The 368,381-nt window shown below is 73.0% G+C and carries 309 protein-coding genes, 1 tRNA gene, 1 other RNA gene, 4 pseudogenes and 2 riboswitches; of the genes and pseudogenes, 128 read left to right on the top strand and 187 right to left on the bottom strand.

Translation table 11 applies throughout. The annotated features are described in order from the left end of the window. The 6 genes from whiA to uvrA form a co-directional block, all read right to left on the bottom strand. Window positions 1-488 (bottom strand): DNA-binding protein WhiA (gene whiA / locus K7862_RS03340; RefSeq protein WP_222960322.1); only part of this gene is annotated, 488 nt, incomplete at its 3' end. Beyond that, on the bottom strand, window positions 479-1,501 hold the full coding sequence (locus tag K7862_RS03335; protein ID WP_372461493.1) for a gluconeogenesis factor YvcK family protein: 1,023 nt from the start codon (window positions 1,499-1,501) through the stop codon (window positions 479-481). The genes whiA and K7862_RS03335, both read right to left, overlap by 10 nt. Further along, on the bottom strand, window positions 1,501-2,439 hold the full coding sequence (gene rapZ / locus K7862_RS03330; protein WP_372461492.1) for an RNase adapter RapZ: 939 nt from the start codon (window positions 2,437-2,439) through the stop codon (window positions 1,501-1,503). Before rapZ ends, K7862_RS03335 begins: the two co-directional genes overlap by 1 nt. A 20-nt stretch (window positions 2,440-2,459) precedes the next feature. Continuing rightward, entirely contained in the window at window positions 2,460-4,772 is a 2,313-nt protein-coding gene (uvrC, locus tag K7862_RS03325; RefSeq protein WP_262412540.1) for an excinuclease ABC subunit UvrC, read from the bottom strand. 191 nt (window positions 4,773-4,963) lie between these two features. Beyond that, entirely contained in the window at window positions 4,964-5,386 is a 423-nt protein-coding gene (locus tag K7862_RS03320; RefSeq protein WP_222960316.1) for a Rieske (2Fe-2S) protein, read from the bottom strand. A 218-nt stretch (window positions 5,387-5,604) separates the two neighbouring features. Beyond that, on the bottom strand, window positions 5,605-8,595 hold the full coding sequence (gene uvrA / locus K7862_RS03315) for an excinuclease ABC subunit UvrA (RefSeq protein ID WP_222960315.1): 2,991 nt from the start codon (window positions 8,593-8,595) through the stop codon (window positions 5,605-5,607). A 324-nt stretch (window positions 8,596-8,919) separates the two neighbouring features. Between uvrA and K7862_RS03310 the strand changes: the two genes are divergently transcribed. Continuing rightward, the gene (locus K7862_RS03310) at window positions 8,920-9,651 is read left to right on the top strand and encodes a maleylpyruvate isomerase family mycothiol-dependent enzyme (protein ID WP_222960313.1); all 732 of its coding nucleotides are present in this window, start codon (window positions 8,920-8,922) and stop codon (window positions 9,649-9,651) included. Window positions 9,652-9,655: 4 nt separating this feature from the next. Then, window positions 9,656-10,312, top strand: a complete 657-nt coding sequence (locus K7862_RS03305) for an MBL fold metallo-hydrolase (protein ID WP_222960311.1) — start codon at window positions 9,656-9,658, stop codon at window positions 10,310-10,312. Window positions 10,313-10,406: 94 nt separating this feature from the next. On the opposite strand, the gene K7862_RS03300 is transcribed toward K7862_RS03305, so the two are convergent. The 3 genes from K7862_RS03300 to K7862_RS03290 all read right to left on the bottom strand — a co-directional run bounded on the left by K7862_RS03300 (window position 10,407) and on the right by K7862_RS03290 (window position 12,381). Next, complete coding sequence (locus K7862_RS03300; protein WP_222960309.1) at window positions 10,407-10,616, bottom strand: hypothetical protein; 210 nt, start codon at window positions 10,614-10,616, stop codon at window positions 10,407-10,409. Between the two features lie 152 nt (window positions 10,617-10,768). Beyond that, window positions 10,769-11,293 (bottom strand): hypothetical protein, encoded by a 525-nt coding sequence (locus tag K7862_RS03295; protein WP_222960307.1) that lies wholly within the window; start codon window positions 11,291-11,293, stop codon window positions 10,769-10,771. Window positions 11,294-11,346: 53 nt separating this feature from the next. Beyond that, window positions 11,347-12,381, bottom strand: a complete 1,035-nt coding sequence (locus K7862_RS03290) for an Lrp/AsnC family transcriptional regulator (RefSeq protein ID WP_222960305.1) — start codon at window positions 12,379-12,381, stop codon at window positions 11,347-11,349. Between the two features lie 107 nt (window positions 12,382-12,488). Between K7862_RS03290 and K7862_RS03285 the strand changes: the two genes are divergently transcribed. Continuing rightward, window positions 12,489-13,214, top strand: a complete 726-nt coding sequence (locus K7862_RS03285) for an SDR family NAD(P)-dependent oxidoreductase (RefSeq protein ID WP_222960303.1) — start codon at window positions 12,489-12,491, stop codon at window positions 13,212-13,214. Window positions 13,215-13,221: 7 nt separating this feature from the next. On the opposite strand, the gene K7862_RS03280 is transcribed toward K7862_RS03285, so the two are convergent. After that, window positions 13,222-13,671 (bottom strand): hypothetical protein, encoded by a 450-nt coding sequence (locus K7862_RS03280; RefSeq protein WP_222960301.1) that lies wholly within the window; start codon window positions 13,669-13,671, stop codon window positions 13,222-13,224. Beyond that, complete coding sequence (locus tag K7862_RS03275; RefSeq protein ID WP_222960300.1) at window positions 13,668-14,147, bottom strand: hypothetical protein; 480 nt, start codon at window positions 14,145-14,147, stop codon at window positions 13,668-13,670. Before K7862_RS03275 ends, K7862_RS03280 begins: the two co-directional genes overlap by 4 nt. A 39-nt stretch (window positions 14,148-14,186) precedes the next feature. Between K7862_RS03275 and K7862_RS03270 the strand changes: the two genes are divergently transcribed. Then, the gene (locus K7862_RS03270; protein WP_222960299.1) at window positions 14,187-15,143 is read left to right on the top strand and encodes a helix-turn-helix transcriptional regulator; all 957 of its coding nucleotides are present in this window, start codon (window positions 14,187-14,189) and stop codon (window positions 15,141-15,143) included. Window positions 15,144-15,239: 96 nt separating this feature from the next. Here K7862_RS03270 and K7862_RS03265 read toward each other — a convergent pair whose 3' ends face one another. The 5 genes from K7862_RS03265 to uvrB form a co-directional block, all read right to left on the bottom strand. Continuing rightward, the gene (locus tag K7862_RS03265) at window positions 15,240-16,412 is read right to left on the bottom strand and encodes a cytochrome c oxidase assembly protein (protein WP_222960289.1); all 1,173 of its coding nucleotides are present in this window, start codon (window positions 16,410-16,412) and stop codon (window positions 15,240-15,242) included. A 160-nt stretch (window positions 16,413-16,572) separates the two neighbouring features. Next, window positions 16,573-17,559: a TerC family protein gene (locus tag K7862_RS03260; RefSeq protein ID WP_222960288.1), complete on the bottom strand. Its 987-nt coding sequence runs from the start codon at window positions 17,557-17,559 to the stop codon at window positions 16,573-16,575. An 85-nt stretch (window positions 17,560-17,644) separates the two neighbouring features. Continuing rightward, window positions 17,645-19,681 carry a TerD family protein gene (locus K7862_RS03255; protein ID WP_222960406.1) on the bottom strand — a complete coding sequence of 679 codons (2,037 nt, stop codon included), beginning with the start codon at window positions 19,679-19,681 and terminating at the stop codon, window positions 17,645-17,647. 96 nt (window positions 19,682-19,777) lie between these two features. Continuing rightward, complete coding sequence (locus K7862_RS03250; RefSeq protein WP_222960287.1) at window positions 19,778-20,356, bottom strand: TerD family protein; 579 nt, start codon at window positions 20,354-20,356, stop codon at window positions 19,778-19,780. 106 nt (window positions 20,357-20,462) lie between these two features. Beyond that, a complete protein-coding gene (gene uvrB / locus K7862_RS03245) occupies window positions 20,463-22,559 on the bottom strand; it encodes an excinuclease ABC subunit UvrB (RefSeq protein ID WP_222960285.1) in 2,097 nt (698 codons plus the stop codon). Window positions 22,560-22,666: 107 nt separating this feature from the next. Between uvrB and K7862_RS03240 the strand changes: the two genes are divergently transcribed. Further along, entirely contained in the window at window positions 22,667-23,194 is a 528-nt protein-coding gene (locus K7862_RS03240) for a methylated-DNA--[protein]-cysteine S-methyltransferase (protein WP_308011819.1), read from the top strand. Window positions 23,195-23,265: 71 nt separating this feature from the next. On the opposite strand, the gene K7862_RS03235 is transcribed toward K7862_RS03240, so the two are convergent. After that, complete coding sequence (locus K7862_RS03235; RefSeq protein WP_222960283.1) at window positions 23,266-24,177, bottom strand: slipin family protein; 912 nt, start codon at window positions 24,175-24,177, stop codon at window positions 23,266-23,268. Window positions 24,178-24,322: 145 nt separating this feature from the next. Continuing rightward, window positions 24,323-24,688 (bottom strand): tetratricopeptide repeat protein, encoded by a 366-nt coding sequence (locus K7862_RS03230; protein WP_222960281.1) that lies wholly within the window; start codon window positions 24,686-24,688, stop codon window positions 24,323-24,325. Between the two features lie 141 nt (window positions 24,689-24,829). On the opposite strand from K7862_RS03230, the gene coaE reads away from it, so the two are divergent. After that, on the top strand, window positions 24,830-25,435 hold the full coding sequence (gene coaE / locus K7862_RS03225; RefSeq protein ID WP_222960279.1) for a dephospho-CoA kinase: 606 nt from the start codon (window positions 24,830-24,832) through the stop codon (window positions 25,433-25,435). A gap of 94 nt (window positions 25,436-25,529) precedes the next feature. Here the strand turns inward: coaE and K7862_RS03220 are convergent, their stop codons facing one another. Both K7862_RS03220 and rpsA read right to left on the bottom strand, forming a co-directional pair. Further along, window positions 25,530-26,465 (bottom strand): PAC2 family protein, encoded by a 936-nt coding sequence (locus tag K7862_RS03220; RefSeq protein WP_222960276.1) that lies wholly within the window; start codon window positions 26,463-26,465, stop codon window positions 25,530-25,532. A 218-nt stretch (window positions 26,466-26,683) separates the two neighbouring features. Continuing rightward, window positions 26,684-28,180, bottom strand: coding sequence for a 30S ribosomal protein S1 (gene rpsA, locus K7862_RS03215; RefSeq protein WP_222960274.1), 1,497 nt, complete (start codon window positions 28,178-28,180; stop codon window positions 26,684-26,686). 312 nt (window positions 28,181-28,492) lie between these two features. Here rpsA and K7862_RS03210 point away from each other — a divergent pair, with 312 nt between their 5' ends. Continuing rightward, complete coding sequence (locus K7862_RS03210) at window positions 28,493-29,347, top strand: class I SAM-dependent methyltransferase (RefSeq protein ID WP_222960272.1); 855 nt, start codon at window positions 28,493-28,495, stop codon at window positions 29,345-29,347. After that, on the top strand, window positions 29,344-31,938 hold the full coding sequence (hrpB, locus tag K7862_RS03205; RefSeq protein ID WP_222960270.1) for an ATP-dependent helicase HrpB: 2,595 nt from the start codon (window positions 29,344-29,346) through the stop codon (window positions 31,936-31,938). Before K7862_RS03210 ends, hrpB begins: the two co-directional genes overlap by 4 nt. Before the next feature lie 117 nt (window positions 31,939-32,055). On the opposite strand, the gene K7862_RS03200 is transcribed toward hrpB, so the two are convergent. Next, entirely contained in the window at window positions 32,056-33,300 is a 1,245-nt protein-coding gene (locus K7862_RS03200; RefSeq protein WP_222960267.1) for a lytic transglycosylase domain-containing protein, read from the bottom strand. A gap of 290 nt (window positions 33,301-33,590) precedes the next feature. After that, window positions 33,591-36,302, bottom strand: a complete 2,712-nt coding sequence (gene polA / locus K7862_RS03195) for a DNA polymerase I (protein ID WP_222960265.1) — start codon at window positions 36,300-36,302, stop codon at window positions 33,591-33,593. Between the two features lie 113 nt (window positions 36,303-36,415). Here polA and K7862_RS03190 point away from each other — a divergent pair, with 113 nt between their 5' ends. Further along, entirely contained in the window at window positions 36,416-38,686 is a 2,271-nt protein-coding gene (locus K7862_RS03190) for an FdhF/YdeP family oxidoreductase (protein WP_222960262.1), read from the top strand. Between the two features lie 38 nt (window positions 38,687-38,724). Continuing rightward, window positions 38,725-39,216 carry a PaaI family thioesterase gene (locus K7862_RS03185; RefSeq protein WP_222960257.1) on the top strand — a complete coding sequence of 164 codons (492 nt, stop codon included), beginning with the start codon at window positions 38,725-38,727 and terminating at the stop codon, window positions 39,214-39,216. 15 nt (window positions 39,217-39,231) lie between these two features. On the opposite strand, the gene K7862_RS03180 is transcribed toward K7862_RS03185, so the two are convergent. Next, complete coding sequence (locus K7862_RS03180) at window positions 39,232-39,981, bottom strand: transcriptional regulator (protein WP_222960255.1); 750 nt, start codon at window positions 39,979-39,981, stop codon at window positions 39,232-39,234. Window positions 39,982-40,088: 107 nt separating this feature from the next. Beyond that, window positions 40,089-40,163, bottom strand: a tRNA-Leu gene (locus K7862_RS03175). A gap of 108 nt (window positions 40,164-40,271) precedes the next feature. Here K7862_RS03175 and K7862_RS03170 point away from each other — a divergent pair. Then, window positions 40,272-40,919, top strand: a complete 648-nt coding sequence (locus tag K7862_RS03170) for an ANTAR domain-containing response regulator (protein ID WP_222960253.1) — start codon at window positions 40,272-40,274, stop codon at window positions 40,917-40,919. A 70-nt stretch (window positions 40,920-40,989) separates the two neighbouring features. Here K7862_RS03170 and K7862_RS03165 read toward each other — a convergent pair whose 3' ends face one another. The 6 genes from K7862_RS03165 to pyk form a co-directional block, all read right to left on the bottom strand. Continuing rightward, window positions 40,990-41,706, bottom strand: coding sequence for an ABC transporter ATP-binding protein (locus K7862_RS03165; protein WP_222960251.1), 717 nt, complete (start codon window positions 41,704-41,706; stop codon window positions 40,990-40,992). Then, the gene (locus K7862_RS03160; RefSeq protein WP_222960249.1) at window positions 41,703-42,596 is read right to left on the bottom strand and encodes an ABC transporter ATP-binding protein; all 894 of its coding nucleotides are present in this window, start codon (window positions 42,594-42,596) and stop codon (window positions 41,703-41,705) included. Before K7862_RS03160 ends, K7862_RS03165 begins: the two co-directional genes overlap by 4 nt. Window positions 42,597-42,604: 8 nt before the next feature. After that, the gene (locus tag K7862_RS03155; protein WP_222960247.1) at window positions 42,605-44,494 is read right to left on the bottom strand and encodes a branched-chain amino acid ABC transporter permease; all 1,890 of its coding nucleotides are present in this window, start codon (window positions 44,492-44,494) and stop codon (window positions 42,605-42,607) included. A 7-nt stretch (window positions 44,495-44,501) separates the two neighbouring features. After that, entirely contained in the window at window positions 44,502-45,431 is a 930-nt protein-coding gene (locus K7862_RS03150; protein WP_222960246.1) for a branched-chain amino acid ABC transporter permease, read from the bottom strand. Between the two features lie 156 nt (window positions 45,432-45,587). Then, complete coding sequence (locus tag K7862_RS03145) at window positions 45,588-46,832, bottom strand: branched-chain amino acid ABC transporter substrate-binding protein (protein WP_308011818.1); 1,245 nt, start codon at window positions 46,830-46,832, stop codon at window positions 45,588-45,590. A gap of 490 nt (window positions 46,833-47,322) precedes the next feature. Then, the gene (pyk, locus tag K7862_RS03140) at window positions 47,323-48,759 is read right to left on the bottom strand and encodes a pyruvate kinase (protein ID WP_222960245.1); all 1,437 of its coding nucleotides are present in this window, start codon (window positions 48,757-48,759) and stop codon (window positions 47,323-47,325) included. Window positions 48,760-49,018: 259 nt separating this feature from the next. On the opposite strand from pyk, the gene K7862_RS03135 reads away from it, so the two are divergent. Continuing rightward, complete coding sequence (locus tag K7862_RS03135; protein ID WP_222960244.1) at window positions 49,019-50,842, top strand: bifunctional metallophosphatase/5'-nucleotidase; 1,824 nt, start codon at window positions 49,019-49,021, stop codon at window positions 50,840-50,842. Here the strand turns inward: K7862_RS03135 and K7862_RS03130 are convergent. From K7862_RS03130 to pepN, 3 genes are all read right to left on the bottom strand, one after another. After that, entirely contained in the window at window positions 50,811-52,307 is a 1,497-nt protein-coding gene (locus tag K7862_RS03130) for a lysine N(6)-hydroxylase/L-ornithine N(5)-oxygenase family protein (RefSeq protein ID WP_222960243.1), read from the bottom strand. The genes K7862_RS03135 and K7862_RS03130 overlap by 32 nt on opposite strands. Beyond that, window positions 52,304-53,716 carry a pyridoxal phosphate-dependent decarboxylase family protein gene (locus K7862_RS03125; protein WP_222960242.1) on the bottom strand — a complete coding sequence of 471 codons (1,413 nt, stop codon included), beginning with the start codon at window positions 53,714-53,716 and terminating at the stop codon, window positions 52,304-52,306. Before K7862_RS03125 ends, K7862_RS03130 begins: the two co-directional genes overlap by 4 nt. Before the next feature lie 363 nt (window positions 53,717-54,079). After that, window positions 54,080-56,572 carry an aminopeptidase N gene (gene pepN, locus K7862_RS03120; RefSeq protein ID WP_222960241.1) on the bottom strand — a complete coding sequence of 831 codons (2,493 nt, stop codon included), beginning with the start codon at window positions 56,570-56,572 and terminating at the stop codon, window positions 54,080-54,082. Between the two features lie 286 nt (window positions 56,573-56,858). Here pepN and K7862_RS03115 point away from each other — a divergent pair, with 286 nt between their 5' ends. Next, window positions 56,859-57,986 (top strand): serpin family protein, encoded by a 1,128-nt coding sequence (locus K7862_RS03115; RefSeq protein ID WP_308011817.1) that lies wholly within the window; start codon window positions 56,859-56,861, stop codon window positions 57,984-57,986. Between the two features lie 152 nt (window positions 57,987-58,138). Continuing rightward, window positions 58,139-59,062: a hypothetical protein gene (locus tag K7862_RS03110; RefSeq protein ID WP_222960238.1), complete on the top strand. Its 924-nt coding sequence runs from the start codon at window positions 58,139-58,141 to the stop codon at window positions 59,060-59,062. A 172-nt stretch (window positions 59,063-59,234) separates the two neighbouring features. Here K7862_RS03110 and K7862_RS03105 read toward each other — a convergent pair whose 3' ends face one another. The 12 genes from K7862_RS03105 to K7862_RS03055 form a co-directional block, all read right to left on the bottom strand. Next, on the bottom strand, window positions 59,235-60,698 hold the full coding sequence (locus K7862_RS03105; protein ID WP_222960235.1) for a glutamate synthase subunit beta: 1,464 nt from the start codon (window positions 60,696-60,698) through the stop codon (window positions 59,235-59,237). Continuing rightward, window positions 60,691-65,235 (bottom strand): glutamate synthase large subunit, encoded by a 4,545-nt coding sequence (gene gltB / locus K7862_RS03100; RefSeq protein WP_222960233.1) that lies wholly within the window; start codon window positions 65,233-65,235, stop codon window positions 60,691-60,693. Before gltB ends, K7862_RS03105 begins: the two co-directional genes overlap by 8 nt. 468 nt (window positions 65,236-65,703) lie before the next feature. After that, a complete protein-coding gene (locus tag K7862_RS03095) occupies window positions 65,704-66,468 on the bottom strand; it encodes a VIT1/CCC1 transporter family protein (protein WP_222960232.1) in 765 nt (254 codons plus the stop codon). A 153-nt stretch (window positions 66,469-66,621) separates the two neighbouring features. After that, the gene (gene lgt, locus K7862_RS03090; RefSeq protein WP_222960231.1) at window positions 66,622-67,641 is read right to left on the bottom strand and encodes a prolipoprotein diacylglyceryl transferase; all 1,020 of its coding nucleotides are present in this window, start codon (window positions 67,639-67,641) and stop codon (window positions 66,622-66,624) included. Between the two features lie 73 nt (window positions 67,642-67,714). Then, complete coding sequence (locus K7862_RS03085) at window positions 67,715-68,533, bottom strand: DsbA family protein (protein WP_222960225.1); 819 nt, start codon at window positions 68,531-68,533, stop codon at window positions 67,715-67,717. A gap of 177 nt (window positions 68,534-68,710) precedes the next feature. Next, window positions 68,711-69,526: a tryptophan synthase subunit alpha gene (gene trpA / locus K7862_RS03080; RefSeq protein ID WP_222960222.1), complete on the bottom strand. Its 816-nt coding sequence runs from the start codon at window positions 69,524-69,526 to the stop codon at window positions 68,711-68,713. Beyond that, entirely contained in the window at window positions 69,523-70,812 is a 1,290-nt protein-coding gene (gene trpB / locus K7862_RS03075) for a tryptophan synthase subunit beta (RefSeq protein ID WP_222960221.1), read from the bottom strand. The genes trpA and trpB overlap by 4 nt, the downstream gene beginning before the upstream one ends. 117 nt (window positions 70,813-70,929) lie before the next feature. Continuing rightward, complete coding sequence (trpM, locus tag K7862_RS38410; RefSeq protein WP_372461487.1) at window positions 70,930-71,073, bottom strand: tryptophan biosynthesis modulator TrpM; 144 nt, start codon at window positions 71,071-71,073, stop codon at window positions 70,930-70,932. Between the two features lie 257 nt (window positions 71,074-71,330). Then, the gene (gene trpC / locus K7862_RS03070; RefSeq protein WP_222960220.1) at window positions 71,331-72,140 is read right to left on the bottom strand and encodes an indole-3-glycerol phosphate synthase TrpC; all 810 of its coding nucleotides are present in this window, start codon (window positions 72,138-72,140) and stop codon (window positions 71,331-71,333) included. A gap of 159 nt (window positions 72,141-72,299) precedes the next feature. Beyond that, a complete protein-coding gene (locus tag K7862_RS03065) occupies window positions 72,300-72,764 on the bottom strand; it encodes a DUF2752 domain-containing protein (protein WP_308011816.1) in 465 nt (154 codons plus the stop codon). 134 nt (window positions 72,765-72,898) lie between these two features. After that, the gene (locus K7862_RS03060) at window positions 72,899-73,159 is read right to left on the bottom strand and encodes an HGxxPAAW family protein (RefSeq protein WP_222960218.1); all 261 of its coding nucleotides are present in this window, start codon (window positions 73,157-73,159) and stop codon (window positions 72,899-72,901) included. Between the two features lie 144 nt (window positions 73,160-73,303). Beyond that, the gene (locus K7862_RS03055) at window positions 73,304-73,897 is read right to left on the bottom strand and encodes a TIGR02234 family membrane protein (protein ID WP_222960398.1); all 594 of its coding nucleotides are present in this window, start codon (window positions 73,895-73,897) and stop codon (window positions 73,304-73,306) included. A 478-nt stretch (window positions 73,898-74,375) separates the two neighbouring features. Between K7862_RS03055 and K7862_RS03050 the strand changes: the two genes are divergently transcribed. Then, a complete protein-coding gene (locus K7862_RS03050) occupies window positions 74,376-75,608 on the top strand; it encodes a S53 family peptidase (protein WP_222960217.1) in 1,233 nt (410 codons plus the stop codon). A 119-nt stretch (window positions 75,609-75,727) separates the two neighbouring features. Here the strand turns inward: K7862_RS03050 and K7862_RS03045 are convergent, their stop codons facing one another. Both K7862_RS03045 and hisI read right to left on the bottom strand, forming a co-directional pair. Continuing rightward, the gene (locus K7862_RS03045) at window positions 75,728-77,239 is read right to left on the bottom strand and encodes an anthranilate synthase component I (RefSeq protein WP_222960396.1); all 1,512 of its coding nucleotides are present in this window, start codon (window positions 77,237-77,239) and stop codon (window positions 75,728-75,730) included. 37 nt (window positions 77,240-77,276) lie between these two features. Next, window positions 77,277-77,636 carry a phosphoribosyl-AMP cyclohydrolase gene (gene hisI, locus K7862_RS03040; RefSeq protein WP_222960216.1) on the bottom strand — a complete coding sequence of 120 codons (360 nt, stop codon included), beginning with the start codon at window positions 77,634-77,636 and terminating at the stop codon, window positions 77,277-77,279. Window positions 77,637-77,762: 126 nt separating this feature from the next. On the opposite strand from hisI, the gene K7862_RS03035 reads away from it, so the two are divergent. Together K7862_RS03035 and K7862_RS03030 are read left to right on the top strand one after the other, a co-directional pair. Continuing rightward, window positions 77,763-78,689: a hypothetical protein gene (locus K7862_RS03035; protein ID WP_222960215.1), complete on the top strand. Its 927-nt coding sequence runs from the start codon at window positions 77,763-77,765 to the stop codon at window positions 78,687-78,689. Between the two features lie 72 nt (window positions 78,690-78,761). After that, on the top strand, window positions 78,762-79,403 hold the full coding sequence (locus K7862_RS03030) for a TIGR03085 family metal-binding protein (protein WP_222960214.1): 642 nt from the start codon (window positions 78,762-78,764) through the stop codon (window positions 79,401-79,403). A 66-nt stretch (window positions 79,404-79,469) separates the two neighbouring features. Here K7862_RS03030 and K7862_RS03025 read toward each other — a convergent pair whose 3' ends face one another. From K7862_RS03025 to hisD, 9 genes are all read right to left on the bottom strand, one after another. Then, a complete protein-coding gene (locus K7862_RS03025) occupies window positions 79,470-79,970 on the bottom strand; it encodes a hypothetical protein (RefSeq protein WP_222960213.1) in 501 nt (166 codons plus the stop codon). Between the two features lie 24 nt (window positions 79,971-79,994). Beyond that, entirely contained in the window at window positions 79,995-80,750 is a 756-nt protein-coding gene (hisF, locus tag K7862_RS03020) for an imidazole glycerol phosphate synthase subunit HisF (protein ID WP_222960212.1), read from the bottom strand. After that, complete coding sequence (locus tag K7862_RS03015) at window positions 80,747-81,205, bottom strand: Rid family hydrolase (protein ID WP_222960203.1); 459 nt, start codon at window positions 81,203-81,205, stop codon at window positions 80,747-80,749. Before K7862_RS03015 ends, hisF begins: the two co-directional genes overlap by 4 nt. Further along, window positions 81,202-81,927 carry a bifunctional 1-(5-phosphoribosyl)-5-((5-phosphoribosylamino)methylideneamino)imidazole-4-carboxamide isomerase/phosphoribosylanthranilate isomerase PriA gene (gene priA / locus K7862_RS03010; protein WP_222960201.1) on the bottom strand — a complete coding sequence of 242 codons (726 nt, stop codon included), beginning with the start codon at window positions 81,925-81,927 and terminating at the stop codon, window positions 81,202-81,204. The genes K7862_RS03015 and priA overlap by 4 nt, the downstream gene beginning before the upstream one ends. A gap of 169 nt (window positions 81,928-82,096) precedes the next feature. Further along, a complete protein-coding gene (gene hisH, locus K7862_RS03005; protein WP_222960199.1) occupies window positions 82,097-82,747 on the bottom strand; it encodes an imidazole glycerol phosphate synthase subunit HisH in 651 nt (216 codons plus the stop codon). Window positions 82,748-82,757: 10 nt separating this feature from the next. After that, window positions 82,758-82,910, bottom strand: a complete 153-nt coding sequence (locus K7862_RS03000) for a CG2302 family histidine operon protein (RefSeq protein WP_222960197.1) — start codon at window positions 82,908-82,910, stop codon at window positions 82,758-82,760. Between the two features lie 2 nt (window positions 82,911-82,912). Further along, entirely contained in the window at window positions 82,913-83,506 is a 594-nt protein-coding gene (gene hisB / locus K7862_RS02995) for an imidazoleglycerol-phosphate dehydratase HisB (RefSeq protein ID WP_222960195.1), read from the bottom strand. Then, window positions 83,503-84,651, bottom strand: a complete 1,149-nt coding sequence (locus tag K7862_RS02990; protein ID WP_222960193.1) for a histidinol-phosphate transaminase — start codon at window positions 84,649-84,651, stop codon at window positions 83,503-83,505. Before K7862_RS02990 ends, hisB begins: the two co-directional genes overlap by 4 nt. Then, window positions 84,648-85,958: a histidinol dehydrogenase gene (gene hisD / locus K7862_RS02985; protein ID WP_222960191.1), complete on the bottom strand. Its 1,311-nt coding sequence runs from the start codon at window positions 85,956-85,958 to the stop codon at window positions 84,648-84,650. Before hisD ends, K7862_RS02990 begins: the two co-directional genes overlap by 4 nt. Window positions 85,959-86,303: 345 nt before the next feature. On the opposite strand from hisD, the gene K7862_RS02980 reads away from it, so the two are divergent. The 3 genes from K7862_RS02980 (at window position 86,304) to ybaK (ending at window position 89,292) form a co-directional block, all read left to right on the top strand. After that, window positions 86,304-87,908 (top strand): oxidoreductase, encoded by a 1,605-nt coding sequence (locus K7862_RS02980; protein WP_222960188.1) that lies wholly within the window; start codon window positions 86,304-86,306, stop codon window positions 87,906-87,908. A 117-nt stretch (window positions 87,909-88,025) separates the two neighbouring features. Further along, window positions 88,026-88,742 (top strand): LON peptidase substrate-binding domain-containing protein, encoded by a 717-nt coding sequence (locus tag K7862_RS02975; RefSeq protein ID WP_222960186.1) that lies wholly within the window; start codon window positions 88,026-88,028, stop codon window positions 88,740-88,742. Between the two features lie 52 nt (window positions 88,743-88,794). Then, the gene (gene ybaK, locus K7862_RS02970; protein WP_222960184.1) at window positions 88,795-89,292 is read left to right on the top strand and encodes a Cys-tRNA(Pro) deacylase; all 498 of its coding nucleotides are present in this window, start codon (window positions 88,795-88,797) and stop codon (window positions 89,290-89,292) included. Between the two features lie 23 nt (window positions 89,293-89,315). Here the strand turns inward: ybaK and K7862_RS02965 are convergent, their stop codons facing one another. The 4 genes from K7862_RS02965 to K7862_RS02950 all read right to left on the bottom strand — a co-directional run bounded on the left by K7862_RS02965 (window position 89,316) and on the right by K7862_RS02950 (window position 93,350). Then, complete coding sequence (locus tag K7862_RS02965) at window positions 89,316-89,957, bottom strand: ABC transporter permease (RefSeq protein ID WP_308011815.1); 642 nt, start codon at window positions 89,955-89,957, stop codon at window positions 89,316-89,318. A 46-nt stretch (window positions 89,958-90,003) separates the two neighbouring features. Further along, a complete protein-coding gene (locus tag K7862_RS02960) occupies window positions 90,004-90,813 on the bottom strand; it encodes an ABC transporter permease (RefSeq protein ID WP_222960182.1) in 810 nt (269 codons plus the stop codon). Then, window positions 90,810-91,862, bottom strand: coding sequence for an ABC transporter ATP-binding protein (locus K7862_RS02955; protein WP_372461486.1), 1,053 nt, complete (start codon window positions 91,860-91,862; stop codon window positions 90,810-90,812). Before K7862_RS02955 ends, K7862_RS02960 begins: the two co-directional genes overlap by 4 nt. 270 nt (window positions 91,863-92,132) lie before the next feature. Next, complete coding sequence (locus K7862_RS02950; protein ID WP_222960177.1) at window positions 92,133-93,350, bottom strand: NYN domain-containing protein; 1,218 nt, start codon at window positions 93,348-93,350, stop codon at window positions 92,133-92,135. A gap of 236 nt (window positions 93,351-93,586) precedes the next feature. Here K7862_RS02950 and K7862_RS02945 point away from each other — a divergent pair, with 236 nt between their 5' ends. Further along, a complete protein-coding gene (locus K7862_RS02945) occupies window positions 93,587-93,757 on the top strand; it encodes a hypothetical protein (RefSeq protein ID WP_222960175.1) in 171 nt (56 codons plus the stop codon). A 66-nt stretch (window positions 93,758-93,823) separates the two neighbouring features. Here the strand turns inward: K7862_RS02945 and dnaE are convergent, their stop codons facing one another. Further along, window positions 93,824-97,375 carry a DNA polymerase III subunit alpha gene (dnaE, locus tag K7862_RS02940; protein ID WP_222960173.1) on the bottom strand — a complete coding sequence of 1,184 codons (3,552 nt, stop codon included), beginning with the start codon at window positions 97,373-97,375 and terminating at the stop codon, window positions 93,824-93,826. 159 nt (window positions 97,376-97,534) lie between these two features. Here dnaE and K7862_RS02935 point away from each other — a divergent pair, with 159 nt between their 5' ends. Both K7862_RS02935 and K7862_RS02930 read left to right on the top strand, forming a co-directional pair. After that, window positions 97,535-98,206, top strand: a complete 672-nt coding sequence (locus K7862_RS02935) for a hypothetical protein (protein ID WP_222960171.1) — start codon at window positions 97,535-97,537, stop codon at window positions 98,204-98,206. Window positions 98,207-98,251: 45 nt separating this feature from the next. Continuing rightward, the gene (locus K7862_RS02930; RefSeq protein WP_222960168.1) at window positions 98,252-99,049 is read left to right on the top strand and encodes a thioredoxin domain-containing protein; all 798 of its coding nucleotides are present in this window, start codon (window positions 98,252-98,254) and stop codon (window positions 99,047-99,049) included. Here K7862_RS02930 and K7862_RS02925 read toward each other — a convergent pair. Further along, window positions 99,039-99,611, bottom strand: coding sequence for a dienelactone hydrolase family protein (locus K7862_RS02925; protein WP_222960165.1), 573 nt, complete (start codon window positions 99,609-99,611; stop codon window positions 99,039-99,041). The two genes, K7862_RS02930 and K7862_RS02925, sit on opposite strands and share 11 nt — an antisense overlap. Window positions 99,612-99,688: 77 nt before the next feature. Here K7862_RS02925 and K7862_RS02920 point away from each other — a divergent pair, with 77 nt between their 5' ends. Continuing rightward, the gene (locus K7862_RS02920; RefSeq protein WP_222960163.1) at window positions 99,689-100,798 is read left to right on the top strand and encodes a mechanosensitive ion channel family protein; all 1,110 of its coding nucleotides are present in this window, start codon (window positions 99,689-99,691) and stop codon (window positions 100,796-100,798) included. A 76-nt stretch (window positions 100,799-100,874) separates the two neighbouring features. Here the strand turns inward: K7862_RS02920 and K7862_RS02915 are convergent, their stop codons facing one another. The 5 genes from K7862_RS02915 to K7862_RS02895 form a co-directional block, all read right to left on the bottom strand. Beyond that, entirely contained in the window at window positions 100,875-102,464 is a 1,590-nt protein-coding gene (locus K7862_RS02915; RefSeq protein ID WP_222960161.1) for a Na+/H+ antiporter, read from the bottom strand. A gap of 4 nt (window positions 102,465-102,468) precedes the next feature. Beyond that, window positions 102,469-102,885 (bottom strand): GNAT family N-acetyltransferase, encoded by a 417-nt coding sequence (locus K7862_RS02910; RefSeq protein ID WP_222960394.1) that lies wholly within the window; start codon window positions 102,883-102,885, stop codon window positions 102,469-102,471. 68 nt (window positions 102,886-102,953) lie between these two features. Beyond that, the gene (locus tag K7862_RS02905) at window positions 102,954-103,895 is read right to left on the bottom strand and encodes an RluA family pseudouridine synthase (protein WP_222960158.1); all 942 of its coding nucleotides are present in this window, start codon (window positions 103,893-103,895) and stop codon (window positions 102,954-102,956) included. 31 nt (window positions 103,896-103,926) lie between these two features. Further along, window positions 103,927-104,523, bottom strand: a complete 597-nt coding sequence (gene lspA / locus K7862_RS02900; RefSeq protein WP_222960156.1) for a signal peptidase II — start codon at window positions 104,521-104,523, stop codon at window positions 103,927-103,929. A 192-nt stretch (window positions 104,524-104,715) separates the two neighbouring features. Beyond that, window positions 104,716-105,852: a TraR/DksA family transcriptional regulator gene (locus K7862_RS02895; RefSeq protein WP_222960154.1), complete on the bottom strand. Its 1,137-nt coding sequence runs from the start codon at window positions 105,850-105,852 to the stop codon at window positions 104,716-104,718. Window positions 105,853-106,481: 629 nt separating this feature from the next. On the opposite strand from K7862_RS02895, the gene ileS reads away from it, so the two are divergent. Beyond that, complete coding sequence (gene ileS / locus K7862_RS02890) at window positions 106,482-109,673, top strand: isoleucine--tRNA ligase (protein ID WP_222960152.1); 3,192 nt, start codon at window positions 106,482-106,484, stop codon at window positions 109,671-109,673. 209 nt (window positions 109,674-109,882) lie between these two features. On the opposite strand, the gene K7862_RS02885 is transcribed toward ileS, so the two are convergent. From K7862_RS02885 to mraZ, 17 genes are all read right to left on the bottom strand, one after another. Further along, window positions 109,883-111,004 (bottom strand): DivIVA domain-containing protein, encoded by a 1,122-nt coding sequence (locus K7862_RS02885; RefSeq protein WP_222960150.1) that lies wholly within the window; start codon window positions 111,002-111,004, stop codon window positions 109,883-109,885. A gap of 46 nt (window positions 111,005-111,050) precedes the next feature. After that, a complete protein-coding gene (locus tag K7862_RS02880) occupies window positions 111,051-111,338 on the bottom strand; it encodes a YggT family protein (RefSeq protein WP_222960148.1) in 288 nt (95 codons plus the stop codon). Between the two features lie 64 nt (window positions 111,339-111,402). Beyond that, the gene (locus K7862_RS02875; RefSeq protein ID WP_222960393.1) at window positions 111,403-112,026 is read right to left on the bottom strand and encodes a cell division protein SepF; all 624 of its coding nucleotides are present in this window, start codon (window positions 112,024-112,026) and stop codon (window positions 111,403-111,405) included. A gap of 94 nt (window positions 112,027-112,120) precedes the next feature. After that, on the bottom strand, window positions 112,121-112,864 hold the full coding sequence (locus K7862_RS02870) for a YggS family pyridoxal phosphate-dependent enzyme (protein WP_222960145.1): 744 nt from the start codon (window positions 112,862-112,864) through the stop codon (window positions 112,121-112,123). Continuing rightward, window positions 112,861-113,577: a peptidoglycan editing factor PgeF gene (pgeF, locus tag K7862_RS02865; protein ID WP_222960143.1), complete on the bottom strand. Its 717-nt coding sequence runs from the start codon at window positions 113,575-113,577 to the stop codon at window positions 112,861-112,863. Before pgeF ends, K7862_RS02870 begins: the two co-directional genes overlap by 4 nt. 31 nt (window positions 113,578-113,608) lie before the next feature. After that, a complete protein-coding gene (gene ftsZ / locus K7862_RS02860) occupies window positions 113,609-114,823 on the bottom strand; it encodes a cell division protein FtsZ (protein ID WP_222960141.1) in 1,215 nt (404 codons plus the stop codon). A gap of 262 nt (window positions 114,824-115,085) precedes the next feature. Then, window positions 115,086-115,889, bottom strand: a complete 804-nt coding sequence (locus K7862_RS02855; protein WP_222960139.1) for a cell division protein FtsQ/DivIB — start codon at window positions 115,887-115,889, stop codon at window positions 115,086-115,088. Between the two features lie 148 nt (window positions 115,890-116,037). Next, window positions 116,038-117,129 carry an undecaprenyldiphospho-muramoylpentapeptide beta-N-acetylglucosaminyltransferase gene (gene murG / locus K7862_RS02850; RefSeq protein ID WP_222960137.1) on the bottom strand — a complete coding sequence of 364 codons (1,092 nt, stop codon included), beginning with the start codon at window positions 117,127-117,129 and terminating at the stop codon, window positions 116,038-116,040. A 5-nt stretch (window positions 117,130-117,134) separates the two neighbouring features. Further along, window positions 117,135-118,421, bottom strand: a complete 1,287-nt coding sequence (gene ftsW / locus K7862_RS02845) for a putative lipid II flippase FtsW (protein ID WP_222960135.1) — start codon at window positions 118,419-118,421, stop codon at window positions 117,135-117,137. Between the two features lie 43 nt (window positions 118,422-118,464). Continuing rightward, a complete protein-coding gene (murD, locus tag K7862_RS02840) occupies window positions 118,465-119,940 on the bottom strand; it encodes a UDP-N-acetylmuramoyl-L-alanine--D-glutamate ligase (protein ID WP_308011814.1) in 1,476 nt (491 codons plus the stop codon). Next, window positions 119,937-121,001: a phospho-N-acetylmuramoyl-pentapeptide-transferase gene (gene mraY, locus K7862_RS02835; protein WP_222960133.1), complete on the bottom strand. Its 1,065-nt coding sequence runs from the start codon at window positions 120,999-121,001 to the stop codon at window positions 119,937-119,939. The genes murD and mraY overlap by 4 nt, the downstream gene beginning before the upstream one ends. Further along, complete coding sequence (locus tag K7862_RS02830) at window positions 120,998-122,410, bottom strand: UDP-N-acetylmuramoyl-tripeptide--D-alanyl-D-alanine ligase (RefSeq protein WP_222960131.1); 1,413 nt, start codon at window positions 122,408-122,410, stop codon at window positions 120,998-121,000. The genes mraY and K7862_RS02830 overlap by 4 nt, the downstream gene beginning before the upstream one ends. Further along, window positions 122,407-124,128, bottom strand: coding sequence for a UDP-N-acetylmuramoyl-L-alanyl-D-glutamate--2,6-diaminopimelate ligase (locus K7862_RS02825; protein WP_222960129.1), 1,722 nt, complete (start codon window positions 124,126-124,128; stop codon window positions 122,407-122,409). Before K7862_RS02825 ends, K7862_RS02830 begins: the two co-directional genes overlap by 4 nt. Next, a complete protein-coding gene (locus K7862_RS02820) occupies window positions 124,125-125,978 on the bottom strand; it encodes a peptidoglycan D,D-transpeptidase FtsI family protein (RefSeq protein ID WP_222960127.1) in 1,854 nt (617 codons plus the stop codon). The genes K7862_RS02825 and K7862_RS02820 overlap by 4 nt, the downstream gene beginning before the upstream one ends. A gap of 388 nt (window positions 125,979-126,366) precedes the next feature. Beyond that, window positions 126,367-126,858 (bottom strand): cell division protein FtsL, encoded by a 492-nt coding sequence (ftsL, locus tag K7862_RS02815; protein WP_222960125.1) that lies wholly within the window; start codon window positions 126,856-126,858, stop codon window positions 126,367-126,369. Next, window positions 126,855-127,835 (bottom strand): 16S rRNA (cytosine(1402)-N(4))-methyltransferase RsmH, encoded by a 981-nt coding sequence (rsmH, locus tag K7862_RS02810; protein ID WP_222960123.1) that lies wholly within the window; start codon window positions 127,833-127,835, stop codon window positions 126,855-126,857. The genes ftsL and rsmH overlap by 4 nt, the downstream gene beginning before the upstream one ends. Window positions 127,836-128,079: 244 nt before the next feature. Beyond that, the gene (mraZ, locus tag K7862_RS02805) at window positions 128,080-128,511 is read right to left on the bottom strand and encodes a division/cell wall cluster transcriptional repressor MraZ (protein WP_222960119.1); all 432 of its coding nucleotides are present in this window, start codon (window positions 128,509-128,511) and stop codon (window positions 128,080-128,082) included. 150 nt (window positions 128,512-128,661) lie between these two features. Here mraZ and K7862_RS02800 point away from each other — a divergent pair, with 150 nt between their 5' ends. From K7862_RS02800 to K7862_RS02785, 4 genes are all read left to right on the top strand, one after another. Then, window positions 128,662-129,210, top strand: a complete 549-nt coding sequence (locus K7862_RS02800; protein ID WP_222960117.1) for a beta-class carbonic anhydrase — start codon at window positions 128,662-128,664, stop codon at window positions 129,208-129,210. A gap of 150 nt (window positions 129,211-129,360) precedes the next feature. Beyond that, window positions 129,361-130,410 carry an AAA family ATPase gene (locus K7862_RS02795; protein WP_222960116.1) on the top strand — a complete coding sequence of 350 codons (1,050 nt, stop codon included), beginning with the start codon at window positions 129,361-129,363 and terminating at the stop codon, window positions 130,408-130,410. Continuing rightward, window positions 130,410-131,852 (top strand): DUF58 domain-containing protein, encoded by a 1,443-nt coding sequence (locus K7862_RS02790; RefSeq protein WP_222960115.1) that lies wholly within the window; start codon window positions 130,410-130,412, stop codon window positions 131,850-131,852. The genes K7862_RS02795 and K7862_RS02790 overlap by 1 nt, the downstream gene beginning before the upstream one ends. Beyond that, window positions 131,849-134,233, top strand: coding sequence for a transglutaminase TgpA family protein (locus K7862_RS02785; RefSeq protein ID WP_222960114.1), 2,385 nt, complete (start codon window positions 131,849-131,851; stop codon window positions 134,231-134,233). The genes K7862_RS02790 and K7862_RS02785 overlap by 4 nt, the downstream gene beginning before the upstream one ends. A gap of 357 nt (window positions 134,234-134,590) precedes the next feature. Here the strand turns inward: K7862_RS02785 and K7862_RS02780 are convergent, their stop codons facing one another. The 3 genes from K7862_RS02780 to K7862_RS02770 all read right to left on the bottom strand — a co-directional run bounded on the left by K7862_RS02780 (window position 134,591) and on the right by K7862_RS02770 (window position 136,568). Continuing rightward, on the bottom strand, window positions 134,591-135,001 hold the full coding sequence (locus tag K7862_RS02780) for an SCO2097 family morphological protein (protein ID WP_222960108.1): 411 nt from the start codon (window positions 134,999-135,001) through the stop codon (window positions 134,591-134,593). A gap of 224 nt (window positions 135,002-135,225) precedes the next feature. Continuing rightward, a complete protein-coding gene (locus K7862_RS02775) occupies window positions 135,226-135,996 on the bottom strand; it encodes a methyltransferase (protein WP_222960106.1) in 771 nt (256 codons plus the stop codon). A gap of 95 nt (window positions 135,997-136,091) precedes the next feature. Further along, window positions 136,092-136,568, bottom strand: a complete 477-nt coding sequence (locus K7862_RS02770) for an SAV_6107 family HEPN domain-containing protein (protein WP_222960104.1) — start codon at window positions 136,566-136,568, stop codon at window positions 136,092-136,094. 128 nt (window positions 136,569-136,696) lie between these two features. Between K7862_RS02770 and K7862_RS02765 the strand changes: the two genes are divergently transcribed. The 3 genes from K7862_RS02765 to K7862_RS02755 all read left to right on the top strand — a co-directional run bounded on the left by K7862_RS02765 (window position 136,697) and on the right by K7862_RS02755 (window position 141,912). Next, window positions 136,697-137,314: a TetR/AcrR family transcriptional regulator gene (locus K7862_RS02765; protein WP_222960102.1), complete on the top strand. Its 618-nt coding sequence runs from the start codon at window positions 136,697-136,699 to the stop codon at window positions 137,312-137,314. Between the two features lie 484 nt (window positions 137,315-137,798). Continuing rightward, the gene (locus tag K7862_RS02760; RefSeq protein WP_222960092.1) at window positions 137,799-139,367 is read left to right on the top strand and encodes a phytoene desaturase family protein; all 1,569 of its coding nucleotides are present in this window, start codon (window positions 137,799-137,801) and stop codon (window positions 139,365-139,367) included. Between the two features lie 247 nt (window positions 139,368-139,614). Next, on the top strand, window positions 139,615-141,912 hold the full coding sequence (locus K7862_RS02755; protein WP_222960082.1) for a terpene synthase family protein: 2,298 nt from the start codon (window positions 139,615-139,617) through the stop codon (window positions 141,910-141,912). Between the two features lie 45 nt (window positions 141,913-141,957). Here the strand turns inward: K7862_RS02755 and K7862_RS37250 are convergent, their stop codons facing one another. The 5 genes from K7862_RS37250 to K7862_RS02730 form a co-directional block, all read right to left on the bottom strand. Continuing rightward, a complete protein-coding gene (locus K7862_RS37250; RefSeq protein WP_262412537.1) occupies window positions 141,958-142,911 on the bottom strand; it encodes a hypothetical protein in 954 nt (317 codons plus the stop codon). A 27-nt stretch (window positions 142,912-142,938) separates the two neighbouring features. Next, the gene (gene metF, locus K7862_RS02745; RefSeq protein WP_222960080.1) at window positions 142,939-143,859 is read right to left on the bottom strand and encodes a methylenetetrahydrofolate reductase [NAD(P)H]; all 921 of its coding nucleotides are present in this window, start codon (window positions 143,857-143,859) and stop codon (window positions 142,939-142,941) included. 181 nt (window positions 143,860-144,040) lie between these two features. Next, window positions 144,041-144,691, bottom strand: a complete 651-nt coding sequence (thiE, locus tag K7862_RS02740) for a thiamine phosphate synthase (protein ID WP_222960078.1) — start codon at window positions 144,689-144,691, stop codon at window positions 144,041-144,043. 22 nt (window positions 144,692-144,713) lie between these two features. Continuing rightward, window positions 144,714-145,088: an Rv2175c family DNA-binding protein gene (locus K7862_RS02735; RefSeq protein ID WP_222960076.1), complete on the bottom strand. Its 375-nt coding sequence runs from the start codon at window positions 145,086-145,088 to the stop codon at window positions 144,714-144,716. 123 nt (window positions 145,089-145,211) lie between these two features. Next, the gene (locus K7862_RS02730; RefSeq protein ID WP_372461485.1) at window positions 145,212-146,420 is read right to left on the bottom strand and encodes an NAD(P)/FAD-dependent oxidoreductase; all 1,209 of its coding nucleotides are present in this window, start codon (window positions 146,418-146,420) and stop codon (window positions 145,212-145,214) included. A gap of 175 nt (window positions 146,421-146,595) precedes the next feature. Further along, window positions 146,596-146,708, top strand: a riboswitch (TPP riboswitch). Here K7862_RS02730 and thiO point away from each other — a divergent pair. The 5 genes from thiO to K7862_RS02705 all read left to right on the top strand — a co-directional run bounded on the left by thiO (window position 146,704) and on the right by K7862_RS02705 (window position 152,140). Then, window positions 146,704-147,942 carry a glycine oxidase ThiO gene (thiO, locus tag K7862_RS02725; protein WP_222960074.1) on the top strand — a complete coding sequence of 413 codons (1,239 nt, stop codon included), beginning with the start codon at window positions 146,704-146,706 and terminating at the stop codon, window positions 147,940-147,942. It overlaps the preceding riboswitch by 5 nt. Next, window positions 147,939-148,145: a sulfur carrier protein ThiS gene (thiS, locus tag K7862_RS02720; protein WP_222960072.1), complete on the top strand. Its 207-nt coding sequence runs from the start codon at window positions 147,939-147,941 to the stop codon at window positions 148,143-148,145. The genes thiO and thiS overlap by 4 nt, the downstream gene beginning before the upstream one ends. Before the next feature lie 53 nt (window positions 148,146-148,198). Then, a complete protein-coding gene (locus K7862_RS02715; protein ID WP_222960379.1) occupies window positions 148,199-148,939 on the top strand; it encodes a thiazole synthase in 741 nt (246 codons plus the stop codon). Between the two features lie 194 nt (window positions 148,940-149,133). Further along, complete coding sequence (gene pknB, locus K7862_RS02710) at window positions 149,134-151,182, top strand: Stk1 family PASTA domain-containing Ser/Thr kinase (protein ID WP_222960070.1); 2,049 nt, start codon at window positions 149,134-149,136, stop codon at window positions 151,180-151,182. A 127-nt stretch (window positions 151,183-151,309) separates the two neighbouring features. Beyond that, on the top strand, window positions 151,310-152,140 hold the full coding sequence (locus tag K7862_RS02705) for a deoxyribonuclease IV (RefSeq protein WP_308011822.1): 831 nt from the start codon (window positions 151,310-151,312) through the stop codon (window positions 152,138-152,140). 32 nt (window positions 152,141-152,172) lie between these two features. Here the strand turns inward: K7862_RS02705 and K7862_RS02700 are convergent, their stop codons facing one another. After that, window positions 152,173-152,787, bottom strand: coding sequence for a sulfite oxidase-like oxidoreductase (locus K7862_RS02700; protein WP_222960068.1), 615 nt, complete (start codon window positions 152,785-152,787; stop codon window positions 152,173-152,175). Window positions 152,788-152,935: 148 nt separating this feature from the next. Here K7862_RS02700 and bfr point away from each other — a divergent pair, with 148 nt between their 5' ends. Further along, window positions 152,936-153,415 (top strand): bacterioferritin, encoded by a 480-nt coding sequence (bfr, locus tag K7862_RS02695; RefSeq protein WP_222960065.1) that lies wholly within the window; start codon window positions 152,936-152,938, stop codon window positions 153,413-153,415. Between the two features lie 12 nt (window positions 153,416-153,427). Here the strand turns inward: bfr and K7862_RS02690 are convergent, their stop codons facing one another. Together K7862_RS02690 and K7862_RS02685 are read right to left on the bottom strand one after the other, a co-directional pair. After that, entirely contained in the window at window positions 153,428-153,757 is a 330-nt protein-coding gene (locus tag K7862_RS02690; protein ID WP_222960063.1) for a (2Fe-2S)-binding protein, read from the bottom strand. 161 nt (window positions 153,758-153,918) lie between these two features. Continuing rightward, window positions 153,919-155,268, bottom strand: coding sequence for a class II 3-deoxy-7-phosphoheptulonate synthase (locus K7862_RS02685; RefSeq protein WP_222960058.1), 1,350 nt, complete (start codon window positions 155,266-155,268; stop codon window positions 153,919-153,921). A 191-nt stretch (window positions 155,269-155,459) separates the two neighbouring features. On the opposite strand from K7862_RS02685, the gene K7862_RS02680 reads away from it, so the two are divergent. Beyond that, window positions 155,460-158,279 (top strand): N-acetylmuramoyl-L-alanine amidase, encoded by a 2,820-nt coding sequence (locus K7862_RS02680; RefSeq protein ID WP_308011810.1) that lies wholly within the window; start codon window positions 155,460-155,462, stop codon window positions 158,277-158,279. Between the two features lie 305 nt (window positions 158,280-158,584). Continuing rightward, window positions 158,585-160,528, top strand: coding sequence for an anthranilate synthase family protein (locus tag K7862_RS02675; protein WP_222960056.1), 1,944 nt, complete (start codon window positions 158,585-158,587; stop codon window positions 160,526-160,528). A gap of 93 nt (window positions 160,529-160,621) precedes the next feature. On the opposite strand, the gene K7862_RS02670 is transcribed toward K7862_RS02675, so the two are convergent. The 5 genes from K7862_RS02670 to K7862_RS02650 form a co-directional block, all read right to left on the bottom strand. Continuing rightward, window positions 160,622-161,266 (bottom strand): uridine kinase family protein, encoded by a 645-nt coding sequence (locus tag K7862_RS02670; RefSeq protein ID WP_222960054.1) that lies wholly within the window; start codon window positions 161,264-161,266, stop codon window positions 160,622-160,624. 199 nt (window positions 161,267-161,465) lie between these two features. Beyond that, window positions 161,466-162,494 (bottom strand): 6-phosphofructokinase, encoded by a 1,029-nt coding sequence (locus tag K7862_RS02665; RefSeq protein ID WP_222960052.1) that lies wholly within the window; start codon window positions 162,492-162,494, stop codon window positions 161,466-161,468. Window positions 162,495-162,564: 70 nt separating this feature from the next. After that, window positions 162,565-163,290: a response regulator gene (locus K7862_RS02660; protein ID WP_222960050.1), complete on the bottom strand. Its 726-nt coding sequence runs from the start codon at window positions 163,288-163,290 to the stop codon at window positions 162,565-162,567. Beyond that, the gene (gene macS / locus K7862_RS02655; RefSeq protein ID WP_372461484.1) at window positions 163,287-164,516 is read right to left on the bottom strand and encodes a MacS family sensor histidine kinase; all 1,230 of its coding nucleotides are present in this window, start codon (window positions 164,514-164,516) and stop codon (window positions 163,287-163,289) included. The genes K7862_RS02660 and macS overlap by 4 nt, the downstream gene beginning before the upstream one ends. 48 nt (window positions 164,517-164,564) lie before the next feature. Next, window positions 164,565-165,284 carry a lysophospholipid acyltransferase family protein gene (locus K7862_RS02650; protein WP_222960048.1) on the bottom strand — a complete coding sequence of 240 codons (720 nt, stop codon included), beginning with the start codon at window positions 165,282-165,284 and terminating at the stop codon, window positions 164,565-164,567. A 179-nt stretch (window positions 165,285-165,463) separates the two neighbouring features. Here K7862_RS02650 and K7862_RS02645 point away from each other — a divergent pair, with 179 nt between their 5' ends. Continuing rightward, entirely contained in the window at window positions 165,464-166,243 is a 780-nt protein-coding gene (locus K7862_RS02645) for an alpha/beta hydrolase (RefSeq protein WP_222960045.1), read from the top strand. After that, window positions 166,236-166,721 carry a hypothetical protein gene (locus K7862_RS02640; protein ID WP_222960043.1) on the top strand — a complete coding sequence of 162 codons (486 nt, stop codon included), beginning with the start codon at window positions 166,236-166,238 and terminating at the stop codon, window positions 166,719-166,721. Before K7862_RS02645 ends, K7862_RS02640 begins: the two co-directional genes overlap by 8 nt. Before the next feature lie 93 nt (window positions 166,722-166,814). On the opposite strand, the gene K7862_RS02635 is transcribed toward K7862_RS02640, so the two are convergent. From K7862_RS02635 to K7862_RS02610, 6 genes are all read right to left on the bottom strand, one after another. Then, window positions 166,815-167,570, bottom strand: coding sequence for an endonuclease/exonuclease/phosphatase family protein (locus tag K7862_RS02635; protein WP_222960041.1), 756 nt, complete (start codon window positions 167,568-167,570; stop codon window positions 166,815-166,817). A gap of 155 nt (window positions 167,571-167,725) precedes the next feature. Further along, window positions 167,726-168,667 (bottom strand): ROK family glucokinase, encoded by a 942-nt coding sequence (locus K7862_RS02630; protein ID WP_222960039.1) that lies wholly within the window; start codon window positions 168,665-168,667, stop codon window positions 167,726-167,728. 54 nt (window positions 168,668-168,721) lie between these two features. Then, window positions 168,722-169,126: a DUF5304 family protein gene (locus K7862_RS02625; protein ID WP_222960037.1), complete on the bottom strand. Its 405-nt coding sequence runs from the start codon at window positions 169,124-169,126 to the stop codon at window positions 168,722-168,724. A 243-nt stretch (window positions 169,127-169,369) separates the two neighbouring features. Continuing rightward, entirely contained in the window at window positions 169,370-170,620 is a 1,251-nt protein-coding gene (locus K7862_RS02620; RefSeq protein ID WP_308011809.1) for an ArsA family ATPase, read from the bottom strand. Between the two features lie 4 nt (window positions 170,621-170,624). After that, complete coding sequence (locus K7862_RS02615) at window positions 170,625-171,104, bottom strand: SRPBCC family protein (RefSeq protein WP_222960035.1); 480 nt, start codon at window positions 171,102-171,104, stop codon at window positions 170,625-170,627. A gap of 87 nt (window positions 171,105-171,191) precedes the next feature. Next, on the bottom strand, window positions 171,192-171,953 hold the full coding sequence (locus K7862_RS02610) for a metallophosphoesterase family protein (protein WP_222960033.1): 762 nt from the start codon (window positions 171,951-171,953) through the stop codon (window positions 171,192-171,194). 231 nt (window positions 171,954-172,184) lie between these two features. On the opposite strand from K7862_RS02610, the gene K7862_RS02605 reads away from it, so the two are divergent. Continuing rightward, window positions 172,185-173,981, top strand: coding sequence for an AMP-dependent synthetase/ligase (locus K7862_RS02605; protein WP_222960032.1), 1,797 nt, complete (start codon window positions 172,185-172,187; stop codon window positions 173,979-173,981). A gap of 133 nt (window positions 173,982-174,114) precedes the next feature. On the opposite strand, the gene K7862_RS02600 is transcribed toward K7862_RS02605, so the two are convergent. Continuing rightward, entirely contained in the window at window positions 174,115-175,245 is a 1,131-nt protein-coding gene (locus K7862_RS02600) for a glycosyltransferase family 4 protein (protein WP_222960031.1), read from the bottom strand. 210 nt (window positions 175,246-175,455) lie between these two features. Here K7862_RS02600 and K7862_RS02595 point away from each other — a divergent pair, with 210 nt between their 5' ends. Beyond that, complete coding sequence (locus tag K7862_RS02595; protein ID WP_222960367.1) at window positions 175,456-176,706, top strand: glycosyltransferase 87 family protein; 1,251 nt, start codon at window positions 175,456-175,458, stop codon at window positions 176,704-176,706. 59 nt (window positions 176,707-176,765) lie between these two features. Here K7862_RS02595 and K7862_RS02590 read toward each other — a convergent pair whose 3' ends face one another. The 5 genes from K7862_RS02590 to K7862_RS02570 form a co-directional block, all read right to left on the bottom strand. Continuing rightward, a complete protein-coding gene (locus K7862_RS02590; protein ID WP_222960030.1) occupies window positions 176,766-177,941 on the bottom strand; it encodes a M48 family metalloprotease in 1,176 nt (391 codons plus the stop codon). Beyond that, window positions 177,938-179,206: a hypothetical protein gene (locus K7862_RS02585; protein ID WP_222960029.1), complete on the bottom strand. Its 1,269-nt coding sequence runs from the start codon at window positions 179,204-179,206 to the stop codon at window positions 177,938-177,940. The genes K7862_RS02590 and K7862_RS02585 overlap by 4 nt, the downstream gene beginning before the upstream one ends. 415 nt (window positions 179,207-179,621) lie before the next feature. Continuing rightward, window positions 179,622-180,665, bottom strand: coding sequence for a C40 family peptidase (locus tag K7862_RS02580; RefSeq protein ID WP_222960028.1), 1,044 nt, complete (start codon window positions 180,663-180,665; stop codon window positions 179,622-179,624). 158 nt (window positions 180,666-180,823) lie between these two features. Then, window positions 180,824-181,855 carry a C40 family peptidase gene (locus tag K7862_RS02575; RefSeq protein WP_222960019.1) on the bottom strand — a complete coding sequence of 344 codons (1,032 nt, stop codon included), beginning with the start codon at window positions 181,853-181,855 and terminating at the stop codon, window positions 180,824-180,826. Window positions 181,856-182,205: 350 nt separating this feature from the next. After that, window positions 182,206-183,519 carry an NYN domain-containing protein gene (locus K7862_RS02570; protein WP_262412576.1) on the bottom strand — a complete coding sequence of 438 codons (1,314 nt, stop codon included), beginning with the start codon at window positions 183,517-183,519 and terminating at the stop codon, window positions 182,206-182,208. Between the two features lie 373 nt (window positions 183,520-183,892). Here K7862_RS02570 and K7862_RS02565 point away from each other — a divergent pair, with 373 nt between their 5' ends. Further along, window positions 183,893-184,672 carry a rhomboid family intramembrane serine protease gene (locus K7862_RS02565; protein WP_222960013.1) on the top strand — a complete coding sequence of 260 codons (780 nt, stop codon included), beginning with the start codon at window positions 183,893-183,895 and terminating at the stop codon, window positions 184,670-184,672. After that, window positions 184,669-184,950 (top strand): Lrp/AsnC family transcriptional regulator, encoded by a 282-nt coding sequence (locus K7862_RS02560; protein ID WP_222960011.1) that lies wholly within the window; start codon window positions 184,669-184,671, stop codon window positions 184,948-184,950. Before K7862_RS02565 ends, K7862_RS02560 begins: the two co-directional genes overlap by 4 nt. Window positions 184,951-184,962: 12 nt before the next feature. On the opposite strand, the gene K7862_RS02555 is transcribed toward K7862_RS02560, so the two are convergent. From K7862_RS02555 to ctaE, 6 genes are all read right to left on the bottom strand, one after another. Next, window positions 184,963-186,381, bottom strand: coding sequence for an aminotransferase class V-fold PLP-dependent enzyme (locus tag K7862_RS02555; protein ID WP_222960009.1), 1,419 nt, complete (start codon window positions 186,379-186,381; stop codon window positions 184,963-184,965). Between the two features lie 177 nt (window positions 186,382-186,558). Continuing rightward, window positions 186,559-186,675: riboswitch (SAM riboswitch) on the bottom strand. Between the two features lie 78 nt (window positions 186,676-186,753). Further along, window positions 186,754-187,818, bottom strand: coding sequence for an anthranilate phosphoribosyltransferase (gene trpD, locus K7862_RS02550; RefSeq protein ID WP_222960007.1), 1,065 nt, complete (start codon window positions 187,816-187,818; stop codon window positions 186,754-186,756). A gap of 198 nt (window positions 187,819-188,016) precedes the next feature. After that, on the bottom strand, window positions 188,017-189,651 hold the full coding sequence (gene qcrB / locus K7862_RS02545) for a cytochrome bc1 complex cytochrome b subunit (protein WP_222960005.1): 1,635 nt from the start codon (window positions 189,649-189,651) through the stop codon (window positions 188,017-188,019). After that, window positions 189,651-190,709, bottom strand: coding sequence for a cytochrome bc1 complex Rieske iron-sulfur subunit (gene qcrA, locus K7862_RS02540; RefSeq protein WP_222960003.1), 1,059 nt, complete (start codon window positions 190,707-190,709; stop codon window positions 189,651-189,653). Before qcrA ends, qcrB begins: the two co-directional genes overlap by 1 nt. Then, window positions 190,706-191,515, bottom strand: coding sequence for a cytochrome bc1 complex diheme cytochrome c subunit (gene qcrC / locus K7862_RS02535; RefSeq protein WP_222960000.1), 810 nt, complete (start codon window positions 191,513-191,515; stop codon window positions 190,706-190,708). The genes qcrA and qcrC overlap by 4 nt, the downstream gene beginning before the upstream one ends. Window positions 191,516-191,611: 96 nt before the next feature. Further along, window positions 191,612-192,232 (bottom strand): aa3-type cytochrome oxidase subunit III, encoded by a 621-nt coding sequence (gene ctaE, locus K7862_RS02530; RefSeq protein WP_222959998.1) that lies wholly within the window; start codon window positions 192,230-192,232, stop codon window positions 191,612-191,614. A 281-nt stretch (window positions 192,233-192,513) separates the two neighbouring features. Between ctaE and K7862_RS02525 the strand changes: the two genes are divergently transcribed. Then, window positions 192,514-192,933, top strand: a complete 420-nt coding sequence (locus tag K7862_RS02525) for a response regulator transcription factor (protein ID WP_222959996.1) — start codon at window positions 192,514-192,516, stop codon at window positions 192,931-192,933. 43 nt (window positions 192,934-192,976) lie between these two features. Here K7862_RS02525 and K7862_RS02520 read toward each other — a convergent pair whose 3' ends face one another. From K7862_RS02520 to ctaC, 4 genes are all read right to left on the bottom strand, one after another. Beyond that, window positions 192,977-194,338: a L,D-transpeptidase gene (locus K7862_RS02520; protein WP_222960366.1), complete on the bottom strand. Its 1,362-nt coding sequence runs from the start codon at window positions 194,336-194,338 to the stop codon at window positions 192,977-192,979. Between the two features lie 212 nt (window positions 194,339-194,550). Then, on the bottom strand, window positions 194,551-194,949 hold the full coding sequence (locus K7862_RS02515; RefSeq protein WP_222959994.1) for a cytochrome c oxidase subunit 4: 399 nt from the start codon (window positions 194,947-194,949) through the stop codon (window positions 194,551-194,553). Further along, window positions 194,946-196,688, bottom strand: coding sequence for an aa3-type cytochrome oxidase subunit I (ctaD, locus tag K7862_RS02510; protein ID WP_222959992.1), 1,743 nt, complete (start codon window positions 196,686-196,688; stop codon window positions 194,946-194,948). Before ctaD ends, K7862_RS02515 begins: the two co-directional genes overlap by 4 nt. Further along, window positions 196,685-197,647 (bottom strand): aa3-type cytochrome oxidase subunit II, encoded by a 963-nt coding sequence (gene ctaC, locus K7862_RS02505; protein WP_222959990.1) that lies wholly within the window; start codon window positions 197,645-197,647, stop codon window positions 196,685-196,687. The genes ctaD and ctaC overlap by 4 nt, the downstream gene beginning before the upstream one ends. 236 nt (window positions 197,648-197,883) lie before the next feature. On the opposite strand from ctaC, the gene K7862_RS02500 reads away from it, so the two are divergent. Next, window positions 197,884-199,305 carry a cysteine desulfurase/sulfurtransferase TusA family protein gene (locus tag K7862_RS02500; protein WP_222959987.1) on the top strand — a complete coding sequence of 474 codons (1,422 nt, stop codon included), beginning with the start codon at window positions 197,884-197,886 and terminating at the stop codon, window positions 199,303-199,305. A gap of 34 nt (window positions 199,306-199,339) precedes the next feature. On the opposite strand, the gene K7862_RS02495 is transcribed toward K7862_RS02500, so the two are convergent. After that, complete coding sequence (locus K7862_RS02495) at window positions 199,340-200,314, bottom strand: carbohydrate kinase family protein (RefSeq protein ID WP_222959985.1); 975 nt, start codon at window positions 200,312-200,314, stop codon at window positions 199,340-199,342. Window positions 200,315-200,416: 102 nt separating this feature from the next. On the opposite strand from K7862_RS02495, the gene K7862_RS02490 reads away from it, so the two are divergent. Together K7862_RS02490 and K7862_RS02485 are read left to right on the top strand one after the other, a co-directional pair. Next, window positions 200,417-200,644 (top strand): hypothetical protein, encoded by a 228-nt coding sequence (locus K7862_RS02490; protein WP_222959983.1) that lies wholly within the window; start codon window positions 200,417-200,419, stop codon window positions 200,642-200,644. Between the two features lie 138 nt (window positions 200,645-200,782). Continuing rightward, window positions 200,783-202,474 (top strand): hypothetical protein, encoded by a 1,692-nt coding sequence (locus tag K7862_RS02485; RefSeq protein ID WP_222959981.1) that lies wholly within the window; start codon window positions 200,783-200,785, stop codon window positions 202,472-202,474. A gap of 177 nt (window positions 202,475-202,651) precedes the next feature. Here the strand turns inward: K7862_RS02485 and K7862_RS02480 are convergent, their stop codons facing one another. Further along, window positions 202,652-203,005 (bottom strand): HesB/IscA family protein, encoded by a 354-nt coding sequence (locus tag K7862_RS02480; protein WP_222960365.1) that lies wholly within the window; start codon window positions 203,003-203,005, stop codon window positions 202,652-202,654. A 292-nt stretch (window positions 203,006-203,297) separates the two neighbouring features. Between K7862_RS02480 and nadA the strand changes: the two genes are divergently transcribed. Both nadA and K7862_RS02470 read left to right on the top strand, forming a co-directional pair. Next, the gene (gene nadA / locus K7862_RS02475; RefSeq protein ID WP_222959979.1) at window positions 203,298-204,482 is read left to right on the top strand and encodes a quinolinate synthase NadA; all 1,185 of its coding nucleotides are present in this window, start codon (window positions 203,298-203,300) and stop codon (window positions 204,480-204,482) included. Window positions 204,483-204,504: 22 nt separating this feature from the next. Beyond that, entirely contained in the window at window positions 204,505-205,410 is a 906-nt protein-coding gene (locus K7862_RS02470) for a GNAT family N-acetyltransferase (protein ID WP_222959977.1), read from the top strand. Window positions 205,411-205,526: 116 nt separating this feature from the next. On the opposite strand, the gene K7862_RS02465 is transcribed toward K7862_RS02470, so the two are convergent. The 4 genes from K7862_RS02465 to K7862_RS02450 form a co-directional block, all read right to left on the bottom strand. Next, entirely contained in the window at window positions 205,527-206,315 is a 789-nt protein-coding gene (locus K7862_RS02465) for a response regulator (protein WP_222959974.1), read from the bottom strand. Beyond that, window positions 206,312-207,661, bottom strand: coding sequence for a sensor histidine kinase (locus K7862_RS02460; RefSeq protein ID WP_308011807.1), 1,350 nt, complete (start codon window positions 207,659-207,661; stop codon window positions 206,312-206,314). Before K7862_RS02460 ends, K7862_RS02465 begins: the two co-directional genes overlap by 4 nt. Before the next feature lie 217 nt (window positions 207,662-207,878). Continuing rightward, window positions 207,879-208,157, bottom strand: a complete 279-nt coding sequence (pspAA, locus tag K7862_RS02455) for a PspA-associated protein PspAA (RefSeq protein WP_222959970.1) — start codon at window positions 208,155-208,157, stop codon at window positions 207,879-207,881. A gap of 69 nt (window positions 208,158-208,226) precedes the next feature. Next, the gene (locus K7862_RS02450) at window positions 208,227-209,018 is read right to left on the bottom strand and encodes a PspA/IM30 family protein (RefSeq protein WP_222959968.1); all 792 of its coding nucleotides are present in this window, start codon (window positions 209,016-209,018) and stop codon (window positions 208,227-208,229) included. A gap of 196 nt (window positions 209,019-209,214) precedes the next feature. Between K7862_RS02450 and K7862_RS02445 the strand changes: the two genes are divergently transcribed. From K7862_RS02445 to K7862_RS02435, 3 genes are all read left to right on the top strand, one after another. Continuing rightward, window positions 209,215-209,802 (top strand): DUF3043 domain-containing protein, encoded by a 588-nt coding sequence (locus K7862_RS02445; protein ID WP_308011806.1) that lies wholly within the window; start codon window positions 209,215-209,217, stop codon window positions 209,800-209,802. 65 nt (window positions 209,803-209,867) lie between these two features. Beyond that, window positions 209,868-210,623, top strand: coding sequence for a class I SAM-dependent methyltransferase (locus tag K7862_RS02440; protein ID WP_222960363.1), 756 nt, complete (start codon window positions 209,868-209,870; stop codon window positions 210,621-210,623). A 142-nt stretch (window positions 210,624-210,765) separates the two neighbouring features. Further along, a complete protein-coding gene (locus K7862_RS02435; RefSeq protein ID WP_222959965.1) occupies window positions 210,766-211,899 on the top strand; it encodes a S1C family serine protease in 1,134 nt (377 codons plus the stop codon). A gap of 279 nt (window positions 211,900-212,178) precedes the next feature. Here the strand turns inward: K7862_RS02435 and K7862_RS02430 are convergent. Beyond that, window positions 212,179-212,379 (bottom strand): annotated as a pseudogene (locus K7862_RS02430) (hypothetical protein); the annotation flags it as partial. 144 nt (window positions 212,380-212,523) lie between these two features. On the opposite strand from K7862_RS02430, the gene K7862_RS02425 reads away from it, so the two are divergent. From K7862_RS02425 to K7862_RS02360, 14 genes are all read left to right on the top strand, one after another. Beyond that, entirely contained in the window at window positions 212,524-213,726 is a 1,203-nt protein-coding gene (locus K7862_RS02425) for a bifunctional adenosylcobinamide kinase/adenosylcobinamide-phosphate guanylyltransferase (protein WP_222959963.1), read from the top strand. Window positions 213,727-213,891: 165 nt separating this feature from the next. Then, entirely contained in the window at window positions 213,892-214,929 is a 1,038-nt protein-coding gene (gene cobT, locus K7862_RS02420) for a nicotinate-nucleotide--dimethylbenzimidazole phosphoribosyltransferase (RefSeq protein ID WP_222959961.1), read from the top strand. A 155-nt stretch (window positions 214,930-215,084) separates the two neighbouring features. Then, window positions 215,085-216,794, top strand: coding sequence for a phosphatidylglycerol lysyltransferase domain-containing protein (locus tag K7862_RS02415; RefSeq protein ID WP_222959959.1), 1,710 nt, complete (start codon window positions 215,085-215,087; stop codon window positions 216,792-216,794). Beyond that, the gene (locus tag K7862_RS02410) at window positions 216,787-217,509 is read left to right on the top strand and encodes a hypothetical protein (RefSeq protein WP_222959957.1); all 723 of its coding nucleotides are present in this window, start codon (window positions 216,787-216,789) and stop codon (window positions 217,507-217,509) included. The genes K7862_RS02415 and K7862_RS02410 overlap by 8 nt, the downstream gene beginning before the upstream one ends. Before the next feature lie 103 nt (window positions 217,510-217,612). Next, window positions 217,613-218,395 carry an adenosylcobinamide-GDP ribazoletransferase gene (locus tag K7862_RS02405; protein WP_222959955.1) on the top strand — a complete coding sequence of 261 codons (783 nt, stop codon included), beginning with the start codon at window positions 217,613-217,615 and terminating at the stop codon, window positions 218,393-218,395. A gap of 262 nt (window positions 218,396-218,657) precedes the next feature. Next, the gene (locus tag K7862_RS02400) at window positions 218,658-220,172 is read left to right on the top strand and encodes a leucyl aminopeptidase (protein WP_222959953.1); all 1,515 of its coding nucleotides are present in this window, start codon (window positions 218,658-218,660) and stop codon (window positions 220,170-220,172) included. 213 nt (window positions 220,173-220,385) lie between these two features. Further along, a complete protein-coding gene (gene lpdA / locus K7862_RS02395; RefSeq protein WP_222959951.1) occupies window positions 220,386-221,774 on the top strand; it encodes a dihydrolipoyl dehydrogenase in 1,389 nt (462 codons plus the stop codon). A 51-nt stretch (window positions 221,775-221,825) separates the two neighbouring features. Further along, window positions 221,826-223,640, top strand: a complete 1,815-nt coding sequence (sucB, locus tag K7862_RS02390) for a 2-oxoglutarate dehydrogenase, E2 component, dihydrolipoamide succinyltransferase (RefSeq protein WP_222959950.1) — start codon at window positions 221,826-221,828, stop codon at window positions 223,638-223,640. Between the two features lie 129 nt (window positions 223,641-223,769). Beyond that, window positions 223,770-224,408 (top strand): GntR family transcriptional regulator, encoded by a 639-nt coding sequence (locus tag K7862_RS02385; RefSeq protein WP_222959949.1) that lies wholly within the window; start codon window positions 223,770-223,772, stop codon window positions 224,406-224,408. A 206-nt stretch (window positions 224,409-224,614) separates the two neighbouring features. Next, a complete protein-coding gene (gene aceE / locus K7862_RS02380; RefSeq protein ID WP_222959944.1) occupies window positions 224,615-227,323 on the top strand; it encodes a pyruvate dehydrogenase (acetyl-transferring), homodimeric type in 2,709 nt (902 codons plus the stop codon). 166 nt (window positions 227,324-227,489) lie between these two features. Beyond that, a complete protein-coding gene (locus K7862_RS02375; RefSeq protein ID WP_222959942.1) occupies window positions 227,490-228,485 on the top strand; it encodes a GNAT family N-acetyltransferase in 996 nt (331 codons plus the stop codon). 106 nt (window positions 228,486-228,591) lie between these two features. After that, entirely contained in the window at window positions 228,592-229,104 is a 513-nt protein-coding gene (locus K7862_RS02370) for a DUF4240 domain-containing protein (protein ID WP_222960362.1), read from the top strand. A 107-nt stretch (window positions 229,105-229,211) separates the two neighbouring features. Next, window positions 229,212-230,108 (top strand): TIGR01777 family oxidoreductase, encoded by an 897-nt coding sequence (locus tag K7862_RS02365; protein ID WP_222959940.1) that lies wholly within the window; start codon window positions 229,212-229,214, stop codon window positions 230,106-230,108. Window positions 230,109-230,311: 203 nt separating this feature from the next. Further along, on the top strand, window positions 230,312-231,628 hold the full coding sequence (locus K7862_RS02360) for an NAD(P)/FAD-dependent oxidoreductase (protein WP_308011805.1): 1,317 nt from the start codon (window positions 230,312-230,314) through the stop codon (window positions 231,626-231,628). 46 nt (window positions 231,629-231,674) lie between these two features. On the opposite strand, the gene K7862_RS02355 is transcribed toward K7862_RS02360, so the two are convergent. After that, the gene (locus tag K7862_RS02355) at window positions 231,675-233,360 is read right to left on the bottom strand and encodes an NsdA family TPR-like regulatory protein (RefSeq protein ID WP_262412533.1); all 1,686 of its coding nucleotides are present in this window, start codon (window positions 233,358-233,360) and stop codon (window positions 231,675-231,677) included. A gap of 374 nt (window positions 233,361-233,734) precedes the next feature. On the opposite strand from K7862_RS02355, the gene lipB reads away from it, so the two are divergent. From lipB to K7862_RS02335, 4 genes are all read left to right on the top strand, one after another. Next, complete coding sequence (gene lipB, locus K7862_RS02350; protein ID WP_222959936.1) at window positions 233,735-234,514, top strand: lipoyl(octanoyl) transferase LipB; 780 nt, start codon at window positions 233,735-233,737, stop codon at window positions 234,512-234,514. 75 nt (window positions 234,515-234,589) lie between these two features. Further along, complete coding sequence (gene lipA / locus K7862_RS02345) at window positions 234,590-235,558, top strand: lipoyl synthase (protein WP_222959934.1); 969 nt, start codon at window positions 234,590-234,592, stop codon at window positions 235,556-235,558. 146 nt (window positions 235,559-235,704) lie between these two features. Further along, window positions 235,705-235,941: a hypothetical protein gene (locus K7862_RS02340; RefSeq protein WP_222959932.1), complete on the top strand. Its 237-nt coding sequence runs from the start codon at window positions 235,705-235,707 to the stop codon at window positions 235,939-235,941. A gap of 64 nt (window positions 235,942-236,005) precedes the next feature. After that, window positions 236,006-236,686, top strand: a complete 681-nt coding sequence (locus K7862_RS02335) for a DUF4191 domain-containing protein (protein WP_222959930.1) — start codon at window positions 236,006-236,008, stop codon at window positions 236,684-236,686. A gap of 71 nt (window positions 236,687-236,757) precedes the next feature. Here K7862_RS02335 and K7862_RS02330 read toward each other — a convergent pair whose 3' ends face one another. Next, window positions 236,758-237,225 (bottom strand): RDD family protein, encoded by a 468-nt coding sequence (locus K7862_RS02330; RefSeq protein ID WP_222959928.1) that lies wholly within the window; start codon window positions 237,223-237,225, stop codon window positions 236,758-236,760. Between the two features lie 197 nt (window positions 237,226-237,422). Here K7862_RS02330 and glnA point away from each other — a divergent pair, with 197 nt between their 5' ends. The 3 genes from glnA to K7862_RS02315 all read left to right on the top strand — a co-directional run bounded on the left by glnA (window position 237,423) and on the right by K7862_RS02315 (window position 241,644). Then, window positions 237,423-238,832, top strand: coding sequence for a type I glutamate--ammonia ligase (gene glnA, locus K7862_RS02325; RefSeq protein WP_222959926.1), 1,410 nt, complete (start codon window positions 237,423-237,425; stop codon window positions 238,830-238,832). A 183-nt stretch (window positions 238,833-239,015) separates the two neighbouring features. Then, on the top strand, window positions 239,016-239,885 hold the full coding sequence (locus tag K7862_RS02320) for an Fpg/Nei family DNA glycosylase (RefSeq protein ID WP_222959924.1): 870 nt from the start codon (window positions 239,016-239,018) through the stop codon (window positions 239,883-239,885). A gap of 217 nt (window positions 239,886-240,102) precedes the next feature. Further along, complete coding sequence (locus K7862_RS02315) at window positions 240,103-241,644, top strand: PstS family phosphate ABC transporter substrate-binding protein (protein ID WP_308011804.1); 1,542 nt, start codon at window positions 240,103-240,105, stop codon at window positions 241,642-241,644. A gap of 39 nt (window positions 241,645-241,683) precedes the next feature. On the opposite strand, the gene K7862_RS02310 is transcribed toward K7862_RS02315, so the two are convergent. Beyond that, entirely contained in the window at window positions 241,684-243,372 is a 1,689-nt protein-coding gene (locus K7862_RS02310; RefSeq protein ID WP_222959922.1) for a glycoside hydrolase family 99 protein, read from the bottom strand. A gap of 380 nt (window positions 243,373-243,752) precedes the next feature. On the opposite strand from K7862_RS02310, the gene K7862_RS02305 reads away from it, so the two are divergent. Beyond that, the gene (locus K7862_RS02305; protein ID WP_262412532.1) at window positions 243,753-244,826 is read left to right on the top strand and encodes a serine hydrolase; all 1,074 of its coding nucleotides are present in this window, start codon (window positions 243,753-243,755) and stop codon (window positions 244,824-244,826) included. Window positions 244,827-244,935: 109 nt separating this feature from the next. Here the strand turns inward: K7862_RS02305 and K7862_RS02300 are convergent, their stop codons facing one another. Next, window positions 244,936-245,391, bottom strand: coding sequence for a DUF5990 family protein (locus K7862_RS02300; RefSeq protein WP_372461490.1), 456 nt, complete (start codon window positions 245,389-245,391; stop codon window positions 244,936-244,938). 92 nt (window positions 245,392-245,483) lie between these two features. On the opposite strand from K7862_RS02300, the gene K7862_RS02295 reads away from it, so the two are divergent. Both K7862_RS02295 and K7862_RS02290 read left to right on the top strand, forming a co-directional pair. Continuing rightward, the gene (locus tag K7862_RS02295; protein WP_222959917.1) at window positions 245,484-245,678 is read left to right on the top strand and encodes a helix-turn-helix domain-containing protein; all 195 of its coding nucleotides are present in this window, start codon (window positions 245,484-245,486) and stop codon (window positions 245,676-245,678) included. 6 nt (window positions 245,679-245,684) lie between these two features. Continuing rightward, the gene (locus K7862_RS02290; RefSeq protein WP_262412531.1) at window positions 245,685-246,167 is read left to right on the top strand and encodes a Clp protease N-terminal domain-containing protein; all 483 of its coding nucleotides are present in this window, start codon (window positions 245,685-245,687) and stop codon (window positions 246,165-246,167) included. Window positions 246,168-246,239: 72 nt separating this feature from the next. Here K7862_RS02290 and K7862_RS02285 read toward each other — a convergent pair whose 3' ends face one another. The 5 genes from K7862_RS02285 to K7862_RS02265 all read right to left on the bottom strand — a co-directional run bounded on the left by K7862_RS02285 (window position 246,240) and on the right by K7862_RS02265 (window position 249,932). Continuing rightward, a complete protein-coding gene (locus K7862_RS02285; RefSeq protein ID WP_222959916.1) occupies window positions 246,240-246,980 on the bottom strand; it encodes a winged helix-turn-helix domain-containing protein in 741 nt (246 codons plus the stop codon). An 80-nt stretch (window positions 246,981-247,060) separates the two neighbouring features. Beyond that, window positions 247,061-248,071, bottom strand: coding sequence for an NADPH:quinone reductase (locus tag K7862_RS02280; protein WP_222959914.1), 1,011 nt, complete (start codon window positions 248,069-248,071; stop codon window positions 247,061-247,063). Window positions 248,072-248,183: 112 nt separating this feature from the next. Further along, window positions 248,184-248,549, bottom strand: coding sequence for a hypothetical protein (locus tag K7862_RS02275; protein ID WP_222959913.1), 366 nt, complete (start codon window positions 248,547-248,549; stop codon window positions 248,184-248,186). A 97-nt stretch (window positions 248,550-248,646) separates the two neighbouring features. Further along, window positions 248,647-249,543: a Gfo/Idh/MocA family protein gene (locus K7862_RS02270; RefSeq protein ID WP_222960354.1), complete on the bottom strand. Its 897-nt coding sequence runs from the start codon at window positions 249,541-249,543 to the stop codon at window positions 248,647-248,649. Window positions 249,544-249,557: 14 nt separating this feature from the next. Further along, window positions 249,558-249,932 (bottom strand): 5-carboxymethyl-2-hydroxymuconate Delta-isomerase, encoded by a 375-nt coding sequence (locus tag K7862_RS02265; protein WP_222959912.1) that lies wholly within the window; start codon window positions 249,930-249,932, stop codon window positions 249,558-249,560. Window positions 249,933-250,208: 276 nt separating this feature from the next. On the opposite strand from K7862_RS02265, the gene glnII reads away from it, so the two are divergent. Further along, window positions 250,209-251,228, top strand: a complete 1,020-nt coding sequence (gene glnII, locus K7862_RS02260) for a glutamine synthetase (RefSeq protein WP_222959910.1) — start codon at window positions 250,209-250,211, stop codon at window positions 251,226-251,228. Between the two features lie 257 nt (window positions 251,229-251,485). Next, window positions 251,486-253,471, top strand: coding sequence for a hypothetical protein (locus K7862_RS02255; protein WP_222959901.1), 1,986 nt, complete (start codon window positions 251,486-251,488; stop codon window positions 253,469-253,471). Between the two features lie 284 nt (window positions 253,472-253,755). Here the strand turns inward: K7862_RS02255 and K7862_RS02250 are convergent, their stop codons facing one another. The 3 genes from K7862_RS02250 to pulA form a co-directional block, all read right to left on the bottom strand. Continuing rightward, window positions 253,756-254,211, bottom strand: a complete 456-nt coding sequence (locus tag K7862_RS02250; RefSeq protein ID WP_308011802.1) for a GNAT family N-acetyltransferase — start codon at window positions 254,209-254,211, stop codon at window positions 253,756-253,758. An 89-nt stretch (window positions 254,212-254,300) separates the two neighbouring features. Then, window positions 254,301-255,218 carry a phosphotransferase family protein gene (locus K7862_RS02245; RefSeq protein ID WP_222959890.1) on the bottom strand — a complete coding sequence of 306 codons (918 nt, stop codon included), beginning with the start codon at window positions 255,216-255,218 and terminating at the stop codon, window positions 254,301-254,303. Between the two features lie 142 nt (window positions 255,219-255,360). Next, complete coding sequence (gene pulA / locus K7862_RS02240; RefSeq protein ID WP_222960352.1) at window positions 255,361-260,781, bottom strand: pullulanase-type alpha-1,6-glucosidase; 5,421 nt, start codon at window positions 260,779-260,781, stop codon at window positions 255,361-255,363. 507 nt (window positions 260,782-261,288) lie between these two features. Between pulA and K7862_RS02235 the strand changes: the two genes are divergently transcribed. The 6 genes from K7862_RS02235 (at window position 261,289) to K7862_RS02210 (ending at window position 268,616) form a co-directional block, all read left to right on the top strand. Next, on the top strand, window positions 261,289-262,590 hold the full coding sequence (locus K7862_RS02235) for an extracellular solute-binding protein (protein ID WP_222959889.1): 1,302 nt from the start codon (window positions 261,289-261,291) through the stop codon (window positions 262,588-262,590). A 138-nt stretch (window positions 262,591-262,728) separates the two neighbouring features. Beyond that, window positions 262,729-263,736, top strand: coding sequence for a carbohydrate ABC transporter permease (locus K7862_RS02230; RefSeq protein ID WP_372461482.1), 1,008 nt, complete (start codon window positions 262,729-262,731; stop codon window positions 263,734-263,736). Window positions 263,737-263,747: 11 nt separating this feature from the next. Continuing rightward, window positions 263,748-264,659, top strand: coding sequence for a sugar ABC transporter permease (locus tag K7862_RS02225; RefSeq protein WP_222959888.1), 912 nt, complete (start codon window positions 263,748-263,750; stop codon window positions 264,657-264,659). Between the two features lie 95 nt (window positions 264,660-264,754). Beyond that, window positions 264,755-266,554, top strand: coding sequence for a glycoside hydrolase family 13 protein (locus K7862_RS02220; RefSeq protein ID WP_222959887.1), 1,800 nt, complete (start codon window positions 264,755-264,757; stop codon window positions 266,552-266,554). A gap of 34 nt (window positions 266,555-266,588) precedes the next feature. Beyond that, window positions 266,589-267,692: a LacI family DNA-binding transcriptional regulator gene (locus K7862_RS02215; protein WP_222959886.1), complete on the top strand. Its 1,104-nt coding sequence runs from the start codon at window positions 266,589-266,591 to the stop codon at window positions 267,690-267,692. A 48-nt stretch (window positions 267,693-267,740) separates the two neighbouring features. Further along, window positions 267,741-268,616 carry a phosphatase PAP2 family protein gene (locus K7862_RS02210; protein ID WP_222959885.1) on the top strand — a complete coding sequence of 292 codons (876 nt, stop codon included), beginning with the start codon at window positions 267,741-267,743 and terminating at the stop codon, window positions 268,614-268,616. 31 nt (window positions 268,617-268,647) lie between these two features. Here K7862_RS02210 and K7862_RS02205 read toward each other — a convergent pair whose 3' ends face one another. Continuing rightward, window positions 268,648-271,650 (bottom strand): bifunctional [glutamine synthetase] adenylyltransferase/[glutamine synthetase]-adenylyl-L-tyrosine phosphorylase, encoded by a 3,003-nt coding sequence (locus tag K7862_RS02205; protein WP_222959883.1) that lies wholly within the window; start codon window positions 271,648-271,650, stop codon window positions 268,648-268,650. 362 nt (window positions 271,651-272,012) lie between these two features. Between K7862_RS02205 and K7862_RS02200 the strand changes: the two genes are divergently transcribed. Genes K7862_RS02200 through K7862_RS02190 form a run of 3 tightly spaced genes read left to right on the top strand, consistent with a single transcriptional unit; the run spans window position 272,013 to window position 275,307 of the window. Next, window positions 272,013-272,897, top strand: a complete 885-nt coding sequence (locus K7862_RS02200; protein WP_308011801.1) for an alkaline phosphatase family protein — start codon at window positions 272,013-272,015, stop codon at window positions 272,895-272,897. A 3-nt stretch (window positions 272,898-272,900) separates the two neighbouring features. After that, on the top strand, window positions 272,901-274,211 hold the full coding sequence (locus K7862_RS02195) for an MFS transporter (protein WP_222959881.1): 1,311 nt from the start codon (window positions 272,901-272,903) through the stop codon (window positions 274,209-274,211). Beyond that, window positions 274,204-275,307 carry a TolB-like translocation protein gene (locus K7862_RS02190; RefSeq protein ID WP_262412530.1) on the top strand — a complete coding sequence of 368 codons (1,104 nt, stop codon included), beginning with the start codon at window positions 274,204-274,206 and terminating at the stop codon, window positions 275,305-275,307. The genes K7862_RS02195 and K7862_RS02190 overlap by 8 nt, the downstream gene beginning before the upstream one ends. Window positions 275,308-275,419: 112 nt before the next feature. Here K7862_RS02190 and K7862_RS02185 read toward each other — a convergent pair whose 3' ends face one another. Further along, a complete protein-coding gene (locus tag K7862_RS02185) occupies window positions 275,420-276,055 on the bottom strand; it encodes a histone deacetylase (RefSeq protein WP_308011800.1) in 636 nt (211 codons plus the stop codon). A gap of 106 nt (window positions 276,056-276,161) precedes the next feature. Between K7862_RS02185 and K7862_RS02180 the strand changes: the two genes are divergently transcribed. Further along, the gene (locus tag K7862_RS02180; protein WP_222959879.1) at window positions 276,162-276,575 is read left to right on the top strand and encodes a hypothetical protein; all 414 of its coding nucleotides are present in this window, start codon (window positions 276,162-276,164) and stop codon (window positions 276,573-276,575) included. 103 nt (window positions 276,576-276,678) lie between these two features. Here the strand turns inward: K7862_RS02180 and K7862_RS02175 are convergent, their stop codons facing one another. Continuing rightward, complete coding sequence (locus K7862_RS02175; protein WP_222959877.1) at window positions 276,679-276,981, bottom strand: hypothetical protein; 303 nt, start codon at window positions 276,979-276,981, stop codon at window positions 276,679-276,681. Window positions 276,982-277,116: 135 nt separating this feature from the next. Further along, window positions 277,117-277,323, bottom strand: coding sequence for a hypothetical protein (locus K7862_RS02170; protein WP_222959875.1), 207 nt, complete (start codon window positions 277,321-277,323; stop codon window positions 277,117-277,119). A 202-nt stretch (window positions 277,324-277,525) separates the two neighbouring features. On the opposite strand from K7862_RS02170, the gene K7862_RS02165 reads away from it, so the two are divergent. Beyond that, complete coding sequence (locus K7862_RS02165) at window positions 277,526-277,900, top strand: SMI1/KNR4 family protein (RefSeq protein ID WP_308011799.1); 375 nt, start codon at window positions 277,526-277,528, stop codon at window positions 277,898-277,900. A gap of 10 nt (window positions 277,901-277,910) precedes the next feature. On the opposite strand, the gene K7862_RS37245 is transcribed toward K7862_RS02165, so the two are convergent. From K7862_RS37245 to K7862_RS02080, 17 genes and pseudogenes are all read right to left on the bottom strand, one after another. Further along, on the bottom strand, window positions 277,911-278,294 hold the full coding sequence (locus K7862_RS37245) for a DUF4253 domain-containing protein (RefSeq protein WP_308011798.1): 384 nt from the start codon (window positions 278,292-278,294) through the stop codon (window positions 277,911-277,913). Between the two features lie 648 nt (window positions 278,295-278,942). Then, a complete protein-coding gene (glnA2, locus tag K7862_RS02155) occupies window positions 278,943-280,304 on the bottom strand; it encodes a gamma-glutamylpolyamine synthetase GlnA2 (protein WP_222959869.1) in 1,362 nt (453 codons plus the stop codon). Window positions 280,305-280,444: 140 nt separating this feature from the next. Further along, the gene (locus K7862_RS02150) at window positions 280,445-281,287 is read right to left on the bottom strand and encodes a hypothetical protein (RefSeq protein ID WP_222959867.1); all 843 of its coding nucleotides are present in this window, start codon (window positions 281,285-281,287) and stop codon (window positions 280,445-280,447) included. A 198-nt stretch (window positions 281,288-281,485) separates the two neighbouring features. Continuing rightward, window positions 281,486-282,034, bottom strand: a pseudogene (locus K7862_RS02145) (Rv1363c family protein); the annotation flags it as partial. An 11-nt stretch (window positions 282,035-282,045) separates the two neighbouring features. Beyond that, window positions 282,046-282,678 (bottom strand): hypothetical protein, encoded by a 633-nt coding sequence (locus K7862_RS02140; protein ID WP_222959865.1) that lies wholly within the window; start codon window positions 282,676-282,678, stop codon window positions 282,046-282,048. 11 nt (window positions 282,679-282,689) lie between these two features. Then, a complete protein-coding gene (locus K7862_RS02135) occupies window positions 282,690-283,229 on the bottom strand; it encodes an Rv1363c family protein (protein ID WP_262412529.1) in 540 nt (179 codons plus the stop codon). Then, window positions 283,226-284,608 carry an MCE family protein gene (locus K7862_RS02130; protein ID WP_222959863.1) on the bottom strand — a complete coding sequence of 461 codons (1,383 nt, stop codon included), beginning with the start codon at window positions 284,606-284,608 and terminating at the stop codon, window positions 283,226-283,228. The genes K7862_RS02135 and K7862_RS02130 overlap by 4 nt, the downstream gene beginning before the upstream one ends. Then, complete coding sequence (locus K7862_RS02125; RefSeq protein ID WP_222959861.1) at window positions 284,608-285,723, bottom strand: MCE family protein; 1,116 nt, start codon at window positions 285,721-285,723, stop codon at window positions 284,608-284,610. Before K7862_RS02125 ends, K7862_RS02130 begins: the two co-directional genes overlap by 1 nt. Continuing rightward, window positions 285,720-286,949 carry an MCE family protein gene (locus tag K7862_RS02120; protein ID WP_262412528.1) on the bottom strand — a complete coding sequence of 410 codons (1,230 nt, stop codon included), beginning with the start codon at window positions 286,947-286,949 and terminating at the stop codon, window positions 285,720-285,722. Before K7862_RS02120 ends, K7862_RS02125 begins: the two co-directional genes overlap by 4 nt. Then, window positions 286,946-288,118 carry an MCE family protein gene (locus K7862_RS02115; RefSeq protein ID WP_222959859.1) on the bottom strand — a complete coding sequence of 391 codons (1,173 nt, stop codon included), beginning with the start codon at window positions 288,116-288,118 and terminating at the stop codon, window positions 286,946-286,948. Before K7862_RS02115 ends, K7862_RS02120 begins: the two co-directional genes overlap by 4 nt. Beyond that, window positions 288,115-289,146, bottom strand: coding sequence for an MCE family protein (locus K7862_RS02110; RefSeq protein ID WP_222959857.1), 1,032 nt, complete (start codon window positions 289,144-289,146; stop codon window positions 288,115-288,117). The genes K7862_RS02115 and K7862_RS02110 overlap by 4 nt, the downstream gene beginning before the upstream one ends. Next, window positions 289,143-290,405, bottom strand: a complete 1,263-nt coding sequence (locus K7862_RS02105) for an MCE family protein (RefSeq protein WP_222959855.1) — start codon at window positions 290,403-290,405, stop codon at window positions 289,143-289,145. The genes K7862_RS02110 and K7862_RS02105 overlap by 4 nt, the downstream gene beginning before the upstream one ends. Continuing rightward, window positions 290,402-291,277, bottom strand: coding sequence for an MlaE family ABC transporter permease (locus K7862_RS02100; protein WP_262412527.1), 876 nt, complete (start codon window positions 291,275-291,277; stop codon window positions 290,402-290,404). The genes K7862_RS02105 and K7862_RS02100 overlap by 4 nt, the downstream gene beginning before the upstream one ends. A gap of 3 nt (window positions 291,278-291,280) precedes the next feature. Continuing rightward, window positions 291,281-292,099 (bottom strand): MlaE family ABC transporter permease, encoded by an 819-nt coding sequence (locus K7862_RS02095; RefSeq protein WP_222959852.1) that lies wholly within the window; start codon window positions 292,097-292,099, stop codon window positions 291,281-291,283. Continuing rightward, window positions 292,096-293,076, bottom strand: coding sequence for an ABC transporter ATP-binding protein (locus tag K7862_RS02090; RefSeq protein WP_222959850.1), 981 nt, complete (start codon window positions 293,074-293,076; stop codon window positions 292,096-292,098). The genes K7862_RS02095 and K7862_RS02090 overlap by 4 nt, the downstream gene beginning before the upstream one ends. A 50-nt stretch (window positions 293,077-293,126) precedes the next feature. Further along, window positions 293,127-294,866: a DUF6801 domain-containing protein gene (locus tag K7862_RS02085; RefSeq protein WP_308011797.1), complete on the bottom strand. Its 1,740-nt coding sequence runs from the start codon at window positions 294,864-294,866 to the stop codon at window positions 293,127-293,129. Between the two features lie 286 nt (window positions 294,867-295,152). After that, window positions 295,153-295,785: a hypothetical protein gene (locus K7862_RS02080; protein WP_222959846.1), complete on the bottom strand. Its 633-nt coding sequence runs from the start codon at window positions 295,783-295,785 to the stop codon at window positions 295,153-295,155. A 513-nt stretch (window positions 295,786-296,298) separates the two neighbouring features. On the opposite strand from K7862_RS02080, the gene K7862_RS02075 reads away from it, so the two are divergent. The 7 genes from K7862_RS02075 to K7862_RS02045 all read left to right on the top strand — a co-directional run bounded on the left by K7862_RS02075 (window position 296,299) and on the right by K7862_RS02045 (window position 306,215). Continuing rightward, window positions 296,299-297,594, top strand: a complete 1,296-nt coding sequence (locus K7862_RS02075) for a PucR family transcriptional regulator (protein WP_222959844.1) — start codon at window positions 296,299-296,301, stop codon at window positions 297,592-297,594. Between the two features lie 139 nt (window positions 297,595-297,733). After that, window positions 297,734-298,759, top strand: coding sequence for a LacI family DNA-binding transcriptional regulator (locus K7862_RS02070; RefSeq protein WP_222959842.1), 1,026 nt, complete (start codon window positions 297,734-297,736; stop codon window positions 298,757-298,759). A 345-nt stretch (window positions 298,760-299,104) separates the two neighbouring features. Beyond that, entirely contained in the window at window positions 299,105-300,505 is a 1,401-nt protein-coding gene (locus K7862_RS02065) for an ABC transporter substrate-binding protein (RefSeq protein ID WP_222959832.1), read from the top strand. A gap of 91 nt (window positions 300,506-300,596) precedes the next feature. Further along, a complete protein-coding gene (locus K7862_RS02060) occupies window positions 300,597-301,550 on the top strand; it encodes a carbohydrate ABC transporter permease (protein ID WP_222959831.1) in 954 nt (317 codons plus the stop codon). Between the two features lie 30 nt (window positions 301,551-301,580). Then, window positions 301,581-302,474 (top strand): carbohydrate ABC transporter permease, encoded by an 894-nt coding sequence (locus tag K7862_RS02055; RefSeq protein ID WP_222959830.1) that lies wholly within the window; start codon window positions 301,581-301,583, stop codon window positions 302,472-302,474. Window positions 302,475-302,607: 133 nt separating this feature from the next. After that, window positions 302,608-304,296 (top strand): glycoside hydrolase family 13 protein, encoded by a 1,689-nt coding sequence (locus tag K7862_RS02050; RefSeq protein ID WP_222959829.1) that lies wholly within the window; start codon window positions 302,608-302,610, stop codon window positions 304,294-304,296. 158 nt (window positions 304,297-304,454) lie between these two features. After that, the gene (locus K7862_RS02045; RefSeq protein ID WP_222959828.1) at window positions 304,455-306,215 is read left to right on the top strand and encodes an NAD+ synthase; all 1,761 of its coding nucleotides are present in this window, start codon (window positions 304,455-304,457) and stop codon (window positions 306,213-306,215) included. A gap of 46 nt (window positions 306,216-306,261) precedes the next feature. Here K7862_RS02045 and K7862_RS02040 read toward each other — a convergent pair whose 3' ends face one another. The 3 genes from K7862_RS02040 to K7862_RS02030 form a co-directional block, all read right to left on the bottom strand. Beyond that, the gene (locus K7862_RS02040) at window positions 306,262-307,182 is read right to left on the bottom strand and encodes an endonuclease/exonuclease/phosphatase family protein (protein ID WP_372461489.1); all 921 of its coding nucleotides are present in this window, start codon (window positions 307,180-307,182) and stop codon (window positions 306,262-306,264) included. A gap of 278 nt (window positions 307,183-307,460) precedes the next feature. After that, entirely contained in the window at window positions 307,461-308,105 is a 645-nt protein-coding gene (locus tag K7862_RS02035) for a TetR/AcrR family transcriptional regulator (protein WP_222959822.1), read from the bottom strand. Further along, the gene (locus K7862_RS02030; RefSeq protein WP_222959820.1) at window positions 308,102-309,700 is read right to left on the bottom strand and encodes an MFS transporter; all 1,599 of its coding nucleotides are present in this window, start codon (window positions 309,698-309,700) and stop codon (window positions 308,102-308,104) included. The genes K7862_RS02035 and K7862_RS02030 overlap by 4 nt, the downstream gene beginning before the upstream one ends. Window positions 309,701-309,890: 190 nt before the next feature. On the opposite strand from K7862_RS02030, the gene panB reads away from it, so the two are divergent. The 5 genes and pseudogenes from panB to K7862_RS02005 all read left to right on the top strand — a co-directional run bounded on the left by panB (window position 309,891) and on the right by K7862_RS02005 (window position 314,318). After that, window positions 309,891-310,766: a 3-methyl-2-oxobutanoate hydroxymethyltransferase gene (gene panB / locus K7862_RS02025; protein WP_222959816.1), complete on the top strand. Its 876-nt coding sequence runs from the start codon at window positions 309,891-309,893 to the stop codon at window positions 310,764-310,766. A 291-nt stretch (window positions 310,767-311,057) separates the two neighbouring features. Further along, window positions 311,058-311,630, top strand: coding sequence for a sigma-70 family RNA polymerase sigma factor (locus K7862_RS02020; protein WP_372461488.1), 573 nt, complete (start codon window positions 311,058-311,060; stop codon window positions 311,628-311,630). Next, window positions 311,627-312,310 (top strand): zf-HC2 domain-containing protein, encoded by a 684-nt coding sequence (locus tag K7862_RS02015; protein WP_222959812.1) that lies wholly within the window; start codon window positions 311,627-311,629, stop codon window positions 312,308-312,310. The genes K7862_RS02020 and K7862_RS02015 overlap by 4 nt, the downstream gene beginning before the upstream one ends. 221 nt (window positions 312,311-312,531) lie before the next feature. Beyond that, window positions 312,532-313,488: pseudogene (locus K7862_RS02010) on the top strand (ATP-binding cassette domain-containing protein); the annotation flags it as partial. Beyond that, window positions 313,485-314,318 (top strand): ABC transporter permease, encoded by an 834-nt coding sequence (locus tag K7862_RS02005; RefSeq protein WP_222959808.1) that lies wholly within the window; start codon window positions 313,485-313,487, stop codon window positions 314,316-314,318. The pseudogene K7862_RS02010 and the gene K7862_RS02005, both read left to right, overlap by 4 nt. A gap of 24 nt (window positions 314,319-314,342) precedes the next feature. Here the strand turns inward: K7862_RS02005 and K7862_RS02000 are convergent, their stop codons facing one another. Continuing rightward, window positions 314,343-317,831, bottom strand: a complete 3,489-nt coding sequence (locus K7862_RS02000; protein ID WP_308011795.1) for an AfsR/SARP family transcriptional regulator — start codon at window positions 317,829-317,831, stop codon at window positions 314,343-314,345. 203 nt (window positions 317,832-318,034) lie between these two features. Here K7862_RS02000 and K7862_RS01995 point away from each other — a divergent pair, with 203 nt between their 5' ends. Then, window positions 318,035-318,820 carry a site-2 protease family protein gene (locus tag K7862_RS01995; RefSeq protein WP_222959802.1) on the top strand — a complete coding sequence of 262 codons (786 nt, stop codon included), beginning with the start codon at window positions 318,035-318,037 and terminating at the stop codon, window positions 318,818-318,820. A 42-nt stretch (window positions 318,821-318,862) separates the two neighbouring features. Here the strand turns inward: K7862_RS01995 and K7862_RS01990 are convergent, their stop codons facing one another. Continuing rightward, window positions 318,863-319,042, bottom strand: coding sequence for a hypothetical protein (locus K7862_RS01990; RefSeq protein ID WP_222959800.1), 180 nt, complete (start codon window positions 319,040-319,042; stop codon window positions 318,863-318,865). Window positions 319,043-319,171: 129 nt separating this feature from the next. After that, window positions 319,172-319,897 carry an NADPH-dependent F420 reductase gene (gene npdG / locus K7862_RS01985; RefSeq protein WP_222959797.1) on the bottom strand — a complete coding sequence of 242 codons (726 nt, stop codon included), beginning with the start codon at window positions 319,895-319,897 and terminating at the stop codon, window positions 319,172-319,174. An 81-nt stretch (window positions 319,898-319,978) separates the two neighbouring features. Between npdG and K7862_RS01980 the strand changes: the two genes are divergently transcribed. Next, complete coding sequence (locus K7862_RS01980; RefSeq protein WP_222959795.1) at window positions 319,979-320,563, top strand: hypothetical protein; 585 nt, start codon at window positions 319,979-319,981, stop codon at window positions 320,561-320,563. A gap of 97 nt (window positions 320,564-320,660) precedes the next feature. After that, a complete protein-coding gene (locus tag K7862_RS01975; RefSeq protein WP_222959793.1) occupies window positions 320,661-321,998 on the top strand; it encodes an MFS transporter in 1,338 nt (445 codons plus the stop codon). 24 nt (window positions 321,999-322,022) lie between these two features. On the opposite strand, the gene K7862_RS01970 is transcribed toward K7862_RS01975, so the two are convergent. Then, window positions 322,023-322,217, bottom strand: coding sequence for a hypothetical protein (locus K7862_RS01970; protein WP_222959791.1), 195 nt, complete (start codon window positions 322,215-322,217; stop codon window positions 322,023-322,025). Window positions 322,218-322,284: 67 nt separating this feature from the next. Between K7862_RS01970 and map the strand changes: the two genes are divergently transcribed. Further along, entirely contained in the window at window positions 322,285-323,142 is an 858-nt protein-coding gene (gene map / locus K7862_RS01965) for a type I methionyl aminopeptidase (protein WP_222959789.1), read from the top strand. A gap of 69 nt (window positions 323,143-323,211) precedes the next feature. Further along, window positions 323,212-324,192, top strand: a complete 981-nt coding sequence (locus K7862_RS01960; protein ID WP_222959786.1) for an SCO2278 family lipoprotein — start codon at window positions 323,212-323,214, stop codon at window positions 324,190-324,192. A 70-nt stretch (window positions 324,193-324,262) separates the two neighbouring features. Here the strand turns inward: K7862_RS01960 and K7862_RS01955 are convergent, their stop codons facing one another. Continuing rightward, a complete protein-coding gene (locus tag K7862_RS01955) occupies window positions 324,263-325,024 on the bottom strand; it encodes a bifunctional DNA primase/polymerase (RefSeq protein ID WP_222959784.1) in 762 nt (253 codons plus the stop codon). Between the two features lie 185 nt (window positions 325,025-325,209). Between K7862_RS01955 and K7862_RS01950 the strand changes: the two genes are divergently transcribed. The 4 genes from K7862_RS01950 to corA all read left to right on the top strand — a co-directional run bounded on the left by K7862_RS01950 (window position 325,210) and on the right by corA (window position 329,549). Continuing rightward, the gene (locus K7862_RS01950) at window positions 325,210-325,860 is read left to right on the top strand and encodes a biliverdin-producing heme oxygenase (RefSeq protein ID WP_222959782.1); all 651 of its coding nucleotides are present in this window, start codon (window positions 325,210-325,212) and stop codon (window positions 325,858-325,860) included. Between the two features lie 165 nt (window positions 325,861-326,025). Further along, window positions 326,026-326,847 carry a dimethylargininase gene (gene ddaH, locus K7862_RS01945; RefSeq protein WP_372461481.1) on the top strand — a complete coding sequence of 274 codons (822 nt, stop codon included), beginning with the start codon at window positions 326,026-326,028 and terminating at the stop codon, window positions 326,845-326,847. 9 nt (window positions 326,848-326,856) lie between these two features. Beyond that, complete coding sequence (locus K7862_RS01940; RefSeq protein ID WP_222959780.1) at window positions 326,857-328,404, top strand: phytoene desaturase family protein; 1,548 nt, start codon at window positions 326,857-326,859, stop codon at window positions 328,402-328,404. Continuing rightward, the gene (gene corA, locus K7862_RS01935; RefSeq protein WP_222959778.1) at window positions 328,401-329,549 is read left to right on the top strand and encodes a magnesium/cobalt transporter CorA; all 1,149 of its coding nucleotides are present in this window, start codon (window positions 328,401-328,403) and stop codon (window positions 329,547-329,549) included. The genes K7862_RS01940 and corA overlap by 4 nt, the downstream gene beginning before the upstream one ends. A 54-nt stretch (window positions 329,550-329,603) precedes the next feature. On the opposite strand, the gene K7862_RS01930 is transcribed toward corA, so the two are convergent. Then, window positions 329,604-330,638: a small ribosomal subunit Rsm22 family protein gene (locus tag K7862_RS01930; protein ID WP_222959775.1), complete on the bottom strand. Its 1,035-nt coding sequence runs from the start codon at window positions 330,636-330,638 to the stop codon at window positions 329,604-329,606. 351 nt (window positions 330,639-330,989) lie between these two features. Here K7862_RS01930 and K7862_RS01925 point away from each other — a divergent pair, with 351 nt between their 5' ends. Both K7862_RS01925 and K7862_RS01920 read left to right on the top strand, forming a co-directional pair. Beyond that, the gene (locus K7862_RS01925) at window positions 330,990-332,528 is read left to right on the top strand and encodes a sugar transferase (protein WP_372461480.1); all 1,539 of its coding nucleotides are present in this window, start codon (window positions 330,990-330,992) and stop codon (window positions 332,526-332,528) included. Window positions 332,529-332,625: 97 nt separating this feature from the next. Then, window positions 332,626-333,108, top strand: coding sequence for a VOC family protein (locus K7862_RS01920; protein ID WP_222959771.1), 483 nt, complete (start codon window positions 332,626-332,628; stop codon window positions 333,106-333,108). A gap of 43 nt (window positions 333,109-333,151) precedes the next feature. Here the strand turns inward: K7862_RS01920 and K7862_RS01915 are convergent, their stop codons facing one another. Continuing rightward, complete coding sequence (locus K7862_RS01915; protein ID WP_308011794.1) at window positions 333,152-334,732, bottom strand: glycosyltransferase; 1,581 nt, start codon at window positions 334,730-334,732, stop codon at window positions 333,152-333,154. 204 nt (window positions 334,733-334,936) lie between these two features. Here K7862_RS01915 and K7862_RS01910 point away from each other — a divergent pair, with 204 nt between their 5' ends. Together K7862_RS01910 and K7862_RS01905 are read left to right on the top strand one after the other, a co-directional pair. Further along, complete coding sequence (locus K7862_RS01910) at window positions 334,937-335,716, top strand: polysaccharide deacetylase family protein (RefSeq protein WP_222959769.1); 780 nt, start codon at window positions 334,937-334,939, stop codon at window positions 335,714-335,716. Continuing rightward, the gene (locus tag K7862_RS01905) at window positions 335,716-336,924 is read left to right on the top strand and encodes a YncE family protein (protein ID WP_222959766.1); all 1,209 of its coding nucleotides are present in this window, start codon (window positions 335,716-335,718) and stop codon (window positions 336,922-336,924) included. The genes K7862_RS01910 and K7862_RS01905 overlap by 1 nt, the downstream gene beginning before the upstream one ends. Here K7862_RS01905 and K7862_RS01900 read toward each other — a convergent pair. The 3 genes from K7862_RS01900 to K7862_RS01890 are packed head-to-tail and all read right to left on the bottom strand — an operon-like array spanning window position 336,921 to window position 339,587. Then, on the bottom strand, window positions 336,921-338,075 hold the full coding sequence (locus K7862_RS01900) for a serine hydrolase domain-containing protein (RefSeq protein ID WP_222959764.1): 1,155 nt from the start codon (window positions 338,073-338,075) through the stop codon (window positions 336,921-336,923). The genes K7862_RS01905 and K7862_RS01900 overlap by 4 nt on opposite strands. Further along, window positions 338,041-338,238, bottom strand: a complete 198-nt coding sequence (locus K7862_RS01895) for a hypothetical protein (protein ID WP_222959762.1) — start codon at window positions 338,236-338,238, stop codon at window positions 338,041-338,043. The genes K7862_RS01900 and K7862_RS01895 overlap by 35 nt, the downstream gene beginning before the upstream one ends. 44 nt (window positions 338,239-338,282) lie before the next feature. Beyond that, the gene (locus K7862_RS01890) at window positions 338,283-339,587 is read right to left on the bottom strand and encodes a multidrug effflux MFS transporter (protein ID WP_372461479.1); all 1,305 of its coding nucleotides are present in this window, start codon (window positions 339,585-339,587) and stop codon (window positions 338,283-338,285) included. A gap of 87 nt (window positions 339,588-339,674) precedes the next feature. Between K7862_RS01890 and K7862_RS01885 the strand changes: the two genes are divergently transcribed. Next, a complete protein-coding gene (locus tag K7862_RS01885; RefSeq protein ID WP_222959760.1) occupies window positions 339,675-340,700 on the top strand; it encodes a Gfo/Idh/MocA family protein in 1,026 nt (341 codons plus the stop codon). A 58-nt stretch (window positions 340,701-340,758) separates the two neighbouring features. On the opposite strand, the gene K7862_RS01880 is transcribed toward K7862_RS01885, so the two are convergent. Then, the gene (locus tag K7862_RS01880; RefSeq protein WP_222959758.1) at window positions 340,759-341,070 is read right to left on the bottom strand and encodes a 4a-hydroxytetrahydrobiopterin dehydratase; all 312 of its coding nucleotides are present in this window, start codon (window positions 341,068-341,070) and stop codon (window positions 340,759-340,761) included. 317 nt (window positions 341,071-341,387) lie between these two features. On the opposite strand from K7862_RS01880, the gene K7862_RS01875 reads away from it, so the two are divergent. The 5 genes from K7862_RS01875 (at window position 341,388) to K7862_RS01855 (ending at window position 349,198) form a co-directional block, all read left to right on the top strand. After that, window positions 341,388-342,245, top strand: a complete 858-nt coding sequence (locus tag K7862_RS01875) for a PhzF family phenazine biosynthesis protein (RefSeq protein ID WP_222959756.1) — start codon at window positions 341,388-341,390, stop codon at window positions 342,243-342,245. 580 nt (window positions 342,246-342,825) lie between these two features. Continuing rightward, window positions 342,826-343,050, top strand: coding sequence for a type A2 lantipeptide (locus K7862_RS01870; RefSeq protein ID WP_222959753.1), 225 nt, complete (start codon window positions 342,826-342,828; stop codon window positions 343,048-343,050). Between the two features lie 145 nt (window positions 343,051-343,195). Continuing rightward, window positions 343,196-343,993, top strand: a complete 798-nt coding sequence (locus tag K7862_RS01865; RefSeq protein ID WP_222959751.1) for a hypothetical protein — start codon at window positions 343,196-343,198, stop codon at window positions 343,991-343,993. Beyond that, on the top strand, window positions 343,990-346,254 hold the full coding sequence (locus K7862_RS01860) for an NHLP family bacteriocin export ABC transporter peptidase/permease/ATPase subunit (protein ID WP_372461478.1): 2,265 nt from the start codon (window positions 343,990-343,992) through the stop codon (window positions 346,252-346,254). The genes K7862_RS01865 and K7862_RS01860 overlap by 4 nt, the downstream gene beginning before the upstream one ends. Before the next feature lies 1 nt (window position 346,255). Further along, window positions 346,256-349,198 carry an NHLP bacteriocin export ABC transporter permease/ATPase subunit gene (locus K7862_RS01855; RefSeq protein ID WP_372461477.1) on the top strand — a complete coding sequence of 981 codons (2,943 nt, stop codon included), beginning with the start codon at window positions 346,256-346,258 and terminating at the stop codon, window positions 349,196-349,198. Window positions 349,199-349,264: 66 nt separating this feature from the next. On the opposite strand, the gene K7862_RS01850 is transcribed toward K7862_RS01855, so the two are convergent. Together K7862_RS01850 and K7862_RS01845 are read right to left on the bottom strand one after the other, a co-directional pair. Then, window positions 349,265-350,227 carry a threo-3-hydroxy-L-aspartate ammonia-lyase gene (locus K7862_RS01850; RefSeq protein ID WP_222959749.1) on the bottom strand — a complete coding sequence of 321 codons (963 nt, stop codon included), beginning with the start codon at window positions 350,225-350,227 and terminating at the stop codon, window positions 349,265-349,267. A 370-nt stretch (window positions 350,228-350,597) separates the two neighbouring features. After that, window positions 350,598-351,737, bottom strand: a complete 1,140-nt coding sequence (locus tag K7862_RS01845; protein WP_222959747.1) for an endo-1,4-beta-xylanase — start codon at window positions 351,735-351,737, stop codon at window positions 350,598-350,600. A 135-nt stretch (window positions 351,738-351,872) separates the two neighbouring features. Between K7862_RS01845 and K7862_RS01840 the strand changes: the two genes are divergently transcribed. After that, window positions 351,873-353,087 carry a cysteine desulfurase-like protein gene (locus K7862_RS01840; RefSeq protein WP_222959745.1) on the top strand — a complete coding sequence of 405 codons (1,215 nt, stop codon included), beginning with the start codon at window positions 351,873-351,875 and terminating at the stop codon, window positions 353,085-353,087. Here K7862_RS01840 and K7862_RS01835 read toward each other — a convergent pair. The 3 genes and pseudogenes from K7862_RS01835 to K7862_RS01825 form a co-directional block, all read right to left on the bottom strand. Then, entirely contained in the window at window positions 353,059-353,562 is a 504-nt protein-coding gene (locus tag K7862_RS01835; RefSeq protein ID WP_222959743.1) for a sigma factor-like helix-turn-helix DNA-binding protein, read from the bottom strand. The two genes, K7862_RS01840 and K7862_RS01835, sit on opposite strands and share 29 nt — an antisense overlap. A gap of 165 nt (window positions 353,563-353,727) precedes the next feature. Then, window positions 353,728-355,848 carry a glycosyl hydrolase family 18 protein gene (locus K7862_RS01830; RefSeq protein ID WP_222959740.1) on the bottom strand — a complete coding sequence of 707 codons (2,121 nt, stop codon included), beginning with the start codon at window positions 355,846-355,848 and terminating at the stop codon, window positions 353,728-353,730. Between the two features lie 405 nt (window positions 355,849-356,253). Next, window positions 356,254-357,518: pseudogene (locus K7862_RS01825) on the bottom strand (glycoside hydrolase family 43 protein). A 212-nt stretch (window positions 357,519-357,730) separates the two neighbouring features. Between K7862_RS01825 and K7862_RS01820 the strand changes: the two are divergent. After that, complete coding sequence (locus K7862_RS01820) at window positions 357,731-358,984, top strand: PP2C family protein-serine/threonine phosphatase (protein WP_222959738.1); 1,254 nt, start codon at window positions 357,731-357,733, stop codon at window positions 358,982-358,984. Window positions 358,985-359,407: 423 nt separating this feature from the next. On the opposite strand, the gene K7862_RS01815 is transcribed toward K7862_RS01820, so the two are convergent. Next, window positions 359,408-361,015: a CYTH and CHAD domain-containing protein gene (locus K7862_RS01815; protein WP_222959736.1), complete on the bottom strand. Its 1,608-nt coding sequence runs from the start codon at window positions 361,013-361,015 to the stop codon at window positions 359,408-359,410. Between the two features lie 153 nt (window positions 361,016-361,168). Between K7862_RS01815 and K7862_RS37240 the strand changes: the two genes are divergently transcribed. After that, window positions 361,169-361,297: an LPFR motif small protein gene (locus K7862_RS37240; protein ID WP_308011793.1), complete on the top strand. Its 129-nt coding sequence runs from the start codon at window positions 361,169-361,171 to the stop codon at window positions 361,295-361,297. Between the two features lie 10 nt (window positions 361,298-361,307). Here K7862_RS37240 and K7862_RS01810 read toward each other — a convergent pair whose 3' ends face one another. From K7862_RS01810 to K7862_RS01795, 4 genes are all read right to left on the bottom strand, one after another. Further along, window positions 361,308-361,943 carry a class I SAM-dependent methyltransferase gene (locus tag K7862_RS01810; RefSeq protein WP_308011792.1) on the bottom strand — a complete coding sequence of 212 codons (636 nt, stop codon included), beginning with the start codon at window positions 361,941-361,943 and terminating at the stop codon, window positions 361,308-361,310. 485 nt (window positions 361,944-362,428) lie between these two features. Beyond that, window positions 362,429-363,664 (bottom strand): helix-turn-helix domain-containing protein, encoded by a 1,236-nt coding sequence (locus tag K7862_RS01805; RefSeq protein ID WP_222959734.1) that lies wholly within the window; start codon window positions 363,662-363,664, stop codon window positions 362,429-362,431. A 164-nt stretch (window positions 363,665-363,828) separates the two neighbouring features. Then, window positions 363,829-364,231: RNase P RNA component class A (gene rnpB / locus K7862_RS01800), an RNA gene on the bottom strand. An 83-nt stretch (window positions 364,232-364,314) separates the two neighbouring features. Next, entirely contained in the window at window positions 364,315-365,931 is a 1,617-nt protein-coding gene (locus K7862_RS01795; protein WP_262412526.1) for an RNB domain-containing ribonuclease, read from the bottom strand. Between the two features lie 66 nt (window positions 365,932-365,997). On the opposite strand from K7862_RS01795, the gene yaaA reads away from it, so the two are divergent. Further along, window positions 365,998-366,780: a peroxide stress protein YaaA gene (gene yaaA, locus K7862_RS01790; RefSeq protein WP_222959732.1), complete on the top strand. Its 783-nt coding sequence runs from the start codon at window positions 365,998-366,000 to the stop codon at window positions 366,778-366,780. 173 nt (window positions 366,781-366,953) lie between these two features. After that, window positions 366,954-367,574 carry a bifunctional 4-hydroxy-2-oxoglutarate aldolase/2-dehydro-3-deoxy-phosphogluconate aldolase gene (gene eda / locus K7862_RS01785; RefSeq protein WP_222959730.1) on the top strand — a complete coding sequence of 207 codons (621 nt, stop codon included), beginning with the start codon at window positions 366,954-366,956 and terminating at the stop codon, window positions 367,572-367,574. A 25-nt stretch (window positions 367,575-367,599) separates the two neighbouring features. On the opposite strand, the gene K7862_RS01780 is transcribed toward eda, so the two are convergent. Continuing rightward, window positions 367,600-368,381, bottom strand: a 782-nt coding sequence (locus K7862_RS01780) for a histidine phosphatase family protein (RefSeq protein WP_222959728.1), incomplete at its 5' end; no start/stop codon positions are given.

Raw genomic sequence — 368,381 nt, 5'->3', positions numbered from 1 at the left:
ACCAGGGCCAGCGCCGCCTCGGGACCCGGGCAGGTCACCTCCAGGGACGACGACCGGCCCGGCTCGGTGAGCGAGCCGTGCGCCAGGAACGCGCCGCGCCACGCGGCCTCCGCGTCACAGGTGGCCCCGGACACGACCTGCGGCGGCAGGCCGCGGATCGGCCGGCCGCGCCCGTCGACCAGGCCGGTCTGCCGGGCGAGCTGGTCGCCGCCGGCCACCACCCGCACCACGTACCGGCTGCCGCGGCGCAGCCCGCCGGGAGCCATCACCACCAGGTCGGAGGCGTGCCCGAAGATCTCCAGGATGTCCTTGCGCAGCCGCCGCGCCGCGATCCCGGTGTCCAGCTCCGCCTCGATGACGATCCGCCCGCTGACCAGGTGGAGTCCGCCCGCGAAGCGCAGGATCGACGAGACCTCCGCCTTGCGGCAGCAGGTCCGGGTGACGGGAAGCCGGGAGATCTCGTCCTTCACCGCTGCCGTCATCGCCATGGGCCGATCCTTCCACGCATACGAAAAATCCGGTCATACGCGGCGGCCAACAGCTCCGGGTCGTGCCGCGGCCCGTCAGGGGCGGCAACCGGGGCCAGTTCGACCGTGCCCCCCAGTCGCTCGGCAGCCTCGGCGAGACTGTCGCGGTCGGGGGCGGCGGCTTCGTCGGCCAGAACCACGTCGATGGTGAGTTTAGGGGCGTGTCGCCCCAAAACCTCCAAGTGACGCTGCGGAGAAAATCCTTCGGTCTCTCCGGGCTGCGGCGCGAGGTTGAGGGTGAGCACCCGCCGGGCCCGGGTGGTCATGAGCGCCTCGGCCAGTTCCGGCACCAGCAGATGCGGGATCACCGAGGAGAACCAGGAGCCCGGCCCGAGCACCACCCAGTCGGCGTCCATCACGGCCTGCACCGCCTCGGGCACCGCCGGCGGGTCGGCGGGCACCAGCTGGACCTCCTGCACCTCACCGGGCGTCAGCGCGACGGTGGCCTGCCCGCGGACCGTCGAGATCTCCTCCGGCCGGTCCGGGTCGTGGCCGCGCACCACGGCGTGCAGGTCCAGCGGCACCGCGGACATCGGCAGCACCCGGCCGTGCGCGCCGAGCAGCCGCCCGACCCACTCCAGCGCCGCCACCTCGTCGTTGAGCTGCTCCCACAGCGCGACGATCAGCAGGTTGCCGACGGCGTGGCCGTGCAGGTCCCCACCGCTGACGAAGCGGTGCTGGACGACCTTGGCCCAGGTCCTGCCCCACTCGTCGTCCCCGCACAGCGCGGCGAGGGCCTTTCTGAGGTCGCCGGGGGGCAGCACGCCCATCTCCGTGCGCAGCCGTCCGCTGGAACCGCCGTCGTCGGCGACCGTGACCACCGCGGTCAGGTCGCCGGTGATGCGGCGCAGCGCGGACAGCGAGGCGGACAGCCCGTGGCCGCCGCCGAGGGCGACCACCTTCGGCGGCACCCCGGAGCGCCGGCCGCCCGCCGTCGTGCGGCTGGAACGACGCAGCCGCCGACCCGTCTTGATCACTCGCGCCCCATGTCCCTGTGCACCGTCACCGTCTCCACTCCGTCCGCCGCCAGTCGCGCCGCGAGCCGTTCCGACATCGCCACGCTGCGGTGCTTGCCGCCCGTGCAGCCCACCGCGATGGTCACGTACCTCTTGCCCTCGCGCCGGTAGCCCGCCGCGATGATGTGCAGCAGCTCGGCGTACCGGTCGAGGAACTCCTTGGCGCCGGGCTGGTTGAACACATACGTGGCCACCTCGTCGTTGAGCCCGGTGAAGGGCCGCAGCTCCGGCACCCAGTGCGGGTTCGGCAGGAAGCGGCAGTCCACCACCAGGTCGGCGTCGACGGGCAGCCCGTACTTGAATCCGAACGACATGACGGTGGCCCGGAGTTCCGGCTCCTCCTCACCGGCGAACTGCGCGTCGAGCTTGGCCCGCAGTTCGTGCACGTTGAGGCTGGAGGTGTCGATCACCAGGTCGGCGTCGCCGCGCAGTTCCCGCAGCAGGTCGCGCTCGGCGGCGATGCCGTCGACGATCCGGCCGGAGCCCTGCAGCGGGTGCGGGCGGCGGACCGACTCGAACCGGCGGACCAGCGCGTCGTCCGACGCCTCCAGGAAGATCACCCGCCGCTTGACGTTGCGGGTGGCGAGGTCCGCGAGCGACTCGCGCAGGTTGTCGAAGAACTGGCGGCCGCGGACGTCCACCACGACGGCGATCCGCGCCACGTTCCCCTGCGAGCGGGCCCCCAGATCGACCATGGTCGGGATGAGCGCGGGCGGCAGGTTGTCGACCACGAACCAGCCGAGGTCCTCCAGGCACTTGGCCGCGGTGCTGCGGCCGGCCCCCGACATCCCGGAGATGATCACGAGTTCGGGGATCGGCGCCAGCGGTTCGCCCGGCCCGGTGCCGGTGGGATGGCTCGCGCCGGTCCGATGGGTGGTTTCGTGTCCGTGTTCCATGTCCGCCGTGTCCTGCTCGCTCATGTGCCGTTCCCCCGATGGTCGGACGGGACCGCGGTGCGCGGCGCCCCGTCACTGTCCTCGATGATCTCGCCGTTCGCGGTCTCGACGGCGGGTTCGCTCCCGGCGCCCGGTGCGCTGCCCGTGTCGGCGGGCGCCGGGTCCGGTGCCGGTGCCGCGGCCGGTGCCGAGGCGGGCGCCGGGCCCGCCGCGGGTGCCGCCGGGCCGTCGGCGGGCGCCGGCGCCGCGGCGGGCTCGTCCTCGATGATCTCGCCCGTGGCGGTGTTCACCGCCGGTGCGGCCGGGGCCGCGGACGCCAGCGCCGCGGCGACCGTCTCCGCGGTACGGCGGCCGACCCCCGGCACCTGGCAGATCTCGTCGATGGTCGCCGCCCGCAGCCGCTTCAGGGAACCGAAGTGCTTCAGCAGCGCCTGCCGGCGCGTCTCGCCGAGGCCGGGCACGGAGTCCAGCGCGCCCGCCTTCATCGACTTGGAGCGCTTGCTCCGCTGGTAGGTGATGGCGAAGCGGTGGGCCTCGTCACGCACGCGCTGCAGCAGGTACAGGCCCTCGCTGCTGCGCGGCAGGATCACCGGGTCGTCCTCGCCGGGCAGCCAGACCTCCTCCAGCCGCTTGGCCAGGCCGCACACGGCGACGTCGTCTATGCCCAGCTCCTCCAGGGCCTTGCACGCCGCGGCCACCTGCGGCTGCCCGCCGTCGACCACCACCAGCTGCGGCGGGTAGGCGAACTTGCGCGGCCGCCCGGTGTCGGGGTCGATCGGGCCGCCCGCCACGCCGTTCCCCGCCTCCGGGCCGTCCGCGGAGTCCACGGCCGGGAGCACCACGGGCACGTCGCCGTTCGGGGCCGCCGAGGAGCCGTCGGGCAGCTCCTCCTCCCACTCGCCGGTGCGCTGCTTCTCCTGCAGATAGCGGCGGAAGCGGCGGGAGATGACCTCGTGCATCGAGCGCACGTCGTCCTGCCCGGCGAAGGACTTGATCTGGAACCGGCGGTACTCGCTCTTGCGGGCCAGGCCGTCCTCGAAGACCACCATGGACGCCACGACGTCGTCGCCCTGCAGATGGCTGATGTCGTAGCACTCGATGCGCAGCGGCGCGGTGTCCAGGTCGAGGGCGGTGGCGATCTCCTCCAGCGCCCGCGAACGGGTCGTCAGGTCCGAGGCGCGCTTGGTCTTGTGCAGGGCCAGCGCCTGCTGGGCGTTGCGCTGAACGGTGGCCATCAGGTCCTTCTTGTCACCGCGTTGCGGCACGCGCAGGCTCACCTGCGAGCCGCGCCGCTGCGACAGCCACTGGACGAGCGGTTCCACGGGCTCGGGGAGCGCGGGCACCAGCACCTCCTTGGGCACGCCGCCGCTGCCGCCGGACTGCTCGGCGTCGCCGGACTCGTCACCGTAGAGCTGCTGCAGGGCGTGCTCGACGAGATCGGCGGTGTCGACCGCCTCGACCTTGTCGGTTACCCAGCCGCGCTGGCCGCGCACCCGGCCGCCGCGGACGTGGAAGATCTGCACGGCGGCCTCGAGTTCGTCCTCGGCGACCGCGATGAGGTCGGCGTCGGTGGCGTCCGCGAGCACTACCGCGTTCTTCTCCATGGCGCGGCGCAGCGCCTCCAGGTCGTCCCGCAGCCGGGCCGCCTGCTCGTACTCCATCGCCGCGGCCGCGTCCTTCATCCGCTGTTCCAGGCGGCGCAGATAGGTGCCGGCGTGACCGGCCATGAAGTCGCTGAACTCCTCGGCGAGTTCACGGTGGTCCTCGGCGCTGATCCGGCCGACGCAGGGCGCCGAGCACTTGCCGATGTACCCCAGCAGACAGGGGCGGCCGATCTGCGCGGAGCGCTTGAACACCCCGGCGGAGCAGGTGCGGACGGGGAAGACCCGCAACAGCAGGTCGACGGTCTCGCGGATGGCCCAGGCGTGGGCGTACGGCCCGAAGTAGCGCACACCCTTGCGCTTGGGGCCGCGCATCACCTGGACCCGGGGGAACTCCTCGTTCATCGTCACCGCCAGCGACGGATAGCTCTTGTCGTCGCGGTACTTGACGTTGAACCGGGGGTCGTACTCCTTGATCCAGGAGTACTCGAGCTGCAGCGCCTCTACCTCGGTGGACACGACGGTCCACTCCACGGACGCCGCGGTGGTGACCATGGTGGCGGTGCGGTGGTGCAGGTTGGTGATGTCCTGGAAGTAGGAGGACAGCCGCGCGCGCAGGCTCTTCGCCTTGCCCACGTAGATCACGCGGCGGTGCTCGTCCCGGAACTTGTAGACCCCGGGAGAGTCGGGAATCTGGCCCGGCTTCGGTCGGTAGCTGCTGGGGTCTGCCATGCCTCCCACCCTACTGGCGGGGCGTGACAATCCTGCCTCCGGCGCGGGACGCGGGCGGAGCGCCCCGGGCGGGCCGGGCCGGGCCGCGACGAGCCCGCTCAGACGCCGCCCAGAGGCCGCTCGAACGCTGCCCAGACGCCGCCGAGAGGCCGCTCGGACGCCGGCGCGGGCCGTCCGCGGGCCGTCGGGGCTCAGGACGCGGCGGGGCCCGTGGTGAGCTTGCCGCCGGACTCGGTGACGGGCACGGAGGGCAGCGGCCGGGTCGCCGGGCCCTGGACCACCGCCCCGGTCTCGGCGTTGAACTTGCTGCCGTGGCACGGGCACGAGGCCGTGGTGCCGTCCACGGTGTCCAGCACGCAGCCCTGGTGCGTGCAGACCGCGCTGAACGCCTTGAAGGTGCCCTGGGACGGCTGGGAGACCAGCACCTTGTCGTCCCGGTACAGCTTGGCGCCGCCCACCGGCACGGCCGTCGCGGAACCGAGGTCGGCGGCGGCGGTCGGGCCCGCGGACGAGCCGTGCTTGCCGCCGCAGGCGGTCAGGCCGGCGCCTGCGGCTCCGGCCAGTGCCGCCCCGCACAGGACGGTACGGCGGCGGGCGGAAGGTTCGGTGGACATGGACGCTCCAGGGTGGGGCGGGCCGCGCGGGCGCCGGCCCGCAGCCGCCGCCGACAGCCGGCCCGCGACGATCGTGCGGATCGACTGTACGGCTTCCGCCTGTCCGCGGGCTCTGAGCGGGGCCCGCGCCGGAGGTCACCCCCCGGCGCGGGCCCCTGCCCGGAAAACGGCAGGGAAAACGGCACGGAAAACGGCACGGGTCCCGCCCGGAACCGCACTCAGGCCCGGCCGGCCGCCCGCTTCCGGGGCGCCGCCTTCTTCGCGGTGGTCCCGGTCCCGGCCTTGCCCGCCGTCCTGGCCGCGGTCTTCGCCGCGCCACCGCTGGTGGCCCGCTTCCTGGGCGCGGGCACCGCCGCGTCGCTGACCGCGTCGGGGCTGAGGATGTCCCGCAGGAACTTCCCGGTGTGGCTCGCCGGGATGCCCGCGATCTGCTCCGGGGTGCCCTCGGCGACCACCAGGCCGCCCCCGTTGCCGCCCTCCGGGCCCATGTCGATGACCCAGTCGGCGGTCTTGATGACGTCGAGGTTGTGCTCGATGACGATCACCGAGTTGCCCTTGTCCACCAGGCCGGACAGCACCTTGATGAGCTTGCTGATGTCCTCGAAGTGCAGACCGGTGGTCGGCTCGTCGAGCACGTACACCGTGCGGCCGGTCGACCGCTTCTGCAGCTCGGAGGAGAGCTTGACGCGCTGCGCCTCGCCGCCGGACAGCGTCGGCGCGGACTGGCCGAGCCGGACGTAGCCCAGGCCCACCTCGTTGAGGGTCCGCAGATGGCGGGCGATGGTGGGCACCGCCTCGAAGAAGTCCAGCGCCTCCTCGATCGGCATGTCCAGCACCTCGGCGATGGACTTGCCCTTGTAGTGCACCTCCAGCGTCTCCCGGTTGTACCGGGCGCCGTGGCACACCTCGCACGGGACGTAGACGTCCGGCAGGAAGTTCATCTCGATCTTGATGGTGCCGTCGCCGGAGCAGTTCTCGCAGCGGCCGCCCTTGACGTTGAAGGAGAAGCGCCCGGGCAGGTACCCGCGGACCTTGGCCTCCATGGTCTCCGCGAACAGCTTGCGGATGTTGTCGAAGACACCGGTGTACGTCGCCGGGTTGGACCGCGGGGTGCGGCCGATCGGCGACTGGTCGACGTGCACGACCTTGTCGACGAGGTCGTCCCCGTCCACCCGGGTGTGGCGGCCCGGGACGCTCCTGGCGCCGTTCAGCTCGCGCGCCAGGTGGGTGTAGAGGATGTCGTTGACCAGCGTGGACTTGCCGGATCCCGAGACGCCGGTGACGGCCGTGAGCACCCCGAGCGGGAACGACACGTCGATGTCCTGCAGGTTGTGCTCGCGGGCGCCGTGCACGGTCAGCCGCCGCTTGCGGTCCACCGGACGCCGGATCTCCGGCGTGGGGATGGACCGCTTTCCCGCCAGGTACTGGCCGGTGAGCGACTCGTCGTTGGCCAGCAGCTCCTTGAGGGAGCCGGAGTGCACGACCTTGCCGCCGTGCTCGCCGGCGCCCGGGCCGATGTCGACGACCCAGTCGGCGGTCTTGATGGTGTCCTCGTCGTGCTCGACGACGATCAGCGTGTTGCCGAGGTCGCGCAGCCGCACCAGCGTCTCGATCAGCCGGTGGTTGTCGCGCTGGTGCAGGCCGATGGACGGCTCGTCCAGCACGTACAGCACACCGACCAGACCGGAGCCGATCTGGGTGGCCAGCCGGATGCGCTGGGCCTCACCGCCGGACAGGGTGCCCGCTGCGCGGTTCAGCGAGAGGTAGTCCAGGCCGACGTCGACCAGGAAGCGCAGCCGCTCGTTGACCTCCTTCAGCACCCGCTCGGCGATCTTCCGGTCACGGGCGTCCAGCTTCATCGCGCCCAGGAAGTCCGCGCAGTCGCTGATCGACATCGCGGAGACGTCGGCGATGGACCGGTCCTGGACCGTGACGGCCAGCACCACGGGCTTCAGCCGCGCGCCGTGGCACGTCGGGCAGGGCACCTCGCGCATGTACCCCTCGAAGCGCTCCCGGCTGGAGTCGCTCTCGGAGTCCTGGTGGCGGCGCTTGACGAACGGGATCGCGCCCTCGAAGTGCGCGTTGTAGACCCGCTCGCGGCCGTAGCGGTTCTTGTAGGCGACTCGGACCTCGGACTTGTGCCCGTAGAGCAGCGCCTTCTTCGCCCGGGCCGGCAGTCCGGCGAACGGGATGTCGGTGCGGAAGCCGAGCTCGGAGGCCAGTCCGTCGACGAGCCGGTCGAAGTAGCCCTTGGACATGCCGCCGGTCCAGGGCGCGATGGCGCCCTCCGCCAGCGACTTCTCCTCGTCCGGGACGACCAGCTCGGGGTCGACCTCCATCCGGGAGCCGATGCCGGTGCACTCGGGGCAGGCGCCGAACGGCGAGTTGAAGGAGAAGGAGCGGGGCTCCAGCTCCTCGAAGGACAGGTCGTCGTACGGGCAGTACAGGTGCTCGGAGAACATCCGCTCGCGCTGCGGGTCGTCCTCGGGCAGGTCGACGAAGTCCAGGATGACCATGCCGCCGGACAGGCCGAGCGCGGTCTCCACCGAGTCGGTGAGCCGGCGCTTGGCGGAGTCCTTCACGGTGAGGCGGTCGACGACCACCTCGATCGTGTGCTTCTCCTGCTTCTTCAGCTTCGGCGGATCGGTGAGCTGGATTGTGGCGCCGTCCACCCGGGCACGGCTGTAGCCCTTGGTCTGCAGGTCGCCGAAGAGGTCGACGAACTCGCCCTTGCGCTCGCGCACCAGCGGCGACAGCACCTGGAAGCGGCTGCCCTCCTCCAGCTCCAGCACCTTGTCCACGATGGCCTGCGGCGACTGCCGGGAGATGGGCCGCCCGCACTGGGGGCAGTGCGGCTTGCCGATCCGGGCGAAGAGCAGCCGGAGGTAGTCGTAGACCTCGGTGATGGTGCCGACGGTGGACCGGGGGTTGCGCGAGGTGGACTTCTGGTCGATCGAGACGGCCGGCGACAGGCCCTCGATGAAGTCCACGTCGGGCTTGTCCATCTGGCCCAGGAACTGCCGGGCGTAAGAGGAGAGCGACTCCACGTAGCGGCGCTGGCCCTCGGCGAAGATCGTGTCGAACGCCAGAGAGGACTTGCCGGAACCGGACAGCCCGGTGAACACGATGAGCGAGTCCCGGGGCAGGTCGAGCGACACGTTCTTCAGGTTGTGCTCGCGAGCGCCACGGACGGTGAGTCGATCGGCCACGCCAGTGCGCACCTTTCATAGAGAGCGGGGTGGGTCTGTCACAGGAGCCCGACGGGTCGGGCAGCACCCCCCAGAAAGCGTAAACGGGGTGCCCTCGGCATTTCTTCCTGTTCGGGTAGCCGGTCGCCGTCCCGGGCCGCGCGGACCCGTCTTCGGCGGCACCACCGAGCGTATAGCACGCGCATTCGATTTACGGAGTCCTGTCGCCAGGTTCACCCGATCGTGTGCGCGCGCTAGCGTCGAGGTGCGGCGCGCCAGCATCCTCACCAGGGACGCCGGGCAGACAGCCCGTGTCGCCGTCCAGAACGCACCCCGGGAGGTCCCGTGACCGTTCAACGACCCGACCCCGAGCGCGACACCGCCGCCGTGGCGGACGCCACCGCGGAACTGCTGGAAGCCGTCGCGGCCCTGCCCGACGACGCCCTCGCCGAGCCCTCGCTGCTGCCCGGCTGGTCCCGCGGCCACGTGCTCGCCCACCTCGTGGGGAACGCGGACGGCCTGGTGAATCTGCTCACCTGGGCCCGCACCGGCGAGGAGACCGCGATGTACGGCCCGGGCGACGCCCGCGAACGGGCCATCGAGGAGGGCGCCGGCCGCTCCCGGGAGGAGCACATGGCCGCGCTGCGCGAGTCCGGCGCGCGGTTCACCGAGGCCGTCGCGCAGCTCCCGCCCGCGGGCTGGGCGGCCCAGGTGGTGATGCGCACCGGGCGGGTGGTCGCCGCCGCCGAGATCCCGTGGCGGCGGCTGGTCGAGCTGCGGCTGCACCACGTCGACCTCGGCATCGGCACCGGCTGCGACGACCTGCCCGAGGACTTCGCGGCCCGCGAGCTGGCCTGGATCGTGGACGGCCTCACCGGGCACGAGGGCATCGCGGCGGTGCGGCTGCACGACACCTCCGCGGGTCAGAAGTGGACGATCGGCGCCGCGGCGGAACCCGACATCACCGTGAGCGGCGGCACCGCGGCACTGCTGGCCTGGGTGTCCGGCCGGGGTGACGGCGGTGGCCTGTCGGTGAGCCCGGATCGCCCGCTGCCGGTGCTGCCGCCGCTAGGCTGACGGCATGGCGTACACGGGAGAGGTCACCGTCGGCGGTACGCCCGACGTGCACGAACTGGGCGAGCTCATCATCACCAAGGTGGCGGTCGGCCCGATGGACAACAACGCGTACGTGCTGCGTTGCCGGGCGACGGACCAGCAGCTGCTGATCGACGCGGCCAGCGAGCCCGCGACCCTGCTGGAGGTGGTCGGCGACGACGGGCTCGCGGGCGTCGTCACCACGCACCGGCACGGCGACCACTGGCAGGCGCTGGGCGAGGTCGTCGGCGCGACCGGCGCCCGCACCTACGCGGGCCGCCTGGACGCCGAGGGCATCCCGGTGCCGACCGACGTCCTGGTGGAGGACGAGGACACCATCACCTTCGGCCGGATCCGGCTCACCGCGCGCCACCTCGTCGGCCACACGCCGGGCAGCATCGCGCTGGTCTACGACGACCCGCACGGCCACCCGCACGTCTTCACCGGCGACTGCCTCTTCCCCGGCGGCGTGGGCAACACCCACCACGACGCGGCGGCCTTCACGTCCCTGCTGAACGACGTCACCACCCGCCTGTTCGACGTGCTCCCCGACGAGACCTGGGTCTACCCAGGCCACGGCAAGGACACCAGCCTCGGCACCGAGCGCCCCCACCTGAAGGAGTGGCGCGAGCGCGGCTGGTAGCCCGCACCTTCCGCGTCTCCCAGGAGGCCCCCGGCGACCGTGCCGGGGGCCTCCCGGCGTCGGCGTCTTCATTCCCCGGGCCGGACCGGCCGGTTCAGGCCCAGACGTCGGGGCCGCCGCCGCGCCAGTCGATCAATGCGGGGTCGTCGAGCCGCACCTGGTCGGGGTCGAGGCCCGCCCTTCGGAGGAACTCGAGGACGTCCGCAGGGGCGTAGGCCACGCCCAGGACCTCGCCGTCGACCCTCACCCGCCGCCCCGAACCCACGACCGACTCGACCACCACAGGCGCCCGTGACTGTTCCATGCCCTCAGCGTGCCCCGAATCGCCGTCCTGCGCAGGCGACCGCGGGCAGAAGGCCGGACCTCCGGCACGATCGGGCCCGCGCCAAGACCCCGGGCGCACCCGTCGCCGCAGGTCAGAAGGACTCAGGCAGACTCAGGCGGGCTCAGGCGGGCTCAGGCGGGCTCTTCGGGGACCATCAGGGACGTGGTCCTGACGTAGCCGTCGGAGGGGCCGGGAAGGGCGTCGCCGCGCAGATAGCAGCTGAGGACGGTGATGCCCTCGACGATGACGCGGGTGCGCCACTTCGTGCGGTCGTTCCGGGTGCTGGACTCCGGCCAGCGGTCGGCGCGGTAGACGCTGAAGATCTCCCGCATCCGGTGCCGGAGCTCCCGCCCGTTCGGGATGACCAGCACCTCGGCCTCCGCCCTGCGCACCGCGTCCCGGGCCGGGCGGTACGGGTTCGGCGCCGATCCCGGCTCCCGGGTGTAGGCCGCCAGCACCTCGCGCGCCGCGAGCAGTTCGCTCAGCGCCCGCTGGGCCGCGGTGTACCCGCGGGACTCCAGCCGTTCGGCTCTGGCGACCTCGGCCTGCTTCGCCTGCTGGATCCAGCCCGCCACGATCGCACCCCCGGCCCCCACGATCGCCCCGCCCAGTCCCGCCAGCCCACCGATCCAGCCCGCCGCCACCGTCGCGTCCATGCGCGGCATCCTGGCGCAGCCGCCGGCGCCGGCGAGCCGATGCGACCGAGCTGTTACCGGGGCGGGGCAAGGCGGTCGCCGGACAGCAGGGTGCCGGCCTGCTTGACGTGCCGCAGCAGGGGCGAGACCTCCAGGCTCTGGAGCCCGGGCAGGGAGCCGATCCGGTCCGAGGTGAACGTGAAGAGCTCGTCGAGGTCCCGGCAGTGCGCGACGGCGTGCAGGTTGCAGGGCCCGGTCACGGCGGCGGCGAAGGCGATCTCGGGTTCCCGCGCGAGGGTGCGCCCGACGCTCTTGACCGCCGACGGGTGCACACGGAGCCACAGGTTCGCCCGCGCGTGGTAGCCCAGCGCCGCCGCCGCGATCTCGACGTCGATGTGCACGACGCGCCGCTCAAGCAGCGCTTCGAGCCGGCGTGCGGCACGCCCGGGCGTCAGGTCCGCCGCCGCGGCGAGGTCGACCAGGCCGGCCCGGCCGTCCGTGGCGAGAAGGCCGAGCATCCGTTCGTCCTCGGCGGTGAGCCGTACCGGCTCGCGGGCGACGACGGGGGCCTCGGTGAACGGCGTCCCCTCACTGCCGAGCGCGGCCTCCTGCTCCGGTGTGAGCGTGCCGCGCAGCGCCGCCCAGTAGTGACCGCGCCCGCCGACGAACTGACGGAGCATCGCGGAGGCGTTCACGTCGATCACGGCGGCGGTGCGCGGCAGACGCCGGCCGAGGAGTTCGTCGCGTTCCTCGCGGCTCCGCGACCGGACCGCGCAGGTGATCTCGGAGCCCGCGGCGCACAGCGCCACCCAGCTCACGTCGTCGCGCTCGGCGAGGGCGTCGGCGATCGCCGCGACGCTGCCGGGGCGGCAGCGCAGCCGCACCAGCCACTTGCTCTGGCCCAGCGCCCCCGGGTCGACGACACCGGCGACCCGGACGACGCCCTCGGCCCGCAGCCGCCGGTAGCGGCGGGCGACGGCGCCCTCGCCCATGCCGAGGGCGGTCGCGATCGAGGCGAACGAGGCCCGCGGTGCGATCTGGAGTGCGCGGACGAGACGCACGTCGTCGGCCTGCAGAACGGCGGATTCCGCCAGGGGAGAGCCAGTCATGAGGGCGATCCTACAAACCTGCCCGCTCGCAGCCCGCCGACGGCCGCGGTGCGGCCAGACTCGGAACCACGGCCACCCCGCATCGACCCCACCAGGAGATGACGCCCATGACGTCCGCAGAAACCGCCGGGCACCGCCCGACCGCCCCGACCGCCCTGATCGTCGGCGCGTCCCGCGGCCTCGGCCACGCGCTCGCGGCCGAGTTCGCCGACCGGGGATGGAAGGTCGTCGGCACCGTCCGCGACATCGAGACCCGCACACTCCTGCACGAGCTCGCCGACCGCGCCCCCGGACGCGTGTCCGTCGAACAGCTCGACGTCAACGAGCCCGCCCAGCTCACCCGGTTGCGCGAGCGTCTCGCACGGACCGAACTGGACGTGCTCTTCGTCAACGCCGGAACCACCCGGCAGGCGGACACCCCCATCGGCGCGGTGCCGGCCGCCGACTTCGTCGAGGTGATGCTGACCAACGCGCTCGGCCCGATGCGGGTCGTCGAGGCCCTGGAGGACCTCGTGGCGCCGGCCGGGCTGATCGGGGCGATGTCCTCGGGGCAGGGCAGCATCACCAACAACACGACCGGGCTGCGCGAGCTCTACCGCGGCAGCAAGGCCGCGCTGAACATGTTCATGCGCGGCTTCGCGGCCCGGCACTCCGGGGGACGGCGCGCCTTCGTCCTCATGGCCCCCGGCTGGATCCGCACCGAACTGGGCGGGCCGGACGCGCCGTTCACCCTGGAGGAGAACGTGCCGCGGATCGTGGACGTCCTGCTGGCGAAGGCCGGCCGGCCCGGGCTCGAGTACCTGGACTACCAGGGCCGGACGGTGCCGTGGTGAGCGCAAGTCACCGGCGGGTGAAGTCCATCGTCCAGTTGGTGACCCAGGTGGTGCCGCCGTCCTGGGAGAACGCCTGCTCCCAGTGAGCGGTGTCCGGGGTGATGCCGGACCAGATGAACCGCGCCCGGATCGGCTTGCCGTCGTGCGTGTCGTCGCCGTGGAACTCCCCGCGCCCGTCGGTGAAACGGCCGGTGACCGGCGGGAAGAGGGTGCCCGTGCGCCGGCTGGCCCAGTACAGCGACCACTCCTCGCGCTCGCGGTCGAACAGCCGCAGCGTCAGGCCGGTGAAGCCCTTGGTGGGGAAGTCGATCTCGTCGAAGCTCGCGCCGCCGCCGAAGTGCGTCGACGCGTGGCTCAGGCCCGGGAACTCCTCCCAGGCGCTGGCCTCGTCGAGGAAGTCGGTGCGCCAGCGGTTGGCGACGTCCCAGGTGCCGGTGAGGAAGTCGAAGTCGTTCATGCGCGGTCTCCGGTGGTGCCGTCGGGAAGGGAGTCGGTGAGATAGGCGGGCAGGTCGGGGCGACCGGGGGCGAGCATGTGCCGTACCCAGGCGTCGCGTTCGTGCAGGAGCGGCGGCAGTTCCCAGACGCAGCCGATGAGACGCGGCTCCAGCGCCACGAAGTGCGCCGGGTCGCGGTCGGGGCAGCCCAGGACGGGCTGCCCGGCCGCGGCGCCGCGGAAGTGCAGGGCGTTGTCCCAGGCCCAGGTGTAGGCGTTGAGGTAGGCGCCGTCGTCCCCTCCCCGGTGGAGGACGACGAAGCCGGCCGGCGGCGTGCCGTCCGGCTCGGGCAGCAGCTCGGGCAGGATCGCGTACGCCGCCTTCTCCACGGCCGGCTCGATGCCGGCCGGGTCGGCGGTGACGTGGTAGCGCTTGATGTGGCGCCCGGCCACCTCCATCGGTGGCGGCGCCGTCAGGAACTTCTCCGCGAAGGGCATGGCTGGACGCTACGACCGCTTCCCTGACAACCTGTGTCAGTGAAGTCCAGCCGTCTGCTGTCGATCCTGCTGCTGCTCCAGACCCGCGGCCGGATGACCGCCGGTCAGCTCGCCGGCGAGCTGGAGGTCTCGGTCCGCACGGTCTACCGGGACGTGGAGGCGCTGCACGCCGCGGGCGTGCCGCTGTACGGGGACGCCGGGCATCGCGGCGGCTACCAGCTGCTGGCCGGCTACCGCACGCGGCTGACGGGCCTGACCGGCGGGGAGGCCGAGGCGCTGTTCCTGTCCGGGGTCCCGGGTCCGGCCGCGGAACTCGGTCTGGGCCCGGCGCTGGCCGCCGCGCAGCTCAAGGTGACCGCCGCCCTGCCGCCGCCGCTGCGCGCCCAGGCCGACCGGATCCGTTCCCGCTTCCACCTCCAGGCTCCCGGCTGGTACGCCGAGGAGGACCCGGTGCCGCACCTGGAGCGGGTCGCGGACGCGGTGTGGCACAGCAAGGTGCTGCGGGTGCGGTACCGGCGCTGGAAGGAGCCGACGGACGTCGACCGCCGGCTGGAACCCTACGGGCTGGTACTCAAGGCCGGCCGCTGGTACGCGGTCGCCGCGCCGGGGCCACGCACCTACCGGGTCGACCAGATCCTCGAACTGACCGTCACCGACGAGCGGTTCGAGCCACCGGAGGACTTCGACCTGGCCGCGCACTGGCGCCGGTACGAGGCCGACTTCCTGTCGCGGCTGCACAAGGGCGAGGCGGTGGTGCGGCTGTCCCCGGCCGCGGCCGGACGCCTGACCGGAGCGGCGGCGCGTGCCCTGGCGGCGACCGGTGAGCCGGAGCCGGGCGGCTGGACGCGGGCGACGCTGCCGGTCGAGTCCCTGGAGCAGGCGCACGCCGCCTTCCTCGCGATGGGTGCGGAGGCCGAGGTGCTGGGACCGCCCGAGCTGCGCGAGCGGCTGGCGGCGACGGCTGCCGCGCTGGCTGCCGTCTACGGCGCGGGGTAGCGCGGCCGCGCGCGAAGCCCAGCGGGTCGGGGCGTCGGAGCGTCGGGCACCCGGTGCACGGTCAGCGGCGGCGGCGTCGGGGCGCCCGGCGCACGGTCAGCGGCGGCGGCGCATCCGCATGCCGACTTCGCCCTGGTCGGTCTCCCACCACGGGCGGCTCATGCCGGGCGCCAGCGACGGCTCGTCGGCGTCCGCACCCTCGGCGGCCTCGGCCGCGTCCGGGCCGGCGGGGGCGGGCTTCCGCGCGGCATCGGCCTGGGCGACGGGGGCCGCAGCCGTGACCGGGGCGGGCACGGCGGACTCCGACGGAGCGGGGGACGGAGACGGCGACGGCGACGGGGAGGAGGACGGGGACGGGGACGGGCCCGCGGGGGCGGGGACGGACAAGGATCCGGACCCGGCCGCCATGGCCAGCCCGGCCTCGCGGTCGAGCCGTGCGTCGAGCTCCGCGGTCCTGGCCCGCTCGGCCCGGACCCATTCGACGAAGACCAGCAGTATGAACGGCAGGGCGACGAGTTCGGCGAGGGTGAGCATCAGCCCGCCGCCGAGCATCTGGTCGTGCTGCAGCGACGGTCCCCAGGTGCGCGGGTGTGCCGCGTACCAGTGGCCGGCCACCAGCGTGCCGCTGGTCATGACGACGATGCCCGGGACCGAGTCGAAGAGGCCGTCGAAGAAGACCAGGGCGGCACGGACGGGGTGCGTGCACCAGCGCGGCAGCAGCTCCTGCCGGCTGAGCATCGGCAGCACGAACAGGCAGCCGGTGAGCACCAGTTGGAGGTGCATCAGCTGCAGCACGAACCCGTTGCCGAGCGCGGTCGCGAAGTACGGCGTGAAGTAGATGGTCAGCTCGGAGGCGAGCACCAGCACCGAGCTGACCAGCGGGAAGGTGAGCACGCGCACCGGCCGCGAGGCGAAGGCCCGCCGCAGCCGCCCGCCGGGGGCGGCGAGGGCGAGCGGATCGCCGAGGGCCAGCCCGAGCGGGGCGAACAGGTCGAGCAGGATGTTCTGGACGGCGGCCGGCCAGAAGAGCACCTTGTCGTACACCGCCAGCGAGGACATGGTGGCGAGCACCAGCATGCCCAGGCCGACGACGTAGAAGGCGGCCGTGCGCCACAGCGGCCACGCCTGGCCCTCGCGGCGCCTGCGCCGCACGCCGTACGCGTAGCAGGCGCCGAGCAGGACGACGACCGTGAGGGCGGGGACGTCCAGCTGCCAGGCGGTGACGTACCGGTCTCCGGTCAGCTCGGGCAGAGCCAGGGTGCTCGGCACATCCGCACCTTTCCACGTGAACCGTCCACTACCGGGGGCCACGGTAGCCCCCTGGCGGCGGCGGTCCGCGCGCAGGGCGGGACAGCAGGGGGGCGCGCGTCGCGGGAGCCGGGCGCCCCCGGGGGCCGCGTGCCCGCCGGTCCCTGGCGGTTCGGGCCGGTCAGACGTCTATGGTCTGCCGCTGCGGTTCGTGCTCGGCGCCCGCCTCCTGGCGGCGCGCGGCGACCAGGCTGGTGGCGGTGGTGACGGCCAGAACGCCGACGATGACGCCCAGCGAGACCGGGATGGAGATCTCCGGGACGTGCACGCCGGTCTCGTGCAGGGCGTGCAGGACGAGCTTGACGCCGATGAAGCCGAGGATCACCGACAGCCCGTAGGAGAGGTGGACCAGCTTCTTCAGCAGCCCGCCGATGAGGAAGTACAGCTGCCGCAGACCCATCAGCGCGAAGGCGTTGGCGGTGAAGACGATGTACGGGTCCTGGGTGAGGCCGAAGATCGCCGGGATCGAGTCCAGGGCGAACAGCACGTCGGTGGTGCCGATGGCGAGCATCACCACCAGCATGGGCGTCATCAGGCGGCGGCCGTTCTCCCGGACGAACAGCCGGGTGCCGTGGTACCGCTCGGTGGACGGCACCCGCCGCTCGACCGCCTTGAGCAGCCGGTTCTCCTCGAACTCCGACTCCTCCTCGTCGCGCAGCGCCTCGCGGACCAGCTTCCAGGCGGTCCAGATGAGGAAGGCGCCGAAGATGAAGAAGACCCAGCTGAAGCTGGCGATGACGGTGGCGCCGGCTGCGATGAACACCGCGCGCAGCACCAGCGCGATCAGCACCCCGACCAGCAGCACCCGCTGCTGGTAGACCGCGGGCACCGCGAACTTCGCCATGATCAGCACGAAGACGAAGAGGTTGTCGACGCTGAGCGACTTCTCGGTGATGTACCCGGCGAAGAACTCACCGGCCGGCTGGCCGCCGCCGAAGACCCACAGCCCCAGGCCGAACAGGGCGGCGAGAGCCACCCAGACCCCGGTCCAGATCCCGGCCTCGCGCAGGGACACCTCGTGCGGAGTACGGCCGACGACGAAGTCGGCGGCGATCAGGGCACACAGTCCTGCGATGGTGAGCGCCCAGAGGGTGAGGGAGACGTCCACAGATCCTCCGGCAGATTCGGTCCGTCCGAAAACGGTACACGAATCCCCAAGGAAAGGTAAAGGTATCCCCAAGTGCCCTGGTGGTTCAGGGTCCGTACGCCGGTCGGGCGGCGGCGAGCCGGCGCAGGACCTCGGTGAGCACCTGGCTGCCCGGCGGGACCAGCGCGGGCTCGTAGGTCCACGCGTGCCCGACCCACGGGTCGGCGAGGTGGTCGCTGGGCAGCGGCGTCAGCCGCAGCATCGACCGCCACAGCGGGTCCAGCACGGGCCCGTACGCGGCGGCGTCCTCGCGGTCGGCGACCAGGAGCAGATGGACGCCCGCGCCCGGGCCCTCGTCGGCGAGGTAGCGGAGCTGGTTCACCGCCCGGTCGTCGAAGGCGTACGGGAACTCGTGGACGATCAGCAGGTGCTCGGCGGTGTCGAGGCCGGGCGGCAGCGCGTCCGCCGCTCCCCCGCGCATCGCCATCTGCAGCAGGTCCACCCGTTCGGTGAGCCGTCCCAGCACCTCGCCGACGCCCGCGGCGCCCGCTGCAGCCGTCGGCAGGACCAGCGCGCCGCTCGCCTGCAGGGGGGCCAGCGCCTGCGTGGCGGACCCGGCGGGGTCCAGGGCGTGGACGGCGAACGCCCCGGCCGGGTGGGAGGCGAGCAGGCGGGCGGCGATCGCCACCGCGGTGTCCAGGGCGAGCCGGCGGTCGTCCGCGCTGTCGATCCACAACCCGCGGTTGAGCGGCATGCGGGCCAGCAGCGGGATCCGCAGCTCCGGCGCCTCGGGCAGGGTCAGGCTGCCGAGCCGGACGGCCAGCGGGGGCTCGGCGGGCACCTGGTAGGCGTGCCAGCAGGGGTTCTCCCACCCGGCGTACGCGGGCGGCAGCGCGGGGTCGACGACCTCGGCCTCGACGGTGAGCTGCGCGAGGTCCCGGTCGAGCACGGCACGCGCCTGGTCCACCAGCGCGACCTGCTTGAGCTCGGCCGCGTCACGGGCCGCGTCCGCCGCGGCGCCGCCGCGGGTGCGGGGGTCGGCGAGCAGCCGGTCGAGCTCCTGCTCGTAACGGGACCGGGCGAAGTCCTCGGCGCTGCGGTAGGCCGCGACGGTCCTGGCCAGGTCCTCGAACATGCCCCAGATCTGGTTGTGCAGCCGCTCCTCCATCGACCAGCCGGCGGCGTCGCCGGCGAAGGGCTCGGGCGGCCCGGTGGGCGCGGGCCGTCCGGCGGGGTCCTGCGGGGGCGGCGCCTGGCCGGGGACGGTGGGCGGCGGGGTGGGGCCGCCGTTCAGCGTGGCGGGCTCGGCGGACGTGGCGGACGCGTCGGCCCGCGCGTCGGGCCGGGAGTGCTGTGCGGCCGCCGGCGCGCGGGTGGGCCGCCGTCGCGGGTGGCGGTAGTCGATGCCGGCGCTCGCGTTGTCGCTCGCGTCGGTGTCCCCGTCGACACTCGTGTCGGTACTCGTGTCGCTGCTCGCGTCCGTCCCCGGACCGGCGCCGGCGGCCCGGGCGGCTGGCGCCGCTCCGGCGCGCGGGCCGGGCTGCGGCGGGGCGGGAGCGGGCGGGGGCGGGGCGACCGAGCGGGCGCGTTCGCGCTCCACGGCGTACTGGATCTGCCCGGCGACGGTGGCCGGTTCCGGCACCCCCTGGTCGGCGAAGAGGGCGGGCAGGCCACCGGCGTAGCCCTGACCGACCGCCCGGATCTTCCACGCCCCCTGGCGCCGGTAGAGCTCCGCGGCCAGCAGTGCCGTCTCCGCGCCGAGGCCGGTGATGGTGAAGCCGGCGATCTCCGCGCCTTCGGGGGTGGTGACGGCCAGCTGCGGGGCGGCCATGGCGCCGAAGTCGGCGGGGGCGTCGGGGCGGCCGCCGGGCAGCGCGAGCAGGACGTGCACCCGGTGGACGCCGTCCGGCATCGCGCCGAGGTCGACGGCCAGCCGGTGCTGGGTCGCGGCCTGCCGGGGCACCTCCACCCCGGGCAGATGCGGCTCGCCCGGGTGGGCCAGCCAGCCGCCGTCGCCGGCGACCCTGCCCTGTTCGTCCCCGAGGGTGACCGCGGCCACCAGCGGGGTGCCCGCCGACACCCGGATCTCCAGCCGGTTGCCGGGCAGCGGATGGTTCTGCCCGCGGACCAGTTCGGCCGTCATGACCGCCGCCCCCGTTCCCGTCTTCTCCTGGTGGTCTGTCACGCGGCGGGTACCGGCCGGCGCGTCACGCGTGCCGGCCGGTACCCGCCGGCCCGGCTACAGCTCGGGCACGATGGCCGGGATGAGGTCCTGGAAGGTGCGGCCGTTGGCCGGCGCGCCGATGGCCGTCATCGACCAGCCACCCGCGCCGCGCTGCACCTTGGCCATGATCTGCGCGGTGTAGGGACCGCCGCCGGTCAGCGTGTAGCGCGCCAGTTCCTGGCCGTTGGTCTCGTCGACCAGCCGGCAGAAGGCGTTCTGCACCTCGGCGAAGGTCTGCCCGGTGAAGGAGTTCACGGTGAAGACGATCTGGTCGACGTGCACCGGCACGCGGGCCAGGTCGACCAGGATGGACTCGTCGTCGCCGCCCTGTCCCGCGCCGCCGACCAGGTTGTCGCCGGTGTGCCGGACCGATCCGTCGTCGCTGGTCAGGTGGCGGAAGAACACCACGTCGACCGGCTGCTTGTCGGCGAAGAGCACAGCGGACGCGTCGAGGTCGATCTCCCGGGTGCGGCTGCCGAACAGCCCGCGGCGCGGTGCGGCCTGCCAGCCCAGCCCCATCCTGACCGCGGTCAGCGATCCCCCGTCCGCCTTGCTCAGGCTGATCTTCTGGCCCTTGGTCATGTTGACCGTCACGCGCTGTCCCCTCTCACCCGTCACTACGTGTGCGGTTGTGTCCCGCACCCTAACAAGACGCGGGCGAAGGGCATCCCGGTTCGCCGGGGGGAGTTTTCCGCTCCGCCTAGGCGATCCCGGCCTCACGCATCTGGCGCAACTCCTTCTTCAGTTCGCCCACTTCGTCACGCAGCCGGGCGGCGACCTCGAACTGCAGCTCGGCGGCGGCGGAGTGCATCTGCTCGGTCAGCTGACCGATGAGGTCGGCGAGTTCGGCGGCCGGCAGCGCAGCGGTGTCCCGCTTGCCGCCGCTCTTGGCGGACAGGCCCGGCACCGGCGCCTTGCCGCGCGAGCGCTGACGGCCGGAGCCCAGCAGCTCCTCGGTGTCGGCGTCCTCCCGGGCGAAGGAGTCGAGGATGCCGGCGATCTTCTTGCGCAGCGGCTGCGGGTCGATGCCGTTCTCGGTGTTGTACGCGATCTGCTTCTCGCGCCGGCGGTTGGTCTCGTCGATGGCCTTCTCCATCGCCGCGGTGACGCGGTCGGCGTACATGTGGACCTGGCCGGAGACGTTGCGCGCGGCACGGCCGATGGTCTGGATCAGGGAGGTGCCGGAGCGCAGGAAGCCCTCCTTGTCGGCGTCGAGGATCGCCACCAGCGACACCTCGGGCAGGTCCAGGCCCTCGCGCAGCAGGTTGATGCCGACGAGCACGTCGAACTCGCCGGCGCGCAGTTCCTGCAGCAGCTCGACCCGGCGCAGGGTGTCGATGTCGCTGTGCAGGTACCGGACCTGGATGCCGAGTTCGAGCAGGTAGTCGGTGAGGTCCTCGGCCATCTTCTTGGTGAGGGTGGTGACCAGGACGCGCTCGTCCTTCTCGGTGCGCAGCCGGATCTCGTGCACCAGGTCGTCGATCTGGCCCTCGGTCGGCTTGACGATGACCTGGGGGTCGACCAGGCCGGTCGGGCGGATGATCTGCTCGACCACGCCCTCGCCGCGGGACAGCTCGTAGGTGCCGGGCGTCGCCGACAGGTAGACGGTCTGGCCGACCCGCTTGAGGAACTCCTCCCACTTCAGCGGGCGGTTGTCGAGGGCGGACGGCAGCCGGAAGCCGTGGTCGACCAGGGTGCGCTTGCGGGAGGCGTCACCCTCGTACATCGCGCCGATCTGCGGCACGGTCACATGGGACTCGTCGATGACGAGCAGGAAGTCCTCGGGGAAGTAGTCGATCAGGGTGTCCGGCGCCGAGCCCTGGCCACGGCCGTCGATGTGCCGCGAGTAGTTCTCGATGCCCGAGCAGGTGCCGATCTGGCGCATCATCTCGATGTCGTACGTGGTGCGCATCCGCAGCCGCTGGGCCTCCAGCAGCTTGCCCTGCTTCTCCAGCACGGCGAGCTGCTCCGCCAGCTCCCTCTCGATGCCGGCGATGGCGCGTTCCATCCGCTCGGGGCCGGCGACGTAGTGGGTGGCGGGGAAGACGTAGATCTGCTGGTCCTCGGTGATCACCTCGCCGGTGAGCGGGTGCAGGGTGTAGAGGGCCTCGATCTCGTCGCCGAACATCTCGATGCGGACCGCGAGCTCCTCGTACACCGGGAAGATCTCCACGGTGTCGCCGCGCACCCGGAAGGTGCCGCGGGTGAAGGCCAGGTCGTTGCGCGTGTACTGGATGTCGACGAACTTGCGCAGGAGCTGGTCGCGGTCGATGACGTCCCCGACGTTGAGCCGGACCATCCGGTCGATGTACTCCTGCGGGGTGCCCAGGCCGTAGATGCAGGACACCGAGGCGACCACCACGACGTCACGCCGGGTGAGCAGCGAGTTCGTGGCGGAGTGGCGCAGCCGCTCGACCTCCTCGTTGATCGAGGAGTCCTTCTCGATGTAGGTGTCCGTCTGCGGGACGTACGCCTCGGGCTGGTAGTAGTCGTAGTACGACACGAAGTACTCGACGGCGTTGTTCGGCAGCAGCTCGCGGAACTCGTTGGCGAGCTGGGCGGCCAGCGTCTTGTTGGGCGCCATGACCAGGGTGGGGCGCTGGACCCGCTCGATCATCCAGGCAGTGGTGGCCGACTTTCCGGTACCGGTCGCGCCGAGCAGGACGACGTCCTGCTCGCCCGCGCGGATCCGCCGCTCCAGGTCGTCGATGGCGGTGGGCTGGTCTCCGCTGGGCTGGTAGGGGCTGACGACCTCGAAGGGCGCCACACTGCGTTCGATGTCTGAAACGGGCCGCATGGTTCAACGGTACGGCCCGCCACTGACAATCGGCCCCGGCCCGGGGGTGAGGCCCGTCCCACGCGGGTCCGGGCGCGTTGTCGGACCCCCGCCCTAGCCTGGGGGGCGTGACTGAGGTGGCTTGGACCGTGGTGGACGCGCCGATCGGGCCGTTGCTGGTGGCGGGGACGGCGGAGGGCCTGGTGCTGGTGGGCTTCCGCGCCGAGCCCGCATACGTCGAGCGGGCGCTCGGCGCGCTCGGCCGCCGGCTGGGGCGGCCCGTCGTGGCGGACGCCGGCCGGCTGGAGGCGGTGACGTCGCAGCTCGACGCCTACTTCGCCGGGACGCTCCGCGCCTTCGACGTGCCGCTGGACTGGTCGCTGGTCACCGGGTTCGCCCGGCGGGTCCTGCGTGAGCTGGCCTCGGGTGTCCCCTTCGGTACGGTGGTGGGGTACCAGGACCTGGCCGACCGGGTCGGCGAGCCCGGCGCGGCCCGGGCGGTCGGCACGGCGATGGGCGCGAACCCGCTGCCGGTGGTCGTGCCGTGCCACCGGGTGATCGAGAGCGACGGCGGCATAGGCGGCTTCGGCGGCGGCCTGGAGATCAAGCGGCGGCTGCTGGCGCTGGAGGGCGTCCTGCCCGCCCCGCTGTTCTGACCCCCTGACCGCCTGAACCCCCGAGCCCCTGTCCGCCGCCGCCCTCCGTCATGCCGGCCGCCGCCGCTGCCTCACTCCTCCGGGGTGCGCGGGTCCGGTATCTGCGGGCCGGTCGCCCGGGGCAGTTCGGCGCGGTCGTCGGCGGCGTCGACCGCGGGAGTGGCGGGGGCGGCCCCGGTGGCGGGCGGCGCCTCGGCGGGCGGGGTGGCCGCCGGGCTCGCGGGGCCTGCTCCGGCCCGCTCGAAGAACCGCAGCATCTCCACCGGGAACGGCATGACGAGGGTGGAGTTCTTCTCCGCGGCGACCTCGACGACCGTCTGCAGCATCCTGAGCTGCAGCGCCGAGGGGTTGGCGTCCATCGTCCGCGCCGCCTCCGACAGCTTCTGCGACGCCTGCAGCTCACCGTCGGCGGTGATGATCCGGGCCCGCCGCTCGCGGTCGGCCTCGGCCTGGCGGGCCATGGACCGCTTCATGGACTCCGGCAGGGCGACGTCCTTGATCTCGACGCGGTCGATGTGCACGCCCCAGCCGGCGGCCGGGGTGGCGAGCATCAGCTCCAGCCCCTCGTGGAGCTGCTCGCGCCCGGACAGCAGGTCGTCCAGTTCGCTCTTGCCGATGATCGACCGCAGCGAGGTCTGCGCGACCTGCAGCATCGCGAACTGGTAGTTCTGCACGTCGACGGTGGCCCGGACGGGGTCGACGACGCGGAAGTAGAGCACCGCGTCGACCCGCACGGAGACGTTGTCCTTGGTGATGCCCTCCTGCGACGGCACCGGCATGGTGACGACCTGCATGTTGACCTTGGTCATCCGGTCGACGAACGGCACGAGCATGCGCGGGCCGGGCTGCTTGGGCAGCGCGCTGACCCGTCCGAACCGGTAGACCACCCCGCGCTCGTACTGCTTGACGACCCGCACGGTGGAGGACAGCGCGATCACGCCGACCACGGCGAGGAGGACCAGCAGCACCACGACGACTTCCATTGTCCCGCTCCCCTTCGATGACAAGGGTGTGAACGTAGCGGCGGGACGCCGCTACCGCACCGCGACCGCGGTTTCCTTGACGGGAGTTTGACGCTTCGTGCGCGGGCGCCGGTTCCACGGGTCCGGGAACCGGTGCGCGGCGGCGTCAGTCGGAGTCGAAGCGGGCCGCGGCGACGTAGTCCGGGCGCGGGTCGAGGGCGGCGGCGAGCCGGAAGTGCCGCTGGGCCTCGTCGGCCCGGTTGGCGCGCTCCAGCGTGCGGGCCAGCGCGAAGTGGGCGAAGGCGTTGTCCGGCTCGCGCTCCAGGACGATCTGGAACTCCAGCTCGGCCGGGCGCAGCTGGGCCGCGGCGAAGAACGCCCGGGCGCGCAGCAGGCGGGCCGCGGTGTTCTCCGGGTGGGCCGCGATGACGGAGTCGAGAAGCTTGACGGCTCCGCGCGGGTCACGCGCGGCGAGCAACTGCTCCGCCGCGCGGTAGTCGATGATGTGGGTCTCGGGGGTTCGCTCGGGCAAGGCCGCCTCCCAGAGATGGGCACGGGTGACGACTGATCGTCTGGTCAGACATACCCAACGCCCCGCCCGGCAACCCCATTCCCGTGCCGGCGGCGGCCTGGCCTGGGGGCGGGCGGCCCGGCACCGCCTAGGCTGTCGCCCATGCTGACAGTGGGGCTGACCGGCGGTATCGGCGCCGGCAAGAGCGAGGTGGCACGACTGCTGACGTCTTACGGGGCGGTGCTGGTGGACTCCGACCGGATCGCCCGCGAGGTCGTGGAGCCCGGCACGAAGGGACTGGCCGCGGTGGTGGCCGAGTTCGGCCCGCAGGTGCTGGCGGCCGACGGGAGTCTGGACCGGGCCCGGCTGGGAGCGATCGTCTTCGCCGACGAGGAGCGGCGGAAGGCGCTCAACGCGATCGTGCACCCGCTGGTGCGCGAGCGCTCCGCAAAGCTGCAGGCGGCCGCGGGTCCCGACGCGATCGTGGTGCACGACGTGCCGCTGCTGACGGAGAACGGGCTGGCGCCGCTGTACGACCTGGTGATCGTGGTCGACGCGGCGCCGGAGACGCAACTGGACCGGCTGGTGCGGCTGCGGGGCATGACCGAGGAGGAGGCCCGCGCCCGGATGAGCGCGCAGGCGACGCGCGAGCAGCGCCTGGCCGTCGCGGACCTCGTCATCGCCAACGACGGCCCGCTCGCCGAGCTGGAGCCCCAGGTCGAGGCGGCCTGGCGCCGGCTCACCGAACGAGCCGCGGCGACCGGGTAGCGGCGACCGGACACCGGCGGCATCGACGGCACCGGCGGACTTCGAGGGACACCGGCGGACACCGGCGGATACCGAGGGACATCCAGGGAGGGGGCTACCGTCCGTCGTCCTCGCGGTCGGCGAGGAATCGCTCGAACTCGGCGGCGAGGTCGTCGGCCGAGGGCAGGTCGACGGGCTCGGCGATGAGGTTCTCGCGGGTCTGCGATCCGGCGACCGCGTCGTACTGGCTCTCCAGACCGCGGACCACGGACACCAGTTCGCCGTCGCCCTCGGCCACCTGCCGGTCGATCTCGACGCGGACGGTGTGCGCCTCGTTGCGCAGGGCGTGGGCGATCTCCGGCAGCACCAGGCCGGTGGCGGCGGTGATCGTCTCCAGGACGGCGAGGGCCGCGTCGGGGTAGGGCGAGCGGGCGAGGTAGTGCGGCACGTGGGCGGCGACGCCCAGGACGTCCCGTCCGGCCTCGGCCAGGCGCAGCTCGATCAGCGAGGCGGCGCTGCCCGGCACCTGGGCCTCCTCGAACCAGGCGCGGTGGCCCGGCATGAGGTCGACGCGGTTGCCGTGCGGGGTCACGCCGACCGGGCGGGTGTGCGGCACGCCCATGGGGATGCCGTGGAAGTTGATGGCCAGGCGCACGCCGAGGCGTTCGATCACCTGGAGCACCGCGGCGCTGAAGCGTTCCCACTCCACGTCCGGCTCCTGGCCGGTGAGCAGCAGGAACGGCGTGCCGGTGGTGTCGCGGACCAGGTAGAGGTCGATCGCGGGCGCCTCGTAGGAAGTCCAGTGGTCGCGCTCGAAGGTCATCAGCGGACGCCGGGCCCGGTAGTCGACCAGCCGGTCGGCGTCGAAGCTGGCGATGAGCTGGTTGTCGAGGCGGTCCAGCAGTTGCTGGGCGATCTGCTCGCCGGTCTCGCCGGCGTCCATGTACCCCTCGAAGTGGTACAGCAGCACCGGACCTGCGTCGCCCACCGCCTCGTCGACGGCCTCGGCTCCGCCCGGCACGTACTCGTACAGTCCCTGGGGATCCAGCACGGTGTCCTCCTCGCTCTCTGTGACCTTCAACGAACGGAATCGGCGGGCCATTCCCGGCGGGGAGGGCGACCCGGGGATGGCGGGATCGCGTGCCTCGGCGCGCCGGCCGCGGGTCGGGAACGTACGGAGAAACGGCGGTGGGCCCGCACCCCCTGAGGGGTGCGGGCCCACCGTTCAGTGGCCTGCCGTGCGGCTGCGGCTGCTTCCTCGGGGGAAGGTCAGCTCTGGCCGCCGGCCAGCTTCTCGCGGAGCGCGGCGAGCGCCTCGTCCGACGCCAGGGCGCCGGAGTTGTCGTCCGACTCCGAGGAGTAGGAACCGCCACCGCCGGTGCCCGCGGACGGCGCCGCGTTGCCGGCCTCGGCGGCCGCCTGCTCGTCGGCCTCGCGGGACTTGATGACCTGCGCCTGGTGCTGCTCGAAGCGGGACTGGGCCGTGGCGTACTGGCCCTCCCACTCCTCGCGCTGCTTCTCGTAGCCCGGCAGCCAGTCGTTGGTCTCGGGGTCGAAGCCCTCGGGGTAGATGTAGTTGCCCTGGTCGTCGTAGGACGCGGCCATGCCGTACAGGGTCGGGTCGAACTCGACCGAGGCCGGGTCGGCACCGAAGGACTCGTTCGCCTGCTTGAGGGAGAGCGAGATCCGGCGGCGCTCCAGGTCGATGTCGATGACCTTGACGAAGATCTCGTCGTTGACCTGGACGACCTGCTCGGGGATCTCCACGTGGCGCTCGGCCAGCTCGGAGATGTGGACCAGACCCTCGATGCCCTCGTCCACGCGGACGAACGCACCGAACGGAACCAGCTTGGTGACCTTGCCGGGGACGACCTGGCCGATCTGGTGGGTGCGGGCGAACTGCTGCCACGGGTCTTCCTGGGTCGCCTTCAGCGACAGGGAGACGCGCTCGCGGTCCATGTCGACGTCCAGGACCTCGACCGTGACCTCCTGGCCGACCTCGACGACCTCGGAGGGGTGGTCGATGTGCTTCCAGGACAGCTCCGAGACGTGCACCAGACCGTCGACACCGCCGAGGTCCACGAACGCACCGAAGTTGACGATGGAGGAGACGACGCCGGAGCGCACCTGGCCCTTCTGCAGGGTGGTGAGGAAGGTCTGGCGGACCTCGCTCTGGGTCTGCTCCAGCCAGGCACGGCGGGACAGGACCACGTTGTTGCGGTTCTTGTCCAGCTCGATGATCTTGGCCTCGAGCTCCTTGCCCACGTAGGGCTGCAGGTCGCGGACGCGGCGCATCTCGACGAGGGACGCGGGCAGGAAGCCGCGCAGGCCGATGTCGAGGATGAGACCGCCCTTGACGACCTCGATGACGGTACCGGTGACGATGCCGTCCTCTTCCTTGATCTTCTCGATGGTGCCCCACGCACGCTCGTACTGCGCGCGCTTCTTCGAGAGGATCAGCCGGCCTTCCTTGTCCTCCTTCTGGAGAACCAGGGCCTCGATCTCGTCACCCACGGCGACGACCTCGTTCGGGTCGACGTCGTGCTTGATGGAGAGCTCGCGGGAGGGGATGACACCTTCGGTCTTGTAACCGATGTCGAGCAGGACCTCGTCCCGGTCGACCTTCACGATGACGCCGTCGACGATGTCGCCGTCATTGAAGTACTTGATCGTCTCGTCGATCGCGGCGAGGAAGGCTTCCTCGTTGCCGATGTCGTTGACCGCCACCTGCGGGGTGGTACGAGGGGCCTCGGTGCTGCTCGTCATTAGGGAAAGGACTCCGGTACGGACAGTAAGTCGTAGGTACTGCTACGCCGGAAGCCTTTTTCGTCCTGCCGGCCCCTTGTGGTCCAGTGCGGCCGGGCCTCGGAGGCCGAGGACCGCTGGGCCAAGGGGACTGCGACAGTGTCGAGCGTGACCTGCTCCGTCTGAGGCGCGCAGGCTCGCAGCGCAACTTGTAGCATACGGGGGCAGCCGGGCACGGTCAATGCACGAAGAGCGCACCACGCGCGTATCGGACCGAACCGGAGCAACTCGCCCACCCCGCAGGTCTCACCAGAGAGTACGACGACTGCCGCGATGATCCAAGGACCTGAACCCGAAGCTACCCGTCGTATTGCCGGTGGCACGGAGAGCAGCAGGGCCAGCCGCCACTGGTGGGACCGGAACGCGGACGAGTACCAGCTCGAGCACGGCGACTTCCTCGGCGACGCCCGCTTCGTGTGGGGCCCGGAGGGGCTCGACGAGGCGGAGGCCGGACTGCTGGGCCCGGCGGCGGAACTGAAGGACAAGGCGGTCCTGGAGATCGGCGCGGGCGCGGCGCAGTGCTCGCGCTGGCTGGCCGCCCAGGGCGCCCGGCCGGTGGCGCTCGACCTCTCCCGCCGGCAGCTCCAGCACGCGCGGCGCATCGACGAGGCGGCCCTGCCCTCCGGCGGCGGGAACGCCGACGACGCCGCGGTCGGCGGGCGGATCGCGCTGGTGCAGGCCGACGCGGGCCGGCTGCCGTTCGCCGACGCCTCCTTCGACCTGGCCTGCTCGGCGTACGGGGCGCTGCCGTTCGTGGCGGACTCCGCGCGGGTGCAGCGGGAGGTGCGGCGGGTGCTGCGGCCCGGCGGCCGCTGGGTCTTCTCGGTCACCCACCCCGTGCGCTGGGCCTTCCCCGACGAGCCGGGCCCCGAGGGCCTGACGGCCGCCGCCTCCTACTTCGACCGCACCCCGTACGTGGAGCAGGACGACCGGGGCCTGGCGGTGTACGTGGAGCACCACCGCACGCTCGGCGACCGGGTCCGGGAGATCACCGCGGCCGGCCTGCGGCTGGTGGATCTCGTGGAGCCGGAGTGGCCGCAGTGGAACACCCAGGAGTGGGGCGGCTGGTCGCCGCTGCGGGGCCGCCTGCTGCCGGGCACGGCGATCTTCGTGTGCGTCGCGGAATGACGCCGGCGCCGGGGCCGATCCGTCCCGAGGGCCTGGCGCTGCCGGTCGCCTCCGTCGTCCCCGGCCTGCTGGCCGCGCTGCGCGGAGGCGGCTGCGCGGTGCTGGCGGCGCCGCCGGGCACCGGGAAGACCACGCTGGTGCCGCTGCTGCTGGCCGAGGCGTTCGGCGACGGCGGCCGGGTGCTGGTGGCCGAGCCGCGGCGGATGGCGGTGCGGGCCGCGGCGCGGCGGATGGCGTGGCTGCTGGGCGAGCGGCTCGGCGGGACCGTCGGCTACACCGTCCGCGGGGAGCGGCGGGTCTCGGCGCGCACGATGATCGAGGTGGTCACCACCGGTGTGCTGCTGCAGCGGCTGCAGCGCGACCAGGAGCTGCCGGGCGTCGGCACGGTGATGCTCGACGAGTGCCACGAGCGGCACCTGGACGCGGACACCGCGATGGCGTTCCTGCTGGACGTGCGGGCCGTGCTGCGGCCGGGGCTGAAGGTGGTGGCCGCGTCCGCGACGACGGACACCGCCGCCTGGTCGCGGCTGCTGGGCGGGCCCGTGGTGGAGGCCGCGGGCGTCCTGCACCCGGTCGCCGTCACATGGGCGCCGCCGCCGCGGCCGGTGCGGCCCCCGCACGGCATGCGGGTGGACCCCGCGCTGCTGGAGCACGTGGCGGCGACGGTACGGCGGGCGCTGCGCGAGCACGACGGCGACGTGCTGTGCTTCCTGCCCGGCGTCGGCGAGATCGGCCGGGTCGCCGGCCTGCTGACGGGCCTGGCCGGCACGGAGGTGCTGCAGCTCCACGGGCGGGCCCCGGCCGCCGTCCAGGACGCGGCGCTCGCGCCCGGCGAGGGGCGGCGGGTGCTGCTGGCCACCTCGGTCGCCGAGTCGAGCCTGACCGTGCCCGGCGTGCGGGTGGTCGTCGACTGCGGGCTGGCCCGCGAGCCGCGCACCGACCACGCCCGGGGCCTGGGCGCGCTGACGACGGTCCGCGCGTCGCGGGCCGCCGCCGAGCAGCGCGCGGGCCGGGCCGGCCGCGAGGCCCCCGGCACCGTCTACCGCTGCTGGGCCGAGGCGGAGCACGCCCGGCTCCCGGCCCGTCCCGCGCCCGAGATCGCCCTGGCCGACCTGACCGCGTTCGCGCTGCGGGCCGCCTGCTGGGGTGACCCGGACGCCGCCGGCCTGGCGCTGCTCGACGCCCCGCCGCCGGGCGCGCTCGCCGCGGCCCGCACGGTCCTGCACGATCTAGCCGCGGTCGACTCCGCGGGCCGGGCCACCGCGCGCGGGCGCGCCCTGGCGCTGCTCGGCCTGCAACCGCGGCTGGCCCGCGCCCTGCTGGACGCGGCGCCACTGATCGGCGCGGACCGGGCGGCCGGCATCACGGCCCTGCTCTCGGAGGAGGTGCCGTCCGCATACGGGCCCGATCTCGCGGCCGCCTGGCACACCGCCCGCCGCGGCGGTGACGCCTTCACCGCCCGCTGGCACACCGAGTCCCGCCGCCTGCGCTCGGCCCTGTCCGCCGGCGACGCGGGGAGGCTGCCCGAAGACCCCGAAGACCCCGAAGGCACAGAGGGAACCGTGGCTGCCGCGGCCGGCACGGGCCGGCCGGGGCAGCAGGCCGGGGCGCGTCGCGCGCGGTGGGGCGACGAGGACGCGGCCGGGCTGGTGGCGGCACTGGCGTTCCCGGAGCGCGTGGCGCGCCGGCGGCCCGGCGGCGGCCATCTGATGGCCGGCGGTACGGCCGCCGTGGTCGGCGGCGCGCTGGGCGAGGCCGAGTGGCTGGCCGTCGCGGTGGCCGAACGCGGCGCGGGCACGACGGACGCGCGGGTGCGGCTGGCCGCGGTGACCGACGAGGAGACGGCGCGGCTCGCCGCGGGCGGCCTGCTGGAGACGTACGAGGAGGTGCGCTGGAGCGGCGGCGACGTCGTGGCCCGGCGCGTGGAGCGGCTCGGCGCGGTGGAGCTGGCCGCGGCGCCGCTGAGCGGTCCGGATCCGGCCGCGGTGCGCGGGGCGCTGCTGGCGGGGCTGCGGGCCGAGGGCACCGGACTGCTGCGGTGGTCGCGGGAGGCCGGCGAGACGCGGCAGCGCGTGGCGTTCCTGCACCGTGTGCTGGGTGAGCCCTGGCCGGACGTGTCCGAGGACGCCCTGCTGGAACGCGCCGAGGAATGGCTGGGCCCGGAGCTGGGGCGGGCCCGGCGCCGGGCGGACCTGGCGCGGGTGGAGGCCGGCGAGGTGCTGCCGCGGCTGCTGCCGTGGGCGAGCGGCCAGGCGGCGCGGTTCGCCGAGCTGGCTCCGGAGCGGCTGGAGGTGCCCAGCGGCTCCCGCGTCCGCCTCGACTACAGCGGCGAGCAGCCGGTCCTGGCCGTCAAACTCCAGGAGTTGTTCGGGCTGCGGGAGACCCCGCGGGTGGCGGGCGTGCCGGTGCTGGTGCATCTGCTGTCGCCCGCCGGGCGTCCCGCCGCGGTCACCGCGGACCTGGCGTCGTTCTGGCAGGAGGGCTACCGCGCGGTGCGCGCGGAGCTGCGCGGCCGCTATCCCCGGCACCCCTGGCCGGAGGACCCGTCGACCGCGGCGGCCACCCGCCGCACCAACCCCCGCAAGGGCTGAGCGGGTCGGCCCGCGGGGCCGGCGGGATGCGCCGGCCGGGTCCGGGAGCCGCGAACGGCCGGCTCCCGCCGTCGTCGGGCGGGGGCCGGCCGTCGGGCAGGAACCGGTGTCAGACCGTCACTTCGTCGCGCTGGGCGAGGCGAGGGCCGCGCCGGTGGCCGCGCCCGAAGGGCTCGGCGTGGGCGTCGCGCACGGGTCCGGGGTGCTGCTGCCGGTCGGCGTGGGCGTCTCCGTCGGCGTCGGGGTCTCCGTCGGCGTCGGCGTCTGCGTCGGGCAGCCCGTGGGCGGCGTGGTCGGCGGAGTCGTGGGCGGCGTCGTCGTCGGCGGCGTGGTGGGCGGGGTCGTCGGCGGCGTGGTGGGCGGCGTCGTCGGCGAACCCGTGGGGCTGGTGCTCGGGTGCGGCAGCCCGTTCGGCGGCGCCGGGCTGACGACACCGCCGATGGTGACGCCCGGGTGCGGCGGGGTGCCCGCGGGAGCCGACGGCGACGACACCGGAGACGTCGACGGGTTGGGCTCCGGGGTGACCGCGGGACCGGGGGTGCCCTTGCGGTCCGGAACCGCCACCGGGCCGCCCTGCATGAAGTGCTCGTACCAGGCCCGCACCAGGTTCAGATAGGCCTGCGAGTGGTTGTAGCCGAGGATCGCCCGGTCCATGTCGTGCGGCACCGCCAGGTCACGGCCGTCGGCGCACAGGTAGTCGCCGGCCGCGAGCGCCGCGTCGTACACGTTGTTGGGGTCCTTCACCCCGTCACCGTTGCCGTCCGCGCCCCACGTCTGCCAGGTGGAGGGGATGAACTGCATCGGGCCGACCGCGCGGTCGTGCACCGGGTCGCCGTCCCAGCGGCCGCCGTCGGTGTCCGGGATGTTCGCGAAGCCCTTGCCGTTGAGGACCGGGCCGAGGATCGGCGACAGCGTCGTGCCGTTCGCGTCGACGGCGCCGCCCCGGGCCTGACCGGACTCCACCTGCCCGATGCCGGCCAGGAGTTGCCACGGCAGATGACAGCCGGGCTGGGACTGCGCCAGGGACGCCTGCGCCCGCTCGTAGGCGGCCAGCACCGTCGTCGGCAGGCTCGCGCCCGACGGAATGCTCACCACGGGCCCACCGCCGGGCGTCGGCGCCACCGGGCCGGTGGGGGTCTTCAGCGGCGGCACGTCGGTGATGTAGGGCGAACCACCGTCGATCTGCGGGCCGGGCGGGGGCGTGTCCGACTGCTGCCCGGCCTGCGAACCCTGCGTCGCCGCATGGGCGATGCCGAGCAGCCCGGGCGCCTGCGACGCGCTCAGCGCCGCCATCGCCGCGGCGGCCACCGCCGTCCCTGCCGCACCCCTGCGAAGCCTCCGGCCGTACCGCCGCGCTGCCATCGCGGTCCCCTCCCACAGACGACGTGGGCGCCGCTCCGGCGCCACAACCCGACTGACCCTACGGCAACTTCAGCCCCTGGACCACAGGCCGACAGCAATCCACAGGGGACGAATCCGCGCAATTCACCGCGCCGCCGCCGCTCCTCGGCAGTCCCTTCACCGAGGAGACCCGGCCCGTTCACCCCCCGGCCGAACCCGGCAGACCCAGCCGGGCCCGGCAGACCCGCGTGGGCCCGGCCGGCCCGGCAACCCGCCCGGGCCGCCGGACCGCACCAGCCCCCGCCGACCACTCAGTGCGCCGCGGACTCCCAATCCCGGCCCCAGCCCACCGACACATCCAGCGGCGCCCGCAGCGGATACGCGCCCGCCATCTCCCGGCGCACCAGCTCCTCCACCGCCTCCCGCTCCCCCGGCGCCACCTCGACCACGATCTCGTCGTGCACCTGCAGCAGCAGCCGCGACGCCAACTGCTCCTTCGCCAGGGCCTCGTCGACCCGCAGCATCGCGATCTTCACGATATCCGCCGCCGACCCCTGGATCGGCGCGTTCAACGCCATCCGCTCGGCCATCTCCCGGCGCTGCCGGTTGTCGCTCGTCAGATCCGGCAGATAACGGCGGCGCCCCAGCAGCGTCTCGGTGTACCCGGTGATCCGGGCCTCCTCCACCACCCGGTGCAGATAGTCCCGCACCCCGCCGAACCGCTCGAAGTACGTCTCCATCAACGCCCGCGCCTCAGCCGCCTCGATCGCCAGCTGCTGCGACAACCCGAACGCCGACAACCCGTACGCCAGCCCGTACGACATCGCCTTGATCTTGCGGCGCATCTCCGCGTCGACCCGGTCCCGCTCCACCGAGAACACATGCGAGCCGACCGTACTGTGCAGATCCTCACCCGAGGTGAACGCCGCGATCAGACCCTCGTCCTCCGACAGATGAGCCATCACCCGCAGCTCGATCTGACTGTAGTCCGCCGTCAGCAGCGACTCATAACCCTCACCCACCACGAACCCACGGCGGATCGCCCGGCCCTCGTCCGTCCGCACCGGAACGTTCTGCAGATTCGGATCCGTCGACGACAGCCGGCCCGTCGCCGCCACGATCTGGCTGAACGTCGTGTGGATCCGCCCGTCCGGCGCGACGGTCTTCACCAGACCCTCCACCGTCACCCGCAGCTTCGCCTGCTCACGATGGCGCAGCATGATCACCGGCAGCTCGTGCTCGGTCTGCGCCGCCAGCCACGCCAACGCGTCCGCGTCCGTGGTGTAACCCGTCTTCGTCTTCTTCGTCTTCGGCAGACCCAGCTCCCCGAACAGCACCTCCTGCAGCTGCTTCGGCGACCCCAGATTGAACTCGTGCCCCACCGCCGCGTGCGCCTCCGACACCGCGTGCTGCACCGCCGCCGCGAACTGCTGCTCCAGCCCCTCCAGATGAGCCCGGTCGGCGGCGATCCCCGCCCGCTCCATCCGCGCCAGCAACGCCGAGATCGGCAGCTCCACGTCCTGCAGCAGCTCCGCGGCACCCACCTCCGGCAGCCGCTGCCCGAACACCTCCCCCAGATCCAGCACCGTACGGGCCTGCACCATCAGCGCCTCGGCCGCGGCCGCCTCGCCGTCGTCCTCCTCACCGAACGCCAGCTGCCCACTACCGCCCTCCGCGGGCGCCAGCTCCCGGCCCAGATACTCCACCGACAGCACATCCAGCGCGAACGACCGGCGCCCCGGCTTGATCAGATACGCCGCGAGCGCCGTGTCCATCGTGACACCCGCCACCTGCCAGCCGTGCTCGGCGAACACCCGCGCCACGTTCTTCGCGTTGTGCACCACCTTCGGCCGGTCCGGATCGGCCAGCCACCCCGCGAACGCCCGCTCGTCGGCCTCGTCCAGCCGCGCCGGATCGAACCACGCCGCGCCCTCCGCACCGGCCAGCGCGATCTGCGAGACACCACCGCTGCCCAGCGACCACGTGTCCACACTCGACAGGCCCAGCAGCTCCCCCGCCCGACCCTCCAGCCAGCCCGGCAGCTCCCCCGCCGCCAGCACCACACCGTCGACCGCCACACCCGCGGCGACCGCCGCCTCCTCCTCCGCCGCACCCGGATCCGCCGCGAACAACCGCTCCCGGAAATTCGGATTACGGAACTCCAGCGCGTCCAGCACACCCCCGAGCGTCTCCCGGTCGTACGCCGGCCGCTCCAGCTCCGCCGGCCCCGCGTCCAGCGCCACGTCCCTGACCATCTCCGTCAGGCGGCGGTTCAGCTTCACCGCCTCCAGATGCGCCCGGAGATTCTCCCCCGCCTTGCCCTTCACCTCGTCGACCCGCTCGCACAACTCACGGAACGAACCGAACTGCGTGATCCACTTGGCGGCGGTCTTCTCCCCCACCCCCGGAATACCCGGCAGATTGTCCGACGGATCACCCCGCAACGCCGCGAAGTCCGGATACTGCGCCGGCGTCAGCCCGTACCGCTCCTCCACCTTCGCCGGCGTGTACCGCGTCAGCTCCGACACACCCTTCGTCGGATACAGCACCGTCACATGATCCGACACCAGCTGGAAGGCGTCCCGGTCACCCGTGACGATCAGCACCTCGTACCCCAGCGCCTCCGCCTGCGTGGCCAGCGTCGCGATGATGTCGTCCGCCTCGAACCCCTCCACCGCGAAACGGCTCACCCGCATCGCGTCCAGCAGCTCCCCGATCAGAGCCACCTGACTGCGGAACTCGTCCGGCGTCTTCGACCGCGTCGCCTTGTACTCCGGATACTCGTCGAACCGCCACGTCTTGCGCGACACGTCGAACGCCACCGCCAGATGCGTCGGCTGCTCGTCACGCAACGTGTTCGACAGCATCGACGTGAAACCGTAAATGGCATTCGTCGGCTGACCGGTGGCCGTACTGAAATTCTCCACCGGCAGCGCATAGAACGCCCGGTACGCCAGCGAATGCCCGTCCAGCAGCATCAGCCGGGGGCGGTCGGTCGTCGTCTTCGTCGCTTTCTCTGCCACAGCCCCGATCCTCCCACGCAGCACCGACAACCCCCGACGCCCGCACGACCGCGCCCCAAGCCGTCCCCTCCCCACCGGCCACCACCCCGCGGAACAGTGGCAGGATCGTGGGTATGGCAACGAAGCCCCCCGCCGGAGACCCCGTCCAGGACGCACCCCACGTCACCGTGCCCAAGCAGTCCGCCGCCGGCCTGCCCGCCATCGGACACACCATGAAGGTCGCCGGCGCCCAGATGGGAGCCCGCCGCGCCACCCTCACCCTCCTCAAGGTGAACCAGAAGAACGGCTTCGACTGCCCCGGATGCGCCTGGCCCGAGGGCGGCAAACGCCACACCTTCGAGTTCTGCGAGAACGGCGCCAAAGCCGTCGCGGAAGAAGCCACCCTCCGCCGCGTCACCCCCGACTTCTTCGCCGCCCACCCCGTCTCCGACCTCGCCGGGCGCAGCGGCTACTGGCTCGGCCAGCAGGGCCGCATCACCCAGCCCATGTACCTCCCCGAAGGCGCCGACCACTACGAACCCATCCCCTGGGAACGCGCCCTCGCTCTCGTCGCCGAGGAACTCACCGCCCTCGACACCCCCGACGAAGCCGTCTTCTACACCTCAGGCCGCACCAGCAACGAAGCAGCCTTCCTCCTCCAGCTCTTCGCCCGCGAATACGGCACCAACAACCTGCCCGACTGCTCCAACATGTGCCACGAGTCGTCCGGCAGCGCCCTCACCGAAACCCTCGGCGTCGGCAAAGGCAGCGTCCTCCTCGACGACCTCCACCGCGCCGACCTCATCATCGTCGCCGGCCAGAACCCCGGCACCAACCACCCCCGCATGCTCTCCGCCCTCGAACAGGCCAAGCACGCCGGCGCCACCATCGTCAGCGTCAACCCCCTGCCCGAAGCCGGACTCGAACGCTTCAAGAACCCCCAGACCGCCAACGGACTCGCCGGCCGCGGCACCCGCCTCAGCGACCTCCACCTGCCCATACGCCTCGGCGGAGACCAAGCACTCTTCCGCGCCCTCGGCCGCCTCCTCATCGAGAACGACCACGTCGACCACGACTTCGTCGACCAGCACACCCACGGCTACGACGACTACGCCGCCACCGCACGCGCCACCGACTGGAACGACGTCGAGACCGCCACCGGCCTCACCCGCACCCAGATCGAAGAACTCCACACCCTCCTGCGCGACTCCCGCAGCACCATCGTCTGCTGGGCCATGGGACTCACCCAGCACAAACACTCCGTCCCCACCATCCGCGAAGTCGTCAACGTCCTCCTCCTCCAGGGCAACATCGGCCGCGCCGGCGCCGGCGTCTGCCCCGTCCGCGGACACTCCAACGTCCAGGGCGACCGCACCATGGGCATCTTCGAACGCCCCACCACCGCCTTCCTCGACGCACTCCGCGACGAATTCGGCTTCGAACCCCCACGCCACCACGGCCTCGACGTCGTCCGCGCCATCCGCGCCCTCCGCGACGGCACCGCCAAGGTCTTCTTCGCCATGGGCGGCAACTTCGTCGCCGCCACCCCCGACAGCACCGTCACCGAAGCCGCCGTCCGCAAAGCCCGGCTGACCGTGCACGTCTCCACCAAACTCAACCGCTCCCACGCCGTCACCGGAGCACGCGCCCTCATCCTCCCCACCCTCGGCCGCACCGAGAAGGACCACCAGGCCACCGGCGACCAGTTCGTCACCGTCGAGGACTCCATGGGCATGGTCCACGCCTCCCACGGGAACCTCACCCCCGCCTCACCCCACCTGCTCTCCGAACCCGCCATCATCAGCCGCCTCGCCCGCGCCACCCTCGGCCCCCACACCACCACCCCCTGGGCCGACTTCGAGAACGACTACGACCTCATCCGCGACCGCATCGCCCGCGTCGTCCCCGGCTTCGACGACTTCAACACCCGCGTCCGGCACCCCGGCGGCTTCACCCTCCCCCACGCCCCCCGCGACACCCGCACCTTCCCCACCGCCACCGGCAAAGCCAACTTCACCGCCGCACCCCTCGAATACCCCACCGTCCCCGAAGGCCGCCTGCTCCTGCAGACCCTCCGCTCCCACGACCAGTACAACACCACCATCTACGGCCTCGACGACCGCTACCGCGGCATCAAGAACGGCCGCCGCGTCGTCCTCGTCCACCCCGACGACGCAACCGCCGCAGGCCTCACCGACGGCGACTACACCGACCTCGTCAGCGAATGGACCGACGGCACCGAACGCCGCGCCGAAGGCTTCCGCGTCGTCCACTACCCCACCCCCCGAGGCTGCGCCGCCGCCTACTACCCCGAGACCAACGTCCTCATCCCGCTCGACCACACCGCCGACACCAGCAACACCCCCGCCGCCAAATCCGTCGTCATCCGCCTCGAACGCCACTGACCCCCACCACCAGACCAGCACGAACGGAGTCCCGCTCCATGGGCGACCAGACCACCACCACCTACTTCCCCCCGGAGATCCTCGAGCAGTACGCCGGCCTCGGCATCGACCTGCCCGCCCTCTTCTCCGCCGGACACCTCGGCGAACGCATGGGCATCCGGATCCTGGAAGCAGCACCCGACAAGGTGGTCGGCGTCATGCCCGTCGAAGGCAACACCCAGCCCTACGGACTCCTCCACGGCGGCGCCTCCGCCGTCCTCGCCGAAACCCTCGGCTCCATCGGCGCCATGCTCCACGGCGGCCCCTCCAAGGTCGCCGTCGGCGTCGACCTCAACGCCACCCACCACCGCGGCCTCCGCAGCGGCACCGTCACCGGCACCGCCACCCCCGTCCACCGCGGCCGCTCCTCCGCCACCTACGAGATCGCCATCACCGACGACACCACCGGCAAACGCGTCTGCACCGCCCGCCTCACCTGCATGCTGCGGCCCGCCACCCCCAGCACCTCCACCAACGGCACCGGCGCCTGAATCCCCCCCGCGGCGTCAGCTCTTCGGCCCGACGTGCCGGTCCATCTCGGCGACGGAGGCCCGCCGGGCCACGGAGACGTTGTACGCGCCGCCTCGCCGCCGGGTCTCCGTCCACGCCACTCCGAGTGAGTCCAGCGTGTCCGTGAAGAGCCGCCGGATGTCGGCCGAGGTGTTCGTGAAGAAGTACCGCGGATACTCGTAGCGCTTGCGGACACCCGCGACCGTCCGCTCGGTCCAGTTGGTGATCCGGCACCCGTCGGAGTCGATCAGCCCCTTGACGAACTCCCACGGATGCGCGCCGACGATTTCCTGCTGCCATGGCTCCAGCGCGATCGTCCGCTCGTGCTTCTTCCCGGGGCCGTGCTGCGGGAAGACGACCGGCCACTGCTTGCTCGTCGACGTGATCTGGGCGCACCCCTGTTGCCGCACCCGGCAGACGGCACCGCCGGGGCGCACCTCGCGGATGGCCTTCTCACAGGCATCCGCCAGGCCCGGCCAGGAGTCGGCGCAGGCGATGCGCAGGACGTACACGCCGCGGCGGTGCGCGCTGATGCAGCCGTCGCCCAGGTAGAGGCCGAGGAGATAGGGATAGGCGGGACCGTCGGTCCGCAGGGGCTGGGCGCCGGCGCTGACCGGTTCGATGCCGTGGGTGCGCCACTGGCGGAGCGCCCAACGGGATATGCCGGTCTCACGGCTCACACTGTTGACGCTGCGGCCGGATGCGATCAGGAGCAGGGCCGCGTGGCGGGTGTCGAGGTCGTACATGCCGCAACTCTGTGCGAATCCTGCGGCGAATGGCGCGAATCGCCCACAAGTTCACCCTGTTCAGTGACCCTGCAAAAGGTGCGGTGATCTTCGATTTGAAGGCTATGTACCCCGGGTGGGATTCGAACCCACACTGTCGGCTGTTTGAGAGCCGCCTCTCTAACCAGTTGGAGTACCGGGGCTCCATCGAAACAGAGGATAGCCTACATCCCCCGCACTCAAACTCTACCGGAGCTAGGTAGGCTCAGGGTGCAGTACCCCTCCACCAGCCGAGGAGCACAAGGAGCATCGTGAGCGCCCCCGAAGAGTCCCCGACGCCCCAGGATGAGCAGGCTCAGGGCGAGCAGTCGCACGTGCCTCCGACGACGACGCGGGTCGTCATCGCGGAGGACGAGGCGCTGATCCGGCTTGATCTGAAGGAGATGCTGGAGGAGGAGGGGTATTCCGTCGTCGGTGAGGCGGGGGACGGGGAGACGGCGGTGCAGCTCACGGAGGAGCTGCGGCCGGATCTGGTGATCCTGGATGTGAAGATGCCGGTGCTGGACGGGATCTCGGCGGCGGAGCGGATCGCGGGGGCGAAGTTGGCTCCGGTGCTGATGCTGACGGCGTTCTCGCAGCGGGAGCTGGTGGAGCGGGCGCGGGATGCCGGGGCGATGGCGTATCTGGTGAAGCCGTTCACGAAGAGTGATCTGGTGCCGTCGATCGAGATGGCGGTGAGCCGGTTCCAGGAGTTGCGGGCGCTGGAGGCGGAGGTCGCGGATCTGGCGCAGCGGCTGGAGACGCGGAAGCTGGTGGACCGGGCGAAGAGTGTGCTGCAGACGCGGTACGGGTTGTCGGAGCCGGCGGCGTTCCGGTGGATTCAGAAGACGTCGATGGATCGGCGGATGTCGATGCAGGCGGTGGCGCAGGCGGTGATCGACGAGGTCGCGGAGAAGTAGGTCCGCGGTGTGGCGAAGGGCCCCGGCGCTTTTGGTGTGCCGGGGCCCTTCGTGTTGGTGGTGGGGGTGGTCAGTCCTCGCCGAGGTAGGTCTTGCGGACGCCTTCGTCGTGGAGGAGGTCCTGGCCGGTGCCGGAGAGTTTGATGGTGCCGATTTCCATGACGTGGGCCTGGTCGGCGAGGGAGAGCGCGGCTTGGGCGTTCTGTTCGACGAGCAGGATGGTGGTGCCTTGGGCCTTGAGTTCGACGATGGTGGCCATGATCTTCTGCATCATGATCGGTGACAGGCCCATGGAGGGTTCGTCGAGCATGAGCAGTTTGGGCTGGGACATCAGGGCGCGGCCCATGGCGAGCATTTGCTGTTCGCCGCCGGAGAGGGTGCCTGCGGCTTGTTTGCGGCGTTCGCCGAGGATGGGGAAGAGGTCGTAGGCGCGGTTGATGTCCTTGGTGATGCCGGTGGTGTCTTTGCGGAGGTAGGCGCCGAGTTTGAGGTTTTCCTCGATGGTGAGGCGGGGGAAGATGTGGCGGCCTTCGGGTGAGTGGGCGAGTCCGAGGGCGACGATCTTGTGTGCGGGGACCCGGGTGAGGACTTTGCCGTCGAAGCGGACGCGGCCGCCGATGGGTTTGAGGAGTCCGCTGAGGGTGCGCAGGGTGGTGGTCTTGCCGGCGCCGTTGGTGCCGATGAGGGTGACGACTTGGCCGGCTTCGACGGAGAACGAGATGCCTTTGACGGCTTCGATCTTGCCGTAGGCGACGCGGAGGTCCTCGACTTCCAGGAGTGCGGTCATCGGTCGTTCTCCTGCTCGCTGGTGGTGCTCGCGTCGTCGGCCGTGGCGGCCGGGGTGCCGTCTTCGTCGGCGGGGGCGCCTTCGAAGGGTTCGCCGAGGTAGGCGGCGATGACGCGTTCGTCGTTCTGGACGACTTCGGAGGTGCCTTCGACGAGTTTTTCGCCTTGGACGAGGACGGCGACGCGGTCGCAGAGGTTGAAGATGAACCGCATGTCGTGCTCGATGACGAGGACGGCGATGCCCTGGTCCCGGATGGCGAAGACGAGTTCTTCGGTGGCGCGGGTTTCCTGGGGGTTCATGCCGGCGGTGGGCTCGTCGAGGAGCAGGAGGCCGGGTTCGCTGGCGAGGGCGCGGGCGATTTCGAGCTTGCGCTGTTCGCCGTAGGGGAGGTTGCGTGCGAGGTGTTCGGCTTTGTCGGCGAGGCCGGTGAAGGCGAGGAGTTCCATGGCGCGTTCGCGGCTGGCGCGTTCGGCTTTGTGGAATCCGGGGCCGCGGACGATGGCGGAGAACAGTCCTTCGCGGGTGCGGGTGTGGCGGCCGACGAGCACGTTTTCCAGGACGGTCATGTTGGCGAAGAGCCGGATGTTCTGGAAGGTGCGGGCGATGCCGGCTTTGGTGACGAGGTGGGGTTTGGGGGGGAGGACGGTGCCGCGGTAGCTGACGGTGCCTTCGGTGGGCACGTACAGGCCGGTGAGGCAGTTGAAGAAGGTGGTCTTGCCGGCGCCGTTGGGGCCGATGAGGCCGACGATCTCGCCGCTGTTGACGGTGAGGTCGACGTTGCGGACGGCGGTGAGGCCGCCGAAGCGCATGATGACGCCGCGGGCTTGGAGCAGGGTTCCGCCGGCCGCCGCGTCGGCGGGGGTGGGCTGCTGGGGGATGGTGGTGGTCATGGTGTGCCTCACGCCCCTGCCGTGGTGGCGGGGACGGTGTCGTCGCCCATCGGACGGTTGCCGGGTGCCGGGGTCTCGTCCTCGTGGAACTCGAGCTGGCGGCGGCGGTTGGGGATGATGCCTTCGGGCCGGAATCGCATGATGAGGATGAGGGCGATGCCGAACGCGAAGAGTTCGTACTGGGACAGGAAGCTGAGCTTCTGCGGGATGACGTAGAGGAGCGCCGCGCCGAGGATGGGTCCGCTGACCGTGCCCATGCCGCCGAGGACGACGGCGGCGAGCAGGAAGGCGGAGTTGGGCGGTACGGAGCCGGAGAAGACGTAGGGGTCGGGGACGACGCTGTTGGTGACGTGGGCGAAGACGGTGCCGGCGAGGCCGGCGAGGGAGGCGCCGAGGGCGAAGGCGACGAGTTTGACGCGGAAGCCGTTGATGCCCATGGCGGTGGCAGCGGTCTCGTCTTCGCGGATGGCGATCCAGGAGCGGCCGATGCGGGAGTCGGCGGCGCGGGTGAAGACGAGGACGACGATGATCGTGATGACGAGCATCAGCAGGTAGTAGTTGGCGAACCGGCCGAGGGTGAAGGATCCGACGGAGTGGGTGTCGCCGAGGTTGTACCCGAAGATGGACAGGTCGGGGATCTGTGCGATGCCGTTGGGGCCGTTGGTGACCTTGGGTCCGCTGACGCCGTCGAGGTTGCGGACGATGATGCGGAAGATCTCTCCGAAACCGAGGGTGACGATGGCGAGGTAGTCGCCGCGCAGGCGGAGGGTGGGGGCGCCGATGAGGACGCCGAAGACGCAGGCGGCGCCCATGCCGGCGAGGGCGGCGGCCCAGAAGGGGAACTGGGTGCCGGACCAGATGGAGAAGGGGGAGCCGGAGACCAGGGCCGCGGTGTAGGCGCCGACGCCGAGGAAGGCGACGTAGCCGAGGTCGAGCAGGCCGGTGAGGCCGACGACGATGTTGAGGCCGAGGGCGACGGTGCCGACGATGAGGACGCTGGCGCCGAGGTTGGCCCAGAGTTCGTTGTTCTGGGCGAAGGGGTAGGCGATGGCGGTGAGGACGCCGACGGTGGAGGAGAACTTCTTGTTGTGCTGGGTGAGTTGCTGGAACTGCTTGAGCAGTCCGCCGGCGCTCAGGCCCCACACGCCGACGGCGAGGACGATGAGGTAGCCGATGAAGATGTCGCTGTAGTCGGTGGCCAGGCCGAAGGTGAGGATTTTCAGGCCGAGGGCGTAGACGACGACGATGACGAGGCGTTGCAGCCAGCGGTTGAGTTTGCGGGCGTCGGGGACGCGCAGTTCGCTGTGGTGCAGGCGGGCTTCGCGCAGCCAGGCGTAGCCGCGGACGACGGCGCTGATGCCTTCGGCCCGGCCGAGTTCGTAGTACTCGGCGTCGGCGGGTTCTTCGGGGTGCCGGTCGAGGGGCAGGGCGAGGGCGCCGGCGAAGAGGACGAGTGCGCCGATGAAGGCGACGAAGCCGCCGGGGTCGAGGTTGGCGAGGCCGCCGAGTTTCGCGGCGATGTCGATGACGGTGTACCAGGTGGTGCCGAGGGTGGCGAGGGCCAGCAGCAGTACGCCGTTGTTGGTGCGGCTGGGGGTGAGCCAGCGCAGGCCGGTGAGGCCGAAGGTGCCGAGGGCGACGACGCCGGTGAGGATGGCGCCGATGAGGGTCATGATCTGGAGGCCGCCGGGATAACCGCTGACGGTGAGGTCGCCGGGGAAGTCGGTGGTGTAGGTCCACGACATGAACGTGGAGGCGATGGTGATCACGGCGCCGGCGAGGGTGGTGGCCCGGGCGGCGGTGAGCGGCAGGGGGATGAAGGGGGCGGTGCGCCGGTTGCCGTGGGTGGCGGTGGCGGCGACGGCTTCTTCGGCTGCGGCGATGGGGAGGTCGGTCATGTCGTGATCACGCCCTGTCCGCGACGCGCTCGCCGAGGAGGCCCTGGGGCCGGACGAGGAGGACGACGATGAGGAGGACGAAGGCCCAGACCTGGGCCCAGGCTCCACCGCCGAACTGTTCCATGCCGGGGACGTTGGCGATGTAGGCGGTGGCGCAGGCTTCGGCGATGCCGAGGACGAGGCCGCCGAGCATGGCGCCGTAGATGTTGCCGATGCCGCCGAGGACGGCGGCGGTGAACGCCTTGAGGCCGGCCTGGAAGCCGATGTCGTACTTGACCTGGCCGTATTTGAGGCCGTAGGCGACGCCGGCGACGGCGGCGAACAGGCCGCCGATCGCGAAGGCGATGATGATGATGCGGTTGGTGTCGACGCCCATGAGCTTGGCGGTGTCGGGGTCCTGGGCGGTGGCCTGCATGGCGCGGCCGGTGCGGCTGGAGCGGACGAAGACGCCGAGGGCGATCATGCAGACGATGGCTGCGCCGAGCAGGAAGAGGTCGCCGCTCTGGACGTCGACGGAGCCGATGTGGAAGGGGCCGCCGGGCAGTTGCGGGAAGTGCTTGCCCGCGGTGGCGTGCGGGTACCAGTTGAAGACTGCCTGCTGCAGCGCGAGGGAGAGGCCGATGGCGGTGATGAGGGGTGCCAGCCGTGGGGCGTTGCGCAGGGGCCGGTAGGCGAAGCGTTCGGCGCCGACGGCGATGAGCACGGACACGATGGCGCCGCCGACGAGCATCAGCGGGAGCGCGGCCCATATGGACATGCTGCTCGGGAGATTGGTGTAGACCGCGAGTGCGCCGAAGGCGCCGGTCATGAAGATCTCACCGTGGGCGAAGTTGATGAGCTGGACGATGCCGTACACCATCGTGTAGCCGATGGCGATGAGCCCGTACATCGAGCCGAGGAACAGCCCGTTGGCCAGCTGTTGCGGCAGGGTGTGCACCGCATGGCCTCCATGTCGCTGGGGAGCAGGTGATCGGGTGACGGGGGTGGTGTCGATGGTTCTCGGGTTGCGGTGGTGCGGTGGGTGGTGCGGGTGAAGCAGCGGCCGCGCGGTCGGTGCTGACCGGCCGCGCGGCCTGGGGTGTGCTGGGCTGGGTCAGCCGTTGTAGACGCCGGTCTTGACGGCGGTCCACTTGCCGCCCTTGACCTGGTACACGGTCAGCTGCTTGTTGGTGGTGTCGCCGTACTGGTCGAAGGAGACGTGGCCGGCGATGCCGTCGAAGTCGGTCTTCTGGACGGCGTCGACGAGCTTGGCGCGGGCGTCGCTGGGCAGCTTGCCGCCGTTGGCGTCCATCACGGTCTTGACGGCCTTGATGATGGCGGTGGCGGCGTCGTAGGAGTAGCCGCCGTAGGTGCCGTAGTCGCCGGGGTAGCCCTTCGACTTGTAGGTGTCGATGAAGGTCTTCGCGGCCGGGAGGGTCTCGACCGGCACGCCGACGGAGGTGGCGAGGTCGCCCTCGGCGGCCTGGCCGGCGGTCTTGATGTAGGTGTCGGAGTACATGCCGTCGCCGCCCATGAGCGGGATGTGCACGCCGGCGGCCTTGAGCTGCTTGGTGACCAGCTCGGACTCGTCGTACTGGCCGCCGTAGTAGACCATGTCGGCGTGCGAGTTCTTGATCTTGGTGACGAGGGCGGAGAAGTCGGTGTCACCGGTGTTGACGTGGTCGGTGCCGGCGATCTTGCCGCCGAGGGACTTGAACTTGCCCTGGAAGATGCCCGCGAGGCCGGCGCCGTAGGTCTGCTTGTCGTCGACGACGAAGGCGGACTTCTTCTTCAGGGTGTTGACCGCGTAGTCGGCGGCGAAGTTGCCCTGGTTGGCGTCGGTGGTGGCGGTGCGGAAGTAGGTGGTGAACGGGCGGGTCTTGGTGCCGGTCGCCCAGTCCTTGCCCTGGGTCAGGGCGGGGTTGGTGTTCGACGGCGAGATCTCGACCATCTTGGCGGACTCGAAGACCTGCTGCATCGACTGCGCGACGCCGGAGTTCAGCGGGCCGACGGCGGCGATGACGTCGCTCTCCTGGACCAGCGCGGTGGCGTTGGTCTGGCCGGTGGCCGGCTGCGCCTTGTCGTCCAGGGCCTTGACCTTGAAGGTGACGCCGGGGACGAGGTTCTTGGCGTTGGCGTCGTCGACCGCGATCTGCACGCCGTACTGGATGCCCAGGCCGGTGGCGGAGTTGGCGCCCGTCAGCGGCGCGTCGACGCCGATGACGACGGTGGTCTTGGAGCCGCCGCTGCTGTTGTCTCCGCCCTTCTTGCTGTCGTCGCTACGCGAGCCGCACGCGGTGAGGGTGAGGGCTCCGGTGGCGAGGACGGAGGTCAGAATCAGCAAGGAACGGTGTCGCACGATCAGTCCTTTCCCCTGGCGCGGCCGTCTCTGATGAGAGGCCGAGTCGCGCGCTGGCTGCCGAACTGACAAATCCGGTGGCGCGGTGACTGGCCGTGACTCTAGGCGCGTCGTGTCACATCAGGCAGAGGGGTGGGAAGAGTGTGACTGTCTTGTTATGCCGAACGGAAACTCTTGAGGTTCCGCTGAGGTTACGGACGCCCTTTGGGCGCTTTGCGCCGCCGTCCGCATGATGAGAACCCGCACTTCCGCCATGGCGTGCGGGAGTGACGGAAGGGGCCGGGGGCAAGGGACCGGCAGGTTCGGCGGATGCGGGAATAGCGGGAAGTCGCCGGGGTGGGGCCCGCCCGGGCGGGCCCCTTTGGGCCTGTATTGCGTGCGCGTTACACAGCGTTAATTGCCGGGTCCCGGGATTACGAATGGAACGTCCCCGCCCGGCGGCGCCGAACGGGGACGATGTTTGCGTCAGTACCAAAATTCCCTATGCGCATTACGCCTTCGGGGAGTCGTCCTCACCGATGTGGTGGACGCGGACCATGTTGGTGGTTCCGGGCATACCGGGGGGCGAGCCGGCGGTGATCACGACGACGTCGCCCTTCGCGCAGCGGCCGATCCGCAGCAGTTCCTCGTCGACCTGCTGGACCATCTCGTCGGTGGTCTGCACGGTCGGGCCGAGGAACGTCTCCACGCCCCAGGTCAGGCTGAGCTGGGAGCGGGTGGCCGGTTCGGGGGTGAAGGCGAGCACCGGGATGGGCGAGCGGTAGCGGGACAGCCGGCGGACGGTGTCGCCGGACTGGGTGAAGGCGACCAGGAAGCGGGCGCCGAGGAAGTCGCCCATCTCGGCGGCCGCGCGGGCCACGGCGCCGCCCTGGGTGCGGGGCTTGCTCCGCTCGGTCAGCGGCGGCAGGCCGGCGGCGAGGATGTCGTGCTCGGCGGCGGAGACGATGCGGGACATGACCTTGACGGTCTCGACGGGGTACTTGCCGACGCTGGTCTCGCCGGAGAGCATCACCGCGTCGGTGCCGTCGATGACCGCGTTGGCCACGTCGCTGGCCTCGGCGCGCGTCGGCCGGGAGTTGTCGATCATCGAGTCCAGCATCTGGGTGGCGACGATGACCGGCTTGGCGTTGCGCTTGGCGAGTTTGACCGCGCGCTTCTGGACCAGCGGGACGGCTTCCAGCGGCATCTCGACGCCCAGGTCGCCGCGGGCGACCATGATGCCGTCGAAGGCGTCGACGATCCCTTCGAGGTTCTCCACCGCCTGCGGCTTCTCGATCTTGGCGATGACGGGGACGCGGCGGCCCTCCTCCTCCATCACGCGCAGCACGTCGTCGACGTCGCGGCCGGAGCGGACGAAGGACAGCGCGACGATGTCGGCGCCGACCCGCAGGCCCCAGCGCAGGTCGCGGATGTCCTTCTCCGACAGGGCGGGCACCGAGACCGCGACACCGGGCAGGTTGAGGCCCTTGTGGTCGGAGATCATGCCGCCCTCGATGCACATGGTGTGAACGCGCGGCCCCTCGACGTCGGTCACCTCCAGGGTGACGCGGCCGTCGTCGACGAGGATGCGCTCACCGCGGGCGACGTCGGCGGCCAGCCCCTTGTAGGTGGTGCCGCAGATCGAGTGGTCACCCTCGATGTCATCGACAGTGATGGTGAACTCGTCACCGCGTTCAAGGAGTACCGGGCCCTCACGGAAACGGCCGAGCCTGATCTTCGGGCCCTGAAGGTCCACCAGGATGCCCACGCTGCGGCCGGTCTCGTCGGCCGCCTTGCGGACTCGTCGGTAGCGGTCCTCGTGCTCGGCGTAGCTGCCGTGGCTGAGGTTCAGGCGGGCGACGTCCATGCCGGCCTCGACCAGTGCCTTGATCTGGTCGTAAGAGTCGGTGGACGGACCCAGGGTGCAGACAATTTTGGCTCGGCGCATGTGTCGAGCGTATGACTTACTCGTTGGTAGGGAACGCGACGCCGGCAACAGTCCAACGACTGTTGGATTAAAGCTTGTTGACAAGTATCGAACTGTGCAGGGGTCCGCTCGGATGAGCGCTTCGGTAACCCTCCGTGGCCGGTTGCGTGACGTACACACGCCGGTCGTGGAAGGGGGGTGTCGCCCCGGCGGTCCCGTGGTCCAGAATCTACGCGCGTTGTTCCACCGATTGCCGTGCGCAGGACCACAGGGAGACCAGATGGCGCTCAACCGCAGGGACTTCATCAACCGCTCGGCCGCCACCGGCGCGGGCGTCGCGCTCGCCGGCGCGGCCGGCGCGGTGGCGGCCCCCGCAGCTCAGGCGGCCGACGGGCAGGCCGGCCACGGCTGCCCCCCGAAGACGTTCAGCCTGCGTGTGCTGGGCACCACCGACCTGCACGGCCACGCGCTGAACTGGGACTACTTCACCAACGCGGAGTACGACGACGCCGCCCACAACGACGTCGGCCTGGCCAAGGTCGCCACGCTCGTCGCGCAGGCGCGGACCGAGAAGGGCCACGACCGCACCCTGCTGATCGACGCGGGCGACATCATCCAGGGCACCCAACTGTCCTACTACTACGCCCGCGTCGAGCCGATCACCGGCGCCCGCGGCGGCCCCCGGCACCCGATGGCGCTGGCCATGAACCACATGCGCTACGACGCGGCCGCTCTCGGCAACCACGAGTTCAACTACGGCATCCCGCTGCTGCGCGCCTTCCAGGAGCAGTGCGACTTCCCGCTGCTGGCCGCCAACGCCGTCGACGCCACCACGCTCAAGCCCGCCTTCCCGCCGTACCTGGTCAAGGAGATCGAGGTGCACGGCGGCCCGCGGATCAAGGTCGGCATCCTGGGCCTGACCAATCCCGGCATCGCGATCTGGGACAAGGCCAACGTCCAGGGGAAGATGGCCTTCCCCGGCCTGGTCGAGCAGGCGAAGATCTACGTGCCCAAGCTGCGCGCGCTCGGCTGCGACGTGGTGATCCTCACCGACCACTCCGGCCTGGACGGCGCCACCTCCTACGGCGACTCCGTGCCGTACCCGGAGAACGCCTCCTCGCTGGTGGCCGCGCAGGTGCCCGGCATCGACGCGATCCTGGTCGGGCACACCCACCGCGAGGTGGCCTCCCGGACCGTGGTCAACCAGGAGACGGGCAAGTCCGTCGTGCTGTCCGAGCCGCTGTGCTGGGGCGAGCGGCTCAGCGTCTTCGACATCGACCTGGAGTTCGACCGCGGCCGCTGGCACGTCACCTCGGTGACCGCCGAGGTCCGCAACGCCAACACCGTCGCCGAGGACCCGGTCGTCGCGCAGCTGGTGAAGGACGAGCACCAGAAGGTCGTGGCGTACGTCAACCAGGTCATCGGCACCTGCAAGGAGGCGATGTCGGCGGCGGAGTCCACGTACAAGGACACCCCGATCATCGACTTCATCAACCTGGTACAGGCCGACACGGTCAAGAAGGCGCTGGCCGGCACCGCGTACGCGTCGCTGCCGGTGCTCTCGGAGGCGTCGCCGTTCTCCCGCACGGCCGCCATCCCGGCCGGCGACGTGTCGCTGCGCGACGTGGCGGGCCTGTACGTCTACGAGAACACCCTGGACGCCAAGATCCTCACCGGCGCGCAGGTCAAGGACTACCTGGAGTGGTCCGCGACGTACTACGTGCAGACCGCGCCGGACGCCCCGGTCGACGTCACCAAGATCACCAACGCCAACAACACGCCGGACTACAGCTACGACGTGCTCAGCGGGGTGTCCTACGACATCGACATCGCGCAGCCGGCCGGTTCGCGGATCGTCGACCTGACGTTCCAGGGCGCGCCGATCGACCCGGCCGCGCAGTTCGTTCTGGCGGTGAACAACTACCGCTCCAGCGGCGGCAGCAACTACCCGCACGTGGCGGCCGCGCAGTCGGTGTGGTCGAACTCCGACGAGATCCGCAACACGATCATCGCCTGGGTGCAGGCCAACGGCACGATCGACCCGGCGGCGTTCGGCGGCGACCAGTGGCGGCTCACCCGTGCCGGAGTGCCGCTGTTCGCGTAGCGGTCCCGGTGGCGGCGGGCGGCGGCCCGCCGAGGCCGAAGGTGGTGAAGGCGGTCCTGACCGGCAGGGGGTAGTGCTCCTCGCCGGTCAGGAGCGCGGTCAGGTCGTTGAGGATCACCGCGGACCGCCAGGCGGCCAGACCCAGGTCCGGGGCGCCGACGCCGTGCGTGTGGCGTTCGGCGTTCTGGACGTAGACGCGGCCGGTGACCGAGCGGTCCAGCTCCAGGCGGTGCAGGGCGTCGACGGCCGGGCGGCCGGCGGCGTCGGTGCGCAGCGCCGGGCCGAGCGGGGCCAGCAGGCGGTCCAGCGGCCGCTCCCGGTACCCGGTGGCCAGCACCACGGCGCTGGTCACCAGCCGGGAGCGGGTGCCCTGTTCGGCGTGCTCCAGGTGGAGTTCGACCTCCCGGCTGCCCAGCCGGCCGGCGGTGCGCACCGACACCCCCGGCGTGAGCACCGCGTCCGGCCAGCCGCCGTCCAGGGTGCGGCGGTACAGCTCGTCGTGGATCGCGGTGATCGTCTCGGTGTCGATGCCCTTGTGGAGCTGCCACTGCTGCGGCACCAGCCGGTCGCGGACCTGCTCGGGCAGTGCGTGGAAGTAGCGCGTGTAGTCCGGGGTGAAGTGCTCCAGGCCGAGTTTGCTGTACTCCATCGGCGCGAAGGCCGGTGTGCGGGCCAGCCAGGTGATCCGCTCGTACCCGGCGGGCCGGGCCCGCAGCAGGTCCAGGAAGACCTCGGCGCCGGACTGGCCGGAGCCGATCACGGTGATGTGCTCGGCGGCCAGCAGCCGTTCCCGGTTCTCGGTGTACTGCGCGGAGTGCACCACCGGCACGGCCGGTGCGTCGGCCAGCGGACGCAGCGGCTCGGGCACGTACGGCTCGGTGCCGATGCCCAGCACCAGATGGCGGGCGTAGGTGCGGTCCAGGGCCTCCGCCTCGCCGTGCTCGTCAAGGTGGGTGTGGTCGACCTCGAACAGCCCGCGGGCGGCGTTCCAGCGCACGGTGTCGGCCTGCTGCCCGAAGTGCGTGCTGGGGAGCGACTCGGCGACCCAGCGGCAGTAGGCGTCGTACTCCGCGCGGTGCACGTGGAAGCGCTCGGCGAAGTAGAACGGGAACAGCCGCTCCCGGTGCTTGAGGTAGTTCAGGAACGTCCAGTGGCTGGCCGGGTCGGCGAGCGTCACCAGGTCGGCGAGGAACGGCACCTGCAGCGTGGCGCCGTCGATGAGCAGACCGGGGTGCCAGCGGAAGTCGGGCCGCTGGTCGTAGAACGCGGCGGCCAGGCCCGGCACGCCGTCGGCGAGTGCGGCCAGCGACAGGTTGAACGGGCCGATGCCGATGCCCAGCAGGTCGAAGGGCTCGTCGGCGGGGCCGGGGGGCCGGGGCCGGGGGACGGGACGGCTCCGCTGGTCGTGCGGCGCGGGCCGGCTCTGCCGGCCGGGGCCCGGATCGGGCGTCGGGACGGAGGTCATGACGCGGTGCTGCCTTCCGTGGTGCCGGTGGTGTGCGGGGGCCCGGCGGCGAGTGCGAGCAGGGCGTCGAGGTCCTCGGGCCGCAGGCGGGGGTTGAGCAGGGTGGCCTTGAGCCACAGCCGGCCGCCGGCGCGTGCCCGCCCGAGCACCGCGCGGCCCTCGTACATCAGGCGGCGGCGCAGTTCGGCGACGTCCTCGTCGGTGGCGCCGGCCGGGCGGAACAGCACGGTGCTGATGGCCGGCGGCCCGTACAGCGTCAGCCGCGGGTGCTGGTCGACCTTGGCGGCCAGCACCGCCGCCAGGTCGCAGACCGCGTCCACGAGCGCGGCCATCCCGTCGCGGCCCAGGGCGCGCAGCGTGACGGCGATCTTGAGGATGTCGGGGCGGCGGGTGGTGCGCAGCGAGCGGCCGAGCAGGTCGGGCATCCCGGCGTCGGTGTCGTCCTGGGCGTTGAGGTAGTCGGCCCGGTGGTCGAGCGGGCGCAGGGCGGTGCCGTCGGGCACCGCGAGCAGGCCCGCGGCGACCGGCTGCCAGCCGAGCTTGTGCAGGTCGAGGGTGACGGACACCGCCGACTGCAGGCCGTCGAGCTTGGCCGCCTCCCGGCGGCTGAACAGCAGCGGGCCTCCGTAGGCGGCATCCACGTGCAGCTCCGCCCGGTGCCGGGCGGCGACCTTGGCGACCTCCGGCAGCGGGTCGATCGCGCCGGCGTCGGTGGTGCCGGCGGTGGCCACGATCAGGGCGCGGCTCGGCAGTTCGTCCAGGGCGGCGTCCAGGACGGCGGGGTCCAGGACGCCGGCGGGGGTGTCCAGCACGACGGGACTGGGCAGGCCCAGCAGCCACGCGGCGCGCAGCACGCTGTGGTGCGCGTTGGCGCCGCAGACGGTCTGCACGCGGGGGCCGCCGGCGGCGCGTTCCCTGGCCAGCAGCAGGGCGAGCTGGTTGGACTCGGTGCCGCCGGTGGTGACCAGGGCGTCGGGGGCCGGCAGGTCGGGGAAGACGAGGGCGGCCAGCGCCGTGGTGAGCCGCGCCTCCAGTTCGCTGGCCGCGGGGGCCTGGTCCCAGGAGTCCATCGACGGGTTCAGCGCGGAGGCGGCGAGGTCCGCGGCGGCGGCCAGGGCCAGCGGCGGGCAGTGCAGGTGGGCTGCGCAGAGCGGTTCTGCGGGGTCGGCGGAGCCCTCGGCGAGGGCGTGCGTCAGCGTGTACAGGGCTTCGCGCTCGCCGGTGCCGCCGCGGGGCAGGACGTCGCCCACCGCCTGGGCGAGCCGGGCCGCGACGCCCTCCGGGCCGCCCGCGGGCATCGCGCCGCCCCGGTCGCGGGCACCGTCGGCGAGCGCGGTGTACACGGTCTCCACGAGCGGCCGCAGCTCCTCCGCGCCGTGGCGGCCGCCGGCGAGTCCGGGCATCGGCATGTGCGGTCCCTCACTGGGCAGTTGGTGTCCGACGAGCGTCTTGTCCAACGATCATCGGGCCGCCAAGGCACGCAATCGCCTCCGGCGCGGTTCCCCCGCTGCCCTTCGCCCTTCCCCCGGACTGCCCGCTCCCCCGGGCTCGCCCGGACCCGTTCCGCCCCTGCCGTCCGCGTCCCCGGGCACGCCGTGGCCTGCCCTGCCCAGGCAGGGGGGCCGCCGGTCGGCCGGTGCCGGCACGAAGAGCCCCCGCGGGCCGGTGGCGGAGTGCGGCACCGCGACGGCCGGCCGCGCGGTTCCCCGCGCCCCTGCGGGGCACCGGCGGCACCAGGGGCTGAGGCATCCCGGGTGGGCGCGGGCTTGGGCTCAGGGGCGGAGGCGGAGGGTGCGGGTGAGGTCGTCGAGGCGGTCGGTGAGGGCGCGGTGGAGCGCGGGGGTCAGCTCGGGGTCGGTCAGGGCGGCCCGCCCCGACGCCAGGGTCGCGGGGTCGATCGCCGTGAAGGGGAACGCGTACCGCCCGGCCGCCTCCGCGATCGCGGGCCCGCGCCGAGCGGCCAGCGCCGTCGCGTCGGGGAAGTACCGCTCGGCGTACGGCGCGAGCAGGTCCCGCTGCTCGGGGTGCCAGAAACCCTGCGCGGTCGCGGTGAACAGGTAGTTCGACAGGGCGTCGTCGTGGAACATCGACGCCCACGCCGCTTCCTTGGCCGCCGCCTCGGGCAGTGCCGCCCGGCAGCGGGCGGCCCCTTCGAGCCCCTTGGCGCTGGTGTCCCGCGCCAGTTCCGCGTCGATCTCCGCGGCCCCGGCCGCCCCCAGCACGCACAGCCGCAGCAGCAGCCGCCACCGCAGTTCCGGGTCGAGCTCGGGCGCTCCGGGGATCGCCCCGTCCTCGTACCAGGTGCGCAGCCGCGCCGCGTCCTCCTCGGTGACCGCGCAGTCGATGAGGGCGCGGGTGGCCGACAGCAGACTGCCCTCGCGTCCGGTGTCCAGCAGCGCGCGGCTGGTCTCGGCGAGGGAGGCGAGCGCGTCGGTGCGCAGGTCCGGCGCCAGGTAGCGGTCGACGACGGTCGTGCGGGTGAAGGTGAGCACGCCCTCGACGAGGTACGGGTCGGTCTCGACCGGCAGGTGGCGGCAGGCCAGCGCGAGGTGGTCGGCGGGCGTGATGCGCCCGTCGCGGACCAGGTCGCGGGCGGCGTTCCAGGCGACGGCGCGGCTGAGCGGGTCCGGCAGGCTGCCGAGGGTGTCGGCGAGCGTCTCCCAGGAGCGCTCGTCGAACCGGACCTTGGCGAAGGTCAGGTCGCCGTCGTTGAGCAGGATCAGGTCGGGCCGCGGCCCGGACAGTTCCCGCTTCTCCACCACCGAGGTGGCGGTGATGTCGAAGGTGGTGCGGGCGCGTTCGACGAGCTGCCCGGGGTCGGTCACGGCCCGGTCGTACAGGCCGACGCCGATGCGGTGCGGGCGGCTGCCGGCGTGCTGGACCTCCAGGCGCCAGCCGTTGGGCGCGGGCGAGGCGGCCGGGGTGAGGGTGTCGAGTCCGCTGGTGCGCAGCCACGCGTCGGCCCACGCGGGCACGTCGCGGTCGGTGGCGGAGGACAGCGAGTCGATGAAGTCGGCGAGGGTGGCGTTGCCGAAGCGGTGCCGGGCGAAGTGCTCGTTGATGCCGGCCAGGAACTCCTTGCGGCCGAGCCAGGCGACGAGCTGGCGCAGCGCGGACGCGCCCTTGGCGTAGGAGATGCCGTCGAAGTTGGTGAGCGCGGAGGCGGTGTCGGGGACGGCGTCGGGTTCCGGGGCGACGGGGTGGGTGGAGGGCCGCTGGTCGGCGTCGGTGCCCCACGCCTTGCGGACGACGGCGAAGTCGTTCCACGCGCCGGTGAAGGCGGTGGCCTCGCTGATCACCTGGTAGCCCATGTACTCGGCGAACGACTCGTTGAGCCAGATGTCGTCCCACCAGCGCAGGGTGACCAGGTCACCGAACCACATGTGGGCCATCTCGTGGGCGACGACGACCGCGCGGAACTGCGCTTCGGCGGGGGTCACCGCGGAGCGGCTGACGTACTCGTCGCGGAAGGTGACCAGCCCCGGGTTCTCCATCGCGCCGGCGTTGAACTCGGGCACGAACGCCTGGTCGTAGGAGTCGAACGGGTAGGGCTCGTCGAAGAGTTCGTGGTACCGGTCGAAGCACTTGCGGGTGATGTCGAGGAGTTCGCCGGCGTCGCGGTCCAGGTAGGGGGCGAGCGAGCGGCGGCAGTGCAGGCCGAAGGGGATGCCGGCGTGCTCGGTGCGCACCGAGTGGTAGGGGCCGGCGACCACACACAGGAAGTACGTGGCGAGCGGCGGTGTGGTGGCCAGCCGCCAGCGGCCGGGCGCGGTACGGGTGGCGAGCCCGTTGCCGAGCACCGTCCACTCCTCGGGCGCGGTCACCTCGACGTCGAACACCGCCTTGAGGTCCGGCTGGTCGAAGGCGGCGGCGACCCGCTGCACGTCGTCCATGAAGAGCTGGGTGTAGACGTAGGCCTCGCCGTCGGCGGGGTCGGTGAAGCGGTGCATGCCCTCGCCGGTGCGCGAGTAGCGCATGTCGGCCTCGACCCGCAGTTCGTGTTCGCCCGCGGTCAGCCCGGTCAGCGACAGCCGGTTGTCGTCGAGCAGCCCGGGGTCCAGTGCCCTGCCGTCGAGTTCGGCGCGGTGCAGCGCGGCGGGTCTGAGTTCGACGAAGGTGTCGCAGTCCTGGAGCGCCGTGAACCGGATCACCGTGGTCGATCCGAAGATCTCCTCGCCCCTGGTGAGGTCGAGGTCGATCGCGTAGCGCTGGACGGACAGGTCGCGGGCGCGGGTCTCGGCTTCCGCGCGGGTCAGAGCTGGCATGCGGCTCATGCTGCCTCACCTGCGAGCCGCTGGATACGGATTTCCCGGTCAGTCGTGCGATTTTCCGGGCGTGGCGGCCCGCGGTGCCGCTCCTGGGTCGCCGGCCGGCGGCTCCCGGTGACCGAACCGTCCCGTTGGCGGCCACTTGTACGGTGTCGGCGTAGGCGTCCGTGTCGGCGTAGGCGTCCGTGCCCGCTTCCGTGCCCCTGTGGCTACCGTGACACAGGGCACGGCTCACGGGCGCGGCCTGGCAGGGTGAACCGGCGCAGGGGAGACCATGACCGACATGAGCAGCGCGCCGGCGGCGGCGATCCGGTCCCTCGCCGGGCGCTGGGTGCCGGTGGTGGCCGGGGACGCCGCGGCGCGGGGCGGGAACCTGGTCTGCTCCCCCGCCGGGCTGTGGCTGGCGCTGGCCGCCGTCGCGGCCGGTGCGGCGCGGGAGACCGCCGCGGAACTGCGGGCACTCCTCGGCACGGCGGGCCCGGCGGCGGGCGAGGCGACTACCGAGGTGGCGCGGGCCCTGGCCGGCACCGACGCGCTGGCCGTGGCGACGAGTCTGTGGACGCGGGCGCCGCTGCTCGCGCCGTACCGGGCGGCGCTGCCCGACGTGGCGGCCGGGCCGCTCGGGGACCAGGAGGCGCTGGACGCCTGGGTGCGGGCGGCGACCGGCGGCCTGATCGCCGCCCTGCCGTTGCGGGCGCCGGGGAGCGCGCTTCTGGTGCTGGTCAACGCGCTTGCGCTGAAGGCCCGTTGGGCGCGGCCGTTCGCTCCGGACCGAACCCGTCCGCGGGACTTCCGGGATGCCGACGGCGTCGTCCGTCAGGTGCCGACGATGCACGGCCCGGTCCCGTCGCACGCGGTGTGGGCCACGCCCGGCGGCGCCACGGTGGTCGAACTGCCGTGTGCGGCGGCGCCGGACGGGGCGCCCGGCGCCCGCGTGCGGTTCCTGCTCGGCGCGCCGGACGCGCCGGCCGGGCAGGTGCTGCCCGAGGCGTGGTCGGGGAAGCCGGTGCCGGTGCGGGCCGAACGGGTCACCGTGGCGCTGCCGCGGCTGTCGTTGCGCGCCGGTACGGACGTCACCCCCCATCTCCCCGCTCTGGGCGTGCGGTCGGCCACCAGCGGCGCGGCGGACTTCTCCCTGCTGTCCGAGGAGCGGCTGAGGGTCTCCCAGGTGGCGCAGGAGTGCCTGCTGCGCGTCGCGGAACAGGGAGTGGAGGCCGCCGCGGTGACCACGGTGATGATGACCAGGTCCCTCGCGGCCGGGCGGACCGATCCGCTGCACATCGCCTTCGACCGGCCCTTCGGTGTCGTGGTGCTGCCGGCCGCCGGCGAGGTGCCGCTGCTCGCCGCCTGGCAGGCGAACGCCCCGGTCGACCCGGGCCCGCTGCCGGTGGGCGGGTCCGGCCGTTCGTGAGCGTGTGCCGGCCGGCGGAAGCGGGGGTCGGGCACGTCCACGGGCGGAAGCAGCGGCGGAACAGCGGCGGAAGCAGGGCGGGTGACGGGGCTCCGGGGACGGCGACAACGGCTCGGTGCGACGCGTAGGCTCGATCGTCAGGGGAGGTGTTCATGGCCGAGCCAGCCGAGCCCGGGGCGTCCACCGCCGCGAGCGAGCCGATCGTGCACGGTTTCCCGCACCTGGGGACCATCCAGTCCGCCCTGACCGCGGTCTACCGGCGGCTGTCCGCGGACGGCGTGGCCCGGTTCGCGACCAGCGTCCACCCGGAACTCGTGGACTTCCCCGACGACGAGGACCTCTACCTCGGGGCGCAGCGCGTGGCCCGCGTGATGGTCCAGCACTTCCGGCTGCCGGACGCCCGGATGGTGGTGGGCTTCCGCGACATGGTGCACGCCGGGAACGTCGAACTGGCCGCGGGACCCGAGTACTTCATCGAGCTGCACGCGCGGTTCCGCACCGACCGCCGGGACGTGGGCGCGGCGCTGGCGCACGAGGTGATGCACGTCTATCTGCACCGCCTGGGGCTGGAGTTCCCCGGCACCCGCGACAACGAGATCCTCACCGACACCGCGACGGCCTACCTCGGCGCGGGCTGGCTGCTGCTGGACGCCTACCGGGAGGAGGCCGCGATCCGCGGCGAGCGGCTGATGATGTCGGCGTACAAACTGGGGTATCTCACGCCCGAGGAGTTCGGGTACGTGCTGGCCAAGCGGGCGCTGGCGTTCGGCGACGACATCGAGCCGTGGTTCCGCAGCGCGCAGGCGCGGGACGCCTACCGGGCGGGGCTGGCCCGGGCGCGCCAGGACCTGCACCGGCCGCCGCTGGCCGCGGCGGGCTGGGCGGCGCGGCGCCGCTACGCCAAGGACCGCCGGGCGCTGGCCCCGGGTGCGGACTACACGTTCGACGGACCGCCGTCGGCGCCGCGGGTGTCGTTCCCGTGCCCGACCTGCCACCAGCGGATACGGCTTCCCAGCCGGGGCCGGCTGCGGGCGCGCTGCACCCTGTGCCAGAGCGTGCTGGACTGCGACACCTGACCCGGTGCCGGTCCCGCGGGCGGCCGGCTCCCGCGGTCGTTGCCGGTCACCGGACGAACACGGCAGCGGCGCCCGCCTCCTTGGTCGGGGAGTGGCGGGCGCCGCTGGTGTTACCGCGTTCCGCACGCCGTTGTGCGGGACATCCTGGGTCCGTCGCGGGGACGGTGACGGGTCAGACCGCGAGCGGCCGGTCCGTCGGCCTGATCGGCGCGGGCAGCGCGGACGGCAGTCCGGTGAGGTAGGCGTCCACGGCCCGCGCGGCCGAGCGTCCCTCGGCGATCGCCCACACGATCAGGGACTGCCCGCGGCCCGCGTCGCCGGCGACGAAGACGCCGTCGACGTTGGTCGCGTAGTCCGCGTCGCGGGCGATGTTGCCGCGGGCGTCCAGGGCCAGACCGAGCTGGTCGATCATGCCGTTGGACTGGTCGGTGCCGGTGAAGCCCATGGCCAGGGTGACCAGGTCGGCGGGGATGATCCGCTCGGTGCCCTCCTGCGGGACGAACGCGCCGTTGTCGAACACCACCTCGACCAGGTGCAGTTCGCGGACGTTGCCCTGCTCGTCGCCGGTGAAGCGGACGGTGTTGACGGCGTAGACCCGCTCGCCGCCCTCCTCGTGCGCGGAGGTGACCTTGTAGACCATCGGCATCGTCGGCCACGGCTGGTGCGCGGGCCGGTCGTCCGACGGCCGCGGCATGATCTCCAGCTGGGTGACGGACAGCGCGCCCTGGCGGTGCGCGGTGCCGACGCAGTCCGCGCCGGTGTCGCCGCCGCCGATGACCACGACGTGCTTGCCCTCCGCGGTGATCGGCGGCGCCACGAAGTCGCCCTCCTGCACCTTGTTGGAGAGCGGCAGGTACTCCATCGCCTGGTGGATACCGGTCAGTTCGCGGCCCTCGACGGGCAGGTCCCGCCACTGGGTGGCGCCGGCCGCGATGACCACCGCGTCGTACCGCTTGGCCAGCTTGGCCGCGTCCAGGTCGGTGCCGATCTGCACGCCGGTGCGGAACTTGGTGCCCTCCGCACGCATCTGCTCGATGCGCCGGTTGATGTGCCGCTTCTCCATCTTGAACTCGGGGATGCCGTAGCGCAGCAGCCCGCCGATGCGGTCGGCCCGCTCGTAGACGGCCACGGTGTGGCCGGCCCGGGTGAGCTGCTGGGCGGCGGCCAGCCCGGCCGGGCCGGACCCGATCACCGCGACGGTCTTGCCGGACAGGCGCTCCGGCGGCTGCGGGGTGACGTCCCCGCTGTCCCACGCCTTGTCGATGATGGTGACTTCGACGTTCTTGATGGTGACGGGCGGCTGGTTGATGCCGAGCACGCACGCCGACTCGCAGGGCGCCGGGCACAGCCGCCCGGTGAACTCCGGGAAGTTGTTGGTGGCGTGCAGCCGCTCCGAGGCGGCCTGCCAGTCCTCGCGGTAGGCGTAGTCGTTCCACTCGGGGATCAGGTTCCCCAGCGGGCAGCCGTTGTGGCAGAACGGGATGCCGCAGTCCATGCAGCGGCCGGCCTGCTTGCTGATGATCGGCAGCAGGCCACCGGGGACGTAGACCTCGTTCCAGTCCTGCTTGCGCTCCTCGACCGGGCGGGTCGGGGAGGTCTCACGGCCGGTGGTGAGGAAGCCCTTGGGGTCAGCCATTTGCCGCCTCCATCATCTTCGCGGTGGTCTCGGACTCGGAGAGTCCGGCCTGCTCGGCGGCGTTCTTGGCGGCGAGCACTGCCTTGTAGTCCCTCGGCATGACCTTGCCGAAGCGGGTGAGGGCGCCGCCCCAGTCGGCGAGCAGCCGCTCGGCGACGGTGGAGCCGGTCTCCTCGAAGTGGCGGCGCACCACGTCGTGCAGCCACGTGATGTCGTCGGCGTCGAGCGCCTCGATCCCGACCATGCCGGTGTTGACGTTCTCCGCGACGAGGTCGAGGACGTACGCGATACCGCCGGACATGCCGGCCGCGAAGTTCCGGCCGGTGGCGCCGAGGACGACCGCGCGGCCGCCGGTCATGTACTCGCAGCCGTGGTCGCCGACACCCTCGGAGACCACGGTGGCACCGGAGTTGCGGACGCAGAACCGCTCGCCGGTGCGGCCGCGCAGGAACAGCTCGCCGCCGGTGGCGCCGTAGGCGATGGTGTTGCCCGCGATGGTCGAGTACTCGGCGAGGTGGTCCGCGCCGCGGTCCGGGCGGACGATGACGCGGCCGCCGGACAGGCCCTTGCCGACGTAGTCGTTGGCGTCGCCCTCCAGCCGCAGCGTGATGCCGCGGGGCAGGAACGCGCCGAAGGACTGGCCGGCGGAACCGGTGAGGGTGATGTCGACGGTGTCGTCGGGCAGGCCGGCGCCGCCGTACTTCTTGGTCACCTCGTGGCCGAGCATGGTGCCGACGGTCCGGTTGACGTTGCGGACGCCCACCTGCGCGCGGACCGGGGCGCCGGACTCCAGGGCCTCGGCGGCGAGCCGGATCAGCTCGTTGTCGAGGGCCTTGTCCAGGCCGTGGTCCTGCTCGGTGGTGCGGTGCAGCACCGCGCCCTCGGGCAGTTCCGGCACGTACAGCAGCGGGGCCAGGTCCAGGCCCTGCGCCTTCCAGTGGTCGATGGCGCGTCCGGCGTCGATGACCTCGGCGTGGCCGACGGCCTCCTCGATGGTGCGGAAGCCGAGCTCGGCGAGGATCTCGCGGACCTCCTCGGCGATGAACTCGAAGAAGTTCACCACGAACTCCGGCTTGCCGGTGAAGCGCTCACGCAGCACGGGGTTCTGGGTGGCGACGCCGACCGGGCAGGTGTCCAGGTGGCACACCCGCATCATCACGCAGCCGGAGACGACCAGCGGCGCGGTGGCGAAACCGAACTCCTCGGCGCCGAGCAGCGCGGCGATCACCACGTCGCGGCCGGTCTTGAGCTGACCGTCGGTCTGCACGACGATGCGGTCGCGCAGGCCGTTGAGCAGCAGCGTCTGCTGCGTCTCGGCCAGGCCCAGCTCCCAGGGGCCGCCCGCGTGCTTGAGCGAGGTGAGCGGGGAGGCGCCGGTGCCGCCGTCGTGGCCGGAGATCAGCACCACGTCGGCGTGCGCCTTGGAGACGCCCGCGGCGACGGTGCCGACGCCGACCTCGGAGACCAGCTTGACGTGGACGCGCGCCCGGGGGTTGGCGTTCTTCAGGTCGTGGATGAGCTGGGCGAGGTCCTCGATGGAGTAGATGTCGTGGTGCGGCGGCGGCGAGATCAGGCCCACGCCGGGGGTGGAGTGCCGGGTGCCGGCGACCCACGGGTAGACCTTGTGGCCGGGCAGCTGGCCGCCCTCGCCGGGCTTGGCGCCCTGCGCCATCTTGATCTGGATGTCGTCGGCGTTGACCAGGTACTCCGAGGTGACGCCGAAGCGGCCGGAGGCGACCTGCTTGATCGCCGAACGGCGGGCCGGGTCGTACAGCCGCTCCGGGTCCTCGCCGCCCTCGCCGGTGTTGGACTTGCCGCCGAGCTGGTTCATGGCGATCGCCAGCGTCTCGTGCGCCTCGCGGGAGATCGAGCCGTACGACATGGCGCCGGTGGAGAACCGCTTGACGATCTCGCTGACCGGCTCGACCTCCTCGACCGGGATCGACGGGCGGCCGGAGGTGAAGCCGAACAGGCCGCGCAGCGTCATCAGCCGCTCGGACTGCTGGTTCACGCGGTCGGTGTACTGCTTGAAGATGTCGTAGCGGCGGGTGCGCGTGGCGTGCTGCAGCCGGAAGACCGTGTCGGGGTCGAACAGGTGCGGCTCGCCCTCGCGGCGCCACTGGTACTCGCCGCCGATCTCCAGCCTGCGGTGCGCGGCCGGGATGCCGGAGGCCGGGTAGGCCTTGGCGTGCCGGGCGGCGACCTCGGCGGCGATGACGTCGATGCCCGCCCCGCCGATCTTGCTGTCGGTGAGGTGGAAGTAGGTGTCGACGAAGTCGCCGTCCAGGCCGATGGCCTCGAAGACCTGCGCGCCGCGGTAGGACGCCACGGTCGAGATGCCCATCTTGGACATGACCTTGAGGACGCCCTTGCCGAGGGCCTTGATCAGGTTGCGGATCGCGGTCTCGGACTCGACGCCGGGCAGGAAGGTGCCGGCCCGGACCAGGTCCTCGACGGACTCCATGGCCAGGTACGGGTTGACCGCGGCGGCGCCGTAGCCGATGAGCAGCGCGACGTGGTGGACCTCGCGGACGTCGCCGGCCTCGACCAGCAGACCGACCTGGGTGCGCTGCTTGGTGCGGATCAGGTGGTGGTGCACCGCCGAGGTCAGCAGCAGCGACGGGATCGGGGCGTGCTCGGCGTCGGAGTGCCGGTCGGAGAGCACGATCAGCCGGGCGCCGTCCTCTATGGCCGCGTCGGCCTCGGCGCAGATCTCGGCGAGCCGCGCGGCCAGGGCCTTGCCGCCGCCGGTGACCCGGTACAGGCCGGAGAGCGTGGCGGCCTTCAGGCCGGGCATGTCGCCGTCGGCGTTGACGTGGATGAGCTTGGCCAGCTCGTCGTTGTCGATCACCGGGAACGGCAGGGTGATGTTGCGGCAGGACGCCGGGCTCGGCTCCAGCAGGTTGCCGGACGGGCCGATGGTGGAGATCAGCGAGGTGACGAGCTCCTCGCGGATGGCGTCCAGCGGCGGGTTGGTGACCTGCGCGAAGAGCTGGGTGAAGTAGTCGAAGAGCAGCCGGGGGCGCTCGGACAGCGCGGCGATCGGCGAGTCGGTGCCCATCGAGCCGAGCGGCTCGCCGCCGGTCCTGGCCATCGGCGCGAGGATGACCCGCAGCTCCTCCTCGGTGTAGCCGAAGGTCTGCTGGCGGCGGGTGACCGAGGCGTGGGTGTGCACGATGTGCTCGCGCTCGGGCAGGTCGGCCAGGTCGATCAGGCCGGCGTCCAGCCACTCCCCGTACGGGTGCTGCGCGGCCATCTCGGCCTTGATCTCGTCGTCCTCGACGATCCGGTGCGAGACGGTGTCGACCAGGAACATCCGGCCCGGCTGCAGCCGGCCCTTGCGGACGATCTTCTCCGGGGCGATGTCCAGCACGCCGGACTCGGAGGCGAGCACGACCAGGCCGTCGTCGGTGACCCAGTAGCGGCCGGGACGCAGTCCGTTGCGGTCCAGCACCGCGCCGACGACCGAGCCGTCGGTGAAGGTGACGCAGGCCGGGCCGTCCCAGGGCTCCATCAGCGTGGAGTGGTACTGGTAGAAGGCGCGCCGCGCGGGGTCCATCGAGGCGTGGTTCTCCCAGGCCTCCGGGATCATCATCAGCACGCTGTGCGGCAGCGAGCGGCCGCCGAGGTGCAGCAGCTCCAGCACCTCGTCGAAGGACGCGGTGTCGGAGGCGCCGGGGGTGCAGACCGGGAAGATCCGCTCGAGGTCGCCGGCGAACAGCTCGCTGGCCAGCTGCGACTCGCGGGCCCGCATCCAGTTGCGGTTGCCCTTGACCGTGTTGATCTCGCCGTTGTGCGCGACGAACCGGTACGGGTGGGCCAGCGGCCAGCTCGGGAAGGTGTTGGTGGAGAACCGCGAGTGGACCAGCGCGATCGCGGTGGCGAACCGCTCGTCGGACAGGTCCGGGAAGAACGGCTCCAGCTGCCCGGTGGTCAGCATGCCCTTGTAGACGATGGTCCGCGCGGACAGCGACGGGAAGTACACGTCGGCCTCGCGCTCGGCGCGCTTGCGCAGCACGAACGCGGGACGGTCCAGCGCGATGCCGGAGCGGACGCCCTCGCTGTCGGCGACGAAGAGCTGCGAGAAGAACGGCATGGTCGAGCGGGAGGTGGCGCCCAGCAGGTCGGGGCCGATCGGGACCTCGCGCCAGCCCAGGACCGTCAGGCCCTCCTCGGCGGCGATCCGCTCGATGGCGTCGACGGCCTTGGTGCGGTCCTCGTGCTCGACGGGCAGGAAGGCCACGCCGGCCGCGTAGAACCCGGGGTCGGGCAGCGGGAAGCCGGTGACCGCCCGCAGGAAGCTGTCCGGGATCTGGACGAGGATGCCCGCGCCGTCGCCCGAGTCGGGCTCGGCGCCGGTCGCGCCGCGGTGCTCCAGGTTGCGCAGGACGGTCAGCGCCTGCTCCACGAGCCCATGGCTCGCCTCGCCGGTGAGGGTGGCGACAAAGCCGACGCCGCAGGCGTCGTGCTCATTGCGGGGGTCGTACATCCCCTGCGGGGCGGGGTGCCCGTCCATGAACGCGGAACGCGAACGCATGGCTCTCCCGTCGTCGTCTGTGGCTGGTATGCATCGCCTTGTCATCGGCATGCGCAACAGGGACGACGTTGGCCCTCTGCGATTTCGTGCAGGTTACATGATGACCGGATGTTCGAGACTCGGATATGTGATTCCAGCATGTGGACACACCAGGGGGTTGAGCGATCAGTTCTGGCCAGCGCGCTGCCGGTATCCGGGGGTGTGGTCTGCGAGGAGGTACGCGGCATGGCGACTTTGCCCGGCGCGTTCACGAGTGATGCCCGGTCGCCCCGTCGCTGAAACAACCCGTTTACCGGGGCTCGGCCGGTTCGACGCACGGCAAGCGATGACAGGGGCGTGAGGTCCCCCAGACTTCGTCCGGGAGATGCCGCAGCGCGACAAGCCACGACGGCGCAGCAGTCGGCAACGGCGGCCCGGGGGCACCCCGGAGGTGCCGAGGGTCGAGCCCGGGCCCGGGGCGGACCGGCCCTATCCGACGGCGGAGCCGATAGCCGTACCGATACCGAACGTCACCGCCGCGGCCGCCCCGCCCAGCACCAGCTGCCGCACCCCGCTGAACCACCACGACCGCGCGGTGACCCTGGCCACCGCCGCCCCGCAGCCGAACAGCCCGAGCAGGGCCAGCAGCACGGCCGGCCACAGCACACTCGCACCCAGCAGGTACGGCAGCACGGGAAGCAGCGCGCCCAGCGCGAAGGAGACGAACGAGGACGCGGCCGCCACCACCGGGGAGGGCAGGTCGGTCGGATCGACCCCCAGCTCCTCGCGCGCGTGGATCTCCAGCGCCTGCTCCGGGTCGGCGGACAGCTGGCGGGCCACCTCGTGGGCCAGCTCGGGCTCGACGCCGCGGGCCACGTACAGCGACGCCAGCTCGCGCAGCTCGTCCTCGGGGTTGCGGTCCAGCTCGATCCGCTCGACGGCCAGCTCCGCCTCGACCAGCTCACGCTGGGAGGCCACGGAGGTGTACTCGCCGGCCGCCATGGAGAACGCCCCGGCCGCCAGGCCCGCCAGACCGGTCACGACCAGCGTGTGCGAGCCGACCTCGCCGCCGGCCACACCCGTCATCAGGGCCAGGTTGGACACCAGGCCGTCCATCGCGCCGAACACCGCGGGCCGCAGCCAGCCGCCGCTGACGTCGCGGTGCGAGTGGTGGGACACGTGCTGGGCTGCGGGTGCCTCGGCGGTTCCGGCCGCCTCCGCGGCCTCGGTACCGCCCGCGACTACCGTGCTCATGCTGACCCCTCCCCGGGCACACCGCGCCCGTACTACTCAGGAAACGTCAGCCACCGTACGCGGGAACGCGAGGCGCTGCCAGCAAGGAAAGGCTGCCCTGACCTGGGAAGACAGCGCCTCGGGCGGGGGTCGTGCGGCCCGCCGGGCGTCGCGTCAGCCCTGCTGGGCCGCGGGCGAGGACTCCTCGCGGGCGGTCCCGGCGGCCGCCTCGGCGTCCTCGACGGGCGCGCCGGCCCCGGAGGACCCGGAGGATTCCGAGGACTCAGCGGACCCGGAGGTCTCGGCGGACGGAGCCGCCCCGGCCTCGTCGCCCTCGGCCGTCCCGTCCGCCCCACCGGCGGTCTCGGCCGCACCCGCCGCGTTCGGCTCGACGACGGCCTCGCGGCCGGGCCGCAGCTTCGCGGACAGCACGATGTAGGCCACGGCCGCCAGGAAGACGATGATCGCCGTCCAGTCGTTGAGACGCAGTCCCAGAATGTGGTGCGCGTAGTCGGACCGCATGTGCTCGATCCAGAAGCGGCCCGTGCAGTACGCGGCCACGTACAGGGCGAAGGCGCGGCCATGGCCCAGCTTGAAGCGGCGGTCCGCCCACATCACCAGCAGCGCCACGCCCACGCACCACAGCGACTCGTACAGGAACGTCGGCTGGTACACGCCGGGGACCCGGTCGCCGGCCGAGCTGGTGATCTTCAGGCCCCACGGCAGCTTCGTCGGGTTGCCGTACAGCTCCTGGTTGAACCAGTTGCCCCACCGGCCGATGGCCTGGGCGAAGGCGATGCCGGGGGCGATGGCGTCGGCGTAGGCCGGCAGTGCGATGCCCCGCCTGCGCGCGCCGATCCACGCGCCGAGCGCGCCCAGCGCGATCGCGCCCCAGATGCCGAGCCCGCCCTCCCAGATCTTGAAGGCGTTGACCCAGTCCTTGCCGTGGGTGAAGTACAGCTCGTAATCGGTGATGACGTGGTAGAGCCGGCCACCGATCAGGCCGAAGGGCACCGCCCACACGGCGATGTCCGCCACCGTGCCCGCGGTGCCGCCACGGGCGATCCACCGCTTGTTTCCGAGCCAGACGGCCACGAAGACACCGATGATGATGCAGAAGGCGTAGCCGCGCAGCGGCACGGGTCCGAGATGGACGACACCGTGCGACGGGCTGGGAATGTATGCGAGGTCCATGGCATCACCGACGCTACCGTGCCGGGCGGGTGATACGGCAACCCACCCGGCTACGGCTGGATAACGTCCGGGCTCAGGACGGCGGGGTCGCGGTGACCGTCCCGGCGGGCTTCCCCTTGTTCGCCGCCTGCACCATCTGCGTCAGCGAGGCCGGGGTCAGGTTGTTCGACCCGCCGTAGATGCTCTTGCCGTTCAGCAGGACGGTGGGGGTGGAGTTGAAGCCCGAGGCGTTGAAGTCGTCATTGGACTTCTTCACCCAGCTGTCGTGCGTGCCGTTCGTCACACAGCTCGTGAAGGCGGGCGTCTTGAGGCCCGGGACCTTGTCCGCGAGCTGCAGCAGGGTGTTCTTGTCGGCGAACTTGTCGTCCCGCTCGTCGGGCTGGTTGTTGTAGATCACGTCGTGGTACGCCCGGAACCTGCCCGCGTCCTGCGCGCAGGCGGCGGCGTTCGCGGCGTTCAGCGAGCCGGTGCCGCCGAGGTTGCCGTCGATCAGCGTCACCAGGTGGTACTCGGTGCGGATCTGGCCGGTGTCCTCGAGCTGGTGGATGGTCGGCGTGAAGGCCTTCTCGAAGGCGTCGCACGCCGGGCAGCGGAAGTCCTCGTAGATGGTCAGCGTCGAGGGCGCGTTCGCCGCGCCGACCGGGATGACCAGGCTGTTCTTCCCGATCGCGCCCTTCGGCGGGACCACGGAGCCGGAGGCGGAACTGCTGCCGCCGCTGCTGCCGCTGTTGGCGACGGCCAGGCCGATCCCGGTGCCGACCGCCAGCACGCCGACCACCGCCCCCGCGACCACCGCGGTCCGCTTCCGCTTGGCCCGCGCCGCCTCTCTGGCGCGCTGTTCCCTGAGCGCCTCGCGCGCGCTCTGCTTCCCGTCACGATTCCGATTGCTCACATCCCTGAACAACGCCCGGCCCGGGCCCGCGGACCCTCGACGCGCGGAAATTCGCCGGAATGGATGACACCGGGACGGCTTCGGGGGGACGGCTCCGGGGGTGCGCTCCGGAGAAGCCCGGGAACGGCGACGCGCCCGGACCGCGAGGGCGGCCCGGGCGCGCGATGCCCGGCGGGGTCAGCGCTTGCGGACGCCCTGCGCCAGGTCGGCGGCGAGCTCGCGGACCGCGGCCAGGCCCTCGTCCAGGGAGTCGCCGTGGTCCAGCAGACGCTTGACGAAGGCCGAGCCGACGATCACCCCGTCGGCGAACCCGGCGACCTCGGCGGCCTGCTCGGCGTTGGAGACGCCGAGGCCGACGCAGACCGGCAGCTCGGTGGTCGCCCGGGTGCGCCGCACCAGGTCGGCGGCCTGCGCTCCGACGCTCACGCGCGTGCCGGTGACGCCCATCAGGGACGCGGCGTAGACGAAGCCGCTGCCGGCCGCGGTGATCTTGGCGAGCCGCTCGTCCCGGCTGGAGGGCGCGACAACGAACACGGTGGCCAGACCGTGCTGCTCGGCCGCCTTGCGCCAGGCCTCGGACTCCTCGACCGGCAGGTCCGGCAGGATGCAGCCGGCGCCGCCCGCCTCGGCCAGGTCGGCGGCGAACCGCTCGGCGCCGTAGCGGTCGACGGGGTTCCAGTACGTCATGACCAGCACCGGCTTGCCGGTGGCGGCATGCGCCTCGCGGACGGTCCGCAGCACGTCGGCGATCCGCACGCCGTTCTTGAGGGCGATGTCGTCCGCGGTCTGGATGACCGGGCCGTCGAGCACCGGGTCGCTGTGCGGCAGACCGACCTCGACGACGTCGGCGCCGCCCTCGAAGGCCGCGGTGATCGCCGCGATGCCGCCGTCGACCGTCGGGAAACCGGCCGGCAGGTAGGCGACGAGCGCGGCCCGGTTCTCGGCCCTGGCGCCCGCGATGGCCTGTTCCAGAAGTGCGATGTTCCCGCTCACTGCCCGTCCCCCGCTCCCGCGCCCGTGCTGGTAGCGGCCGCGCCCTCGGCGGCCCCGTCGTCGTACAGCCCGAAGTAGCGGGCGGCGGTGTCCATGTCCTTGTCGCCGCGTCCCGAGAGGTTGACCAGGACCAGGCCCTCGGGGCCGAGCTCGCGGCCGATCTCCAGCGCGCCGGCCAGCGCGTGGGCGCTCTCGATGGCCGGGATGATGCCCTCGGTGCGGGACAGCAGGCGCAGCGCCTGCATGGCCGCGTCGTCGGTGACCGCGCGGTACTCGGCGCGGCCGCTGTCCTTGAGGAAGGAGTGCTCCGGGCCGACGCCCGGGTAGTCCAGGCCGGCCGAGATCGAGTAGGGCTCGGTGATCTGGCCCTCGTCGTCCTGGAGGACGTACGAACGGGAGCCGTGCAGGATGCCGGGCTCCCCGGCGGTCAGGGTCGCGGCGTGCTCGCCGGTCTCCACGCCGTGGCCGGCCGGCTCGCAGCCCACCAGCCGCACGTCCTGGTCGGGCAGGAACGCGTGGAACAGCCCCATCGCGTTCGAGCCGCCGCCGACGCACGCCACCGCGACGTCCGGCAGGCGCCCGGTGCGCTCCAGGAGCTGCCGCCGCGCCTCGACGCCGATCACCCGGTGGAAGTCGCGGACCAGGGCGGGGAACGGGTGCGGGCCCGCCACGGTGCCGAACAGGTAGTGGGTGCGGTCGACGTTCGCGACCCAGTCGCGGAACGCCTCGTTGATGGCGTCCTTGAGGGTGCGGCTGCCGGAGGTCACGGCCACGACCTCGGCGCCCAGCATGCGCATCCGGGCCACGTTCAGGGCCTGCCGCTCGGTGTCGACCTCGCCCATGTAGATCGTGCACTCCAGGCCGAACAGGGCGCACGCGGTGGCGGTGGCGACGCCGTGCTGGCCGGCGCCGGTCTCGGCGATGACGCGGGTCTTGCCCATCCGCTTGGTGAGCAGGGCCTGGCCGAGCACATTGTTGATCTTGTGCGAGCCGGTGTGGTTGAGGTCCTCGCGCTTGAGGAAGACGCGGGCGCCCCCCGCGGACTCGGCGAACCGCGGCACCTCGGTGAGGGCGCTGGGTCGGCCGGTGTAGTTGACCATCAGGTCGTTGAGCTCGGCGGCGAAGGCGGGGTCGGCCTTGGCCTTCTCGTACTCCGCGGCGACCTCGTCGACGGCGGCGACCAGCGCCTCCGGGATGAACTTGCCGCCGAACGCGCCGAAGTAGCCCTCCGGGCTCGGCACGACGCCGTCCGGGTCGGGCAGGAAGAACTCGGGTTTTTCTGACATGGGGTGCCCCTGGCAGGTGTGTGGGTACGGCTGAGGACGTGCTGCACCTGCTGCCGGGGCGGGGTCAGCCCCGAGGGGGACGTGCCGGTTCCGCCGGCGGCAGGTGGTGATCGCGGTTCAGCCGCGACGCCATCGCCTGCCGTTCACCTGGCCGGGCTCGCAGCCGATCACGTACCGGACGCGACGGCCCAGGACGCGGCGCGCGGGCGCGCGGCAGCCGCGGGGGCGGCAACCGGGGGCGAGGCGGGACGCGACGGGCATGGCCCGAGTCTACGGGGTCCCCCGCCTTGCGCGGCAACCAACTGACCTCCCCCTGCCACCCCCGCCTCCGCGGCCTACGGTTCGCGTCAACGGGCCAGGTCAGCCATCACCCAGGCTGCGGCTGCTCCCTCAACGGGCAGAGGGCGACTGATCAGGGGCGCGGGGCCCCCAGGCTACGCCCGGGAAGGGCGAGGTGTCGCCCTTCCCGGGGCGGGACGGAGTGCGGCAAGGAGAGGGCGCGGGTACTCCGGAGGAGATCAGTTGCGGCCGAACCGGAGCGCGGGATGCGCCCCCGCCGCGACCAGATCGGCGACGGCCCCCTTGGGGTCCTTCCCGGTCACCAGCGACTCCCCCACCAGCACCGCGTTCGCCCCGTCGTTCGCGTACGCGATCAGATCGTGCGGCCCGCGCACACCCGACTCGGCGACCTTGACGATGTGGTCCGGGATCTCCGGCGCGAGCCGGGCGAACGTACCGCGGTCCACCTCGAGCGTCTTGAGGTTGCGCGCGTTGACGCCGATGACCCGCGCCCCGGCGTCGACCGCCCGCTGCGCCTCTTCCTCGTCGTGGACCTCCACGAGCGGGGTGAGCCCGATCGACACGGCGCGCTCGATGAGCGACTCCAGGGCCGGCTGCTCCAGGGCGGCCACGATCAGCAGCGCGATGTCCGCACCGTAGGCGCGGGCCTCCCACAACTGGTACGCGGTGACGATGAAGTCCTTGCGCAGGACGGGGATGTCGACCTTGGCGCGGACCGCCTCCAGGTCGGCCAGCGACCCGCCGAACCGGCGCTGCTCGGTGAGCACGCTGATCGCGGCGGCGCCGCCCGTCTCGTAGTCGGCGGCCAGCCCCGCGGGGTCCGCGATGGCGGCCAGCGCGCCCTTGGACGGGCTGGAGCGCTTGACCTCGCAGATCACCTTGACGCTGTCCCCGCTCAGCGCGGCGACGCCGTCCTGGGCCTCGCGCGCCCGCGCGGCCCGCTCCTTGAGCTCGTCGAGGGAGACCCGGGCCTGTCGCTCGGCGAGGTCAGCCCGGACTCCGTCGATGATCTCGTCGAGCACACTCACGCGAGAACTCCCCTTCCGGCCGGGACGAACAGCGAAATGATCAAGCCACCAGCGTCGGCTGCCGGCACTCCCGATGGTATCGGGCGGTGGGCGGCCGACCCGAATCAGGCGCTGCGCAGTCCCACGACCTGGACAGATGCTGTCACAGGCAGGGCGCCGTCACGGCGCGAGGGCCGCACCGAACGGCAGGTTCCGGACAACCCCGAAGCCGATCAGCAGCGTCCAGAAGGCCCAGCGGTGGGCGCGGGTGAGGGCGGGCTCGAAGGGGCGGCCGCGCAGCGCCGCGACCAGCCACGCCGTCCAGACGACGGCGAAGACCGCGTATCCGGCGACGGCCGGCGCGTTGCACTCCAGCGCGGTGCCGAGGTGCCCGTGGGCCAGGGCGTAGGCGCCGCGCAGACCGCCGCAGCCGGGGCAGTAGAGGCCGGTGTAGTGGAGCAGCGGGCAGACCGGGTAGTGGCCGGGGCTGTTGGGGTCGACGGCGGCGACGTAGCCGAAGGCCGCGCCCACGCCGCCGAGCACCGCGAGGGGCACCGCGGCGCGGCGCAGGGCCGCCGGTACGGGTCGCGCGGGCGCGCCGGGGTGGGCGGGGGATCCGGGGACGTCCGCACGCTGCAGGCTCACGCGTCGAGTCTGCGCCGGGACGCGCGCAGGCGCAGCCCGCGGACCGTGGGGTCCGGTGACTGCGCCTGGGGTGTCCGTGCCCGCGGGGGCCGTTTCCGGCCGCTCAGGGGCGGACGTCGTTCAGCTGCGGGGGTTCACGCGTTCGCGTGAACGCGCGCCTGGTCCTCGCTGGTCGTCGCGGGCACCATGGCGATGGGCTCGTCCGCCTTGCCCAGACCCATGAGGCGCATGATGCCGCCGACGACCGGGCCCAGCAGGATGATCCCGATACCCACCCAGAAGCCGACCGGCTGGGCCGCGACCATGCAGATACCGCCCACGATGAAGCCGACGAAGGCGATGATCACGCCGGTCCAGGCGGCGGGGGTGTGTCCGTGGTCGTGCTGTGCCGCCATGAGTGCTCCCTCTAGAGGTTCGCGGTCGGGTGGGTCGGGGGCGCCACGTGGGGCGTCCGCTTCAGGTCCATTGTTGCGCGCCCCGGGGACGGCCGTGCACGGGGGCCGGTGAAACGGCCCCCGGCCCGGGCGCGGCGGCCGGGGTCAGTCCGCGGACTGCGTCGGGTCCTCGCCCCGGTCGAGGGCCTTCCACAGGTCCTCGGCCCGGTCCGGGTCCACGGGCGGGGGCGCGCTGGGGCGCCGGGCGGGCGCCTTGCCGTTCTTGCGGTCGTACCGGCTGGACATGGCGGGCCAGTGACGGCCGTAGCGCAGCGCCAGCAGTCCGGCGAGGAGCAGCAGGACGCCGCCCGCGACGACGACCAGCGGCCAGGCGGTGGTGCCGGTGTGGGTGGCGGTGGCGTGCCGCAGGCCGGTGGCGCCGGCGGCGGCCGCGTCGAGGGCGTGCCGGTCGCCGCGATGGGTGAGCGTGGTGACGACCACCCCGAGACCGCTGAGCGCGAGCAGTCCGGTGACCACGTAGCGGCCGGCGCGGCGCACGGCGAACACGGCGACCAGGGAGGCCAGGCCGACCAGCGCGAGCGCGCCGGGCAGGGCGGTGGTGGAGGTGCCGGACGCGCGGACGTGCAGGCCGGTGCCGGCGAACTCGGCGAGGCCGGTGCTCCAGGTCTTGCCGGACCCCAGGAGTACGAGGGCGGCGCCGAGGGCGCCGAGCGGGAGCGCGGCGGCCAGCGCCCGCATCGCGGTACGGCGGGCGGCGGACGGTGCCGCGGCGGCCGTGCCGTCGTGTTCGCCGGCGGCCGTCCCGTCCGGCCGGTCGGCGGCTGTGCCGCCCGCCCCGGCGGCGGCTTCGGCTTCCTCTTCCGCGCGCGGCGGCGGTACTGCACTCACCCCACCACTATCCCCTGCCGCCCGCCGGGGCCCGCGCCCGGGGTGCGGAATGGGCGGCGGCGAATGCGCTGACGGCCGCTCACAGGATCTGCACAGACGTTCGGTGGAGCACCCATCTACACGTGTCCGCCTGGGCGTTCACGGCACCGAAAACGCATGGCGCGGATCTACCCGTGAGTAAAGCAGAGGTATAGATTCCCGACTCCGTCTTGTTGACGTGCGCTCGTCAGCCCTACCGTCCCACTCGTCTCTGCGCTCACTCTGCGCAGCTCGGACATCACACACACCGCACGCCCCATGCCCTTACCCCACAGCAGGAGGCATCAGCTTGCGATCGACCCCCACCCCGGCAGCGGCCCGCCGCGCCGGCCTCGCCCTCACCGCGGCGGCCGGCCTGGCCGTCACCGGATTCGCCCTGTCCCCCGCCGCGGGCGCCGCACCGGCCGTACACAGCCTGACGACCGCCCGTTCCTGTGCTGTGAGCACCCACCCCGGTGTGATGGCCTGCAAGGCGCTGAAGGTCACCAGCGGTGTCAACTCGCTGGCCATGTCCGCCCGTTCGGTCAACCCGGCGGCGACCCCGTCCGGCTACGGTCCCTCCGACCTGCACAGCGCCTACGGCCTGCCGTCCACCGGCGGATCGGGGGCCACGGTGGCGATCGTCGACGCCTACGACGACCCGAACGCCGAGGCGGACCTGGGGAAGTACCGGTCGCAGTACGGACTCGCGGCGTGCACCACCGCCAACGGGTGCTTCAAGAAGGTGGGCCAGAGCGGCACGTCGTCGCTGCCCAGCGCCGACGCCGGCTGGGCCGAGGAGATATCCCTCGACCTGGACATGGTCAGCGCCACCTGCCCGAGCTGCCACATCCTGCTGGTCGAGGCGAGCTCCGCGTCCATGGCCAACCTGGGCAAGTCGGTCAACACCGCGGTGTCGCTGGGCGCCAAGTACGTGTCCAACAGCTACGGCGGCGGCGAGTCGTCCTCGGACACCTCGTACGACAGCTCGTACTTCAACCACCCGGGCGTGGCGATCACCGTCAGCGCGGGTGACAGCGGCTACGGCGCCGAGTACCCGGCGGCCTCGCGGTACGTCACCGCGGTCGGCGGCACCTCGCTGAAGAAGTCGTCCACCACCCGCGGCTGGACCGACACCGTGTGGAACGGCACCGGCTCCGGCTGCTCGGCGTACGACGCCAAGCAGAGCTGGCAGAAGGACACCGGCTGCAGCCGGCGGACCATCGCCGACGTGTCCGCGGTCGCCGACCCGGCCACCGGTGTCGCGGTCTACGACACCTACGGCGGCGACACCGGCTGGGAGGTGTTCGGCGGCACCAGCGCCTCCTCGCCGATCATCGCCTCGGTGTACGCGCTGGCCGGCACGCCGTCCTCGGGCTCGACCCCGGCGTCCTTCCCGTACGCGCACACCGGCTCGCTCAACGACGTGGTCAGCGGCTCGAACGGGTCCTGCTCCGGCTCGTACCTGTGCACCGCGAAGAGCGGCTACGACGGTCCGACCGGGCTCGGCACCCCGAACGGCGTGACCGCCTTCCACGGCTGACCCGACCGGGTCGTCCGACCCACCGCACGACAGCGCGTGCCCCCCGCCGGTCCCGGCGGGGGGCACGCGTGCGTGTCGGAGCCCCGGGCGCCCACCGGACAGCGCGCGCCCAGCGGGGCTCAGGCCCCGGACAGCCGGTTGGCGGCGGCCACCGCGCGCAGCACGGCCGCCGCCTTGTTGCGGCACTCGGTGTCCTCGGCTTGCGGGTCGGAGTCCGCGACGATGCCGGCGCCCGCCTGCACGTACGCCATGCCGTCGCGCAGCAGCGCGGTGCGGATGGCGATCGCGGTGTCGGAGTCGCCGGCGAAGTCCAGATAGCCGACACACCCGCCGTACAGGCCCCGGCGGGTCGGCTCCAGCTCCTCGATGATCTGCATGGCCCGCGGCTTGGGGGCGCCGGACAGGGTGCCCGCGGGGAAGCAGGCGGTGAGCACATCGAAGGCCGTGCGGCCCTCGGCCACGCGTCCGGTGACCGTGGAGACGATGTGCATCACGTGCGAGTAGCGCTCGACGGACATGAAGTCGACCACCTCGACGCTGCCCGGTTCGCAGACCCGGCCGAGGTCGTTGCGCCCGAGGTCGACCAGCATCAGGTGCTCGGCCCGCTCCTTGGGGTCGGCGAGCAGCTCCTCGGCCAGCGCGGTGTCGGCCTGCGGCGTGGCGCCGCGCGGCCGGGTGCCCGCGATGGGGTGCACCATCGCCTGGCCGTCCTCGACCTTCACCAGGGCCTCCGGGCTGGAGCCGACCACGTCGAAGCCCTCGGACCCGCCGTCCGGCGCCGGGAACCGCAGCAGGTACATGTACGGGCTGGGGTTGGTGGCCCGCAGCATCCGGTAGACGTCGAGCGCGCTCGCCTCGCACGGCGTCTCGAAGCGCTGCGAGGGCACCACCTGGAACGCCTCGCCGGCCCGGATGCGCTCCTTGACGTCCTCGACGGCGGCCATGAACGACTCGCCGCCCCACTGCATGGTGAACTCGGGCTCCACGCCCTGCGGGAGGGCGGCCGGCCGGGTGTGCAGCGGTTTGGCGAGGTCGGCCTCCATGGCGTCCAGGCGCGCCACCGCGTCGGCGTACGCCTCGTCCACGCCGGTCTCCCGGTCGTTGTGGTTGATCGCGTTGGCGATCAGCAGCACAGTGCCGTCCCAGTGGTCCAGCACGGCCAGGTCGGAGGTGAGCAGCATCGTCAGTTCGGGCAGCCGCAGGGCGTCCTGCCCGTGCTCGCCGATGCGCTCCAGCCGGCGCACGATGTCGTAGCCGAGGTAGCCGACCATGCCGCCGGTGAAGGGCGGCATCCCGGCGGTCAGATCGCGCGGGGTGTGCAGCGCCTCGACGGTGGCGCGCAGGGCCTGCAGCGGGTCGCCGTCCACCGGCACGCCGACCGGCGGGGCGCCGAGCCAGTGCGCCTGCCCGTCGCGCACGGTCAAGGTGGCGGCCGAGCGCACGCCCACGAAGGAGTAACGCGACCAGGACCGTCCCCCGCTGTCCGCGGACTCCAGCAGGAAGGTGCCCGTGCGCTCGCCGGCGAGCTTGCGGTACAGGCCGATGGGGGTGTCCCCGTCCGCGAGGAGCCGGCGGCTGACCGGGATGACCCGGCGGTCGACCGCGAGCTTGCGGAAGGTGTCGAGATCCACTGCGTCCATGGCCGTTGACCCTACTGGCCGCGCGGGGCTACGCGCCCGGCGCTGGCAGCAAGAGGTCCGCGTCGAAGCAGGTGCGGTCGCCGGTGTGGCAGGCCGCGCCGACCTGGTCGACCTTGACCAGCACGGTGTCGCCGTCGCAGTCCAGGGCGACCGACTTCACGTGCTGGACGTGCCCGGAGGTGTCGCCCTTGACCCAGTACTCACCGCGGCTGCGGCTCCAGTAGGTGCAGCGGCCGGTGGTCAGCGTGCGGTGCAGCGCCTCGGCGTCCATCCAGCCGAGCATCAGCACCTCCCCGGTGTCGTACTGCTGGGCGATGGCCGGGACCAGGCCGTCGGCGGTGCGCTTGAGGCGGGCGGCGATGGCGGGGTCGAGCGAGGTGGCGGGCATGGCACCATTCTGCCGCCGATCACCCCGCAATGAGAAAAGCCACAAGAACTGGCAAAGCAGGCACCGGAGTTGTCCGCGATCCGGTAGTCGGTCGCCGTTGTCACCCGTATGGGGCATCCTGCGTCCATGGGTTTTCCTCCTCCGCCGCCGAACGGTCCGACGCCGCCCCCCGACCCGGGCGGCGGGTTCGGCCCTCCGCAGGGTTTCGGCCCGCCGCCTCCGCCCCCTCCCGGCGGTGGGTACGGCTATCCGCAGCAGGGCGGCGGTGACCCCTACGGCTACCCGCAGCAGGGCGGTGGCTACGGCCCGCCCTCGCCGCCCGGGCCGCCGGCCCCGCCCGGCGGCGGCTACGGCTTCCCGGCCGGCGGACCCGGTGGGTACCCGCCCGGTGGACCCGGGGGTCCCGGCGGTTATCCGCCGCCCCCGCCGCCGGACAACGGCAAGCGCAACATGTGGATCGCCATCGGCTGCATCGTGGCGGCCGGCGCGATCGTCGGCGGCATCCTGGTGGCCTCCAACAGCGGCGACGACAAGAAGAAGGACGACGCCAAGCCCAAGGCGTCGCTGACGGCGCTGCCGTCGGGCATGCCGTCGATCACCCTGCCGACGCCCAGCTTCACGCTGCCGTCCGACGACCCCACGCTCGACCTGCCGTCGGACGAGCCGACCGAGACGGTCGCGCCCACGCCGACCGAGAAGCTCGTGCCCTACGTGGTGCTCTCCCCCGGCAAGTGCTTCGACGCGCCGACGCTGACGCCGTCGGTCTCGAAGGTCACGACCCGCTCGTGCGGTTCCGCGCACGACGCCCAGGTGGTCGCCAACGAGACGCTGTCGGGCAGCTTCACCAGCGACCTGGAGATCCAGAACAAGGCGCTGTCGCTGTGCGAGACCGACGCCCGCAAGCACCTGCCGGCCGACGGGCGCACGTACTACCCGTACGCGCTCTTCCCCAAGCTGGTCACCTACCAGCTCCAGAACCGCAAGACCGTCACCTGCTCGCTGACCCGGAACAACGGCCACAACGGCGTGAAGCTGTACAGCAAACTGGGCTAACCGGCGCGCGGTTCGCGGCGGGACGCGGTGCGACACCGTGGAAAACCGGCGGCGGGGGCCTAGCCTGACGGTATGTCGACCCATGCGCAGCGTGAACGCCTGCTTCTCGCCGACCTGCTGGAGCAGGCGGGTCCCGACGCCCCGACGCTGTGCTCGGGGTGGCGGACCCGCGATCTGGCCGCCCACGTCGTGGTGCGTGAGCGCCGCGGCGACGCGGCGGCCGGCCTGGTCATCCCGCAGCTCTCCGACCGCCTCGACCGCGTCCGGCAGGAGTACGCGGCCCGGCCCTACGAGGAGCTGATCCGGCTGATCAGGACCGGGCCGCCGCGGCTGTCCCCGTTCAGCCTCAAGCAGGTGGACGAGGCGGCCAACACCGTCGAGTTCTTCGTCCACGCCGAGGACGTGCGGCGGGCCGCAGAGGACTGGTCTCCGCGCACCATCGACCCGGTCTTCGCGGACGCGCTGTGGAGCCGTCTGGAGCGCATGGGCCGCGTGCTGGGCCGCCGCTCCCCCGTCGGCCTGGTTCTGCGCCGCCCCGACGGCCAGACGGTGGTGGCCCACCGCGGCTCGCCGGTCGTCACCGTCACCGGTGAGCCGGCCGAGCTGACGCTGTACGCCTTCGGCCGCCAGTCCGTGGCGAAGGTCGAGGCCGCGGGCGAGGAGAGCGCCGTGACCGCCGCCCAGAACGCGTCCCTCGGCATCGGCTCGGCCTGACCCCGTCCGCGGCTCCCCCGGCGTCCGACGCCGCCCGCGACCGCCGTGCGTACGGGAGCCGGCCGGTCACCGACCGCCCGGCCGGCTCAGTTCGGCGCGCCGCACCGCGGGCGAGGTGAGGCCGACGACACCGCCGAGGCACGCGAAGGCGGCCGCGGCCAGGAACACCGGCGTCGGCCCCCACGCGGCGACGGCGAGGCCGAACACCGGATAGACCAGAGGCGCGAGCCCGAACCCGGTCAGGCTCATCACCGCGGTGACCCGGCCGAGGTAGGACGGGTCCACCGCGGCCTGGGTCAGGGCGATCGCCGGCCCGCCGCAGACCCCGCCCGTCAGCCCGGCCATCAGTGCCACGGCCGCCGCCGCGGCGGCCGATCCGGCCAGTGGGACCGCCCCGATGGTCAGCGAGCTGAGGAAGAGCGTCCCGATCTGGACCGCGCCGGCCCGGGGCAGCCAGCCGCGCGTGGTCAGCAGCAGCGCGCCGGCCGCGCAGCCGGCGCCGAACGCCCCGACGATCCAGCCGCATCCGGACGAGCCCCAGCCGCGGTCCCGGCACAGCAGCACCATGCCGACGTGGACGTCAGAGGTGGGTCAGCGGACCGGGTGGCCGGCCTCGCGGAGGGTGGACTTCACGGCGCCGATGCGCAGGTCGCCGAAGTGGAAGACGGACGCGGCGAGGACCGCGTCGGCTCCGGCGGCGACGGCGGGCGGGAAGTGGTCCAGGGCGCCCGCGCCGCCCGAGGCGATCACCGGCACAGTGACGTGCTTGCGCACCGCGGTGATCATCTCGGTGTCGTAGCCGTCCTTGGTGCCGTCGGCGTCCATGGAGTTGAGCAGGATCTCACCGGCGCCGAGCTCGGCGGCCCGGTGCGCCCACTCGACCGCGTCGATGCCGGTGCCGCGGCGGCCGCCGTGCGTGGTGACCTCGAAGCCGCCGGCCGGCGTGCGGCGGGCGTCCACGGACAGCACCAGCACCTGGCGCCCGAAGCGTTCGGCGATCTCCCGGATCAGCTCGGGCCGGGCGATCGCCGCGGTGTTCACCCCGACCTTGTCCGCGCCCGCCCGCAGCAGCTTGTCGACGTCGTCGGCGCTGCGCACCCCGCCGCCGACGGTCAGCGGGATGAAGACCTGCTCCGCGGTCCGGCGGACGACGTCGTAGGTGGTCTCCCGGTCACCGGAGGAGGCGGTGATGTCCAGGAACGTCAACTCGTCGGCGCCCTCGGCGTCGTAGAGCCGGGCCATCTCGACCGGGTCCCCCGCGTCGCGCAGGTTCTGGAAGTTGACGCCCTTGACGACCCGTCCGGCGTCCACGTCCAGGCAGGGGATGACTCGGACCGCGAGGGTCATGCGGTGTCTCCTCGGAGGTTCTCCGGGCTCGCGCCCCGTTCTGCTGATCGGTCCGCCGACCGGTAGGCCTCGAGCTCCACCTCGACCAGCACCCGCGAGTCGGTGAAACCGGCCACCACGACCATCGTCGTCGCGGGCCGGATCTCCCGGAACAGCTCGCGGTGCGCCCGGCCGACGTCCTCGACGTCGCGGACGTGGCTGAGGTACATGCGGGTGCGGACCACGTTCTCCGCGCCGAGCCCGAACGGCTCCAGCGCGGCCAGCGCGTTGCGGAAGGCCAGCAGCGTCTGCTCGTACGGGCTGCCCTCCGCGCTCACCACCCCGCCGGCCAGCGGCAGGGTGCCGGACACCAGCACCAGGTCCCCGGCCTCGACGGCACGGGCGAAACCGATGCTCTCCTCCCACTGGCTGCTGTCGGTCTGCGTGCGCCGCACGGCGGCGGGGGTCTCGGTCATCGCGACACTGCCTCCAAGGCCTCTTCGAGGGTGAACGCCTTCGCGTAGAGCGCCTTTCCGACAATGGCGCCCTCCACACCCAGCGGCACCAGAGTGGCCAGCGCCCGCAGGTCGTCGAGGCTGGAAACACCGCCGGAGGCGACCACCGGGCGGTCGGTGGCGGCGCAGACGTTGCGCAGCAGTTCCAGGTTGGGACCCTGCAGGGTGCCGTCCTTGGCGATGTCGGTCACCACGTAGCGGGCGCAGCCTTCGGAGTCGAGACGGGCGAGCGTCTCGTACAGGTCGCCGCCGTCACGGGTCCAGCCGCGGCCGCGCAGGGTGGTGCCGCGCACGTCCAGGCCGACGGCGATCCGGTCGCCGTACTCGGCGATGACCTTGGCGACCCACTCGGGGGTCTCCAGCGCGGCGGTGCCGAGGTTGACGCGGGTGCAGCCGGTGGCCAGCGCCGCGGCGAGCGTGTCGTCGTCGCGGATGCCGCCGGACAGCTCCACCTTGATGTCCATGCTGCGGGCGACCTCGCCGATCAGCGCGCGGTTGTCGCCGGTGCCGAAGGCCGCGTCGAGGTCGACCAGATGCAGCCACTCCGCACCGGACTCCTGCCACGCCATGGCGGCGGCCAGCGGGTCGCCGTACGAGGTCTCGGAGCCGGACTCGCCGTGCACCAGGCGGACGGCCTGGCCGTCGCGGACGTCGACGGCGGGGAGGAGTTCGAGCGTGCTCATCGGGATGCGGTCCTCGGGGTCGGTAGGGGCTGGGCGGTTCGGGCGGGTCGGTTCTGGCGGGGCGGTTCTGGCGGGGCGTTGCGGCGGGGCCGCGGTGCCGGCCGCGTCGACCGGTCCGGCCGGGCCCGCGGCGGGCGGCCGGACCGGTCGACGCGGCCGGCCCGCCGGGCTACAGCGTGCCGAGCCAGTTGGTCAGCAGCTGCGCACCGGCGTCCCCGGACTTCTCCGGATGGAACTGGGTGGCCCACAGGGGGCCGTTCTCGACCGCGGCCACGAAGGGCTCGCCGTGGGTGGTCCAGGCGACCTTCGGGGCGCGGATGGCGCCGTTGAACGTCTCCAGTTCCCAGTCGCGCACCGCGTAGGAGTGCACGAAGTAGAACCGGGCGTCCTCGTCCAGTCCGGCGAACTGCACGGAGTCCTCCGGGGCCTTGACCGTGTTCCAGCCCATGTGCGGGACGACGGGCGCGCGCAGCGGCTCCACCGTGCCCGGCCACTCGTCCAGGCCGTCGGTCTCCACGCCGTGCTCGATGCCGCGGGCGAAGAGGATCTGCATGCCGACGCAGATGCCCATCACCGGCCGGCCACCGGACAGCCGGCGGCCGATGATCCAGTCGCCCCGCACGCCCTTGAGTCCGGCCATGCAGGCGGCGAACGCGCCGACGCCGGGCACCAGCAGCCCGTCGGCCGCCATCGCGCGGTCGTAGTCGGCGGTGATCTCCACGTTCGCGCCGGCCCGGGCCAGCGCGCGCTCCGCGGACCGCACGTTGCCGAAGCCGTAGTCGAGGACGACGACGTCCTTGGCGGGCCTGGTCGTGCTCATGCGCGCCTCCTCACAGCTGGAGCAGCCCGGCGGCCAGCGACATCAGCGAACCGATGGCGAGGATCGCGATGAGGCTCTTGGACTGCTTCTGCTTCCAGAAGGAGTAGACCCCTCCCGCCAGGAACAGTCCCAGCAGGAGGAAGAGGGAGGATGCCTTGTTCACGGCTACAGCGCGCCCTTCGTCGACGGCAGGATTCCCGCGGCGCGCGGGTCGCGCTCGCTCGCGTAACGCAGCGCCCGTGCCAGCGCCTTGAACTGGCACTCCACGATGTGGTGCGCGTTGCGCCCGTACGGCACGTGGACGTGCAGCGCGATCTGCGCCTGCGCGACGAAGGACTCCAGGATGTGGCGGGTCATCGTCGTGTCGTACGTGCCGATCATCGGCGCCATGTTCTCCGGCTCGGTGTGCACCAGGTAGGGCCGGCCGGACAGGTCGACGGTCACCTGGGCCAGCGACTCGTCCAGCGGGACGGTGCAGTTGCCGAAGCGGTAGATGCCCACCTTGTCGCCGAGCGCCTGCTTGAAGGCGGCGCCCAGCGCGAGGGCGGTGTCCTCGATGGTGTGGTGGGTGTCGATGTGCAGGTCGCCCTCGGTCTTCACGTTCAGGTCGAAGAGGCCGTGGCGGCCGAGCTGGTCGAGCATGTGGTCGTAGAAGCCCACACCGGTCGACACCGAGACCTGGCCGGTGCCGTCGAGGTCGATCTCGACGACGACGGACGTCTCCTTGGTGGTGCGCTCCACGCGCCCCAGGCGGGTCATGCGGACTCCTTGGTCGTGCTGTCGTGCGTGATGTCGCCGGCGGCGTCGAACGCCTTGTGGACGGTCGCGGCCGCGTCGAGGAACGCGTCGTTCTCCTCCGGGGTCCCGGCGGAGACCCGCAGCCAGCCCGGCACGCCGTTGTCGCGGACCAGCACTCCGTGGTCGAGGATCGCCTGCCACGCGGTGTGGCTGTCGGCGAACCGGCCGAACTGCACGAAGTTGGAGTCGGAGTCGACCACCTCGTAGCCGGTCGCGCGCAGCGCCTCCACCACCCGGTCCCGTTCCCGCTTGAGCTGGTCGACGTAGCCGAGCAGCGTGTCGGTGTACTCCAGTGCCGCCAGCGCGGTGGCCTGGGTCACGGACGACAGGTGGTAGGGCAGCCGGACGAGCTGGACGGCCTCGACGACCGCGGGGTCGGCGGCCAGGTAGCCGAGCCGCAGCCCGGCCGCGCCGAACGCCTTCGACATGGTGCGGGTCAGCACCATGTTCGGCCGGCCCTCGATGAGCGGCAGCAGCGACGGGCGGTGCGAGAACTCGCCGTACGCCTCGTCGACCACCACCAGGCTGGGCCGGGCCGCCTGGGCGGCGTCGTACAGCGCCGCGACGGTCTCGGCGGCCACCGCGGTACCCGTCGGGTTGTTCGGCGAGCAGACGAAGACCACGTGCGGGCGGCGCTCGGCGATCTCGCGGGTCGCCGCGGCGAGGTCGATGGTGAAGTCGGCGTTGCGCGGCCCGGAGATCCAGCCGGTGCCGGTGCCGCGGGAGATCAGCGCGTGCATGGAGTACGACGGCTCGAAGCCGATCGCGGTCCTGCCCGGGCCGCCGAAGGCCTGCAGCAGCTGCTGGATGACCTCGTTGGAGCCGTTGGCCGCCCACACCTGGTCGGTGCCGACGCCGTGGCCGGTGGTCCGGCTCAGGTACTCGGCGAGCCGGGTGCGCAGCTCGACCGCGTCCCGGTCCGGGTAGCGGTTGAGCCCGCGGGCCGCCTCGGCGACGCGCTCGGCGATCCGCGCGACCAGCGGCTCGGGCAGCGGGTAGGGGTTCTCGTTGGTGTTCAGCCGCACCGGCACGTCGAGCTGGGGGGCGCCGTAGGCGGACTGGCCGCGCAGTTCGTCGCGCAGGGGAAGGTCGTCGACGTGGGTCACTGTCCCCCTCCGAACCGCGCGGCGACGGCCTCGCCGTGGGCGGGCAGGTCCTCGGCGTTGGCGAGGGTCACCACGTGGTCGGCGACGTCCGCGAGCGCGTCGCGGGAGTAGTCCACGACGTGGATGCCGCGCAGGAACGACTGCACCGACAGGCCCGAGGAGTGGCAGGCGCAGCCGCCGGTGGGCAGCACGTGGTTGGAGCCGGCGCAGTAGTCGCCGAGCGAGACCGGGGCGTGCGGGCCGACGAAGATCGCGCCGGCGTTGTGCACGCGGGCGGCGACCGCGGCGGCGTCGCGGGTCTGGATCTCCAGGTGCTCGGCGGCGTAGGCGTCGACCACCTCCAGGCCCTGGTCGAGCGTGTCGACGAGCACGGTCGCCGACTGCCGGCCGGACAGCGCGGTGGTGATCCGCTCCCGGTGCTTGGTGGCGGCCACCCGGGTCGCCAGCTCCCGGTCGACGGCGTCGGCCAGTTCGGGCGAGGTGGTGACCAGCACCGCGGCGGCCAGCGGGTCGTGCTCGGCCTGGCTGATGAGGTCGGACGCCACGAAGCCGGGGTCCGCGGAGTCGTCGGCGAGGACGGCGATCTCCGTCGGACCGGCCTCGGCGTCGATGCCGATGCGGCCCTTGAGCAGGCGCTTGGCGGCGGCCACGTAGATGTTGCCGGGGCCGGTGACCAGGTCGACCGGGCGGCACTCGTCGGTGCCGTAGGCGAACATCGCGACGGCCTGGGCGCCGCCGGTGGCGTACACCTCGTCGACGCCGAGCAGGGCGCACGCGGCCAGGATGGTGGGGTGCGGCAGGCCGCCGAAGTCCCGCTGCGGCGGGGAGGCCACGGCGACGGCGCCGACGCCGGCCTCCTGCGCGGGCACCACGTTCATCACGACCGACGACGGGTAGACGGCGAGGCCGCCGGGCACGTACAGCCCGACCCGCCGGACCGGCACCCAGCGTTCGGTCACGGTGCCGCCGGCGACGACCTGCGTGGTCACGTCGGTGCGGCGCTGCTCGCGGTGGACGATCCGGGCGCGCCGGATGGACTCCTCCAGGGCGGCGCGCACCTGCGGGTCGAGACCGTCCAGCGCCTCGGTCAGGGCCTTGTCGGGCACCCGGAGCCGCTCGACCCGGACGCCGTCGAACTTCTCGCCGTAGCCGATCACCGCAGCGCCGCCGCGATGGCGCACGTCGTCGCAGATGGGCCGCACCGTCTCCAGGGCGGCTTCCACGTCGAACTCGGCACGGGGCAGCAGGTCGCGGTCGATCCCGCCCTCCGGGAAGGCGGCGCCGCGCAGATCGATTCGGGAGATCACGCTGCCAAGTGTAGAGACCCGGGCATGCGGGACGGTTCACGGTTCCACTCCGTGATACGGGCCGTGGACGCCGCGTGGCCGCCACCCGCTAGCGTGGTGCGGCGATCTTCCGGGTCAGCGGCGTACCCGGGCGATGGTGACGAATCTGACATGCGCGGCGCCTTCGGCGCGTCCCGCCGCGCGCGGGGGGCGAACGGCGGTGGGCGGCGGTTGTCCGGCGGCCGGACCGGCGGTGGGCGGCCACGGTAAGGCGACGGCCGGCACCGCGCGGCGGTGGACGGCCACCGTGCGGCGGTGGACCACCGCTTCGACGGCGAGCGGCGGGCTTCGACGGGGAGGGCGAGGATGAGCCAGCAGGAGGAGCACGCACCGCCGGAGAGCTGGACGGCGGTGGAGGCCCGGATGTGGCGGGCGTTCCGCGCCGGCCGCACCTGCGACCTGCGGCCCGGCGGGCGCCCGGCGGAGAGTCCCGGCCCGCTCGGCACGGACGCCGCCGCGTCCGACCCCTGGGGGCCGGAGCGCACGGTGCGCGCCCAGGCGGTCGCCGAGCTGCTGCTCAATCCGCCGCCGCCGCAGCCCGGCCGGGTGGCGGCGCTCAAGCTGGCCGGGGTGCGGATCAGCGGGCGGCTGATGCTGTCCGGCGGCACCATCACGCCGTACGTGCAGCTGGACGACTGCCGCTTCGACGAGCAGCTGATGCTGCAGGAGTGCCGGGCCGGCAGCATGCGTCTGGTGCGCTGTCTGATACCCCGGCTGGAGGCGGCCCGGCTGCAGGTCACCGGCGACCTCCACCTCCCGCAGTGCTTCGTGCCGGGCGGGATACGCCTGACCGACGCGCAGATCGGCACCGACCTGCTGCTCAACCAGCTCACGGTGCTGCGCGACCGGCACAGCCGGGCGATCGCCGCCGACGGACTGTTCGTCGGTCAGGACGTCGACGCCGAACTGCTGGACGTCACGGGCGAGTTGAGCCTGCGCAGCGCCCGTATAGGCGGCCGGCTCAGCCTGCGCGGCGCGCTGCTGCGCAACCCCTACGACCGCTACGCCCTCAACGCCGCCCGGGTGCAGGTCGAGCACACCCTCTACCTGAGCGCCGGCTGGGACGCGATGGCCACCGGCACCACCGGCGACACCCCGCCGCCCAGCGGGGTGCGCACCCGGGACTTCGTGTGCGAGGGCGGACTGCGGCTGGACGACGGCCGGTTCGGCAACGCCGTGGTGATCAGCAGGGCGCAGTTCCGGATGGAGGGCGAGCAGCAGCTCTCACTGCGCCGGATCCAGACCCCGGAACTGCGCTTCACCCCGGGGCGGCCGCCGGCCGGCGGCCTGGTGTCGCTGTCCGGCGCGCGGGTCGGCAAGCTCGCCGACACCCCGGCGAGCTGGCCGGAGGCGGGCCGGCTGTCCCTGCGGGGCTTCCAGTACGACGGGCTGACCCCGCCGGAGGACTTCCCGCTGAAGGCCAGGATCGCCTGGCTGCACGCGGCCACGCCCGAGTTCAGCCCCGAGCCGTACGAGCGGCTCGCGGCGGCGCTGCGGGCGAGCGGCGAGGACGCCGAGGCGCGCGAGGTGCAGCTCGCCCGGCAGCGGCGGCGCCGGGAGTCGCTGCCGCCGGCGGGCCGCGTGTGGGGGTGGCTGCAGGACGTCACGGTGGGGTACGGCTACCGGCCGGGCCGGGCCGCGGTGTGGATGGCGGTGCTGTGGGCGGTGGGCGCGGTGTACTTCGCCCTGCACCATCGTCCGGCCCCGTCGGACAGCGGGTACGTCCCGCACTGGAGCCCGGCGCTGTACGCGCTGGACCTGCTGCTGCCGGTGATCGACCTCGGGCAGGACAACGCCTGGCGGGAAGTGGGGCTCAGCCAGTGGGTGGCGTCGGCGCTGACCCTGCTCGGCTGGATGCTGGCCACCACGGCCGCCGCGGGCGCGTCCCGGCTGCTGCGCCGGGGCTCCTGAGCACCGGCGGCCGGCGCCCCGCGGGGCCTGACCTGGCGGCCTCCCCGCCGGACAGACGGTCCCTCGTGCGCACAGTGGGTGACGAAGGGGGGCACGCTGCCCGTACCCTGGCTCACTGTGACCGATCGCCTTCCGCTGTTCCCGCTCAGTTCGGCGCTGTTCCCGGGGCTGGTGCTGCCGCTGAACGTCTTCGAGGAGCGGTACCGCGCCCTCGTCGGGGATCTGCTGGCCCTGCCGGAGAGCACGCCGCGCCGGTTCGCCGTGGTGGCGATCCGGCACGGCCATGAGGTCTCGCCCACCGGCCAGGACGGACTGGACACCGGTCCCCTGGCGGGGCTGGGCGACGACCCGATGGACGCCCTGTACGGCTACGGCTGCGTCGCCGACGCGGCGGGGATCGCCGAGCAGGAGGGCGGCGGCTACGAGCTGGTCGCGACCGGCATCATGCGGTTCCGGCTGATGTCCGTGGACGCCTCGGGCCCGTATCTGACCGCGGAGATCGAAGAGGTGCCGGACGCTCCCGGCGAGGGCGCGGGCGCCCTGGTCCCCGAGGTCGTCCGGGTTTTCGGCGCCTACCAGAAGCGGCTCGCGGGCGCCCGCGAGCGGTCGCTGGCCGGCCAGGAGTTCCCCGACGACCCGACGGTGCTGTCCTATCTGATCGCGGCCGCGGTGATCGCCGCGACGCCCGAGAAGCAGCGGCTGCTGGAGGCGCCGGACGCGGCCTCCCGGCTCACCTCGGAGCTGCGGCTGCTGCGCCACGAGACCAGCATCATCGACAAGCTGCCGTCGCTCCCGGCGGTGGAGCTCATCCAGCAGCCGGTCTGCGCCAACTGAACGCGACCTGCAGGCGAACCGAACGCGATCTGAAGGGGCCGGTCGAGTCGGCATGGCGAAGAAGTCCCGATCGGGCGGCGGCACCCCGGCCACCGTCGCCCTGGAGAAGGCCGGCGCGGCCTTCACCGTGCACTCCTACGCGCACGACCCCGCCTCGGAGCTGTCCTACGGCCTGGAGGCGGCCGCGGCGATGGGCACGTCGCCCGACCGGGTCTTCAAGACGCTGGTGGCCGAGGTCGACGGCGCGCTGACCGTGGCGGTGGTGCCGGTCTCCGCCACCCTCGATCTGAAGGCCCTCGCGGCCGCTGCGGGCGGCAAAAAGGCGGCCATGGCCGACCCGGCGGCGGCCGAGCGCACCACGGGCTATGTGCTCGGCGGGATCTCCCCGCTCGGCCAGCGCAAGGCGCTGCCCACCGTGATCGACGCGTCCGCGGAGGGCTTCGAGACGGTCTTCGTCTCGGCGGGCCGCCGCGGCCTGGAGGTGGAGCTGGCCCCCGGTCTGCTGACCCGCCTGACCTCCGCGACCAGTGCGCCGATCGCCCGGCGCTGAGGCTCAGCAGGCCGATCCGGCGATCAGTGGGCCACGGGCGGCGGCGGGGGCGGCGGGCCCCAGGGCCCCGCGGCGGGCGGGGGGACGGGCTCGGGGTCGCGCGGCCCGAACGCCGAGGTCAGGCAGAGATGGACCAGCATCGCCGCGGCCGGCCACGCCACCAGGGCGCTCTTGGCCCGCAGCTCCAGCGGCCCGTCGAAGACCTTCTTGGGCCCGACCGCCTTGGCGTGGGCGACGATGTCCGTCGGCGGTCCGAGCCACACGCCGACCCGCCAGCCGATCACCGAGGCCGCCACACCGCCCACGGCGAGCCCGAGGACGACCGCGACGCCCCCGCGCCGGAACCGCCAGAAGACCAGGGCGGCGGTCACCACCCCGAGCACCGCGGCGAGCAGCGCGAACCAGCCGTCGGCGCCGATCGCCTCCTCCCCCTCGGTGTCCTTGAGGTAGACGGCCTGGCCGTCGGACACCATGGGGATGCGCGGCGCCAGCCACAGCCAGAGCAGCCCGAGCACCACACCGCAGACGGCGACCAGCAGCGCGATCAGCACGCCCCGGGCGATCTCGGTCCGCGGGGACTCCTTCTCGGCTCCGGTTCCGCCGGACCCGTCGGCGGGGTACGGCGGGAAGTGCGGGTTCTCGTGGGGAGTCAGGGGTGCGGTCACCTGCCCATCGTGCCAGGTCTGCCTGTCAATCGCGTCATCGTCCGCGTCACCGGCAGGCGGCCCTGCGGTAGGCGCGGGTGGCGAGCGCCAGGGAGAGCACGCCGACGGCGGCGCACACGGACAGGTCGCCGGCGACGGCCGGCCAGTGGGTGGCCCCCGGGCCGCCGAGCGTCCGTGCGAAGGCCTCCACGCCGTACGTGGACGGCAGCACGTCCCGGACCCAGCCGACCGGCGCCGGCATGTGCGAGGGGGGCAGCACGCCGAGCAGCAGCGCCGCGGACATGCCGAGCTGCCCGAGCAGGGTGGCGATCTCCAGCCGTGGCGCGAGCAGGCCCAGCGCGGCGCCGAGGCCCGACAGCGCGGCCCCGGCGAGCGGGATGACCAGGAGCAGCACCCAAAGCCCGGAGACCGTGAGATGGAACAGCACGCATCCGGTGAGCGCGGTCACCAGGGTGCCGGGCACGGTGAACGACGCGTACGCGGCCGCGGTGCCCAGCACCACGGACGCGGGGGGCACCGGCAGCGTCGCGTAGTGGTCCAGGCCGCCAGACGCCCGTAGCTGCCCGAAGTACTGGGCGAGCAGGTTGAGCGCCACGAACGCGACGACCAGCACGCTGGAACCGGCGACGACCGAGCGGGCGGCCTCGCCGTCACCCGCGTGGACCACGCCGCGCATCATGACCATGATCCCGACGGACTGGAAGGTGGCCACGAACAGCAGCGGGATGCGGGCGACCCGGGCCCGGGAGAGCTGGGCGCGGTAGACGGCGGCCAGGGAGGGCCACAGCCCGGCGCGAGGCGCCAGGGGTGCCGCGGCGGCGGCCCGCTCGGGGCTCGTCTGTGTGACGACGCTCATGCCTTCACCAGTCCCGTGCCGCGCCCGCCGAGCGCCAGGTAGACGTCCTCCAGGCTGGGCACGGCCAGGGTGAAGTCGTCGAGGGCGGCGAACGCGGGTCCGCCGGTGATGTCGGCCACCGCGGCCCTGGCCCGGTCCTGGGGCAGCCGCAGGGTCCAGCGGCGGCCGGAGATCTCGGCGAGCGGCTCCAGCACGGCGACCGCGGGCACGGCCAGCGGCGCCTCGTAGCGCCAGACGAGGTCCAGCCGGACCTCGTCGGCCACGAGGGCGCGCAGCGCGGCGGGCGTGTCGCAGGCGATGACGCGTCCGTGGTCCAGGACGGCGACGCGGTCGAGCACCGTCTCCGCCTCGATGACGTTGTGGGTGACCAGCAGCACGGTGGTGCCGTGGGCGGTCCTGCGCCGGTCGACCGCGGCCCACACGGCGCGCCGGGCGACCGGGTCCATGCCGGTGGTGGGCTCGTCGAGGACGAGGACGGAACGTTCGCCCACGAGGGCGGTGGCGAAGCAGGCGAGCCGCCGCTGGCCGCCGGAGAGGCGCTTGAGGGGCCGGCCGGCCAGCGGGGCCAGGTCCAGCTCGTCGAGGACGGCGTCCCGGGCGGCACGGGCAGCGGGCACGTCCAGGCCACGCAGCCGGGCGGTGGTCTCCACCGCGAGCGCCACCGTCAGCTCGTCCAGCGCGGTGGACTCCTGGCCGAGGTAGCCGATCAGCCGGGCGGCCCGGTCGGGGTGGCGCACGAGGTCGTGGCCGAGCAGTTCGATGCTGCCCGCGTCGGGGCGCAGCAGTCCGGTGAGCTGCCGGACCAGGGTGGTCTTGCCGGCGCCGTTGGGGCCGAGGATGCCGAAGAGCTCGCCGCGGTGGACGTCCAGGTCGATGCCGTCGTTGGCCCGGATGGGCGGCGGGGTGTCGCCGGGAGCGCGGCGGCGCAGGGCGGGCAGCCGGGAGCCGCGGCCGGACGGGTACGTCCTGACGAGACCGCGCACGGTGCACACCGCATCGCGGGCGGTGGCGACCGTGGGGGCCGCCGTCTCCTCCGTGCCCGTACTCACGAACATCGAGAGTACGCGTAACGGCCGCCGGTGGGCCAAACGGGGGGCCCGGCACGGCGGCTCCGTCCGGATCGGCCCGGATCGGCCCGGTTCGGCCCCGGGGCGCCTTCCCTGGGCGGGCCGTTCGGGCCTGCGCGGCCGTGGCCGAGGCCGGCGTGCGGCGCTGTACGACGGCGGGCGTACGCGCTGTGCGGCCGGGGGTCGCCTGGCGCCGGGCGGCGGCACCCGGCGGGCGGCGGCCGCAGCTCCGCACCCTGCCGGCGGCGGGCCTCAGTCCTGCGCGGCCGCCGCCGCGGAGCCGCGGATGCCGAACTCGCGCCAGAAGCCCGCGCGGATCGCGTAGCGGTCGTGCTCGTCGATCTGGTCGTCCTTGTGGGCCAGCAGCCCGAAACGGGCGGCGTACCGCAGCAGCTCGCCGTCGATGCGGTGCGGGACCCGCGGGTAGTGGCCGGCGAGTTGCTGGCGCTGCCCGGAGTCGGTGACCCGGGCGATCCAGCGGCGGGCGAAGACCTGGCCCACCTCGTAGGGGTCGCCGCTGACCGCGGTGATGTCGGCCTCGCGGTCGGCCCAGCGCTGCTCGGCGCTGGTGAGCTGGGCCAGGGTCGGCAGTCCGCTGGTGTCGGCCTGGTCGGAGCCGCGGTCGGCCCAGCCCTTCTCGGACGACCAGCGCAGGGTGGCGTTGGGCACGGGGTGCTGGGCGGGGGCGGTGTGGGTCCGGCCGAGGTCGGCCAGGTCCTTGGGGGTGGGCACGCCCCGGGCGTGCTGCGGCGGATGGGGCTCGGAGCCGTTCTTGGCCGGGTGCGGGGCCTCGGGCGGCGCGGGCGCGGTCTCGGGCTGCCGGGGCGGCAGGGCGGACTCGGGCAGCGGCGCGGCGAGGATCGCGGCGATCTCCGGGCCGAACTCCGGCCGCGGCCCGACCGGCGGGCAGAACCCGCTGGTGTCGCGGGCGCGGATGGCCGCGGTGATCCACTCCCGGTCCAGCACGCGGCGCTCGTCGGCCTCGGCGACCAGGTCCTCGGACTGGTTGTAGTCGCCGTCGGCGGCCTGCACGGCCCACAGGTGGACCGCGACGCCGTGCTCCTTGGCGGACATCATGCCGGGCAGCAGATCGCCGTCCCCGGTGACCAGGACCACGTCGGAGCAGGCGCGGTTGCGGGCGAGCTCGGACAGCTCGGCGTGCATAGCAGCGTCGACGCCCTTCTGCGCCCAGCGGCCGTCCGTCCGGGTGAGAGCGCCGAGGCGGACCGTCACCCGGGGCATGACCCGCAGCCGGCGGTGCTCGGGTTGCGGAACCCGGTCGGGCGCTCCGTCGAACCAGTAGATCCGCAGCAGCGGCCGGCCGGTCTCCAATTCGGCGCGTTCGCGCAGGCCAGCGACCACGGCGGCATGATCCACCACGATCGAGGACCGGGAGGGCTCACCCGCCAGCAGGCTGGCCGCTGCACCCAGCAGGTATCCGGCGTCCACCAGGACGACGCAGCGATCCATGTCGCACCTCTTCCGGTCGCCCCCCGGCGAGTTCATCCAGGGCTCTGCCTGAGATTTCCCCCGAGTCTGCCCGAATTCCCGGGCGTTATGGCCGCGAAGCCGATCTTCGGCGTGGCGGTCGTCGTGGTCACGCAGCGCTCTCACCGGTCAACTGCCCGAAATGCGCGCTTTGTACTCACGTGCAAATCTGATGGCGGCCCATCGGCCAACAATCCCCACACTAGGAAGGCACGATCGTGGCTAAGAACAAGAACCAGAACCGTCAGCGCGAGCAGCACGACCAGCGGCCCAACCCGGCCATGGAGGGCCAGGAGCCCACGCACTCCGCGACGATGACCGAGGAGCACGGCATGCCGGCCTCGACGCAGGTCTCGCGCAAGCAGCAGAAGAGGTTCGGCCACAACTGATCGCGCCGCACCCGCACTTCTCACACACGCGGGGGTGCCCCTTCGGGGGCGCCCCCGCGCTCGTGTTCAGCCCGCCTGCTGGCCCGCGCCCAGACAGGCCGGTCCCAGCAGGGCCTTGAGGTCGCCGAACAGCGACGGGTCCGCGGTGACCCGGTGCCGGTCCAGCCGCAGCACCGTGGTGCTGCGGGCGCCCTGGAGCCGCACCCGGACCTCGGTGTTGCCCTTGTGGCTGTCCAGCACCTCACCGAGCCTGGCCACCAGCGGCGGCGTGACCTTGACCGTCGGGATCGACAGCACCACCGGGGCGTTGGCGCCCACGTCCGTCAGGTCGGGCACCATCAGTTCCATCGCGACCAGCCGCGGCACGTCCTCCCGCTTGTCCAGCCGGCCCTTGACGAACACCACGGCGTCCTCGACGAGTTGGGTGGACACCAACTGGTAGGTGGCCGGGAAGAACATGCAGTCCACCGAGCCGGCCAGGTCCTCGACGGTGGCGATCGCCCACGCGTTGCCCTGCTTGGTCATCTTGCGCTGCAGGCCCGAGATGATGCCGCCGATGGTGACGATCGCGCCGTCCGAGTAGTCGCCGGCCAGCGCCGCGATGGAGGCGTCCGTCTTGTCGTTGAGGATGTGCTCGATGCCGAACAGCGGGTGATCGGACACATACAGTCCGAGCATCTCGCGTTCCTGGGCGAGCAGATACGTCTTGTCCCACTCGATGTCGGAGAAGACCACGTCCATGCCGAAGGCCGGGGAGTCGTCGCCCTCGTCGCCCATCCCGCCGAAGAGGTCGAACTGGCCCTCGGCCTCCTTGCGCTTGACCTGCACCACGTTGTCGATCATCGACTCGAAGTGCTCGGTCAGACCGCGCCGGGTGTGCTGCATCTCGTCGAAGGCGCCGGCCTTGATCAGCGACTCGACGGTGCGCTTGTTGCACACCACCACCTCGACCTTGTCGAGGAAGTCCGGGAACGAGCCGTAACGGCCCTTGGACCTACGGCACTTGACGATGGACTCCACCACGTTCGAGCCGACGTTGCGCACGGCGGTGAGGCCGAAGACGATCGTGTCGTCTCCGCTCGGGGTGAAGTTGGCGTTGGACTCGTTGACGTCCGGGGGCAGCACCTTGATGCCCATTCGGCGGCACTCGTTGAGATAGAGCGCCATCTTGTCCTTGTCGTCCTTCACCGAGGTGAGCAGGCCGGCCATGTACTCGGCCGGGTAGTTCGCCTTCAGGTACGCGGTCCAGTACGACACCAGGCCGTAGGCCGCGGAGTGCGCCTTGTTGAAGGCGTAGCCGGCGAACGGGACCAGCACGTCCCACACCGACTGGATGGCCTCGTCGGAGTAGCCGCGTTCCCGCATGCCCGCCTGGAACGGGATGAACTCCTTGTCGAGGACCTCCTTCTTCTTCTTGCCCATCGCCCGGCGCAGCAGGTCGGCCTGGCCGAGCGAGTACCCGGCGAGCACCTGGGCGGCCTTCTGCACCTGCTCCTGGTACACGATGAGGCCGTAGGTGATGTCCAGGACCTCTTTGAGCGGCGCTTCCAGCTCGGGGTGGATCGGGGTGATGTCCTGCTGCTTGTTCTTCCGCAGCGCGTAGTTGATGTGCGAGTTCATGCCCATCGGGCCCGGCCGGTACAGGGCCGAGACGGCGGAGATGTCCTCGAAGTTGTCGGGCTTCATCATGCGCAGCAGGGACCGCATGGGGCCGCCGTCGAACTGGAAGACGCCCAGGGTGTCACCGCGGCTGAGCAGTGCGTAGGTGTTGGGGTCGTCCAGCGGCAGGCTCAGCAGGTCGATGTCGATGCCCTTGTTGGCCTTGATCGACTTGACCGCGTCGTCCATGATCGTCAGGTTGCGCAGGCCCAGGAAGTCCATCTTGAGCAGGCCGAGCGACTCGCAGCTCGGGTAGTCCCACTGCGTGACGACCGCGCCGTCGTTCTTCGGCGAGAAGATCGGCACGTGGTCGATGAGCGACTCGGACGACATGATCACGCCGGCCGCGTGCACGCCCATCTGGCGCACCAGGCCCTCGATGCCCTTGGCCGAGTCGATCACCTTGGTGACGTCCGGCTCGTTCTCGTACATCGCCCGGACCTCGGCGGCCTCGCTGTACCGCGGGTGGTCCTTGTCGGTGATGCCGGAGAGCGGGATGCCCTTGCCGAGCACGTCGGCCGGCATCGCCTTGGTGATCCGGTCGCCCATGGAGAACGGGTAGCCCAGCACGCGGGCCGAGTCCTTGATCGCGGCCTTGGCCTTGATGGTGCCGTAGGTGGCGATCTGCGCGACCTTGTCGGAGCCGTACTTCTCGGTGACGTACCGGATGACCTCGCCGCGCCTGCGCTCGTCGAAGTCGATGTCGACGTCGGGCATGGAGATGCGCTCGGGGTTGAGGAAGCGCTCGAAGATCAGGCCGTGCGGGACCGGGTCGAGGTCGGTGATGCCCATCGCGTAGGCGACGATCGAGCCGGCCGCCGAGCCGCGGCCCGGACCCACCGCGATGCCGTTGTTCTTCGCCCACATGATGAAGTCGGCGACGACGAGGAAGTAGCCGGGGAACCCCATCTGGACGATGGTGTCCATCTCGTACTCGGCGAGCTTCTGCCGGTCCTCGGGGATGCCGCCGGGGAAGCGCCGGGCCATGCCGCGGGCGACCTCCTCGCGGAACCAGGAGACCTCGTCGTAGCCCTCGGGCACGTCGAACTTGGGCATCAGGTTCTTGAACTGGAACATGCCCTCGGTGTCGACCCGGTCGGCGATCAGCAGCTGCGTGTTGCGGCAGCCCTCCTGCCAGGCGTCGGAGGAGTCGATCGCGTACATCTCGGCGGCGGACTTCAGGTAGTAGCCGGAGCCGTCGAACTTGAACCGGTCCGGGTCGGACATGTTGGAGCCGGTCTGGATGCACAGCAGGGTGTCGTGCGCGGAGGCCTCCTCCGCGTACGTGTAGTGCGAGTCGTTGGTGACGACGAACGGCGCCTTGAGCTTCCGGGAGATCTCCATCAGCCCGTCACGGGCCCGGCGGTCGATGTCGATGCCGTGGTCCATGATCTCGACGAAGAAGTTCTCCTTGCCGAAGATGTCCTGGTACTCGGCGGCGGCCTTGATCGCCTCGTCCATCTGCCCCAGCCGGATCCGGGTGGAGACCTCGCCGGACGGGCAGCCGGTGGTGCCCATCAGGCCCTCGGCGTACTCGCTGAGCAGCTCGCGGTCCATCCGGGGCTTGCGGAAGAAGCCCTCGAAGGAGGCGCGGGACTGGGCGCGGAAGAGGTTGTGCAGGCCCGTCTTGTTCCGGGCCCAGATCGTCATGTGGGTGTAGGCGCCGGCACCGGAGATGTCGTCGTTCTTCTGGTGCGGGGCACCCCACTTGACGGGCTTGGCGTACCGCCGGGACTCGGGCGCCAGATACGCCTCGATGCCCATCACGGGGGTGACGCCGGCCGCCTTCGCCTGGTGGAAGAAGTCGTAGGCGCCGTGCAGGTTCCCGTGGTCGGTGATGGCGACGTGGGTCATCTCCATCTCGTTGCACGCCTTGAACATGTCCTTCAGCCTCGCGGCGCCGTCCAGCAGCGAGTACTGGGTGTGGACGTGCAGGTGAGTGAAGGGCTGGTCGGTCACGGGGAGCGACACCTCCGGCAGGCGCGGTCGGATCTGGCGGGCTGATGACGGTGATGGCAACTCTACGACCCGGGTACGACAGCCGGACGCCGACGGGCCACCGGCCGTTACCCGGTCTTTAGGTCACACATACGCCCGCGCATGGCACACTCGGTCGCCATGGAGGAGATACGACCGCGGCTGGGGCTGCTTCGTGCTGCCCTCTTCGCCGCGCTCTGCGTCACCCTCTCCTCCACCTCCCATGTGCTGCTGTCCCACGAGCCGCTGCCGTTGCCGGCGGTGGCCGTCGCGTTCGCGGCCGTTCTCGCCGTGGCCTACCTGGTCGCCGGCCGCCGCGAGTGCGGTTTCCGGCTGATCGCGGCCCTGATGGTGCCGCTCGAACTGGCTGTGGACACCTGGTTCACCTCCGGTCAGCAGCTCTGCTACGGGCCGTCCGGCGGTCCGGTCACCGGCTCCTGGCGCTCCTTCCACAATGCCGTGATCTGCCACGGCGGCGAGGCAGGCACCCGGCTTCCCGGTGTGTCCGGGCCGTCGGCCGCCGCGCAGATGCCGTCGGCGACCCTGCCGTGGCTGCTGCTGGCCGCCCACGTCTCGGTGGGCCTGCTCGCCTCGTGGTGGCTGCGGCGCGGCGAGAAGGCGCTGCAGCGGATGCTGCGGGCCGCCGGCGCCGCGGCCTTCCGCCCGCTGCTGGTCGCGGTGGCCGCCCACCGCGTCCGCCTGCTGCCGCGCCGGGTCCGCCCGGCCGCGGCGCACGTCTCCCCCGGACCGGCCGCCCGGTCCTTGCTGCACGCCGTGGTCCGCCGGGGTCCCCCCGCGCCGCTCGCCGCCTGACCGCACGAGCACGTCCCCCACCACGCGTACCCCGGAGACTGAGTCATGAGCAGCAGGAACAGCAAGGCCAGCAAGGCAGCCGCCCGCGAGCGGCTGCGCGCCCAGCGCGAGAAGGAGGCCAAGCGCGCGAAGGTGCGCCGCCAGGTCTTCGTCGGCGTCGGCATCGTCGCGGTGCTGGCCGTTGCCGGCGGCGTCGCCGTCGCCGTCAACCAGGCCAACAAGCCCAGCTACTGGTCGGCCGCCGCCAAGAAGACGCTCGTCAAGCCGGCCAACACCGACGGCACCGACGGCACGACGCTGATCATCGGCGACAAGAACAACAAGAACACCCTGCACGAGTTCGAGGACATGCGCTGCCCGATCTGCGCGGCCTACGAGCAGGAGTCCGGCGCCGCGGTGCTGCAGGGCGCCAAGGACGGCAAGTACCGCATCCAGTACACGTTCGGCACCTTCCTCGACGCGGGCCAGGGCGGCTCGGGTTCGAAGAAGGCGCTGAGCGCGCTGGGCGCGGCGCTGAACGTCTCGGTGGACGCCTTCGAGCAGTACCACACGCTGCTCTACTCGAAGGCCGTCCACCCGGACGAGAAGAAGGACGACTTCAACAACGCCGACCACCTGATCCAGGTGGCGCAGAAGATCCCCGCGCTGAAGAACAACGCCAAGTTCTCCGACGCGGTGAAGAACGGCACCTTCGACAAGTGGGCGCTGACGATGAGCAAGTCGTTCGACGACAGCGGCGTCAACTCGACCCCGACGGTCAAGATGAACGACAAGGACATCCAGGTCGCGGGCGTGCCCTCGGCCCAGGTGATGTCCTCGATCGAGGCCAACGTCAAGAAGTGACCGACTCCAGGAAGTCGAGCGCGATCGCCCAGGTCCGCGACGAGGCCTCCGCGTCGTAGTCCGGCAGGCCGGGGTCGGTGTAGAGGTGCCCGGCACCGCGGTAGCGGTGCACCTCCACGTCGGCCCCGGCCTTGCGCATCCGCAGGTACCAGGCGTTCAGCCAGTCGTCCGGCTCGAACGGGTCGGGGTCGGCGACGTGCAGCTGGACGGGGATGTCGGTGGCCGCGTCGTCGGCGATGTCCGACGTGCCGTGCAGGAGCAGCAGCCCGCGGGCCCGCTCGTCGCCGAGCGCGAGGTTCTGCGCGATCGACCCGCCGAGCGAGAACCCGGCGTACACCAGGCCCCGGTCGGAGTACGGCGCCGCCGCGGCCACCGCCCGGCGCAGCAGCTCCTCGCGGCCGATCTCGTCCTTGATGCGCATGCCCTCCTCGGCGCCCTCGGCGGTCCGGCCGTCGAAGAGGTCCGGGGTGTGGACCTCGTGACCCGCGTCACGCAGCCGGCCGGCGGCGTCGAGCACGGCGGGCCGCAGCCCGTACATGGAGTGGAACAGGACGATCGTCACAGGGCTGCCCTCTCTGGGGTCGGGTACGCGACCATCGTGCCAGGTGGAACCGACACGACCCGTGAGGGAGAGGTGGCATGGAAAGCGCACTGCGGCCGGTCGTCGTACTGGGGTCCGCGGTCCTGCTGACACTGGCGGTGGGCTATGTGGTCGACCGCTTCCTGCGCTCGGTGGACGCGCGGCACCCGGAGACCCCCCTGTGGGGCCTGCTGCGGCGCTGCCGGCTGCCGCTGCAGGTGGTGCTGTGCACGGCGATGCTGCGGGGCTCCTATCCGGCGGCGCACGTCTCCCACGGCCACCCGACCGCGGTCGGGCAGGGACTCACCCTGGCGCTGATCGCCGCGTCGTCCTGGCTGGTGGTGCGGGTGGCCGCCGCGATCATCGACGCCTCGTACGCCCGCTACGCGGCGACCTCCAGGAGCGTGCCGAAGATACGCCGGCTGCGCACCCAACTGACGCTGATCCAGCGGGTGCTGACCGCGGTCATCGGGGTGATCGCGGTCGCGTCGATGCTGTTCACGTTCCCCGAGATGCGCACGGTGGGCGCGTCGGTGCTGGCCTCGGCGGGCCTCATCGGCATCGTCGCCGGTGTGGCCGCGCAGTCCACGCTGAGCAACCTGTTCGCCGGGCTGCAGATCGCCTTCGGCGACATGGTGCGCATCGGCGACACCGTCGTGGTGGACGGCGAGTGGGGCGAGGTCGAGGAGATCACGCTGACCTATCTGAGCGTGCGCACCTGGGACGAGCGGCGGATCACCATGCCGGTGTCGTACTTCACCAGCAAGCCGTTCGAGAACTGGTCGCGCGGCGACCCGCGGATGACCGGCACGGTCTTCTTCCACCTCGACCACGCGGCGCCGGTGGACCTCATGCGCAAGCGGCTGCTGGAGATCCTGGAGCAGACCACCGAGTGGGACCACCGGGCCTGGGGCCTGGTGGTCATCGACACCACGCCCACCACCATGCAGCTGCGCGCGCTGCTGACCGCCAAGGACTCCAGCGACATCTTCAACCTGCGCTGCATCGTCCGCGAGCAGCTCATCGACTGGCTGCGGGTCGAGCACCCCTACGCGCTGCCGCGGATCGCCACGGCCCCGGCGCCCGGCGTCCTGCACGAGGGCGCGGAGCGCGACGCGGCGCCGATGCCGGACGCCAAGGACCTCGGGCCGGGCCCGGGCGCGCGCTGAGGTCCGGGCGACGGCCTCCGGGGCCGCGCTGCGGGCGCCCCCTCCGGCGGTGAGGCACCGGGTGTCCCCCGGCACCTCAGCCGCGCATCGAGCGCAGGTCGAGCGAGCGCAGCACCCGGTCGACGATCTCCGGGTCGCTGCCGGGCTCGCTGCGGGCGGCCAGCACCTCGTGGCGGGCCGCGGAGAGCATGTCCTCCTGGATGCGGCGCAGCTCCCGCAGGCGCTTGAGCCGGCGGGCGTGGCTCTCCCGGCGTTCGTCGTCCAGGATGTCGGGCGAGATGCGGGCGCCCACCTCGACCGCCCGGTGGTGCAGCATCTCAGACAGGTCCTCGTCGAGCGTCTCGGTGGCCTCGATCTCCTTCAGCCGGGTCCTGGCCGCCTTCATCGCGCGCAGGGCCAGCGCCCGTTCCAGCTCGTGCTCGGACTGCACGTCGGCCCCTACCTCGAGCCGCCGGACCAGCGCGGGCAGGGTCAGTCCCTGCAGGACGAGGGTGGTGAGCACCACCGCGAAGGCGATGAAGAGCAGCTCGTGACGGGCCGGGAACGGCCCGTCGTGGTCGGTGTCGAGCGGGATGGCCAGCGCGAGGGCGACCGACGCCACGCCGCGCATCCCCGCCCACCACATGATGACCGTCTCGCGCCAGGTCATCGGGATGTCCTCGTCCATGTCCCGGACCCGGTGCAGCCTCCTGGCCAGCCACGCGGCGGGCAGCAGGTAGAGCAGCCGGACGACCACGACGACCGCGACCACCACCGCGGCGTGCCGCAGCATCGGCCCCCAGTTGCCCCCGCCGACGCTGAACACCTGGTGCAGTTCGAGGCCGATCAGCCCGAAGGCGACCCCGGTCACCAGGGTGTCGACGATCTCCCAGAAGGTGTTGCCGGCCAGCCGGGCCGTCACGTCGTCCGCGGCGTAGGCGTACTCCGACAGGAACAGCGCGGTGGTGAGCACGGCCAGCACGCCCGAGCCGTGGAACTCCTCGGCGAGCGCGTACGACGCGAACGGCACCAGCAGCGACAGGCCGACCTGCAGCGTGGGGTCCTCGACCACACCCATCAGCTTGTTGGCGCCCCAGCCGAGCACCAGGCCGACGCCGACGGCGACGACCGCGGACAGCAGCAGCTCCAGTGCCGCGTGCCCCACGGAGAACTCGCCGGACACCGCCGCGGCCACCGCCACGTGGTAGAGCACGATGGCCGTGACGTCGTTGAACAGCCCCTCGCCCTCCAGGGTGGAGATCATGCGGCGGGGCAGGCCGAGCGATCCGGCGACCGCGGTCGCGGCCACCGGGTCGGGTGGCGCGACCAGGGCGCCCAGGGTGAAGGCCGCGGCCAGCGTGATGCCCGGCACGACCGCGTCGGCGACCGCCGCCACCGCGGCCATGCTGACGAAGACCAGCCCCACCGCGAGCAGGAAGATGGCCCGCCGGTTGGCCGCGAACTGCCGCCAGGAGGTGCGCTGGGCGGCCGCGTAGAGCAGGGGCGGCAGCAGCAGCGGGAGGATCAGCGACGGGTCGATCCGCACGTTCGGCACCTGCGGGATCAGGGCCAGCACCCCGCCGCACAGGGTCATCAGGACCGGTGACGGCAGCCCGACCCGGTCCCCCACCGGCACCATGATGATGGCCAGGAGGGCGAGCGAGAAGAAGAGGGCGAGCTGATCCACGCCGTCAGATTGTCACGAATGCCCGCTTCATGGCCCGATGTGCGATGCCCGCGTCCTGGAACTCGGGGCCGTACGCGGTATATCCGAGCTTCTCGTAGAACGGGATCGCGTGCACCTGAGCCTCCAGGTACACCCCGCGCAGCCCGAGCCGCCGCGCCTCGTCCTCCAGGGCCCGCACCAGCCGGGCGCCGTGACCGGCGCCGCGGGCGGACCTGAGCACCGCGAGGCGGCCGAGGACCGCCAGCTCCGGGTCGCCGCCGTTCTTCCCGGCCGCGTCCTCGCCGAGCAGCAGCCGGCCGGTCCCCACGCCTTCGGCGAGCACGTGGACGGCCCGGTCGTCCTTGCCGTCCCACTCCACCTCGGGCGGGACGTCCTGCTCGACGACGAAGACCTCGTGGCGGATCGCGTGCACCGCCGACATGCTCTGGGCGTCGCCGGCGGCGACGACCCGCACCGCCGCGCGCACCTGTTCACCGGAACCGACGGCGGTCACTGGCTGTCCGCCCGGACGGTGTCCAGCGCGTGCTGCAGGTCCGCCGGGTAACGGCTCTCGAACTCCACCCACGAGCCGTCCGCGGGGTGCTCGAAGCCCAGCCGCACCGCGTGCAGCCACTGCCGGGTCAGGCCCAGCCGCTTGGCCAGCGTCGGGTCGGCGCCGTAGGTGATGTCGCCGGCGCAGGGATGGCGGTGGGCGGCCATGTGCACCCGGATCTGGTGGGTGCGGCCGGTCTCCAGCTTGATGTCCAGCAGGCTGGCCGAGCGGAACGCCTCGACGAGGTCGTAGTGCGTCACCGACGGCTTGCCGTCCGCGACGACCGCCCACTTGTAGTCGTGGTGGGGGTGGCGCCCGATCGGCGCGTCGATGGTGCCGCTCAGCGGGTCGGGATGGCCCTGGACCAGCGCGTGGTAGCGCTTGTCGACGACCCGGTCGCGGAACTGCGCCTTGAGCAGGCTGTAGGCCCGCTCGGACTTGGCCACCACCATCAGGCCGGAGGTGCCGACGTCCAGCCGGTGCACGATGCCCTGGCGTTCGGCGGCGCCCGAGGTGGAGATCCGGTACCCGGCCGCGGCCAGGCCGCCGATCACGGTGGTGCCGGTCCAGCCCGGGCTCGGGTGGGCGGCCACGCCGACCGGCTTGACGATCACCACGACGTCGTCGTCGTCATGGACGATCTCCATGCCCTCGACGGGCTCGGCGACGATCTCCACCGGCGCGGCCGGCGCCGGCATCTCGACCTCCAGCCAGGCCCCGCCGCGGACGCGCTCCGACTTGCCCGCCGCCGTCCCGTCCAGCGAGACCTTGCCGGACGCGGCCAGCTCGGCCGCCTTGGTGCGCGAGAAACCGAACATACGGGCGATGGCGGCGTCGACGCGCTCGCCTTCGAGGCCCTCGGGCACCGGCAGGGAACGGACTTCGGGAAGCGTACTCACCTGATCGAGTATGCCGGACGGGACGGACCGCTCAGTCCTCGTGCCGGGAACCGTCCGGGTTCACACCCCGGAAGGACAGCAGGACGATCAGGGCGCCGCCGCAGCAGATCGCCGAGTCGGCCAGGTTGAAGATCGCGAAGTGCTCGGGCGAGATGAAGTCCACCACCGCGCCCTGGAAGCCGCCGGGAGCGCGGAACACCCGGTCGGTGAGGTTGCCGAAGGCGCCGCCGAGCAGGAGGCCGAGGGCGATCGCCCAGGGGGTGCTGTAGAGCCGGCGGGACAGCCGCACGATCACCGCGATGACGCCGACGGCGATCAGCGTGAACACGATGGTCATGCCCTGGCCCATGCCGAAGGCGGCGCCGGCGTTCCGGGTGGCGTCGAGCCGCAGGAAGTGGCCGAGGACGTTCACCGGGTCGTGGTGCTCCAGGCTGTGCACCACCCACAGCTTCGACAGCAGGTCGAGCAGGTACGCGAGGGCGGCGACGCCTATGAGCACCGGCACGCGGCGCCGGCGGGCCGGGGAGGGGTCCACGGCGGACGCGCCGGACGCCGCATCCCGCGCGGGGGCGTCCGGTCCCTCTTCCGGGGTGTCCGGTGTGGCGATGGTGCGGTCCGCTTCCGTCACGTGAGTCCCTCAGCCTTGTGCTCCGTGCCCGCCAGGCCGAAATCCTGACTGATGACGAGGGTACGGCACGGGCACGCGCGAGGTCCCCCGGCGGCGTCCCCGCGCCCACCGTGGACGGCGCGCGCGGGGGGACGGCCGGGAACGGGGCCCGGGGGACGCCGTGGGGGCCGTGGGGCCCGGTCTCGCGGGCGGTCAGCGGCGCTCCTGCCGCTGCTTGTCGTCCAGGCACAGGGTGGCCCGCGGGAACGCCTGCATCCTGGCCTTCCCGATGGGGTTGCCGCACATCTCGCAGAGCCCGTACGTGCCCTCGTCGAGGCGCTGCAGGGCGTGCGTGGCCTGGGTGAGGGTCTCGCGCGTGTTCGCCGCCAGGGCCAGCTCGTACTCGCGCGTGATGTTCTTGGTGCCGGTGTCGGCGTCGTCCCCCGCGCCGTCGCCGCCGTCCCGCATCAGGCCCGCCACGGCCGCCTCGGACGACTCGATCTCGGCCTGCAGCCGCTCGACCTCGCCGAGCAGTTCGGCGCGGGCCTCCTCGACCTCCTCCGCCGTCCAGGGGTCCTCCCCGGGGAGGACGGCCAGTGTGCCGGGCTCGGCCGCGGTTCGGGCGGCGGGGACCGGGGACCCTGCTGTCGCGGCCGTCTGGGCCACGGTCTTCTTCGCTGCCACCTTGCGGGCTCCTGTCTTCCCGGCGGCCGTCTTCCCGGTCGCCTTCTTCGTGGCCGCCGCCTTCTTGGCGGCGGTCTGCTCGGCGGTGCTCCTGCCCGCCGCCGCCTTCCCGGCCGGGGCCTTCGTGGCCGCCGCCTTCCTGGCGGGGGCCTTCTTCGCCGCCGCGTCCTTGGCCGGAGCCTTCTTCGCGGTGGCCTTCTTGGTGCCGGCCTTCTCGGCGCCGGCCTTCTTGGCGGCGGTCTTCTTGGCCGCCGCCTCCTTGGCCGGGGCCTTCTTGGCCGGGCCCTTCTTGGCCGGGGCCTTCCCCGCCGCCGCCTTCGTGGCCGTGGCCTTGCCGGCGGGCGCCTTCTTCGCGGCCGCCTTCGTCGCCGTGGCCTTGCCGGCGGCGGTGCTCTTGGCCGCGGACTTCGCGGCCGTGGCCTTCTTCGCCGCAGCCTTCGTCGCCGCAGCCTTCTTGGCCGGGCTCTTCCCGGCGGCGGATGTACCGGCCGCCGCCTTGGTCCCCGCCTTTCCGGCCGTGGCCTTCCTGGCCGCGCTCTTCTTGGCCGCGCTCTTCTTGGCCGCGCTCTTCTTGGCCGCGGCCTTCTGGGCCGTGGCCTTCTTCGCGGTCTTCGCGGTCTTCCGGCCGGCGGACTTCCCGGCCGCGGTCGTGGCTGCGCCCGTCAAGGCCGTCCTCCTCGCCGCCGGTTTCGTGCGGCTCTGCTCACGACCATGGCCGCGACCCCTTCACATCCGTGATCTTGTGCGCGAATCGTGCCGGAAACGGTAAAACGGGCGTCGATCCGCGGCAACGGGGCGCGCTGCCCGGTCGACCCGTACCCCCCTGCGGGACACCGGTCTGCATCCGTTGTGCCCAGCTCACGGCCAGGTATTCCGGGCCGCCGGGCGCAATGACGGCGAACCGGCCGGACGCCCGCCATTCGGGTCAGACCACCGGCGCGGCGCCCCGGAGGTAATCCGTGCGGCCGTGGGGCGCGCCTCCCCGTACACTGGCCCCAGCGAAAGGCGTGGATGGGACGAGTAACGCCGCACGCAGCCATGAGCGACCCGGGGACGGTGGAAGCCCGGGGGTGTGCGCGACGCGAAGATCACCCCGGAGCCGCCGGAAGAACACCGCGCGCATCTGCCGCGGGCAGTAGACCCGGCCTCGCGACCCCAATGAGGGGGCGGCGGGACCCGACAGGGTGCCGTACCGCCAAGGAGGGTGGTACCGCGGGAGCGATCGTCGTCGGCTCTCGTCCCTCCGACGGAAGTCCGCCACGAGCGACGAGTGTCCGCCGGAGGAAGAGACCCAGATGAGCCCGCAGCACGAGCCGTCCCAGCCGCAGTACCGCCAGGTGCCCGCCCAGGTGGACCTGCCCGCCCTCGAGCACGAGGTGCTCTCCCTGTGGAGCGAGCGCAAGACCTTCGCCCGCTCGCTGGACCAGACCGCCGGCCGTCCCGACTGGGTGTTCTACGAGGGCCCGCCGACCGCCAACGGCATGCCGGGCGCCCACCACATCGAGGCGCGCGTCTTCAAGGACGTCTTCCCGCGGTTCAAGACCATGCAGGGCTACCACGTCACGCGGAAGGCGGGCTGGGACTGCCACGGCCTGCCGGTCGAGCTGGCCGTTGAGAAGGAGCTGGGCTTCACCGGCAAGCAGGACATCGAGGCGTACGGCATCGCGGAGTTCAACGCCAAGTGTCGTGAGTCGGTCACCCGGCACACCGACGCGTTCGCCGAACTGACCACGCGCATGGGCTACTGGGTCGACCTGGACGACGCCTACCGCACGATGGACCCCGAGTACGTGGAGTCCGTGTGGTGGTCGCTCAAGCAGATCTTCGACAAGGGTCTGCTGGTCCAGGACTACCGCGTCGCCCCCTGGTGTCCCAAGGACCAGACCGGCCTGTCCGACCACGAACTGGCGCAGGGCTACGAGACGGTCGTCGACCCGTCGGTCTACGTCCGCTTCCCGCTGACCTCCGGGCCGCTGGCCGGGCAGGCCTCGCTGCTGGTCTGGACGACCACGCCCTGGACTCTGGTGTCCAACACCGCGGTCGCCGCGCACCCCGACGTGACGTACGTGGTGGCCACCGACGGCACCGAGCAGCTCGTCGTCGCCGAGCCGCTGCTCGGCAAGGCGCTGGGCGTGGGGGCGCCTCCCGGGCCGCTGGGCCCAGGGAGCGGCTGGGAGCCGACCGGGCAGACCTTCACCGGGCGCGAGATGGAACGCTGGTCCTACGAGCGGCCGTTCACCCTGGTGGACATCCCCGACGCGCACTACGTCGTCAACGCCGAGTACGTGACGACCGAGGACGGCACCGGTCTGGTGCACCAGTCCCCGGCGTTCGGCGAGGACGACCTCAAGACCTGCGCCGGGTACGGGCTGCCGGTGGTCAACCCGGTGCGCCCGGACGGCACCTTCGAGCCGGACGTGCCGCTGGTCGGCGGCGTGTTCTTCAAGAAGGCCGACGAGCTGCTGGTCGCCGAACTCCAGTCGACCGGACGGCTGTTCCGGCACCTGCCGTACGAGCACAGCTACCCGCACTGCTGGCGCTGCCACACCGCGCTGCTCTACTACGCCCAGCCGTCCTGGTACATCCGCACCACCGCGGTCAAGGACGCGCTGCTGCGCGAGAACGAGCGGACCAACTGGTACCCCGAGTCGGTCAAGCACGGCCGCTACGGCGACTGGCTGAACAACAACGTCGACTGGGCGCTGTCCCGCAACCGTTACTGGGGCACCCCGCTGCCGATCTGGCGCTGCTCCGAGGGCCATCTCACCTGCGTGGGCTCGCTCGCCGAGCTGAGCACCCTGACCGGCACCGACCAGTCGGGCCTCGATCCGCACCGCCCGTACATCGACGAGGTCACCTTCGCGTGCCCGGAGTGCACGCTGACCGCGACCCGGGTGCCCGAGGTCATCGACGCCTGGTACGACTCGGGTTCCATGCCGTTCGCGCAGTGGGGCTACCCGTACCGCAACAAGGAGATCTTCGAGCGGACCTACCCGGCGCAGTTCATCTCCGAGGCGATCGACCAGACCCGCGGCTGGTTCTACACGCTGATGGCGGTCGGCACGCTGGTGTTCGACAAGTCGGCGTACGAGAACGTGGTGTGCCTGGGCCACATCCTGGCCGAGGACGGCCGCAAGATGTCCAAGCACCTCGGCAACATCCTGCAGCCCATCCCGCTCATGGACCAGCACGGCGCCGACGCGGTGCGGTGGTTCATGGCCGCCGGCGGTTCGCCGTGGGCCGCCCGCCGGGTCGGCCACGGCACGATCCAGGAGGTCGTCCGCAAGACGCTCCTCACCTACTGGAACACCGTGGCGTTCCAGGCGCTGTACGCCCGCACCTCCGGCTGGGCGCCCTCGGCGGCGGACCCGGCCGTGGCGGACCGCCCGCTGCTGGACCGCTGGCTGGTCGGCGAGCTCAACGTGCTGGTGCGCGACGTCACCGAGGCGCTGGAGTCCTACGACACCCAGCGCGCCGGAAAGCTGCTGTCGGGCTTCGTCGACGACCTGTCCAACTGGTACGTGCGCCGGTCGCGGCGACGGTTCTGGCAGGGCGACGCGGCCGCGCTGCGCACGCTGCACGACGTGATCGAGACGGTGACCCGGCTGATGGCGCCGCTTGTGCCGTTCATCACCGAGCGGGTGTGGCAGGACCTGGTCGTCGCGGCGGTGCCGGACGCGCCGGACTCGGTGCACCTGGCGTCCTGGCCGCAGGTGGCCGGGGAGTGGATCGACCCGGCGCTGTCCGAGCGGATGCAGCTGGTGCGCCGGCTGGTCGAGCTCGGCCGGGCCACCCGGGCCGAGTCGGGCGTCAAGACCCGGCAGCCGCTGTCGCGGGCGCTGGTCGCGGCCGCGGGCTTCGAGAACCTCTCGGACGAGCTGCGCCGGCAGATCGCGGACGAGCTCAACGTCTCGGTGCTGGCGTCGCTCTCCGAGGTCGGCGGCTCACTCGTCGACACCAGCGCCAAGGCCAACTTCCGGGCGCTGGGCAAGCGGTTCGGCAAGGGCGTCCAGGCGGTCGCGGCCGCGGTGGCCGCCGCGGACGCGGCCCGGCTGTCGGCGGACCTGCGGGAGCACGGGACGGCGACGGTCCTCGTGGACGGCGAGGACGTGGTCCTCTCCGCCGAGGAGGTCATCGTCACCGAGACCCCGCGTGAGGGCTGGTCGGTGGCGTCCGACGCGGGTGCGACGGTCGCGCTGGACCTGGAGGTCACACCTGAGCTGCGGCTGGCCGGTCTCGCCCGGGACGTCATCCGGCTCGTCCAGGAGGCCCGGAAGAACTCCGGTCTGGAGGTGACGGATCGCATCGACGTGCGGTACGCCGCCGGTGAGGGCGAGTTGACGACCGCGCTGGCCGAGCACGCCGGGCTGATCTCCGAGGAGGTCCTGGCGGACAGCTTCGAGGCCGGCTCCGGCGGCGAGGGCTTCGGCGCCCCCTTCACCGACGAGGCCCTCGGCCTCACGTTCCACCTCCGCAAGTCCGCCTGACCGCTGAGGCAACGCAGTGGGGCGCCCCCCGGGATGGGGGGCCGCCCCACTGCGTTGCGCCGGCGCGCACGGCCCACACGGCGTTGTACCGGTGCGCACAGCGCACACGGCGTTGTACCGGTGCGCACAGCGCACAAAAGGGCCAGGCCTCCTGGGGAAACGGTTCCCCGGAGGCCCGGCCCTAGAGACCAGCGAACTGGCTGCTCTGGTTAGTTGTCGTCCTCGTCGATGAGGAAGCCCCTCATCGGCGTCGGCGCCTGCTGCAGCGGCGACGGGCCCTGCGGCCTCACCGGAGCCATCGGCTGCGTCATCGCGGGCGACATCTGCTGCTGACCGCCGTACGTCGGGCCGGGCGTGTGACCGCCCATGCCCTGACCGCCGCCGTAGGACGGCCCGGCACCGTGGCCCATGGCACCGGCGCCGGCCGGAGTCATGCCGCCCATGCCGTTGCCACCCATCGTGCCGCCGCCCATGGAGGACGCGGCCGGCAGGGACGGCGCCGGCGGGGTGGTGCGCGGCGGGGCGAGCGAGTCGTCCGCCTGGTTCTCCAGCTGGCGCAGCTGCGACTCCAGGTAGGACTTCAGACGCGTCCGGTACTCCCGCTCGAAGCCGCGCAGGTCCTCGACCTTGCGCTCCAGCGTGGCGCGGGCGGACTCCAGCGAGCCCATCGCGACGCGGTGCTTCTCCTGGGCGTCCCGCTCCAGTGCGTCGGCCTTGGCGCGGGCGTCCCGCTCCAGGCCCTCGGCACGGCTGCGCGCCTCACCGACGATCTTGTTGGCCTCGGAACGCGCCTCGGCGATCGCCTGGTCGGCGGTCTGCTGCGCGAGCGACAGCACACGGGCGGCACTGTCACCACCGGGTCCACCCTGCTGCTGCATGGGGTGCCCGCCCATCGGGCCGGGACCCTGCTGCTGCATGGGGTGACCCTGCTGCATCGGGTGCTGGCCCATCGGGCCGGGACCCTGCTGCTGCATGGGGTGACCCTGCTGCATCGGGTGCTGGGCGCTGGGCCCCGCGGGCAGCTGAGGTGCTCCTCCGGGCAGTTGGGGCGGACCCATCTGCTGCTGGGGCACCGGCTGCGGTCCGGATATGGCAGCGGGCACCGGCCGGTCCTGGGGTTCCGGCTTGCGCATGCCCTGCTGCTGGTTCTGCGCGGCGGCACGAGTGGCCGCGGCCAGCTTGGCCCGCAGATCCTCGTTCTCGCGGAGCAGTCGGGTCAGCTCCGCCTCCACCTCGTCGAGGAAGGCGTCGACCTCATCCTCGTCATAGCCCTCTCGGAGGCGGACGGTCGTGAACTGCTTGTTCCGAACGTCCTCGGGGGTCAGCGGCATCTCTTCACCTCAACGTGATCGTCGACATATCGGGAGCCCACACCGTTCACATCAAGCCCCCGACGACGGAGATCAGGATGTACACGATGATCATCAATACGAAGAAGGACAGGTCGAGCGCCACGCCCCCGAGACGTAGCGGCGGAATGAACCGCCGCAGAAGCTTGAGTGGCGGATCGGTGACAGTGTAGGTGCCTTCCAGAACCACCACCATGGCCTTCCCAGGATGCCATGAACGGGCGAACTGGAAGACCCAATCCATCACCAACCGGAAAATGAGGACGGCAAGGAAGCAGTACAGCGCGATGTACAGCACCTGGAGTGCGACGTTCATCTCGCGCTTCCCTCTCCCCTTGCTCGTCAGCGGCCTGTCGGCCGGTCCTGCGGTTGCGTATCGCTCAGCTCTGGTTGAAGAACCCGCCCTCGGCGATCCGGGCTTTGTCCTCCGCCGTGACATCGACGTTAGCAGGCGAGAGCAGAAACACCTTCTGCGTCACCCGCTCGATGCTCCCGTGCAGGCCGAAGACGAGACCCGCCGCGAAGTCGACAAGTCGCTTCGCATCCGTGTCGTCCATCTCCGTCAAGTTCATGATCACCGGCGTGCCCTCACGGAAGTGTTCCCCGATGGTACGGGCTTCGTTGTACGTCCGGGGGTGCAGTGTCGTGATCCGGTACGGCTCGCGCTCGGACACGACCTTGGGCATGATCACGGGTGCGTTCTTCTCCAGGCTGTGACGTTCGGGTGTGATGGATGCCACTGGGGCGATCCGGGGTTCACGGGGTGCCGGCGCGTGGACGAGCCGGGGCGGTTCGTCCTGCGGCGGCTGGTGCTGGCTCGGCGGCACGTGCTGGGGCAGCGGGCGGCGCGGAGCCGTGCGCTCGGGCTCCGGGACCGCCCGGCCGCCGGCCGGAGTCGCGATCTCGGGCTCGAACTCGTCGTCGGGATCGAAGCCCGGGCCGTCGTATCCGTCGTCCTCCACGAGGCCGAGGTAGACCGCCATTTTGCGCATCGCGCCGGCCATGCTCTGCGTCCTCTCAGCGGGGTTGCCGTCCTCGGCCGCCTGTCGGACGGCCGCCACACCATATTTGTGCTGTGGTCCGACTTGTTTGGTGACGTTACCGGAGCCGTGCACGGACTCCGAGTACCGCCGTACCGACGCGGACATGTGTCGCTCCGGCCGCCACCGCTTCCTCGAGGTCCTGGCTCATCCCTGCCGAGACCATGTTCGCAGCCGGATGGGTCTCGCGCAGGCGGGATGAGATTTCCATCAACCGATCGAAGGCAGCGCGGGGTTGGCCCGCATAGCCGCCGGCGAGCGGTGCTACGGTCATCAGTCCGTCCAGCCGGAGACCCTCGGCCTCCGCCACGGCGTCCGCGAGCGCGCCGACCGCGTCGGGTGCGACTCCGCCGCGTTCGCCCTGCGCTCCCGACTCCGCGTCCAGTGCGACCTGGACGAGGCAACCGACCTGCCGTCCCTCGGCGGTGGCCGCTCGGGACAGCGCGCCGACCAGCCGGAGCCGGTCGACGGAGTGCACATGATCAGCGTAACCGACCACCGAGCGCGCCTTGTTGGTCTGCAACTGGCCCACGAAGTGCCAGCTGAGCGGCAGATCGGCGGACTCGGCGGCTTTGGCCTCGGCCTCCTGGTCGCGGTTCTCCGCGACGTTCCGCACCCCGAGTCCGGCCAGCAGCCGCACGTCGGAGGCCGGATAGGTCTTGGTGACCACGATCAGGGTGACGTCCCCGCGGTCCCGGCCGGCCGCGCGGCAGGCAACGGCGATCCGCTCCTCCACCTGCGCCAGATTTGCCCGGAGTTGATCACTTCTGTCCGAACTGCCGGAGGCAGCAGTGTGGTTCACGCGGTTCCGTCCAGCCAGACATAGCCCGCGAGCCGTCCGGTGACGGAGTCGCGACGGTAGGAGAAGTGGTCGGGGGACTCCAGGGTGCAGACCGAGGGCGCGTCGGCGATCCGCACCCCGGCGTGCGCGAGCTGCGCGCGCACCCCGGCGCCCACGTCCACCGCCGGTGTGCCCCAGCTGGTGGCGGCGAACGCCTCCGGTACGACCGCGGCCACCGCGTCGCGCATGGCCGCGGGCACCTCGTAGCACTTGCCGCAGACCGAGGGGCCGATGACGGCGGTGATCCGCTCGGGCCGAGCGCCCTGCGCGGTCATCGCCTCGACGGCCGCGGGCACGACCCCGGCGACGAGTCCGGGCCGGCCGGCGTGCGCGGCGGCGGCCACCCCGGCCACCGGGTCGGCGAGCAGCACCGGCACGCAGTCGGCGGTGAGCACGGCGAGCGTGAGGTCGGCGCGGGTGGTGACGATCGCGTCCACCGCGGGCACCGGGTCCCGGCCCCACGGCCGGTCGACGACCGCGGTGTCCCGGCCGTGCACCTGGTTCATCCAGACCACGCGCTCCGGGTCGCGGCCGAGCGCCTCGGCGGCGCGGGCGCGGTTGGCGTGGACGGCCGCGGGGTCGTCACCGACCGCGCCGCCGAGGTTGAGGCTGTCATACGGAACGGCGCTCACGCCGCCCCACCTGTCGGTGAAGGCGAAGTGTGCGCCGTCCACTGCCGTGCTGTGCCCTATCACTGCCGGGCGGTCACTTCAGGAAGTCGGGGACGTCGAGCTCTTCGGCCGAGTCCTGGTACGGGCGGGCCGGGGGCACGATCGGCGGGATGGACGGCGGCGTCACCGGGGTCTCGGCGACCGGCGCCGGCTCCGGGTCCCGCTCGACCGGGGCCGGCGGGATGCTGCCGAGGCCGTTGAAGGACGAGGAGGGGCGCGGGCTGTCGCTCCGCGGCACCGACGCGTCGTCGCGCGAGGCGTAGCCGCCGAGCGCCTTGTCGCGGTTGCCCTTGGTCGGCGGCTGCCCGCCGTCGAAGCCCGCGGCGATGACGGTGACCCGCACCTCGTCGCCGAGCGCGTCGTCGATGACCGCGCCGAAGATGATGTTGGCCTCCGGGTGGGCGGCCTCGCTGACCAGCTGGGCGGCCTCGTTGATCTCGAAGAGGCCGAGGTCGGAGCCGCCGGAGATGGAGAGCAGCACGCCGCGGGCGCCGTCGATCGACGCCTCAAGCAGCGGCGAGGAGATGGCCATCTCGGCGGCGGCCACCGCCCGGTCGTCGCCGCGCGCCGAGCCGATGCCCATGAGGGCCGAACCGGCCTCGGACATCACGGACTTCACGTCGGCGAAGTCGAGGTTGATCAGGCCCGGCGTGGTGATCAGGTCGGTGATGCCCTGCACACCGGAGAGCAGCACCTGGTCGGCCGAGCGGAACGCGTCGAGCACGCTGACCTGGCGGTCCGAGATGGACAGCAGCCGGTCGTTGGGGATGACGATCAGGGTGTCGACGTTCTCCCGCAGGCCGGCGATGCCGTCCTCGGCCTGGTTGGCGCGGCGGCGGCCCTCGAAGGTGAAGGGCCGGGTGACCACGCCGATGGTCAGCGCGCCGAGCGAGCGGGCGATGTTGGCCACGACGGGCGCGCCGCCGGTGCCGGTGCCGCCGCCCTCGCCCGCGGTGACGAAGACCATGTCGGCGCCCTTGAGCACCTCTTCGATCTCCTCGCGGTGGTCCTCGGCGGCCTTGCGGCCGACGTCCGGGTTGGCCCCGGCGCCGAGCCCGCGCGTCAGCTCACGGCCGACGTCGAGCTTGACGTCGGCGTCGCTCATCAGCAGAGCCTGCGCATCGGTGTTGATCGCGATGAACTCGACGCCCTTGAGACCGACCTCGATCATCCTGTTGATGGCGTTGACGCCACCGCCGCCGATGCCGACGACCTTGATGACTGCGAGGTAGTTCTGCGGTGCTGCCACGTCGAAGGCCTCTCGCCTCGAGTTACGAATCCGGGTGGGACGGTCGGTGCGTTCGCCGTTGCCGTTCCGAACCCTAACCCTGAGGTTTAGGGTTACCAGTATGTCTGTCCCCGTGTTCCTTTGGGACGAGACACTAAGTCGACAAGCGGTGATGGTTCAACGAACACGCCGAACCTCCCGTTTTTCTTTTCACCCTATGTGATCACGCCGTCCTCCGTCCCGCCAGGGGTCGGACCCCGTGGCGGCACTGCCCGAGGGGGCGTCAACTCCCCGAAGCCGCAGGTGCGCTGGGCGCACTGACGTCGTAGTGCGTCGCGTGCGGCTCCGCCTTCATCAGTGCGGTGAGCACCGACGCCTTGAACGCGCCCTGTTCCGCGCTCCCCCACATCACGTCACGCCCGCCCGTGAGTTCGACGCTGATGCCGTCGAAGGAACGCACCCGGATCGCCGTCGCCCGGCCGTGCAGCGCGTCCGGGAGATCACGGGAGACCGCGATCGCGGACTGCAGCAGCCGGCTGGTGCCGAACACCCGCAGACTGGCCGCGGCCCCTGAGGCGTCGGGCGTCAACCGCACCAGCGGAACACCGGCCGGGGCGCGGTCGACGGTCGCGAACCGCACACCGTCACGGTCGACTTCGGTGAACTTCCGGCCGTTCTGCAGCACCGCGGAAGGAACGCGTTCGGTCACCGTCACGGTCACGGTGTGCGGCCACGAGCGGGCGACGTCCACCCGTGCGAGGCGCGGCAGCGCGGTCAGCAGCCGCTCGCGGACGGCGCCGGTGTCGACCGAGGCCAGCGGACCGCCCAGCGGCACGGCCGCCGCCTGTTCGATCTGCGCCTCCGTCAGCACCCGTTCGCCGCGCACCGTCACCTTGGTCGCCCGGAACCAGCCGGACCCGTACACCGCCCAGGTCGTGCCGCCGCCCAGCACGGTGAGCAGCACCAGCACGATCAGCGAAGTCCGGCGCGAGGGCGGGGTGATCCTGATCCGCGGCCGCCCGCCTCGGGCGGGCGGGGGCGCGCCCGCGGGGCCGGTGCGCCGCGCCGCGGCCTGCGTTCCGGTCACCGCTGCCTCCCCACGTCGACGGCCGCGGAGCCGGGCCGCTCGCCTCGTGTCGCTGTATCACCCATCGTGCCAGCCCCGGCGGGGAACTCCGCGGGACCCGTTCCCCCGGCGCGCCATCGCCGGCGGGCGTCCCGCGGAGCGTCCGCGGTCACTTCCGGCGGGCGGAGACCGCCTCGTACACCATGGACACCAGCAGCTCGTCCGCGTCGCGGCGGCCGAACTCGGCGGCGGCGCGGGACATCGCGTACAGCCGGTGCGGATCGGTGAGCACGGGCAGCACGTTGCCGAGCACCCACTCCGGGGTGAGTTCGGCGTCGTCGACCAGCAGTCCGCCGCCGGCCTTGACCACCGGCTGGGCGTTGAGCCGCTGCTCGCCGTTGCCGATCGGCAGCGGCACGTAGGCGGCGGGCAGCCCGACCGCGGACAGTTCGGCGACGGTCATCGCGCCGGCCCGGCACAGCATCATGTCGGCGGCGGCGTAGGCCAGGTCCATCCGGTCCAGATAGGGCACCGGGCGGTACGGCGGCATGCCGGGCATGTTGTCGGACCGAGGCAGTTCGTTCTTCGGTCCCACCGCGTGCAGGATCTGGATGCCGGACTGCTGCATGCGCGGGGCGACGGTGGCGATCACCTCGTTGAGCCGCCGGGCGCCCTGCGAGCCGCCGGACACCAGCAGCGTGGGCAGGTTCTGGTCGAGGCCGAAGACGTGACGCGCCTCGGGGCGGGCCGCCGCGCGGTCGAGGGTGGCGATGGTGCGGCGCAGCGGGATGCCGATGTACCGGGCGTCCCGCAGCTTGCTGTCCGGTGTGGAGACGGCGACGGCGTGCGCGTACCGCGAGCCGATCTTGTTGGCCAGCCCGGGGCGGGCGTTGGCCTCGTGGACGACGATCGGCACGCCCAGCCGCTTGGCGGCCAGGTAGCCGGGGAGCGCGACGTAGCCGCCGAACCCGACGACGCAGTCGGCCTTGGTGCGTTCCAGGATCTGCTCGGCGGCCTTGATGGTCCCGCGCAGCCGGCCGGGCACGGTGATCAGTTCGGGGGTGGGCCGCCGCGGCAGCGGCACGGCCGGGATCAGCGCGAGTTCGTAGCCGCGTTCCGGCACGAGCCTGGTCTCCAGGCCCTTCTCGGTGCCCAGTGCCGTGATGCCCACGGTGGGGTCCTGCCTGCGCAGGGCATCGGCGAGCGCGAGCGCCGGCTCGATGTGGCCGGCGGTCCCCCCGCCGGCGAGTACGACATGCACCGAATTCACCGCTCTCCGGACGGCCGCCGTCTGGCGCGCCGTCGCATCGTCCGTCTCAGCACTCCCGTCAGGGAGTTGTTCCGGCCCCGCACGGCCAGAGCCGCTCGCGCGGCGGGCTCGTTCCTGGCGAAGGAGATCAGCAGCCCGATCGCGAACATCGTCGGCAGGAGGGCGGACCCTCCGTAGGAGAACAGCGGGAGCGGGACACCGGCGATCGGCAGCAGGCCGAGCACCGCACCGATGTTGATCACGGCCTGAGCCGTGATCCAGGTGGTCACACCACCCGCTGCGAACCTGACGAAGGGGTCTTCCGTACGACCGGCCACGCGGATACCCGCGTAGCCTAGTGCCGCGAAGAGGGCGAGCACCGACAGCGTCCCTGCCAGGCCCAGTTCCTCCCCGGTCACGGCGAAGATGAAGTCGGTGTGCGGTTCGGGCAGTTCACCCCATTTCTCCACACTCGCCCCCAGTCCGGTGCCGAACCAGCCGCCGGACGCCAGCGCGTAGATGCCGTGCACGGCCTGCCAGCACTGGTCGTTGCCGCCCGGCGAGGTGGCCCCGATGCAGTGCAGCCTGCCCATCCGGTTGGGGCTGGTCGCGATGGCCAGGGCCGCCAGCGCCAGCGCGCCGCCGAGCACCCCGGCGAACAGCCGGGTGGGGGCGCCGGCGAGCCACAACATGCCGAAGAGCACCGCGGTGAGGATCATCGTGGTGCCCATGTCGCCGCCCAGCATGATCAGCCCGAGCAGCAGCACGGTGACCGGCACCAGCGGCACCAGCAGGTGCTTCCACTGCACGAGCAGGTGGCGCTCGTTCTTGCGGGCGAGCAGGTCGGCGCCCCACAGCACCAGGGCGAGCTTGCCGAACTCGCTGGGCTGGAGCTGGAACGGGCCGCCGATGGACAGCCAGTTGGTGTTGCCGTTGACCGTCTGCCCTATCCCCGGCACCTGGACCAGGCACATCAGGAACACCGCGCCCAGCAGCAGCGGATAGGCCAGCGCCCGGTGCAGCCGGATCGGCGCGCGGGCGGCGAACCACAGCAGCACCCCGCCGATGGCCACCGCCAGCAACTGCTTGCGGAAGTAGAACGTCGACGGCAGCCCGTACCGCAGCGCCTGGATCTGCGAGGCCGAGTACACCATCACCAGGCCCAGCACGGTGATCAGCAGGCCGGCGCCCACGATGACGTAGTAGGCGGTCAGCGGCCGGTCCCACGCCGCGCGCAGCCGCCCCGGCAGGCGGGCCGCGCCGCGCAGCGCGCTTCCGCGCGACCGGACGGAGTAGCCGCTCATGCGCCCCCTCTTTCGTGCGCTGCTCGCGCGCCCGCCGGGTGCGCTAGTCCCCGGCCCGGCCTCCGCCGGCCGCGGTGCCGGCCGATGCCCGGACCAGCTCCCGCACCGCGTCCGCGAACATCTCGCCGCGCTGGTTGTAGTTGGTGAACATGTCCATCGACGCGCAGGCCGGCGCCAGCAGGACCGTGTCGCCCGGCCGGGCCAGGTCCTGGGCGATGGCGACGGCGGCCGGCATCGCCCCAGTGTCGGTCCGTTCCAGCTCGGTGACCGGGACCTGCGGCGCGTGTCGCGCGAGGGCTTCCCGGATCAGCGCGCGGTCCGCGCCGAACAGCACGGCGGCGCGCAGCCGCCCGGCCGCCCGCGCGGCCAGCTCGTCGAACTCCGCGCCCTTGGCGAGTCCGCCGGCCAGCCACACGATCGACGGGTAGGCGGCCAGCGAGGCCTCCGCGGCGTGGGTGTTGGTGGCCTTGGAGTCGTCGACGTAGGTGACGCCGTCGACGGTGGCGACCTCGGCGATGCGGTGCGCGTCGGGGGTGAAGGCGCGCAGGCCCTCGCGGACCGCGCCCGGCGGCACTCCGTAGGCGCGCGCGAGGGCGGCGGCGGCCAGCGCGTTGGCGATGTTGTGCGGCGCCGGCGGCGTGACGTCGCCGGTCTCGGCGAGCTCCTGGGCGTTGTTCGCCCGGTCCTCGACGAAGGCCCGGTCGACGAGGATGCCGTCGACGACGCCGAACTCCGACGGCCGCGGGGCCTGGAGGGTGAAGCCGATGGCGCGGCAGCCCTCCTCGACGTCGGCCTCCCGCACCAGCCGCTCGGTCTCCGGGTCCGCGGTGTTGTAGACGCAGGCGACCTGGTTGCCGTGGTAGATCCGGCCCTTGTCCGCGGCGTAGGCGGCCATCGAGCCGTGCCAGTCGAGGTGGTCGGGCGCGAGGTTGAGCACGGCCGCGGAGTGCGGCCGGATGCTGGGCGCCCAGTGGAGCTGGTAGCTGGAGAGCTCCACGGCGAGCACGTCGTACTCCTCGTCGCCGAGCACCACGTCCAGCAGGGAGACGCCGATGTTGCCGACGGCCGCCGTACGCAGGCCGGCCGCGGCGAGGATCGCGGCGAGCATCCGGGTGGTGGTGGTCTTGCCGTTCGTGCCGGTGACCGCGAGCCAGGGCGCCGCGCCGGGCTTCCTGAGCCGCCAGGCGAGCTCGACGTCGCCCCAGATCTCCACGCCCGCCGCGGCGGCCGCGGTGAACAGCGGGCTGGACGGCTTCCAGCCGGGGGTGGTGACGACCAGCTCGGTGCCTTCGGGCAGGGTGTCGCCGTCGCCCAGGCGGACGCTGACACCCAGCGCCTCCAGCTCGGCGGCCTCGGCCCGCTGCTTGTCGCCCGCTGTGGCGTTGACCACGGTGACCCGCGCGCCGAGACCGTGCAGGACCTTGGCCGCGGGCACCCCGGAGACGCCGAGGCCGGCGACGGTGACCCGTACGTCCTTCAGGTCCACGGCTGCCTCCGGTTCCTGCGCGGGGGCGGTCACGAGGCGGCCACCCACGCGGCGTAGAAGACGCCCAGGCCCAGCGCCATGCACATGCCCTGGATGATCCAGAACCTGACGACGACCAGGACCTCGCTCCAGCCCTTGAGCTCGAAGTGGTGCTGCAGCGGCGCCATCCGGAAGACCCGCTTGCCGGTCAGGCGGAAGGAGCCGACCTGGATGATCACGGACATGGTGATGAGGACGAAGAGGCCGCCGAGGACGGCCAGCAGCAGCTCCGTGCGGGACAGGATCGCCAGACCGGCGAGCGCGCCGCCCAGCGCCAGCGAACCGGTGTCGCCCATGAAGATCTTCGCCGGCGAGGTGTTCCACCACAGGAAGCCGAAACAGGCGCCCATCAAGGCGGCCGCCACCACCGCCAGGTCGAGTGGGTCGCGCACCTCGTAGCAGGCGCCGTTGGCGCTGACCGGGGCGCCGCACCACTGGCCGTACTGCCACACGCCGATGACGGTGTAGGCGGCGAAGGCCATCACGCACGCGCCGGTCGCCAGGCCGTCGAGGCCGTCGGTGAGGTTCACGCCGTTGGACATCGCCAGGATCATGAACAGCGCCCAGACCACGAAGATGACCGGGCCGATCGACCAGCCGAAGTCGGTGGTGAAGGAGAGCTTGGTGGAGGCCGGCGTCTGGTTGCGCGAGTCGTGGAAGTTCAGCGAGAGCACCGCGAAGGCGATGCCGACGATCAGCTGCCCGGCCATCTTCGCCTTGGCCCGCAGGCCCAGGCTGCGCTGCTTGACGATCTTGATGTAGTCGTCGAGGAAGCCCACCAGGCCGAGGCCCGCGGTGAGGAAGAGCACCAGCAGGCCGGACATCGACGGCTTGTCGCCGGTGATCAGCTTGGTGGCCGCGTACGCGACGATCGTCGCCAGGATGAAGGCGATGCCGCCCATGGTGGGCGTGCCGCGCTTGCTGTGGTGGGCCTTCGGGCCGTCGTCCCGGATCATCTGGCCGTAGCCGCGCGAGGCCAGCAGGCGGATCAGCAGGGGGGTGCCGATCAGGGAGAGGAAGAGACCGAGGACGCCGGAGACGAGGATCTGCTTCATCGACCGGCACCCTCGATCAGCGCGAGCGCCACTGCCTCGAGCCCGACCGACCTCGATGCCTTCACCAGCACGACGTCCCCCGGTCGCACTTCCCTGCGCAACAGGTCGATCGCCGCCTCAGCGTCGGACACGTGCACCGACTCCTCACCCCACGAACCCTCGTTATAGGCGCCCATTTGCAGCCAGGCGGCTTCGGTACCGCCGACGGCGACGAGCTTGCTGACGTTGAGCCGGACGGCCAGCCGCCCCACGGCGTCGTGCTCGGCCAGCGACTGCTCGCCGAGCTCGGCCATCTGTCCCAGCACCGCCCAGGTACGGCCCCCCCGTGCCTGTGCTGACGTGCCCATCGCGGCCAGTGCGCGCAGGGCGGCCCTCATGGATTCGGGGTTCGCGTTGTAGGCGTCGTTGACGACCGTCACGCCGTCGGGGCGCTCGGTGACCTCCATCCGCCAGCGTGAGAGCGAGCCCGCTTCGGAGAGCGCGATGGCGATCTTCTCCGCGGGCATGCCGAGTTCACCGGCGACGGCGGCCGCGGCGAGCGCGTTCGACACGTGGTGCTCACCGTACAGGCGCAAGGTCACGTCGGCGCACCCGGTGGGTGTGCGCAGGCTGAAGACCGCCTGTCCCCTTTCGTTCAGCCGGACATTTTCGGCACGGTACGCGGCGTTCTCGCTCTCGCCGAAGAGGACGACCCGAGCCTTGGTGCGGCTCGCCATCTCCCGCACCAGCGGGTCGTCGGCGTTGAGGACCGCGATGCCGCCCTCCTCCGCCGGGGGCAGCCCCTCGACCATCTCGCCCTTGGCGATCGCGATCTGCTCGCGGCCGCCGAACTCGCCGATGTGCGCGCTGCCGACGTTGAGCACCATCCCGATCCGCGGCGGGGTGAGGCCGGTCAGATAGCGGATGTGCCCGATGCCGCGCGCGCCCATCTCCAGGACGAGGTGGCGGGTGTCCTGGTCGGCCTGCAGCGCGGTCAGCGGCAGCCCGATCTCGTTGTTCAGCGATCCCGGCGTCCAGACCGTGGGCGCCAGGCGCTCCAGGAGCTGCGCGAGCAGGTCCTTGGTGCTGGTCTTGCCCGCGGAGCCGGTGAGCGCGACCACGGTGGCGCCCAGCGTGGCGATCACGTGCCGGGCCAGCGCGCCCAGCGCGGCCTGGACGTCGTCCACCACGATCGCGGGTACGCCGACGGGGCGGGCGGCCAGCACCGCGACCGCGCCGTCGGCCACGGCTCCCGCGGCGAAGTCGTGGCCGTCCGCGCGTTCACCGGCGAAGGCCACGAACAGGGATCCCGGCACCACCTCGCGGGAGTCCCTGACCACGGGTCCGGTGATCCGTACGTCACTGTCCGGTATGTCGTGCATGCTCCCGCCGACCGCGCGTGCGACCTCGGCGAGGGTGAGGGGGATCACAGCTTTTTCTGGTCCTTCTCGATCGCGGCGCGCAGCACCTCTCGGTCGTCGAAGGGGCGTACCTCTCCGGCGATGTCCTGGCCCTGCTCATGGCCCTTGCCGGCCACCAGCACGATGTCGCCGGGCCGCGCCTGAGCGACGGCCACGGCCACCGCGGCGGCCCGGTCGGGTTCGACGACGACGTGGCCCCGCTCGGCGGCGGGGACGTCCACTGCTCCGTTCAGCATCGCGGCGAGGATAACCAGTGGGTCCTCCGACCTCGGATTGTCCGAGGTGAGAACCGCGGTGTCCGCGAGCCGGGCGAGCGCGGCGCCCATCGGGCCCCGCTTGGTCTGGTCCCGGTCGCCGCCGCAGCCGAGCACGGCGTGGATCCGGCCCTCGGTGGTGGTGCGCAGCGCGCGCAGCACGGACTCGACGGCGTCGGTCTTGTGCGCGTAGTCCACGACCGCCAGGTACGGCTGGCCGGCGTCCACCCGCTCCAGCCGGCCCGGCACGCCCGGCACGGCGGCGATGCCGTCGGCGGCCGCCTGCGGGTCGAGCCCGGCGGCGGCCAGCGCGGTGATCGCGGCGAGGGTGTTCGCCACGTTGAAGGGGCCGGGCAGCGGGGCCACGGCCTGGACGTGCTCGCCCTTGGGCCCGACGACGGTGAAGCGGCTCTCCATCAGCCCCGCCTCGACGTCCTCGGCGCGCCAGTCGGCGTCGAGGCGGCCCTCGGCCGAGTACGTCACCAGCGGCACGGTGGCCTCGGCGACCAGCCGGCGGCCGTACTCGTCGTCCAGGTTCACCACGCCCAGGCGGCTGCGGCGGGGCGTGAACAGCTGCGCCTTGGCCTGGAAGTAGTCCTCCATGCCGGAGTGGAACTCCATGTGCTCCGGGCTGAGGTTGTTGAACACCCCGACGTCGAACACCGCTCCGTCGACCCGGCCGAGCACCAGCGCGTGGCTGGAGACCTCCATCACCACCGACTCCACGCCGCGCTCGCGCATCACCGCGAACAGCGCCTGCAGGTCGGTGGCCTCCGGGGTGGTCCGCTCGCTCTTGATCCGCTCGTCGCCGATCCGCGTCTCCACGGTGCCGATCAGCCCGGTGGTGCCGTGCCGCGCGGCCCGCAGGCCGCCCTCGATCAGGTACGAGGTGGTGGTCTTGCCGGAGGTGCCCGTCACACCGATGCGCAGCAGCCCGTCACCGGGCCGGCCGTAGACCGCGGCGGCCAGCTCGCCCATCACGCCGCGCGGGTCGGGCACGGTGAGCACGGGCAGGCCGGTGGCCGCGGCGCGCTCGGCGCCGTCCGGGTCGGTGAGCACGGCCACGGCGCCGGACGCGGCGGCCTGGCCGGCGAAGTCCGCGCCGTGGAAGCGCGCGCCGGGCAGCGCCGCGTACAGGTCGCCGGGGCGGACCGCACGCGAGTCGTGGGTGATGCCGGTGACGTCCGGGCCGTCCGCACCGTCCACCGGGCCGGTCGCGCCGGTCACGCCGGCGCTCACGGCCACCCCGAGCAGGCCGGCGAGCTCGGCCAGCGGCTGGGGGCGCGGGTGCGACGGGCGCGGCGCGCCCGGCTGTCTGAGGGTTTGATCAGCGTTGGGCACGGCGGTGAGATTACCCGGGTGCCGGGGCCCCGGGTCAAAATCACCCGGTGGCGGCCCGAGCGGGTCGCGGCTGTGACGGTCCCTGCCGCCGTGCTGGTCAGCGAGCCCGTTCCCCGTCGTCCGCCCGGTCATCGCGGGGCCTTCTGTCCCCCCGCGGACACCGGGTCCGCGGGGTCGAAGGTGACCGGCAGGTTCGGCGCGGGCTTGCCGGAGGGCGCGACGCCGAGGGACTTGAGGCCGAACTCCATGACCTTCTTGAAGACCGGGCCGCAGATCTCGCCGCCGAAGTAGCTGCCCTTCGTCGGGTTCTGGATGACGCAGGAGATGGTCAGCCGCGGGTTGTCGGCCGGCGCGAACCCCATGAACGACGAGGTGTAGCCCTTGTAGCGGCCGGTGTCCGGGTCCACCCGGTTGGCCGTACCGGTCTTGCCCGCGACCCGGTAGCCGTCGATACGGGCGTAGACGCCGGTGCCCTGCTCGCTGCCGACGACGGACTCCAGCATCTGCGAGAGCGTCGTCGCCGTCTTCGCGCTGACCACCCGGGTCTTCTTGGGCGCCGGCGCGGGCACGAACCGGCCGTCGGGCCCGGTGATGCCCCGGATCAGCGACGGCTGGACCCGGACCCCGCCGTTGGCGATGGTCGCGTACACCGACGTGGCCTGCAGCGCGCTCAGCGACAGGCCCTGGCCGAACGGGATGGTGAACTGCTGCGAGGCGTTCCAGTCCTGTGGCTTGGCCAGGATGCCCGGGGTCTCCCCGGGGAAGCCGAGGCCGGTCTTCGATCCGATGCCGAACTTGCGCAGGTACGAGTACAGGACCTGGTTGGCCTGCGGCTGTGTCTTGCCGAGCTGCTGGCTGGCCAGGATGGTGCCGATGTTGCTGGACTTGGCCAGCACGCCGTTGAGCGTCAGGTCCCAGGTGCCGTGCGGCACGTCGTCGTGGAAGATCCGGTCGGCGCGGGGCAGCGTGCCGGGCACGACGACGCGGGTGAGGGGGGTGGCGGTGCCGGTGTCCAGTATGGCGGCCATCGACATGAGTTTGCTGACACTGCCCGGCTCGTAGGCGTCCTGCACCGCGGCGTTGCCGAGCGCGGCCGGGTCGGCGTGCGCCAGGTCGTTGGGGTCGTAGCCGGGTGCGTCGGCCATGGCCAGGATCTCGCCTGTCCTGTTGTCCATCACGGTCACATACCCGCGATCCGCCCGGGATTTCTCGACCTGTGCGGTGATCGCGCTCTGCGCGGCCCACTGGATGTCCCGGTCCAGGGTCAGTTCCACGTCGTCGCCGGGGACCGCCGGCTGCTCCTGGGTGCCGGCGGTGGGCACCTGCCGGCCGTTGGACTGGGCGTAGCGGATCTTGCCGTTGGTGCCGGAGAGCTGCTTGTCCAGCATCGACTCCAGGCCGCCCGCGCCCTTCCCGTCGCCGTTGACGAACCCGAGGACGCCCGCGGCGAGGTCCCCGGCCGGGTAGACCCGCTTGGAGTGCGGCTCGCTGAAGATCCCGGCCAGCACGTCGGCGCCCTGGTTCCGCGCGGCCTTGGCGGCGAACGCCGCCTTGAGGTCCTTGATCTGGTTCCACACCTGCGGGGTCTGCTGCTTGGCGATGACCTGGTAGCGCGACTTCGGGGCGGCGAGCTGCTGGGCGATCTTCGTGGCGTCCCCGCCGACGATCGGCGCGAGCAGCTCCGCCGCCTGCTGCGGCGCGTTGCCGACCTTGGCCTGCCCGGGCGTGAACAGGTACGGGTCCGCGGTGATGTCGAAGGCGTCGACGGTGGTGGCCAGGTCCGCGCCGGTCCGGTCGGTGATGGTGCCGCGGTCGGCGGTCACCTCGTGCGTCACCCAGCGGTTCACGGCGGCCTTGGCCGCGTACGCGGAGGCGTCGACCGCCTGGACCTGGAGCAGGCGCACCACGAAGACGGCCATCACGATGGTGAGGGCCGCGCCGACCAGCCGCAGCCGAGGCCTGGGCCGGCCCAGCCGCACCATGCGGGGCTTCGACGGGCGCACCGGGCCGCGGACGGGGCGGGACGCCGCCGGCCGCCGCGGCGGTCCGACCCGGCCGCCGCCCTGCCCGCCGCTCTGCCCTCCGCCGTTCCCCGCACCGTGTCCGGCGCCCTGTGCCCGTCCGGAGCCGCCGCCCGCGCCCGGGGCACGAGCACCCGAGGCCGCGCCCGGGGCACGCACGGCGCCGCCCCGGCCGCCGGCGGCGGGGCGGCCGGAGCCGGCGGCGGGACCCCCGCGGGCACCGCCGGGGCCGGGTCCCCGGCCGGGGACCGGACCTCGGCCGCCCGGGACCGGGCGTCCGCCCCGGCCCGCTCCCCCGCCGGAACCGTGCCCGCGGGGGTCCCTCTCGTCGTCGCGCGGGGTCACCGGCTCACCTGCCCAGGGCGGGGGTCGGCGTCCCCGTGGAGGGGGTGGGGCTCGTGAAGGGGCCGCCCGAGGCCGGGGAGTCACCCGGTGCGGCCGCGCCGGTCGGCGTCGCGGCCGGCGTGACCGTCGGCGAGGGCGGGGCGGGCGGCGCGGTGGCGGGCTCCGGGCTGCCGTGCACCGTGCCGGTCGGGGCGAGGAAGGCCGGCGCGCCGCCGGGGACCATGCCGAGCTGCCGCGCCCGCTGCTCCAGCGCGCCCGGCGCGGACAGGCCGTCCACCTCCTGCTGGAGCTCCTGCTGCTCGTCGGTGTAGCCGGTGGTCTCCTTCTGCAGCTTGTTCAGCTCGAACGAGTCCTGGTTGACCGCCGAGTTCAGCAGCAGGAGCGAGATCAGGCCTCCGGCGAGCAGCGTCACGATGAGAACGACGAACGGCGTGCGCGCCGCGGTTGCACCCGCGCCCCCCGGCGATCGCCTCCTGACGGCCTGCGCTCCGATCACCGCACGTCCTCCCTGATGCGTTCCGCGCCGCGCAGCCTGGCCGGCGCCGCGCGCCGGTTCTCCGCGATCTCCTTCTCGGTGGGCAGTTCCGCGCCGCGGGTGAGCAGGGCCAGCCGGGGCTGGTACTGCTCGGGCACCACCGGCAGCCCGGGCGGCGCGGTGTTGGCCGCGCCGGCCGCGAACACCTGCTTGACCAGCCGGTCCTCCAGCGAGTGGTACGACAGCACCGCGATCCGGCCGCCGACCGCGAGGGCGCCCACCGCCGCCGGGATCGCCTGCTCCAGCACCGACAGCTCGCCGTTGACCTCGATCCGCAGCGCCTGGAAGGTGCGCTTGGCCGGGTTGCCGCCGGTGCGCTTGGCGGCCTGCGGCAGCGCGTCGCGGATCAGCTCGACCAGCCGGGCGCTGGTGGTGAAGGGCTCGCGTTCCCGCTCGCGGACGACGGCGTCGACGATCTTCCGGGCGAACTTCTCCTCGCCGTAGGCCCGCAGGATGCGCACCAGCTCGCCGGGCGGGTAGGTGTTCAGCACCTCGGCGGCGCTGATCCCGGCCGACTGGTTCATCCGCATGTCCAGCGGGGCGTCCTGGGCGTAGGCGAAGCCGCGCTCCGCCTCGTCGAGCTGCATCGACGACACGCCCAGGTCGAAGAGGACGCCCTGCACGCGCGGGACGCCCAGCCGCCGCAGGACATCGGGCAGTTCGTCGTACACCGCGTGGACCAGCGTGGCCCGGTCGCCGAACCGCGCCAGGCGCTCCCCGGCGAGCCTCAGCGCCGCCGGGTCGCGGTCGACGGCGACGAGCCGGGCGGCCGGGAAGGTGGTCAGCAGCGCCTCGCTGTGGCCGCCCAGGCCCAGCGTGGCGTCCACCACGACCGAGCCCGGCGTGGTGAGCGCGGGCGCCAGCAGGTCGAGGCAGCGGTCCAGCATCACGGGGACGTGCCGTGCCTGCGCGGCGGGCGTGGAGGACGGGTCGTTCATGGGGCCCTGTTTTCCTGTCGGGACTGCGGCGCGTGCCGCCACGTGCGGAGTCCGCGCCCGGCGGTGAGGGCCGGGTTCTGGCTCGGTGAGCCGGGACGTAGAACCGGGTCCCCGCCCGCTCGCGGGAGGTGCCCCTCTGGCGCCGGGGAAGTGGTGCCAGCGGAGCGGGGAGCGGGAGGAGGCCGGGCCGTACGTCCACGCGGGTGGGACGGAGTGGTGCGCGGCGTGCGTGTCGGGGCCGCGCTCACAGTAATCCGGGCGGAACCTCCTGTGACAGGGCCGAAAAGGTGTCTTCCTGGGCGGCCAGATAGCGTTCCCACGTGTCCGCCGCCCAGATCTCCACCCGGGTGTTCGCGCCGATGACGGCGCAGTCGCGGACCAGCCCGGCGTACTCGCGCAGGCCCTGCGGCACGGTGACCCGGCCCTGCTTGTCGGGGACCTCGTCATGGGCCCCGGCGAAGAGCACGCGCAGGTAGTCCCTGGCGGCCCTGGAGGTCAGCGGGGCCGCCGACAGCTGTTCGGTGGCGGCGGTGAAGCCGGCGAGGGACCAGACGCACAGGCAGCGTTCCTGCCCGCGGGTGATGACCAGGCCGTCGGCGAACGCGTCGCGGAAGCGGGCGGGCAGCACCAGCCGGTTCTTGTCGTCCAGCCGCGGTGTGTACGTCCCGAGGAACATCACACCTCCCGCAGACGGCACCACTTCGCGCCACTTTACTCCACAGCTCTCCACGGGCAACGATGTCGGCGCGCACCGGGCGCGCCCCCTCCCGGCGCCCTCCCCGCGCCGGCGCGGCCCGGCCGCCCCGCCTCCGCTAACGTCATAGACATGTCGATACAAGCCGAGCACACCCAGCCCGCCGGAGAGCCGTCCGGCACGGCCACCGAGTCCGTCATCGACCGGCTCGTCGCCGCCAACCAGCGCTACGCATCGGAGTTCCACGACCCGGGCATGGGCGCCGCACCCGTGCAGCGGGTGGCCGTGGTCGCCTGCATGGACGCCCGGATCGACCTGCACAGGGCGCTCGGCCTCCAGTTGGGTGACTGTCACACCATCCGCAACGCCGGTGGCGTGGTCACCGATGACACCATCCGTTCCCTGACCATCAGCCAGCGCGCCCTCGGCACGCGTTCCGTCGTCCTCATCCACCACACCAACTGCGGCATGCAGACCATCACCGAGGACTTCAGGACCGATCTGGAGGCCGAGGTGGGCCAGCGTCCCACCTGGTCGGTGGAGGCGTTCACCGACGCGGACCAGGACGTCCGGCAGTCCATGGCCCGCGTGCGCACCTCCCCGTTCCTGACGCACACCGACGACGTGCGAGGCTTCGTCTTCGACGTTCACACCGGCCTGCTGCGGGAAATCACGAACTAGTAACGGCAGGCGAGTGACGTGGGCGGTCCCGTAAGGGAAGAATGCAAGGTGCGGCACGTCTCGCCCGAAGCGAGCGTTGCGCATTCGGGGAGGGCCGGTCCGGTATGACCGCGACCCTGCGGTCCCTAGGAACAGGCCGAGGAGTACCGGGTGACGACCTTTGACGCACGAGCAAGCCTGAGCGATCTGACCACGACCGCGGAGCGGGTGCGCCGCAGCGTGGAGAACGTGATCGAGGGCAAGCCCGAGGTCGTACGCATCGCACTGACCGTGTTGCTCGCCGAAGGACATCTGCTGATCGAGGACGTGCCGGGCGTCGGTAAGACGATGCTGTCCAAGGCCCTGGCACGTTCGATCGACTGCACCGTCCGGCGTATCCAGTTCACGCCGGACCTGCTGCCGTCGGACATCACCGGTGTCAGCGTCTTCGACCAGCAGGAGCGGGACTTCGAGTTCAAGCCGGGCGCGATCTTCGCGCAGATCGTGGTCGGCGACGAGATCAACCGCGCCTCGCCGAAGACGCAGTCGGCGCTGCTGGAGTCCATGGAGGAGCGCCAGGTCACCATCGACGGCACCACGTACGAGCTGCCCAGCCCGTTCATGGTCATCGCCACCCAGAACCCGGTGGAGATGGAGGGCACGTACCCGCTGCCCGAGGCGCAGCGCGACCGCTTCACCGCCCGGGTCTCCATCGGCTACCCCAGCCCCGACGCCGAGCTGAAGATGCTCGACGTGCACGGCGGGGTCTCGCCGCTGGACGACCTGCAGCCGGTCGCCCACGCCCATGAGATCGTCAAGCTCATCGAGGCCGTGCGCCAGGTGCACGTCTCGGACCCCGTCCGGCGGTACGCCGTCACCCTGGTCGGCGCCACCCGCAACCACCCGGACCTGCGGCTCGGTGCCTCGCCCCGGGCCACCCTCCATCTGATCAGGACCGCCCGCGCCTCCGCCGCGCTGGACGGCCGTGACTACGTCCTGCCCGACGACGTCCAGTCGCTGGCGACGGCGGTGCTCGCGCACCGCCTGCTGCCGACCGCCCAGGCCCAGCTGAACCGTCGCACCCCCGAGCAGGTGGTCGCCGAGATCGTGCAGCGGGTGCCGGTGCCCAGCCCGCAGCAGGGTCCCGGCGGGGCCGCCGCCGGCTGGCCGGCCCGGCCCGACGGACGGCCGCAGGGCGCTCCCGGCACCCGGGGGCTGTGATGTCCGCGCCCCTGCCGCCACCTCCTCCGGGGCCCCCGCCACCGGGCGCCGCCGCTGCCGGCGGGGCCCAGCAGGGCGGCGGTCTGCGCTCGGCGCTGGGCGGACTCACCACCCGCGGCCGGTCGTTCGTCGCCGCGGGGCTGGCGGCCGCGGTGTGCAGCTACGTCCTGGGGCAGTCCGACCTGCTGCGGGTGGGGCTGCTGCTGGCGGTGCTGCCGCTGGTGTGCGTGGCCGTGCTGTTCCGCACCCGCTACCGGGTGGCGGGCAGCCGCCGGCTGTCGCCGTCGCGGGTGCCCGCGATGTCCGAGGCCCGGGTGCACCTGCGCATCGACAACGTCTCGCGGATCCCGTCCGGCCTGCTGATGCTCCAGGACCGGGTGCCCTACGTGCTCGGGCCGCGCCCGCGGTTCGTGCTGGACCGGGTCGAGCCCGGCGGGCACCGCGAGGTGTCCTACCGGGTCCGCTCCGACCTGCGCGGCCGCTATCCGCTGGGCCCGCTGCAGCTGCGGCTCACCGACCCGTTCGGGATGGTCGAGCTGACCCGCTCGTTCAGCACCTACGACACCCTCACAGTGGTACCGCGGGTCGAGGCGCTGCCCCCGATCAGGCTGGCCGGCGAGTCCTCGGGCTACGGCGAGAGCCGCACCCGGGCGCTGGCCCTGGCCGGCGACGACGACGTGATCCCGCGCGGCTACCGGCACGGAGACGACCTGCGCCGGGTCCACTGGCGGTCCACCGCCAAGTACGGCGAACTGATGGTGCGGCGCGAGGAACAGCCCAACCGGGCGCGCTGCACGGTCCTGCTGGACACGCGGGAGACCGCCTACTTCGGCGCGGGCCCGGACTCGGCGTTCGAGTGGGCGGTCTCCGCCGCCGCCTCGGTCTCCACCCACATGCTGGAGCGGGGCTTCGCGGTGCGTCTGCTCACCGACACCGGCAGCAGCGTGCCGGGGCCCGAGGGCGGCGCCGGGTTCAGCGGCGACTCCTCGGACATGGCGGGGCTGCTGCTCGACACCCTCGCGGTCGTCGACCACTCCGACAACGAGGACCTGGCGGCCGCCTACGAGGTGCTGCGCACCGGCAGCGAGGGCCTGATCGTGGCGTTCCTCGGCGACCTGTACGAGGAGCAGGCGGTGACTCTCGGCCGGATGCGCCAGCGGGCCGGCGGCGCGGTGGCGTTCGTGCTGGACAGCGACGACTGGCTGAGCCGCGAGGTGGCGGCGCGTCTGGGCACCCCGGAGACGTCGCCGTCCGGGGACGCCAAGGGCGAGGAGGACGTCTACACCACCGAGCGCGCGGTGCACCTGCTGCGCGAGTCCGGGTGGACCGTCGTCGAGGTGCACCCGGGCGAGACGCTGCCGGAGCTGTGGCGGCAGGCGGACCGTTACCGGTCCGGCGAGGAGACGGCGCACAAGAGGCGCGAAGCGGGGGCGAGGCCATGAGCGGCCGGGCACGGCTGACGGTGTGCGGCGCGGCGGCCTCGATGATGGCCGCGGCCTCGCTGCTGCCGCTGACGGCGACCAGCGACTGGATCCTCAGGGCGCTGCTGTGCGTGTGCCTGCAGGCCGGCATCGGCGCGGGCGCGCGCCGCATCCCGCTGGCCAGGCCGCTGACCATCCTGGTGCAGGCGCTGGTCTCGCTGATCGTGCTGACGATGATGTTCGCACCGCACCAGGCGCTCGGCGGGATCCTGCCGGGCCCGGGGGCGATCCACGAGTTGGGTCAGGTGCTGCAGGGCGGCGTCGACGACGTCGGCAACTTCGCCATCCCGGCCCCCGTCACGCCCGGCATCCGGCTGATGCTGGTCGGCGGGACCGTGGTGGTCGCGCTCGCGGTGGACGCGATCGCCGTCACCTACAACAGCGCGGCCCCGGCGGGCCTGCCGCTGCTGGCGCTGTACTCGGTGGCCGCGGGCCTCTACGACGGCGGCTCCGCCTGGCCGTTCTTCCTGCTCGCGGCGGCCGGCTACCTGCTGCTGCTCCTGGCCGAGGGCCGGGACCGGCTGTCGCGCTGGGGCCGGGTGTTCGGCGGCGGTCCGGCCGCCGGCGGCTGGGCCGCGCCCTCGGGGGCCGGTTCGGCCACGGCACCGGTGCGCACCGGGCGCCGGATCGGGGCGATGGCCCTGGGCATCGCGCTGCTCGCCCCTGCCGTCCTGCCGTCGCTGGGCAACGGCCTGCTCGACCCCGCCCGCCACGGCGGCGGGGCCGGTGGCGGGGGCGGCCACGGAACCGGCGCGGTCAACCTCGTCGCGGCGCTGCAGGACAACCTCAACCAGCCCGACAACCGCGAGGTGTTCACCTACACCACGGACTCCACGGACCTGCCGGGGATGTACCTGCGGATCGCGGCGCTCGACAAGTTCGACGGCAAGGCGTGGACGCCCTCCGACCGGCCGGTCGTGGACATCCCCTCCCAACTGCCGCAGCCGCAGGGCATGGCGACGGACGTGAAGTTCAAGCCGGTCACCACCCGGGTGCAGGTCGACTCGGACTACGGCCAGGGGCTGCTGCCGATGCCGTACCCCGCGCTGAACGTGGAGGCGCCCGGCAACTGGAAGTTCCAGCCCGAGGGGCGGATGGTGATCGGCGAGCACGGCCAGACGACGTCCGACGTGCACTACACCGTCACCAGCATGCAGGTCATGCCCACCGCGGCCCAGCTCGCGGCCGCGCCGAAGGCGAGCGGCCGGATCGCCGCCGAGTACACCGAGGTGCCCAAGTCGCTGCCGCCGGTGGTCGCGCAGACCGCGCGCGACGTCACCAAGGGCGCGGCCAACGACTACCAGCGCGCGCTGGACCTCCAGCGGTACTTCACCTCCGGCGACTTCGTCTACAACACGCAGGCCAAGGCCGGCACCGGCGTCGACGCCATCGCCCGCTTCCTGCAGACGAAGGAGGGCTTCTGTGTCCACTTCGCCTTCACCATGGCGGCGATGGCCCGCACCCTGGACATCCCCGCCCGTGTGGCGATCGGGTTCACGCCCGGCTCCCAGACCACGAGCGGGAAGATGGCCGTCGGACTGAAGGACGCCCACGCCTGGCCCGAGCTCTACTTCGAGGGCGTGGGCTGGACCCGTTTCGAGCCGACGCCCTACCGCGGCTCGGCCCCGGCCTACACGGCGACGGACACCCCGACCGGCGGCAGCGACCAGACGGACACGGCGCCGCACGGCTCCGTGTCCGCCCCCGCGGTGGCCCCGTCGCAGACCGACAGCTGCGCGCCCGAGCACCGGGCGCCGGCGGACTGCTCGCTGCCGCCCGCGGCGGCCGGCGGCGGTTCCGGGCCGAACGTGGGGCAGCTCGCGCTGTACGGCGTGCTGGCCCTGCTGGTCATCGGCGTCCCCCTGACACCGCTGCTGTGGCGGACCCGGGTGCGGGCCGCCCGGCTCGGCGGCGGACGCGGCAAGGCGGAGGGACTCACCCTGTCCGCGTGGCGCGAGGTGATGGACACCGGCTGGGACTACGGCATCCTGCCCGACGAGTCGGAGACACCGCGGCGGGCGATGGCCCGCCTGGTGGAGGAGGGCAAGCTGACCGGCGAGGCGGCCTCGGCGGCCGGTGTGCTGGCCGGCGCGGTGGAGCGCCGGCTCTACGCGCCCAACCCGCGCCCGACGCCCGGCCTCTCCGACGAGGTGCACCGGGTGCGCAAGGGGCTCCACGCCGGCGCCTCCCGCACCGCCCGGCTGCGGGCGCGGTTCCTGCCGCGCTCCTCGGCCCGCCTGTTCTGGGCGGCCTCGGCCTGGTGGAACGGCCTCACGCAGCGGGTGTCCGCCGGTCTCGCCCGGCTCACCCCCCGGCCGCTGCGCCGCCGCACCGCGCCCTGACCACCACTGCTCCGCGCGCCACGGTCGTGTGAGACCGCACCCGCCGGCCCCCGGGCGCATACCCGGGGGCCGGCGGTTTTCCGGGGGGCGGGCCGTTCCAGGCGGGCCGGGCGGTCCGGGGAGTGCGAGCGGTCCGGGCCGTTCCAGGCGGTGCGAGCGGTCCGGGCCGTTCCAGGCGGTGCGGGCGGTGCGGGCCGTTCCAGGCGGGCCGGGCGGTCTGGGGGTGTGGGCGGTCCGGGCTGTTCCAGGCGGTGCGGGGCAGGCGAAAGGGCCCGCACAGGCGGGCCCTTTCGGGAGTCTCACGAGGTCGTCGTCGGCGTGTCCGGCACGTCGGCCGGAACCCGGCTCAGCGGCCGGTCACTGTCCCTGCTCGTCGCGCCGGCGCTGCCACCGCTCCTCGATCCGGTCCATGACCTTGCCGCGGCGCTGCTGGTGGGGGTGGCCCCGGCGCCCGAAACGGCGGCCGCCGGTGACGGCCGGCGGATGCTCGGCGGGTCGCGACGCCTTGCGCCAGCCGGTGACCGCCAGAACGGCGCAGGCCAGCATGACCAGGAACCCGACGACGCTCACCCAGGTCTGCTTGGCGACCATGCCGCCCATGAGCAGCCCGATCCCGACCAGGAAGCCGGCGATCGCGAGGTACACGCGGCGGCGCGTGAACGTGCGCAGCCCGCCGCCTTCGAGCGCGGACGCGAACTTGGGATCTTCGGCGTACAGCGCCCGTTCCATCTGCTCGAGCATGCGCTGCTCATGCTCCGAGAGCGGCACGGCGACCTCCTACTCGTCGGTCGCGTAAGACGACCGGTCCGACCCTTTCAGGATAGGCAGGGAATCGCCCCGGTGAAACCCGCCCCACTGTGCCCTGTCCGACGGGGCTCTTCTTCCCCGTCCGCCCTTACGTCATGCCAGCATACGGTCACGAATGCGGCTGCGGGCGGTGTGTGACCGACTCCCCTCCGAGCCGTTTCCGGAGGGGCTGCGCGACCACCCGTTCAGCCGCGTTCGGCCAGGACGTGGAGCTGGGTGGCGACGGAGTGGAAGCCGGGTTCCTCGGCGGCCGCGAGCTCCAGCCGCAGCAGTGCCTCCATCGCGCCGGGCTCGGTGTCGACCAGCACGCCGGGGACGAGGTCGGAGAAGACCCGCACGCCGTGCACGGCGGTGGCCCGCAGACCCGCGTCACCGGCCAGCCCGGTCAGCTCCTCGGCGGTGAAGCGGTGCGGCAGCGAGTCGCCCGCGCCCCACCGTCCGTCGGGGTCGCTCAGCGCGTACTGCGCCTCGGCGAAGTGGCCGGCCAGCGCGCGGGCCAGCACGGCCCCGCCGCGTCCGGCGGCGAGCAGACTGACCGCGCCGTCGCCGCGCAGCGCGCCCACCACGTTCCGCAGCGCCTCGGCCGGGTCGTCGACGTACTCCAGCACGCCGTGGCACAGCACCATGTCATAGCCGCCGGGCTCGACGACGCCCAGCAGCCCGTGGGCATCGCCCTGCACGCCGGTGACCCGGTCGGTGACTCCGGCCTCGGCGGCCCGCCGCTCCAGGGCGAACAGGGCGTCGGGGCTGGGGTCGACGACGGTGACGCGGTGGCCGAGCCGGGCGACCGGCACGGCGAAGTTCCCGGTGCCGCCGCCGGTGTCCAGGACGTCGAGCACCGGACGCTCCGCGGCTTTGGCCCGCCGCTCCAGCGCGCCGCGCAGGACCTCCCACACCACGGCGGTACGGAGGCTGGCACGGGGGCGGATCGGCTCCACCCCTCCTTCACGGGACATGGCGGGCGGCTCTCCTCGCGTACGGCGGCGGCTGGGCACAACGATCGCTCCCACTCTAGGGCCTGCCTGCCCCGCGCCCGTGAGGTCGAGCCTGCTCAGCCCGCGGTGGGCGGCGCGGGGACCGGCGACGGCTCGCTCTGGAACGCGGGCCGCAGCAGCAGCATCCGCTCGACCAGCCGCAGGAACATCGCGGTGGCCCGGATCAGGTCGTCGGCGTCGCGGGCGTTCGCCGCGCTCGCTATGCCGGCCTCGGCGCGGGCCCTGCGCTCGGCCCCGGCGGCGAACAGCGCGCTCCACTCCGCCAGTTCGGGTGCGATCTCGGGCAGCACCTCCCAGGCGCTGCGGATCCGGCGGCGGCGCCGGCTGGTGTCCTCGGGACGTCCGCGCACGGCCAGCACGGCCGCGGCGGTGCGCAGCGCGGCCAGGTGGGCGGTGGCGTAGCGCTCGTGCGGAGCCTGCAGGGCCGCGGCCTCCTCGAGGCCGATGTGGGCCTGGGTGAGCAGGTCGAGGGCGGCCGGCGACGCGGTGGCGCGGCGCAGGACAGGGTGGATGTCGCTGACGGGAACTGCCATGACGAGCCTCCTTTCTCCGTACGCCCATACTGGGGCCGACCACTGACAATCGCCCTGACCTGCACAAACACCGCACCGCCGGTCGATCGTGCGGACGGGCCCGGCCTGGGGCGGGCAGAATCGGGTCCATGACCACCGCACGACGCGAGGCCACCCGGCGCAAGCTCTACGAGGCCGCCGTCACCCTCATCGCCGAACAGGGCTTCTCCGCCACCACGGTCGACGAGATCGCCGAACGGGCAGGCGTCGCCAAAGGCACCGTCTACTACAACTTCGCCAGTAAGAACGACCTCTTCGAGGAGCTGCTGCGGCACGGCGTGGGACGGCTCACCGTCTCGCTGCGCCGCGCGGCGGAGGAGTCCGCGGCCCGGGGCGGGACCCGGGTCGACGCGCTGGACGCGATGATCCGGGCGGGGCTGACGTTCATCGTCCGCAACCCGTCCTTCACGCAGCTCTACGTCGCCGAGCTGTGGCGCACCAACCGCACCTGGCAGCAGACGCTGATGACGGTCCGCCAGGAGGCGGTGGCGGTGGTCGAGCAGGTGCTGGGCGAGGCGGTGCGGGCCGGCGAGGTGAGCCCGGAGACCGACGTGCCGCTGACCGCGTCCGCGCTGTTCGGCATGGTGCTGGTCGCGGCACTGGACTGGCAGGCGTTCCAGCCGGAACGCAGCCTCGACGAGGTGCACGCCGCCCTGTCCCTGCTGCTGCAGGGGCGGATCGGCGGCGGCGCGACCGCCTGCGCCTGAACGGGCGTCCGGCGTCGCTCGTCCGCTCCGGCCCGACCCCGCCCGGGGTGGTTCGGAGCGGCCCGGGGTGGTGCTCTTCCGGTCCGGCCGGCGTCTCCGCCGGCCGGACCGGAACAGCACGTCCCCCGTGCGTCCCCCGTTCGCGGACCGGCCGGCGGATCCGCCGCCCCGTGCCGGCGGTCCTGGTCCGTACCCGTCCGCGGTACACACTCTTCCCGTTTCCGCAGGTCGCGGCCATCCGTGCGGCTACTCAACCCGGTGGCTAGGTACGGATACTCAGGCCCACGCGCTTTCCCCCAGGCGTCCGCGGGTGCGGCGGCGGAGATGCGCGGGGACGCGGCGCCGGATGCGACTGCGGGCGGGACCGCGAACGGCTGGGAACCGGACTGCGAACGGGGCTGTGCACGCGACTGGGGACGGGCCCACGGCGGGACGCGGGCCCCTGCGCCCACCCGGCCGCCGGGCCGCCGCTACAGTCCTGGTCATGGCACGGATTGCGGTGATCGGCGCGGGCATGGCGTCGATGGCGACGGCTGCCCGGCTCGCGACCGGCGGCCACACGGTCGTGGTGCACGAGCGGGCGGAGACGCACGGCGGCGGTCTCGGGCTGCTGTCCCGGGACGGCTTCCGCTTCGACACCGGCCCGGGTGTGCTGCTGCTGCCCGCGGTCCAGCGGGACCTGTTCGTGAAGACCGGGAAGGCCGCGCTGGAGGACGTCGTCGACCTGGTCCAGGTGGATCCGGCCGTCCGCCACCTGCTGGCCGACGGCACCGCCGTGGCGCTGCCGAACGCCTCGCGCTCGGGCGTGGTCGAGGCGCTGGACGCCGCCTTCGGCCCGGGCAGCGGCGAGCGCTGGAGCCAGGTCATGGTCAGGGCGCGCGAGGTGTGGGAGGCCACCCGCAGGCCGCTGCTGGAGGACGTCCTGCACGACCCGGCGGCGCAGGCCGCCGATCCGTACCCGGCCGCCGTCCGGCGCGGGCTGTTCCGGCGCGCCGGGACGTCCGGTCTCGCCGGGGTGGCCGCCCGCGAACTCGGCGGCGGGGGCCTGGGAGCGCTGCTGGAGAGCTGGGCGCTGGCGTACGGGCTGGACCCGCGCCACGCGCCCGCGTCGGCGAGCGTCCTGGCCTATGTGGAGCAGACGTTCGGCGTCTGGTATCCGCGCGGCGGGATGCGGGCGCTCGCGGACGCCCTGTACGAGCGCTGCCTGGAGCGGCGCGTGGAGTTCCGCTTCGGGACCGCGGTGACCGGTCTGCTGGTGGAGGACGGCCGGGCCGCCGGGCTCGAACTCGCCGGCGGAAGCCGCACGCCGGCCGACGTGGTCGTCGCCGGCGCCCCGCTGCCCGCGCTGTACCGCGACGGCGTGCTGCCGCCGGAGGGCCCGGGCGCACCGTTCCCCGGGCCGGCGGGCGAGCCCGGCCGCTGCGTCGTCCACCTGGCGCTGCGCGGCCCGCGGCCGGAGGGCACCGCACACCGCACGGTGGTCCACCCGGCCGAGCGGGCGGCGGAGTACGCGTGGGTGTTCGGGGAGCGCCGGGGCGACGCCCTTCCCCCGGCAGGCGGCCTCACCGTGACCGTGCTGCGTCCCGACGACCCGGCGACCCGGCCGGACGACGGCCACGAGGCGGTGACGCTCGTCGCGACGGTGCCGTGCCACACCGCGGACGGCACCGGATCGGCCGGCGGCACGGGCACAGCCACCGGAACCGGGACCGGCCTCGACTGGTCATCCCCCGGCCTGGCGGGCGCCGTCGCGGCGCGCATGGCCGAGGCCGCGGAGGCGGCCGTACCCGGCCTGCGGGAGCGGGAGTTGTGGCGGGTGGTGCGCACACCGGCGGACACCGCGAGCCAGACCGGCGCGCCCGGCGGCTCGGTCCCGGCCCCCGCGCTGGCCGGCGCCGGCGGCGCCCTGCTGCGGCCGGCGAACCGCTCGGCGGTCCCCGGCCTGTACCGGGTCGGCGGCTGGGCGCACCCGGGCGGCGGTCTGCCGCACGCGGGTATGTCGGGGGCGATCGTCGCGGACCTCGTCGCGGGTGGTCCTGGCGGCAGCCGCTGAGCCACCGCGCCCGGCCCGGCCTGGTCCGGCCCGGTCCGCCTCGGTCCGGACGGCGGCGCAGCCCTCCCCCGCGCGCGAGGACCGACCCCGCTGTCCGCAGGACTGGCCCACTTCCAAGATCGTTAACCGCCGGGCGGGGGCGTTTCAACCCATCGGGCGGAAAAGCCCGTTGGGCCCTGCTGCGCCCGTCTTCCGCGTCCTAGCGTGACGAGCGGCCTGTGATCGCCGACCGGAAGGCCCGACCGCCATGCCGCAGCCGTTCGAACTGCCTCGCTTCTACGTGCCGTATCCGGCGCGGCTCAACCCGCATGTGGAGCAGGCCCGGGAGCACACCAAGTGCTGGGCCCGCGGAATGAACATGCTGGAGGGCTCGGGCATCTGGGACGCGTCGGACCTGGACGCGCACGACTACGCGCTGCTGTGCGCCTACACGCACCCCGACGCCTCGGGAGCCGAACTCGACCTGGTCACCGACTGGTACGTGTGGGTGTTCTTCTTCGACGACCACTTCCTCGACATCTTCAAGCGCACCCGGGACATGGCGGGCGCCAAGGCGTACCTGGACCGGCTGCCCGCGTTCATGCCGGTGGACCTCGGCCAGGAGGTGCCGGAGCCCACCAACCAGGTCGAGGCGGGCCTGGCCGACCTGTGGGCGCGGACGGTGCCGGCGATGTCGGAGAGCTGGCGCCGGCGTTTCCACGAGAGCACCCGCCACCTGCTGGAGGAGTCCCTGTGGGAGCTCTCGAACATCAGCGCCGGGCGGGTCTCCAACCCCGTCGAGTACATCGAGATGCGCCGCAAGGTGGGCGGCGCGCCCTGGTCGGCGAATCTGGTGGAGCACGCCGCGGGCGCCGAGGTCCCGGCGTCGATCGCGGCGAGCCGCCCGATGCGGGTGCTGCGCGACACCTTCTCCGACAGCGTCCATCTGCGCAACGACCTCTTCTCGTACCAGCGCGAGACCGAGCAGGAGGGCGAACTGGCCAACGCCGTCCTGGTCCTGGAGCGCTTCCTCGGGCTGAGCCCGCAGGAGGCGGCCGATCGCGTCAACGACCTGCTGACCTCGCGGCTCCAGCAGTTCGAGCACACCGCGCTGACCGAGGTCGAGCCGCTGGTCGCCGAACACGGCCTGACCCCGCAGGAGCAACTCGCCGTGGCGGCCTACGTCAAGGGCCTCCAGGACTGGCAGTCCGGCGGCCACGAGTGGCACATGCGCTCCAGCCGGTACATGAACGGCGCCGACGGCACGGCCCGTTCGGTGGGCGACCCGGTCGGCGGTCCGGTGGGCACGCCGGCCGGCGGTTCGCTCGGCGGGCTGTCCGGCCCGTCCGGCCTGGGCACGTCCGCCGCGCAGATCCTGCTGTCGCTGACCGCCACCATGCCGCAGCGTGCCCGCGCCTACAGCCACCCGGTCCGGCAGCCGGCCGGTCACGTGCCGCTTCCCGACATCCCGATGCCCTTCGAACTCACCCTGAACCCGCACCTGGACGAGGCGCGCCGGCACGGCGCCGCGTGGGCCGCGCGGATCGGCCTCGTCGGTCCCGAGCCCGGCTACCCGCTGCCCGGCGGCCTGTGGGACGAGCGCAGGCTCGCCGACAACGACCTCGCCCTGTGCGCGGCCGGCATCCACCCGCGCGCCGGCCGCGACCAACTCGCCCTGACCACCGACTGGCTGGCCTGGGGCACCTACGCGGACGACTACTACCCGGCGGTCTTCGGCCGCACCGGCGACCTGGCGGCGGCCCGCGCCGCCACCGAGCGGCTGCTGCTCCTCATGCCGCTGGACGCCGAGGACGCGCCGGGGGCGGCGCCGGTCACCGCGCTCGAACGGGGACTGGCCGACCTGTGGCCGCGCACGACGGCTTCCCTGGAGCCCGGGGCCCGGCGCCGCCTGCGCTCGTCCGTCGAGCGGATGTGCCGGAGCTGGCTGTGGGAGCTGGCCAACCACCGCCAGCACCGCGTGCCCGACCCGGTGGACTACATCGAGATGCGCCGCGACACCTTCGGCTCCGAGCTGACGATGAGTCTGTCCCGGATCGCCCACGGCGACCTGCTGACCGACGAGATCGCCCGGTCACGCCCGGTGCGGGCCGTGGAGACCGCCGCGATGGACTTCGGATCGCTGGTCAACGACGTGTTCTCCTACCGGAAGGAGATCGAGTTCGAGGGCGAGCTGCACAACGCGGTGCTGGTCGTGCAGAACTTCCTGGACTGCTCCCCGGAGCAGGCGATGGCGGTGACCGGCGACCTGATCGCCGCCAGGCTGCAGGAGTTCCAGCACATCACCGACACCCAACTGCCAGCGCTTTTCGACGAGTTCGGCCTCAACCCGGCGGCCCGCACCGCGGTGCTGGACCACGCGCGGGAGCTGCGGGACTGGATGGCCGGCATCGTCCACTGGCACCGCGCCTGCGCGCGGTACACCGAGGAGGCGCTGCTGCGGAACCACCCGCTCGGGCCGGCGGCCGGCAGGGCCCGGTGGGAGGCCGTGCCCACCGGGATCGGCACCGCGGCGGCCCGGTTGCCGTCGCTGCTCACCGGCCGCTGAGCCGCAGGCCGCGGCCTCCGGCGGCCCGCGCCCGCCGCGTGCGGGTCAGTAGCGGTAGGGGTCGTACGGGTCGTAGGACTGCTGATGCGGCGCCGGCTGCTCGTACGGCGACTGGTGCGGCTGCTGCGGGATGTACGGCTGCGACGTCTGCTGGGGCTCGTAGCCGTATGCCCCGTACGGGTCCGCGGGCGCCTGCTGCCCGGCGTACGGCCCCTCGGGGTGCTGCGGGTGCGGTTGCGGGGTCCACTCCCCGGTGGCCTGCTCGCCGAACCCGCCGCCCTGGTAACCGCCGCCGTAGTTCGGGTCGTAGGAGGCCGCCGCCGGCTGCTGGTAGCCGTCCTGGCCGTAGCCATACGCCTGCTCGGCGCCCCAGCCGCCGGATGTGTCGTAGCCGCCGTAACCGCCCTGGTAGCCGCCGGAGTCGTAGGAGGCGGCGGCCGCGGCCGGCTGCGGTTCCGTGCCGCCCCAGCCCTCGTAGCCCTGGGCTCCGTAGCCCTCGTAGCCACCGCTGGTGTACGGGTCAGGGGTGTAGGTGGAGCGGCCGTCGTACAGCGGGTACTCGCCGCTGTCCTCGTGCATCGGGACCGGCTGGTAGATCTCGGTGCGGTCCTGCTCGCCGGTCAGCACGTCCTGCGCGGCCGGAGCGGCGGGGTCGTCCGCGTCGTGGCCCGCCTCGACCGGGGTGACCTCCAGGACCGGCTCCGCGCGGGGCGCGGTGCCCCTGCGGCGGCGGCTGGAGCCGGGACGGCCGCCCAGCGCCCATCCCGTGGAGAAGCCGCGCTTGTAGGACAGGGTGACGAACGCCTGACCGGTGCCAAAGGCGATCGCCCCCAGCAGGATGACGGGCACCTGGCGCCCGTACACGCCGACGACGACGCAGAGGAAGCCCGCGAAGGCGAGCACCCGCCAGCGCAGCCGCGCCTTGTACTGCAGCAGCACCTCGCCGAGCAGCCACAGCGCGACGATGCCGAACGCGACGTAGAGCACCGAGTAGCCCATGCGCTGCCCACCTCCGAACCTAGGGTGTCACGCCGCCCGCTGGTGAAGTCCGAGGTTCTCGTAGATCTCCAGCGAAGCGGTGGAGTGGTTAAGAGTAATGAAGTGCAGCCCGGGAATGTCCTCGGCCATCAGACGCCCGCACATCTCGGTGGTGAACTCGATGCCGATGGCGCGCACCGCGGCCGGGTCGTCCTTCACCGCGAGGATGCGGGCGGCCAGCTCGGGCGGGAACGGCGCGTTGCCGAGCTGGGAGAACCGCTCGATCTGCCGGACGTTGGTCACCGGCATGACCTCGGGGATGATCGGGACGGTGCAGCCCGCCGCGTCCACCCGGTCCCGCAGCCGCAGGTAGGCGTCGGCGTCGAAGAACATCTGGGTGATCGCGAAGTCCGCGCCCGCCCGGCACTTGTCGATGAAGTGCCGGGTGTCGGTCTCCGCGTCCGCCGAGCGCGGGTGCATCTCGGTGAACGCCGCGACGCCCACGCAGAAGTCGCCCGATTCCTTGATCAGCCGGACCAGTTCGGCCGCGTACGTCAGTCCCTGCGGGTGCGGGACCCACTCCCCCATCGGGTCGCCCGGCGGGTCGCCGCGCACGGCCAGCATGTTGCGGATCCCGGCGTCGGCGTACTGGCCGATGATGTTGCGCAGCTCGGCCACCGAGTGGTTGACGGCGGTCAGGTGCGCGCACGGGGTCAGGGTGGTGTCGGAGACGATCCGGTCGGTGGCCCGGACGGTGCCCTCGCGGGACGATCCGCCGGCACCGTACGTGACGGACACGAACGTCGGCTGCACCGCCTCGATCCTGCGGATGGCGTTCCACAGGGTCCGTTCGCCCTTCTCGGTCTTGGGCGCGGCGAACTCGAACGAGTACGAGCGCCCGCCACCGGCGAGCAGCTCACGAATCGTGACCGCCCGGTCGGTGCGAGTGGATGAAGTCCCCAGTGCCATGTATGCAGGCTAACCTCGGTCGGCGACCGTGCGTAACCGGAGAGGCGATATGCCCCCGACGTCCGATTCCCGTCCACCTGGTGGACATCCTGGGGTTTCCGCCCGCCGCAGCGGCCGGCCCGGACGCGGCACGGACGCGGCCCGGGCCGGACGGCCGGCCCGGACACGGCGCCGCCGGGCCTCAGACGGCCGAACGGACGGCCGCGGCGAGCGCGGCGGTGGCGGCGGCCGGGTCGGCCGCCTCCGTGATGGCGCGGACCACGACGATCCGCCGGGCACCGGCCTCCAGGACCTGCCCGACGTTGTCCTGGTCGATGCCGCCGATCGCGAACCAGGGGCGGGTGACGCCCAGGCCCGCCGCGTAGCGGACCAGGTCCGGGCCGGGGGCCGGGCGGCCGGGCTTGGTGGGGGTGGGCCAGACCGGCCCGGTGCAGAAGTAGTCCGCGCCCGGCTCGACGGAGGCGGCGTCGACCTCGGGCTCCGCGTGGCAGGACCGCCCGATGACGACCTCGTCGCCGAGCAGGGCGCGCGCGGCCGGGACCGGGAGGTCGCCCTGCCCCAGGTGCAGGACGTCCGCGCCGGCCGCGTGCGCCACGTCGGCCCGGTCGTTGACCGCGAGGAGCCGGCCGTGCCGGCGGCAGGCGGCCGCCAGCACCGCGAGCGCGGCGAGCTCCTCCCGGGCCTCGATGCCCTTCTGGCGGAGCTGGATGACGTCCACCCCGGCCCCGAGCACCGCGTCCGCGAAGTCCGCGAGATCACCCCGCTCGGCACGGGCGTCGGTGCACAGGTACAGCCGGGCGTCGGCGAGCTGCTCGCGTGCCGTGGCGCTCATCGGGCTCCCCCCAGGGGTCGGACTACACGGCGAGCGCCTGCGCGCGGCGCTTCACCTCGGTCCCGCGATTCTCGCGCAGCGCCTGGACCGGGGTGCCGGGCAGGGTCGGGTCGGCGGTGAAGAGCCACTCCAGGGCCTCATCGTCCGTGAAGCCGTCGTCCTTCAGAACGGTCAGGGTGCCGCTGAGACCCTTGACGATCTTCCCGTCACCGATGAAGTCGCTGGGGACCATCAGGGCCTTGTTCTCACCGCGGCGGACGGCGATGAGCTGCCCTTCCTTGATCAGCGGCCGGATCCGGGTCACTTCGAGACCGAGACGCTCGGCGACCTCCGGCAGAGTGAGCCAGGAGGGGACCAGTGCGTCGATGTGTGCGTCAACCGACGAGTAAACAGTCACAGGGCAAGCCTGCCACCTGGCGCCGACAAGCGCTGCGGCACACCGCCGAACGACCGCCGTCCGGGGGGCGGCGGGGTCGTCGGCGGTCGTCGGGGGGCGCCGGGGGGCTGGGCCGCGCGTGCGTCAGCGGACGGCGGCCTTCAGCGGAACCGCGGGGTCCGCGGCCACCGCCGGGTCCAGCACGGCGGACCGGGCGATGAGCTTGCGGGCCTGCGCCATGTCGCGGGGGCGGCTCACCGCGAGGACCGCCACCAGCGTGCCCTCCCGCAGCCACAGCACCGACCACGACGGATCGGCCGGGTCACCGCGTTCCAGCAGCGTGTCGCCGGCCGCGTGGTGCCCGGCGTACTGCACGAACCGCCCGAACTGCTCGGACCAGAAGTACGGCACCGGGTCGTAGCGCAGGTCGCCGCCGAGCAGGTTGGCCGCGGCGGTCCGGGGTCCCTGCACGGCGTTGTCCCAGTGGTGGATGAGCATCCGGGTGCCGTAGCGGGCCGACGGGAACGACGCGCAGTCCCCGACCGCGAAGACGTCGGGCGCGGTGGTGCGCAGCCGGTCGTCGGCCCGCACGGCGCCCTGCGCGTCGAGGACGACGTCTGAGCCGGCCAGCCAGTCCGTGGCCGGGCGGGCGCCGATCCCGACGATCACGGCGTCCGCGGGCAGCCGGGTGCCGTCCGCGAGCAGCACCGCGCCCGGTTCGAGGGAGGCGACGGGCGTCCCGGTGCGCAGGCCGACCCCGGCCTCCTCGTACCAGCCGCGCATCGGCGCGGTGACGGACGCGGGCAGCACTCCGGCCAGCGGCCGCTCCGCGGCCTCCACCACGGTGACCTCGCAGCCGGCCTGGCGGGCGGCGGTGGCGAACTCCGCGCCGATCCAGCCGGCGCCGACCACTACGACGCGGCGCCGGGCCTCCAGCACCGGCCGCAGCGCCGCGGCGTCGTCCAGAGTGCGCAGCGGGTACACCCCGGGCATGCCCTCCGTGCCGGGCAGGGAGGCGGCGTAGGCGCCGCTGGCCAGTACCAGGCGGTCGTAGTCCAGCGGTCCGCCGTCGGTGGCGAGCCGCCGTTCGGCGGCGTGCAGCGCCTCGGCGCGCACGCCCAGGCGCAGGTCGACGCCGAGCGCGGCGAAGTCGACGTCGAAGGTGGCGTCGAGGAGTGCGTCGCCCGAGCCGCCGAGGAGGACGGCCTTGGACAACGGTGGCCGGTCGTAGGGGGCGTGCGGTTCGGCGCCGATGATCGTCACGGGGGATCGCCAGCCCTGCTGGCGGAGTTCCAGGGCGGTCTGGACGCCGGCCATACCGGCGCCGACGATCACTGCGTGCAGCTCTCTCACGAGGTCACGGTAGCCCGCCGTCCGCGCCGGGCCGGTGTCCCCTCGCGGGCGCGGTGCGGTCTTCCCCGGTTCTTCCCCGGTTCTTCGCCGGTTCGCCCGCCGCCCCGCACCGGCCCCCGCGTCCAGCCGCGTCCACCCGGCAGGACCCGGACGGGCCGGGCGGGGATAGGGTGGGCCCCGCACACGCGGGAGCCCGGACGCACCGGGCTGAGAGGGTGGCTGACCGGCCGCCGACCGTACGAACCTGATCCGGGTCATGCCGGCGAAGGGAGAGCGCCAGCCCATGCGCACATCCGCATCCGAACCCGCACCCTCACCGATCACCGCGTCGCCGCCGAAGTCCGTGCCGTCGTCCGTGCCGCAGCCCGTGCCGGACGTGCTGGTCGTCGGCGGCGGCCTGATCGGTCTCGTCACGGCCTGGCGCGCGGCCCAACAGGGCCTGCGCACCACGGTGGTGGACCCGGCGCCGGGCGGCGGGGCCGCGCACGTCGCCGCCGGGATGCTCGCCGCCGTCACCGAGCTGCAGTACGGCGAGCAGACGCTGCTCGACCTCAACCTGGCGTCGGCGGACCGCTATCCGGCCTTCGTCGCCGAACTCACCGACCTGACCGGCCTCGACACCGGGTACCGCCGCTGCGGCACCCTGGCCGTCGCGCTGGACGCCGACGACCGCGCGCACCTGCGCGACCTGCACACCTTCCAGACCTCGCTGGGGCTGGAGTCGCAGTGGCTCGGCGGCCGGGACTGCCGCCGGCTGGAACCCATGCTCGCGCCGGGCGTCCGCGGCGGTCTGCGGGTGGACGGCGACCACCAGGTCGACCCCCGGCGGCTGGCGGCGGCCCTGCTGCGGGCGGCCGAACTCGCCGGCGTGGCCTTCGTGCGCGCCAGGGCGGTCCGCGTCGAGGTGACCGCGGGCCGCGCCACCGGCGTCGTGCTCGCCGACGGGACGGTGCTCGGGGCCGGCCGCACGGTGCTGGCGGCCGGCAGCGAGAGCGCCCGCGTCGCCGGGCTCCCGCCGGACGTGGTGCCGCCGGTGCGGCCGGTCAAGGGCCAGATCCTGCGGCTGCGGATCCCGCCGGGCCACGCGCCGTTCCTGTCCCGCACGGTCCGCGCGGTGGTCCGCGGCAGCCACGTCTACCTGGTGCCCCGGGAGAACGGCGAGCTCGTTCTCGGCGCGACCAGCGAGGAGTTCGGCTGGGACACCACCGTGACGGCCGGCGGCGTCTACGAACTGCTGCGGGACGCCCACGAGTTGGTGCCGGGCATCACCGAACTCCCGCTCACCGAGACGCTGGCCGGGCTGCGGCCCGGGTCCCCGGACAACGCGCCGCTGCTCGGCCCCACCGACGTCGACGGCCTGCTGCTGGCCACCGGACACCACCGCAACGGCGTGCTGCTCACCCCGGTCACCGGGGACGTCATGGCCGAGGTGCTGACCTCGGCGGACGGTGAACTGCCGCCGTACGCAACGGCCTTCGGCGCGCAGCGCTTCGCCCGTACACGCCAGGGGCAGCCGGCATGACGATCACCGTGCAGGTCAACGGCGAGCGCCGGGCCCTCGCCGCGCCGGTCGCCCTGGAGGCCCTGGTCGCCTCCCTCACCTCCGCGTCCGCGGGTGTGGCCGCCGCCGTCAACGAGACGGTCGTGCCGCGCACCCGCTGGGCGGCCACCGCCCTCGCCGACGGCGACCGGGTGGAGATCCTCACCGCCGTGCAGGGAGGCTGACCGTGGACGACCCGCTGCGGATCGGCGACCTCACGTTCGCGTCCCGCCTGATCATGGGCACCGGCGGCGCGCCGAGCCTGGAGGTGCTGGAGCAGGCGCTGCTGGCCTCGGGCACCGAGCTGACCACCGTCGCGATGCGGCGCCTGGACCCGACGACGAAGGGGTCCGTACTGTCGGTGCTGGCCGAGCACGGCATCCGGGTGCTTCCCAACACGGCGGGCTGCTACACCGCGGGCGAGGCCGTGCTGACCGCGCGGCTGGCACGGGAGGCGCTCGGCACCGACTGGATCAAGCTCGAAGTCATCGCGGACGAGCGGACGTTGCTGCCCGACCCGGTCGAACTCCTCGACGCCGCCGAGATCCTGGTGGACGACGGGTTCACCGTGCTGCCCTACACCAGTGACGACCCGGTGCTCGCCCGCAAGCTGGAGGACGCCGGTTGCGCGGCGATCATGCCGCTGGGCTCCCCCATCGGTTCCGGTCTCGGCATCCGCAACCCGCACAACTTCCGGCTGATCACCGAACGGGCGGGCGTGCCGGTGATCCTGGACGCGGGGGCGGGGACGGCCTCGGACGTCGCACTGGCCATGGAGCTGGGCTGCGCGGCGGTGATGCTGGCCTCGGCGGTGACCCGCGCCCAGCACCCGGTGCTGATGGCCCGGGCGATGCGGGACGCGGTGAGCGCCGGGCGGCTGGCGTACCGGGGCGGCCGCATCCCGCGCCGCCACCACGCCCTGGCGTCCTCGCCCACCGACGGCACCGCGGACCTCGACCCCGAGCGCCCCGCGTTCTGACGGCCTCCACTGCTGCCGGCGCCGCAGCCACCGCCGTAGCCACCGCCGCTGCCGCATCCACCACCGCAGCCAGGGCCGCCGGGCCCGCGCCCGGCGCGCCGAGGTCACGGAATTGTTCCGGATCGCCACGGGTGGGGCACAGTGCGGGCGCGTACCGCCGGATGGGGCAAGCCGGGCTCGTAGAATCGGGCGTCGTGGACATCAGCGTGCAGGACCCGCTTGTCGGACAGGTGCTCGACGGGCGCTACCGGGTCGAGAGCCGGGTCGCGGTCGGGGGGATGGCGACGGTCTACCGGGCCGTCGACACCCGGCTGGACCGTGTCCTCGCACTGAAGGTCATGCACCCCGCCCTCGCCGCCGACACCGGCTTCGTGGAGCGGTTCATCCGCGAGGCCAAGGCGGTCGCCCGGCTCGCCCATCCCAACGTGGTCGGCGTCTTCGACCAGGGCCAGGACGGCACGTACGTGTACCTGGCGATGGAGTACGTGGCCGGCTGCACGCTGCGGGACGTGCTCAAGGAGCGCGGCGCGCTGCAGCCGCGGGCGGCACTCGACATCCTGGAGCCGGTGCTCGCCGCGCTCGGCGCCGCGCACCGGGCCGGTCTCGTACACCGCGACATGAAGCCGGAGAACGTCCTCATCGGGGACGACGGCCGGGTCAAGGTCGCGGACTTCGGCCTGGTCAGGGCGGTCGACACGCAGACCAGCGCCAGCACCGGGGCACTGCTGGGCACCGTCTCCTACCTCGCGCCCGAGCAGATCGGGCACGGCACCGTGGGCCAGCGCAGCGACGTCTACGCGTGCGGCCTGGTGCTGTACGAGATGCTGGCCGGCCGCAAGCCCTACACCGGCGACACCCCGATGAAGGTGGTCTACCAGCACCTCAACGAGGACGTGCCGGCGCCGTCGGCGGTCGTGCCGTCCGTCGCCCCTGGCCTGGACGCCCTGGTGGCGCGGGCCTCCGCGCGCGACCCCGAGCGGCGGCCCGCGGACGCGGTGGAGATGCTCGCCGAGCTCCGCGCGGTCCGGGCGGCGCTGACCGCCGACCAGCTCGACGGTCGGCCCGGTGACCCGCGCGCCGCGGCGGCACTCGCCGCGGACGGCCTGGACCACGAGGGCACCGTGCAGATGCGGCTGCGGCCGCCGGCCGCGGGCGTGGCCGCCGGTTCCGAGGAGCGCACCAGCGTCGTCCCGCTGCCGGTCGCGGACGCGGCGGGTCCGGCGGACTCCGCCGGGGCGGCGGGGCCGGCGGGAGGCGCGGGCTCCGCCGGCGCGGACGACGCGGCGCTGAACCGCACCAGCCGGCTGATCCTGCCCGCCCCCGTACGGGACGAGCCGGAGCACACCACCCGCACGGCGGTCCGGCGCGGCCGCCGCGGTCCGCTCGCCGTCCTGCTGGCGCTGCTCGTGCTGCTCGGCGTCGGCGCGGGCGTCTGGTACATCAGCGACGGCCAGTTCACCAAGGTGCCGGGCGTGCTGGCCCTGCCGCAGGACCAGGCGCAGAAGAAGCTCTCCGCCGCCGGCCTGGACAGCAAGGTGAAGCAGGCGTTCTCGCTGAACGTGCCGCGCGGCAGCGTGATCGCCACCGACCCCGGGCCCGGCAAGCGCATCCGGTCCAACGGCACCGTCACCCTGACCGTCTCCAAGGGCCCGCAGGTGGTCCGGGTGCCGGACGTGACGGGCCGTTCCCTGGACCAGGCCCGGCAGGAGATCACCAAGGCGGGTCTCACCGCCGGGACCGTCAACCGCGTCTTCAGCTCGGACGTGGCGAACGGACAGGTCGTCTCCACCGATCCGGCCGGCGCGACCGACCGGGCGCCGGGCACGCCGGTGGCGATCACCGTCTCGCGCGGCGAGCCCGTCGAGGTCCCGGACGTCGTCGGCCAGTCCGTGACCGACGCCCAGCAGGCGCTGGAGGAGGCGGGCCTGAAGGTGGTGCTCGCCCCGGGCAAGGTGTACTCGGACGAGGCCGACAAGGACACCGTCGCCGTGGAGTCCCCCGACGCCGGCGCACAGGCGGGCACCGGCGACACCGTGACGATCACGGTGTCCAAGGGCCAGCAGATGGTGGACGTGCCGGACGTGAAGGGCAAGCACCGGGACGAGGCCAAGCAGATCCTGCAGGACGCGGGCTTCGACGTGCGGGTGATCGACATCTTCTTCGGCGACACGGTGTTCAGCGAGTCGCCGGGCGGCGGCGGGCAGGCCCCCAAGGGCGCCACGATCACCATCTGGGTGCGCTGATCCGGTGGCCGTGCGCAGGACCGACACGGACAGCCCCGGGCCGGGGCCCGGCGGCGAACCCGCGGCCGCGTCCCAGCCCGTCCGAACCCCGGCCGGCAGCCCCCGGCGAAACCCCGTCGGCAGCCATGTGCCGGTGGCCGGCGGGCTGGCCGCCAAGGGCCTCGACTACGCCGCGCGGATCGGCGCGGAGTGCGTCCAGGTCTTCGTGGCGAACCCGCGCGGCTGGGCCACGGGGCCGGGCAACCCCGCCCAGGACGAGGAGTTCCGCACGCGGTGCGCCGAGCTGGGCGTACCCGCGTACGTGCACGCGCCCTACCTGATCAACTTCGGCTCCCACACCCCCGCGACGGTGGACCTGTCGGTCGCCTCGCTGCGGCACTCGCTGCGCCGCGGCCGGGAGATCGGCGCGCTGGGCGTGGTGGTGCACACCGGCTCGGCGACCGGCGGGCGCGAGCGCGAGGTCGCGCTGGCGCAGATACGCGAGCGGGTCCGGCCGCTGCTGGCGGAGCTGACGCGCGACGACGACCCGTGGCTGCTGCTGGAGCCCACCGCCGGGCAGGGCGCGTCGCTCTGCTCGCTCGCCGAGGAGCTGGGCCCCTACATGGACGCCCTCGACCGGCATCCGCGGCTGGGCGTGTGCCTGGACACCTGTCACGCCTTCGCCGCCGGGCACGACCTGGCCGCGCCGGGCGGCCCCGGCCGGCTGCTGGACGAGCTGACGGCGGTGGCGGGCCCGGGCCGGCTGAAGCTGGTGCACGCCAACGACAGCAAGGCGGGCTGCGGGTCGCGGCTGGACCGCCACGCGAACATCGGCGCCGGTCACATCGGCCCGGAGGCCTTCCGCGGGCTGCTGCACCACCCGGCCACCCAGGGCGTGCCGTTCGTCATCGAGACGCCGGGCGGCACCGAGGGCCACGCCTCGGACATCAAGCAGCTGAAGGAGCTGCGCCTGCCGTGAGGCGCGGACGCCCGGGCATCAGGCCGGGCGGGTCAGAGCTCCGGGCCGTCGCCGGGCTCCTCCTGGTAGGAGTAGCGCTGCTCGCGCCAGGGGTCGCCGAGGTTGTGGTAGCCGCGCTCCTCCCAGAAGCCGCGGCGGTCGGCGGTCATGTACTCCACGCCGCGCACCCACTTCGGGCCCTTCCAGGCGTAGAGGCGCGGCACCACCAGGCGCACCGGGAAGCCGTGTTCCGCGGTGAGCGCCTCCCCGCCCCGGTGGGTGGCGAATATCGACTGGTCGTCGAGGAAGTCCTCGATCCGCAGGTTCGAGGAGAAGCCGTACTCGGCCCAGACCATGACGTGGGTGACGTCCTCGGCCGGCGGCGCGAGCTTCACCACGGTCGAGGTGGCCACCCCGCCCCACTCGATGCCGAGCATGGAGAACTTGGTGACGCAGTGGAAGTCGGCCACGACGGACGCGTAGGGCAGCGCCGAGAACTCCTCGTGGTTCCAGCAGGTCTTGTCGCCGTCGGCGGTCGCGCCGAAGACCCGGAACTCCCAGCGGTCGGGCTTGAAGCGCGGCACCGGACCGTAGTGGGTGACCGGCCAGCCGCGCTGGATCCGCTGGCCCGGGGGCAGCTCTCCCTCACGACGCTCGGACTGGCCCATGCCTCCATGGTGACAGACCGGACGGAGTGCTTCTGACCCGGCCACGGAACGTGAGCCTCCCCTTACTGGATCGAACCGGGACACGATGGAAAGATGCGGGCGACACGTACGTCTTGTCCACGCATGGACCCGAAAGGACGGCGCTGCGATGCAGGGCGACCCCGAAGTCCTCGAGTTCCTCAACGAGCAGCTCACCGCCGAGCTGACCGCGATCAACCAGTACTTCCTGCACGCGAAGATGCAGGACCACCTCGGCTGGCTGAAGCTCGCGAAGCACACCCGGGCGGAGTCGTTCGACGAGATGCGCCACGCGGAACTCCTCACCGACCGGATCCTGCTGCTGGAGGGGCTGCCGAACTACCAGCGGCTGTTCCACGTCCGCGTCGGGCAGTCGGTCACCGAGATGTTCCAGGCGGACAAGCAGGTGGAGGTCGAGGCGATCGACCGGCTGCGGCGCGGGGTCGAACTCATGCGGGCCAAGGGCGACGTCACCTCGGCGAACGTCTTCGAGTCGATCCTCTCCGACGAGGAGGAGCACGTCGACTACCTCGACACCCAGCTGGACCTGATCGAGAAGCTCGGCGAACCGCTCTACCTCGCCCAGCAGATCGAGCAGCCGGAGAGCTAGGGCGTCCGGGGCTCAGGCAGCGGGGGCGACCGGCGACGCGGGTACGGCCGGCGTCCCGGGCAGCGGGGTGACCTCGGCCGGACCCGACGCCGGTACGGACTCCGGAGCGGCCTCTGGAGCGGACTCCGCCGGGCCGGGGGCCGCGACGCCCGCCGGGTCGAGGCGGTCGCGGGTGGTGCAGCCGGCGCCGCGGCCCAGCAGGGCCTGGATGCGCTTGACGCACGAACCGCAGTCCGTGCCCGCCTTGCAGGCGGAGGCTATCTGCCGGGGAGTGCAGCGACCGCTGTCGGCGTGCTGCTTGACCTGCTGCTCGGTGATGCCGAAGCAGGAGCAGACGAACACGCGGTCACCAGCCTTCCGGGCCCTGGGGGACTGAGGTAACCCTTACCTTACCTGTCGCCGGGACCGCCGGAAAAGCCACGAAGGGCGCGGATCGGTGTGATCCGCGCCCCTTCGCCGTGTGGGCCCTGCGCCGTGCGGGCTCCTGACCGGGCCTGCCGGGGCTACTGGCCCCGGTACATCTCCGCGACGAGGAACGCCAGGTCGAGCGACTGGCTGCGGTTCAGCCGGGGGTCGCAGGCGGTCTCGTACCGCTGGTGGAGGTCGTCGACGAAGATCTCGTCGCCACCGCCGACGCACTCGGTGACGTCGTCGCCGGTCAGCTCCACATGGATGCCGCCCGGGTGGGTGCCGAGGCCGTGGTGGACCTCGAAGAAGCCCTTGACCTCGTCGAGCACGTCGTCGAACCTGCGGGTCTTGTGCCCGGAGGCCGCCTCGAAGGTGTTGCCGTGCATGGGGTCGCAGACCCAGGCGACCTGCGCGCCGGACGCGGTGACCTTCTCCACCAGCGTCGGCAGCTTGTCGCGCACCTTGTCCGCGCCCATCCGCACGATGAACGTCAGCCGGCCGGGCTCACGGTCCGGGTCGAGCCGGTCGATGTACGTCAGGGCTTCCTCGGGCGTGGTGCCCGGTCCGAGTTTGACGCCCAGCGGGTTGCGGATCCGGGAGGCGAACTCGATGTGCGCGTGGTCGAGCTGCCGGGTGCGCTCGCCGATCCAGACCATGTGCCCGGAGACGTCGTAGAGCTGCCCGGTCCGTGAGTCGGTCCTGGTCAGCGCGGTCTCGTAGTCGAGCAGCAGCGCCTCGTGGGAGGAGTAGAACTCCACCGTGCGGAACTCGGCGGGGTCGGTGCCGCAGGCCGCCATGAAGTTCAGCGCGTTGTCGATCTCCCGCGCCAGCGCCTCGTAGCGCTGGCCGGACGGCGAGGACTTCACGAAGTCCTGGTTCCAGGCGTGCACCTGGCGCAGGTCGGCGTAACCGCCGGTGGCGAACGCCCGCACCAGGTTCAGCGTGGAGGCGGACGCGTGGTACATCCGCTTCAGCCGCTGCGGGTCGGGGATACGCGCCTCCGACGTGAACTCGAAGCCGTTCACCGAGTCGCCGCGGTACGTCGGCAGGGTCACGCCGTCGCGGGTCTCGGTCGGCTTGGAGCGCGGCTTGCTGTACTGGCCGGCGATCCGGCCGACCTTCACGACCGGCACGGACGCGGCATAGGTGAGCACCGCGCCCATCTGGAGCAGGGTCTTCAGCTTGTTGCGGATCTGGTCCGCGCCGACGGCGTCGAACGCCTCGGCGCAGTCGCCGCCCTGGAGCAGGAACGCCTCACCCCTGGCCACCTCGGCCATGCGGGCGCGCAGCTGGTCGCACTCACCGGCGAAGACGAGCGGCGGATACGAGGCGAGCTCGGCGATCACGTCGCGCAGAGCCTCGGGGTCGGGCCACTCGGGCTGCTGCGCCGCGGGAAGAGAGTGCCAGGTGTTGCCACCGGCCTGGAGATCTGCGTTCACGGTCACACGAACAACACTACGGGTTCACCGGGGCCGATCTTCCTTCGGCTCAGTGGGTGAGACATGGAGTTGCCACGCAGGGTCGTCAACGGGGCGTCAGAGACGGCTGATAGCGTCTGCGCCTTCGGAGGCGATCACCGACCGGGTGCTCGCCAGGGGAGGGCACGCCCCGGGCGTGCCGGAGAGCCAGGGGCAAGGTGGCCCGTAGCAGGCACCGCAGAAGGAAGTCACTGATCGCGTACGGGGCCGGGGCGGCCGTGCTGGCCACCGCCGCGACGTACGGGACGATCGCGCTGGCGTCGCCGTCGAGCGGCTCCAGCACCACCGCGCAGGCCGGCAGCCACGCGCTGCAGGACGCCTTCGCGTCCGCCGCGCAGGAGTACAAGGTCCCGCAGAGCGTTCTGATGGCCGTGTCGTACCGGCAGACGCTCTGGGACGCCCACGGCGGCAAGCCGAGCGCGACCGGCAACTACAACGTCATGGGTCTCACCCAGGTCAACCCGTCGGACCTGGTCACGCCGACGACCGACGAGAAGCTCGCCGAGCTGAACCTCAGCGGCGACCCGGCGGTCTCCAAGCACTTCGACGCCAAGCGCGCGCTGGCCTCGGTCCACAACGACGTGAACACCGCGGACCCGCGGCTGCACACGCTGGACGAGGCCGCGAAGCTGACCGGCACGTCCGCGGACGACCTGAAGACCGACTCCGAGCAGAGCGTCCGGGGGGCCGCGGCACTGCTCGCACAGTACGAGAAGGACTCCTACGGCTCGCTGCCGGCGAGCCCGGGCAACTGGTACGGGGCGATCGCCCGCTTCAGCCAGTCCCCGGCCGCCGGCGGCGCCGACCAGTTCGCGCAGCGGGTGTACCAGACGATCCGCACCGGTGTGAGCCGGGTCACCGACGACGGCCAGCAGGTCACGCTGGCCGCCGATCCGTCGGTGAAGCCCGTCAAGCCGGCGAAGACGCCGCTGGCGGCCCAGGCCGACGCCACGACCGCCGCGGTGACGGCCGACTGCCCGTCCGGCCTGAGCTGCAACTACGTGCCGGCCGCGTTCGGCAAGGACACGGACACGCCGCCCACCATCGAGGGCAACTACAACCCGGCGAACCGGCCCGCCAGCGGCGAGGACATCCGGTACATCGTCATCCACGACATGGAGGGGTCCTTCGAGGGCTCCATCCAGGAGTTCCAGAACCCCGCCGCTGTCGCCAGCGCCCACTACCTGGTCGCCGAAGACGGCCGGGTGACGCAGATGGTGCAGACGAAGGACGAGGCGTGGCACGCGGCCAACAAGACCGTGAACATGCACTCGATCGGCGTGGAGCACGAGGGCTACGCCATGAAGGCCGGCAGCTGGTACGCCGAGCCCGAGTACGACTCCTCGGCCGCGCTGGTGAAGTACCTGGCGAACAAGTTCGGCATCCCGCTGGACCGGCAGCACATCATCGGCCACGACGAGGTCCCGGGCGTCCTGGACACGCTGGTGTCCGCGCAGCACTGGGACCCGGGACCGTACTGGGACTGGAACCACTACATGGCGCTGCTCGGCCGCCCCGAGGGCGACCAGGGCGCCGGCGGTCCGGTGCGCACGGGTGAGCTGGTCCGGATCGTGCCGCCGTACACCACGGCGAACGAGCCGAAGCTGACCAGCGGCGGCACGGCGTTCGCCGCCCACCCGGCGAACTTCGTGTACCTCTACACCAGCCCGTCCACCACGGCCGCGCAGCCGAACGACCCGTACCTGTCCTCGTCGACCCTGGCCACCGAGGGTTCGAACTGGGAGAACAAGGCCGTCGCCGGCAGCGAGTACGTCGTGGCCGGCACGTCGGGACCGGACTGGACGGCGATCTGGTACAGCGGCCAGAAGCTGTGGTTCCACAACCCCGGCGGGCAGTTCACCGCCCCGGTCGCCAGCACCAGCGTGATCGCCCCGGCCGGAACGGCCGCGGTCCACGTCTACGGTCGCGCGTACCCGGAGGACGCCGCGTACTCCGGCACCGGTGTCTCCGTCCAGACGAAGAACGACGACTACCTGACGAAGTACTCGATCCCGGCCGGCCAGGCGTACGCGCAGGCCGGACCGGAGAAGGTCGGCGACTACTACAACGGCGGCACCTACGCCGGCACCGCCGCGGGCGACCGCACGCTGGTCACCGGCACCGACCAGTTCTACCCGATCCAGTACAACCACCGGATCGCCTGGGTGAAGGCCTCGGACGTCAAGCTGGTCGGCTCCACCGCTCCGGACCCGGGCACCACCCGCACGAACATGCTGGGTCGGGACGCGTCCGGCGTGCTGTGGCAGTACCAGGGCACGGGCAGCGCCACCTCGCCCTACTTCACGCGGTTCAAGGTCGGTGCGGGCTGGCAGGTGTACAACACGCTGGTGCCGATGACGGAGCTGAAGGCGAACGGCACGGGTGACATGGTCGCCCGGGACACCTCCGGTGTCCTCTGGTACTACCAGGGCAGCGGGAACCCGTCGGCGCCGTTCAAGGCCCGGCTCAAGGTCGGCGCGGGCTGGGGCGCCTACAACACGATGTCCGGCGTGCGGGACGTGACCGGGGACGGCAGGCCGGACCTGGTCGCGCGTGACTCCTCGGGCGTGCTGTGGCTCTACCAGGGCACCGGCACCCCGGCGACGCCCTTCAAGGCGCGCGTGAAGATCGGCGCGGGCTGGGGCGCGTACAACTCCCTGGTGGCGCTGGGCGACTTCACCGGCGACGGCAAGGGCGACATGCTCGGCCGGGACGCGTCGGGCGCGCTGTACCTCTACACCGGCACCGGTTCGGCGACCGCGCCCTTCGCGGCACGGGTGAAGATCGGCACCGGCTGGCAGATCTACAACGCCATGGTCGGCCCCGGCGACATGTCGGGCGACGGCAAGCCGGACCTGATCGGCCGCGACTCCACCGGCGCCCTGTGGTTCTACAAGGGCACCGGCTCCGCCACCGCCCCGTACGCCGCCCGCGTCAAGGTGGGCACGGGCTGGCAGATATACGGCCTCCTGGTCTGACGCACGACCGGCACGACCGGCACGACCGGCACTCGGTCTGACACCGAAATGGCAGCAACCTGACAGCGACACGGCCGCCCGTCCCGATCCCCGGGACGGGCGGCCGTCGCGCGTCGCGGTGCGCTAGGGTCGGCTCATGTTCGCGCCGATGAACCAGAACTGGTGGTGGCCCCCTCTCCGGGCGGCCCACTGAACCTCGCGCGCGACGACCGCACTCGCGAAGGCCGCCCCTCAGGGGCGGCCTTCGGCGTTTCCCGGGCCCGGCCGCCCCTTCCGTCCACGGGACCACCGGAAGGACCACCGACGTGTCTGTCACCCCGGCCCAGCTCGTGAACCGCCTGACCACGGACGGCTGCCCGCCGTTCGCCCTGCTGCACCGCAGGACCCCCGGCCGCCCCGAGGGGGTGGTGGAGGTGCTGCTCGGGCCGGTGATGACGGCCGGCACGCTGTCCGGCATCCCGCTGCCCGCCAGCGCCCCCGGCGCGGGCGGCCCGGCCCTGGACGCCCTCGCGCTCGTCCCCTTCCGGCAGATCCGCGAACGCCGCTTCGACGTCCGGGACGACGGCACCCCGCTGGCCGTCCTGCTGCCCGAGGAGGCGTACGAGCTGCCGCTGGACGACCTGGCGGCCGCGCTGCCGGACGACGAGGTGCGGGTCGAGGGCGGCGCCTTCGACGTGGACGACGACACCTACGCCGGAATCGTCGAGCGCGTCGTCGAGGACGAGATCGGCCGCGGCGAGGGCGCCAACTTCGTCATCCGCCGCACCTTCCGCGGCGCGGTCCCCGGCTACGGTCCGCGGGCCGCGCTCGCGCTGTTCGGCCGGCTGCTGCGCGGCGAGCGCGGCGCCTACTGGACGTACGTGGTGCACACCCCGCAGCGCACCCTGGTCGGCGCGAGCCCCGAGGTGCACGTGCGGATGTCCGGCGGGACGGTCGTGATGAACCCGATCAGCGGCACCTACCGCTACCCGGCACAGGGTCCGTCCGCCGAGGGCCTGCTGGCCTTCCTGCACGACCCGAAGGAGGTGGAGGAGCTGACGATGGTCGTCGACGAGGAGCTGAAGATGATGTGCACCGTCGGCGACCTCGGGGGCGTGGTGGTCGGCCCGCGGCTGAAGGAGATGGCGCACCTCGCGCACACCGAGTACGAGCTGCGCGGCCGGTCCACGATGGACGTGCGGGACGTGCTGCGGGAGACGATGTTCGCGGCGACGGTCACCGGCTCGCCGGTGCAGAACGCCTGCCGGGTCATCGAGCGCTACGAGCCGGCGGGTCCGGACGGCGCCGGCCGCGGCTACTACGCGGGCGCGCTGGCACTGATCGGCCGGGACGCGGGCGGCGCGCAGACCCTGGACTCGCCGATCCTCATCCGCACCGCCGACATCGCGCCGGACGGCGGACTGCGCGTGCCGGTGGGCGCGACGCTGGTGCGGCACTCCGACCCGCGGGCGGAGGTCGCCGAGACGCACGCCAAGGCCGCCGGGGTGCTCACCGCGCTGGGCGTGGTCCCGGCGCCGGCCGCGGCCGCCCGGGAGCCGCGGCCCCGGCTCGCCGACGACATCCGGGTGCGGGCGGCGCTGGACGCCCGCCGGGCGCACCTGGCGCCGTTCTGGCTGCGCATGCGGACCGGTCCGGTGGCGGCCGGGGACGCGGTGCTCTCGGGGCACGCCCTGGTGGTGGACGGCGAGGACACCTTCACTGCGATGCTCGCCCACCTGCTGCGCTCCTGCGGACTCGCGGTGACGGTCCGGCGGTTCGACGATCCCGGGCTGCGGGAGGCCGCGCTCGCCCACCGGGGGCCGGTGGTGCTGGGGCCCGGCCCGGGCGACCCGGCCGACACCGCCGACCCGAAGATGCGGCTGCTGCGCGGACTGGCCGCGGAGCTGGTGGCCGGGCACCGGCACGGGCTGCTGGGAGTGTGCCTGGGCCACGAGCTGATCGCCGCCGAGCTGGGCCTGGACCTGGCCCGCAAGGCGAACCCGGCGCAGGGCGCCCAGGAGCGCATCGACTTCTTCGGCCGCCCGGAGACCGTCGGCTTCTACAACACCTTCACCGCCCGCTGCGACGAGGCCACGGCCAGCGAACTGGCCATGCATCAGGTCGAGTTGAGCCGGGACCCGGCGACCGGTGACATCCATGCGATGCGCGGTCCCGGCTTCGCGGGGGTGCAGTTCCACCCGGAGTCGGTGCTGACGCTGGACGGGCCCGCGCTGGTCGCCGAGGTGCTGGCCGGGGTCACCGTGGGCTGAGCGCCGTGCTGCCCGGCGGGGGCCGACCGGTCCTCCCCCGCCGGGCGGACGGAAGCCGTGCGCCCCGGTTCCGCCGGGCGGGCGCCCGGCGGTTCAGGCGGTCTCGCCGAACTGGCTCGCGTCCAGCACGGGCTCCGCGCGGACCGGCTCGGCCAGCACCGGCCCGATCAGCATGGTGATCGCGGTGATCATCGCGTACTCGTCGGCGGTGCCGTCGACCACGAGGTCGGCGACCGCGCGGGAGGGCGCGACGTGGGCGGCGTGCCGCTCCCGGCCGGTCATCAGGTAGTTGCGCAGCGACAGGGCCGGGTCCTGCCGCTGCACCTCGATCTTGCGCAGGATCTTGCGGGCCAGCCGGATGTCGTCGGGGGTGTCGACGTAGACCCGCCAGGTGGCGCGGGCGGTGACCACGGGCAGGGTCAGGGCGAACAGGCCCTCGACGACGACCAGCCGGTGCCGGCCGGGCGACGCGACGGCGCGGTCGATGGCGTCGGCGACCGCCGTCTGGTCGATCGAGCCGGGATGGTTCCAGTCGAGGATCTCGGCGCCGGTCGCCGACAGCGTCCGCACCCCGCGCAGCGGATCGTGCGCGGGGACGTAGAAGTCGTCGAGCCGGACCAGGGCCACGGTCTCGGGGTGGTGACGCACCAGGGCGTCGGCCAGCGTGGACTTGCCGGACGCGGTGCCGCCGGCGACGGCCAGGACACGCACGCGGTGTCCTCCCACAACACCCGTCATACGGGCGCTCCTCATGTGCTCAAAAAGGGGATGGCGAAAGGGGGAACGAAGCCGCCGGGCCTGCGGGCCACCGGATCGGGTGGAGGGAGGATAGGTCGCGGGGATCAGCTACGGCAAGCGGAGTGGGTCAAGGGGGCGGCAAGGCGTTTTCCGGCACGCTCCGAAGTGCCCGGCCGGCGTCGCGGGAGGCCGTCCGCGGCTACCCGAAGAAGACCCCCGCCTCCTGGTAGAGGGCGGGGTCGACGGTCTTGATCCGGGCGGTGGCGTCGCCGATCGGCACCCGCACGATGTCGGTGCCGCGCAGCGCGACCATGGTCCCGAAGTCGCCGTCGCGGACCGCCTCGATGGCGTGCAGCCCGAAGCGGGTGGCGAGCCAGCGGTCGAAGGCGCTGGGGGTGCCGCCGCGCTGGACGTGCCCGAGCACCGTGGTCCGCGCCTCCTTGCCGGTGCGCTTCTCGATCTGCTTGGCCAGCCACTCGCCGATCCCGGACAGCCGCACATGGCCGAACGAGTCCAGCGTGCCGTCCTTGAGCACCAGGTCCCCGTCGAGGGGCATCGCGCCCTCCGCGACGACGACGATCGGCGCGTAGCGGATCTTGAACCTGCTCTCCACCCAGGCGCACACCTGGTCGAGGTCGAAGCGCTGCTCGGGGATGAGGATGACGTTGGCGCCGCCGGCCAGGCCGGAGTGCAGGGCTATCCAGCCGGCGTGCCGGCCCATCACCTCGACCACCAGGACCCGCATGTGGGACTCGGCGGTGGTGTGCAGGCGGTCGATGGCCTCGGTGGCGATGTTGACCGCGGTGTCGAAGCCGAAGGTGTAGTCGGTGGCCGACAGGTCGTTGTCGATGGTCTTGGGCACGCCCACGCACGGCACGCCGTGGTGCGCGGACAGTTCGGCGGCCACCCCGAGGGTGTCCTCGCCGCCGATCACGACGAGGGCGTCGACCTCGTTCTCCGCCAGGTTCCGCTTGACGCGGTCGACGCCGCCCTCGGTCTTGAGGGGGTTGGTGCGCGAGGAGCCGAGGATGGTGCCGCCGCGCGGCAGGATGCCGCGGACGGCCGGGATGTCGAGACGCACGGTGTCCCCTTCGAGGGGACCGCGCCAGCCGTCGCGGAAGCCGGTGAAGTCGAACCCGTACTCCTGGACGCCTTTACGGACGATGCCGCGGATGACCGCGTTGAGGCCGGGGCAGTCTCCGCCGCCGGTCAGGACTCCGACCCGCATGGACTCTTCCCTTCGTCACAAGCCAGCTGTGCCGGAATGTGCAACCTCCGCCAAGCTAGCGTGACTTGGGTCACATGTCGCCGCCCGTGCGGGCGTCGTCGTCACCGTCCAGACCGCGCTCGATCGCGTATCGGACAAGCTCCACACGGTTGTGCAACTGGAGCTTGCCGAGGGTGTTCTGCACGTGGTTCTGCACGGTGCGGTGCGAGATGACCAGGCGGTGCGCGATCTGCTTGTAGCTCAGCCCCTTGGCGACCAGCCGCAGCACCTCGGTCTCCCGGTCGGTCAGCCGGGGGGCGGCCGCCTCGTCCGGCGCGGCCGACGCCGGCGGCACGGTCGCGAGCCTGCGGTACTCGCCCAGCACCAGCCCGGCCAGGCCCGGCGTGAACACCGGGTCGCCGACCGAGGTGCGCCGCACGGCGTCCACGAGCTCGGCGCGGGCCGCGGACTTCAGCAGATAACCGGTCGCCCCGGATTTGACCGCTTCCAGTACGTCGGCGTGCTCGCCGCTGGCCGACAGCACCAGCACCCGGACCGCCGGGTCGTGCGCGACCACGTCCTTGCACACCTGCACCCCGGACGCGCCCGGCAGGTTGAGGTCGAGCACCAGCACCTGGGGGCGGGCCGCACGGGCCCGCCGGACCGCCTCCGGGCCGTCGCCCGCGCTGGCGACCACCTCGAACCCGGCCTCGGCCAGGTCGCGGGCGACCGCGTCCCGCCACATCGGATGGTCGTCGACGACCATCACCGTCACGGGCTTCTCGTGCCCGGTGCTGCCGGCCGTGCCGACCGTCATCGCATGCCTCTTCCGTCGGCGTCCGTGAGTGCCTGCCCCGATTCTCCCGCGCCACCCGTCACAACCGCGGGCGGCCGCTCCGCGGCCCGGCGCGGCAGCCGCAGCTCCACCTCGGTGCCCTGACCGGGGACGGACACCAGGTCGGCGTCGCCGCCGAGGTCCCGCAGCCGGCCGCGGATGGACTGGGCGACGCCGAGCCGGCCCTCGTCCTCGGCGGCCGCCAGCCGGCCCTCGGCGATGCCGGGCCCGTCGTCGCGGACCGAGACCAGCACGGCGTCCGGCTCGTCCTCGACCAGGATCCAGGCGTGCGCCTGCTCGCCGGCGTGCCGCCCCACATTGTCCAGCGCGGCGCCCACGGCCGCGGCCAGCTCCGCGGCGGCGTGCGGCGGGAGCAGCACCGGGGTGCCGGGCGCGGACACGGTCACCCGCGCGGAGGCGTACCGCGCCAGCAGGGCCCGCAGGTCGTAGGGGCCCGCCGGGCCGCCGGCGTCGCCGTCCGCGCCGCGCGGGCCGGGCGGCGTCGCGCTGATCAGGGTGCGCAGCGCGGCCTCCTGCTCCCCGGCGAGCCGGCCGAGCTCCGCGGCCTCTCCCCCGGCCTGGTCGCCGCGGCGCTGGACCATCGCCAGCACCTGGAGCACGCCGTCGTGGATGTCGCGGGCCAGCCGCTCGCGCTCCCGGGTGGCCGCCTCGATCTGCAGGGCCCGCGCCAGGGTCCGCTCACTGGCTCGGGCCACCTCGACGACGTAGCCGATGGCGATGCTGGCCACCCACACCAGGATGACGTTGTGGACGGTGTCGCGGCCGGGGCTGCCGCGCTCGATCAGGTCGGCGGCGGCCACCAGGGTGGACGCGGCGGCCGCCCACCGCCAGCCGCCCTTGACCGCGAACGCCAGCACCGAGCCCGCCGTCCATATCGACGGCAGCGTGAACGCGCCGGAGTCGATCCGCGCGGCCGTGTCCACATAGCCGGTCAGCAGGATGCCGGTGACCGCGACGGTCAGGTCGAGGGCCAGGAAGGCGCGGGTGCACCGCTCGGCGTTGCTGACCCGCCCGGCCGTGGCCGCCGTCCACCCGGCGAGCACGGCGATGTAGACGCCGGCCGGCAGCGGGTGGCGCAGGGCGCCGTAGGCGTGGACGTACAGGGCGACCGCGTAACCGGCGGTCAGCACCCGGTACGCGAGCAGGGCACGCCACAGCGGCTGCTCCACCGACATCCGCACGGGCATGCGGTCCTCCCCCTCCCCCTGGGCGCCGGCCGGCGGCCGGCCGCGCCGTCAGGATCCCGACGGCTCCGCGGCCCGCTTGGCCGCCTCGGCGATCTGCCGCTTGGCGGCGGTGGCGTAGATGTCGACGTACTCCTGCCCGGACAGCCGCATGATCTCGTACATCACCTCGTCGGTGACCGACCGCAGGATGAACCGGTCGTGCTCCATGCCGTGGTAGCGGCTGAAGTCCAGCGGCTTGCCGATCCGGATGCCCGGGCGGATGGAGAACTTCGGCATCACCTTGCCGACCGGCTGCACCTTCTCGGTGTCGATCATCGCCACCGGGATGACCGGCGCCCCGGACGCCAGCGCCACCCGGGCCAGCCCGCCGGGCTTGCCGCGGTAGAGCCGGCCGTCCGGCGAACGGGTGCCCTCGGGGTAGATGCCGAACAACTCGCCGCGCTCCAGCACCGCCAGGCCGCTCTTGATGGCCGCCTCGCCCGCGCCGCGCGCCCCCGAACGGTCCACCGGGAGCTGTCCGACGCCCTTGAAGAACGCCGCGGTCAGCTTGCCCTTGATCCCGGGCGAGGTGAAGTACTCGGCCTTGGCGATGAAGGTGACCTGGCGGTCGAGCACCGCGGGCAGGAAGAAGGAGTCGGAGAAGGACAGATGGTTGCTCGCGAGGATGGCCGGGCCCTCCTCGGGAATGTGCTCCAGGCCCTCGACCCAGGGGCGGAACGCCGCCTTGATCGGGTGGCCGAGGACGATCTTCATCGCGCCGTAGAACAACCCTGCCTCCTGTTTCCGACGCAAAGACCTTAACGCCACGGGCGCGCACTTCCGGCCCGCGGCGGGCCCGGATGAGCGCGCACGTCGGATGGGGCTTACCGCTTGGTACGGGTCCCGCGTACGCTGAAGCTCCGTACTTGCGTGTACCCGGATCCGCGCCCGCGAACAGGAGAACCACGGTGCCGCTCATGCCCGGAGCCGAACCGTACCGCCACGAAGGCGGCGACACCGGCGTCCTGCTCTGCCACGGCTTCACCGGTACGCCGCAGTCGCTGCGGCCCTGGGGCGAGTACCTGGCCGCACGCGGGCTGACCGTCTCACTGCCGCTGCTGCCCGGACACGGCACCCGCTGGCAGGACCTGCAGGTGACCGGGTGGCAGGACTGGTACGCCGAGGTGGACCGGGAGCTGCGGGTGCTCTCCGAGCGCTGCGCCCGGGTGTTCGTCTGCGGCATGTCGATGGGCGGCGGGCTGGCGCTGCGGCTGGCGGAGAAGCACGGCGCGGCGATCAGCGGCGTGGTGCTGGTGAACCCGTCGGTGAAGGCGGACAGCATGCAGCTCAAGGCGGTCCCGGTGCTGCGGCACGTGGTGCCGTCGGTGGCGGGCATCGCCAGCGACATCGCTCTGGAGGGCGCCGCCGAGGTCGGCTACGACCGCACCCCGCTGCACGCGGTCCACTCGCTCAGCCGCTTCTGGAAGATCGTGCAGGCCGGGCTGCCGCAGGTCACCCAGCCGCTGCTGCTCCTGCACAGCCGGGTCGACCACGTGGTGCACCCGTCCAACTCGGCGGTGGTGCTGGCCCGGGTGTCGTCCACCGACGTCACCGAGCGGGTGCTGGAGCGCAGCTACCACGTGGCCACGCTCGACCACGACGCCGACCGGATCTTCTCCGAGTCCCACGAGTTCATCCAGCGCCTGTCCGCCCCGGCGGCGGTCGAGGAAGGCAGGGCAGGTGGCTGACCGCGAGGACGAGGGCGCCGCTCCGCTCGACGAGGAAGCGGCCTGGGCCGCGCTGGTCGCCGGTTTCGACGCGGAGCCGGAGCCCGGCGCCGCGCCCGTGTGGCCGGAGGCGGAGAATGTGGCGGACGAGACGCCGGCCCCCAAGCCGCCTCCGCCGCCGGCCCGCAGCGTCGTCGTCCATCCCGTGATCTCCGGCCCGCGCAACTACGAGCTGGCGGAGGACGACGAGGACGACCACTTCGTCCCGCCCGAGCCGCCGCCGCTGCCCGAGGCCGACGTCACGACCAAGTTCGCCTGGATCGCGGTGATCGGCGGCCCGCTGCTGCTGCTGGCGTTCGTGCTCTTCCAGCTCGAGATGACGTGGTGGGCCATCCTCGTCGGCGTCGGCGGCTTCCTCGGCGGCTTCGCCACGCTGGTCGCGCGAATGCGCACCGGGGACGAGGACGACGACGATCCGGGCGGCGGCGCGGTCGTCTGAGCCCGGCCGGTCGAGGCGGGCCGGGGCGGAACGGGCCGGGCCGGGGTCAGGCCGGAGCCGGTCCGGTCTGTCAGGGGCCGGGTCGGGGGACGGTCAGGCCGAGGCGTCCGCAGCGGGGACGCGGAGTGCGGCGAGCACCGGGAGGTGGTCGGTCGCGGCGTGCAGGTCGGCGTCGCTGACGCCCGGCAGGCCCTGGGGCACCCCGCAGCCCAGCACCTCGATCGACGGCGTCGTGAAGATCGCGTCGATGCGCTGGAACGGCGGCCGGGTGTTGGTGACCTCGCCGCCCCACGGTTTCACCGCGTGGGCGTCCCGCAGGACCGCCGCGATCCGGCCGAAGCCGGGGCGGTCCGGCGGCTCGTTGAAGTCGCCGCCGAGGACCACGTGCGGCTCGCCCATCGCGCGCACCCGGTCCAGGACCAGCTTCGCCTGGTCGTAGCGCTCGGCCGGGCTGAGGCTGAGATGGGTGCTCACCGCGGCCAGCCGTGCCCCGCCGATCCGGAGCACGGCGGTGGCGAAGCCGCGCCGGTGCAGGCCCGGCGTGCGCGGCATCAGGCTGTCCTCGGTGCGTTCGACGTGGGCCCGCAGGCCCGCCAGGATCATCGGCCCGGTGGTCGTCGCACCCCCGGTCACATAGACCAGCCCGGTGGCTTCGGCCAGGCGCACCGCAGCCTTCTGCCACCGGAAGAACCGCGGAGCCTCCTGGATCAGCACGAGGTCGGGGGCGCAGGCGCGGATCACCCGGGCCAGCGCCGCCCTGTCGTCCCGCAGGGAGCGGATGTTGTAGCTGAGCACGCGGACGACCGCCGAGCCCTCCGACTCGCTGGCAGAACCCGGCAGATCCTCCACGGTGCGCTGCGCCTTTCCCTCGTCGCTGGTCCGCCCGGGCCGGACCCGGCCCGGGGCGAAGGCCGGCGGGCCCGCCGGCTCTTCGGCTGCTTCGGTTGCTCGCTTCTTCGGATCTTCGGTTGTCCGGCGGTGCGGTCGTCCGCCGGTGCGGCCCGTCAGCCCTGGCGCGCCAGGTCGGCCGCTCCGACGAGACCGGCCTTGCCGCCGAGCTGCGCCGCCAGCACCTGGGCGTGCGGGCGCCACTCGCCGCCGATCAGCCACCGCCGGAACGACTTGCGGATCGGGTCGAGGACCAGTTCGCCCTCGTCCGAGACGCCGCCGCCGACGATGAACGCCGACGGGTCGAAGAGCGAGGCGAGGTCGGCCAGTCCGGCGCCGGCCCAGCGGGCCAGCTCGCGGAAGGAGTCGATCGCGACCTTGTCGCCCTGCCGGGCGGCCGCGCTGACGTGCCGGCCCTCGATGCCGTCGGGGGTGCCGTCGCCGAGGCCGAGCAGCACCTCCGCGTTCTCCGGGGTGGCGTGGGCGCGCTGCCGGGCGTAGCGGACCAGCGCGCGGCCGGAGGCGTACTGCTCCCAGCAGCCCTGGCTGCCGCAGCCGCAGAGCAGGCCGTCGGGCACCACGCGGATGTGGCCGAACTCGGCGGCGACGCCGAACCGTCCGCGGCGGAGCTTGTTGCCGATGATGATGCCGCCGCCCAGACCCGTACCGAGTGTGATGCAGATCACATCGGAATGACCCTGTCCGGCGCCGAAACGGTACTCGCCCCACGCCGCCGCGTTGGCGTCGTTCTCCACCACCACAGGGAGCTCGACCCGCTGCTCGACCTTGTCCTTGAGTGCCTCGTGCCGCCAGTTGATGTTCGGCGCGAAGAGAACCGTGGCGCGCTTGTCGTCGACGTAACCCGCCGCGCCGATGCCGACCGCTTCGATCTGGTGACCCGTGCTGACCTGGCGAACCGCCTCGACGATCGCGTCCACGACGCCTTCGGGAGTCGACGGAGTCGGCACCTTGACCGTCTCGAGAATCGACCCTTCCTCGTCGACCACTCCAGCCGCGATCTTGGTGCCGCCGATGTCGACGCCGATGGTGAGTCCCATGTGTCCCTCAGTTTTCGGTCGTTCCCCGCTAAGAGAACCGTACCGGAGGGGAGGTCAGTCGAGGTCGATGTGTTCAGCGGTTGAACGCGAGGAGCGGTCGCCGGACGTCCAGCGGGCTTCCGCGGAGGCGACCGCGGACCGGTAGGCCGCCAGAAGTTCGGCTCCGGCGCTCGCCAGGTGCTCGAAGACATCGGGGTTGCGGTCCACGATGGGTTCGACAACGGAACGCACCTGGGACGCCACGGACTGGGCGGCCATCTGCACCGCGGGGTTGTTCAGCGCGGCCAGCCGGTCGGTGACGGCCTCGCCGACCGCCTCGGCGAGCCGGCGCAGCTCGTCGGCCGCGCTGCCCGGGGCCTCCCCGGCCTGCGCGCGCCGCCGGGCGTGCTCGGCCGCGATGTCCTCCGCGCTGGCCTTCGCCCACGCGTCGGCGTCGGGACGGTCCGTGGCTTCGCTCATGATCGGCTCCAAACACCCGCGACGGTTCTCCCTCGGGGACCGAGGGCCCCCCACCGACGGTACCTGCTTTCGCGGGCGTACCCGCCGGCCCGGCGGCGAGGACGCGGCCGCGGAGCGGGCTCAGCACGCCGACGAAGCCGGGGAAGACGAAGCCGGGAAGCTGCGGACGCCGAGACCGCCGCGAACGCCGAGACCGCCGGGAAGCTGAGGACGCCGGGAACGCGGCGACTGGGACGCGGTGCGCTACCGCGGCCAGAGGTCGGGGTCGGGGGTGAACCGCACGGACAGGGCGCCGTCGCGCAGGGCGGCGCCGGCCACCGCGCAGCGGCGCAGCGCGGACGGCAGCGGCACGATCCGCCGGAACCCGCCCGCGTCGACGACCAGTTCGTCCCCGCGGCGGACCAGGTCCAGGCCCTCGCGGCCCGCGCCGGGCAGCGGCAGCGACCACAGGAAGTGGCCGTCGGCGCCGAGCCGGTCCTCCACCGTCCACGGCTCGGGCGGCCGGTGCGGCGCCGGGGCCTGCGGTCCGGGGACGTCCACCGGCACCGCGAGGCCCTCCTCGACGCCCTGGGGCGGCCGTCCCAGGTGCGCGCGCTCGTACAGCGGGACGCCGTCGGTCGCGCACTGGTCGGCGATCAGCTTCAGCACGTCCTGCTGGTGACCGGACAGGCCGGCCAGGAACGGGTCGGCCGAGCCGGTCGGCAGGACGCGGTTGGCGACCACCCCGGCCAGCCGGTGGCCGAACAGCGCGAGACCGGTCCGCGCGCTCCGCAGGACGGCCTCCGCCGTCGCGTCGGGCGCCACGACGACAGCGGCCGCCGTGGCCGGGTCGTCGATCACGGTCTGGACCGCGCCCAGTTCGGCGTCCGCGCGGGCGGCCGCCTCGAACGCCCACTCCGCGGGCATCGGCACCCCGGCGAGCTGGGCCAGCACCGGCCGCAGCGCGCGGGCCGCCTGCCGGTCGGCCGGCAGCAACCGCCGCAGGTAGCGCCGGAGTTGCTCGGGCAGGGCGAGCAGCCGGACCGCCTCGGCCGCCGGCGGCAGATCCACCACGACGAGGTCCCAGGCGGCCTGCGGGCCGCGCGCCTCACGCAGCGCCCGCAGCACGGCCAGGGCGCCCGCGCCCGGCAGTTCGGTCAGCTCCTCGGGGTCGAGCGGCGCGGCGCCCAGCATGCCCAGCAGGCTGCCGATGCGGTCCTGCAGGTCCAGCGCCCCGGCGCGGTAGGCCGCCGCCGGGTCGGTCCTGGCCACGTACAGGCCGTCGACGCCGTCCACGGAGTACGGCTGCGGCAGCCCGGTGGCGGTGGTGCCCGCGGTCTCCTGCCCGGCCGGCGGGAGCAGCGGGTCGAGCACGGCGCCGCTGGCGGCGGTCAGCAGCAGGGTGTGGGTGCCGGCGCGTGCGGCGGCGGCCGCGGTCGCCGCGGCGACGCAGGTCCGGCCGGCACCGCCCGCACCGGTGACGAGCAGGGTGCGGACGCCGGTCAGCGCGGTCACGCGGTCAGGCCGGTTCGCCGGCGGCACCGGCGTCCTGCTGGGGCAGCGGGGTCTCCACCCGCTTCTTCAGCCCGGCCAGCGCCCGGTCGATGATGACCTTCTCCGCCTTGCGCTTGATCATCCCGAGCATGGGGATCTTGACGTCGACGGTGAGCTGGTAGGTGACCTGGGTGCGGACGCCGCCGTCCAGCGGGACCAGCGCGTACGAGCCGTCGAGGGTGCGCAGCATCTGCGACTTCACCAGCGACCACTGCACCTCGTTGTCACCGACCCAGGTGTACGCCAGGGTGTGGTCGTCCTTGATCGCGCCGGCGTCGAGCAGCAGCCGGACCTGCTCCGCGCGGCCGGCCGGGTCGGTGGCCAGCACCTCGGCCTCCTTCACCTCGCCGGTCCACTCCGGGTAGCGGCCGAAGTCGGCGATGACGCCCATGACGGCGGCCGGGGCCGCTTCGATGGTGATGCTGGACCTCGTGTGTTCCGCCATGGCCGTGGCCTCCTGAACCGTGCTGCTGGCTGCAGGTGCAGGCTACCGCGCCCAGGTGTGGCGGCTGTCACCGCGGCGGAGGCGGTGTCACCATTCCAGCGCCCAGGGGGTGCGGGTGTGGTTGAAGTGGCCGACGTTGACACACTCCGTCCGGCCGATCCTGGTGCGGCGCACCAGCGGCTGGTGGACGTGCCCGAAGAGCGCGTACTTCGGCTGGATCGTCCGGACGGCGTCGAGCAGCGCCTGGCTGCCGCGTTCGAACCGGCGCGCCGTGGTGTCGTAGCAGAGCTCGGGGATCGCCGGCGGGATGTGCGAGCACAGCACGTCGACCGGGCCGAGCGCGGCGACCTTGGCGGCGTAGTCCTCCTCGTCGATCTCGAAAGGCGTGCGCATCGGGGTGCGCAGGCCGCCGCCGACGAAGCCGAAGACCCGGCCGCCGATCTCCGCGGTGGCGCCGTCGAGCACGGTGGTCCCCTCGCCGGCGTACTCCGTCCACAGCGACGGAATGTCGACATTGCCGTAGGTGGCGTACGTGGGCGTGGGAAAGGCCGCGAAGAGCTCGGCGTACTGCTTGCGCACCGCGGTCTCGATGGCGGCGCGCCGGTCGATGCCGGCCCACAGCTCCCGGTCGAGGGCGCGGGCGTCGTCGAACCTCCGCGCGGTGCGCAGTTCGACCATGCGGTCGGCGTTGGCCACGCCGAACAGGTCGGGGAAGATGCCGCGGGAGTGATCCGCGTAGTCGAGGAAGAGCACCAGGTCGCCGAGGCAGACCAGGGCGTCGGCGCCGTCTCCGGCCCGGGCCAGTGCCTCGGCCGCGCCGTGGACGTCGCTCACCACATGCACCCGCATACCGTCACCCTATAGCGGGCACCTTATGGGGGGTCATCCCCGGCCTGGGGGCGCCCTGGTCTACCCTTCCGCAAGCGGCGCGCCGAGCCCGCCCGCCCGGACTTCCGCCGGTGTGTGATGCTGAAAACATCTGCACCGGCCCCCCTATCGCCGGAGCTTTACCCATGGGTAACGTCCAGGCCGTCCTACTTCCCTCCGGGTGCGCCGTGGCACCGATGAGGAGCAGCTGCCTTGCGTGAGTTCAGCCTTCCGGCCCTGTACGAGGTCCCCGCGGACGGAAACCTGACGGATCTGATCCACCGCAATGCCACGCAGCATCCCGACGTCCCGGTGCTCGGCCGCAAGGACGCCGCCGGGCACTGGCAGGACGTCACCGCCGCCGCCTTCCTCGCCGAGGTCCGGGCCGCGGCCAAGGGCCTGATCGCCTCGGGCGTGCAGCCCGGTGACCGGGTCGCCCTGATGTCACGGACCCGGTACGAGTGGACGCTGCTGGACTTCGCCGTCTGGAGCGCCGGGGCGGTCACCGTGCCGGTCTACGAGACCTCGTCCGCCTCCCAGGTGGAGTGGATCCTCGCCGACTCCGGCGCCGTCGCCGTGGTGGTGGAGTCCGCGGCGCACGAGGCCGTCGTGGAGTCGGTGCGGGTCCGGCTGCCGCACCTCAAGCACGTGTGGCGGATCGACGGCGGCGCGGTGGACGCGCTGAACGCCTCGGGCACGGACGTCTCGGACGCGGTGGTCGCCGACCGCGCCGCCTGGGCCAACGCCGACGCGCCCGCCACGATCGTCTACACCTCGGGCACCACCGGCCGCCCCAAGGGCTGCGTGCTCAGCCACCGAAGCTTCTTCGCGGAGTGCGGCAACGTGGTGGAGCGCCTCGCGCCGCTGTTCAGGACCGGGGACTCCTCGGTGCTGCTGTTCCTGCCGCTGGCGCACGTCCTGGGACGGCTGGTGGAGGTGGCGGCGATGATGGCGCCGATCCGGCTGGGCCACGTGCCCGACATCAAGAACCTCACCGACGACCTGCAGGGTTTCCGGCCCACCCTGATCCTCGGTGTCCCCCGGGTGTTCGAGAAGGTCTACAACACCGCGCGCGCCACCGCCCAGGCCGGCGGCAAGGGGAAGATCTTCGACAAGGCGGCGGCGACCGCGATCGCCTACAGCCGGACGCTCGACGCCCCCGGCGGCCCGTCGCTGAAGCTGAAACTCACTCACAAGGTCTTCGACCGGCTGGTGTACAGCCGGCTGCGGGCGGTCCTCGGCGGCCGCGCCACGCACGCGATCTCCGGCGGCGCCCCGCTGGGCGACCGCCTCGGCCACTTCTACCGCGGCATCGGCTTCACCGTCCTGGAGGGCTACGGACTCACCGAGTCCTGCGCGGCCACCGCGTTCAACCCGTGGGACCGCACCAAGATCGGCACCGTGGGCCAGCCGCTGCCCGGCTCCACCGTCCGGATCGCCGACGACGGCGAGGTGCTGCTCTACGGCGAGCACCTGTTCACCGGCTACTGGAACAACGACGCGGCGACCGCGGAGGCGATGGCCGACGGCTGGTTCCACACCGGTGACCTCGGCTCGCTGGACCAGGACGGCTATCTGGCCATCACCGGCCGCAAGAAGGAGATCATCGTGACGGCGGGCGGCAAGAACGTCGCGCCCGCGGTGATCGAGGACCGCATCCGGGCGGAGGCGCTGGTCGCCGAGTGCATGGTCGTCGGCGACGGCCGGCCCTTCGTCGGCGCGCTCATCACGCTCGACGAGGAGTTCCTGCCGCGCTGGGCCGAGCAGCACGGCAAGAGCGGCCGCACGGTCGCCGAACTGGCCGCCGACCCGGACCTGCTGGCCGCTGTGCAGCGCGCGGTGGACGAGGGCAACGCGGCGGTCTCGAAGGCGGAGTCGGTCCGCAGGTTCCGCATACTGGCGACGCAGCTCACCGAGGAATCGGGGCATCTGACGCCGTCGCTGAAGCTGAAGCGGAACGTGGTCCTGCGTGACTTCGCCGACGACATCGAGTCGCTCTACCGCGCGTAGAGGGCCCGGCGCGGGGTTCGGGCCCGGCGCGGGGTTCGGGACCCCGGGTGGTCCGGAACGCAGGCCCGGCGCCTCGTGCCGCGGGCCCCTGCCCCGGGCTCGCGCCCAGGGCCCCCCGCGGGGTGCCCGGAGGTCAGAGCAGCGACTTCAGCCGGGTGGCCAGCAGGTCCCAGCGCCAGGCGCGTTCCACCCAGTCGCGGCCCCGCTCGCCCATGGCGCGGCGCAGCTCGGGGTCGCGCAGCAGGGTCAGGACGCGCTCGGCGGCCTGCTCGGGGGAGCCGCCGGGCACCACCCAGCCGGTCTCGCCGTCGAGGACCGCGTCCGGCGCCCCGCCGGAGTCGCCCGCCACGACGGGCAGCCCGGTCGCCGACGCCTCCAGGTAGACGATGCCGAGTCCCTCGACGTCCAGGCCGCCGCGCCGGGTGCGGCAGGGCATCGCGAACACGTCGCCGGCCCCGAAGTGCGCGGGCAGTTCGGCCCACGGCACGGCCCCGGTGAAGACGACGGACCCGGCGACCCCGGTGCGCTCGGCGAGCGTCTCCAGTTCGCCGCGGTACGGCCCGTCGCCGACGATCAGCAGCGCGGCGTCGGGGAACTCCCGCAGGATCCGCGGCAGCGCCAGGATCAGCGTGTCCTGGCCCTTGCGCCGCACCAGCCGCGACACGCACACCACGACCGGCCGGTCGGCCAGCCCCAGCCGGGCCCGGACCGCAGCGCCGCCCGAACCCGGATGGAAGGTCTTCTCGTCGACGCCGGGCGGGAGTTGGACCATGCGGCCCGCCGCCTGCTCGGTCAGCGCGGCGGCGATCCGGGAGCGGGTGTACTCGCCCAGATAGGTGAGGCTGTCGGTGCCCTCGCCGATCCTGCGCAGCAGCCCGCGGCTGCCCGGCAGTTGGGCCCAGCCGGCCTCGTGGCCGTGCGTGGTGCCGACCAGCCGCCGCGCGCCGGCCCTGCGCAGCGCCGGCGCCATCAGCCCGAGGGGCGCGGCGGCCCCGAACCACACCGAGGTGCAGCCGTGTTCGCGCAGCAGCCCAGCGGCGGTCCGGGTCACCCGCGGGGTGGGCAGCAGCATCCGGGTGCGGTCGCGCACCACCGGGAACGGCTGCTCGGCGTCGAACCGCGCGACCTCCGTGCCGTCCTTCCACGTGGAGGCGTAGACGACCACCTGCCCCGGGTCCAGCCGCAGGGCCATGCTGTGCACGAAGGACTGGATGCCGCCGGGGCGGGGCGGGAAGTCGTTGGTGACGATCAGGGTCTTGTCCACGCCAGGTGTCCCTCTGTGGCCGGTGCGCAGGGCTGCCGGCGCTGGTGGCCCGCGCCGGCCGGACGTCGGAGTCTATCCGTCCGCCCCCGCGCCCACGCCGCCGGGCGACGGCCCCCGCGGGGGCCGGTCCGCGGCCGCGTCCCCGGCGTTCACCCGGGCGGACGTGCGGGACCGCGTCCGTACAGGGGTGCGGAGGCGGCGGCACGCATGATGCATACCGTGACCAACACCCGTATCGGCGGTCCCCGCGGTGCCGTCGTCGTCTGGGCCGTCAGCCGCGCCGCCCTGCTTCTCTTCGTGTTCCAGGTGGTCCGCTTCCCGGGCCAGGTGGTGGTGCACGACGTGGCCGACATCTACCGCGGGTGGTACCCGGTGCTGCGCCACGGCGCCTTCCCGGCGCACGACGTGACCTGGCAGTACCCTCCCGGCGCGGCGCTGGTGCTGGTCGCCCCCGGCGCCCTGCCGTTCCTCGGCTACGCGGCGGCCTTCTTCGTCCTGGCCCTGCTGGCCGACGCGGTGGTGCTGGCGGCGCTGCTGCGCGACGCCCGGCGCTCGGGGCGGCTGGCCGGGGTCTGGGTGTGGGTGGCGGGGGTGGCTCTGCTCGGCCCGATCGTCTACGCCCGCTACGACGTGATGGTGACCGCCGTCGCGGTCCTGGCGCTGCTGGTGTTCCGGCGCCGGCCCGCGCTCGCCGGGGCCCTCGCGGGGTTCGGGGCGATGCTCAAGGTCTGGCCGCTGCTGATGCTCATCGGCGCGCCGGACCGGCGCCGCATGCGCCGCTCATGGACGGCCGCGGCCGGCACGATCGCGGTGCTGACCGCGCTGTTCGCCGCCCTGACGCGCAACTCGATGTCCTTCCTCACCTTCCAGCGCGACCGCGGCACCGAGGTGGAGTCGCTGGGAGCCCTGGTCTTCCACGTCGCGCGTCACGCCGGCTGGCACGGCAAGGCGGAGATGCACTACGGCTCGACGGAGTTCCTCGGGCGGCACGTGCACCTGGTCAGCGCCGCGGCTCTGGGGCTGAGCGTGATCGGCATGTGCTGGCTGGCGTGGTGGCGGCTGCGGGCCCGGCGGTTCACCGCGGCCACACCGTACGACGCCGCGTTCACCGCGCTGCTGGTCTTCACCACCACCAGCCGGGTCATCAGCCCGCAGTACATGGTGTGGCTGGTGGGGGCGGGGGCGGTGTGCGCGGCCGCGCGGGGCAGCGTGATGCGGCTCCCGGTGCACCTCACCCTGGCGGCGACGCTCGTCACCACCCTGGAGTTCCCGCTCTTCTTCGACCATGTGACGAAGAGTGACGTCTGGGGGCTGCTGATGCTCGGCAGCCGCAACGGCCTGCTGGTGGCCGCGTCGGTGCTGGCCTGCCGGCGGCTGTGGGCGGCCACCGTGCCGGATCCGGACGCGCTGGGGACGGCGCCGGCCGGCCTGGGCCGCCTGTCGGTGCTCACCCGGCGCTGAACGCCGGTCACCGCACCCTGCCGGGCACGGCGTTCGGGCACCGGGCCGCGGCCGGGCGGTCAGCCGCCGCGGGGCCGCCAGGTACGGGCCAGCCGGATGCGCTCGGCGGGCGCGGGGTGCGTGGACAGCAGCAGGTGCAGCAGCCTCGGCGGGGACGGGTGCCCGACATTGGCCACGGTCAGCCGGCGCTGCATGGCGACGAACTCCGCGGGCGCCGCGGTCAGGTCCAGCGCGTGGACGTCCGCCCGGCGTTCGATGCGCCGGCTCAGCGCCCGGCCCACCGGGCCGGACAGCGCCCCGCCCACCCCGGCGACGGCCGCGAGCAGCCACGCCGACCGCGGGTCCGCGAAGCGCGCGACGCCCGCCGCGTCCAGCAGCGGCTGCCAGGACACCACCGCGGCGAGCACACAGACCCCCGCCGCGGCGCCGGCCGCGCCGAGCACGGTGCCGCGCAGCACGTCGCGGTGCACCACGTGGCCCAGCTCGTGCGCGACGACCAGCTCCACCTCGCGCGGGTCGGCGGTCGCCAGCAGGGTGTCGTAGGCGACGATCCGCCGGGTGCGGCCCAGCCCGGACACGTACGCGTTCAGCGCGGTGGTCCGGCGCGAGGCGTCGGCCACCAGCACGTCCCGGACGGTGACGCCGTCGCGGGCCGCCAGCGCCAGCAGCGCGTCTCGCAGCGGCCCGGCCTCCATCGGCGTGAACCGGTTGAAGAGCGGCTCGAACACCAGCGGCGCCAGGAACGAGAGCAGGACCGTCAGCGCGGCCGCGCCGAGCGCCGCCCACGCCCACCACCAGCGCGTGACGCCCGCGAGGCCGTACAGGGCGAAGAGCGCGCCGAACGCCAGCGGCACGGAGATCAGCAGCCCGCGCAGGCGGTCGACGGCCCAGCCGCCCCAGCCCTGGGTCACCAGCCCGAACCGGGCCCGTTCGACCCGTCCCCGCGCGGCGAAGGGCAGGCCGAGCAGCGTCGGCAGCAGCACCAGCGTCACGGCGGCGCCCGCGACCCGTGGCGCCCACGCGTGACCGAACGCGCCGACGAGCCCGGCGCCGGCCGAGGTCAGTCCGAGCGCCAGGGACAGCGCCAGGGACGCGGCCGAGGCGCCCACCGCCAACGGCCACACCCGGCGGAACAGGTCCCGCCCGCGGGCCGTCTCCTCCGCCGTGAACCCGTCGGCGGTGAGGGGCTCCCCGGCGGCGCTCTCCCCCGCCGCCGCTCCGTCCTGCGTGCTCACGCCAGCTCCTTCCGGACGTACGCCTGCCAGCGCGCGGTGAACTCGGCCGTGGACAGCCCCAGCGCACCGCGCAGGTGCGCGTCCAGGGTGCCGCCCCGGGCCACCGCCCGGTAGAAGGCGGTCAGGGTCTGCGGCGACCACTGGTCGGCGATCATCCGGCAGGCCAGCCAGCTGCCCTCGTACGCCTGGGCCAGCCGGGCCGACCCGGCGCGGAAGTCGGTGTCGGACGGCAGCGCGGCGGGCACGCGTCCCGCCCGGACGTCACCGGCGAGTTCGGGCGCGATCTCGGGGGCGGTGCGGCCCGAGTCGCGGTAGGCCACCCAGTCCGCGGTGCCCTCGGACAGCCACAGCGGGGTGTGGCCGTCGGTGGACCGCCGGGTCGCGACGTGTGTGGTCTCGTGCGTGAAGACCACCTGGCGGCCGAAGTCGGAGAGCAGGCCGAACGCCTCCGGGTTGACGACCACCCGGTCCGCGGGGGCCGCGTTCACACCCGGCTCGCCCGTCGTGACGGCCGCGATGCCGGCGTACGCGGTGGCGCCGACCCCCAGCAGCGAGGCCATCTGGGCCAGCGTGGCCGGCGCCTCGACGACGACCTTGCGGGGCCAGTCGCTCCCCCACGCCCGGGTCACCTCGGGCACCGCGTCGTCCGCGTCGGCGGCGTACCCCCGCAGGGCCTTGTCCGGGGCGAGCCCCAGCACGATGCTGCGCGCGCCGCGCACCACCGTCACCGGGCTCTGGTCCCACAGCTGGACGTCGCTGCGGTGACCGCTCGCCGTGCCGTCACCGTCGTCCGCGAGGTACCAGTGGCCGCCCCGCCGGGTCAGGGTCAGGTACGAGGTGGCCGACACCGGCCGGGTGTCGTAGCCCGCGAGCCGGTAGTCCAGCCGGACCTGGACGGCGGCCTGCCGGGCGCCGTCAGCCGCGGGCGGCAGCGGGAAGGCGCCGGTGCGCACCACCGTGTACGACCAGGCCGCCAGCGGGACGTGCGCGAGGTTGGTGAAGACCTGCTGCTGACGGGCGCGGAACCGCCCGGCCCGCGGATCGATCCCGGCGAGGAAGGCGGTGCGGTCGCGGTGCAGGACGGCGGCGGCGTGCTGGTCGAACAGGTGGCGCAGCGCGGCGTCGGTCGGGGCGGGGGTGGGGTTCGTGCGGGTGTCGCAGCCCGCGAGGGTCGCCAGTAGGGCGAGGGCGGTGAGCAGCGCGGCGAGGACCGCCGCGGGGGCCTGGGCGGCGGCCTTGCGACGTGAGGGGGTCACCGCGGCCATGGCCCCGATCGTAAGGCCCCGCCCCTCCACGGCGTCCGCCCTCCCCGGCCCCGGGGTCCGCCCTGCCCAGGCGATGGCTCCCTCTCTTCGGAAAGAGGGCAACCATCACCCGCCCGCCTGGCGGAGCTGCGAACGGCTGGCCCTGTTCGGCCAGAGGGCAACCATCAGGGGCGTGGGCAACTGCGCGAGCAACCGGCCACCGGCCGGTGGTCCGGAGCGGACCGAACAGCCCCTTCGGAGCGGCCGGCGGAGTGCGGCACGCGTCGTGGCCGCTCGCGCTGCGGGCACCTCCCGGGCGAAGCCTGGGCGACCTCGCGCCTCAGGTGGTGACCGTCCGTCCGAACAGGGCGAACCGCAGCCCGCGCAGGGCGAGCCGCAGGAGGGGCGGGGAACCCCAGCGGGAGGCGTACCCCCCTCAGGGCCGCGTCACCGCGGTGACGGGCATCATGTCGACCGGGTCGTACCGCACCCGCGCCCCCGGATAGGGCGCGTGGATCACCATGCCCCCGCCCACGTACATGGCCACATGGCTCGCGTCACCGCGGTAGATGACCAGGTCACCAGGCCTCGCCTGGTCCAGCGGAACGTGCGGCCCCGCGTTCATCTGCTCCTGCGACGTCCGCGGCAGCTCCACCCCCGCCTGCCGGTAGGCGTACAGCATCAGCCCCGAGCAGTCGAAGGCGTTGGGCCCGGTCGCCCCCCACACGTAGGGCGCGCCCAGCACCCTGCGCGCCGCGGCCACCGCGAGGGCCGCCCGCCCGGTCGGCGCCGGCAGGTCGGGGATGTCCGGCAGGACCCGGTCGCGGGAGGCCCGCTGGTCGCCGCCCGGCAGCAGCCGTGCGCGCTGCGCCGCGGGGAGTCCCGCCAGCAGCCGCTGCGCGGACGCCAGCGCGTGCTGCACCTCGTGCTTGTGCCGCCGCAGCGCCGCGCCGGCCCGGTCCAACTCCGTGAGCTTGCCCGCGGCCTGATCCCGCTGCTGGTGCAGCACGCGTTCGGCGGACTGGAGTTGCCGCAGCTCCCCGGCCTGCTGCCCGCCGAGCCGGTCGAGCGTGCTGAGGCGGTCCAGATAGCTCGCGGGGTCGTCGGACAGCAGCAGGTCCAGCGAGGGGTCGATGCCGCCGTCGCGGTACTGGGACGCGGCCACCACGCCGAGTTCGTCGCGGAGTTCGTTGACCCGCTGCTGGCCGCGAGCCGCCCGGTCCTGCAGGGTGCCGAGTTCCGCGCGCAGCCGCTGCGTACGCTCCTGCGCCGCGTCGTACGCCTCGGTGGCCTGCTCCGCCTGCTGGTACAGATCGTCGACGCGGGAGGCGGAGTCGCCGGCGCCCCCGGGGTCGGCCGCGGCGAACTGCGCGGCGGCGCCGGAGAGCGCGGCGGTGGCCGCGGCCGCCGCCGACAGGACGGTCACACGGGTGGTACGGGCGGCCAGGCCCGGCTGCGGGGAGCGTCGATGGGAAGCCACGGCAGCAGACAGTAGCCACGCGGCGACGCGGAGTTCAAAGAACGAGCCGCCCGTACGTGTGACCGGCGCCGGCCGCCGGCCTCGCGCCGCAGGTCACACGCGCCGGGCGGCGAACCCCCGGAAAGGGGTTCATCACCCGTACGCCGTACCGCCGATGATCAGATGCGGACGCCGAACTCGAAGGTCATGTCGCCGATCGACTCGTAGCGCACCGAGGCGCCCGGCTTCGGGGCGTGCAGCACCATGCCGTTGCCCGCGTAGAGCCCGACGTGGTGGTAGTCGCCGAAGAAGATCACCAGGTCGCCCTGGCGCAGCTCGGACATCGAGTAGATCCGGGTCCCCGCGTTGGCCTGCTCCTGCGAGGTGCGCGGTATGGAGACGCCGGCCTGCTTGTAGGCCCAGGAGGTGAGGCCGGAGCAGTCGAAGGAGCTCGGGCCGGTGGCGCCGTAGACGTACGGGTCGCCGATCCTCGTCTGGGCGGCGGCGAACGCGGCGGCGGCGTACTTCGACGCGGCGGGCGCGCTGCCGAGGTTCACCCGGGAGCTGGCGCGGCTCGCGGCCAGCGCGTCGTCGTGCTGCATCTGCGCGCGCTGCGCCTGGGTCAGCGAGTTGAGGACCTGCTGGGCCTGGGAGAGCTTGCTCTTCGCCTCGGCCTTGCGCTGGGCCAGTTCGGTGCGGGTGCTCTGGAGCTCGGCGAGCTTGGTGGTGGCCTCGGCCCGCTCCTGGTCCAGGGTGCGCTTGGCGTTCTGGAGCTGCTCGAGCGCGTTGGCCTGGAGGGAGCCGAGCTGGTCCAGCGTGGTCGCCTGGTCCAGGTAGCTGTCCGGGTTGGAGGACAGGAAGAGCTGGAGCGACGGGTCGATGCCGCCGCTGCGGTACTGCGAGGCCGCGATGGTGCCGAGGCCGTCCCGGAGCTGGTTCAGGTGCTGCTGCTGCCGGGCCACCTGGTCCTGAAGGCTTGAGGCGTCCTTCTGGAGGGTATGCAGTTTCTCGTTGGCAGCGTCGTACTTCTCGGTGGCCTGCTCCGCCTGGGTGTAGAGGGCGTCCACCTTGGCCTTGGCGTCCTTGACGGACGGCTTGGCGGGGGTCGCGTTCGCGGCCTGGGCGGAGAGCGCGACGGCCGCTGCGGCGGTCGCGGTCAGCACGGTCACGCGAGTGCGGGTTGCCGGCTTGGGACGACGGTGGGACGCCACGAAGGCGAGCTCCTTCTTCCTTCAGCCGCCTACCGGTTCAGCTGGCGGGCGGCCTCCGAGCGCCACCCGGGTTGGATGATCGACTGCGCGGAGGTTCGACGCCCGACCTTAGTGATGGAACTGTGATCGGTTCAAATCCTTGTAGGCAAAATCTCGATCGTTTCGCACATTCTTTACGGCTGTCGTACGCGCCGTGAGGGCGAAACGACGCCCGGTAGCGCCCAAGTGGTGAACACCCATGTCATGTACGGGCGTTCGCCGGAATTCCCGCCGAATCCGACACTGCGGGCACAAGCCCCGAACGCAGCGGGCGGAGACCGGCCGGGCAGGGCGGGTCGCGGGGCCCGCTGTCAGACGCGGGCGAGCCGGCGCAGCAGCAGCGTCGAAGCGACCGGGCGCGCACCGGCCTTGGCGACGCCGTCGGCCACCTCGCGGTCCGCGGAGACCACCACGATCTGCCGCCCGGGCGGTTCGGCCCGCACCAGGCGGCGGATCAACTCGTCCGCGGTCTCACCGGCCTTGGAGAACAGCACCCGGACGCCGCGCGGCGGCGCGAGCAGCACCGGCATGTCCAGGTCCGCGCCGTCGAAGACGCACGTCACCTCGGCGCCGCTCTGCGCGGCCAGTGCGGCGAGCCCGCCGAGCAGCCGCAGCCGCTGCTTCTCCAACGGCATCGACGGATAGCCGGTCTTGGTGACGTTGTAGCCGTCCACCACCAGGTGCGCCTGGGGCAGCGCGAGCAGCTGGTCCAGCAGCGCGGGGTCGGTGTCGGAGAGCGCGCGGGTGGCGATGTCGCGGGCGCTGAACTGCCCGGGGGCGACCGCGTCCACCGTGTCGGCGGGCCGCACCCCGAGGGTGTCCCGCGGCGGCAGGGCCAGTTCGCGGCGCAGACCGGCGGCCGCGTCCAGCACGGTGTCGAGCAGCAGCCGCAGCCGTACGTCCTCGGTGCTGCGGCCCTCGCGGGCGGCCTTTCGGCCGGCCTCCACCACCGACTCCGCCTCGGCCAGCCGGGCCCGCAGCCGCCGGGCCTCGCTGTCCGCCGCCGCCTTGTCCTGCGCGGCGGCGGCCCGCACCTCGTCCAGTTCGGCCTGCAGCTTGCGCTGCGCGGCCTCGGCGCGTTTGACGTCGCTGAGCGCGGCCCGCAGCTTGCGGTGCAGCGCGTCGCTCTCCTTGCGGACGCCGTCGAGTTCGGCCCGCGCGCGGGCGGCCTCGCTGCGCGCGTGGGCGTGCAGCGACTCCACCTCCTCGCGCAGCGCGGCCAGTTCGCGCAGCGTCTCCTCGTCGGCCCGCTCGGCGTCGGCGCGCTGCGCCTCCTCGCCCGCGGTGGCGACGAGCTTGGCCCAGCCGGCCGGACGCAGCAGGTACGCGGCCGCCGCCACGTCCAGCGGGTCGGCGGCGGGCGGCGGGGTGCCGGCGTCGAGCGCGCCGGTGAGGTCGGGCTGGGACTCGCGCAGCTTGGCGGCGACCTTCTGCCGGAACGCCGCGTCGGACTCCAGGGCGGCGGCCAGCGCGGTCGCCGCGTACTTCACACGTCTGGAGGGGGTGAACCGGGCGTACGGTCGCAGGGACACCGGCAGCTCGGGGTAGGTGAACCCGCCGAAGGCGTCCGCGGCGATGGTGACGACACGATGCCGGACACCCTCGGGCAGCGGCCGGTCGAGCAGGGGCTCACCGTCGCCCTGTGCCCGCTCCGCGCCCGCCTCGGCGCCCGGAACGCCGCCGCTATCGTCCACCACTCACTCCCGTCCGAGGTCCGCACCGGACGGTCACCCGTCGGTGTCGGTCGGATGAGCGACGCCCTCCCGGCCCCCTCAGATCCCTGCGGCCGCCGCCTCCTGCTTCCATTGTCCCCGTTACCCGGGTCAACCCGTCCCGGAAGCGCGCACCGCGTCGTCGTCCGTGCCGCCGGCTCCGGTCGTCCGGATCACGACGGCCGGACATCGGGCGTGTGTCCCGGTCACCCTACGGCCTCGGAGGTACGGCGCGCTGCGGCGAGGCGGCCTTTGCCCGTTACGTACCATCCGTCATGATCAGGGCATGGTCATCCCGGTGTACGACAAGAACCCGGTCCGCCGCACGCCGGTGGTGACGTACACGCTGATCGCCCTGTGCACCGTGGTGTTCCTGCTCGGCCCGCTGTCCGGTTTCACCCCTTCCTACGGGCACGGTCACGCGCTCCAGTGCGAGCAGGCGGTCTACTTCGACCGCTGGGGGGTGATCCCGGGCGAACTGTTCCACGGCACCCTCCCGGTGGACCGGCTGCCGCTGCCGCAGGGGTGCCCGCCGCCGCCCGCCTACACCAAGATTCCGTTCCTCTCGGTGTTCACCGCGATGTTCCTGCACGGGGGCTGGCTGCACCTGGTCGGCAACATGCTCTTCCTCTACGTCTTCGGCGACAACGTGGAGAACCGCATGGGACGCGTGCGGTTCGCGCTGTTCTACCTGGTCGCGGGATACCTGGCGACCTACGGGTTCGCCGTCGCGCACACCGACGACACCCAGAGCCTGGTGGGGGCGTCGGGGGCGATCTCCGGGGCGCTCGGGGCGTACCTCTACCTGTATCCGCGGGCGCGGGTGACCAGCCTGTTCCCGTTCCTCTTCTTCATCCCGCTGCGCTTCCCGGCGTGGATGGTGCTGGGCTTCTGGTTCGTGCTCCAGTGGCTGGCCGCGCAGACCGCGCGGGGCGGCCCGGGCATCGCCTATCTGGCGCACGTGGTCGGCTTCGCCTTCGGGTTCCTCTGCGCGTGGGTGTGCTACCGGCCACGGCGTAAGGTGAGCCTCGTCATCAGGTCGACCCAAGGAGACATCCCGCCGTGATCACCGCGATCGTGCTCATCAAGACGTCTGTCGACCGGATCCCGGAGATCGCGGAGGCGATCGCCGCACTGGAGCACGTCAGCGAGGTGTACTCAGTGACCGGGAACTACGACCTGATCGCACTGGTGCGGGTGGCGCGGCACGACGACCTCGCGGACGTGATTCCCGGGCGGATCAGCAAGATTCCCGGTGTCGAGGTGACGGACACGCATGTCGCGTTCCGCACCTACAGCCAGCACGACCTCGAGGCCGCCTTCGCCATCGGCCTGGACTCCTGAGCCCGGGAGGCCCTAGGCCTTGAGGGGGACGCAACGGCCGGCCTCGGTGCGGTACTTCCACACCGCGCCCTGACGGACCAGGGACCGCGTGGCCGCCAGGAAGCGCGTGACGTGCTCCTCGGGCGTCCCCGCCCCGAAGCTGACGCGGATCGCGTTGAGCGCCCGGTCGCCGGGCGCGGCGTCGGGCGCCCCGCACTCCCCCGGCTCCCCGGGCTCCGCGTCGAGCAGGACCCGCACCAGCGGGTGCGCGCAGAACAGCCCGTCGCGCACGCCGATCCCGTGCTCGGCCGACAGCGCCGCGGCGAAGTGCGAGCTGTTCCATCCGTCCACGACGAACGACAGCACGCCGACCCGCGCGGAGTCCTCGCCGAACAGCGACAGCACCCGCACCTGCGGGATCTCCGCCAGCCCCTCCCGGAGCCGCCGCAGCAACTGCTGCTCGCGCTCCGCGAGCCGGTCCAGGCCGGCCTCGGTCAGCGCGCGGCACGCCGAGGCGACGGCGTACGCGCCGATGACGTTCGGTGAGCCGGCCTCGTGCCGGGCCACCGAGGTGTGCCACTCGACGTCGAGCCCGCCGTGCGCACCGCGACCGACGGTTCGGGTGGCGCCGCCGCCGGCGAGGTACGGCTCGGCCTCGCGCAGCCAGTCCGCCCGTCCGGCCAGGACGCCCGCGCCGAACGGCGCGTAGAGCTTGTGCCCGGAGAACGCGACCCAGTCCACGTCGAGTTCGGCGATGTCCACCGCGTGGTGCGGGGCGAGCTGGGCGGCGTCCAGGACGATGCGGGCGCCGTGCCGGTGCGCGGCGGCGGCCAGTTCACGGACCGGCCAGATCTCGCCGGTCACATTGGAGGCGCCGGTGACGCACACCAGCTTGGGGCCCTTGGCCGCGGCGTGCAGGGCCACGTCGAGCGCGGCGACGGCCTGCTCGGGGGTGCGCGGCGCGGGCAGGCAGCTGACGGTGGCGTCCGCGGCCCGCCGCCACGGCAGCAGCGCGGCGTGGTGCTCGGTCTCGAAGACGAAGACATGGGTGCCCGAAGGCAGCGCGGCGGCCAGCAGGTTGAGCGAGTCGGTGGTGGACCGGGTGAACACCACCTGGTCGTCCTCACGGCAGCCGAGGAAGCGGGCGACGGTCTCCCGGCTCTGCTCGAAGAGGTCGGTGGACAGCTGGGAGAGGTACCCGGCGCCGCGGTGGACGCTGCCGTAGTACGGCGCGTAGGCGGCCACGTCGTCCCAGACCCGCTGCAGGGCCGGCGCGCTGGCCGCGTAGTCCAGTGCCGCGTAGGTCACCTCGCCGCCGGTCACCAGCGGGACGGAAACGTCCCGGCCGAGCACCGGCAGCGGCGCACAGATCCCGGCGTCGGCGCAGGCGTCCGAGCCGGCTGCGGGGCGGGCGGCAGCGGCGGGCACGGGGGCGGCGGTGGTCACGGTCATGACGAACTCCAGGAAGGCAGGCGAAGTCGGCCGCCGCGGGGCACGCCGGAACACACGGCGGCCACACCTGCGGGCGGCGCTGACAGCGGAAGGAAGAAGCGGACGGAAGTGCAGTGGAAACGCAGAACCGGGGCCGGCAGGCCCTATCGCATTCGCTTGCTCATGAAAGAACTCCCCATGTCCGGCTTGCTGCGAGCCTTGCTGCTCACAGCCTGGTCATCACCCGGGGCACCCCGCCTCGGACGGAGGGTTGCCGGACAGCGAGCCGGGGCCTTTGCGCTGTCACTCGTGACCTGGAAAGCATTGTGCCATACACGTGCCGGCGTGCAAGGCGCCGTCCGCACCGTGGACGGACGGCGCCTCGCCCGGACGTCAGGCCTGGGTCGCCGCCGCCCAGCGTTCGAGGGCGGCCGCCGCGGCGCCGGAGTCGATGGACTCCGCGGCCCGTACGAGGCCGGCCGCGATCTGCTCCTCCAGCGGCACGCTGCGCGGCTCCAGAGCCGCCAGCGCCGCCGCGGAGTTGAGGAGGACGGCGTCCCGCACCGGGCCGGTCTCGCCGGCCAGCAGACGCCGGGCGACGGCCGCGTTGTGGGCCGCGTCGGCGCCGCGCAGCGCCTCCACGGGCACCAGCGGCAGGCCGACGTCCCGCGGGTCGAACGCGGTCTGCTCGACCTTGCCGTCACGGACCACCCACACCTGTGAGGTGGCGGTGGTGGTCAGCTCGTCCAGGCCGTCGTCGCCGCGGAACACCAGGGCCGAGGAGCCCCGTTCGGCGAGCACGCCGGCCAGGATGGGCGCCATGCGCGCGTCGGCGACGCCGGTGGCCTGCGCCATGACCCGGGCGGGGTTGGTCAGCGGGCCGAGGAAGTTGAAGGTGGTGCCGACGCCCAACTCGGCGCGGGCCTTCGCCACATGGCGCAGCGCCGGGTGGAAGCGGATCGCGAAGCAGAAGGTGATGCCGGCCTCCTCGGCGACCTCCACCACCCGCTGGGGGGTGAGCTCCAGGTTGACGCCGAGCTCCCCCAGCACGTCGGAGGCGCCACTGGCCGACGACGAGGCCCGGTTGCCGTGCTTGACGACCTTGGCCCCCGTGCCGGCCACCACGATCGCCGACATCGTGGAGATGTTGACGGTCTTGGCCCGGTCGCCGCCGGTACCGACGATGTCGACGCTGGGACCGGGCACCTCGATGGTGTTGGCGTGCTCGTACATCGCCCGCACCATGCCGGTGACCTCGTCGACGGTCTCGCCCTTGGCCCGCAGCGCCACCGCGAACCCGGCGATCTGCACGTCGGTGGCCTCGCCGCCCATGATCCGGCTCATCGCCCAGGCGGTGTCGTCCGTCGTCAGGTCACGACCGGCCATGAGGGCGCTCAGCACCTCCGGCCAGGAGCGGGGAGCCGTCGTCTCGCCTCCGGCGGGTGTCACAACGCTCATGGGTCACGCTCCTGGATAGGGCGACGAAGCCAGTGGGAAGTCGCGCCTTCACCCTATCGGCACAGGGGTCCGGCCAGACCGGGCCCGGCCCGGCCGCCCCGAGGGTTGCAGGGTCCTGCCACAGCGGGCCGGCCCGGCACCCCCGAGGGGTGCCGGGCCGGCCCGGTGTGTGGCGACGCTACCGCGCGGTGCGCGGTTTCAGTGGTGACCGTGGCCCGCGGTGATCTCCTCGAACTCCTCGGCGGTCGGCTTCGGGATGGCGCTGTTCTCGCCGTAGAAGTTGCGGGACATACGTGCCTGCAGCTTCGCGACGGGCGAGGTCTTGCGCGCCACTCCGTTCTCGTCGAACTCGGGGCCGAGGTCGATCGGACGGGGTTGGGCGTGCGCGGTGAGCACGTGCAGCTGCTGCTGCGAGAGGGGCTCGTGCACCTCGATGAACTCACCGTGCGGCAGCCGCTTGATGATGCCGGTCTCACGACCGTGCAGCACCTTGTCGCGGTCACGCCGCTGCAGACCCAGGCAGATCCGCTTGGTGATCCAGTAGGTCAGCACCGGCAGCACGAAGAAGCCGATCCGGACGAACCAGGTGATCGCGTTGATGGACAGGTGGAAGTGCGTGGCCCAGATGTCGTTGCCGCCACCGATCAGCAGCACGAAGTACAGGGTCAGCCAGGCCACACCGAAGCCGGTGCGCACCGGGCGGTTGCGCGGCCGGTCCAGGATGTGGTGCTCGCGCTTGTCGCCGGTGATCCAGGACTCCACGAACGGGTAGACGGCGATCGCCATCAGCACCAGCGGGAAGATCATCAGCGGGATGAACACGCCGAGCACCAGGGTGTGGCCCCAGGCCCTGATCTCCCAGCCCGGCATCACACGGATCAGGCCCTCGGAGAAGCCCATGTACCAGTCGGGCTGTGCGCCGGTGGACACCTGGTCCGGCCGGTACGGGCCCATGGTCCAGATCGGGTTGATGGTGACCATCGCGGCGATCGCCGAGATGACGCCGAAGACCAGGAAGAAGAAGCCGCCCGCCTTGGCCGTGTAGATCGGCAGCAGCGGGGTGCCGACGACGTTCTTCTCGGTCTTGCCCGCACCCGGGAACTGGGTGTGCTTGTGGTAGAAGATCAGGATCAGGTGGGCGGTCAGCAGACCGGCCATCAGACCCGGCAGCAGCAGGATGTGCACCGAGTAGAACCGGGACACGAAGTCGTGGCCGGGGAACTCACCGCCGAAGAGGAACATCGACAGGTAGGTGCCGATCAGGGGGGTCGACAGGATCGCGCCCTCCATGAACCGCACACCGGTGCCGGACAGCAGGTCGTCCGGGAGCGAGTAACCGGTGAAGCCGGTGAACATGCCGAGGAACAGCAGCGTCCAGCCGAACAGCCAGTTGATCTCGCGCGGCTTGCGGAACCCGCCGGTGAAGAAGACGCGCATCATGTGCACGATCATTCCGGCGATGAAGATCAGCGCGGCCCAGTGGTGGATCTGCCGGACCAGCAGACCACCGCGGACCTCGAAGCTGATGTGCATGGTCGAGGCGTACGCGTCCGACATCCGCACGCCCTGCAGCGGCGCGTACGGGCCGTGGTAGACGACCTCGCTCATGCTCGGGTGGAAGAACAGCGTCAGGTACACACCCGTGAGGATGAGGATGACGAAGCTGTAGAGGCAGACCTCGCCGAGCATGAAGGACCAGTGGTCCGGGAAGATCTTGCGCAGGTTCGACTTGGCCAGCTTGTACAGGCCGAGCCGGCCGTCGGTCCACTCGGCGATCCGCTCACCGGGGTGAGTGGCCTGCCGACGGGACGGGGATTCGGTCGTAGTACTCATCAGCGCTCCCAGAAAGCCGGGCCGACGGGCACTGCGAAGTCACCGAGGGCGACGAGGTTGCCGTCGCCGTTGACGCTGATCCGCAGCTGCGGCAGCGGGTGACCCGCCGGCCCGAAGATCACTCGGGCCCCGTCGGAGAGGTCGAACGTCGACTGGTGGCAGGGGCACAGTACGTGGTGCGTCTGCTGCTCGTAGAGGCTGATCGGGCAGCCGACGTGGGTGCAGATCTTGGAGAAGGCCACGATGCCCTGGTGGCCCCAGTCGGCCTCCTGCTTGTCCTTGATGTCCTCCGGCTTGAGCCGGACGATCATCAGGGCCGCCTTGGCGATCTGCTGCTGGAAGTCCTCGTCGCTCTCCTGCAGGCCTTCCGGCTGTGCGAAGGTCAGCGAGCCGACGGCGACGTCCTCGGGACGGAGGGGTCGGTTGGTGTTGCTGTTGATCAGCACCTTGCCCTTGGACCACAGGGTGTGGCGGAGCTTGTCCTCCGGCAGCGGGCCCAGGTCGCGCAGCAGGACCACACCGGCGAGCGGGACCAGCGCCATCGCACCGTACATCGTGGTGCGGATCAGCTTGCGGCGTCCGAAACCGCTCTCCCGGGCGCCGGTGATCCACTGCTGGCGGATGTTCTCGCGCAGTTCGTCGTCGGCGTCGGCGCGGTGGCGCTCGTCGACGATCTCCTCGTCGCTCATCAGCGTGCGCGCCCAGTGCACGGCACCGACGCCGATGCCGAGCAGGGCCACCGCGAGCGTGAGGCCGAGCGAGAAGTTCAGCGCACTGACGTGCCCGAACGGGAAGATGTAGACGATCTTGTCCACCGGGAAGATGACGAAGCAGGCGATGAACCCGATCGTCCCGAGCATCGAGAGGCCGAACAGCCCGGCGACCACGCGCTCGGAGTGCTTGGCGGCCTTCTCGTCGATGTCCTGGCGGCGGTACTCGTGCGGCGGCAGGCCGGGGTTGGCGAACGGGTCGGGCTTGACCACGTCGCCGGAGTGGCCGCCGTGCGCACTCGGCAGGTTTTCTGACACGTCGTTGTGGGATCCGGTTTCGTCGCTCATGACTTCTTGGCCTTACTCGTCCGTGCGGCCATCCAGACGGCGATGGCGATCATCGCGCCGAGGCCGAACACCCAGGCGAACAGGCCCTCGGAGACAGGCCCGATCGTTCCCAGCGTGAAACCGCCGGGGTTGGGACTGCTGGAGCTGTCGACCTCGTGCAGGTAGGCGATGATGTCGGCCTTGGCGTCCTGCGGCATGGTCGTGTCCGGGAACGAGGGCATGTTCTGCGGCCCGGTCTGCATCGCCTCGTAGACATGCTTCGGATCCACACCCTTCAGGCTGGGTGCGAACTTGCCGTCCGTCAAGGCGCCGCCTCGGCCAACGAAGTTGTGGCACTGCGAGCAGTTGGTGCGGAACAGTTCGCCGCCCTTGGCGGCGTCGGCGCCGGCCGGGCTGTACTGGTCCTTGGTCGGCACGACCGGACCGGGGCCCAGCGACGCGATGTACGCGGCGAGCTGGTCGATCTGCGCCTGGGTGTAGATGTTCTTCTTCTTCGGGATCTGCGCACCCGGCTGCTGGGCCGGCATGCGGCCCGTGCCGACCTGGAAGTCCACCGCCGCGGAGCCGACGCCGACCAGGCTCGGGCCGTCGGTGCTGCCCTGCCCCGACGTGCCGTGGCAGGTGGCGCAGCCGACGGAGTAGAGCTTCTTGCCCTGCGTGATGGCAAGGGACTGCGCGGAGTCGTCGGCCTGCGCCTTAGGCGCCGGCGCGAGCGCGGCGTACAGCCCCCCGGTGGCCGCGAGCGCGAAGAGTAGGACGACGAGCGCCGCCAGCGGGTGGCGCCGTCGTGCGGAGAGCTTTTTCACGGATTACCCCGGTGTCAGGATCTCTTGTGTCGATGCTTCTGGATGTGTGTCTGTCCGGCGCCCGTCGTGTGCGGCGCCCGCGACGGACGCAGCCGACTACTTGATCAGGTAGATCGTGGCGAAGAGGCCGATCCAGACGACATCGACGAAGTGCCAGTAGTAGGACACGACGATGGCAGCGGTGGCCTGCTGGTGGGTGAACCGCCTGGCTGCGTACGTACGACCCAGGACCAGCAGGAACGCGATCAGACCGCCCGTCACGTGAAGCCCGTGGAACCCGGTCGTCAGGTAGAACACCGAGCCGTACGGGTCGGAGCTGAGCGAGATCCCGTCCTTCTTGACCAGGTTCGTGTACTCGAAGATCTGTCCGCCGATGAAGATCGCGCCCATCACGAACGTCACGATGAACCAGGAGCGCAGCTTCTTCACGTCGCCGCGTTCCGCGGCGAAGACGCCCATCTGGCACGTGAAGGAGGAGAGCACCAGGATCGTGGTGTTCGTCGCCGCGAACGGCACGTTCAGCGCGTCGGCGTGTGCCTTCCAGAAGTCGGCACCCGTGACCGACCGAAGGGTGAAGTACATCGCGAAGAGGGCCGCGAAGAACATCAGCTCGGAACTCAGCCAGATGATGGTTCCGACGCTGGTGAGGTTCGGCCTGTTGACCGACGGGTGCGCGTGCCCGGTTTCTACTGCTGTTGCTGTCGCCACGTCCGACATTATGTCGGTCCCTTATCTGGCGCTGACTCCGGGGGGTCCCCTTCGGTGTGTCAAGGGCCCGGCGGGACCCGCACGGCCTAGTCAGCGCGTCGCCCGAACGGGGGATGACGCTTCGTCGGGCGGACCCCCGGGGGGTGTCGGCCCGGCCCCGGAAGCCGCGGCGGCACCGCCGGGCCGAAGATCCGGGAGCCCCGGGGATCTCCCTCGCCGGCCCTGGGCGGAGTAGCATCCGAGACAGCTTGAGAAAGCGTTCACGAGGACGTGTACGAGGAGGAGCCAGGATGCAGGCGACCGCCACGGTGCTGGTCTACAGCGACGACGCGAACACCCGGGAACAGGTCCGGCTCGCCGTCGGCCGCAGGCCCTCCGCAGCCCTGCCGCCGGTGGAGTACGTCGAGTGCGCGACGCTTCCCGCGGTCCTCACCGAGCTGGAGCGGGGCGGCATCGACCTGTGCGTGCTCGACGGCGAGGCGAACCCGGCGGGCGGCCTCGGCGTGTGCCGCCAGATCAAGGACGAGATCTACCGCTGCCCGCCGGTGCTGGTGCTGATCGGGCGCCCGCAGGACGCCTGGCTGGCCACCTGGAGCCGTGCCGACGGCGCGGTCACCCACCCGGTCGACCCGGTGGCGCTCAGCGAGACCGCGGCGGAGCTGCTGCGCCGCAGGGTCGCGCCGGCCGGCAAGGCCGTCGCGACCCGCTAGGCACCGCCGCGGCGGGGCGTGAGGCGCCCTCGGAGGGGCGGCCTCAGAGGGCCTGGGGCTGCAGCCGGGCCGGGTCGGTCGTGGGCCTGCTGCCCGCGTCGAGCTGACCCGGGTCCTGGCCCTGGTCGGGGCTGGGGCTCTGGTCGGGGTCGGGCTGCTCCTGCTTGGGCGCGCCGGTCACGCCGCCGCCGCCGCTGAGGGCGCTGCCCTGCTTCCACTGGGCCCAGCCCAGGTTCCAGTCGCCGAAGCCGTTGTCGAACGGCGTCATCGTCGGGCCGTGGCTGTTGATCACCCGGACGATGTCGCCCTCGCGCACGTGCTCGAAGAACCACTCGGCGTTCTCGGTGCTCATGCCGGTGCAGCCGTGGCTGACGTTCGCGGAGCCCTGCGAGCCCTCGGACCAGGGCGCGGCGTGCACGTACTCACCGCTCCAGGTCACCCGGGTCGCCCAGTACACCGGCAGGTCGTACGCGTCCGAGCCGCCGATGCCGACGGTCTCGCTGCGCATCTGCACGAACTGCTCCTTCTCCAGCACGACCTTGATGCCGTTGCGGGTGTCGAAGCCGGGCTTTCCGGTGGTGATCGGCATGGTCTTGACGACCTTGCCGTCGTCCTTGAACGTCATCTGGTCGGTGCCGGCGTCCGTGATGGCCTCGATCCGGTCACCGGTGTGCAGCGTCAGCGGCTTGTCGTCGCCGCCGTAGAGCTTGTCCTGCACGCGCACGCCGCTGAGCGTGCTGCGCACGGTGATGGTGGCGTGGGTGGGCCAGTACGTCTGCGGACGGTAGTGCAGCGTCTTGTCGTCGACCCAGTACCAGGAGCCCTGGGAGGCGTTGGGCACCGAACTGACCCGCAGGTTGGCCTCGACGGCCGCCCGGGCGGCACGGTCGTGGACCGGCTTGCTGAGGGTCGCGGTGATGGGCTGGCCGACGCCGTACGTACCGGCGTCGGGGCCGAACGTCACGTGGAGTCCGGCGCCGCCCGTCGTGGTGGTGTCGAAGGAGAGGACCTTGCGGCCGGGGTGGCCGTCGGAGTCCTCGGTGCTCACCCGCACCGTGTAGTGCGCTCCCGCGGCGAGCGGGGCGGTGGACTGCCAGCGCTTCCCGTCGGCGCTGAGCTGACCGCGGACGTAACGCCCGGCGGTGTCGGTGGCCGTCACGTCGGTGATACGGCTGCCGTCGTCCTTGACGGACACCTTCAGTGGCTTGTTCGGATCGGCCTTCCCGCCCGCGGCGGTCCCGTACACGACCTTGGCCGCGGCGTCGTACGGCGTTGCGGCGAGAGGGTTGCCGCCGCTCGTGCAGGCGGCCAGTCCGACCGCCAGGGGGGATATGGCTATCAGGAGCGCGCAGCGTGACGCCAGGCGCGCCCGGCGGGGGCTGTCCCCGGTGCGTATGTCGGTCATGGGGGTCATGGGGCCACGCTAGGAACGGTCCGCTCCGACCGCCCGCCGGACGGTGCAAACGGGGGGCACGGCAAGCAGGCACGCCGCAGAAGTCACCCGGACGGCCGCCGCCAACCGGCGGCCCGGCGGCTTCGGGGGCAGGCGCGGAGCGCGAACGGGCCCGGACACCGCGAGGTGTCCGGGCCCGTTACGGCCGTGCTGAGGAGTCGCCGCTACTGCGTGCGGTCCTCACCGCGGTAGTACTCGAAGACCCAGCCGTACACGCCGACCAGGATCACCGGCAGCGAGAAGAACAGCAGCCACCAGCCGAAGATGATCCCGAGGAAGGCCAGCGAACCGCCGATGCCCAGGGCGAGCGGCTGCCAGCTGTGCGGGCTGAAGAAGCCCAGCTCACCGGCGTCGTCCGCGACGTCGGCGTCGTCCCGGTCCTGGGCGCCGTTGTCGGCCCGCCGGGCGGTGAACGCCAGGTAGAAGCCGATCATGGTGCACAGGCAGAAGGCGAGCACCAGCGCGGTGGTACCGGCCGGCTCCTTCGACCACACGCCGTAGACGATGGCCGCGGCCAGGATGAAGAGGGCGAAGCCCCCGAACATCTTGCCTTGGATCTTCACGACCGGCCCTCCTTGTCGTCGGCACCGGTCAGCGGAGCGGTGGCGGCGCCGCTGGCGACCAGGGCGTCCACCTCGGCGATCTCCGGGTGGTGCAGGTCGAACGCCGGCGATTCGGAGCGGATGCGCGGCAGCGTGAGGAAGTTGTGCCGCGGCGGCGGGCAGGAGGTCGCCCACTCCAGCGAACGGCCGTAACCCCAGGGGTCGTCGACCTCGACCTTCTCGCCGTATTTCGCGGTCTTCCAGACGTTGTAGAGGAACGGCAGGATCGACAGGCCGAGCAGGAAGGACGAGATGGTCGAGACGGTGTTCAGGGTGGTGAAGCCGTCCGCGGCCAGGTAGTCGGCGTAGCGGCGGGGCATGCCCTCGGCGCCCAGCCAGTGCTGGACCAGGAACGTGCCGTGGAAGCCGAAGAACAGCGTCCAGAAGGTGATCTTGCCGAGTCGCTCGTCGAGCATCTTGCCGGTCATCTTCGGCCACCAGAAGTGGAAGCCGGCGAACATCGCGAAGACGACGGTGCCGAAGACCACGTAGTGGAAGTGCGCGACAACGAAGTATGAGTCCGAGACGTGGAAGTCCAGCGGCGGCGCCGCCAGGATCACACCGGTCAGACCACCGAAGGTGAAGGTGATCAGGAAGCCGATGGCCCACAGCATCGGGGTCTCGAAACTCAGACTGCCCTTCCACATGGTGCCGATCCAGTTGAAGAACTTCACACCGGTCGGTACCGCGATCAGGAAGGTCATGAAGGAGAAGAACGGCAGCAGCACACCGCCGGTGACGTACATGTGGTGCGCCCAGACCGTCACGGACAGACCCGCGATGGAGATGGTCGCCGCCACCAGGCCGATGTAACCGAACATCGGCTTGCGGGAGAAGACCGGGATGACCTCGGAGATGATGCCGAAGAACGGCAGGGCGATGATGTACACCTCTGGGTGGCCGAAGAACCAGAAGAGGTGCTGCCACAACAGAGCACCGCCGTTGGCGGCGTCGAACACATGCGCCCCGAATTTCCGGTCGGCCTCCAGGCACAGCAGCGCGGCGGCCAGCACCGGGAAGGCGAGCAGGACCAGAACGGCGGTCAGCAGCACGTTCCACACGAAGATCGGCATGCGGAACATCGTCATGCCCGGTGCGCGCATGCAGATGATGGTGGTGATGAAGTTGACCGCGCCCAGGATGGTGCCGAAGCCGGACAGCGCCAGACCCATGATCCACATGTCGGCGCCGACGCCGGGCGAGTGCACCGCGTCGGAGAGCGGCGAGTACGCGAACCAGCCGAAGTCCGCCGCGCCCTGGGGCGTGACGAAACCGCCGACCGCGATCAGCGAGCCGAACAGGTAGAGCCAGTAGGCGAACATGTTCAGCCGCGGGAACGCCACGTCGGGCGCGCCGATCTGCAGCGGCATGATCCAGTTCGTGAACCCGGCGAAGAGCGGGGTCGCGAACATCAGAAGCATCACGGTGCCGTGCATCGTGAACGCCTGGTTGAACTGCTCGTTCGACAGGAACTGGTTTCCCGGACGGGCGAGCTCGGCACGCATCAGCAGCGCCATGACGCCGCCGATGAGGAAGAAGGCGAACGAGGTCACCAGGTAAAGCGTGCCGATGGTCTTGTGGTCCGTGGTGGTGAGCCACTGGACCACGACCGAACCCGGACGCCGGGTGCGCGCCGGCACCTCGTCCGCGTAAGAGTCGTCGGCCTCGGCCGCGCCTTGAGGTTCGTTGAGGATGCTCATGTGGTCTTGGGCTCCGAGTTCTTCGCGTTGCCCGTGGTGGGAATACCTGCCGGGATGTAGCCGGTCTGGCCCGCCTTGGCCAGGTCCTTGAGGTGCTGCTGGTACTGGGCGGGCGTCACGACCTTGACGTTGAACAACATCCGCGAGTGGTCCTGCCCGCACAGCTCGGCGCACTTGCCCTTGAAGTTGCCGATCTTGTCGGGCGTCACCTGGAAGACGTTGGTGTGGCCCGGGATGACGTCCATCTTCATCAGGAAGGGGATGATCCAGAACGAGTGGATCACGTCACGCGAGGTGAGGACGAAGCGCACCGACTGGCCTTCGGGCAGCCACAGCGTGGGGCCGGGGAGACCGGTGTCGGGGTCCTTGCTCGCCGGAGTGCCGACGTCGTAGACGCCTTCGGCACCGGCCGGCATGTCCAGCTTGTTCGCCGGGATCTCACGCAGGTTGGGCGGAACACCGCCGACGGGGGTCGCCGGGTTGCCGTCCACGTTCTCGACGTAGTTGAAGCCCCAGCTCCACTGGAAGCCGACCACGTTGATGACGTGCTGCGGCTTCTTGGAGGTGTCCAGGATCTTGGACTCGTCGCGCGCGGTGAAGTAGAAGAGCACCGCGACCACGAGGATCGGGACGATCGTGTACAGGGCCTCGAGAGGCATGTTGTAACGCGTCTGCGGAGGAACCTCGATCTTGGTCCGGCTGCGCCGGTGGAAGATCACGCTCCAGATGATGAGGCCCCAGACGAGGCATCCGGTCACCAGCGCGGCGGCCCAGGAGCCCTGCCAGAGCGCGAGGATTCGAGGTGCCTCTTCTGTGGCCGGGCTGGGCATACCCAGGCGGGGATAGTCCTTGTACGAGCAGCCAGTGGCGGTCGCCAGGACCAGGCCCGCGGCCAGCGCCCGCGGCAGCCATCGCCGTACGGGGCGCCGCGACGAGCGGTCGGAGCCGTTGGGACTCACGTAGCGCCTTCCCGAGAGTCTCGCCCGCGGTCCGAGTGTTCCGGCCGTCTGCTGGTCGGTCGGCCCGAACGCGGGCACTGAGGTGTGGATGTTTATGCGGACCAAACCCTACTGGACGCTATTTGGGGTCGCGCAGGGAGGGGGGACAACGCGCCGTGCCTCACCCCGAAGGGATGGAATCCCGCGCGCCGGACGCCTTCTGACACCCCGCCCGCCCCGGCCTGTAGCGTGCTGGCGTGTCCTACTTCGACATGGCTTCGGCCGCTCCGCTGCATCCCGTGGCACGTCAGGCCCTCGTCGCCGCGCTCGACGAGGGGTGGGCCGACCCGGCCCGGCTGTACCGGGAGGGACGGCGGGCACGGCTGCTGCTGGACGCCGCCCGGGAGGCCGCGGCCGAGGAGGTCGGCTGCCGGCCCGACGAACTGGCCTTCACTCCTTCGGGGACACGCGCCCTGCACTCCGCGGTCGCGGGGGCGGCGGCCGGCCGGCGCAGGACCGGCCGGCACGTCGTGCTCTCGGCGGTGGAGCACTCCGCGGTGCTGCACGCGGCCGAGCCGTTCGACACCACCGAGGTCGCGGTGGACCGCGCCGGGCGGGTGGACGCCGGCCGGTTCGCGGCGGCGCTGCGCCCGGACACCGCGCTGGCCTGTCTGCAGTCGGCCAACCACGAGGTGGGCACGCTCCAGCCGGTGGCCGAAGTGGCCGACGCCTGCCGGGCCGCGGGCGTGCCGCTGCTGGTGGACGCCGCGCAGTCGCTGACCTGGGGCCCGGTGGCGGGCGATTGGTCCCTGCTCGCCGGAAGTGCCCATAAATGGGGCGGTCCGCCCGGGGTGGGACTGCTGGTGGTGCGCAAGGGCACCCGATTCGCTCCTCAGGAGCCCGCGGACGAACGGGAGTCGGGGCGGGCGCCGGGCTTCGAGAACCTGCCGGCGATCGTCGCGGCGGCCGCGTCCCTGCGGGCCGTGCGGGACGGCGCGGCGGCCGAGGCGGCCCGGCTGTCGGCGCTGGTGGACGTGATCAGGACGCGGGTGCCGCAACTCGTCCCGGACGTCGAGGTGGTGGGGCACGAGCGGCTGAGGCTGCCGCACCTCGTCACGTTCTCGTGTCTCTATGTCGACGGGGAGGCGCTGCTGTCCGGGCTGGACCGGGCGGGGTTCTCGGTGTCGTCCGGTTCGTCCTGCACCTCCAGCACGCTCACCCCCAGCCATGTGCTGAAGGCCATGGGCGTGCTGTCGGAGGGCAACGTGCGCGTCTCGCTGCCGCCGGGGACGGCCGCCGAGGACGTCGAGCGTTTCCTCGCGGCCCTGCCGCGGGTGGTGGCCGACGTCCGGGCGCACATGGGCGCCGACGCGGTGCCCGGCCTCAACACCCCTGCGGACGGCGGCACTTCGGCGGCCGCCGCGGTGAGCGACGCGACCGCCACGGAACCGGGTGCGGAGCTGGTGGTGGACTCACTGGGCAAGCGGTGCCCGATCCCGGTGATCGAACTGGCCCGGGTGATCGGCGAGGTGCCGCTGGGCGGCCTGGTCACCGTGCTCTCCGACGACGAGGCGGCCCGGCTGGACATCCCCGCCTGGTGCACCATGCGCGACCAGGAGTACGTCGGGGAGCGCCCGGCCGAACGCGGCACCGCCTACGTGGTGCGGCGCCGCGTCTGAGGCCGGGCCCCGTCCGAGCACGGGCGGCCGTCGGTCAGCCGAGGTGCTTCTGCACCTCGGCCGCGGCGCTGTCGCCGTACGCCTTGGTGAAGCGCTCCATGAAGTGGCCGCGGCGCAGCTCGTACTCCTGGGTGCCGAGGGTCTCGATGACCAGGGTGGCCAGCATGTTGCCGACCTGGGCGGCGCGCTCCAGGCTCACACCCCAGCTCAGGCCGGACAGGAAGCCGGCCCGGAAGGCGTCGCCGACACCGGTCGGGTCGACCTTGGCCGTCTCCTCGGGGCAGTGCACCTGGATGTCCCGCTCGCCCTTGCGCTCGATGCGCACGCCCTGGGCGCCGAGGGTGGTGACCCGGGTGCCGACGCGGTCCAGGATCTCCTCGCCGCTCCAGCCGGTCTTGGTCTCGATGAGACCCTTCTCGTACTCGTTGTTGAACAGGTACGCGGCCCCGTCGAGCAGCACCCGGATGTCGTCGCCGTCCATGCGCGCGATCTGCTGGGAGAAGTCGGCGGCGAACGGGATCCCGCGGGAACGGCACTCCTCGGTGTGGCGGATCATCGCCTCGGGGTCGTCGGCGCCGATCGACACCAGATCGAGACCGCCGATCCGCTCGGCGACGGCCTGCAGCTCGATCAGCCGGGCCTCGCTCATCGCGCCGGTGTAGAAGGAGCCGATCTGGTTGTGGTCCTGGTCGGTGGTGCAGATGAAGCGCGCGGTGTGCAGCACCTCGGAGATCCGCACGGACGAGGTGTCCACGCCGTGCCGGTCGAGCCAGGCCCGGTACTCCGCGAAGTCGTTGCCCGCGGCGCCGACCAGGATCGGCCGGGTGCCGAGCTGGCCCATGCCGAAGCAGATGTTGGCCCCCACCCCGCCGCGGCGCACGTCGAGGGCGTCGACCAGGAAGGACAGCGACACCGTGTGCAGCTGGTCGGCCACCAGCTGGTCGGCGAACCGGCCGGGGAAGGTCATCAGGTGGTCGGTGGCGATGGATCCGGTGACGGCGATACGCACGGCGGCGGACTCCTGGGAGGTCGGGGGGCGATGGGGCGGACACGCTGAAACTACCCGATAGTAGGGCTATCTCCTTGCGTGCCGCGTGCCTAGGGTCGACTTATGGGCGACACCAAGCTGCCACTCGTTCTTCCCTCCGCACCACTCGGCGAAGCCGGGGAATCGCTCGAGGAGCTGATCGGCGACTGCCGCCGGATGGCGGCACGCTGGCGGGCCCCGGCCCCGCAGCAGGCGGCCGGCGCTGCCGCGACCGCGGCGAGCCTGCACGGCATCACCGTCCCGGAGGCCTCGGCGCACGCCGTGAGCGCCATGGCGGACTACGGCGGCTGACCGCGTCACCGGCCCGCGCCGTCGGCTTCAGGACACGACCGGCCCGCCGCGGCGGGGGTCGCGCCGGGGAGCGGAACCGGATCGCGGGCTGCCGCGTCACATCGGCACCTGACGGTAACGGAGCCGAAGGAGTACGCGGTGAGCACCGAGCGCCACGACCAGAACAGCGACGAGCCGAGTCACGACCCGGGTCAGGACGCCGCACAGCCCGCCGCCGCCGACCGCGGCGGCGACACCGCACGCGAGCACCCGCAGGACCGGCCCGCGCACCGGTCGCGCCTGACCGTCGCTGCGGTGGCCGCGGCGGTGCTGCTCGCCGGAGGCGGTGGCGCCTACTGGGCGGCGGCGTCCGGCGGCGGGGGCGACGACGCCAAGGCGAGCCAGAGCGCGCCGCAGCCGCTGCGGTTCGACGGCCCGGGCGTGTCGGCGTCCGTCTCGGGCGACAGCGCGTCCGGCACCTCCCCCGCGGACAGCGGAGACACCTACCAGCTCACCGGGACGCTCCCGGGCGGACCCTCGTCCGCACCGGTGTGGAAGCCGTCCGGCGGGATCGACCAGGCCGCGGTCCAGCACCTGGCCACCGTGCTCGGGGTCAGCGGGCCGGTCACCACCGTCGGCGGCACCTGGCGGGTGGGCGGCACGGTGGACGGCGGCGGCCCCAGCCTGATGGTCGGCAAGGACGCGCCGGGCAGCTGGGTGTACACCCGGTTCGGCGCGCCGCCCACGATGGCCCACCCGGACCGGACGATCCAGCAGTCCGGCGGCGGGACGATGGCGCCCTCCGGCGGTTCGACGGGCTCCCCCGGCTCCCCGGGCAACTCGAACGGCTCAGACAGCTCTGGCGACTCCAGCAGCTCGAACAGCTCGTCGAGCGGGACGACCGCGACCACGGGCAGCACCCCGCCGGTGTCCGAGCAGGCGGCGCTGCGGTCGGTCCAGCCGCTGCTGGCCGGGCTCGGGCTGTCCGGCGCCCGGACCGACGCGTCCCGGACGGTCGGCTCCCTGCGCACGGTCGAGGCGGACCCGGTACTCGGCGGCCTGCCCACCCACGGCTGGGCCACCACCGCGCAGGTCGGCGCCGACGGCCGCATCACGCTGGCGAACGGACGGCTCTCACCGCTCGGCAAGGGCGCGACCTACCCGGTGGTGAGCGCGGCGGCCGCGCTGAAAGAACTGAACGCGGGAGCCGTGGCTCACCCGGACGGCCCCACGTCGTGCCGGCTGCCGGTGCCCACGATGACGCCGCTCGCCCCCGGCACCAGCGGCAACCACGCACTGCCGCGCACCGTGCCGTGCCTCCCCCGCAACCCGCACCCGGTGCAGGTGCGCGGCGCCTCCTTCGGGCTGTCCACGCAGTTCGTGAACGGGACCCAGACGCTGGTGCCGTCCTGGCTCTTCGACACGGCCCAGGCCGGGGTGAAGGCGACCTCGGTGGTGGCCCAGCCGGCGGTCGACCCGAAGTACATCACCTCCGGCGGCGGGGTGACGTCGGTGCCGGTGACGCCGGTGAACCCGGGCGGGCCGGTGCGGACCGGCCCCGGCCAGCCGGCCGACCCCCGGGCGCCCCATCCGGTGGAGGCCACCGCCTACCAGGCGAAGGGCAGCACGCTGACGCTGGTGTTCTGGGGCGGGCTGTGCGGCACGTACCACGGCTCCGCCGACGAGACGGCCACGCAGGTGAAGGTGCGGGTCTCCGAGGAGCCGGCCAAGCCCGGCAAGGTGTGCCCGATGATCGAGAAGACCCTCACCGTTCAGGTGACGCTCAAGCAGCCGCTGGGTAGCAGGACAGTGGTCGACGCCACGGACGGGCAGCCGGTCAGGGGACAGTGACCGGCTGCCGATGAGAAGCGGCGGCACCTGGTGGGGGTGCCGCCGCTTCGTATGCTCTGCCGCCGTCGCGGCGGTACACGCGGGCCCCCCGGCCGGAGCAGGGGGGCCGTCCTTCTCGCTGGAATCCGTGGAACCAGGGGACCAGGGGAACCCGTGGAATCAGTGGAATCAGTGGAATCAGTGGAAGGAGTCGCCGCAGGCGCAGGAGCCCGTGGCGTTGGGGTTGTCGATCGTGAAGCCCTGCTTCTCGATGGTGTCGACGAAGTCGATGGAGGCGCCGCCCAGGTAGGGGGCGCTCATCCGGTCGGTGACGACCTTGACCCCGCCGAACTCCTTCACGACGTCGCCGTCGAGGGAACGCTCGTCGAAGAACAGCTGGTAACGCAGGCCCGAGCAGCCGCCGGGCTGGACGGCGACACGCAGCGCGAGGTCCTCGCGGCCTTCCTGCTCCAGCAGGTTCTTCACCTTGGCGGCGGCGGCGTCGGACAGGAGGATGCCCTCGCTCGTGGTGGTCTCGTCCTGAACCGTCATCTGCTTCACTCCCGGGTTGTACGGACTGCTGGCTACCGATGGCTAACCGGTACCCGCTCGGATTCATTCCGCACCATGCGGCTTCGTGCGGCGGGTCGGCCGCGTCCGCGGTGACCTGTCTCCTCCATGCTCGCACACGCCCGCAAGGTGCAGCCGTCCGCTCGCGCGGCCCGTCCCCGGCGAATGCGTCACAGTGACGCGACCCCCATCGTCAATCTGACACGAACGGGCTATGATAGATAGCGTCAAGTAGACGAAAAGGTCTGCGCCGCAAAGAAAGGGCTACGGGCCCGTGACCACCACGCAAACGCCGATCGACCCGCTGGACGTCCAGCCGACGCCCCTCGCCCTGCTGCTGCTCGGCCGCGAGTCCGACCCGCGCAGCGAGCGCGGCGTCGACTGCCCCGGGGACCTGCCCGCGCCGTCCGACCCCGACCTCGTCGAACGCGCCCGCGCCGCCAAGGCCCGGCTCGGCAGCAAGGTCTTCATCCTCGGCCACCACTACCAGCGCGACGAGGTCATCGAGTTCGCGGACGTGACCGGTGACTCCTTCAAGCTCGCGCGGGACGCGGCCGCCGCGCCGGACGCGGAGTACATCGTCTTCTGCGGCGTCCACTTCATGGCCGAGTCGGCCGACATCCTCACCTCGGACCGCCAGCAGGTGATCCTGCCCGACCTGGCGGCGGGCTGCTCGATGGCCGACATGGCCACCGCAGAGCAGGTCGCCGAGTGCTGGGACGTGCTCACCGAGGCCGGCGTCGCCGACACCGTGGTGCCCGTCTCGTACATGAACTCCTCGGCGGACATCAAGGCGTTCACCGGCCGCCACGGCGGCACGATCTGCACCTCCTCCAACGCCCGGCGCGCCCTGGAGTGGGCGTTCTCCAAGGGCGAGAAGGTGCTCTTCCTGCCCGACCAGCACCTGGGCCGCAACACCGCGGTGCGCGAGATGGGGTTCTCGCTGGAGGACTGCGTCGTCTACAACCCGCACAAGCCCGGCGGCGGGCTGACCGCCGAGGAACTGCGCGCGGCCAAGATGATCCTGTGGCGCGGCCACTGCTCGGTGCACGGCCGGTTCTCGCTGGACTCGGTCGAGGACGTCCGCGCCCGCATCCCCGGCGTCAACGTCCTGGTGCACCCAGAGTGCAAGCACGAAGTGGTCAGCGCCGCGGACCACGTCGGCTCCACCGAGCACATCATCAAGATGCTGGACGAGGCGCCCGCCGGTTCGAGCTGGGCGATCGGCACCGAGCTCAACCTGGTGCGGCGGCTGGCCAAGGCGCACCCCGACAAGACGATCGTGTTCCTCGACAGGACCGTCTGCTTCTGCTCGACCATGAACCGGATCGACCTGCCGCACCTGGTGTGGGCGCTGGAGTCACTGGCCGACGGCAAGCCGGTCAACCGCATCCAAGTGGACGCCGAGACCGAGCACTTCGCGAAGCTGGCACTGGAGCAGATGCTGGCCCTGCCGTAGGGCGGCGGGCAATGATGGATCGGTGATCCTTCGACCCGTCCGTGACGACGAGGAGGACGCCGAGGTCGTGCGGGTGATCTCTGCCGCCGCCCTCGGCGCCTCGCGCACACTCCCGGGCGACGCGCCCGGCGCGGGCACCGGCGGCGACCCGGCCGCCGGTGACCCGGCCGGCGCGGAGGCCGCCCGGCTCCGCGGCCGTCACCGGCACCTGGCCAGAACCGATCCGGGCGGCTGCTGGATCGCCCAGGACGAGGAGACCGGCCCGATCGGCGCGGTGCTGTCGTCCCGGCGCGAGGGCACCTGGGGCATGTCGCTGCTGGCGGTGCTGCCCGGCGCGCAGGGCAAGGGCGTCGGCAAGGCCCTGATGGCCCGCGCGATGGTGCACGGACAGGCCTGTCTGCGCGGGGTGATCTGCGCTCCGCCGCACCCGGTGGCCGCCCGCACCTGCCGCCGGGCCGGGTTCACGCTGCACCCCGCGATGGTGCTCAGCGGTGCCGTCGACCCGACGGGACTGGCCCCGCTGGACGGCGCCGTCCACCCGGGTACCGACCGCAGCCAGGACATGATGGACTCCGTGGACCGCCGCACCCGCGGCGGCGCCCACGGTCCCGACCACGATGAACTCCGGCGCCACCACCGGCTGCTGGTGGTGGACGACCTGGCGGGCAGCGGCTACTGCTACGCACGCGACGACGGGGTGGAACTCCTCGCGGCCACCTCGCGCCGGCTGGCCACCCGGCTGCTGACCGCCGCGCTGCTGACGATGCCGCAGGGCCGCCCGGTACGGGTGCCGGGCCTGACGGCCGAGCAGGAGTGGGCGGTCGACGTCGGGATCGCCGCCGGACTCACCGTCTCCAACGCCGGTTATGTGTGCCTGCGCGGCATGCGGCCCCCGAACCCGTACCTGCCGTCGCCGTCGTTCCTGTGACCAGCACGCGGGAAGGGGGAACCGGGAACGAAGAAGGCGGAACGGGGAACCGGGAACGAAGAAGGGGATCACCGGCCGCCGACGGCCGGGGCTCGCACGTCCAGCGAACGTGAGCGTCAGCGCGGCTGCGGGCGCACCAGCCCCGACTCGTAGGCGGCGACGACCAGTTGGGCGCGGTCGCGGGCGGCGAGCTTGGCCATGGTGTGGTTGATGTGCGTCTTCACGGTGAGCGGGCTGACGCCGAGCCGTTCGGCTATCGCGTCGTTGGACAGGCCGCCCGCCACCTCGACCAGCACCTCGCGTTCCCGTACGGTCAGCGCCTCCAGCCCGGGCACCGCGCGCGGCGGGCCGCCGTCGCCGTGCTGCTGGGCGACGAACCGGGCGATCAGGCTCTTCGTCGCGGCCGGCGACAGCAGCGCCTCGCCGCGGGCCACCGTCCGTATCGCGCACAGCAGTTCGTGCGGCTCGGCGCCCTTGCCGAGGAAGCCGGCCGCGCCCGCGGTGATCGCCCGCACGACGTACTCGTCGGCCTCGAAGGTGGTCAGCACCAGCACGGCGGTGCCGGTGAGCGCCGGGTCCGCGGTGATCTGCCGGGTGGCGGCTATCCCATCGGTGCCGGGCATGCGGATGTCCATCAGCACCACGTCGGGGTGGTGGGACCGGGCCAGCGCCACCGCCTCGGCGCCGTCCACCGCCTCGCCGACGACCTCCAGGTCGGGCTCGGACTCCACCAGCATCCGCAGCGCGCCGCGCATCAGCGCCTGGTCGTCGGCGATCACCACCCGCAGCGACTCCGGCTCGCCGGCCGGGGCCGGAATCAGCTCCCGGTCCGCGTCCTGTCCGTCGCGGTCCCGGTCCGCGGTCCGCCCGGCGCGGTCCCGCGCGTCGCCGCCCTGCCCGCTCATCCGCAGACCCCGCCTTCCGCGGGCCGCGGATTCACGGTGCGCGAGCGCGGCGGGGCGGACAGCGGCAGCCGCACCCAGACCCGGAAGCCGCCGCCGGGCCGGGCGCCGGTGCGGCACACTCCGCCGGGCGCGCTGGCCCGTTCGTGCATGCCGAGCAGTCCGTGCCCGCCGGACAGCGCCGTGTCCGCCGACGGCGCCGGGCAGGGCACGCCGGGCGGGACGACGGACTCGCCGCCCCCGGGCGCCGCCGGGCGCGGCAGGGAGGGCGGCGGCAGCAGCGACGCCGCGCTGCCCGGCGCGCCGTCGTCGTCCACGACGAGTTCCAGGGTGCTCGGCTCCTTGCTGATCCGGACCACGGCCCCGGCGTCCGGCCCGGCGTGCTTCTGCACGTTGGTCAGCGACTCCTGGATGATCCGGTACGCCGTCAGGTCGACGCTGGCCGGCAGCGCGCCGCCGCCGTCGCCCTGGCAGTCGACCTCGATCCGCAGCCCGGCGCGGCGGAAACCGTCGAGCAGCTGGTCGAGCACCGCCAGCCCGGGGGCCGGTTCCATCGGGGCCTCCGGCTCACCGGACTGCCGCAGCAGGCCGACGGTGGCCCGCAGCTCGTCCAGCGCCGAGCGGCTGGCCTCCCGGACGTGCGCCAGCGCCTGCTTGGCCTGGTCGGGCCGGTTGTCCATGACGTGGGCGGCGACGCCCGCCTGCACGTTGACCAGGGCGATGTGATGGGCGACGACGTCGTGCAGCTCGCGGGCGATCCGCATCCGCTCCTCGGCGACCCGCCGCTTGGCCTCCTCCTCGCGGGACTGCTCGGCCCGCACCGCGCGCTCCTCGACGGCGGCGACGTACTCCCTGCGGCTGCGGGCCGCGTCGCCGGCGGCGGTGGCCATGCCGGCCCAGGCCAGCAGCGCGAAGTTGGCCTGGCAGTACCAGGGGCCCGGCCCGAAGGCCATGGCGAGCCCGGTCAGCCCGGCGCCGGTGGCCAGCCCGGTGGTCCAGGTGGTGAGGCGGTCGGTGCGGACGGCGACGGTGCACAGGGCGACGGCCACCGCGAGCACCACCGGCACCCGGCCGTCGACCGGGCTGACCACCACGAACCACGCCCCCAGCCCGCAGGTCAGGAGCAGCACCGGCCACGGCCAGCGGCGCCGCACGGTCAGCGAGGCGCAGGCCAGCGCCTCCAGGGCGCACTCCAGCGGCCCCAGCCGGTAGGTGCCGGCCCCGCCGACGAGCGTGCCGAGCAGCAGCACGGAGAACGCCGCCGCGGCCAGACCGGCGTCGGCGGTGTTCTGGTGGGCGCGCAGCCAGAGATACGGGCCGGTGAGCGCCTTCCGGGCGGGGTACTGCACAGTAGGCAACGGTAAGGGACGGACCCGCTCCGGCCGCACCCCCGTGCCCCACCCCCGCTGCGGGGGCTCCCTGTCACGGGACCCCGTCGCCGAGCCCCGCCCGAACCCCGCCACGCGACCTCACGCGGCCGGGGACGACGCGAGCCGCCGGCCTGCGCGGCGACCGGCGGCTCGTCGGCGGCGGTCCGGCCGGGATCAGCTCCCGGCCGGCCCGGGTTCAGCCCGGGATCAGCCCGTCGTCGTGCAGCATCTTGCGGACCTCGTCGAGCGTGGCGTCCGCGGCGGGCAGGATCAGCCCGGACGGCTCCAGGGTGGCGTCCGGCAGGGGCCTGCCCAGCCGCCGCACCCCGTCGAGCAGGGCCCCCAGCGTGCGCCGGAAGCCCTCCTCGTCACCCGACTCGACGGCCGTGAGCAGTTCGTCGTCCAGCGTGTTCAGCTCGGCGAGGTGGGCGTCGTCGAGCTCCACCTGGCCCTCCCCCATGATCCGCACGATCATGACGGCCTCCTCGTCAAACCCGTGGTCGGCGGCACGCCGGCGACGCCGGTCCCGGCGTGCCGGAGCGGCTTACTGCTTGTCGAACCTCGGCGTGTCCTGCGGCTGGGCCTGGGTGTTCTGGCCGTTCTGGCCACCCTCGATGGCCTGCTGCGCGCTGCCGCCGGCCAGCTCGGCCTTCATCCGCTGGAGCTCAAGCTCGACGTCGCTGCCGCCGGAGAGGCGGTCCAGCTCGGCCTGGATGTCGTCCTTGGCCAGCCCGCTCGGGTCGTCGAGCGCGCCGGAGGCCAGCAGCTCGTCCAGGGCGCCGGCCCGGGCCCGGAGCTGCTCGGTCTTGTCCTCCGCCCGCTGGATCGCCATGCCGACGTCGCCCATCTCCTCGGAGATGCCGGAGAACGCCTCGCCGATCTGGGTCTGGGCCTGGGCGGCGGTGTAGGTGGCCTTGATGGTCTCCTTCTTCGTCCGGAAGGCGTCCACCTTGGCCTGCAGCCGCTGGGAGGCCAGCGTGAGCTTCTCCTCCTCGCCCTGCAGCTGGGTGTGCTGCGTCTCCAGGTCCTGGACCTGCTGCTGCAGCGCGGCCCGGCGCGACAGCGCCTCACGGGCCAGGTCCTCCCGGCCGAGGGCCAGCGCCTTGCGCCCCTGGTCCTCGTAGGTCGCGGACTTCTTCTGCAGTTCGGTGAGCTGCAGCTCCAGCCGCTTGCGGGACGTCGCCACGTCCGCCACGCCCCTGCGCACCTTCTGCAGCAGCTCGAGCTGCTTCTGGTACGAGTAGTCGAGCGTCTCGCGCGGGTCCTCAGCCCTGTCCAGGGCCTTGTTGGCCTTCGCGCGGAAGATCAGTCCCATCCGCTTCATGACACCGCTCATGGGCCTCGCGCGCCCCCTTCTCGGCAACTGCTCCAGCACCTTTTACAGACCCAAGCGTACGGGCCATGGTTCCATTACCGCACTGTTCCGGAGCGGATGCGCTCATCCGCAAGGACGATCACGGTTCGGTGACCTCAGGCCCAGGGACGAGGCGAGGGGCTGGGGTCGCGGCGCACACTCACGTAACCTGGAAGACGTGTTCCGACGTCGTTCCCAAGATGAGCAGGTCTCGACCACCGCGGTGCTCGACGACCAGGCCCGCGACCCGCAGGCTCCCAAGGGTCGCCCCACTCCCAAGCGCAGCGAGGCCCAGGGCCAGCGCCGCAGGGCGGTGACCACCCCCACGGACCGCAAGGGCGCTGCCCGCCAGGCCCGTGACGCCCGCCGTGTCGACATGGCCAAGCAGCGCGAGGCGCTGGCCAGTGGTGACGAGCGCTACCTGCCCGTCCGCGACAAGGGCCCGGTGCGCAGGTTCACCCGCGACTACGTGGACTCCCGGTTCCGCATCGCCGAGTTCTTCCTGCCCATCGCGGTCCTCATCCTGGTGCTGAGCATCGTCCGGGTCGGGTCGCTGCAGACCATCTCGCTGCTGCTGTGGCTGATCGTGATCGTCGCCATCGTCGCCGACTCGTTCGTCACCGGCTTCGCGCTGCGCAACCAGCTGCGCAAGCGCTTCCCCGAGCAGAACACGAAGGGCGCCGTCGCCTACGGGCTGATGCGCACCCTGCAGATGCGCCGGCTGCGCCTGCCCAAGCCGCAGGTCGCGCGCGGCACCAAGCTCTGACCGCCGGCTTCGCCGGTCCTGGGTCCGCCGGGTTCTCCGGCGGGGCGCAGGGCTGGCTCGCCCGGCTGGGCGGGCTGCGGAACACCGTCCGTCAGGAGCTGGTCGCCCGCCAGCTCGACGAGCAGCTCGCCGAGCGGCAGGGCTCCGGCGAGCCGCCGCGGTTCCTGCGCGTGCTGGACATAGGCCCCGGCCAGGGCACCCAGGCGCTGCGCCTGGCCCGGGCCGGCCACCAGGTGACCGGGCTGGAGTCCGACCCGGCGATGCTCGGCGCGCTGCGGGCCGCGGTCGCCGCCGAGCCCGCCGAGGTGCGCGAGCGGTTCGCCGTGCTCCAGGGCGACGGCCGGGAGACCGGCCGGCACTTCGGGCCGGCCTGTTTCGACGTGGTGCTCTGCCACGGCGTGCTGATGTACCTGCCGGACCCGGAGCCGATGCTGGCCGCCCTCGCCCGGGTCCTGGCCCCCGGCGGTCTGCTCTCCCTGCTGGTCCGCAACGGTGACGCCCTGGCCATGCGGCCGGGTCTGCTCTGCGACTGGGACCGGGCGGTGGCCGCGTTCGGCTCCGACGCCTACGTCAACCGGCTGGGACTGGCCACCCGCGCCGACCGGCGCGAGCCGCTGGCCGCGATGCTCGCCGGGATCGGGGTGCCGCTGCGGTCCTGGTACGGCGTGCGGGTCTTCACCGACGCCGCGGCCGACAGCGCGCGGGCCCCGCAGGACCCGCACGAGCTGCGCGCCCTGCTGGAGGCCGAGGAGCGGGCTGGCCGCACCGACCCCTACCGCGGAGTGGCGGCGCTGCTGCACCTGTGCGCGGTGAAGTCCTAGCCCACGCGGTGTCCGAACCCGGGGAAGTCCCCCCGCGGGCTCTGCCGCCGTCGGGCCGCACGACCTGCCACCGCCGTCGCGACGGGACCCGATTGGGTGCGCGGGCCAGGCCCGGCGACCGGAGAAACGCGACAATTCCGGCATGAGTGGATCGCACCGTGCCCGTGTCCGTACCACCCGTGACCACCGTGCCCGGACCCGCCGGGGACGTCCCCGACCGGTGCTCCCCCTCGTCGCGGCCGGTCTGACCGCCACGGCCCTGCTGGCCACCGGCTGCTCGTCCGGTTCCGGCGGCCACGCCGCGGCGCAGACCCCCGGCGCGGTGCAGGGCCTGGACCAGTCGACCTCGGGCGCCGACGATCTGCAGACCGCGTACCAGAACGCGGTGAAGAAGGTGCTGCCCTCGGTCGTCTCGATCAGCACCGACCAGGGACTGGGCTCGGGCGTGGTGTACGACGACAAGGGCGACATCGTGACCAACGCCCACGTCGTCGGCAACTCCAAGACGTTCGAGGTGTCGCTGGCCACCGGCGGCCAGCCGCTCGGTGCGAAGCTGGTGGCGTCCTACCCGCCCAGCGATCTCGCGGTCATCAAGCTCGACTCGGTGCCCGGCGGTCTCAAGCCGGCCACGTTCGGCGACTCCGGGAAGGTCGCGGTCGGCCAGATCGTGCTGGCCATGGGCAACCCGCTGGGCCTGTCCAGCAGTGTGACGCAGGGCATCGTCTCCGCCACCGGCCGCACGGTCACCGAGGGCGAGTCCGGCGGCGGCACCGGCGCGACCATCTCCGACATGGTGCAGACCTCGGCCGCCATCAACCCGGGCAACAGCGGGGGCGCGCTGGTCAACCTGAACGACCAGGTCATCGGCATCCCCACCCTGGCCGCCACCGACCCCCAGCTCGGCAGCGGTGCCGCGCCCGGCATCGGCTTCGCCATCCCCGCCTCCACCGTCCAGCGGATCGCCGGGCAGATCGTGCAGAACGGCAAGGTCACCAACTCCGGCCGGGCCGGCCTCGGCGTGACCGTGCGGGGCGTCGTCGGCCAGGACTTCCAGCCCGCGGGCGTCGCGATCGTCTCCGTCAGCAACGGCGGTGCGGCGGCCAAGGCCGGCCTGCAGGCGGGCGACGTGATCACCAAGGTGGGCAGCAGCCCGATCACCACGGTGCAGTCCCTGACGGAGGCGCTGGCGGCCTACCGGCCCGGTCAGCAGGTGCCCGTCACCTACGAGCGGAACGGGCAGCAGAAGACGGTTCAGGTCACCCTCGGCTCGCTCTGACCGGCTCCCGCGGCCGCCACAGGCCGCGGTTCCGGCGGCCGGCTCCCGTCGACGGACCGGGCCACCCAGCGCGGCCGGCCCGGTCCTCGTCCGTCAGCGTCCGTCAGCCGATCGCCGGACGCCTTCGCCGGCGCTCCCTCAGATGCCGTCGGGGGCCTGGGTCGCGCCCGACGCCTCGGGCGGGGCGACCGCCTCCGCGACTTCGCTGCCGATCCCGGGCTCGACTCCGTCGATGCCGCCCCCACCGCCGCCGCCCTCGCCGCCCTCGCCGCCGTCGCTCTCGGCGTGCAGGCTCATCGGACCGTAGATGCGCTTCTCGTCCTCGAACAGCACGGCCTGGTCGGCGCCCCCTTCCAGCAGCTCCTTCCAGACCTCCCCGATCCACGACTCGGCGTCCCCCTGGGTGGTGAACTCCTCGGGCTCCACCGCGGGCGGCACCTCGGTGCCGTCGGCCTTCTCGAACCGCCACGTCCACGCCATGTGTTTCTCCTCGGTCCATTGAGGTCGTACCGGATCTTCCGTGCTGCTCTCGCAGCGTATCTGCCGTGTCCGGACGCGTGACGGTCGTCTCCGCATGGCGGGCCGGACGCGCCCGCGCGGGCGGGACGCGAGAGGATCACTTCCGTGGAACTCACTCTGCTCGGCACCGGCGGCCCCGAGGGCCTGCCGCTGCCCGACTGCCCGTGCGCGGCCTGCGCGCTCGCCGTCGGTGCCGGCGCCCGCGCGGCGACCGCCGTCCTGGTCGACGGGGTGGTGCTGATCGACCTCACGCCCGGTGTGGCGCTCGCCGCGGCCCGGGCCGGGCAGAGCCTGGGCGCCCTGCGCCTGGTGCTGCTCTCCCACCCGCACGACGGCCCGGCGGTGGAGATCCCGCCGGGACTCCCGGCGCCGGCCCGGGTGCCGGACGGGCAGCGGCTGCCGCTGATCACCGGTCACCGGGTCGAGGCGGTGGCCGTGGACGCGCCGGGCACGGGGTACGCCATCGAGTCCCCGGACGGCCTGCGCGCCCTGTACCTGCCGCCGGGCTGCGCGCCGGCCGGCCTCGCCGAGAACGGCGGCGAGGCGTACGACCTGGTGCTGCTCGACGTCGTCGGCCGGCCGGACGCACTGGCACGGCTGCGGGCGGCGGGGGCGGTCACCCCGACCACGGATGTCGTCGCCGTGCACATCGGGCACAGCGCGCCGCCGCAGCCGGAGCTCGGACGGCGGTTGGCCGCGCTCGGCGCGCGGGCCGTCCCCGACGGGACGACCCTGGTCGCCGGGGACTACCAGAGCGTGCCGGACGTGCCGCGCCGGACGCTGGTGCTGGGAGGTGCCCGCTCGGGCAAGTCGGCCGAGGCGGAACGGCGGCTGGCCGCGTTCCCCGACGTGGTCTACGTCGCCACCGGCGGGTCCCGCGAGGACGACCCCGACTGGGCGCGGCGGGTCGCCGACCACCGCGAACGGCGGCCGGCCGGCTGGCGTACCGAGGAGACGCGGGACCTGGTGCCGCTGCTGGAGGTTCCCGGCGGGCCGCCCCTGCTCATCGACTGCCTCGGGCTGTGGCTCACCCACGTCATGGACGCGGCGGACGCCTGGGACGACGAGGCGTGGCACGACGGGGCGTACCGTCAGGTGCGCGCCCGCACCGAGGAGTTGGCCACGGCGTGGCGGGCGACGCGGCGGACGGTGGTGGCCGTCTCCAACGAGGTCGGCTCCGGGGTGGTGCCCGCGCACGCGTCGGGACGCCGGTTCCGCGACGAGCTGGGCCGCCTCAACACGGCGATCGCCGCGGAGTCCGAACACGTCCTCCTCCTCACGGCAGGCCTCCCCTCCCTCCTGCGCTGACCCGGCGCCCCCTCCGGCCCCCGTACGACGGTGTGCGCGTGGAAGACGGTTTGCGCGTGAGAGGGGAGGGGCGGGGCAGCGCACCGCGGGGCGGCGCCGGGGCCGGGACGGCCCGAGGAAGAGGGGGAGGTACCGCAGAGGAGTCGTCACGGTACTGTTCGGCAAGTGAGCGGCATCGACTTGGACGACTTCGGCTCCCTCGTGGAGCGCCCCGACGCAGGCCTGCGCCGGGACTCGCAGGATCGCTGGCGGGAACTGGTGAAGCCCGCGGACGGGCTCGGCAAGCCGGCCGAACTGGCCGACTGGCTGTCCGCCGTGCAGGGCGAGGTCCCGGCCCGGCCCCTGACGCGCCCCCGCGTACTGGTCTTCGCCGGTGACCACGGCGTCGCCGCGCTGGACGTGTCGGCACGCCCCGCGGGCACCGCGTCCACCCTGGCCGGGGCCGTGCTCGACGGCACCGCCCCCGTCAGCATCGTGGCCCGCCAACTCGGCGCGCAGGTGCGCCTCGTCGACATGGCCCTGGACTGCGATCCGGCCGGACTGCCCGCCGATGTGACGGCCCACCGGGTGCGCCGCGGCTCCGGCCGGCTCGACGTCGAGGACGCGCTGACCCGCGACGAGGCCGAGCAGGCGTTCCGCGCCGGCATGGCCCTCGCCGACGAGGAGGCCGACTCCGGCACGGACCTCGTCCTGCTCGGCGACCTGAGCGTCGGCGGCACCACGGTGGCCGGCGTCCTGATCGCCGCCCTGTGCGGCACCGACGCCTCGGTGGTGACGGGCCGCGGCTCCGGCATCGACGACCTGGCCTGGATGCGCAAGTGCGCGGCGATCCGTGACGGCCTGCGCCGGGCCCGCCCGGTGCTGGGCGACCAGATCGCCCTGCTGGCCGCGGTCGGCGGCGCCGACTTCGCCGCGATCACCGGCTTCCTGCTGCAGTCGGCGGTGCGCAAGATGCCCGTCGTGCTGGACGGCGTGGTGAGCGCGGCCTGTGCCCTGGTGGCGCAGCGGATCGCGTTCCGCGCGCCGGACTGGTGGCTGGCCGGGCACGCCAGCGGTGAGGCGGGACAGGCCAAGGCCCTGGACCGGATCTCGCTGAGCCCGCTGCTGGACCACGCCGTGCACTCGGGCGGCGGGACCGGCGCGCTGCTGGCGCTGCCCCTGCTGCAGGCCGCGGCCCTGCTCTCGGCCGAGCTCCCCGCCTGACGATCGCGCCCTCCCGCCCGGGACCTCCGGCCCCGGGCCGCGCATTCTCTCCCGCCGGCCGCCCGCCCGCACGCCCGGGCGGCCGGTCGCGGGAATCCCCGCAGGCCCGGGCGGCCGTTCCGCGCGATCGGGACGAGGAGTCATAAACTTCCCAGATGGGAACCGCCCGGCGCGCCGCCGCCTACACGGTGTGGTACCTCCGCATCGTCACCGCAGTGAACCTGCTGGGCGCGGTCTGGGTGAGCTTCGGCGCCGACATCCGCCGGCACAACGCCCAGGACTATTTCACCCCCTATCTGCTCACCGCCGGCTTCACCTCGGCCGCGTTCGCCCTCTTCCTCTCCGTCACGATGCGCCGGCACAAACGCGCCGCGTGGATCCTCAACCTCGTGCTGTGCGGGCTGTTCTTCGCCGCGCTGGCGATCAGCATGGTGTGGCCGCAGATCCACCGGCACCCGCAGAACTGGGTGTCGCTGGCGCTGACCGCCTCCTTCCTGGGCGCGCTGCTGCTGGGCCGGCCCGAATTCCGCGCCAAGGGCGACCGGGCGAACCCCTGGCAGGCCGCACTGGTGGCGGTGGTCGGCCTGGTGCTGGCCGGCCTCATCGGCACCGGGCTGGTCGCCGCGACGAACTCGGCGAACGGCGCGACGTTCGGCGACGTCTTCGGCTACGCCCTGGTGCGGCTGGTCTCCCTGGTGCCCAGCGACGCCGCGTTCGCCGCGATCGAGGCGCCGCACTGGGTCGACGTCGTCATCAACATCATGAGCGCCCTGCTCTTCCTGCTCGTGCTGTTCGTCGCGTTCCGCTCGCCGCGCGGCCGCGAACTGCTCTGCGCGCAGGACGAGGAGCGGCTGCGCGCGCTGCTGGAGAAGTACGGCGACCGCGACTCGCTCGGCTACTTCGCGCTGCGCCGCGACAAGAGCGTGATCTGGTCGCCGAGCGGCAAGTCGGCGATCGCCTACCGCGTGCTCGGCGGCGTCAGTCTGGCCTCCGGGGACCCGATCGGCGATCCGGAGGCGTGGCCGGGGGCCATCGAGGCATGGCTCGCCGAGGCGAAGCAGCACGCGTGGGTGCCGGCCGTGATGGGCGCCAGCGAGGAGGCCGGCACGGTGTACTCGCGGCACGGCCTGGACGCACTCGAACTCGGCGACGAGGCCATCGTCGAGGTCACCGACTTCACGCTGGACGGCCGCGCGATGCGGACGGTCCGGCAGGCGTACAACCGGGTCAAGCGGTCCGGCTGCACCGTCCGCATCCGGCGGCACGTCGACATCCCGCAGGAGGAGATGGACGCCCTGGTGGAGCGCGCCGACCACTGGCGCGACGGCGGCACCGAGCGCGGCTTCTCGATGGCCCTGGGGCGGCTGGGCGACCCGGCGGACGGCGAGTGCGTGATGGTCGAGTGCCAGGACGACGGCGGGCGTCCGCGGGCGCTGCTGAGCTTCGTTCCGTGGGGGCCGCACGGTCTGTCGCTCGACCTGATGCGGCGTGACCGCAGCGCCGACAACGGTCTGATCGAGTACATGGTGATCGAGCTGATCCAGCGGGCGGACGAGGTGTCGGTGCGTCAGGTCTCGCTGAACTTCGCGATGTTCCGCTCGGTGTTCGAGCGGGGTTCGCGGCTGGGGGCGGGCCCCGTGCTGCGGTTGTGGCACTCGCTGCTGACGTTCTTCTCGCGGTGGTGGCAGATCGAGTCGCTGTACCGCGCCAACGCCAAGTTCCGCCCGATCTGGGAGCCGCGCTATGTGCTGTTCGGCAAATCCAGCGAACTGCCCAGAATCGGGCTCGCGGGCGCGCGGGCCGAAGGCTTCCTCGGCGTCCCCCGGCTGCCCGTGCCGCTGCGGCGGCGCCGCGAGGGTGCGTGAGGCGGCACCCGCGGGGACGGTGTCCGCGCCGGCGGCGGCCGGGCGGCTGCGGCGGCTGGCCGTCGCCGAGTGGGGGACGGTCTTCCCCGACGTGTGGCGGCGGCTGCGCGGCTCCGGGCCGCGGGCGGTCCCGCTGACCCTGGTCTCGTGCGCGGGCATCCTGTTCCTCCAGCTCGTGCAGCACTCCGACGGCGTCAGCGACTGGGTCGAACGGCTCGGCGGCGTCTACGCCACGCTGCCGTGGTGGCTGGCCCTGCTGCGGACGCCGCTGTCGCTGTTCGTGCCGGACCCCTCGCTGCCCATCTGGGGGCTGGTCGTGCAGGTGGTCGTGGTGTTCGGGATCGCCGAGACGACGCTGGGCGCGCGCCGCACCCTGGGCGTCGCGCTGCTCGCGACGCTGGCCGGCACGTGTTTCGCCCGCTGGTCGGTGTGGGCCGGCCCCGGAGTGCTGCTGGGCCTCGCGCCGCAGGCCCTGGACGTCCGGGACACCGGCCCGTCCGCCGCCGTGGTGGCCCTCGGCGTGTACGCGGCGTGCCGCTATCGCGCCTGGTGCACGGCCACGGCGATCGCCGTCGCGATGATCGTCGAGGTCGTCTGGGTGACGAACCTCGCGGGCTACGAGCACCTGGCCGGCGTGGCCGCGGTGCTGACGCTGGCCGCCGCGGAGTCCCGGCTCCGCGCACGGCACCACGGGTCCCTGAGGGTCCGCCGGTAGCGTTCCGCGCCGCGTGCCCGGCCCGGTTCGGCCCGGTTCGGCAGGGCGGACGGGGCAAGCCCACCCGTGCGGAGGGTCCTCGGGCGCGCGGTAGCCTCGCGCGGTGACCAGGCCGGCTTCCCTCGACGCACTCCGTTTCGCCTTCGGCACGCTCACGGTCCTGCCGGTGCGGGTGACGCGCTGGGACCGGGCGGCGGCCCGGGGCGGGATGCTGGCGGCGCCGCTCGCGGGCCTCGTGGTGGGCCTGGCGGCGGCGGTGGCCGGCGGCGTCCTCACCGCCCTGGGCGCCACCCCGCTGCTGGCCGCGGCCGGCGCCGTCGCGGTACCCGCGGCGCTCACCCGGGGGCTGCACCTGGACGGTCTCGCCGACACCGCCGACGGGCTCGGCAGCGGCAAGCCGGCCGACGAGGCACTGCGCATCATGAAGCAGTCGGACATCGGGCCGTTCGGGGTCGTCGTGCTGGTGCTGACGCTGCTCGGGCAGACCGCCGCGCTGGCCGCGTGCTACGGGCACGGCTGGGTGTACGGCGGTACGGCGGCGGTGGTGGCCGCGGCGGGCGGGCGGGTGGCGATGACGCTGGCGTGCCGGGCGGGTGTGCCGGCGGCCAGGCCGGGCGGGCTGGGCGCGGCGGTCGCCGGAGTGGTGCCGAGAGGGGCGGCCCTGGCGGTGGTCGCCGGGGCGGTACTGGCCGCCTGTGCGGCGGGCGCTGCGTTCGGCGGGCTGAGCGCGGTGCGGTTCTGCGTGGCTGCGGTGGGGGCGGTGGGCGCCTCGGAGGCGGTGTTGCGGCGGTGCCGCGGGCGGTTCGGTGGGGTCACCGGTGACGTCTTCGGGGCCCTGTGCGAGATCTCCACGATCTCCGCCCTCCTCGTCCTCGCCCTCCGCTGAGGGTTCGCCCCCGACCGTGCACCGCTCCCGGCAGGGGTACCGCACGGCAGGTGACCGTGTGCGGACGGTGAGTGGGCGGCGGGAAAGGGGGGAGGCGGGGAGCGGCGGGACCGTCGTACCGGGGACAGGAGCCGGGCGTACAGTCGGAGGGTTCCCCGCTGTCGCACCGCCCCGCTGATGTGGCGGAATACGATGCGGGAGCCCCGGCCGGGCCACCCGCCGGCCCCTCACAGGACCTCAACCGAATAGGACCTCACCCACCGTGACTGCTCTGACTCTCAGTACCTCCTCCGCCGCAGCGTTGCGGGCGGACGCCGTCGTCGTGGGCCTGGCCAAGGGGCCCAAGGGCCCGCGGCTCGCCCCGGGAGCGGAAGCCGTGGACGCCGCCTTCGACGGCAGGCTGACCGCCACCCTGGAGACCCTGGGGGCGTCCGGCGCCGAGGGCGAGGCGACCAAGCTGCCCGCCCCGGCCGGCGTGAAGGCCGCGGTCGTGCTCGCGGTGGGCCTGGGAGACGCACCCGAGGACGGCGAAGGCTACGACCCCGAGGCGCTGCGCAAGGCCGCGGGCGTCGCGGGCCGCGCCCTGGCCGGCTCGAAGAAGGCGGCCTTCGCGCTGCCGATCGCCGGCGCCGCGGACATCGAGGCGATCGCCGTCGGCGCGCTGCTGGGCGCCTACTCCTTCACCGCCTACCAGTCGCAGAACGGCAGCGCCGGCAAGGGCTCGCTGGGCGAGGTCGCGGTCGTCGGCGCGAAGCCGCGCGACAAGGAGCACAAGGCCGCCGCCGAGCGGGCCGTCGCGGTGGCCGAGGAGGTCAACCGCGCGCGCGACCTGGTGAACATGCCCTCCAACGACCTGGACCCGAAGGCGTTCGCCGCCCAGGTGCAGGCGGCCGGCAAGGAGTTCGGCCTGAAGGTCGAGGTGCTGGACGAGAAGGCGCTGGCCAAGGGCGGCTACGGCGGCATCCTGGGCGTCGGCCGCGGCTCGGCGACCCCGCCGCGTCTGGTGCGCGTGGCCTACAAGCACCCCAAGGCCACCCGCACTCTCGCCTTCGTCGGCAAGGGCATCACCTACGACTCGGGCGGCATCTCGCTGAAGCCGGCCGGCCACAACGAGACGATGAAGTGCGACATGAGCGGCGCCGCCGCGGTGTTCGGCGCCGTCGTGGCCGCCGCCAAGCTCGGCCTGGCCGTCAACGTCACCGGCTGGCTGGCGCTGGCCGAGAACATGCCCGGCGGCAACGCCACCCGCCCCGGCGACGTGCTGCGGATGTACAGCGGCAAGACCGTCGAGGTGCTGAACACCGACGCCGAGGGCCGCCTGGTGCTGGCCGACGCGCTCGCCCGCGCCTCCGAGGAGTCCCCGGACGCGATCGTGGACGTGGCGACGCTGACCGGCGCGATGGTGCTGGCGCTGGGCGACGGCCGCTTCGGCATCATGGCGAACGACGACGACTTCCGTACCGCCGTGCACGCCACCGCGCTGGCGCAGGGCGAGGACTCATGGCCGATGCCGCTGCCCAAGCAGCTCCGCAAGACCTTCGACTCCCCCACCGCGGACATCGCGAACATGGGTGTGCGGCCGGGCGGCGGCCTGATCGCCGGCCTGTTCCTGAAGGAGTTCGTGGGCGAGGGCATCACCTGGGCGCACCTGGACATCGCCGGTCCGGCCTTCAACGAGGGCGGCCCGTTCGGTTACACGCCCAAGGGCGGCACGGGCAGCGCGGTGCGCACGCTGGTGGGTCTGGCCCGCAGGACCGCCGAGGGCGATCTCCTCTGATCGGGTGACTTCCCTCACGTACGGCCCCGGACGCGACGCTCCGGGGCCGCGTCGTATGGGTCTCCGCCCGGCCCGGTGACCCGTCTGCCGCCGAGAAGTGCGAAGATGTTGTCTCGGCACGACAGGGCCCCCTTTGAGACAAAGCGGCCGAACCAAGCCGCCGCCCGGTCATGGTGGACCGGCTCCGGCGTACCCATGCATGGAGGACGTGACGTGGCGAACGACGCCAGCACTGTTTTCGACCTAGTGATCCTCGGCGGTGGCAGCGGCGGCTACGCTGCCGCTCTGCGTGCCGCGCAGCTGGGACTGGACGTCGCCCTGATCGAGAAGAACAAGCTCGGGGGCACCTGTCTGCACCAGGGATGCATTCCCACCAAGGCGCTGCTGCACGCCGGCGAGATCGCCGACCAGGCTCGCGAGAGCGAGCAGTTCGGCGTGAAGGCCACCTTCGAGGGCATCGACATCGCGGCCGTCCTGAAGTACAAGGACGACGTGATCTCGGGCCTCTACAAGGGCCTGCAGGGCCTGGTCGCCTCGCGGAAGGTGACCTACATCGAGGGCGAGGGCCGGCTGTCCTCCCCGACCTCGGTGGACGTGAACGGCCAGCGGATCGAGGGCCGGCACGTGCTGCTGGCGACCGGCTCGGTGCCGCGCTCGCTGCCGGGTCTGACGATCGACGGCAACCGGATCATCTCCTCGGACCACGCGCTGGTCCTGGACCGCGTGCCCAAGTCCGCGATCATCCTGGGCGGCGGCGTCATCGGCGTCGAGTTCGCTTCGGCGTGGAAGTCCTTCGGCACCGACGTGACGATCGTCGAGGGCCTGCCCCACCTGGTTCCGGTGGAGGACGAGAACAGCTCCAAGCTGCTGGAGCGCGCGTTCCGCAAGCGGGGCATCAAGTTCAACCTGGGCACCTTCTTCCAGAGCGCCGAGTACACCGCCGACGGCGTCAAGGTGACGCTGGCCGACGGCAAGACCTTCGAGGGCGAGGTGCTGCTGGTCGCGATCGGCCGCGGCCCGGTCTCGCAGAACCTCGGCTACGAGGAGCAGGGCGTCGCGATCGACCGCGGCTACGTCCTGGTCGACGAGTACATGCGCACCAACGTGCCGACCATCTCGGCCGTCGGCGACCTGGTGCCCACGCTCCAGCTCGCGCACGTCGGCTTCGCCGAGGGCATCCTGGTCGCGGAGCGCCTGGCGGGTCTGAAGACCGTGCCGATCGACTACGACGGCGTGCCGCGGGTGACGTACTGCCACCCCGAGGTCGCCTCCGTCGGCATCACCGAGGCCAAGGCCAAGGAGGTGTACGGCGCGGACAAGGTCGTCACCCTGAAGTACAACCTGGCCGGCAACGGCCGGAGCAAGATCCTCAAGACTTCGGGCGAGGTCAAGCTCGTCCAGGTGCGTGACGGGGCCGTCGTGGGTGTCCACATGGTCGGCGACCGGATGGGTGAGCAGGTCGGCGAGGCTCAGCTGATCTACAACTGGGAGGCGCTGCCCGCCGAGGTGGCGCAGCTCATCCACGCCCACCCGACGCAGAGCGAGGCCCTCGGCGAGGCCCACCTCGCGCTCGCGGGCAAGCCGCTGCACTCGCACGACTGACCCTCCGCACGCCACCCCATCCGCACAGATCCGTTAGGAGCAACCGCAACCATGGCGGTTTCCGTAACCCTCCCGGCGCTCGGCGAGAGCGTGACCGAGGGCACCGTCACCCGCTGGCTGAAGGCCGAGGGTGAGCACGTCGAGGCCGACGAGCCGCTGCTCGAGGTCTCGACCGACAAGGTCGACACCGAGATCCCCTCCCCCGCCTCCGGCGTGCTGGCCTCCATCAAGGTCGCCGAGGACGAGACGGTCGAGGTCGGCGCCGAGCTGGCCGTCATCGACGACGGCAGCGGCGCGCCCGCCGCCGCCCCGGCCCCCGCCGCGGCCGAGCAGCCCGCGCCGGCCCAGCCCGCCGCCCCGGCGCAGCCCGCCCCGGCGGCCCCGGCCGCTCCCTCCACCGAGGCCGCGGCCCCCGCCCCGGCTCCGACCGCCGAGGCCACGGCCGGCGCGAGCGGCGCCCAGGGCACCGACGTCGTGCTGCCCGCGCTCGGCGAGTCCGTCACCGAGGGCACCGTCACCCGCTGGCTGAAGGCGGTCGGCGAGTCGGTCGAGGCCGACGAGCCGCTGCTGGAGGTGTCCACCGACAAGGTCGACACCGAGATCCCGTCGCCGGTCGCCGGCACCCTGCTGGAGATCCTGGTCCAGGAGGACGAGACGGCCGAGGTCGGCGCCCGGCTGGCCGTCGTCGGCGCCGCCGGTGCCGCTCCCGCCGCCGCCCCGGCCCCGGCCGCCGCCCCGGCTGCGCCGGCTGCGCCGGCGCCCGCCCCGGCCGCTGCGGCCCCGGCTCCCACACCGGCCCCGGCCGCCCCGGCTCCCGCTGCCGCCCCGGCCCCGGCGCCCGCGCCCGCCCCGGCGCAGCCCGCCGCTCCGGCCCCGGCGGCTCCGGCTCCGGCTCCGGCTGCCGCCCCGGCCGCTCCGGCGCCCGCGGCCACCGCCGCGGTCGACGAGGGCGCGTACGTCACCCCGCTGGTCCGCAAGCTCGCCGCCGAGAACGGCGTGAACCTGTCCTCGGTGCGCGGCACCGGCGTCGGCGGGCGGATCCGCAAGCAGGACGTGCTCGCCGCCGCGGAGGCCGCCAAGGCCGCCGCCCCGGCGCAGGCCGCTCCGGCCGCCGCCGCTCCGAAGGCGGCGCCCGCGGTGTCCCCGCTGCGCGGTCAGACCGTCAAGATGACCCGGATGCGCAAGGTCATCGGCGACAACATGATGAAGGCCCTGCACTCGCAGGCCCAGCTCACCAGCGTCGTCGAGGTGGACGTCACCCGCATCATGCGGCTGCGCGGCCAGGCCAAGGAGTCCTTCCTGGCCCGCGAGGGCGTCAAGCTGTCGCCGATGCCGTTCTTCGTCAAGGCGGCGGCCCAGGCGCTCAAGGCCCACCCGGTGATCAACGCCCGCATCAACGAGGACGAGGGCACGATCACCTACTTCGACTCCGAGAACATCGGGATCGCGGTGGACTCCGAGAAGGGCCTGATGACCCCGGTCATCAAGGGCGCCGGCGACCTGAACATCGCCGGTATCGCCAAGAAGACCGCCGAGCTGGCGGGCAACGTCCGGTCCAACAAGATCACCCCGGACGACCTGGCGGGCGCGACCTTCACCATCAGCAACACCGGTTCGCGCGGTGCGCTGTTCGACACGGTGATCGTCCCGCCGAACCAGGCCGCGATCCTGGGGATCGGCGCGACCGTCAAGCGCCCGGTGGTCGTGGAGACCGCCGAGGGCACGGTCATCGGCGTCCGGGACATGACGTACCTGTCGCTGTCCTACGACCACCGGCTGGTGGACGGTGCCGACGCGGCCCGCTACCTGACCGCGGTCAAGGAGATCCTGGAGGCGGGCGAGTTCGAGGTCGAGCTCGGCCTGTAGTCCCCCTTCACGGCCCTGGTGCCCCCGTCCCGTGCCCGGGGCGGGGGCACCGTCGTCGTCGCGGCGGCGCCGCCCCTGCCGACAGGCCGTATCGTCTATGTCACGCACAGCGTGAAGGAGTGCATCGTGATGGCCTCTGCCGCCACCCCCAACCTGGTCGTGCACAGCCTGCGCGAGCAGATCCGCGAGCACATCCTCGAAGGGATCGTCAGCGGGCGGTGGAAGCCGGGCGAGCGCATCGTGGAGCGGCGCATCGCGGCGGAGCTGCAGGTCAGCCAGACGCCGGTGCGCGAGGCGCTGCGCGAGCTGGAGAGCCTGCGGCTGATCGAGTCGGCGCCGAACAAGGGCGTGCGGGTGCGCAGCCTGACCGCCGCCGACCTCAAGGAGGGCTACCCGGTGCGGGCCGGCCTGGAGCAGGTCGCGGCGGAGCTGGCGGCCGAGCGGCTGGCGACCGACCCCTCGGCGCTGGAGCGGGAGGTCGCCGCACTGCGGGAGGCCGACGCCGTGCTGGACGGCGAGTCCCAGGCGCGGCACACCGTGGCCTTCCACGAGGAGCTGGTGCGCGCGGCGGGCAACGCCGTGCTGACGCACGCCTGGCAGGCGCTGGGTATCGAGGTGTGGACGACGCTGTCCATCCGCTGGCTGAGCCCGGCCCCGCGGGCCTACGCCGACGAGCACCAGGAGATCGTGGACGCCTTCGTCCGCCGCGACCCGGCGATCTGCGCGATCGTCAAGGCACATGTGCTGAGCTGCGCTCCTCAGGTGTGACCGTGAGCTGACGCTCCGCTGTTTCGAAGGCCGCGACTGACTGACACCGCGTGCCCGTAAGGCTGACACCCCGTGCCGACTTTTCTTTTCCAGGCCGAGAAGCATTGATCGATCATCGATCGCGGAGTTATCGTCCAGATCAGGGAGCACACCTGTCGTGCCGACAAGCACTCCCACCCCTCCCTCCGTTCGGAAGGCGGCCACCCATGCCCGACGCCGTACGACTGCCACGGCCGAGCCAGCTCGACCAGATCCCCGACCGCGACTCCGAGGAAACCGCGGAGTGGCGGGCGTCCCTGGACGCCGTCACCAAGGCCGCGGGCCCCCACCGGGCCGCGTACCTGATGCGACGGACCCTCGAGCACGCGAGCGCCGCGGGCACGGTCTCCGGCGGCGTCGCGCTGCCGTCGCTGCTCGAGACCGAATACCTCAACACGATCCCGACCTCCGCCGAGCCCGCGTACCCGGGCGACGAGGCGCTGGAGGCCCGGATCACCGCCTGGAACCGGTGGAACGCCGCGGCGATGGTGACCCGCGGCAGCCGCCAGGGCCTCGGCGGCCACATCGCCACCTTCGCGTCGGCGGCCTGGCTCTACGAGACCGGCTTCCAGCACTTCTTCCACGGGAAGGAGGGCGCCGGCTCCGGCGACCAGCTCTACATCCAGGGCCACGCCTCCCCCGGCATCTACGCCCGGGCCTTCCTCGACGGACGGCTCAGCGAGGCGCAGCTCGACCGCTTCCGCCAGGAGGCGGGCGGCGACGGCCTGCCGTCCTACCCGCACCCGCGGCGCCTGCCGTGGCTGTGGGAGTTCCCCACCGTGTCCATGGGCCTGGGCCCGCTGTCCGCGATCTACCAGGCGCGCTTCAACCGCTACCTGGAGCACCGCGGGATCAAGGACACCTCGGACTCCCACGTGTGGGCGTTCCTGGGCGACGGCGAGATGGACGAGCCCGAGTCGACCGCGGCACTGGCGCTGGCCGGCCGCGAGGGCCTGGACAACCTGACCTTCGTGATCAACTGCAACCTGCAGCGGCTCGACGGTCCGGTCCGCCCGAACTTCAAGATCGTGCAGGAGCTGGAGGCCCAGTTCCGCGCAGCGGGCTGGAACGTCGTCAAGTCCCTGTGGGGCGTCGCCTGGGACGAGCTGTTCGCCCAGGACACCGAGGGCGCGCTGCTCGGCCGGCTGCGGCAGACCCCGGACGCGCAGTTCCAGACCTACGCCACCCGGGACGCGGCCTACATCCGCGACCACTTCTTCGGCGCCGACCCCGCGCTGCGCACGATCGCGGCCGGGCTGTCCGACGCCAAGCTGCTGGAGCTGTTCCAGACCTCGCGCGCCGGCCACGAGCCGCGCAAGGTGTACGCCGCCTACCGCGCCGCGCTGGAACACAAGGGCGCCCCGACGGTGATCCTCGCCCAGACGGTGAAGGGCTACACGCTCGGCGCCGGCTTCGAGTCGCGCAACGCCAACCACCAGATGAAGAAGCTCACGGCCGCGCAGTTCCGCACGATGCGCGACCTGCTGGAGCTCCCCATCCCGGACAGCGCGCTGGACGCCGACCTCGTCCCGTACTGGCACCCCGGCGAGAACTCCCCCGAGATCCGGTACCTGCGGGAGCGGCGTGCCGCGCTCGGCGGCCCGGCCCCGGCCCGCAGCGTCGTCCCGACCCCGCTGCCGATGCCCGCCGACAAGGCGTTCACCGCGCTGGAGAAGGGCTCGGGCACCCAGGAGATCGCCACCACCATGGCGTTCGTCCGGCTGGTCAAGGACCTCATGCGGGAGAAGGAGACCGGCCGCCGCTGGGTCCCCGTCGTGCCCGACGAGGCCCGCACCTTCGGCATGGAGTCGCTGTTCCCGTCCGCGGGCCTGTACTCCCCCAAGGGCCAGACGTACGACCCGGTCGACCGCGACCAGCTCCTGTACTACAAGGAGGCGAAGGACGGCCAGATCCTCAACGAGGGGATCACCGAGGCCGGTTCGCTCGCCGACTTCACGGCCGCGGCCACGTCGTACGCCACGCACGGCGAGCCGATGATCCCGTTCTACATCTTCTACTCGATGTTCGGCTGGCAGCGGACGGCCGACCAGTTCTGGGCGCTCGCCGACCAGCTCGGCCGCGGCTTCGTGATCGGCGCGACCGCCGGCCGCACCACGATGACCGGTGAGGGCCTGCAGCACGCCGACGGCCACTCGCACCTGATCGCCTCGACCAACCCGGCGGCGATCTCCTACGACCCGGCGTTCGCGTACGAGGTCGCGGTGATCGTCCGCGAGGGCCTGCGGCGGATGTACGGACCGGAGCGGGAGGGCGAGGACCAGAACGTCTTCTACTACCTGACGGTCTACAACGAGCCGAAGGTCCAGCCGGCCATGCCCGAGGGCGTGGCGGAGGGCATCGTCAAGGGCCTCTACCGCTACCGGCCGGCGGCCGGCGCGGTGAGCACCCCCGAGGACGCCCCGCGGCTGCAGCTGCTCGCCTCCGGCACCGCCGTCCACTGGGCGCTGGACGCCCAGCGGCTACTGGCCGAGGACTGGGGTGTGGCCGCCGACGTGTGGTCCGCGCCGTCCTGGACGGAGCTGCGGCGTGACGCGCTGGAGTGCGACGCGGCGCGGATGCGCGGCGAGGACCGGGTGCCGTACGTGACCCGCGCGCTCGCCGGGGCGCCCGGCCCGGTGGTCGCGGTCAGCGACTGGATGCGGGCGGTCCCGGACCAGATAGCCCAGTGGGTGGAGCAGGACTGGACGTCGGTGGGCACCGACGGGTTCGGTCTGTCCGACACCCGCGAGGCGGCGCGCCGCCACTTCGGCGTGGATCCGCAGTCGGTCGTCGTGCAGGCGCTCGGCGCACTGGCGCGGCGCGGCGACGTCAAGCCGGAGACGGTCAGGAAGGCCGCCGAGCGGTACGGCCTCTGACGGACGTTCAGCAGGTGCCGCGCCCGGGTTCACCGGGCGCGGCACCTTGCTGTGTTCCCTGACGGCACGCACGCCCCAGCGGAACCAGGGGTTCGGCTGGAAAGCAGTCAACCTACCGGCCGGAAAGGGATTGCGGGCTCTCCGGCCAGCGGTTACGGTCCCCCGGATGCCTGCCAATCCACTCCCGCTGACAGCGCCCGGCGCCGAGGACTTCCGGGCCTGGCACCGGGTGCAGTCCGCCGCGCTCGCCCACGACCTGCCCGGTGAGCCCGTTCCGGCGCAGGACGCCGTCCAGGCACGGCTGACCACCCCGGCGCCCGGCAGCAGGCTGGTGCTGTGGCTGGTTCGCGGCAGCGGGTCGGACCCGGTGGCCACCGCGGCGCTGCGGCTGTTCTCCCACCCGGACCGCAGCGAGCACGCCGAGGTGGAGATGACCGTCCACCCCGCGCACCGCCGCATGGGCGCCGGTTCCCGGCTGCTGTCCACCGTCACCGAGGCGGCCCGGGCCGCGGGGTGCCGCAGCATGACCACCGAGGTGGCGGCGGGCACGTCCGGCGAACGCTTCCTGGTCAACCGCTCCTTCACCCCCGTGGTCCGGCTCACCTGGCTGCGGCTGGCCCTGGACGAGGTGCCCGAGCCGATCCGCAAGCTGCCGGACGTGCCGCACGCCGGCTACCGGCTGACGGCGTGGGACGGCGCGGTACCGGACGCCCTCGCGGCCGGTTACGCGCGCGCCCGGCAGGCCACGGCCGGCGGGCCCGCGGGCGCCGCGCGCTCCGGCGACGCGGCGTGGGACGAGACGCGTCTGCGGGAGCGTGCCCGGGTCGTCGAGCGGCGCGGGGAACGGCTGCTGACGGTCGCCGCGGTCTGCGAGGCCGACGGCGCGGTCGCCGGTTTCACCGAACTCGTGCTGCCCGCCGGGCTGCCGGGCCGCGCCCGGCAGCACGACACCGCGGTGCTGCCCGAGCACCGCGGCAACGGACTGGGCCTGTGGCTGAAGGCCGCGATGCTGCGCCGGGTGGGCGCCGACCACCCGCGGATCACCGAGATCGAGACCGGTACCGCCGACGACAACCGGCACATGCTCGCCGTCAACACCGCGCTCGGCTTCCGTCCGCGGCGGCGCACCGTCACGTTCCGGCTGGACCTGCACCGCCGCTGACGCCGCAACGTCCGGAGGGGCGCCGCCGGTCCGAACGTAACGACACGGGCGCATCCGGGGCGCTCCGCGTGCGGCGGGGGGCGCCAACCGGGAAGCTGGACGCGTGATGGACGAGACGGAGTTCTGGGAGATCGTCGACGGCACGCGCGAAGCCGCGGACGGCGATTCGGAGGAGCACGCCGACCTGCTCGTCGAGCGGCTGGCGCAGCTCGACCCCGAAGCCGTGCTGGACTTCGCCCGGCACTTCGAGACGCGTTTCGCCCGCGCCTTCCGCTGGGACCTGTGGGGCGCGGCCGACATCATGCTCGGCGGCGCGGACGAGGAGTCCTTCGACTACTTCCGCTGCTGGCTGATCGGCCAGGGCCGGCACGTCTTCGAGGGCGCGCTCGCCGCACCCGACGATCTGGCCGTCCTGGTCCCGGAGTTCGACCCCGACGCGGACGGCGACGCGGAGGATCTCGGGTACGCCGCGGACGAGGCGTACGAACAGCTCACCGCGGTGCGCCTGCCCGACCTCGAACTCCCGGTCCAGGAAGCCCCGGAGGGCGACCCGCTCGACCTCGACGACGAGGCCGCGATGGCGGCGCGCTTCCCGCACCTGTGGGCGCGTTTCGGCTGAGTGGTCCGCCCGTTCGCCCCGGCGCGCGGTGGATCCTGCGGGCGGTCCGCGTCCCGCGACGCGCCGCCGGTGCGCGGGACCGGGCGCCGGGACGGCAAGATGGGGGCATGCGGATTGCGGTGAGCGGGGCGGGCGGTCTGATCGGGTCGGCACTGGCGGACGCACTGGCCGGCGACGGCCACGACGTCGTACGGCTGGTGCGGCACACGCCGAAGAAGGAGGGCGAGGTCGCCTGGGACCCGGACGCCGGGACCGTCGACACCGAGGGCCTGGCCGGCTGCGAGGCCGTCGTCCACCTCGCCGGCGCCGGCATCGGCGACCGCCGCTGGACGGAGTCCCGCAAGAAGGAACTGCGCGACAGCCGGGTGCGCGGCACCGGTGCCGTCGCCCGGGCCGTCGCCTCCCTGCCCACCCCGCCCTCCGTGCTGGTCTGCGGCAGCGCGATCGGGTTCTACGGCGACACCGGCGACCGCTGGGTCGACGAGGACAGCCCGGCGGGCGAGGGGTTCCTGGCCGACCTCGTCGTCGACTGGGAGGCCGCCGCCGACCCGGCCCGCGAGGCCGGCATCCGCACGGTGCACGCCCGTACCGGCCTTGTGGTGGCCAGGACGGGCGGCGCGTGGGCCCCGCTGTTCCCCCTCTTCCGGGCCGGGCTCGGCGGACGGCTGGGCAGCGGGAAGCAGTACTGGAGCTTCATCTCGCTGCACGACGAGGTCGCCGCGCTGCGCTTCCTCATCGACAACCCCGGCCTGTCCGGCCCGGTCAACCTCACCGCGCCCGATCCGCTGACGAACCGTCAGATCACCAAGGCCATGGGCAAGGTGATGCACCGCCCGACGCTGGCGGCCGTGCCCGCGCAGGTGCTGCGCACCGTGCTCGGGGAGTTCGCCGGCGACGTGCTCAGCAGCCAGCGGGTGCGGCCCCGGCGGCTGCTGGACGCCGGGTTCACCTGGGCCCAGCCGGAGATCCAGCAGGCGGTCAAGGAGGCCCTGCGGGTGTTCTGAGGCGCCCCGCGACGGCACCGGGGCGGCCGCTGGGGTGTGCTGACGCCGCGAAGTCCGGAAACACCGTGGTAGAAGTCCGGAAAGGTCCGGTCGGTCCCGCATCGAATGCCTTTGATAAGGGCATGACCCCTACCAGCGTCGGCGGCGCTCCAGGGTGCCCCCGGCTTCAGCGGGGAACGGACCCGATCTCCGGGAGGGGCATCGTGCTCTCACCAGCACGCGGACAACGGACGGTGGCCGCCGCGGACGTGATCGTGATCGGTGCGGGACTGGCCGGGCTGGCAGCGGCCCGGCACCTGGCGGACGGCGGCCTGTCGGTCACCGTCCTGGAGGCCGCGGACCGGGTGGGCGGCCGGATGGCCACCGACACGGTGGACGGCTTCCGGCTGGACCGCGGCCCGCAACTGCTCAACACCTCCTACCCCGAACTGCACAGCAGTCCGGCCCTGCGCGGCCTGCCCATGGCCCCGGTCGCGCCCGGCGCGGTGCTGCGCGGCGCGGGCCGGGGCTACCGGGTCGGCGATCCACGCGGCGTCCGCGTCGCGTTCAGCTCCGCCCGGGCGCCGATCGGTTCCGCGCTCGACAAGGCCCGGCTCGGAGCGACCCTCAACCGCCTCGCGGGCACCCCCGCGACCCGGCTCGGCGCCCGCCCCGAGACGACCGCCGCGCAGGCGCTCGGCGCCCGGGGGTTCGCCCCGCGGACCGTCGAGGGCTTCCTGCGGCCGCTCCTCGCCGCGCTGCTGTGCGACCCGGAACTCGGCACGTCCAGCCGGGTCGCGGACCTGGTGCTGCGGGCGTTCGCCCGGGGGCGCACCTGCCTGCCCACGGGCGGCGCGGCGAGCGTCCCGGCCCGGCTGGCGGACGCGCTGCCGCCGGGCACGGTCCGGCTGGGCACCCGGGCGACCCGGGTCGCGGCCAACGCCGTGACGACCGAGGACGGCACCGAACTCCCTTGCCGCGGCGTGGTCGTGGCGACCGACGCGCGGTCGGCGTGCGCGCTGCTGCCCGGCCTGCGGATGCCGGCCTTCCACCAGGTCACCGTCGTCCACCACGCGGCGCCCGCCGCGCCGGTCCGCGAACCCGTCCTGGTGCTGGACGCGGACCGGCTGGGCCCGGTCTCGCACACCCTGCCCGCGAGCGCCGTCGACCCGACCCGGGCGCCCTCGGGACGGGCACTCGTCAGCTCGGTGGTGCTCGGCCCGCCGCCGGACGGCGAGGACGACAAGGCGATACGGGCGCATCTGGCCGAGCTGTACGACACCTCGACCGACCGGTGGGAGCTGCTGGCGCTGCGCACCGACCCGGACGCGGTCCCGGCGATGCCGCCGCCGCACGACCTGCGGCGGCCGGTCCGGCTGCTCTCCGGCCTGTACGTGTGCGGCGACCACCGCGACACCAGTTCCGTCCAGGGCGCCCTGCTCTCCGGGCGGCGCGCCGCCCTCGCCGCCCTCCGCGATCTGGCCGGGCGTCCCGCGGCCGGCCGTTCCGAGCCCGCCGCCCCCGCCGAGGCCGCGGCCTGACCTCCTCCGGCCGGCCCCCGCCCCCGTCGCGCGCCGCGGGCGGGGGTCAGCCGCGGAGGGCGGTGACGCGCTCGCGGAAGGTCCGGACGGCGGCGGTCTCGCGGTAGGGGTCGAGGCGGCGGGCGAACTCGCGGACGTACTCCGTGGCCCGGGCGGACCGCAGGTCGCCCGCGGCCCGCACCGCCTCGTAGCCGTGCGCGCAGGCGGCGTCGACGTCGCCGAGCCCGAGCCGCGCGGAGGCCAGCACCGTGCGGCAGAACAGCCGGCTGCGCGCGTACCCGGGGGCCCGCAGCTGCAGGGACCGTTCGGCGTGCTGCACGGCCGGCCGCCACTGCTGGAGGTCGCGGTGGCAGTGCGCGAACTCGTCGGCGAGCTGGGCCTCGTCGAAGAACCGGGCCCACGGGGGCACCTCGTCGCCCGTCCGCGCGGCCCCCAGCGCGCGCTCGGCCCGCGAGAGGGCCGCCGCGCACGCCCTGGCCTCCCCCAGCAGGCCGTGCCCGCGCGCCTCGGCCGCGTACAGCAGCGCCTGGACGGTGTACGGCACGCTGCTGCCGACGCCCTGCTGCGCGACCCGGGCGAGCTGCACGGCCTCCCGCCCGTGCCCGAGGTAGACCGCCTGGCGGCTCATGGTGACCAGCACGTAGCCGCCGTACGCCCGGTCGCCGGCGGCCTGCGCCAGCCGCAGCGCCTGCACGAAGTAGCGCTGGGCCAGTCCGTGGGCGCCGATGTCGTACGAGGTCCAGCCGGCGAGCCGGGTGAGGTCGGCGACGGCGGCGAACAGCCGGCGGCCCAGCGTCTCGCCGTAGCTGCCGCGCAGCATCGGCTCGGCCTCGTGCTCCAGGTACCGCACCAGGGCCTGGCGGGCGTGCCCGCCTCCGTAGGCGTGGTCGAGGGAGCGGAACAGCTCGCCGACGGCTCCGACCGCCGCCACGTCACCGGCCCCGACCCGCATCCCGGAGGTCCGCACCGGGCCGGCGGGCACGACGGCCGTACCGGCGCCCCCGAGCGCGCCGGAGACAGCGGCACCCGCGCCCGAGGCGTCCGCGCCGGCCTGCGTCCCCGTGCCCCGCGGTCCCCGGCTCTGCGCCGGCACCCGCGCCTGTCCCGGCGGCACGGACTGCCCTGGCGGGACGGGCGGACCCGGCGCGACGGGCGGACCGGGCGCGGCGGGCGGACCCGGCGGGACGGCGGACCCCGGCGGCACCACCGTGTCGTCCGCCCGCCCGATCAGCCAGTCCCGGCTGGGGACCACGAGTCCGGCCGGCGTGAACGCGATCTTCCGCAGCTCCGCCTGGCTGCCGGTGTCCTTGCGCCACAGCCCGCTGACGATGTCCACCGCCTCCAGGGGCGTGGCGGCGTACTCCAGGCCCGCGTACACCGGGGCGCACGCGTCGAGCCCGAGGTCCTGCGCCGACAGCCGCCGTCCGAGGCGCTGGGTGAAGACCTCGGCGATCAGTGCGGGCGTGGTGCCGCGCGGCTGCTGGCCGCGCAGCCACCGGGTGACGGACGTCTTGTCGTAGCGCAGGTCCAGGCCGTGCTCGACGCCGAGCTGGTCGACCCGGCGGGCGAGCCCCGCGTGCGAGAAGCCGGCCTCCGAGATGAGCGCGGCGAGCCTGCGGTTGGGGCGGTGCTCCCGGGTGGTGCGGGCCGGCGGGGACGGCTGGGCCGCCGGGTCCGGGTCCGGGGCGGCCTTCGGGCGCTGAGGGGTTCGCTGCGGGGCACGTTCCGTCATCGGTGGTGCGGCCACTTTCACTGAGGGGTTCGCTGGGCTTCGCCGAGGGTTGGCTGATGCTTGGCTGACGTTTGACTGGGGGGGTCGCTGGGGTTCGCCGGACGTCCGGTGGCAGGCGGGCCGGGGGTTCGCCGGTGAGGTCTGCGGGTCGGCGCGAATGTAACGGCCGGTGCGCGCATGGTGACCAGCTCGGCCGAACATTCCCCCGAACGAGCGACAACCAGGGGTATTACCGGGTAAACCACCCACTGGGCAGCGCGGTGCCGTGATACGGGCACGTGCTCGCCGGGGGCCTGCCGCGCCGCCGTACAGTGAGGGAGGCACGGAGTGGGATCCACGTCCGGCCGGGAGCTGTGGACTGCGGAGGAGTGACCGTGAGCGACCTGCACTTCGTTCATCTGGGGTTCGGCGCGGAGGCGGTGGAGTACACCGAGGCCTGGCAGGAGCAGCGCCGGGTGCACGCGGCGCGCTTCGCGGACGAGGTGCCGGACACCTGCCTACTGCTGGAGCACCCGCCGGTCTACACCGCCGGCCGCCGCACCGCCGACAACGAACGCCCGCTCGACGGCACCCCGGTGGTCGACGTGGACCGCGGCGGCAAGATCACCTGGCACGGCCCCGGCCAGCTCGTCGGCTACCCGATCCTGAAGCTCCCCCGCCCGGTCGACGTGGTCGCGCACGTGCGCCGGCTCGAGGAGGCACTGATCCGGGTGGCCGCCGACTTCGGGCTGGAGACCACCCGCGTCGAGGGCCGGTCCGGTGTCTGGGTGCTCGGCGACCCGGTCACCGAGCGGACCTCGAACGGCCTGACCCTGGACTTCGACCCGCGGCTGGCGGACGAGGAGTTCGACCCGCGGCTGAACGGCCCGGAGTACGCGCCGTCCAACGCCGGGCAGCGCGGTGAGGACCGCAAGCTCGCCGCGATCGGCATCCGCGTCGCCAAGGGCGTGACGATGCACGGTTTCGCCCTCAACTGCGACCCCGACAACACCTGGTTCGACCGCATCGTGCCGTGCGGCATCAGGGACGCGGGCGTCACCTCGCTCTCGCAGGAACTGGGCCGCGACGTCACCGTGGCCGAGGTGCTGCCGGTGGTCGAGAAGCACCTGACCGAGGTGCTCGGTTCCGCGGTCCCCCTGCCGCGTGCCGTCTAGGAATTCAGGGGCGTACCCTGGCGTTTACCGAAGAATCAAAGCCGAAGGCTAAATCTCAGCTGTAGGGAGCCGGTCGTGTCCGCAGTCGCACCCGACGGACGCAAGTTGCTGCGCCTGGAGGTCCGGAACAGCCAGACCCCCATCGAGCGCAAGCCCGAGTGGATCAAGACCCGGGCGAAAATGGGTCCCGAGTACACGCAGATGCAGAAGCTCGTGAAGAGCGAGGGGCTGCACACCGTGTGCCAGGAGGCCGGCTGTCCGAACATCTACGAGTGCTGGGAGGACCGCGAGGCCACCTTCCTCATCGGCGGCGACCAGTGCACCCGGCGCTGCGACTTCTGCCAGATCGACACCGGCAAGCCCGAGGCGCTGGACCGCGACGAGCCGCGGCGCGTCGGCGAGTCGGTGCTGACCATGGACCTGAACTACGCCACCATCACCGGCGTCGCCCGCGACGACCTGGAGGACGGCGGCGCCTGGCTGTACGCCGAGACGGTCCGGCAGATCCACGCGATGACCGCCGACCGGGCCGGCGGCCGCACCAAGGTCGAGCTGCTCATCCCCGACTTCAACGCCGAGCCCGCGCAGCTCGCCGAGGTCTTCGGCTCCCGCCCCCAGGTGCTCGCGCACAACGTGGAGACCGTGCCGCGGATCTTCAAGCGGATCCGCCCGGGCTTCCGCTACGAGCGCTCGCTCGAGGTCATCACCAAGGCCCGTGAGGCCGGTCTGGTCACCAAGTCCAACCTGATCCTGGGCATGGGCGAGGAGCGCGAGGAGATCAGCCAGGCGCTGCAGGACCTGTACGACGCCGGGTGCGAGCTGATCACCATCACGCAGTACCTGCGCCCGTCGGTGCGGCACCACCCGGTGGAGCGCTGGGTGAAGCCGGCCGAGTTCGTGGAGCTGAAGGAGGAGGCGGAGGAGATCGGCTACGCGGGTGTCATGTCCGGCCCGCTCGTCCGTTCGTCCTACCGCGCCGGCCGGCTGTTCCAGCAGGCCGTCGACCGCCGCCAGCAGGGCGGTTCGCTCGCGGCCGCGGTCTGAGTCGTGACTCGGTGCCGTCCGGAAGGGTCCGGGCGGCACCGATGAGGCTTTCATACGAGATTGACCGGATGGTCACCGGCTGGTAACACATTGTGCCGAGGCTGGTTCCGTACAGCCGTCGCACAGCTGCCTTCCGAGGGGGCTCCATGCCGTCCGAGTTGCCGTCCGAGCCGTTTGCCGCACCGCACGTCCGCACTCCCGTGACCCGGGGGCTGCGCGCTGTCGAATCCTTTCTGCTGTCCGGTGGCCAGCAGACGGCCCGCAGGAACGCCTGGGCGGCCGTCGTGGCGGACCGCCAGCGGGCCAGGGACCGCCGGGACGCGGAGTACGAGATGAACGCCCTGACCGCCGGCCAGCGCGTCACAGGAGTGCTCCGCGACTGACGCCGCGCGGCCGGCGACCCGGCCGCGGTGACGCCGTCCCGAACGGCCACGTATCCTTTGCCGCATGGCGAGGAAGGAAACATCCGAGAACCCTGGGCGGCTCGCGCAGATCGCTCAGACGTACAAGATGACCAGGCAGGCCGATCCGAAGATCGGGCTTGTCCTTGCGGCTGTGGGAATCGTCACCTTCGGTGTCATCCTCGCCCTCGGCTTCTTGATCGATCACCCCATCTTCGCGGCGATCCTGGGTGCGCTGATCGCGCTCCTGGCGATGGCCGTCGTATTCGGGCGCCGTGCCGAGCGGGCGGCCTTCGGCCAGCTCGAGGGTAAGCCGGGCGCCGCGGCGGCGGTGCTGCAGAACGTGGGCCGCGGCTGGACGGTCACTCCCGCGGTGAACATGAACAAGAGCCAGGACGTGGTGCACCGCGCGGTCGGCCGCGCCGGTGTGGTGCTCATCGCGGAGGGCAACCCGAACCGGGTGAAGGGCCTGCTGGCCACCGAGAAGCGCAAGGTCGCCCGGATCGTGTACGACGTGCCGGTGCACGACTACATCGTCGGTGACGGCGAGGGCCAGCTGCCGCTGAAGAAGATCCGCACCACGCTGCTGCGCCTGCCGCGCGCGCTGAGCGGGCCGAAGGCCACCGAGGTCAACGACCGGCTGCGCGCGATGGGCGACATGATGAGCAACATGCCGATCCCGAAGGGCCCGATGCCGCGCGGCATGCGGCTGCCGAAGGGACGCTGACGCGGCACGACGAGAACGGGAGAAGGGGCGCGGCCTGAGGCCGCGCCCCTTCTCCCGTTCTCCAGCGTTCTCTAGATCCTGATCTGGACGGCCTTGGCGGCCTTGTCGTGCAGTCCCCGGGTGTCGCGGTCCCAGACGACGGCCGGGATCACCAGGAGCAGCAGCACGGTGCGGATCAGCGCGCCGCCGGGGCCGAGGCGGCGGCCGTCGGCCCGGACGACCCGCAGCCGCAGCAGCAGCTTGCCGGGGGTGGCGCCGACCAGGGCGACACCGATGTAGGCGACGACCCCGAAGACGGCGAGCGCCCAGTTCTCGGCCCCGTGCAGGTCACGGTGCGCGATGAGGGCGTAGGCGATCAGCACGCAGAGGATCCAGTCGATGAAGATGGCCGCGATGCGCCGGCCGACCGGTGCGATGGATCCAGGTCCCTCCTCGGGGAGCCCGAGGCGCTCACCGCGGTAGCCGAAGTCCACGCCCATCTTCTCGGCGGCGGCCCGCGGTCCGGAGAGCCACGATCCCATTGCTTCCCTGTTGTCCACCCGTCCACGGTAACCCCCGAGTGGCGCAGTGGTGCCGCACGGGTCCCCCCACCCGGGCGTCGCGGTTAACGCCGACGAAACAAATGGGTCATGCTGGAGAAATCCCTGATCTCTATGGTCGGGGCGTGTGCGCCACCGCACTGGCCGCACCTCGATCGCCAACCCGACCCGCCGGGGCCGGGCCTAGGAGGAGTTGGATGTTCCAGAACGCCGACGACGTCAACAAGTTCATCGCGGACGAGGGCGTCAAGTTCGTCGACGTCCGGTTCTGCGACCTGCCCGGCGTCATGCAGCACTTCACGGTCCCGGTCTCGTCCTTCGACCCGACCGAGGAGCTCGCCTTCGACGGGTCGTCCATCCGCGGCTTCCAGGCGATCCACGAGTCCGACATGGCGCTGCGCGCCGACCTCTCCACGGCCCGCGTCGACCCGTTCCGCCGGGACAAGACCCTCAACATCAACTTCTTCATCCACGACCCGATCACCGGCGAGCAGTACAGCCGTGACCCGCGGAACGTGGCGAAGAAGGCCGAGGCCTACCTCGCGTCGACCGGCATCGCCGACACGGCGTACTTCGGTCCCGAGGCCGAGTTCTACGTCTTCGACAGCGTGCGGTTCGAGACGAAGGCGAACGAGTCCTTCTACCACATCGACTCCGAGGCGGGCGCCTGGAACACCGGCGCGCAGCAGGACAACCGCGGCTACAAGGTCCGCTACAAGGGCGGCTACTTCCCCGCCCCGCCGGTCGACCACTTCGCCGACCTGCGCGCCGAGATCAGCCTGGAGCTGGAGGCGGCCGGCCTGCAGGTCGAGCGCCAGCACCACGAGGTCGGCACCGCCGGCCAGGCGGAGATCAACTACAAGTTCAACACGCTGCTCGCCGCGGCCGACGACCTGATGCTCTTCAAGTACATCGTGAAGAACGTCGCCTGGCGCAACGGCAAGACCGCGACCTTCATGCCGAAGCCGATCTTCGGTGACAACGGCTCGGGCATGCACGTCCACCAGTCGCTGTGGCAGGGCGGCTCGCCGCTGTTCTACGACGAGCAGGGCTACGCGGGCCTGTCGGACACCGCCCGCTACTACATCGGCGGCATCCTCAAGCACGCGCCGTCGCTGCTGGCCTTCACCAACCCGACGGTGAACTCGTACCACCGCCTGGTCCCGGGCTTCGAGGCGCCGGTGAACCTGGTGTACTCGCAGCGCAACCGGTCCGCGGCGATGCGCATCCCGATCACCGGCTCCAACGCGAAGGCCAAGCGCGTCGAGTTCCGCGCGCCGGACCCGTCCTCCAACCCGTACCTGGCCTTCTCCGCGCTGCTGCTCGCGGGCCTGGACGGCGTGAAGAACAAGATCGAGCCGGCCGAGCCGATCGACAAGGACCTCTACGAGCTCGCGCCCGAGGAGCACGCGAACGTGCCCCAGGTCCCGACCTCGCTGCCCGCGGTCCTCTCCGCCCTGGAGGAGGACAACGAGTACCTGCAGGCCGGCGGCGTCTTCACCTCGGACCTGATCGAGACCTGGATCGACTTCAAGCGCGCCAACGAGATCGCCCCGATCGCGCTGCGCCCGCACCCGCACGAGTTCGAGCTCTACTTCGACGTGTGACCCAGCCGCAGGCCGGAGCGGCTTCCGCTCCCCCTGTGCCGTCTCCGGGCCGCGCCCTTCCCCGCCGGGAGGGCGCGGCCCGCGTGCTGGCGCCTAGCATCAAGATCGAGCGGTCAGGCCGATCCCTCACTCCCTGGTCCGCGGCGGGTGCGCGCTCGCGCCGGCCCGGGGCAGACTGGACGCATGCCCGAAATGCCGGAGGTCGAGTCCCTCAGCCGGTTCCTGGCCGAGCACCTGGCGGGCCGCAGCGTCGGCCGCGCCCAGCTCACGGCCGTGCACGCCCTCAAGACCTACGACCCGCCGCTGACCGCCCTGGAGGGGCGGACCTTCGACGCGGCCGGACGCCACGGGAAGTTCCTCGACCTGACCCTGGGCGACCTGCACCTGGTCGTCCACCTCGCCCGCGGCGGCTGGGTGCGCTGGCTGGACCGGCTGCCGGACGCCCCGCCGAAGCCCGGCCGCGGCCCCCTCGCGCTGCGGGTGCGGCTCGGCGACCCGGACGACGGCGCCGGCTTCGACGTCACGGAGGCCGGCACCCAGAAGCGCCTGGCGATCTACGTGGTCCGCGATCCGCAGGAGGTGCCGGGGATCGCCCGGCTGGGCCCCGACCCGCTGTCCGGGACCTTCACGCTGGAGGACTTCGCGGCCCTGCTGCGCGGCGAGCGCCGGCAGATCAAGGGCGTACTGCGCGACCAGAGCGTGCTGGCGGGCATCGGCAACGCCTACTCCGACGAGATCCTGCACGCCGCCAAGATGTCGCCGTTCAAGCTGGCGGCGAATCTCGGCGACGACGAGGTGGCCGGTCTCTACGCGGCGATGGGCACGACCCTCACCGAGGCCGTCGAGCGCTCCCGCGGGCTGCCGCTGCGCGACCTGAAGTCCGAGAAGAAGTCCGGGCTGCGGGTGCACGGCCGCACCGGCGAGCCCTGCCCGGTGTGCGGCGACACCATCCGCGAGGTGTCCTTCAGCGACTCCTCGCTGCAGTACTGCCCCACCTGCCAGACCGGTGGCAAGCCGCTGGCCGACCGCCGGCTGTCCCGCCTGCTGAAATAACGGTCTTCCCCCCGGCGGGCTTCCCCCGGGGGCTTCTCCCGCGGTCTTCCCTCGCGGCCTCCCGGAACCGGGATGTGGCGTTCCGCCGCCCGCCCGCCAACGCTCGGTGAACACCTGCGGAACGCTTCCCGGGACAGGGTGTGACGGGACGTCAGCTCTCGTAGCGTGACGGTCCACCCCTTTGCGGTGGCCGTCGTCGTGAGAGGTGCGCGCAGCCGTGAACGTCCCCTGGGAGATCACGCTCGCGGTCCTGGGCCTGGTGGTCCCGGTCGTGGCCGCGCTCTACGAGTTCGCCTTCACCGGCCGCAAACGGCTGGGCTACCGGGTGCAGATGGACACCACGGTCACCGACCTCGTGCACTCCGAGTACGCCGGCGCCCTGCAGCAGCTGCGGCTGCCGGACGGCCGGGCGCTGGTCGACCCGTCGTTCGTGCTGCTGCGGGTGGAGAACAACGGGGTCACCGACATCGACACCGGGGACTACGCCCGCCTGGACCACGACCGGGTGGGCATCACCGTCGAGTTCCCCGGCCGCAAGGTCGCCGGTCTCGTCGTCACCGAGGTCAGCTCCGACTTCCTGCGGGACTCCTTCGACCGGGAGTCCGGGCTGGGGTTCCAGGACGGGGTGATCTCCCTGCCCCGGGTGCCGATGAACCGCGGCGCGCACTACAAGGTGCTCGCCGCGCTGGAGAGCGCGGACCCGCCGGCGAACGGCGCGCGCACGGAGTTCGTGGCGCCGCGGGTCAGCGGCGGCATCAAGGGCGGCGTGGGCTCCGGGCAGATCCAGGAGACCAGGAGCCGGACCGGCACCTCCCGGGCGGCGGTCGCGATGGTGCTGTTCCTGGCCGCGGTGATCGTGGCGCAACTCGTCGTGTCGCTCACCAAGGACACCACCGCGGCGCCGCTGGACTGCGCGTCCGGGCGGCTGACGCTGTCGGGTTCGACGGCGTTCGCGCCGGTGCTGCGGGAGGCGTCCGCGGCGTACCACCACACCTGCCCCCGCGCGACGTTCACCGTCACCGCCGACACCAGCGGCGTCGGCGTGGACGACCTGGACGCGGCCGGACGCCGGCAGGGTTCCGGCACCCCGCCGGTGATCGCCTTCTCCGACGGGCCCAAGGACGCCGGGCACCCGCGGGTGCTGCAACGCCCCATGGGCTTCCTGCTGTTCACTCTGGTCGTGAACAAGGACGCGGGCGTGCAGGACCTGACGTCCGGCGACATCCGCCGGATCTACGCCGGGAAGATCACCAACTGGCGGCAGCTGGGGGGTGACGACGTCCCGGTCCGGCTGGTCAGCCGCGACTCCGGGTCGGGCACCCGCAGGGCGTTCGAGACCCGGCTGCTCGGCGGCACGCTGGAGCCGGGCGAGAACTCCAGCGACTGCCGCACACCGTCCGGGCGCGGCGCCACCGGGGTGATCCGCTGCCGCCGCGGCACGACGGACGCCCTGCTGGACACGGTCGCGGCCACGCCCGGGGCGCTGGGGTACAGCGAGCTGGGGTCGGCCACGGCCCGCCACGACCTGCTGACCGTGCGGATCAACGGCCAGCAGGCCACCCTGGACGCGGCGGACGCCGACGCGTACCCGTTCTGGGCCACCGAGTACGCCTACACCTACGGAGAGCCGCCGGCCCGGTCGCTCACCGCCAGCTTCCTGCGCTACCTGACCAACGAGGTGGGTCAGGACATCATCCGCTCGCACGGTGACCGGCCGTGCGCCGACCTCACCGACGCGGTCGCCTGCGGGCCGAGTTGACCGTCGGACGAGGACGGGCGCCGGCCGGTACCGGACCGGTCAGGACGCGTAGATCTGGACTTCGGAGACCTGCCCGGCGGGCCAGCCGGTGTTGGCCGTGAACGTCAGGCGCACGTAGCGCGTCACGGTCGTCGCGGGCAGCGTCACCGTCGCGGTGTTCCCGGTCGCCGGGTCGAACCGGTACGACGCGGCGGCCAGCAGCTGGCTGAAGGTGCCCCCGTCGGTGCTGCCCTGGACGGCGACGGTCTGGGTGCGGGCGCCCCACGCCGTGGACGGCGGCAGCGCCAGGACCATGCGCCGCACGCCGGTCGCCGCGCCGAGGTCCACCTGGAGCCACTGCGGGAACGCGTTGTTGGCCGACTCCCAGTAGGTGTTCGGGTCGCCGTCGACCGCGTTGCCCGACCCGTAGACCTGGGTGTGGCTGCTCTCCGACGTCGCCCTGTGCAGCGCCAGGTTCACCGGGGTGCCGCCGCCCCCGCCGCCGGTCACGGGCGGGGTGGGCCGGGTGGCGGTGAGCGCGAGCTGCCCCTTGAGCATCCGGCCGCCGTCGCCGGTCAGCCGCAGGTAGTAGTCGGAGGAGCAGGCCGTCCCGTCCTCGTCCAGCGCCAGGAAGCCGGAGCCGGCCGGCACCCACGCCTGGCTCTCGGCGGTCTTGGCGATCTGGTTGCCCTCGTTGAACTCGTCGAACATCGAGATGTAGACGCCCTGCACGCCCGCCCGGCACATGTTGTAGAACTGCCGCCACATGAAGTCGCCGTGGGCGCGCTGCCGCAGGGTGACCGCGCCGGGAAGCACACACGGCTGGTAGTCGATGCCGTGGGCGGCGCACTCCGCGAGGTCGGGCACGGTGGCGACGTTGTAGAAGTTGTCCGCGTCGCCGACGTTGCCGATCCGGCCCACCATCCAGGGCGAGAGCATGTGGAAGGCGTGGTAGACGTCGCTGAACCCCGGCCGGGAGTCGCGGTCACCGGTGCGCCACCAGGTCGGCACGCCGCCGATGACGTAACAGCCCTGCGCCTTGAACCAGTTGACGACGTCCAGGCACGGCGCGGGGGCGAACGGGCGCTGGTTGTCGTTGAAGCCGAAGCCCCAGATGCACACCACCGGCTTGCCGTTCTGCCGGGCGTAGGCCGGACTGGCCGTGTGCGCGGCCATCTTGGCCGTCCAGTCGGTCTTGATCTCCGACTGCATGTTCGTCCAGTCCGAGACGTCGTACATGACGTAGAACTTCACGTTGTGCGCCTCGGCGGCGCTGCGCACCTTGGTGGCCATCGCGTCCCGCGTCGGGCCCTCGCCGCCGTTGGGGTTGAAGCGCTGCAGGGCCGCGGTATCGATGCCGTACTGCTGCATCCACTGGAAGTGCGTGTCGACCGTCTGCTGGTCGTAGGACGAGAACAGGGTGGCCGGCTGACCGTTCCCGAGGTTCGCGTACGCGGTCCGGTAGGTGTGCGTGTAGTCCCGCACGTCCGGCCAGGCGACGATGCCGGTGTTGGACGGGGACGGCGGCTGGCCCGCGTCGGAACTCCAGTGCCACCAGGCGTTGATCGGCGCACCGTCGCCGATGCACGCGAACCAGCCCTGGTACCCGACGGTGATCTTGCCGACCACGTCGCCCGGGCCGCTCGCCGCGGCGGCGGTGCCGGCGAGCGCGGTCGTGGTGGCCCCTGCGGCTCCGGCGGCTCCCGCCGCGACGGCGGCCTGCAGGAAGACCCGGCGTGTGACACCCATCTGGACTCCTCCGATCGGTGGTCAACTCCCGCCGCCGCACGGGGATGGGGGGATCGGCAGCGGTCCGGAAGTCTGGTGCCGGGGATCGTAACGACCCGATGACTTCACGGCAATACTCCGCGTAGCAAGCGAAAGAATAGGCACAACTCCCGCAAGAAACACCCAGCTTGGTCGGCAGGGGCGGGCGGGACGTGTGGGGCGGCCCGCCGGTCGCGGTCGGCGAGGCGGACCGCCGGGAGTCCGGACCGGACCCGCGACCGGGCGCGCCGCGGAACCGGCGCCGGGAGCCGCGTCCGGCCCGGCGGAGGATTCATCGGGATCTCACGGACAGCAGCCGCATCTCTCACCAGAACCCCAGAATCCGTTCGTACGGTCACGCCATGAGAACGGAACGGCCACCGTCCCGCGAGGACGGTGAGGGCGGGCCGGCGGCACGGCCCGCGCCGGCGTGGGCCAGGCCGCTGATGGTGTCGGTGACCGCGCTCGCCGCCATGGCGGTGCTGACCCTGGCCACGATCACGCAGTCGCCGTCGGCCCGCGCGGGCTCCGACGCGAAGCCGGCCGGGGCGACGACCGGCGGCGCGGGGAGCCCACCGGCTCCCACAGCGACCTCCAAGTCCGCCGCTCCCAGGGCCTCTTCTTCGGCCACTCCCCCGACGGAGTCCCCGGCCACGTCGTCGACGTCGCCGCCGACGCCGACGGCCACCGCGACCCGATCGGCCGCCACGGCGGTGCGGCGGGCGATCGACGCGCTGCCCGCGGACGGCGACCTCGCCGTGGCCGTCACCGACCTGGACGACGACGCGGACTCCTCCGCCGCGTACGACACCAGCGACGACGACGGCAACACCTACGACACGGCGAGCATCGTCAAGGTCGACATCCTGGCCGCGCTGCTGCTGCAGGCCCAGCACGCCGGCACCCGTCTCACCGCGAACGAGCGTGCGCTGGCCGCGGTGATGATCGAGCAGAGCGACAACGACGCGGCCACCGCGCTGTGGGACGCCATAGGCCGGGCCGCCGGCCTGGACGCCGCCAACCGCACGCTGGGGCTGGACCACACCTCTCCCGGCAGTGGCGAGCTGTGGGGACTCACGCAGACCACCCCGGCCGACCAACTCACGCTGCTCCGAGCGGTGTTCGTGGCGTCCGGGTCACCGCTGTCGAGCGCGTCCCGTGCCTACGTAGCGGGCCTGATGGGCGCGGTGACCGCCACCCAGACGTGGGGGGTGTCGGCCGCGGACTCCGACGACGCGGGCTACGCGCTCAAGAACGGCTGGCTGCAGCGCACGCAGACCGGACTGTGGGACGTCAACAGCATCGGGCAGGTCGTCCACGACGGACACCGCATGCTGATCGCGGTGCTGTCCTCGGGGCAGGGCTCGGAGCGGGACGGCATCGACCTCGTCGAGCGGGCGGCCTCGGCCGCGGCCGACGCCTTCCGCTCACCCTAGGAGCGGCCTTCCGCTCACCCTGGGAGCCGCCTTCCGCTCGCCCTGGGAGCCGCCTTCCGCTCACCCTGGGAGCCGGGGTCCCGGCCGGGCCCACCTCAGCGGGCGCGTCTCAGCCCGCCGTCCAGCGGATGGCGGGCGGGACCACGCGGGCGCACAGCGGATGCCCCTTGGCGTCGGTGAGGCCCAGCCGGCCGGTCAGCCGTCCCGAGCCGACGGCGGCGGCCAGCACGGCCGGGGCGATCGCGCCCAGCATGAGCTTGGCGCGCCGGAACATGGTGAAGGCGCCGTCCTCGCCGACCGTGCCCCACGACAGGTAGACGAAGCGATCGCCGGGCCGGCCCTGGACGTAGCGGCCGGTCAGCTCGGTCGTGCCGTCCGGCGCGGGCCCGGCCGCGCACTCCAGCGTCCAGGTGGCCCGCCGCGCGTCGCCCGGCGTGAGCCCGAGCAACTCCCCCGGCTTCGCCCGGCGCTGGACGCCGACATGGATGCCGTCGTAGCCCGGGAAGCCCGGAGCCGCGCCGCAGCTGCGCCCGGGCAGCCGCTCGCCTTCCAGCGTCAGGGTCACGGAGGTCACCCGGCCATTGTGGGCCATCCCCCGGCCGCCCGCTTGTCAGTCTGGATTGACATCGCTGCATCTGTCAGTCCAGACTGACAGACATGGACCTGACCGCTGTCGTGAACACGGACGACCCCGCCGTCGGCCTGCGCGCCGTCGGCGCACTGCACCGCCTCGCCGAGCAGGTCGAGGCCGCACACGTCGCACTGGCCCGCGAACAGGGCTGGTCATGGGAGCAGATCGGGGACGCCCTCGGGGTGTCCCGCCAGTCGGTGCACGCCAAGTACGGGAAGTGAGGGCCGATGTCCGAGAACCCCGGAACCACGTCCGCGCACGCGCGGCTCAAGCACGTCATGGAACACGCCCGCGAGGAGGCGCTCCTGCGCGGGGACCGCCGGATCGGCACGGACCACCTGCTGCTCGCACTCCTCCACGACGGCTCCGCCCCGCCGGCCCGCGCGCTGGGCGTGACCCTGGCCCAGGGGCGCGCCGCGCTGGACGAGCTTGACCGGGCCGCGCTCGCCGCGATCGGCGTCCGGCTCGGCACCCCGCTCGCGCCGCCGCCGGTGCGGGCCCGGCGTCTGGTGAGCCTCAACTCCGCGGCCCGCGCCGCGATCACCGAGGCCAAGGCGCAGGCGCAGGGTGAGCGGCGCGGCCGCCGCATCGAGCCGCGCCACCTGCTGCTGGCCCTGCTGGGCGCCCGCCACCCGGACCCGGCGGCCGACCTGCTGACGACGCTGTCCATCGCCCCGGACCAGGTGCGCGCCCGCCTCGCCGCGGCCTGACGAACGCTCCGCCGGCGGCGGCGTCGGGGGGGGGGGAAAAGCGAGCCCCGCTGCACCGCCCCGCGCAGGCCGCTACCCCTCGCCCTCCGGATCGAGCGTGCCGGCGGGAATCCCCAGCGTGCGGGCGAGTTCCCGCTCGCCCAGCGGCGTCGCCCTGACCGCCCGGCCGGTGCCGACGCGCCGGGCCCAGCCGCGGTCCAGCACCAGGCGGCACAGTTCGGCCCCCGCGGTGCCGGCCAGGTGCGGGCGGCGTTCGGTCCAGTCCAGGCAGGACCGCGCCAGGGGGCGGCGGGAGGACGGCCGGCCCGCCAGGTCCGCGCCGAGCCCGGTGAGCCAGGCGACCCCGTCCTCGGTCAGCGCGAACCCGGTGTCCTGCCGGAGCATCCCGCGCGCGGTCATCGCGTCGGTGACCGCCACGCCCAGACGCCCGGCGAGGTGGTCGTAGCAGGTGCGGCCACGGGCCATCGCCCGGCCGGCGCTGTGCGCCCGCAGTCCCCCGGCGGGCGCGGAGACCGGGGCCGCCACCCGGGCGGCCAGGTCCTCGACGAAGGCGGCCGCGTCCGGCCCGGCGAGCCGCACGTACCCGTGCCGGCCCTGCCGTTCCCGCACGAGCAGACCGCCGTCGACCAGCCGCGAGAGGTGCTCGCTCATGGTCGACGGCGCCACCCCGCAGTACCGGGCGAGCTCGGCCCCGGTCCGGGCGCGCCGGTCGAGCAGGGCCAGGCAGACCGCGGCGCGTGTCTCGTCCGCCAGCAGCCCGGCGAGCGCCGCGAGGCCGGACGCTCCCGGGTCGGCGGTCAGGTGCGTGTCCATCCCCCCATCCTGCTCCCGTCACCGTTCGCCCCGCACCGAACGACGGCGGCGCGGGAACGGCGCGGCGGACGCCGCAGGGCTCAGGACGCGACGGTGACCAGCACCTTCCCGACCTTGCCCGACTCCACGGCGGCGTGGGCCGCCCCCGTCCCGTCGAGCGGGAAGTGGTGCAGCGGCAGGCCGGCGCCCTCGCCCACCCGCAGCGCGTCGTCGGCGAGGGCGGCGGTGACCGCGGCGACCGCGTGGTCCTTGGCGGCCGTGGGGACCCGGTAGACCATCACGCCCTGCCAGCGCAGGTTCCCGCTCATGGACGGCCGGACGGGGACCGCGACGGTCGCCGCGTCGTCGGCGTAGAAGGCGACGACGGCGTCCGGCGCGGTCACGGCCACGTCGAGCGCCGCGTTCGCCGCGGGCGCGACCTCCACCACGAGGTGGACGCCGTCCGGCGCGATCCCCCGGATCTCCGTCTCCGCGTCCTGTGCGCGGTAGTCGACGACATGGTGCGCGCCGGCCGCCGCGGCGAGCGCCGCCTTCTCCGGGCTGCTGACCGTGGTGACGACGGTGGCGCCCGCCCACCGGGCGAGCTGGATCGCCGCGTTGCCGACCGCTCCGGCGCCGCCGGCGACCAGCACCGTGCGGCCGCTCAGCGCGCCCGGCGCGAGCCGCTGCGGTCCGCCGTCGGCGACGGTCAGCGCGCGGTGGGCGGTGAGGAAGGGGATGCCGAGGCTCGCACCGAGGTCGAAGGAGGCGTGGCCGGGCAGCGGGCTCGCCTGCCGGGACGGCAGCACGGTGAACTCCTGCGCGGTGCCGTCGGCCCGCTGGTACGCGGCCTCCCACAGCCAGACCCGCTCGCCGACGCGTTCGGCGGGCACTCCGGGCCCGACCGCGTCGATGACACCGGCGCCGTCCTGACCGGGTACCTGGGTTCCGCTCACGGATCCCGACTGCCGCTGCTTCCAGTCGGTCGGGTTGACCCCGGACACGTGGACCGCGACGCGCACCTCGCCGGTGCCCGGCTCGGGGACCGGCCGGTCCCCGGTCAGGGTGAGGACGTCGGGGCCGCCGGTGGTGGTGTAGGTGATGGCTCTCATGACCTCACCCAACTACGCGGTCCTGGCGGCTGTTCCGGAGTTCGCGGCTCCGTCCGCCGGGCGGGCCGGGAAAATCCCCCGACCGGCTCAGAGGGTTCGGGCGCCGGCCGGTTCAGAAGGGCTCGGGCAGCGCCACCCGGTCCGCGGCGGGCGGGATCGCGGGCGTCCGGGGCACGTACCTGCCGGACGCCCCGCCGTGACCGCGGTGCACCAGCAGCCCGGCCAGCGGGTCGGGCACCGCGTCGAGTGCCGCCCGGGTGCCGGGCAGCGCCTTCCAGTCCTGCCAGGCCCGCTCCTCGGTGAACGCCACCTCGAGCACGACTCCCCAGCTGAACGTGTACCACTCCCAGGACGACGCGCCGTTGGTGACCAGCGACTCGGCCAGCGATTGCGCGTAAGCGTCACGCCAGTCCGCCGCCGAGGTCATCGCGTGCTCGGCGTCCAGGATCTCGATCGACCACCAGTCCGCAGGCCTCATGTTTCGACCATAGACACCCACGGCGGCCGCCGGAAGGGTTGCGGCCGGTCCGGAGCGTGATCCTTTGTCCCAACTTGCGCCGGGGCACGCCCCCGTGTCAGGTCAGCGCCGCCTCCGCCGCCGCGAGGATCTCGGTGACCCGCAGCCCGAACCGCGCGTCGCACGGGTGCGGGGTCCCGTCCGTGAGCGCGTCCACGGCCCGGGCGAACGCGTCGGCGGCGGGCCCGCTCACACCGTCGGGATACACCGCAACGCCGGGCGTGCCGCGGAACTCGATGGCCACGCCGGCCGCCGCGGGCGGAGCGGTGAGGGTGAGCAGCGCCGTGCTGGAGGCGCCGCTGTCATGACGGAACGTCAGGTGGACGGCGTCGCCGGGACCGTGGGCCGCCCGCACCTCGGTGACGTCCCCGAGCACCGGGATCAGCACCGACAGGGCGTGCGGGCCGACGTCCCACAGGCCGCCCTTCTCCCGCCGCCACGGCGAGTCGGCGAAGGGGCTGGCGTCGTCGCTGAACACCGCGCCGTACCAGTCGGCGCGGCCGGTGAACCAGTTCCCGGCGGCGTGGCCGTCGGCGGTGCCGCGCGCGGCGGCGGCCTGCGTCTCGATCCAGCGGGCGCTCCCCTCGTCGAAGCGCAGCGTGAAGAAGACCACCGAGCGCACTCCGGCGGCCTCGACCGCCTCGGCCACCGCGCGGGCGTCCTCGACGGTCGCGGCGAGCGGTTTGTCGAGCAGCAGGTGCCGTCCGGCGTGCGCCGCCCGGGCCGCCAACTCGGCCTGGGGGCCGGGCGGCAGGGCGATCGCCACCGCGTCGACGTCGGCGATGAGGGCGTCGGCGTCACCGTAGGCGCGGGTGCCGAACAGCTTCGCCACCTCGGCGGCGGCCTCCGGCCGACGGCCCCAGACCCCGGCGAACTCCACGGCGGGGTGCGCGGCGAGCGCCGGTCCGTGGGTGAAGCGGGCCCACGGACCGGTGCCGAGGAGCCCGACCCGCAGCGGCGCGGCGGGCGTCACGCCTGCGTCCGGAGGTCTTCGTGGCGGGTGTAGGCGTCGCGGTCGAGGTCGCGGATGTCCACCGAGAACTGGACCTCGAACTGCGGGGCGGGGGTGGTGTGCTTGCGCAGCAGGACCAGAGCCGCCTCGGAGAGCTCGCGCTTGGTCTCGGGGGTGCGGCCGGACAGCAGGGCGATCTCGGCGTGCAGCATCGCGTAGTGGGGGGCGCCGTCGGCGATGTAGTAGTCGTCGTGGCGCATGAAACGGGTCTTGCAGCCCCCGGCGCGGCCGTCGGCGACGGCGACGATCGCCCGGTGGAGGTCCTCGGCGAGCGCGGGGAGGTCGACCGAGCCGGCGAGGTTGGCGGTGTACTCGAGGCTGATGTGTGGCATGCGCTGAGCCTAACGGTCCGTTCCCGCAGGCCGCCGGGTCCGCGGCGGTGCGCTGCGGGTGTTCGCGGGGAGGCGCGGCGGGTGCCCGACGGGACGCGTGGCGAGGCTGGGACGGACGGGACCCAAGTGCCGTAGCCGCTGGTCACCCGGGGTAGTTCACCTCCGGTTAACACCCGGGCAACGGACGGGAAAAAGCCCGCTGCGACGCTCTGGAACGGCCCGACCACCGCAGCTCCGGCCGCACCCGCGCTCACGTTCGTTAAGGATGGCGTCACCGTGACCTACAAGGCCGAGTACATCTGGACAGACGGCACCAAGCCCACCGCCAAGCTGCGTTCCAAGACCAGGATCCTGGCGGACGGGGCCGAGCTTCCGGTGTGGGGCTTCGACGGTTCCAGCACCAGCCAGGCCGAGGGCCACGCCTCGGACCGCGTACTCAAGCCGGTCGCCTCCTACCCCGACCCGATCCGCGGCGGCGCGAACCTGCTCGTGCTGTGCGAGGTGTTCAACACCGACGGCACCCCGCACGAGTCCAACACCCGGGCCGCGCTGCGGGAGGTGGCCGAGCGGTTCGCCGACCAGGAGTCCCTGTTCGGCATCGAGCAGGAGTACACGTTCTTCCAGGGCGTCCGCCCGCTGGGCTTCCCCGAGGGCGGCTTCCCCGCACCCCAGGGCGGCTACTACTGCGGTGTCGGCGCGGACGAGATCTTCGGCCGCGCGATCGTGGAGAAGCACCTGGACAACTGCCTGGCCGCCGGGCTCGGCATCTCCGGCATCAACGCCGAGGTGATGCCCGGCCAGTGGGAGTTCCAGGTCGGCCCGCTGAGCCCGCTGGAGGTCTCCGACCAGCTGTGGATCGCCCGCTGGCTGCTCTACCGCACCGCCGAGGACTTCGGCGTCTCCGCCACCCTGGACCCGAAGCCGGTCAAGGGCGACTGGAACGGCGCCGGCGCGCACACCAACTTCTCGACCAAGGCGATGCGCGAGGGCTACGACGCGATCATCGAGGCCGCCGAGGCGCTGGGCCGTGACGACAAGCCGCTGGAGCACATCAGGAACTACGGCGCCGACGTCGAGGCCCGCCTGACCGGCGCGCACGAGACCGCGCCCTGGAACGCGTACAGCTACGGCGTGTCCGACCGCGGCGCGTCGGTGCGCATCCCGTGGCAGGTCGAGGTGGACAAGAAGGGCTACATCGAGGACCGCCGCCCCAACGCCAACGTCGACCCGTACGTGGTGACCCGGCTGATCGTCGACACCTGCTGCGCCGCGCTGGAGAAGGCCGCACTGGTCTGACTCCCGTCCGGTCCCGGCGGAGGCCGGTCCGGTCCCGGCCGCCGCCGCCAGGGGCGCCCGTCGTCACGACGGGCGCCCTTGCGCGTGCGGGCCCCGGACACCGGCGGACCGCCGGGGAGAACCTGGGGCGGGACTCCGGGAGACCGGGGCGCGGACGCGTGAGAACCCGGGGCGGGTGGGTCCCCCGGGGCCGCGCGGCGGAGTGACCATCGCATCAACGGCTCGTTTGACGAGGCGTGAACACGCAAGCGCAGTCCGTGACTTCGCCCGGCGACCCGGCGGCACCCGTGGCCGTGGAGGAGGCCGAGGCGGCGCTCGTCGAGCACTATCCGCGGCTGGTGCGGCTGGCCTATCTCACGTTGCCGGCCCGCCTCGGCAAGCACCGCAGAGTGCTGGTCGCGCACCGGCTGGTGCAGCGCGCGCTGCCACGCAGGGCCCGGCCGGCGCGCGGCGGCGCGTACGGGCTGCTGCGCTCCGAGGTCCTGCGGGCCGCGCTGGCGTACGGCGGGACCGGCGGCCTCCGGGGCCCGCGCGGCCGGCAGGCGGTGCCGGCCCTGCTGGACCGGGTGCGGCTGCCGGCCGTGGCGGGCCTGCGGGTGCATCCCCGGGCCGGCGGCAGTGACGAACTCGCCCTGGACCGCGCCCTGTCGGCGCTGCCCGCGGCGGCCAGGGCGGCGTTCGCGCTGCGGGCCCTGGAGGGGCTCGGGGAGCGCGGGGCCCGGGCGGTGCTGGAGGCCGCGGGCGCCGGGGACGCGCGGGCCGCGCTGCGGGCGGCGGCGGCCGTCGAGGCGCGCCCGCACCTGCTGGCCGCAGGCGAGTTCGACCCCTGCACCGTGCAGACCGGGCCCACCGACCTGCTGCGGCGCCGCCAGCGCGCCCGGGTCGGCCTGGTCGCCGCGGCCGTGGTGGGCGTCGGGGCGCTGCTGCTCGCCGTCGGTTCGGCCGGCGGCGCCTCCCCCGGCTCCCGGGCGGCGGCCGGTTCACCGGCGGCGGGCGCGGCCGACGCGCTCGACCCCGCGTCCCTGGTGCGCGTCCCGGCCGACGCCTGGCGGTCGACCGCGCGCATCGACTTCACGGCCTGGCCGGCGCGCGGCGACCGCACGGGCGACAGCGCGCTGCTCGGCCGTGCCCTGGACACCTGGGCGCGCCCGGGCTCGGGCGCCGACGTCACGGCGACCCCCGGGACACCGCGCACCGGCCCGGCGGGACCGGCGCAACTGCTGTTCGCCGGGAACGTCGACGGCATCGCGGTCGTGGTCCTGCACGACGGGATGCGGCTGGTGCGCTACGCCGAGCCGGCTCACGGCGGCGGTGACACGGCGCTGGACTTCGCCCGGGTCGACGACGCCGACATCACCACGGCGGCCGCGGTGGTCCTGGACCGGGTGGACGGCAACACCCGCTTCCTCACCGCGCCGTGGGTCGCCGAGGCGCAGACCCGCGATCTGCTCGTGCCCGGGCGCGCGGGCACCCCGCTGCACCGCGGCGCGGACGGCGTCACCGACCCGGTCGCGATGCCCGGTGCGCGGGCCGCGGGCGCGTCGGCCGCGCCGGGGACGGGCGGAAAGGCTGACGGAAGCGCGGACGCGGCCTGTGGGACGACCTGGCCGGTGCTGCAACTGCGGTCGTCGCCCCGGGTCGCCGAGCACCACGCGTTCCTGCTCACCGACCTCGGGGACCTCACGCCGGTGCACCTGACCTACACCCCGGCGCCCGGCAGCGGCACTCCGGCGGGTCCGCCGCGGGAGGCCACCGGTCCCGCGGCGCTGACCAGTTGGGCGCACAGCGCCTGCCGGCTCGGCGCGCTGCGCGGCGAGGGCGTGCGGTCCGTCAACGACTGGGAGTTCGCCCGGACGGCGCTGCCGGAGTCGGCCGGCGTGGCGTCGTGGACCTGCGAGCGGGCCGACACCTGGCGCGGGCCGGGCATGGCGACGGTGCGCTTCCTGGCCCCCGGCCGGGGCACGGCCGCCCCCGCCGCGGAGATCGGGCGCCAGCAGGACGGCAGCGCCTGCAGCCGCTTCGGGCCGCACGTGATGGCGGGGGCGATGTGGCGGTCGCCGGCCGGCCACTGGTACCTGCTGGCCGCGGGCAGCCGTGAGGTCACCGGGATCACGGCGACGCACGGCGTGACCGCCGCCTCCTCCGGCCCCTTCCTCGCGGCCCGCGCCGTCCGCACCGCCCGGCCCACCCTGACCGGGCACCTCTCCGACGGCCGGACCCTCACGCCGCTCGGGCAGGGGTAGCCGCGGGGCCGCGCGGCGGGGTGGGGCGGGACGGGCGCGCGGCACGGCGGATCGGACCCGCGGCACGGCGGCACGGCGGCACGGCGGCACGGCACTTCGGCGCGCAGGCAGGCCGCCCGTCGGCCCGGCGGCACGGCGCAAGCACGGCACGGCACTGCGGCGCGCAGGCAGGCCGCCCGTCGGCACGGCGGCACGGCGGCCCGGTGGCACGAGGCAAGCTGTCCACGGCACTGCGGCGCGCAGGCAGGCCGTCCGGTGGCCAGGGTCCTGGGCGTCCCGCCGGGTCAGTCCCCCGCGGGCAGCCGGAGCCGCATCAGCACGTGGTCGTCCTCCCGGCCGTCCTCCTCCCAGCCCTGGCTGGTGTAGAAGGCGCGGGCACGGGCGTTGGGCGCGAAGACCTCCAGCCGGACGCTGGTGAGCTTGGCGGCCCGCCACACCACCACGCACTCCTGGTGCAGGGCGGTGCCCGCGCCGGTGCGCCACACCTCGGGGTCGATGTGGAAGTGGAAGAGCTTGTCTTCGTCGAAGCGCGCGCCGACCACGGCGAACCCGACGACCCGGCCGTCCCGCGTGGCGCACAGCACCGTGTGCTCGCGCGACGCGATGGCCCGGGCGGTCCCGGCTCGCTGGCGTTCCAGCTCCTCGGGACCGCTGTAGGCGTCCGCGGGCAGATGCCCGGCGTAGTACGTCGCCCGGGCCCGGGCATGGACGTCGCAGATCGCGTCCAGATCCTCGATCACGGCAGGCCGGATCACTACGTGCGGGGTGGTCACGGCTAGACAGACGCCCGGGCGCGCCGGAAGGTTGCCGGTTCTACGAACCTCGCCGCTCACTCCCCCGCGAGAAGCGCTTCGAGCCGCACGGCCTGCCGCCCGGCCGTGCCGGGCGGGTTGCGGGGGCGGGCGGGGTCGTCCAGGGCGAGGCGGCACAGCCAGTGCAGGGCGAGCAGCCGGCGGCACAGGGTCAGACGGCGGCGCTCGCCGGGCGTCAGGTCGAAGCGGCCGAGGAACGCGCCGGCGTCGAGCGGCGGGCCGGTCCAGGCGGCGACGTGCTCGGTGATCTCCGCGAGTTCCAGCGGCCGGTCGGCGGCCCCGGCGAACTCGAAGTCGAGGACGGCGACCCGGGTGCCGTCCCACAGGTAGTTGGCGAGGTTGCCGTCGCCGTGTCCGAGCACGGCCGGCACGTCGGCCGCCCGGCGGAAGGCGCCGGCGACCGGTTCCAGGGTGTCCAGCCACGCCAGCCCCTCGTCCATCGCCCGGACGATACGGGGGCCCGAATCCATGTCCGTGGTCTCCCGGCCGGCCGCGCGGGCAGCCGGGAGACGACGGACGTGCGGCGCCAGGACCCGGATCTCCGCGGCCAGTTGGTCCGGCCCGCCCGGCCGGGGAGTGAGCGCGGCCACCTCATGGGCCGGCACGGCGGTGTGCAGCCGGGTGACCGCCGCGGCCAGGGCGCGCAGCCGGCGGCCGTCCACCGGAGTGCCGCGCAGAGGCAGGCCGTCGAGACGGGACATCACCACGTGGGGCCGGTCCGCGGTGGGCGGGGCGGAGAGCGGCTCCGGGGCCAGTCCGGGCGCGTGCCGGTGCAGCAGCCGCAGGGCACGCCACTCGGCCGCCGCCCGTTCCGCGCCGTCCTCGCCGCGGAACCGTTTGGTCACCTCGTCGCCGTCGAACCGCAGGGTGCGGGTGCTGTGGACGGTGGGTGTCCGTCCCGCGTCCCGGTCGTGCGGCGGCGTCGTGGGCTCCATGAGCGGCCATCCTTCCGCACCGGCCGCGACGGCCGCACGACCGGGACGGCGGCGAACCCGTCGGGCCGCACGGCGAAAAGCCGCGGCGGGCCGGCCCGGACGTCAGGATCCGGGGCGGCCCGCCGCAGTCTCGGGGCCGGGCTCAGCCGGCGGTGGTGAAGACCGCCACCGTGCGGGCCGGCACGCTGAACGTACCGGTAGCGGCGGTGTACGCGGCGGTCTTGACGACCGGGTCCGCGCCGGCGGCCTGCACCGGGTGCAGGGCGTAGCGCGTGCCCGCCAGGGAATCGACGCGCTGGGTCTGCCGCTGCGGGGTGGCGTTGAAGACGACGACGAGGTCACCGGCCTTCATGGTGATCACGCCCGGCGTCTCGTCGGTGCCCGACAGCGGGAACGACACCTGCTGCTGGACCTGCGCCGCGGTGGTGAGGTGGAACGCGTCCTCGCCGGTGCGGATCCGCAGCAGGTCCTGGTAGGCGGCCGAGGCGCCCTGGACGACCGCGCAGCCGGGGTTGAGCTGCGGCGCGGTCAGCAGCGGCTTGGCGTAGTCCCACTTGCTCTGGTTGTCGGCGGCCTGCGGCAGCCCGCGCCCGAACCCGTTGCCCTGGTCGCAGCTCCAGTGGATGGCGTTGAACCAGTCGCCGGAGTCGAAGGAGTTGCGGTCCAGCGACTTCGAGCGCAGCAGGTCGGAGCCCGCCTGGTAGAGGGCTGGGCCCTGGGAGAGGGCGGTGGTGGCCTCCGCGAGCACCTGCATCCGGGCCCGGTCCGCGGCCGAGGTGCCGGCCGGCAGCTTGTAGCCGAGGGCGTCGTACAGGGACTCGTTGTCGTGCGCGTCGGCGTAGGCGAGGGCGTCGCCCGGCGCGTCGGCGTAGCCGGCGGGTGCGCCGTTGTAGTCGATCTCGGCGCCGGTGACTTGCTTGCCCGCGGAGTCGGTGAAGCCGAACTGCCGCAGGTTGCCGGTGAGTCCGACCTGGATCAGGTCCTGGTAGTGCAGCAGCCGGGCCTTCTGCTCGGCCGGGGTGCCGTTGGCGGTCGAGGAGTTGGGGTCGGTGTACAGGCCGGAGGCGAAGCCCTGGACGCCGGGGTCGGCGTCGAAGGGGCTGCCGCCGCGGACCGCGTCGCGTGCCCGGTCGGAGAAGGTGGCGATGCCGGTGCCGGCCATGTTCGCCTGGGTGGCCTGCACGAAGCGGGCGTTGTCGGCCACCTCGCCGAAGTTCCAGCCCTCGCCGTACAGGATGATCTTCTTGCCGTCGACGCCGTCCTTGGCGGGCGTCAGGGCGTCCAGGGCCTTCCGTACGGCGAGGATGTTCGCCTTGGGGTGGTGGCCCATCAGGTCGAAGCGGAAGCCGTCGACCTTGTACTCCTTGGCCCAGGTGACGATCGAGTCGACGACGAGCTTGCCCATCATCGTGTTCTCGGGCGCGGTGTTGGCGCAGCAGGTGGAGTTGGCCACCGAGCCGTCGGGCATCAGCCGCTGGTAGTAGCCGGGCACGATCTTGTCGAGCACGGACGTGTCGGCCTGCCCGGCGGCGGAGGTGTGGTTGTAGACCACGTCCATGACCACCCGGAGGCCGGCGGTGTTGAGGCCCTGCACCATCTGCCGGAACTGCACGGTCCGCGCGGTGCCGTCGGGGTCGGTGGCGTAGGAGCCCTCGGGCACGGTGAAGTGGAACGGGTCGTAGCCCCAGTTGTAGGCGTCCGTGGCCGCGGTCCTGGCGACGCACGCCTGCTGCTGGTCGCTGTCGGGCGCGTACGAGGCCAGGTCGCATTCCGGCTGCGCCTGGTCGGCGGTCTTCTCGGGGACCGAGGAGAAGTCGAACGCGGGCAGCAGGTGGACGTAGTTGATGCCCGCCTTCGCCAGGTCCCGCAGATGCGTCATGCCCGCGGACGAGGTGTCGGTGAAAGCGGTGTACTTGCCGCGGTCGGCGGCCGGCACGGTGGTGTCCGCGACGGAGAAGTCCCGGATGTGCAGCTCCTGGATCTCGGCCCGGCTCATCGGCGCGGCGGGGGGCTTGGCGAGGGTCGTCCAGCCCTTGGGCGCCAGTTTCGGGTCGGCCAGGTTGACCAGCAGGCTCTGCCGGGAGTCGGCGGTGAGCGCCACCGAGTACGGGTCGGTGACCTTGTTGACGACGAGCTTCTGCACGCTGGGCGCCCAGACCGTCACGTCGTACAGGTACGGCTTCCCGGTCCACGCCGGGGTGCCGGTCACCGACCACACCCCGCTGGCCGCGTTCCGCGCCATCGGCACGGTGCGGCCGCCGATCTCCACGGAGACCGAGTGGGCGGTGGGCGCCCAGACCGACAGCCGCGGGGTGCCGTGGGCGCCGAACACCGGCCCCAGCGCGTCCGTGCTCGCCGCGGGCGCGTAGAGGTCGTCGAGCACGCCCTGGGTCTGGACACCGGTGGCCGCCAGCAGGGCCCCGTTGGACGCGCGCTGGGTCGCGACGAGCTGGCCGCGCAGCGCGTCGGTGGTCCGGCCCCGGTCGCGCGGGTCGACGCTGAACGCCGTGTAGCCCTTGAGCTGGGGGAAACGCGCGAGCTGGGCGTCGGTCAGGCCGCCGGCGACCTTGTTCAGCCGCAGCCAGTGGCCCTCACCCGTCAGCGCGCCGTCCTTGACGGTCAGCCCGCCGTCGGGCGCGTACACCAGCTGCTGCGACACCGAGGGGGCGCTGGTCTGCCAGGCCACGGTGTCCCGGTCGATCCACTGCGCCTCGGACTTGCCGAGGTCGAGGTCGGCGCCGGAGCCCTGGGGCTGCGGCAGCAGGTACTTCTCGGTGCCGTCGAGCAGCCACACCTCGTGGCCGGAGGCCGCGAGGTCCAGGGACTGGTCGCTGGGCAGGTCCTTGGTGTCGCCCTTGTGGATGATGTAGCTGAGCGAGGTCGCGCCCGCCGCGAGCGGCACCTCGAAGACCGCGCCGTAGGAGTCGATACGGGTGGGCTGCAGGGGTGCGGTCCAGTCGGTGGGGTCGGCGGCGCCGGTCCAGTCGTGCAGGCCCCAGCCGGTGTAGTCGCCGTCGGCGCGGTGGTAGTGGATGACCGCCTTGGTGGTGTCCTGGGGCGGGTAGGCGCCGGCGGGCGGGGTGGTGGCCACGTCGGGACTGCCCTGCTTGACCCAGACCTCGCCGGTGCTGGTGAGGTCGATGCTGCGGTCGCCGTCGGTGTCCTTCACGCCGTTCTTGTCGACGACGATGAAGCCGACGCTGGACGCCCCGGGCTTGAGCTTGACGTAGGCGAAGGCGCCGTAGGCGTCCCGGCCGGTGAAGGGGTGGCCGGCGGGCCAGGTCGTGCCCTCGCCGTCCGCGATGTCGCCCCAGGTGTACAGGCCCCAGTCCGCGTAGTCGCCGTCGGCCCGCTGGTAGTGCACGATCGCGTAGTCGTGGCTGATCGCGGTGGGCGGCGCCTGGACGGGAGCGGCGCCGGTGACGGTGCCCGCGGTCGCGGAGGCGGTGCGGCCGGTGTCGTCGACGGCGACCGCCTTGTACCGCACGGGAGTTCCGGCCGCGACGCCGTCGCCGACGGTCTGCGTCACGCGGTACGGCGCGTGGTCGGCCGAACCGAGCACCTGCCAGGGCGCGTTGCCGACCTGCGCGGCGAAGACCACGCGGTTCAGGCCGCCGCCGGTGACGTCGGCGTTCAGCTCGACGGTGCCGGTGGCGCCCGCGGCGGGCGCGGTCAGGGTGAGCTTCGGTGCGGTGGCCGCGGCCGGCAGCGGGGCGGCCGCCCGGTACACCACGGAGCTGAGGGCGGGCACGGTGAGGGTCACCGTCGCGCCGGAACCGGTGGCGGTGACCGTGCCGGTGGTGCCGTAGAGCGCGCGGTAGGAGGCGCCGGCGGCGTTGCCCGTCGGCACGGTCACGGTCCGGGCGGTGGTGGCGTTGTTGACCGCCACCAGGTAGTCGGCGCGGCTGCTCGCGTCGGTGCGGGAGTACGCGTACACGCCGGGGCCGCTGCCGTCGTCGGCGTACCGCTCGGTCTGCACGCCGTCGCGCAGCGCCGGGTTCGCCTTGGTGAGCGCCGACAGCGCGGCGATGGCGCGGTACAGCGGGTGCGTCGGGTCGTAGGCGTCGGAGGCCGCGGTGCGGGTGGTGCCGATCTCCGGGTCGTCGAGGTAGTCGGCGACCTGCGAGGCGAACATGGTCTGCCGGGCGTCCTTGTCGCCGCCGGCGCCGGTGAAGCCCTGCTCGTCGCCGTAGTAGACGACGGGGTTGCCGCGGCCGAGGAACATCACCTCGTCGGCCAGCTCGTCGCGCTTGAGCAGCTCGGCGTCGCTCGCCTTCGGGTTGTCCTGCTTCAGGAAGGAGCCGATCCGGCCCATGTCGTGGTTGCCGAGGAAGGTGACCTCCTCGTACGCGTTGGCCTTGTCGGTGGTGTACCGGTAGTCCTGCGCGTACAGGGAGGACAGCTTGGCCGGGGAGGCGCCCTGCGAGGCGTAGGCGCGGGCCGCGTCCTGGAACGGGAAGTCCAGCGTGGCGTCGAGCCGGCCCTGGGTCACGTAGGGGGAGGTGACCGACGGGTCGGCGGAGTAGGTCTCACCGAACAGGAAGAAGTCCTTGCGGCCGTGCTGGGCCGCGTACCGGTCGAGCGCGGTGGCCCACTGGGTCCAGAACGGCATGTCCACGTTCTTCACGGTGTCGATCCGGAAGCCGTCGATGGCGAAGTCCTTCACCCACCGCTCGTAGATCTGCTCCATCCCGTGCACCACCTCGGGGCGCTCGGTCCACAGGTCGTCGAGCCCGGAGAAGTCGCCCTGGTCGGCGCTCTCGCCGGCGAAGGTGGAGTCACCGCGGTTGTGGTACATCGTCGGGTCGTTGAGCCACGCCGGGACCTTCACGTTCTTCTCGTCCGCGGGCACGGTGGGCGTGCGCGGGAAGGACGCGGTGGTCACCTTCGGGAACGCCGTGCGGCCGGCACCCTCCCCGCCGGAGGCGTAGTCGCTGTCGTCGAACGGCGTCCCGTCCGCCGACAGGTACGGGAACGCGCCCTTGGACAGGTAGTCGTAGGTGTTCTCGGTGTTGCCGATGACGTCGGCCGTGTGGTTGGTGATGACGTCGAAGAAGATCTTCATGCCCTTGGCGTGGGCGGCGGCGATCAGGTTCCGCAGGTCGTCGTTGGTGCCGAAGTGCGGGTCGACCTGGGTGAAGTCGGTGATCCAGTAGCCGTGGTACCCGGCTGAGGCGTCCTTGCCCGTGCCCTGCACCGGCTTGTTCTTGAAGATCGGCGCCATCCAGATGGCGGTGGTGCCCAGGCCCTTGATGTAGTCGAGCTTCTGCGTGAGGCCCTTGAGGTCGCCGCCCTGGTAGAAGCCCTTGTCCGTCGGGTCGAAGCCGGTGGTGAGGCGGCTGCCGACGAGGCCCCCGCGGTCGTTGCCGGTGTCGCCGTTCGCGAACCGGTCGGGCATCACGAAGTAGAACTGCTCCCGGGTGTCGCCGTGCCGCGCGGCCTGCGCGGCGAGCGCCCGGTCGGAGGGCGGCGCGGGCGGCGGCGTCTGCGCGTGCGCGGCGGCCGCCGGGGTCGCCAGCGCGGCCAGCGCCGCGAACGCGGTGGCCGCGGCGGTGCGCCTCAGGGACCGGGAACCGGTGGTGAGGGCGCCTCCGGGGCCGGAGGCTCTGGGGGAGCGTCGGAATGCGTGCAGCCTGAAGTAACCCAGGGCCACGGGCAGTTCTCCTTGCGGTCACCCGTCCGGAGGGGCGGGGAGGGACAGCCTCGCGCCCGGATCCACGCGCTGAAGCCGGGTGCCGCGCCGGCCTCGGTGCCGGAGCTGACCGGGACCGTATCCCCCGCGACGGCGTTGCAGCAAGACGCCGTAAGGAATTCCAGCGCCTTGCGGGCGGCGGACGCGACACGAGAGAAGCTGTGTCCTGTTTGCCCCGATCACAGGGCTGCTGACATCCTCAGGTAACGGAGACGTCACATCGTGATGATCATGGAGAAAGCTCCTTGCAGGCTCTTTCGCAAGATGTTGCACCGCTGCTAACGTCCCTCCAGCCCGAGCGGGCGGAGCGGCCGGAGACACGGCCGGCTCCTCGCCGGATCAGGGCGATCGGGCACTTCCCTCATCAAGGAGTCAGGTATGCGACGCGGCATATCCGCCGTGGCGATGGCCGCGGCCATCGTTCTCGGGGTCACCGCCTGTGGCGGCGGCAGTGGCAGCAGCAAGAGCGACAGCGGCAAGGCGAAGGACCCCGCCTCCGTGTCGGGGACCATCACCTACTGGGACACCTCCGACGCGAAGAACGAGGCCCCCACCTACCAGGCGCTGGTCAAGGACTTCGAGGCGAAGTACCCGAAGATCAAGGTCAACTACCAGAACGTCGACTTCGGCACGGTGGAGCAGAAGTTCAAGGCCGCCGCGCAGAGCGGCAAGGGCGCTCCCGACGTGGTCCGCACCGACGTCGGCCTGATCCCCGAGTACGCCTCGCTCCACTACATCGCCCCGCTCGACGGCACGTCCGCGCTGCAGGACACCGGCGACTTCATGTCCGGCCCGATGAACACCACCAAGTACGACGGCAAGACGTACGGCGTGCCCTCGGTGACCGACACCCTCGGCCTCCTCTACAACAAGGAGATCTTCGCCAAGGCCGGCATCTCCAGCCCGCCCAAGACCTGGGACGAGCTGATCGCCGACTCCGCGACGATCAAGCAGAAGGTGCCGGGCGTCGCGGGCACCTACGTCAACCCCGACTCCTACTTCCTGTTCCCGGTGCTCTTCGGCGAGGGCGCGGACCTGGCCGACCCGGCCGCGAAGAAGGTCACGGTCAACTCGCCCGAGGCCGTCAAGGCGGTCACCGAGGCCAAGAAGATCTACGACACCTCGTCGCTGAAGGTCGACTTCGCCAGCGCGTACGACAACATGCAGACCTCCTTCAAGACCGGCAAGGTCGCCATGCTGGTCCAGGGCCCCTGGTCGGTCGGTGACGACCTGACGGGCTCGGCCTTCCAGGGCGCCAAGGAGTCCAACCTCGGCTACGCGCCCGTGCCCGCCGGCTCCAGCGGCAAGGCGCTCGCCCCGACCGGCGGCCACGACCTGGCCGTCTACCAGGGCTCGAAGAACCTCGACGCGGCCTACCTGTTCACGCAGTTCATGACCTCGTCGTCCTCGCAGCAGCAGATCGCGCTGAAGAACGGCACCCTGCCGACCCGCACCTCCGCCTACACCCCCGAGGTGCTGAAGAACGGCACGATCGCCGGCTTCAAGCCGATCATGGACACCGCCCGCCCGCGGGTCGCGCTCCCGCAGGTCGGCAGCCTGTTCACGCCGCTGCAGCAGCAGTACATCAAGATCCTGCAGGGCCAGACCTCCGTGCAGGCCGGTCTGGACGCCGCCGCCAAGGAGTTCGGCAAGCTCCTGCCGGGCTACACCGTCCAGTAGCGGCGACCGCCAGTTCCGGACCGGCCGGCCGGGGCCCCGCCCCCCGGGCGCGGGCTCACGCGCCCGGCCGGCCGGTCCGGTCCCGTCCCCCCTGTAGAGACCTGACGCTGTAGAGATCTGACGAGAAGCCGAGGAGCGATGACCACCGCCACCATGGACGAACCCGCCCGGGACGCCAAGGCCCCCGGGCCGCGCGGCTCCCAGCGCCGCGGGACGACGCCGTTGCAGTCGCTCCGGCGGTCGTGGGACAAGCACTGGTACGCGTGGGCGATGGTCGCCCCGGTGGTCATCGTGATCGCTGTCCTGGTGCTGTACCCGCTGTGCTACGGCCTGTACCTGTCGTTCACCAACGCCAACGAGCGCAACGTCGCCCAGAACATCGGCCCGATCCACATCGGCGCCACCTACGACTTCGTCGGCCTGCACAACTACTGGCAGATCCTGTCCGGCCGGGACGGCGACTTCTACCCGCGGCTGGAGTGGACGGTCATCTGGACCGTCTCCTGCGTGGCGCTCACCTACGCCATCGGCCTGGCCATGGCGATGCTGCTCAACCGCCCGGTGCGCTTCCGGCTGTTCTACCGGCTCGCGCTGATCCTGCCGTGGGCGGTGCCCGCCTTCATCGGCGTCTTCGCCTGGCGGCTGATGTTCAACTCGCAGTACGGCGTCTTCAACGACATCATCACCAAGGTCGGGCTGCCCGCCCAGGACTGGCTCGGCACCCCGTTCGCGCAGAAGATCGCGGTCATCCTGGTCAACATCTGGTGCGGTGTGCCGTTCATGATGGTCGCGCTCCTCGGCGGCCTCCAGGCCATCCCCAACGAGCTGTACGAAGCGGCCGAGATGGACGGCGCGACACCGCTGCAGCGGTTCTTCAACGTCACGGTGCCCGGCCTGCGCCCGGTGACGAACACGGTGATCCTGCTGTCCACCGTGTGGACGTTCAACATGTTCCCGATCATCTACCTGCTGCTCGGCAACAACACCACGGGCGACACCGACATCCTCGTGACGCACGCCTACGAGATGGCGTTCTCCGGCGGCGCCGCCGACTACGCGGGCTCCGCCACCTACGGCATCGTCATCCTGATGATCCTCGTGGCGTTCTCCACCTTCTACCGCCGACAGCTCAAGACGCAGGACTAGGAGCCGCCGCCATGAGCACCACCACCGAACGCGGCTCCGCCGCCGTCCCCGTCGTCCCCCGCGCCGCGCGCGGCGCCGCCCGCCGGCGCGTCCGGGGCCGCGCCGAGCGCAGCACCGGAGCGTCGATCGCACTGCACGCCACGCTGCTGGTGGCCAGCGCCATCGCGGTCTTCCCCGTGCTGTGGATCCTGTTCATCTCGCTGGGCCCGAGCACCGCGTGGCAGCAGCCGAACGAGGTGCTGCACCATCTCGGCCTCGGCAACTACCGGTTCGTGCTGCTGCACAGCCACTTCCCCCGGTGGTTCCTCAACTCGGTGATCGTCGCCGCGGCCACCACGGTCCTGGGCGTCCTGGTCTCCGCCAGCGCCGGCTACGCGGTCTCGCGGATGCGCTTCCCGGGGCACCGGCCGCTGATGTGGACCTTCCTCGTCACCCAGATGTTCCCGATGGCCGTCCTCATCGTGCCGCTGTACAACCTGCTGGTGCAGCTCGACCTGCTGGACACCTACATCGGCCTGGTCCTGGTGTACTGCACGATCTCGGTGCCGTTCTGCGCCTGGATGCTCAAGGGCTACTTCGACACCATCCCGCGCGAGATCGACGAGGCCGGCCGGGTCGACGGCCTGACGCCGTTCGGCACCTTCTGGCGGCTGGTCATGCCGCTGGCCAAGCCGGGCCTGGCCGTCACCGCCTTCTTCAGTTTCCTCACCGCCTGGGGCGAGGTCGCCTACTCCAACCAGTTCATGCGCGACCCGCACACCACCCTGGCGGTCGGCATCCGCACCTTCGCCGCGGACCAGCGCGCCGACTGGGGCAGCATGACCGCCGCCTCGGTGGTGATCGCGATACCCGCGGCCATCGTCTTCATGCTCGTCCAGAAACACCTGGTGACCGGCCTGACGGCCGGCGGCACCAAGGGCTGAGCCCCGCCGGCGAGCCCGCACCCGCTGCACCTATGCCCTCCCCCACCCCGCCGGGTGCGGGGAGGAGCCCACCACCGCACCCCATAAGGGATTCCATGAGCCAGCACCTCACCGACGCGCCCAGCTCCGCCGCCGCCGCTGCCGACGCCGAGCGCAGAGACTGGTGGCGCGACGCGGTCATCTACCAGGTGTACCCGCGCAGTTTCGCCGACGGGAACGGCGACGGCATGGGCGACCTGCCGGGTGTCACGGCCCGCCTGCCCTACCTGCGCGACCTGGGCGTCGACGCCGTCTGGCTCTCGCCGTTCTACGCCTCCCCCCAGGCGGACGCCGGCTACGACGTGGCCGACTACCGCGCGGTGGACCCGATGTTCGGCACCCTCACCGACGCCGACGACCTGGTGCGGGCCGCGCACGGACTGGGACTGCGGGTGATCGTCGACCTGGTGCCCAACCACTGCTCCGACCAGCACGAGTGGTTCAAGCAGGCACTGCGCGAGGGCCCCGGCTCCCCGCTGCGGGACCGGTTCCACTTCCGCCCGGGCAAGGGCGCGCACGGCGAGCTGCCGCCCAACGACTGGGAGTCCATCTTCGGCGGCCCGGCGTGGACCCGCACCACCGACACCGACGGCACGCCCGGCGAGTGGTACCTGCACCTGTTCGCCCCCGAGCAGCCGGACTTCAACTGGGACCACCCCGCGGTGCACGACGAGTTCCGCTCGGTGCTGCGGTTCTGGCTTGACCTGGGCATCGACGGCTTCCGCATCGACGTCGCCCACGGGCTGGTGAAGGAGGCCGGCCTGCCCGACATCGGCCACGCCGAGCAGCTCTCGCTGCTGGGCACCGCGGCCATGCCGTACTTCGACCAGGACGGTGTGCACGACATCTACCGCGGCTGGCGGCGGATCCTCGACGAGTACTCGGGCGACCGCATCGCGGTGGCCGAGGCGTGGACCCCGACCATCGAGCGGGCCGCGCTCTACCTGCGCTCCGACGAGCTGCACCAGGCCTTCAACTTCGAGTACCTGGCGACGTCCTGGGAGCCGGCCGCGCTGCGCGCGGTGATCGACCGGTCCCTGACCGCGATGACCGCGGTGGGCGCGCCCGCCACCTGGGTGCTGTCCAACCACGACGTGACCCGGCACGCGACCCGGTTCGCCAACCCGCCGGGCCTGGGCACCCAGCTCCGCGACCCGGGCGACCGCGCGCTGGGACTGCGCCGGGCGCGGGCGGCGACGCTGCTGATGCTGGCCCTGCCGGGCTCGGCGTACCTCTACCAGGGCGAGGAGCTCGGCCTGCCGGACGTCACCGATCTGCCCGACGAGGTGCGGCAGGACCCGTCGTTCTTCCGCGCCGCCGGCCAGGACGGCTTCCGCGACGGCTGCCGGGTGCCGATCCCGTGGTCGGGCGGCGAACCGCCGTACGGCTTCGGCCCGGTGGCCGGCGGTCCGAGCTGGCTGCCGCAGCCGCCGGAGTGGGCCGGGCTCAGCGTCGAGGCGCAGACCGGCGTCGCGGGCTCCACACTGGAGATGTACCGGCGCGCGCTGGAGCTGCGCCGGCTGCACCCCGCGCTGGGCGCGGGCACGGCGGTGACCTGGCTGGACGCCCCCGAGGGCGTGCTGGCGTTCCGGCGCGAGGGCGGCCCGGGCGAGCAGGGCTTCGTGTGCACGGTGAACCTGACCGCGGAGCCGGTGACGATCCCGACGCCGGGGCCGGTCCTGATGTCCAGCGGTGCCGACCTGCGGGCGGGCGCGGCGGACGACGGCGAATTCATCGATCCGGCCGTTTCCGCCGGTTCCTCCGGTTCCTCCGGTTCCGCCGGTTCCACCGGTTCGGCCGGTTCCTCCCGCACTTCCACGATCGCCGCAGACACAACAGTTTGGTGGGCGATCTGACGTGGTGGCGTTCCGTCCCCTAGCATCCGGTGCTGTGACCGCACGGCTCGCAGACATCGCAGCCCAGGCGGGGGTCAGCGAGGCGACGGTGAGCCGGGTGCTCAACGGCAAACCCGGAGTCTCGACGACCACCCGCGAATCCGTGCTGGCCGCGCTCGATCTGCTGGGCTACGAGCGGCCGGTGCGGCTGCGGCAGCGCAGTGCGGGCCTGGTCGGGCTGATCACCCCCGAACTGCTCAACCCGATCTTCCCGGCCTTCGCCCAGATCATCGGCCAGGCGCTGACCCGGCAGGGCTACACCCCGGTGCTGGCCACCCAGACGCCGGGCGGCTCCACCGAGGACGAACTGGTGGAGATGCTGGTCGAACGCGGGGTGGCCGGCATCATCTTCGCGTCCGGCCTGCACGCCGACTCCACCGCCGACATGGAGCGCTACGCCCGGCTGCACGGCCAGGGCGTGCCCTTCGTGCTGATCAACGGCTACTCGGAGAAGGTCGACGCGCCGTTCGTCTCACCGGACGACCGCGGCGCGGTGCGGCTGGCGGTGACGCACCTGGCGGCGCTCGGCCACCGCAGGATCGGGCTGGCCGTCGGCCAGCAGCGCTACGTGCCGGTGCAGCGCAAGATCGAGGGCTTCGTCGCGTCCATGGGCGACGTGCTGGGCCTGTCCGAGACGGAGTCGCGTTCGCTGGTCCAGCACTCGCTCTACACGCTGGAGGGCGGGCAGGCCGCGGCGACCGCGCTGATCGCCTCGGGCTGCACCGCGATCGTCTGCGCCTCGGACATGATGGCGCTCGGCGCCATCCGGGCCGCCCGCCAGCAGGGCCTGTCGGTCCCGGAGGACGTGTCGGTGGTCGGCTACGACGACTCGCCGCTGATCGCCTTCACCGACCCGCCGCTGACCACCATCCGGCAGCCGGTGACCGCGATGAGCCAGGCCGCGGTGAACGCGCTGCTGGAGGAGATCGGCGGTACGCCGGCCCCGCACAGCGAGTTCGTGTTCATGCCCGAGCTGGTGGTCCGCGGTTCGACCGCGGCCGGCCCCACCGCGCAGAGCGCTCCGGTGCCGGCCCAGCGACCGTCCGGATCCGGACGGTCGTCGGCGTCACGGGATGTGTCCGATCCGACACAGACGTGACGTGGTGAGCCACGGCTCGGCAGGCGCGATCTGGCAGACTGGTGACCTATGGGGGAACCGACAGCGAAGACCGCCGAAACGCTGAAAGGCCGTACGGCTGACGCCCCGGGCTCCACCGGTCATCTGCGCGGTGGAGCCACGCGCATCGCCGACCGGCCGCCGGTCCACCGCACCCTCCTGGAGCGCCTGCGCACCCCGCGCCGTCCGCGGCTGTGGTTCGAGATCCTCCTGATCGGCGTGAGCTACTGGCTGTACTCCCTGGTCAGGAACGCCGTCCCGGAACAGCGGTCGGTCGCGCTGCGGCACGCCTCGTGGATCTGGTCGGCCGAGCACCACATGGGCCTTGCCGTCGAGCACGGCGTCAACCACGCCCTGAACTCGGTGACCTGGCTGATCGTCGGGATGAACTACTACTACGCCACCCTGCACTTCGTCATCACGATCGGTGTGCTGGTGTGGCTCTACGTACGCCATCCCGAGCGGTACGGCCCCGCCCGGCTGGTGCTGTTCGTGACGACGTGGTTCGCGCTCGTCGGCTTCTGGGCGTTCCCGCTGGCCCCGCCGCGGCTGATGGCGGGCAAGGGCTTCATCGACACCGTCATGGTCCACCACACCTGGGGCTCGATGTCCCAGGGCAGCCTCGCGCACGTGTCGAACCAGTACGCGGCGATGCCGTCGATGCACATCGGGTGGTCGCTGTGGTGCGGCATCACCCTGGTGACGCTGGCCAAGCCGCTGTGGGCCCGGATCCTGGGCGCCCTGTACCCGCTGTTCACTCTTACGGTCATCATCGCGACCGGCAACCACTTCTGGCTCGACGCGGTCGGCGGGGCGCTGTGCCTGGCCGTCGGCTACGCGCTGGTGTCCTGGCTCTACGGCCGGTGGGTGTACCGGCTGCCGCGGCTGGACCGGCTCCCCGCCTGAGGACGCGGCGCCCGACGTCTGCCTGCGGCCGTCAGCCCCCGTAGAAGAGCCGCTCCACCACCGCGCGGGCGCGCCGGGTGCGGCGCCGGTAGTCCTCGACCATGTCGCCGACGTGACCGGGCGGATAGCCCAGGTACCGGCCGACCGCGGCCAGTTCCCTGCCGTCACTGGGGAACGTGTCCCCCGGCCGGCCGCGGACCAGCATGACCGCGTTGCGCACCCGGGTGGCCAGCACCCAGGCGTCGTCCAGCACCTGCGCGTCGTCCGTCTCGATCAGCCCGGCGGCGTGTGCGGCGGCCAGCGCCTGACGGGTCCCGGTGGTGCGCAGCGACTCCACCTCGGCGCCGTGCCGGAGCTGCAGCAGCTGGACGGTCCACTCGATGTCGGACAGGCCGCCGCGGCCCAGCTTCGCGTGGGTGGTGCGGTCCGCACCGCGCGGCAGCCGCTCGGACTCCATCCGGGCCTTCAGCCGGCGGATCTCCCGCACTCCCTCGTCGGCCAGACCGCCCTCGGGGTAGCGCATCGGGTCGATCAGCTCGACGAACCGCCGCCCCAGCTCGGCGTCGCCCGCCACCGGAGCCGCCCGCAGCAGCGCCTGGCTCTCCCACACCAGCGACCACCGCCGGTAGTACGCCGCGTACGAGGCCAGGCTGCGCACCAGCGGGCCGCTCTTGCCCTCCGGGCGCAGGTCGGCGTCGATGAGCAGCGGCGGGTCCGCGGTGGGGATCTGCAGCAGGCGGCGCAGCTCGTTGGCGACGGCCAGCGCGGCCCGGGCGGCCTCACCGCCGTCCGCCGGGTCGTACGGCTCGTGGACGAAGAGCACGTCGGCGTCGGAGCCGTAGCCGAGCTCCCCGCCGCCGAGCCGGCCCATGCCGATGAGCGCGAACCGGGTGGGCAGCGGCTGGGCGTCGTCGCCGGTGACGGCGTTGACGGCGGCTCGCAGCGCTCCGGCCAGCGTCGCCGAGGTGAGCCCGAAGACGGCCGCGCCGACCCGGTCGACCACCGCGGCGTCGTCCACCGCCTCCTGGTGCTCCTCGGTGTCGTCGCCGTAGGTGTCGATCAGGTCGCCCGCCGCGGTGCGGAACAGCTCGCGGCGGCGCACCCCGCGCACGGCGGCGATGGCCTGCTCGGCGTTGTCCGCCCGGCCTACCGCGGCGAGCACCTCCTGCTCCAGCGCGGCCGGGTCGCGCGGCGTCAGCCCCTGCTTGGACCCGAGGATCGCGACGGCCTCGGGGGCGCGCAGCAGCAGGTCGGGGGCGAGCCGCCCGGAGGACAGCACCCGGGCCAGGCGCTGCGCCGCGGCGCCCTCGTCCCGCAGCAGCCGCAGGTACCAGGGGGTCTTCCCGAGCGCCTCGGACACCTTGCGGAAGCCGAGCAGGCCCGCGTCGGGGTCGGCGGAGTCGGCGAACCAGCCGAGCAGCACCGGCAGCAGGGTCCGCTGGATCGCCGACGCACGGCTGACGCCGCTGGCCAGGGCCTCCAGGTGGCGCATCGCTCCCGCCGGGTCGGCGTACCCGAGGGCCTGCAGCCGCTCCCGGGCCGCGTCGCTGCTGAGCCGGCTCTCGTCGGTGCCGAGCTGGGCGACGGCGTCCAGCAGCGGCCGGTAGAACAGCTTCTCGTGCAGCCGCCGCACCTCCATGGCGTGCCGCTTCCACTCCCGGTTGAGGGTGGCGACCGGGTCGGAGCGGTAGCCCAGGCCGCGGCCGAGCCGCCGCAGCGACGCCTCGTCCGCCGGGACGAGGTGGGTGCGGCGCATCTTCTGGAGCTGGATGCGGTGCTCCATCAGCCGCAGGAAGCGGTAGGCCTCGTCCAGGGCGGCGGCGTCGGCGCGGCCCACGTAGCCGCCCCCGGCGAGCTGGGCGAGGGCGGTCAGCGTGGTGCTGCTGCGCAGCGAGGTGTCGGTGCGGCCGTGCACGAGCTGGAGGAGCTGGACCGCGAACTCGACGTCCCGCAGGCCCCCGGGTCCCAGCTTCAGCTCACGGTCCACCTGGGCGGCCGGGATGTTGTCGACCACCCGCTGGCGCATCTGCTGCACGTCGGTCACGAAGTTCTCGCGCTCCGCGGCCTGCCAGACCATCGGCCCGATGGCGGCCATGTACTCCTCGCCGAGGACGCGGTCGCCGGCGACCGGGCGGGCCTTGAGCAGCGCCTGGAACTCCCAGGTCTTGGCCCAGCGCCGGTAGTAGGCCAGATGGCTGGAGAGCGTGCGGACCAGCGGGCCGTTCTTGCCCTCGGGGCGCAGGTTGGCGTCGACCGGCCAGATGGTGCCCTCCACGGTGGTGTCCGAGCACACCCGCATCATGCGGGCGGCCAGCCGGGTGGCGGCCTGGACCGCCGCGCCCTCCTCGCCGTCGGAGGGTTCCGCCGGCTCGGCCACGAAGATCACGTCGACGTCCGAGACGTAGTTCAGCTCGTGGCCGCCGCACTTGCCCATGCCGATGACGGCGAGCCGGCAGGCGGCCGCGTCCTCGGGCTGCTCGGCCGCGGCGATGGCCAGGGCGGCGCGCAGCGTGGCGGTGGCGAGGTCGGCCAGTTCGGCGGCGGTGCGCACCAGGTCGCTGGTCCCGCACACGTCGCGGGCCGCTATGCCGAGCAGGCACCGGCGGTAGGCGGCGCGCAGCGCGTCGGGCGTGTCGGCGCCGGCCAGGCCGCGCTCGAACTCGACGATGCCGGGGTGCAGGTCGGCGGCCTCGTAGGTGACCAGCGCGTGCCAGTCGCCGGGGTGCCGGGCCAGGTGGTCGCCGAGCGCCTCGGAGGCGCCGAGCACGCCGAGCAGCCGGTCCCGCAGCGGCTTGGCGGTCGTGACCGTGTCCAGCAGGACGCGCCGCTCGGGCTCCTCCAGGGCCTCGGTGAGGCGGACCAGGCTCAGCAGCGCCTGGTCGGGGTCGGCGGTCCCGCCGAGCGCCTCGAGCAGCACGGGGTCGGTGCGGACGGTGCTGAGCACGTCGGACTCCAGCAGGCGCCCGGCCGTGGCGGGATCGGTGAAGCCATGACGCAGCAGACGGGAGAACGTACTGCTGCGTCGGCCTTGCATCGGCTCTCCGTGGGGTCCGGGGCGGGGGCGCGGGGCGGTGGATCACGAGCGGGATCCGGCGGTGGATCAAGAGGTGAGTCGAGCGTAACCGGCCGCGCCGGAGCCCGAAACGCCACGGCCCCGACCGGTCCGTACCGGCATGGGCCGACGACCGGCCCGCCCGGGCGTGACCACCCCGCCCGCTTCCGGCTTGGTCCGGCCGGTTCCCCGGGTGCCGGACCGGGCACATACCCCGTGAGGGAGCGCCGAGCGTTCGCCGGTCGTTCACCGGCAGCGGGTGTCCCCGGGGTCCCGTCAGCCCCAACGCTTGGCATGCACACCACTGTTCCGTGCACTCCCCTTCCCCTTACCGGAGGTAACCCGTGCCCGGGTGGATCTCGCCCCGCCGTCGCACCGCGCTCCTGACCGCCTGCGGCCTCGCCGCCGCGTCCGCCGGAGTGTGGGCCGGCCTCGGCGGCAACGCACACGCGGCGGGCGCCGTGCCCAGCCCCGACCACGTCGTCGTGGTCGTCATGGAGAACCACGCCTACAGCCAGGTGATCGGCAGCTCCAGCGCGCCGTACATCAACAACACGCTCAAGGCGGGCGGCGCCAACCTGACGCAGAGCTACGCGATCACGCACCCGAGCCAGCCCAACTACTACGCCCTGTTCTCCGGCTCCACCCAGGGCGTCACCGACGACAGCTGCGTCAAGCCCGGCTTCAGCTCCGCCGCCAACCTCGGCTCCGAGGTGATCGCGGCCGGCAAGACCTGGGGCAGCTACAACGAGACCCTGCCCAGCCAGGGCTCCACGACCTGCAAGAGCGGCAACTACGCGCAGAAGCACAACCCGTGGTTCGGCTTCTCCAACGTCCCGGTCAACACCGCGAAGACCTTCGCGCAGTTCCCCACGGACTACTCCACGCTGCCGAAGATGTCGTTCGTGACCCCGAACCTGTGCAGCGACATGCACGACTGCTCGGTGTCCACCGGCGACACCTGGATCAAGAACAACCTGGGCGCGTACGCCACCTGGGCCAAGACCCACGACAGCGTGCTCGTGGTGACCTTCGACGAGGACAACTCGCTGAGCGGCAACCGCATCCCGACCGTGCTGTACGGCCAGCCCGTCACCGCCGGCAGCTCCAGCGCCACCACGTACAACCACTACAACCTGCTGCGCACCCTGGAGGACCTGGCGGGGACGTCGACGCACGCCGGCCAGGCCGCGTCCGCGTCCGACATCACCGGCGTCTGGGCCAACTGACGCATGTACGTCAGCGAGAGCCGCGGCAGCACTCCCGCGGTGACCGCACCGTCCGCCCGGGGCCCGTTCCCCGGGCGGACGGCTGTCGGCGCCACCGTACTCGCGCTCGGCGCGGTCAGCCTGATCACCGACATCTCGTCGGAGATGGTCACGGCCGTGCTGCCGCTGTACCTGGTCACCGGGCTGGGCCTGTCCCCGCTCGGCTTCGGTCTGCTCGACGGCGTCTACAACGGCTTCAGCGCGCTGTTCCGGCTGGTCGGCGGGCACCTCGCCGACCGCGGCGGGCGGCACAAGCCGGTGGCCGTCCTCGGGTACGGCCTGTCCGCGCTCTGCAAGCCGCTGCTGCTCGCCGTGCACACCCTGCCGCTGATCGGCGCGGTGCTCGCCGTCGACCGCACCGGCAAGGGGCTGCGCACCGCGCCCCGCGACGCCATGATCTCGCTCGCCTCGCCGCCGGAGACCCGCGGCCGGGCGTTCGGGGTGCACCGGGCGATGGACACCACGGGCGCCCTGCTCGGACCGCTGGCCGCCTTCCTGATCCTGCGCCAGGCCGCCGAGGGATACGACGCGGTGTTCACGGTCAGCTTCTGCGTGGCCGCGCTCGGCGTGGTGGTGCTGCTGCTGTTCGTGCCGTCCCGCTCCCCCGAGCCGGGGCTTGCGGGCACGGCCCCGGCGGCCCCCGCGGACGCGGCGCCCCCCGAACGCCCGTCGCTGCGGGCCGCGTTGGGACTACTGGGCCGGCGGGAGCTGCGCGGGCTCACGCTCTGCGCGGTGGCGCTGGGCCTGGCGACGGTCAGCGACTCGTTCGTCTATCTGCTGCTGCAGCGGCGGCTGGGCGTGCCCGATCGCTGGTTCGCGCTGCTGCCGCTGGGCACGGCCGCCGCGTTCCTGCTGCTGGCGGTGCCGCTGGGCCGCTGGGCGGACCGGGTGGGTCGCTGGCGGGTGTTCGTCGGCGGGCACCTCGCGCTGCTGGCCGCGTACGGGCTGCTGCTGTCGCATCTGCGGGCCGGCCTCCTGCCGTACGTGGTGCTGGCCCTGCACGGCACCTTCTACGCCGCGACCGACGGGGTGCTGATGGCGGCGGCCGCCGGATCCGTACCGGCGGCGCTGCGCTCCAGCGGGCTGGCGCTGGTGCAGACCGGGCAGGCCGCGGCCCGGTTCGTGTGCTCGATCGCCTTCGGCGCGGCCTGGACCGCGTTCGGCGACCGGTCCGCGCTCGGCGGCGCGGCGGTGGCGCTGACACTGAGCGTGCTGGTGTCACTGCGGCTGCGGCCGGCGGCCGCGGCGGAGACGGGAAGGGGTGCGGATGGCTGAGGTCGGCGAGGTGCGCGGGGAGGCGGCCGCCGCGGGCCCGGATACCGGGGCGCCCGGTCGTGGCGGGGCCGTGTCGGGCAACGGACGGCGGCTGCTCGTGCTGCTGGCCTGCGTGCTGGTGCTCGCGTGCGTCGCGGGGGCGGCCGTCTGGCGGGCCTCGGACCGCGCGCACGCGAAGGACCGGGTCCAGCCGGGCGGCCCGACGGTGGCCTCCGGCGCCGTGTCGCTGACCGCGGGCGGCCCGCAGCGCATCGTCTTCCGTTCGATGGCCTGGGGTCCGCACCGCGACGAACTGGCCACCGTGCCGGCCGGCGACCCGGACGGACCGCGGACCGCCTCCGGCGTGAAGTGCCTGCGCTTCTACGCGGCGGGCGGCACCGGCATCTGCCTGCAGGCGGTGCACGGTCCGGTCAGCGACTCGTACCGCGCGGTCGTCCTGGACGCCGGGCTGCACGTCACCCGCAAGGTCGACCTGGCCGGCATCCCCACCCGGGCCCGGGTCTCGCCGAGCGGGCGGATGGTCGCCTGGACCGTCTTCGTCGGCGGCGACAGCTACGCGGGCACCGACTTCTCCACGCGCACCTCGATCCTGGACACCCGCACCGGCGCCCTGGAGCCGACGCTGGAGGACTACACCGTCACCCGGGACGGCTCGCGGCTCCGGGCCGCCGACCTCAACTTCTGGGGTGTCACCTTCGCCGACGACCGCCACTTCTACGCCACCGTGGCGACCGGTGGCCACACGTACCTGATCCGCGGCGACACCGCGACGAAGGCCGCGGTGACCGTGCACGGCAACGTCGAGTGCCCGTCCCTGTCACCCGACGGCACCCGCATCGCGTACAAGAAGCGCGTCCCCGGCCTGCCCGCGGACGCGCCCTGGCGGCTGTACGTGCTCGACCTGGCCACCGGACGCGAGCACGCGACGGCGGAGACGCGCGACGTCGACGACCAGGCCGTCTGGTCGGACGACCACACGCTGGTGTACGCGCTGCCCGGGGACTACGGCTCGGACCTGTACTCCGTGCCGGCCGACGGCACCGGCGCTCCGCGCCTCCTCACCCGTTCCGCTCTGGCACCGGCGTACCTGCCGTAGCGTCAGGTGGTTGGCGCGGGTTCGGGGGGCAGGGCCGGGCGGTCGGACCCGGGCGGTCAGGAGCCGGCGGTCGGACCCGGGCGGTCGGACCCGGGCGGTCAGGAGCGAGCGGTCAGGCCCCGGCGGGGCCCAGCACGCCGCCCTCGGCGGTCCAGTGGCCGGCCGCGCCCGGGCAGGCGGCGAGGTAACGGGCGATCACCGCGTCGTCCCAGGCGCCGGCCTCGCGCAGGCCGGCGCTCAGGTGCCGCAGGTACGCGGCGGAGGGGGCGGTCCAGGGCAGGTCGCGGAGGGACCAGGGCGCGGTGAGGGTGAGGAGCGGGTGCCCGTCGAGGAACCCTGCCCGGACCAGCGTCTGGTAGCGGCCGGGCCCCAGCACGCAGCGGCCGGTGGCCAGGACCTCGGCGAGGTCCAGATCGACGCCGGGTTCGCCGTACATCTCCTGGGCCGCGATGTCGGAGAACTGCTGGGCGGTGATGAGGTGGGCCCGCGCCAGGGCACGGCCCCCCGCGTCCGGGTCGTAGAAGGCGCGGCCACCGCCCCACACCGGCGAGTGGGTCGCGAAGTACACCACGCCCGTCAGTTCGACCGCCGCCGACCGCAGCGGGGGCGCCGGGTCCCTGGCCCCCGGGTACACCCGCAGCGCCCCGGCGGGCCGCCCGCCCTCCAGATAGCACGCCAGCCGCGCGCGATGGGTATTCGACCCGTACGCGGCATACCAGACGCGGTCGCGCACCGCTTCGTCCTCCACACCCTCATCTTGCCGTCGCACCGGGCGGGAGCCGGCTCCGGCAGCGCCGGGAGGACGGGCGGGGGCCCTGGTTCCTCCATGATCGTCGCCGCATCAGAATGGCGGCATGAGAGCGGAGAGGGACATACCCGTCGGTGAGCGCGTGCTGCTGGTCGAGAACCGTGTCAGCGTGGAGTCGCTCGGACACGTGGGGCACGCGCTGCCCGAACGCGCCGCGAACGAGGAGGTGGTGTTCCTCGCCTACAGCCCCGCCGACATACCGGTCGGCACACGTTTCGCCTACTGCTACCGGCGGCTCGAACCGACCGACGTCGTGTCGGTGACCGCGACGGTCATGGGCGTCACCCAGCAGTTCGGACACAGCTGGGACGCCATCCCGCACGGCTGGAAGACGGTGGTCCTGCTGCGGTTCGAGCCCGAGGTGCCCGCGATGGTCCGTGAACTCCCGGAGGTGCCGAGGTGGTCGGGATCCGCGTCCGTCTGCATTTCCGACCGGGAGGTCTGGGAGGCACGCAGCTGAGCCGTCCGGGGGACTTCCGGCTCAGGAGTCCGCCAGTGCGCTCCGCCCCACCCCGCCCTCAGCCCCTCGGAGGCCCGGGACGGCGGCCCCGCCTCAGCCGAGGTCAGCGGCCGGCCCGCTGACCGACGCGCTGGCCGAAGTGCTGCAGCACCACGCCGCAGATCAGCAGGAGCATGCTGCAGGCGAAGGCGACGTCGGAGACGGTGCGGTCGTGCAGTGAGCCGGCGAACCGGGACAACCCCAGCCCCGACGCGAAGAGCAGGGCTCCCCACCCCCACAGCCGCGGCCGGAGGATGTCCTCCCGCCGCCACAGCACGGCCCGGCCGGTCGTGAGGGCCATGACGCCCATCGCCGCGTAGAGCCCTACGGCAATCACCACGGCGACCAGCAACATCTCGTGAAGCATCGCCCCCCTCTTCTCTCCCCCCGCGATCATGGCAACGCCGGCCACGAACGACCAGACCCCCGTCTGTGATCCCGCCGACGCGACTCCCTCCGGGATGCGCCCCCTTGCGCGCCGCCACGCGGGCGACAGGCACCGTCACCGCCACATCCCGCGCCTGGTCCGCCACTGCATCACGGACATGGCCACCACCAGGCCGAGGACCCAGAGCCCGTAGACGACCGAACCCCAGACCCAGGGCCACCGGCGGAAGAACAACCACCAAGCGGCAGCGAGCACTCCGGTGCCGATCGCCGCGCACACCACGTTGCGGATGAAGATTGCCCAGAAGCCGCGCGCCCCCATGCCTGCCCCCTGCGCCGACGGAAGAACCCCAGCATGACGCATCCCTACCAACCGGCGTGGCCCATCAGTTCGTTGATCAGCGCGCAGTCGGCGGGCGGGGCCGCTGCCTTCGTGGTCCGGGCGCTGGGTAGTCTCCCGGACCATGTGGAGAGAAGCGGCACTCCAGGTCTTTCCCGGGGCGCGATTCCGAAGTCCCGCGCAGGTGGCGGACCTTGCTGACGCGGAGGCACGCCTCGGGCGTGACCTGCCCGCCGGGCTGGGGCAGTTGCTCCTGGAGTGCGGCGGCATCATCGGGCACACCGGGGTCGACACCGTCTGGCCGGTCGAGGAGATCGTCGAGCAGAACATCTTCATCCGGACCGACCGTTCCCTCGCCCAGCTCTCCATGTCCTTCGACTCCTTCCTCTTCTTCGGCGACAACGGGGGCGGGGACCAGTTCGCCTTCGTAGAGGCCCCGCAGCGGCCGGACATCTTCGTCTGGGAGCACGAGACCGACAGCCGCCGCTGGGTGGCGAGCGACCTGCGGGACTACCTCGGCCGTTCCCTCGCCGAGGGCGGCGACGACTGGTACGTGTAGCCCTCGCTCGCTAGTCCCCCCAGAAGGACCACACCTGCGCGCCCAGAATCTGGTGGGCGGCGTAGGCGCGCAGGGATTCGTCGTCGCCCTGGGTGATGGTGTCGGACGCGAACGCGAAGTGCTCAGCGGCGATGGCTTCGGCTTCACTCGACGTCGTGACGGGCGCCGCCACCGAGACCACCATGCGGTCGTCCCCGCGCCCGACCAGCCGGGTACCGAAGCGCTCCTCCCACGACCGCAGCACCGTGACGACGTCCGCCAGGTCGTAGGGCCAACGGCCGCCGTCCAGACCGCTTTCCTCGGCAAGGCCGGCCAGATCCTTGCTCAGGTGGGGCCGGTCCAGAAGGCCCAGGTCCTCAACGGCGCCGTCGTCCTCCAACAGAGTGGCGAGCACCCGCGCCGCCACATGACCGGCGTCCGCCGGGGCTCGGACGACACGCCTGCGAGACCGGGCCACCGGGTACCGAAGGGCGCGACGACTTCCTCGAACGCGGCCGGTTCTCCGAAGAGTGCGACGACCCTGTCCCGGCCCGGGTACTCCTGGCCGGCATCCGCGAGCGTCTCCTGGGCGTACCGCTCCCAGCTCTCCCTCAGGATCTGTTCCGCGGTGCGTGCGTCCACGAACGCCTCCCCCACTTTCCCCAGTCGGTGAACCGGAGGCTACCGCCCACCTCCGACAGCGCTCACCAGGGAGGACGCACCGCGCGAACGCGAACGCGCGTCGGCCCCCGCAACGATGCGAGCCCACCGCGCCTGCTCGGCCGACCAAGCTGATCACGGCCACGGCACCAAGCGGCGCCCCCGCCGACGTACCCGGGGTGGTCGTGCTCCGCCGACATGCGCATCTGCCCCGACGCCGGCAACCCACCCAGGAAGCGGAGACACCGGTATGCGGCTCAGCAGGGCCCCACGGTCATGCCAGACAGCCCACAGACGGCCCAGGCCGCGTGCACAGCACCGCGGGGCGACGGCAAGCAGCCGTCGCCCCGGAGCGGGCACGACCAGGAACGTGCCCCTGACCTGGTGACCTGGTGACCTGGCCCTACAGCACCGGCAGGTTCTTCCTCAGCTCGAACGCGGTGACCTCGGAGCGGTACTCCTCCCACTCCTGCTTCTTGTTGCGCAGGAAGAAATCGAAGACGTGCTCCCCGAGCGTCTCGGCGACCAGCTCGCTCCGCTGCATCAGGTCGATCGCCTCGCCCAGGTTCTGGGGGAGCGGTTCGATGCCGAGGGCGCGCCGCTCGGAGTCGCTGAGGGCCCACACGTCGTCGTCGGCGCCGGGCGGGAGCTGGTAGCCCTCCTGGATACCCTTCATGCCGGCCGCGAGCAGCACCGCGTAGGACAGGTAGGGGTTGGCGCCGGAGTCCAGCGAGCGGACCTCCACCCGGGTGGACCCGGTCTTGCCGGGCTTGTACATCGGGACCCGGATCAGCGCCGAACGGTTGTTGTGGCCCCAGCAGATGTACGAGGGCGCCTCACCGCCCGCGCCCGCGGTCCGCTGCGACCCGCCCCAGATCCGCTTGTACGAGTTGACCCACTGGTTGGTGACCGCGGAGATCTCCGCGGCGTGCTTGAGCAGGCCGGCGATGAAGGAGCGGCCCACCTTCGACAGCTGGAACTCCGCGCCGGACTCGTAGAACGCGTTGCGGTCGCCCTCGAAGAGCGAGATGTGCGAGTGCATGCCCGAGCCGGGGTGCTCGGAGAACGGCTTGGGCATGAACGTGGCGTGCACCCCCTGCTCCAGCGCCACCTGCTTCATCACCAGCCGGAACGTCATGATGTTGTCGGCCGTCGACAGCGCGTCGGCGTACCGCAGGTCGATCTCCTGCTGGCCGGGGGCGCCCTCGTGGTGCGAGAACTCCACCGAGATGCCCATCGACTCCAGCATGGTGATGGCGGTCCGCCGGAAGTCCATGCCGACGTTCTGCGGGGTGTGGTCGAAGTAGCCGGAGTTGTCGGCGGGGGTGGGCCGGCCGCCGTCCAGCGGCTTGTCCTTGAGCAGGTAGAACTCGATCTCGGGGTGCGTGTAGAAGGTGAACCCGAGGTCGGAGGTCTTGGCCAGGGCGCGCTTGAGGACGTAGCGGGGGTCGGCGTAGGACGGCGACCCGTCCGGCATCAGGATGTCGCAGAACATACGGGCGGTGCCGGGGGCCTCGGCCCGCCACGGCAGCACCTGGAACGTCCCGGGGTCCGGCTTGGCGATCATGTCCGACTCGTAGACCCGGGCGAAGCCCTCGATGGCCGAGCCGTCGAAGCCGATGCCCTCGTCGAAGGCCTGCTCCAGCTCGGCGGGGGCGACGGCGACCGACTTCAGGTAGCCGAGCACGTCGGTGAACCACAGCCGAACGAAGCGGATGTCCCGCTCCTCCAGGGTGCGGAGAACGAACTCCTGCTGCTTGTCCATGTCGGTTATCCATCCATCCTTGCCGGTCAGGCCACCTCCCCCCGCCGGGGACCGCATCGGGGGACCATGAGCATTGCACCACACGGTTTCGCACACGTTGCGGGACCGCCGCTCATTCCCATAGTGCCTGCCGGGGGACGTCAGCCGAAGGTGTCGATGGAGGCGATCTTCCACGTGCCGCCCTGCCGGACCGCGTCCACCGCGAACATCGCCGCCGCGTACGTGGTGCCGCCGCTGCCGGCCGCGGTGCTGGTGTTGCGCTGGTCGGCGTAGACCAGCACCCGGGCCCGGTCGCCGGTGATCGACTCGACGCCGGTGCTGGTGACGGTGGTGGTCAGGACGAGCTTCTGCTTCGGCGCCTGCGCCCGGACCTCGGCGATCATGCCGGCGTACTGCTGGACGGCGTTGCCGGTGAGCAGACGCTTGGCGGCCGCGTCCGTCCTGGCGGCGTCGGCGTAGTCGTAGGAGAAGACGGCGTTGACGTCGGTCGCGACAGCGCCCTTGACCTCACTGGTACGGGCGGTGTCGGTCAGCGCGGTGTTGCCGGTGGCGGACGCGTCGCGCAGGTCACCGGCCTTCGCGCCGGCCAGGGCCGCGAAGCCGCCGAGCAGCACGGTGAGGACGGCGAGGACCGCGGTGAGGACCGTCCGCGGCGGGAGGCTCCGCAGCCGTGCCGCCGTAAGCCGGACGGGTGAGGAGGACGGTGCCGCGGCCGCGGCGGCCGCTCCCCCGGCCTCGGGGCTCCCGTCCGGACGCCCCTCTCCGGATTCCCCGGATTCCCTGGCGGCTCCGGCATCTCCGGCGTCCTCGGCTTCCGCGGCTTCACCGGGCTCCGTGACGCCGGGCTCGGCGACGGCCACGTCCCCGGCGGTGGCGCCGGAGCCGGACCGGCCGGTGGCGGGCCGCACGGTACGCGGCTGGGTCGTCGCGGCGACGGCGGCGAGCCTGCGCCGGCGGTTGATCAGGTGGCGGGTCGTCGACATGGCTGGGCCGGTCCTCTCAGATGGCGCTCATCGGCCGCTGGTCGGCTGCGTGGTGGCCGGGGTGTGGGATGCGGGGGCGTGGGATGCGGGGGCGCTGGGAGCGGTGCCGGCCGGACCACCCGACGCCGAACCCGGGGACGAACCCGAAGCCGAACCCGACGACGAACCCGAAGCCGGACCTGACGACGAGTCCGAAGCCGCGCCGTCCCCCATCGGCGCCTGCCCGAGCGCACTCAGCTTCCAGCCGGCCGCCGTCCGGGTCAGCTCGCCCAGCAGCCGGCTCTCCTTCACAGACGGCTTGCTCTTCGGGGCCTGCACGGTGATCCGCAGGGCGACCATCACGCTCGCCTTGCCGGCCCTGGTGTCGAGTTCGGTCACGGCGCCGGACAGCACCTTGGCGGTGCTGTCGGTCTGCGCGAGCTGCACCTGCTTCTCGAAGTCCGCGCGGCCCTGCACGAGTTGGCTGTGCAGGTCTCCGGTCGTGCTGCCCTCCCAGACGTCCAGGCCGTGCGCCAGGTCGTTGTGGTTGAGCGTGTTCATGTTCTGCACGGCCTGTTCGCCGGCCGCCAGGGCCGTGTCGCGGGCCCGGGCGAACGCCGCGTCCCCGTCGTGGGCCGCGCCGTACCAGGACCACCCGGTCCAGGCCGCGGCCACCGCCGCGACCAGGGCGAGGGCCGCGGCCACCATCAGGAGCGGGCTGCGCGCGGTCCCGTCCCCGGCCCTGCCGGAGTCGTCGTTCTCGGCCATCTGCCTCTCCCCTACCGGGCCTTGAGATCGGTGATGCGCCAGCGGCCGCCGGTGTACTCGGCGGTCACCGACAGCTGGGCGGCGGCGCTGGTGGCCGTGGCGCCGGCGCGCTGTGCGGTCTGGTCCAGGAAGACCAGCAGCCGGGCGCGGGTGGACGTCAGGGAGACCACGCCGGCCCTGACCACCCGGGTGGTCAGGATGAGCTTCTGGTCGGCGACCTGCCCGCGGATCCGGGCGAACAGCTCCTGGTACTGGGTGGCCGCCGCGCCCGCGAGCAGGTCGCGGGCCGCCTGGGCGGTGGACTGGGTGTCCTGCGGGGTGTAGGCGAAGATTTGGCTGAGCGCGTTGCTGACGTCGCCGGTGACCTGGTCGGTGGCGGCGGCGTCGGTGAGCGCGCGGTTGTCGCGGGCCGCCGGGTCCTTCATCTGCTGGGCGGCGACGAGCAGGGCGCCCGCCAGCAGCACGACCAGGGTCAGCACCGCGGTCGCGGCGATCGTCCGCCCCCGCCGGCGCGGGCCGCGCTCCGGCGCCGGGGCGGGCTCGTTCTCGGGTGAGGTGCGCGGGGCCGGTATGACGGCCCCGGGGGTGTCCTCGTCGGTGGTGCTCACCGGCACCGCCTCCTTCACGTCGTCCCTGTCGCCCATGCCGTCCGTCCTCAACTCGTGCCGAGCGGCACCGCGGTGAGCGCGGTGAGCTTCCAGGAGCCGCCGGTGCGGGACAGGCCCGCCTCGAAGCGTTTGCGGTCGGTGGTCGCGGTGCCTCCGCGCGGGGTGACGCGCACCTGGACGGTCGCGATGACCTTCGCGGTGCCCGCCCTGGTGTCGAGTTCGGTGACGGCGGCGTCGGTGACGGTCCCGCTGGTCGAGGTGCCGGACGTCCTGAGCGCGCCGGCGTCCGCGCCGTGGCTGCGGGTGAGCTGGTCGTGCAGCGGTCCGGTGGTCGCGTCGAGCCACAGGCCGAGGTCGCGGTCCAGGTGGGCGGCGTCCACGGTGTTGAGCCGGGCGATGTCCTGGCGGCCGGCCGCCAGCGCGGCGTCGCGGGCCTTGCCGAAGCGCAGCGCGTCGTCCCCGCGGGCCGCGGTGTACGACCACACGGCGACGCCCAGCAGCAGCGCGGCCGCCGTCCAGCCGGCCGTCCAGATCACGGTGGCCCGGCGCAGGGCCCTGACGCGCGCGGGCACCCGGGTCCTCGTCATGGTGTGTCCTCCAGTCCGAGCAGACCGGCGAGGCTGGTGGGGCCGCCGGGCGGCAGTCCGGGCAGGCCGAGCGCGCCGGGCAGGGCCGCCGCCTCACGCCCCCCGGTCCCGTTCCCGGTGTCGAACCCGCCACCGGTCCCGGTCCCGGTCCCGGCTCCGGCTCCGGCTCCGGCTCCGGCTCCGCTGTACGGACCCGTCACCGTCGTGTCGCCGGCCAGGGTGCCGGTCGGCAGTACGGAACCGGGCTGGGCGGGTGCCGGAACCGCACCGCTGCCGGGGGCGTTCGCGGAGCCGCGGACGTCGGTGCCGGAGGAGGCGGAGGCGGTGCAGCGGGCCGCGGTGTTGAACGCGGTGGCGGGTGCGCCGGTGTCCAGGCCGTTGCGGTAGGCGGTGCCGCCGTAGCCGGAGGTGCACGGCAGCGGTGAGAAGAAGGTGACGGCCATCCCGACGAGCACGCCGTGGGAGGTGACCACGGTCGACCCCGCGGACGCCACCGCGGGCACCTTGACCAGGAACTCCTGGATGCCGTTCTGCCGGGTCACCGCCACGTCGGAGGTGGTCAGCAGGTTCGCCAGGACCACGCTGAGGTCGGGGCCGACGTCCCGCAGCAGCGCGCTGACCTGTCCGGCTGCCTCCGGCGCGGCGGTGATCAGCCGGCGCAGGTCGGTGTCGGAGGAGTCGAGCTGCGCGGCGAGCTGGTTGGCGCTGGAGGCGAACGAGGTGAAGGCGCCGCCCTCGTCGGCCTGGGTGTGCAGCACGGTGCGCGCGTCGAGCATCAGCCGGGTGTCGCCGGGGAGGTTGGCGTCGGCCGCGGAGATGAAGTCGCCGCTGCTGTCGAGGAGCGACTGGAGGTTGCCCGCCTGCCCGTTGAACGCCTTGCCGAACTCGTCGACGACCGTGCGCAGCGAGTCCAGCGGGACCGACGCGGCGAGGTCGTTCACGCTGGTGAGCAGGTTGGTGACCGGGGCCGGGACGCTCGCGTCGGCCTCGGTGATGCGGGAGCCGTTGTGCAGGTAGGGCGGGTCGTCGGTGCTGGGCCGCAGGTCGATGTACTGCTCGCCGACCGCGGACAGGTCGGCGACGACCGCCTTCAGCCGGTCGGGGATGCGCGGGGCGGAGTCGTCGATGTGCAGCTCCGCCTCCACGCCGTCGTCGGTGAGCCGGACCGGGCCGACCCGGCCGACCGACACGCCCCGGTAGGTGACGTCGGCGTTGCTGAACAGGCCGCCTGCCTCCGGCAGTTCGACCTTGACGGTGTAGTAGCCGCGCAGGCCCGCGTACTTGCCGAGGTCGGCGTACCGGACGCCGATGTAGCCGAGGACGAGGACGGCGACGAGCAGGAACGCGATGTTCTTGGCGACGGTGGCCTTGGTGAGCATCAGCGGCCGCCCTTCGTGGCGGTGACCGAGGGCAGCGGGAGCGGCAGCGTCCGCGCGTTGCGCTGGGATTCGGGGGTGGGTCCGACGCCGGGGTAGGTGCTGTCCTCGGGCAGCAGCGCCGGGACGATCCGGGTGCCCGGCGCGGCGGTGAGGTCGAGGTAGGCGTTCAGGTAGTCGCCCTTGACGCCGTTGAGGACCTCGTCGGTGAACGGATAGGTGAGCAGCACCTGGAGCGAGTCCGGCAGGTCCCGGCCGGCGTCGGCGAGCCGTTGCAGGGTCGGCGCCAGGGCCTTGAGGTCGGCGACCATGTCGTCCTTGCTCCTGTCGACGGTGTCCACGGCGACGCCGGAGAGGGTGTCGAGCGACCGGAGCATCGTGACCAGCGAACCGCGCTGCTGGTCCAGCACCTTGAGACCGGGGCTCAGCCCGGTGAGCACCGTGCCGATCTTCTGGTCGCGGGTGGCGAGGGTGGCGGAGAGCTGGTTGACGCCGTCGAGGGCGTCGGTGATGTCCTGCTTGTGGGTGTCGAGGTCGGAGACGAGCGTGTCGACCTGCGTGAGCATGTCGCGGACCTGGGGCTCGTTGCCCGCCAGCGCCTTGTCGAGCTCGGTGCTGATGGTCTTGAGCTGCTGGATGCCGCCGCCGTTGAGGAGCATCGACAGGGCGCCGAAGACCTCCTCGACCTCGGGGTTGCGGTTGGTGTGCGACAGCGGGATGGTCGCGCCGCCGCCCAGCCGTCCGGTGGCGGACTCGCCGCTCGGCGGGCCGGAGAGCTGGACGTACTTCTCACCGAGCAGGCTGGACTGCTCCAGGTGCGCGTAGGCGTTGGCGGGCAGCCGCACCTTGCCGTTGACCTGCATGGTGACCACGGCCGACCAGCCGTCGGGGCCGAGGGCGATACCGGTGACGCGTCCCACGGCGACGTCGTTGACCCGCACGGACGCCTGCGGCACCAGGTCGAGGACGTCGGCGAACCGGGCCTTGACGGTGTAGGGGTGGGCGCCGACGTTCGCGCCGCCGGGCAGCGGCAGGGACTGGACCCCGCCGAAGCCGCAGCCGGTGAGGGTCAGGGCGAGGGCGGCGCCGGCTGCCGCCGTGGTGATCCGCCGGTTCATCGGCCCGCCCGTTCGGCCGGTGCGCTGCCGTAGACGGTGCCGATCGGTGGCAGCGGGAGGGGCAGCGTGCCGGTGCCGGGGGTGACCGGCCGCAGGCCGGACCTGGTGCCGGTGGCCGTCGTACTGGCGGCCGACCCACTCGCGGCCGACGTGGTGGCGGCTGTGGTGGCCGCCGTACCGGCGGCGGTCAGATCGGGGCCCATGCTCAGCTCGTTGATGTCGGCGCGGCCGTCGAGGGTGCCGTGCTGCGGGTCGTAGGCGTTGAGCAGGTTGTCGGCGGCCAGCGGCGCCGTGTCGAGGAGTTCGGCGAGGGAGGCCCGCTGGTCGACGAGGGTCTGGGTGATCGGCGCCAGCCGGGAGATGCTGGTCTTCAGGCGGCCGCGGTTGTCCTCGATGAAGGTCTTCACCTGCCCGAGCGCGGTGGACAGTTGCTGCAGGGCGCCACCGAGGTTCTGCTTGTCCTCGGCGAGGAATCCGGTGACGGAGGAGAGCTGGTCGGTGGCGGCCTTCACCTTGCCGTCGTTGTTCTTCAGCATGGTGGTGAAGGACTGCAGGTAGGACAGGGTCGCGAACAGGTCGCCGCTGTGGCCGTCCAGCGTCCTGGAGGCGGCGCCGAGCTGGGCGATGCTGTCGCCGATCGCCTTGCCGTTGCCGTCGAGGTTCTTCGCGCCGGTGTCCAGCAGCCGGGACAGGGCGCCGGTGGCGTTGGCGCCGCCGGGTCCGAGGGCGTTGCTGAGCTGGGTGATGCTGTCGTAGAGCTGGTCGACCTCGACGGGTGTGGCGGTACGGGAGGCGGGGATCTCGTCGTGGTCCTTCATCAGCGGGCCGCCGGTCCAGGCGGGGGTGAGCTGGACGTAGCGGTCGGCGACGACGCTGGGGGCGACGACGACCGCGCCCGCGGTGGCCGGGACCTTCACGCCGTGGTCGAGCCGCAGCGTCACCTCGACCTGCTTGCCGCGCGGGTGGATGGCCTCGACCGTGCCCACCCGGACGCCCAGGACGCGCACGTCGGAGCCCTTGTACACGCCGACGGTGCGGTCGAAGTACGCGGTGACGCGCGGGCCGTCGGGTCCGCCGAAGGCCCGGACGCCCGCGGCGGCGGCGCCGGCGACCACCGCGAGGACGGTGACGACGACTCCGGCGCGCAGCAGCGTGCGCCACAGGTCCGGGCTGCCGTCGCCGGCCCGCGCGGGGCGGCGGAACCGGACGGACCGCACCGACATCATGAGGTGCCTCCTGTCGCCTTGGGCGGCATGCACCCGGTGGCCGGCGGGGTGCCCTTGGGCAGGTAGTTCCTGGGCACGAGACCGCACAGGTAGCTGTCGAACCAGCGGCCGTTGCCGAGGGTGTTGCCGACCACCCGGTAGTAGGGGCCGGCCAGGGCCAGCACCTTGTCGAGGCTGGACTGGTTGGCCAGCAGCACGCCGGTGACCCGGTCGAGGGCGTCCAGGGTGGGGGCGAGCTGCCGGTTGTTGTCGGCGACCAGGCCGTTGAGCTGGGTGCCCAGGTCCTGGGTGCCGGTGAGCAGGGAGTGGATGGCGTCGCGCCGCTGCTGGATCTCGCCGAGCAGCAGGTTGCCGTCGGTGAGGAGTTGCTGGAAGCGGCCGTTCTGGTCGGAGAGCGTCTTGGTCAGCTGCTTGCTGCCGGCCAGCAGGTCCGCGAGCTGCGCGTCGCGGCTGGAGATGGTCTTCGACAGTGACGAGAGCCCGGTGGCGGCGCTGCGCACCGAGGCGGGGGTGTCCTTGAAGGTGTCGGAGATCGTCTGGAAGCTCGCGGCGAGCTGCCGGGTGTCGATCGCGCCGAGGGTCTGCCCGAGGCCGTTGAACGCCTGGGTGACGTCGTAGGGCGAGGTGGTGCGGCTTCTGGGGATGCGCTGGGCGGGGTCCTGGGGGCGGTTGCCGAGCGGGTCGACGGCCAGGTACTTCTCGCCGAGCAGGGTCTTGATGCCGATGGCGGCGGTGCTGGAGTCGCCGATCCAGGTGTGGCGGACCGTGAAGGTGACCTTGACCCGGTCGCCGTCCAGGGAGACCCCGGTGACCTTGCCGACCTTGACGCCGGCGACCCGCACCTCGTTGCCGGGCCGCAGTCCGGCGGCCTCGCTGAAGTCGGCGGAGTAGCCGGTGCCGCCGCCGATCAGCGGCAGGGCGTCGGCGTTGTAGGCGACCAGGCTGACCAGGGCCAGCAGCACGAGTCCCGCGGCGCCCACGGCGACCGGACTGCGTTCGCGCAGCGGCCGGAAGAGGGGGATGCCGCGGCGGGCGGGGTCCCGCAGGAGGCGCCGCAGCCCGGGGACCCGCCGCAGCCGGGCGACGGTCCCGGTGCCCGCGGCCGCCCGCAGCCGGGAGAGCCTCCCGGGTCCCGCGGCCGGCCGCGGTCCGGTGCGTCCGGGCGTCATGAGCGGCACCTCGCTTCGGTGATCGCTATGCCGGTGGGCGGCGTGCTGCCGTCGGAGGTGGTGACTCCCCGCACGGTCGCCTGGCAGAGGTAGAGGTTGAGCCAGGACCCGTAGGAGGCGGCGCGCCCGACGGCCTGGAACTTCTGCGGTGTCTTCGTCAGGAAGTTCTCCAGCTCCGGGCTGTTGTCCGCGAGGTTGGTGGAGAGCCGGCCGAGTTGGGCGATGGAGTCCTTCAGCGGCTGCCGTCCGTCGTCGAGCAGTCCGGCGGTGCTGGTGGTGAGCCGGGAGATGGCGGAGATCGACTGGCCGATGGGCTCGCGGTCCTGGGAGAAGCCGGAGACGAGCTGCTGGAGGGTGGTGACCAGGTCGTTGAAGCCCGACTCGCGGGTGTTGACGGTGGTCAGGACCGCGTTGAGGTTGTCGATGACCTGCCCGACCACCTGGTCCTTGGCGGCCAGGGTGGTGGTCAGCGAGCCGATGCTGCTGATCAGTTGGTCGACGGTGCCGCCCTCGCCCTGCAGCACCTGGACGATCTCACCGGAGAGCTGGTTGATCTCGGTGGGCGCCAGGCCCTGGAACAGCGGCTGGAAGCCGTTGAAGAGCTGAGTGAGGTCGAGCGCGGGTGTGGTGCGGGCGAGCGGGATGGTGCCGCCGGCGGGCAGCACGCCGCCGACCGGGCCGGTGCCCTGTCCGAGGTCGACGTACCGCTGGCCGACCATGTTGAGGTACTTGATGGTCGCGGTGACCGAGGCGGGCAGGGCGCGGTTCTTCTGCACGGAGAAGTGCACCTGCGCGTAGCGGCGGTCGACGACCTTGATGGAGTCGACCTGGCCGACCTTGACGCCCGCGATCCGCACGCTGTCGCCGGCGGCCAGGCCGGTGGTGTCGGTGAACCGGGCGTTGTAGCCGCTGGTGTCGCCGACTGCGGCGCCGGCGATGCTGATCGCCAGCACGGCGGTGGCCAGTGCGGTGACCAGGACGAAGATCAGCGACTTGACGACGGGCCCGGTCAGGGAGCGGCGCTTCACCGCACCGTCACCTCCGTCCCGCGGAAGACGGGCCCGGTCAGCAGGCTGCTCCAGTCCGGCAGGTCCGCCGGGGAGGTGTGCGTGGCCGGCGCGAGGAGTTCGTTGACCAGTTCGTTCTCCTGCGGGGAGTTGGCGAGCGGGGTGGTGCCGCGGCCGGTGTACGGGACGGGGTAGCACTGCGGGCCGCCGCCGGCGCCGTACACCGGGGTGTCCCGGCCCGCGACGTACTTGCCGCGGGAGGGCACCGAGGTGACGTCGACGTGCAGCCCCGGCTGGGAGGTGCCCTTGCCGAGTGCCTTGTCCATGACGGGCACGAAGTCGGCGAGGGTGCGCAGGGTGCACGGGAAGGAGGGGGCGTACTCGGCGAGCAGCCCGAGGGTGCCGCGGCTGTCGGCGGACAGCCGGATGAGGTTGTCCTGGTTCTGCCGCAGGTAGGTGGTGAGGTCCTGTGCGGTGGAGGTCGCCGACCCGTACAGGGTGCTGAGGTCGGCGCGCTCCTCGGCGATGGTGCCGCTGGTCCTGGTGAAGTCGGTGAGGGCCTGCACCAGGTCGGGTGCGGCGCTGTCGTAGACGTGGCTGACCGTGACGAGCTGCTTGATGTCGTCGTTCAGCGCGGGCAGTTCGGGGTTGAGCTTGGTCAGGTAGCGGTCGAGCTGGGCGAGGGTGGTGCCGAGCTGGGTGCCGCGGCCGTTCAGCGCGGTGGCGACCGCGTTGAGGGTGGCGGCCAGCTTCTGCGGCTGCACGGCGGTGAGCAGCGGCATCACGTTGTCGAGCACCTGCTGCAGCTCGATGGCGTCGCCCGACCGGTCCTGGCCGATGGTGTCGCCGGCGGCCAGCGCGGGGCCGCCGGACACCGCGTCGGCGGGCGGGATCAGGGCCACGTAGCGCTCGCCGAAGAGCGTGGTGGGCAGCATCTGCGCGGTGACGCCGGCCGGGATGCGGTCCAGTGCGCCCGGTCGGAGGGCCAGGGTGAGCCGGGCGCCCTGCCCGTCGGCGTGGATGGCCGCGACGCGTCCGACGACGACGCCGCGCATCTTCACGTCGGCGCCCTGGTGCATCTCGTTGCCGGTGCTGCCGGTCTCGACGGTGACGGTCGCCTCGTGGGCGAACGACTTGTCGTAGACGGCGACGGCCAGCCACGCCAGCAGCGCCGGGACCAGCAGGAAGACGATGCCGGCGGTGCGGCGGCGGGCGGTGGCGCCCAGGCGGGGGCGCGGCGCGGCGGGAGCGGCCGGGGTCCGGGTGTCGGTGGTGGTCATCCGGCCACCCGCACCGTGGTCGTCGCGCCCCAGATCGCCAGGCTGAGGAAGAAGTCGGTCACCGAGATGATCACGATGGCGTTGCGCACCGACCGGCCCACGGCGATGCCCACTCCGGCCGGGCCGCCCTTGGCGGTGTAGCCGTAGTAGCAGTGGGCGAGGATCACCACGACGCTGAAGATCAGCACCTTGAGGGTGGACAGCAGGACGTCGGCGGGCGACAGGAACAGGTTGAAGTAGTGGTCGTAGGTGCCGGAGGACTGGCCGTTGACCCACACGGTGACCAGCCGGGAGGCCGCGTAGCTGCTCAGCAGGCCGATGCCGTACAGCGGCACGATCGCCACGACGCCGGCGATGATCCGGGTGGTGACGAGGTAGGGCATGCTGCGCACCCCCATGCCCTCCAGCGCGTCGACCTCCTCGTTGATCCGCATCGCGCCGAGCTGCGCGGTGAAGCCCGCGCCGACGGTGGCGGACAGGGCCAGGCCGGCCACCAGCGGGGCGATCTCCCGGGTGTTGAAGTACGCGGAGATGAAGCCGGTGAACGCGGTGGTGCCCAGTTCGTTCATCGCCGCGTAGCCCTGCAGGCCGACGACGGTGCCGGTGGCCAGCGTCATGCCGATCATCACGCCGACGGTGCCGCCGATGACACCGAGGCCGCCGCTGCCGAACGCGACCTCGGCGAGCAGGCGCTGCACCTCCCTGAGGTAGCGGCGCAGGGTACGCGGGATCCACAGCACCGCGGTGATGTGGAAGATGAGGTGGTCGCCGGTCTCGTCCAGCCAGCGCAGCCAGCGCGTCCCGGAGGGGGCCCGGCGGCGTGGCGGTCGCGGCGGCTCGGCCCGCGGCGCGTCCTCGTCGACGAGGGTCATCGCTCAGGCTCCCTTCTGCGGGACGAGCTGCAGGTAGATCGCGGTGAGCACGACGTTCACGAAGAACAGCAGCAGGAAGGTGATGACCACCGACTGGTTGACCGCGTCGCCGACGCCCTTCGGGCCGCCCTTGGGGTGCAGGCCGCGGTAGGCGGCGACGATGCCGGCGATGAACCCGAAGACGAGCGCCTTGATCTCGCTGATGTACAGGTCCGGGAGCTGGGCGAGCGCGGAGAAGCTGGACAGGTACGCGCCGGGGGTGCCGTGCTGCAGGACCACGTTGAAGAAGTAGCCGCCCGCGGTGCCGACCACCGAGACCAGGCCGTTGAGGAAGACCGCGACGAGCATGGTCGCCAGCACCCGCGGCACGATGAGCCGCTGCACCGGCGAGACGCCCATCACCTCCATCGCGTCCAGTTCCTCGCGGATCTTGCGCGATCCGAGGTCGGCGCAGATGGCGCTGCCGCCGGCGCCGGCGATGAGCAGAGCCACGATCAGCGGGCTGGCCTGCTGGATGACGGCCAGCACGCTCGCGCCGCCGGTGAACGACTGGGCGCCCAACTGCTGGGTCAGCGAGCCCACTTGCAGGGCGATGACGGCGCCGAACGGGATGGACACCAGGGCCGCGGGCAGGATCGTCACGCTGGCGACGAACCAGAACTGCTCGATGAGCTCCCGCACCTGGAACGGCCGCCGGAAGGCGTCCCGCACGGTGGTGGCGGCCAGCGTCATCAACTGGCCGGTCTCGCGCAGCGCCCCGCTGCCGGGAAAGCCCTGGCGGGGTGCGCGCACGCGGCCGGCCGGGCGGACGGGTGCGGTCATGCCGGCTCCCCCTGCGGGGTCAGACCGGTGGTGATGGCCGTGCGGGCGGAGGCCGGCAGCGTGTCCCACATCGCCAGCACGCGCGCCCGGCGCCGCTGGACGGCCTGCCGCGGCGGCAGTCCGGGGGTGGGTTCGAGCTGCGGGACGATCCGCGGCGGTTCGCCGGAGCCCACGCCTTCGCCGTGCAGCTGCTCGCGGGCGATCGTCGCCTCGTCCTTCTCCTCCGACATGCCGATCGGGCCGGCCCGCCGTCCGCTGAGGAACTGCCGCACGACCGGCTCGTCGCTGGTCAGCAGCAGCTCGCGGGGCCCGAACGCGACGAGTTCGCGGCGGAAGAGCATGCCCATGTTGTCGGGCACGGTCGAGGCGATGTCGAGGTTGTGGGTGACGATCAGCATCGTCGCGTCGATCTGCGCGTTGAGGTCGATGAGCAGTTGGGAGATGTAGGAGGTGCGCACCGGGTCCAGGCCCGAGTCGGGTTCGTCGCACAGGATGATCTGCGGGTCGAGGACCAGGGCGCGGGCCAGGCCCGCCCGCTTGCGCATGCCGCCGGATATCTCGCCGGGCAGTTTGCCCTCGGCGCCGAGCAGACCGACCATGTCGATCCGCTCCATGACGATCCGGCGGATCTCCGACTCCTTCTTGCGGGTGTGCTCGCGCAGCGGGAAGGCGATGTTGTCGAAGAGGTTCATCGAGCCGAACAGGGCGCCGTCCTGGAACATCAGGCCGAACATCTTGCGGGCCTCGTAGACGTCCCGCTCGGGGCTGTTGACCATGTCGACGCCGCCGACCAGCACCCGGCCGCGTTCGGGTTTGAGCAGGCCGATGATCGACTTCAGGAAGACCGTCTTGCCGGTCCCCGAGGGGCCCAGCATCACGCTGACCTCGCCGGGCGGCAGCGTGAGCGTCACGTCCTGCCAGACGGTCTGCTTGCCGAAGGACTTGGTCAGGCCCTCGACGGTCACTTCGATTCCCATTGCACCTCCCGGGGGGTGAGTTGGATGGACGGGCGGGTCGGCTCTTCCGGTCAGCTCTTCTTGCGTTGCGGGAGCTGCGGGATCGGGATCTCGGGCAGGCACGACTCCGGGACGTTGATCGGGTCGCACAGGGGGCCCTGGGAGATGTTGAGCGAGTTGCCGGGGCCGGAGAGCGCGGCGGTGAACAGCGCGTCGAGGTTCTCGCCGTGCGAGGCGCAGCCGGTGAACGGCGGGATCACCAGGTCCTCGTCGGTGAGCGGGCCGCCGGCGTCGATGAAGTAGTCGGGTTTGCCGTCGTCGTCGGGCAGGCCGCTGTCCTTGCGCCCGTGCAGCACGATGTCGAGGGGCTTGGCGGTGTGGCAGTCCGGGCCGACGTCCAGCGGGGTGCCGTTGATCCGCACGTTGTGGATCCGGATGTCCTGGTAGCCGCCGATGGTGGTGAGGATCGGCTCGCCGAAGAAGTCGTCGCCGGTCTGCACCACGGTGAACACGCCGCGGGGGATGAACTCCACGTCCGCTGTGGTGGGCATGAAGCCGAAGGTGAGGAACGTGGACGCCGAGGGCGGCAGCCTCAGGTCGATGATCGAGTCGACCTCGACATACTGCTTGGAGTAGTCCAGGACCTTGCGCTGACCGGAGTTGACCTCGGCCAGGACCGGCTTGGCGTGCGGATCGTTGATGATCATTGCACCGTTGAGCTTGTTGACGTTGGAGAAGCCCACTGCGAAACCGCACATCGGTCCCGGCGGGAAGGCGGGCTGGCCGGGCATGGGCACGACGATCCCGGTGTCGCTCACCGGAGGCAGGCGCCTGGGGTCCAGCGGGGCGATCGGGGTCTTGCCGCAGGTGCTGACGCCGGAGTGGACGGGCTGGTCGAGCGGGACGATGGTGCCGCCCGCCCGGCCGGCCGCCGCGGACGGCCCGGAGCTGCCGGACGCGGTCCCGTCGGCGCCGGAGGCGTGGCCGGTGGACCGGCCGCCGCGCCCGGCGACCGGGCCGGCGGCGGCGGAGTGGCCGGGGAGCGTGGTGCCGGTCGGACCCGGCACATGGACCGTGGCCAGGACGGCGTCCTGGCCCGGCTCGGGGGTGCAGGTGCCGGTCACGTCGCCCGCGGCCGCTGCCCCGCTCGCCGTGGTGCCGTCCGCCGTGGTGCCGTCCGACGCGGTGCCGTTGGCCGTCGTGCCGTCGGCCGTCGTGGCGTTCGTGTCCGTCGCGGCCGCCGTGGCCGTCCCCGCCGCGCGGGCCGTCGTCGGGCCGGGGGCCGGGGTCGTGGGGGTGCCGGCGGCCGCCGCCCGCGGATGCAGGGTGAGCGTCAGCACCCCGACGGAGAAGGCGACGTCGCCGGACGCGGTGACCGTGACGGCGGGCGCCTTGCCGGTGAGGGTGAGCACCACGTCGTCCGTCCCGGCCAGGGAGGTCTCGGGCGCGGTGAGTCCCGACCAGTCGGCGTCGGCGTCGGACGACCCCTGGGTGATGTGGGCGGTGAGGTCGCTCTCGGCGCTGACCGAAGCGGTGGCTGCCGGAAGCATCGCGGTGACGCCGGCCCGCGGAATGGTCACGGCCATCGCCAGGTCACCGGGCTGAATGGGTTTTCCGGCCGTCGCGGTCTGCGGGAATCGCTGCGTGAAAGCGATCGTCACGTCCTGCTCACCGGAGGCGAATTGGCAGGCATAGGCGAGGGACAGTTCGCCCCGCCCCCCGCTGGCCGCGGAGTTCGTGCCCGGCAGCGCCCCCGCCACCAGTGCCGCCGTCGCGACGGCCGCGAACCGCACCGATCGACGCGGTCTCACGCCACCCCTCATCTCGGAACTCCTCAAGGCAGGCTCGGCGCCTGGACATTACGTGCGGGTAATTAGCTCAGACAAGTGATCGAGCGGCCGAAGACGGGAGTCGTTGCCCGAGGCGGGAATTCTTGTCACCGGATGACAAGGGAAAAACGGAATTTTGTCGTCCAGTGAGCGGGCCGCGCCGGGGCCCGGCCCGCGGTTGTCGCCGGGCTGAGTACAGGACCCCGGCTCCGGGTCGCGGAGCCGGGGTCGCTGCTGGTGCGGGGAGTGCCGTCGCGCTAGCGCGGGATCACGGCGAGGTGATGCTCAGCGTGGCGGGCGTCAGGGTGTAGTCGCCCTTGTACGAGGCCGGGTCGCCGGAGTTGATCAGGCCGAGGCAGGTGCCGGACACGCCGTAGGCGTGCAGGTTGCCCGTGCCCAGCAGGGACAGCACGTGCGTGCTGTTGTTGTACTTCACGTCCAGCGTCGCGGTCGCCGTGGACGACGCGCCGGCGAAGCTCGCCGTGCAGCCGAACCCGCCGATGTGGGCCTTGACACCGGTCAGGGTGCCGGTGGTGACGCCGCCCGAGTAGCTGACGGCGTTGAGGTGCCAGGGCAGGCCGTCCGCCGTGACGTTGAAGGTGATGCCCAGCGGGCCGGAGCAGCCGCTCCAGGTGACGCTGCTGATCGTGCCGATGTTGGTGCCCGACAGGCCGGTGCCGTTGGCCGCGGAACCGCCGGCCGACGACGAGGTGCACTTGAGCTGGGTGCCGGTGCTGGTGTCGGTCAGCGTGGAGTTCGTGGACTTACCGGTGAAGCTGCCGCCACCGGACACGGTCCAGGTTCCGGCGGCGTTGGCCGGAGCGGCCGCGAAGGCAACGGCGGCCACGACCGCGGAGCCGGCGACGAGGCCGGTCCTGGTGAGAGTGGAGAGCTTGCGCACGGGCTGGTCCTTCCCTTGAGTGGACGTGCCTGATAAACCGCGGTCCTCGCTGTTCAGGGCGAGAATTCGGTTGCGACTCACTACCTGGATACGGGTACCGATTCCGGTCGGTTGCCCTTGCGGGGCTGGACGTTACGCACGGGTAACCCGGGGGCGCAATAATCCGCGCCAAGATTCTGCGGCGGACCTTACCGACGGGTATTTCTTTGTCACCGCGGCAACAGGCGCCCGGTGGTTTTTGTGAGAAGGTGAGCAACCGCCGGCGCCGGAACGGTTCCCGCCTCCGCCGCGCGGCCGGCGCGGTACGGTCGGCGCCGGGGCGGCGGCCGGATACGGCCGCGGCGATCCGGCACGCGCCGGACCACGGTGATCCACCGCGCCGTCTCCGCCGCATCGCAGACCGCACAGCACCGATAACGTTTCCGTGTCCGAGGTGCTGCGCTCCGTGCACACGTGGTCTATCTTGCAGCGAGGTCACCGACGCAATGACCAGCGTCCGGGAAGGGGGAGGGGATGACCGTCATGCGGCAGACCCCGGAACAAGCGGAACCGATGGGTCCGATTCCACGGGAGTTCGCCGCTGTGATGCGACCAGAACTCCCCAGTTTATTAAAGGAGATGGCCGCTGAAATCGTCGCGGCGATCCCCGAATACGGTCACCTGCTGGAAGGCCCCAACGCCCGGGTGATCAAATTCGGTATCGAGCAGAGCATCGCCACTTTCGTGGACAGGGTCGCGGCACCCACCGCCACCAGCGCCCTGCGGGACGACCTGTGCCGCCAGTTCGGCCGCTTCGAGGCGTACGAGGGCAGGAGCCTGGACTCGCTGCAGGCCGCGTACCGGATCGGCTGCCAGGTGGCGCTGCGCCGGGTGCGCACCGTCGGCCGGCGCTACAACCTCTCCGCGTCCTTCATGCTCACCTTCGCCGACGCGCTCTTCGCGTACATGGGCGACCTGGCCGAACTCTCCCGCGAGGGCTACGAGCAGGCGCTCGCCGAACTCGGCGAGGAACCCGACAACCGCCGCCGCCGACTGCTGCGCCGCATCCTCGGCGGCGCCGCGGTCGCCCGCGGCGTCCTCGCCGAACTCGCGGAGCACTCCGCCTGGCCGCTGCCGGAGGAGGTCACGCTGGTGGCCCTCGCCCCGGACGCCCATCCGTCACGGGCGCTGCTGGACCGGGACGTCCTGGTGGACCTCGCCGATCCCGAGCCGCACCTGCTGGTGCCGGGACCGTTCACCGCCCAGCGGCGCGCCTCGCTCACCTCCGCGCTCGGCGGCTGCCGGGCCGCGGTCGGGCTGACCGTGCCACTCGGGGAGGCCGCCGACTCGCTGCGCTGGGCCCGGCACACCCTGGCGCTCACCGACTCCGGGGTGATCGACGCGGGCGAGGTGACCCTGAGCGAGGACCACCTGCTGCCGCTGTGGCTGCTCGGCGATCCCGCGCTGGTGGACCAGATCACCCACAAGTACCTCGATCCGCTGGTCGGGCTGACCGCCACTCAGCGAACCCGGCTCATCGACACCCTGCGGATCTGGCTCACCACCCGCGGCACCGCGGCGCAGGTCGCCGAGCAGCTCGGCGTGCATCCGCAGACGGTCCGCTACCGGCTGCGCATCCTCGACCGCGCCTTCGGCGAGCGCCTCAACGACCCCGACGACCGGTTCGCCACCGAGATCGCCCTGCGGGCCCTGCACTTACGGGAGAACGGGGGCAGGAGCGGGGCCGGGAACGGGAACGGGAACGGGAACAGCGGCGGCGGGGGCAGGGGCGGCGACGGGGACCACCGGGGCGGCGGAGGCACAGCGTAACCGGGGGGCGCAAAGAGCCTTCTGGTATGCGGCACGACTCGGCAATATGTCGATGGGATGTCGAAAATTCGGGATGGCTTGCAGAGATCCCGCAAGCAGGGCGCAAGAATCTTGCGCCTCCTGTACTAGAATCGACGGCATGACACGACGACTTGCCGAGGTGGCCAAGAAGGTCGGGGTGAGCGAGGCGACCGTCAGCCGGGTGCTGAACGGGAAGCCCGGCGTCTCCGACGCCACCCGGGCCGCGGTCCTCACCGCCCTTGACGTGCTCGGATATGAAAGGCCCACCCAGCTGCGCGGCGAACGCGCCCGGCTGGTCGGCATGGTCATGCCCGAGCTGCAGAACCCGATCTTCCCGGCCTTCGCGGAAGTCGTCGGTGGCGCGCTGGCCCAGCAGGGCTTCACCCCGGTGCTCTGCACCCAGACCGCCGGCGGGGTGTCGGAGGCCGACTACGTCGAACTGCTGCTGCAGCAGCACGTGTCGGGCGTGGTCTTCTTCGGCGGCCTGTACGCGCAGGCCGAGTCCCCGCACGACCACTACGCGCGCCTGGCCGAGCGCAACCTGCCGACCGTGCTGATGAACGCCGCCATCGACCACCTGGACTTCCCGCGGGTGTCGTGCGACGACGCGGTGGCGGTCGAGCAGGCCATGAACCACCTGATCTCGCTGGGCCACCAGCGGATCGCGCTGGTCCTGGGCCCGCCGGACCACGTGCCCTCGCGCCGCAAGCTCGCCGCCGCGCGCCGGGTCGATCCGTCGGTCACCGTCGAGCACGCGCTGTTCACCCTGGAGGGCGGCCAGGCCGCGGCAAGCAGGCTGCTGGCCCGCGGCATCACCGCGTTCATCTGCGCCTCCGACCTGCTGGCCCTCGGCACGATCAGGGCAGCGCGCCGCCGCCGGCTGTCGGTGCCGGACGACGTGTCGGTGATCGGCTACGACGACTCGTCGCTGATGAACTGCACCGAACCGCCGCTGACCACGGTCCGCCAGCCGATCGAGGCGATGGGCCGGGCCGCCGTGGACCTGCTCGCCGGGGAGATCAGCGGCGCCAAGGTGGACCACGACGAGCTGTTCTTCGAGCCGGAGTTGGTGGTGCGCGGTTCCACCGGCCCGGCGCCGCACGCCGCCCGCATCCCGCACCCGGAGGCGCGCACGAACGCGTGACGGGCCGCCACGGCGGCACAGGGTCCGGCGACGGCGCCGGAGTCGGGAATCCGTCCCGGCTCCGGCGCCGTCGCCGTTCCCGGCCCTGAGCGGCGGGAACGCCGCGCCGTCCGGGTTGCGCGGGGCGCAGCTCCGCACGCTGCGCGGATGCGGGCTTCCACGTCGTAACCGAGTCGTGTCTTTGCGAAATTCACGCGACATCTTGCGGTCATCTATCGGCTTCAGTACGTTGAGCCAACCCGGGACGGCGGCGCACACCGACGCCGTACATCATGTGCATCCATGCCGCGGGGGTCCCAGATCGCAGTCCAACGACGCGCAGTGGTTCAGGGGAAGGGTTGAGAAATGAGTGGAATCGGCTACCGCAGACTGGTGGCAGTCGCCCTCGTCGCGGGGATCGGTTTGACCGGTGCCGCGTGCTCCGACAGCAAGAAGGACGACTCGGGGAGCAAGGCTGCCGGCTCCAGCGCCGGAACCCCCTTGGACCCGAAGACCAAGGTCACGATCTCGGTCGACTGCGAGCCGCCGACGACCAAGCCGGCCGAGCGCAAGCAGTGGACCGACGACGTCGCGGAGTTCAACAAGACCTACCCGAACGTCACGGTCAAGAGCAAGGACGCCTTCCCTTGTGAGGACCCGGCCAAGTTCACCGCCATGCTGCAGGCCGGCAGTGAGACCGACAGCTACTACACCTACATGACCGACCTGCAGCAGGTGCTCGACGCCGGCCAGGCCGCGGACATCAGCGCGTACGTCAACGACAGGACCGTCCCCAACCTGAAGGACATCGACCCCGGTGTCCTGGGCGTCCTGAAGGACGGCGGGAAGCTCTACGGCCTGCCCACCTCGAACTACCAGATGGGCCTGATCTACAACCGGAAGATCTTCCAGGACGCCGGGCTCGACCCCAACAAGCCGCCGACGACCTGGGACGAGGTCCGCCAGGACGCCAAGACGATCCAGGACAAGCTGGGCAGCAAGGGCATCAACGGCTACATGGACAACAGCGCCGGCAACCAGGGCGGCTGGCACCTGGTGTCGGAGATGTACGGCGTGGGCAGCAAGGCGGTCGACGACAGCGGCCAGAAGGCCGCGTTCAACAACGACCAGACCAAGAGCGTGCTGCAGTCGCTGCACGACATGCGCTGGACCGACAAGTCCATGCCGGCCACCCCGGGTCTGCAGTGGGGTGACGTGCAGAAGGCCATGGGCACCGGCAAGATCGGCATGTACGTCGGCGCGCCGGACGACATCCCGCTGGTCGTCCAGCAGTACAAGGCCAAGTTCGAGGACATCGGCATGGCGCCGATCCCCGGCGGCAAGACCGCGCTGTTCGGCGGCGCCGACTACATGTTCAAGAAGTCGGACACCCCCGACCAGATCAAGGCCGGCATCGCCTGGGTCAACTTCAAGTTCCTGACCCTGGAGAAGGGCCAGTTCAACTACCCGCGCAACAAGACGGACGGTCTGCCCGTCGGCCTGCCGCAGCCCTTCTTCTTCACCGGCGCCTCCAAGGCCAAGGACACCGAGACCAAGACCGCCAACGCCACCGTGCCGGTCGAGAACTTCAAGACCTACGTGGACGCGCAGGTGCCGGTGCTCCCCGAGCCGCCGAACGCCCAGAAGATCTACACCGTGCTCGACACCGTGATGTCCGGCGTGCTGACCAACAAGAACGCCGACATCAGCAAGCTGCTCTCCACCGCCGAGACGCAGGTCAACTCGCTGCTGGCAGCCAGCCAGTAACAGGACAGCCCCGCGCGGGGGCCGGTCTCAGGCCGGCCCCCGCGCGGCGGCACCGGACCGCACAGCACATCTCCCCAGCCGAGGAGCACCCATGGCGGCGACGACCGTCCCCGAGAACACGACCCAGGGCCACGCCCGGCGGCCGACCCGGCCGGCCGGCCGAACGGCCGGCACCGGCACGCGCCGCAAGGTGAAGAACAACCTCCAGGCGCACGGTTTCCTCATCGGAGCGGTGCTGTGCTTCCTGATGTTCTCGTGGTATCCGATGGTCCGCGAATTCATCATGAGCTTCCAGCAGAAGAAGCGGGGCGTGACCTCCTGGGTCGGCTTCAAGAACCTCGACCGGGTGTACCACGACCCCTATTTCTGGACGGCGTGGAAGAACACCGCGCAGTTCACCCTCTACGCCCTGGTGATCGGCTTCGCGGTGCCGTTCGTCGTCGCCATCGTGCTCAACGAACTGCGGCACGCGCAGGCTTATCTGCGCGTTCTGGTCTATCTGCCGGTGATGCTCCCGCCGGTCGCCGGCGTGCTGCTCTTCAAGTACTTCTACAACCCCGACTACGGCCTCTTCAACCACGTACTGAAGAGCCTCCACCTGCCCACGTCACAATGGCTGGACTCGTCCCACACGGCCATGATCTCGGTGGTCATCGCGGCGACCTGGATGAACATGGGCAGCGCCACGCTGATCTATCTGGCGGCGCTGCAGAACATCCCGGGTGAGCTGTACGAGGCCGCCGACCTGGACGGCGCCGGGCTGTGGAGCAAGATCTGGCACGTCACCATTCCGCAGACGCGGCTGGTGCTGTCGATGATGCTGCTGCTGCAGATCGTCGCGACCATGCAGGAATTCACCAACGTGTATCTGCTCACCGGTGGGAACGGGCCGCAGAACTCCACCATGACGGTGGTCTACATGGTCTACCAGTACGCGTTCAGCTACAACAACTTCGGCAGCGCCGCGGCGCTGGGTCTCTTCCTGCTGCTCGTACTCGCCGCCTTCTCCGGCGTGTACGCGCGCCTCAGCCGGAACAGCGACTGATCAGCGACAGGGAAGGAAGAGAGACAGATCATGGCAGCGTCCTTCACCTCGCAGAACCGGACTCTGATATCCCCGGCGGCGCTCAGCCGGCCGCGCGGACGGCTGGTCTACCGGATCGTGCTGACCGTCGTCATCGTCGTCTTCACGCTGGTCTTCCTCGGACCGCTCTACTGGATGGCGACCGGCGGGTTCAAATCGGCCCAGGAAGTGGTGGCCAATCCGCCCACCTTCTTCCCGCACCACCCGAAGCCGGGCAACTACCACACCGCGTGGAGCCAGTTGCAGATCGCCCGGCTGCTGTTCAACACGCTCTACTACGCGTTCGGCGCGCTGGCCTTCCAGCTCGTGTTCGACGTGGCCGCCGCGTACGCCATCTCCAAGCTGCGGCCGGTGCTCGGCAAGCTGATCCTCGGCGCGATGCTCGCCACCCTGATGATCCCGGCGACCGTGCTGATCGTCCCGCAGTACATGACCGTGCTGGACCTGCCGGTGCTGCACGTCAACCTGATCGGCACGCCCTGGGCGATCTGGCTGCCGACGGTCGCCAACGGCTTCAACATCTTCCTGCTCAAACGGTTCTTCGACTCCATCCCGGAGGACCTGATGCACGCCGCCGCGATCGACGGGGCCAGCCCGCTGCGCACCCTGTGGTCGATCGTGCTGCCGATGTCCCGCCCGATCCTCGGCGTGGTCTCGATCTTCGCGGTGGTGAACGTCTGGAAGGACTTCCTCTGGCCGATGCTGGTGGAGCCCGACCCCAAGAAGCAGCCGATCAACATCGGCATCCGCTCGCTGTCGCAGGGTGTTCCGGAGAACGTGCTGATCGCCGCGCTGGCCATCTCCGCACTGCCGACCCTGCTGATCTTCCTGCTCTTCCAGCGCAACATCATGTCCGGCCTGACCGCGGGCAGCCTCAAGGGCTGATCGCCGCCACCGCGCCGGACCGCACGCCTCACGTAACGCACCACCCCACAGCACTCCGCCGCCGGCTCTCTTACCCGAATCCCCGCCATCCGGGGCCGGCGGCGGGGTCCCTCCTGCCCGAAAGGACGTTGACGTGGCAGACACCCCTCAGCCCGAGGCCGACGAGAACTGGTGGCGCGGCGCGGTCATCTACCAGGTCTACCCGCGGAGCTTCGCCGACAGCAACGGCGACGGGACCGGCGACCTCGCCGGGGTGCGGTCCCGCCTGCCCTACCTGTCCGAACTGGGCGTGGGCGCTCTGTGGTTCAACCCCTGGTACCCGTCGCCGATGGCCGACGGCGGGTACGACGTGGCCGACTACCGCGACATCGACCCGGTCTTCGGCACCCTCGCCGAGGCCGAGAAGCTGATCTCGGAGGCGCTGGCCCTGGGCATCAGAACGATCATCGACATCGTGCCGAACCACATCTCGGCCACCCACCCGTGGTTCCGCGAGGCACTGGCGGCGGGACCGGGCAGCCCGGCCCGGGAGCGGTTCTGGTTCCGGCCGGGCCGCGGCGAGAACGGTGAACTGCCGCCCAACAACTGGCCGTCGCAGTTCGGCGGGCCGGCCTGGACCCGGACCACCAACCCGGACGGCACCCCCGGCGACTGGTTCCTCAACCTCTTCGACTCCGAGCAGCCGGACCTCAACTGGAACCACCCCGAGGTCCGCGCCGAGCACGAGGACATCCTGCGGTTCTGGTTCGACCGCGGCGCCGGCGGCGTGCGGATCGACTCCGCGGCCATGGTCAGCAAGGACCCCGACCTGCCGGACCTGCCCGGCCCGGACTCCGGCGCGGCGTCCGGCCCGGCGTCGCCGCACCCGTACATCGACCGCGACGACCTGCACGACATCTACCGCTCCTGGCGGCGGATCGCCGACTCCTACTCCCCCGGCGTGCGGCCGGGCGGGGCCCCCAGCGCGCGGATCCTGGTGGGCGAGGTGTGGATGCCGGACGCCGAGCGGTTCGCCCGCTACCTGCGGCCCGACGAGATGCACACCGCGTTCAACTTCGACTTCCTGTCGTGCCCGTGGGAGCCCGGACGACTGCGCACCTCCATCGACACCACGCTGGCCGCGCACGAGCCGGTCGGGGCGCCCGCCACCTGGGTGCTGTGCAACCACGACGTGACGCGGACGGTCACCCGCTACGGCCGGGCCGACACCGGCTTCGACTTCGCCACCAAGGCGTTCGGCATCCCCACCGACCTGGAACTCGGCACCCGCCGCGCCCGGGCCGCGGCGCTGCTCACGCTGGCGCTGCCCGGCTCGGTGTACGTCTACCAGGGCGAGGAGCTGGGGCTGCCGGAGGTCGAGGACATCCCGGTGGACCGGCTGCAGGACCCGATGTACCTGCGGTCGGGCGGTACCGACCCGGGACGCGACGGCTGCCGGGTGCCGCTGCCGTGGTCGGGGACGTCGGCGCCGTTCGGGTTCAGCCCCGAGGGGGCCGCGGAGCCGTGGCTGCCGCAGCCGGCGGACTGGGCGCGGCGCACCGCCGAGGTGCAGGCCGCCGACCCGTGCTCGATGCTCGCGCTCTACCGTGCGGCGCTGCGGCGGCGGGCGGCCGAAGCCGGGCTCGGCGACGGGCCGATGAGCTGGCTGGACACCTCCTCCGAGGTGCTCGCCTTCCGCCGCGGCGGGGACTTCGTCTGCGTGGTCAACCTGGGCGAGGGGCCCGCGGAGCTGCCGGCGCACAGCGAGATCCTGCTGACCTCGGGCGACCTCACCGACGACGCCCGCCTCCCCTCCGACACGGCGGTCTGGCTCCGCGCCTGACCCCGGGCGGGCCCGCCGTGCCCGGGGGCCCGCCGCCCGTTCCCGCCGCCCGCCCCGGCCCCGAGCCCGGGCGGGCGGAGGGCACGGGCTCGGGACGGCGGCGCGACGTGACACGGGGCACAGCGGCATTGTGTCGGAGTGACGATTACACTGAGGACGTGCCTCAACTACGGATCGCCCTGAACCAGATCGACTCCACCGTCGGCGACATCGACGGCAACGCCGAGTCCGTGCTGCATTGGTCCCGGCACGCCGCCGCCCAGGGGGCCCACCTCGCGGCCTTCCCGGAGATGATGCTCACCGGGTACCCGGTGGAGGACCTCGCCCTGCGCTCCTCCTTCGTGGAGGCCAGCCGCGCCGCGCTGGTGGACCTGGCGCGCCGCCTCGCCGAGGAGGGCCTGGGCGACCTGCCGGTCGTCGTCGGCTACCTCGGCCGCAGCGAGAACGCCCAGCCGAAGTACGGCCAGCCGGCCGGCGCGCCGCAGAACTGCGCCGCCGTGCTGCACAACGGCGCCGTCGCGCTGCGCTTCGCCAAGCACCACCTGCCGAACTACGGCGTCTTCGACGAGTTCCGCTACTTCGTGCCCGGCGACACCATGCCGGTGATCCGGGTCCGCGGCGTGGACGTGGCGCTGGCCATCTGCGAGGACCTCTGGCAGGACGGCGGCCGGGTGCCCGCCGCCCGCTCGGCCGGCGCCGGGCTGCTGCTGTCCATCAACGCCTCGCCGTACGAGCGGGACAAGGACGACACCCGGCTCGACCTGTGCCGCAAGCGCGCCCAGGAGGCCGGCTGCACGCTGGCCTACCTGGCCATGGTCGGCGCCCAGGACGACCTGGTCTTCGACGGCGACACCATCGTGGTCTCCGAGCGCGGCGAGGTCATCACCCGCCTCCCGCAGTTCGCCGAGCAGTGCGTGATGCTGGACCTGGAGCTGCCCGCCGCGGCGGCGGCCGTGCCGTCGGGCCGGGTGGACGACGGCCTGGAGATCCGCCACGTGACGCTCTCGGCCGACCCGGTCGAGCCCTACGAGCCGGAGTACACCGGCGGCGAGGCCGAGCGGCTCGGCGACGACGCCGAGGTCTACGGCGCGCTGGTCACCGGCCTGCGGGCGTACGTGACGAAGAACGGCTTCCGCTCGGTGCTGATCGGCCTGTCCGGCGGTATCGACTCGGCCCTGGTCGCCGCGATCGCCTGTGACGCGCTGGGCCCGGAGAACGTCTTCGGCGTCTCGATGCCGTCCGCGTACTCCTCGGACCACTCCAGGGACGACGCGGCCGAACTCGCCCGGCGCACCGGCCTGCACCTGCGGACCGTGGCGATCGCCCCGATGTTCGACGCCTACATGGAGTCGCTCCGGCTCAGCGGTCTGGCCGAGGAGAACCTCCAGTCGCGGCTGCGCGGCGTGACGCTGATGGCCGTCTCCAACCAGGAGGGCCACATCGTCCTGGCGCCGGGCAACAAGAGCGAGCTGGCGGTGGGCTACTCCACGCTGTACGGCGACTCGGTCGGCGCCTACGGCCCGATCAAGGACGTCTACAAGACGACCGTGTTCCGGCTGGCGCGCTGGCGCAACGCCGAGGCGGCCGCGCGCGGCGAGACCCCGCCGATCCCGGAGAACTCCATCAGCAAGCCGCCGAGCGCCGAGTTGCGCCCCGGACAGGTCGACACCGACTCGCTGCCGGACTACGACGTGCTCGACCGGGTGCTGGAGCTGTACGTCGACCGCGACCAGGGCCGCGAGCAGATCATCGCCGCCGGTTACCCGGCGGACCTGGTGACCCGCATCCTGAAGCTCACCGACACCGCGGAGTACAAGCGCCGCCAGTACCCGCCGGGCACGAAGATCTCCGCGAAGGGCTTCGGCAAGGACCGCCGGCTGCCGATCACCGACCGCTGGCGCGAGGGCGAGCGCCGGTAGTCCCGGCGGGCGCGCCGGCCCGGGGTCCCGTGATCCCGGGCCGCCGTCAGGGCAGTTGGAGACGGGCGGCGACCGGCAGATGGTCGCTGCCCGTCTTCGGCAGCGTCCACGACGACTTCGGCTCGACGCCCTTGACGAGGATCTGGTCGATCCTGGCCATGGGGAACGACGCCGGCCAGCTGAACCCGAACCCGTCGCCCGCGGCGCCCTGTGTGGAGCGCATCTGCGCGGTGACCGAGGCCAGCGCCCGGTCGTTCATGGTGCCGTTGAGGTCGCCGAGCAGCACCACGCTCTGCAGGGGTTCGTGCGCTATGGCCTGACCGAGCGCGCCGGCGGCCCGGTCCCGCTGTCCGGCGGTGAAGCCCGCGTCGAACTTCACGCGGACCGACGGCAGATGGGCCACATAGACGGCGACCTGCCCGTGCGGGGTGCTGACCGCGGCCCGCATCGCCCGGGTCCAGCCCATCCTGATGTCCACCGGACGCACGCCGTGCAGCGGGTACTTGCTCCACAGCCCGACCGTGCCCTGCACCGAGTGGTACCGGTAGGCCGCGGCCAGATCCTTGGCGTAGCGCCGCTGCTGACTCTCCGGCAGCTCCTCCAGCGCCACGATGTCCGCGCCCGCGGCCACCAGGTCCCTGGCGGTCCCGTCGGGGTCGGGGTTCTGGGCGTTCACGTTGTGGGTGAGCACCGTGAGGTCGCCGCCCGCCGCGGACTTGGTCCCGAGCAGGCCGCCGAACAGGTTGAGCCACACCACGGCCGGCAGCAGCACCGCGATGAGCGCGGTCGCCGACCGACGGATCAGCGCCACGGCCAGCAACACCGGGACGGCGAGGCCGAACCAGGGCAGGAACGTCTCCAGCAGACTGCCGAGGTTCCCTATCCGGTTGGGCACGTCGGAGTGCAGGAAGAGCACCAGCGCGAGCGCCACCGCGAACGCGGCGGTGACCAGGCCGCGCCGCCACATGCCGCGCGGCCGCCACCAGCGCAGGAATCCGGCGGTGAACCGGGCGCGGGCCCCGGACGCGGCTCCCGCGTACGGCGTGGTGCCGTCCTCGGTCGCGTCCGTACTGCTCTGCGCCTGGGTCATAAGGAAAACCTCGCTGCCGTGCCGGGTGCTCTGCCGACCCTAAGGGGTCCACATGAAGAGCGACGGATCGCGGGGGGCGGCAGGTTCCGGGTTGTACGGCATTCGGGTGGACTGTGACAGGACGGCCACATTGCGGGCACATCGTCGTCAAATCGTCAGTCCCGCGGCCGCATCCCCTCCAGCAGGGTGTCCACCACCCGCTCGGCCAGGTCGTCCGGCAGCGGGGCGTTGGGCCGCAGCGTGGCGCGGGCCAGCACCGGCCCGGTCACCATGTCGGCCAGCAGATCGAGGTCCGTGCCGAGTTCGGCCCGGATCCGGCCCGACGCGATGCCGCGTTCCAGGAGTTCGATGAGCATCTGCCGGCGGGCGGCGATCACCGAGTCGTGATAGCGCTGCCACAGCTCGGTGTTGCTCTGCGCCTGCGTCAGCATCGAGCGCATCAGCGCGGACTCCCGCTTGGCCAGACCGCGCCGCCGGATGTACTCCACGGCCGCGATGAGGTCGTCCCGCAGGTCGCCGCCGCCACCGCCGGCGGGCGCCGGGTAGTCGACCCGGGCGATCACGTCGAGCAGCAGGGCGTCCTTGTTGGGCCAGCGGCGGTAGACCGTCGCCTTGCCCACGCCCGCGGCGCGGGCGATGCCCTCCATCGTCAGCTCGGCGAGCGTCGCGCCCTCCCCCACCAGCCGCAGCACGGCATCGGTGACGGCACCGTCGACCGCGGCGTCGCGCGGCCTCCCGCGTCGCGCTCCGGTCGCGCCGCAGGGGGTCGCGGCGTCCGCCGCGGTGTCCGGTCGTGTCACTGCTCGGCACCCACCATTTCCCGTTCCTCGGAGCCGCCGGGGGCGGCGGCGGGACGCTGCCCGGCCGGCAGGAACACCAGCGTGACGAGCGCGCCGAACAGCGCGACGCCCGCGGAGGCGGCGGCCGTGATGTGCATGGCGTGCAGGAACGCGTCGTTCGCCGGCTGGACCAGCGCCTGGCCCCGCGGCCCCAGCTTCTCCGCCACACCCAGGGTGGCCTCGATGGACTCGCCGGCCGCGTGCCGGGCCGGGGCCGGTACCGAGCCCAGGTGGTCCTTGACGCCGTCCCGGTACAGCGTCGACATCAGCGACCCCAGGACGGCCACGCCCAGGGCGCCGCCGACCTGCCGGAAGGTGTTGTTGACGGCCGAGCCGGAACCGGCCTTCTCCCGCGGCAGCGACGACATGATCATCACAGTAGCGGGCGGCATGACATGGGCCATCGCCGTCCCCATGAGGAAGAACAGCACCTCCAGCACCCAGATCGGGGTGGACTGGCCGAGCATCAGGAAGCCGAGGAAGGACAGGCCGGTCAGCGCCATGCCGGCCGTGCACACCGCCCGGGCGCCGAAGCGGTCCACCAGCAGCCGGGCCCGTGGCGCGAACACCATCTGGGCGGCGGCCAGCGGGAGCAGCAGCAGACCGGACTGCAGGGCGCTGTAGCCGCGCACCGACTGGGTGTAGAAGACGATGAAGAAGGTCACGCCCATGAGCGCGAAGAAGACCAGGCCGATCGCCGCCACCGACGCGGAGAACTGCCGCTTCTTGAAGTAGGTGACGTCCAGCGCGGGGTGGTCGATCCGGGCCTCGTACCAGACGAAGCCGCCCAGCACGACGACGCCGGCCAGCGCGGTGGCCCACACCTCGGGTCGGGTGAAGTCCCCGTACTGACCGCCCTTGATGATGCCGTAGATCAGCAGCACGAGGCCGGCGATGGAGGTCAGCACTCCGACCGGGTCCAGGCGCCCGGGCCGCGGGTCCTTGGAGTCGGGCACGATCAGGAACATCGCGACCAGGCCGGCGATCACGATCGGCACGTTGACCAGGAAGACCGAGCCCCACCAGAAGTGCTGGAGCAGCAGGCCGCCGGTGATCGGGCCGATCGCGATGGCCAGGCCCACCACACCGGCCCAGATGCCGATGGCGCGCGGCTGCTCCTCGCGCTCGAAGACGTTCATGATGATCGCCAGGGTGGCGGGCATGATGAACGCGCCGCCCAGGCCCATCACCCCGCGGAAGGCGATCAGCTCGCCCGCGGAGCCGGCGAAGGCCGACAGCGCGGAGCCCGCGCCGAAGACGAACATGCCGGCGAGGAGCACCTTCTTGCGGCCCAGGCGGTCGCCCAGCAGGCCGGCGGTGAACAGCAGCCCCGCGAAGACCAGCGTGTAGGAGTTGATCGCCCACTCGAGCTGGCTCTGGGTGGCGCCCAGACCCGTGGGGGACGGCTGGGCGATGGTCTTCATCGCCACGTTCAGGATGGAGTTGTCCAGCACCACCACCAGGAGGCTGAACAGCAGAACGGCGAGGATCGCCCAGCGCCGTCGGTGCACCGCCTCGGGGACGGTCGATATCGGTGTCGCGGATGTCGCTGCCATACGGCCAGCGTAAGGGGATTTACGATACGGACCCGTCTCGTATCGTAAAGGTGAGGTAAAGCCTGGCCGGAGGCGCGTGTCCCCCGTCTCGCCCTCCCGGCCTTTCCGGACGCGGCCGCCCGTGCCAGCATGGAAGGGATCCGGGGACGCCGTCAGGGCGCCTCGAGATGACATGAAGGAGCTCGTCACCATGACGGAACTTCAGGCTGCCCCGACACCGGCGGGCGGCGCCCAGAGCGACCCCAAGGCCCTCTACGGCGGCACCCGCAACCGCCGTGTCACCGTCCACGACCTCGCCGGCGCCAAGGCGCGCGGCGAGAAGTGGCCGATGCTCACCGCCTACGACGCGATGACGGCGTCGGTCTTCGACGAGGCCGGGATCCCGGTGCTGCTGGTCGGCGACTCGATGGGCAACTGTCACCTCGGCTTCGACACCACCGTGCCGGTCACCCTCGACCACATGGCGATGCTGTCCGCCGCGGTGGTGCGCGGCACCAGCCGCGCCATGATCGTCGGCGACCTCACCTTCGGCTCGTACCAGGAAGGCCCCGTCCAGGCGCTGCGCAGCGCCACCCGGCTGGTCAAGGAGGCCGGGGTCGGGGCGGTCAAGCTGGAGGGCGGCGAGCGCTCGCTCGCCCAGACCGAGGCGCTGGTCCAGGCCGGCATCCCGGTGATGTCCCACCTGGGCCTGACCCCGCAGTCCGTGAACACCCTCGGCTACCGAGTCCAGGGCCGCGGCGACGAGGCCGCCCACCGGCTGGTCCGCGACGCCAAGGCCGCGCAGGACGCGGGCGCGTTCGCGGTGGTCCTGGAGCTGGTGCCGGCGGAGGTCGCGGCGGAGGTCACCCGCTCGCTGCAGATCCCGACGATCGGGATCGGGGCCGGCCCCGACACCGACGCGCAGGTGCTGGTGTGGACGGACATGGCCGGCATGACGAGTGGGAAGGTGCCGCGGTTCACGAAGCAGTACGCGAATCTGCGGCAGACCTTGGGGGACGCGGCCAAGGCGTTCGCCGGCGAGGTGGTGGGCGGGGCCTTCCCCGCGGAGGAGCACACCTTCCACTGACCCCTCTTTCCCGGAGCCCGGGTCCCATCCGACCCGGGCTCCGGGCTGCCCCGTTCCAGCCCCGAAGGGGCGCGGGGAACCGCGCGACAGCACTCGCCGCGGCGGGCGGTGAGACGGAGGGCGCTGCGGTGCGTATGGAGGGGGGAACACCGCTCATTGCGGCAAAGACGGCAACCCGGGAAACGACGATGACCCTCCTCACTCCGCCAAGGCCCGCCCCCGCAGGCGAGCCCCGGGGGCGCTGACCCCATGCCCCGCCCCGCAACAGGCGAACTCGACCGCGCGCGCCGTCTGCGGCAGGATGCCGCCGTGGACGGACCTCCCCCCTCCGGACCTCCGGGGCCGGCCGAACCGGTTCCCGAAGAGGAGCTGATGCGGGCGCTGTACCGGGAGCACGCCGGCGCGCTCTTCTCCTACGTGCTCAAACTCGTCGCGGGCGACCGCTTCCTGGCCGAGGACGTGGTGCAGGAGACCCTGCTGCGCGCCTGGAAGAACGCCTCCCGGCTGGACCCCGGCGCCCGCTCGCTGCGCCCGTGGCTGGTGACGGTCGCCCGCCGGATCGTGATCGACGCGCACCGCAGCCGTCAGTCCAGGCCGCCGGAGACCTCCGCCGCGCTGCTGGAGCAGCTGCCCGCGGGCGACGAGCTGGACCGTACCCTGCGGCTGATGACGATCTCGGACGCGCTGCAGGACCTGTCGGCGGCGCACCGGGAGGCGCTGGTCGAGACGTACTTCCGCGGCCGCACCGTCAACGAGGCGGCCGAGGAGCTCGGGCTGCCGGCCGGGACCGTGCGGTCCCGGGTGTTCTACGCGCTGCGCGCTCTGCGGAACGCGCTGGAGGAGAGAGGGGTGACCACCTCATGACACCGCACGTCGACGTGGGCGCCTATCTGCTCGGGGCGCTCGACGACGCGGAGATGACCGGGTTCGAGGAGCACCTGGCCGGCTGCGAGGAGTGCGGCAGGGCGCTGGACGAGCTCAGCGGGGTCCTGCCGGTACTGGAGGAGGCCCGGCAGGACGGTTTCGCCTTCGCCGAGCCGCCCGGCGGGGACGCCATGCTGGACCGGCTGCTGGCCCAGGTCGCCGGCGAGCGGCGGCGGCGCAGGCGACGGCGCCTGACGGCCGTCGCCGCGGCCGCGGTCCTCGTGGCCGGAGGTCCGGCGATCGCGGTGGTGGCCACCGAGGCGAGCTCCGGGTCTCCGGCGGCGGCACCGGCGTTCTCCGCCGACCGGGTCTCGGCCAGCAACCCGGCCACCGGCGCGTCGGCGGTCGTGGGGGTCGCCGACAAGGGCTGGGGCACGGCCGTGGACCTGCGGCTCAGCGGCGTGCGCGGGCCGCTGACCTGCAGCCTGATCGCGGTCGGGCAGCACGGCGAGCAGACCGTCGCCACCTGGTCGGTGCCGGCCGCCGGATACGGCACCGGCGCGCAGCCCGCACCGCTGACCGTGCACGGCGCGACCGGCTGGCACAGGAGCGAGATCAGCTCCTGGGTGGTGCGCACCGACGGGGGCCAGGTGCTGGTGCGGCTGCCCGCGCGGGCGTAGCGCCGTCCCGGGCTCCGTTCCCGCCGACACGGCACCGACACGGCCGCTGTCCGCGCAGGTCACAGGCCTGTCGGTGGCATGTCGGCGGGCTGTCGGCGGCGGCCGCCATCGTGGTTGCCATGACAACGCGACGACTGACTGACAACGGCGGGACGGCCGCCGTCGAGGTGCGCGGTCTGGTCAAGCACTTCGGTGCCACCAAGGCCCTCGACGGGGTCGATCTCGAGGTGCGCCAGGGCACCGTGCTCGGCGTGCTCGGCCCGAACGGGGCCGGCAAGACCACCCTGGTCCGGGTGCTGTCCACGCTGATCCGGCCCGACGCGGGCAGCGCCCGGGTGGCCGGGTACGACGTGCTCACCCAGCCGCGGCAGCTGCGCCGGGTGATCGGCATGACCGGGCAGTACGCGTCGGTGGACGAGAAGCTGTCCGGCCGGGAGAACCTCTACATGATCGGCCGGCTGCTGGACCTGTCCCGCAAGGACGCCCGGGCCCGCGCCGACGAACTGCTGGAGCGGTTCTCGCTGACCGAGGCCGCCAAGCGCCCCGCGATGCACTACTCGGGCGGTATGCGCCGCCGTCTGGACCTCGCGGCCAGCATGATCGGCCGCCCGGCGGTGCTGTACCTGGACGAGCCGACCACCGGCCTGGACCCGCGCACCCGCAACGAGGTGTGGGAGGAGGTGCAGCGGATGGTCGCCGACGGCGCGACCGTGCTGCTCACCACCCAGTACATGGAGGAGGCCGAGCAGCTCGCCCACGAGCTGACGGTCGTCGACCGCGGCCGGGTGATCGCCAGCGGCAAGGTGGCCGAGCTCAAGGCCAAGGTCGGCGGACGCACCCTGCAGATCCGGCCCACCGACCCGGACCAGGCGGCCGCGATGGCCGCCGCGATCGGCCAGGCCGGCCTGGACGGAGTGGCCGGCGCCAACGCGGACCCGGCCGAGGGCCTGGTGAGCGTGCCGATCCTCAGCGACGAGCAACTGACCGCGGTGGTCGGCCTGGTGGCCGCGCGCGGCTTCGGCATCGCGCACATCGACACGCACCTGCCCAGCCTGGACGAGGTGTTCCTGGCCATCACCGGCCGCCCCGGCGAGGGTTCCGGCCACGGGACCGGCGCTGCGGAGGCCGCCGGTACCGCCCGCACGGACGACGAGCAGAAGATGGAGGTGGCGGTATGAGCGCGGCCACGGCGACGGCTTCCGTCGCGACCGCACCGGCCGCGGCCGGCGAGGGCCGGATCGGCCTGCGGGCCAACCTGCGGCACATCGGCGCCCTCGCGCGCCGCAACATGCTCCAGATCAAGCAGGACCCGGAGTCGATGTTCGACGCCCTGCTGATGCCGGTGATCTTCACCCTGCTCTTCGTGTACGTCTTCGGCGGCGCGGTCTCCGGCAAGGGGCACCAGCAGGAGTACGTCAACTACGTCATCCCCGGCCTGATGGCCATGATGGGCATGAACATCTCGATGGCCGTCGGGACCGGGATCAACGACGACTTCAAGAAGGGGGTCATGGACCGGTTCCGCACGATGCCCATCGCGCGGTCCTCGGTGCTGATCGCCAAGATCGTCGTCGAGGTCGGGCGGATGCTGATCGCCACCGCGATCCTGCTGGGCATGGGCTTCGCCCTCGGCCTGACCATCCACACCGACGTGCTGCACCTGGCGGCGGCCGTCGGCCTGTCGACGGTGTTCGGCGCCTCACTGATGTGGATCTTCATCCTGCTCGGGCTGACCATGCGGACGGCCCAGGCGGTCCAGGGAGTCGCGATGCTGGTTCTGATGCCCCTGCAGTTCGGCAGTTCGATCTTCGCCAAGCCCACCACGATGCCGGGCTGGCTGGAGAACTTCACCAAGGTCAACCCGCTGTCCAACCTGGCCGACGCGGCCCGGGCCCTGGTCAACGGCGGCGCGGTGGCCCACTCGGTGTGGATGACGCTGGCCTGGTCGTTCGGCATCACGCTGGTCACCGCGCCGCTGGCGGTGGCACGGTTCCGCAAGAAGACCTGAGCCGGATCCCCGTCGGTGCCCCGGTCACACCACGTCGCGCATGAGGGCGACGGCCTCGTCCACGGACAGGCCGTCGCCCTCGGCGTACGCGGCCTCGTAGGCCTCGGCGCCGAGCAGGTTCCGCAGCCGGTCCACGACGAGGGCCAGCTCCCGGGCCTCGGACGGCGGGATCGCCTGCGGCCGCAGGCGCTCGTGGGCGCACGCCAGTTGGGCCGCGCGGCGCGCCCGCCGGACCGCGAGACCGCTGAGCCCGCCCCCGCCCGCCGGCCCGGACTCGGACCCGGACTCGGACCCGGCGCCGGGCCCGGGCTCGGCTTCGGACCCCGACTCCGCCAGCATCGTGAGCAGTTCCATCGCGCCCGGCGCGAGCATCACCCCCAGCCGCGGGGTGATCACACTGGCCAGCGGATGCCCGGCGAGCACGCCGATGCCGTCACCGAGCATCTCCAGGCCCTCCGCGGGGCGGCCGAGCCGCCCGATCAGATAGCCCTTGATGCCCTTCAGGATCCCGAGGATGAAACCGGGCTGGCCGCGCAGCGAGTTGTCGCCCATCGTCGACTCGATCAGGGCCAGCGCCTCCGCGTTCCGGCCGCCGCGGCTCAGCGCCAGGGTCAGCAGCAGCTTGCCGTAGAACGCGGCGCCGTCGTTCATCGCGCCGAACCGCTCGGCCTCCGCCACCCCCTCGTGCAGCAGCCGCATGCCCTCCTCGGTCTCGCCCGCGTTGATCAGCGCCTCGCCGAGCCGCACCGTCAGCACCGGCACGTGCTGGCGCGACCCGATCTTGCGGGCCAGGGCGATGCCCTCGCGGCAGCACCGGGCCGCGCGGGCGTAGTCGCCGCTGCTGCCCGCGCCCTCGGCCTCCGCGGACAGCGTCTCGGCCATCCCCCACTCGTCGCCGAGCCGCTGGAACAGCTCCCGGCTCTCGATGACGTCCCGTACCGCCATGGGCGCGCGCTCGTGCACGTCGTTGTTGATCTTCGCCCGGAGCTGGAGCGAGAACGCCAGCTCCCAGTCCCTGCCGTGCCGGCGGCAGGCGTCCACCGTCTCGTCGATCAGCTCGTGCAGCCGCTCGAAGCTGCCGGAGAAGAACGCGCCGTACGGCCGCAGGATGCCCGGCGAGCGGGCGGACTGCGGCAGGTGCGGCGGGTAGGCCTCGATCATCCCGGCGCCGATCCTGGCCAGCCGGGGGTCGGTCCACCACTCGGTCTCGTCGTCGTTGGCGGCCAGTTCGACCACGTGCACCCAGCGGCGGGCCTCGACCAGCCGCTGGCCCTCCAGCGGCGGCGGCGCCTCCAGCGGGCCCACGAGAACCGGTTCGAGCAGCGGCGGCTCGCCGAACGGGTCGGGGCCCATCGCCGCCACCGCCGCGGGCCAGTGGCGGCGCTCCGACGTGTAGTTGCGCACCTCCCAGAACCAGGCGCAGCCCAGCACCAGGACCAGGGCCTGTTCCTCGTCGCCGGCCTCGACGGCCCGGCGCAGGGCCGCGCGCAGGTTCTCGTGCTCGCGCTCCAGCCGCTCGAACCAGGCGAGTTGCTCCCGGCCGCGCAGGCGCCGGTCGGCGCACCGGGCGAACTCCCGGAAGAACGCGATGTGGCGGGCCTCGACCGCGGCCCGCTCCCCCGACGCGTCGAGCCGCTCGCCCGCGTACTCGAAGATCGTCTCCAGCATCCGGTACCGGGCGCCGTCGCCGTTGACGTCCGCCAGTACGAGCGACTTGTCGACAAGGGAGCCCAGCAGCGCCGCGACGTCGGGGGAGTCGATGAGGCCGGCGCCGGACGCCGGGTCCGCGCAGACCGCCTCGGCGGCCTCCAGCGTCCAGCCGCCACGGAACACCGCGAGCCGGGCCAGCAGCACGCGCTCGACCGGGTCCAGCAGGTCCCAGGACCAGTCGACGACGGCCCGCAGCGTCTGCTGGCGCGGCAGCAGCGTGCGGCTGCCGCCGGTGAGCAGCCGGAACCGGTCGTCGAGGCGGTCGGCGAGCTGGCGCGGCGACATGCTGCGCAGCCGGGCGGCGGCCAGTTCGATGGCCAGCGGCAGCCCGTCCAGCCGGCGGCACAGCTCCGCGCACGCGGCCGGGTCCTCCTGCACCGAGAAGCCAGGACGGGCGGCCGCGCCGCGGTCGGCGAGCAGCCGGAGCGCCGTGGGGTCCGGCAGCGGATCCAGCGGGCGCACCAACTCACCGGGCACGCCCAGCGGTTCACGGCTCGTGGCGAGCACCTTGACGCCGGGGCAGTCGGCCAGGAGCTGCTCCGCCAGGGCCGCCGCCGCGTCGATGACGTGCTCGCAGTTGTCCAGGACGAGCAGCAGGCTGCGGCTCGCGCAGTAGTCGGCGAGCTGCCGCGCGGCGTCCTTCGGCTTGGACTCGGCGGCCATCGCGGCCTCGGCGGCGGACCCGCGCAGCTGCGTCTCGCGCAGCCCGAGCGAGCTGATCACCGCCTCCGGCAGGGTGAGCGGGTCGCTGACCGGCGCCAGTTCGGCGTACCAGACGCCGTCGGCCCACCGTCCGGCCACCAGGTCGCCGGCCTCCTGCGACAGCCGGGTCTTGCCGGTGCCCCCCGGCCCGGTGATCGTCACCAGCCGGGCGCGGTCCAGGTCCCCGCGCACCGCGTCGAGGTCGGCCTCCCGCCCGACGAAACTGGTCAGCCGCGCACGGGCGTTGCCGGCGGCGCGCGCCGCGGCCGCGGCCGGGGGCTCCACGGGAGCGGGCGCGGGGATGCGCGCGGCGGTCGCGGTGGCATGCCGACCCGCCGCGCCCGCGGGAGCGGCGGCCACGCCGACCGGATCCGGCAGCGGGTCCGGGTTGAGAAGTTCGGCGTGCAGCATCCGCAGCTCCACGCTCGGGTCGGTGCCGAGCTGGTCGGCCAGGTCACGGCGTACCGACTCGTACGCGGCCAGCGCGTCGGCGGTACGGCCGGCGGCCCGCAGCGCGCGGATGTGCAGGGCGCGCAGCGGTTCGTCCAGCGGGTGCGCGGCGGCCATCTCGGCGAGCTCGGGCAGGATCCGGTCGGGCCGGCCGAGGGCCAGCTCCGCGGTCAGTCGCTGCCGCAGCGTGTCGACGCGCAGGGCCTCGATGCGCACCGCCGCCGTCGCACGGTCCGGGAGGTCGGCGAGAGCGGGTCCGCGCCACAGCGCGAGCGCGTCCCCCAGCAGGCCGGAGGCCTTGACCGGGTCGCCGTCGGCGAGCGCCCGCGCACCCTCCTCGGCCAGCCGCTCGAAGCGGTGCAGGTCGACGTCCTCGCGGGTGGCGTCCAGCAGATAGCCGCCGTCGACCGAGCGCACCGCGTCGTGGCCGAGCGCGCGGCGCAGCCGGCCGACCAGGGCCTGCAGCGCGCCGGTGGCGCCGGCCGGCGGGTCGCCGTCCCACACCTCGTCGATGAGCGCCTCGGGGCCGATCACCCGGCCGGGCCGCAGCGCGAGCGCCGTCAGCAGCGCGCGCAGCCGCCCGCCGGGCAGCGCCGAGGGCGTACCGTCGTCGCGCAGGGCCTGGGTGGTGCCGAGGATCGCGTATCGCACCCGCCCATTGTTACGGAGCGCACGCCCCCGGCGCGCCCGGGTCGAGGGGCACCGGACGGGCGACGGCCCGGAACCCCGGCCGCTCACCGCGCGTTCTCCGGGCACCGCCTGTGCCGGCGCCCCGCCGGATGGCATGATCGGGCGGCCGGGCCCCGCCCGGTCACCGCCGCACCGCGTCCCGTCCCCTCAGGAGCACCCGTCCCATGAGCGTCACCCCGATCCGCCGCGCCCAGCGCGGCAGCGACAGCCGGGTCAGCCCGGTCTTCATCGGCATCGCCGCGGTGATGGCAGTCTCGGGGTGGGCGGTGTGGACGCACTACGCGTCCGACAGCGGCTTCGCGGTCTTCCTCTTCGTCGTCTCCGGCTGGCTCGTCTCGCTGTGCCTGCACGAGTACGCGCACGCCCGCACCGCGCTGCACAGCGGGGACCTGTCGATCGGGGCCAAGGGCTATCTGACGCTCAACCCGCTGAAGTACACCAACGCCGTGCTGTCGGTCCTGCTGCCGGTGCTGTTCGTGATCGCCGGCGGGATCGGCCTGCCCGGCGGCGCGGTCTACATCGAGCGCGGCCGGATCCGCGGCCGGGTGCGGCACAGTCTGATCTCGGCCGCCGGGCCGCTGACGAACGTGCTGTTCGCCTTCGTGCTGGCACTGCCCTTCATGCTGGGCGCGACGGACACCTGGCCGCCGGAGTTCCTGGCCGGGCTGGGCTTCCTGGTGCTGCTGCAGATCTCCGCGGCCCTGCTGAACTTCCTCCCGGTGCCGGGCCTCGACGGCTACGGCATCATCGAGCCCTGGCTGTCGGACGGCGTCAAGCGCCAGGTCGCGCCCTTCGCGCCGTTCGGCCTGCTCGCGGTCTTCGGCTTCCTCTACATCCAGTCGCTCAACGACAAGTTCTTCGAACTCGTCTACCACGTCCTCGACTGGTTCCAGGTGGACCCGCAGTACGCCTCGTACGGCTACGCGCTCTTCCAGTTCTGGAAGCACTGACCCGAAGGCCGGGCGGGCCCGGGGCCGGGGAGGGCTGGACGGTCAGGCGGGGGGCTGGGCGTCGGCCTTGGCCTTGCGGCGGTAGTACCACCACATGTTGCTGCTGATGCCGGCGAGCAGCAGCCACACGACGCCCAGCCAGCTCCCGTTCACGAAGGACACCACCGCGGCGGCGACGGCCAGCAGGCACACGACGAGGGCGTAGAGGGCGAGGCGGGGCATGGCGGAGCGGCTCCTGCGGTCGGACGGAAGGTCGTGCGTACCGCCATTGTCCCCCATGCCCCGCGGCCGCCCCGCCCGGCGGAGGGGTCCGCGGGCCGGGCGTCGGTCACAGCGCCGGTGGGACGCCGGTCAGACGTCGGTCACCCGCAGCCCGGCGTGCGCCTTGTAGCGGCGGTTCACCGAGATCAGGTTGGCCACCAGCGACTCGACCTGGTGGGCGTTGCGCAGCCGGCCCGCGAAGACCCCGCGCATGCCGGGGATGCGGGCGGCGAGCGCCTGCACCAGGTCGGTGTCGGCGCGGGACTCGCCGAGGACCATCACGTCGGTGTCGATCTCCGCGATCTCCGGGTTCTGCAGCAGCACCGCCGACAGATGGTGGAAAGCGGCGGTGACCCGGGAGTCCGGCAGCAGGGCCGCGGCCTGCTGGGCGGCGCTGCCCTCCTCGGGCTTGAGCGCGTAGGCGCCCTGCTTGTCGAAGCCGAGGGGGTTGACGCAGTCCACCACGAGCTTGCCCGCCAGTTTCTCGCGCACCGCCTCCAGCGTCTTGGCGTGGCCCTCCCACGGCACGGCGACGATCACGATGTCGCTGCGGCGGGCGCACGCGGCGTTGTCGTCGCCCTCGACACCGTGGCCGATCTCGTCCGCGGCGGCCTGCGCCCGCTCGGCGCTGCGGGACCCGATGATCACCTTCTGGCCCGCCTGGGCCAGCCGGTAGGCCAGGCCGCGGCCCTGGTCGCCGGTACCGCCGAGCACGCCCACCACCAGGCCGGACACGTCCGGCAGCGCCCACGGGTCCTTGGCCGGCGCCTTCGCCGGGGCCGGGGTGCCGCTGTTGCCGTTGTCAGGGTTCGTCATACCGCCGATCCTTCCAGGTCCCGGATGTTCGGGCGCTGTTCGGTGGCGCGGATCACCCGAATCGCGGCAGGATGCCCGGCCATGGACGCGCTACGGGTCGCACTGCTGCGGGAGGCGCTGGCCGGCACGGAGTGGCCGCGCACGACACGGGCGTTCGGCGGCGCGCTGCGCAGAGCGGTACGGCGGCGCGGCGGCGGCCTGCTGCTGGTGGGGACGGCCGCCTACGAGCCGTGGCACCTCGCCGCGCACCTGGACGAGGAGGCGGCCTGGAGCGGTGTGCCCGAGCTGGCGCCGACGCTCGTGCGGCACCGGGTTCCGCCGGGCGCCCGGCCGCACCTGTCCGTGGGGCTCGCCCGGCTCGCGGCCGCGGGCCGCGCCGACACCCTGCTGGTCGTAGCCCCGGCGCCGCTCGGCGGCACCTTCCTGGAGCGGCTGGACCGCGCCCGGCGCGACGGCGCGACGCTACTGGCCGTCGACGCCACCGGGACGTCCGATCTGCGCGGACTGGCCCATGACGCGCTGGCGGTCCCGGAGGATCCGCTGATCCCCCTGGACACCGTCCAGCATCTGATCGCCGCGGGTGCCGCCGCTCCCGCCGGCCCGTCCCGCCGCTCCCCGCGCGCCCGTCTCGCCGCCCGCCTGATGACGCCGCCGCGCCGCTGGTAGAGCCGTCGCGCCGCTGGTGGAGCGGTCGCCGGCCGGCTGACGGGACCGGCGGAAAATACTTTGCGGCCCGGCGCGGGCCCCGGGACCATGCGGAACCATGCCCCCAGAAGCCGACCGGCCCGCGCGACGCAGGCGCCGGCTCGCCGCCCTGCTGCCGGACCTCGCGCCCTGGCGCAGCTCGCGCGACTTCCGCCTGATGTGGATCTCGGGCGTCATCACCACCTTCGGCAGCTTTCTGACGTTCGTCGCGCTGCCCGTCCAGCTGAAGGACCTCACCGGCTCGGCGGCGGCGGTCGGCGCGATCGGCGCGGTCGAGCTGGTGCCGCTGATCGTGTTCGGCCTGTACGGCGGTGCGCTCGCCGACGCGCTGGACCGCCGGGTGCTGATCGTCGCGGCGGAGGCCGCGCAGGGCGTGCTGGTGGGCGCGCTGCTGCTGAACACCCTGCTGCCGCACCCGCTGGTGTGGCCGCTGTACGTGGCGGCTGCGCTCTCCAGCGCGCTGACCGGCCTCCAGCGGCCGGCGCTCGACGCGATCGTGCCGCGCATCGTCCCGCGCGACCAGCTCACCGCGGCCGCCGCGCTGAACTCGCTGCGCTGGCAGGTCGGCGCCATCGCGGGCCCGTCCCTCGCGGGCCTGGTGATCGCGTACGCCGGGCTGGGCTGGGCGTACGGCGCCGACGCGGTGACCTTCGTGGTCTCCACCCTGCTGGGCCTGGGCCTGCGCCCGTCGCCACCCGCGCACGACGCCCGGCCGCCGTCGCTGCGGGGCATCGTGGAGGGCGCGCGCTACGCCTGGCACCGCAAGGAGCTGCTGGGCACGTACGTGGTCGACCTGGCCGCGATGTTCCTGGCCTACCCCGCCGCGATCCTGCCGTTCCTCGCGGACGACCTGCACGCCACCTGGTCGCTCGGCCTGATGTACGCGTCCGGTTCGGTCGGCGGGCTGCTGGTGAGCGTGACCAGCGGGTGGACGTCGCGGATCCGCCACCACGGCCGGATGGTCGTGATCGCGGCCGCCGGGTGGGGCCTGGCCACGGCCTGCGCCGGGTGGACCGGGCAGGTGTGGGTGGTGCTGGTGTTCCTCACCGTGGCGGGCGGGTTCGACATGGTGAGCGGGATCGGCCGCTCCACGATGTGGAACCAGACGATCCCGGACGAGCTGCGGGGGCGGCTCGCCGGGATCGAGCTGCTGTCGTACTCCATCGGGCCCACGCTCGGGCAGGTGCGGTCGGGCGGGGTCGCCGCGGTGACGTCGGTCCGGACGTCGCTGTGGTCCGGGGGTGTGGCCTGCCTGGGGGCCGTCGCCCTGCTGGCCACCTCCCTGCCCGCACTCCTGTCCTACAGCTCCGCGCCGCCCGCACCCGGGCCCGCGACCCCGGACGCCCCCGCCGACACCTGCGCCCCGGACCCGGCCACCGCGTCGCCGCTCACCTGACGGTGCGCCCGCGCGGCGGGAGTCCTAGTCCTGGGAGTCCCAGACGTCGTTCCGCTCGGCCACCCGCTCCATCGCGTGCTCCGCCTCGGTCCGTGTGGCGTACGGGCCGAACCGGTCCTTCGCGGGGCACTCGGGCCCCTCCTCCACCTTCTTGTGCTTGAGGCAGTAGAACCACTCACCCGGCTTGCCGGCCGGCTTGTTCGCCTTGAACAGCGCCATGTCCGTCCTCCGTTCTCAGCCACCTATGCGCCATCGTGCCCGATCCCCCGCGGATACACTCGTCGGCATGTCTGGTCAGTCGCTCCTCGTCCCCGGCAAGCTCTCCCCCACCCGCCCGGTACCGGCCTCGATCCCGCGGCCCGAGTACGTCGGCAAGCCGGGTCCGACGCCGTACACCGGCCCGGAGGTGCAGGACGCCGAGACGATCGAGAAGATGCGCGACGCGTCCCGGATCGCGGCCCGGGCGATGGAGGCGGCCGCCGCCGCGGTGGCCCCCGGCGTGACCACCGACGAGCTGGACCGGATCGCCCACGCGTACATGGTCGACCACCACGCCTATCCCTCGGACCTGGGCTACCGCGGCTTCCCGAAGTCGCTGTGCACGTCGGTCAACGAGGTGATCTGCCACGGCATTCCGGACTCCACGGTGCTGCGCGACGGCGACATCGTGAACCTGGACGTGACCGCGTACATCCACGGCGTGCACGGCGACTGCAACGCCACGTACTTCGTGGGCGACGTGGACGAGGAGTCGCGGCTGCTGGTCGAGCGGACCCGCGAGTCGCTCGACCGCGCGATCAAGGCGGTGCGCCCGGGCCGGCAGATCAACGTCATCGGCCGGGTCATCGAGTCCTACGCCAAGCGCTTCGGCTACGGCGTGGTCCGGGACTTCACCGGGCACGGGATCAACACCTCGTTCCACTCGGGCCTGATCATCCCGCACTACGACGACCCGCGGGCGACGACGGTGATGCGCCCGGGCATGACGTTCACCATCGAGCCGATGCTCACCCTGGGCACCCACGAGTACGACATCTGGGACGACGGCTGGACGGTCGTCACCAAGGACCGCAGGCGCACGGCGCAGTTCGAGCACACCCTGGTGGTCACCGCGGACGGTGCCGAGGTCCTCACGCTCCCGTGACGCACGGCTCCCGATAGGGTGGCGCCGATTCCACCGGTACGCCCTCGGGTACGAAGGAGCCGACGCGCCATGATCCGCCGCAGGCTGGGCCTCGGGGCCGCCGCCATCGCGCTCACCCTGCCGCTGGCCGGGTGCATGACCGTGCACGGCGAGCGGGCCGACATCCCCTCGGTGGCACCGGCGGAGGCGGCCCGGGTGCTCGCGCACTTCGCGACGGTCGACAACGAGGCGACCAAGGCGTGGGACGCCCCGCTGCTCGGGCGGATAGAGACCGGGCCGCTGGGCGCGATAGACGGCGCGGGCGTGCGGGCCAAGCACGCCACCGACCCGGGCGGGAACCCGTCGTTCTCACCGCTGGCGTTCTCCGACTCGCGGTTCCTGATTCCGCGGCAGGTGGGCTGGCCGAAGTTCTTCGTCGCCGAGACCACCCCCAACCGCGGTACGCCGGGCGCCCGTTGGCTGCTGCTGTTCCGCCGCGCGTCGGCGGACGAGACGTGGCGCGCGGCCTATCTGGCGGTGGCGACCAAGGACAGTCTGCCCGCGCTGGCCACCGACCGGGACGGCCATGTCCTGCCGGTGCCGGTCACGGACGGGGGCCTGCTGCTGTCGCCGGCGAAGGTGGGCACGGCGTACACCGCCTACCTCCAGCACGGCACCGGCGCCTCGGAGTTCGCGGGGGGCGTGGCCACCTCGCAGTTGCGGAACACCCGCGCCAAGCAGGCCAGGACCCCCAACTCGGTGACCCAGTACGCCGACCAGCCCGCCGACGACGGCGACTTCGCCCCGGTGGGCCTGCGCACGAAGGACGGCGGGGCGCTGGTGTTCTTCGGCACCCGCCACCAGTCGAAGTCCACGTACCGCGCGGGTTACAGGCTCTCGGTCGACGCGAGCACCCGGGCCTTGATGACCGGCACCCCGACGACCTCGGTGACGCTCTCCCACGTCGGCCAGCAGATGGTCACGATCCCCAAGGCGGCCGGCAGCGGCGGCACGGGCCGGGTGCGCTTCATCAGCCGGCTGGTCGGGCTGGTGTCCGCCACCGGCGAGTAGCGCCGGCCGTCCCGGACGCGCGGGGTCGGCGCACGGTCCTGGCCGGCCGGGGGTGACCTCGCGGAGGGGCTCAGCGCCCCCAGGCGACCGACTCCGGCTCCGGCTCGTACCCGAAGGACGCGCACGCGTCGGTGAGCACGTCGAGCACCGGCAGCGGGTCGGGCAGCGGCAGGTCGGGGCCGTGTCCCGGCAGCCACTCGACGGTGTTGCCGGAGGTGAGCCGGGCCGGCGGCAGCAGGACGTAGCTGCCGCGGCAGTGCCAGCGGATGCCGGGCCGCTCGTCGACGGTCTCGGGGTGGGAGTCCAGCGCGCAGGGCCACCACTCGTCCTCGTCGGCGGGGGTGCCGCGGGTGGCGGTGAAGAACAGCAGCCGGTCCTCGTGGGCGGCGACCGGGCCGAAGGTGGCGCCGTCGGCGGTGAGCCGCTCCAGCGCGAGCCGGCCGGCCTCCGCGGGCACGTCCAGCACGTCGTGGTTGATGCCGGTGGCGGTGACGAAGTTCGCCTGCGGGTCCTTGGCCAGCCACTGGGCGACCCGCTGGGGCTCGGTGCTGGCCTGGGTCTGCCAGGCCATGGAGACCGGGTGCAGGCCCGGCACCGGACAGCCGATCCGGTCGCACGAACAGCCGAAGCCTTCCGGGTGGACCGCGGGGGCGACCGGGAAGCCGGCCGCGGCGGCCGCCGTGGTCAGCGCGTCACGCTGCGGATCGGGGGCGGCGAGGTGTGGTCCTCGGGAGGAGCGGGAACCCCGGGACTCCCGAGCCGGGCGGGCAGAACCTGACGCGCTGTCCGTGCGGCGTCGCAGCCAGCCGGACACCCTGTTCATGCCTGCCATCGAGCTCCTTCCCTCGCCCCCGCCCCCGTTGCCGTACACGGTACGCGGGTGGTGAGGGACATCCTCCCTCTTGCCGGGAATGAACACCCACCCGGGGTGGAACTGTTCCCGGGCCCCCCTTTCCGACACGATGTCGGCAAGCATCCGCCGGCGGGCACGCCGGCCACTCACCCGCGGAGGTCCCGTTGACGTCACCGCCCTTCTCAGCGGTGCTGCGAGCCGCCAGCCAGGACCGGCACACCCAGGCCGAGACCACGGCGTTCATGGCCGACCTGGTGACCGGGCGGCTCGGCCTGCCCGCCTTCGCGCGCTACACCGAGCAGCTCTGGTTCGTCTACCGCGCCCTGGAGGAGGGCGCGGCCCGGCTGGCCGGCGACCCGGTGGCCGGGCCCTTCCTGCGGCCCGCGCTGCTCCGGGTGCCCGCTCTGGAGGCCGACCTCGGCCATCTACTGGGGCCGGGCTGGCGCGAGCGGGCCACCGCGCTGCCGGCCACCGCCCGCCACGCCGCCCGGATCACCGAACTGGCCGCGACCTGGCCGGCGGGCTATGTGGCCCACCACTACACCCGCTACCTCGGGGACCTGGCCGGCGGCCAGGTGATCCGCGCCGCCGCCGAGCGGGCGTACGGGCTGGTGCCCCGGGGCGACGGGGTGCGGTTCTACGTCTTCGACGGCATCCCCAACCCGGCCGCCTTCCGCCGCCAGTACCGCGCCGCCCTGGACGCCCTGCCGATCGGCCCGGCCGAGGCCGGCCGCGTGGTGGCCGAGTGCCGGTCCGCGTTCGCCCTCACCACGGCCCTCCTCACGGCCCTCGCCCCGGCGCCCAGCAGCTCCTGAGCGGGGGGACCGGGGCGGGCGCCAAGTGCCGTCGCACGGACGGCCGCAGGCCCCTGCGGAAAAGGGCACCGGAGGCGCACAATCGCGGTACGCGTTCGTACTCCTCCGGCGGACCACCCGTCCTCCGGAGGTCCCGGCACTCAACCACCCCTCGAGGAGCCCGCCTTGCGTATCGCGACACCCCGCCGGTACCTGATGTGCCCGCCGGCCCACTTCCGCGTCACGTACTCGATCAACCCGTGGATGGACCCCACCAAGCCGGTGGACCAGGCACTCGCCCTCTTCCAGTGGGAGGACCTGCGCGACCGGTACCGCGCGCTCGGCCACACCGTGGAGATCCTGAACCCGGAACCCGGGCTACCCGACATGGTCTTCGCGGCGAACGGCGCCACCGTCGTGGACGGCCGGGTGCTGGGCGCCCGGTTCGCCAACCCCGAGCGCACCGCGGAGGCCCCCGCGCACCTGGCCTGGTTCCGCGCCCACGGCTTCACCGACGTGCGTGAGCCCGAGCACGTCAACGAGGCCGAGGGCGACTTCGCGGTCACCTCCTCCTGGATCCTGGCCGGGCAGGGCTTCCGCAGCAGCCCGCTGGCCCACGACGAGGCCCAGGAGTTCTTCGGGCGGCCGGTGATCAGCCTGGAGCTGACCGACCCGCGCTACTACCACCTGGACACCGCGCTGGCGGTCCTGGACGACACCCGCGACGAGATCATGTACTACCCCGGCGCCTTCACCGAGGCCAGCCGCGACGTGCTCTCCCGGCTGTTCCCCGACGCGCTGCCGGCCACCGCCGACGACGCGGCCGTGCTCGGCCTCAACGCGGTCAGCGACGGCCGCAACGTCCTGCTGCCCCTGGCGGCCACCGGCCTGCACGAGCCGCTCCGCGAGCGCGGCTTCGAACCGGTGCCGGTCGACCTGTCGGAGCTGCACAAGGCCGGCGGCAGCGTGAAGTGCTGCACGATGGAGCTGCGTCCCGCCACCCCGTAGGGTGCGCGCATGCATGCTTCGTACGACGCCGTGATCGTCGGCGGCGGCCACAACGGCCTGGTCGCCGCCGCGTATCTCGCCCGGGCGGGCCGCCGGGTACTGCTCCTGGAACGGCTGCCCGCCACCGGTGGCGCCGCCGTGTCCACCCGCGCGTTCACCGGGGTGGACGCGCGGCTGTCCCGCTACTCGTACCTGGTGAGCCTGCTGCCCCGGAAGGTCGTCGACGATCTCGGGCTGCGCTTCGCGGTGCGCCGCCGCCGGATCTCCTCGTACACCCCCACAGGCGGCGGCGGGCTGCTGGTGGACGCCGAGGACGCCGGGCGCACCCGCGAGCAGTTCGTCCGGCTGACCGGCTCCGACCGGGACTTCGAGGCCTGGCAGCGGTTCTACGGCATGACCAGGCAGGTGGCCGAGCGGGTCTTCCCGACGCTCACCGAGCCGCTGCCCAGCCGGGCCGAATTGGAGCGCCGGATCGGCGACACCGCCGCCTGGGAGACCCTGTTCGAGCGGCCGCTGGGCGAGACCGTCGAGGCGGAGTTCGCGGACGACACGGTCCGCGGCGTGGTCCTCACCGACGCGCTGATCGGCACGTTCACCCACGCCCACGACCCGTCGCTGCGGCAGAACCGCTGCTTCCTCTACCACGTGATCGGCGGCGGCACCGGCGACTGGGACGTGCCGATCGGCGGGATGGGCGCGTTCACCGACGCCCTGGCCGCGGCCGCCCGCACTGCCGGCGCGGAGATCGTCACCGGTGCGGAGGTGACCGGCATCGCCACCGACGGCGTGCGCGCCGAGGTGACCCTCGCCGACGGCCGGACCGTCGGCGCCACGGACGTCCTGGTCAACGCCTCCCCGTACGCGCTGGCCGGGCTGCTCGGCCGGCCGCTGCCGGACAAGCCCGAGGGCGCCCAGCTCAAGGTCAACATGCTGCTGCGCCGGCTGCCGCGGCTGCGCGACACCGCCGTGGACCCCCGCGAGGCCTTCGCCGGGACCTTCCACATCGCCGAGTCCTACCGGCAGTTGCAGACCGCTTACGAGCAGGCGGCCGCCGGGCGGGTGCCGGACGCGCCGCCCTCGGAGATCTACTGCCACAGCCTGACCGACCCCTCGATCCTCTCCCCGGACCTGGCCGCCGAGGGCGTGCACACCCTGACGCTGTTCGGGCTGCACGCGCCCGCGCGGCTGTTCGCCGAGGACCCCGCGGGCACCCGGCGGGAACTGCTGCGCGCCACGCTCGCGCAGCTCGACGCCGTACTCGCCGAGCCGCTGGAGGGCTGCCTGGCCACCGACGCCGAGGGGCGGCCCTGCCTGGAGGCCAAGTCCCCGCTCGACCTGGAGCGCGAGGTGGGCCTGCCGGGCGGCCACATCTTCCACCGCGACCTGTCGTGGCCGTTCGCCGACCCGGGCGACGTGACGGACGCCACGGGACGGTGGGGTGTCGGAACCCCCGACGCGAACGTCTTCCTCTGCGGCGCGGGCGCGGTCCGCGGCGGAGGGGTCAGCGCGGTCCCCGGACACAACGCGGCGATGGCCGTACTGGAGAAGGCACGATGACACACAGGCCCGTGATCCGCCGCCCCGGCGACCGGCAGGCCGGCCCGGACGGGTCCCGGCGGCCGACCGGCCGCCAGTGGCGGCGGGGCGGCAAGTGGCACTCGCTGGACGACGCCGCGGCCGGGGGCGTGCCCGAGCAGCGCCGCTGCACCGCCGACGTGGTGGTGGACTGCGCGGTCTACGACGAGGGCAACCGGGTCGCGTCGCTGCCGCCGGCGGAGGCGCTGGAGGAGGCCAGGCGGCAGGGCGGGTTCGTCTGGATAGGCCTGCACCAGCCGGAGCAGGAGCACCTGGCGGAGATCGCCGAGGCGTTCGGGCTGCACCCGCTGGCCGTCGAGGACGCGGTGCAGGCCCACCAGCGGCCCAAGCTGGAGCGCTACGGGGACACGCTGTTCCTGGTGCTGAAGACGATCGTGTTCGTGGAGCACGAGAAGCTCACCGCGACCAGCGAGGTGGTCGACACCGGCGAGGTGATGATCTTCCTCGGCAAGGACTTCGTGGTCGTGGTGCGGCACGGCAGCGCCCCGGGCCTGTCCCGGGTGCGGCGCGCCCTGGAGGCCCGGCCCGAGATGCTGCGGCACGGCCCGGCGACGGTCCTGCACGCGATCGCCGACCAGGTGGTGGACGACTACCTGGACGTCGCCGACGCGGTCGAACTGGACGTGGACGCCCTGGAGTCGGACGTCTTCTCGGCCGCGCACGGCGACGACGCCGAACGCATCTACCAGCTCAAGCGCGAACTCATCGAGTTCAAGCACGCGGTGGTGCCGATGGCCCGTCCGCTGCAGCGGCTCAGCGAGGACCCCGACCCGCTCGTCACCCCCGAGATCGCCCGCTACTTCCGCGACGTGGCCGACCACCTGTCCCACGTCAAGGAGCGTCTGGTGGCGTACAGCGAGCTCGTGGACGGACTGCTGGCGGCGAATCTCAGCCAATTGGCGGTGCAGCAGAACGTCGACATGCGGCGGATCAGCGCGGCCGCCGCGATCATGGCCATCCCGACGATGATCGCCGGCTTCTACGGGATGAACTTCCGCCACATGCCCGAGCTCGGCTGGTCCTTCGGCTACCCGCTCATGGTCGGCGTGACGTCCGTGCTGTCGGCGTTCTGCTATCGCGCGTTCCGCCGCAACGGCTGGCTGTAGCCGGGGAGTTCGGGGCGGGTTCGCAGGACGGTTCTCAGGGCGGCCCGGGGCGGCTCAGGGCAGTTCGGGGGCCTCGCCGCCACCGGGGGTGTCCCCCGCCTCGAAGGCGTCCCCCCACGCCGTGTCGCGGGCGGCGCGGTACGCGGCGCCGTGCCGCTTGGTGACCGTGGTCCGGTTCAGGCCGTCGTCGCGGGTGCACAGGTCGAGCAGCACCTGGCCCTTGCGGATCTGCGGATGGCGGACCACCCGGGCCGCGGCCGGCGCCCCGGGCACGGCGGCCGCACGGGCGGCGGCGACATAGCTGAACTTCTCGTCCTCGTACGGCAGTGTGCCGCCCTTGACCTGCCGGTGCAGCGAGGTGCGCGGCACCCGCGCGGCGAAGTGGCACCAGTCGGTGCCGGTGACGGGGCAGGCGCCGTCGTGCGGGCAGGGCGCCAGCACGGTCAGGCCGGCCGCGATCAGCCGGTCGCGGGCCTCGATGACCCGCCGGTAGCCCTCGGGGGTGCCGGGTTCGGCGACGACGAGCGCCCCGCGGGTGGCGGCCACCGCCGCGTCGATCAGCGACGCCCGGTCGGCGGCGGTGAGTTCGCCGAGCACATAGGAGACCGTGACCAGGTCGGTGACCGGCAGCGCGGGCGCGCCGCCGAGCGGCGCCCTGGTCCACTCCGCCCGGCGGACCGCCTCCTCCTCGGCGTCCCGCGCGAGGTCGCGGCCGAGCGCGAGGGCGGCCGGCGACCAGTCCAGGACGGTGCTGCGGTGCGCCCCGCCCGGCCAGGCGTCGGCCACGGCCCAGGTGGCCGCGCCGGTGCCGCCGCCCAGGTCGAGATGAGTGACCGGCGTCCACTCGCCGGCCTGCTCGCGGAAGGCGCCGAGCGCCGACCGCACGGCCGCGTAGGTGGCGGGCATCCGGTACGCGGCGTAGGCGGCGGCGTCCGCGGCGTCCCGGAGGATCGGCGCGGCGGTGGGGGTCGTCCCCCGGTAGTTCTCGATCAGCCGCTCGACCTGAGCCGAGGCCCGGCTGGGGGCGGTGGCCTGGAGCCGCTCGGTGAGGGCGTCCTGGAGGTCGGAGGGCAGGTGGACGGTCGACACAAGCCACAACTGTAAGGGTCCGGCACACCTGTAACGAACCCCTTACACTGCGTGCTGCCGCAGGCGCCATAGTCGGCTCAACTCGGTCAAAATAACGGCGCGAATCTGCGCAATCCGCAGCGCGCACGCCTCTGTTTGGCCTAGCGTTCCCCCGTACCTGGGCGACGCCAGTACTTGGGGAAGTGCTGGAGGCGTCCACTCGGTCGCGATGTGCCAGGGGGGTCCATGCGGCGTATCGGAAACAACCCGGTCATCCGGGTCCTGTCGGTCGAGAGCGAGCCGAGACCGGCGCGGAGATCGTCTCCGCCCTCCCCCAGAACGAAGGCATCGGCACGTACCGGTGCCTTTGGTGTGCCCGCCGTGCTCCAGCCGGCCGCCGGCGAGGGGCCGCACGCCGGCGGGAGAACGCTGACCGGCGACGGGCCACCGGGCCCTGAGGGGCCGCACGGCCGGCACAGCGTGCACCGGGCCCACAGCAGGTACGGGGACAAGCCCGCCTGGTACCTGCCGCTCGCGCTGGCCGTGGACCTGCTGGGCGTCGCCCTGCCCGTGCTGCTGGTGCTGCGGCGCGCCGGCCAGCCGCACCCGCTCGCCTGCGCACTCGTCGCGGCCGGGTCCTGGGCCGCGGTGCGGGCGGCCCGCCGTCGCTACGCGGCCGACGTCCTCGGCGAGGGCGGCGGGGTCCTGGCGGTGTTCGGCGACTGGCTGGTGCTGCTCGGGGTGCTGGCCGTGCTGCGGACGGCGTTCGGGGAGATCGTCCGCCCGGCCCTCGGCCTGGTCGCGCTCGCCCTGGCCCCGCTGCTGACCCTGGCCGGGCGCAAGGCCACCCACCACCATCTGATCGCGGCCCGCAAGGCCGCCGAGTCCGTCCGGCGGGTCCTGGTGATCGGCGAGCCGAGCACCGCGGACCAGGTCGTCGGGCATCTGGCCGCCCGCACCGAGCACGCCTACGTGGTGGTCGGCGTGGTGCCGGTCGGCAGTGCCAAACTCCAGTGCGGCGCGCCGGTGCCGGCCCGGCTGGGCCCGGTCACCCCGGCGGCGCTCACCGAGGACGCGGCCGCGGTGCTGCACGCGGCCCGCGAGCAGCACGCCGAGCTGGTGCTCGTGGCCCCCGGGCCGCGGCTCACCGCCGAGCGGATCCGCCGGCTGTCGTGGGCGCTGCACGACGCGGGCCTGCCGCTGGCGGTGCTCTCCGGTCTGGTGGACGTGGCCGTGCGCCGCGTCCAGGTGGACGCCCCGGCCGGACTGACCATGCTGCACATCGCCCCGCCGCTGCGCCGGGGCCTCCAGGTCGGGCTGAAGTCCGCGCTGGACCGCACCGGCGCGGCGCTCGGACTGCTGCTGCTGGCCCCGCTGTTCGGCGTGGTGGCGCTGGCCATCAGGACCACCTCGCCGGGCCCGGTCTTCCACCGGCAGACCCGCTACGGCCAGGACTGCACGCCGTTCACCATGTGGAAGTTCCGCACGATGGTGGCCGACGCGGAGGCCCGCAGGGCCGAGCTGGAACTGACCGGCGCCAACGAGAACGACGGCCTGATGTTCAAGATGCGGCGGGACCCGCGGGTCACGCCGGTCGGCCGGCTGCTGCGCCGCTGCTCGCTCGACGAGCTGCCGCAGCTCGTCAACGTCCTGTGCGGCGACATGTCCCTGGTCGGCCCGCGCCCGCCGCTGCCCGACGAGGTCGCCCGCTACGACGAGGTCGCGCTGCGCCGGCTGGTGGTCAAGCCCGGCATCACCGGGCTGTGGCAGGTCAGCGGCCGCAGCGACCTGTCGTGGGACGAGACGGTGGCGCTGGACCTGCGCTACGTGGACAACTGGTCCTTCACCGGGGACGTGGACGTGATGGCCCGTACCGTGCGGGCCGTGGTCGACGGACGGGGGGCCTACTAGCCGCGCGTTCGGCGGCGACCGATGAGTTTCCGCGGGCGGTCCGGTCGTGATGGGAGCAGGATCGATCTGACCGCAGCGAGCGAGCGGAGGCTCCCCGATGACGACGAGCGGATTCACCACGTGCCTGTGGTTCGACGGGCAGGCCGAGGAGGCCGCGGAGTTCTACCTGTCGGTGTTCAAGGACGGGCGGCGGGGCCGGGTCGGCCGCTACACGGAGGCCGGCCCGGGTGAGCCCGGGTCGGTCCTGGCCGTGGAGTTCACCGTCAACGGCCAGAAGTTCGTGGCCGTCAACGGCGGCCCGGAGTTCACCTTCAACGAGGCGATCTCGTTCCAGATCCACTGCGCCGACCAGGACGAGGTGGACTACTACTGGAGCCGGCTCACCGAGGGCGGCGGCGAGGAGGTCCAGTGCGGCTGGCTCAAGGACCGCTTCGGCGTCTCCTGGCAGGTCGTCCCCGCCGTCCTCTTCGACCTGCTCGACGACTCCGACCCCGCCAAGGCCACGGCCACGTCGCGCGCCATGCTGGGGATGAAGAAGCTCGACATCTCCGCTCTGGAGTCCGCCCACACCTCGGGCTGACCACCGCCGGGCGCTCCGCCCGTCACCGTGCGGGCGGGGGCGCTCAACCGGCGGGGTCCGGGGCGCGGACCGCGTCGCGCCCGGCCGGCGGTTCCTTCGGCATCGGGGGCACGGTGGCGACGCGTTCGGCCGCGGGAGGATCCGGCTCGGGCACCGCGTCGGCCACGGCGGGCGGCGCGTCATGCACGACGGGCGGCGCGTCGGGCATGGGCGGGGTCTCGGCAACTCCCGCCGCGGGTGCGGCCTCGGCCGCCGGCGCGGGCGCGACCTCCGCCACCGCGGGCTCGGCTTCGGGCTCGGCCTCCGGCGCGGGCGCGACTTCCGCCACCCCCGCCGCGGGCGCCGTCTTCGGCATCGGCGGCACCTCCACCGCCCCCGCCACGGGAGCGGCCTCGGGCATCGGGGGGACGGCGGCGACTCCCGCCGCGGGTGCGGGTCGCGCGGGTGCGGCGGCGAGTGCGGCGGCCAGGAGCGCGTCGATGTGGGCGAGGCCGGCCGCGCGGGTGAGGTGCGCGGCGGCGTAGGCGGGGCCCGCGGTGCCGGGGGTGGGGTCGGCGGCCAGGGCCTGGGTGGCGGCGAGCAGCGCCTCGGGGGCGCCCGGGGGGACCACGAGACCCGCGCCGGCACGGGCCAGTTCGCGGGCGGTGCCGCTGCTCTCGGGGACGGCGGCCACGATGGGCCGCCCGGCGGCGAAGCAGGAGGTGAGCTCGGGCGGCACGTCCGCGTCGGTGACCGCCAGGACGTCCGCGGCGGCCAGCATGTCGGGCAGCTCGTTCTCGTCCGGCAGCGGCGCGATCTCCAGGTTCGGCAGGCCGCCGGACCGCGCCCGCACCCGCTCGCGCAGGCCGGCGTCGCCCAGCAGCACCATCCGCAGGGTGGGGTCGCGCCGCGCGGTGTCGGCCAGCAGGGCGAGTCCGGGCCCGTCGCCGGGGTCACCGCAGTGCAGCAGGACGGTCTGCCCGGGCCGCCAGCCCAGCATCGCCCTCATCTGCTCGCGCGGGCGCGAAGCCCGCGGGGTCAGCGACCAGTTCGGCACCAGCCGTACGCGCTCCTGCGGCACCCCGAGCGCGGCGATCTCCGCGACCAGCGTCTCGTGGGCCGCGCCGACCACGGCCGCGCGCCGCAGCACCGACCGCTCCACGGCGCGGGCGGTGACCGACCGGGCGCCCAGCAGGTTCCGCACGAGCGGCACGAACGGCACGCCGTACCGCGCCGCGAGCCGTGCGCCGATCACACCTGCGGCCAGGCTCGGCATCTGCGCCGCGACCACGTCGAGCCGCCGGAGCTGGTCGAGCTGGTCGAAGCGCGGCGCCGCGGACAGCCCGCCGCGCAGCAGGGACATCTCGAACAGCGCCCGGCGCACCGCGGTCTGACGTGCCGGCACCAGGTGGCCGTGCCGGTGCACCCGCACCCCGCCGCGTTCCTCCTCGGCCCGCCGCTTGCCCGCGTACGCGGGGTCGAGCCGCCAGGCGGGATAGTGCGGCATGCCCGTCAGCACGTGGACCTCGGCCCCGCCGGCCGCCCAGTGCTCGGCGATCTGTGTCGCGTAGCGGCTCGTACCGGCCGGTTCCGGCGCGTAGTTGGTGGTGACCAGCAGCAGGCGGCGCGCGGCGGTTCCGGCCACGGAGCGCTCCCCTCTCCCCGATGTCCCCGGGTCTCCCCTGATGTCCCCGGGCCGCCGGCTCCCCGCCGGGCCCCGCGGAAGCACCCCGGGCTCCCCCCGGGGCGAACAGGCGACCACCCTAGCGTTCAGCCGTACGGGCCATCCGCGGGACGCCGGGTCGAGTCAATCCGATAGATAGGACAAAACGCCTTAAAGTGATCCGCGATGCCCACGCCGATCTCACGCCGCGACCTCCTCCAGGTGACCGCCTCGGGGGCGCTGCTCGCCGGATGCGCCTCCGGGAGCCGCGACCCGGCCGCCGCCACGCCCTCAGCCACCGCGGACGCGCCCGCCGGCCCTGCCGCCGGGCCGTCCCCCACGCCCGGGCAGGGTGCCGCCACCGCCCTGCCCGACCAGATCGAGCACGGCCCGCGCGACCGCGCGATGGTCGCCCTGACCTTCCACGGCCAGGGCGAACCCGCCCTGGCCACCGCCCTGCTGACGGAGGCGGAGAAGGCCGGCGCGCGGCTCACCGTGCTGGCGGTCGGAACCTGGCTGGACGCGTACCCGCAGCTCGCCCGCCGGGTCCTGGACGGGGGCCACGAACTCGGCAACCACACCCAGACGCACGGCGACATCGGCGCGATGAGCGCAAACGAGGCCTCCGCGGAGATCACCGGCTGCGCCCAGCGGCTGCACAAGCTCACCGGCTCGCAGGGGCGGTGGTTCCGCCCGTCGCGGGCCCGGCTGACCACGCCCCTGGTCGTCCGGCTGGCCCGGCAGGCGGGTTACCCGCATCTGCTGTCGTACGACGTGGACCCGCTCGACTACACCGATCCGGGCGCCGGCCAGGTCCGGGCGGCGGTGGCCGCGCAGGCCCGCAACGGCTCGGTGGTCTCCCTGCACTTCGGGCACAGCGGGACCGTGACCGCGCTGCCCGGGATCCTCGACGACCTCCACCGCCGCGGTCTGCGCGCGGTCACGACCTCGGAGCTGCTGACCTGATGCGCACCCCCACGTCCCGCCGCGCCCGGCGTTCCCTGTCCTCCACCGTGCTCGCCGCCGCCGTCGCCGTCCTGGCGGTGGCCTGCGGGAGTTCGGGCCCGCAGCCGCACGCGCAGTCCGGCAAGAAGCCGCCGTCCACCGAGCGGAACGGCATCCGTCCCCTGGAGGCGGCGAACGCCGGCCTGCCCGGGATGCCGCCGCTGCTCGACCCGAACGACGTGTACGCCGCCGACCGGCCCAACGCCCTGTCGCCGGTGGTGCGCAACTTCCCGCAGCGCGTCTACGTGCCGAACACCGAGTCCAACACGGTGACGGTCATCGACCCCAAGACCTACAAGGTGATCCGCACCATCCCGGTCGGCCTGCAGCCGCAGCACGTGGTGCCGTCGTGGGACCTGAAGACGCTGTGGGTCAACAACGACGTCGGCAACAGCCTCACCCCGATCGACCCGGCCACCGGCAAGGTCGGCCACCCGGTGTCCGTGCACGACCCGTACAACCTGTACTTCACGCCGGACGGCAAGTACGCGGTGGTGATGGCCTCGCTCGACCGCCAGCTGGTGTTCCGCGACGCGCACACCATGGCGATCAGGAAGACCGTCCCGGTGAGCTGCTACGGCGTCAACCACACCGACTTCTCGCCCGACGGCCGGTACTTCATCGTCTCCTGCGAGTTCTCCGGTGAACTGCTCAAGGTGGACACCGCGAAGATGGAGGTCATCGCGCAGCAGAAGCTGCCGATGGACGGCGCGATGCCGCAGGACGTCAAGATCTCCCCGGACGGCAGGACCTGGTACATCGCCGACATGGTGGCCAACGGCGTCTGGGTGATGAACGGCGACACCTTCTCCAAGCCGAAGCTGCTGCCCACCGGCGCCGGCGCCCACGGCCTCTACGTCTCCCGCGACTCGCGGACGATGTACATCTCCAACCGCGGCGAGGGCTCGGTGTCGCTGCTGGACTTCCACACCGGCAAGCTGACCGGCAAGTGGCACATCGACGGCGGCGGCAGCCCGGACATGGGCGGGGTGTCGGCGGACGGCAAGGTGCTGTGGCTGTCCGGCCGCTACGACGGCGAGGTGTACGCGCTGGACACCACGACCGGCAGGACGCTGGCGAAGATCCCGGTGGGCGCGGGCCCGCACGGCATGTGCGTGTACCCGCAGCCCGGCCGCTACTCGCTCGGCCACACCGGGATCTTCCGCTAGACGGTCCGCGCGGGAGAGCCCGGGCCGCCGGGCATGGGTGAGCGGGCCGGCACCGCCGCGCCGGCCGGGCGGGCCGCCCGGACGGCTCTGGCCAGCCGGGTCGCCGCGGCGGCCCGCGGGGCGCTGCCGTCGCGCCAGGTCCTGGCCGGGTGGACGGAGTTGGTGAGCAGCACCAGGAACGCGTCGCTCACCGGGTCGATCACCAGGCTGGTCCCGGTGAACCCGGTGTGCCCCGCGGCGCCGCCGCCCGCCAGCTCCCCCATGAACCAGGGCTGGTCGACCTCGAAGCCGGGCCACGGCCCTCCGGCGTCCAGCAGCGCCCGGCAGAGCAGCGCGAGGTCCCAGGCGGTGGAGAACAGGCCGGCGTGCCCGCTGACCCCGCCCATCGCGAAGGCGTTCTCGTCGTGCACGACGCCGTGCACCATGCCCCGGTCGAGCTTGCCCCAGGGCCGGCGCTGGTCCTCGGTCGCGGCGATCCGCGGCAGCAGCTCCCGCGGCGGGTTGAAGCAGGTGTCGGCCATGCCGCAGGGGCCGGTGATCTCCTCGCGGACCAGCGCGTCCAGCGGACGTCCGGTGGCCGCCTCCAGGCACTGCTGCACGGCGATCAGGTTGAGGTCGGAGTAGATCCGGACCGTCCCCGGCTCGTGCAGCGGCGCCTCCTGCCACAGCATGCGGGCGCGGGCCTCGGGGGTGTCCGCGTCGTAGAACGGCAGCTCGGGGCGCATCCCGGAGGTGTGGTCGAGCAGCTGGCGGACGGTGACCGCCGCCTTGCCGGCCGCCGCGAAGCCGGGGACGTAGGACGCGACGGGCACGTCCAGGGCGAGTCGGCGGGCGGCGATCACCGAGGTGAAGAGCTTGGTGAGCGAGGCCAGGTCGAAGAGGGTGTCGGGCCGCATCGGGACCCGGAGGTCCGCCGGCAGCTCGGTCCCCCGGTCGGCGTGCTCGTCGTAGCCGGTGTACCGGACGGCGTCGCCGACCGCCTCGTGCAGGGCGACGACGCGGCCCCGGCCGGCCAGCACGACGGCGCCCGCGCACCAGGGGTGCCCGGACGCCGGGCGCAGGAAGGCGGCCAGCTCGGGGACGATCCGCTTCAGCTCGTCGGTGTCGAGGCCCGCCTCAGGGCAGGAACCTCTCGACAGCGGCGGGACCATGTTCCTCCAGTGCCTTGCGTGCCTGTTCGATGAGTTCCGGGGTGCAGTCCCGGCCGGAGGCCATCACCAGGTCCTCCGGGTCCACCGCGTGCTCGGATCCCGTGTGCAGCGTGCTGTCAGCGGTCTTGAACGCCCAGGTGCGTTCGTCCGGAACGTCGGACATCGCTTCCTCCTGAGGGACAGGGCCCGCATCGGCGCCTGCGGGCCCTACGGTCCCTCCACCGTACGCCGCCCCCGCACACAGAGCCCGACGAAGGCCGCGGAGGCGATGACGACGCAGGTCAGCTGCGTGATCGCCATCGGAACCGCGGTGCCGTCGCCGGCCACCCCGGCCAGCGGCGAGATCGCCGCGCCGACGAGGAACGACGACGTGCCGATGAGCGCGGACGCCGAGCCCGCGGAGCGCTTGGTGCGCAGCAGCGCCAGGGTGTTGGTGGTGGGCAGCACCAGGCCCATGGACGCCATGAGCACGAACAGCGCGGCGGCGATCTCGGGCAGCGTGGCCGGGCCGAAGACTCCCGTGGTCAGCAGCACCAGCGCGACCGAGGCGGCCCCGATCAGCACCAGGCCGGCGCCCAGCACCTTGTCCATGTCGACCCGGCCGACCAGCACCTTGCCGTTGAGCTGCCCGACCGCGACGATCCCGACGGAGTTGAGGCCGAACAGCAGGCTGAAGGTCTGCACCGAGGCGCCGTAGACGTCCTGGACGACGAAGGACGACGCGGACACGTACGTGAACAGGGCCGCGAAGCCGAAGCTACCGGCCAGCACGTAGCCGGTGAACACCCGGTCGGCCAGCAGCCCGCGCATCGCGCCGAACGTCTCCTTCATCTCCCCGGAGTGCCGCTCGGCCGGCGGCAGGGTCTCGTGCAGCCGCCGCCAGACCAGCACGGTGAGCAGGACGCCGATGACCGTGCACACCACGAAGACCCCGCGCCAGTCGGTGACCCGCAGGATCTGGCCGCCGATGAGCGGCGCCACGATCGGCGCCACGCCGGAGATGAGCTGGAGGGTGGCGAAGAAGCGGGCCATGTCCACGCCGTCGTAGAGGTCGCGCACCACGGCCCGGGCGATGACGATGCCCGCGGCGCCCGCCAGGCCCTGCACCACCCGCACGCCGATCAGCAGGCCGGCGGAGGGGGCGAGGGCGCAGAAGGCGGTGGCCAGCACGTAGATCACCATGCCGGTCAGCAGCGGGCCGCGGCGTCCCCAGCGGTCGCTGAGCGGGCCGGCCACGAGCTGCCCGAGTGCCAGGCCCGCCAGGCAGCCGGTGAGGGTGAGCTGCACGGTCGCCGACGGGGCGTGCAGCGCGTCGGTGACCTGCGGCAGCGCCGGGAGGTACATGTCCATGGACAGCGGCGGCAGCGCGGTCAGGCCACCGAGCACGAGGGTCACCAGCCAGCCGGTGCGGCGCCGGGCCGCGAGGTCCGCTCCGGCCAGAGGCGTGCGGCGGGGGGTGGGGGTGGTCAGGGCGGGTGTCTGCGCGGGGTCTCTGGGCCCGGCGTCCTGCACGGTGGCACTCTCCGTCCGAAGTAGTTGAAGCGTTGCCTATTCTTTCAGTCCACGGGGACCGCCACGGACCGGATGCGAGGACACGCCATGGGGCAGGACATACCGAGGATCCGCTGGGGGATCCTGGCCACCGGCGGCATCGCCGCCACCTTCACCGAGGCCCTGACGTCGCTGCCCGACGCCGAGGTGATCGCGGTCGGCTCACGGAGCACGACCGCCGCGAAGGCGTTCGCCGAGCGGTACGGCATCCCCCGCGCGTACGGGACCTGGGCCGAACTGGCCGCGGACGACGACGTGGACGTGGTCTACGTGGCCACCCCGCACTCCGCCCACCGCGAGGCGGCCGGCCTGTGCCTGGAGGCCGGGCGGGCCGTGCTGTGCGAGAAGGCGTTCACCATCAACGGGCGCGAGGCCCGCGAACTGGTCGAACTCGCCCGCGGGCGCGGCCTGTTCCTGATGGAGGCGATGTGGACGTACTGCAACCCGCTGATCCGCCGGATGACCGCGATGATCGCCGACGGCGCCATCGGGCAGGTCAGGAACATCTCCGCGCACTTCGGCTTCGCCGAGGACTTCGCCCCCACACACCGCATGCGGGACCCCGGGCAGGGCGGCGGCGCGCTGCTCGACCTCGGCGTCTACCCGGTCTCCTTCGCCCACCTGCTGCTCGGTGAGCCGGACGCGGTCCAGGCGTGGGCGCACATGACGCCCGAGGGCGTCGACGACAGCACCGGCATGGTGCTGGGCTGGAACGGCGGCGCGGTGGCGACCCTGTCCTGCTCGTTCACCGCGGACACCGGCGCCCCGGCCACGGTCTCCGGCTCCGCCGGGCGGATCGAGATCGCCGACGGCTTCTTCCACGCCGAGTCCTTCACCCTCCACCGCCGGGGCGCCGAGCCGCAGACCGTACGGCTGGCCGACGTGCACGAGGACCACGACCGCGGCACGATGCGGCACGAGGCCGCGGAGGTGATGCGGGCGCTGCGCGCGGGCGAGACGGAGTCGCCGCTGGTCCCGCTGGACGGCTCACTGGCGGTCATGCGCACGCTGGACGCGGTCCGCGAGCGGATCGGCGTCCGCTACCCGGCCGACCGCCGACCGGCCGACCGCTGACCGGCGGGGCGCTGACCGGCGGGGCGGCCGTGCGGTCAGTGGTCGGGGAGCCGGTCGCTCACTCCGCCCGGTGGGCCGCCGCGGCCGCCGCGATCCGGGCCGCCAGTCCGAAGTCCTTCGCGGTGAGCTGTGACCCGGCCGCGTGCGTGGTGATGGAGACCGCCAGCGTGTTGTAGCCGAGCGTCAGGTCGGAGTGGTGGTTCAGCTCGGCCTGGATCCCCGCGATGTGCATCGCCAGGATCGCCGCGGGGATGTGCTCGAGGTGGTAGGTGCGGCGCAGCGCCGTACCGTCGTCGGACAGCTCCCAGCCCGGCAGCTCGGCGAGGCGGTCCTCGATCTCCTTGCGGGACAGCGGTTCGGCGTACGGCATCGGGCGCCTCCGTGCGGCAGCGTCGGGCAGGGTGCCGAGGCCGGGCGTGCGGGTCGCGCGGCGCCGCGCGCGGCCCGGTGCGGACGGCGCCGGGGTGCCGGCCGCGGCCTCCCTCCCATGCTCGCACCGCCTCCCCCCTCCTGCCACGGACGACACCGGACGCCGCCGGACGCCGCCGGACGCCACCGCCTCCCGCCGTCGTCCGCACCCGCCCTCCCCCACCGTCCGCGCCGGCCCTGCGCCACCGTCCGCTCCGGTGCGCGTTCCCGCGCGTCAACCGCGCACACGCGAACAGCCGTGCGCCTAGGCTGCCGGGCATGACGACTACTGCATCCGGACCCGCGGTCCTGCGCTACACGGCCTTCTCGCGTGACCCGGCGGGCGGCAACCCCGCCGGCGTCGTGCTGGACGCGGGGGCGCTCACCGACGACCAGATGCTCGCGATCGCCGCGGAAGTGGGCTACTCCGAGACGGCCTTCGTGGTGGCCCGCGACGAACGCACCCTGGACGTGCGGTACTTCAGTTCCAAGGCCGAGGTGTCCTTCTGCGGGCACGCCACCGTCGCCACCGCGGTGGCGCTGGCCGAGCGCATCGGACCGGGTGACCTGCTGTTCCGCACGCCCGCGGGCGAGGTGCCGGTGGCCGTGGCCGCGGGCGGGGACGGCGCGCTGCGGGCCACCCTGACGAGCGTGGAGCCACAGGTCGAGGACGCCCCCGCCGCGGCCGTGGACGAGGCGCTGGCCGCCCTCGGCTGGGACCGCGCGGAGCTCGACCCGGCGCTGCCGCCGCGGTTCGCCTACGCGGGGGCCCGCCATCTGGTGCTGGCCGCCGCCACCCGCGCCCGGCTGGCCGCGCTCGACTACGACTTCGAGCGGCTGGACGCCCTGATGACGTCGCTGAACCTCACCACGATCCAGCTGGTGTGGCGGGAGAGCCCGGCGGTCTTCCACGTGCGCGACCCGTTCCCGGTCGGCGGGGTGGTGGAGGACCCGGCGACCGGCGCGGCCGCGCTGGCCTTCGGCGCCTATCTGCGCACGCTCGGCCCGGTTCCGGAGCGGCTCACCCTGCACCAGGGCGACGACCTCGGCCGCCCCGGCGTGCTGAGCGTCGAACTGCGCTCGGGCGACCCGCGGGTGCGGGTCTCCGGGGAGGCCGTGCCCATCACCGCGGCCTGACGCCCCGCCCGATCCGACGGCGGCCGCCCACCCCGGGCGGCCGCCGTCGCCGTGCCCGGACCCGTACGCGAACCCCCCGGAACCCGCGAGGGGCATCGCCTGCCGGGCTGCCGCCGCGATGTCCGACATCACCGCACATGCCCTGATCATGCGCACTGTCGGACGAACTGGCGCCACGCATACCGGTATTGGCACGACCGCACACCACAGGTACAGAAACTGCACAGCTTCTGGCGGATTCTGACCACAACCGAACGGCGACCGCGCCGCGTGCGCAGGGGTGTTCGAGCGAAATGGGCGGCACGGCGTCACACGCGGTACGAATCGGTGGGCCGTGTGAAGAACTCGTTCCGGTCCGGTGACGCGATTCTTCCCGGGTAACCGTTTCCGCAGCCCACGGCCCGGGCACGGCTGGCCGGGCGGCCGATCACGTGCTTACATCGACCGCCAAGCGGGAGTTGCCGATACGCATTCCGGATCCCGGGGCGTCGCACGACCGTTGAATTCGGCCTGTCCGGACAGATTCCGGCGGCCGGAATCTCTTGTGGAATTTCCAGTGCAACGAAGGGAAAACGCACTCATGCGCAACACGCCCCAGGTCGAGACCCGCGAGATTTCCGACACCGAGCTGGACGGCGTCTCGGGCGGCATCAGCATCTCCGGCGGCGCCCAGATCGACGGTCTGGACACCCTGGTCGGCTCGGCCACCTCCGCCCTGCCGTCCCTGCCGGTCGGCGAGGTCGTGGGCCTGGTCACCGGTGCCGCCGGCACCCTCACGGGTGTCACCGGCATCGCCGGTATCTGAGGCTGCCTCAGACTCAGCTCGCACATGGACCCCGGGGCCACCACGGCCCGGGGTCCCTGCGGTGTCCCCGCGCCCGCCGCCCGGCGCGCGGCACCGGAACACCGCGGCCGCAAGCAGGGCCGCCCGCACGTGAAGGAAGTGGTCGGTGGAGTTCCGCCAGAAGGCGCTGGCCAAACTGCAGTCACCGGAAGAGCTCGACCTGCCGGTGCGTTTCGCCCGGCCGCAGGGCCGGCTCGCGCTCGCCGTCTGCGTCGTCGTCCTGGCGGCGGCCGGAGTGTGGGCGGTGACCGGCACCGTCACCAGCAAGCTGAGCGCGGCGGGCGTGCTGACCCGCACCGAGGGCAGCTATGTGCTGCAGAGCCCGGTGGCCGGCCAGGTCGTGCAGGTGCGCGCCAAGCCCGGTGACACCCTGCCCGCCGACGCGCCCGTGCTGGACGTCCGCACCGCCACCGGCGTCCAGTCCGTGCACACCGTGGCCGCGGGCCAGGTGGTGACGCTGACCGCCGCCATCGGCGCGGTGATCACCACCGGCGCGACCGTGGCGACCCTCGAACGCGCGGGACGGCCCGGCGAGCCGCTGGTGGCCATGCTGTACGTGCAGGGCGGCACCGCGCGGATGCCGGTGGGCGCCCCCGTGGAACTGGCCGTGCCCTCCGTGCCCGGGCGGTACGGCACGCTGCGCGGCACCGTGGCCGGGGTCGGGCAGCCGCAGTCGCGCCAGCAGATCGCCGCCTTCCTCGGCGACCCCGTCCTGGCCGGGCAGTTCGCGGCCAAGGGCGCGCCGGTACCGGTGCTGGTGCGGCTCGCGGCGTCCGCCTCGAACCCGTCCGGCTACCGCTGGTCCACGGCGGGCGGCCCGCCGACCCGGCTCACCTCGATGACTCCCGTCGGCGCCTCGGTCCACCTGGCCGCGGAGCGCCCGCTCGACTGGCTGCTGCCGTGAGCCCCCGGCACTTCCCGGCCCCCGCCCCCTCGCGCGGCGGCCGCCACCGCCCCGAGGCGGCGGCGGTGCCGCGCGGACGGCGGCCCCGGCGGGTCCGCACCCCCTCGGTGCTGCAGATGGAGGCCGTGGAGTGCGGGGCGGCGTCGCTGGCGATGGTGCTCGGCCACTACGGCCGCTTCGTACCGCTGGAGCAGCTGCGGATCGCTTGCGGGGTCTCCCGGGACGGCTCCCGGGCGAGCAACCTGCTCAAGGCGGCCCGCAGCCACGGCCTGCGGGCCAAGGGCATGCAGATGGAACCGGCCGCCCTCGCTCAGGTCCAGGCGCCTGCCGTGCTCTTCTGGGAGTTCAACCACTACGTGGTCTACGAGGGCATGTCGGGCCGGCTCGGCCGGCAGGGCGTGCACATCAACGACCCGGCGCGCGGCCGCCGTTTCGTGCGCACCGAGGACTTCGACACCAGCTTCACCGGCGTGGTGCTGACCTTCGAACCGGACGCGGGGTTCCGCGGCGGCGGCCGCAAGCCAGGCATCCTGCGCGCCCTGCCGGCCCGGCTGCGCGGCACGACCGGCACCCTGCTGGCCGCGATGACGGCCAGCTTCCTGCTGGTGCTCACCGGGGCGGCGGCGCCCGCGCTCAGCCGTACCTACATCGACCGCTTCCTGATCGGCGGCCAGCGGTCCCTGCTGAGCACCCTGTTCCTCTCCATGGGCGTGCTGGTCGCGCTCACCGCGGTGCTGACCGCCGTCCAGCAGGCCAACCTGCTGCGCGGCCGGATCATCTCCTCGACGCTGACCAGCGCGCGCTTCATGCGGCACCTGCTGCGGCTGCCGGTGCAGTTCTTCGCCCAGCGCAACCCGGCCGACCTGGTGCAGCGGCTGCAGTCCAACGACTCGGTCGCCGAGACGCTGGCCCGCGACCTCGCGGCCGCGGGCGTCGACGCGGTGGTGGTGCTGCTGTACGCGGTGCTGCTCTGGACGTACGACCCCCAACTGACACTGCTCGGCGTCCTGGTGGCCCTGCTGAACGTGGTGGCGATGCGGGTGGTGGTCCGGCTGCGGGCCACCGGTACCCACAAACTCCGCGCCGACACCGCCAAGTTGACCAACACCTCGTACAGCGGCCTGCAGCTGATCGAGACGATGAAGGCCACCGGCGGGGAGAGCGGCTACTTCCGGCGCTGGGCCGGCCAGCACGCCGCCACCCTGGACGGGCAGCAGCGGCTCGGTGTGCCGAGTGCCGCGCTCGCCGTCGTCGCCCCCACCCTCGCCGCGCTCAACAGCGCGCTGATCCTGCTGATCGGCGGGCAGCGGGCGGCCGAGGGCAGCATCTCGGTCGGCCTGCTGGTCGCGTTCCAGGCCCTGGTCACCAGCTTCACCGCGCCGGTCACCCGGCTCAACGGAGTGGCCGGCCGGGTCCAGGACTTCGCCGCGGACGTGACGCGCCTGAAGGACGTGGAGAGCTTCCCCGCGGACGCCCGCTACACCCGCGGGCGGCGCGGCGGCGCCGGTCCGGGCGCGGCGGACGCCGCGGGCACCCGGCGGCTGACCGGCCATGTGACCCTGGAGAACGTCACGTTCGGCTACAGCCCGCTGGACCCGCCGCTGCTGAACGGCTTCACCCTGCGGGTGGGTCCCGGTCAGCAGGTGGCGCTGGTCGGCGGCTCCGGCAGCGGCAAGTCCACGGTGTCCCGGCTGATCTCGGGCCTGTACCGGCCGTGGGAGGGCGTGATCCGGATCGACGGGCAGCGTCTGGAGGACATTCCGCAGAGCGCGCTGGCCTCGTCGGTGTCCTTCGTCGACCAGGACGTCTTCCTCTTCGAGGGCACCGTGCGCGACAACGTGGCGCTGTGGGACCCGTCGGTGCCGGACGACGCGGTGCTCGCCGCGCTGCGGGACGCCGCTGTGGACGACGTGATCGCCCGCCGGCCGGGCGGCATCCACTGCCGGGTGGAGCAGGACGGCCGGAACTTCTCCGGCGGCCAGCGGCAGCGCCTGGAGATCGCCCGCGCGCTGGTCCGCCGGCCGAGCGTGCTGGTGCTGGACGAGGTGACCAGCGCCCTGGACGCCGAGACCGAGCGGCTGATCATCGACAACCTGCGCCGCCGCGGCTGCGCCTGCGTGGTCATCGCCCACCGGCTGAGCACGGTCCGCGACAGCGACGAGATCGTCGTGCTGGAGCGCGGCACGGTCGTCGAGCGCGGCCGCCACGAGGAACTGAGCGCGGCCGGCGGGCCGTACGCGGAACTGGTCAGGGAGCGCTGACGTGACCTCGGTGCACGACCCGCTGCTCCAGGCGCCCGGCCCCGGCGACCTGGTGATCGGCGCGATGGGGTCCCTGGGCCACGCCGTGGACTGCGCGGGACTGCGCAGCCTGCCCCTGGAGGGGCCGCACGTGCTGTGGCTGGTGGTCGAGGGCGCCATGGACCTGTTCGCGGTGGACGCCGCCGCGGACGGCCAGTGGCACTTCCTGGGCCGGCTGGAGCCGGGCACGCTGCTCATGGGCCCGGTGGAGGGCCCGCAGTACACGCTGGTGAGCCGCCCGCTGGACGGCTGCGCGGTGCGCCGGATCCCGCTGCGGGAACTGTTCGCGCCCGCGCAGCCGTACGCGATGGACGACACCTACGGCGGCCAGGGCGCGCAGGGCTGGTACCAGGACCCGTACGGCCAGGGGTACGGCACGGGCGACGTCGGCTGGGCGTACGGCGGCGGGGTGCCGCAGCTCAGCGCGCTGGAGCAGGCGTTCGCGCAGGGCGTCGGACGCGGGCTGCGGGTGCTGTTCGAGGCCCGGGTGGACGGCCGCCCGGCCGCCGGCGGCGCGTCGCCCGACGACGACATCCAGTGGATGCCGGTGGACCCCGGCACGGTCCGCTACGGCGCCGAGTTCGGCGCGGAGGCCGACGGCCAGCTGCTGATCGACGGCGGGATGTGGCAGCGGATGGTCAACCAGCAGTCGCGGCTGCTGATCGCGCTGGGCCGCTGGATCGAACGGCTGGAGCGCGACCACGAGGAGCGGGCGGCCGCCGGGATCAAGGCCGGCGAGGCGGCCGGCGACCGGGCGCAGCAGGCGCTGCTCGCCTCCATCGCGGGCGCGGCCCCCGACGACCGCGGGGAGGGCGGCGGGGACGCCGTGCTCGCCGCCTGCCGGCTGGTCGGGGCCGCGGCCGGCATCGAGGTGCGGGAGCCGGCGGGCGGCGCCGACGCCGCCGCGGCGCCCGGTGAGGCCGCCGCGCCCGGCCGTACGTCCCCGGTCGAACGGATCGCTCTCGCCTCGGGGTTCCGCACCCGCGAGGTCGCACTCGGCGACCGCTGGTGGCGGCAGGACGCCGGCCCGCTGCTGGGCGCGCGGGCGGCGAGCGGCGCGCCGGTGGCACTGCTGTGGCGGCGCGGCGGCTACCAGGCGGTCGAGCCGCGCGGCGGGCGCCGGACACGGATCGACGCGTCGAACGCGGCCGGTTTCGCGCCCGCCGGCGTGATGTTCTACCGGACGCTGCCCGAGGAGCCCGTCTCCACACGGCAGTTGCTGCGCTTCGGCATGCGCGGCAGCGGGCCCGACGTGGGGCGGCTGCTGACCGGCAGTCTGATCGCGGTCGGCCTGGGCGCGCTGGTGCCCATCGCGACCGGCCGGATCCTCGGCTCCTACGTGCCGCAGGCCGAGAAGGGGCTGATCGTCCAGACCGCGCTGGCCATCGTCGCGACCACGCTGGTGTCGGCGGCGTTCATGCTGGTGCAGAACACCGCGATCCTGCGGCTGGAGGGCCGGATCGAGGCGGGCCTGCAGCCTGCCGTGTGGGACCGGCTGCTGCGGCTGCCCACCCGGTTCTTCGCCCAGCGCTCGACCGGGGAACTGGCCGCCGCCGCGATGGGCGTCTCCGGCATCCGCCGCATGCTGTCGGGCACCACCGCGGTGGCCGTGCAGTCCGGCACCGTCGCCGTCGTGAACCTGGTGCTGCTGGTCTGGTACAGCGTGCCGCTGGCGTTCGCGGCCCTGGGCATGCTCGCGGTGGTCGCCTCGGTGTTCCTGGCCACCGGGCTGTGGCAACTGCGCTGGCAGCGGCGCCTGGTGGAGCTGAACAACAAGCTCGCCAACCGCTCGTTCCAGACGCTGCGCGGGCTGCCGAAGCTGCGGGTGGCCGCCGCCGAGAACTTCGCCTACGCCGCGTGGGCCACCGAGTTCGCGCGCAGCCGCGAACTGCAGCAGCGCGTGGGCCGGATCAGGAACGTCACCACCGTGTTCAACGCGGTGTACCTGCCGTTCTGCACGCTGCTGCTGTTCATGCTGCTCGCCGGTCCCGCCCGCGGCAGCCTCTCCCCCAGCAGCTTCCTCACCTTCAGCTCGGCCGCCACGATGATGCTCACCTCGGCCACCCAGCTGACCGGCGCGCTCGTCTCGGCGGTGTCGGTGCTGCCGATGGTCGAGCAGCTGCGGCCGGTGCTGGAGGCCGCGCCCGAGGTCCCCGCCGCCAGCGCGCAGCCCGGGACGCTGTCCGGCGCGATCGAGGTCCGGGGGCTGTCGTTCCGGTACTCCGACGACGGGCCGCTGGTGCTGGACGACGTGTCCTTCCAGGTGCGGCCGGGCGAGTTCGTGGCGGTGGTGGGCGCGAGCGGCTGCGGCAAGTCGACGCTGCTGCGGCTGCTGATCGGCTTCGACCGGCCGGTCGCGGGCGGGGTGCTCTACGACGGCCAGGACCTGGCCGCCCTCGACCAGGCGGCGGTGCGCCGGCAGTGCGGGGTGGTGCTGCAGAACGCGCAGCCGTTCACCGGCTCGATCCTGGAGTGCATCTGCGGCGCGGAGTCGTACACGCTGGAGGAGGCGTGGCAGGCGGCCGCGATGGCGGGGCTCGCCGAGGACATCAAGGCCATGCCGATGGGCATGCACACGGTGCTGGCGGACGGCGGCGGCGCGGTCTCCGGCGGCCAGCGCCAGCGGCTGATGATCGCGCAGGCGCTGATCCGCCGCCCGCGCATCCTCTTCCTCGACGAGGCGACCAGCGCGCTGGACAACGGCACCCAGCGCACGGTCATCGACAGCACCAGGGCCATGCGCACCACCCGGATCGTGATCGCCCACCGGCTGTCCACGATCATGGACGCCGACCGGGTGCTGGTGATGGCCGAGGGGCGGGTCGTCCAGCAGGGCGCCCCCACCGAGCTGCTGGCCGGGCAGGGGGGGCTCTTCCACGAGCTGGTCCGCCGCCAGCTCCGCTGACGGCGGACGCCTGGGTCGGGCGCCGGGCAGGGCGGCCGGGTCAGCCGGCGGGCAGGGGCGGCGAGGTCAGCCGGCGAGCAGGGCGGCGTACCGTGCCGGGTCGACGTTGCCGCCGCTGACGATCACGCCGACGCGCTGCCCACGCAGCTCCTCGCGCATCCGGCGCAGGGCGGCGAACCCCAGGCACCCGGTGGGCTCCACCACGAGCTTCAGATAGGTCGCGAACACCGCCATGGCGTCCACGAGTTCGTCGTCGGTCGCGGTCACCACGGCCGGCCGGGCCCGGCGCAGGACGGCGAAGGTCAGCTCGCCCAGGTGCTGGGTCTGCGCGCCGTCCGCGATGGTGCGCGGGGTGTCGATGTGCACGATGCGGTCCTCGCGCAGCGACCGCCGGCCGTCGTCGCCGGCCTCCGGCTCCACGCCGAACAGCCGGCAGTCCGGGGCCAGCGCTCCCGCGGCCAGCGCGGTGCCGGACAGCAGCCCGCCCCCGCCGAGCGGCACGAACAGCGCGTCCAGCGGCCCCTCGTCCTCGAACAGCTCCTTGGCGGCCGTGCCCTGCCCGGCGATCACGTGGGCGTGGTCGTACGGCGGGACGAGGGTGAGCCCGCGCTCGGCGGCCAGCGCCCGGCCGATCTCCTCGCGGTCCTCGGTGTAGCGGTCGTAGGTGACGACGTCACCGCCGTAGCCCTTGGTGGCCGCGACCTTGGCCGCGGGGGCGTCGAGCGGCATCACGATGGTGGCCGGGATGTCCAGCAGCCGCGCGGCGAGGGCGACGGCCTGGGCGTGGTTGCCCGAGGAGTACGCGACGACGCCCGCCCGGCGCTGCTCGGGGGAGAACTGGGCGAGCGCGTTGTAGGCGCCGCGGAACTTGAAGGCGCCCATCCGCTGGAGGTTCTCGCACTTGAAGAGCACTTCGGCGCCGGTCTGCCCGTCGACCAGCCGGGACCTCAGCACCGGGGTGCGGTGGGCCTGTCCCTCGATGCGCCGCGCGGCGGCCAGCACGTCGTCGTACGTCGGAAGGTCGGACATCGGCGGCTCTCTCCGTTCGCGGCCCCGGGGCGGCGGTCACCTCCCTCTCGGCGGTCGGCCCAGTCTCTCAGCCCCGCCCGGGACGGCCGCGGCGGCTCCGTCCGGGGAGGAGGCGGCGTGCCGCCGGTCCCGTCCCGGGGGGAGCGGCGGCGTGCGGCCGGTCCCGTCCGGCGCCCTCCGGACGGCACCGGCCGTGCGCTCATCGGCGGCCCCGGGCGGGGGCCGGACGGGACGGCTGCGGGTCGGTGGTGCACCCGCCTTTGCGGCAGTTCTCGTTCGGACAGGACATGGGTCACTCCCTTCTCGCCTACTCAATAGGCGCACGGGGACGCGACTCAGTTCCCTCCGGTTCCTGAGAACCCGGTGATTTTCACCGGCGGCCCGCCAGCCTCAGGTCCTGGGCGAGGGCGGTGTAGGCCGACTTGGGCTGGTAGTTCTCGTCGAAGATGTTGGCCTGGCCCTCGCCGGTGAACACCCCGGGCACCCACGAGTACTTGTCGGTGAAGCCCCACACGGTGAAGTCGGTGCAGCGCCGGGTGAGCAGGCAGCCCTCCAGCAGCGTCTGGTAGGCCTCGTCCTGCGCCTCGACGTCCGTGGCACTCGCGGGCAGCGTGATGCGCACGTCGGCCTCGGTGATGGCGGTCTGGACGCCGAGCTTGTCGAAACGGGCCATGTTGTCGGCGATGTCGTGCGGCGCCGGGTACTGCACGTCCAGGTGGCCCTGGATGCCGACGCCCTGGACCGGCACGCCCTCCTTGCGGAGCCGCGCGACGAGGTCGTAGAGCGCGGTGCTCTTCGCGTTGACGCCCTCGATGTTGTAGTCGTTGATGTACAGCGCGGCCTTGGGGTCGGCCTCGTGGGCCCAGCGGAAGGCGTCGGCGATGTAGCCGGGGCCGAGCTTCTGCAGCCACACGTCGTCGCGCAGGGTGCCGTCCTCGTTGAACGCCTCGTTGACCACGTCCCACTGCCAGATCCGGCCCTTGAAGTGCGTGACCTCGGCGGTGATGTGGCGGTGCAGGATGTCGCGCAACTCGGTCGCGCTGAAGTCGCCGTCGGTGACCCAGGACGGCAACTGGCTGTGCCAGACGAGGTTGTGGCCGCGCACGAGCTGGCCGTGCGCCTGGGCGAAGTCGACGAGCCGGTCGGCCTGGGTGAAGACGAAGGTCCCCCGGGCGGGCTCGACGGTGTCCCACTTCATCACGTTCTCCGGGGTCACCGAGTCGAACTCGGTGGCCACCTTCTGCGTGTACGGCGCCTCGTCCGCCAGCGCGTCGGAGTTCACCGCGGTCCCGATGCGGATGCCCGCCTTCTGCGCGAGCTGCCGCAGCGTGGCGCCGTTCGCCGCGGCCCTGCCGGAGGATGCGGCGCCGGGCGCGGCCGCGGCGGGGTCGTGGGCGGCGGGCGTGCCGGCGTTCGCGTCGGCCGACACGAACAGGACGGAGGCGGCGGTCAGGAGGAGGCCGGCCGCCGCCGCGCCCACACCGGCAGCGGTGCGCGTCACCTTGTACATGGTTGGTCCTTTCAGGCACGCGTGGGGAGAATCCCGAGCATGCGCGAACGAAACTTTCGATGATGGCTTCGCAACTTGCGGACGCACCTTAGGGTCTCCCCCGGGCGCGGTCAACACTTCGCGCAAGATGGAGCCATGGCCTTCGACGTCGCGCGCGTACGCAGCGCTTTCCCCTCCCTCGCCCTCAAGGTCGCCCACTTCGACGGCCCCGGGGGCTCCCAGGTCCCGCACCGGGTCGCCCAGGCGGTGGCCGACACCCTGTGCGGCGGCATCTCCAACCGCGGCACCGTCACGGCCGCGGAACGGCGCGCCGACGCCGTGGTCACCGGCGCCCGCGCCGCCGTCGGCGACCTGCTGGACTGCCCGCCCGCCTGCGTGGTCTTCGCCCGCTCGATGACCCAGGCCACCTACGACATGGCACGGGCCCTCGCCAAGGGCTGGGACCCGGGGGACGAGGTCGTGGTGACCCGCCTCGACCACGACGCCAACATCCGCCCCTGGACCGCCGCCGCCGCGACCGCGGGCGCGACCGTCCGCTGGGCCGACTTCGACGCGGCCACCGGTGCGCTGCGCGTGGACGACGTGGCGGCCGTGCTCTCACCCCGCACCCGTCTGGTGGCCGTGACCGCCGCGTCCAACCTGCTCGGCACCCGGCCCGACATCCCGGCGATCGCGGAGGCGGCGCACACCGTGGGGGCGCTGGTGTACGTCGACGGCGTCCATCTCACCCCGCACGCCGCGGTCTCCCTGCCCGCCCTGGGCGCGGACTACTACGCCTGCTCGCCGTACAAGTTCTTCGGCCCGCACCACGGCCTGCTGGCCGCGGCCTCCCCCGGCCTGCTGGAGGACGTCCACCCGGACAAGCTGCTGGCGTCCACCGAGACCGTGCCGGAACGCTTCGAACTGGGCACGCTGCCCTATGAGTTGCTGGCCGGCACGACGGCCGCGGTGGACTTCGTCGCGGACCTCGGCGGCTCGGGCGAGGGCTCCCGGCGGGCCCGGCTGCTGGACTCGATGCGGCAGGTCGAGGCGCACGAGGAGGCCCTGTTCGACCGCCTGCTCGACGGCCTGGCGGCGATCGGCGGCGTGACCGTGCACCCGGCGCCGCGGCCGCGCACCCCCACCGCGCTGTTCTCGCTGGCCGGCCACCCGCCGCAGGCGGTGTACGAGCACTTGGCGGCGCGCGGAGTCAACGCCCCGGCCGGCAGCTTCTACGCGATCGAGGCGGCCCGCCGCCTCGGGCTCGGTCCGGCCGGCGCGGTGCGCGCCGGGATCGCGCCCTACAACGACGCGGAGGACGTGGACCGGCTGGTGGCGGGGGTCAGAGAACTCGCTGCAGCCAGTCGGTGAGCCGGCCCGTCATCTGCTCGTGGGCGCGCCGCAGCCGGGTCTCCACGATGCCCGCCGGCACCTCGGTGATCCGGGCTATCTCCTCCTTGGAGAGGCCCTCGGCGTCGGCGAGGAAGACGGTGATCCGCACGATCGGGGCGAGGGTGTCCAGCACGCCGTACACCACGTCGTCCGCGGAGTGCGGGGGCCCGGCGGCGGGGCGCCGCGCCCCGTGGCCGGGGGCGTCCTGCTCGAACCAGGCGGCGACCAGATGGCCGTAGAGCCAGGCCCGCACGCTCCCCGAGGGGCGGGCCCAGTGGAAGTCCAGGTAGGCGCGGTCGAACGTGCGCTGGACGAGGGCCTCGGCGGCCTCCCGGTCCGGCACCAGCTGGAGGGCGCCTGCGTAGACGCGGTCGAGGTGGGTGAGCACCTCCTGCTCGAAGCGCTCATCGCCCGGGCCGGTGACGTCACGGAACGGCTGGACCATCGTGCTCATCTCGAACTCCCCACCCATCCATCCTTACGATCGATGATCGATCACTATTCTTCTGCCCCGCGGATGTGATGTCCAACACGTAAACCGCATCGACGCGATAGGCGCTGTCTATGACGAACCGGCGGCCGCCCGGAGGCGGCCGCCGGCCCGCGTCGCGCACTCGGGTCAGGAGACGGTGACGTCGTCCGCGTGGTACGTGCCCTGGCCGTACCAGCCGTGGACCCAGATGGTGACCGAGGTCGTACCGGATCCGGTGGTGAAGCCGGTCTTGAGCTGCGCGTACGCACCGCCGGTGCCCGGCGTCCAGTTGCTGGTGTCGCTGGTGCCGGTGCCCGTCACGCCGAGGTAGACGTACGAGCCGTTGACGTAGGCGGACAGGGTGTAGGTGTGCCCCGCCTGCACGGTGACCGTCTGGGAGCACTGGGCGTCGTCGCTGTTGGACGCGGCGCCGGCCAGGGCGTGGCTGCCGCCGTGCACGGGCGAGGAGACGACGCTTCCGGTGCCTCCGGTGCAGGTCCACGGGGACAGGCTGCCGGTCTCGAAGTCCCCGTTGACGACGATGCCTCCGCCGCCGCCCCCGCCGGTGGTGCCCCCGGTGGTGGTGCCGCCCGTCGTGGTACCGCCCGTCGTGGTACCGCCCGTCGTGGTACCGCCCGTCGTGGTACCGCCGGTGGTCGTCCCGCCGGTCGTCGTGCCCCCGGTGGTGGTGCCGCCGGTCGTCGTGCCCCCGGTGGTCGTCCCGCCGGTGGTACCGCCGCCACCGGAGCAACTCCCGGCGCTGCCGTTGACGTCGTTCACCACGGCGTTGAAGAGCGTGGCCTGCGGATCGAGGTCGTACAGCGAGAACATCATCGCCCCGCCGAGGGCGTTGCAGTGGATGTAGTCGGCCCGGGCCTGGATGGAACGCGCGGACTCACCGCCGTAGAAGTTGGTGCCGTCGTAGAACCACGCGGACTGGGTCGTCGGGTCCCAGAAGGTGTCCGAGGCGTTGTCGACGACGCCGGTCAGCTCCTTGTACATCGCGACGCCGGGGACGTTGCCGCTGAGCGTGTGCCCGGCCGACGGCCCGGTCGCCGACTGGTAGAGCCCGTGGTTGCTCCCCGCGGGCACTCCGGTCCAGCCGCGGTAGTAGAACGGGATGCCGAGGTTGACCTTGCTCGCCGGGAAGCCGCCCGGGATCCCGTAGGCGCTGTCGCCCGCGGTGTACGCCTTGATCACCGAGTCGATGACGTACTTCTCGTTGCCCGGTGGGATGGTGCCCGACGGGTCGCTCGCCGAGGGGTACAGCGGGTCCTGGAAGTTCGTCGGTCCGGTGGTGTCCCAGGCGCCGTGCATGTCGTACGTCATCACGTCGCCGAAGTCCAGGTACTGGCCGATCTTGTCGGTCTGCACCTTGGCGATCTTGTCCTGGCCGCCGGGCAGCGCGGCGGTGAGGGCGTAGTGCTTGCCGTCCGCCGTGCCCTGGGTGTTCAGCTCGCTGCGGAACTCGGCCAGCAGCGCGGTGTAGTTGGCCGTGTCGGCCGCGCTGTAGTGGTTGCCGAGGTGGCCGCCGGACGAGCCCGGGTACTCCCAGTCGATGTCGAACCCGTCGAAGATGCCCTTCGCGGTGCCCGGCCCGCCGAAGCCGCCGGAGGCCGGGATGTTGCCCTTGATGAACATGTCGACGCAGGACGACACGAACTTCTGCCGCGAGGCGGAGCCGGCGGCCACGTCCGAGAAGTACTTGGAGTAGGTCCAGCCGCCCAGCGAGAGCAGGATCTTCAGGTTCGGGTGCTTGGCCTTCAGCTCCTGGAGCTGGTGGAAGTTGCCCGCGATCGGCTGGTTCCAGACGTCGCTGGTGCCGTCCACGCTGATGCTGCCGTCGAAGGTCTTCTGGTAGTCGGCGAACTGGTCCCCGGCGCCGTCACCGGCATTGGGGTCGTTCTCGCCGCCCGGGTCCGGGTCGGTGGCCTTGGTCGCCTCGAAGCAGGTCAGGTTGGACGGGTCGATGTTCTCGAAGTCGTAGATCAGGTAGTCGAGTTTGCCCGCCAGCCCTTCGGTGTCGAGGGCCTTGGGGTAGAAGGCGTTCTGGTAGATGCTCCACTGGTCGTAGTACGCGACCTTGAGGCCGCCGCTGGTGGCGGCCGGCTGTGCGACGGTGCTCGCGTTCGCGGCGGACTTCGCGGCGTCCGGCGAGGCGTGCGCGCTCCCGCCGCTCACCAACACCGCCAGGGCTCCGACGACGAGGCCGAGCACGGCGACGAGGCTGGTCAGGGACGGTCTGATCGAGGGTCTTGCCGAGCGCATGGCAACCTCCTGTGGCAGGACGGGACGTCGACCGGCCTCCCGTCCGGATGGGGGGCAACAGGTGCAGGTGCGGTGGTGCGCGGTTCACAGACGGTTCCGGGCCGAGGAACGCGGCCCGGACGTGGGCACGGGCACGCCGAAGGGCATGCCGGGGGCCGGCGTCGCGGGCGTTCACCGGAGGGCGGGACGACCGGCCAGGTTGTGGCAGGTTGTGGCACAGACAGTTGTGGCACAGACACGACATCTGATCCAAGGACAGATGTACTGGCGGGTTCTGACCCGGTCAAGGCTTTGGACTAGACCAACCCAAGAACGGACTAGACCAATTGTCGCGGCCGCGGGCGCGCGTCACCGCACGGCCGGCGGCTCCGGCCGTGCGGTGACGTGGGACTCCGCGACGGCGGCTCACACCCCGGCGACGGCGGTGGCCGCCGGGCGGTAGTCGAACCAGTCGAAGGCCGCGCTTCCCTCGGTGACGTACATCCCGATCACGCGGCCGGTGAAGCCGGTGGCGACCTGGGTGGAGAGGTAACGGCCGTCGAGCCGGGCGATCTCGTCGGGTCCCGCACCCTCGGCGCCGACCGAGAAGACGATCGTGTCCGGGCCGTTGGCGCCGACGCCGGCCGGCCCGTCCGCCGGGTGCGCGGCGTCCGTGACGGAGGGCGGCAGCAGGCCGGTCGTACGGACGTCCACGGCCAGGGTGAGCGGCCCCGGCGGAACCGGCCGCCGGGCGACGCGCTGGCACAGCGGCCCGATGCGGGCGAACACCTCGACCGCGCCGCCGCCGATCTCCAGGTCGTAGTGGTGCGCTTCGTCCAGCCGCACCGCGAGCCCTGCGTGCCCGTCGCCGGGGTCCACCCGGACCGCCACCGAGCAGTCGAGATGCTGCTGCCGCCGGCCGACGAAGGTGTGGCCGGGACGGTCGAGGGAGGCCCCGGTCGCGTGCAGGGTCAGCCACCCCGGCCGCTCGGTCAGCGACCACGAACCGTCGGGCCGGCTGCGCGGGGAGATCTAGACGGGCGACAGCGCCGGGGCGTCGAAGTCCTCACGCACCGGCTCGGGTTCGAACGGCCGCGGGCGATGGAGACGCCGTGCCCCTCGGCGGTCCCACCCTCGGCGATCATCAGGTACCACCACGCGCCGATCCGGTACAGGTGCGGGGCCTCGGGATACTGCAGCCCGGTCCCCGACCACACCGGGAGCGGGCCCTCCAGCACGCGTCCGCCCAGCGGGTCGATCCGGGCCACCTCGACCCCGGAGACCGCGCACCAGCACGAGCCGTCCTCGTCCCACGCCAGGTCCGGGTCGATCCCCGGCAGGTCGATCCGCACCGGGTCCGACCACGGCCCCTCGGCCCGCTCGGCGGTGACGACGAAGGTCCCCTTGCCGCGCACGTCGGTGGTGATCAGGTAGAAGAGGCCGTCGTGGTGACGGAGCGTCGGGGCGTAGACGCCGTCGGAGGCCGGCACGTCGGCGGGCATGCCGAGCTGCTCCGGCCGGTCCAGTACGTTGCCGATCTGCCGCCAGTGCACCAGGTCCCGGCTGTGGAAGACCGGGACCCCGGGGAAGTACTCGAAGCTGGAGCACGCCAGGTAGTAGTCCTCGCCCACCCGGCAGACGCTGGGATCGGGATGGAACCCCGGAATGACCGGATTGCCGTAAGTCCGCACGCGTCGCCGCCTCCGAAAGTTTCGACGATCCGACCGAATATCGGCGCCCGACTCTAGGTACGCCCTCCGCCCGGGTCAAGGCCCCCGCAGCGGCCCGGTGGCGGGGCCTGCCCAGGCCCGCGGGACGTGGCGCTGCACCGCCCGTGTGATCCGGCGGCCGCCATGTGGGCGGCGCCCGTTCCGCGGCGGCCGTCCTTCGTAGGGTGGCGCTGATGACACCACGACAGACACCCCAGATCGACTACCGGGCGGTGTTCCAGGCCCTCCCGGCCATGGTGGCGCTCATGACCCCCGAACTGGTGTACGCCGACGTCAACGAGGAGTTCGTGCGGCAGTCCGGGCGTTCGCACGGGCAGCTGATCGGACGTCATCTGTTCGAGGTGTTCCCCGACAACCCCAACGACCCGGGCGCGACGGGCATGCGCAACCTCGAGGCGTCCCTGCTCCGCGTCCTGGCCACGGGTGAACGCGACACCATGGCGCTGCAGCGCTACGACGTCGAGTCGCTGGAACGGCCCGGCCACTGGGAGAAGCGGTACTGGAGCCCGATCAACGCCCCGGTGCTCGACCGGGACGGCCGGGTGGCGCTCGTCCTGCACCGGGTGGAGGAGGTCACCGAGCTCATCCGCGCCCGCGGCCGGCACGACGGCCGCGAACGGGACGCCCACGGCCGCACCAGCGTCCTGGAGGCCGAGCTCTACTCCCGCGCCCACGAACTCCAGGAGGTCAACGAGCGGCTGCGGCGGGCCCACGCCCGTGAACGCGAGGTCGCCCTCGCCCTCCAGGACGCCATGCTGCCCGCGCCGCGCCCGATGGGGCACCACCGTTCCGCCGTGCGCTACCGCCCCGCGACCGGCGCGCTGAACGTGTGCGGCGACTGGTACGACCTGGTCGAGCTGCCCGACGACCGCACGATGGTCGCGGTCGGCGACGTGGTCGGCCACGGGCTGACCGCCGCCGGCGTCATGGGCCAGTTGCGCAGTGCGCTCAGCGCCGCGTCCCGGGTGGCCCCGGGGCCCGCCCAGGCGCTGGAGGTCCTCGGCCTGTACGCGCGCTCGGTCGACGGCGCTGAGTCCACCACCGTCGTCACGGCCTCCATCGACTGGAACAGCCACATCCTGACGTACAGCAGCGCGGGCCACCCGCCGCCCGCGCTGCTCCGTGGCGACGGCACGGTGGAGTTCCTGGACCAGGCGACGGATCCCCCGCTGGGCGCGCGCCCCGAGCACGCGGCCCGGCCCCAGGCCAGTGCGGCCTTCGGTGACGGCGACACGCTCGTCCTCTACACCGACGGGCTCGTCGAGCGGCGGAACGAGGACATCGACGTCGGCCTCGCCCGCCTGGCCCGCACTCTCGCGGGTCACCTGACCACGGACCCCGAGCAGCTGGCCGACATCCTGCTCTTCGACCTCCTCCCGCCGCGGGGGGCCACGGACGATACGGCGCTGGTTGTCATTCGCCTCTGAGGGGTGACGCCTGCCGCTGGGCTATGCCTGGTCGGCTTCCGGGGTGCCTCCGGGCCGCCGTCGCCGTCCAACGGTGCGTTGTGGCTGTTCGCGCTGGGGGCACCTCCCGGGCGGAGTCTGGGGGACCCCGCGCCCCTGTCATCGCTTGCCGTTCGTCCACTTGTCGGGGGCAGTCCGGAAGCGTCTCCTCGGACTGTGCATGGCGGGTTCTTACGAATTGGCTGGTCGGGCGGATGCACATTCCTGCGGGGAGCGCTTCCTCCCCACCCCCTGGCAGCAGCGAGTGCCCCAGGGGCAGGTCGTGCCCCGAAGGGGGCGCGGGGTCCCCCAGACTCCGCCCGGGAGGTGCCCCCTGCGCGACAAGCCCACGCGGTGGCGCAAACGGCGACGGCGGCCCGGGGGCAGGTCCGGGGGCCGAGGGAGCTAGGGGAAGCGGGTGAGTTTGGGGGCGGTCACCCGGCGGGAGGCCTGGGGCAGGGCGTGCCGTGCGTCGTCCAACGTCCGCTGCTGGACAGCGAAAAGCAGCCCGTACCCGAAGGTGTCCGCCCCACGCGAGTGGGCCTCCGCGGCCAGCGGAAGGAGGGCGCGCCGAGCCACCACCGCATCCTGATGCCCACCGAGAAGCTTCTGCACCGCCCGCGCCCGCTTCCGCAACCTCCGCGCCCGCTTACCCCCGTACGGCTCCGCCGCCTCCGCACAGTGCCGCAGCCGCCTCGCCGCCTTGCGGACGCCGTGCAGCGCCTTCTCCTTCTCGCGCCCGGCGGGCGCGTCCCGTTCGGCGGCCAGCCGCTTCTCCAGCCGCCGCCGGTCTCGTTCCGCCGCCTTCCGCGCCTGCTTGACCGCGGGCTTGGCCGCCCTGCCGCGCCGCAGCGGCGGATCGGCCGCCAGGTTGTCGAGGGCGTCGAGGAGCGCGAAGTACCGCGGGCCGTCAAGGAGGGCGAGCACCTCGCGCCAGGCCACGTCGTGCCGGGCACGTTCCTGGTCGCGGACCCGGCCGGCCAGCCCCTTGAGCGCGGCGCGCGGCGCGTGCTCCTCCGCCCGCAGGAGTGCGGCCTGGTCGTGCAACCGCTCGGCCAGCACCTCGTGGTCGCGGGCCTCCGCCAACGCAGCGGTCAGCCAGTGGAGTTCGCGCGCGACGGGTTCCGTGCGGGAGCGGTCGAGGACGCGCCGCTGGCTGCGCAGCAGGTTGCGCAGCCGCCGGGCGGCCGAGCGCATGCGGTGCAGGGCGTCGGGCTCGTCGACGCGGACGCCCGGGTCCACCTGGAGCAGTTCCGTGAGCTGCTCGCGGAACCGGGTCATGACCGCGTCGCCCGCCGAGCCCTTGCGCAGCGCCTTCGCGTCCGGGCCTCGCTTGCCGCACGCGGCGGGCGGTCGCTGCCGCGTCACGGCCGCGAGGCGGTCGGCCAGTGCCCGGTCGACCTTGTGACCGGCGGTCGAACGGCGCCAGCCGGTCTTCTTCAGCCGCCGGGCGGCGGCGGGCAGCAGATCGGCGTCGCCGTCCTCCAGCTCCACCTCGATCTCGAACCACTTGGTGATGGTCGTACCGGTGCCCTTGGCACCGCCGCGGGCCGCGGGGACGTGCTCCAGCGACTGGGCGGCGACGCTGTCCTGAGCGACCTCGGCGAGCGGGTCGGCGTTCGCGCCGAGCAGCGTGTGGCGGCGCCGGTGGGTGCGCAGGTGCGCGACGGGGACGAGGTCGCGTCCGCGCGCGTACGCGACGACGCGCCGGCGCAACTCCTCCGGGACGTCACCGGGCTTGCCGGCCCGCAGCGGCGCGTGCACCTCGGTGCGGGCGCCGTCCCCGGCGGGCAGCTTGACGTGCCAGCCCTCGTCGTGGCCGCCGCTGCGACGGCGCAGGGTGACATCGTGGGTGAGCAGGCGCAGGTCGGGGGTGTCGTAGTAGATGGCGTCGAGTTCTTCGGGCTCTTCCTCGCGGACCTGCTCGACGGCAGGCAGCTTCCGGAAGTCCTCCGGATCGAAGCGCCCGGTCCCCTCGAACTTGGCTTCGCGTTCTGAGTGGACGGTCGTCATGTCGTTTCGGTTGCCCGCCAGGGGGCCGCACACGCGTCCCCATACCCGGGATAACCGGGTGATTCCGGGGCAGGCGAGGGTCGAGGCAGTCCGTAGTCATCGCTGGTCCCCCGCGTGTCCGGGGGCCGGGAGCGCCCACGAGGAGGTCGACACGTGTTCAGAGCCATCGCGGACGTGATCGCGTCCATCGGCAACGCCGTCGCCACCGTCGTCACCCTTCCGTTCCGTGCCGTCGCGCGGCTGTTCGGCGGGGCGTCCGACACGGCCCACGGGCACCACTGACGGCCGTCGCTCAGGAGCGGCGCCGGGCCCAGAAGAGGGCGTGCCCGCTTTCCCCCTCGGGCACGAACTCCTCGCGCTCGACGATCAGGCCGGCCTCGGTGATCCAGCGACGGTAGGTGGCCGCGTCGGCGTGGCTCCACCACATCGGGGCGCCGGCGCCGAGCCAGTCCTCCTCGACACCGGTCCAGGCACGGTGTCCCGTGGTGGCCACGAACCAGCCGCCCGGACGCAGCCAGCGGCCGACCCTCGCGAGGAGGCGCGGCTGCTCGTCCAGGGGGAGGTGGATGAGGGCGTAGAGGCTGACGACCGCGTCGAAGGTCGCGTCTTCGCCGGGGACGAAGGCCGGGTCCGTGATGTCGGCGCGGACGAACTCCGCGTCCGGCACCTGCTGCCGTGCCCGGCGGATCTGTACGTCACTGATGTCGGCGCCGGTGACGCGCAACCCTCGGGCGGTCAGTGCCCGGGCCACCGGCACTCCGCTGCCGCACCCCAGATCCAGCACGGCACCGCGCGGCGGGACGCACCGCCCCAACTCCCCCAGCCACGCGCGGTACTTGCCCTCGGCGCCGTACGCCTCGTCGTACCGCACCGACACGGCGTCATACCCCCGCCGCACCACGTCCCGCGGATCTCCACCACCCGTCACGGGCCGCACTCTAACCACCGACCCACCCCCCGGCGACACATTTTCAGCCCCTGGAGGGCGCGGTTGCGAAGGGACGCGGCAGCTGAAAGGCGTGAGGTTGTGATGCCGGGACTCGACCCGCGCGTTGTGGTCCTCGCACAGCAGATGCGGTTGCAGACGCTGAATGCGCTCGGCCACAGCCATGATCACTGACTCTGCCCAGTGTTCCGCCGGATGCCTGAGGCTCCGGCCGCTGCGCAGGAGGTCCTGGATGTCCACGACCCGTCGGGGTTCGACCAGTTCACTCGTGTCCACGGGTTCGCCCAGCCAGTCGAGTTGCCCCAGCGCAGCTACGGCCAGACTTTTGACGCCCGCCGAGGCTTGGCCGGCGTCGTGGACGGTCCGGCGCAGGCCGCCGTCGACGGCGAGGGACAGTAAGGACGAGGTGTCGACGAACCAGAGGGCGGGCAGGGGGGGCGCGGGTGTGGGCACCGCGCCCTCCCGCGTCAAATGAGCACCCCGGAATCGGACTCCATCACCGCGTCCCAGAGCGCCTCGTCGTCCTCGCGCTCCAGCAACGTCGCCACGACCCCCAGTCCGACGAGTCGGCTGCGGGCGGCATCCACAGCCGCGCTCAGCAGACGCTCGGGCGCCCGGACGGTCCGCCGGACCGTGATCCCAGCACCGGTGGGAGCCACCGAGGTGTGCTGGGCGACGAGATCGCCCACTCTCTGACCGCGCAGGTTCCTGCTCTGGTCATAGGTGATCAGGTCCATGACGCAGAGCTGATAGATCAGGGCTGCCAGGGAGACGCCGAACTGCTCCATGAGGGCCACCAGGCTGCGCTCGGTGACGCGCCCGGCGCTCAGCCAGCGCAGCGTCTCCCGAATGCCGTCCTCGGGCATCAGCAGATGGCCGGCGAACGCGTTGACGCGGCGTTCCTGCAGGTCGTCCGCGAACATGTCGTGCTCGCCCTCATTGATGACGTCACGCGGGTCGCCCAGCAGGTGGTGCCCCAGTTCGTGAGCCAGGGTGAACCGTACGTGTCCCTGCGAGAAGTCGGTGCTGGCCACGATCAGTGCCACGCCGTCGCCGTGGACGCACAGACCGTCCGTCTCCGTCCCGAGCGGCGACAGCGCCACGTCCACGCCGAAGTGCCGCTCGATCAGCCCGGGAAGGTCACCGAGTTCGTGCGACCCGAGGCCCACGCAGTGGCGTGTCCGCTCGGCCAGCCGTCGCCCCTGCCGTACCGCCTCGGCCTGGTTGCGCGGACGCTGGGAGAGCTCGTCGCGCGCGTAGTCGAACACCTGCTGTCCCGATGCGGTCGGCACGGCCGGCACCGGCGCCGCCCGCTGGGCCAGGACGTCCTCGACCTCCAGCAGTTGAAGGGCCCGGCGTCTGGCGTTGCCGTCCTCCCGAGAGCGGGTGTCGCCCGCCAGGCGATGGGCCATGGCCAGGGTGGGCCGAGAGGTCTGCCCGAGCAGATGGGCCACGGTGACGCCCAGCGCCTCAGCGAACTTAGGCAGCTCCCGGGCGCTGACCTTGCGCCGCCCGCGCTCGATCTTCGAGATCTGGTCCTTGCCCAGTCCGACGAGCGCACCCAGCGAAGCGCCCGTCAGGGCACGGCGGGCCCGGGCCTGCCCGATCCTGCGTCCGACCTCGGCCGGTCCCGCACCGGGCGGCGGCTCAGCCGTGGGCAGCAGGGAACCCAGTGCTTCGTTGCCCGTCAGTGCGTCTGACACAGCCGCCTCCCCGTCGTGCCGCCAAGTCTTCCTCCGCCAGTCTCACACCTGGGGCACCCCATCGCGACTATCCCTACGGACTGGTTGCGATTCGAGGGACTTCGAGGGACAGGGGGCAGCACGCCTCGGAGGTCAGCGCCTTGACCTGCAAAAACGTGAAGCGGCAGACGAGTCGGGCTGTACGCCGGGTTCTGTCACCGGGCGGCCTCGCGGCCGGCCGGGAGACGGCCATCCATCTAGGGCTGCCGTTGCCGGCAGCCTCGTGCGGTCTACCCGCGGACTCGGGCGGGCAGCCCTCGGTCGTCCGCGCGGGGTCGCGGCGAACCGCGGCCCCTCTTGACCTTGCTCCAGGTGGGGTTTACCAAGCCGTCCAGGTCACCCTGGACGCTGGTGGTCTCTTACACCACCGTTTCACCCTTACCGGGGACCGAGGTCCCCGGCGGTCTGTTTTCTGTGGCACTGTCCCGCGGGTCACCCCGGGTGGCCGTTAGCCACCACCCTGCCCTGTGGAGCCCGGACGTTCCTCGGGAAGCCCCTGGGGCTCCACGCGGCCGTCCGCCCGGCTCGTCTGCCGTGGTCCCATCGTAGTGGCTCCCCCGAGGCGCTCCGCGCACGCCCCGGCACGTCGCCTGCGCCCGGAGTCCGGTCCCTCAGGCGGGCGCGAACAGCACCTTCGCCGTGCCGGGGTCGGCCGCCGTCAGCCGGACCCGCAGCCGCCTGCCCAGCGGCAGCCGCGGGCCCCCCGGCTCGGCCTCGATGCGCCCGACGACCGCCGGATCGTCCAGGTGGACCGTGCCCACCATCCCGGCGGCACCCTCCTTGAGGTCCACCACGTACCCGTCGAACAGCTCCACCGCCGCCTCGGCCAGGTCCAGGCACTCGTGCTCCACATGGGCGGCCCGCGCCGCGCCCTGGGCCATCCGTCCCGGCAGGACGTCCAGCGCGGCCGTCACCCACTCCGGCGCCGGCCGGTCCGCGGCCGCGGCCACGCACAGTTCACCGGCGTACCGGTCCACCAGGCGCCGCAGCGGCGCGGTGCAGTGCGTGTACGCCGCCGCGACCGCCGCGTGCACGGTGTGCTCGGGGATGCGGCCGTCGCGGAAGACGGTGTACCCGGCGCCGCGCAGCAGCGTCGTGCACTCCTGCAGGAAGGCGGCGTGCGCGGTGCGGTGCGGGTCGAGACCGCGGACCACGGCCGCGTACGGCGTGCCGTCCGGCCAGGCGATGCCGAGCGCGTGGGCGACCCGCCGCAGCCGGGCCACCGAGCCGTCCGGCGCGCTGGGCAGGGTCCGCAGGATGCCGGTGCCCGAGCGCAGCATCAGCTCCGCGCCGGCCATCCCGGTCATCAGGGAGATCTGGGCGTTCCAGCCGTCGGCCGGCAGCGGGACGCGGTACGACAGCACGTAGTCGGAGACGCCCGGCGAGCCGGGGTGGGGGCGTTCGGTGATCTCCTGCTCGGGCACGTTGAGGGAGATCCCGCCCCGGGCCACCTCCAGCGCCTCGCGCAGCGTGCCGATCTCCCGGAGCAGCGCCACCGGCTCCTCCGCCGCACCCGCGTCGATGGCCGCCTGCGCCCCCGCGTAGTCCAGCCGGGCCCGGCTGCGCACCAGCGCCCTGCGGACGTCCACCGCGGTGACCGTGCCGTCCCCGTCCAGGTCGAGCCGCCACAGCAGCGCGGGACGGTCCTGGCCGGGCAGCAGGCTCGCCGCCCCCTCGCTCAGCACCGGCGGATGCAGCGGGACGCGCGCGTCCGGGAAGTACAGCGTGGTGACGCGGCGGTGCGCCTCGGCGTCGATCGCACGCCCGGGCGTCACGAACGCGGCGACGTCCGCGATCGCGTAGTGCACGCGGTAGCCGCCCCCGGGCACCCGGGCCAGGTGCATCGCCTGGTCGAGGTCCATCGAGCCGGGCGGGTCCAGCGTGTACGGGGGCAGGTCGGTCGCGTCCTCCCGGTCGTGGCGTGGGCCAGCCGCCGCGCCGGGGCCGGGCACGACGACGGGTGCGGAAACGGTTCTGACCGCCTGCGATGACGCCGCCTGGGAGGACGCCGCCTCCGAGGCCACCCCGTCCGCAGAGGCCGCCGCAGTCACAGAGGCCGCCGCAGCCTTGGAGTCCGCCGCAGTCACAGCCGCGGAGACCGCCTCCGCCTCCGCCAGCACGGCCGCCGGGAACTCCCCCGGCATGTCCGGCCCGGCCCGCAGCTCCCGCAGCGCCGTGCGCAGAGCGCAGCCGTCGGCGGCCGAGACGTGCAGGTGGCGGCGGGGCATACGGCGAGGGTACGGCGGGGCCGTAGGCTGCTGCGGGTTGTGAAGTCCGTCCGAGGGAGTCGATCCGTGCTCGTCCTGTTGCCGCCGTCCGAGGGGAAGGCCACTGCCGGCCGCGGGCGTCCCGTCGCCCTCGACGGGCTGTCGCTGCCCGGCCTGACCGCGGCGCGTGCTGCCGTCCTCGACGAGCTGGTCGCGCTCTGCTCCGCGGACGAGGACAAGGCCGCGGAGGTGCTGGGGCTCAGCCCCGGGCTGCGCGGCGAGGTGGCGAAGAACGCCGGGCTGCGGACGGCGCCCGCGATGCCCGCGGGACGGCTCTACACCGGCGTCCTCTACGACGCGCTGGACGTGGCCTCGCTGGACACGGCCGCGCGCCGCCGCGCCCAGCAGTCGGTGCTGGTGTTCTCGGGACTGTGGGGGGCGGTCCGGCTCGGCGACCGCATCCCGGCCTACCGCTGCTCGATGGCGGTGCGGCTGCCGGGGCTGGGCGGACTCGCGGCGTACTGGAAGCCGTTCATGGACGAGGTGATGCCGGAGGCGGCGGGCAGCGGGCTGGTGCTGGACCTGCGGTCGTCGGCGTATGCGAGCGCGTGGAAGCCGCGCGGTGAGGTGGCGCGGCGAACGGCCACGGTGCGGGTGCTGCAGGTCAGCGTGGTGGACGGCGTCGAGAAGCGGACGGTGGTGAGCCACTTCAACAAGGCGACGAAGGGCCGTCTGGTCCGGGCGCTCCTGACCGCCGGTGCCCGCCCCCGCACCCCCGACGCCCTCGCCGCCACCCTGCGCGACCTCGGCTACACCCTGGACCACACCCCGGGCGACCCGCGCCTCGACGTCCTGGTGACGGAGGTCTGACGCCCGGGGCCCGGGGCCCGGCGCCCGGCTCGAGCTGACGGGCCTTTCCCCGCTGACGTGCCCTCCCATCTGACGGGCTGCTGAGGCACGCCCCGGGCTCCGTCGCTGATGGGAGCGTTGCGGAGGGCGCAACGGGCGTTGCAGGGGCTGCGACGAGCCGACAGGATGCCCGCATGACATCCGTGTTCGACCTGGCCCCCGCGGTCGTGCCCGTGGTCGTCCTGGAGGACGCCGACGCCGCCGTGCCGCTCGCCCGGGCACTCGTGGCGGGCGGGCTCACCGCGATCGAGGTGACGCTGCGGACGGCCGCGGCGCTGGACGCGATCCGCGCCGTCGCGCGCGACGTGCCTGAGGCCGTGGTGGGCGCGGGCACCCTGCTCACCCCGGACCACGTCGCCGCGGCGCGGGAGGCCGGCGCCCGTTTCCTGGTCAGCCCCGGCTGGACCGACCGCCTCCTGGACGCGATGCGCGGCTCCGGTCTGCCGTTCCTGCCGGGCGTCTCCACCGCCTCCGAGGCACTCGGACTGCTCGAACGCGGCGTCAGCGACATGAAGTTCTTCCCTGCCGAGGCGGCCGGCGGCACCGCCTATCTGCGGTCCCTCGCATCGCCGCTGCCGCACGCCCGCTTCTGCCCCACCGGCGGCATCGACGCCGACCGCGCGCCCGACTACCTGGCGCTGCCCAACGTCGGCTGCGTCGGCGGGACGTGGATGGTGCCGGCGACGGCGTTGCGCGCGCGGGACTGGGACGAGGTCACCGCGCTGGCCCGCAAGGCCGCCGCTCTCACTGCCTGAACAGCGCCCGCAGCCCGGCCGCTCCTCACCCTCTGAGGTGCGCCGTCGCGTTCAGCTCCCGTACGGACGCGTTGCCGTCGGCGTAGTACGCCACCTCCGAGAGGGACGCGGGCCCGACGGCCATCCGGAACAGCGCCGCGGGCGGGGCGTCCAGGGCGAGGCGAACCAGCGTGGTGATCGGCGTGACGTGGCTGACGACCAGGACGGTACGGCCGCGGTGGCGGTCCAGCACCGCGTCCCGGGCGGCCGCCACTCGCTCCGCCACCGTCATGAAGCTCTCACCGCCGGACGGCGCGGCGTCGGCTGAGGTGAACCAGGCGTCGAGCTCGTCCGGGAAACGCTCCCGCACCTCGGCGAAGGTGAGCCCCTCCCACGCGCCGAAGTCCGTTTCCCGCAGGCCCGGTTCGACGGTCACGTCCAAGCCGAGCCGGTCGGCGGCGGCCTGCGCGGTCTGGCGGCAGCGCAGGAGCGGCGAGCTGACGACGGCCTGGACGCCCCCGCGTACGGCGAGTTCCCCGGCGGCGCGGCCGGCCTGCCACCGGCCGTGGTCGGAGAGGGCGGGATCGCTCCCGCCGCTTCCGGAGAACCGCTTCTGCGCGGTCAGCTCGCTCTCGCCGTGCCGGAGCAGCACGAGGACGGTGGCCGGGGCGTCGGGCGCGGGGGCGGTGGTGCCGCCTGCGGCGGTTGCGGGTGGGGGGGGGGGGGGGGGGGGCGGGGCGGGGGGGGGGGGGGGGGGGGGGGGCGGGGGGGGGGGGGGGGGGGGGGGGGGGGGGGGGGGGGGGGGGGGGGGGGGGGGGGGCGGGGGGG

Source organism: Actinacidiphila acidipaludis (genome assembly GCF_019890725.1).
GTDB classification, from domain to species: domain Bacteria; phylum Actinomycetota; class Actinomycetes; order Streptomycetales; family Streptomycetaceae; genus Actinacidiphila; species Actinacidiphila acidipaludis.
Note: the sequence above shows the minus strand (reverse complement) of the source record. Positions and strands in the feature narration are given on the sequence as shown.

What these genes read in the sequence shown, in the direction of transcription:
- rapZ (WP_372461492.1), bottom strand. Translation starts at nt 2,439, where the DNA reads ATGGAACACGGACACGAAACCACCCATCGGACCGGCGCGAGCCATCCC.
- uvrC (WP_262412540.1), bottom strand. Translation starts at nt 4,772, where the DNA reads ATGGCAGACCCCAGCAGCTACCGACCGAAGCCGGGCCAGATTCCCGAC.
- K7862_RS03320 (WP_222960316.1), bottom strand. Translation starts at nt 5,386, where the DNA reads ATGTCCACCGAACCTTCCGCCCGCCGCCGTACCGTCCTGTGCGGGGCG.
- K7862_RS03305 (WP_222960311.1), top strand. Translation starts at nt 9,656, where the DNA reads ATGGCGTACACGGGAGAGGTCACCGTCGGCGGTACGCCCGACGTGCAC.
- K7862_RS03300 (WP_222960309.1), bottom strand. Translation starts at nt 10,616, where the DNA reads ATGGAACAGTCACGGGCGCCTGTGGTGGTCGAGTCGGTCGTGGGTTCG.
- K7862_RS03295 (WP_222960307.1), bottom strand. Translation starts at nt 11,293, where the DNA reads ATGGACGCGACGGTGGCGGCGGGCTGGATCGGTGGGCTGGCGGGACTG.
- K7862_RS03290 (WP_222960305.1), bottom strand. Translation starts at nt 12,381, where the DNA reads ATGACTGGCTCTCCCCTGGCGGAATCCGCCGTTCTGCAGGCCGACGAC.
- K7862_RS03285 (WP_222960303.1), top strand. Translation starts at nt 12,489, where the DNA reads ATGACGTCCGCAGAAACCGCCGGGCACCGCCCGACCGCCCCGACCGCC.
- K7862_RS03280 (WP_222960301.1), bottom strand. Translation starts at nt 13,671, where the DNA reads ATGAACGACTTCGACTTCCTCACCGGCACCTGGGACGTCGCCAACCGC.
- K7862_RS03275 (WP_222960300.1), bottom strand. Translation starts at nt 14,147, where the DNA reads ATGCCCTTCGCGGAGAAGTTCCTGACGGCGCCGCCACCGATGGAGGTG.
- K7862_RS03255 (WP_222960406.1), bottom strand. Translation starts at nt 19,681, where the DNA reads ATGACGGCCGAACTGGTCCGCGGGCAGAACCATCCGCTGCCCGGCAAC.
- uvrB (WP_222960285.1), bottom strand. Translation starts at nt 22,559, where the DNA reads ATGCGGCCCGTTTCAGACATCGAACGCAGTGTGGCGCCCTTCGAGGTC.
- K7862_RS03235 (WP_222960283.1), bottom strand. Translation starts at nt 24,177, where the DNA reads ATGGAAGTCGTCGTGGTGCTGCTGGTCCTCCTCGCCGTGGTCGGCGTG.
- coaE (WP_222960279.1), top strand. Translation starts at nt 24,830, where the DNA reads ATGCTGACAGTGGGGCTGACCGGCGGTATCGGCGCCGGCAAGAGCGAG.
- rpsA (WP_222960274.1), bottom strand. Translation starts at nt 28,180, where the DNA reads ATGACGAGCAGCACCGAGGCCCCTCGTACCACCCCGCAGGTGGCGGTC.
- K7862_RS03210 (WP_222960272.1), top strand. Translation starts at nt 28,493, where the DNA reads ATGATCCAAGGACCTGAACCCGAAGCTACCCGTCGTATTGCCGGTGGC.
- hrpB (WP_222960270.1), top strand. Translation starts at nt 29,344, where the DNA reads ATGACGCCGGCGCCGGGGCCGATCCGTCCCGAGGGCCTGGCGCTGCCG.
- K7862_RS03200 (WP_222960267.1), bottom strand. Translation starts at nt 33,300, where the DNA reads ATGGCAGCGCGGCGGTACGGCCGGAGGCTTCGCAGGGGTGCGGCAGGG.
- K7862_RS03190 (WP_222960262.1), top strand. Translation starts at nt 36,416, where the DNA reads ATGGCAACGAAGCCCCCCGCCGGAGACCCCGTCCAGGACGCACCCCAC.
- K7862_RS03185 (WP_222960257.1), top strand. Translation starts at nt 38,725, where the DNA reads ATGGGCGACCAGACCACCACCACCTACTTCCCCCCGGAGATCCTCGAG.
- K7862_RS03180 (WP_222960255.1), bottom strand. Translation starts at nt 39,981, where the DNA reads ATGTACGACCTCGACACCCGCCACGCGGCCCTGCTCCTGATCGCATCC.
- K7862_RS03165 (WP_222960251.1), bottom strand. Translation starts at nt 41,706, where the DNA reads ATGACCGCACTCCTGGAAGTCGAGGACCTCCGCGTCGCCTACGGCAAG.
- K7862_RS03160 (WP_222960249.1), bottom strand. Translation starts at nt 42,596, where the DNA reads ATGACCACCACCATCCCCCAGCAGCCCACCCCCGCCGACGCGGCGGCC.
- K7862_RS03155 (WP_222960247.1), bottom strand. Translation starts at nt 44,494, where the DNA reads ATGACCGACCTCCCCATCGCCGCAGCCGAAGAAGCCGTCGCCGCCACC.
- pyk (WP_222960245.1), bottom strand. Translation starts at nt 48,759, where the DNA reads ATGCGCCGAGCCAAAATTGTCTGCACCCTGGGTCCGTCCACCGACTCT.
- K7862_RS03135 (WP_222960244.1), top strand. Translation starts at nt 49,019, where the DNA reads ATGGCGCTCAACCGCAGGGACTTCATCAACCGCTCGGCCGCCACCGGC.
- K7862_RS03130 (WP_222960243.1), bottom strand. Translation starts at nt 52,307, where the DNA reads ATGACCTCCGTCCCGACGCCCGATCCGGGCCCCGGCCGGCAGAGCCGG.
- K7862_RS03125 (WP_222960242.1), bottom strand. Translation starts at nt 53,716, where the DNA reads ATGCCGATGCCCGGACTCGCCGGCGGCCGCCACGGCGCGGAGGAGCTG.
- pepN (WP_222960241.1), bottom strand. Translation starts at nt 56,572, where the DNA reads ATGCCAGCTCTGACCCGCGCGGAAGCCGAGACCCGCGCCCGCGACCTG.
- K7862_RS03115 (WP_308011817.1), top strand. Translation starts at nt 56,859, where the DNA reads ATGAGCAGCGCGCCGGCGGCGGCGATCCGGTCCCTCGCCGGGCGCTGG.
- K7862_RS03110 (WP_222960238.1), top strand. Translation starts at nt 58,139, where the DNA reads ATGGCCGAGCCAGCCGAGCCCGGGGCGTCCACCGCCGCGAGCGAGCCG.
- K7862_RS03105 (WP_222960235.1), bottom strand. Translation starts at nt 60,698, where the DNA reads ATGGCTGACCCCAAGGGCTTCCTCACCACCGGCCGTGAGACCTCCCCG.
- gltB (WP_222960233.1), bottom strand. Translation starts at nt 65,235, where the DNA reads ATGCGTTCGCGTTCCGCGTTCATGGACGGGCACCCCGCCCCGCAGGGG.
- K7862_RS03095 (WP_222960232.1), bottom strand. Translation starts at nt 66,468, where the DNA reads ATGAGCACGGTAGTCGCGGGCGGTACCGAGGCCGCGGAGGCGGCCGGA.
- lgt (WP_222960231.1), bottom strand. Translation starts at nt 67,641, where the DNA reads ATGGACCTCGCATACATTCCCAGCCCGTCGCACGGTGTCGTCCATCTC.
- trpB (WP_222960221.1), bottom strand. Translation starts at nt 70,812, where the DNA reads ATGTCAGAAAAACCCGAGTTCTTCCTGCCCGACCCGGACGGCGTCGTG.
- trpM (WP_372461487.1), bottom strand. Translation starts at nt 71,073, where the DNA reads ATGCCCGTCGCGTCCCGCCTCGCCCCCGGTTGCCGCCCCCGCGGCTGC.
- K7862_RS03060 (WP_222960218.1), bottom strand. Translation starts at nt 73,159, where the DNA reads ATGGCGGCACAGCACGACCACGGACACACCCCCGCCGCCTGGACCGGC.
- K7862_RS03055 (WP_222960398.1), bottom strand. Translation starts at nt 73,897, where the DNA reads ATGCGGGCGCTGGCCGCCGCGCTCCCGCTCGGCGCCCTCGGCGCCGCC.
- hisI (WP_222960216.1), bottom strand. Translation starts at nt 77,636, where the DNA reads ATGCCCGCCACCTCGCTCGACCCCGCCATCGCCGCCCGCCTCAAGCGC.
- K7862_RS03035 (WP_222960215.1), top strand. Translation starts at nt 77,763, where the DNA reads ATGGGTTTTCCTCCTCCGCCGCCGAACGGTCCGACGCCGCCCCCCGAC.
- K7862_RS03030 (WP_222960214.1), top strand. Translation starts at nt 78,762, where the DNA reads ATGTCGACCCATGCGCAGCGTGAACGCCTGCTTCTCGCCGACCTGCTG.
- K7862_RS03025 (WP_222960213.1), bottom strand. Translation starts at nt 79,970, where the DNA reads ATGGTGCTGCTGTGCCGGGACCGCGGCTGGGGCTCGTCCGGATGCGGC.
- hisF (WP_222960212.1), bottom strand. Translation starts at nt 80,750, where the DNA reads ATGACCCTCGCGGTCCGAGTCATCCCCTGCCTGGACGTGGACGCCGGA.
- K7862_RS03015 (WP_222960203.1), bottom strand. Translation starts at nt 81,205, where the DNA reads ATGACCGAGACCCCCGCCGCCGTGCGGCGCACGCAGACCGACAGCAGC.
- priA (WP_222960201.1), bottom strand. Translation starts at nt 81,927, where the DNA reads ATGAGCACGCTCGAACTCCTCCCCGCCGTCGACGTCCGCGACGGCCAG.
- hisH (WP_222960199.1), bottom strand. Translation starts at nt 82,747, where the DNA reads ATGAGCACGACCAGGCCCGCCAAGGACGTCGTCGTCCTCGACTACGGC.
- hisB (WP_222960195.1), bottom strand. Translation starts at nt 83,506, where the DNA reads ATGACCCGCCTGGGGCGCGTGGAGCGCACCACCAAGGAGACGTCCGTC.
- K7862_RS02980 (WP_222960188.1), top strand. Translation starts at nt 86,304, where the DNA reads ATGAGCCAGCAGGAGGAGCACGCACCGCCGGAGAGCTGGACGGCGGTG.
- ybaK (WP_222960184.1), top strand. Translation starts at nt 88,795, where the DNA reads ATGGCGAAGAAGTCCCGATCGGGCGGCGGCACCCCGGCCACCGTCGCC.
- K7862_RS02960 (WP_222960182.1), bottom strand. Translation starts at nt 90,813, where the DNA reads ATGAGCGTCGTCACACAGACGAGCCCCGAGCGGGCCGCCGCCGCGGCA.
- K7862_RS02950 (WP_222960177.1), bottom strand. Translation starts at nt 93,350, where the DNA reads ATGGATCGCTGCGTCGTCCTGGTGGACGCCGGATACCTGCTGGGTGCA.
- K7862_RS02935 (WP_222960171.1), top strand. Translation starts at nt 97,535, where the DNA reads ATGGAGGAGATACGACCGCGGCTGGGGCTGCTTCGTGCTGCCCTCTTC.
- K7862_RS02930 (WP_222960168.1), top strand. Translation starts at nt 98,252, where the DNA reads ATGAGCAGCAGGAACAGCAAGGCCAGCAAGGCAGCCGCCCGCGAGCGG.
- K7862_RS02920 (WP_222960163.1), top strand. Translation starts at nt 99,689, where the DNA reads ATGGAAAGCGCACTGCGGCCGGTCGTCGTACTGGGGTCCGCGGTCCTG.
- K7862_RS02910 (WP_222960394.1), bottom strand. Translation starts at nt 102,885, where the DNA reads ATGTCGGCGGTGCACGCGATCCGCCACGAGGTCTTCGTCGTCGAGCAG.
- ileS (WP_222960152.1), top strand. Translation starts at nt 106,482, where the DNA reads ATGAGCCCGCAGCACGAGCCGTCCCAGCCGCAGTACCGCCAGGTGCCC.
- K7862_RS02885 (WP_222960150.1), bottom strand. Translation starts at nt 111,004, where the DNA reads ATGCCGCTGACCCCCGAGGACGTTCGGAACAAGCAGTTCACGACCGTC.
- K7862_RS02880 (WP_222960148.1), bottom strand. Translation starts at nt 111,338, where the DNA reads ATGAACGTCGCACTCCAGGTGCTGTACATCGCGCTGTACTGCTTCCTT.
- K7862_RS02875 (WP_222960393.1), bottom strand. Translation starts at nt 112,026, where the DNA reads ATGGCCGGCGCGATGCGCAAAATGGCGGTCTACCTCGGCCTCGTGGAG.
- ftsW (WP_222960135.1), bottom strand. Translation starts at nt 118,421, where the DNA reads ATGAGCGGCTACTCCGTCCGGTCGCGCGGAAGCGCGCTGCGCGGCGCG.
- mraY (WP_222960133.1), bottom strand. Translation starts at nt 121,001, where the DNA reads ATGAAGCAGATCCTCGTCTCCGGCGTCCTCGGTCTCTTCCTCTCCCTG.
- K7862_RS02825 (WP_222960129.1), bottom strand. Translation starts at nt 124,128, where the DNA reads ATGACCGGGCGGACGACGGGGAACGGGCTCGCTGACCAGCACGGCGGC.
- K7862_RS02820 (WP_222960127.1), bottom strand. Translation starts at nt 125,978, where the DNA reads ATGGTGCGGCTGGGCCGGCCCAGGCCTCGGCTGCGGCTGGTCGGCGCG.
- rsmH (WP_222960123.1), bottom strand. Translation starts at nt 127,835, where the DNA reads ATGAACGACCCGTCCTCCACGCCCGCCGCGCAGGCACGGCACGTCCCC.
- mraZ (WP_222960119.1), bottom strand. Translation starts at nt 128,511, where the DNA reads ATGTTCCTCGGGACGTACACACCGCGGCTGGACGACAAGAACCGGCTG.
- K7862_RS02800 (WP_222960117.1), top strand. Translation starts at nt 128,662, where the DNA reads ATGTCGATACAAGCCGAGCACACCCAGCCCGCCGGAGAGCCGTCCGGC.
- K7862_RS02790 (WP_222960115.1), top strand. Translation starts at nt 130,410, where the DNA reads ATGTCCGCGCCCCTGCCGCCACCTCCTCCGGGGCCCCCGCCACCGGGC.
- K7862_RS02785 (WP_222960114.1), top strand. Translation starts at nt 131,849, where the DNA reads ATGAGCGGCCGGGCACGGCTGACGGTGTGCGGCGCGGCGGCCTCGATG.
- K7862_RS02775 (WP_222960106.1), bottom strand. Translation starts at nt 135,996, where the DNA reads ATGTCCCGTGAAGGAGGGGTGGAGCCGATCCGCCCCCGTGCCAGCCTC.
- K7862_RS02770 (WP_222960104.1), bottom strand. Translation starts at nt 136,568, where the DNA reads ATGGCAGTTCCCGTCAGCGACATCCACCCTGTCCTGCGCCGCGCCACC.
- K7862_RS02765 (WP_222960102.1), top strand. Translation starts at nt 136,697, where the DNA reads ATGACCACCGCACGACGCGAGGCCACCCGGCGCAAGCTCTACGAGGCC.
- K7862_RS02760 (WP_222960092.1), top strand. Translation starts at nt 137,799, where the DNA reads ATGGCACGGATTGCGGTGATCGGCGCGGGCATGGCGTCGATGGCGACG.
- K7862_RS02755 (WP_222960082.1), top strand. Translation starts at nt 139,615, where the DNA reads ATGCCGCAGCCGTTCGAACTGCCTCGCTTCTACGTGCCGTATCCGGCG.
- K7862_RS37250 (WP_262412537.1), bottom strand. Translation starts at nt 142,911, where the DNA reads ATGGGCTACTCGGTGCTCTACGTCGCGTTCGGCATCGTCGCGCTGTGG.
- metF (WP_222960080.1), bottom strand. Translation starts at nt 143,859, where the DNA reads ATGGCACTGGGGACTTCATCCACTCGCACCGACCGGGCGGTCACGATT.
- thiE (WP_222960078.1), bottom strand. Translation starts at nt 144,691, where the DNA reads ATGAGCGCCACGGCACGCGAGCAGCTCGCCGACGCCCGGCTGTACCTG.
- thiO (WP_222960074.1), top strand. Translation starts at nt 146,704, where the DNA reads ATGCGCACATCCGCATCCGAACCCGCACCCTCACCGATCACCGCGTCG.
- thiS (WP_222960072.1), top strand. Translation starts at nt 147,939, where the DNA reads ATGACGATCACCGTGCAGGTCAACGGCGAGCGCCGGGCCCTCGCCGCG.
- K7862_RS02715 (WP_222960379.1), top strand. Translation starts at nt 148,199, where the DNA reads ATGGGCACCGGCGGCGCGCCGAGCCTGGAGGTGCTGGAGCAGGCGCTG.
- K7862_RS02700 (WP_222960068.1), bottom strand. Translation starts at nt 152,787, where the DNA reads ATGGGCCAGTCCGAGCGTCGTGAGGGAGAGCTGCCCCCGGGCCAGCGG.
- bfr (WP_222960065.1), top strand. Translation starts at nt 152,936, where the DNA reads ATGCAGGGCGACCCCGAAGTCCTCGAGTTCCTCAACGAGCAGCTCACC.
- K7862_RS02670 (WP_222960054.1), bottom strand. Translation starts at nt 161,266, where the DNA reads ATGACGGGTGTTGTGGGAGGACACCGCGTGCGTGTCCTGGCCGTCGCC.
- K7862_RS02665 (WP_222960052.1), bottom strand. Translation starts at nt 162,494, where the DNA reads ATGCGGGTCGGAGTCCTGACCGGCGGCGGAGACTGCCCCGGCCTCAAC.
- K7862_RS02660 (WP_222960050.1), bottom strand. Translation starts at nt 163,290, where the DNA reads ATGACGGTCGGCACGGCCGGCAGCACCGGGCACGAGAAGCCCGTGACG.
- macS (WP_372461484.1), bottom strand. Translation starts at nt 164,516, where the DNA reads ATGCCCGTGCGGATGTCGGTGGAGCAGCCGCTGTGGCGTGCCCTGCTC.
- K7862_RS02630 (WP_222960039.1), bottom strand. Translation starts at nt 168,667, where the DNA reads ATGGGACTCACCATCGGCGTCGACATCGGCGGCACCAAGATCGCGGCT.
- K7862_RS02625 (WP_222960037.1), bottom strand. Translation starts at nt 169,126, where the DNA reads ATGAGCGAAGCCACGGACCGTCCCGACGCCGACGCGTGGGCGAAGGCC.
- K7862_RS02615 (WP_222960035.1), bottom strand. Translation starts at nt 171,104, where the DNA reads ATGGCGGAACACACGAGGTCCAGCATCACCATCGAAGCGGCCCCGGCC.
- K7862_RS02610 (WP_222960033.1), bottom strand. Translation starts at nt 171,953, where the DNA reads ATGCGGGTGCATGTGGTGAGCGACGTCCACGGCGCGGCCGAGGCACTG.
- K7862_RS02595 (WP_222960367.1), top strand. Translation starts at nt 175,456, where the DNA reads ATGCATACCGTGACCAACACCCGTATCGGCGGTCCCCGCGGTGCCGTC.
- K7862_RS02585 (WP_222960029.1), bottom strand. Translation starts at nt 179,206, where the DNA reads ATGGCCGCGGTGACCCCCTCACGTCGCAAGGCCGCCGCCCAGGCCCCC.
- K7862_RS02565 (WP_222960013.1), top strand. Translation starts at nt 183,893, where the DNA reads ATGGTCATCCCGGTGTACGACAAGAACCCGGTCCGCCGCACGCCGGTG.
- K7862_RS02555 (WP_222960009.1), bottom strand. Translation starts at nt 186,381, where the DNA reads ATGACCGTGACCACCGCCGCCCCCGTGCCCGCCGCTGCCGCCCGCCCC.
- trpD (WP_222960007.1), bottom strand. Translation starts at nt 187,818, where the DNA reads ATGAGCGTTGTGACACCCGCCGGAGGCGAGACGACGGCTCCCCGCTCC.
- qcrB (WP_222960005.1), bottom strand. Translation starts at nt 189,651, where the DNA reads ATGAGTACTACGACCGAATCCCCGTCCCGTCGGCAGGCCACTCACCCC.
- qcrA (WP_222960003.1), bottom strand. Translation starts at nt 190,709, where the DNA reads ATGAGCGACGAAACCGGATCCCACAACGACGTGTCAGAAAACCTGCCG.
- ctaE (WP_222959998.1), bottom strand. Translation starts at nt 192,232, where the DNA reads ATGTCGGACGTGGCGACAGCAACAGCAGTAGAAACCGGGCACGCGCAC.
- K7862_RS02525 (WP_222959996.1), top strand. Translation starts at nt 192,514, where the DNA reads ATGCAGGCGACCGCCACGGTGCTGGTCTACAGCGACGACGCGAACACC.
- K7862_RS02520 (WP_222960366.1), bottom strand. Translation starts at nt 194,338, where the DNA reads ATGACCGACATACGCACCGGGGACAGCCCCCGCCGGGCGCGCCTGGCG.
- ctaD (WP_222959992.1), bottom strand. Translation starts at nt 196,688, where the DNA reads ATGAGCATCCTCAACGAACCTCAAGGCGCGGCCGAGGCCGACGACTCT.
- K7862_RS02490 (WP_222959983.1), top strand. Translation starts at nt 200,417, where the DNA reads ATGGGCGACACCAAGCTGCCACTCGTTCTTCCCTCCGCACCACTCGGC.
- K7862_RS02480 (WP_222960365.1), bottom strand. Translation starts at nt 203,005, where the DNA reads ATGACGGTTCAGGACGAGACCACCACGAGCGAGGGCATCCTCCTGTCC.
- K7862_RS02465 (WP_222959974.1), bottom strand. Translation starts at nt 206,315, where the DNA reads ATGAGCGGGCAGGGCGGCGACGCGCGGGACCGCGCCGGGCGGACCGCG.
- pspAA (WP_222959970.1), bottom strand. Translation starts at nt 208,157, where the DNA reads ATGATCGTGCGGATCATGGGGGAGGGCCAGGTGGAGCTCGACGACGCC.
- K7862_RS02450 (WP_222959968.1), bottom strand. Translation starts at nt 209,018, where the DNA reads ATGAGCGGTGTCATGAAGCGGATGGGACTGATCTTCCGCGCGAAGGCC.
- K7862_RS02435 (WP_222959965.1), top strand. Translation starts at nt 210,766, where the DNA reads ATGAGTGGATCGCACCGTGCCCGTGTCCGTACCACCCGTGACCACCGT.
- K7862_RS02415 (WP_222959959.1), top strand. Translation starts at nt 215,085, where the DNA reads ATGGGAACCGCCCGGCGCGCCGCCGCCTACACGGTGTGGTACCTCCGC.
- sucB (WP_222959950.1), top strand. Translation starts at nt 221,826, where the DNA reads ATGGCGGTTTCCGTAACCCTCCCGGCGCTCGGCGAGAGCGTGACCGAG.
- K7862_RS02385 (WP_222959949.1), top strand. Translation starts at nt 223,770, where the DNA reads ATGGCCTCTGCCGCCACCCCCAACCTGGTCGTGCACAGCCTGCGCGAG.
- aceE (WP_222959944.1), top strand. Translation starts at nt 224,615, where the DNA reads ATGCCCGACGCCGTACGACTGCCACGGCCGAGCCAGCTCGACCAGATC.
- K7862_RS02375 (WP_222959942.1), top strand. Translation starts at nt 227,490, where the DNA reads ATGCCTGCCAATCCACTCCCGCTGACAGCGCCCGGCGCCGAGGACTTC.
- K7862_RS02370 (WP_222960362.1), top strand. Translation starts at nt 228,592, where the DNA reads ATGGACGAGACGGAGTTCTGGGAGATCGTCGACGGCACGCGCGAAGCC.
- K7862_RS02365 (WP_222959940.1), top strand. Translation starts at nt 229,212, where the DNA reads ATGCGGATTGCGGTGAGCGGGGCGGGCGGTCTGATCGGGTCGGCACTG.
- K7862_RS02355 (WP_262412533.1), bottom strand. Translation starts at nt 233,360, where the DNA reads ATGACGGAACGTGCCCCGCAGCGAACCCCTCAGCGCCCGAAGGCCGCC.
- K7862_RS02340 (WP_222959932.1), top strand. Translation starts at nt 235,705, where the DNA reads ATGCCGTCCGAGTTGCCGTCCGAGCCGTTTGCCGCACCGCACGTCCGC.
- K7862_RS02335 (WP_222959930.1), top strand. Translation starts at nt 236,006, where the DNA reads ATGGCGAGGAAGGAAACATCCGAGAACCCTGGGCGGCTCGCGCAGATC.
- glnA (WP_222959926.1), top strand. Translation starts at nt 237,423, where the DNA reads ATGTTCCAGAACGCCGACGACGTCAACAAGTTCATCGCGGACGAGGGC.
- K7862_RS02320 (WP_222959924.1), top strand. Translation starts at nt 239,016, where the DNA reads ATGCCCGAAATGCCGGAGGTCGAGTCCCTCAGCCGGTTCCTGGCCGAG.
- K7862_RS02310 (WP_222959922.1), bottom strand. Translation starts at nt 243,372, where the DNA reads ATGGGTGTCACACGCCGGGTCTTCCTGCAGGCCGCCGTCGCGGCGGGA.
- K7862_RS02305 (WP_262412532.1), top strand. Translation starts at nt 243,753, where the DNA reads ATGAGAACGGAACGGCCACCGTCCCGCGAGGACGGTGAGGGCGGGCCG.
- K7862_RS02295 (WP_222959917.1), top strand. Translation starts at nt 245,484, where the DNA reads ATGGACCTGACCGCTGTCGTGAACACGGACGACCCCGCCGTCGGCCTG.
- K7862_RS02290 (WP_262412531.1), top strand. Translation starts at nt 245,685, where the DNA reads ATGTCCGAGAACCCCGGAACCACGTCCGCGCACGCGCGGCTCAAGCAC.
- K7862_RS02285 (WP_222959916.1), bottom strand. Translation starts at nt 246,980, where the DNA reads ATGGACACGCACCTGACCGCCGACCCGGGAGCGTCCGGCCTCGCGGCG.
- K7862_RS02280 (WP_222959914.1), bottom strand. Translation starts at nt 248,071, where the DNA reads ATGAGAGCCATCACCTACACCACCACCGGCGGCCCCGACGTCCTCACC.
- K7862_RS02275 (WP_222959913.1), bottom strand. Translation starts at nt 248,549, where the DNA reads ATGAGGCCTGCGGACTGGTGGTCGATCGAGATCCTGGACGCCGAGCAC.
- K7862_RS02265 (WP_222959912.1), bottom strand. Translation starts at nt 249,932, where the DNA reads ATGCCACACATCAGCCTCGAGTACACCGCCAACCTCGCCGGCTCGGTC.
- K7862_RS02245 (WP_222959890.1), bottom strand. Translation starts at nt 255,218, where the DNA reads ATGGAGCCCACGACGCCGCCGCACGACCGGGACGCGGGACGGACACCC.
- K7862_RS02235 (WP_222959889.1), top strand. Translation starts at nt 261,289, where the DNA reads ATGCGACGCGGCATATCCGCCGTGGCGATGGCCGCGGCCATCGTTCTC.
- K7862_RS02230 (WP_372461482.1), top strand. Translation starts at nt 262,729, where the DNA reads ATGACCACCGCCACCATGGACGAACCCGCCCGGGACGCCAAGGCCCCC.
- K7862_RS02225 (WP_222959888.1), top strand. Translation starts at nt 263,748, where the DNA reads ATGAGCACCACCACCGAACGCGGCTCCGCCGCCGTCCCCGTCGTCCCC.
- K7862_RS02220 (WP_222959887.1), top strand. Translation starts at nt 264,755, where the DNA reads ATGAGCCAGCACCTCACCGACGCGCCCAGCTCCGCCGCCGCCGCTGCC.
- K7862_RS02210 (WP_222959885.1), top strand. Translation starts at nt 267,741, where the DNA reads ATGGGGGAACCGACAGCGAAGACCGCCGAAACGCTGAAAGGCCGTACG.
- K7862_RS02205 (WP_222959883.1), bottom strand. Translation starts at nt 271,650, where the DNA reads ATGCAAGGCCGACGCAGCAGTACGTTCTCCCGTCTGCTGCGTCATGGC.
- K7862_RS02195 (WP_222959881.1), top strand. Translation starts at nt 272,901, where the DNA reads ATGTACGTCAGCGAGAGCCGCGGCAGCACTCCCGCGGTGACCGCACCG.
- K7862_RS02190 (WP_262412530.1), top strand. Translation starts at nt 274,204, where the DNA reads ATGGCTGAGGTCGGCGAGGTGCGCGGGGAGGCGGCCGCCGCGGGCCCG.
- K7862_RS02180 (WP_222959879.1), top strand. Translation starts at nt 276,162, where the DNA reads ATGAGAGCGGAGAGGGACATACCCGTCGGTGAGCGCGTGCTGCTGGTC.
- K7862_RS02175 (WP_222959877.1), bottom strand. Translation starts at nt 276,981, where the DNA reads ATGCTTCACGAGATGTTGCTGGTCGCCGTGGTGATTGCCGTAGGGCTC.
- K7862_RS02170 (WP_222959875.1), bottom strand. Translation starts at nt 277,323, where the DNA reads ATGGGGGCGCGCGGCTTCTGGGCAATCTTCATCCGCAACGTGGTGTGC.
- glnA2 (WP_222959869.1), bottom strand. Translation starts at nt 280,304, where the DNA reads ATGGACAAGCAGCAGGAGTTCGTTCTCCGCACCCTGGAGGAGCGGGAC.
- K7862_RS02150 (WP_222959867.1), bottom strand. Translation starts at nt 281,287, where the DNA reads ATGTCGACGACCCGCCACCTGATCAACCGCCGGCGCAGGCTCGCCGCC.
- K7862_RS02140 (WP_222959865.1), bottom strand. Translation starts at nt 282,678, where the DNA reads ATGGGCGACAGGGACGACGTGAAGGAGGCGGTGCCGGTGAGCACCACC.
- K7862_RS02135 (WP_262412529.1), bottom strand. Translation starts at nt 283,229, where the DNA reads ATGACGAGGACCCGGGTGCCCGCGCGCGTCAGGGCCCTGCGCCGGGCC.
- K7862_RS02130 (WP_222959863.1), bottom strand. Translation starts at nt 284,608, where the DNA reads ATGCTCACCAAGGCCACCGTCGCCAAGAACATCGCGTTCCTGCTCGTC.
- K7862_RS02125 (WP_222959861.1), bottom strand. Translation starts at nt 285,723, where the DNA reads ATGAACCGGCGGATCACCACGGCGGCAGCCGGCGCCGCCCTCGCCCTG.
- K7862_RS02120 (WP_262412528.1), bottom strand. Translation starts at nt 286,949, where the DNA reads ATGATGTCGGTGCGGTCCGTCCGGTTCCGCCGCCCCGCGCGGGCCGGC.
- K7862_RS02115 (WP_222959859.1), bottom strand. Translation starts at nt 288,118, where the DNA reads ATGACGCCCGGACGCACCGGACCGCGGCCGGCCGCGGGACCCGGGAGG.
- K7862_RS02105 (WP_222959855.1), bottom strand. Translation starts at nt 290,405, where the DNA reads ATGACCACCACCGACACCCGGACCCCGGCCGCTCCCGCCGCGCCGCGC.
- K7862_RS02100 (WP_262412527.1), bottom strand. Translation starts at nt 291,277, where the DNA reads ATGACCCTCGTCGACGAGGACGCGCCGCGGGCCGAGCCGCCGCGACCG.
- K7862_RS02095 (WP_222959852.1), bottom strand. Translation starts at nt 292,099, where the DNA reads ATGACCGCACCCGTCCGCCCGGCCGGCCGCGTGCGCGCACCCCGCCAG.
- K7862_RS02090 (WP_222959850.1), bottom strand. Translation starts at nt 293,076, where the DNA reads ATGGGAATCGAAGTGACCGTCGAGGGCCTGACCAAGTCCTTCGGCAAG.
- K7862_RS02075 (WP_222959844.1), top strand. Translation starts at nt 296,299, where the DNA reads ATGACCGTCATGCGGCAGACCCCGGAACAAGCGGAACCGATGGGTCCG.
- K7862_RS02070 (WP_222959842.1), top strand. Translation starts at nt 297,734, where the DNA reads ATGACACGACGACTTGCCGAGGTGGCCAAGAAGGTCGGGGTGAGCGAG.
- K7862_RS02065 (WP_222959832.1), top strand. Translation starts at nt 299,105, where the DNA reads ATGAGTGGAATCGGCTACCGCAGACTGGTGGCAGTCGCCCTCGTCGCG.
- K7862_RS02060 (WP_222959831.1), top strand. Translation starts at nt 300,597, where the DNA reads ATGGCGGCGACGACCGTCCCCGAGAACACGACCCAGGGCCACGCCCGG.
- K7862_RS02055 (WP_222959830.1), top strand. Translation starts at nt 301,581, where the DNA reads ATGGCAGCGTCCTTCACCTCGCAGAACCGGACTCTGATATCCCCGGCG.
- K7862_RS02040 (WP_372461489.1), bottom strand. Translation starts at nt 307,182, where the DNA reads ATGTGGCGGCGCGGCCTGGTCACCGCCGCGTTCGCGGTGGCGCTCGCG.
- K7862_RS02030 (WP_222959820.1), bottom strand. Translation starts at nt 309,700, where the DNA reads ATGGCAGCGACATCCGCGACACCGATATCGACCGTCCCCGAGGCGGTG.
- panB (WP_222959816.1), top strand. Translation starts at nt 309,891, where the DNA reads ATGACGGAACTTCAGGCTGCCCCGACACCGGCGGGCGGCGCCCAGAGC.
- K7862_RS02015 (WP_222959812.1), top strand. Translation starts at nt 311,627, where the DNA reads ATGACACCGCACGTCGACGTGGGCGCCTATCTGCTCGGGGCGCTCGAC.
- K7862_RS02005 (WP_222959808.1), top strand. Translation starts at nt 313,485, where the DNA reads ATGAGCGCGGCCACGGCGACGGCTTCCGTCGCGACCGCACCGGCCGCG.
- K7862_RS01995 (WP_222959802.1), top strand. Translation starts at nt 318,035, where the DNA reads ATGAGCGTCACCCCGATCCGCCGCGCCCAGCGCGGCAGCGACAGCCGG.
- K7862_RS01990 (WP_222959800.1), bottom strand. Translation starts at nt 319,042, where the DNA reads ATGCCCCGCCTCGCCCTCTACGCCCTCGTCGTGTGCCTGCTGGCCGTC.
- npdG (WP_222959797.1), bottom strand. Translation starts at nt 319,897, where the DNA reads ATGACGAACCCTGACAACGGCAACAGCGGCACCCCGGCCCCGGCGAAG.
- K7862_RS01980 (WP_222959795.1), top strand. Translation starts at nt 319,979, where the DNA reads ATGGACGCGCTACGGGTCGCACTGCTGCGGGAGGCGCTGGCCGGCACG.
- K7862_RS01975 (WP_222959793.1), top strand. Translation starts at nt 320,661, where the DNA reads ATGCCCCCAGAAGCCGACCGGCCCGCGCGACGCAGGCGCCGGCTCGCC.
- K7862_RS01970 (WP_222959791.1), bottom strand. Translation starts at nt 322,217, where the DNA reads ATGGCGCTGTTCAAGGCGAACAAGCCGGCCGGCAAGCCGGGTGAGTGG.
- map (WP_222959789.1), top strand. Translation starts at nt 322,285, where the DNA reads ATGTCTGGTCAGTCGCTCCTCGTCCCCGGCAAGCTCTCCCCCACCCGC.
- K7862_RS01960 (WP_222959786.1), top strand. Translation starts at nt 323,212, where the DNA reads ATGATCCGCCGCAGGCTGGGCCTCGGGGCCGCCGCCATCGCGCTCACC.
- K7862_RS01955 (WP_222959784.1), bottom strand. Translation starts at nt 325,024, where the DNA reads ATGGCAGGCATGAACAGGGTGTCCGGCTGGCTGCGACGCCGCACGGAC.
- K7862_RS01940 (WP_222959780.1), top strand. Translation starts at nt 326,857, where the DNA reads ATGCATGCTTCGTACGACGCCGTGATCGTCGGCGGCGGCCACAACGGC.
- corA (WP_222959778.1), top strand. Translation starts at nt 328,401, where the DNA reads ATGACACACAGGCCCGTGATCCGCCGCCCCGGCGACCGGCAGGCCGGC.
- K7862_RS01920 (WP_222959771.1), top strand. Translation starts at nt 332,626, where the DNA reads ATGACGACGAGCGGATTCACCACGTGCCTGTGGTTCGACGGGCAGGCC.
- K7862_RS01910 (WP_222959769.1), top strand. Translation starts at nt 334,937, where the DNA reads ATGCCCACGCCGATCTCACGCCGCGACCTCCTCCAGGTGACCGCCTCG.
- K7862_RS01905 (WP_222959766.1), top strand. Translation starts at nt 335,716, where the DNA reads ATGCGCACCCCCACGTCCCGCCGCGCCCGGCGTTCCCTGTCCTCCACC.
- K7862_RS01900 (WP_222959764.1), bottom strand. Translation starts at nt 338,075, where the DNA reads ATGGTCCCGCCGCTGTCGAGAGGTTCCTGCCCTGAGGCGGGCCTCGAC.
- K7862_RS01895 (WP_222959762.1), bottom strand. Translation starts at nt 338,238, where the DNA reads ATGTCCGACGTTCCGGACGAACGCACCTGGGCGTTCAAGACCGCTGAC.
- K7862_RS01885 (WP_222959760.1), top strand. Translation starts at nt 339,675, where the DNA reads ATGGGGCAGGACATACCGAGGATCCGCTGGGGGATCCTGGCCACCGGC.
- K7862_RS01880 (WP_222959758.1), bottom strand. Translation starts at nt 341,070, where the DNA reads ATGCCGTACGCCGAACCGCTGTCCCGCAAGGAGATCGAGGACCGCCTC.
- K7862_RS01875 (WP_222959756.1), top strand. Translation starts at nt 341,388, where the DNA reads ATGACGACTACTGCATCCGGACCCGCGGTCCTGCGCTACACGGCCTTC.
- K7862_RS01870 (WP_222959753.1), top strand. Translation starts at nt 342,826, where the DNA reads ATGCGCAACACGCCCCAGGTCGAGACCCGCGAGATTTCCGACACCGAG.
- K7862_RS01850 (WP_222959749.1), bottom strand. Translation starts at nt 350,227, where the DNA reads ATGTCCGACCTTCCGACGTACGACGACGTGCTGGCCGCCGCGCGGCGC.
- K7862_RS01845 (WP_222959747.1), bottom strand. Translation starts at nt 351,737, where the DNA reads ATGTACAAGGTGACGCGCACCGCTGCCGGTGTGGGCGCGGCGGCGGCC.
- K7862_RS01840 (WP_222959745.1), top strand. Translation starts at nt 351,873, where the DNA reads ATGGCCTTCGACGTCGCGCGCGTACGCAGCGCTTTCCCCTCCCTCGCC.
- K7862_RS01835 (WP_222959743.1), bottom strand. Translation starts at nt 353,562, where the DNA reads ATGAGCACGATGGTCCAGCCGTTCCGTGACGTCACCGGCCCGGGCGAT.
- K7862_RS01830 (WP_222959740.1), bottom strand. Translation starts at nt 355,848, where the DNA reads ATGCGCTCGGCAAGACCCTCGATCAGACCGTCCCTGACCAGCCTCGTC.
- K7862_RS01820 (WP_222959738.1), top strand. Translation starts at nt 357,731, where the DNA reads ATGACACCACGACAGACACCCCAGATCGACTACCGGGCGGTGTTCCAG.
- K7862_RS01815 (WP_222959736.1), bottom strand. Translation starts at nt 361,015, where the DNA reads ATGACGACCGTCCACTCAGAACGCGAAGCCAAGTTCGAGGGGACCGGG.
- K7862_RS01795 (WP_262412526.1), bottom strand. Translation starts at nt 365,931, where the DNA reads ATGCCCCGCCGCCACCTGCACGTCTCGGCCGCCGACGGCTGCGCTCTG.
- eda (WP_222959730.1), top strand. Translation starts at nt 366,954, where the DNA reads ATGACATCCGTGTTCGACCTGGCCCCCGCGGTCGTGCCCGTGGTCGTC.